The sequence below is a fragment of the Rhizobium sp. 01N424 genome (assembly GCF_056399485.1).
The window spans coordinates 443,990-885,582 of sequence record NZ_JBFTRK010000001.1 but is presented as its reverse complement, the minus strand read 5'-3'; the positions used below and the strand labels follow the sequence as shown (position 1 = coordinate 885,582).

The window sequence follows — 441,593 nt, the reverse complement described above, 5'->3', positions numbered from 1 at the left end:
GCGCGGCACGCCCTCCTCGGTGCTCATCGGCCGCGACGGCACGATCCTGCATCACGCCTTCGGCGTCGAAGACGACATGGCTGTCGGTGCCCGGATCGCCATGGCGCTGGCGGCACCCATTCCGGTCACGACGACGTTGCCTGCAGACCTGGAGGACAGCTGTGCGGGCGGGCGTTGTGCATTGCCTGACCTCCGATGGTCACAATCGGCGGCCCGGATGACAGGCCGCCGCCAGTGCAGAGCGTCAGCTATGCGCGACGGGCGAACACGCCTTCCAGAGGACCGACCCGGCCCAATGTCGAAAGGCGTTCGATCTGCTCCGTGTTGAAGAGCTGGTGGCGATATTCTTCGTCGAGCGTGCCTTGCTCGATCGCCTTGGCCAGGCGGCGCCAATGCCAGGCGGCGGTCGGGTGCATTTGCGGATTTGCCGCAAGCGTCGCGGCCGCATTCCGGTATTTCTGCTCGAACTTGGCATAGCTCGAGATCGGAAAATGAAGGATCAGAAGATCTTCCGGAACAACCTGCGTCTTCAGCTGCGGGCTGGCAACGGAGTGATGGCCGAGTGAAAGCTGCGCGCCGACACCCCGGTGCATGACCTTGGGACCGATAGCGCCGGAATAGATCGGCGTGCCGATCGGGCTGTTGGCATCGACAGGCGCGCGTTCGATATAGACGATCTGTTCGCGGAACCGAGCCGGATCGAGCTGGCGGCCGTTGACGACCTCATCGACATTCTGAACGGCATTGTAGCGCCGCACACTCATCACATCGGCCTGGCCGGGATCGCGCAGCGACGCCAGCGTTCCGCCATAGGGGATCCAGAATTCATCGGGATCGATATGCGCCACATAGTCGGGCTTGAGCTCGGTAACGGCAAATTCCAGCATCCGTCCGGGCCAGTTGGTGCTGCGGAGATCGAGGCCCGCGTGCAACAGGGAGACGCGCGAGGTGGCCGCGATGCGATCCTTGACGATCTCGATACTGCCGTCCGTCGATCCGATATCGGTGACGACAATATGGTCGAAGCCGATCGCAAGGTGATAGTCGATGCAAGTGCCAATGCAGTCGGCCTCGTCTATCAGTCCGATAAGCGCAACAAATTTCATGAATGACTTCGCTCTCAAATTAAGGCCGAAACCGGATTTCGGCAGCCATGATGAATTTCACTTTGAACCCGCATGCGAGCCGCAAAAGCCCGGCGCTGCATGGCCTACAGCTTCGACACTAGCCGATTCGAATGTCATGCAAAAATGTGAAATCCCACGGGTATGCCGCGGCCACGCGTCGAATCGGTTAGACATGACGGCAATTTGGATCTGACGATCGGGATGGGGGTATTTGCGATGACCGATAGCTTTTTGTCACATGACGAGCTGCATGCGCTGGGCCTGAAAGCGTTCGGCAAGAACTGCAAGGTCAGCAGATTTGCCCGCATCTATGGCGCCCCGGCGATCAGCCTCGGAGATCACGTGCGGATCGACGACTTCTCCATTCTCAGCGGCGAGATCGTGCTGCAGGACTATATCCACATCGCCAGCCACTGCACTCTGCATGGCGGCAAGGGTGACGCGCGGATTACCATGCAGAGCTTCAGCGGATTGTCGGCACGCGTTTCGATCTATGCCCGAAGCGACGACTATAGCGGCGAATGGCTGACCAACCCGACGGTTCCTGCCGATTTCACCAACGTCATTTCCAAGGGGGTGACGATCGGCCGCCATGCGATCATCGGCACCGGCACGGTCGTTCTTCCTGGCGTGACGATCGGCGAAGGCGCTGCTGCCGGCGCGATGACACTCGTCAACAAGAGCCTCGACCCATTCATGATCTATGCCGGCAATCCGGCCCGCCCCCTGAAGCCACGCAGCCGCACCTTTCTCGACCATGAGAAGGCGATGCTGGACAGAGGCTAGCGGTTACGCCGAGCGCAGGAAATCGGTGATCTTCTCCACCGTCGCCATTTCCAGATCCGGGTAGACCGGCAGGCACAGCACCTGGGACGCAGCTTCCGTCGCAACCGGAAGATTGCCGGTGCCGGCGGATGGCAGGCTACGATACATCGGATAGCTTGAGATCAGCGGGTAGAAATAGCGCCGCGCATGAATGCCGAGATCCTTGAGCCGGTCGTAGACATCATCACGCGACATCGGGAAATCCGGACGGATGAGGATCGGGAAATAGGAATAGTTGGCGACCGTTTCCGTTGATGCGCCAAGGCAACGGATACCCTTGATGCCTGCAAGCTGTTCGCGATAGGCGGCATCGATCCGGGAACGGGCCTCGATTGCGACATCGACATATTTCAGCTGCAGAACGCCGAGCGCTGCATTGAATTCGCTCATCTTTCCGTTCGTGCCGGGTGCCACGACCGTCACTTCGCCGACATGGCCGAAATTCTTCAGATTGTCGATCCGTGCCTTGGTCTTGGCGTCGGGAGAGACGATGGCGCCGCCCTCGAACGTGTTGAAGACCTTGGTCGCGTGGAAGCTGACGACAGAAAGGTCGCCATAGTTCAGGACGCTGCCGCGATGGTCTTTGACGCCGAACGCATGGGCGGCATCATAGATGACCTTGAGATTGTAGTTGTCGGCGATGCGCTGGATCGCATCGACATCGCAGGGATGGCCGTAGCAATGAACCGGCATGATCGCCGTCGTGTGCTGGGTGATGGCGCCTTCGATGCGTGCCGGATCGATGTTGAGCGTGACAGGGTCGATATCGACGAAGACAGGCTGGATGCCGTTCCACAGAAGCGAGTGCGAGGTGGCGACGAACGAATACGGGGTCGTGATCACCTCGCCGGTGATGCGCAATGCCTGAAGCGCGGTCAGCAAGGCCATCGTGCCGTTGGCAAACAGGCTCACATACCCGACACCAAGATGTTCCGCGAGGCGCTCTTCAAGCTCCTGGTGGAACGGCCCGCCATTCGTCAGGATCTTGCTGTCCCATATCTTCTCCAGCGATGGAATGAATTCTTCCAGTGGCGGCAAGCTGGGTCGGGTAACAAAAATCTTCTCGTTTTTCATCAGGGCCACTTGGTGAGAGAATCCGTCGCGGGATCGTTGCGAGGACCTTTGCATCCATAGCTTTTGTCAAACTTGCCTTGACCATCCCCACGCGCGCTCCTGCAATTCGCGAAGCGTCTGGTGCGCGGTTATCGTCGCTGACATGTCAAATGCAAAAGCCAGAACAGGGTTGCCGGTGTAGCATCCACTCCGGCGCGCTTTCATGGGGATGCAACGGCTGACATTGAGCGGCATTGCGAGGTCGCCCATATGGCGAATACGGAAAACGAACGGCCGGATGTGACGTCCGCCGAAACCATGGCGCGGCCTCCGGCCGGATTGAAAACCTATCTGCTGCGCGCTCCACCGGCCGTCCGCCGGATCCTTGGCTGGTGCGCGATCATGGCGCTTGTCGTCTTGATCTTCAGCCTTTCATCGCTTGCCGCATGGTGGCCGCGATGAGCGGGCGGATCGAGCGCGGGGCGCTGACGGTGATCTGCATCGCGGCAATCGCCGGGCTGATCTATGCCTTCTGCTAATTTCAGGCATACCTCCAAAGGCTGCCCGAAGTGCCATTGACAAAGTTTCCGTTCTGGAGAATCTATCATCCCATGATCCAGGACGCGCACATCAACCGCTCGTACTTTTGGCTGTACCTCTAGAGGGCGGCCCGACAGATCATATTGTCAACAAGCCGCCGTCAGGCGGCTTTGTTGTATCAGCAGCGTCCTGACGGCAGAAACACACAAGGACGCGAAGGCCATGATTGAAATCGAAGACAGTGAAATTTCGCTGATCCGCCCGCCGGTGGTGACCATCCGCACGGCCAAGCCGCGCGATCTGCCCGAACTCAACGACATGATCAACCTGCTTGCCATCCACCATGGCGATGCCTCGGCATCGACGATGGAACAGCTGGAGCGTGACCTGTTCGGCACCGTGCCGTGGATCACCGCGCTGGTGGCGGAAACCGATGAAGGTCTGATCGGCTACGCGATCCTCTGCCCGCTCTATCGTGCCCAGGAAGGCAAGCGCGGCATGGATCTGCACCATCTCTTCGTGCGCGACGGCCATCGCGGCCACGGTATCGGGCAGCATCTCGTCAACCGCGCCCGCGAGACGGCAAAGGGTGCCGGCTGCGACTACCTTTCGGTCAGCGCCGCGACCGGCAATATCCAGGCCCACCGTTTCTACCAGTACATGGATTTCACAGCGCGCCCGGTGACCGGCATGCGCTATATGCAGGCGCTGGCCTGAGCGCCTTCAGGCGTTTCAGCGGATCACCGGCTCGCCGTGGAAGCGGCGGCGGGATGGCTTGGAGACGCCAAAGCCGACCTCCATCATCAGCCGGGGCGCGGTGACAGGCACCGTGCCCATGTGGAAGCCGAAGGGATCCTCGACGAAGCCCTGCCCGGCCTTGCCGGTCAGCGTCACGGCGCTGTCGTGGCCATAATAATCCAGGATTTCGTCGGCAGGGTGACCGACCAGAAGGGTCAGCTGATGCCTGACGCTACGCCTTCTATGGCTGCCCCTGATATAGACATGCGGGCCGGTGCCCTCGTCGACATCGACGAGATAGAAGAAGAACTTCAGCATCCGCCAGTCGTCGAGATCAAAGTGATATTTGTCGAGCGAGGCGAGGCTGCGATCGGCTTCGCTGGCTTCGGTCGGGAAGCTCCACCAGATGCGGGTGGTAATGAGCTGCGCCTGGGCGCCGAGATAGCGCCTCGCGACCGCCGACAGCAGCGGATCGCGCTGGACAGCAAGCACGGCATCGCAATCGAGAGCCCGCTCGAAATGATGACCGCTGAGCAGCGGGCGGCCGAAGCGTCTCTCGGCCTCGCGGTGCTCAGGCGCCAGGAATTCCATGCGGCGATCGAAATTGCCGAAGCACGGCGTCTCCGCAGCAAAGCGCGCGATCTGCCGATGAATGCCCTCCGGCAGCACGAGCCCCGAGAACAGCCCCTCGCCCCTGAGGCTGGCAACGACAGTTTCCACATCGGCTCCCTCGAACATCGACGGCAGCGCCTGTTCCCCGTCATTGACGCGCCTTGCCGTCAGCCAATGGGCGCGGCGGCCTGGAATGGTGCGCGCCAGCAGGAACATCGGCAGCCAGGCCGGGTTCTCCCTGACATCGGCAAGATAGGTCGGGATGCGCACCGCCATGCGGCGCAGCTTGCCGCCTTTGCGGGCGACGGCTTCAAGATCATTATTCGGGGAGACAGATATGCCGTGCATTCAACTATCCTTTTCTTACAGAAGACCAGAGCGTTCTTCAGTCAGTCACGGATGAGATCTCGCCAAGGCGGCAAGCATCGGGCAGCACGGAAACAATTGTGCTGCAATGCGGCATTTATTTGTTATCGCCGGATGGAATAATACTTTTTAAACTTAAATATAACCATGGCGCGACGGTATATTCACCTGCAACCTCGTCCGGGCAGCATCACGCACGGAAGAGATATGGAACCGCTATACTCCTTTCGGATTAACTCGATTGGAGAGGGTTGGCGGCAGACAAGGAATGGTACCGCTGTGACAAAAGACAAGCTGGAAGAGATTTACCGCCAATACATCGCCTGCCTGAATGCACAGGATTGGCCGCAGCTCGACGCCTTCGTCCATCCCGATGCCCAACACAATGGCCGGCCGTTCGGCGTGGCCGGCTATCGCGCCATGCTGGAGAACGACTATCGCGAAATCCCCGACCTTCGCTTCACCATCGAACTGCTCGCCGCCGATCCGCCTTATATTGCCGCCCGCCTTGCCTTCGATTGCACGCCCGTTGGGATATTCATGGGATTGCCGGTCAACGGCCGGCGCCTCAGCTTTGCGGAGAACGTGTTCTACCGGTTCGAAGATGAAAAGGTGCGTGAAGTCTGGTCGGTGATCGACAAGGCGGCGATTGAGAGGCAGCTGGGGATGTAGGCTGCGTGCTGTCTCACTGCACTAATTTCTGTGCCCGTCACGAGAACAAGGGAAGTTGAGACACGTCTTGACGTCCAATAACAGAATCACGCCGCAGACTTATCCGCGGCGCTCGCCAACACCTCTTCCGCCCACTGGTTCAGGCTCTTGCCTGCCAATTCGGCCGCCCTTGCGGCGCGGGCGTGCACATCCGGATCGACGCGGAACATCATCTTGCCGGAGAAACTCTTCTGCGGCTCCTTGCCGATCTTGCGGCAGGTCTCGAGATAGTCGTCGACGGCCTCGTGAAAGGCGCTTTTCAGGTCTTCGACGGTGTTGGCATGGAAGCCGATGACATCGGAAATTCCGGCGATATTGCCGAAGAAGATTTCATCTTCGGCATCGAATTCGATGCGCGCAGCATAACCCTTGTAACTCATCACATTCATGGCTCAACTCCCAAAGACCGCAGGAAGCGCCTGGCATCCCTCACTTGGTAGCGCTTGGCTTCCTTTTCCGGATGCGGGCGATGGAAGAAAGCCAGTTTGCCGTCCTTTTCGAACCGCACGCGCGAGCCGCTTCCTTCGACAATGACGCAACCGGCAGCCAGCAACAGGCTTTCGATGTCATCCCACACGATCGAGCCGGACACCGGATCGCGAAAGACTGACTGCAATGTCCGTTTGTGGCGCCCATTCATCTCGTGGCAAGATAAGCGGTGCTAGCATTTTTTGCAAGCATCACCGCTTCGGCACTGCCTTCAGATAGGCGGCGATCGCCTCGATGTCGCTCTTCGGCAGATGCGCGATGTTCTGCTGGACTTCGGTCATCGAGCCGCCGGCGGAGTCGAAGTCGGGGGTGAAGCCGGTTTCGAGGTAGTTGGCGATGTCGGCCTCGCTCCAGTTGCCGACATCCTGGCCGCCCGGGGTGATGTTGGGAATGCGTCCCTCGCCTTCGGGGTTCGGGGCGCCTGCCAGCCACATGTCGGGCTTGAAGCCGCCCAGCGCGTCGCGCGGGGTGTGGCATTCGCCGCAATGGCCGGGGCCCTCGACGAGATATTGGCCGCGCCTCAGCTTGTCGTCGGCATTGGCGAGCACGACGCGGGGCTGATCGTTGAAATACAGGAACTTCCAGCCGCCGAGCGCCAGGCGGATATTGTAGAGGAACGGCAGTTCATGCGGCGGCGCGACGTTTTCGCTTTTCGGCAGGGTCTTGATGTAGCCGAAGAGGTCGACGACGTCCTTGTCGCTGATGCGCGCATAGGAGCCGTAGGGGAAGGACGGATAGAGATGCTGGCCCTGTGGGCCGACGCCGCGCTTCATGGCGTTGCCGAATTGCGCCAGCGTCCAGGTGCCGATCCCGGCCTTCTCATCCGGGGAGATATTGGGAACGTGGAAGGTTCCGAAGGGGCTCTTCAGTGCCAGACCGCCCGCGAGCGTCAGCTTGGCATCGCCCTGCGAGCCCGGTGCTGCATGACAGCTGACGCAGCCGCCGGCCCAGAAGACCATTTCGCCATTCTTGAGATCAGCTTCGCCGAGACCGGCCCAGTGGCTCTCGGGCAGCGGATTGGGGGCGGTGATGAAATAGAAAGCGGCGCCACCGAGAACGGCGACGCCGATCAGACAGAGCAAGAACCGGATGAACCTGCGGACCATCTGCCGCTCCCCTTTTCGCAATCACTGCATCTAAACATAAACCGGCCCGCACCCGCGGCAAGGCGGGAACGGACCGAAAGCTTCAAGGACGGGAAAGACCTACCGCTATTCTTTCAGGCGGTAGGCCTGATGACAGCCGCCGCAATTGGCGCCGAGGGTCTTCAGCGCACCACCGACACCGGCGGAATCTGCCGGAAGCTGGGCGAGGATCGTATCGGCGTCGGTGCTGAGCTTGTCGGCGCGCGCCTTGAAGTCCGCCATGTTCTCCCAGATCTTCGGGCTGGCTTCCTTGTCGCCCTGCTCGGTGCCGGGCTTGAACTGATCGGGGAAGGCCTTGGCGGTTTCCGAAATGGTGGTCAGCGCCGCCTTGATGGCTTCGGCATCGTAGGGCTTCTCGCCCTTGGCAATGGCCGACATGGCGCCGACGGAACCGCCGATCTTCTTCATCATGGCTTCACGCGCTTCATGCGTGCCGTCCTGAGCGAAGACCGCCGTGGCCGCAATTCCGGCAACCATGACAGCCGTCGCTATCGCTTTGAATTTCATATTGCAGACTCCTCTTGGATACCGAGGGCTTAGAATCCCGGCGCCTCTTATTCGCGGCCGCATGATGGCAAGTTTCTTTGGGCCGCGAAGTAACAATTGGGTGATATGACAGGGATTTCAAATTGGTAGGGCGCTAGCGAAATTGCGAGATGCGCTGCTTGGAGCCCCCTCATCCTACCGTTTCCCCGAGGGCAGAGGGGAAACAGGCGTTGCGGCAAATTTCTCTTCTCCCCAGCGGGGAGAAGGTGCCCAAGAGGCGGGATGAGGGGCCGCAAGCTAGATAGACGCCATCTCCTCGCATGCGTTAAGCCCAGCTCGCCCAATAAAAAGCACCCCAAGCTGGCTTGGAGTGCTTCATTTTTAAGCTTCAGTCACTGCCGCTTGCGCAACCCGCCCCAGCATTACTGCCAGACGACGATCGGGCTCTTCTGGGGAACCCGGTCGTAGAGGTCGATGATGTCCTGGTTCAGCAGGCGGACGCAGCCGGACGAAACGGCCTTGCCGATCGAACGCCAGTCGGGATTGCCGTGCAGGCGGTAGAGCGAATCTTCGCCATTGGAGAAGATGTAGAGCGCGCGGGCGCCGAGCGGGTTCTTGAGGCCCGGCTCCATACCGCCATTGGCGATCGAATATTTGGTGAGCTCCGGCTGGCGGGCGACCATCTCATTCGGTGGCTTCCAGCGCGGCCATTTCTGCTTCCACTGGATGACGCCGTTGCCGGACCAGGCAAAGCCCTCGCGGCCGATACCGACGCCGTAGCGCATCGCCGTGCCACCCGGCTGGACGACATAGAGGAAGCGCGAGGGCGTATCGACGACGATCGTGCCCGGCGCCTGACCGGTGGGGTCGATGACCTGCTGGCGGTAGAAGCGCGGATCGATCTGCTTGTAAGGCACCGGCGGGATCAGGAAGCCACCGTCTTCGATCGGGCCATACATGACTTCCAGTTCGGCATCGGTGGGAGCCGGCGTCGTCTGGAAGAGCCTGGGAACGCGGAAGGCTACGGGCTGAACGCCCGGGGCGCTGGATGTGGATGCGCAGCCGGCAAGCGCGGAGGCCGCGGTCAATGCCGAGAAAGACAGAAAGCTGCGGCGGGAAATGGGGTTTTCGAAGCTCATGGCCTGGGAGGGACTTCCTTCTGACGCGGAACCGGCCCGTAACGGCAGGCCGGTCCCCGTTTGATTCATTCGACGCAATGAACGTCTCTCAGAAATCTATCGGCCCCAGCTAAATAAACCATAGCTTCACGAAGTCTTGTCCAGCAGTGAGCGCACGATATCGGTGGCGCTGTTGCGCTGCTACATCACAACGATCTCAGCCTTGGCGGAAACCCGGTCGTAGAGATCGACGACATCCTGGTTCAGCATGCGCACGCAGCCCGACGAGGTGGCCTTGCCGATCGACTGCCATTCGGGCGTGCCGTGGATACGGTAGAGCGTGTCCTTGCCGTCATGGAAGATATACATGGCGCGGGCGCCGAGCGGATTGCCAAGGCCGGGATTCATGCCGCCATTCTCGGCGGAGAAGGAGCGCACGTCGGGCTGGCGCTGGACCATTTCATCGGGCGGCGTCCAGCGCGGCCACTTCTGCTTCCACTGGATCACGCCGCGGCCCGACCAGGCATAGCCCTCGCGGCCGAGACCGACGCCGTAGCGCATGGCCTTGCCATTGGGCTCGATGAGATAGAGGTGTTTGGTCCGGGTGTCGACGACGATGGTCCCGGGCTTCTCGTTGCTCGGATAGTCGACTTCCTGGCGCAGATACTCGGAACTGACACGGCTGACGGGAATGGCCGGCAGCCGGAAATCGCCATCCCGCTTTTCGGCATACATCGCGACGCTGACCGGATTGCTGACCGGCAGGCCGTAGGTCCGGCTGGATGCAGCACTTGGGATGCCGTAAGTAACGCCCGGATCGGTGGCGCCCAAGGTGCGGCCGGGGATGCCGTAGCTCTGATTGTAGATCGTCGCCGGAACGCCGGGCCGCTGCGGCACGGGCGCATCGATCGGGCGGACGCGATTGGGATTGGTGCCCGGCTGATAGAAGACCGGCGCGGTCTCCTGGACGAAACGGGCAGGATCGGTTGCGCCGGTATCGGGGATCAGCACGTTGCAGCCGGCAAGAGACATGGCAGCAACAGCAAGCCCGGCAAGAGGGAGCACCCGGCGCAAGAATTCCATAAATCCACCCTTATCGAAATCGGCAGAGAAACATATCTGCCGGGAGGATGGCATTTGCGGCTGGCGTGAAGCTGGTGTCGGGGTGCCCTTACGCCGCCACGCCCTGGAAGAAATGGATGCTCTGGGCGATCTCGGCGGGGAGTGCGGAGGTGTGGTTGCCGGCCACCGTATCGGTTTCAATGCGGATACCGGCGCGGCGGGCGCGGCGGGCGAGCAGGTCGGCGCGGTCGTTGAAGTGGTCTTCCTCGGTGCCGTGCATGACGCGCAGCGGGCATTTGAAGCTTTCGGCATAGCAGAGCGCCGTGCGAACCTCGAATTCACGCTCGTTGCTGTCGTCGAAACGGATGTCCTGCGGATAGCGATTGAAGAAGCGGAAGGCATCCGGATTGCCCGAGATCGGGGCTGCGGCGCGGAACTTGTGGGTGGACATCGAAGCCAGCATGGTCAGCGTGCCGCCGATGCTGTGGCCGGCGATGAAGAGGCGATTCTGATCGACGCCCGGCAGATGCGCCATGCGATCGGCGGCGGCGAGCACGTCATCCACCTCGTCGTAGAAGCCGGAGAAATTGCCCATCTGGCCGTTCTCACCGCGCACCGACGGCATCATCACCACAAAACCGGCATCCATATATGGCTTCATCAGGTTCCAGTGGCCCATGCCCATGGCATTGCCGCCGTGGAGGAAGAGCACGGCCGGTTTCGGCTGGCGGGTGCGCTTGTATTTGCTGACCCAGGCGACGAGCTCGAGTTCGCTCCCGGCGCCCGAGCGGTAGAAGATCTGATCGCCATCTGCGGGGGCAACGAGGTTCTCGTATTTGTCCGGGGCCGGTCCCTTCTGCAGCAGCTTGGTGCGGAAATGGGTGCGGACCTTGGCGTAGTCGTGCGCAATCAGCTTCGGTTTCAGGGGAACATCGAAAGCGCGGGCCATCCCCGGCAGCAGCAGGCTTCCAGCAAGACCCGCAAGAACCGAGCGGCGCTGACGGAAGAAGGCATTCTGATCATCGGTCATTGTTCAGCACTCTATGTACCCGGCTCTCAAAATGTGCCTGCAAACTCTGTTGCGGCCAATACACATTGTGTTGAAAATGTGATCCTGCGGCATTTTGCGCACAGCCGCTATTCGGCCGCCTTCGCATCGATCATCGCCACCAGCGTTTCCAGACGGTCGGCCTCGTAGCTCGGCTTGTCCGGACGCAGGCGGGAGATACGCGGGAAGCGCATGGCGACGCCGGATTTGTGGCGGGTCGAGCGGTTGATGCCCTCGAAGGCGACCTCGACGACGAAGCCGAACTCCTTGTCGGCCCGCATGGCGCGGACGGGGCCGAAACGTTCGGTCGTGTTGTTGCGCACGAACTTGTCGAGCACTTCGAGCTCCTGATCGGTGAAGCCGAAATAGGCCTTGCCGACGGGTACCAGCTGCTCGCCATCGGGCATCTCGGCCCAGACGCCGAAGGTGAAATCGGAATAATAGCTGGAGCGCTTGCCGTGGCCGCGCTGCGCATACATGAGCACGGCATCGACATTGTAGGGATTGCGCTTCCACTTGAACCAGGGGCCCTTCAAGCGGCCAGCCTGATAGATGCTGTCGCGGCGCTTGATCATCACGCCTTCGATGACGGGATCGGGCGGCGTCGAGCGCAACTCGTCGAGCTCGTCCCATGTCGTGAAATCGACCAGAGGCGAGAGGTCGAACCGGTCGTGCGGCGCCTGTTCGATGATCTCGGAGAGGCGATCCCGGCGCTCGGTGTAGATATTCCCACGCACATCCTCCTCGCCGTCGAAAAGCAAATCGTAGGCGCGGATGAAGGCCGGGTATTCCTCCAGCATCTTGCCAGAGACGGTCTTGCGGTTCAGCCGCTGCTGCAGGTCGGAGAAGGTGCGGGTGGGATTGTTCGAACGCGCCGTGCCGCCGACCAGGAGCTCGCCATCGACGACGCCGTTGAAGCTGATCGCGTCCAGAATATCGGGAAAGGCGCCAGAGATATCGTCGCCGGAGCGGGAATAGATCTTTCGCGTGTCGCCGGCACGCGACAGCTGGACGCGGATGCCGTCCCATTTCCATTCCGCGGCGTAATGCTTGGGGTCGAGATTGGCGAGGTCGCCTTCTTCGACGGGATTGGCGAGCATGACGGAATGGAAGATCGCCGGCGTTGCCAGGATCGGCTTGCCGCCCCTGCCTTCCAGCCATTCGAAAAGGGACTCGTAGGGTGGCTCCAGACCATGCCAGAGCGTCTCGATCTCGGTGACGTCCTTTGCCCCGAGTTCGGCGAGCGCCTGTTTGGCGAGGCGGGCGGAGACGCCGATGCGTAGCGCGCCGGTGGCGAGCTTGATGAAGGCGAAGCGGCCGGACGAGTCCAGCCGGTCGAGGAGATCGCGGACATAGCTGCGGACCTCGGTGCGGCCGAGCGCATTCATCTGGCTGATCACCTCGCCGAGATGCGGCTGGGCGAGCGCGGAGCGTTCGATGTCCTTTTCGTTGTCCCAGACGAGAGAAATGGTTTCGGCGAGATCGCCAACATAGTCGTAGGAATAGCGGAAAAGCACCTCGTCCATGCGCTCCAGCACCAGTTCGCGGAGCATGGCGGGCTTGACGTTGCGAACCTCCAGCGTACCGGCGATGGCGGCAAGGCCGTAGCCGCGGTCGGGATCGGGCGTGTCGCGGAAGTAATCGGTGAGGAGTTTGAGCTTGCCGTTGCGGCTGGGCGTGAGGACCAGACGGTCGAGGAGGTCGGCGAAGGGTTTCATGGGTGGGCCTCGCCGGCGTTGCGGGTGTGGTACCCCCCTCTGCCCTGCCGGGCATCTCCCCCACAAGGGGGGAGATCGACTCGTGGTAACGGCCTCCCAAAGCAATTAGGGTTCGAGCGAGCGGCTGCGCCCAGCCAATCTCCCCACCTGTGGGGGAGATGCCCGGCAGGGCAGAGGGGGGCTGGCGGGGCGCAATGGCCGGCGGACATAAACTCCCCCATCAATCCCCCTCATCCTCATAGCCCACCAGATGCAGCGGCCGGGCTTTCACGCCCTGCAACTCGCACCAGCGCACCAGCGCCTCCTCGCGCCCATGCGTCACCCAGACTTCCGCAGGGTGCAGCTCTGTGATCGTTTCGGTCAGTTCCGGCCAGTCGCAATGGTCGGAGATGACGAGCGGCAGTTCGACGCCGTTCTGCTTGGCGCGCTGGCGCACCATCATCCAGCCCGACGCGAAGGCGGGAAGCGGTTCGTGGAAGCGGCGCGCCCAGCGGTCGGCGAAGGCCGACGACGGGCCGACGACGATGGCGCCCTTGAAGGCGGACTTGTCGCGGCCTTCGACGGTGGCGGGCAGCAGTTCCCCGAGGTCGACCCCCTGCCCCTGATAGTAGTCGCAGAGCCGTTCCATGGCGCCGTGGATATAGATCGGCTGGTCGTAGCCGGCGTCGCGCAACAGGCGGATGACGCGCTGCGCCTTGCCGAGCGCATAGGCGCCGATCAGATGGGTGCGTTCCGGAAACTGGCGGAGCGAGGCGAAGACCTTGCGGATCTCGTCCATCGGGTCCGGGTGGTGGAAGACCGGCAGGCCGAAGGTCGCCTCGGTGATGAAGACATCGCAAGGCACCGGCTCATAGGGCGCGCAGGTCGGGTCCGGGCGGCGCTTGTAGTCGCCGGAGGCAACGATGCGGGTGCCATTCTTCTCGACGGCGATCTGCGCCGATCCGAGCACATGCCCGGCCGGATGGAAGCTGACCTTGACGCCGTTGACATCGATCTCCTCGCCGAAGGCGGCGGCCTGTTCACTGCTGGCGAAATCGTCGCCATAGCGCAGCCGCATGATATCGAGCGTCTGGCGCGTCGCCAGCACATGGCGGTGGCCGGGCCGGGCGTGATCGGAATGTCCGTGGGTGACAAGCGCCCGATCGACCGGCCGGACAGGATCGATATAGAATCCGCCCTCCGGGCAGAAAAGGCCTTCGGGGGCCGGATACAGCAAGGCGTCGGGTCGCATCATCCGCTTGAAGATAGCGGGAATGATGCGAAGAGCCAGAGGCAGCCAGAAATTGGCCGCATGCCGCCTATTTCAAGAGCTTCACCACCTCATCGACAGGCAGCGGCTTGGCAAACCTGTAGCCCTGGGCCTCCTCGCACTTCGCCCAGCGCAGGAATTCCAGCTGGGCGTCGCTTTCGACACCTTCGGCGACAACCGTGAGCTTCAGGGTCTTGGCGAGCGAGATGACGGCGGAGGCAATGGCGACGGCGGTCTTGTCGGCCGGGAGCGCTTCCACCAGCGAGCGGTCCATCTTCAGGCGGTCGAAGGGGAAGGTCTTCAAGGCCGCGAGGCTGGAATAGCCGGAGCCGAAATCGTCGATCGACAGGCGTACGCCCAGCCGGTGCAGGCGCGCCATGATGCCGAGTGCCTTGTCGACATCCTGCATGACGGTGCTCTCCGTTAGTTCGAGCTCCAGCCAGCGCGGATCGAGGCGGTGGCGCTCCAGCGCCTCATGGACATGGCAGGCAAAGTCGGGATCAGCGAACTGCCTGGCAGAAACGTTGACGGCGACGGTGACCGGGTTCAACCCCTGATCCTGCCAGTCGCGGGCCTGGCGGCAGGCCTCGTTCAGAACCCAGAGACCAAGCTGGATGATCAGCCCGGTTTCTTCGGCGAGCGGGATGAAATTGCCGGGCGGCACCAAGCCGCGCTGCGGATGCTGCCAGCGCACCAGCGCCTCCAGCCCGGCGGTTCGGCCGGAGGCGACCTCGACCTGCAGCTGATAATGCAGACGCAGCTGATCGCCGACGATCGCCTGGCGCAGCTCCTCTTCTTCGCTGAGCGGAATATCGACGGCGTTTTCACCGTCGCCGCTATGATATTGCAGCGTGTTGCGGCCAAGTTCCTTGGCGCGGTACATCGCCTGATCGGCATTGGCGAGCAGCTCTTCCGGCGTACTGCCGCCTGAGGGAAAGGCTGCCACACCGATGCTGCTGGTGACCAGTAGCTCCTCGCCATCCAGCGATACCGGCCGGGTGATCGCTTTCTGCAACTCCCGAAGGCGGCGCAGGATACCGGCGTCGTGGCTGGACTGGTGGACGAGCACGACAAGGAATTCGTCGCCGCCGAGGCGGACAACCATGTCGGAGGCGCGGACGCAATTGGCCATGCGCGCGGCCAGCTCCTTCAGCACCTCGTCGCCTGCGGCATGGCCGCGGCTATCGTTGATGTCCTTGAAATTATCGAGGTCGATATAGGCGACGGTGACCTTGCGGTTGTTGCGCCCGGCCTGAAACAGCGTCTTGGCCATGCGCTCCTTCAGAAAGGCACGGTTCGGCAGGCCGGTCAGATCGTCGTGGTGGGCCATGAAATAGATGCGTTCGTCGCCGCGCTTGCGCTCGATGGCGATGCCGGCGATGTGGGTGGCGAGCGCCACCATCTCCATTTCGTGGGCGGTCGGCTCGCGGACGGTGTTCGAATAGAGTGCGAAGGTGCCGAGCACATTGTTCTGCGAGGTCAGGACCGGCGCCGACCAGCAGGAACGAAGACCGAATTCGGCGGCCACGCCACGGAAATCCTCCCAGAGCGGATCAATGGTCACATCGGAGACGATGACCGGCTTGCCGCGCCAGGCGGCCGTGCCGCAGGAGCCGACCTTGGGGCCGATCGGGGTGCCGTCGATCAGCCTGCTATAGGCGCCGGGCATGCTGGGTGCAGCACCATGCAGGAGACGCGTACCGTCACGATCGAGAAGCAGGATCGAGCCGGCAATCCCGTCAAGCTCCGCCTCGACCAGCAGCACCAGTGCTTCCAGGATCATTTCCAGCGGCTCGTTGCGGGCGATCATTTCCAGGAGCGCCGACTGGCCGCGGCGGAGGTCTTCCTGGCGCTTGCGCTCAGTAATATCGCGCGAGACGCCGATCAGACCGACGACCTCGCCGCGGTCGTTGCGCAGCGGAATCTTCGAGGTCAGGCGGCACATGGGCTTGCCGCCGGCCACGGGAATGATTTCCTCCATGTCCAGCGCCGGGACGCCCGTCGACATGATCTCCTGCTCGACATCGAAGTATTTGCGGGCGAGATCGAAATCGAAGAGATCGAAGTCGCGCTTGTCGGCGATGTCGGCGGCATTGTCGAAATTGTGGCTGCGGGCAACGACTGCATTGGCAAAGACGAAACGGCTGTCGCGATCCTTGACGTAGAGAAAATCGGGGAGCTCGTGGACGATCGCCTTGAGACGCAGGTTCTCGATGCCATCGGAGTGATGGCGTGCGTTGGCGGCCATCATGGTTTCCGTCGCAGCGACCAGGCGCCTTGTCTCTTCTGCCAGCTCGCCGTCAGACTGCCATTGCGTGGCACTCATTTCATTCATGACGACACTCCGGCCGGCCTGGCGCCGGTGCGCTTGAAAAGTGACAATTGAAACTATGGCCAAGCTAACCGGGATTTCCTTCGGCTTGCTTAAATGGAAAGGTGAACGGGCGCCAAATAATTACCCGCAAGAGTTTGGCATTCGGCGCCCCGGTTACTACAGCGCAAGGTTTTTGTGCCAAAAGCAGGCATGCGCCAATGCGCCGATATCTGTTTCAGGGGCAACGCGCGAAAGGTCTGACATGTACAACCGCCGGGCTATACTTGGGCTCTTCGTATCGAGCCTTGCCCTGATTTCCGCAAGCCGCGCCTTGGCGGCCAGCAAAGCACCAGCGCTGCGCGGCGCGCTCGACGCCTCAAGCCTACCGAAGGGCAGCCTGCAGGCGATGATCGATGAAGCGGCGAGAAGCGGCACACCGCTCTACCTGCCGCCCGGCACCTACAAGGCGGCAAACCTGACGCTGCCTGACGGGACGCGGATAACAGGCGTATCCGGCGCCTCACGCATCCTGCACCGGGGATCGGTGAATTCAACCGCGGGTGCCGCGCGCATCGAACTGTCAGGCATCGTCATCGAGAGCGACGGCGGCACCAGCGGCGAGCTGAACGGCGGGATGGTGCAGCTGACCGGGATCAGCGCGCTCTCGATCGACAATTGCGAATTCCGCGGCGAGGCCAAGCATGGCCTGAGACTGGAAGGTTGCGCCGGGCGGGTCGAGCGCTCACGCTTTTCCGGTGCCGGGCAGGCAGGCATCTTCGCCGTCAATTCGACGGGGCTGGCTATCGACGGCAATACCGTCAGCGATTGCGGCAATGGCGGCATTCTCGTGCACCGCTACGACAAGGGCGAGGACAATAGCGTTGTGACGGGCAACCGGATCAGCCGCATCCGCGCCGATGACGGCGGAACCGGCGAGAACGGCAACGGCATCAACGTGTTCCGGGCCGGCGGGGTGATGATCACCAACAATCATATTTCCGACTGCGCCTTCACCGCGGTCCGCGCCAATTCCGGCGACAACGTGCAGATCAGCAACAACCAGTGCCTACGCTCCGGCGAAACGGCCATCTACGTCGAATTCGCGTTTCAGGGCGCCGTCGTGTCCGGCAATCTCGTCGATGGCGCGGCGAACGGCATCTCGATCGCCAATTTCAACGAGGGCGGCCGGCTGGTCAGCGTCACCGGCAACGTGGTGCGCAACCTGACGCTCAAGGGTCCCTATAAGCCCGACGTCGCTTTCGGCACCGGCATCGCCGCCGAGGCGGATACGGTCATCTCGGGCAACGTCATCGAGGGCGCGCCCTATTGGGCACTGCAACTCGGCTGGGGACCATACTTGCGCAATCTGGTGGTCACCGGAAACGTCATCCGGCAATCGGCCGTTGGCTGCGCGGTGTCGGTGGCGGATGGTGCGGGAACGGCGGTGATCACCGACAACATCTTCGAAGCGATGAAGGACGGGGCGGTGTTCGGTTATGCTTGGGAAAAGAAAGTTTCGGGCGATCTGACACAATCGGACGGCAGCGCCTATCCGCATCTGACGGTCGAGCGCAATCGCGTCCTCTGACATCCATCACAAGCTTTCATCGATTCATCAGGGACACCCCCTTCCCGGCGCGCCGGGGCGACCGTAGTTTCGCGGCAGCAAATCAGGGGACATTGACATGCTGAAGATCTACGGCGTTTACCGCTCCCGCGCATCGCGCGTCTATTGGATGGCCGAGGAGCTCGGCATTCCATTCGAATACATCCCGGTGCTGCAGTCCCACCGGCTTGCCGATCCGGCAGCGGCGGGCGCACCGCTGAACACGCGCTCACCGGAATTTCTCGCCATCAATCCGATGGCACTGATCCCGAGCATCAAGGACGGCGATCTTGTCATGCACGAGTCGCTGGCGATCACCGAATATCTCGCCAAGAAGCATGGCGGCCCGCTGGCGCCGAAGACGCTGGAGGAAGATGCGCTGATCAACATGTGGACCATCTGGGCCGCATCCGAGGTCGAGGTGCAAACCATCCAGCTCGTCAAGACCTATGACAATGCGCTGGAGAAAACCGAAGGCGGCAAGTCGGTGATCGCGGTGGCGTCACGCCAGCTGAAGCGGCCGCTCGACGTGCTCGAACAGCATCTTGCCGGGCGAGAATGGATCGCGGCCGACCGCTTCACGGCCGCTGACCTCAACGTCGCCGAAGTGCTGCGCTATGCGCAAAGCGAGCAAGCGCTCTTCGATGCGCGCCCGAACATTGACGCCTGGATCAAGCGCTGCCAGTCGCGGCCGGCTTACCTGAAGATGCAGGCGGGGCGCACCAACGAGCCTGTCTGATCAGGCAAACAGCGCCAGTGTTTCCCGCATTTCAAAGCGGATCCAATCCTTGAAGGCGCGAACCTTTTGCGGTTCGCGCGTTCCTTCTGCAGTGATAAAATAGTGGCCGAAGCCGGTCCTGGCGCGGATGCCGAACGGGGCGACCAGTTGCCCGGCCTGCAGCGAATAGCCCGCCAGCGTCTGCCAGGCGAGCATGACGCCTTGCCCCGCCATGGCGGCGTCGAGGCAGAGCGAAGCGTCGTTGAAGACATGGCGCGTCGTCAGTGTCGAGCCCGAGAGACCCGCTTCACGCATCCAGACTTCCCAGGTGAACATCGCCTTGCCGTCGATGATGGCCGGAACCTCCAGGATATCGCGCGGCTCACGAAGGCCTTCGGCAATGCGTGGCGCGCAGACGGGAAACACCTCCTGCTCCAGCAGCAATTCGGCCCTGACGCCGGGCCACTGGCCATTGCCGACGCGGATACCGAGATCGACATCCGAGGCGGCCGGATTGACGAGCTTGGTCGTGGCGTCGATCCGCAGGTTGATATCGGGGAACTGCTCGGCAAAGCGATCGATGCGGTAGACCAGCCATCGCGCAGCAAAGACCGGCGCCACCGAAATGGTCAGCGTCGTTTCGTCCGTCTTCTGCGCCATCGACACGGCTTCGGAGAGGCGCGACAGCCCTTCGCTCAGCGCCGCCAGCACCGGCGCACCGGCCTCTGTCACTACCATGCCCTTCGGCGTGCGCTCGAAGATCAACTGATCCAGCTGCGCCTCGGCCTTGATCACCTGCTGGCTGACGGCACCAACGGAGACACCGAGCTCATCGGCCGCCGACTGCAGCGAGCCGAGACGGCCAACTGCCTCCAGCGCGCGCAGGCCATTCAGATGAACGGAGTTCAGGTTTCGCATATAGTTTTTCTATAGCGAACTGCGGGTAAACTCAATTGAAATGAGGACAGCTGAGGCCGATACTCGGGGCATAACTTCTACCGGACTTCAACATAAGCAGTGCCTCCCAAGCATGCTATCGTGAGAAGCCGGCAATAGAGAAAGTGAGGCAAGCCATGTCATTGCTGAAGTTTTTCTGGAGCGACAGAGACTCCAAGCACGAACGGGATATCAACGAGCCGGCCGGCGATCTCGCGATTGCCGCGATGTCTCAGCGCGAACTCGCCGATCTCCCGTCAACCTTCCCGGCGCCGCAGCCGACACGCTACGAGCTGCCACGGCTTTCAAGGTGTGCGTGAGTTTTGGCTGCAGTTGTGGCATTAGGAAGGGAGGAGCGTGTGCGCCCATCTAGTGCTTCAGGCAATCTGACGGGCTCCGGGCACGGTGACCCGCGGATAGGGAGCAGCCATGACGGCCGACACGATGGACAGCATCTTCACCCGCCTGATCCGGCTTGCAGCCGAGGCGGGATTGCCTGGCGTCGAAGAGAGCACGTCCTTTGGCAACCCTGCCCTCAAGGTCGCGGGCAAGGCCTTCGTTTCGGTGAAGAACAACGAGACGCTGGTGCTGTCGATGGCCATTCCCGACAAGGAGCAGCTGATCGAGATGGCGCCGGAAATCTATTTCCAGACGGACCACTACAAGGGATGGCCGTCTCTGCCGGTGCGCGCCGCCAATATCGGCGACGGCGAATTGCGGCAGCGGCTGATCAATGCCTGGCTGTTCCGGGCACCGAAGAGGCTTGCCGCCGCCTTCAGCCGTCAGGCCTGATCGGCCGCCAGCGCTGCGTTGACCGCCGGGCGTTCCAGCATCCGGGCGTAGTGAGCGGAGACCTTGGGAAACAGCGCCATATCGACACCGTCGCCGGGTAGCCACCTGGCCATGGTGAAGAGGTAGGGATCGGCAACGCTATATTGCCCGCCCATCACCCAAGGGCCTTCGAGCATCTTGTCTTCGATCATCTGGAAGCTCTCGGCCATGGTCTGTGGCACCTTGGCGGCCATGGCCGCAATGGCGGCGGGATCATCGGCCCAGCGGCTGCCGCGGCGGCTATGCGCATGGTTCACGTGCACGGTCGAGGCGATATAGCTGTTGAAAGCCTGCATGTGGGCGAATTCGAAGGGATCGTCAACAGGCGCCAACTTTGCCTGCGGCGCGATTTGGGCGATATAGGCAAGGATGGCAACGCCTTCGGTCAGCACGCCGCGATCGGTGACCAGTGCTGGAACCCGGCCCTTCGGATTGATCTTCAGGTACTCAGGCGAGCGCTGCTCGCCGTCCTTGAGGCTGAGCTTTCTCGGCTCATAGGCAAGGCCTGCTTCTTCCAGCGCAATCAGCGTTGCCAGCGCGCAGGTACCCTGGCCGAAATAGAATTTCAGCATGGTGATCTCCCTTTATCGGGAGAGGTATAGCCTGCCGCCACTGGGGAGCCTATGGGCAAATTGGACGCATTTGAGATGCTCATCCCGCCTCTCATCCCCGTGCTTTGCAACAGGCACGGGGATGAGAGACAACAGGCTCACGCCGCCGCGGCACACCCCGGCACGTCCTCAAGCCGGTACCAGACGGGAATGCCCCGCTCCCGGGCAATCCGTACGTCGTTATCGGCGCCCTTGGATGCACCGGGAAGGCGCAGCACGCCCTCGCAAAGCTCAAGCAGGCGATGGGCGACGGGATAGAAGATTTCCTCGTGCAGCGCATCGCCGATCGTCTTGCCGCCCGCAGCATGCCAGACCGGCAGCGCCACCCATTCGCCGATCATCGGGACATGGCCCGCCTTGAACAGGGCATAGGACGGCGCTTCCAATGCCTTCAGGTTCGCCGCCATTTTCACCGGGTCGTCACCCGTTCCCGACCGGTAGGGACCGGCAATCAAAATCAACATGACCAAACTCCACAACTCCCGGCGTCATGCACGGGATTTCACGATAATGCGCGAAATTGCTTGCATGTCGAGTCATAGCGGGCATTATCGCGGAGTTTCGTAAATTTTCGTGCAGGACAATGCTGACCACACAACGCAAATCCCTGATCCTCGATATCCTGCGCCGGGACGGCCAGGTGATTGCCAAGCGCGTTGCCGAGGAGTTCTCGCTGTCCGAGGACACGATCCGCCGTGACCTCAGGGAGATGGCGGGCGAAGGATTACTGAGGCGGGTGCATGGCGGAGCGCTGCCGGTTTCGCCCGATCTGCCTGATCTTTCAGCCCGGCGCGCGGTTGCTTCGGAGACGAAGCAGCGGCTCGGCGGTTTTGCGGCTGCGATGGTGAAGGCCGGGCAGATGATCTTTCTCGATGGCGGCACGACGACGGCGGAGATCGCCAGGCGGCTGCCGCGCGACATCGCCTTCACGGTCGCGACCCACAGCCCGACGATCGCCGCCGAGCTGGAGCATCACCCGACGGCCGAGGTGATCCTGACCGGCGGGCGGCTTTACAAGCATTCGATGGTGGCAACGGGGGCAGCCGCGATGACTGCGATCGCGCAGCTCCGGCCCGACATCTTCTTTCTCGGGGTTACCGCCGCCCATCCCGTGCACGGACTGTCGACCGGCGATTTCGAGGAGGCGGCGATCAAGCGGCATATCGCCCGCTGTTCGGTGGAGACCTATGTGATGCTGACGGAAGACAAGCTCGACCGCGCCTCGCCCTGCCCTGTGCTCGGCATCGGCGACGTCTCCGGAATGGTCATCCCCGAAGGGATCGGCGAGGAGCGGCTGGCGCCCTACCGCGCGCTCAACGGCGCGATCCTCGAAGCGTGAACGGCTCCAGCAGGCGCTCGCGCAGGACCGCCGCATCCTGCGGCAGCAGCGTCGCGCCAAGCCCGGCAGCGAACATCACCAGCACCGCGTAGGCAGGGACCATGCTGCCGGTGCCGAGATCGAGCACCGCTTCCAGCGGCGCCTGCGCCCCGGCGAGCGTCTCAGCGAGCGAGGGCATGCCGATGAAGCGGGCGGGCGCGGCGCCGAAGCCCGGCGTTTCGGCGAGAGCAGTCAGCGTGCCATAGGCGGCGCAGAACCAGAGAAGCCCGCGCAGCCACCGCCATTCGCCGAACGGGACGGTGCGCCCCTCCTCGAAGGGGATCGCCAGATAGGCGCAGAGCAGATTGATGAACAGGAAGGCGGCAGGCACGCTTTCTGCCACCATTTCCGGCCGCAGCTGGCCAGTCCAGCCGGCAGCAAGGATTCCAGGAAAGGCCGCCGAGGCATAGAACCAGACGAGTGCCGCTACGGCCCAACCCCATCCGCAGCGCAGATAGCGCAGCCGCCCCACGGTGCAGATCACCATGATCAGGCTCGCCAGGCCCATGCCGGCAGGTTTCATGGCGCCCGACATGCTGACGACGATCGGCCCGCAGGAGCCGGCGACTTCAGCGCAACCGGAGACGGCGACGACGATCCAGGTGACGTAATCGAAGCACATGGAGAAGAACAGGAAGATCGCCACGGCGATCAGCATCCACCAGATATAGCGGCCTGCAAACATATCCTGCCCTCATGGCATCGAGATCGAAACCCCACGTTTCGAAAGCCGCGCCATTGTAGGACAAATCCCGGCGGCCGCACGCGCCGTCGCCGGAATTGGTTTAATCCATATTAGTATTTGCTGATTTTTGTAAGGCTGATGTGCCGCAACGGCACGGATGATCAGGCGAACGCAGCCGTGGCGCGCACCTCGCCCACCACTACGCCATTGCGATTGTGGATCGGCCGGGTGGCAATCGCCATCAAGGCCGCATGCGTTTCGCCGCCCTTCTCGAAAAAGCGGGCGAGCGTGGCGGCGACCATGGCTTCGGCGGCGCGCGTCGTGCCGTCCTCGCATTTCAGCGCGACAGCAATTCCCTGCTCCGGAAGCGTGGCGCAGAAGACGCCCTCGGCGCCAGTCTTGGCGAAAATCTTGCCGGGGGCAATCTGCATCAGCGCCGTACAGGTGCCGCCGGTCCCGGAGACATAGAAGGGCTCGGCCATGCAGGCCTCCATTAACCGCTTCGAAGCCTTGGCGCGGATCGGCTCGAGACCATTGCCCGTCGTCATCTTCGCGAAACCATGGGCAAGCCGCTTCAGCGGCACGGCATAGGTCGGGATGGCGCAGCCGTCGATGCCGCAATTGTCATGGGCGAGCACGGCGCCCGTCAGACTTTCCATCGTGCCGCGGATTTGTTGCTGCAGCGGATGATCGTAGCCGACATAGCCCTTCAGCTCGATACCCTGATGAACACAGGTGCAGACGAAGCCGGAATGCTTGCCGGAGCAATTGTTGTGCAGCGCATTCGGCTTGTCGAGCGTGCGGGCCTGATGGATCAGCGTATCCTGATTGGACGACCAGTGTGTGCCGCATTCGAGCACGCTTTCATCGCGCCCGGCGCGCGCCAGCATAGAGGCCGCCAGCGCCACATGTGCATCCTCGCCGTAATGCGAGGCGCAGGACAGCGACAGCTCCTTGTTACCGAACCCGAAGGCATCGGCAGCACCGCTTTCGACCAGCGGCAGCGCCTGCATCGCCTTGCAGGCCGAACGCGGGAAAACGGCGGCATCCGCATCACCCAGCGAAAACACCACCTTGCCATCGCCATCGACCGCAACCACCATGCCGCGATGACGGCTTTCGACGAGCGAACCACGGGTGACTTCGACGGTGACGGGATTGGACATGGGGGATATTCCGGGTGGTTGACAGGGATGCTGAAGGCATAGCGCCGTCCGCCGATAAAGCAACGCCTTTCAGCCCGCCGTCAGGCGCAATTGCGCCATCATGATCGGGAATATCGTCCTATCGGTGCTGGCTCGGGGGCTTTGGCGACTATGCGGTTTTTCAAGCGGCTGTTTCTGGCGATACTCATCATCTACCTGCTTCCGGCGCTGGCTTCGGCCGGATGGTGGGCGCTGAAGGAGCGGCCAAAGAGCTGGCGGGAGGCGAAGTGGACGTCATCGGGCGTGCTGCCCAAAGCGGATGCCGATGGCGAGGCGGCGATCTACATCCTTTCGGCGGCGACCGGCGGGATGAAGGGTGCTGTGGCCAGCCATTCGTGGATCGTCACGAAAGGGACAGGCGACGAGGCCTATAACCGCTACGACAAGGTCGGGTGGGGCTCGCCGATCCGCCGCAACAATTATCAGCCGGATGCCTACTGGTACTCAAACACGCCTCATATCGTACGGGCGCTGAAGGGACCGGAAGCGGCAGCGCTGATCCCGGCAGTCGAGGCAGCGATCCAGTCCTACCCCTTCGCCGCGACCGGCGATTACCGGATCTATCCGGGCCCGAACTCCAACAGCTTCGTCGCCCATGTGCTTCGAGCCGTGCCGCAACTCGGCACCGTGCTGCCCCCCGATGCCGTCGGCCGGGATTTCCTGACCGACGGGCGCTTCTTCGAGATCGACCCTGACGGACGCGACATGCATGCGACGCTCTATGGCCTCATCGGCTTTGCGGCTGGCGTGCGCAGCGGCTTCGAGGTGCATTTCATGGGACTGGTGGCGGGCGTCGATATCGCCAATCCGGGTGTGAAGGTTCCGGCGTTCGGGCGGGTTGGGATCTGAGGGCGTCCCGCCTCATTTCATCGATACGATGCCCATCTGTTTCAGAAGTGCCAGATTGTCCTCGATATGCCAGTTGTCGGTAACCTTGCCCTTGGTGACTTTCAGCAGATCGGTGGCAATGAACTCGATGGCCTGCCCGGAGCCCTTGGTGGTGCCGAATGCGCCGGTGAAATGGCCGCGGAAGATCATGTGTACGGTGACGTAGTCGCCTGCGACGATCATCTTGCGGACCTCGACCGAAAGGTCGGGAACGGCAGCTCGGAAATTTTTGGACGCGAAGGCTGGCCCTTCAGGACCTTGCGGCCTGCCTTCCGGCAAGGTGTGATCGGTGAAGGCGGGTGCGATCGCCTGCTTGAGATCGGCCTCGTCGCCGGTGTTCCAGAAAGCATAGAAATGCCGGGCGGCAGCTTCCGTGCTCTTTTCGGCATGCCCCGGTTTCGGCGAATGCACGATCTCGTCGATCTTCAGCGGCGCGGATGCGCTGGCCGGGAAAGCCACCGATGTTGCGATGGCAATGGCGGCAAGGCCGGCCTTGAGGGTTGCAGTGATCATCGTATGTTCCCTTTTCTATCGCTCAGTTGGTCTTGGCGTCTTCGCGGAAGACGAGTTCGAGGAGGATGCCGCCGGGCGTGCGGACGAAAAGGCGCCGCTCGCCAAGCTCGGGTAGGTCCATGGTGGAATAGGCTGTCGCGGCATCGTCAAGCTTCTTGCGGAACACCTGATAGCCCCGGAGGCGGAAGCCGACATGATCGATGGTTTCCGCATCCCTGCCAACGGTAGCGCCGGCGCCGGGAATGAGATGAACGACAGGTTCGCCTTCGTCATAAAGCCAGTAGCCCGGGAAACCGAAGTCCGGACGGGCGCCAACCGTCAATCCAAGAAGATCCTCAAGAAAGACCTTCGTGCCTTCCAGATCCGCGGTGCGCAGCGTGACATGATCGATCAGCATGGCATCACCCGATCGCGCCGCCGCCATCGACACGCACGGTCGAACCGGTGGCAAAAGGCGTCGTCATCAGGAACAGCACGGCATTGGCGATATCGGATGGTTGCCCGATCGTCTTTGCGGGCAGATTGCCGGCAATGCGCTCGAACATGGCATTTCGGTTTGCCTCATCCATCTTCGACCAGAGCGGCGTATCGATGACACCCGGCGAGACGGCATTGACCCGGACGGGCGACAATTCAAGCGCAAGACCGCGGGCCAGCGATTCCAGCGCGGCGTTGATGGCGCCCTGCAGGACCGAGGATGCCGAAGGGCGTTCGCTCAGGAAGCCGGAGATGAAGGTCAGCGATCCGCGTTCGGCGAACTGCGCGGCCCTGGCGATGCGATAGGCGCCCCAGAACTTGCTTTCCATGGCGCGCTTCGCATCGTCAAGCGAGAGCTTGCGCACAGGCCCCGATGGGGTCTGCGCTGCGGAAATGACGATATGATCCCATGCGCCGCTTGCCGCGAGGAAGGCCTCGACGCTGCCGGCGTCGCCGGTATCGAGAACCGCCGTCGCCACGCCGCCGCCGATCAAACGCGCTGCTGCGGCAAGCTTGTCTGCGGATCGTGAAGCGATAGTGACTGCGGCGCCTGCGGCAGCGGCCTGCTCTGCGACGGCAAGACCGATGCCGGAGCTACCGCCTACGACGAGAACGCGCTGTTTTTCCAAGGATGTCATCTGTTGCTCTCCTCTATACGACAACACCGTGCCGCGGTTTCGATGGAGGGACTGTAGCCCGCTCTCGTTGTTGTCAGAATGGATATTGTTGTCGATAGTCTCTTGCGATATCAGCAATAATATGAGCGACAACTTTCTCGACATGCTGGTCTTCGTGCGGGTCGTGCAGGCGAAGAGCCTCTCCGGCGCGGCTCGCGAGCTCAACTTCTCGCTGACGGTTGTTAGCCGGAAGCTCTCGCGGCTCGAAGAGCGGCTCGGTGTGCGGCTGGTCAACAGGACGACCCGCTCGCTGGCTTTGACCGAAGAAGGCGCGCGCTTCTACGAGCGTTGCGTCCAGATCCTGGCCGAGATCGACGATGCCGAAACCGAGGCTTCGAGCGGAAGCGACAGGGCAAGTGGGGTCTTGAAGGTCACCTCGACCTTTGCTTTCGGTTGCCGCTGGCTGGCGCCGATCCTTTGGGACTTCCAGCAGGCCCATCCCGACCTGCATGTCCATCTGGACACCAATGACGGCGTCGAGAACATCGTCGATGCCGGATATGATCTTGCCATCCGTTTCGGATCGCTCTCCGACTCCAGCCTGATCGCCCGCCAGATCGCGCCCAACCGGCGCGTCATCTGCGCGGCGCCGGCCTATCTCGACCGCCGGGGACGGCCGCAGACTGTCGACGATCTTCCCGGCCACGACATCGTCGCCTTCGGAGAGCCGCCGAACACCCATTGGGTTTTCGCCGATGGCCGCAGCGCCAATGTCACCAGCAGTCTCACGACCAACAACGGCGAGCTTGCCCACCGCTGGGCACTTTCCGGCGCGGGACTGGTGCTGAAATCGATATGGGATGTCCGCGACGACATCGATAGCGGCAGGCTCGAGGTGGTGCTGCCCGAAGCACGGCTTGCCGCCGCGCCGATCCACGCGGTCTTCCCCCATAGCCGTCTCGCCGCCGCCAAGGTCAGGCTCTGCATAGACTATCTCTCGGTGACGCTGCGCAAGGCATTCCGGGCGGAGACGCAGTAGGCGGATCACGCCAGTTCGCAGCGCATCACATGAATTGACACCGGTATCACAAACAATCGTTTTTCGATGGCAGCAGGCAGGATTAGAGGTAGCGCATCAGGAATCACAGTCATGCCCTCTGCCTTTTCCGTCATCCTCCGCGAACCGAAAATCCGCATTCCGGCCGTCACACTGGTGGCGCTCGCCTTCACCTATGCTTCGACGCTGCCTTATCAGTCGATCATCGGCATCAACGAGCTTGGGATGAGCGACGGCGCCTATTCGGCGCTGGTGTTCTTCTCGGCGCTGGCCAATGTGGCGACCAGCCTGACGCTGGGGATATGGTCGGACCGGATGGCCGACCGGCGGCCGCTGGTGTTGGCGCTATCTGTCTGCGGCATGATCGGCTTCGGCTCGGTCTTTGTCTTTCATACCGCGCCGGTTTTCATCCTCTGCGTGCTGCTGCTGATCCCGGCGAGCAACTCAACCTATTCGATCCTGTTTGCCAGCATCCGCGCGACGACCAACAGGATGGATCGCGGGCTCGCGGGATCGATCTCCTCGACGGTGCGGGCGCTCTATTCGGGGTGCTGGGCGCTGGCGCCGGGGGTGATCGGACTTTATCTGGCGACGGCGCAGTCGAAGACCCCGGCCTATGGGATTGCCGGGGCGGCGAGCCTCACCTGCTTCTGCCTGTATTTCTTCTTTGCGGGGAAGACGCCGAAATCATCGGGGCCGCTTGCCGATGCACCGGGTTTCCTGCCATCGCTGAAGCGGATCGCCCAGCCCTATATCCTCAAGCGCATCATCGCCATGTCGCTGCTGCTCGGCTTGCAGCGGCTGAACACCATGCTGTCGCCGCTGATCATCACCCATCCGGCCGGCGGCACGGTGGTCGATGTCGGCTTCATGGCGGGGCTGGTCGCCTTCCTGGAAATGCCGTTCATGATGATGTGGGGCGCGCTGCAGAAGCGCTTCCGCAACGTGCATATCCTGACTGCCGGGGCGTTGATCTAATGTCTTTACCTGACGCTGGCAGGCTTCGCCTCGGCGCCGTGGCATATCTATTCGCTGGTGCTGATCAATGCCTGCGGGGCGGCCGCCATCCTCAGCGTGCCGATCACCTATCTGCAGGACCTGATCGCCGACCGGCCGGGGCTCGGCAGCTCGCTGATCTCGGTCAGCGTCTTCATCAGCAACGGTGTTGCCGCAACGATCTTCGCGATCGGCACGACGCTGACGGATTATTCGGGGACGGCGCAGATCGCCGCCCTTGCCGGTCTCGGGGCGATCGGCTTCCTGCTGGTGCTGGAAAGCAGCAAGCGGCAGCTGAGCGCAGCTTAGGCGCTGATCCTATAAGCGCAGCGGCGGGCGCCGAGCAGGATATGTTCGGAGCGTTCGACGGTAGCGCCAAGCACGGCGCGGAAGGTTTCGATCTCCGAGCGGCAGAAGCCGGCGCAGACAGCGGCGGCAGCGCAGATCGGGCAGTGGTTTTCGACCAGCATGAAGGAGCCGTCCTCCTCCTGCCAGCTGTCGGCCATGTATCCCTCGCGGCTTCTGATGGCGGCGAGCTGGCCGACGCGATCGGCAAGCGCCGGAGCCGAGACATCCTGCCGGTAGCGGGCGAGCGTCTCTGTTTCGCGGGCCGAAATGACGGCATCGAGCGCGCCGGGGCCGAGCTCAGCGGTGATGATGCCGAGCAGGCCGGCGGTGAGTTCGGCATGGCCATCCGGGAAGGTCTGATGGCCGGCGGCGGTGAGCTGCCAGAGTTGTTTCGGGCGACCGCGGCCGGATGACGGTTCGCTCACCGGCTCGGTGAGCCCCTCCTCGGCGAGCTTGGTCAGCTGCTGGCGGGCGGCCTCGGCGGAGATGCCGAGATGATCTCCGACGGCAGGGCCGAGCTGCGGGCCTTCGGTCTTGAGCAGAAACAGGATACGGTTGGCAGGCGATTGGCGCATTTATTTTTCCAAGTCCACACTTGTTTTAATAACACAAGCATGCAATTTCCAACTTATAAATTGGAAAATAATCTTCCGCCAGGGAAAACACATCAAGGCATACAGGCATGACCAGCATCGAACAGGGCGCCGCGCCCAAATCCTCCGTCCTCCAGCTTTTCACCCCTCGCCTGCTTCCGGCCACGCTGATGCTCGGCGGCGGCGTGACGCTCTATGCGGTCGAGAGTTACATCATGGCGACGATCGCGCCGTCGATCGTGCGCGATATCGGCGGGCTGCCGCTGCTCTCTTGGGTAACGACGCTCTATGTCGCGGCGGCAGTGCTCGGCTCGATCTCGGTAGCGATGCGGCCGCGCGGCATGGGGCTCAGGATTGCCTATGTGTTCGGCGCCGTGCTGTTCGGCGCGGGCAGCCTCGTCTGCGCCGCCGCACCGGTGATGGAAGTCGTGCTCGTGGGACGGACGATCCAGGGCTATGGCGCCGGGATTCTGGCAGCGCTTGCCTATGCCTTCGTGCGCTTTGCCTTTCCTGAGCCGCTCTGGCCCAAGGCTTCGACGCTGTATGCGGCGATCTGGGGTGTCGCGACGCTGCTAGGGCCGAGCGCCGGGGGATTGTTCGCCGATGGCAGCAACTGGCGGCATGCCTTTATCGTCCTGGTGCCGCTCGGCGTGCTGATGGCCGTGCTGGCGCCGTGGCTGCTGCCGAAGGCAACGGATGACCGCGCCGAGGGACGTATCCCCTTCGTGCAGATCGGCCTTCTGATCGGCGCGGTGCTCCTCGTCAGCATTGCCGGAACGCTGGAACAGACCGGCGGCAAGGCGGCGCTCGTCGCTCTCGCCGTCATCGCCATCGCGCTGATGCTGGTCATCGAGCGGCAGGGGCGGACACGGCTGCTGCCCACCGGCGCGGTGACGCTCAGCAAGCCGGTGGCGCGTGTCTATCTCACCATGTTCACGCTGCTGATCGTGCTGACCAGCGATATCTACATTCCCTATTTTCTGCAGGCGCTGCATGGCGTGACGCCGCTGATCTCCGGCTATCTGACAGCGCTGGTGGCGCTCGGCTGGACCTTTGCCGCCTTCTTCAGCGGCAATCTCAGGGGGCCTGCCGCCATCAAGGCGATCATCGCCGGATGCGTGATCGAGGCACTCTCGACGGCGGCACTGGCGCTGCTTCTGGCCCGCGAAAACCAGACGGCCGAGATCCTGATCCTTGCGCCGGCGGCCTTCGCGATGCTGATGATGGGCTTCGGCGTCGGTCTCGGCTGGGCACATCTGGTGACCAAGGTGCTGCAGCTGGTGCAGAATTCCGAGCAGGACAAGGCTTCGGCGGCGATCTCCACGGTGCAGTCGCTCGGCAGCGCCTTCGGTGCAGCCATCGCCGGGGTCATCGCCAACAGCACGGGGCTGGTCCATCCCGGTGGGATCGCTGGCGATATTGCGGCGGCGCATTGGCTTTATGCGGCGATGGCTTTGCCGGGGATTGTGACGGTGATCACCGCGCTGTCGCTGCGGGACAAGGCGGCCTAGGCCATTTGGAGGGCATCCTCGGCTGAATATCTACAGGTGAAGTAGGGTTTCGTTGGATCCTCGGGACAAGCCCGAGGATGACGGCCAGATGATATCGTCTTCGCCTGCAGCGAGAGCGCCCAACCCAACTTCGTCATCCTCGGGCTTGTCCCGAGGATCTAGCGAACCACTAGGTCAGCCGGTGCAAATGCAGGCCCGAGCATGACACCAGTCGGGTGACACTCAGACCTTCAACATGATCTTGCCGATATGGGCGCTGGTTTCCATGCGGCGATGCGCCTCGACGACATCGTCGAACGCAAACACCTTATCAATGACCGGGGAGACCGTCCCGGCTTCAAGCAGCGGCCAGACCTGGGAGAGGAGATCGTCGCGGATGGCGCGCTTCTCTTCGGCGGTGCGCGGGCGCATGGTCGAGCCGGTGACCGTCAGGCGCTTGACCATGATGGGTGCCAGGTTGACCTTTTCAGCCACGGCGCCGCCGAGGAAGGCGATGATCGACAGGCAGCCGTCTTTCGCCAGCGAGGCGATGTTCTTCTCGAAATAGGCGGCGCCGATCATGTCGAGGACGATATCGACGCCCTCGCCCGCGGTTTCCGCCTTGATGACTTCGGCGAAATCCTCGGTCTTGTAGTTGATCGCCCTGGTGGCTCCGAGCCCGACGCAAGCGTCGCATTTATCGGCCGAACCGGCGGTCGCGTAAACGGTGGCGCCGAAAGCCTTGGCCAGCTGGATCGCCGTCGTGCCGATACCGCTGGAGCCGCCGTGGATGAGGACGCTTTCGCCTTCCGTCAGGCCCGCCATCTGGAAGAGGTTGGCCCAGACGGTGAAGAAGGTTTCCGGCAGGGCGGCGGCCTTGACCGCGTCGTAGCCGTTCGGGAACGGCAGCGTCTGACCGGCCGGAAGCAGGCAATATTCGGCATAGGCGCCGCCATTGGCGAGACCGCAGACCTTGTCGCCGACAGTGTAGCCAGAGACGCCAGGGCCGATGGCGGCGACTTCGCCTGCAAGCTCGAGGCCGAGGATCGGGCTGGCGCCCTTCGGCGCCGGATAGGTGCCCTGGCGCTGCGCCACGTCAGGGCGGTTTACGCCGATGGCCAGCGTCTTCACCAGGATCTGCCCCTCGCCCGGAACCGGCAGCGGACCGCTGGCGATCTTCATCGCCTCGGGGGCGCCGAAGGTTGGAAGATCGACGTAACGCATGGTCGACGGCAGGGGCATATCCGGTCTCCTCATTCCGAAAGCACAGGAGATAATTCAGCCCTGCCGCCTTGGAAAGGCGCGAAGTGGCAATGGCGTCAATTCGCCTCGCCCAGATGATTGAAGACCAGACCGTCGATGCTTTCCTTGGCATGCGCCTTGACCTGGGCGATCTCGGTGCCGACGCGGTTGATGTCGTCGATGACGAGGCCATCGGGCAATTCCAGCACGCCGATCGAGCAGCGCATCAGCGGGAACAGCGCCTCGGCGCCGGAGCGGTCGTGGCCGCGGATGCTGCCCTTGGCGCGGTCCTGATCCGAATAGAGGGCCAGCACGTCCTCATGAAAATCGCTGATCAGCCGATCGAGGATTTCGCGAAGCTCGGCCTGGGTCCAGCCGACAACGCCGATGAAGAAATCGTCGCCGCCGACATGGCCAAGGAAGTGGCGTTCGGCGAAGAAATAGCGGCGCATCAAGGCGGCAAACAGCGAGATCGCGTGGTCGCCGAGATGGAAGCCGTAGGCATCGTTGAACGGTTTGAAATTGTCGAAGTCGCAATAGCAGAAATGCCTGACGTCATCGCCGTCGCGGCCGGACTGGCGCATGAAATCGCGGATCGCGTGGTTGCCCGGCAGGCCGGTCAGCGGGTTCTGGTCCTGGGCAATCTTCAGCTGCTTCTCGTTGATCACCTTGATCAGCGATGCGGCGGAGACGACACCGGCATAGCGCATGTTGTCCGTCAGGATCAGGCAGTTGCTGCCTTCCATATTGGCGAAGATCGACATCAGCCGTTCGGCATCGCTGTCGAGGCTGACGATCGGGGCGATCTCGACGAATTGCGAGATGGTGCGCTCGTACATCTTGTTCTTCAGCAGATCGCGACCGAACGGATGGTAAATATACTGCTTGAGATGATGCTCGTGGATGATGCCGCGCGGCTCGCCATTGGCGTTCAGTACCGGGAAAAAGGCCTGGCGCGGATTGCGGCGGAAGAGTTCGAAGACCGTATCGATGCTGTCGTTTTCGAACACCGTCGGCAGCATTTCGATCTGCTTGCGGATCAGGATTTCGTCGAGCGACTGGGTGTTGCGCTTGCTCTTGCCGAGATCCTGCAGATGGGGGAAGGCCGGAACGAGCTCGGAAATGTGCGTGGTCGGGCGGGCGATGAACCAGCCCTGGACGAGATCGACGCCATATTCGCGGCAAGCCAGAAATTCGGCTTCGGTCTCGATGCCCTCGGCGATGACGCGGGTGCCGAGAACATGGGCGATGTTGACAATGTTCTTCAGGAGATGGCGCTTGCGCGGCTTGCTGTCGATATCGGCGACGAAATGCCGGTCAATCTTCAAGTAGTCGACGGCATAGTCGCACAGAAGCTTCATCTCGCCGTGGCCAACGCCGAAATCGTCGATCGCCAGCTTGAAACCGGTACGGCGCAGCTTCGAAACCAGCGCCTCGAACTCGGGCACGCTGGTGTTGTCGAAACGCTCGGAAAACTCGAAGCAGACGGAGGACGGCGGCAGGTTTGCGGCCTTCAACTGCTGCAGCAGGTTTTCGATCAACCGGTCGCCATGCGGGATCAGGCGGACATCGAGATTGAGGAAGAGTGTCGAGGTGGCGTAGTTGCCGAGGGTGGCGAACTTGGCGAGCGCACGGCTGGCGACCATCTGCTCCAGCGGCAGCAGCTGATTGGCGCGAAAGGCTTCGTCGAGGATTTCTATCGGGGAATCGAAGCCGATGCGCTCCTGCCCGCGCATGAGGGATTCGTAACCGAATACGGTGCCGGTGCCAGCCTCGACGATCGGCTGGAAGGCGTTTTCTACGACGAGCTTTGCAAGCGTCACGATCTGATCGCTGGCATAGCGGCGAACGACGCCGGGCTCGACGGCGGCAGTCAAAGACATGCCATTCTCCACTGTGAATTCTTGTTTTTCGCAGCGAAGATGGAGGAGAAGGGTCAACGAACCCTTTCGCCAATGTGAAACTTTTGTGAAAGCTGCAGGCGCCCGTGGCACCCACAAAACATTTCAGCTTTCTCTTATTTTATCAGCCGCTTAGCTATGCAGACCGGCGGCGGACCGCTTCGTGATCTGCGAACATGTCGGCCACGCAGCGGCCGCTGCCGGCATGGCTTTCGCCAGCAAGAATTTCGTCCTTGTATTCGCCGAGCTTGCGGGCCGCATCCCAGAGGCGGAGCGCCTCGCGGACCACTTCGCTGCTCGATGCATAACCGCCGCTATCGACGGCATCACGAATGCCTGCTGCCTGTACCGGTGATATGGAAACTGTGACCATCGGCATGAAATTCCTCCCTTCGTTTTGCCGGGCAGAACCTGCCCAACGGGGGACGCATGACCATTCTTGGCATTCTTACCGGCTGTCCAATCGCCGCTGCCTTGGTATGCGTTAATTTTAGACCTGCGTCATATGCTTGTCAAAAAAAGAAATAATCCGTGATCGAGCCTGTGGATTACGGTCATAAACTCCGCCGCAGCGCCAGCCCGAAGGCGAGGATGGTCGAGCCCTGCAAGAGCAGATCTGCAGCCAGGAAAAGCCCGAGGATCCAGAGGCTGTTGACGGGCCAGCCGAGGGCGATGACGAAGCCGGCAAGCGCGGTGACGACACCGCTGGCGACGATCCAGCCCCAGCCCTTCACCGGCTTCATGCGGCGGCCGATGAAGACGCGGAAGACCCCGGCAATGATGAGGGCGACGGCGAGAAACAGCGTCAGCGCCGCCGATGCCAGGATCGGGTTGATGAAGGCGAAGACGCCGGCCAGCACATAGAGTAGGCCGCTCAGAACCCAGAAGAGAATGTGATCCCAGCCTCGCACCTGAAAGGCATGGGCGAGATAGACGATGCCGCCTGCCAGCATCAGCATGCCGACATAATAGACCGAGGCGACGGTGGCGACGAACAGGTTTGCGAAGGCGATGACGCCGCAGATCATCAGCAGGACGCCGAGCCCGGCGAACCACATCCATTTCGGCTGCAGGGACGAAGACGGCATTCCCAAGACGCTTGCCATGACGCACCTCCTGTTCCGGTCGATATGCTGCAGAATTGCAATCCGGAAAGGGCTGCGTTTCGAGGCGGGAGCACGAAAGATTTTTATTGATTGGTCAGTCAATCAAAAATAAGGTGCTGCCAATCTGGAAAGATGGACATCATGCCGAAGGTTGGAATGGAACCCGTGCGCCGCAAGGCGCTTGTCGATGCCGCGCTGCGCGTGATCGGGGATCACGGTTCGCTGACCGTCACCATGTCCGAAATCGCCCGGCAGGCTGGTGTGTCCCCCGCCCTTGCCCACCACTATTTCGGCAGCAAGGAACAGCTGCTGATCGAGACGGTCCGCTCGCTTCTACGCCAGTTGCGCAACGACGCGGTGACAGCGCTGAAGGCGGCCGCTACGCCGCGTGAAAAACTCTCCGCAGTGATCCGCGTCAGCTTCCAGGCCGATCAGTTCGCGCCGGAGACGATTGCCGCCTGGCTCGCCTTCTATGCCGAGGCGCAGAGCTCGGAGGAGACGCGCCGGTTCCTCGTGATCTATGCGCGGCGGCTGCGCTCCAACCTGCTCGCCAATCTGAAGGCCCTCTGCCCCGCCGATGCCGCAGAACGCATCGCCGAGGGCGCTGCGGCGATGATCGACGGGCTCTATATCCGCCAAAGTCTGAAATCGGCACCGATCAGTATCGAGGCTTCGATCGGGTTGACGGAGGATTATGTGAACGCGCTGCTGGCGACCGCCGCCCCTTCATCCGGCCCTGCGGGCCACCTTCTCCCCGAGGGGAGAAGGGACGAACACCACGAGCCCAAGGACAAGTGACCATGAAAGCCCAGCCGAAAGCATCGCATTTCATCGACGGCGAATATGTCGAGGATGACGCGGGCAGCGTGATCGAGAGCATCTATCCGGCGACCGGCGAAGTCATCGCCCGGCTGCATGCGGCAACGCCTGCGATCGTCGAGAAGGCGATCGCCGCTGCCAAGCGCGCCCAGCCGGAATGGGCGGCGATGAGCCCGACGGCGCGCGGGCGCATCCTGAAGCGGGCGGCCGAGATCATGCGTGAGCGCAACCGCGAACTCTCCGAACTCGAGACGCTCGACACCGGCAAGCCGATCCAGGAAACCATCGTTGCCGACCCGACCTCGGGCGCCGACAGCTTCGAGTTCTTCGGCGGCATTGCGGCGACGGCTCTGAACGGCTCCTATATCCCGCTCGGCGGCGACTTCGCCTATACCAAGCGCGTGCCGCTCGGCGTCTGCGTCGGTATCGGCGCCTGGAACTATCCGCAGCAGATCGCCTGCTGGAAGGGCGCGCCGGCCCTGATCGCCGGCAACGCGATGGTCTTCAAACCGTCTGAAAACACACCTCTCGGCGCGCTGAAGATCGCCGAAATCCTGCTGGAAGCCGGTCTTCCCAAGGGGCTCTACAACGTCATCCAGGGCGACCGCGACACCGGCCCGCTGCTGGTCAATCACCCTGATGTTGCCAAGGTTTCGCTGACCGGCTCGGTGCCGACAGGCCGCAAGGTCGCGGCATCGGCGGCCAGCCATTTGAAGCATGTGACAATGGAGCTCGGCGGCAAGTCGCCGATCATCGTCTTCGACGACGCCGATATCGACAGCGCCATCGGCGGCGCCATGCTCGGCAATTTCTATTCGACCGGCCAGGTTTGCTCCAACGGCACCCGCGTCTTCGTGCAGAAAAAGATCAAGGGCGAATTCCTGGCGCGGCTGAAGAGCCGCACCGAGGCGATCGTGATCGGCGACCCGATGGATGAGGTCACGCAGTTCGGGCCGATGGTCTCCTGGGCGCAGCGCGAGAAAGTGCTCGACTATATCGAGAAGGGCAAGGCCGAGGGTGCGACGCTGCTCACCGGGGGCGGCATTCCGAACAACGTCTCCGGCGAAGGCTACTACGTTCAGCCGACGGTGTTTGCCGATGTCACTGACGGCATGACGATCGCCCGCGAGGAGATCTTCGGGCCTGTCATGTGCGTGCTCGATTTCGACGACGAGGCCGAGGTACTCGCCCGCGCCAATGCCACCGAATTCGGCCTCTCCGGCGGCGTGTTCACCGCTGACATGACGCGCGCCCACCGCGTCGTCGACCAGCTGGAAGCCGGCACATTGTGGATCAACACCTACAACCTCTGCCCGGTCGAAATCCCCTTCGGCGGCTCCAAGCAATCCGGCTTCGGCCGCGAGAACTCGGCAGCGGCGCTGGAGCACTATTCCGAACTGAAGACCGTCTATGTCGGCATGGGGCCGGTGCAGGCGCCTTATTGAAAACCACACGCTAGCCTTCGAGCAAGCTCGCCCCCCTCTGGCCTGCCGGCCATCTCCCCCTCAAGGGGGGAGATCGGCAAGTGGTTGGTTTCCCGCCAAGCCGGAGACGTGAGCGAGCGGCCGCGCCCAGCCAATCTCCCCACCCGTGGGGGAAATCGCCGGCAGGCCAGAGGGGGGCGGCCACGGCACAACCTGAATATTGCAGCTGGAGCATATTGAGATGCAGCAAGCAGATTTCGTCATCATCGGCTCCGGCTCGGCAGGCTCAGCGCTTGCCTGCCGTCTCTCGGAAGACGGCAAGAATACAGTCATCGTCATCGAGGCCGGTGGGTCGGATTTCGGACCGTTCATCCAGATGCCAGCAGCCCTTGCCTGGCCGATGAGCATGAAGCGTTATAACTGGGGTTATCTCTCCGAGCCGGAACCCAACCTCAACAACCGGCGCATCACCGCGCCGCGCGGCAAGGTGATCGGCGGCTCCTCATCGATCAACGGCATGGTCTATGTCCGCGGCCACGCCGAGGACTATAACCGCTGGGAAGAGCTTGGCGCCCGCGGATGGGCCTATGCCGACGTTCTCCCCTACTTCAAGCGCATGGAGCACAGCCATGGCGGCGAGGAAGGCTGGCGCGGCACCGATGGGCCGTTGCATGTCCAGCGCGGCGTGTTCCGCAACCCGCTGTTCCAGGCCTTCGTCGAGGCCGGCAAGCAGGCGGGCTTCGAGACGACGGAGGATTACAACGGCTCGAAGCAGGAAGGCTTCGGGCTGATGGAGCAGACGATCTTCCAGGGCCGCCGCTGGTCGGCTGCATCAGCCTATCTGAAACCGGCGCTGAAGCGGCCGAACGTCAAGCTGGTCTATGGTCTCGCCCGCAAGGTGTTGATCGAGAACGGCCGGGCCACCGGCGTCGAGATCGAGCGCGGTAACGCTGTCGAGGTGATCAAGGCGAACCGGGAGGTGATCGTCTCGGCCTCGTCCTTCAATTCGCCGAAGCTGCTGATGCTTTCGGGCATCGGCCCCGGCGCGCATTTGCAGGAGATGGGCATCGAGGTGAAGGCCGACCGCCCCGGCGTCGGCGCCAATCTGCAGGACCATATGGAATTCTATTTCCAGCAGGTCTCGACCAAGCCGGTGTCGCTCTATTCCTGGCTGCCGTGGTTCTGGCAGGGGGTTGCCGGCGCACAGTGGATGTTCACCAAGTCGGGTCTCGGCACCTCCAACCAGTTCGAGGCCTGCGCCTTCCTGCGCTCAGGCCCGGGCGTCAAGCAGCCCGATATCCAGTATCATTTCCTGCCTGTGGCGATCAGCTATGACGGCAAGGCGGCGGCCAAGAGCCACGGCTTCCAGGTGCATGTCGGCTACAATCTCTCCAAGTCGCGCGGTAACGTGACGCTGCGCTCATCCGATCCGAAGGCCGATCCGGTCATCCAGTTCAACTATATGAGCCACGCCGAGGACTGGGAGAAGTTCCGCCATTGCGTGCGCCTAACCCGCGAGATTTTCGGCCAGCAGGCCTTCGACCAATATCGCGGCCCGGAAATCCAGCCGGGCGAAAACGTCCAGACCGACGACGAGATCGACGCCTTCCTGCGCGAACACCTGGAGAGCGCCTATCACCCCTGTGGTACCTGCAAGATGGGCGCCAAGGACGACCCGATGGCTGTCGTCGACGCCGAAACCCGCGTCATCGGCGTGGAGAACCTGCGTGTCGCCGACAGTTCGATCTTCCCACACGTGACCTACGGCAACCTCAACGGCCCTTCGATCATGACCGGCGAGAAGGCAGCCGATCATATTCTCGGAAAGCAGCCCCTGCCGCGCTCGAACCAGGAGCCGTGGGTGAACCCGCGCTGGGAGGTGAGCGACCGGTAGGACCGATCCCAGACGGTCAGTGGTAGTCGTCTTCGCGCTGGTGGCGGATGGCCAAGATGGTGACCGTCTCAGCGTCTTCGATTTCGAAGAGCATGACGTAACCTGACGAGCCGAATGGTACGAGCAGTTCTCGCAGAAGACTGTCCTCGCTTGAGAGCTTGCGGCCCGTGAACGGAAATTCGCGCAGGACCTCTGCGGCCTTTATGATTGCCTCGTATGCTCGTCTTGCGATCTCTCGGTCGTGGACAAGCAGGTAATCGTAGAGCCGGTCTATGTCGTGGAGTGCGTGATCGGAGTAGCGCAGACGGTACGTCATTGCTTGTCTTTGGCCACCGCCGCGTCAAGCTTTGCCTTGAGCCTGGCGTGAACGTCATCCGCATCGTGATAGATGCCGGTGCGCTTTGATTCCTCACGCGAAAACAGGCCGCGTGCGATGAACTCCGCCTGCGTCCTCCGGAACTGAACCTGACGCCGAAGGGAATCTTCCATCAGCGCCGACAGCGTCTCCCCTTCCTTCAGCACGCTTTCGGCGGCTGCGCGCAATTCGGGATCGACGCGCAGGGACGGCAATGTTGCGGTTTTCATGGCTCGCTCCATGCGTTGCAATTGCGATGCATGATGCCAAAATTAAAGTTCAGAATCAACTGGAGGAAACCGATCGATCGCGCTCCGAAAGGACTCGCAATTTCGGTGACGCGGAGACTGAGGCAGAAATTGGCTATCACGGCCCCTACCCTGTTGCGGCAAGGGGCAAGTGGCGCAGCACCCGGGCTTGGGAAGGTATTTCACCAAATGTTGAAACAAGGGGTGATCTTTCGCACCGATTGGGACTAGAAGGTTGAGCCCCCATCACGTGCCAGAGTCCCCCATGCCTGCCTCCTATCGCAATTCCAAGCTGCTCCGCCGTTCCCGTATCTTCTGGGGATCCTTCTCGCTCTGGCGGCCGCGGCTGGTGTTCTGGTGCGGCGCCTTGGCGATCGGGGTGATCAGCGTCGGTTTCGCCAAGCTTGCCGATCTGGCGCAGAAGGCGTTCGGCAGCCTGACATCTTCAGGCGAATGGGCCTTCCTGCTGCCGCTAATCCTGACGCCCACGGTCTTCATGCTGTCGGCCTATCTGGCGGCGACGCTGTTTCCGAATTCGCAGGGCAGCGGCATCCCGCAGGCGATTGCCGCGCGGCATCTGCGCGAAGAGGAAGACCGGACGCGGCTGCTGTCGCTCCGGATCGCCTTCGGCAAGATCGTGCTGACGGTGCTCGGGCTGTTCTCCGGCGCCTCGATCGGCCGCGAGGGGCCGACGGTACAGGTGGGCGCCTCGATCATGCTTGCGGTTGCCCGCTTCGGCGGCATGGCGCAGGCGCGCGGGCTGATCCTCGCCGGTTCGGCGGCGGGCATTGCGGCCGCTTTCAACACGCCGCTTGCCGGTATCGTCTTTGCCATCGAGGAGATGAGCCGCACCTATGAAGCGCGGGCCAACGGGCTGGTGCTCACGGCCGTGATCCTTTCCGGTCTCGCAGCCCTCGGGCTGGCGGGCAGCTACAACTATTTCGGCGAAGCCTCTGTTGCGCCAACGCAATTGCGCGACTGGGGCCTCGTGCTCGTCTGCGGCATCGGCGGCGGGGCGTTGGGCGCTGCCTTCAGCGGCTTTGCCCTGCATTTCGGCCAGAAGATTCGCCGCTGGACACAGCCGCAACCCTTGAAGCGCATGCTTGTGCTGGCCGGCACCTGCGGACTGGCGATCGCCGTGATCGGCATCCTCTCCGGCGGCACCACCTTCGGCACCGGCTACGAGCAGGCCCGCGGCGCCGTCGAAGGACATGCGCTGCCGCTGCTGTTCTTCGTCGAGAAACTGGCCGCCAGCTTCCTGTCGATGCTTTCAGGCATTCCGGGCGGCATCTTCGCGCCGTCGCTTGCGGTCGGCGCCGGTTTCGGCAGCACGGTCGGATCGGCTCTCGGCACCAGCATCGCGCTGGCGGCGATCCTTGGCATGGCCGGTTATTTCGCCGGCGTCGTGCAGGCGCCGATGACAGCCTTCGTCATCATTCTCGAAATGACCGGCGACCACCAGGCCGTGATCCCGATCATGGCGGTCTCGATGATCGGCTACGTGACGTCACGCATCCTCTCCCGCGAACCGCTCTATCACGGCCTGTCGCGGGTATTCATCGCCGCCGCCATTCGGGCGCGGCGGGCAGTCGAGAGGGAAGAAGCGGCTAGCTAGGCCAGCATCCGCGTGACCACGGCGCCCTTGGCGGGCGCGACGGCGTCGGCGATTGTTGTCGAGAACAGCACCTTGCGGGTGGCGTCGGCGACCTTGGCGAAGACGTGGCGGATTTCGCAGTTCTGTTCGCCGTCGCAGTCGTCGCATTTGCGGTAGGCGGTGATCGACAGGCAGGGGAGCGGCGCGATCGGCCCGTCGATGATGCGCAGGATCTCGCCGAAGGTGATCATGTCGGCGGGCTTCAAGAGCAGATAGCCGCCCGCCTTGCCGCGGCGGCTGGCGACGATGCCCTGGTGTTTCAGGTCGAGAAGGATCTGCTCGAGGAACTTTTTCGGGATTTTCTGCTGTGCAGCAATGTCCGAGATCATCACCGGTTCGCGGGCGTCGGCCTCGGCCAGCACCGTCAGCGCCCGGAGCGCATATTTTGCTTTCTGCGTAATCATTTTAGACCGTCACACACACCAGCGGCCCGTGAGCCCTGCCGCTTTTCAAGCTTTGCTTATCCCCTATCGCACAGCCAGCATGAACGGAATTTGAACGTGCCGGCAAAAGCCTTGAGATACAAGCATTTTGGCCCTGTTTTTGAACCTCGGCCAATGGGCGTAATTCTACGTCAAAATTGCGCCTTTCGCACGTTTTCGCACATCACTTCAGATTTCGAATTGACAGGCGCCGTGTAACTCTACTAAATCACTAGAGATTGAGTTGCCTGACGGAGTTTTGACGCCGGGGCGGCTGCTTTTCTGCATTGCGGCAGCTTAGGAGAGATATTTGCTCCTGCTTATGCTGCTTTCGAAATCCCTTTTTCTGTCCGACCCATCCTGTTGCTGCGATACTCCGGCCAACTTGAGGACAGGATTGCCATGACTGTTATCCATACAATCGAAGAGGCCGAGGCGCTGAATGCGAAGCTCGCATCTCTCGACCTTGCCGGAAGACTGGCCTTTGTCGCCGGTCTGGGCGGCCGCGTGGTCTTCACGACCTCGCTCGGCATCGAGGACCAGGTGATCACCGCCGAAATCGGCAATCACCGCCTGCCGATCGACGTCGTGACGCTGCAGACCGGCCGTCTCTTCCCGGAAACGCTTTCGCTGATCGACGAGACCGAGAGCCAGTACGACATCAAGATTTCCCGCTACGAGCCTGAACAGGCGGATATCGACGCCTATGCGGCGAAATACGGCCTGAACGGCTTCTACGAGAGCGTCGAAGCCAGGCATGCCTGTTGTGGCGTGCGCAAGCTGAAGCCGCTTGCGCGCGCACTCAATGGGGCAACCATCTGGATCACCGGCCTGCGCCGCGGCCAATCCAACAATCGCGCCGATACGCCCTTTGCCGAATATGACGCCGAGCGTCATCTCCCGAAGGTCAATCCGCTGGCCGATTGGGATATTGAGGTGATCAAGGCCTATGTCGCCGATAACAGCGTGCCGGTTAACCCGCTGCATGCCCGCGGCTATCCCTCGATCGGCTGCGAGCCCTGCACCCGCGCCATCAAGCCCGGCGAGCCCGAGCGCGCCGGCCGCTGGTGGTGGGAACAGGATGAGAAGCGCGAATGCGGCCTGCATGTTGCCGAAGAGGCATCGGCGATCCCGGCCCAACAATAACCTGCCGGTTTCCGGATCAGATGCGGCCACCGCCGCCAACCGGAAACCAGCTGTCACAAGATTTCATTGCGGCAACCTCCCGTCCGGCAATGAGTGAGAAGTCTGGAGTAACACATGCCCGATACCCGTCAGGATACGGAACTCAGCAATCCGCAGAGCAGCAAGCCGCCGCTCGATCCGCATCTGAAGGCACTGGAAAACGAAGCGATCCATATTTTCCGTGAGGTCGCCGCCGAGTTCGAACGCCCCGTCATGCTCTATTCGATCGGCAAGGACTCATCCGTCCTGCTGCATCTGGCGCGCAAGGCCTTCTATCCCGGCCGCGTCCCCTTCCCGCTGCTGCATGTCAACACCGGCTGGAAGTTTGCGGAGATGATCACCTTCCGCGACAAGATCGTGAAGGAATATGATCTCGACCTGATCGAGCACATCAATCCGCGCGGTGCGGCCGAAAACATCACGCCGTTCACTTATGGATCGGCCCGCTATACCGACATCATGAAGACGGAAGCGCTGCGCAATGCGCTCGACGCCGGCAAGTTCGACGCTGCCTTTGGCGGCGCGCGCCGCGACGAAGAAGCCAGCCGCGCCAAGGAACGCATCTATTCGTTCCGCACGCCCGACCACCGCTGGGACCCGCGCAACCAGCGCCCCGAGCTCTGGAACATCTATAATGGCCAGATCCGGCAGGGCGAAAGCGTTCGCGCCTTCCCGCTGTCGAACTGGACCGAAGTCGATATCTGGCGCTACATCCAGGCCGAGCAGATCCCGATCGTGCCGCTCTATTTCGCCGCCAGGCGCCCGTTCGTCGAGCGCGACGGCATGATGATCGATGCGACCGATCCGCGCCTCGAGCTTTTGCCCGGCGAAGTCAAGCAGGAGGATTCGATCCGTTTCCGCACGCTCGGCTGCTTCCCGCTGACGGGCGCGATCCGCTCGACGGCAACCACCCTTGAAGACATCATCGCGGAGCTGGAGATCGCCACGGTTTCCGAACGCCAGGGCCGCGCCATCGACCGGGATCAATCCGGCTCCATGGAAAAGAAGAAGCGTGAAGGATATTTCTGAGATGACCGCAGCAAACCTCGCCAACGCCGTCGCCCCTGCAGCCGAGCCGGTGGCAGCCGTGCGCGATACGCGGCCGTTGCGCCTCATCACCTGCGGCTCTGTCGATGACGGAAAGTCGACGCTGATCGGCCGTCTGCTTTGGGACACCAAGGCAGTCAAGGAAGACCAGGCGGCAACGCTGCAGCGCGATTCCACCGGCAAGCAGAACGATCTCGGCCTGCCTGATTTCGCATTGCTGCTCGACGGCCTGCAGGCCGAGCGCGAACAGGGCATCACCATCGATGTCGCCTATCGCTATTTCTCGACCGACAAGCGCTCCTTCATCGTTGCCGATACGCCCGGCCACGAGCAGTATACCCGCAACATGGCAACCGGCGCCTCGACCGCCGATCTGGCCGTTCTGCTGGTCGATGCCCGCGCCGGCATCCTCGAACAGACCCGCCGCCACGCGACGATCGCCTCGCTGATGGGCATCAAACAGTTCGTGCTTGCGATCAACAAGATCGACCTGACGAATTACGACCGCGCCGGTTTCGACAAGATCGTCCACGAGTTCAAAGAATTCGCGCTATCGCTCGGCGTCAAGCAGATCACGGCCATCCCGATGTCGGCGCTGAAGGGCGAGAACGTCGTCTATTCCGGCCAGGCCGCAATGCCCTGGTATAACGGCCCGACGCTGGTCGAGACGCTGGAACTGGCAAGCGTCCGCTCCGGCCAGTCGACCGGCTTCCGCTTCTCGGTGCAGCGCGTCTCGCGCCCCGGCGAAAGCTTCCGCGGCTATCAGGGCACAGTTGCCGGCGGCTCGGTAAAGCCGGGTGACAGCGTCATGATCCTGCCGTCGGGCATGGTCGCCAATGTCTCCAAGATCGTTACCTTCGACCTGGTGCGCAATGCGGCCGTTGCAGGCGATGCGATCACGCTGGTGCTCGACCGCCAGGTGGACGTTGCCCGCGGCGACATGATCGTCTCGATCGATGCACAGCCGCAGACGGGTGTGAACTTCGACGCCCAGATCGTCGCACTGCAGCCCGAGGGGATCGAATCAGGCAAGCGCTACTGGCTGAAGAGCGGCAGCCGCCGCCAGCGCGTCCAGGTGCAGCCGATCGCCCAGCTGGAGCTGAAGAGCGGCGCTTGGGCTCCGGCCGAGCGACTCTACATGAATGCCATCGGCAAGGTGCGGCTGATCTTCGACGAAACCGCGATCTTCGATCCCTATGAGATGAACCGTGCATCGGGCTCGTTCATCCTGATCGATCCGGAGACCAACAACACGATCGCCGGCGGCATGGTCAGCGGCAAGCGCAGCGAAGTCAGCGGCCTGCATGGCAACGAGGCCCGCGTCATCCTCTCGCTGCCGGCCGATCTCGCCGAGCAAATCATGGCAAGCGAGCTCTTCGCCAGCCGCCGTGACGAGGCGCATGTGCAGCGGATGACGGCAGCGGAAGCCGCCGATCTCTGGAAGAACGCCGCAAGCGACATCTGAGACGAAAAAAGGGGCCGAAAGGCCCCTTTGCTTTACCGGGTCGAGCCGCGCTCGATGATCTGGAAGCCGAAGTCGATATGGGCTGTGCCGGGCTCCTCCTCACGGACCGCGTTCAGCAGCATATCGGCAACGCGATGGCCCATCTGATAGCGCGGAATGCTGACGGTCGTCAGCGCAGGCTCGCAGTGGATTGCGTAGTCGAGATCGTTGAAACCGCAGATGCCGATATCGTCGGGAACGCGCAGGCCGCGGGTCCAGCATTCAAGAAGCGCACCGACGGCAAGATCGTCGTTCTGGCAGAACACCGCATCCACATCGGGTGCAGCTTCCACCAGATTGCTGAAGAGTTCGCGTCCGGCGCCAATGCCGTTCATCCCGAGGCAGCTTGCAACGAGCGCCTCGTCAAAATGCCCGGCCTGGCGCATCACATCCGCATAGCCTTCGAAACGGCGGCGCGGACGGGTATCGCGGCGGCATCCGACAAAGGCGATACGGCGGTAATTCTTCGACAGAAGCATGCGGGTGGCGGCGGCGCCGGCCTCGTAGTGATCGACAGCGGCCACCAGTCCCTCCGCCTTCTGGCTGACATCGACGATATGAGCAACCGGACAGGCGGCGGCGCTGAGCAACGGCGCCAGGGCATCGTAATATTCTGCACCGGCAACGATGATGCCCGCCGGTTTCTGCGCCAGGAAAGATTTCAGCTGGCTCACTTCCTGATCGGGATCATAGAGCGTATTGGCATATTGCACGCGCAGATCCGTCGCCCGCAGGCGATCCTCGATACCGGTCATGATGTCGGTAAAGGCGTGCTGATGGAGCGCAGGCGTAATGACGCCGACGACGCCGCTGTGGCGGCTGGCAAGCGCGCGGGCGGCCAGGTTGGGCACGTAGCCCATTTCATCGACGGTGCGCAGGATAAGCTGGCGCAAATCTTCGGAAACGATTTCGGGATTGCGGAGTGCCCGGGAAATGGTGATAGGGCTGACCCCCACCTTCTTGGCAACGTCACTCAATCTCACATGCGCAAAGCGCTTACTGTCCCTACCAGGCACTGCATTCCCCATTCCGGCATTACACGCTGCGAACCTGCCTCCCCTTCGACTCGCCATACCTTTGTGAAGAGAAATTAAATTAGAGTCCACTAACCCTTCTCCGTTTTGCGACGAAAGGTGTAGCAAAACCGGGCAGGCGGAATTCGCGCTGAAATGCTTCTACGCGGGATATCCTATGCCGGATCACCGCAGGCGGAAATTGACTGCAAAATAGCCTTTTGTCATCCGGCACTTCGAGGGAATGAGCGCGGTGCGCTATTCCATGACGACCAGCAGCTCGCCGCTATCGACGACTTCGAACATCGAGCTGTCGATGAGACGCACCGCAGCGCCCTCGCCCGTGCACCAGAAGCGGGCGCCGGGATAGCGGCGTATACCGGCGGCGGTTTTCGTGACGATCAGATGGCGGCGCTCGTAAAGCCTGACCGGCAGACCATTGCTGTCGATGCAGGCGCGCTCGCCCAGCGTCTCGACCGATGTCTTGCCATCCATTTTCATCGTGTATGCACCTGCGATACCGCAAAAGAAAAAACCCCGCCGGAGCGGGGTTTTCGGCTGGTCGGAGTGGCAAGATTCGAACTTGCGACCCCCACGTCCCGAACGTGGTGCGCTACCAGACTGCGCTACACTCCGTGACCAGCGGCGCCTCTATAGAACGGCGCCTGTTATTGCGCAAGCGCCAAATTTCAAAAAACTGACGCATTCAGCAGCACCTTGCGCGGCGCCCGCAAGGCCTTGCGAACCTGCAACAAAAAGACACACCTGCAGCAAATTTCGCAAACGCGAAGGCGGGGCAATTTTCTTTTGCCGGGTTCCGCGCTAAAGCGCTTTCCGGGACAAGCGGAAACCGCTCCATTGCAGCGATTCCCGCCGTCGAATGCGCGACAATTCAGGGACGATACATATGAAACTCCGCACCTTTGCCGCGGCCGGGCTTGCCATTGCGCTTGCCGGCTGCACGACCATTCCTTCTGCCGGCGATCCCGTTTCCGCACGCTGGAACGGCCAGTCGGCCGGCAAGTTCTTTGCCGCCTACGGCCCGCCGCTCAGCGACGCCGAAAATGGCTCCTCCGTCGTCTACACCTGGAAGGGCGGCTACAAGACCGTGCGCGTTCCGGCGAAATATGCCGAAGGCGAAAACGGCAAGCGCGGCAAGCAGACGGCCCCTGCCCGCACGCTCTACCTGCGCTGCCAGGCCGAAATCACCACCAATTCCGACTACACGATCCGCAACATCCGCACGGTCAACGATATCCCGGGCGAAAGCGGCAAGTCCTATTGCGCCGAGTTCCTGGCCCCGGCCCAGCCGGCCGGCTGATCGGAATCAGTGTTCGAGACTTATGGCAGGCGGTCGAGAGACCGCCTGTTTTCGTTTGCGGATATGTGTCGCGCGGAAAAGCCGATCGACGCGGATGAACGCGGTTCTGGAATGCTATGCAAAGACGCTGAAGAGATAGTGGCTGGGGCGCCAGGATTCGAACCTGGGAATGCCGGTACCAAAAACCGGTGCCTTACCGCTTGGCGACGCCCCACCAGGCATTGAGCGGAAACCGCTGTGCCGAAGCGAGGCCTGATTAGCAAAGGTGCCGCCTCGTCACAATCACTAAGTTCGGCGCAGCCGCATATTTCTGTGCGATGCGGCGGGAGGCATGATAGGTCTTTGATCAGACGAGAACGCCTTTCTGGAGTAGTGATGAGCCAGTACCGTGCCCGCCCGCCTGCCCTCGCAACGCTGCTGCTCGATGACGCCGTGGTGCGGATCACCCGCTGGGATTTCGAGCCGGGCGCGGATACCGGCGTGCATACGCATGGTTACGGCTATGTCGTGGTGCCGATGACCGATTGCCGGTTTCTGATCGAGGAAGGGGCCGAGAGCCGCCGCGTCGATATTGCCAAGGGTGCGGCCTACCGGCGCGAAGCGGGGACAGAGCACAATGTCGTCAACGCCGGCGACGAGCCGATGTCCTTCATCGAGATCGAATACAAGTAAGCCATGCCGAGCCCGCGTTTCGACCTGACATTCGTGCCTTCCCATGGCGTGCCGGTGACCGTGGCGCCCGGTATCCAGCGGCTGACGGTGAACAATCCGAGCCCCTTCACATTTCACGGCACCAACAGCTATATCGTCGGCGCCGGATCCTCTGTCGCCGTCATCGATCCGGGGCCTGAGGGCGATGCGCATTTCGAGGCGCTGATGGCAGCCCTTTCCGGGCGCCGCGTCTCGCATATCCTGATCACCCATACACATCGCGACCACTCGCCGCTTGCCGCCCGGCTGAAAGCCGCAACCGGGGCGCTGACGGCGGGCGAAGGCCCGCACCGTGCCTCGCGGCCGCTGCATGCCGGCGAGATCAATCCCTTTGCCGAAAGCTCGGATACCGGCTTCGTGCCCGATATCACGCTTTCGGATGGCGACGTGATCGAAGGCGAAGGATTTGCATTCCGCGCCGTGCTGACGCCAGGGCATGCGGCGAACCATGCGGCCTTCGCGCTCGAGGGCACGGAGATCCTGTTTTCAGGCGATCATGTCATGGCATGGGCGACGTCGATCGTTGCGCCGCCCGACGGTTCGATGCGTGATTACATGGCGTCGCTCGACAAGCTGATTGCAAGGCGCGACCATCTGCTGCTGCCCGGCCATGGCGGGCCGGTGAGGCATCCGCTGACATTCCTGCGCGCGCTGAAAACGCACCGGCGAATGCGGGAGCGGGCGATCCTGGAACGCATCAAGGGCGGCGACCGGCTTATCCCCGACATGGTCAAGGCGATCTATCGCGATACCGATCCGCGGCTGCATGGAGCGGCCGGCCTTTCGGTGCTGGCGCATATCGAGGATCTGCTGGAGCGCGGCAAGGTGAAGACCCACGGACCACCGGCGCTGATGGGCGAATATTGGGCGACGGGATGATGGCAAACGGGCAGGCCGCCTACAGCTACCGGATGGATGACAGCGTTCCGGCCTTTGCCGATGACGCGCCTATCATTATCTTTGACGGCGAATGCATCTTCTGTTCCGGCTGGGTGAAATTCGCACTGAAACACGACAGAACAGGGCGCTACCGCTTCCTGACCGCACAATCACCACTCGGCGAGGCGCTTTACCGCCACTATGGGCTCGATGCCCGTGACTACGAGACCAACATCTTCATCGACGGCGGACGCGCCTATTTCAAGTCCGAGGGATCAATCCGGATGATTGCCGGGCTTGGCTTCCCATGGTCCCTCGTCTCTCTGCTGCGCACACTGCCGCGGCCGCTTGCCGATCGTCTCTACGAATTCATCGCCCGCAACCGGCTGCGGATCGCAGGCCGCAGCGACAGTTGTTTTGTGCCGACGCCAGAGGTCAGGAGCCGCTTTCTCGGATGAGTACAAGCGGGCTTCGCGTGCTGATCATCGGCGGCTACGGCGCATTCGGCAGCCGGCTGGCACGCTTGCTGGCCGGCGATCCGCGCTTCCATCTGCTTGTCGGCGGGCGGTCGGCGGAGAAGGCCGAGACGTTTGCCGCCGGACTCGAGGGAGGCGCAGAGGGCGTGGTCTTCGACCGCGATGGCGATATGCAGACCCAGCTTGCATTGCTCAAGCCCGCGGTCGTCGCCGATCTCTCGGGACCGTTTCAGGAGATGGGCGAGGATCGCTATCGGGTCGCCCGCGCGGCGATAGCGCTCGGGATCGACTACATCGATGTTTCAGACAGCCGCGATTTCGTCAGCGGCATCGACGCGCTCGACGACGAGGCGAAGGCGCGCGGCGTCTTCGTGCTTTCCGGGCTCAGCAGCTTTCCGGCGCTCTCCTTTGCGGCCGCCGAAAAGCTCGCGATCGAATTCGCCGAGGTCCATAAGGTCAGCAGCGGAATTGCACCCTCGCCGCGCGCCGCGATCGGGCTCAACGTCATCAGGGCGATCGCCAGCTATGCCGGAAAGCCGGTCCAGGTCACGCGGGGCGGCATCCCGGCAGAGAGTACGGGGCTTGCCGGAGGACCAGGCATGGTGATCGCGCCGCCCGGCTGCGTTCCGCTCCGCTGGCGCCGCTTTCTGCTGGCCGATACGCCGGATCTTTCGCTTCTGCCACAGCGGTTTCGCCATTTGCAGGAGGCCTTCACCGGCGCTGGCGCGGAGCCGCGATGGCTGCAATCACTCCTGATGTTTGCCGCCCGCCTCGTTCGCTACCGGCTGCTGCCGTCGCTTGCGCCATTTGCGCCGCTGATCCATGCCGCGAGCCGCAGCCTTGCATCCGGCGAAGCCCGCGGCGGCATGTTCGTGCGCCTGGAAGGATTGGGACACGACAGGCAAGCGCTTGCCGCCACCTGGCATCTGGTTGCCGAAGGGGATGATGGTCTCTTCATTCCGGCAATGGGTGCAGCCGTACTGTTGCGCGCGCTTGCACTCGGGAAGCGGCCGGGCAGCGGGGCGCGGGCGGCGATAGCGGAGCTTCCGCTTGGCGCCTTCGAGGATGGGTTTCGGCCCCTGGCGATCCACACGGGCATCCGGCGGCAACGTGCTGGCGATCGGCGCCTTTCGCTTTATCAGCGGGTGTTGGGCGATGAAGCATGGCGGATGCTGCCGCCTGCGGTGGCGGCGATGCATGCGTTAAACGATGGCGAGATGCGTGTTTGCGGCCGGGCGCGAGTGGAGCGCGGGAGCGGCCTGCTTGCCGGCCTCGTCGCGGCAATCATCGGCTTTCCGCGTGCCGCTGACGATATCCCTGTCAGCGTGACGTTCAAGGCAGAGCATGGGCGGGAGACGTGGACGCGGGACTTCGACGGCCGGCGTTTCCGCAGCCGTCAATCGGAGGCGGCCGGACGCCACGCGCATCTGCTGGCAGAAGATTTTGGACCGGTCCGGGTTTTCATCGCGCTGGTGCCTGAGGGCGAACGGCTGCGGCTCATCATCCGCGGCTGGCGGATCTTCGGCTTGCCTCTACCCCTGTTTCTGGCGCCCGACGGCAATACGTTCGAAGAGCAGCGTGACGGGCGCTTCCATTTCCACGTCGAGATCGGCGGGCGGCTGACGGGTTTGATCGTCCGCTATACCGGCTGGCTCGAGCCGGATCAGCCGGCGATGCCGAGCAGCTCGACATCGAGCGCTTCGAGAAACTGATCGGCGATCCCGGCGCTGAAACCGAGGTCGTTCTGGCCATAGCGCGAGGCGACCCGGATATCGACGAAGGTGGTTTCGGCTTCTTCGCGCAGGCGGATGACGATATCGAAGCGCAGGCCGAGGATCAGCGTGCGGCGTTCGCCCTGCAGCGTCACGCCATTGGCGCCGCGGATCAGTTTGGCGACGTCATCATCAAAGGGGCGCGGCGTCGGCACCGGCACCTGGTCCGGGGCCTCGGCGACGGCATCGCCATTCGGCTGTGGCGGCTTGGCCGGGGCATCTTCCAGATCGCGGGCCGGTTCGCTTTCACCCTTGCTCTTGGTGATGGTGATGCCGTTCTGGCGCGCGACCTTCTTCACCGCATCGAGAACGCGGTCGATGGCGCCCTCATAGCGGCGGCCGGTCAGTTCGGGATAGGCTTCCAGCTGCTTTTCGCGATCGGTATCGGCGATCTCCGTGCTGCGCTTCATCCAGATCTGGTCGGCATGCGGCGGCGACAGCCATTCCGGCGCCGAAACGAGATCGGTCGAGACGTCGTAGATAGCAGGGAGGGTGAAATAGCGCTCGGCTGCCAGGCCGCCGAAAGCCAGCGGGGCGGCGGCGAAAATGATGGCCTTCATGGCATCGAGGCCGCCTTCGGCACCCGATATCCAGAGGCTTCTCAAGCCCGCGAAAGCCAGCAGGAAGGCGAGCAGCGCAAATCCCGTCGACACCAGAACGAGCAGCACCATATAGGGCGTCGCCAGCCCGCCGAAGCGGTGCGCCAGAAGCACGGCAGCCCAAAGCACCAGCGCAAACGCCCCGAAACGCCGCGCGAAGCGGGCCGAACTGGAAACGGGGCGGTCGAAACGGATGGCCATCAAACTTACCAGTTACAGGCGGGCACACGCCCGGCGCGGGCGCACGAAGCACCCGCACCTTGTTTATGGCAAGATTCGCCTAGATTTTGAAACTGTTGTCTCTTGCGGGAGGCCTCAATCCACCAAAAGGCGGAGATGGCCTGCATGAGCAATATCTGATATGCCGTAAAAAGGCCATTCTGGCGGGTTTTTCTGCCGATTGGGAGGTTGTGGGCATGTTTCGTCAGCGAGGCATGCGCGTTTCAGGAGAAGAGCCATGCTTTCACCGGAAATGACAGAACGACATAAGGCGCCGGCGCTGGGTGCCATCGATACGTCCGAGCCTTTCCTGCCGATGGAGCTTCTGGAACTGGAGCTCTCGCTGGAAGGCTATACCGGCGGCGAGGCAGGCTTCTGCGAAGCGGTGCGGACGGCTGCCGGAAAGGCCGGCGGCGAATTCCTGTTCGACCTTCCGGCTGCCGGACTGATCGACGATTGCCGCCGTATCGCGGTGCTGCGCGTTCCGACGTCCGGCTCCGACATGCGCGTGGTGCTTGCCGTTCTCGATCGCGACGGCATCGAGATTCGCATGCAGGCGCCGGACGACGAGACCGTGCATCTGGTGCGGTTCGCCGATGCCTTCATCGAGGTTCTGGAACGAATTTGACGCATCGCGCGTTTTCCGCTGCGGATTAATGTGGAGTTGACGCGGCCCGGCAAATCGCCTCATGTCCGCAGCACCGCTTTCCGCACCGGAGACTGTACCATGCGTTTTTCCGCCCTTCCCTTCACGCTCGCAGCGCTGGCGATCGGCCTTTCGGCCTGCCAGACGATGACGCCTGAAGAGCGGCGCGCCGCCGACGAGAGGCAGTGCCTGAGCTACGGTTTCAAACCCGGTACCAGCGCTTTTGCCACCTGCCTGCAGCGCATCGATCTCGACCGACGTGCCGATGCCCGCGCCTTTCGTATCCAGGCCGACGAAAACTTCGACGACTTCATGGCCGGCCCGCGCTACTATCCGCGTTACTACTATCGCCGCTAGTCTCGGCCTTTAGCGGCCGCCGTTGATGGCGGCCTGCGCTGCCGCCAGCCGGGCGATCGGTACGCGGAACGGCGAGCAGGAGACGTAGTCGAGGCCGATCCGTTCGCAGAAATGGATCGAGGCGGGGTCGCCGCCATGTTCGCCGCAGATGCCGAGCTTCATGTCATTGCGGGTGCGCCTGCCGCGCTCGGCGGCGATGCTGATCAGCTCGCCGACACCATCGAAATCCAGCGAGATGAAGGGGTCATGCTCGATGATGCCCTTGCGCTGGTAGGTCGGGATGAAGGCCGAGGCATCGTCGCGCGAGATGCCGAAGGTGGTCTGCGTCAGGTCGTTGGTGCCGAAGGAGAAGAATTCGGCGGCTTCAGCGATGGTGTGCGCCCTGAGAGCCGCGCGCGGCAGCTCGATCATCGTGCCGACCAGGTAGTCGATCTTGATATCCGCTTCCGCCATGACTGCCTTGGCGATCGTATCGATCCGCTCCTTGACGTAGTCGAGCTCAGAGCGGAGGCCGACGAGCGGCACCATGATTTCGGGAACGACGGCGGCGCCGGTTTCGTGAGCCGCAGCGATCGCCGCCTCGAAGATGGCGCGGGCCTGCATCTCGACGATTTCAGGATAGGAGATGGCCAGACGGCAGCCGCGGTGGCCGAGCATCGGATTGAACTCGTGCAGCGCATCGACTCGCTGGCGAAGCGCCAGTGCTTCCATGCCCATGGCCGCCGCCACATCGGCGATTTCCTCATCCGTCTTCGGCAGGAATTCGTGCAGCGGCGGATCGAGCAAGCGGATGGTGACCGGCAGGCCATGCATGACGTTGAACAGGCTGGTGAAATCCAGCCGCTGCATCGGCAGCAGCTTGTCGAGCGCCAGGCGGCGGCCCTTCTCGTCTTCGGCGAGGATCATCTCGCGCATCACATGGATGCGGTCACCCTCGAAGAACATGTGCTCGGTACGGCAGAGCCCGATGCCTTCGGCGCCAAACGAGCGGGCCGCGCGCGCATCCGCCGGGGTGTCGGCATTGGTGCGCACGGTCATGCGGCGAACACGGTCGGCCCAACCCATGATGCGGCCGAAATCGCCTGAGAGTTCAGGCTGGATCATCGGCACTTCGCCCTTCAGCACCTGTCCGGCAGAGCCGTCGATGGTGATGATATCGCCCTTCTTCAGCGTCACGCCGACGCCGATCAGGCGTTCGTTGCGCAGATCGATGCGCATGGTGCCGGCGCCGACGACGCAGGGGATGCCCATGCCGCGGGCGACGACAGCCGCGTGGCTGGTCATGCCGCCGCGCGTCGTCAGGATGCCTTCGGCGGCGTGCATGCCGTGAATATCTTCAGGGCTGGTCTCGACGCGCAGCAGGATGACCTTGCGCCCCTCCTCCTCGGCTGCCACTGCCTCTTCGGCGGTGAAGACGATGGCACCCGTCGCAGCCCCCGGCGATGCCGGCAGGCCGCTGCCGATCACCTGGCGCTGGACGCGCGGATCGATTGTCGGGTGCAGCAGCTGATCGAGCGTCGAGGGCTCGATGCGCAGCACCGCTTCCTCCTCGGTGATCAGCTTTTCGTCGACCATATCGACGGCGATCCGCATGGCGGCGCGTGTCGAACGCTTGCCGGACCGCGTCTGCAGCATCCAGAGCTTGCCGCGCTCGATGGTGAACTCGATGTCCTGCATGTCGCGGTAATGGGCTTCGAGCTCGGAACAGATACGGGTGAGCTCGGCAAAAGCCTCCGGCATCAGTTTTTCGAGCGACGGACGCTCGGAGCCTGAGTTCAGGCGTCCATCCTCGGTGATGCTCTGCGGCGTGCGGATGCCGGCGACGACATCCTCGCCCTGCGCATTGACCAGAAACTCGCCGTAGAAGGACTTTTCGCCGGTCGAGGGATTGCGGGTGAAGGCAACGCCGGTGGCCGACGCATTGCCGAGATTGCCGAAGACCATGGCCTGAATGTTGATCGCCGTGCCCCAGACTTCGGGAATATTGTGCAGCATGCGGTAGGTGACGGCACGGGCACTCATCCAGCTGGCGAAGACGGCGCCCACGGCGCCCCAGAGCTGCACTTCCGGCTCCTGCGGGAAGGCTTCGCCAAGCTCTTCCTCGATCATGTCCTTGTAGAGCGAGACGACATGCTGCCAGTCGCCGGCCGAAAGCTCGGTATCGTATTCGTGGCCGAGACGTGCCTTTTCGTCTTCGAGGATTTCCTCGAACACCTCATTATCGAGGCCCATGACGACATCGGCATACATCTGGATGAAGCGCCGGTAGCTATCCCAGGCAAAACGGGCGTCGCCGGCATCATGGCCGAGCGCCTGCACCGTCTCGTCGTTGAGACCAAGGTTGAGGACCGTGTCCATCATCCCCGGCATCGAGACGCGGGCGCCGGAGCGCACGGAGAGAAGCAACGGATGATCGGTGGCGCCGAAACGGCGGCCGGTCGCCTTTTCAATGCCTTCCACGCCGGCGCGGATCTGTGTCTTCAGGTCATCGTCGAGCTTGCGGGAATTCTTGTAGTAAGTGGCACAGGCATCGGCGACGATCGTCAGACCGGGCGGGACCGGCAGCCCTAGCGCGCACATTTCGGCAAGGTTGGCGCCCTTGCCGCCCAGCACGTCACGATCACGCGCACGGCCTTCCGCCTGCCCGTTTCCGAACGTATAGACCAGCTTGGACATATTTCCCCCGCCTCATTCTCCGGGACCACCTTAATCCCTTGGTCCGGAAATGAAAATCGACAAATACGGCAAAATGTTGCACCGCACAATCAATGCAGCACATCAAACCGTTTGAATGTGGGGAACGCATAAAAAAGCTTTGCGGGACTGCAACAACGGTCCCGCAAAGCCTTATTTCCGTCCAGCCAGGAAAACTGGACGGGGGGTCCACCTATGCCATCAAGCCCGGTTTTGCCCTCGTCCCGGAGTTGTCAGCATTATCCAACATGCGCGACAGAAATCGTTTTTCGGCGATCTCCTCATTCGCTAAGGACAACTTCTAATGCAAAAACAAGGGGAAAGCATCACCCAATTGGGTTAACGTATGAGCAAGACCCTAACTTTTTTGGGGTTTTCTCGAAACGCCTTTGTTTTCAAGCGGTTTCGCGCAGGCGCTCAGCCGTCTGCAGGTCGACGGATACAAGCTGCGAGACACCCTGCTCGGCCATCGTTACACCAAAGAGGCGATTCATGCGTGCCATCGTGATCGGATTGTGAGTGATGATCACGAATCGAGTTTCGGTCGAAGCGGCCATTTCATCCATCAGGTTGCAATAGCGCTCGACGTTGTGATCGTCGAGTGGCGCGTCCACTTCGTCGAGCACGCAGATCGGCGCCGGATTGGTGAGGAAGACCGCGAAGATCAGCGCCATCGCCGTCAGCGCCTGCTCGCCGCCGGAGAGCAGCGTCATGGTCTGCGGCTTCTTTCCGGGCGGGCGGGCGAGGATTTCGAGGCCAGCTTCCAGGGGGTCGTCGGATTCGATCAGCTGCAGCTCGGCGGTACCGCCGCCGAAGAGATGGGTGAAGAGCCGCTGGAACTGGGCGTTGACGATATCGAAGGCGGCGATCAGGCGTTCGCGGCCTTCGCGGTTGAGGCTCTGGATCGCGCCGCGCAGCTTGCGGATCGCATCGATGACGTCGTCGCGCTCCTTGATCAGCGCCTCCAGCTTGTCGCTGAGCTCCTTCTGCTCTTCCTCGGCGCGTAGGTTGACGGCGCCGAGGCGCTCGCGCTCGATCTTCAGCCGCTCCAGGTCACGCTCGACTTCGCGCGGATCGGGGATCGACTGCATCGGCTGAAGGCCAGTCAGGCGGAAGGCTTCGTGGGGCGCGACGTTCAGCGCCTCGCGAATGCGGCCCTCGCTTTCCTGCCGCTTTTCGCGGGCGGAAACCAGGCGCTCCTCGGCACGGCCACGGCGTTCCCGGCTTTCGGCAAGTTCGGACAGTGCGGTGGCGGCCTTGTGGTCCGCGTCACGCTGGACGAGCTCGGCGGCGGCCAGAAGATCGGCTGCAGCGCGGCGGGCCTCGTCGGCCTTCTGCAGTTCGGTCAGCAGCGCCCGGCGCTTGTCGTCGAATTCGTCCGGCGCCATCTCGAGTTCGGAGGCTTCGTCGCGCGCTTCCTCTTCGCGGTCGCGCAGCGTTGCAATATGGTCTTCGGCGCTTGAGGCGCGCTGGCGCCAGGTCTCGCGCTCTTGGCCGATGGCGACGATGCGGCGCTGACGGGCGTCATTTTCGCGGTTCAGGCTGTCGTGGCGGGCGCGGGCTTCGGCAGCGAGACCACGATCGGTCGCGACTTCCATCTGCTGCAGGCGCAGGCGCTCGTCGATCGCCGTCAGATCCGGTGCGTCCTCGAGCTCGATGCGGGCATTCTCTTCCTGGATGGCGATGTCTTCCTGCTGCGACTGCAGCTGGCTGACGGCCTCGGCCACGACGTCACGGCGGCGAACGAGATCGCCGGAGGCCCGCTCGGCAGCCGCCAGCGCCTCGCGCGCTTCGGCCAGATGACGGGCCGACAGGCGGCTCATGTCGCGGGCGTCGTTCAGCCGGCGCTCCTCGCCGCGGATCGCCTCGGTGGCAACGGCAAGCTGCTCTTCGGCTTCGGCAAGCAGATCGCGGGCGATCGAGACTTCGTTTTCGAGCTCCGCCAGGCGGTTTTTTTGAGCGAGCCGGAGTGCCGCCGCACTCGGGGCATCGGCACCGGTGACATGGCCATCCCAGCGGTAGACGGCGCCTTCGCGGGTCACAAGCCGCTGGCCGGGCTTCAAGTCGCGCACAAGACGATGGGCATCGGCCGCGGCGACAAGGCCGATCTGCTTCAGGCGACGGGTAAGTGCCGATGGCGCCCGCACATGGTTCAACAGTGGGACAGCGCCTGAGGGCAGTACCGGATCGGCCGATCCGTCGCCATTCTCCGACCAGTGCGCCGGAGCCTTGGGATCGAGCGGGGATTCCAGATCGTCGCCGAGCGCAGCGCCGAGCGCCGTCTCGAAGCCGCGATCGACGCGCAGCTCTTCGGCGACCGGCGGAAACTCGCCTGCGGCGGCACCGGCAGCCAGCATGCGCTGGATGGTGCGGGCTTCTGTCTCAAGACCATTCAGCTTCGAGCGGGCCTCATCGACAGGCGCGCGCGAAAGGGCTTCGGTACGGCGAGCTTCGGCAAGCGCCTGTTCGACGGCCTGGATGCCTGCCTCGGCTTCGGCAAGGGCGATCTCGCCTGCCTCGACCATGGCGCGCTTCTCTTCCGGATCGGGCAGAGCGGAGACCTTTTCGGCGATCGCCGTCAGTTCGCGGTTGGCCTCGTCCATCTGGCGCTCCAGGCGCATCTTGCGATCCGTGAGGTCGCGGATGGCGCGTTCCAGCTGATTGCGGCCGGCAGCTGCTTCGGCGCGCTCGGCGGTCACAGATGTGAAGATGCGTTCGCTGTCGGCAAGCTTGGCCGCCGCTTCCTCGAAGGCTTCGCGCAGCTCTTCGGCATGGCGGCCGGAATCGGCGAGGATATCGTTGATCTCGGCCTCTTCGGCATCGAGCCGGGCGAGGATTTCGGCATTGTCGGAGACCAGCCGCTCTTCGCGGCGGATGTCTTCGGCAAGCTGGGCCAGACGGCGGGTCAGCTCGTCGCGGCGGCGCAGGATGCGGTTGGCATCCTCTTCCAGCTGCGTCTTGGCGATCTGCAGGCGCTGCAGCGCGGCGGCGACCCGGGCTTCCCCTTCGCGCAGTTCCGGCAGCTTCAGGCTGGCGATCCCTTGAGTCTTCGCCGCCTCCATCTGCATCTGCGCCTTTTCGGCGACGACGACGGTGGCCTGGTTCAGCGCGCTGTCGGCCTCGGCTTCGGTCTCCTTGGCCTGCACCCAGCGAATATGCAGAAGCATGGCCTCGCGGGCACGAATATCGGCAGACAGCGTCTTGAAGCGGTTGGCCTGGCGAGCCTGACGCTTCAGGCTTTCGATCTGGCTTTCGAGCTGCGAGGTGACGTCGTCGAGACGCTCGAGATTGCCTTCGGCGGCGCGCAGGCGAAGCTCGGCCTCATGGCGGCGCGAATGCAGGCCGGAGATGCCGGCGGCTTCTTCCAGCAGCTGGCGGCGCGCCTGGGGCTTTGCCGAGATCAGCTCGCCGATACGGCCCTGGCCGACCATCGACGGCGACCGGGCGCCGGTGGAGGCATCGGCAAACAAGAGCTGCACATCCTTGGCGCGGCTTTCCTTGCCGTTGATGCGGTAGACCGATCCCTGCTCGCGCTCGATGCGGCGCGTCACCTGGATCTCGTCGCTGTCGTTGAAGGCGGCAGGCGCGGTGCGATCGGCATTGTCGAGATAAAGCGCGACTTCAGCGGTGTTGCGCGCCGGGCGGTTGCCGGAACCCGAGAAGATCACGTCATCCATGCCGGATGCGCGCATGTTCTTGTAGGAATTCTCGCCCATCACCCAGCGGAGCGCTTCCACGAGATTGGACTTGCCGCAGCCATTCGGACCGACGACGCCGGTCAGCCCGCGCTCGATGATGAATTCAGCCGGTTCGACGAAGGATTTGAAGCCGACAAGGCGCAGCTTGTTGAACTTCATGCGGCCCTCTCCCCGACGGGGAAAAGAAGAGGCGCAAAATAAAAGACGGGCAGCCCGAGAGGGCCGCCCGTCAGATTAGAACGGTACGGTTCAGAGCAGGCTGTCGATAAGTGCCGACATGGAGTCAACCGTCATGTCCCCAGCGTAACGCTTGCCGTTGATCAGGAAAGTAGGCGTCGCGTTGACGCCGAACTCCTTGGAGCCCCTTTCCCGCGTGGCGTTCACTTCATCCAGAAGCTTCTGGTTCGTCAAGCACTTCGTAAAGCTATCCTCACTAAATCCAGCAAGTTTGGACATCTGCAGAAGGGCTGCGCGGCGATCGTCGGCTGCGGCCCAGGTTTCCTGCTGCTTGAAGAGCATCGACACCATCGGGAAATACTGTTCCGGCGTGCTGAGCTTCGTCGGATCGGAAGCGTTGCAGCGGGCCAGCATGAAGGCTGCGGCAGCGGCCGGATCGAACGGGAATTCGCGGATGATGAAGCGGACCTTGCCGGTCTCGACATACTTCTTCTTGATCTCATCGAAGGTAGTGTTGTGGAAGTGGGCGCAATGCGGGCAGGTCATCGACATATATTCGACGATCTTGACCTTGGCATCTTCCGGACCGAGCGCCATTTCCGGCAGTTCGCCGGGCTTGAGCACCGCATCCATGTCGACATCGCCTTCGGGCTGCGGAATTTCGACCGCCGCCTGTGCTGCCGTGGAGAGCGCCAAAGTCGCGCCTGCAGCGGCGACACCGCTCAGGAGCTGGCGTTTCGTCATTTGCATTTCAGAGATGTGCATGGATTCCCCATAAGCAAGAGTAGCGGCTGAATGTGCGATATAACGGCTAAAGGCCGCGAACAAGGCACGCTTCGCCAACTTTCTTCAAAGAATTGTGACCTTGCAAAGGCTAAGGGATGAATTGTTCTTCATCTGACCTGATTGGCCAGGAAATTCTTGATTGATATCATTGCATCAAGAATGATATCATCGGGAGTATGGAGGCGAAAATGTCCGCTATCGTTGTTCGCAATCTGCCTGGAGAAACGCACCGCGCCCTGAAGCAGCGGGCGGCCAAGAACGGGCGCAGCACTGAGGCGGAAATCCGCAGTATCCTGGAGGAAGCGGTGCGGCCAGCCGAGCGACTGAAGATCGGATCGGAACTGGCCGCATTTGCGAAAGAGATCGGCGACGCAGATCTCACTTTCGAACGTGATCAGACACCTGTCGATGCCGCGGATTTCGAATGATCATTCTCGATACAAACGTGATTTCGGAGCCGATGAAGCCCGACGGAGACCCGAAAGTCCTGGCATGGCTGAACGACCAGGCAGCCGAGACGCTCTATCTCACGTCGGTCAATCTCGCCGAACTGCTGGCCGGGCTGGAAATTCTTCCTGACGGCAAACGGAAGGCAGGGCTTCATCAGAAGCTTTTGGACCTGCTGTCTCGCCTCTTCGAGGGACGTGTCCTGCCCTTCGACGAACAGGCAGCGAGAGAATTTGCACCGTTGATCGCCAAGGCGCGTAGCACAGGCCGCGTTATTTCCATGGCCGACGGGCAGATCGCAGCGATCGCCAAAACCCGTGGCTTTACGGTTGCCACGCGGGATGTAGCGCCATTCGAGGCCGCTGGTGTTCCGATCATCAATCCGTGGGAAATTTGACGCGTTTACCGCCGCTTCCCCAGCACCGCAGTACCCAGCCGCTTGACCGCCTCGCGCAGCTTGTCGCCCTCGATGCCTTCCAGCATGCCTTCGAGCTTGCGGGCCGCCTCGCCTTTCAGCGGTGGCGGGGTGCGGGAGCGTTTGCTGGCCTGCGAGACGGGCTTCTGGACGATGCGGATCTGGTGGACGGCGGAGAAGCCGAAGAAGCTGTTGATGCGCTGGATCAGTTCGCCCTGGGCGTGGGTGAGGAAGAGCGCGCGCGCGCCTTCGCAGGCGATCGTCAAGACGCCGGGCTTGTAGGTGCCGTCCTCACCGCCTCTGGCCCAGGCGATCTTTTCGGGCCGCGTGCAATCGGCAAAATCCTCGCCGGCGATTTCGTCCCAGGAACCGAGCAGCGCGGTGTTGATGCCGGCGCGCTTGGCGAGCACCGGATCGATCAGGCCGTTCGCCAGTTCGGAGATCTGCTTCTCACCTTTGCGTGGATAACTCATCGAAACCTTCTGATGCTGCCGCCAATCGGCAGGGCCGCCTTGATCCGCGGCAATGCTTCGCCAATTATAGGCCACTCCCCTGCCTCCGGTAAACGATGACTTCAAAGACATTGACCGCGCCCAGCGCAAAGCCCCTGCTCGACTGGTACGACCGCCACCACCGCGATCTGCCCTGGCGTATCTCGCCGCCGATGGCGGCGCGCGGCGTCAAGGCCGATCCCTATCGCATCTGGCTGTCGGAGGTCATGCTGCAGCAGACGACGGTGCAGGCGGTAAAGCCCTATTTCGCCAATTTCCTGGCGCGCTGGCCGACGGTCAACGATCTGGCGGCGGGGCCGAGCGACGATGTCATGGCCGCCTGGGCAGGGCTCGGCTATTACGCCCGCGCTCGCAATCTGAAGAAATGCGCCGAAGCGGTGGCTGCTGAACATGGCGGCATCTTCCCGGATAGCGAAGAGGGCCTGAAGTCGCTGCCCGGGATCGGCGACTATACGGCGGCGGCCGTTGCCGCGATCGCCTTCAACCGTCAGGCGGCCGTGATGGATGGCAATGTCGAGCGGGTGATTTCCAGGCTCTATGCCATTTCAACGCCGCTGCCGGCGGGCAAGCCGCTGATGAAGCAGAAGGTGGTGTTGCTGACGCCAGCCGACCGGCCAGGCGATTTCGCCCAGGCGATGATGGATCTGGGCGCCACGATCTGCACGCCGAAGCGTCCTGCCTGTTCGCTCTGTCCGTTCAATGGATCGTGCGAGGCATTGCGGCTGCACGATCCCGAACTGTTTCCGGTGAAGGCTGCGAAGAAAGAGAAGTCGGTGCGGCAGGGTGCGGCATTCGTGGCAGTCACCGGAGAGGGCGAGATCCTGCTGCGGCGGCGGATCGAAAGCGGACTGCTCGGAGGCATGACGGAGGTTCCGACAACGGGGTGGACGGCGCGGATCGACGGGGCGACAGGGACAGATGCCGCGCCCTTTCCGGCTGAATGGCAGCCCTGCGGCACCGTCATTCACGTCTTCACCCATTTCGAACTCAGGCTGCAGATCTACCGTGTGGCGATCGCCGATCCCGTTGAAATCAATGACGGATGGTGGGAAGCGGTTACAAATCTTGAAGCCCAGGCGCTGCCGACGATCATGAAAAAAGCGATCGCAGCGGCTATTCCTCTCGCGTTCAAATCAGTCAAGGAATGATAGATGCCCATCAATCATATTGTCTTCGATATCGGTAAAGTGCTGATCCACTACGATCCGAGCCTGCCCTACCAGCGGCTGATCCCCGATGCCGGAGAGCGCAAGTGGTTCTTCGACAATGTCTGCACCCATGACTGGAACATCGAGCAGGACCGCGGTCGCTCCTGGAAAGAAGCCGAGGCGCTGCTGATCGACGCGCATCCGGAGCGCGAAGAGCAGATCCGGCACTTCCGCAAATACTGGCACGAGATGGTGCCGCATGCCTATGACGACAGCGTCGTGGTGATGGAAGAGCTGATCGCACGCGGCCATGACGTGACGATGCTGACGAATTTCGCGTCCGACACGTTTCGCGAGGCACAGGTGCGCTATCCCTTCCTGACGAAGACGCGCGGCGTTACCGTCTCGGGCGATGTGAAGCTGATCAAGCCGGATGTGGCGATCTACGAGATGCATGCCGACAGCTTCGGCCTCGATCCGGCAACATCCATCTTCATCGACGATACCGTTGCCAATGTCGAAGGTGCCCGGAAAGCCGGCTGGCAGGCCGTGCATTTCACCGGTGCGGATAAGCTGCGCGCCGACCTCAGAGCACATGGCGTGGAGATCTGATCATGGCATTCGATCCGGTCGAAGAGATCAAGCTTTTCCATGGCGCGATCAATGCGCTCGATTTCCAGACGATCGAGAACTATTTCGCCGATGAGGCGACCTATGTCTCGAACGGCGTCGGCAGCCTTGCCGGGCGCGAGCAGATCATGACGGCGTTCCGCAAGTATTTTGACGATTACCCGGATCAGACGGCGATTGACACGCTGGTGGAAAAGGTAAGTCCGCGGGCCGGGCGCGCGGTCTGGTCGGTCCGGGCAACGCATAGCGGCACCGGCAAGCCGCTGATCCGCGAGGGCGAGGAAACCATCACCTTCAACGAGGATGGCCGCGTCACGCATGTGCAGGTTACCGATTACCAGGCATTTTGATCGGAAGGGCGGTATCGCTGCCGCCCTTTCCGCAACAATCTCTACAAATCTCACAACCAGCTGAAAGACTTCAGGAACATTCTTCTTTTCCGGTTGTTTTGATCTCAGCCGCATCACTTGCGGCAGGCATCAATCAGCAGCCCGGCAGAGCCGGCAGGAGGAATAGGATGGGTAGAGGTATTTTGCTTTGGTTTCTCGGGGTTCCGATTCCGCTGATCCTGATCATCCTTCTGTTCTGGCACTAGGAGATCACGATGTCGCAACCCGTATCGAGCGTCGTTACCGGCGCTCCGCAGGAATCGTCGTCCTCGGCCGTCAGCTGGGGACCGATCCTTGCCGGCACGCTGGCCGCAACGGCGATCACCCTGATCTTCATGCTGATCGGCTCCGGACTGGGGCTGACGATGATTTCGCCCTTCGCCAACAGCAGCAGTTCGCTGGCGACGATCGGGGCGACGGCGGCTGTGTGGCTGATCGTTGTGCAATGGACGTCGTCGGCGCTCGGCGGCTATATCACCGGCCGGCTTCGCTCAAAGTGGGTCGGGGTTCACACCTATGAGGTGTTCTTCCGCGATACGGCGCATGGCTTTCTGGCCTGGGCATTGGCAACGCTTATTGTTATCGGCCTGCTTGGTTCGGCGGTATCCTCGCTCGTCAGTGCCGGTGCGAGTGCGACCGCGACTGCGGTTGGAGCAACGGCGGCTGCAGGCGGTGCCGGAGCAGCAGCAGCCGTTTCCAACTCCGACGGCAGCGGCGGCTTCTCCACGTCCTACTTTACTGATGCGCTGCTGCGCCCGGCAGATGGCCGGACCGCCCCGCAGAACCAGAGCAACGAAGCCGTGAGCGCCGAGATTTCCCGCGTGCTGATCAGCGGTGCGGCGCAGGGCGAAATCGCTGCCGACGATCGTGCCTATCTCGACCAGGTGGTTGCCTCGCGCACCGGGCTTTCCGAAGCCGACGCGAAGACCCGCGTCGATGGCGTGCTGAAGCGGATCGACGATGCGAAGGTGGCGGCACAGAAAGCGGCCGATACGGCCCGCAAGACGGCATCGGGTGTTGCGCTGATCGGCGCCATGTCGCTGCTCGTCGGCGCCTTCATCGCCAGTGTGTCGGCGGCTATCGGCGGACGCCAGCGGGACGACGATGAAGAGCGCGAGGCGCTTCTGAGACGCTGACAGCCCGACCTGCGATCAAACTAGACGCCCGGATACGTTCCGGGCGTTTTTCTGTTTGCCTGACGCGACGCGTTTCTACGCTGCGAAAGTCAGGACGTGGGCGGCGAGATAGATGGCAAGCACGGCAGAGATGCCGATGTCGGAGAGCATGGCAATGGTCTCGTTTCTGTTCCTCGACGGCTGCGTAAGGTGTTTCAGCCCAGCCAGACCGAAGAAAATGCAGCCGACCAATGCAGCCGGCACTACCCAGCTCGGCTGGAAAAGACTTACGGCGCCCAGCAATCCGATCGACAGATTGCCGAAGCCGATCTCCTGGACCAGCGCAAAGGCTTTCTCGTCAGTGATGCCGAAGATCTTTTCGGCCGTAAAGGACGGCTGGGCGACCTGCTTGAGACCAGCGAGCAGAAGGCGCAGGCCGACGCCCCAGAACACGAACCACTTGCCGACGAGAAAAAACAGATCGGCATTGCCGGAGAAGACCGCTTCCGAAATCACGGAAACGACGGGCAATACCAGCATCAACAAAAGCACTGTTGCGAAATACATGACAGCCCCCAAGATCACGCATTGGCTGCCAGTTAACGATGGGACGCGGCAAGTTAGCAAGATCAAAAGAAAGGCGCCCGGGGTGTTGATCCCGGGCGCCATGAGCCTTCTTCCGTAACTGGAGGTACAAACACCGGAAGAAGGTAGTCTCGATCGGTAAAGGCTTACGTTATTCGGCCTTCGCCAGATCACTGCGGATGACGGCCCGGAGATCGTCGATCGGGCGCAGGGTCTGCCCGTCTTCGAAATGCCAGAAGGTCCATCCGTTGCATGCATCAAGACCCTGAACCTTTGCGCCCAGGCGATGAATGGAGCCGGCGTCGCCGCCGGAGGCCACGGTGCCATCGGCGCGGACGATCGCGCTGTAGCGGCGGCGTGCATCGTAGAGCACCTGGCCGGGCTTGATCAGACCGCTTTCGACGAGAACGTTGAAGGCGACGCGCACTTCCTGCTTCTTGCCGGTCATGACAGTCAGCTCCGCCTTGCCGAGCGGCTCGACGGCGGCGATGCGGGCGGACGCCGCATCGATGTAATCCTGCTCGCGCTCGATGCCGACGAAGTGGCGGCCGAGGCGCTTGGCGACGGCGCCCGTCGTGCCCGAACCGAAGAACGGATCGAGGATCACGTCACCCGGCTTCGAGGAGGCCATGATGACGCGAGCGAGCAGTGCTTCCGGCTTCTGGGTCGGATGAACCTTCTTGCCATCGTCGCCCTTCAGGCGCTCACCGCCGCTGCAGATCGGAAACAGCCAATCCGAGCGCATCTGCACGTCGTCGTTCGATGCCTTCAGCGCATCGTAATTGAAGGTGTAGCCCTTGGCCTTGGCGTCCGGGCTCGCCCAGATCATCGTCTCATGGGCGTTCTGGAACCGGCGGCCCTTGAAGTTCGGCATCGGGTTTGTCTTGCGCCAGACGATGTCATTGAGGATCCAGAAATTCAGATCCTGCAGCGTGGCGCCGACGCGGAAGATGTTGTGATAGGAACCGATGACCCAGATCGTGCCCGTCGGCTTCAGAACGCGGCGGCAGGCCAGAAGCCAGGCGCGCGTGAAGGCATCGTAGGCCTCGAAGGAAGCGAACTGATCCCACTCGTCATCGACGGCATCGACCAGCGACTGATCGGGACGGTGCAGCGTTCCGCCGAGTTGCAGGTTATAGGGCGGGTCGGCAAAGATCACATCGACGGAATTGGTCGGCAGGGCCTCGAGGGCCGCGACACAATCACCCTTGATGATCGTGTCGATCCAGGAATCCGGCTTAACGGAGGTCTTAAGATCGGCAAGCGGAAAGACAGACGCCATTATGTTACTCGCTCATACACTTACGCTTTTAACTGAGCGTTATGGTTACCCAGTTTGGTTACCAAAGCCTGAAGCGGTGAGCGATTTCGGGAAATTATCGAACTATACACGCAGAAAATGAAAAGGCGGGCACCTGGCCCGCCTCCCCTCAATTCGTCAGCCTGAGGCCGCTCGTGGCACTCGCCGCCTTGCTGAACAGGGCCGACATCGAGGCGGCCATGTCGTCGGTGGGTTTGACCTCGAAGAACAGCCCCTCGGTGGCGCAGGCTTTCAGGTTCGGTCCGATATTTTTGGCAAAGACCGGATTGATCGCCTGGTTCCAGATCGGATCGGTGGGGATCGGCAGGTAGGTGGTGTAGAGTACGGCGACCTTGATGCCGCGATCCTTCAGCGCCGAGCAGAGCTTCGGGTCGATCGGCTGCAGACAGCGGTCGGGGTTGGACCACCAGGAGCCGCCGGTGCAGCTGCTTTTGCGGCTGTCGCCCAGGCCGTCGGTCACGAAGAACACCACTTCCTGGCGGTCGCCGGTGCTGGCGCCGGTGCCGCCATCGGTCTTGATTTCCTTGCCGATGCTGGTCAACGCCGTGTCGAAACTCGTCAGCGCATCCTCGTTGAACTGATGATGCTGCGTCGTCATCAGGTTGATCTGGCCAATGGCGTTGCGCATGGTCGAGAGATCGCCGGTCAGGGTTGCGATCCGCTGGATACCGTAATAGGGCGCCGTTTCAGAGGCCGCGGCGCCGAACGTATAGGCGGCGAAGCGGTACTGGTTCGGCTGGGTTTCCCCGGCCGCATCATCCATCAGCCCCTTGACGGCCTCGGTCACCACGTCAATCCGCAGCGTTATATCGTTGGCGCGGGCAATGAGATAGTTGCTGTCCGTGTTTTCGACGCCGCTGCCCCAGACCATATGGCAGGCGAAGGCACAGTTGCGGCCCGCGGCATCCGGGGCATTTGCGGTCGCCTTCACCAGCGCATCGATGTCGGCCTGCGTCGCGCCGATACCCATCGACGGGGTATTGTCGAGCAGCAGGTAGAAGTCGGTATAGCTGGCGCTTGACATGCCGCCGCTGGAGGCGGTCGCCATGCCGCTGACAGGCATGGAATTGATGCCCAGGATCTTCATGAACGTGGTCGGCGCCTGCGTGCCGAAATTGACGGTGGAGGTGACGACACCGCTTTGCTTGGCAACCTTGATCGAGACGTTGATAGGCAGCGAGCCGGCAGTCTGGCTAAGGCCGCTTGAGCGCTGCGCCATGAACATCTGTTGCGCATCCTGCTCGGCAATACTGACCTCACCGTCGCCGGTCATCGACTGGATCGCCTTGTAGCCTGACGACTGCGGGGAGATGGCGCCGAGGGCTGCAGCATCGGCTGCCTCCATCAACTCGGTCCGAAGCTCGCTCTGGTCGCTGTAGTCGACAGCAAGACCTGCAGCGCCGAGCAGCGGCACCATCAGGATTGCCGTCATGACACCGAAATTGCCGCGCCGGTCCTTGAGAAAGAGACGTAAAGAACGCATTTTGAGTATGCCTCGGAGCTAAAATATAGTGCCGTTATGCACACCATTCGATAATATAGAGTAAGCATGGAAGCGTTTTCACAGCTTCGTGACTGAAATAGAAAGGCGATAAATACTTTAGATAGAAGTGATATTTCAATTTTATTCTATCACTGGTGGCATGCCGGAATTGACGCCGGCACGCCTTCGTTGTCTTGGCCCTTTCAAGCCCCGGCGGTGTCATGGACCTTGCGGCTGTCATCCGGCGCCTCGTCGCGCTCGAACATGCCGTAATCGCGGACGATGTGGCCGATGCGCAGGCGGTAATCGGCGAAGACGCCATTGCGGCCGGCGGCCTGGGCGTTGCGATGCGCCTCGCGGTTGCGCCAGCCCTTGACGGCATCCTCATCCCGCCAGAAGGAGAGCGACAGGATCTTGCCGCGCATCGTCAGGCTCTCGAAGCGCTCGATGGAGATGAAGCCATCCATGCTCTCCAGCTCGGCGCGCAGCTCTCCCGCCAGATCGAGATATTTGTGGCGTTCGCCGAGAAACGGCACGACCTCGAAGATGACGGCGATCATGGCTGCACCAGCCTGGCATGGGGTGCCGAAACATTTTTCAGGAAGATGCGGTCCTCCCGGAGGATGAAGCGCTCGCGCTTGGCGAATTCATAGTTCTCGCGGCCGCGCGGATCGGCGGCGAGCCTCGCACGGTAGGCTTCGTAGGCGGCAAGGCTTTCGATGTTGTAGACACCGTAGGCCGTCGTAAGCGAGCCCTCGTGCGGGGCGAAATAGCCGATCAGGTCGGCGCCGTTCTGCGGGATCGCCTGTCCCCAGTTGCGGGCATATTCGGCGAAGGCGTCCTTCTTGAAAGGATCGATCTCGTAGCGGATGAAGCAGGTGAGCATCTCTTTCTCCTGTTGTTGTGAGAAGAGTTTTGCCATGTTGCGGCACCGGCATGCTTCGGTTATGATCGAAGTATGAAAGAAGGACCAGACATCGCACAGATCGGCTCGCTCATCGGCGATCCCGCCCGCGCCAACATGCTGACGGCGCTGATGGGCGGCAAGGCGCTGACGGCGACGGAGCTTGCGGCCGCCGGCGGCATCACGCTGCAGACGGCGAGCACGCATCTTGCCAAGCTTGAGGCCGGCAGCCTGCTTTCGCAGCGCAAGCAGGGACGCCACCGCTATTTCACGCTTGCCGATGACGGCGTCGGCAAGCTGCTGGAAAGCATCATGGGCTTTGCCGCCGGACGCGGGCATCTGCGCCACCAGCCGGGACCAAAGGAACCGGCGCTGCGCAAGGCACGCATCTGTTACGATCATCTGGCTGGCGATTACGGCGTGCGGATGCTGGACAGCCTCGTCGCCTCCGGGGCGATCGACGCCATCGGCGATGGACTGGCGGTGACGGCAAAGGGCGAGGACCGGTTCCAGTGCATCGGCATAGACCTGCACGGCCTGAAATCCTCGCGCCGTCCGCTCTGCCGCTCCTGCCTCGACTGGAGCGAGAGGCGCGCGCATCTGGCGGGCAGCCTCGGCAAGGCGCTGCTTTCCAACTTCTTCGACAAGGGCTGGGCGCGGCGCACGGCCGAAAGCCGCTCGGTGATCTTTTCGCCCGAAGGCGAGCGGCAGTTTCTGCAGCTCTTTCCGGTCGAGACCTGATCCAATCAGCCGACGATGGCGAAGGCTTCCGGTTCGCCGGGCTTGCGCGCCGAGGGCGAACGGCCGATCCATTGCACATGTTTCTGCAGGATGACGGCTGCCTCATCGATGCGGCCCTGGCGTAGCGCCAGCAGGATGGCGCGGTGATCGTGGTCGGTGCGCTTTTCCCAGCCGGAACGCCAGGCCGAGAACAGGAACCGGGCGCTTGCCGCATGCAGATCGTCGATCGCCGCCAACAGGCGGTTCATGTTGCAGGGCGCGAGGATCAGCCGGTGGAAGCGGCGGTTCGCCTCTTCCCAGGCATGCACGTCGGCGGCCGCATCGCCATCCCGGGTCGCCTGCTCCGCGGCATCGAGGATCGCCGATGTCAGATGCTTGGCGGCGTGGCGGAGCGCCAGAACCTCAAGCGCCGCGCGCATTTCGGCGACTTCACGCACCTCTTCCAGATCGAAGGAGGCAACGCGCACACCGCGGCGCGGCTCGCTGATCGCCAGCCCCTGCGCTTCGAGGCGGCGGAAGGCTTCGCGCACTGGCACATGGCTGGTGCCGAATTCCTCGGCGATATGGTCCTGCCGAAGCCTGACGCCGGCGGCCAGTTCACCATGCACGATACGCTCCGCCAGGATGCGGCTGATGCGGCTTGCGATCGTGTCTTCGGGTTCCTTGGCCATGCTGTCCAGTAATGCGCGGGAATCGGCTTGGCGAGGCTATCCTGCGGTGCCTTCCGGCGCAAATGGCATTCGGCGGCGCCAAGCCGCCCACAGCGCGCATCGCTGCCATGTCAACGCCCCCGTTGAGCTTTGGAACGCCATCGTGTAAACCGCCGCCATCCCCAACAAGGCTGGACGAACATGCAGGGCTTCGACCTCATTATCTTCGACTGTGACGGCGTTCTGGTCGATTCCGAAATCATCGCGGCGCAAGTCGAATCCGCCCTTCTCACCGAGGCCGGTTACCCGATCAGCCCGGAAGAAATGGCCGAGCGGTTCGCAGGCCTGACCTGGAAGAACATTCTTCTGCAGGTCGAGCGTGATGCCAGCATCCCGCTTTCGGCCTCGCTGCTCGACAAGTCCGAGAAGCTGCTCGATCTCAAGCTCCAGCAGGATGTCGAGGCGATCGCCGGTGTCGCCGCTGCTATCGCCAAGCTCGATCTGCAGCGCTGCATCTGCTCCAATTCGAGCTCTGCACGCCTCGACATGATGCTCGGCAAGGTCGGCCTCAAGCCGCTGTTTGCGCCGAACATCTTTTCCGCCAAGGACCTTGGCCCCGACCGCACCAAGCCGAAGCCGGACATTTTCCTGCATGGCGCGGAGAAGATGGGCGTTTCGCCGTCGCGCACCGTGGTCGTCGAGGATTCCGTTCATGGCGTCCATGCGGCCCGTAGCGCCGGTATGCGCGTCATCGGCTTTACCGGTGCGTCGCACAGCTATCCCTCGCATGCCGACCATCTGACGGATGCGGGTGCGGAAACCGTGATCTCGCGGATGAGCGATCTTCCGGGTGTCGTTGCCGCACTTTCCGAATGGGAAGGCGCGCTCTGATCAGACGAGCAGGTTGACGGCGCCGGGCAGTATCTCGAAACGTGCCGGGATATGGCCCGGCGCCTCGCCGTCGCTATCGACAGGTGCCGCCTCGCCGGCCGGCCAGACCTCGACCAGACGCGCCCGGTGGATGCTGACCAGCGGGCTTTTCACGTGCTTGCCGCTGTAGATGCTGTTCATCAGCGTCAGCACGCGCAGCCTCGCGGCACCCCTGATAATCACCACATCGAAGAGCCCGTCGGAAACATCGGCGCCGGGTGCCACCTTCATGCCGCCGCCGAACCAGGCGCCGTTGGCGACCGCAACGGCGGTGATCGGCCCGTCATAGACATCCTCGCCATCGAGCCGCAGGCGGATCTTGCAGGGCTTGTAGCGCAGGATCTGCATCAGGCTGTGATAGAAGAACACCATCGGCCCCGGTAGCCGCCTGCCCCGCCGCGCCTCGTTGACGGCGCTGACGATCTTTCCCGAAACGCCGAAGCTGGCGATATTGATGAAATGCCGGGTGCAGCTCACGCCGTCTTCGTTTTCGCAGGTCAGCAGCCCGGCATCGACGGAGCGCACCGGCGCAGTCAACAGATGTTCGGCGATCTTCGAGGGTTCACGGGGGATGGCGAAATTGCGGGCGAAATCGCAGCCAGTGCCCGTCGGAATGAAGGAGAAGACCGCGCCCGGACGCCTTGATCTGAGGATACCTCCCGCCACCTCGCCGACCGTGCCATCGCCACCGACGGCCAGCACCAGATCGCAGCCGTCTTCGGCGAGTTCCCGCCCATGGCGCCCAGCATCGCCGAAACCCTTGGTCTCACGCAGGCTGATATCGGCCGAGCGGGCTTCGAGCGCACGCCGCAACGCGGACCAGAACACCCGCCTGCCCCGCCTTCCAGACGCCGGATTGAGAACGATGCCGATTTTCATCGCGAATAATCTCTCCCGCCATGACAGAAGCATGACGGAAGAAGCGAAACAAGCGGCCTGTTAGGAGCTCTTGGCTTTCTTCTTGGTCTTCGGGGCGTTGCCCTGATCGAAGCCGATATTGACGCGAACCAGCGAACCCGAACCCACCGGCAGCTTGAAGCCGTCGTGGCGGAACAGGACCTGCGTCGACGTCTGGCCAGCCGGTATCTGCGCGGTGAAGGGCACGGTCTCGCTGTTGATTGCACCCTGGCTGTCGACAGCGCTGATGCGAATCGGCAGCGACACGGTACCAGGGCCGCCTGCCGGACCGGCGAGTACGCGAACCTGCGCAACGATGGTCATCGTCAGGTTCTGGTCGTTCAGCGTGCACTGGCGCGTATAGTCACCGAATGCGGCCTGATAGACGATCTGGTCGGTCGGCTGCGCATCCTGCTGGCCTGCGGCGCTGTTGACGACGGCCTTCTTGCCGCCCTTGGCATAGGTGCGGAAGATCGCATCCTGATCGCGCATGTAGATCTGCGGGCAAGCGCCCTGAACGACCGGCTGTACGGAGCCTGACGCATTGGTGGCGGTGCCGATCGGCTTGTCTGTCGAAGATGGATTCTGCGGTGCCATCGGCATGATCTGCGCGGTGCCACCGGTCTGCGCGGAAGCCTCTGCCGGCTTGCTGTCGCCGCCCATTCCGAGCGAGCTGCAGCCTGCGAGAAGAGCGGCCAACGATGCGGAAGCGATGAGACGCGGGACTTTGCCGAACACGATTATTCCACCCTCTTACAAAGTTTTTTTGGCAGGCCCGAAGTCGCGTTTGCAAGGCCTTTCGTCACAGTTTGCGATGGTCTATATCAGCGGCGCAAAGAAAAATCGATTGGGTAAGCACTGTTTTGATGCACATTTCGGCTCGCAGCATTTCAGGCGCTTGCTTTCCTTCTCCGGATCGCTTCCGGCCATAACGTCAAGGATGAAGAACGTGGACTATATCTCGACCCGCGGCGAGGCCCCTTCTCTCGGCTTTTGCGATGCGCTTCTGACGGGTCTTGCCCGCGACGGCGGTCTCTACGTTCCGCGTCAATGGCCGCAGTTCTCCAAGAAGGACATCCGGGCGCTGCGCGGCAAGAGCTATCAGGATATCGCGTTCACGATTCTCTCGCCCTTCACCAATGGCGAAATTCCGGCCGAAACCTTCCGGGCGATGATCGACGAAGCCTATGGCACCTTCCGCCACCCGGCGATCGCGCCGCTGGTGCAGACCGGCCCGAACAGCTTCGTCATGGAGCTCTTCCACGGCACGACGCTCGCCTTCAAGGATGTGGCGATGCAGCTGCTCGCCCGCCTGATGGACTATGCGCTGGAAAAGCGCGGCGAGCGCGCGACGATCGTCGGCGCCACCTCCGGCGATACCGGCGGCGCGGCGATCGACGCCTTTGCGGGACGCGAGCGCACCGACATCTTCATCCTCTTCCCGCATGGCAAGGTGTCCCCGGTGCAGCAGCGGCAGATGACCACCTCGACATCGCCGAACGTGCATGCGCTTGCCGTCAACGGCAATTTCGACGACTGCCAGAATCTGGTGAAGGCGATGTTCAACGACGGCGCCTTCCGCGACAAGGTCAAGCTGTCGGGCGTCAACTCGATCAACTGGGCCCGCATCATGGCTCAGATCGTCTATTACTTCACCACCTCGGTGGCGCTCGGCGGACCGGACCGGAAGATCTCGTTCACCGTTCCGACGGGGAATTTCGGGGATATCTTTGCCGGTTATGCCGCCAAGAAGATGGGCCTGCCGATCGGCAAGCTGGTGATCGCCACCAACGAGAACGACATCCTGGCGCGGACGATGAAGACCGGCCGCTACGACATGAAGGATGTGAAGGCGACGACCTCTCCCTCCATGGATATCCAGATCTCCTCCAACTTCGAACGGCTGCTGTTCGAAGCCTATGACCGCGACGCTTCCAAGGTGCGCCATGCGATGGACAGCCTGAAGCAATCGAACGGTTTCGAGATCGCTCCGAAGGCGCTCGCCGCCATCAAGAAGGACTTCCGCGCCGGCCGTGCCAGCGAGAAGCAGGTGGCCCAGACGATCAAGGAAACGCTTGCCGAGACGGGCTATCTGCTCGATCCGCATTCGGCGATCGGCGTCTTCGTTGCCGCCAAGCACGAGAAGCCGAATACGCCGATGGTGACGCTTGCCACCGCCCACCCGGCTAAGTTCCCGGCGGCCGTAAAATCGGCCTCCGGTATTGACCCGGCGCTCCCGACGTGGCTTGCTGATCTGATGCTTAAGGAGGAGCGCTTCCAAGTCATCGATCCGGAACTTAAGGCCGTTGAAAGCTTTATCGGCAAGCATGCCCGGACGTAATTCGGCAGCGCAGAAAGATAGCCAATGACAGTTGAGTGCACCCGGCTCAAATCCGGGCTGACAGTAGTGACACAGACCATGCCGCACCTTGAAAGTGCCGCACTCGGGGTCTGGATCAAATCAGGTTCGCGCAACGAAACGGAAGACGAGCATGGCATTGCCCACCTGCTCGAACACATGGCTTTCAAGGGAACCGCACGCCGCTCGGCACGCGATATCGCAGAGGAAATCGAGGATGTCGGCGGTGAAGTGAACGCCGCAACCTCGACCGAAACGACCTCCTACTACGCCCGCGTCCTCAAGGACCACGTGCCGCTCGCCATCGATATCCTCGCCGACATCCTGACGGAATCGGCCTTCGAGGAAGATGAGCTGGAGCGCGAAAAGCAGGTCATCCTGCAGGAAATCAACGCCGCCAACGACACGCCCGATGACGTGGTTTTCGACAAGTTTTCGGAAACCGCCTACAAGGACCAGACGCTCGGCCGCGCCATTCTCGGTACGCCGGAGACGGTCGTTTCATTCTCGCCACAGCAGATCCGCACCTATCTCGGCCGCAACTACACGACCGACCGGATGTTCGTGGTCGCAGCCGGTGCCGTCGATCACGACGAGTTCGTGAAGATGGTGGAACAGCGTTTCGCCGGCCTGCCGACAGCGCCGATCGCGACGCCCGTCATGGAGCCCGCGCGCTATATCGGCGGCAATATCCGCGAGACCCGCGATCTCATGGATGCGCAGATCCTGCTCGGCTTCGAAGGCAAGGCCTATCACGCCCGCGACTTCTACTGTTCGCAGATCCTCGCCAACATTCTTGGCGGCGGCATGTCGTCCCGGCTGTTCCAGGAAGTGCGCGAAATTCGCGGCCTCTGCTACTCGATCTATGCGTTCCACTGGGGCTTCTCCGACACCGGCATCTTCGGGATCCATGCCGCGACCGGCGGCGAGAACCTGCCGGAGCTGGTGCCTGTGATCATCGACGAGCTGCACAAGTCTGCCGGCTCGATCGAGCAGAAGGAAATCGAGCGCGCCCGCGCCCAGATCCGCGCCCAGCTTCTGATGGGTCAGGAAAGCCCGGCCGCCCGTGCCGGCCAGATTGCCCGGCAGATGATGCTCTATGGCCGTCCGATCTCCAATCCGGAGATGATGGAGCGGCTGGAAGGCATCACCGTCGAGCGCCTGACCGACCTTGCCGGACGGCTGTTCTTCGACACCGTTCCGACGCTTTCGGCGATCGGACCGCTGGAGCAGCTTGCTCCGATGGAAGACATCGCCGCGTCGCTCTCCGCCCATGTGCCGCAATCCAAACAGGCAAGCCGCTAGACCGCTTTCAGCCCGCCGGGAGTGATCGATGCCCAAATCGGTATTTCGGTTCCTGTCGCGGCAGCCGGAAGCAGTCGAGCTGGAGAACAGCCGCTATGCGTTGCGGCTGCCGCGCTATCAGGATTTCAACCAGTGGCACAAGCTGCGCTCGGAAAGCCGCAAGTTCCTGGAACCCTGGGAGCCGACCTGGCGGCGTGACGAACTGACGGAGGGCGCCTTTCGCGCCCGCGTCATCCGCGGCAAGCAGGAATATGCGTCAGGACAGGCGATCCCGCTCTTCCTGTTTTCCAAACCGGACATGGAACTGCTCGGCGGCATCACCATCGGCTATATCAGGCGCGGGGCGGCGCAGAGCTGCATGATCGGCTACTGGATGGGCGAGAAACACGCCGGTCAGGGCCATATGTTCGCCGCACTTCAGTTGGTTATACCCTATATCTTCGCAGGGCTTGAGTTGCACCGTATCGAAGCAGCCTGTATTCCAGACAACGCACGGAGCATTCGCCTGCTTGAGAAAGCCGGGTTTCAGCGGGAAGGCTATCTGCGCGGATACTTGAAAATCAACGGTCAGTGGCATGACCATGTGATGTTTTCACTGATCGCCACCGATACGGATACAGGCAGGAAAACCGACAGCCGATGACCACGAACCGCATGCTGCACACATCACCGTCCGGCCGATTGATCGCGGTGATCGCAGCTCTCTTCCTGTCGGTGCTTGCGCTGGCCGCCGGTACCGCACATGCGGCTGAGCCGGTGAAGATTTCGCGCGACGACACCGCGCTCGACCTCACCAAGACCACCGAGATCTACGCCAATCAGGGCGAAGCGTTCCAGGTGTCCACAGCAGCCGGTGCCGATGGTATCCGGCGCCGTATTGAGGTACGTGCCAGCTCCGACAACCACCAGGGCGACTGGGCGGTTTTCGCGCTCGCCAACGTTTCGGAAGAGCAGCTGGAGCGCGTCATCGTCGCCCCGCATTTCCGCCTGGTGAATTCCAAGCTTTTCTGGCCTGACCTCGGCTCGCAGCGCATCATGGCGATCACTCCGAGCGAGGGCTTCGCGCTCGACCGGCAGCCGAGCGACGAGGCCGACGTCTTCCGCATCACGCTGAACCCCGGCGCCGTCATCACCTTCGTCGCCGAGCTTGCAAGCCCCGACCTGCCGCAGATCTATCTCTGGGAACCGGACGCCTACAAGGACACGATCAACGCGTTCACGCTCTACCGCGGCATCGTGCTCGGCATTGCCGGTCTGCTCGCCGTGTTCCTGACCATCCTGTTCGTCGTCAAGGGAACCTCGATGCTGCCGGCAACGGCAGCGCTCGCCTGGGCGGTGCTCGGCTATATCTGCGTCGATTTCGGCTTTCTCGGCAAGCTGATCAGCATCGCTTCGGCCGACCAGCGAATATGGCGCGCCTGCGCGGAAGTGGCGCTGGCCTCGAGTTTCGTCATCTTCCTGTTCACCTATTTGAACCTCAACCGCTGGCACACGCATCTCGGCTACGCGACGCTTGCCTGGGTGCTTGGTCTCGCCCTGCTCTTCGGCGTGGCGATCTACGACCCGTCGATCGCTGCCGGTATCGCCCGCCTCTCCTTCGCGCTGACGGCGACGATGGGTCTGGTGCTGATCGTCTATCTCGGCCTCAACCGCTATGACCGCGCCATCCTGCTCGTGCCCGCCTGGGCGCTGATCCTTGTGTGGATATTCGGGGCGTGGCTGACGATCACCGGCCGGCTCGACAACGACATCATCCAGCCGGCGCTTGGCGGCGGTCTGGTTCTGATCGTGCTCTTGATCGGCTTCACCGTGATGCAGCACGCCTTTGCGGGCGGCGCGTTCCAGCAGGGCCTGTTTTCCGATCTCGAACGCCAGTCACTGGCGCTGACCGGCTCCGGCGACATGGTCTGGGACTGGGACGTGGCGCGCGACCGGGTCGTCACCATTCCCGATGTTTCCGTGAAGCTCGGCCTGTCGCCGGGGACGATGCATGGCGCGGCGCGCAACTGGCTGCCGCGGCTGCATCCTGACGACCGCGACCGTTTCCGCGCCACGCTCGACGTGCTGCTTGAGCATCGCCGCGGCCGCCTGAACCACGAATTCCGCATCCGCGCCGAGGACGGGCATTTCCACTGGCTGCTGATCCGCGCCCGCCCTGTGCTCGGCTCCAACGGCGAAATCATCCGCTGCGTCGGCACGATCGTCGATGTGACGGAGCAGAAGAATTCCATCGAGCGGCTGCTGCACGACGCGCTGCACGACAACCTGACCGGCCTGCCGAACCGCCAGCTGTTCATCGACCGCCTGCAGTCGGTGCTGGCGCTGGCGCCTTCGGGCGATACGCTGCGCCCGACGGTGATGGTGATCGATATCGACCGCTACAAGCTGGTCAACGATGCACTCGGCGTTGCCGCGGGCGACAATATCCTGATCGCGCTGACCCGGCGCCTGCGCCGCCTGTTGAAGGCGCAGGACACGCTGGCGCGTCTGGCGGGCGACCAGTTCGGCCTGATCCTGGTTTCCGAGCGCGATCCGGCGAAGATCGCCGATTTTGCCGATGCGATCAGCAAGGCGATCATGGTGCCGATCAATTTCGCCAATCGCGAGATCGTCCTGACGGCGTCGATCGGCCTCTCCTCCTGGGTCGACCAGCAGGAGAATGCGGCCGGCATGCTGAGTGACGCCGAGCTGGCGATGTACCGCGCCAAGCGCGCCGGCGGCAATCGCGTCGAGCCATTCCGCCCGGCATTCCGCGATTTTGGGGCCGACAGGCTTCAGCTGGAATCGGATCTGCGCCGCGCCATCGAGCGCAAGGAACTGTCGATGGTCTATCAGCCGATCGCCCGGCTCGAGGATGTCGAGATCGCCGGTTTCGAGGCGCTGATGCGCTGGGAGCATCCGAAGCGCGGCAATATCCCGCCATCCGAGTTCATCCCGATCGCGGAAGCCTCCGACATCATCGGCCCGCTCGGGCTGTTTGCGCTGGAACAGGCGACCAACGACCTGATGGGCTGGCAGAACCAGACCGGCGAATTGCCGATCTTCGTTTCGATCAATCTCTCCAGCGTGCAGCTGCTCAACAACGAGCTTTATGACGACGTGCGCTCGGTGCTGGCGAAGACCCATTGCGAACCCTCGCGCCTGAAGCTGGAGCTGACGGAATCGATGGTGATGGAGAACCCGGAACAGGCGCGCCTGGTGCTGCAGAAGCTGAAGGAAGCAGGCCTTGGCCTCGCACTCGACGACTTCGGCACAGGCTATTCCTCCCTCTCCTACCTGACGCGCTTCCCGTTCGACACCATCAAGCTCGACAAGGCGCTGGTGCGAGACAATACCGACAAGAAGGCCACCATCCTGCGCTCGGTGATCAACATGGCCCGCGAACTGGACATGAAGGTCGTGGCCGAAGGCATCGAGTCCAACGAGGACGCGATCGAGCTTGCCAAGATGGGCTGCAGCTACGGCCAAAGCTACCTTTTCGGCCCCCCGATGCCGGCAGAATCGGTGCTGCGGCTGCTGAAGGAACGGTTTCCGCTGACGAAGCGGGCGTAAGCTATTCCATTGCCTATGCGGGAAACGATCCTGCACAGGCCATCCTTCCGATTGCAGATTGTGACAGGACGATGTGGCAAAGGCGTCACGTTTGTGGCGCTTTGCCACTTTTTTATACATATGCGTTTAGCATATAATTGACGAGCCCGTTCTCCGCGAGCTTACTGTTTCCGTTGCCAATCGGCGCGTTCCCTCTCCGGCGTCCCCCTCGCGGCACCGCACGCCTCGCGCCACATACGGGCCAGCCACAGTGCCGGTCTGCAAAACGGAGACACAGCATGAACATAAAGAGCCTACTTCTCGGCTCCGCTGCTGCATTTGCAGCAGTTTCCGGCGCCCAGGCCGCCGACGCCATCGTCGCCGCCGAGCCGGAATCCGTGGAATATGTCCGCGTCTGCGACGCGTACGGAACAGGCTACTTCTACATTCCAGGCACGGAAACCTGCCTGAAGATCGGCGGCTATCTGCGCTTCGAAGTCGGCTACGGCTTTGGGGACGGTTATGAGAACAACGGGCCGGGTGGCGCCGGCGGCGAGGACTGGGAAAGCCATACCCGCGCCCATGTGAGCGTCGATGCCAAGAGCGACACCGAGTACGGCCCGCTGACAAGCCGCATCGTTCTCGAATCCAACTATTATGGCGGCGGCGGCCCTGCCACGCGTACCACCGAGTTTGTCGGCTGGTCGAATGCCGCCGCCTATGGCACGGACAATACGATCATCGACGAAGCCTATCTGGAGCTTGCCGGTATCCGCGCCGGCCGCTTCGCAAGCTGGTGGGACAACGACTTCTCCGGTGAATCCGATCTGATGACCGGTAACGACACCAAATGGAATGCGATCCGCTACGAATATGACAGCGACAGCTTCAATGCCGGCCTGTCGCTGGATGAGCTCCCTGCGGACTTCGACGGAGCCGAGAGAGGTCTCGGCATAGACGCCATGGTCGGCGGCAAGGCTGGAGGGTTCACCTGGCAGGTCTATGGCGGCTATGACGCGGCCATGCAGGATGGCTCCGTCACAGCCCGCATGGGAGCACAAATCGGCCCCGGCCTGTTCGAGCTTGCCGGCATCTATTCGAGCGGACCGAATACCTATTACCAGGCCAGCGAATGGTCGGTGATTGCGCAATATGCCCTGAAGATCAACGACAAGTTCACCGTGACGCCGGAGGCGCAGTACAGCGGCAGGATCCGCGAGGCCGACGACGAATATCACAATGGCAGTATGTGGCGCGGCGGCGTGACATTCGACTACAAGATCGTCGACGACCTGACCCTGCATACGGCTGCGACCTATGTGGCGGAGAACCACGACTTTCCCGGCACCGACGACTCGCATTATGTCGAAGGCTTCGTCCGGCTGGAGCGGGATTTCTGAACCTCTCCGCATCGCGACCAGAGAGACCCGGCTCGACGCCGGGTCTCTTGCTTTTGGGGCCTTGCTCAGGCTGCCTGCGGAACCCTTGCGATCACCTTGATCTCGAAATCGAAGCCTGCCAGCCAGTTGACGCCGACGGCAGTCCAGTTCGGATAAGGCGGCTCGCCGATGATGCGGTTGCGCACCGCCATGATCGTCTCGAACTGATTTTGCGGGTCGGTGTGGAAGGTGGTGACGTCGATGACCTCATCGAGCGTCGCGCCCGCAGCCTTCAGGACGGCCTTCAGGTTTTCAAAAGCCAGTTCCACCTGGCGGGCGAAGTCGGGCTCCGGCGAGCCGTCGGCACGGCTGCCCACCTGCCCCGAGACGAACAGCAGATCACCGGAGCGGATCGCTGCGGAATAGCGGTGTTCGGCATAAAGCGCGTGGCGGCCGGCCGGGAAGATTGCTTCGCGTTTGGTCATGTTCACTCCTGATGACAATAGCGGACCCTCGGGCAGACGCGATCGCCTGCTCGTTCCATTTGCCGTGTTCTCCGGCGAGGTCCGCGCTTCACAATGCGGGGCGCAATTGATATACGCTCCGTATGTCAATATATTTGGCATACATTTCGTATGTCAATACACATACGTGGCGTATGTTAATTTCGAGGAGAATGCCGTGGCTGGAAAGCGCCGTGCGGAAATGATGGAAGAGACCCGGGCGAAGCTGATCCAGGCGGCCAGAAAGGCTTTTGCGGCAAAGGGTTACGCCGGATCGTCGATGGATGATCTCACCGCGGAAGCGGGGCTGACGCGCGGCGCGCTCTATCACAATTTCGGTGACAAGAAAGGTCTGCTGCAGGCGGTGATCGACCAGATGGATGCCGAAATCCTCGTGCGGATGCGCGCGGCGCATGCCGCCGCGGCCACTCCTTGGGAAGGGTTCATGGCCGAGGCCATCGCCTATATCGAGATGTCGCTGGAGCCCGAGATCCAGCGGATCATGCTGCTCGACGGGCCCGCCGCTCTTGGCGATCCCTCGCAATGGGAAAACCAGAATGCCTGCCTGCGCACGACCGCGCAGACGATCCAGGCGCTGATCGACGACGGAACGGTGAAGCCCGTAAATGCGGAGGCTGCGGCGCGGCTCGTCAACGGCGCCGCCCTCAATGCCGCTCTGTGGATTGCCGCAGCGGATGACCCGGAAACCGTGCTTGCCAATGTCGTCGACGCCTTTCGCCAGCTGACTGGCGGGCTGCTGAAAACCGCCTAGGCGGCAAAGCGCTGCGACGCTTCCGTGGCGCTCTGGATGAGCGCGTGGAGATATTCGAGCTTGGCAACGACCGGCGGTGACAGCACGAAGGGATAGGCATCCGGCTGACCCATGCTGCGCTGAATGGCATTGATGGCAACGCTGAGCGGGATCCAGGCGCTGATGAGCTGTCCGGCGCTCTTTGCACGGTAGGGCTGAAAGTCCACCTCCGCCGCCATCTCCTCATGACCACGCGGATCGATGGCGATGCCGAAGGCGCGCGCCGTTTCCAGCGTGTCGACGATGTGGAGATAGTGCGCGAAACACTCGGCGAAATCCTCCCATGGGTGAGAGGCGGCGTAAGCGCTGATATAGCTTTCCTGCCATCCGATAGTAGCGCCATTGGCATAGTGGCTCTGCAGCGCCGCACTATAATCCTGACGCTCGTCGCCGAAGATGGCACGGAACGCATCGAAGGCGCCGCGGTCGCGCACCAGCTTGTTCCAGATGAAGTGGCCGGTCTCATGGCGGAAGTGGCCGAGCAGCGTCCGGTAATTCTCGTCCATGGCGCTGCGGGCGAGTTCGCGCGTCACATCATCGGCCTCGGCGGCGCGGATGGCGATCAGCCCCTCCTCGTGACCGGTCATCGCTGGAACGACATTGCCGTCGAACTGAACCGTATCTTCGAGGAAATCGAAGACAAGGCCGCCCTGCGGATCCTGCTCCCGGTCGGGATGCGGCAGGTTGAGACGCAACAGCGAATAAAACAGATGGCGCTGCGCCTGGCTGATGCGCCGCCACCGGTCGATGCCGTCTTGGGTGTTGGTGTTCGGTACCAGCCGGTTGTGCCTGCAGGCGATGCAGAACGGGTTCTGATCGTCGGAGGCGATAAGCCAGTTGCAGATATCGAGGGCGGCATTGGCGCAGAAGCGGACCGTGCGCTCCGGCCGCGCCACCAGCTGCCAGGCGGTATCGTCCCGCGGCTCCAGCGCATGCATCGTCATGTCGCCGGGCAGAAAACCCAGCCGGTGATTGCAGCGAACACATTGGCGATTGTCGAAATGGACGACCTGATCGCAATTGTCGCAGTCGAAAAGCCTCATCGCACTACCCCAAGCATACCGGACGGACTAAAAATGCCTGCCGCGCGGAGGCGCAACAGGCATTGTCATTGAAATCGTTGAAGGATCAGAGCCGGTCGACGGCGCCCTTCAGCTTGTCCTTGGCCTTGCCTGCGGCGACCTGAGCCTTGCCCTTGCCTTCCTGCACGGCGCCCTTGGCCTGCATGCTGCGGTCGTCGGTGGCCTTGCCGATGGCCTGCTTGGCCTTGCCTGCAATTTCGTTGGTCTTGCCGGAAATCTTGTCGCTGGTGCTACCCATGTGAGATGCCTCCTAAATCGCACCGGGCAGGTTTGCCCGGGTTTGCGGAGAGGAAACGTCGCCTGTCAGATTTCGTTCCGAAGAAATTCAGGCGTGGCCGGCATCGGCGGAAAGCATCGCCGCCGTCACACCCATGCCCGCAAGAGCACGTTCATATTTGTCATCGAGGCCGCGATCGAAGATCAGCGTCTCGTTGGCGGCGCAGGTCAGCCAGCCGTTGTTCCCGACTTCGCTTTCGAGCTGTCCGGCGCCCCAGGAGGAATAGCCGAGCAGCATCGTCGCCCGCTTCGGACCGCCACCCTTGGAAATGGCGCGGACGATATCGAGCGTTGCCGTCAGGCAGATATCGTCGCTGACCGGGATGCTGGAATCGCTCAGATAGTCGTCGGAATGCAGCACGAAACCGCGGCCGCTCTCGACCGGGCCGCCGGTCTGGATCGGGAAATCACGGGCGAAATCGGGCAGCACGATAGAATCGCTGTCCTTGATCATGTCGAGATGCAGCAGCACATCGGTAAATGTCAGGCTCTGCGGGCGATTGATGACGAAACCCATGGCTCCGGCGTCGGAATGGGCGCAGATATAGACGACCGTGCGCGCAAAATTCCTGTCTTCCATGCCAGGCATGGCAATGAGGAACTGCCCGTCGAAAAAGCCACGTTCCCGTCTGTTCTTCAGCGTCGATAAGGACATAATTCCTCCTGCTGCCAGACCGGTGAAAAGGCCCCGACACTGGAAACATGGGGCAATGTCACAAATCAATCAACCGAAAATGAAGAAATAGACCGGCTGTCCTTGTGGCAGGCTGGTGCAGTTTTCGATAAACCTTTGTTCCATGACGATTATTTCTTTCGCATCCCGTAGCGCTCTGCTCCTCTGTCTTTATGCCGCAGCCTCAAGCTGCCTGGCAGGTTCCGCATGGGCGGAGATGAGCCCCTGGGTCGACAACGAAGGCGGCCGCATGCGGCTGATCGCGCTGCCGCCGGAGCGTGATGGAACGGTTCATGGCGGCCTGCAGATCGAGCCGAAAGCCGGCTGGATCACCTATTGGCGGGAGCCCGGAAACAGCGGTATTCCACCGCAGATCAGCGTCGCGCCGGGAAGCGGCATGATGCTGACGGATATGCGCTATCCGGTGCCGAAGCATATCAATGACGGCAAGGTGGACGACATCGCCTATGACGCGCCCGTCATCCTACCGCTGACATTCAAGGCGGAAGACCAAGCCGCCGAAATCAAGGCGACAGCCTTCATCGGCATCTGCAAGGATCTTTGCGTGCCCTTCCAGGCGGCGTTTTCGCTGCCGCTGTCGAGTGCTAAGCAATCGCGGCCGGAGGAGGAAGCTTTGCTGAAGATGGCCGAGGCATCGCTGCCGGAAGCAGCATCCGCGGATTTCAAGGTGGTGTCGCACAGGCTTTCGCCCGACATGAAGGAACTCTGGCTCGACATCGCGCTGCCCGGCGGCGGCGACACGGCGCCGGCGGTGATCGTTACCGGGCCGAGCGGCTACGTCTTCACCAAGCAACTGATGAGCAAGCGCGACGGCAAGACCTTCTCGACCTCCGTGGCGATCGGCAAGCTGCCGAAGAACTACAGCATCTCGGGCAAGCGCTGGAGTGCGCTCGTCATCGACGGCGATCGCGCCATGGAGACACCGCTTGCCTTTGAATGAGCGGCTTTTATAGTCGCCGCCAGCCTGCGGCCTGTGCCGCTTGATCATCCGAACGAGGAGAGTTTCATGACCATCGCAATCGGCGACAGCCTTCCGGCCGCCACCTTCAAGGAAAAGACATCCGACGGCCCGGTCGAGACCTCGACCGAACAGCTGTTCAAGGGCAAGCGGGTCGTGCTCTTCGCCGTTCCCGGCGCCTTCACCCCGACCTGCTCGCTGAACCATCTGCCGGGCTATCTCGAAAATCGCGATACAATTCTCGGCAAGGGCATCGACGATATCGCCGTGGTCGCCGTCAACGACTGGCACGTGATGGGCGCCTGGGCGCAGCAATCCGGCGGCCTCGGCAAGATCCACTTCCTGGCAGACTGGGATGCGGGTTTCACCAAGGCACTCGGCCTGGAAGCCGACCTCTCGGCTGGCGGCCTCGGCGTACGCTCGAAGCGCTATTCGATGCTCGTCGAGGATGGCGTCGTGAAGTCGCTGAACGTCGAGGAAAGCCCCGGCCAGGCGACGGTCTCGGGCGCGGCTGCGATGATCGAGCAGCTGTAAGCTATTTCAGTTGGCGGCGGGCCGGTTCCGCCGTTTTCTTTTTGGAGATGCCGATTACGCTATCGCTCCCACAGTAGGGATGGGTGTCCCTTGGCAAGACATATCCCTCATGCCTGTGCTTGTCACAGGCATCCAGCCAGCCCAAGTCCTTGGGCTGAAAGACTCTCCCCACCGCGCCGACGCGCGGTGACTGGATTCCTGTGACGAGCACAGGAATGAGGGAGGATAGGTGCGAGCATCTGGTTAGCGTTGGGCTCTCAGGCAAGCGATCCGAGTTTCCAGCACTGCTCCCAGCTCGTCATCGCTGATGTCTCCGCCCGCAGCAATTGACGCATCGATGATCGCGCGCAAGCCATCGAGCCTAGCCTCTTGCTGAGCGACGAGGCTCAATCCTGCGCTGACGACCCGTTCAGCTGAGTGGTAGCGTCCCTCGGTGACCAATCTCTCGACCAAATCTTCCCACTGCTTTTCGATCGATACCTTCATGGCGAAGCTTCCTTTCTGACAGGCTAATAGAAAGTCGTTGGCGCCGCACCCTCCCGCTTGCATCCGCCGTGCTTTTGCCATATTCGTTATAACATAACTGTTACGTTATTACATTTTAGAAAGCGCTTCGATGCCCCGCCCCTTTCCCAACCTGCTCCGGCAATCCGCTGCCGTGCGTGCCGGTTTCGTTTTGTTGATGATCGCCGCGCTGTGGCTGGCGATCCATTGGGCGGTGATCCTGCCGTGAGTGCCGTTCTCATCGAGCTCGATAACCTCACAGTCAGCTACGACCGGCATCCAGCGGTGCATCATGTGTCCGGCAGCCTTCGCGAGGGCAGCCTGACGGCGATTGCCGGGCCGAATGGGGCGGGTAAATCGACGCTCCTGAAGGCGCTCATCGGCGAGATCAGGCCGGCGGCGGGGCAGATTCGTCACCGGCTGGCACGGCTCGATTTCGGCTATCTGCCGCAGGCTGCCGATATCAACCGGCGCTTTCCGATCTCGGTTCTGGATACGGTGATGCTGGGCGCCTGGCGACAGGCCGGGGCCTTCGGACGGGTGGCCGCGAACGAGTTACAGAAGGCGCTCGAGGCGCTGTCGGCCGTCGGGCTCGAAGGTTTCGAGAACCGGCATATCGGCGCGCTTTCCGCCGGGCAGTTCCAGCGCGTGCTGTTTGCCCGGCTGCTGCTTCAGGACGCCAAAGTGATCCTGCTCGACGAACCATTCACGGCGATCGACGCGCGCACCACCCGCGACCTTCTCGACATCGTGGCGCGCTGGCATGGCGACGGGCGGACGGTCATCGCGGTGTTGCACGATTTCGAGCAGGTTCGGGCACATTTCCCTGAGACAATGCTGATCGCCCGCGAGCTGATCGGCTGGGGGCCGACGGCGGAGGTGATGTCGGCGGCGAACCTGATGACGGCGCGGGCGATGGCCGAGCGCTGGGACGAAGACGCCGCGATCTGCGAGCCCGCCGCATGACCGCCTACGATATCTTTCTGGCACCTTTCGCCGATTACGGTTTCATGCGCCGCGCGCTCGTCGCCTGCCTCTGCCTCGGGCTCGGCTCCGGGCCGATCGGCGTGTTCCTGATGCTCCGGCGCATGAGCCTTGTCGGCGATGCGATGAGCCATGCGGTGCTGCCAGGGGCGGCGATCGGCTATCTCGTTGCCGGGTCCCTGTCGCTGACGGCGATGGGAATCGGCGGGCTCGTCGCCGGGCTTTCTGTGGCGCTGCTTTCAGGCGTCGTCAGCCGCGTGACGGTGCTGCAGGAGGACGCCAGTTTTGCGAGCTTCTACCTGATTTCGCTGGCGCTCGGCGTCCTCATCGTCTCGCTGCGCGGCTCGAACATCGACCTGCTGCATGTGCTGTTCGGCACGATCCTGGCAATCGACACCCCTGCTCTGACGCAGATCGGTGCGATCACGTCGGTGACGCTTTTGGCACTTGCGATCATCTATCGGCCGCTGGTCGCCGAGTGTTTCGACCCCGGCTATCTGCGCGCCGTCGGCGGGCGCGGTCTGCTCTATCACTTCCTTTTCCTGCTGCTCGTCGTGCTCAATCTCGTTGCGAGCTTCCAGGCACTCGGCACCCTGATGGCAGTCGGGTTGATGATGCTGCCAGCGGCGATCGCGCAGCTCTGGTCGCGCAGCCTGCCCCGGATGATGACCATTGCCGCGGTCAGCGCCACGGCATCCGGTTATCTCGGCCTTGTCGCCTCCTACCATCTCGAACTCGCCTCGGGGCCGACGATCATCATGACGGCGGCGGGCTTCTACGCGCTTTCGATCTTCTTCGCACCGTCCGGCCTCGCCCGGCGCTATTTTCCCCGCCCGCATCTCAAGGGCTGAACCAAGGAGACCATCATGAGATCCAAAACCCTGCTTCTGTCAGCCGCATTGCCCGCGCTGATTGCCGCTTCTGCGATGCCGGCTTCGGCGGAAACGCTGAAGACCGTTGCCTCCTTCACCGTGCTTGCCGACGTCGTCAAACAGGTCGGCGGCGATCATGTGACAGTGACCAGCCTAGTCGGCCCGAACGGCGACCCCCATGAATTCGAACCCTCGCCTGCCGATGCCAAGCACCTGAAGGCAGCACAGGTCACCTTCGTCAGCGGCGAGGGCCTGGAAGGCTGGATGGACCGGCTGATCACCGCCTCCGGCTACAAGGGCACGCCGGTAACCGTCTCCGAAGGTATCGACACCCGCACCATGGAAGAGGACGGCAAGACCGTGACCGATCCGCATGTGTGGAACAGTCCGGTCAACGTGAAGATCTGGGTAAAGAACATCGAAAAGGCGCTGTCGGATGTCGATCCTGCCGATGCCGCAGCCTTCAAGGCCAATGCCGAGCGCTACACCAAGACGCTGGACGAGCTGAACAGCTACGCGCATGCGAAGTTCGACGCGATGCCCGAAGACCGGCGCAAGGTGCTGACCAGCCACGACGCCTTCGGCTATTTCGGCCGCGAATACAAGGTGAGCTTCCTGGCGCCGCTCGGCGTCTCGACCGAAACAGAAGCGTCGGCCGCCGAAGTTGCCAAGCTGATCGAGCAGATCAAGACCGAGCATGTGAAGACGTATTTCTTCGAGAACTCCAACGATCCGCGTCTCGTCAAGCAGGTGGCCAAGGCAACCGGCGCAGAGCCGGGCGGCGAGCTCTATGTCGAGTCTCTCTCCGACGCCAAGGGACCGGCTCCGACCTACGAGAAGATGTTCCGCTACAATGTCGACCAGATCACCGCGGCGATCGCAAAGTCGAGCTGAGGAGCTTGGGCCGCGGAGCAATCCGCGGCCTTTCCTTTCAGATATTCAGATCAAAGACCAACAAGCCGCCAAGGCCGCCGTCGACGGATTCGACGATGCGCTGGCCGACCGTCACATGCTCCGGATGGACGAGATAGGCATCGCGCGCCTCCGGGCTCTCGAATGTCACGGCAAAGCCATCGACAAAGCCGCCATGCAGCCCTTCGGGCGAGACGTTCGGCCCATGCTGGATGTCGATGATCCCGGGAATGACCTGCTTCAGCGCCACGACCGATTCGAACAGAGCCTGCTTCTCTTCGGCCGTCATCGCGGCCTTCAGCCGCAAGAATACGCAATGCAGGATCATATGGTGGCCTCCCTGTTTTCGTTGCGGCCAGAATAGTGGGAAAGCTACCGAGGGCAACCCCGTGCGGCACAAAGGCCAGCCATAGTCCCCCGCTTGCAGATGAACGGCATAAAAACACGCCAGGCGGGCGCCAACCCGGCGCGCTCCATCGCTGGATACATTTATTAGCGATAGCTTGTTAACCATGGCCGGGGGGCGCAAAATGCGGCCCCGGCGGGGACGGGGCTTCCTGCCGCAGGGAGGACATCATGGACGACTTGAACCTCACGACCCTGCAACGGGGTCAAACCAGGGTGAAGGGCAGTACCATAGAGGCGTTCGCCGCCGCATTGCGCGGGCGGCTGATTACCAAGGACGATGCCGACTACGACGAGGCGCGGACGATCTGGAACAGCATGATCGACCGGCATCCGGCGATGATCGTGCGCTGCGCCGGTGCTGGTGATGCCGTCAAGGCGGTGCGTTTTGCGCGTGACAACGGTCTGCTTCTGGCGATCCGCGGCGGCGGCCACAACATCGCCGGCAACGCGATCTGCGATGGCGGCGTCGTCATCGACCTGTCGGCAATGCGATCCGTCTGGGTCGATCCCGCGACGCGGCGCATGCGGGTGGAGCCCGGTGCGACACTGGCCGACGTCGATGCGGAGACGCAGGCCTTCGGACTTGTTCTGCCGACCGGCATCAACTCTACGACAGGCATTGCCGGGCTGACGCTCGGCGGCGGTTTCGGCTGGACGACCCGGAAGTTCGGGCTGACGCTCGACAATCTGATCTCGGTGGACGTCGTGACCGCGGCAGGCGAACTGAAACGCGTCAGCGAAAAGGAAGAGCCGGAGCTGTTCTGGGCGCTGCGCGGCGGCGGCGGCAATTTCGGCGTGGTCACCTCGTTCGAATTCCGGCTGCACGATCTGCCCGGAGAGGTACTGGCGGGGCTTGTGGTCCATCCTTTCGCCGATGCGGAGATGGTGCTCAGGCAATACCGCCAACAGTTGGAAACGGCGCCTGACGAGCTGACCTGCTGGGCCGTGATGCGCAAGGCGCCACCGCTGCCGTTCCTGCCTGCCGAGTGGCATGGCAAGGAGGTGCTGGTGCTTGCCATGTGCTATTGCGGCAATCTGCAGGCCGGTGAGACGGCGACCGCCGGGTTGCGGTCGATCGGCAAGCCGATTGCCGATGTCGTCGGACCGGCGCCTTTCGCCGCCTGGCAGCAGGTCTTCGATCCACTGCTGACACCCGGAGCGCGCAATTACTGGAAGAGCCAGGATTTTGCGCGGCTTTCCGATCCTGCCATCTCCGTGCTGCTCGATGCGGTGCGCAAGCTGCCAGGGCCGGAATGCGAGATCTTCATCGGCCATGTCGGTGGCGCGGCAGGACGGATCGGCCACGAGGCCACGGCCTTCCCTCAGCGCAGCTCGCATTTCGTGATGAACGTCCACGCACGCTGGCGGGAAAAGGCGATGGACCAGACCTGTATCGGATGGGCAAAGGGTCTGTTCGAGGCAACGAGGCCGCATGCGATCGGCACGGCCTATATCAATTTCATGCCAGAAGACGAGGCCGATCGCGTGGAAGCGGCTTATGGCATGAACTACCGGCGTCTCGCGGAAATCAAGAGACGCTATGATCCGCAGAATCTCTTCCGGATGAACCAGAATGTGAAACCTCTGGCGGAGATGCGGGCGGCCAGCTGAGGCGCGCTGGCGGCAGGTGCGCCCGGAACACACGGCTGGCGGCCGCGAACCGCCAGCCGCTTAAGCTTTGGGTAGCGCGAAGGGCCAGTCGATTACGCCGCCTGCGTAAAGCGCCCACCAGACGAGGACCGGCTGAAAAGCGAGTCTCGGCAGGTGATAGAGCCACGCGTAGATGCTTGCGTCCACCGCCGACAATCCATCGATCGCATGCTTGATATTGGCGGGATAGACGCAGACCGCGTAGGCAGCGAGCCCGATGCCGGCGGCAGCGCGATAGGGTGACGACAGCAGGCCGGCGGCACCCGCGACCTCACATAAACCTGTTATGAAGATTACCGACGCTGGAAACGGCACCAAGGCTGGCATGATCCGCAGAAACGGCCCCGGCAGCAGCATGTGCAGGATACCGGCGATCAGATAGACCGCCGACAGCGCGACACGCCACCAGAATCTCGGTTCCAGGGATGGCTCAAGCCAGGTTCCTGCATGCACAGCCATCTCATCCTCGGATCGTCGCTCAATAAAGGTCGATACGAAGGCCGGCGGCTTCTGGATGTGTCCGTTTGGAACACGGCCGTTTCAGGCGTTTAAGTTTGACGCATGATTTTCTTGTGTAGCCATCCCTAAGTTAAACCCGTTGAAAGGAAAAAGCCTTAGAAATGCGGGGATTGGCGCGTCTGGGTTCACTTGTACTGTATGAATACAACCTGGCAAATACTAACGGGCAATCTTGCCATCGTTGCATTGGTGATCTCGGTCTGGGCTCACATCTATTTCCGATTCCGTCAGCTCAGCGATCTGCATACCAAGCTCGCCTTCGGCGCCGTCATGGGGGCCGGAACGATGGCCTCGATGATGATGTCGGTGCCGCTGAGCAACGGCGTGTTCATCGACCTGCGTTATTCGCTGGTGGCAATATCGGCGCTGTTCGGCGGCGCACCTTCGGCCATTCTGACGATCCCGATGGCCGTCGCCTTCCGGCTCTATATGGGTGGGGCGGGTGCGGTTGACGGAGTGATCAGCATTGCCTGCGCCGGTGCGGTCTCGCTGACGCTGCGCATATTGCAGAAGCGGCGCAAGGCGAAGCTCAGCGATATCTTCATCCTTGGTGCCACCGTCTCGTTGACGCTGCTGGCGACGATGCTGATCCTGCCCAATCAGGTCAGCGCCATGACACTGCAGCTCGTCGGCATTCCCGCCATCGTGCTGAATTTCGGCGCCATCGCCGTTGCCGGTTCGCTGCTCCTGCAATTCGAGAACATGGCGCAGGACCGTGATCTGCTGACCGCGGCGCTGACGCAGACGCCGGATTTCCAATACGTCAAGAACCGCGATAGCGTGTTCGTCGTGGTCAATCGCAATGTCGCCGAGCACCACCATTTCAGCTCGCCGGAAGCGATGATTGGCACCACGGATTTCCACATCGCCACACAACGCCGCGCCGAAGTGCTGTTTGCTGAAGAACAGGACCTGATGCGCCGGGGCGAAGCGCAGATCAACAAGATCGAATCCTTGATGCAGGGCGAGCGCGAACACTGGTTCCGCACCTCGAAAGTGCCGCTGCGCGACCGCGACGGCGTCATCATCGGGCTTGCCGGCGTCACCCGCGACATTACGGAGGAGCGCCGCATCGAGCGGGAGTTGCGTGATAGCCGCAACATGCTGTCGCATGCGATGTCCGGCATGTCGGACGGGTTTGCGATGTATGATCCGCAGGGCAAGCTTGTTTATGCCAACCCGCAATATTCCAACCTCTTCCCGCTCTCAGGCGTCGTGCGCGTCGCCGGTTACAATATCCGCGATATCCTGCGAAAAGCCATCGAGACGCAGGAGCGCCGCAATTTTCCCGTTGCCGTCGATGAGCAATGGATCGAGACCGCGGCCCGCGACCTGCACCGCGACAAGGACGAGGAAATCGATCTCTATGACGGCCGCTGGCTCAGCCTGCGCACGCGCATGACGGCCGATGGCATGGCGCTTGTCGTCGTCTCCGACGTGACCGCCATGAAGCAGGCAGAGCATTCGCTGCGCGCCGTTGCCGACCGGATGAAGAGCCTCGCCGAAACCGACGGCCTGACGGGGATCGTCAACCGCCGCGCCTTCGACGAAGCCCTGGCGCTGGCGCTCGCCCGCAGTGTGCGCGAGCGCACGCCGCTCAGCCTGCTGATGATCGATGTCGACCGCTTCAAGGCCTATAACGACACCTATGGCCATCTGGCTGGGGACGAATGCCTGAAGTCGGTGACCGACTGCCTGCGCAAGGCGGCGCGGCGCGACACCGATATCGTTGCCCGTTTCGGCGGCGAAGAGTTCGTAGTGCTGATGCCGGAGGCCGACGAGGCCGATGCATGCCGTGTCGCCGGACAGTTCCGCGATGCGCTGCATGCGCTGAACCTGCCGCATACCGGCAGCGAATTCACCCGGGTGACGGCGAGCGTCGGCGTTGCCGTCAAGCAGAGCCGCGGCCGGGCGACGACGCCCTCCGAATTCATGCAGCATGCCGACGAGGCGCTTTACGATGCCAAGCGCGGCGGGCGTGATCGGGTATCCGTGTGGGAATCGCCGAGCAGCGCGCGGGCCGTAAACGGCTAGGCGATCTCCAGCATCAGGGCGCAGTGATCGGAGACTTCGGGCGTGCTGACGACCTCGAAGCGGGTGACCTCGACATCTGCCGAGACCAGCATGTAGTCAGCAAACTTCCCCTCTTTCGGATAGAGAGACGTTCGCGTGCCCTGAAAGCCGCGGGAGGTCACGAGATCGATGAGGCCGAGCCTGCCGAGGATCTCGAAGGTGGAGCTTTCGGGCAGAACATTGAAGTCGCCGCAGACAACGAGCGGATCGCCCTGCCGGTGGATGCGGCCGATCAGCGCCACCAGGGCTTCGGCCTGCGCTATCCTTTCAGGCGTGTCTCCCTTGCCCGCCATGTCGCGCAGGCCATGAAGCTGGGCGACGGTCACGGTGCGGCCCGTGGCATAGTCGAAGAGCCTGACGACATGGGCGTTGCGCGCCCGTGGATGGGTGCCGTATCCATCCGGCGAGAAACGGCCATGGACGAAATCCGCCGCCTGGCCGGTGATCGCCAAGGAGCGGTGGATGAAGGTGGCAAGGCCGAATTCCGAGGTAACGGCGCGATCGCCATCGAACAGCTCGCCGCGCGTTGATGGGGCGAAAAAGCCGTCATGCTCAGGAAGCACGGCCTTCAAATCATCGAAGAGATTGGGACGCTGCGGCAGGATATGGCTGCCGTCGCGATATTCCAGCCAATCCGCCACGACACCTGACGAGCGGGTGATTTCCTGCAGGCAGAGCACATCCGCACCCGCGGTGGCGAGATACTCGATCAGCGGCTGGTAGATCTTGCCGCCCCAGGCATTCAACGAGATGATCCGCACGATGCCTCCCCCGCCCCGCCCGGCCTATTTCTTCTTGTAGGGAGCCATGCCCATGCGCGCCAATTCGTCGGCGCGTTCGTTTTCCGGGTGGCCGGCATGGCCCTTGACCCAGTGCCACTTGACCTTGTGGCGCTGGTTGGCGGCATCGAGTGCCTGCCACAGCTCGCCATTCTTCACCGGTTTCTTGTCGGCGGTCTTCCAGCCGTTCTTCTTCCAGCCGAAGATCCACTTGGAGATGCCGTCCATGACGTATTTGCTGTCGGTGTGGAGATCGACTTCGCAGGCGCTGTTGAGGGCCGAAAGCGCAGAGATCGCCGCCAGCAATTCCATACGGTTGTTGGTGGTCTCGGCTTCGCCGCCCGACAGTTCCTTCTCGACCTCGCCATAACGCAGGATCGCACCCCAGCCGCCGGGGCCGGGATTGCCCGAGCAGGCACCATCGGTGAAGATATCGACGTGTTTCATGCGGAAAGCCCGTATTCTGCGGCCGTTTTGATCTGGCGGTGGAAGCGCAGCTTGCGCAGATATTCGAGCGGATCCTTCTTGGTGACCATGGCGCCCTCGGGCGTCGTCAGCCAGTCGTAGAGGCGGGTCAGGAAGAAGCGCAGCGCCGAGCCGCGCGACAGGATCGGCAGAGCCGCACGTTCGGCTTCGCTGAGCGGGCGGACACTCTGGTAGCCCTCCAGCATCGCCGTACCCTTGGTAATGTTGTAGGCGCCGTCCTTTTCGAAGCACCAAGCATTGAGGATGATCGAGACGTCATAGGCCAGCAGGTCGTTGCAGGCGAAATAGAAGTCGATCAGGCCCGAAAGCTGGTCGCCGAGGAAGAAGACGTTGTCGGGGAAGAGATCAGCATGGATGACGCCTGACGGCAGCTCCCGCGGCCAGTGGGCGGAGAGGAAATCCATCTCGCCGCGCACCTCAGCCGACAGCCCCTTTTCCACCTCGTCAGCGCGGGCCTCCGACTTGTCCCAGAGAACCTTCCAGCCATCGATCGACAACGCATTCGGGCGCTTCAACTCGAAGCCCTCGCCGGCAATGTGCATCTGCGCCAGGGCCTTGCCGACCTCGCGGCAGTGTTTGGCTTCCGGCTTGCGCAGCCACATGCCTTCGAGGAAGGAGATCAGCGCCGCGGGGCGCTCCGACAGATGGCCAAGCAGCGCGCCATCCTTGCGCGGCAATGGCAGCGGGCAGGACAGGCCGCCAGCGGAGAGATGCTGCATCAGCCCGAGGAAGAACGGCAGATCGTTCTTTTCGACGCGCTTCTCATAGAGCGTCAGAATCAACGGATCCTTCGTGGTGTGCAGCAGGAAATTCGAATTCTCGACGCCCTCGGCGATCCCCTTGTAGGAGAGCAGCTCGCCAGCATCATATTCCGTCAGGAACCACTTCAGATCGTCTTCGGAGATATCGGTGTAAACGGCCAAGGTGGGGTCTCGTTTCGGGTTGGGTGGTCGCTCGGAGATGATACCCCCCTCTGCCCTGCCGGGCATCTCCCCCTCAAGGGGGGAGATCGGCAGATGGTGAGGGTTTCCCCAAACAATTGATGTCGAGCGAGCGATTTCTCCCAGCTGATCTCCCCCCTTGAGGGGGAGATGTCCGGCAGGACAGAGGGGGGTATCACGCCCTCCGACAGAACACTACCCATTCACAAACGCCATATCCGCCGACGTCAGCTCGATATTGCGCAGCTCGCGATTGACGAGGAAATGCTCGTTTTCCTGTACCGTTTCGGCAAGCTCGACCTGCGCTTCAAAGCGGGCACGGAAGGCCTCGATGATTTCATTGACGATGACTTCGGGGGCCGAAGCGCCGGCGGAGAGGCCGAGCGTCGAGATAGGGCCGATCTCGTCCCAATTGAGCTCCGAGGCGCGCTGGACGAGGATCGATTTGGTCGCCCCTGCCCTCAGCGCCACTTCGACAAGGCGCTTGGAGTTGGAGGAATTCGGGGCGCCGACGATGATGAAGAGATCGCAGCCGGGGGCCGCCTGCTTCACCACTTCCTGGCGGTTGGTCGTGGCATAGCAGATCGAATCTGCAGCAGGTGCAGTCAGGTTCGGGAAGCGCTGCTGGAGCCTGGCGATGACGCCGGCGGTATCGTCGACCGACAGCGTCGTCTGCGTTACGTAGCCGAGATTGTCGGGATCGATCGGCTGGTACTTGTCCACGTCCTCGACGGTCTCGATCAGCGAGACCGAGCCCTCGGGCAGCTGGCCCATGGTGCCGATGACCTCGGGGTGTCCGGCATGGCCGATGAGGACGACATGGCGGCCGAGGCGGTTGTGGCGCATCGCCTGCTTGTGGACCTTGGAGACCAGCGGACATGTGGCATCGAGATAGAATAGGTTGCGGCTGTTGGCATCTTCAGGGACCGACTTCGGAACGCCATGCGCGGAGAACACCACCGGCTGGGCGCGATGCTCTTCCGGGATCTCGTTCAGCTCCTCGACGAAGACGGCGCCCTTCGCTTCCAAGCCCTCGACGACATAGCGGTTATGAACGATCTCGTGACGGACATAGACGGGGGCGCCATAGGATTTCAGCGCCAGAACGACGATCTGGATGGCACGGTCGACGCCGGCGCAGAAGCCGCGCGGCCCGCAAAGCCTGATCGTCAGAGGAGGTTTCGCTGCTATATTCATCTTGCGTCCGGTATCCATCGTCTCGGGTGTCTAGCCCAATATAGGAAGGAATTGAAGCGATACTATTGCGCCGGTGCGTTGCCGCCGCGCCTGCGGAACCAGGAAACGCCGACGATGCCGACGAGCACTGCCGCCAGACCATACCAGGTGAAGGCGTATTCGAGGTGGTTGTTCGGCAGGTCGATTTCGGTGACGCCGCCGATCGGCATGCCCTTCGGGTTCGGCGTCGAGTCCGCATCAACGAAGAAGGGCACGACTTTCGCCGGATCGAAACCGTCGCTCGACGTCATCGCGTCGATGTCCTTCCAATAGAAGACATTCTTGGCGAGATCGTTTTCGGGCACGACCCAGGACGGCTTGCCGGGCAGGCGATTGCGGGCAAGGCCGGTGACGGTCTGCTGGCCGGTCAGCTGGCCCTGCATACGCATCTCCGGCTCCTTGTTCTCATAGGGAACGAAACCGCGATTAACGAAGAGATAGCGCCCGTCCGCCATTTCCAGCGGGGTATAGACGTAGAAGCCGGTCTGCCCGCGCCAGGTCGCGAAGAAGTGCCGTTCCTTGTTGTTGACGTAGCGGCCAGTGACGGTGACCGGGCGGTATTCGATATCGGTGCCACCGGCGTGCATCGCTTCGATGGCGGAGAGCTCGACGGGGGCCGAGGTGCGGCGCGACGCGATGTCGGCGAGAAGGCCTTCCTTCCAGTGCAGCCGCTCGACCTGCCAGGTGCCGAGCGAAATCAGGATGGCGAGCGCAATCAGCACCACGATGCCGGTGAAAACAGGCAGCTTGCGGCGCGTGGCCGGAATGTTCATGTCAGTCACTCAGGCGTCCTTCGCGGGCATTGTGGCGGTATTGCATGGCGATCAGGATGCCCTTGCACCAGCGCAGGGTCAGCAGCGACAAGATGATCGTCAACGGACCGAAGAGCAGGATATGCAGCCAGATCGGCGGCGAATAGTTGACCTCCAGCCAGAGCACCGAGCCGATGACGATGAAGCCGACGATGAGGATGACGAAGACAGCCGGGCCATCGCCCGAATCAGCAAATGCATAATCCAGCCCGCAGGCGGCGCATCGCGGCTTCAGCGACAGCATGCCATCGAACAGCTTGCCGTTGCCGCAGCGCGGGCAGCAGCCCTTGATGCCGGTCTTCACCGGATCGACCGGTGGAAAAAGAGCTGTGTGTTCTTTCATACCCATTCCCGATAGCGGCGATCTCACCTAAAGCCGCCTTAACTCTCCCATAGAGTATCCGCAGGACGAAGGGAAATACCTGCGCGATTTCGCCTCAGCGATTCGCGCCAAACAGAAGAAGAAGACGCATGGACAACGACAACACCGCCGCGCAGATCGTCATTTTGAACGGCGCGCCGCGCAGCGGCAAAACCACGATCGCGAGGGCGATCCAGCAGCAATTCGACGGCCCCTGGATGAATCTCGGGGTCGACGGCTACAATGCGATGACGCCGGCCGAGTATCTGCCGGGCATCGGCCTCAGGCCCGGCGGCGAGCGTCCCGATCTCGAGGAACTGGTGCCGTTCCTCTATGCGGCGCTCTACGAATCGATCGCCATTCACGCCGGGCTCGGGCTCAATGTCGTCGCCGATCTCGGCCATCATGACGCGTACTCGCAGCCGCTCGGCATCCTGGCGGATTGCGCCAGGCGTCTCGAAGGCTTTCCGGTGCTGTTCGTTGGCGTGCGCTGTCCGCTCGACGTCATCATGAAGCGGCGGGAGATCGACGAGCCCGGCCGCGAAGAACTCTATGCCAAGGCGACGGCCGAAATAGCGGTTCCGGAAGCGGTGCGCCGCTGGCAGGACGAGGTCCACAAGCCCGGCATCTACGATCTCGAGCTCGATACCTCTGTGCTGACGCCCTATGAGTGCGCCGAGGCGATCCGCCATCAGCTCGATATCGGCATTCCCGAGCCATCCGCCTTCGAGCGGATCGCCGGGTTGCGGTAGAGCAAAGAAAAAGGCGGGCGCCATTGGCACCCGCCTTTTCAATATCAGCCTTTTGGACCGGATCAGCCGTGGGCGACCGGTGCGCCCCATCCACCCCAGATGTAGATGGAGAAGAACAGGAACAGCCAGACGACGTCGACGAAGTGCCAGTACCAGGCCGCAGCCTCGAAGCCGAAATGCTGCTTCGGCGTGAAGTCGCCGCGGATGGCGCGGATCAGGCAGACGATCAGGAAAATCGTGCCTACCAGAACGTGGAAACCGTGGAAGCCGGTCGCCATGAAGAAGGTCGCGCCGTAGATCGATGCCTTGAAGGCGAACGGAGCGTGGGCGTATTCGTAAGCCTGGACGCAGGAGAACAGGATGCCGAGCAGAACGGTGAGCGTCAGGCCCTGGATGAGGCCCTTGCGGTCGTTGTGCAACAAGGCGTGGTGTGCCCAGGTGACCGTCGTGCCCGAGAGAAGCAGGATGACGGTGTTGTAGATCGGCAGGTGCCAGGGATCGAGAACCTCGATGCCCTTCGGCGGCCATACGCCACCGGTGAAGGCGAGGCGCGAGGCCTGAATGGCTTCATGCGGATAGAGGCTGGCGTCGAAATAGGCCCAGAACCAGGCAACGAAGAACATCACTTCGGAAGCGATGAACATGATCATGCCGTAGCGAAGGTGCAGCGAGACGACGCGGGTATGCGCGCCCTCGTGGGCTTCCTTCACGGTATCGGCCCACCAGCCGTACATGACGTAGAGGATCAGCGCGAGACCGATGAAGAACAGCCACGGATGCGCCCATTCGATACCGAAAAGGTGCAGCGATCCGCCATTGATGTAGCGCATGAATCCGACGCCACCGAAGGTGATGATGAACGCGCCGATCGAGGCGAGCAGCGGCCACGGGCTCGGATCAATAATATGGTAGTCGTGGTTTTTCTGATGCGCGTCGGCCATCTTGTATCCCCGGATCTCTTCCTCGCTCGTTCCCGGCATAGCCGGAAACGGACCTCAATCAAAGTTTCTTTTCAACCTTCTCCGCTCCACCCTCATTCGAAGCCACCGGCTTCGGTCCCTCTTTCGGGTAGAACGTATAGGATAGCGTGACCGTGTGAATGTCTTTCGACTCCACGGCCTTGGTAATTTCCGGATCGATGTAGAACACCACCGGCATTTCAAGCTTTTCGCCCGGCTTCAGATCCGTCTCCGTGAAGCAGAAGCACTGAACCTTGTTGAAATAGGCCCCGGCTTCGCCCGGCGTGACGTTGAACACCGCCTGGCCGCGCTGGGTCTCATTCGAGCGGTTCTCGGCAACGAAATTGACCTGGATCGTCTCGCCGATGCGCGGATTGACTTCGCGCTGGACCGGCTTGAATTCCCAGAACAGGCCGGGAGCGACATTGGCGTCGAAGGTGACGCGCATCTTGCGGTCGAGGATCACGGTCGATGCCTGCTCGACGCGCTGCGTCGTGCCGTTATAGCCGGTGATCTGGCAGAACATGCGGTAGAGCGGAACGGCGGCATAGCTCATCGCGCCCATGCCAACGACGAAGCTCAGGCACATCATGACGACGGCGCCGTTATTGCGGCCCTTCTTCTTCGGCGTGTCCACGGTCTCGCTCATTCGCTCAGCCTCCGTGTCCGGTGAACTTGACGATGGTGATCGCATAGAACAGCACGCAAAGGCCTGCCAGCACGAGGCCGAGCGCGACGTTGCGATTGCGGCGCGACTTGCGCTGCGCTTCGGTCAATTTGACGGTTTCGATCAAATCAAACCTCCTGCGTGGAACACCAGGATAGAGGCAACGCGATCGAACATGAGAGCAGAGAAGATGGCAAACAGATAGAAGATCGAGAAAGCGAACAGCTTCTTTGCCGGGATCATCTTCAGATCGCCATCCGGCATCCGCCAGACGGCGATGGAACAGCTTATGAAGATTGCGCCGAGCAGCGTCGCGACGAGGCCGTAGCCGAAGCTGGCAAAGCCGAGCAAGGACGGGACGACGCCGCAGATGGCCGTCAGCACCGCATAGGCAACGATCTGATGCTTGGTGGTGCGCTCGCCTGAGACATTCGGCAACATCGGCACGCCGACGGATTCGTAATCGTGCATCTTGAAGAGCGCGAGAGCCCAGAAATGCGCAGGCGTCCACAGGAAGATGATCAGGAAGAGGACAGTGCTTTCGATGGTGACCGAATTGGTCACGCAGGCCCAGCCGATCATCGGCGGGAAGGCGCCTGCCGCGCCGCCGATGACGATGTTCTGCGGCGTCGAGCGCTTCAGCCACATCGTATAGACGACCGCGTAGAAGAAAATGGTGAAGGCCAGGATCCCGGCAGAAAGCCAGTTGACGGCGAGGCCGAGGATGGAGACCGAGAAGCCTGAAAGAACGAGGCCGAAAGCCAGCGCTTCGCGCGGCTGGATGCGGCCGGCCGGGATCGGGCGCTGCGCGGTGCGGGTCATGACAGCGTCGATATCGGCGTCATACCACATGTTCAGCGCGCCCGACGCGCCTGCGCCGACAGCAATGCAAAGGATCGAGATGAGGCCGAGGATCGGATTGATATGTCCGGGTGCCAGCACGAGGCCGGCAAAGGCCGTGAAGACCACCAGCGACATGACGCGGGGCTTCAGAAGCTCGAAATAATCGCGTGCGCCTGCTTCCGACAGGCGAAATTCGCCTTCGTTCGCAAGTGCCTCGTGATTGTCGATGACCGTCATTATTCCGTCCTGCTTACATTAAGGCCGGACGCCGCATCTTGGTGCGGCGTCCGGCATTCCAGCATCTTACTTGATGCGCGGAAGCTGTTCCCACTGGTGGTACGGCGGCGGCGAAGGCAGCTGCCATTCGAGCGTCGTTGCACCCTCACCCCACGGATTGTCACCAGCCAGGCGCTTCTTGGCGAAAGCTTCGAAGACACCGAAGAGGAAGATCAGAACCGCAAAGGCCGAGATGTAGGAGCCGATGGAGGACACGTAGTTCCAGCCGGCGAAGGCATCCGGATAGTCGATGTAGCGGCGCGGCATGCCGGCGAGGCCGAGGAAATGCTGCGGGAAGAACACCAGGTTTACGCCGATGAACATGACCCAGAAGTGCAGGTTGCCGATCCACTCGCTGTACATGTAGCCCGACATCTTCGGGAACCAGTAGTACCAGGCAGCGAAGATGGCGAACACGGCGCCGAGCGACAGAACGTAGTGGAAGTGAGCCACGACGTAATAGGTGTCATGCAGCGAGCGGTCGAGACCGGCATTTGCCAGCTGAACGCCGGTGACGCCACCGACCGTGAACAGGAAGATGAAGCCGATTGCCCAGATCATCGGCGTACGGAAGCTGATCGAGCCGCCCCACATCGTTGCGATCCAGGAGAAGATCTTCACGCCCGTCGGAACGGCGATGACCATCGTTGCGAACACGAAGTAGCGCTGCGCATCGAGCGACAGGCCGACCGTGTACATGTGGTGCGCCCAGACGACGAAGCCGACGGCACCGATGGCGACCATGGCGTAGGCCATGCCGAGGTAACCGAAAACCGGCTTCTTCGAGAAGGTCGAGATGATGTGGCTGACGATGCCGAAGCCCGGCAGGATCAGGATGTAGACTTCCGGGTGACCGAAGAACCAGAACAGGTGCTGGTAAAGGATCGGGTCGCCGCCGCCTTCAGGTGCGAAGAAGGACGTGCCGAAGTTGCGGTCGGTGAGCAGCATGGTGATGCCGCCTGCCAGAACCGGCAGCGAGAGCAACAGCAGGAAGGCGGTGATCAGAACGGCCCAGGCGAAAAGCGGCATCTTGTGCAGCGTCATGCCCGGAGCGCGCATGTTCAGGATCGTGGTGATGAAGTTGATCGCACCAAGGATCGACGACGCACCGGCGATATGCAGCGAGAAGATCGCCAGATCGACGGCTGGGCCAGGCTGGCCTGCGGTTGCGAGCGGCGGATACATCGTCCAACCGCCACCAGCGCCGTAAGCACCGGCCGGGCCTTCGACGAACATCGACAGCACGAGCAGCAGGAAGGCCGGAACGATCAGCCAGAAGGAGATGTTGTTCAGACGCGGGAACGCCATATCAGGCGCACCGATCATGATCGGCACCATCCAGTTGGCGAAGCCGCCGATCATCGCCGGCATGACCATGAAGAAGATCATGATCAGGGCGTGAGCGGTGGTGAAGACGTTGAACATATGCTTGGCGCCGTCGATCGCGGCGTCACCTTCGAAGCCGTAAACCATCGAGGCCAGACCGTGGAAGATCTGGATACCAGGTTCCTGAAGCTCCATGCGCATGGCAACCGAGAGCGCGCCGCCGATGATGCCGGCGAAGATCGCGAAGATCAGGTAAAGCGTGCCGATGTCCTTGTGGTTCGTCGAGAAGAACCAGCGATTGACGAAGCTCGGCGTATGCGAGTGATTGTGATGGTCGTCATGCGCATGCGCGTCATGGCCATGCTGATCATGAGAATGATCGTGAGCGGAAGGTCCAGCCATTGTCCCGAGTCCCTTCTAAATTACTGAGCGTTTTCGGCGACATCGACGGTCTTCGGACCATCGGTTGCTGCCATGAGGCTTTTGTAGGCCCCGGGAAGATCGGAAGCGGCAGCCGTCAGCCACTGCTTGTACTTGTCTTCGGAAACGACACGGATCGCGATCGGCATGAACGCATGGTCCTTGCCGCAGAGCTCGGAACACTGGCCGTAGAACAGGCCTTCGCGCTCGGTCTTGAACCAGGTTTCGTTGAGGCGGCCCGGAACAGCATCGATCTTGACGCCGAAGGACGGCATCGCGAAAGCGTGGATGACATCGGTCGGAGCGGCGGTCACCAGAACGCGGACCGTCTTGCCGACAGGCAGGACGACTTCGTTGTCGACGGCAAGCAGGCGCGGATAGGTGGAGAGGTCGGTCTTGCCGGCAGCGGCACGATCCGGATCCTTCAGCAGGTAGGAATCGAAGGCCAGCGGATTGTCGCCGGTGCCTTCATATTCGTAATTCCACTGCCACTGGGTCGCGGTCGCCTTCAGCGTCACATCCGGATTTTCCGGCAGCGTCAGCTGGGCGGTCAGAAGGTTGAACGACGGAACAGCGAGGAAGAGAAGGATCAGAACCGGCCCCACGGTCCAAATGACTTCGATAACCGTGTTGTGGCTGGTCTTCGACGGCACCGGGTTGGCGCTCGCACGGAACTTCCAACAGACGACGATGAGCAGGATCAGAACGAAGAGCGTGATCGGTACGATGAACCACACCGTATATTGTTCGAACCAGCGGATTTCCCGCATAATCGGCGTCGCCGCCGGCTGCAGCGTTGCCTGCCACGGCATCGGCTGATCGGCATATGTGCCGGAAGCAAAAAGCAGACAGACCAGCGCGGTCAGAGCTGCATAAGCCTTCTTAATCACCTTAGTATCTCCCTCGAGCGCTTGACCTGCCATAAATCGAACGCAGAATCCTTGCCATCTTCTGCGCTTCAAACCACAGTTTGCCATGGACCGCAACTGGCCAAAGCAATTGTCTATGCGGCATTTTTGCGTAACGACAAATTCGCAAGCAGGCACAAAACATTACCGCCGATTTGCACCATCATACGGAAAAGCCTTACGCGGGCCAATCCAAAGCCCGAACATTCTTGCCGAAAGGTCCTATTTCTGCCGTAGTCCCCCGGTTTTCACGGTGCAGGTCTTTTCATTTTTGGCGACGGCCTTCAACAATACCGTCACCGATTCGAATCCAGAGGTTTTTATGGGTTTCCGTTCCCTTGCGCGGTCGCTTGCCGTGACCACCATACTTGCAGCAGCAGCGGCCACCCCCGTCTTCGCGCAGCAGCAGCCGGCCGCCAAGCCGCCTGCACAGGCCGAACCCGCGCCCTCGGCACCCGGACAGCAGCAGGCCGTTCCCGGCCAGAGCCAGCCGCAGGCACCGGGCACGGTGAAATCCAACCACGGCGCCTGGTCCGTCGTCTGCGACAAGCCGGCCGGCGCTTCGGCCGAGCAGTGCGCGCTGATGCAGAACGTGATCGCCGAAGACCGTCCTGAAGTCGGGCTCTCGGTCGTCGTGCTGAAGACCGCCGACCGCAAGTCGAAGATCCTGCGCGTACTCGCCCCTCTCGGCGTGCTGCTGCCGAACGGCCTCGGCCTCAATGTCGACGGCAAGGATATCGGCCGCGCCTATTTCGTCCGTTGCTTCGCCGATGGCTGCTATGCCGAAGTCGTGCTCGAGGACGAGCTGCTCAAGACCTTCCGCAGCGGCACCAGCGCCACCTTCATCGTCTTCCAGACACCGGAAGAAGGCATCGGCATTCCGGTCGATCTGAAGGGCTTTGCCGAAGGCTACGACGCGCTACCCTGATAAGGGCCTGATTGGGGCTTGCTCGAACACCCGTCCGGACCTACATCGGCTTGAAGCATTGCAGCTTTGAAGCGGAGCATACCATCATGAATACCGACCTCCTGACGCTCTTCGATGCCGACGAAGCGACGATGCGCAAGCTCGTGGCCGAAGCGCTTTCCGGCTCCGATGACGGCGAGCTCTACATCGAGCATGCGCAGGCGGAATCGCTGATGTTCGACAACGGCCGCCTCAAGGGCGGCAGCTTCAATACCGAGCAGGGTTTCGGCCTGCGCGCCGTGGCTGGCGAAGCGGTCGGTTATGCTCATGCAGGCGACCTCTCGGTTTCGGCGCTGAAGCGCGCCGCCGATGCCGTCGGCGCCGTTGCCCGCGGCTATTCCGGCAGCTACGCCGCCGCCCCCCAGGGCACCAACAAGAAATTCTACAACGACGAAAATCCGATCGGCTCGCCCTCCTTCGAAGAGAAGGTGAAGGTGCTGACCGATATCGACGCCTATCTGCGCGGCAAGGACGACAAGGTGCGGCAGGTGACGGCTTCGGTTGCCGCCAGCTGGCAGGTCGTCGATATCCTGCGTGCCGACGGCCACCGCGTCCGCGACATTCGGCCGATGACCCGCATCAACATCTCAGTCATGGTGGGTGAAGGCGACCGGCAGGAGAGCGGCTCCTACGGATCCGGCGGGCGCATCGGCTTCGGCGATTTCATCACCGAGGGCAGCTGGCAGACGGGCGCCGACGAGGCGCTGCGCCAGGCGCTGGTCAATCTCGAAGCCATCGAAGCGCCCGCAGGCACGATGGATGTGGTGCTCGGCTCCGGCTGGCCCGGCGTCATGCTGCACGAGGCTGTCGGCCACGGTCTGGAAGGCGATTTCAACAGGAAGAAGACCTCGGCCTTTGCCGGCCTGCTCGGACAGATGGTCGCCGCTCCCGGCGTCACTGTCGTCGACGACGGTACGATCGACAACCGCCGCGGCTCGATCACCATCGACGACGAAGGCACGCCTTCGGCCTATAACGTGCTGATCGAGAACGGCAAGCTCGTCGGCTACATGCAGGACCGGCAGAATGCCCGGCTGATGGGCATGAAGGCGACCGGCAACGGGCGCCGCCAGGGCTATGCTCATGTTCCGATGCCGCGCATGACCAACACCTATATGCTCGGCGGCGACAAGACGCCTGAGGAGATCATTTCATCGGTCAAGAAGGGCATCTACGCTGTCTCTTTCGGCGGCGGCCAGGTGGATATCACCTCGGGCAAGTTCGTTTTCGGCTGCACCGAGGCCTACCTGATCGAAAACGGCAAGATCGGCGCGCCGATCAAGGGCGCGATGCTGATCGGCAATGGTCCTGATGCGATGAAGCGCATCTCCATGGTCGGCAACGACATGAAGCTCGATACCGGCATCGGCAATTGCGGCAAGGGCGGCCAGTGGGTGCCCGTCGGCGTCGGCCAGCCGCATCTGCGCATGGACCAGGTTACCGTTGGCGGTACGCAAACCTAACAACCTCAGGAGACGGCGATGAGCGAGATCCTGATACGGCCCTTTGCCATCGCCGACATCGACGGCGTCTTCTCGGTGATCCTGCCGATCCAGCGGGATGAATTCGGCATCGCCATCACCGCCGACGACCAGCCGGATCTGGCAGTGATCCCCGACTTCTACCAGGCCCGCAAGGGGCAGTTCTGGGTCGCCGAACTCGACGGAACGATCGTCGGGACGCTCGGCCTCAAGGATATCGGCAATAACCAGACGGCGTTGCGCAAGATGTTCGTGGCGGCCCATGTACGCGGCCGCGAGCACAATGTCGCCGCCCGCCTGCTCGACGCGCTCCTTGCGCATGCCGGGGAGCATGAGATCACCGATATCTTCCTCGGCACCACGGACGGGTTCCTCGCCGCCCACCGGTTCTACGAAAAGAACGGGTTCAGCGAGATCAGCCGGAACGACCTCCCCCGCGCCTTCCCTGCCATGGGCGTCGATAGCAAATTCTACCGGCGGGCACTCGGCAAGTAACTCCGCGTATTCACGGCCTAAACAGCCATTTCCGCTCGACGGAGGGCACGAGGTCGATGCCGTTGTAGTGGGCAAAGAGGAGGATGTGGCCGAGGAGATCGGCGGTCTCGTCGGCGAGGTCCTGCTTCATCTCGGCGGATGTCCGGCCCTTGGCGCGTCCCCTCCCCGTCAGGCGGTTCCAGGCCTGGGTGAGTTCACCCATCTCTTCTTGAAGCTTGAGCAGAAACCAGTCGGGATCGCGCTCCACGCCGTTTGCCGCGGCATAGGCCTTCGAGGCCGCCTCGAATTTCTCGGCAAGATCTGAAAGCATTTCGTTCTCCTTCCGTACTCACGAAGGAGAACCGTGATTCCTGGCTGTTGTCCAGTCTAGATCAGCCGTTGCCGCCGACCATCACGCAGTCATAGGAGCGCTTCTTCAGGGCATCGCAGGCAGCGGCGGCGGCATCGCGGCTGCCGAAACCGGTGAAGCGGGCGCGGTAGACGGCGCTTGCGCCGGAGCCGACGGCCTGGGTCAGCGGCGAAGCAGATTTCAGAGCTGCACCGCCTTCGGTCTTGGCCTGCGCGAGCAGTGCCTGTGCGGCCTCGGCGCTTGGTGCTGCGGAGATCTGGATCTGCCAGCCGCTCGCCGACGCCTGCAGCTTGCCGCCCTTGCCCATCTTGTCGAGAGCAGCCGGGCGGTCGAGCGGAACTGTGGTGCCACTATAGCCGAGCGCGAAGGGGATCGCCTCGGCATCGCCCTGGGCGCGCGGTGCGTTCACCGGAACCGGCAGATCGCCGTCATCGGCAGCGGAAGCGACTTCAACCGGAGCTGCCGGCTGCGGCTTGCCGCCGGCACTGGCAACCAGCTTGGCACCACCCGATGCGCGGTCGAGATACTTGTCGAGCAGTGCTGCCATCTGGGCATCGCGGCTGCGGGCCGTCCGGCCGCCGAGAACGACGCCGACGACGCGGCGGTTGCCATCGCGCACGGCGCTGACGAGATTGAAGCCGGAGGCATTGGTATAGCCGGTCTTGATGCCATCCATGCCTTCATAGCGGTACATGAGATTGTTGTGGCCGCGGATCGTCTTGCCGCGGAAATTGAAGGAGGCGGCCGAGAAGAGCTGGTATTCCTTCGGGAAATTGCGGATCAGCGCCACGCCGAGGGTCGACATGTCGCGGGCCGTCGTCACCTGACGGGCGTCGGGAAGGCCCGAGGCATTGTAGAAGGTGGTGCGGCTCATGCCGAGCTGCCGGGCCTTCTGCGTCATCAGCCGGGCAAAGTTGCTTTCCGAACCGCCAAGCTTCTCGCCCATGGCAGCGGCAGCGTCGTTGGCCGACTTGACGATCATGCCATAGACCGCTTCGCGCACGGTGATCGTGCCGCCGGGGCGAACGCCGAGTTTCGTCGGCGGGCGGCTCGCGGCATATTTCGACATGACGATCTGGCTATCCCAGCTGAGCTTGCCGCGATTGATCGCTTCGAAGGCAAGATAGAGGGTCATCATCTTGGTCAGCGATGCCGGGTGATTCAGCACGTCGGCATTTTCGGAAGCGAGGACCTTGCCGGTTCGGGCATCGAGGATGAAAGAGGCGTTGCCGGCGATCGCCGCAACGGGTGCCGAAAAGGCAAGCGTCGCAGTCAAGAGTGTGGCCAACAGCCTGTTCATGGATTTCCCCTCTAGGTGCCACGCGCGCGCAGCATTGCCAAAATGTGTCCCGTTCTGTGACAGAAGCCCGCACTTTGGCGCGACTTTGAGGCAACGAACACTGGTTCTCTGAGTTTTTTCCACCCGTGGTGAAGGAAACGTAAAGATTTCAGTCCGAAAAGCAATCTTCAGCAAGGTTTAACACCAGAATTGGTAGGGTCCGGACCTTTCACGGAGCTGACATGCAGGGATTGTGGAAAAAAAGGGCGAAAAAGGCCGCCATCACCGCCGGCCTTGAAGCGGCGCATCTGATCAGCGCTACGCGGCTGATGCGCGGCGCGCGCGGCCGTGGCGCCATCTTTACCCTGCACCATGTCCGCCCCTACGAGGCGCATGACTTCGAACCCAATGCGCATCTCGAAATCACGCCGGAATTCCTCGATGCGGCGCTGTCGCGGCTGACGAAGGACGGATATCGCTTCGTGGCGCTTTCGGACGTCCCTGCCCTGCTCTCTGCACCGGCAGACGATGCGCCGTTTGCCGCCCTCACACTCGACGACGGTTATCGCAACAATCTCGTCCACGCCTATCCGATCTTCGAGAAGCACGAGGCGCCGTTCACGATCTTCGTGGCCAAGGGCCTGACCGAGCGCACGCACAGTATCTGGTGGGAAACGCTGACGCTGCTGTTGCGCCGCGCCGATCTGCTGCATTTCGATTTCGGCAGCGGCGACGAGATACGCAAGCTCGAAAATCCGGCCGATCAATACGCGGCATTCGCGAGATTTGCCGCCTTTCTCCATAGCACTGACGAAACGGCGGCAATCACGCGGCTCGACGCGCTGGCGCGGCAGCACGAGATCGATCCGCTCGGCATCGTCGACGATCTGGTGATGGGCGAGGCCGAGCTCAATCTGCTGGAAGCGAGCCCCCTCGCTTCGCTCGGCGCGCATACGATCAGCCACCGGGCGCTCGCCCGGCTGCCCGAAGCCGACGCCCGTGAGGAGATGCTGATTTCGGCCGATCACGTAGAAGTGGTCACCGGCCATCGGCCCGTGACGATCGCTTTTCCTTACGGCACCCGGGAGGCGGCGACGCAACGCGAGGCGGCAATCGCCGCCGGCCTCGGCTTCACGGTGTCCGTGACGACGCAGCCCGGCGTTATAAAGGCCGGGCTATCCGGTAGCACCCATTACCTGCCGCGTCTGTCGCTGAACGGTCTCTACCAGAAGCCTCGCTATGTTTCGGCGCTGGCCTCAGGCATTCCCCTGAAACTGATGGGGAAATAAGAGGTTACGGATACATCCGGACCTTTTCCCAATCGCCCTCAGGCTCCGCACGGCGGAACTCGATGCGGTCGTGGAGACGGAAATTCTGGTCTTTCCAGAACTCGATGCTGACAGGCTTGATGCGGAAACCGGACCAGTAGGACGGGCGGGGAATTTCACCGATCGCATAGCGGGCGGTATATTCGGCAACCGACTTCTCGAGTGCGAAACGGCTTTCGAGCGGACGGGACTGTTTCGAGGCCCAGGCACCGATGCGGCTGCCGCGGGCGCGCGATTTAAAATAGACGTCGGCCTCTTCGTCGGTTACGACTTCCACCGGACCACGCAAACGCACCTGGCGGCGCAGCGTCTTCCAATGGAAGCACATGGCCGCCTTTTGCTGTCCCAAGATTTCGCGACCTTTCTGGCTCTCGAAATTGGTGTAGAACACGAAGCCTGCGGTATCGAATCCCTTCAGGAGGACCATGCGGACATTGGGAAGACCAGCCTCATCGACGGTTGCCAGCGCGACGGCATTGGGATCGTTGACCTCCGAAGCCTCGGCTTCCTTCAGCCATTCCGCGAAAAGCTTGAATGGTTCGCCGCGTTCGGTAAAGTCACTGCTTGTTAACTCATTTGCCGACATATTAGCTCAAATGCCCCGGGTTATCAGGTTAAATGCCCAGCTATTCACGACTGGACAGGACACAGGGTGGAAGTCATAGCAAAGTCAACTCACCATACAAAGGGCTTCCTGCGCCGCAGTGGTTCGCTCCTTCTCATCGGCATGGCGACATTCTCGCTGTCAGGCTGCATGACCGGTGGTTTTGACTTCCTCAGCGATTCCAAGGTCGACCGCTCCGTCTCGACCGGTACCGTGCCGCAGAATCCGCCGAGCACCGATACGCTTTCAGACGAAATGACCGTGCGCAACGCCGTGACCTCTGCCGATGTCGGCAAGGTCGGCGCGCAACCGCTGGCCTGGGCCAATGCCTCGACCGGCAGTGCGGGCGTGATCGACACGATCGTCGAGAACAACGATTCCGGCCAGGTCTGCCGGCAGTTCCGCACCACCCGTCATTCCTATGACGGCATCGCCAAGTTCATGGGCAAGACCTGCCTGGTCGGTGGCGGCAACTGGCAGCTTCTGAGCTTCCAGCCGGAAGGCTGAACCTTTTCCACAGGAATGCTTAATGCGCGCGGCGGCGGCATGACAATGCTTAGCAGAACGATAACCATTTGCCGCGAAAGCCACCGACACCGGCGGCGAAAATAACAAGTGATTAGCAACTCTCCCGCACGATCCAGCCCATAAGCGCGAGGTCCGGTTGAACCGGATGGCGCGCAAAGAGTTGTTATTGGGCTTTCGGCTGCCAAAGGGTGGCAGCCGGATCGGACACCGGCGGATTACTATGCGCGATCCATATAAGGTTTTGGGCGTCCAGAGGGACGCAGGAGCTGACGAAATCAAGGCCGCTTGGCGCAATATGGCTAAGGCGGTCCATCCTGACCACAATCAGAGCGACCCGAACGCCACGGCGCGTTTTGCCGAGGTCGGCCGCGCCTATGAGACGCTGAAGGATCCGAAGAAGCGCAGCCTCTTCGACACGGCGGCGCGCATGGCGGCGGCAAAAGTCAGCGGCGAAACCATCATGCAGCAGCGCCAGGCAGCGCGCGAAGCGGCTATCCGTGCCAAACAGGCGCAGGAGAATGCCGAGCGTGTGATGGAAGAACTGGCGCGCGCCAACGCCCAGAAGGCGGCGAAAGCAGCGGCGGAGGAAGCGCAGAAGCAGAAGGCAGCCGGCTCCGAAAGTGCAGAAGACGTCGTCGAGCGCATTTTCGGCGCGAACGCGCAGGCCAAGACTGCGGGCGCCGGCGCAACGGGCCAGGCCCAGCAGCAGGCACAATCGCAGGCAAAGGCAAAACCTACCGAACCCGAGGCTGCCAAGAGCGAGCCGGACGCGACCAAGCCGGATGGCGACAATGCCGACGCGAATGCCGCTGCAGCAGCAGCCAACATATTGCAGCCCTTCAGCATTCTGACATCGCTGGTGCGCCGGTTCACCGGTGCCGCCCCGGCACCCGAAAAGGCGCCGGACCAGTTTGCCCAGGCGACGGTGACGATCGAAGACATCCTGAAAGGCAACCGGATCACCGTTCCGCTGGGCGAAGCCCAGGAGGCGAGCTTCACGCTTTCCTCAGGGACAACAGACGGACAGCAGGTTCGCCTTAAGGGACAGGGGCTGAAACTGCCGAACATGCAGCGCGGCGACGCCGTGATCAGCGTGCGCATCGCATCCGACCCGAAGTTTACTGTGCACGGCTACGACCTGCACACCGTTCTGCCGCTGACCATCGAGAACGCCGTGCTTGGCACGGAAGCCGAGATCGATGGTCCCGACGGCAAGGTCCGGGTCAGCGTTCCGGCTTGGTCCGGTTCGGACAAATCGATCCGCGTCCAGAACCAGGGACTGCCTGACGGCAACGGCGCGAAGGGCGATCTCGTCGTCGAGTTGCGCATTATTCTGTGGGAAAAACCAGACGATAAGGTCACCGACCTGATGAGAAGCATGCGCGAAGGGCTTTTCCTGTGAAATTTTTGTGACAAGAGCACCCTTTGTTACGATCCCTAACAGTTGATGATTGCTCGCAATCTTGAACCGATTAGCTGCCTATGCCATAGGCACGTTTGAATTGGTTCATTAGGGGGCAAAATATGGCTCAAGCAACAGGCCTCATGTCAGGCAAGCGCGGCGTCATCATGGGCGTTGCGAACAATCGCTCGATCGCGTGGGGCATTGCGAAGGCCATTCATGCACAGGGCGGCGAAATCGCCTTTACCTATCAGGGCGAAGCGCTGAAGAAGCGCGTCGAGCCGCTGGCTGCCGAACTCGGCGGCGTTCTGGCCGGCCACTGTGATGTCTCCGACGAATCCACCATCGATGAAGTCTTCGCCAATGTCGAAAAGATGTGGGGCAAGATCGACTTCGTCGTTCACGCCATCGGCTTCTCCGACAAGGACGAGCTGACCGGCCGTTATGTGGATACCTCTGCCGACAATTTCAACAAGACGATGCAGATCTCCGTCTTCTCCTTCACCTCGGTCGCACGCCGCGCTGAGAAGCTGATGACGGATGGCGGTTCGCTGCTCACCCTCACCTACTACGGTGCCGAGAAGGTGATGCCGAACTACAACGTCATGGGCGTCGCCAAGGCTGCCCTCGAAGCCAGCGTCAAGTATCTGGCCGTCGACCTCGGACCGAAGAACATCCGCGTCAACGCGATCTCCGCTGGCCCGATCAAGACGCTCGCCGCATCCGGCATCGGCGACTTCCGCTACATCCTGAAGTGGAACGAGTACAACGCGCCGCTGCGCCGCACCGTGACCATCGAGGAAGTCGGCGACGTCGGCCTCTACATGCTGTCCGACTTGTCGCGCTCGGTCACCGGTGAAGTTCACCACGCCGACAGCGGCTACCATGTCATCGGCATGAAGGCTGTGGACGCGCCGGATATTTCGGTTATCAAGGACTGACCGAACTCCAAGAAACGGGACATGCCGTGCTTATCTATGTGGTCCGACACGGCCAGACCGATTGGAATGCCGAACGCCGTCTCCAGGGACAGAAGGACATTCCGCTGAACCCCATTGGCCGCGAACAAGCGCGGCTGAACGGCATCGATCTCGCAGAGATTCTGAAGGTCGAAGGCATTGCCTTCGACTTCGTTGCCAGCCCGTTGACCCGCACCCGCCAGACGATGGAGATTATCCGCGAGGCCATGGGCGTCGATCCCAAGGCCTACCGCACCGACGAGCGGCTGGTGGAGGTTTCCTTTGGTGACTGGGAAGGCTCGACGATCAAGGAACTGAAGGCGACGCAGCGTGATCGCGTCACCGAGCGCAACCTCAACAAATGGGATTTCATTCCGCCCGGCGACGACGCCGAGAGCTACGAGATCATGTCGTGGCGGATTGCGTCCTGGCTAAATTCCGTTGATAAACCAACAGTTTGCGTGACGCATGGCGGCGTCATTCGCAGTCTTTTCAAGATGATTGCCGATGTGCCGAAGCACGAAGCCGCCGAAGGCGACATTCCGCAGGACCGGATCTTGAAGATCGACAGGGCGGAACGGCTGATCGGCTGGATCTGATCCCGGTTACTGGACGATATCGAGGTCGTTGATGACGCGCTTGCCGTCGACCTCAGTATAGAAGATCACGACCTTCACGCCGGCCTTCAGACCATCGAAATTGAATTCTTCCGGCGCCTGATAGGTTTTGCCGTCGTCGAGCGTCAGGCTGAGATTGGCCGTATCGACCTTCTTGATCGTCGCTTCGACGTCGGCGCTCTCAGCGAAACCGCTGATCGGCGACAGGAAACTTGCGGTGGCCAACAGCGTGGCAACAAAAAAACGCATCGCGGCGACCCTCTTCACACTCGACTCAAAAATCTTATGGAACACAGATAACCCTCTGAATATGGCAAAAATTGCCCGGAACAATGGCTTTCGCCGCCCAATTGATGAATAGCATTTTAACAATAATCAGCAGCAGTGATTAACCATTATCCCCGGGTTCTTTTGGCGTCCGAAATATAAAATTGCAGGAAATCGTAAATTAACAAGTTCCTCTTACAGTTGCCGTTAAACAAGGGAGACTGATTTTGCTTTTCCGGCTGGGCGGCAACAGGCAACTGCGGCGAATTTTCAAGAATACATGGCTTTCGCTGCTGGTCTCCGGCTTTGTAGCGTTCATGATCGTTGCTGTCGGCATCACCCTTGATCGCGCCAATACTGCCGCGCATCTGCGCGAGTTGCAGATCCGCACGGAAAACGAGACTAATCTGATTCGCGCCCGCATGGCTGCACAGATCAACATGGACATCACCATCGTCCGCGACCTCTCCAACATGATTTCGCTGAGCGCCCGCACGAATGCCGAAGAGATGGAGCGGCAGATCAACTGGCTGCTGATCCAGAACCCGCATTTCATCAATGTGGCCGTCGCCCCCGGCTTCGTCGTCAGGAACGTCTACCCGCCGCAGTCCAACAAGTCGCGGATCGGCAAGGATGTGCGCGAAGTGCTTTCGGGCATGCAATCGGTCGCCCGCAATACCGGCGACCAGCAGGCGCGCTTCTACGGCCCGATCAAGACATCCGAAGGCAAGGATGCGTTTGCGATCTTCTTCCCGATCTTCGTCAAGGAAGATGGGCAGCGGAAGATCTGGGGCGCTGTCGAGGTCACCATCGACCGCGACATGTTTTATGAGAACACCGGCCTGAAGCCGGCGCGCAACAGCGAGAACCAGGAGCGCTATCCGCATCTTGATCACCTGGCGATCGCGGTTCGCGATCTTGGGACGGCAGCGGCCGATTCGGCAGCACCCTTCTTCGGCGACACCGATGTTTTCGACAAGCAGCCGCTGCGCCGCAAGATCGCCTTTGCCGGCGGACGCTGGGAGCTGTCGGCCGTGCCGATGACCGGCTGGGAGGAAGCGCCGCCGAACCAGTCGCAGCTCAGGGTGATCATCATCACCGCCGGTTGCGTGATCATCATCCCGATCTTCTTCGCAACCCTGCTGCTCGGCGAGCGCAACCGCAACATCTCGCAGCTGGAACGCCGCGAGGTGAAGCTGCTCGAGCTTTCGCAGCGCCTCAATCTGGCGCTCGATTCCTCCAATATCGGCATCTGGGAACTCGAGGACGGCGGCCACAGTCTCTATTGGGACGGCCGCGCTTCGGCGCTGCACGGCGAAGGGACCGGCGAAGGAAGCCACCCGCTGGAAAGCTGGCTTTCGAAGATCGCGGCCGAAGACCGGCCGATCGCCGAGGCGCATTTCTTCAATTGCAGCGTGGCGGGCACTTCCTGCACCGCGCAGTACCGCATCTTCCTCGCAGACGGCACGGTCCGCCATCTGCGCTCAGTCGGCTCGTTCTATACCGACGCCGGCGGTGTTGGCCGGACGATCGGCATCGTCGCCGATGTGACCGCCGATGCGGAAGCGGCCGACACGCTGCGCCGGGCAAAGAACACCAGCGACATCAAGAATGCCGAGCTGGAGCTGGCGCTCGACGAGATTTCACGCCGCGAGGCCGAGTTGACCGAAGTGTCCGGCAAGCTGGATCTGGCGCTCGATGCCTATCAGTGCGGCATCTGGGATGCCACGGTCGGCAACCAGGGTTCGCTCTGGGACGAGCGCATGCACGAGCTCTACGGCCTGGCTCCGCGCAACGGCTTCGTCACCGAAGATCTCTGGCTCTCCTGCATCCATCCGGACGATCGCGCGGCTGCGGTCGAGGCGTCGCGCTTCTTCAACCAGCCGGGCGACACCCATACGCTGATTTGCCGCGTCCCCTGCCCCGACGGCGGCGTGCGCTACGTCCGCTCCACCGGCAAGGTGCACCAGACGCCCTCGGGCGCCACCAAGGTCATCGGCGTTGCCTTCGACGTCACCGAGGACGCGCTGCTGACGGCCGAGCTCAAGGCCGCCAAGGACGAGGCGGTTGCCAAGAATATCGAGCTTGAACTTGCCAAGAACCGCATCGAGCACAATTCGCTGCATGACCCGCTGACCGGCCTCGCCAACCGCCGCAAGATCGATATCGCGCTGGAAAGCCTGACGATCGACGCGCGCTCGCAGCGCCAGAAATTCGCGATCCTGCATATCGACCTCGACCGCTTCAAGGAAATCAACGACACGCTCGGCCACGCCGCCGGCGATGCGATGCTGGTGCACGCTTCCAAGGTGCTGTCGAAGAATGTGCGCGGCAGCGATCTCGTGGCGCGCATCGGTGGCGACGAGTTCGTGATCCTGGCGCATGATGTCAGCGACGTCGATATGGCCGAACTAGCAGGCCGCGTCATCGAGGAAATGCGCCAGCCGATCGACTTCCAGGGCTTCTCGTGCCGCTGCGGCGTGTCGATCGGCATCGCGCTTGCCAACGGCATCCATGTCGATGCGCGCAAGATGCTGATCAATGCCGATATCGCGCTCTACCGCGCCAAGAGCATGGGCCGGAACCGCTACGAGTTCTTCAACCAGAACCTCCAGGCCGACATCATCAACAACAAGCGCACGGCCGACGAGATCCTCGCCGGTATCGACAACAACGAGTTCACCGCCTGGTATCAGCCGCAGTTCTGCGCCCGCTCGATGAAGCTGACCGGCGTCGAAGCGCTGGTGCGCTGGCACCATCCGACCCGCGGCGTGCTGACGCCGGACAAGTTCCTGCGGATTGCCGACGAGATCAACGTGGTGCAGACGCTTGACAGCATCGTCCTGGAAACCGCGCTGAAGGACAAGATGCGCTGGGCGGCCCATGGTCTCCTGGTGCCGCAGGTCTCGGTCAACGTCTCGGCGCGGCGCCTGCATGACGGCAGCCTCTTCGAGTCGCTCAGCCACCTGCATATCCGCCCGGGCGAACTGTCCTTCGAGCTGGTGGAATCGATCTTCCTAGACGAGAGCGAAGACGTCGCCGCCCAGAACCTCGACCGGATCAAGGCGCTCGGCATCGACATCGAGATCGACGATTTCGGCACCGGCCACACCTCGATCGTCTCGCTCCTGAAACTGAAGCCGAAGCGGCTGAAGATCGACCGCCAGCTGGTGCAGCCGATCCTTCACTCCTCGCAGGAACGCACGCTGGTGCGCTCGATCATCGATATCGCCCGCTCGCTTGGCGTCGAGACTGTGGCAGAAGGCGTCGAGAGCATCGACCATGCCGACATGCTGCGCGATCTCGGCTGCGATATCCTGCAGGGCTATGCCTTCTCGCGGCCGCTTGCCTTCGAAGACTTCACGCAGGCCGCACTCGGCACCGCCTGGCGCCTCGCCTCGTAAAGCCCATCGTTTCCAAATTGCAGAAACATCATTCTCAGATTGCGCCGCTTTTCGGCAAAGAAAGGCGTTTGCCCGCTTTGCTTTTTGGCCTATGAGTGACCGCGAATTTCTGGAAGTCTGGCGCTGCCGGCGACGGCCTAGGCGGCGCCCATTGGTCGGTAACACATGTCGCACAACACATTCGGTCATCTTTTCCGCGTCACGACCTGGGGCGAAAGCCACGGTCCGGCACTCGGCTGCGTCGTCGATGGCACGCCGCCCGGCCTGCGCTTCAAGCTCGAGGACATTCAGGTCTGGCTCGACAAGCGCAAACCCGGCCAGTCGCGTTTCGTGACGCAGCGCCGCGAGGACGATCTGGTCAAGGTTCTCTCCGGCGTGATGCTGGATGCCGATGGCGAGACGATGATCACCACGGGTACGCCGATCTCGATGCTGATCGAGAATACCGACCAGCGCTCCAAGGACTACGGCGAAATCGCCCGCCAGTACCGCCCGGGCCATGCCGACTATACCTATGACGTCAAATACGGGATCCGCGACTATCGCGGCGGCGGGCGCTCCTCGGCGCGCGAGACTGCGGCCCGTGTGGCCGCCGGCGGCATTGCCCGCCTCGTCGTGCCTGAGATGAAGGTGCGCGCCGCGCTGATCCAAATCGGCAAGCACAAGATCAACCGTCAGAACTGGGATTGGGCTCAGGTCGACCAGAACCCGTTCTTCGCGCCCGATGCCGCTATCGTGCCCGTCTGGGAAGAATATCTCGACGGCATCCGCAAGAGCGGCTCATCCGTCGGCGCCGTGGTCGAGGTCATTGCCGAAGGCGTTCCGGCCGGTCTCGGCGCACCGATTTATGCCAAGCTCGACCAGGACATCGCATCGCTGCTGATGTCGATCAATGCCGTCAAGGGCGTCGAGATCGGCAACGGCTTCGGCGCGGCCGAAATCACCGGCGAGGAGAATGCCGACGAGATGCGGATGGGCAATGACGGCAATCCGCTGTTCCTCTCCAACCACGCAGGCGGCATCCTCGGCGGCATTTCCACTGGCCAGCCTGTCATCGCCCGCTTCGCCATCAAGCCGACTTCCTCGATCCTGACCGAGCGCCAGTCGATCGATGCCGACGGCAAGAATGTCGATATCCGCACCAAGGGCCGTCACGACCCCTGCGTCGGCATCCGCGCCGTGCCGATCGGCGAGGCGATGGTTGCCTGCGCCATTGCAGATCATTACCTCCGCGACCGTGGCCAGACCGGCCGGCTGAAATAGGAATTGCTCCATGCCTTATGACCAGAAGCGCGTCGTCGATGCCATCCGGGCCTTCGAAGCCGGCGAAATCGTCGTTGTCATGGATGACGACGACCGCGAGAACGAAGGCGACCTGATCGTCGCCGCCGTCCACTGTACGCCGGAGAAGATGGCCTTCATCGTGCGCCACACCTCGGGCATCGTCTGCACGCCGATGCCGAAGGAAGAGGCCAAGCGCCTGAACCTGAATGCCATGGTCGCCGAAAACGACTCGGCGCATACGACGGCCTTCACGGTCTCGGTCGACTTCAAGCACGGCACGACGACGGGCATCTCTGCCGACGACCGGACGCTGACGGTGCGCAATCTTGCCAACCCGAATGTGGGTGCTGCCGATTTCGTCCGGCCGGGCCACATTTTCCCGCTGGTTGCCCGCGAGGGCGGCGTGCTGATGCGTTCCGGCCATACTGAAGCAGCCGTCGATCTCTGCAGGCTTGCCGGCCTGCCGCTGATCGGCGTGATCAGCGAGCTCGTCAACGACAACGGCACCGTCATGCGCGGTCCGCAGGTAAGCAGCTTTGCGGAGGAATACGGCCTCAAGCAGGTGTCGGTTGCCGACCTGATCGCCTACCGCCAGCGCAAGGAAACGCTGATCGAGCTCGGCGCGAGCTTCGAGATCGAAACCCCGTTCGGCAAGGCCAAGGCCCATACCTATTCGCTTCCCTGGGATCCGATGCAGCATCTCGCAGTCGTCTTCGGCGACATCCGCGACGGCATCGACATTCCGGTGCGCCTGCATCCGGAGAATGTTGCCGAAGATCTGTTCGGCAAGAAGAGCCCTGTCGACCACTACATGCAGAAGATCGCCGAGGAAGGCCGCGGCATCATCGTCTATCTACGCGAAGGCTCCGTCGGTGTCGGCCATATCGACAACGGCCGCAAGGCTCGCAGCCAGGGCCGCGAGGCGCATGCCGAAGCAGCAACGCGCGAGAGCGAATGGCTGGAAATCGGTCTCGGCGCACAGATCCTGAAGGATCTCGGCGTGACCTCGATCAAGCTTCTGACCAGCCGCGAGCGGCATTACGTCGGGCTCGAGGGTTTTGGGATCAAGATCACCAAGACTGAACTCGGCTGATCACAGAAAATGCGCCTATTCGCCCGCGCTCAGGCGGCGATACGCTTGAAGCGGGGGCGGACGTTGCGCATGTAATACTTGCCCGGCGACTGCGAGGTGACCATGGCAATCACATGCGCCTCGTTGACGCCCTCGAAGGTCCGGTCCTCGCCATTGCTGAGGCAGACGCGAAGACGGCCATCCTCCTGACTGAAATAAACCGCGTCGATCAGCGCCGACTTTACCGCGACCGGCTTCATCGGCTCTCGCTGTTCGCCCGGCGAGAGCGTTGAGGCCGCCGCGGCACGGGCGTCGCGGCGGTTGCGGATCAGAGCCCTGACCCTGCGGCCCAGGTCGTTCCAAGCCAACCATGCGGCATATCTGATGAGGTGCGTTTTCATGCGCCAACCGTAGGGGAACGGTGCTTAACAAGTTTGGCATGGGCATGGTAAACCGGCGTCAAGATTAACGCCGGGTAATTTCGAAAAAACTGCTTAAAATTCAAACGACTGGCATCAACTACCCGAGCCAGCCATTGGCAAGGATCACGCGCTCCACGCCGGCAAAGCGGGCGACGCGGTCGAGCTCGGCAGCGAGCCTGTTGAGACGTCCGGCCGAGCCCCGCACACCCGGCTCCAGCCACAGACGCTTCACATCCAGCGTGCCCTTCTTCCTGTCAGCCTTCATGTCGATCCGGCCAATGAGCCTGTCGCCTTCGAGCAGCGGGAAGACGTAGTAGCCATATTCACGCTTCGGCTCCGGAACGAAGATCTCGATGCGGTAGAAGAAGCCGAAGAGGCGTTCGGTGCGGTTGCGGTCGCGGATCATCGGGTCGAAGGGGCTGAGCACGCGGATGCGGGGCGGCGCATCCGGATAGCCGTCTATCGTGGCCGGGAATTCGGCAAGCGCCCAGGACGGGCGCGGTTTGCCGCCGAGCGCCGGTTCAATGATCACCTCGGTGAGTTCGTCGCGATGGGCGACAACCCAGGCTTTGGCGGCTTCTGGAGAAATCAGGTTCCAGAAGGCGGCGATCTCGCCTGATGTGGCAAAGCCGAGACGCGTCAGCGCGCTGCGGCAGGCCCAGTCGATGAACTCTTCGCGATCGACTTCGGGCCCACGGAACTCGTCCGGGATAACCCTTTCCACGAGGTCGTAGATCTTCTGGAAGTTCGAGCGCCCGGCGATGGCGAACTTGCCCGTATGCCAGAAATATTCGAGCGCAGTCTTGTTCGGATGCCAGTTCCACCAGCCGCCGGAGACATGGCCATCCGCCTTGATCTCGCGGGCGAGGATGGCGCCGTTTGCCACGACACGGTCGTAGGTTTCCTCGAAGGCATCCTCAAAACCCTCGCCACGCCATTTGCGCCAGCGCTCGACCAGCACTTCCTCCTGATGGACGAACTTGTGCTTCCAGTATTTGAAGAAGGCGCTCGGCAGGATCGAGGCGTCATGCGTCCAGTGTTCGAACAGCGCACCGTCCTTTTCCAGAAGCGAAGTCAGGTGTTCGCGCCGGTAGGTCTGGTTGCGGGAGAACAGGATCTGGTGATGGGCGCGCTCGACCGTCTGGATGCTGTCGACCTGCACGAAGCCGAGATCGTGGATGAGCTGCAAGAGCCCGTCCTTGGTCAAGGCGCGGTTCGGCGGTGCGCTCAGCCCCTGCTTGGCAATGAAGACGCGGCGGGCATCGGCATTCGAGAGCAGATTCGTCATGGCTTCATCATATGCCGGAAAATCTTCCTAGCCACCCGCTTTTGCACTTTCCGCGCCGCCGCTGTAGAAGCTTGAGCCTAATCTATGAGGGACTGAATTTGGACATCCGTTTCGAAGGCGCTGCGGTCAGCTACGGCGCGCGGCAGGCGCTGCAGCCGCTAACGCTGCAGCTTGCCGAAAACCGCATCGGCGTGATCGGGCTGAACGGCTCCGGCAAGACGACCTTCGCGCGGCTGATCAACGGACTTGCCAAGCCGACGGCCGGACGCGTGCTCGTCAACGGGCGCGATACGGCCGATGAGCGGGGTGCGCTTGGCGATGTCGGCTTCATCTTCCAGCAGCCGCAGAACCAGATCATCCTGCCCATCGTGAAGGATGATATCGCCTTCGGCCTGAAGAGCCGCGGCGTGCCGAAATCCGAGATCGAGGCAAAGGTCGAAGCCGTCCTGGCGCGCTTCGACGCGGCCCATCTCGGCAGCCGGCGGGCGCACGAGCTTTCCGGCGGCGAACTCCAGATCGCAGCGCTCGCCTCGGTGCTCGTCACCGGCCCCGATATCCTGATCCTCGACGAGCCGACCAACCAGCTGGATCTCAAGAACCGGGCGCTGGTGCAGCGGCTGATCGAGGGCCTGCCGGAGAATGCCATCGTCATCACCCATGACCTGGAGCTGATTGCCGGTTTCGGCCGCGTGCTGGTTTTCCACGAGGGGGCACTTGCCGCCGACGCGCCGGCGGCAGAGGCGATCGGGCGCTACCGGGAGATCGCCGGCTGATGCAATCGCTTTATGTCGAGGGTAACAGCCTCATGCACCGGCTGCCGGCGCGCGCCAAGCTGCTCGTGCTGGCTATCCTCGGCATCATTCTTTTCACCACGCGCGATATTCCGCTGCTGTCATTCGCCGTGCTGGCAAGTGCCATGCTCTATTTCCGGCTCGGCATTCCCTTTGCCCAGGCACTGCAGCGGCTGAAGCCGGTGCTGCTGACGATCGGCATCGTCGCGCTGTTCAGTCTTGCCTTCAATCCCTGGCAAGGCGCCGTCGTCGCGCTTCTCAGGCTGACGTCGCTGATGTTCTTTGCCGCCGCCGTGACGGCGACAACGACGATCGCCGAATTCATCGACGAGATCACGCTGCTTGCCCGCCCGCTCGAGCGGCTGGGACTGGTGCAGGCCAATGATGTCGGGCTGGCGGTCGGGCTCGTCGTGCGCTTCGTGCCCGAGATTCTCGGCCGCTATCAGGCGATCAAGGAAGCGCATGCGGCGCGCGGCATCAAGGTGCGTCCGGTGACGATGCTGGCGCCGCTCATCATCCTGACGCTCAGAGATGCGGATAACATCGCCGCGGCAATTGACGCGCGCGGCATTCGGCGGCATGTCAGTTAACCGATCGTAAACACGGAGCCTATGATGAGCACCCGCGACCTAGTCCTTTCTGCCCTTTTTGCCGCCATCATCGTGGCGCTCGGCATTCTGCCGCCGATCACGCTCGGCTTCATTCCGGTGCCGATCACCGCGCAATCGATGGGCGTGATGATGGCTGGCGTCGTGCTTGGCGCACGCCGCGGCGTGGTTGCCGTACTGATCGTCTGGGTGCTTGTCGCCATCGGCCTGCCGGTTCTCTCCGGCGGCCGCGGCGGACTTGCCGCCTTTGCTGCACCGACGACGGGCTTCCTGATCGGCTGGCTGTTTGCCGCCTTCACCACCGGCTATCTGAGCGAACGTCTCGTCAAGGCGGAACAGTCCGGCCTGGTGCAGACCGTGGGTTTCTTCCTGTCGGCGATGATCGGCGGGATCGTCGTGCTCTATGCTTTCGGCATCGGTTATCTGGCGCTGGTCAGCGGCGTCAACCTTGAGCAGGCCTTCATCGGCTCCATGGCTTTCGTACCCGGTGACGTCGCCAAGGCCTTCGTCGCAGCGCTGGTCGGCCGCGCCGTGATGGTCGGCTATCCGCTGCTGCCGGCGCGCGCCTAATCGAGAAAACTGTAGAGCCAGTCGCGCGTCTCTTCCGGCAGCGCGACCGGCTCGCCACTCTCGCGCCCGCGCGCCTGCCAGGTCAGCTCCACTTCGGCGGCCCGATCTGACTTGGCATCGACAGAAATGATGAAGCCGACGGAGCGAAGGCCGATCTTGTCGACGGTCGCGGTAAAGGTCGCATCGTCGTCATAGGCAAGCGGACGGTGCAGCGTGCAGGATACCTTGGCGGCCACATAGAGCGGTTCGTCATCAAGCTCCGGCCGCATCGACCAGAAGCCTGCAAGCACCGCCTCGGCGTGGGAAATATAGGACGCGAGGAACATCTGACCGTTCATGTCCACATCCCGGAACGGTATTCGTATCTGCGCCACATTGCTGCGTTTCGGCTTTGCCATCGAATTGTCTTCCCCCTGCCCCGCGCGGACACTAGGCGCCGCCAGAGATGAAGTAAACGCTTGCGATGATAGGCACGCGACAGTGCACACCTGTTGAAATAGCCATGCCCGGCACCATCTGCTGTGGATCATGACAGGGCCAGAGGATAAGAGTGTCGCCATGAGCACCCGCCTTTACGAACACCCGATCTTTCTTGAGCATGTCACGCCTGAAGGCCATCCCGAACGGCCGGACCGGATGCGCGCGATCAACGTCGCGCTCGGCCATCCGAACTTCGAGCGGCTGGACCGCAAGGAGGCACCGCAGGCCAACGAGGATGCGGTTCTGCTCGCCCATCCGGAAGAGCATCTGATTGCCGTGATGCGGCAGATCCCCGAGGAGGAAGGCGAGATCAACCAGCTGGAAGCCGACACCTATGCGAGCTCGAAGAGCCTGCAAGCGGTGCTGACGGGCGTCGGCGGCGCCATGGGTGCCGTCGATGACGTGTTCACCGGCAAGGCCGACAACGTCTTCGTCGCCGCGCGGCCGCCCGGCCACCATGCCGAGAAGAGCAAGGCAATGGGTTTCTGCTTCTTCAACAATGCCGCGATCGCCGCCCGCCATGCGCAGAAGCGTTATGGCGCCGAACGTGTCGCGATCGTCGACTGGGACGTGCATCACGGCAACGGCACACAGGACATTTTCTGGGACGATCCCTCGGTGCTGTTCTGCTCGACGCACCAGATGCCGCTCTATCCGGGATCCGGCGCCAAGGACGAAACCGGCAAGCACGGCACGATCGTCAATGCGCCGCTCTCGCCGAATGTCGGCAGCGACCACTTTCGCGAAGCCTTCAAGTCCCGCGTGCTGCCGGCGCTCAACGACTTCCGCCCGGACCTGATCATCATCTCCGCCGGCTTCGACGCGCATCACCGCGATCCGCTGGCACAGATCAATCTGGTCGGCGAGGATTTCGACTGGGCGACCGGAAGATTGCTGGAGATAGCCGACAAAAGCGCCTCCAACCGGGTCGTCAGCCTGCTGGAAGGCGGATATGATCTCGAAGGCCTCGCCGAATCGGCAGGCCTGCATGTGCTTCGATTGATGAAGGGTTGAGTATGACTGACAGCGCCAAGCCTGAAGTTTCAGGTCTTTCCTTCGAAAAGGCCGTGGCCGAACTCGAAAGCATCGTTGCCCGCCTGGAACGCGGCGACGTGGCGCTGGACGAATCCATCGAGATCTACGAGCGCGGCGAAGCGCTGAAGAAGCATTGCGAAACCCTGCTTTCCGCAGCTGAAAACCGCATCGAGAAGATCCGCCTCGACCGCGCCGGCAAGCCGCAGGGCGTGGAGCCGCTCGACGGGGCTTGATTGGCGGCAACCGGATGAATGCATTCCGGAGTGGCACTCGACCGAACAGCGCAAATTCCCTATATTCCTTGGTATGGACAAGGATATGGTCATCACCAAGCTGAGGGAGCACGAGGACGAGCTGCGCGCCGCCGGCGCGGAGCATCTGTCGGTCTTTGGCTCCGTGGCACGCGGTGAAGCGACGCCGGAATCGGACCTCGATATTCTCGTCAAGCTCAGCGATCCAATCATGAAATCAGGTCTGGATTACTTCAGCGCGATCGCGAACCTGGAAGACCGGATTACAGAGATCACCGGCTTCCACAAGGTGGATGTGATCGCCGAACCTCTGCAGAAGGAGCGGTTTCGCCTGAACGTCGAACAGGACCGCGCTGTTGCCTTCTAAACGTCCCCTGACGCGGATTCGCGATATCGTCGAAAATGGGGAGGCCGTTTTGGAATATATCCGAGACATGGACCTGAAGGCCTACCAAGAAAATCGCCTCGTTCGCGATGCCACCGAGCGCTGCTTTGCCCGGATATCCGAAGCAGCCGTCAAACTGGGACCCTTGGCCGAGGAACTGTTTCCGGCCCATAACTGGCTGGCGATGCGTCATTTCGGCAATGTGCTTCGCCACGACTATCGCGGTGTGCTCGATACCGTCATCTGGAATGCCGCCACCAATCCGCTCCCACCCCTGCTCGACGAGCTTGCATCTTTCCTTGCCCGTTATCCTGAAGAGCAGGAAACGCTCTGACCATTGAAATCGCGTCGCGCTATCCGCATGTTCCGGATCTCGCTGGCATCTAGAGGAAACCGTCATGTCCTTCTTCCCCGGTAAAGACCCCCTGCCCGGCGATGCCTTCGCCTGTGATGCGATCGAGAACCTGATCATTCCGCGGACCAGCGATATCGGTGGTTTCCAGGTGCGGCGTGCGCTTCCGACAAGGCAGCGGCGGCTGGTCGGGCCGTTCATTTTCTTCGACCGCATGGGACCGGCGATCCTGAAGCCGGATGAGGCGCTGGATGTGAAGCCGCATCCGCATATCGGGCTTTCGACGGTTACTTATCTGTTCGACGGGGAAATCCGTCATCTCGACAGCCTCGGCACCGAGAAGGTGATCCGCCCCGGCGATATCAACCTGATGACGGCCGGGCGCGGCATCGTGCATTCGGAGCGCACGCCCGACAATCTGCGCGGTCATCCGCTGCTGATGTCGGGGTTGCAGACCTGGCTGGCGCTGCCCGATGACAAGGAAGAGATCGATCCGGCCTTCGCCCATACCGAAAAGAGCGAGATGCCCGTCATCGAGGATGCCGGCATTCGCGGCCGCGTCGTCATCGGTTCGTTCGAGGGCCTGAAATCGCCGGTCAAGGTGTTCTCCGATACGCTCTATGCCGACATCAACATCCAGCCGGGCGCCAAGTTTCCGTTTGCTGCGGCCCATGAAGAGCGTGCGGTCTATGTGCTGTCGGGCGAAGTGGTCATCGCCGGAGACCGTTTTGCGGCCGACCAGCTGCTGGTTTTCCGGCCGGGCGATCCGATCACGCTGGAGGCAGGAAGCGACGGCTGTCACCTGATGCTCTTCGGAGGCGCGGCCCTGAATTCCAAGCGCTACATATGGTGGAATTTCGTCTCGTCCTCGAAAGAGCGCATCGAGAAGGCCAAGGAAGAATGGCGCACCGGCCGTTTCGACATCGTTCCGGGGGATGAAGAGGAATTCGTGCCTTTGCCTGAGGGCTGAACTTCTCTAGAATGGCGGGGTTGCGGTTCTTGAAACGCACTTGTTTTGCCGCAATTTAATCGGAATAAGCATAAGCCTAGAATGACAAGAAAGAGCGCCCGCCCGTGACAAACCCGCTGAAGACACCGCTGCTTGATCAGGTCACCTATCCCGCCGACCTGCGCAAGCTCGATGATCGCGAGCTGCCGCAGCTTGCGCGCGAGGTCCGCGACGAGATGATCGACGCTGTCTCGCGAACGGGTGGACATCTGGGTGCCGGCCTCGGTGTCGTCGAGCTGACGATCGCCATCCACAGCGTTTTCAACACGCCCGACGACCGGCTGATCTTCGACGTCGGCCACCAGTGTTATCCGCACAAGATCCTGACCGGCCGCCGCGACCGCATCCGCACGCTGCGCCAGGAAAACGGCCTGTCCGGTTTTACCCGCCGCGCCGAAAGCGAATACGACCCCTTTGGCGCTGCCCATTCCTCAACCTCGATCTCCGCCGGTCTCGGCATGGCTGTCGCCGCCGAGCTCGACAAGACCGACAAGCGGGTGATCGCGGTGATCGGCGACGGCGCGATGTCGGCCGGCATGGCCTATGAGGCGCTGAACAATGCCGGTGCGCTGGACGCCCGGCTGATCGTCATCCTCAACGACAACGACATGTCGATCGCCCCGCCGACCGGCGCGATGAGCGCCTATCTGGCGCGTCTCGCTTCCGGCCGCACCTATATGGGCTTCCGTGATTTCGGCAAGAAACTGACCGCCTATCTCGGCAAGAAGGTCGACCGCGCCATCACGCGCGCCGTCGAGCATGCGCGCGGCTATGTGACCGGCGGGACGATGTTCGAGGAGATGGGCTTCTACCATATCGGCCCGATCGACGGTCATTCCTTCGAGCACCTGCTGCCGGTGCTGCGCAATGTGCGCGACCATGCGGAAGGGCCTGTTCTCATCCATGTCGTGACCCAGAAGGGCAAGGGCTATCCGCCGGCAGAAGCTGCCGCCGACAAGTATCACGGCGTCAACAAGTTCGATGTCATCACCGGCGCCCAGGCGAAGGTGAAGCCGAATGCGCCGAGCTATACGAGCGTCTTTGCCGAAGCGCTGGCGCAGGAAGCCGAGCTCGACGACAAGATCGTCGGCATCACCGCCGCCATGCCGAACGGCACCGGCCTGGACAAGCTGGCGAGCCTCTATCCGGCCCGCTGTTTCGACGTCGGCATTGCCGAGCAGCATGCGGTGACCTTTGCCGCCGGTCTCGCCGCCGAAGGCTACAAGCCGTTTGCGGCGCTCTATTCGACTTTCCTGCAGCGCGCCTATGACCAGGTGGTCCATGACGTTGCCATTCAGGGTCTGCCGGTCCGCTTCCCGATCGACCGCGCCGGCTTCGTCGGCGCCGACGGGCCGACCCATGCCGGCTCCTTCGACACGACCTTCCTCGCAGCCCTTCCCGGCTTCGTGGTGATGGCCGCCGCCGATGAGGCGGAACTGAAGCATATGGTGCGCACCGCTGCCGCCTATGACGCCGGTCCGATCTCGTTCCGCTATCCGCGCGGCGAAGGTGTCGGCATTGAGATGCCGGTGCGCGGCGAAATCCTGCAGATCGGCAAGGGCCGGATCGTCAAGGAAGGCACCAAGGTGGCGCTGCTCTCCTTCGGCACCCGCCTGGCCGACAGCCTGCTTGCCGCCGAAGATCTCGATGCGGCCGGTCTTTCGACCACCGTTGCCGATGCGCGCTTTGCCAAGCCGCTCGACCACGACCTGATCCGCCAGCTCGCCGCCCACCACGAAATCCTGATCACCATCGAGGAAGGCTCCGTCGGCGGCTTCGGCAGCCACGTGATGCAGTTCCTGGCCATGGAAGGCCTGCTCGACAACGGGCTCAAGGTGCGCTCGCTTGTCATGCCCGACATTTGGATGGAACAGGCGAAGCCCGAGGCGATGAATGCCCATGCAGGGCTGGATCGCGCCGGGATTGTCTCGACGGTATTCCGGGCGCTCGGTCGCAGTGCTGCGGTTGGGGTTGCGGGTTAAATCGCAAAACGCCTGATCCGGGACCCCCTCACCGTACCCTCTCCCCGAGGGGAGAGGGGAAGCTTGAGTTTGGAGCAGGCCTTTCGTTCACACTCCCTTCTCCCCTCGGGGACATGAGGGGCCACACCCGCAAGCACCCAAAAACAAAAAAGCCCCCGAAGTTTCCCTCGGGGGCCCTGTCTCAGACGATCAGGCTGATCTCAAAACTCTTCCCAATCTTCCTGCACGGCCGCAGCGGCCGTTGCAGTCCTGCCGCCGAATGCGGAGGCGACGCGGTTGTTCAGAGCGCGGGCCGGAGAGGCGACCGGGCGTGAGGCCGGCTGGGCGACTGCCGCGCGCGGGGCGACGGCGACGGCTGCGGCGGCACCGAGCTTGAACTGATGCAGGAGAGCGTCGAGGGATGCGGCTTCCTGCGCCAGCGAATGACTGGCAGCCGTCTGTTCCTCGACCATTGCGGCGTTCTGCTGCGTGCCCTGGTCCATGTTGTTGACGGCCGTGTTGATCTCCTGCAGGCCGATCGACTGTTCGCGGGTGGCGGTGACGATCGCGCCGACGTGGCGGTTGATCTCCTGGACCTCGTTGACGATTTCGGCCAGCGCCTTGCCGGTCTGATCGACGAGCGAGACACCGGTATTGACCTGTTCGCCCGAGGTGTTGATCAGCGCCTTGATTTCCTTGGCGGCCTGGGCCGAGCGCTGGGCAAGCTCACGGACTTCCTGAGCGACAACCGCAAAGCCCTTGCCGGCTTCACCGGCACGCGCCGCTTCGACACCGGCGTTCAGCGCCAGGAGGTTGGTCTGGAAGGCGATATCGTCGATAACGCCGATGATGTTGCTGATCTCGCCCGAAGACTTCTCGATCTGCTCCATGGCGGTGACGGCCTTGCGGACGACGTCGCCGGAGCGCTCGGCGCCCACACGGGCACGCTCGACCAGATGGCCAACATCTTCGGCGCGCTTGGCGCTGTCGCGAACAGTGGTCGTGACCTCTTCGAGGGCTGCGGCGGTCTCTTCGACGGCTGCGGCCTGCTGCTCTGTGCGGCGGGCGAGATCGTCGGCGGCCGAGCGGATTTCACCGGCACCGGCATTGATCGCCGAGGCGTTGCGGCCGACCGACTGCAGCGTTGCCTGCAGCTTGCCCGCGGCATTGTTGAAGTCGGTGCGCAGGCCGTCGAACTGTTGAGAGAACGGCGTGGTGATGCGGCTCGCGACATCCCCATTGGCGAGGTTCGAGAGGCCTGTTGCGAGACCTTCGATCGCCGAACGGATTTCGGCCGCTTCGCGGGCCTTGTCCTCATCGGAGAGCAGGCGCTGGCGTTCGGCTTCGCCGCGCATACGGTCGGTTTCGCCTGATAGCCGCAGCTTTTCGGCGGCAGCTTCCTTGAAGACCAGAACCGACTGGGCCATGCGGCCGACTTCATCGCGGCGGTCGAGGGCCGGAACGTCCACGTCGTGGTGGCCGCTTGCGAGGCGGTCCATGGCCGATGTCATGCCGATGATCGGCTGAACGATGGCGCGCGACAGCAGCCATGCGAGAACGGCGGCGGCCAGCGAGGCACCGATGCCGCCGAAGAGCAACGTATTGTTCAGATCGCTATCGGCATCGGCCTGGATGGCGGCGAGCGAAGCAGACTTGTCGCGGGCGGCGGCCTTGATCTTGGCGGAGGCCTGACGAAAGCCGTCGAGCTGGCCCTTGGTGGCATTGACGCCAATCTTGACGACGTCGGCGATCGGGGTTTCGGTTTCCTTGCGGGCCTTGGCCTGCGGCTCGGCGAGCTCGTGGAAATAGAGATCAGCAGCCTTCTGCATGCCGTCGATCATGTCGAGCACGGCGGGTTCGTCTGCCGCACTTTCCTTGGCCGAGGCGATCGCCTTCAGCATGCGCTCACGATTGGCGAAAATATCGCCATAGGTGCTGTCGGAGCGGAACAGAATGAAGCCGCGCAGATTGACGGCCTGCTCGAGCATGGCCTGCAGCGCGTCGTCGATCTGATTGACGAGGAGCTCGGATTTTTCCTGCTGGGCGGCGGCGGCAGATGAAGCGCCGGCCTTGACGTAAACATAGGACGAGACGGCAACGAAAATGACGATGAGGGCTGCGAACGTCGCCGCGAGCTTCCCCTTGAGTGAGATATTGGCGAACACCGGTAATTCTCCTGGCAAATAATCGGCGCGGCAAAGGACGGGCCGCCGATGGGCAGCGGCGGCAGACGGAAAATCGGAAGGAACATGAACTGCGGGCAGGGAAATGCGTGCCATCATGGCGAAAGCGATTCAGGCGAACCGCTGCAATCGTCCCGAACCTATGGGGCGGGGCTTTAAAATTGTTTAAGTTTGCACCGCACAAATATTGGGTGTGCTATTCATCCGGCGCGTTGAGGATCAGAATATCGAGGTCCTGTTCCGGCCAGAAATCGGTCGCCGTCATCTCGAAAGTGGTGGGACCGGTCTTCTTCACACCGGTGCCGCAGAAGCTGATGAGGTTTTTGGCCCTGCCCTTGTCCAGCGTCAGCTTGAAGTTCTTGATCGGGCCGTTCCAGTTGGCGCCGGTCTTGAGTATGTAGGAAATCCAGCTTTCGGTGTAGTTCGGGCCGCCATTTTCCTGCCCCTTGGCGAGCTTCTGCGCGGCCTTAACGAAGCCTTGGTCCATGCAGTAGCGCCTGGCATAGTCAGCATAGCGATCGCCCTTGGCCTCGCCTTCTTCCAGGAAGCTGATCGCCACCGTGCCACCGACGCTCGGCGTATAGCGGTGCGAGACCGTTACTTTCGCCTTGGCCGGAAAGACGGTTTTCCACCAATAGGTCGAGCGCAGCGTCCAGAGTGGCGTCATGTGGTGCTTCATGCCGTTGCCGTCGTTGTCATAGACATCGTCGTAGAGCACACCGCGGGACAGCCAGTCCCGCTTGACATCGTCGGGCAGCTTGTCCAGCGCGGCATAGGTGCTATCGGCAAAGGGAAGCGGCGGGATGTTGCGGGCTTTCAGGTCGTCCGTCACGTCGATGCTGGCAGCAATCGCCCGCTGCTGCAGCGCCGGGGCGATCGGTTTGCCATCCTGCGTCACGGTGAAATCGAGGAAGTTGTCGCTGCCGGAATTTGCAATGGCGATATCGCTTTCGACATGGCCGGGAAGATCCGGCATGGGGAAGGCGACGAGTGTCTCGACATCCTTGTCCGCGCTGTTTTCGAAGACATAGTCGACGCGGACTTCCTTCTCCGAAATGAACAGCGCCTCGCTTTCCATGCTGACATCGGGGGATTCGATAAAGGTGAGGCCGCCGGTCTTCAGCTCGGCCATCGTATCGTTGGCGAGCGCCGGGGTGGCAAAGGCTGCGGCGGCAAGAATGGCCAAGCTTCTCGAAATTGCCATGCCACTTCGCTCCCCTACCCCATGACCAAGGGCAGAATTATCGCCGAACGCGAAGAGGCGTCAACGGCAGCCGTGCAAACAAAAGGCTTGCAAGCGCGGGCTTTGCCAGTCATGGACAGCCCATGTCCGATCAGAACAATACACAGCGCCTCGACCAGCTTCTCGTCAGCCTTGGCCTTTTTGCCAGCCGCTCGCGGGCGCGCGATGCCGTCAACCGCGGAACGGTGAAGGTGGGCGGCAAGGTCGTCACCAAGGCCGGAGCACTCTTTGGCGAAGACGCCGCGATCGAAATCGACGATCCGGCGCAGGACTATGTCTCGCGCGCGGCCCTTAAGCTGACGGCGGCACTCGACCATTTCTCTCTCGATCCCGCGGGACACCACTGTCTCGATATCGGCGCCTCGACCGGCGGTTTCACCGAGGTGCTGCTGGAGCGTGGCGCGACGCATGTGACGGCGATCGACGTCGGGCATGGGCAGATGCATCCGCGCATTGCCGCCGATCCGCGTGTCGCCAATATCGAAGGCTTCAACGCCCGCAACCTGACGGCCGACGATGTCGGCCATGACGTGACCTTCATCGTCTCCGACGTGTCGTTCATTTCGCTGCGGCTGGCGCTGGCGCCGTCCCTTGAGATCGCCGAAAGCGGTGCGACCGCGGTGCTGCTCGTCAAGCCGCAATTCGAGGCCGGGCGCGAGGCGATCGGCAAGGGTGGCATGCTCAAGGATCCCGCTTCGGCGCCCGATGTAGCGGCTTCGCTGGAACGCTGGTTCGTCGAAGAGATGGGCTGGAAGAGCCTTGGGCTCATCGCCTCTCCCATTGCCGGCGGCGATGGCAACCAGGAATATCTACTCGCAGGAACGAAGCCGTGAGCACCGAAACAGTCACCATCCAGAAACTCGGCGGACAGGGCGACGGCATTGCCAGTGGCAAGGACGGCCCGATCTATGTGCCGTTTGCGCTGCCCGGCGAAGAGGTGGCGATCGCCCGCGTCAAGAACCAGGGCACGATCATGTCGATCGCCAAGGCTTCGGCGGACCGGCAGGAGCCCGCCTGCCGCCACTTTGGCCCCGACGGCGTCAACGGCACCTGCGGCGGCTGCACGCTGCAGCATCTTGCGGATGCGCCCTACCGCGCCTTCAAGCGGCAGCTGGTGGTCAACGCACTGAAATCGCAGGGCATCGAGGCCGAGGTCGGCGATCTGGTCGTGGCCCATCCCGGCGAGCGCCGCCGCGTGGTCTTTGCGGCACGCAAGACCGAGAAGGACATGCTTGTTGGATTCAATCAGGCCGAAAGCCACCACATCGTCGATATCGAGGAATGTCCCATCTCGTCGGCGGGGATCATGGCCCGGCTGCCGGCGATCAAGGCCATCGGCGCCTCCATGGCGGCCAATGCCGAAGCCTTCCGCATCTCCGTGCTGGAGACAGCGTCCGGGCTCGACCTTGCCGTCGACGGCATCAAGAAGCTTTCCGACCAGCAGCGCCGCAAGGCGGTGGAAACCGTGCTCGGGATGCGCGGCATCGCCCGCGTTTCGCTGAATGGCGAGATTCTGGTGGAGCCCACCAAGCCGATCGTCGATTTCGGCGGCATACAGGTTTCGCCACCCGCCGGCGGCTTCACGCAGGCGACGAAGCCCGCCGAAGACGCGATGGCCGAGCTGGTCGTCGCCCATGTCGGCAAGGCCAAGCGCATTGCTGACCTCTTCGCCGGATCAGGCACCTTCTCGCTCCGGCTTGCCCGCATCGGCCGGGTGCATGCCGTCGAAGGCGAAGACAAGGCGCTTGCCGCGCTCGACCAGGCGGCGCGCAAGGCGCAGGGCCTGAAGCCCGTCAGCATCGAAAAGCGCGACCTCTTCCGCCGCCCGCTGATGACGGCAGAATTCAAGCATTACGACGCCGTGGTCTTCGATCCGCCGCGGGCGGGTGCGGAATTCCAGAGCCAGGAGCTGGCGCGCTCCGCGGTCAAGAAGGTCGTCGCCGTCAGCTGCAACCCGCTGACACTGGCGCGCGATCTCGCCATTCTCATCGCCGGTGGCTATCGCCTCACCAGCGTCACGCCGATCGACCAGTTCCTCTGGACGGCGCATGTGGAAGTCGTGGCGACGCTGGAGAAGTAGGCCGCAGCTGGTCGGGCCGCGTATCTTTCTGTGAATCGCGCGCTCTCCGTCCCTCATTCCTGTGCTTGTCACAGGAATCCAGTCACCACGCGTCTGCGTGGTGGGAAGAGTCCTTTCGGCCCAAAGACTTGGGCCGGCTGGATTCCTGTGACAAGCACAGGAATGAGGGAGAGACCCAAAACAAAAATGCCCGCGTCTCCGCGGGCATTTTCAGTTCACAGCAGGCCTTATCAAGCGACGCGGCGGTGACCCGACGAAGCGCCGGACTGGCCGCTGCCGAGATTGAACTGCGACAGCAGCTGCATCAGCTTCGCGGCCTCGGCGGCGAGGCCGTGGCTGGCGGCGGTCTGTTCCTCGACCATGGCGGCGTTCTGCTGCGTGCCCTGGTCCATGGTGTTGACGGCCGTGTTGATCTCGTGGAGACCGGTCGACTGTTCGCGGGTGGCGGTGACGATCGCGCCGACGTGACGGCTGATTTCCTGTACCTGCGTGACGATCGCTTCCAGCGCCTTGCCGGTTTCGCCGACCAGCGTCACGCCGGAGCGGACCTGGGCGTTTGAGGTGGTGATCAGCGCCTCGATTTCCTTCGCGGCTTTGGCGGAACGCTGGGCAAGCTCACGGACTTCCTGAGCGACGACGGCAAAGCCCTTGCCCGCTTCACCGGCACGCGCCGCTTCGACACCGGCATTCAGCGCCAGAAGGTTGGTCTGGAAGGCGATGTCGTCGATGACGCTGATGATGCTGGAGATCTGCTCCGAGGATTGCTCGATGCCGGTCATGGCATCGACAGCCTTGCGGACGATCTGGCCGGATTTTTCGGCGCCGCTGCGGGTGTTAGAAACCAGGTTGCCGGCTTCCTCGGCGCGGCGGGCGGTATCCTTGACCGTCGTGGTGATCTCTTCCAGCGCCGCTGCGGTTTCTTCGACAGAAGCGGCCTGCTGCTCGGTGCGGCGGGCAAGGCCATCGGCGGCGGTGCGGATTTCGGTTGCACCGGCGTCGATCGCATTAGCGTTGCTGCCGACGGTCTGAAGAGCGCCATGCAGCTTGCCGACAGCGCTGTTGTAGTCATTGCGCAGGCGGTCGAGATGGGCGGCAAAGGGCGTCTCGATGCGGTGCGCGAGGTTGCCGTCCGACAGCGCGCCGAGTGCCCCGCCAAGGGCGTCGACGGCGGTGCGGATTTCGGCGGCTTCACGGGCCTTCTGTGCCTCGCGCTCCTGGCGCTCGCGCTCGGTCAGCGAGCGGCCTTCCTCGGCCTCGCCTTCGAGACGCTGGCGGTCGATGGCGTTCGACTTGAAGACCGCGACGGCCTCGGCCATCGAGCCGATCTGGTCGCGGCGCTCCTGGCCGGGAATGGCGGCCGAGAGATCGCCTGCAGCAAGCTTCTGCATTGCGGCAGTCATCGCCGTGACCGGCTGGACGACGAGGCCGTGCAGCAGCCAGGCCATGGCAGCGATCATCAGGCCGACGGCGAGCAGCGTGGCAATGGTTGCGGCGATACGGAATTCGTTGAGTGCCGCGAATGCCTTGTCGCTATCGACGACGAAGCCGAGAGACCACTCGACGGTCGGCAGCCCGGCGACCGGCATGAAGCTGACGAGAACGGGCTTGCCGGCGAATTCTGTGGCAGCAAGGCCGGTGCCGATCTTCGGTGTCTGCTTCGGGAAGGCATCGGCGAGTGTCTTGGTGACCAGCTTTGCATCCGGATGGATGAGGATCTGGCCGCTCTTGTTGACGAGGAAAGCCGTACCCTGGCCGCCGAGATCGATCTCCTTGATCATCTTGACCATGGTTTCGAGCGCGAAGTCGGAGCCGACGACGCCGGCGAGCTTGCCATCGCGCTGAACCGGAACGGCAGCGCTGATGATCAGGTCGCCGCTGGACGCATCGACATAAGGCTCGGTCATGACGCTGGCATTGGCTTTGACGGCGTCCTGATACCACGGGCGCTTGCGCGGGTCGTAACCATCGGGCATCGGCAGCTTCGGCCACATGGTGAAGACGCCCTGCTCATTGCCGAAATAGGTGCTGACGAACTGGCTGGTGAGAACGTCGTTCTGCAGCACTGTTTCGATCCCGGCCTGATCGGACGCGCGGCCGATGGCGTTCGCGACCATGGCGGTCAGCGTCACGCGGCCGTTCATCCAGTTGGCGAGGCTGTGTGCGGCCTGCTCGCCAGAGGACTGGATATTGGCTTCGATCGAGGCGGTGGTAACGTCGCGCTGGACGGAGTTGATGTAAAAGGAAAAGGCAGCGAAGGCCGCCAGGACAACTGCGGACGCGGCGACGAGAATGCGCGTCATCAAATTCGTCTTCTTCAAGTGCGTTCTTTCGAAGTCTACCACCTTGCCGTTTGCGCGGATGGACTGCGCGGCGGAACGGATCGGGCGGATGGGGCTTGGGGGCAAAGCTGCACAAGGCGCGTCATGCGCCTGGACGAACGGGCAATTCGTCACTTCCTGATTAGTAGGGTCGCATTAAAACACACTTAAAATTTAGCTAAAACCCTATGTTTTTATATTAGCGCCGCATGAAAGCTTCGAAGGCTGTTCTTGCCTCATCACTTTTCAACTGTGTGGTGAAGTAACGCGCTTCTTCATCTATACGTGCAATAATTTCTTCGCGCGGACCGCGAACCAGATCGCGCGCAATTCGCAGAGCGGTGGCAGGCTTGGCGGCGAGCTTGCCTGCGGTTGTCAGCGTCAGATGTTCCACTTCGCCCGGCGCGCAGACCTTCCAGATCAATCCGGCATCGCGTGCCTCGGCAGCCGTGAAAGCTTCGCCTGCGGCCAGCAGCGCGAAGGCGCGCTGGTGGCCCATGATGCGTGGCGCGAGCAGGCTGGAGGCGGCTTCCGGGACCAGCGCCAGATCGACGAAGGGGGTGCGGAACTGGCTGCGAAGCGAGGCGATGGTCAGGTCGCAATGCATGTGCATCGTCGTGCCGATGCCGATCGCCAGACCATCGACGCCCGAGATCAGCGGCTTCTGCGCATTGACCAGAGCATAGAGGAAATCGAGAAGCTCGTGGCCGAGGCTGCCGCCCATCGCGGCGGCCAGGAAATCGGCGATGTCGTTGCCCGCCGAAAACGCGCCTTCGGTGCCGAGGAAGGCGGTGGCACGGATCGCCTCATCGGCATCGGCGGTCTTCAGCGCTTCGGTCATTCGCACATACATGGCGCGGGTGATGGCATTCTTCTTGTCCGGCCGGTTGAAGCGGATGATCTGGACGCCCGCGTGTTCGGCGGACTGCTCGACGATGATATGGTCGGTCATGGTGATCCTCAGGCCAGGATGGCGCGGGCTGCGGCAAGGCTCGCGGCACCATTGACGGTGCGGTCCTTCAGGGCAGTGGTTTCGGACAGCAGGTTTTCGGCGGCAAAGCGGCAGAGCGCGATGCGGCCCTCTTCAGCACCGTCGCCGGTCTTGGCGAGGCCGCCCTTGGCGAGATAGGCGCTGGTCAGCACCAGGCCGAAGAGGCGCTGATAGGGTGTGGCGCCCGAGAGCGCTTCGGCGATCCTGCCATCGGCTTGTGCTTTCATCAGCCACTCCGTCGCCTCGGTCAGATCGGCGATGGCCGCATCGAGGCGGGCGGCGGTTTCGCCGAAGCCGGAGAGGTTCGACCCGCGTACCGCTTCGGCGATGACACTGAGCTCGGCGATGAAGCCTTTCACATGCTCGCCATTCGAGAGCGGCAGCTTGCGGGTGACAAGGTCGATTGCCTGGATGCCGTTGGTGCCTTCATAGATCGGTGCGATGCGGGCATCGCGCAGGAAGCGGGCAGCACCGGTTTCCTCGATGAAGCCCATGCCGCCATGGACCTGGATGCCGAGCGAGGCGACATCGACGCCGGCGTCGGTGGAGAAGGACTTGGCGATCGGGGTCAGGAGAGCGGCGCGCTCCTGCCAGTGTTTCGTATCGCTGCCGGCGTGATGCGACATGTCGATGGCGTGGGCGCAGGCATAGGAGATGGCCCGCGAGCCCTGGGTCAGCGCCTTCATCGTCAGCAGCATCCTGATCACGTCAGGGTGCTCGATGATCGGGCTCATGCCGGAGCCGGTCCAGCCGGGCGCCTTACCCTGGGTACGCTCCTTTGCAAAGGCGATCGCCTTCTGCGTCGCTACTTCGGCAATCGCCACGCCCTGCATGCCGACCGTCAGGCGGGCATTGTTCATCATCGTGAACATGCAGTTGAGGCCCTTGTTCTCCTCGCCGATCAGCCAGCCGATCGCGCCCTTCTCACCCCCGAACTTGCCGTCGCCATAGAGCATCGTGCAGGTCGGCGAGCCGTGGATGCCCATCTTGTGCTCGAGCGAATGGACGAAGACGTCGTTGCGGGCGCCGAGCGAGCCGTCTGCATTGACGAGGAATTTCGGCACCAGGAACAGCGAGATGCCGCGCGTTCCGGCAGGCGCATCCGGCAGGCGGGCGAGGACGAGGTGGATGATATTGTCGGTGGCGTCGTGCTCGCCCCAGGTGATGAAGATTTTCTGGCCGAAGATGCAGTAGGTGCCATCGTCACGGCGCTCGGCGCGGCTCTTGAGCGCGCCGACATCGGAGCCTGCCTGCGGCTCGGTGAGGTTCATCGTGCCGGTCCACTCGCCGGAAACGAGTTTCGGGAGATAGGTCTGCTGCAGATCCTTGGATCCGTGCGCGGTCAGCGCCTCGACGGCACCCATGGTCAGCGTCGGGCAGAGCGCGAAGGCGGTGGCGCCCGAGTTCCACATTTCGAGCGCGGCGACATTGAGGAGAACCGGGAGCCCCTGCCCGCCGAATTCTTCCGGGCCGGTCAGGCCGTTCCAGCCGCCGGCGATCCAGTCCTGATAGAGCTTCGCCCAGCCATCCGGCGTCTTGACCGCGCCATCGATCAGCCGCGACCCTTGCGTATCGCCGATCTCTCCGAGCGGCGCGACCTCATCCGTGGCGAAGCGACCGGCTTCCGTCAGGATCGCATCGACGAGATCTTCGCCGAGATCGCCGAACAGGCCCTTGTCCAACGCGTCCTTCAGGCCGGCGACATGCTTCAGCGTGAAAGCGATCTCTTCGACGGGCGCCTTGTACATATGGTCTCCTCACATATCCGGCCAGTGATCGGTACCGGCCATCCTCCAGCCTCAGGGCTAATTGATTTTTACGTAAACGTCAATTTCGATTTTGAAGCGTGTCAGGGCTGCGCCACGTTGTCTCGCCTCTTGCTTATTCGCAGCGTTGTGCAAACAAACGTCATGGAGAATCTCTAGAGCGGAATGCCGAAAAGAGAATGACGGCTTTGCGAAGGACCGGTGACTGATGGATACACTGCCTGCCAATATCCCCGGCCTCATCTGGGCATACCGTTTCCCGGCAGGTTCGAAGACCGCGATCCGGCTTGACAACAGCGCGATGGCGGCGGAGCTGACGGCCGGAGACGGCTTCTACTGGCTGCATCTGAACCTGGCCGATGCGCGCGTCCCAGCGCTGCTGGACACGCTCAAAGGCCTGACCGAGGATGCCAAGTCGGCGCTGACGACACGCGACACCCATGCGGCGCTCACCGTCGACGAGCAGATGCTCTACGGCACGCTCATCGACTGCCAGCGCGAATTCGACCAGGATACAGCCGATCTCGGCTGGCTGCATTTTGCGATCTCCGGCCGCTTCATTGTCACCACCCGGCTGCAGCCGCTGCGCAGCGCCGACCGGGCGCGCATCATGATCGAAAAGAACCCGGCAAAGTTCGAGCGGCCGGTCGATATCTTCGAGCTGCTTGTGATCGAATTCCAGCGCACGCTGATCTCCGTCGTCATGGAACTGACGGAAGAGCTGAACCTGATCGAGGATTTCGTCTACGACAACACGCCGCGCGACGAGCGGCGGCGGCTGGCGCCGGTGCGCCGCACGGTCGTGCGTCTCCACCGCCACCTCAGAAACGTGCTGGCGCTGATGCGCCGGGCTTCGGCATCCGACGAGGACGAGATGCCCTTCGGTTTCGACGACATCGCCGGGAGGCTGACCAGCCGGCTGGAGACCGTCGATCACGACATCTACGCGCTGCAGGAACGCGCCCGGCTGCTGCACGAAGAAATCGACTCGAAGCTGTCGTCGGAAACCAACCGGCACCTCTACATCCTGTCGATCATGACCGCCTTCCTGCTGCCGCCGACGCTGGTCACCGGCTTCTTCGGCATGAACACCGCCAACCTGCCTTTCGCCCAAGGGTCGGGCGGGACGGAATATGCGGTGGCGCTGATCCTCGCCTCGATCGTATTTGCCTGGTGGCTGCTGAAACGCGTCAACATCCTCTGACAGCAAAAAGCCCGGCATCTCTGCCGGGCCTTTATCATCTCGATGCGCCTTGTATCAGTAGGGCGAGTAGCACTGCTGGCGCGGGCCGTTATACGGCTGGAAGGTGTTGTCGTAGACACGATACGAGCGGTAGCGGTTCTCGCACCACGACACATGGGCGGCCGTCAGGCGCGGTGCGGCGTAGCGGGGCGGCGGCGCATAGTAGCGCGGCTGCGAAGCGATGGCACCACCGATGATCGCACCGGCACCGAAGGCAGCCAACGGATACCAGTAGCCGTTATAGTGGCGGTAGCCGTTGCGATAATACGGATAGCCACGATAGCCGCCATACCAGCCGGGGCCCCGGCGCGGATAATAGCGGCGATACTGGACGTCCTGAATGCTGGAAGCCTGTTCCTGCTGCTGAATGACCTTCGGCGCTGCTGCCAGCGGCATGGCCTCAGACGGCAGGAAGCTCGTCAGGACAACAGCGGCGGACAGCACAGCGGCCGAAATCTTCTTACTGAGACCAATCATTGTCGTTCTCCATCCCAAGAGCGGAATTTGCCTGTCAGCAAACGCGCAGGGACGGAAAAGGTTCCCGGCACCGTTTTCTTCAAGCACGGGTTGAAGTTACGAAAGCGCCGATGAACCGGAGATTAACCGGCTCATCGGCGCTGGCAAGATCACGCAAATGTCAGGCGACGACTGAGAGCTTCGCCTGATCGCCCTGCAGGCGATTGACCATGAAGTTCGAGTACCATTCGAGGAACTGCATGACGCCGCCCTCGTGCAGCATCGAATAGGGACCGGGCTCATAGGCCGGCGAGTGAATGCCGAAAGCGTTTTCTTCGACGATGCGGCGGTCCTGGTCGTTGGTCTCGGTCCAGACATGCGTCAGTTCTTCGAGATCGTAATCGACGCCTTCGACGGCATCCTTGTGAACGATCCACTTGGTCGTAACCGCTGTCTCGTTGGCGCTGAGCGGGATCACGCGGAAGGAGATCGCGTGGTCACCGAGCAGGTGGTTCCAGGTGGTTGGATAGTGGAAGAGCAGCATCGTGCCGATGCGGTCGATGGTGACGTCCTCGGACAGCTTGCGCTTGACCGCCGGGCGGCCCGACATGGTGTAGCTTTCGGCGTCCTCGATCAGTGGCATGCGCGCGGTGCGGAACTGGCCGTCAGGCGAGATCTGGAACTTGCTCGGCAGGCCGGCAGCCTCGCAACGAGCCCAGTGGCCGGCGATTTCAGGATCATCGGCGCCGCCGTCGGTACCGGTGACGCTCGGCGCTTCCGGATAGGTGCGGCAGAGTTCCGGATGGTTTGCGGCGCAGTGATAGCACTCGCGGTTGTTTTCCCAGACGAGCTTCCAGTTGCCCTTCTCGATGATGGTGCTCTGGAAGGCGATCTTCCCTTCGGCGAGGCGATGCGGCAGCATGTAAGGCGTCACCATGTCGCGAACCGGCTGGAAATCCGGCGCCTTGTCGGCGAGGCAGATGAAGATATAGCCGCCGAAGCTTTCGCAATGGATCGGCTTCAGGCTGAAACCGCTCTTGTCGAAATCGTCGCCCATGTGGCGGGCGAAGGCGAGCTTGCCATCGAGATCGTAGGCCCACTGGTGATAGGGACAGACGAGCCGGACAGAGGAGCCGTGCTCCTTGGTGCAGACGCGCGAGCCGCGGTGGCGGCAGGAATTGTGGAAGGCGCGGATGACATTGTCGCGGCCGCGGACGATGACAACGGGATACTGGCCGATCTGCACCGTGAAATAGGCGCCGGGCTTCGGCAGTTCGCAATCATGGCCCATGAAGAGCCAGTCGCGGTAATAGATCATTTCCATATCGAGCTTGAAATAATCCTCGTCGATATAGAAAGGCTGCTCAAGGCTGAAGCCTTCGCGCCGGTTTTTGAGCTGCCGCAAAACGTTGCTTCGAATGTCCATTTGCATATCCTCGTGCAATCGGCTCAGCCATCAAAGGCATGGCTTTTGGAAGCGATCGCTTCCCTCCCTTCCGGGAGCATTGGTCATGGGGGCATTTAAGCACCGGGCATCCCCGGTTCTTGGTTGTAAAGCGACATCGGCTTCGAAATTGACGACAGGATGACGAGCGGCTGCGAAAATCGGAGCCCCGATGGATTTTCCACTCTTTTCATTCGATTGCGACATCACAAGAAGAACTGCCGCCGCCCGCCTTCCACTTTCCCAAAGGCAATATTATCCCAGATACGACACGATGGCACTGCAAGTTTTCGGGGGTCGATGCCATTGGCGGCCTTAAGGGCGCATTAAGCATGAACTCCTATTCTTGCGGCAGAGACAAACGCGGGAATGCGGATCATGGCGAAACTTCGCTATTTCGACGCCAAGGACGAAACCAGACCGGAGGAGGCCCCTGCGGCGCCCCATTCCGAGTTTCTGCGGACGGGAAAGATCACCCGTGACCGCGCTCACTGGCTGGCGGAAGAGCGCCGCTACCTGACGCATGACGAAGTTGCCGAGAAGACCGGCCGCAAGCTGCAATCGGCAGGAAACCAGGCACATCAGCAGATAAACGGCTTTCATCGGGCCATCCAGTTCCCCAAGATGGTATTTCACCGGACGCTCAGCGACAGCCCGCATCTCGGCTACTGTCATGTGACGGCGTCGCGCACCAAATTTGCGCGCTACGAGGAAGTCAGCTGGGCTTTCTATATCGCCAATTTCTATGCCGATATCGGCGACAACGACAACTTCTTCCACAAGATCAACATGCAGTATTCGCGCATGTATTTCGCCGTGGCGATCAAGCCCGGCGAGCATACGGCAGAGAAGATGACGATCGACCGGTCGGTGCGCGGCAACGGCGTGCTATTCCGCACCGACGATCCGCAGGCGGCGATCCGCAACGTGCTGCTGCTTGGCGCGCGCAACGAACAGCTCCGGGAAATCATTCGCCAGCTCTGATATTGATCGCAGGCGCTCAAGAGCATAAGGGACTGCCTGAGATTATAGGCAGTTCATGGCACGTATCATCGACATTACCGCAAGCCGGGAAGACGCGCTCAGCGCAGCCTCTGCCGTGCTTGGCGAAGGCTATCCGGTGGCGATCCCGACCGAGACCGTTTACGGGCTTGCGGCCGATGCCACCAACCCCGCCGCCATTGCCCGGATCTATGAGACCAAGGGCCGCCCGCAGTTCAATCCGCTGATCTGCCATATGGCCGACCTTGCGATGGCGGAGGACTATGCTGTCTTCGATCCGCTCTCGCGGCTTCTGGCGGAGGCCTTCTGGCCCGGGCCGCTGTCCCTGGTGCTGCCGCTGAAAGAGCAGAGCGGCATTCATGCCCTGGCAACCGCTGGGCTCGACACCGTCGGGATCCGGATTCCGAAGGGTTTTGCCGGCGAGCTGATCCGCACCTTCGGAAAGCCGCTTGCCGCCCCCAGCGCAAACACGTCCGGCAAGATCAGCGCCACCAGCGCAGACCACGTCGCCGATGATCTCGGCGGCAAGATCCGTTTGATCCTCGACGCGGGGGCGAGTGACGTCGGCGTCGAGTCGACGATCGTCAAGGTCGAGAACGGCGAGATGACACTGCTGAGGCCCGGCGGGCTGGCAGCCGCGGACATCGAGCGCGTTGCGGGCAAGCGCCTGCGCCGCAGGAAGAAGGCCTCGGCAGCCATCGAAGCGCCGGGCATGCTTGCCTCGCATTATGCGCCGGGTGCCGCCGTGCGGCTCGATGCCGATGCCGTCCTGCCTGGCGAGGCACTGATCCTGTTCGGGCGAGCTGAAATCCGCGGCATTGCAGATGCAGCAATCCAGCTGAACCTCAGCCCCGCAGGCGACCTTGCCGAGGCAGCCACCAACCTGTTCGACTACATGAAGAAAGCCGATGCCAGCGGCGCGGCGACGATCGCCTTTTCACCAATCCCCGACGAGGGACTTGGCGAGGCTATCAACGACCGCTTGAGGCGCGCTGCCGCACCGCGCGAATAACAAGGACCGAGCCCCGATGAGCGTATCCCCGGAACTTCTCGACCGCTTCACCGCCATCGTCGGCGAAAAATATGCACTGCGCAGCGAGGCCGAACTTGCACCGCATCTGGTCGAGAACCGCGGCCTCTATCACGGCTCCTCCCCTCTCCTCCTGAAGCCTGCCAATGCCGGTGAAGTCTCAGCGATCCTGAAGCTTGCCACCGAGACCGGCACCGCAGTCGTGCCGCAGACAGGCAATACCGGGCTGGTCGGCGGGCAGACGCCACGCGAAGGCAAGTCGGACATCATCATCTCGCTGGAGCGCATGAACAAGATTCGCGATGTGGATCCGGTCGCCAACGTTCTGGTTGCTGACGGCGGCGCCATTCTGGCCGAAGTGCAGAAGGCGGCGGAGGCGAACGGGCGGCTGTTTCCGCTGTCGCTCGGCTCCGAGGGCTCCTGCCGTATCGGCGGCAACCTGTCGACCAATGCCGGCGGTACGGCGGTGCTGGCCTATGGCAATATGCGCCAGCTCTGCCTCGGCCTCGAGGTGGTGCTGCCGACCGGCGAGATCTGGGACGGACTGCGGCGGCTGAAGAAGGACAATACCGGATACGACCTGCGCGACCTCTTCATCGGCGCCGAAGGAACCCTCGGGATCATTACCGGCGCGGTGCTGAAGCTCTTCCCGCAGCCACTCGGCAAGCAGGTGGCCTTTGCCGGGATCGGCAGCGTCGAGGACGCGCTGGCGCTCTTCAATCTGGCAGGCAGCCTTTGCGGCACCTCGCTGACCGGCTTCGAGCTGATGCCGCGCTTCGGTGTCGAGATCACCAGCAAGCATATCGACGGTGTACGCGATCCGTTGGAAAGCCCGCATCCCTGGTATGTGCTGATCGACATCTCGACCTCGGATTCGGCCGAAACCGCCGAGCGGATGATGAACGCGCTTCTGGAAAAAGGTTTTGAGGAAGGCCTGGTACAGGATGCGGCGATCGCCTCATCGGTTGCCCAGCAGCAGGCGCTTTGGCACATGCGCGAAAGCATGTCGGAGGCGCAGAAGCCCGAGGGCGGTTCGATCAAGCACGATGTCTCGGTGCCGGTTTCGCGGATCCCGCATTTCATGGCGGAAGCGGCCGAGGCCGTGATGGCGGCGATGCCCGGCGCGCGCATCTGCGCCTTCGGCCATATGGGCGACGGCAACATCCACTACAACATCTCGCAGCCTATCGGCGCCGACAAGAACGCCTTCATCGCCCGATGGCATGAAATGAACGTGATCGTGCATGGCATCGTGCGCGCCCATGGCGGCTCGATCTCGGCCGAGCATGGTATCGGTCAACTGAAGCGCGACGAGCTGGCCGCGATCCGCTCCGAGATCGAGATGGATCTGATGCGCCGCATCAAGCGCGCCTTCGACCCCGCCGGCATCATGAACCCCGACAAGGTCGTCAACCTCGATTAACCGAGGACGCCGGCCGCCTTGGTGGTTCCGCCATTGGTCAGGATCTGCAGGGCGGGCGCCTGGGTGGTGCTGTTCTGGATGTCGTACATCGCCGTGAAGCGCTTCACCAGCTTGTCGACCTTCTTGGGATCGCCGAGATCCTTCAGATCCATGAACTTCTGCAGCATCGCCACCTGCTTGTCGACATCCATGCTGGAAACCTGGCTCGGCAGGTTGAAGGCCGTCTGGACGACCTGGAACAGCGCCTTGTCGCCAAGGATCGTGTAGAGCGAGGTAATGTTCGGCGCCTGGCGGGTGAAGTAGAGCGCAAGACGGGTGCCGTCGTTGTTCTGCCCCTGCTGCGTTTCCAGCGTCTGCGCCAGATAGCCTTGCTGCGTGCGGTCAAGCGCACCCTGGTCCTGGACCGCGCCGAGCTTGGAGCGCGTCAGATTGCCGTCCTTGTCGAAGTTGAAGTCGGCGACGATGTCCTTGAACTTGGTATCGGCCTTGGTGTTCAGATAACTCTTCGGATCGGCGGGATCAGAGGTGAAGATCTTCTTCAGCGTATCCTTCTTGTAGTCCTTCGGGTCGAGACCGACGGACTTGAGGATAAAGTCGGTGAGCTTGGTGTTGCCCAGCAAGTCGTCCAGCGACTTCACATCGTCCATGCCCTTGGCGAACGCATCGACGTCCTTTGCCGCATCCTTCGATGCCTTGTCCTTGGCCGGGCCGTCAGCCATGAACATCAGCAGGTGCGACTTGTAATTGGTCGCGTATTTCGCCATCGACGCGTCGGAGAGCGGCGCCAGATGCTGACCGATCTTGCCATCGCTGCCGAAGTTGAAGGCGCGGGCGAAATTGGTGATGCGCTCATCCTTCAAGGAAGCGACATAGCCCTTCGGATCGTAGGCATCGCTCGTCAGCACCTTGCGGGCCATCGACTTCGGGAGGTCCGCTTCCGTCAAGCCGAAGGCCTGCAGCGCGACATGATACATGTCGGGAAGGTCGTCGTTTCTCTTGCTGAAGTCGATCTGCTTGTTGTCGCGCAGGAAGTCGTTGATATTCTTGACGTCCGAGAACGTTCCTGTGCCGACGCTCGAGGTGATGAGGTTCTTGTAGTTTGTGGTGATGTCATCCATGAAGTCGTTGGCTTCATCGTCGTAGCGCTTCATGTACTGCGTCGAGGTCTGCGTGGTAGCTGCAGCGCTCTGGGCACCATCGGGAGACGTGACCGTCCCATCCGTATTGAAGTTAAAGGCGTCGTGAAGCTCTGTGAGGCCAAGCTGGCCGGCGAGGCCCGAATTGACCAACACCTGGCGCAGGCCGGTATTATCAAGCCCGTCGACAAGACCGCTACCATAGCCATGCCTGCCAAGGCTGTAGGCTGCCTTGATGTAAGACGTCATTCGGTCGTCGGCCATCAGCTGATCGACGTTGGTGATCGTCTTGATCGTCTTTTCGAAATAGGACTTGTTGAAGGCCGCCGCCGCCGGCGTGACGTAATAGACGTCGTCAGGCTCGCCTGGTGCGTCGTCGTAGTCCACGACCTTCTGCAGAGAGTTCAGTGTGTACTTCTCGAGGATGCCGTTCTTTTGATCGGTCGTCTGCGCTGCGCCGACCGTCGAACCATCGGCATTGAAATTGAAAGCCGAGGGCGCATCGGGCGCGCCGACCGAGGCCGCGTAAGCAGGGTCGGTCAGCAGCTTCGTGACATTCTCGTCGGTCATCGACATCGGCACGCCGAAGGCGACCTTGACATAGGAGGACAAGCCGGGATCGGCGACGATATCGTCGGCACCGGTCACGGTTTCCATGATCCGCTTGTAGTAAGCCGTCGACTGATCGAAGCGGGTAGCGGCGGTCACCGTCTGCGCAGCGGTCTGCGCGCTGCCGTTCACACTGCCATCGGCGTTGAAGCTGAAGGCCGAGTTGAGGGTCGTGTAGCCTTTGGCCGCGGCTTCCGTCGGATCGGTCAGATAAGTCTTCAGGTCGGCATCCGAAACGGTGCTGCCGACATTGTAGACCGCGCGGACGAAATTGTTGAGCTTCTGGTCCGACAGCAACTGATCGACATTGGCAATGCTGCCGATCGCCGACTGGAAATAGTCCTTGCCGTTGGCATTGGCGCGGCTGACCAGATCGGTCTGCTGCGTGGCAGTCTGCGGCGGCTGCGGCGTCGCACCGGTCGTGCCGTCGGCCGCGAAATTGAAGTAGCTGGCCATATCCTGATACTTGGCGTTAGCCTGCGTATTGACGAAGCTGTTCGGATCGCTGACGTCGCTCGTCAGAACATTCTTCAGGAAGCTGTTCGAGACATAAGTGCCGTCGATGCCGAAGGTCTTGAACACGAAGTCCTTGAGACGCGGATCGCCGACCAGATCATCGACACTCGTCACATCGCGCATCGCCGATTTGAAATAGGCAGACTCGGTCGCGGCGTCCTTGCCGCTATCCTGATACGACTGCGTGTAGAGGCCGATCATGTCGTCCTCCTGAGAGGAGGTCTGAGCCTGTGGCGCTGCTGTGTGAAAATTAAAGGCGGCGGCGAATGTCTTGTAACGGGAATCGGCCAGCTTGTTGGCGAAGCTGTTGGCGTCGGTCAGATCGCTCTCCAAAACCTTCTTCATGAAGGCCTTGGCATAGGTCATGTCGCTGAGACCGTAGGCGTCCATGGCATAGCTGTAGAGCTTATAGTTGCCGAGAAAATCGTCTACGTCTTTGACCTTGTTGATGTTCGCCGCATAGTAATCGGCATTGCTCTTGACGGTCGACTGGGATGCGACACGATCGAGGCTCGTCTTCATATCTTTCGACAATATCGCGTAAGCAACGGAAGATGAAATCATCGAGAGCGCCCTTTTCGGGAAAATACCTAAAAGAATAACGGGATATCCTGTCTCGATTTTGCCACTTAAAGCTTACTTGAGGCTTACCGACGCGGGTGCCGTTATGGCACATGCTCTTATGAGACAACGTTCACATTCCAGAAACCCTGCCACATTCGATTTTGATAACCATCAGGAAAGGCAGCGTTTTCTTAACCGCAAATTTTAAGCGGTCCGGAAGAGGCCGCGCCTATTGTCGAGCCATAGAGGGCGAAAAAGCCCCGAGGAGAAGACCGGAAACCGGCTCTCAGGTAAGACAAGGGTAGAAATGAACATGAACAACACCGTTATGAAGCCCGCATGGGCTGGTACGACACTGCGCCTCGATCCGTCGCGCTTTCCCCAGCAGGTCAGCTACGCCATCCATGACGCCTCCGGTGACGTCAACATAACGATCGACGAACGTGGCGCCATCCTGCGCAAGGTTCTCCCCTCCAGCGGCCTGCCGCTCTCTATCGCCCTGCCGAAGCGCGCCTTCAAGGGTGTTGCAGCCCGGGCGATCGACCATGGTGACGGCGAAGTGACCGTGACCCTGGAACTCCACCATGAAGATCCCGATCTCTGTGTGCCGCTCCTCGTCGCACACGATCTCGGCGATATCGCCGCCGACTGGCGCGGCTGGTCGGAAGCCTTCCGCATTCCGATGCTGATGGTCGAGGCCGATGGCGTTGCCCGCCCGCTGGAAGAACATCTCGGCGATCTGCGCACCAGCCACATGAAGCCGCGCCGCCGCCACTCCTATTTCGCCAACCGCCGCCCGCGCTTCCTGGTGCGCCGCACGACCGGCAAGCTCGGTGTCTCGATGAAGATCGAAGGCAAGGAAATCATCGCCCGCAACTGATCGCGGCGACAGAACGCAAACAGAAAACCCGGCCTTGCGCCGGGTTTTCTGTTTTGATCAGGGCAGCGTCAGAAGCAACGAGACGAATAGACCGGCAAAGATGATCAGGCCGACCCGGTTGTTCGACTTGAAGAGATAGAGGCACTGGTCGCCATCGTTGATATCGAGTTTGACGATCTGCCAGGCAAACATGCCGGCAGCGATCGCGAGGCCAAGATAGGCAACAGGCCCGACGCTTGCCAGCCAGAAGGCAAGCAGCATCAGCACTAGCGTCGCCCCGTAAAGGCCGATCAGCCACTGGCGGGTGCGATCACCGAACAGCCGCGCTGTGGAGCGGACACCGATCAACTCGTCGTCTTCCTTGTCCTGATGCGCATAGATCGTGTCGTAACCGATCGTCCAGACGACGGAGGCGATATAGAGCAGCACGGCTGCAAGCGACAGGCTGCCGAAAATGCCTGCCCAGCCCATCAGAGCGCCCCAGGAGAATGCGAGACCGAGGAAGAGTTGCGGCCAGTCGGTGAAGCGCTTGGCGAAGGGGTAGAGCGCCACGATGCCCAGCGACAGGATGCCGAGGATGACGGCAAACCAGTTGAACTGCAGAAGGACGATCAGGCCAACGAGGGCTTGGAGAACGATGAAGATCTTCGTCTGCGTGCGGGTAACACGGCCCGATGGCAGCGGACGCGAGCGCGTGCGGGCCACTTCCATATCGATCTTGTGGTCGACGAGATCATTATAGGCACAGCCGGCACCGCGCATGGCGACCGAACCGATGAAATAGAGGATCAGATGATAGATGGTCAGGCCGCCGGAAAAGCTGCCCTGCATCGCCGCCGCATTGGCGGCAAGCGCCACGGACCAGAAGCACGGCCACATCAGCAACTGCCAGCCAATCGGCCGGTCCCAGCGCGCCAGCTGCGCATAAGGCCACAGCCAGGGTGGCAGGATCCGGTAAACCCAATTGTCCGAAGGCGCGTCGGCGACTCGCCCGTTCAGTCCGTCGATCTTTTGCATGGGGGCATCTAGCGACGGTGAGCGCGGCGGGTCAAGCGGGCATGGGGGCGCGGGGTGTTGCCGCCGATAACCTTGGGTGTATAGTGTGGGTCACAGAAGGTGACACATGTCCAGCGCAAAGATGAGCTTCGTGACCAAGGCACGAATTGACCCCGACCTTCGGGATGAATTCGCGCGCGCGGCGGAAAGCAACGCGCAATCGCCGAGCGAGGCCATGCGAGATGCGATAAGGCTTTATATCCGTCGCGCCAAGGAACAAAGAATTCGGGAAGAATCCGAACGCATCCGCGCCAACGAGGCGGAAGAGAATAACGTTATGATGTGGATTGCCGAGCATAGTGCGCCTGTGGAAGGCGATGATTAAGCGCGGTGCGATTTACACAATGGCAGCGCGTGGGAGCTACACCAGCAAGCCACGCCCTGCCGTCATTCTGCAAAATCCCGCGCTCAACCTGAAAAGCGTCATCGTTGTTCCGCTGACGACGTTCGACGCTGATGCACCCGAAACGCGCATTGCGATTGAACCTTCGCCAACCAACGGGCTTAGCATTCGATCCTTCGCCATGTGCGATAAGATTGCTGCCGTGCCCGTTTCCAATCTAGACAAGGAAATCGGCGTCTTGACGCGTGGGCAATTAACGGACATTCGCGCCGTAATTCAGTTCCTGCTGAGCGACACCGACGATCTGTCCTCATAAACCTACCGCCCATTCCACCGCCGGATCACCGGCTCGGTCAGGTCGTGCTCATAACCCAGCACGCTGATGCTCGCCGTATCCAGCACGAATTTCGATCCGTCTTCCGGTGGCAAGCCGAGCCAGCGAGCGGCCAGCACGCGCAGGAAATGGGAGCTGGAGAAGATCAGGACGGGGGCGTTCAGCGCGCGCAGTCCGGCGATGATGCGGTCGGCGCGGGTGCCGGTATCGGCGGCGGTTTCGCCGTCAGGGCAGCCGTCGCGGAAGAGCTGCCAGCCTGGGCGGGTTTTCAGGATTTCCTTGGTGGTGATGCCTTCATAGGCGCCGTAGTCCCATTCGGCGAGATCATCCTTGATGACGGCGTTGGCGCCGAAGCCTGCGAGGCTGCAGGTGTTGCGGGCGCGTTGCGACGGGCTTGACCAGACGGCGGATGCCGGAACGCCCTGGAGACGGGGGGCGAGGCCGCAGGCGGCCTCCTCTCCCTTTGCGGTCAACGGTATGTCGCTGCGGCCGGTATGCTGGCCGGACAGGCTCCATTCGGTTTCGCCGTGACGGACGAGGGTGATTTCGGGATGGGCGCTGGCCATGACAACAATGATCCTTGAAGCGAAAAGCGCGGCTCGATGGCCGCGCTCGATTGTCAGAAGCTAATCTTTTCCAAAGGCGGACGCACCGCCTCGAATTCCTTCAGCTTCGTTTCGGCCGCTGGAATGTAATTGCGGTTATCCGGCGTCGAATACTGGTTCTTGGTGATCTGGATCTGCATGATGAACAGCTCGTCCCAGCGGAAGCCGATCTCGGAACCGGCGAGATAGAACTCCCACATGCGGAAGAAGCGTTCGTCATAGAGCGCCACCGCCTCCGCCTTGCGGGCAACGAAGCGGTCGCGCCAGTGGCGCAGCGTGTAGGCGTAGTGTAGCGGCAGAACCTCGACGTCGCGGACCAGCAGCCCCGCTTTCTCGATTGCCGGGATGGTCTCGCCGATCGACGGGATATAGCCCTGCGGGAAGATATATTTCTCGATGAAGGCGTTGGTGGCGAAGCTTGGTTTCGGGCGGGCGATCGAATGCAGGAGCATGACGCCGTCATCGGCCAGAAGTTCATGCACCTTACGGAAATAATTGGCGAAATTGCCGATGCCGACATGCTCGAACATGCCGACGGAGACGATGCGGTCGAAGGGCTGTGCCCGCATCGTCCGGTAGTCCTGCAGCTCGAAGCGGACGCGATCGGCAAGGCCGCGCTTTTCGGCGCGGTCGCGCGAGATCTTCAGCTGCTCTTCGCTGAGCGTGATGCCGGTGTGATCGAGACCCGGCGTCGCCTCGGCGATGTAGAGACCCATGCCGCCCCAGCCGGAGCCGATCTCCAGCACGCGCTGGTTCGGCTGCAGCAGCATCTTGGCGGCGATATGACGCTTCTTGGCGACCTGCGCCTCCTCCAGGCTGATGCCCGGCGGATCGAAATAGGCGCAGGAATATTGCCAGTCTTCATCGAGGAACAGCTCGAACAGCCGCTCCGACAGATCGTAGTGATGGGCGACGTTGCGCTTGTTGTGATTGACGGGCAGACGGCTCTTCAGCTGCTGCAGGGCGATGCGGCCAATGAGAAGCGCCGCCATCGGAATGTCAAAGATCTCGTTGGTGGTGTTCTGCTTCACCATGGCGAGGAAGTCGTAGATGTTGCCGTGTTCAAGAATGAACCGGCCATCCATATACATTTCGCCGAGCTTGAGGGTGGGGTCGCGGCGGATCAGCTTTTCCGCCTCTTCATCGGCGATGCGGACGGCGACCAGATCGCCGCTGCCATCACCGACCGTATGTGTCTCGCCGTTGGCGAGTGTAAGCTTCAGATTACCCTTGCGGATGATTTTCTGGACAATCGACAGGAATCCCGACGCCATGATGAGGCCTCGCAATGTGACAGGACGGTCACATCAACTTAATAGCTCTCTCGTGTCTGACAAGCGCACAGTTTAGCACTTTGGCAACAACGCTGCCAAACTGTGACATTTTTGCAATTATCAGCCCTAAGTGCTTATTTTCGCTTCATCGCTTCGGCCAGCGCGGCGCCAAAAGCGCCTTGGCTCTCGGGTTTTGACGGCGCAGCGCGCGAAGAATTCTGCGACCGGGGCGCGTTGTTCGTGCGCTGCTCGCCTCGTGGCGGGGGTGCTGTGCCATCGTCCTTGCGCATCGAAAGAGCGATGCGTTTGCGCTTGGCATCGACCTCGACGACGCGGACTTTCACGACATCGCCGGCTTTGACGACCTCATGCGGATCCTTCACGAAACGGTCGGCGAGCTGCGAAACGTGGACAAGGCCATCCTGATGCACGCCGATATCGACGAAGGCACCGAAGGCTGCGACATTGGTGACCGTGCCTTCGAGAACCATGCCGGGCTTCAGGTCGGAGATTTCGTTGACGCCTTCGGCGAAGGTCGCGGTCTTGAAGCTCGGGCGCGGGTCGCGGCCGGGCTTTTCCAGCTCCGAGATGATGTCCTTGACGGTCGGCAGGCCGAACTGCTCGTCGATGAACTTGCGCGGATCGAGACCCTTCAACAGGGTGCTGTCGCCCATCAGCGAGCGCAGATCACGGCCGCAGGCGGCGACGATCTTCTTGGCGACGCCATAGGCTTCCGGGTGCACCGACGAGGCATCCAGCGGCTCCTTGCCATCGGGGATGCGCAGGAAGCCGGCGGCCTGTTCGAAGGTACGGTTGCCGAGACGGGCGACCTTCAGGAGGTCCTTGCGGCTTTCGAAGGGGCCGTTCTGATCGCGGTGGACGACGATGGAATCGGCGATCGAGCGGCTGAGACCGGAGACGCGCGACAGCAGCGGCGCAGACGCGGTGTTCAGATCGACGCCGACGGCATTGACGGCATCTTCGACGACGGCATCGAGCGAGCGGGACAGTTTGCCCTGGTCGACATCGTGCTGGTATTGGCCGACGCCGATCGACTTCGGCTCGATCTTGACGAGTTCGGCAAGCGGATCTTGCAGGCGGCGGGCGATGGAGACGGCGCCACGCAAGGAGACGTCGAGATCCGGAAATTCGGCGGCGGCGGTGGCCGAGGCGGAATAGACGGAAGCGCCGGCTTCGGAGACGATGACCTTGGTGGGCTTCGTGCCCGGAAGCTCGGCCAGCATGTCGGCCACCAGCTTCTCGGTCTCGCGGCTGCCGGTGCCGTTGCCGATGGAGATCAGCTCGACATTGTGCTTGCGGATCAGCGAAGCGAGCTCGACCTGCGCGCCGCGCACATCGTTTCTCGGCTGGAACGGATAGACGGTGGAAGTGGCGACCACCTTGCCGGTGCCATCGACGACGGCGACCTTGACGCCGGTGCGGATGCCCGGGTCGAGGCCCATCGTGGCGCGCGAGCCGGCGGGGGCGGCCAACAGCAGGTCCTTCAGATTGCGGGCGAAGACGTGGATCGCCTCTTCCTCGGCGCGTTCGCGCAGCTCGCGCATCAGATCGAGCGATAGCGACATGGAGAGTTTGACGCGCCAGGTCCAGCTGGCGACATCGAGCAGCCAGCGGTCGCCGGGGCGGGAATTGCCGATCTCGTAGGCGATGGCGATCATCCGCTCGACCGGCTTGTTCGGCGATGCGGTCTCGGCATCTGCCTCGATCGTCAGGGTCAGCACTTCCTCGTTCCAGCCGCGCAGCATGGCCAGCGCGCGGTGGCCGGGGGCGGTTGCCCAGCGTTCGGAATGGTCGAAATAGTCTGAGAATTTCTCGCCAGCGGCCTGCTTGCCATCCACGACCTTGGCTTTCAGCAGGGCTGCGCTGCGCATATGGGCGCGCAGCTTGCCGAGCAGGTCGGCATTTTCGGCAATCCCTTCGGCGACGATATCGCGGGCGCCCTCGAGCGCGGTCTTCACGTCGGGGACGTCGGCGGTGATATAGGCTTCGGCGAGCGTTGCCGGTTCCCTAGTGCGATCGGCGAGGATGGCTTCGGCCAGCGGCCCGAGGCCGCGCTCGCGAGCAATCTCGGCGCGGGTGCGGCGCTTCGGCTTGTAGGGCAGATAGAGGTCTTCGAGTTCGGCCTTGGTGGCGGCGCCGGAGAGCTTGCCCATCAGCTCGTCGGTCATCTTGCCCTGAGAATTGATCGACTCGACGATGGTGTCGCGCCGCGCCTCCAGTTCGCGCAGATAGACCAGCCGTTCGGCGAGATTTCTGAGCTGCGTATCGTCGAGGCCGCCGGTCACTTCCTTGCGGTAGCGGGCGATGAACGGAACCGTCGCGCCCTCGTCCAGCAACTCGATCGCCGCCTTGGCCTGATCCGGCCGGGCGTTGATTTCCGAGGCGATGACGGCGGAGAGCGAGCGAAGGTCTGCGGCCATGGGATTCCCTGATCGTTGACAAAAGTTGGCGGACCATAGCGGCGAAAAACGGCAAGGCAATGCCCGAGGGCGGTTTCCACAGCGGAAAGGCGACGGTAGTGTTTGTGGCCACCCCCCTCTGCCCTGCCGGGCATCTCCCCCACAAGGAGGGAGATCGACTCGTTGCGCGCATCTCCCCAAACAATAGAAGTTGGAACGAGCGACCGCCCCCAGCCAATCTCCCCACCTGTGGGGGAGATGCCCGGCAGGGCAGAGGGGGGCATCCACGGCACAACGTAGCGAAATGCCCCACCGCGCGGCGTTTTTGCGGTTGTGCAGATGCGGCATTCTTTGGTAGCAGAGGCGACCGTTTTGGACCGTCCCGGACCCGGTGACGCAAGGAAAAGTGACATGCCTGATCTGCTTCTAGAACTCCGCTCCGAGGAAATTCCGGCCCGTCTGCAGCGCAAGGCTGCCGGCGACCTGAAGAAGCTCGTTACCGATGCGCTTGTCGAAGCCGGTCTTTCCTATGAGGGTGCGCGCGAATACTGGACGCCGCGCCGCCTGACGCTCGATATCCGCGGCCTGACGGCGCGCTCCGCCGATGTGCGTGAGGAGAAGAAGGGCCCGCGCACCGACGCCAACGAAAAGGCGATCGAGGGCTTTCTGCGCAGCGCCGGGCTATCCTCGATTTCCGAGGCGCAGGTGCAGAGCGACCCGAAGAAGGGCGATTTCTATGTTGCCGTCATTTCGCGCCCGGGCCGTGACGCTGAAGAGATCATCGCCGGCGTGATGCCCGGCATCATCCGCGACTTCCCGTGGCCGAAGCCGATGCGCTGGGGCAAGGCATCCGCCAAGCCCGGTTCGCTGCGCTGGGTGCGCCCGCTGCAGTCGATCGTCTGTACCTTCGGCACCGAGCATGAAGAAACCACGGTCATCCCCTTCGAGATCGAAGGCATCGTCGCCTCCAACATCACCTACGGCCACCGCTTCCATGCGCCTGCCGCGATCACCGTCCGGAGGTTCGACGATTACGTCGCCAATCTGGAGAAGGCCAAGGTCATTCTCGATGCCGAGCGCCGCAAGGAGATCATCGCCTCCGACGCCGCCAATCTGGCCTTTGCCAGCGGTCTTGAGCTGGTCGAGGACGAAAGCCTGCTGGAAGAAGTTTCCGGCCTCGTCGAATGGCCGCAGGTGCTGATGGGCGCCTTCGAGGAAGACTATCTGTCGATCCCCTCCGAAATCATCCGCCTTACGATCAAGACGAACCAGAAGTGTTTCGTCACCCGCAAACAGGGTGAGGAGACGCTTTCGAACAAGTTCATCCTGATTTCCAACATCCAGGCGACCGACGGCGGCAAGGAAATCATCCACGGCAACGGCAAGGTCGTGCGCGCCCGCCTCTCCGACGCGCTGCATTTCTGGAAGCGCGACCAGGGCAACCTGCCCGATCTGGAAACGCTGGAAGCCTCGGCCAAGGCGTTCGATCTCGACCTGAAAAAGCCGCTCGACCAGCGCATGGCGAAGCTCGATGCGCTCAACGTCACCTTCCAGGCAAAGCTCGGGACGCAGGGCGAGCGGGTGCAGCGCATGCGGGCCATGGCTGCGAAGATCGCCTTTCCGCTCAGCGCCGACCACAAGCTCGTCGACCGGGCCGTCGTGCTCGCCAAGGCGGATCTGCGCACCGAAGCCGTCGGCGAGTTCCCGGAACTCCAGGGCGTCATGGGCCGCAAATATGCGATGCTGCAGGGCGAAGATAGCGCGGTGTCGACCGCCATCGAGGACCATTACAAGCCGCAGGGCCCGTCCGACCGTGTGCCTGAAGACAAGATCGCCATCAGCGTGGCGCTGGCCGACAAGCTCGATACGCTGATCGGCTTCTGGGCGGTCGATGAAAAGCCGACCGGCTCCAAGGATCCGTTTGCGCTGCGCCGCGCCGCACTCGGCGTCATCCGCATCATTCTTGAGCGGAATGTTCGCCTGACGCTGCTGCCGCGCATCGTCAGCCATATGGGCCGGATCGATGACGACATCGCCGACAAGGCCGGCGTACCGAGGGTGGAGCAAGGGGTGGACCTGTCGCGTCAGCTCGATCTGCTGTCGTTCTTCCACGACCGCCTCAAGGTCTATCTGCGCGATCAGGGCGCTCGCTACGATCTGATCGATGCCGTGCTGACGCCGGAGACGGACGATCTCCTGATGATCGCGCGGCGCGTCGAGGCGCTGACCGCCTTCATCACCTCCGAGGACGGCAAGAACCTCTTGGCCGGCACCAAGCGCGCCACCCAGCTGCTCGCCGCCGAAGAGAAGAAGGGCACCGTCGTTGCCGATGGCGTTTCGGAAGCGCTCCTGAAGCTCGATGCCGAGAGGGAGCTCCATGCGGCCGTCGCCCATGCCTCCGCCGAGGCTTCGGCTGCGATCGTCAACGAGGACTTCCGCTCGGCGATGGCCGCGCTTTCGAAGCTGCGCGCCCCTGTCGACCGGTTCTTCGAGGACGTGCTTGTTAACGACGAGGACGCGGCGGTCCGCGCCAACCGTCTGGCGCTGCTCAGGCTGATCCGCGAAGCGACCGGCACTGTCGCCGATTTTTCGAAGATTGCCGGATAACTCGGCGTCAAGCCGTCATCCTCGGGCCTGTCCCGAGGATCTACCGAGCGAACCGGATCGTGAAACTGCAGATCCTCGGGTCAAGCCCGAGGATGACGTTGGGAGAGACGGGTGAAGGCCTACAATATCGAAGTCCTCCCGCAATCGGTTTCGGAGGAAGGGCCGCGCGGCGGTGGCTGGTGTTTCGGCCTGCCGCCGGGAATCGTCGAGGAACAATGGCCGCAGGATGCCAATACCGGCTATCCGCTGCAGCATGGTTTCACGCTGGTTCTGCCGCCTGAATATCGCGGCTTCGGGGCCGATATCGTCGCCCTCTCCTTCTTCGGCAGCGCTCATGACGAAGACGAGGGGCGTGTCGCCGAGATTGCGGCGCTGATTGCCGATCCTGACGCCAGCGAGCCTAGCGATGGCGATCTCTATCCCTTCTGGATGAGCGAACGGCTTCGCCATCCGCGCCTTCACCGGTTGGCGGATTTCCTCGGGCGCTCGCATGCGGTGATCCTGCTCACCGAAGCGGAATTCAACGCGCCCTTCTGCCAGCCGCCGCGTCTCCGGCCCAACGCATACCGCGACCGCATCCGGCGGCCCGAATGGCTGGCGCGCGGCACTGCTGCGGTCTATCTCGACGATCAGACGGAGAATTACGGGCTGCTGCAGATGCTCGGCGACACCGAGCATGCCGACCTCGCCTATAACCGCGCCCTCGACATCACGCCGCGCGGCGAAGACCCCAATGCCGGCATCGCGCCGCGCGACGAGTGGGCGGCGGCCGAAACGGGATACCAGGCCTTCTATTACTGGGAAGGCGACGAGGTCGAGGAAGAGAATTACCGCGAGCATGCCTGGGCGGCAGATCACCTGCCAGATCATATCGGCGGCTCGATGCGCCCGGCGCAGAACATCCCCGATATCAGCCCCTATTACATCGAGTTCGAGGAATATCTCGGCGGCTTCAACTTCGGCGGCGGCAATGCCTGGCTCGACCTGCAGACGCTGACGTTCGACTGGGCGCAGTAAACGCCGGCACAAATGTACAAGACGGCCTGTGAGCCCTGATCTACACTTGCCCCGGCAAGATGGAGATGAGCATGGACCAGCCGACCAAGACATATAGCGCTATCAATTTCGCAGAGAAGCTCACGAAATTCAGCGACCAGTGGCAGCCGCGGGTGATTGCGGAACTCAACGACTACCAGTTCAAGATCGTCCGCATCGAGGGCGATTTCATCTGGCACGACCATCCCACGACCGATGAGGCGTTCATCGTGCTCGAGGGCGTGCTGCGGATCGATCTTCCCGATGGTGCCGTGTCGATCGGCCCCGGCGAGATGTATGTCGTGCCGAAGGGCCTGAAGCATAAGCCCTACGCCGCTTCCGAGGTGAAGATGCTGCTGATCGAGCCGCGCGGCACGCTGAACACCGGCGAGGAAGGCGGCGAGCGGACGGCGAAGAGCGACCTCTGGATTTGAGAAGGGTGGCTGGCGGCAACCCGCCAGCCTCGCTGCGCTACTGCCGCTCCTTCTGCATCTTGGCGATGGTGAAGGTTTCGTCGGCGCGGCCATAGCCGCCATCGACCACTTCATCGACGAGAACCATCGTGTAGGGACGCACCCCTTCGCCGAAATAGCCGACGAAGATGGCTGTGGTCTTGTGGATGAGGTCTTCCTTCTGTTCGGCGCTCATCGTGCCCTGCGGAACCTTGAAATTGGCGAATGGCATGGTCGTCTCCCTGGCTGGGTGGTTGGAATGACCAGAGGCTACGCCGGGTGCCGTCATACTTGAAATCGATAGTTGATATGTGCATTCATCCATGGCATGGATTTACACGGCATCGATCTCAATGTCCTTGTCGCCTTCGACGCACTGATGCAGGAGCGCAGCGTCACCAAGGCAGGCATCCGTATCGGGCGGACCCAGCCGGCGATGAGCGCGGCTCTTGCGCGTCTGAGGGCACTGTTTCAGGACGAGCTTTTCGTGCGCGGGCCGGACGGGCTGCAGCCGACCCCGCGGGCGGCCGATCTGGCGGGGCCACTGCAGCAGGCGCTGGCGGAAATCCAGAAGACGCTGGCGTTTACGCAGCGCTTCGAGCCGCAGGCCTCCACCCTCACCTTCACACTCGGACTATCGGATCACCCGGCCTTCGTGCTGCTGCCGCAGCTCATCCGGCGGCTCTCGGAGATCGCGCCTGATATCACACTGCAGGTCCGGAATTTCAGCGCCCGTGACGACGCTATTCACATGCTGGATTCCGGCGAAGCGGATGTGACGATCGGCGTTCCCTCGGCATCGGCAGGGCGGATCCTGACGCAGCCGCTTTTCGAAGAGCGGTTCGTCTGCATCCTGCGCAAGGATCATCCGCTGGCGAAGGCGCCGCTCGATCTCGAGACCTTCCTGAGCCTAGGGCACCTGCTGGTATCGCCTGAGAACGACCGTTTCGGTCATGTCGATATGGCTCTCGCCAAGCAGGGTCTGAAGCGGCGCTTGGCACTGACCCTGCCGCATATGTATGCGGCGCCGCTGCTGGTCGCCCGGTCGGACATGATCGCGACATTGATGGAAGGTGTCGTCGATGCCTCCGGCCAGGCGGACAATCTGATCGCCCGGGCGCCGCCTCTCGATCTGGCGCCCGTGCCTTTCGTCATGTCCTGGCACCGGCGAAATGACGCGCATCCGGCGCAGCGCTGGTTTCGCGCGGTCATTGCCGCCCTGCCCGTTGCGGCTGGCAGCTGATCGTGGCGAGAGAACGAGCACGGCCACCGGATTGCTCCGGCGGCCGCTAATGCTGGTCTTGATGAAAAGGTCTGTAATAAAAACTCAGGCTGCGCGGCGGTGGTGAACCGCCGGTGCGGCGTGCGCGACATCGCCGACGCGGAAGCCCCGGATCAGATCTAGCAACTCGTCGGTGTCGGCGGCCAGCGTTTCAGCCGATGCCGTAGTCTCTTCGGCCATCGCCGCGTTCTGCTGCGTTGCCGCATCCAGCTGGTTCATCGAGGACGAGATCGAGCGCAGCGTGGTGTCCTGTTCGGACGCGCTGTGAGCGATCTTGGCGACGATTTCGTTGGCCGACTTGATCTGATCGGAGATGCGCTTCAGGGCTTCACCAGCTTCACCGACCAGACGGACGCCCTGGTCGACCTGGCTGGAGGAGCGGGCGATCTGATCCTTGATCTCCTTGGCTGCAGCGGCAGAGCGCTGGGCCAGTTCCCGAACTTCCTGAGCGACGACCGCAAAGCCCTTGCCGGATTCCCCGGCGCGTGCCGCTTCGACGCCTGCGTTCAGAGCCAGCAGGTTGGTCTGGAAGGCGATCTCGTCGATGACACCGATGATCTTGCCGATTTCGTCCGACGACTTCTCGATACCGCTCATGGCGGTGATCGCTTCCGTGACCACGGCATCGCTGCGCGAGGCTTCGGTGCTGACTTCACGGACGCGCTGGCTGGCTTCGTGGGCGCCTTCCGCCGTCTGGCGCACAGCGACCGTGAGCTCGTCGAGAGCCGCCGAGGTTTCTTCCAGGCTGGCTGCCTGACGCTCGGTGCGCTGCGACAGTTCGTTCGATGCGCGGCGGATTTCTTCCTTGCTGACACCGATGTCGCTGCCCTTGGTGCTGACCTTCGCCATGGCGGCTTCGAGGTGTGACAGGGCGTCGTTGAAATTGTCGCGCAGGGCTGCGTATTTCTGGCCGATATCGGCGCAACGGACGGTCAGGTCGCCGCGGGCGATCTGTTCCAGTGCCTGGCCAATGGTGGTGACGACGCGGGCCTGAACCGACGCTTCATCCTGCTGACCGCGCAGGTTGGTCTCGCGTTCCGTTTCGAGCGCCAGTGCCTGAACCGCTTCGCGTTCGGCCATGGCATGACGTTCGCGCACCTTTTCCTGCAGCGACTGCGTCGCCTTGTCCATCATGCCGATCTCGTTGTTCATGCCGGTGTGCGGAATGGCAATCGACACATTCTCGTTGGCAACGGCCTCAAGAGCCTGGTGGACATCCTTCAGCGGCAGCGAAATGCCGCGGATGACCAGATAGGCCGCAACGATGGCGAGAAGCGAAAGGATCAGGCTGCCGGAGAGAGCGCTCAGGATCTTGTCATTCACCTGGGCGTCGAGGTCATCCATATAGACGCCGGTGACAACCACGACCTTCCAGGGATCGAAAGCCAGTGCATATGCCGTCTTGCGGAAATCGCCTGCCGGCTGACCGGGCTTGGCGGTCGAATAGTATTCGACAAGGCCGCCGCCCTGCTGGCCGAGCTTGACCAGCTCTTCGCGATAGAGCTTGCCCTTGCTGTCCGGCTGACCCTTGTTGATCTGCCCGACCTTCGAGGCGTCGTAGTGGAACATCATCTGGATGTCGTAGCTATAGCCGAAGAAATAGCCATCCGGATCGTATTTCATGGCGTTGAGCGTGGCGTAAGCCTGCTTCTGGGCGTCTTCCAGCTTCATCTCGCCGGCATCGACCTTCGCCTGGTATTGTTTGAGGACGGAAACGCCCGACTGGACCTCCGACCGGAGCATGTCATAACGCTCCTTGTAAATCGCATTGACCGAGGACCGGACCTGCAGAGTGGTTGCGATCGCAAAGGCGACCATCAATCCGGTAACCAGCAAAATCAGTTGTTTTGAAATCTTCAGCTTTTTCATGGTGCCCCACAGCGGAAAGGACGAAAGGGTTCCGGCGCGGTCTGATACCGCTTGTGCGAGCGAGTCCGTGAAGACCGCTTATACCGCTGCTTAAGAACATGCTGCGGCCGGCAAGAGGACAATGGCATAAAAACGACTAAAAAAGCCTTAAAAAGTAAGTCTTCCGAACAATAAAATCATTTTAAATCATATAGTTATGCAAAATCACCGGGCAAATGCCCGGTGATTTCAGATCATCTGGTATCGCGTGTTTTGGAGCGCGGGAAATCAGGCCGCGCGGCGTGTGCGGACCATGTCCTGCTGGCTGTTTCCGATGCGGAAGCCGCGGATCAGGCCGAGCAGTTCGTCGGTATCGGCAGCGAGCGTTTCAGCCGAAGCGGTGGTCTCTTCGGCCATCGCTGCGTTCTGCTGAGTCGCCGCATCCAGCTGGTTCATCGAGGAGGAGATCGAGCGCAGCGTGGAGTCCTGTTCGGACGCGCTGTGGGCGATCTTGGCGACGATTTCGTTGGCCGACTTGATCTGATCGGAGATGCGCTTCAGGGCTTCACCAGCTTCACCGACCAGACGGACGCCCTGGTCGACCTGACTGGAGGAGCGGGCGATCTGATCCTTGATCTCCTTGGCGGCAGCGGCGGAACGCTGGGCCAGTTCGCGGACTTCCTGAGCGACGACGGCAAAGCCCTTACCGGATTCGCCGGCGCGTGCCGCTTCGACGCCGGCGTTGAGAGCCAGCAGGTTGGTCTGGAAGGCGATTTCGTCGATGACGCCGATGATCTTGCCGATTTCGTCGGAAGACTTTTCGATGCCGCTCATGGCGGTGATCGCTTCGGTGACAACCGCGTCGCTGCGGCTGGCTTCGGTGCTGACGGCATGAACCCGCTTGCTGGCTTCATGGGCACCCTCGGCCGTCTGGCGGACGGCGACCGTGAGCTCGTCGAGAGCAGCCGAGGTTTCCTCCAGGCTGGCAGCCTGACGCTCGGTGCGCTGCGACAGTTCACCGGATGCACGGCGGATTTCTTCCTTCGCCATGCCGATATCGCCGCCCTTGGCACTGACCTTGGCCATGGCCGCCTCGAGGTGCGAGAGAGCCTCGTTGAAATTGTCGCGGAGGGCTGCGTATTTCTGGCCGATGTCGCCGCAACGGACGGTCAGGTCACCCTGAGCGATCTGTTCCAGCGCCTGGCCGATAGTGGTAACGACACGTGTCTGCGCCAGAGCTTCATCACGCTGGCTGCGCTGGTTGCTTTCGCGCTCACTCTCGAGCTCAAGCTGCTGAACCGCTTCACGCTCGGTCATGGCGTGACGTTCGCGAACCTTTTCCTGCAGTGACCGTGTGGCGCGGGCCATCATGCCGACTTCGTTGTTAAGCTCGGTATGCGGGATCTTTGCATCGACGCGCTCGTTGGCAACGGCCTCGAGTGCTTCGTGAACATCCTTGAGCGGCCTGGAGATGCCGCGGATGAAGTAGAACGCAGCGCCGATGCCGGCGAGGAAGACGATGCCGCAAGCGATGAAGGCTTTCCACAGCGTCGCGTCGATCTGCGCCTGCAGGTCATCGAAATAGACACCGCAGCCGACGACCAGCTGCCAGGGATCGAAGGCCTTGGAATAGGCGCCCTTCAGGAACACTTCCGTCTCGGGCTGACCGGGCTTGCTCCAGAAATAGATCGTCTCGCCGCCGCCGGCCTTGCCCTTTTCGACCATTTCCTTGCTGAAATGGGTGCCGCGCTTGTCGACCTGGCCGCTCATGTCCTTGCCGATATTGACCGGGCTTGGATGGAAGCGCTGGAAGACATTGTAGTCGAAGCCGAAGAGATAGCCGTTCGGGTCGAATTTGACCTTGGAGAGAACCTTGAACGCCTCGGCCTGGGCGGCCTCATGCGTCATCTCGCCAGCCTTCTCACGCTCATAATAGGTGTTCAGGATGGAGATGCCGGACTCGACCTGCGTACGCAACAGATCGAAGCGGTCTTCGTAGATGGATTGCGACGTTGTGCGGATCTGGAAATAGGTGGCAACCGCGAAGGCCGCCATGAGGACACCGACAAGAGCAAAAAGCTGATGGGCAATTTTAAGCTTTTTCATAATTGTCTCGCGAAAGTGGTGAAATTTATAAAACACCGGATCGGGAAACTCCCGTCCTTTGCACGTGTCACCACGCACTTTCAGCAAGCGCAATCATGCTCGCTCCGGCCTCCGGTGGCTAGAATTATGGTGAATGGCTAAACGATGCCTTAACGATATCGGCGCGCGGGACGGTCAATTATGAGTCCCGTTTTTTCGCATAAGCGCATGCGTTGTATGCGTAATTTATCATTCAATCAAAATAAAGAATGCGCCCCTGCTTCTCTCAGGAGCGCATTCAATCCGCGCTAAGCGGACCCCAGCGATCAAACCTTGACCGGGTCAGGGGCAGGGAACTTTTTGCTGCTACATGCGCAGCTTGAAGGAGGAAATGTCCAACGGCGCGGTTTGTTCCGTCTCTGCCGTCATACCTGCCGTGGCCGGCTTGGCGTCGAGGCCGATGACCGAGGTCGTGGCGGTCGGATCGATGCCTTCTGCGGGCGCGGCGTTCTTGTCGAAAGCCTGCAGGACTTCGGGCGTTGCCTTGGTGACGAAGACCACGGGCGATCCGCCCATCCAGCCTTCGGTGCGGTAGAGCTTCTTTTCGCCGCCGACATCGCGCAGCTCGCTGGCCTGAAGCGAACCGGACGCCAGGGTCGGAACGGTGTAATCCTTCTTGCGTTCGGCGACGGCAAGCGGCGGGCAGCTGGTGCAGGTTTCCTTGAGAATGCTGCCATTGCCTTCAGGCGCGGTTGGCTTGATGACATCGATGGACGATGCCATTGCCGAACCGGCGATAAAGGCGATTGCCGCACCGAGGATGAACTGACGCATGAACGCTACTCCGTCTGACTATGAACAGGAGAATAGCGCGTCTTTATTTCCATCCGGTCAGGGGAAAGGGTAAAAATTTAGCGAACTGCCCCGATTTCGGGCCAGGCTCTCACGTATTTTCGCGCTCGACTGCCCGCCAGCCAATATCACGGCGGCAGAAACCGTTGTTCCACTCGACCTGATCGAGCAGCGCATAGGCATGGCGCTTGGCATCGCTGACGCTGGTGCCCGTTGCCGTGACGTTGAGTACGCGGCCGCCGGTGGCGACGAGCTCGCCGTCCTTCAGCGCCGTGCCGGCATGGAAGACCTTGGCCCCCTCGCCCGCTTCCGGGATCGAGGCGATCGGCGTGTTCTTGTCATAGGAACCGGGATAGCCCTTGGAGGCCATGACCACCGTAAGCGCCGGATCGTCGCTCCATTCGGCACTTGCCTGATCCAGCGTGCCCTCGGCGCAGGCGAGCAGCAGCGGCAGCAGATCGCTCTTCAGGCGCATCATCAGCACCTGGCATTCGGGATCGCCGAAACGGACGTTGTATTCGATCAGCTCCGGACCCTTGGCGGTGATCATCAGACCGGCAAAGAAAACGCCCTGAAACGGATAACCGCTTTCGGCCATGCCGCGCATCGTCGGCTCGATGATCTCCTTCATCGTGCGCTCGACCATCTCTTCGGTCATCACAGGTGCCGGAGAATAGGCGCCCATGCCGCCGGTATTGATGCCGGTATCGCCCTCGCCGACGCGCTTGTGATCCTGCGCCGTTGCCAGCGCCAGCGCATGCTTGCCATCGGACAGGCAGAAGAAGCTGGCTTCCTCGCCATCGAGATAGGCTTCGACGACGACTTCCGCACCGGCAGCACCGAAGGCGCCTTCGAAGCAGTCATCGACGGCGGCCAGCGCCTCATCGACGGTCATCGCCACGGTGACGCCCTTGCCGGCCGCCAGGCCATCGGCCTTGACGACGATCGGGGCGCCCTGCTCGCGGATATAGGCCCTGGCCTTCGGCGCGTTGTTGAAACGCTGATAGGCGCCGGTCGGGATATCGTAGCGGGCGCAGATATCCTTGGTGAACCCCTTGGATCCCTCGAGCTGGGCAGCGGCCGCGGACGGGCCGAACACCTTGAAACCGGCAGCACGCAGCCTATCGGCCAATCCGGCAACCAGCGGCGCTTCGGGGCCGACGACGACGAAATCGATTGCCTTGTCCCGGCAGAAGGCGATGACGGCATCCTGGTCTTCGGTATTGATGGGGGCGAGCACCGCATGCTCGGCAATGCCGGGATTGCCGGGTGCCGCATGGAGTTCCGTCAGCAGCGGCGATTGTGCCAGCTTCCAGGCGAGAGCATGCTCGCGGCCGCCCGAACCGATCAACAGAACCTTCATGCGCGATCCCTTTCCGTTTTCCGCTTGGCGGTTAAGGGGAGCGGGGGGAAAGGTCAAGTGTTGGGGTGATTAATAGGTTCCTATGTGCCGTGTGGCCCCCTCATCCGGCCCTATCGGGCCACCTTCTCCCCGCTGGGGAGAAGGGATCGGGAACGTCGCGGCAACTCCCCTTCTGCCCTCGGGGAGAAGGTGCCCGAAGGGCGGATGAGGGGGCGGTGCGGTAGTACGTCAGGGCGAAGCCCAGCCAACTACCATCCTCCCCCACCACCACCGCCCCCGCCGCCACCGGACGAGCCGCCGCCGGAAAAGCCCGAGGACGAGCTCGATGGCGGGGGGCTCGGGATCGTCGAGGCGATGGTGGAGGCCATCGACGACGAGAAGCCGCCGATGCGATCCGAAAAACTGCCGCTGTTGAAATTGCCGGAGTACCAGACGGGCGCATAGGCCGCCGCGCCTGCAGCTGCCGCCGCCAGCCAGGTTTCGAAGGTCCGGCTCCAGGGCTTCTCAACACCGAGCGCCACCGCATAAGGCAACAGCTTCTCGAAATGCTGCGGCGACATCTCTGGCGCGCCCGCCATGTTCATCCGGTCTTTCTCGGCCAGCGTCAGATATTGCCGGAGACCATCGATGCCATCCATCATCTTGGCCCCGAGCGGCGTCGGGGCGCCCATGATGAAGACATAGAGCATGTTGAGAAAGACGATGCCGCCGACGGCGAAAAGCATCGGCGTTTCGTGGAACTCCATCAGCGAGGAAAACAGTGCCAGCGCCAGCGACGAGACGACGGAGAAACCAATGAAGCCGGCAGTGCCGATCGCCACGACGGACATGATCTTGGCGCCCAGCGATTTGCCGGGACCGAATGACTTGGCAAAACCGGCAACGAAGACCGAGAGGAAAGCGACCACGGCGATCGGGATGATCATCAGCGCGATCATATCCGGCTCAAGCGTGCCGAAGACGAACAGGATGATGAGCACGGCGACGCTGAGGATGACGCCACCGGCGATATAACCGGTATTGGCGTTGTAATATTTGCCGCGATGTTCGCGCTCGATGGCGGAGCGGAAATTCTGGCCGACGGATTTCACCCGCTCGCCATTGGCCTTGTCGATGGTCAGCGATCCCCTGCCGCCGACGGCATTGAGAAGGCTTGCCTCCCCCGCCTCGAATTTTTGCCCGACATTGGGCTTGTCGGTGCGGCGGATGACGATCGACTGCTTGAGATCCTCGAGCACGACGAAGCCGCGCACCGCAAGGTTCAGCGCGCTCGCCGACAGCGCCGTCCAGCCCTGGCCGGAGAAGCCCTTGTTATCGATGTAGTTGACCAGCGCCGGCGAGATATTGTCGGGCGCATCCCAGCGCGGCACGACGACACCGCGGGCCGGATCGCGCCCGACCCTCAGCCAGGAGCGGGTGTAATAGAGGAACACCAGGATGAGGCCGCCGAAGCCGATGAAATAATCGCGGTTATCCTTCAGCCACCAGATATTCTGATCGGATTCGCTCGGCGGATCGATGGCGCCCTTCGGGAACTTGACGGCGATCGTCAGTCCCTCCTCGGCGTTCAGCGGCTGCGTCGTGGAAAAGACCGGGCGCGTGTTGTTGCCGGAGACGCGGGCGTTCTTGTCCTTCGCGCCGAAGGGGCCGGTGAAGAAATTGGTATCTGTAGCGCTGACACCATCAGGCAGATTGACCGTAGCGGTGGCGACCATGATCGGAAAGATCCAGCCGTTGCCGGTGACGTTCCAGTAAAGCTCGTCATGATCGGGGAAATAGCGGATCTGCCGGTTTGTCCGGTAGGTGAAGACATATTGATGGCGGCCGGGCGAGAGCATCACGTCTTCGGAACCGGCATAGATGCGGATGCCACCGGAGATCGATTCCGTTTTCCAAGGCTCGTCATTGCCGTCACGGGTCACAGAAACGACGTCGAAATCGACGCTGCGAAGGCGGCCGTTCTCATCGGTGAAGGTCAGCGGGAAATCGCGGAAGATGCCGCGGCGGATGCGATTGCCTTCGGCATTGACGGTGATGGTTTCGGCCACCGTCATCGCTCCGCTCTTTTCGAGCCGGATATCGGAATTGAAGGAGGAGATGATCTCCGCGCCGAGTGCCGTGCGCACCGTCAGCGCCATCAACAACGCCAGGCACACACCCAAAGACCGCAGGATCATTCCACCCCTCCCCGATCGCGGCAGCTGCCGCTTTTGCTATCTCAACTTTCGTTGGCGTAGGTGACGCCGAGTGCTGCCAGCATGCGCCAATAGGCCGGAACCGTTTTGCCGACGCAATCCGGATCCAGAATGGTGATGCCGTCGATCTTCAGCCCGGCCAGCGCGAAGCTCATGGCGATGCGATGATCGGCGAAGGTATCGATCGCGGCAGGCAGGTGCTGACCCGCAAGCTTCGGATCGGCATTGACGATCAGGTCGTCGCCTTCCTCGCGTGCCAGACCGGCTCGGATCTGCGTCAGACCGGTCGATAGCGCGCGGATACGGTCGCATTCCTTGACGCGCAAATTGGCGATGCCGACGAAACGGACCGGCGTGTTGTTGAAGGCCGCGAGAACGGCCAGCGTCGGCACCGCGTCCTGCATCTGCGAGCCGTCGATTTCGGCAGGCAGGTTCGGGAACTTCGCGATGACGTCGTAGGCCTTGGCATCCGGCTGGGTGAAGGCGGCATTGGGAACGCCGAGATCGATCTTGCCCGAGGTCAGCACTTCGGCGGCCCAGAAATAGGTCGCGGCCGAGGCATCCGGCTCGATGACGTAGTCGGCAGCCGTATAGCCGGTCGGCTCGACGCGCCAGGTGACCTCGCTGGTCTTCTCGACCTTGGCGCCGAAGGCACGCATCGCCGAGGTCGTCAGGTCGATATAGCCGAGAGCGCCGATATCCTCGCCGAGCAGCTCGATCGTGACGGGCTTGTCGCCGCCCGCCGCCATCATCAAGAGGGCCGAGACATACTGGCTGGACAGACCGCCATCGATCTCGATGCGGGTAGCATCGAAAGTGCCGGTGCCGTTGACGGTCACCGGCGGGCAGCCCGTTGCCGTGCTGGCATCGATGCCGAGCGTGCGCAGCGCATCGACCAGCGGGCCGATCGGCCGCTTGCGCATGTGCTGGTCGCCGTCGACGATAACAGTGCCATCGACGAGCGCGGCGGCAGCCGTCAGAAAGCGGGTGGCAGTTCCGGCGTTGCCGAGGAACAGCGGTTCCTTCGGCGCCAGCAGCTTGCCGTTGCCGGTGACGACGAAGCTGGTGTCATCGGGCTCGTCGATCTGAACACCCATGGCCCGCAGGGCTTCGGCCATATAACGGGTATCGTCGCTTTTCAGCGCGCCGGTCAGCCGGCTGGTGCCCTTGGCAAGGCCGGCAAGCAGCAGCGCCCGGTTGGTGATCGACTTGGAACCGGGAGGCACCGCGCGGCCTTCGAGCGGCGCCTTGACCGGTATGATGGTGAGTTTCTTGTCTGTACCCATGACGATTGTATTCCGTCCATTACGCTTAAGCCGTGACCGGCCTGCTCATAGCAGCTTTTGCGCAAAGACAAACGTCAGAATTTGACCGTCGGGACGGCGCGATCGGCCTCGTTGGTGATCTCGAAATATTCCTTCTTCTGGAAACCGAACTGACCGGCAACCAGATTGGAGGGGAAGCTCTCGACCTTGACGTTCAGATCACGCGCGGCGCCGTTGTAATAACGGCGGGCCATCTGGATCTCGCTTTCCATGGTTTCCAGCGAGGTCTGGAGCTCGGCGAAATTCGTGTTTGCCTTCAGATCCGGATAGGCTTCGGCAAGCGCGATGACCCGGCCAAGCGCGGCCCCAAGCAGCCCTTCCGCCTGCGCCCTGCCGGCTACGTCACCGGCGGGAACCGCCTGCGCCTTGTTGCGCAGCGCGACAACCTCTTCCAGCGTGCTCTTTTCGTGGGTGGCGTAGCCCTTGACCGTCTCGATCAAGTTCGGGATCAGATCGGCACGGCGCTTCAGCTGCACATCGATGCCGGACCAGGCTTCTTCAGCCATCTGCCGGGCGCGGACGAGGCCGTTATAGATGAAAATCGCATAGAGGGCGATCAGGACGATCAAGCCGAGAATTATATACATCGCGAATCCCCCGCAACGGAAATAGAGTTGCGGCGAGACTATGCATGTTGCGAAGAATTGTCATCCGGGAACTCACGCGATCGTGAGCTCCCCAAAGCGGCGATTTACGCGGCGTCTTTCGCGAGATTGACCCCACCGGCATCCGTCAGCAGAAACGCCTCGCCGCAGGCCTTGGCCAGCGTGCGGACGCGCAGGATGTAGCCCTGGCGTTCGGTGACCGAGATCACGCCGCGGGCATCGAGCAGGTTGAAGACGTGGGAGGCCTTGATGCACTGGTCGTAGGCCGGGAAGACGCATTTGTGGAGGCGGTGATTGTCGCTGTCGCCCGGAGCGCCGGCGGCGAGAAGCGCCTGGCATTCCTTCTCGGCATCGATGAAGTGGCGATGCAGCATCTCGGTATTGGCGAATTCGAAGTTGTGGCGGGAATATTCCTGCTCGGCCTGCAGGAAGACGTCGCCATAGCTGATCTTCTCATCGCCATCGCGGCCGTTGAAGTTCAGGTCGTAGACGTTGTCGACGCCCTGGACATACATGGCGAGACGCTCGAGGCCGTAGGTCAGCTCACCCGCGACCGGCGAGCATTCGAGACCGCAAACCTGCTGGAAATAGGTGAACTGCGAGACTTCCATGCCGTCGCACCAGCATTCCCAGCCGAGACCCCAGGCACCCAGCGTCGGGCTTTCCCAGTCGTCCTCGACGAAACGGATATCGTGCAGCAGCGGATCGAGGCCGATCGCCGCCAGCGAGCCGAGATAAAGCTCCTGCAGGTTCGGCGGGTTCGGCTTCAGGATGACCTGATACTGGTAGTAGTGCTGCAGGCGGTTCGGGTTTTCACCGTAGCGGCCATCGGACGGGCGGCGCGACGGCTGGACATAGGCAGCCTTCCATGGCTTTGGGCCGAGCGCGCGCAGCGTCGTTGCCGGATGGAACGTACCGGCGCCGACTTCCATGTCGTAAGGCTGCAAGACCGCACAACCCTTGTCCGCCCAGTAATTATGCAGGGTGAGGATCAGCGCCTGGAAGGAGCGCTTGGGGTTCATATGGTCGGGGATCGATGCAGACATTAGAAGTCACCGGTTGCTTATTTTGCCGGGACAGGTGCCACGGCGGGGGACAAGGGTCAATAGATAACGTATGATCGCAATGGTTTCGAACGGATGCAGGCCATGAACGTCAAGACGACCGTGACGCTATCGGATGAAGACCTTCGCTTTGCCGAGGAACTCGTGGAAGCGGGACGCTTTCCGAGCGTCTCGGATGTGATCGGCGAAGGGCTCGCCCGGCTGCGGCTGGAGGAGAGCGACAGCGATCCGGTTGCGGGAATGGCGGATGAAATCCGGCGGCGGATGGAATTGCCGCGGGATCAGTGGATCAAGATGGAAGATGACGACCTGTTCGAGCGCGTGCGCAAGCGTCTCGCTTCTCGGCCTGCCAGATGAGTCAGCGCTATCGTCTGCGTTATCACCCAGACGCTACCGATGATCTCATCAAGATTTTCACGCTGATCGAGCACTATGCCGGAACGGAGATTGCCAACCGCAAACTCTCGGAGATCGAACGTGCCACGAAGGGACTGACCGACTTCCCGCACAAGGCCTCGCCGCGAGACGAAGTGCAGCCCGGCCTTCGCGTTTTGCCCGCTGCCGAAAAGGCGGTCATCTGCTTTACGGTTGACGATGCGGACAAGTCCGTCTTGATCTTGGCAGTCGGCTATGCCGGCTCGGATTGGGCCGCACGCGTCAAAGAGAGACGCTAGCGCGCCTACTCCTCCTCCCGCTTCACCCTGTACTCCCCCGTCACCGGATCTTTCACCAGCGTGCCGACAGCGCCCGTCTGGCGTTCCTTCTCGGCGCGGCGGGATTTTTCCTGCAGGCGCTGGGCGTCGGAAATAAAGCGGCGGTAGAGCCACCAGCCGGCGCATATCAGGATGATAATAGTAAAAAGCTGCGCCATTGCCCCCTCGTTCCGCCCCTTCTTATAGTCCGAACCGGCTCCACAATGCCTTTTCTTCGGCTGCTTCGACAAGTCCCGTCGCGAGACCGGATGCCGCACCATCGAGCGACATGCTGGAGATGCCGGGAACGCGGCGGCCGAAGAGACCGCGGGCGGCGGTGACGAGTTCGAGTTTGGTCTTGTGGCCGTAGCGCTTCTTTAGCTCCTGGCGCATGTCGCCGAGACCGTCGATCAGGCCGAGTTCGAGGCCGCGCGTGCCGGTCCAGAACAGGCCGGAGAATACCGTCTCGTCATCCTTCAATTTGCCGGCGCGGCGCTCGCGCACCATCGCGATGAAGACCTGATGGATCTCGAGCTGCAGGGTCTTCAGGTATTCGATGTCCTTTTCCTTCTCCGGCTGGAAGGGATCGAGGATCACCTTGTTTTCGCCGGCGGTGTAGACGCGGCGCTCGACGCCGATCTTCTTCAGGAGTTCCGGAAAGCCGAAGCCGCCGGAGACGACGCCGATAGAGCCGACGATCGAGGTCGGGTCGGCGATGATCTCGTCACCGGCGAGCGCGATCATGTAGCCGCCGGAGGCCGCGACGTCCTCGACGAAGACCAGCACCTTCTTCTGCTTCTCGCCGGCGAGCTCGCGGATGCGGGTGAAGATGAGGCGCGACTGAACGGGAGAGCCGCCCGGCGAATTGATGGAGATCGCGACAGCCGGCGCATCCTTGACGGAGAAAGCCTTTTCCAGCATCGGCGCGACCGAGGCCAGGTTGAGCGCCGGGCGGAACTGGTTGCCGCCGCTCATGATGGCGCCCTGGAGCCTGACGACGGGAATAACCACCCCTTCCTTTCGGAAGCGCTTCGGCATCAGCTTTCTCAAAAATCCGGCCATTTCAAATCCTTCTTCGCGTTTCGGCGTCGCAATCCATGTATGCAGCGGAACGGCAAACGCAATGGGTGCGTTCCGAAAAGACCCGGAATGCAGGGGAATGACCGTTGTTGCGATTTCTTGTTGCGAATGACTTGCATTATCATTCTAATCGGTCATAGTGCAAGAATAGGAAACAGGTGGAAATGACATGGATGTTTTGAATCCGCAGAGAAAAGGCGGCTGGCGGTTCGACCGCGAGGAGGCTTCGCTCTCCGACGTCTATCGCAGCGTCAACACGAGACGCGACGGATCGAAACTCCGCAGGATCGCAGCCTTTGCCGGCCCGGGCTATATGGTCGCGGTCGGCTATATGGACCCCGGCAACTGGGCGACGTCGCTCGCCGGCGGCTCGAAGTTCGGCTATGCGCTGCTGACGGTGGCGCTGCTGTCGAACCTGATGGCGATCGTGCTGCAATCGCTCTGCGCGCGTCTCGCCATCGCTTCCGGCCGCGACCTGGCGCAGGCCTGTCGCGATGCGTTTCCGAAGTGGGTTTCCATTCCACTCTGGGCATTCGCGGAAATCGCCATCATCGCCACCGATATTGCCGAGGTGATCGGCACAGCGATCGGCCTCAACCTGATCTTCGGCGTGCCGCTGGAACTCGGCGTGCTCATCACCGCGCTCGACGTCTTCCTCATTCTCTACCTGCAGAAGATGGGCTTCCGCTGGGTCGAGGCCTTCATCATCACCCTTCTCGGCGTCATCGCCGTCTGCTTCGGCGTGCAGATCCTGCTCGCCGATCCGCAATGGGGCGCGGTGCTGACTGGCTTCTTCCCGACGACCGAGATCGTCACCAATCCGGAGATGCTCTATCTGGCGCTCGGCATTCTCGGCGCCACGGTGATGCCGCATAATCTCTACCTGCATTCCGGCATCGTGCAGACCCGCGACTTCGGCCACACGCTGCCGGAAAAGCGCGAGGCGCTGACCTTCGCGACGATCGACTCGACGGTTGCGCTGTGTTTCGCGCTGCTGATCAATGCCTCGATCCTGATCCTGGCCGCCGCCGCCTTCAATGCCAACGGCCAGACTGACGTGGTGGAACTCGGCGAAGCGCATTCGCTGCTGGCGCCGCTGCTCGGTCTTGCGATTGCCCCGACACTGTTTGGTATCGCCCTGCTCTGCTGCGGCCTGAATTCGACGGTGACGGCAACGCTTGCCGGCCAGATCGTCATGGAAGGCTTCATCAAGATGAAGGTGCAGCCATGGGTGCGCCGCCTCGTCACCCGGGCGATCGCAATCATCCCGGCCGCCTTCGTCACCATCTGGTATGGCGATGCGGGGACGGCGGAACTGCTGATCCTGACGCAGGTGGTGCTCAGCCTGCAGCTTTCCTTCGCCGTCTTCCCGCTGGTGATGTTCACCGCCAGCAAGGCGAAGATGGGCGAACTCGTCGCGCCCCGCTGGCTCTCGGCAATCGCCTACCTGATCGCCGTCGTCATCGCCGGGCTGAACGTCAAGCTGCTGCTGGACTTCGTGATCGCCTAAAGCCGCTTATAGGCCGCGCGGCCATTGTTGAAATCATCGACGAGAGGGGAGAACTTGTGGCTCCCCTCTTCATGCATGATCAGCGGCGCCCGCAGCGAAAGCCGCGCCCGCGAACCCTTGATCGCGGTCAGCAGGATACGGACCGCGATCTCACCCTGACGCGGATGGATTGCGGTGATCTCGATGCCGCCGAAGCGGCGGCCGCAGGCGGCGATGATCTCGGCGATCGATTCCGGACGGGCGATCAGCGACAGCTGGCCGCCGGGGATCATGATGGCGCCGGCAGTGCGGATCCAGCTTTCGAACAGGCCTGATGTCATGGCATGCGCTTCCGCCTTCAGGGCATCCGGCGTCTTGCGGTCGCCTGCATCGTTGAAGGGCGGGTTCATGATGACGTGGTGAAAGACCTCGTCGAGCAGCCCGGCGTCGTTGCGGGCCTTGGCGGTCAGCGTCACATCGGCTTCGACCACAGAGACACGGCCCGCCGTATGGGCATTGTCGGGCAGCGCCATGCTGCGCCTCGCATAATCGGCCATCTCGGGCGAACGCTCGAACAGCACGGCTTGCGCCTTCGGCAGCCGCGACGCAACCGCAAGACCGGCCGCCCCGGCACCCGCTCCGAGATCGGCGACCTTGATGGTCCTGTCGTCGGCAACCAGAGCGGCGAGCAGCATGGCATCCATGCCCGAGCGATGTCCCCGGCCCTTCGGCTGGACGATATGGAAGCCGCCGCGGTGGAAGGCATCGATCGTTTCGGAAACCGCTGGCGTCATCGGCTCACTTTTCCGCGCGCAGCTCGTCGGCCAGACCGGCATCGGTGAGGATGCGGCGGGCCTGGGCGGCGCGCTCATCGTCAACCAGCAGGCGGCGCGGCAGCATGCCGAGCGAACCTTCCAGAATGCTCATGCCCTGATCGGCCACGAAGCAGTGAATTCCGGCGTCCTTCAACAGGCTCTCCGCAAAAGAGAGCAGGACGGGATCGTTGGCGCGGATAAGTTCATGCATTTGCGGTCAATTCCGTTTCAAATTTGCGCTACGCGACAATTCACCCCTTGCCGCTTCTCCCGCCCCTTTCTATTGTCGAACTCAATGAGTGAACAGGAGTCCGGGTCGTTGGGCGTGGTCATACCGCTTGAAGAAAGCAAAAACAAACTGGCATCCGTCAAGCCGCTGGTCGATTTGACAAAGGCGGATATGGATCGGGTGAACCAGCTTATCCTTTCGAAGGCCGGTTCCGACGTACAGATGATCCCGGAGGTTGCCAACCACCTGATCTCCTCCGGCGGCAAGCGTCTGCGCCCGATGCTGACGCTCGCCTCGTCCTGTCTGTTCGGCTACAAGGGCGAAAACCACATCAAGCTCGCGACCTCGGTCGAATTCATGCACACGGCAACGCTCTTGCATGACGACGTGGTGGACGAAAGCGATCTGCGCCGCGGCAAGTCCACCGCCCGCACCATCTGGGGCAATCAGGCCAGCGTTCTGGTCGGCGACTTCCTGCTCGGCCAGGCCTTCCGCATGATGGTCGATGTCGGCTCGCTCGATGCGCTCGACGTTCTCTCATCGGCTGCCTGCGTCATCGCCGAGGGCGAAGTGCTGCAGCTTTCCGTCGCCAAGAACATGGAAACCACTGAGGACGACTATCTCTCGGTCATCCGCGCCAAGACGGCGGCTCTCTTTGCCGCTGCCGCCGAAGTCGGCCCGATCGTTGCCGAGGCCGGCAAGTCCGGCCGCAATGCGATGAAATCCTACGGCATGAATCTCGGCCTTGCCTTCCAACTGGTCGACGACGCGCTGGATTACGGCGGCAAGGCTGCCGATCTCGGCAAGAATGTCGGTGACGATTTCCGCGAGGGCAAGATCACCCTTCCTGTTATCCTGGCCTACCGCCGCGGCACGCAGGAAGAGCGCGCCTTCTGGCGCGATGCGATCGAGGGCGGCAACAGCACCGATGCGAACCTCGAAAAGGCGCTTGGCCTGATCACCAAATACGGCACGCTGAACGACACGATCGCCCGGGCGGTCCATTATGGAACGATCGCACGCGACGCCCTGGCGCCGCTTCCCGATACGCCCTGGAAATCGGCCATGATGGAAGTCATCGACTTCTGCATCGAGCGCGTGAACTAATCAAAGGTCTTTGATCGCGGGCTGATTTTGTTGCAGGGCCGCTTCAAAAAAGCCATCCTGTTGTGAATCAGTCATTGCCACTGATTTCGCGGCCGGAGCTTTGCCGGCTGCATTGAAGAGAGGTTTTCTAATGCGGCAGAGATTTGCCATCCGTCTTCTTTCGAGCGCAGCCCTTGTAGCTGTCCTTTCGCTCGGCGCATTGAGTGGCGCGCATGCCGAAGACGCGGCGAAGACGGAAGAAGCCAGCCCGACCGTGATGTTCGATCCGGATACGGTTTCCACCTTCTCCGGTGCCTTCCTTGCTGCCCGCACCGCCGATGTCGATCACGACTACAAGACGGCAATCGAGCTCTACAAGAAGGCGCTGCAGATCGAGCCGGGCAACCCTGAGATTCGCCAGCGCCTGATGATCTCGCTGCTGCTCAGCGGCGATTTCAAGGAAGGCGTCAAATACGCCAACGAGCTGAAGCTCGACCCGAGCATCGAGCGCGTGACGACGGTCGTGCGCAGCATGGATGCCGTCAGCCGCGGCGACTACAAGGGCGCCGAAGCGATCCTGAAATATGACGGTCCGAACGATCTGGACCGGATGATGAACGACCTGCTGTCGGCCTGGTCGCGCCTTGGCGCCGGACGCGGCAAGGAAGCGCTGGCGATGGTCGAGAAGATGAAGGGACCGGACTGGTTCCGCATCTTCCAGAACTACCATGCCGGCGCGATCGCCATCGCCAACGGCAATATCTCGTCTGCCCGCAAGCACCTGAATGATGCCGTGCTCGACAAGGATGGCGGCGCGACCGCGCCCGATACCTTCATGCGCTCGATCATGGCGCTGGCCCGCCTCGAGGCATCGCAGGGCAACAAGCAGAAGGCACTGGACGCCATTTCCGTCGGCGACAATTTGCTGCCGAACTACGCGCCGCTGAAGGCGCTGCGCCAGAGCATCGAAAGCGGCGAAAAGCCGAAGCAGCAGGTCGAGAACGCAGCACAGGGTGCGGCCGCCGTGCTCTTCTCCGTCGGCGCCGCGCTGAACCGCGATGGTGCCGAAGACATCGTTTCGCTCTACCTGCAGACGGCCAATGCGCTTGATCCCGACAGCCCCGATACGCTGGTTCTGCTCGGCGGCATTGCCGAGAAGCAGGAACAGATGGACCGCGCCATCGAGTTCTATCAGAAGGTTCCGGCGGATTCGCCAATGCGCCGCATCTCGGAACTGCAGCTCGGCCTGGCGCTCGCCCAGGGCGGCAAGGTCGACGAGGCCCGCAAGCATCTGCAGCAGCTGATCACCTCCGACCCGAGCGATATCCGCAGCTACCTCGCCTATGGCAGCGTCCTCTCGGACGCCAAGGACTATCCGGCGATGGCAGCCAATTACGACAAGGCCGTCGAGGCAATCGGCGCGCTGCCGGGCCGCTCCGACTGGACTGTGTTCTTCCAGCGCGGCATTGCCTATGAGCGCCTGAAGAAGTGGGATCAGGCCGAGCCGAATTTCCGCAAGGCGCTGGAACTCAATCCGGACCAGCCGCAGGTTCTGAACTATCTGGGCTACTCCTGGATCGACATGAACAAGAACCTCGACGAAGGCCTGACGATGATCAAGAAGGCCGTCGATCTGCGCCCTGACGACGGCTACATCATCGATTCGCTGGGCTGGGCCTACTACCGCCTCAACCGCTTCGACGATGCCGTCGGTGAGCTGGAGAAGGCCGCTGAAATCAAGGCTGGCGACGCGACGATCAACGATCACCTTGGTGATGCCTACTGGCATGTCGGCCGCAAGCTCGAGGCCGTATACCAGTGGAACCGGGCGCTGAACTCGCAGCCCGAGGAAGCCGAGATCCCGAAGATCAAGGACAAGATCGCCAACGGCCTGAAGCCGGAGAACGACGACGCCAAGTCTGCGGACAAGAAGCAGCCGGACCCAGCGCCGGTCGCTCCGCCGCCCGTCGACAAGAAGTCCTGATAGCGCATGCCGGATGCGGGGAGCCGCCGTTTCACGGTGACTGAAGACGCGCCTGCGAAAATCAATCTGGCCCTGCATGTGACGGGCCAGAGAGACGATGGCTACCATCTGCTCGACATGCTGGTGACCTTCACGGCGCATGGCGACAGGCTGAGCTTTACCTCTGCCGATCGAGATGGCTTTACGTTAGGCGGGCGCTTTGCCGCTGACATCGGCGGCGAGCCGGACAACAATCTGGTACTGAGGGCGCGCGACCTCCTGCGCCAGGCGGCTTTCGCCCAGGGTGGCCACGCGCCTGCGGTTTCCATCCATCTCGAGAAAAACCTGCCCATCGCCTCGGGGATCGGCGGCGGCTCTGCGGATGCGGCTGCGGCTCTGCGCGGCTTGCAGCGCTTCTGGAATGTGCGCGTGTCTGCCGATATCCTTTCGGCACTCGCCCTGCAGCTTGGCGCCGATGTACCGATGTGCCTGGAAAGCAGGCCGCTGATTGCGCGCGGGATCGGCGAGGAAATCGAGCCGATCGCCCTGCCACGGCTCTATCTGGTATTGGCCAATCCGCTGAAGGCCGTCTCGACGCCTGAAATCTTCCGGCTGCTGACCGAGAAGAATAATCGGCCGTTGGATCTTACGGCCGGAGACTGGATGGCGGCGATTGCCGCCAACCGCAACGATCTGGAGCCACCGGCACGCAGCCTGGCGCCTGAAATCGCCGCGATCTCGGCGCTGCTTGTGAAGAGCGGCGCAGAGCTCGTGCGGATGTCGGGATCGGGCGCCACCTGCTTTGGTATCTTCCCCTCCCTTGCGGCGGCTGAAGCGGCCGAGCAGCAGCTTCACAGCCAGCGGCCGGACTGGTATTTCCAGGCAACGGAAACAGCCGCGGGAGAGTGACATGCCTGGCATAGACGAGAACCGCCCGTTCATCCCCGTCGGCATTGCCGTGCTGACCGTCTCCGATACCCGCAGCCTGGAGAACGACAAATCGGGCGATACGCTCGCCGCCCGCATCGCCGAGGCTGGCCACAAGCTTGTCGACCGCGCCATCGTGCCCGATGACAAACGGGCGATCGCCGCGCGCGTGAAGGCATGGACGGAGACGGACGGCATCGACGTCGTCATCACCACCGGCGGTACCGGCTTTACCGGCCGCGACGTGACCCCCGAGGCGCTGGAGCCGCTGTTCGAGAAGCGCATGGACGGTTTCTCGGAAGTCTTCCACCGTATCTCCTATGACAAGATCGGCACCTCGACGATCCAGTCGCGCGCCACCGCAGGCGTTGCCAATGCCACCTTCATCTTCGTGCTGCCGGGCTCTCCCGGCGCCTGCAAGGATGCCTGGGACGGGATCTTGAAGGCGCAGCTCGACTACCGGCACATGCCCTGCAATTTCGTGGAGATCATGCCGCGGCTCGACGAGCACCTGAAGCGCGGCGGCTGATTCTATCTGGCGGCGCGCGCCACCCAGGAAGGAATCAATTCACTGGAAAGCTGCCTGAGCTTCTGCCCCTTGGGAAATTCCGACAGCCGCATGCCGCTCTTTGCCGAGGCGATCGCTTGTTTCTTGGGGACAAGATAGGCAAGCTCCAGCGGTGGCACCGAGCGGCCGAGACGCTGCAGCAGCGGACGGCGATAGGCGCGCGAGGCGGTGAAGCGGGCGGGTAATCTGTTCAGCGCCACATATTCGGCGATCTCGTCGATCCAGCCCGCCTGCGGGCGCGCGCCCGGCTCGACGAAGAGCAGCCATTCGCCACGCGCCGAGCGCAGTATGTCGTTGATATCCCACTCAGAATGAAAGCGGCAACCGGCCGCGTCCGCCACCCGCGAGGTGCCGTCGCGCGAGCCGTGATCAAGCACAACGACATCGCTGACAAGGCCTTCGACCGCGCCTGCAACCAGCACCGATAACGTCTGCGCCAGCTCCGGTTCCTGATCCTGGCACTCGAGAACAACTGTCAACATTGCCTATTTATAATGCGCCGCACAAAACTTTGCCAGCGCGACTTTCCTCATTTTGTTCTTGCATTGTTCTAATTTTCTGATTAGGAATTTAATCATCAAGAACGGGCGAAGGCAACGCCTCCGCTGCGGGAGAATCCGATGAACGAACAGTCCCTTGCAGGGCAGGCCGCATTCGCGCCTGCCAACACGGCAGATATTGCCGAAGCGCTGATCGCCCAGTCTGGCCTGCGCGTGGATGCCGAACGCCGCCGCGGACGCGGCGCCGGGCTCAATCCCGGCGGACGGTTCGAGCCGCAGAGCCGCGAGGCCTTCGACGACGGCTTGCAGACGCTGGAAGAACTGCCGCCCTTCAAGACCGAAGTGCAGATCGAAAAGCCGCGCACGGCGATCACCCGTAACGAGTCGCCCGACATTCCCTTCGACCGGTCGATCAACCCCTATCGCGGCTGCGAGCATGGCTGCATTTATTGCTTCGCCCGGCCGAGCCACGCGTATATGGGGCTTTCGGCGGGGCTTGATTTCGAGGCCAAGCTGTTTGCCAAGCCGGATGCCGCCAAGCTTCTGGAACGCGAACTTGCAAAGCCCGGTTACAAGCCGCGGGTGATCGCGATCGGCACCAATACCGATCCCTATCAGCCGATCGAAAAGGAATGGCGCATCATGCGGCAGATCCTCGAAGTGCTCGACAAGGCTAATCATCCTGTCTCGATCGTCACCAAGTCGGCGATGATCATGCGCGATATCGATATCTTGAAGAGCATGGCGGAACGCGGTCTGGTGCGCGCCTCGCTGTCGGTGACGACGCTCGACCGCAAGCTAGCGCGTACCATGGAACCGCGCGCCTCGACGCCGCCGCGGCGGCTGGAAGCGATCCATGCTCTGAGCGAGGCCGGTATCCCGACCTCCGTCATGGCTGCCCCTGTGATCCCGGCCCTGAACGACCACGAGATCGAACGCATTCTCGATGCCGCGCATGCTGCCGGTGCGCGCGAGGCGGGCTATGTCATCCTGCGGCTGCCGCTGGAGGTCTCGCCACTGTTTCGCGACTGGCTGCTGCAACACTATCCTGACCGCTACCGGCACGTCATGTCGCTGGTGCGCTCGATGCGCGGCGGCAAGGATTACGACGCCGATTTCGGCAAGCGCATGAAGGGTGCCGGCCCCTATGCCTGGCAGATTGCCCGGCGCTTCGAGATGGCCACCAAGCGGCTCGGCATGGTCAGGCGCAGCATGCCGCTGCGCGACGATCTCTTCGTGCCGCCCGATGGCAGCGGCGTGCAGCTGTCGCTGCTCTGAGACTTCCCGCCCGCTGGCACGGGCGCGAGGAGAAACGGCACGTCCGTTTCGAACGGCAGGCAGACAATGCCTGCTGGGGAATTACCCGCAGGAGACCGCCGCCCTGGTCTCTTGCACGCCGCGAATGGGTCCCCTGCCCCTTCGCGGTCCTAGCCCCCGGCCCGCCGCCCTGTTCCGGGGGCTTGCAGGAAATCGGGTTGGCGTGCGAGGTTCAGCCGCATGAAACGTCGCACGCCACCCGATTCTCCTCTGCTTTTCGAAGACGCGCCGCTCACTCCGGATTTCAAGCTGGAACTGAAGGCCCGCAAGGCCGGTCACTGGCCGGTTGCCGGTGCCGACGAAGCCGGGCGCGGTCCTCTGGCTGGTCCGGTGGTGGCCGCCGCCGTCATTCTCGATCCCAAACGCATTCCCGAGGGGCTGAACGATTCCAAGCAGCTCTCGGCGGCCAAGCGCGAAGAGCTGTTCGTGCAAATCCTGGCGACGGCAACGGTCTCGATCGCCTCGTCGAGCGCCACCCGCATCGACGTCACCGATATCCGCAAGGCGAGCCTCGACGCGATGCGCCGGGCGATCTGCGGCCTTTCCATTCCCGCCGCCTACGTGCTGACCGATGGTCTCGACGTGCCCCAGGGGCTCGACTGTCCCGGACAGGCGGTGGTCAAGGGCGACGCGCGCTCCGTCTCGATCGCCGCCGCCTCGATCGTCGCCAAGGTCACCCGCGACCGGATGATGACCCGCGCCCACCTCGTCTTCCCCGACTACGGCTTTGCCGCCCATGCCGGTTACGGTACGGCCCAGCACCGCGCGGGGATCGAGCAGCACGGCCCGTGTTCGCTGCACCGGATGACCTTCCGGCCGTTGCGCAAGGATGGGGTGAAGCTTGCGGTGACACAGGAGATGCTTGGGGATTGAGGGGTTTGCGCCACCGCCAGAGGCGTGCGCCCGCAGTCCCTCATCAGCCTTTGGGGCACCTCCTCCCCCGGAAAACTGCTTACTCGTCCTTCGCTTTTCTCCTCAGCGAGAAGGTAGCCGCAGGGCCGGATGAGGGGCCACAGGTGCTTGCTTTGATACTTCAGGCGTTCCCATGCTACTGTGGACCAGCTGTGGCGATTGCCCCTGGACGCGACCACCGGTGCCACCTCGCGCGGCGGCCACAGACCTCTCCACCCTCATTCCTGTGCTTGTCACAGGAATCCAGTGCGCCCATGTCCATGGGCGCGGGAGACTTTTACCAAGATGGCGATTCATTCACGGCGCAGACGCGCCGTGGCTGGATTCCTGTGACAAGCACAGGAATGAGGGAGGTTGAGGAGGCTTCGCCTATCCCTGACCGACCGCGTTGGCTGAACGGTAAGAGGCACTTTCCGCGATGAATAACTGCCGCAAGAGGCTGCGAGGCTAGCCAAACCGCCGCCACCGCGATACCCCAAAACAAAAAGCCCCGCACGATGGCGGGGCTTTTCAATTCTATCGGCTGAACCTTAGTTCAGGCGGGTCTTCACTTCGCCGACGGCGGTCTTGAAGAGATCGGCCTGGACCTTGCCTTCGGCCTTCTGGGCCAGCACGGTCTCGGCAGCGGAGATGGCGAGGTCGACGGCGGCTGAACGGACAGCCTTCATCGCTTCGACTTCTGCCTGCTTGATCTTCTGCTCGGAAAGCGCGGTGCGGTTGGCAACGAACTCTTCGGTCTTCTTCTTGGCTTCAGCGGTCAGCATCTCTGCTTCGCGTTCGGCGGCAGCGACGATGTTCGCAGCTTCGGCTTCGGCTTCCTTGCGCTTGCGCTGGTATTCGGCCAGCAGGTGCTGGGCCTCTTCGCGCAGGCGCTTGGCTTCCGCCAGTTCGTTGCGGATCTGATCGGCGCGGTCGTCGAGCGACTTCGCCATCATCCCCGGAACCTTCAGGTAGACGACCAGCATGATGAAGAGAACGAGGCCGACAAAGGCGAAGAAAGTTGCATCAAGAGCAAATTCCATCGATCAACCCTCCTTCTTGGCGGCTGCGACAGCCGCTGCAACGTCAGCCTTGGCAGCGGTGCCACCGATCAGCTGCTGAACGACGGCGACAGCCGTTTCCTCAGCGATCGTGCCGACGTCTGCGAATGCCTTCGCCTTGATATCGGCGATGCGGCCTTCGGCAGCCTTCAGCTTTTCGGCAAGGCTTGCTTCGACAGCGCGGCGGTCGGCTTCAGCCTTGAGCTTGGCGGCATCGCGAGCGGCGGTGCCGATCTGATTGGCCTTGGAGCGGGCTGCGGCGAGTTCGCCTTCATAGGTTGCGACCGCTGCGTCGGCTTCGGACTTGAGGCGTGCTGCCTCGTCCAGATCCTGCGCAAGCCGGTTATGGCGCTGCTCGAGGATGCCGCCGATGCGCGGTGCGATGACCTTTTGCATGAGCACGAAGAAAACAGCGAACGTAATCACCAGCCAAAGCAGCTGGGATGCGTAGGTCGACGTATCGAACGGCGGGAAAACGCCGCCATGATGCTCGCCACCGGCAACGCCGGTTTCGGTATGGACCTCGCCAGCAGCCGGAGCGGCATGCGGATCCGTACCGGTGGCTGCACCCGTTTCTGCCGTTCCCGCCGGAGCTTCTTCAGCATAGGCCGGGGTCACAAAAAACATGCTCACCTCCAGGTGTACTGCAAATGCAAAGGATCACGGCTTGCAGTCTGCAGGCCGTGATCCTTCAATCCACCGAAATTAAACGGCGAAGAGCAGGAGGAGAGCGACGAGCAGCGAGAAGATGCCCAGAGCTTCCGTAACGGCGAAGCCGAAAACCAGACGGCCGAACTGGCTGTCAGCGGCAGACGGGTTGCGCAGAGCGCCGGACAGGTAGCTGCCGAAGATGTTGCCGAGGCCGAGAGCCGTACCGGCCATACCAAAGCAAGCCAGGCCTGCACCGATGAACTTTGCTGCTTCCGCTTCCATGTTGAACTCCTTGAGATGGTTGTTGCGGCGAATGACTGACGCCCTTTGACGTCGATGTCGTTATCCTTAGTGCCCGCCGGGATGGATCGCGTCGTTGAGGTACATGCAAGTCAGTACCGCGAAGACGTAAGCCTGGAGGAAGGCGACGAGGAACTCGAGACCGGTCAGGGCGACGGTCATGATGAGAGGAAGAATGGCACCGCCGATACCGAGCGCACCAAGGGCTCCGAGCGAGGCGACAAAGCCTGCGAACACCTTGAGCGTGATATGACCAGCGAGCATGTTGGCGAAAAGACGAACCGAGAGCGAAATCGGACGCGATAGGAAGGAAATGATTTCGATCGTCACGACCAACGGCAGAAGAATGCCGGGGACGCCTTGAGGCACGAAGACATTAAGAAAGCCAAAGCCGTGCTTATAGAAGCCGTAGACCAGGACCGTGCCGATGACGAGAAGCGCCAGCGCGAAGGTGACGATGATCTGGCTGGTGATGGTGAAGAAGTAGGGGAACATGCCGAGCAGGTTTGCCGTCAGCACGAACATGAAAAGCGAGAAGACCAGCGGGAAGAACTTCATCCCCTTGGTTCCGGCGCCTTCCTTCAGCATCGAAGCGATGAATTCGTAGGACATTTCCGCGACGGACTGCGAGCGGCCAGGAACGATGGCGCGGTTCGACGTCGAGAAATACAGGAAGCCAGCAGCAACAGCTGCCGAGGCCACCATAAAGAGCGAGGCATTGGTGAACGAGAAATCAATCCCGCCGACTTCGATCGGCACAATCTTCTGGATCAGGAACTGATGAGTCGGATCGTTAGACACCGCTTGTTCTCTCTTCTTTGGCCCGCGGGCGCGGGATCATCATAATGAGCGGAGCGCGGGCGCGCCCTGCCCTATTTGCTGCCGTTTCCGTTTCCGGGCTCGGGTTTTGCAACCTTGCCTGCGGCACGGAGAACATTCAAAACACCGGCACAAAATCCGAGAAGCAGAAGAATAATCAAACCCCAAGGCGCCGTGCCGACAAAACGGTCGAGGAGATAGCCAAGCAGGGCACCAACAATGATAGCGGAGATGAATTCGCTCGAAAGCTTCATCGCCTGGGCATAGCCTTTACGGCTTTCCTCGGCGCGGGCCTCGCTCGCCTGTTCCTCTCTCGCCTCTACACGCTTCGCCTTGAGCTCTGCTCCCAGCTGCGCGCGGCGCCTGTCCAGACTTTCTTCCCGGTCATCCGACATGGTTCCTCCTCCTATGCCTCTATCCCCAATCCCGCTACCCCGGTCCTGTGGACGTCAGAGACATGGAATATAGAACCTTTCGGCCCGTTCTGAAGTCGCGCGCAACATAGTTTTAGGGATTGGTATAGTCAAGGCATAGGGCGCCTGCGCTAAGACATAAAATAATCGAGCTAGATCAAATACTTGATCTCAATTTAGGCGGCCTGGCAAAATTCGAGCGGGAGAATCCGCTTTATAGGCGCTGCAAGCTGCAGAGAATCCACAGCTTAGGCGGCTTCCGGTCAGCTCCAGCCGCCGCCATAGGTGCGGTAGAAGACGTGCAGACCGATACGGCCGACCTTCTCCATGGTCTTTGCCCATTTCGGACGGACATAGACGGCGTGGTAGTGGGTGGCGGAGCCGACCTGCGGCAGCCAGATCTTGCCTGCTGTCACCGCCATCGCCACTTCGCGGGCCATGCGCCAGTGATATTGCGAGTTCACGCGGTCCTTGATGTTGTCGCAGGCAAAGGAGAACTGGCAGCGGTTGCGCCAGTCTTCATTCTGATAGACAACACCGCAGATGGTTTTCGGATAGGCCGGATTGCGGACGCGGTTGAGGATGACCTGGGCGACGGCCGCCTGCCCCTTCACCGATTCGCCGCGCGCCTCGAAATAGATGCCGGAAGCCAGGCACTGCTGCTCGGCCGCCGAAAAGACCGTCGGCGGCAGGATGCTGGCGGCCCAGGCATGATCCCTGGCACCGATCTGCGGAACGAAGCGGCCGTCATTGGCGCTCTTGTCGGTGAGGATCGAATCGAAGGGCGACTGGCGCGAGTAGTCCGGGGCGGCGGGCGCATAGGCGGTTGCCAGCACATCCGGCTTGTCGTTGTTGACGAGGTCGGCGAGGAAGGTCGGCACCACGGTTTCCGCCTTGACCGGCTCCTTCTTATAGAAGGCCGTGGCGATCTCGATTTCCTTGCCCTTGATCTTCGGCTTCACGAAAGCCGACTTGTCCTTGAGATTGAAGCTGGGTTCGAACAGCAGCTTGGTGCGCTGGAGGATGGAGCCGGCAGTGAAATCCTTCGGCGGCTGCATCTTCTCGACGGCGACGACGCGGCCCTTCTTCAGGCTGCGATTGACGCGTTCTTCATCGGTGGTGTCCTCATGCCCCTTCCCTTCGGCGACGAAGGCGACCTTTCGGCCATCGGGCAGAACCATGCCGGCGCCGGCTGCGACCGTGCCGGTAACGATTGGATCGGCGAAGGTGAGTTCCGCCTGATGGATGGAGCCGGCCGGCGAATTGGTCATCACCATGCGCCAGTTCTCGCGGCTCTCATCGAGACCTGCGAGCATGGCGGCTAGATCCGCATGCGACACGATGCTGGGGAATGCGAGCCACCCGCAGATACCGAAGATCGCGGGTGAGATCCAGTTTTTGGGCAGATAACGCAGCTTGCTGCTGAAAACGCTCTGTCGACGCAACGCCAGACTCCGGAACACGGGACGCATGAACACTGCATTGAAAATCTCTCATTAACCTTGATGCTTGGTTAATTCGCCGTCCCGGAATCTATCCGTGAGCATTTTTTCATATAGCGAAACGCAAGAACCCGGCACGAAGGCCGGGTTCCCTGAATTGCGATCTGGCGCGAGGTCAGATGATGACGTGCGATCCGAGCTCGACCACGCGGTTGGCCGGCAGGCGGAAATAGTCGGATGGATTGGCCGCAGCATTGGCGAGCGCAATGTAGAGGCGGTCCTGCCAGTAAGGCATGCCCGACTTCGCATCCGGCACCAGCTTGCGGCGGCCGAGATAGAAGGAAGTCGACATGATGTCGAACTTCAGTCCGGTCTTTCGAAGCGTCGCCAGCGCCTGCGAGACGTTCTGGGTTTCCATGAAGCCGAACTGCAGCTCGACACGCGAGAAGCGCTCGGAAATCGGCTCGACCTTGTAGCGGTCGATGCTCGGAACGCGCGGCTTGTTGACGGTACGGATCGTCAGGATGACGTTCTTGTCGTGCAGAACGTGATTGTGCTTCAGATTGTGAAGCAATGCCGCGGGCGCCGATTCCGGATCGCTGGTCAGGAAGATCGCGGTGCCCGGAACATGGGCCGGCGAATGATCGCTCTTGCGCTCGATCGAGCTGACAAAGGAGGCCAGCGGAATATCCGTGTGGCGGGTCTTTTCGGTGAGGATTGCAGTGCCACGGCGCCAGGTCCACATGATGACGATGAAGGCGGTGGCGATCAGGATCGGGATATAGCCGCCGTCGTGAATCTTCAGCAGGTTGGCGCCGAGGAAGATCAGCTCGAGCGCAAGCAGCGGCAGCAAAACGATCGCGGCAACCGGGATCGACCAGTTCCAGCGGGTGCGGACGAACTCGAAAGCCATGATCGATGTGACGACCATCGCGCCGGTGACCGAGATACCGTAGGCCGTTGCCAGCGCATCCGAGGTCTTGAAGGTGATGACCAGGAACATGACGCCGAGGAAGAGGACGGCGTTGACCGACGGCAAGAAGATCTGCCCGGTATTGGTTTCCGAGGTGAAGAGGATTTCCATTCGCGGCAGGAAGCCGAGGTTGATCGCCTGACGGACCAGCGAGAAGGCACCGGTGATGACCGCCTGGCTGGCGATGATGGTGGCGCAGGTGGCGAGCACGACGCCGAACGGCAGCGCCCATTTCGGGAACATCAGATAGAAGGGATCCGACATCGCCAGCGGATTGCCGAGAACGAGAGCGCCCTGCCCGAGATAGTTCAGCGTCAGCGACGGGAAGACCAGTGCGAACCAGGCCCACTGGATCGGACGGCGGCCGAAATGGCCGAGGTCGGCGTAGAGCGCTTCTGCACCGGTGATCGTCAGGAACACGGCGCCTAGCACGACGATGCCGTAGAAGCCTTCATTCAGCAGGAAGCTGACGGCATAGTATGGGTTGAAGGCGGCGAGGATGCCGTAGTCATCCGAGATGTGCGAGATGCCGACCAGCGCCATGACGATGAACCAGATCGCGGTGATCGGCCCGAAGAAGCGGGCCATCGTGCCGGTGCCGCGCGATTGGAAGGCGAACAGCCCGACAAGGATCGCCACCGAGATCGGCACGATATAGGGCGAGGCATTCGGCGCCACGAGCTTGATACCTTCGACCGCCGACAGAACCGACAGCGCCGGGGTGATCATCGCGTCGCCGAGAAAAAGCGCGGCGCCAGTGAGTCCGAGCGCGACGAGGATCGCCGTATGACCATTCGCCGTTTTCATCAGCAATGCGAGCAGCGACAGCGTGCCGCCTTCGCCTTCGTTGTCGGCGCGCAGCAAAAGCAGCACGTATTTGAGGGTGACGATAATGGTCAGCGCCCAGATCATCAGCGAAATCAGGCTGATGACTTCGAAACGGGTGAGACCGTCCTGGGCAACCGGCTTCAGCGCTTCGCGGAATGCGTAAAGCGGGCTGGTACCGATATCTCCATAGACGACGCCAACGGAGCCGAGCGCAAGATAAAAGAGTTTGCGCGGCGTCATGTGGCGATCGTGCGAATGGCTTTCGTCGGACATGAAGTTACAACAGGCTCCTCAGAGCCAGCCTTTCCATCGGAAAAAGAAAAACGGAATGATGGCGGATACGACCATCAGGCCCAGCGAATAGGGATAACCCGCGGCCAAGTGCAGTTCCGGCATGAATTCAAAGTTCATACCATAAATGGATGCGACGAGGGTCGGCGGCAAGAAGACCACGGATGCGATCGAGAAGATCTTGATGATCGAGTTCTGCTCGATGTTAATCAGGCCGAGCGAAGCATCGAGCAGGAAGGTGATGTTGCCGGCGATGAACGAGGCATGTTCGTTGAGCGACTGGATATCGCGCGACACCGTGCGGCAGAGTTCTTTGGTGTTCTGATCGTGCTGGACGGCAGGCACCGTATAAAAGAAGCTTGAAAGCCGGGAGAGCGATGCGAGGCTATCGCGCACCTTGGAGACCAGCCGGTGGTGCGCAGCGATGTCGCGCAGCTTTTCTTCCAGATAGTTCGACGGCTTGCGCACCTTCTTGGCGCGTTCGCCGAAGACATGGGTCGAGAGAATGTCGATGCGGGCAACGGACAGTTCGAGGATCTCGGCGGTGCGGTCAACGATCGTTTCGAGCAGCTTGGCGAGCAGGGCTGCACCATTGCGCCACTGTTCCGGCACGCGATGAAGCGCCGCGATGAACAGCTTGAAGGATTTCGGATGGGCGTAGCGGATGGTGATCAGCCGGTTGCCCGACAGAATGAAGGCAACATCCGTCAGCGTCGGAGATGCGGTTTCGGCCTGCCAGACCAGCGAGGCGGTCATGAACACGTCGTCGCCTTCGGTGTAGAGGCGTGCTGAGGGTTCGATGTCCTTGAGGTCGTCGCGGGTTGGCACTTCGATGCCGATCACTTTTTCGACATAGAGCTCCTCCTCGCGCGTCGGCTCGATCAGATCGATCCACACGACGTCATCCGGAAACTCGTCCATCTTCGACAGATCACGAATCTCGACGGACTTGCAGTTGGAGCAATAGGCGGTGATCAACGGGCCTGTCTCCAGCCGCGCTCGCGCCATGCCATCATCGCCATCATCGAACGCCCTTCCATCACGCGGCTGCCAAGAAGGCAGCGCTGAGGCTGCAAGCCTTGGAGACTAACGGAAACGGATAAAAAAAGTTCATACAACTCCGGCTGCGTCCGGCCGTTTGCCGGGTGCGCATTGTGCTCAACCGCATCGCAGTCACCAATCCTTCAACCGACAAGTCAACTCCGAACATGCAGGCTGGCCGGGAACCCTGGGGCAAAGGCGGCCGTCATCGAGCATCTGCAGAAACCGCCCTCATGGCGACGGCGGGGCATATGACGGAAAGCGGCGAAATAATCAAGACGTGTTACGTGAACTGCGCGTTTTCACCACATTTCCCCCGCAATTTGGGGTATGCGGCGCCCGCCCGAATCCGGCGTCTGTGCTACTCGAAGACAATTGCAGGCGCCGGACGCTGCGGCTGTCCGCCGACCTCTGCCCAGACCTTAGCAGCGATGTCCTTATAGATCCCGGCGACGATGCCGTTCGGCTCGGAAGCCACCAGCGGTGTCCCGGCATCCGACGTTTCGCGGATGTTGATCGTCAGCGGTACTTCGCCGAGGAACGGTACGCCGATGCGCTCGGCTTCCTTGCGGGCGCCGCCATGGCCGAAGATATCGTAGCGGGTGCCGGTATCGGGAGCGATGAAATAGCTCATGTTCTCGACGATGCCGAGAACCGGAACTTCAACCTTCTTGAACATGTTGAGACCCTTGCGGGCATCGATCAGCGCCAGATCCTGCGGCGTCGAGACGATGACGGCGCCGGCGAGCGGCACCTGCTGGGCCATGGTCAGCTGCGCGTCGCCGGTGCCGGGCGGCATATCGACGACGAGAACGTCGAGTTCGCCCCATGCGACTTCACGCAGCATCTGCATCAGTGCCGACTGGACCATCGGGCCGCGCCAGATCATCGCGGTCTCCTCATCGACGAGGAAGCCCATCGACATGACCTTGAGGCCGTAATTTTCCATCGGGTTGATGATGCGGCCGTCGATCTGCGTCGGGCGGCCGGAAATCTTCAACAGGCGCGGCATCGACGGTCCGTAGATATCGGCATCGAGGATGCCAACTTTCAGGCCATTGGCGAGCAGACCGAGCGCCAGATTGACTGCGGTGGTCGACTTGCCGACGCCGCCCTTGCCGGAGGCGACAGCGATGATCGCGCCGATGCCGGGCACGCCGATCTTGCCGCTGCGCTGCTGCTGCGGCTGCGGGGCGTGAGAATGGGAATGGCCGTGGTGATCGTGGCCGGCATGGGATGCGGCGGGACGGGCGGCGGGAGCGGACTGCGAAGCGGCCTTCTTGTCGGCGGTCAGCGTGACCAGCGCGCCCTTGACGCCCGGCATTTCCTTGATGACGCGCTCGGCGGCCTGGCGCAGCGGCTCGAGTTCCCTTGCCCGTTCGGCAGGCACGGTGATGGAGAAATAGACCTTGGCATCGGAAATGAAGACGTCGGACACCATGCCGAGCTCGACAATATTGTGTTCGAGATCGGGACCGCGCACGGTCTTCAGCGTTTCAAGAACCTGTTCCTTGGTGACCTCAGTCATGCATTCCTCACGCGTATCTTTGCAGACACGTAGATAGTGGAGGGCTGCGCCTTCGCCAAACGAAATCGGCAATGAGGAACGGAAAACGCGCGATCGAATTCCGTTGCGGCCATCTGGTCCGCCAGGCTTTCGCCTCGATGGCCGCAACGGTCTCCCCGAGAACCGGCGCGATCAGACCGACCTAGCGCAATGGCCAAAAATGACCAGAGACAAAATCACACTAATAATTGGGGGGTGGGCACGATGGCGAAGGCGCCGTCACATAAAAGCAACAACCACCGCCAGCGACCGGATGCAATAGAAACGCATCTACAATCGTGGGCGGCGGCTGGCCGAAACGGCGCCATTCTTGGCGCTCTTTTCAAAGTCCCCTCTGGACCTCTGCCAAATAACAAGCAAGGTGCATGCCAAGTGCTGCGCTTGGCATTGCGCGAGCCCGGCTGTATGGCGTGGGTGACCAGAATAGGCGACGACGATGGAACTGCCGAAGATCTTGCGTGAACGGGTGGAAGCGATGCTGGAGGGTCAGCCGCTGGATGCGCTGAAGCGTGCCTCGGCACGCCTTTCCAGCCGCTATCGGCAGGAGCTGCGGGATGGCAGCTTTCATATCAGCGACCAGCTGGCGGCCCATGCCTACCTCGCGGCACGGCTGCCCGCCACCTACGCGGCGATACGCGCTGCCTTCGAGATGATCGCCGGGGTGCGGCCTGATTTCGAGCCGCAGCGATTTATCGATGTCGGCGCCGGTCCGGGCTCGGCGCTCTGGGCCGCGGCCGATTGCTGGACTGGGATCGGCGAGGCGACGATGGTGGAAGCCAGCGCCGCGATCCGGCAGACGGGACAGAGCCTTTCAGAGGGGCTCGATTTCCCGGCAAACTGGGTAGATGGCAATCTTCTCAAGGAGTTGCCCTCACTGCCGCCTGCCGATCTCGTCACGCTTGCCTATGTTCTCGACGAGATCGAGCCGCACCAGATCGCTCCATCGATCGGCAAGCTCTGGGCCTTGACCGGCGACACGCTGGTTATCATCGAGCCCGGCACGCCGGCCGGTTGGGACAGGATCCTGGCGGCTCGCGACGTTCTGCTTTCCAAGGGCGCACATATCGTTGCGCCCTGCACGCACGCCCTCGACTGTCCGATCGCCGCACCGGACTGGTGCCACTTCTCCCGGCGCGTTTCGCGCTCGAAGATCCACCGGCTGGTGAAGGATGCGGAGGTGCCGTGGGAGGATGAGAAATACATCTTCATCGCCGCCAGCCGCTTCCCCGTCGCGCTGCCCGACGCACGGGTGATTGCCCCGCCACAGGGCTCCGGCAGCGTCATCAGACTGAAACTCTGCCAGGACGACGGACGTGCAGCGGAACAGACATTATCGAAAAGAGATGGGGCCGCTTTCAAATGGGCGCGGCGGGCCGATTGGGGCGATGCCCGCGAAAAGGACAGCGGCTGATTGCGCTGCCCATCTTTGAAGCTCGGTGATGATTTTTTCGGCAGGCTATTTGATCAGTCCGATGCGCAGCGCTTTGGCGACCGCCTGCGTGCGGTTGACGGTATCGAGCTTCTTCGTCGCGCGGTTCAGATAGTGGTTCACCGTATGCTCGGAGAGGCCGAGGATATCGGCGATTTCGGCGCTGGTCTTGCCGGCAGCCGTCCAATTGAGGCAGTCGACCTCCCGGTCGGTCAGCGTATCGGTCAGGCGGTTGTCGAGATTGCGGATCTCAGCCAGCCGGTCGAAGACATGGATGGCGATATAGGAGAGATTGCGCATCTCCTCCGGCGTATAGGGTTCGCGATCGCCCGCGAAGGAAACCGCGCCGCGCAGACCCGAGGGCTCATGCGTCGGGAAATAGGCGCAACGCACCATCCGGAAACGCTCGAACAGCCCGGCGACCATCGCCGACTTGCCGTCGTCGCGCACCCAGCCTTTTGACGTGTCGTGGAAGAACGGTATGGACGAGGTGCGTAACCGGCGCAGCACTGGGCTGTTCATCATCAGCCCTTCCTGATCGTAGAGCGACAGGAGTTCTGCCGGCCAGCTGGTGATGACGGTGGTGCTCTGCAGTTCGAAGGACGTGATCGGCGGCAGGTTGAGAACCATGAAGGCACGGCTGCCGAAGGCGTCCGTTACCCGCTTCATGAAGCGGAAGATATCGAACTGGGTCTTCAGACCCGCTATCTCCTGGACATACCCGTCCGTCTGATCGGACGCTTGTGACAAAGCCATCTATTCTTCATCTTCCCGAGCTTGCGGTTCAGATCAACTGCGCTGCTAAATTGCTAAACCTAAAAAGAAAAATATGGTTCCCGGCCTTAAAATGCGCGGCCGGTCGAAACTTGTAACTATTTGACGAACTATCGCAGTTGGTGTGATTCGCCGGCAAATCTCAATATGGTCCTCATCATAAGCATGCTCTTCTTTTGCGTCCACCCAATGAAACCATCACGCCCGCGTTACCGGCGTGGACCAAGCCTGACGCGCATGCCTTCCATGATGCTTCCGGCTGCCTCGCGCACGGGCTCTGCCCATTCCGTCAGCCGCTCCATCGTCAGCCGGTAGGCGGGGCCGGTGATCGAGACGCCGCCGACCAGGCTGCGATCGGGCGTCCAGATCGGCGCGGCGACGCAGCGGATACCCTGCTCGTGTTCTTCCCGGTCGAAAGCGCAGCCCTCCGTGCGGATGCTGGCGAGTTCGGCAAGCAGGCTTTCTGCTGACGCCAGGGTATTTTCGGTGAAGCGCTGAAACGGGATGGCGGCCGCAAGCGCGGCAACTGATGCCTCCGGCAGGACGGACAGAGCCGCCTTTCCGACGCCGGTGCAATAGACCGGCGAGGCATTGCCGATCTGCGAATACATGCGGACGGATTGCTGGCCCTCGACCTTGTCGAGATAGATGATCGAGGTGCCGCGGAGAACGCCGAGATGGACGGTCTCGCCGCTCATCGCCTGCAGGGCGCGCAGATGCGGCTCGGCGATCAGGCGGAATTCGTTCTTCGCCCAGCTGCGGGCGGCAAGATCGAGCAGGCGCAGTCCCGGCGAGTAGCGGCCGTCGGCATCGAGCTCCAGCAGCCCCTCCTCCACCAGATGCCCGAGCTGGCGATGCAGCGTGCCACGCGGCTGGCCGGCCTGCGCCAATATGTCCGTGAAGCGCAGCGGCCTTTCGGCATGGGTCACCAGATCGAGCAGAACCATGAGTTTGCCGAGCGTTCCGGTGTCGTTTTCGCCTTCTGTGCCTTTTCGCGGAACCATCGATCGCCTACCGTTGTGACCGCCTGCGGTCTTGACAGAGAGGCCAACGTAAATCGATAATTCCACATAGTCAAATTAAGTTCCAAATAATGGAACTGCGGGAGGAATGCGGTGACGGGTGTATCGGCACGGTTTCCGGAATTCAGGGATCGGACGGTTCTGGTGACCGGCGGCGGATCGGGCATCGGCGCGGCCATCGTCGAGGGTTTCGCGCGTCAGGGCGCCAAGGTCTCCTTCATCGACATCGCCGAGGACGAGAGCCGCGCGCTTTCCTTGCGCCTGTCCCGTGACAGCGAGCACCCGGTGCATTTCTTCAAGGGAGATCTGCGCGATATAGAGGCTGTCAGGCAGACAGTCGATGCGGTTGTCGCTCAGTCCGGTCCGATCACTGTTCTCGTCAACAATGCCGCTCGCGACGACCGGCATGATTTCGATACCGTGACCCCCGAATACTGGGACAACAACCAGGCGACCAATCTGCGCCATGTGTTCTTCACCGCGCAGGCCGTGGCGCCGTCGATGCGGGAAGCCGGCGGCGGGGCGATCATCAACATGTCGTCAATCGCCTTCCTTTTGAATATGCCGGACTTTCCGGCCTATTCCACGGCCAAGGCCGCCGTCATCGGGTTGACCAAGAGCCTGGCGGGCAAGCTTGGGCCTGACAATATCCGCGTCAACTGCATCCTGCCCGGCATGATCGTCACCGAGCGGCAGATGAAGCTCTGGCTCACCGAAGACGGGATCGTCAAGACCGTCGAGCGGCAGTGCCTGAAAAGGGTGCTGAACGCCGATGCGATCGTCGGTCCCACATTATTTCTAGCATCCGATTGCGCGGCCGCAGTGACCGCGCAGTCCATGATTGTCGATGGAGGCATTTTCTGATGGCAAATCCCGCTTACGTCGCGGTTGACTGGGGCACGAGCAGTTTCCGGCTCTGGCTGATCGCAGACGATGGCAGCGTGCTCGGCGAAAGCCGTGGCAGCGAGGGCATGACGGTGGCGGCAAAGACCGGCTTTGCCGAAGTGCTGGCCGCGCATCTCGACAAGGTCTCGGCACCGGCCGATCTCCCTGTCATCGCCTGCGGCATGGTCGGGGCCAAGCAGGGCTGGGTCGAGGCCGGTTATACCGACGTTCCGGCAACGCTTTCCTCGATCCTGACGGGTGCGGTCTCCGTTCCCGGCCAGAGCCGCGATATCCGCATTCTTCCGGGCCTCGCGCAGCGCGACAAGGCCTCGCCTGACGTGATCCGCGGTGAGGAAACCCAGCTGCTGGGAGCGCTCGGCGCGGAGAGCACCGGCGCGCAAGCGGTCTGCATGCCCGGCACGCATTCCAAATGGGTGCACGTGCAGGATGGCGAAGTCGTCGGCTTCTCGACCTTCATGACCGGCGAACTCTTCGACGCGATCACCAAACACACGATCCTGTCGCATGCCGTTGCCGGCGCCGACCAGTCTCCATCAGACAACTCGGCCTTCAAGGCCTCGGTGACGGCTGCGTTCCACCAGCCGGCGATGGCGACCAACCTGCTGTTTACCGCCCGCTCCGGCCAGCTGCTGCATGGGCTGACGGCTGCCGGCGCGCAGGCGAAGATCTCCGGCACGCTGATCGGCCTGGAGATTGCCGGAGCGCTGTCGGATGCCGCCAACGATACGCCGATCGCGCTCGTCGCCTCCGGCCGCCTTCAGACGCTTTACGAAACCGCCTTCAAATCCCTGTCTCTTAAATTCACGACGATAGATGCCCATACGGCGGTGCTTCGCGGCCTCTCCGCCGCTGCTGCCGCCATCTGGCCAAAATAAGAAAGTTAAAGCCATGAACCGTGTTCCTTTCCCCTCCATGAAGCGTCCTCTCATCGCCATCCTGCGCGGCATCAAGCCCGAGGAGACGGCGGGCGTCGTTGGCGCGCTGATCGAAAACGGCCTGACAGCCATCGAGATCCCGCTGAACTCGCCGGAACCCTTCAAGTCGATCGAGATCGCCGCCAAGATGGCGCCATCAGACGTGCTGATCGGCGGCGGCACGGTGCTGACCGTCGAAGCGGTCGACAACATGCACAATGCCGGCGGCAAGCTGCTGGTGACGCCGAATGTCGAGCCTGACGTGATCATCCGCGCCCATGGCTACGGCATGGTTTCGATGCCCGGCGTCTTCACGCCGACGGAAGCGCTTTCGGCAGCGCGCGCCGGCGCCACCGGTCTCAAGTTCTTCCCGGCAAGCGTGCTCGGCCCGTCCGGCATCACGGCGATCCGCGCCATCCTGCCGCCGGAACTCGTCATTGCGGCTGTCGGCGGCGTCTCGGACAAGAATTTTGCCGAATACACCAATGCGGGGATCAAGGCCTTCGGTCTCGGCACCAGCATCTACAAGCCGGGAATGACCGTTGCAGAGGTTGCCGAGCGCGCCAAGGCGACCATTTTAGCCTATGACGCAGCCGTAGGAGCATAGGCATTATGACCGCTATTCATGAATTTGAAGGCAAAACACTTTGCGACACCAATTCCGTACTCGGTGAAGGCCCGACCTATGATCCGTCCACCGATACCGTGTGGTGGTTCAACATTCTCGGCAAGGAACTGCATGAGCTGACGCTTGCAACCGGCAAGAAGAAGGTTCACGAGCTGCCGTTCATGGCAAGCGTGCTTGCCCGTATCGACGACAAGCGGCAGCTGCTGGCGACCGAAGAGGGCCTATTCGTCCGCGATGTCGCCGATGGCAAGCTGACCTTCTACGCGGCGCTCGAAAACGACCAGCCGGAAAACCGCTCCAACGACGGCCGCACACATCAGTCCGGCGCGCTGTGGATCGGCACGATGAGCAAGCGGGCGGAAAACCAGGCGGGCTCGATCTACCACGTCGCCAAGGGCGGCGTCGTCACCAAGATCTTCAGCGGCATCAGCATTCCGAACTCCATCTGCTTCTCGCCCGATGGCACGATCGGCTATTACACCGACACGAGGATCAGCCGCCTGATGCGGGTGATGGTCGATCCCCAGACCGGCCTGCCCGCAGGCGAGCCGATCGTGATGGTCGACAGCATGGAGGATCCGGGCGGTATCGACGGCTCGGTCTGCGATGCCGACGGCTATATCTGGAACGCCCGCTGGGGTGCCGGCGTTGTCGATCGCTACAGCCCGGATGGTCTTCGCATCGCCCGGTACAAGGTGCCCGCCGCCCAGCCCTCCTGCCCGGCCTTCATCGGCAAGGATGCCGACCGCCTGGCGGTAACGACGGCGTGGGAAGGTCTCGACGAGACGGCCCGCTCCTCGCAGCCGCAGGCCGGGGCGCTTCTCGAACTCGGCGTCACCGTCAGGGGCGTCTTCGACCCGGCCTTCGTGGTCTGAAACGGGTCAGAATTGATGAGAGGGGCATTCCTTGCCGAGTGCCCCTTTTCTCGTTCCGCGACAGGAAATCTGCAGCCTTTGCGATAAAAGTTCCCGAAAAATCGCGAGTTTTTCCAAGTTTTTCAGCGGAACCAATAACCTGCCCACCCATTTTCCCCTTCGAACCGGCACGGCATGGACGCCAGAAAACGAGGTGTCGCCGCGCTAGAGATCACACTAGGGAATAAAAAAGGTAGGTACGAAATGACACGCAAACTCCTGACGACCGTTGCCGCTGGCGCCCTGTTTGCCACGGCTTTCGCACCGGTAGCTTTCTCGCAGACGGCTCCGCAGCCTGCGGCCCCCGATGCGACCCAGTCCGCCCCGGCGGATGCCACCGCACCGAAGATGCCCGAAGTGACGGCACCGGCTGGAGATGCCGCACAGGCGCCCGCTCCGGCTGCATCGACTGACACGGCACAGGCTGCTGGCGGCACCTATCTGACCGAACAGGGTGCAGACCAGATCAGCGCCAACACCTATATCGGCCAGTCGGTCTACACCGGTCAGAACGAAAGCATCGGTAACGTCACCGACCTGATCATGAAGAAGGATGGCGGCCTCGTTGCTGCGGTGGTCGGGGTCGGCGGCTTCCTTGGCATCGGCCAGAAGAACGTCGCCGTGCCGATGGACAAGATCACGGTTGCCCAGAACACCCAGGACGGCAGCGTCAAGCTGACGACCACGGAAACGGCCGATAGCCTGAAGGCTGCGCCGGAGTTCAAGACGCTGCAGATGCAGGCAGCCGAGAAGGCTCCGGCCGCAACGGGTGCAATGCCGACGGATAGCACGGCAACCGGCTCGACCACGGCCAAGTAACACCGCGCGGTGAATATAGCGTAGATGGCGGCGTCCTCAGGGGCGCCGCTATTTTTATGAGGGATCAGGCGGAAACGCGTTCGGCGCCGGCGGAATCGTAGTTTTCGTGCAGGTAGCGCAGCGTCGCGATGCTGTCGGCCGGTTTGCCGAAATGATAGCCCTGCCCCATGCCGCAGCCGAGGGCACGGAGCTTGACGGCTTCCGAATAGTCTTCGATGCCTTCGGCGACGACCTCGAGGTCAAGGCCCTCGCACATGGTCAGGATCGCCTTGATGATATGCTCGGAGGCGCGGTCGTTGTTGATGCGCGAGACGAAGGCGCGGTCGATCTTCACTTTGTCGAAGATGAAGTCGCGAAGGCGTCCGAGGCTTGACTGGCCGGTACCGAAATCGTCGAGCGAGACGCGAACGCCTGCCTGACGCAGGTCGGAGATGATGCGGTGGGCAGTATCGGCCGAGCTCATGACCGCAGTCTCGGTGATCTCGAGCTCCAGGCGATGCGGATCGAAACCGACGCGGCCAAGGATCGACAGCACATTGGCGCTGGTGCCCGGGTCCATCAGCTGCGCCGACGACAGATTGAACGACAGGAAAAGCTCGCGCGGCCAGGAAAGCGCTGCCTCTGCAGCCTTCCGAAGCAACGTTTCAGAGAGCGCATCGATAAAGCCGCGCTCTTCTGCGAGTGGCACGAAGACACCCGGCGAGACGAAACCGAGATCCGGATCGTTCCAGCGGGCAAGCGCTTCGAAGCCGACGACCTGATTGTTGGCAAGCGATACGATCGGCTGGAAATGCACATCGATCGCATCGGAGATGATGGCGTTTCTGAGCGCCTGTTCCAGCTGCGTTGCGCGCTTCATCTCCTGCGCGATCTCGCGCGAATAGACGGTGATCTGGCTACGGCCGCGGCGCTTGGAGCGGTAGAGCGCTGTTTCGGCACTCTTCAGCAGCTCGTCAAATTCCTCGCCTGCGAAGGGATAGATGGCGAAGCCAAAGGAGGCGGAGAGACGGACGTTGCGGTCGCCGAGATCGTAGGGTGCCGACAGCACTTCGCGGATCATCTGGCCGAATTTTTCGGCACTGGCGCGTTCGAAAATCAGCGGCAGCACGAAGGCGAACTCGTCGCCATCATGGCGCGTCACAAGTGCGCCGTCAGGAATGCAGGCTTTCAGGCGGTGAGCCACTTGGCACAGGATTTCGTCGCCCGCGGCCGAACCGAACAGATCGTTGATCGGCTTGAAGGAATCGAGATTGGCGATGCCGATGGTGAAGGGCGCAGGATCGCTGGCGCGCTCGGCGGAGATCTGCGTCACCCGATCGCGCATGCGGTGGCGATTACCAAGTCCGGTCAACGGATCGGTGTAAGCCATGGCCTGGAGCTCGTTCTGGCTCACGGGCAAAAAGGGTAAGTCCGCCGGCTTCATCATTTGACCTGAGAAATTCACTCCCTCCGGGGAGAATGGCGGCCAAGTCTTAATAAACCGATAGTGGAAAGGCGATGTTTCGGGTTGCAGACGCCCCAAAATCTAGGGAGTTGACCAAGCTTTTCGTTCAGCCGAGAGCCCGTACCTGCTCGGGCTGCAAGTGTTTCTGGAAGATCGTCTCCAGTATATCCGGGCTGACCGGCTTCATGATGACATCGTCCATGCCGGCCTTGGCGCATTCGGCGCGGTCGCGCTCGAAGGCCTGGGTCAGGACGCCGATGATCGGGGTCTTGTCCATGCCGCCCTCTTCGATACCGCGGATCATACGCGCCGCCTCGAAACCGTTAAGGCCGGGCAGCGAAATGTCCATCAGCACGATTTGCGGCTTATGCTCTGTCCAGAGCCTGACAGCCTCGTCGCCGCTGGAGGCGATCATGTAGCGGTAGCCAAGGCCTTCGAGGATTTGCGAGAAGACGATCTGGTTGATGTCGTTGTCTTCCGCGACCAGAACCTGCAGGCCGTCGCCATCTGCGGAAGTGGAGATTTCCCAGTCGGCTTCGGGCTCGCTGACCGCGCGATTGTTGCGGTTGAAATGACGGGCAACCTGGAAGGTAAGCTCGTTGGCAAGCTGGAAGCCGTCCATGATCAGCGCCGGAATGCCGTGCTGATTTGCGAGCTCCAGGCAGCGCATGCCCATCTGGTTGTCGATGATGATCAGATCGAGATCGATTCCGGCAGACGCAGCGATCTCCAGGAAATGCTCCTCCTCATCCTCGCCGCGGATGGCGCAGGCTTCGAAGCCGTATTTGGCAAGAGTGCGCAGTGCTGCGGTCTCGGCGGCGAGATCGCCGGTGACGACGAGGATCTTGCGGCCGGAAAAATTCTCCGGAACGATCGCTTCCATGGCGGCCGGCTCGCGCCGCGTCGCCTCGCCGTTCAGCGGCACATAGGCCCGGCGGTAGGACTGGTGGCTGGAGGTGGTGACCGAAGTGGCGCGGTCGAACTCGTCAAGATCGGCGCCATCGCGCGGCAGATCCTGCATGGTCGAAACCAGGAAGTAACGGCCGGGCTTGCCGATGCGGTGCTTGCGGCTGACGATATCGCGTTCCGAACCGTCGCGCGAAACCTGGCGCTGGCGGGAGATCGACATCTCGCCGGTCTCCAGCACATGGCGGTCGCTTTCCTCGAAGCGGCTGGCGATCTCGGCGGAGAAAAGGTCGCCGCTCTTGCGCCCCAGCACCTCGTCGGGTGTCGTCTGGAATTTCTCGCAGAAGGCGACGTTGACGGCGACGTAATTGAGATTGCGGTCCTTGACGAACAGCGGGAACGGCAGATTGTCGAGGATGTCCTCAGTCAGCTGCACGCGCTCCAGATCGGCGCGCCACTGTTCCTCACGCTTCCGCTCCTCGGAAATGTTGGAGATCATCGAGACGCAGTAACCGCTCGGCAGCCGGCGCTTGATCAGCCGGATCCAGCGATCGGGACCATGGCGCTCGATGATTTCGAAACGTTCGCGCCAATGCGAGGCAATCTTCTGCGACAGCCAGTCCTCGCGCCCGAGCACACCGCCCGGTTGTTTGGCGGAATATTGCTGGCGCACGCCTGTGTCGAAGACCGCGCCGAGAAAATCGCGCAGCCGGGTACCGGCTTTCAGCATCGAAGGCGCGATCGGGAAGAAGTCGAGAACCTGGCGGCTCGCGAAAATCATCTGATCGTTCTTGTCATAGACGATGAGTGCGGCAGAAAGGCCATCGGAGACGGCATCGAAAAGTGATGCCTGGAGATCGGGTTCGACCGGCAATTCGTCGCTCACGGATGATGCGTCCGTCTTTTCGAAGCCGGCACTCATGCCCTAAAATCCCACATCTATCCGATTTAATAGCGCTATTTGGTGGTATGCGATTAAAATGCCAGCTTTCTCCTAACGGCGGCTTAACATTAAGCCACCCCAAATATGGGGGTCGGAAGCGCGGCTCTGGACGAGCGCTTTTTGCCCTTCCATCGGGCGGCCGAATCCACGAAAATGGCGCATGGCCATCAGACAGCTCTCCGAAACGCTCATCAACCAGATCGCCGCCGGCGAAGTCATCGAACGCCCGGCGAGTGCGGCCAAAGAATTGATCGAAAACGCGCTCGACGCCGGCGCAACCCGCATCGAAATCGCAACCTCAGGCGGCGGCAAGGGCCTGCTTCGCGTCAGCGACAATGGCTCCGGCATGGATGCCGCCGATCTCGAACTTGCGGTCAAACGGCATTGCACGTCGAAGATTTCGGATACGCTCGACGATATCCGCACGCTCGGTTTCCGCGGCGAAGCCCTGCCCTCGATCGGCTCGGTCGCCAAACTCAGTATCTCCAGCCGCCGCAAGGACAGCGCCGGCGGCAGCGAGATCGCGGTTTCCGGCGGCAAGTTCCTGCATCTGAGGCCTTCCGCCTCGAACCCCGGGACGATCGTCGAGGTCCGCGACCTGTTCTTCGCAACACCGGCGCGGCTGAAATTCCTGAAGACCGAAAAGGCCGAAGCAGCGGCGATCACCGAAGTCGTCAAGCGGATGGCGATCGCCTTTCCGGGCGTGCGTTTCGTTCTCTCGGGCACCGACCGCAGCACGCTGGAACTGCCTGCCACCGGTGACGACCATCTGGCGCGCATGGCGCAGATCCTCGGCAAGGATTTCCGCGACAACGCCATCGAGATTGACGCCGAGCGCGAGGATGTGAGCCTGACGGGCTTTGCAGGTGTGCCCACCTTCAACCGCGGCAATTCCGGCCACCAATATGCCTTCGTCAACGGTCGGCCGGTGCAGGACAAGCTGATCCTGTCGGCGATCCGCGGCGCCTATGCCGAGACCATCCCGTCCGGCCGCTATCCGGTGGCCGTGCTGTCCTTCACGCTCGATCCGGCGCTTGTCGATGTCAACGTGCATCCGGCGAAATCCGATGTGCGCTTCCGCGATCCCGGACTGATCCGCGGCCTGATCATCGGCGCAGTGCGCGAGGCGCTTGCCCGCGACGGCAGCCGGGCCGCGACGACCGGTGCCGACGGCATGCTGCGCTCCTTCCGTCCCGGCTTCCAGCCGAATGCCTATCAGCGGCCACAGCCGCAGGCACCCTGGTCGACGGAGACCTCTCCTTCCCGTCCTTATCAGGCTGCCAATACAGGCTTTGCCGAACGGCCGCAGGCCTCCTTCGACGGGCTGGTGACGCCGACGGCGCGTTCCGAGCCGCAGCCGCAAAGCTGGCAGCAGCCGGCGGCAACGCCGCGCGAGGAAGCGCCGCAGCGCTTCCCGCTGGGCGCTGCCCGGGCGCAGATCCACGAGAACTATATCGTCGCCCAGACCGAGGATGGTCTGGTCATCGTCGATCAGCATGCCGCCCATGAGCGGCTGGTGTTCGAGGCGATGCGCAAGGCGCTGCATTCGAAACGGTTGCCGTCGCAGGTGCTCTTGATCCCTGAAATCATCGACCTGCCGGAAGAGGATTGCGACCGGCTGATGGTGCATGCCGAAGGGCTCGGCGAACTCGGCTTGGCGATCGAGCGCTTCGGACCTGGCGCCATTGCCGTGCGCGAGACGCCCGCAATGCTCGGCGAAGTGGATGCCAACGGCCTGATCCGGCAGCTTGCCGACGAGATCGCCGAATGGGACACGGCCTCAGGCCTGTCGCAGAAGCTCGAGTATGTCGCCGCCACCATGGCCTGCCACGGCTCGGTGCGCTCCGGCCGGCGCATGCGGCCGGAGGAGATGAATGCGCTGCTGAGGCAGATGGAAGTGACGCCGGGTTCGGGCCAATGCAATCACGGCCGGCCGACCTATATCGAGCTGAAACTTTCCGACATCGAACGGCTGTTCGGACGAAGCTGACGGCCCAGGTTGAAAACACTGGCAATCGGCCGTCCTGCGCGTTATGGCAGGACGATCAGAGCCGCAAGGAACGGAGCAGGATGAACTTGTTTGAAGGTCACGGAAACCGCGAGGCGAAAATCCGCTATCTCGACGCCGATTTCCAGATCCTGTCGCCGGGCTCCTACGTCGTCTGCGCCATGACCGGCAAGCACATCCCGCTCGACGAGCTGCGCTACTGGAGCGTCGCGCGCCAGGAGCCTTATGCCGACGTGATCTCCTCCTTCGAAGCCGACAAGCGCGCCGGCGTTCTGCCCAACCAGAGGCGCTGAACGCTAGCTCTGCTTTGCTTCCCGCAAACGGCGGGCGCGGCAGGCCTCGATGGCTCTGTCGATGATGAGACCCGGTGCCTGCGGGTCCTCGAAGGCCATCTCGACTTCGATCACTTTCGATTTTTCCGCCAGCTCCTGCGCCCGGCCATGATGACCTGCGAGGCGGACGAAATCCTTCGACGTCGTAACGATCTGCAGATCTTCGCGAGCGGCGATTTCGATCAGGTTGCCGATCTCGTCGTCGCTCAGATGTTCGTGGTCGCCGAAGGATTTGGCGACAGCGATCTCGGCGCCGAGCGTCTCGACGGTGCGGAAGAATTTTCCGGGATCGGCGATACCGGCAAAGGCGAGAACGCGGCGGCCTGCAAGCTCGTTTGTGCCGACGGTTTTTAGTGCTGCGGTGAAATAGGGCTTTCCGGCACGGGCGGCCATGCGGACGATCGCATCGGCGGCATTGCCGTTGCCGACCTTGAGGAGCGCGGTGGCATGGCGCATCTGCACCGGGACCGGCGCGCGGACCGGGCCGCCGGGAACGGTGTGGCCGTTACCGAGACCGCGCGTCGCGTCGATGACCAGCAGCGCATAATCCAGCGCCAGCCGCGCGCTTTGGAAACCATCGTCCATGATGATCAGGTCGGCGCCTTCCTTGACGAGGCGTTGAGCCCCTTCGACGCGGCGCCGGGAAATGACGGTGAGCGCCTCGCGGGCGAGCAGCAGCGGTTCGTCGCCGACGGCCATCGCCCGGTGATGGGCGGCATCGACGACGGTGGTGACATCGAGCGAACCGCCATAGCCGCGGCTGAGAAAGCCGGGTTTCAGGCCCTTGGCCTTGGCGGCGCGGGCGATGGCCAGCGCCGTCGGTGTCTTGCCGGCGCCGCCGACGGTGAAATTGCCGATGCAGATGACGGGAATGGGCACGGAGGCGCGGCGCGCATGTTTCATGCGATAGCCGGCGACCCCACCGTAAATCAGCGACAGGGGCGACAGCGTCCAGGCCCGCCAGTCGGCTTTCGTCCACCAGAATGGCGGCGCTTCGGATACCATGATGTGCCTGCCCTGTGCTTCCGGCACCCACGGCAACCGGCTATCCCCTTCGACTGGCGGCAAAGAAAGGGCAAAACAGAAGAAAAAGCAAGCCTTTGCCTAGACTACGCCGGTTGAAGCCCCGGCAGCAGCGGCTCGAGCTCGGTGATGTCGTTGAGGCAGTAGTCGGATGCGGCGGACAGCGATTCACGCGAGCCGGTGCCGGTGAGCACCGCGACCTTGAGGCCGGCATTGGCGTTGTGGCCCATATGCAGGTCGTGATTGTTGTCGCCGACGACGGCGACCTGGGACGGATCGAGACCTGTCGCCTTGCAGAAGCCGAGCACCATTCCGGCTTCCGGCTTGCTACCGAAGCCGCTATCGTAGCCGGCGATATAATCGACATATTGGGCAAAGCCGAAGCGCTGGGCGGTCTGGCGGATCGAGCGTTCGTTGTCGCTGGAGGCGATACCGAGCTTGAAGCCGCGGGCATGCAGGCGGGCGAAGAAACCGGCGAGATCGGTGACCGGAACGGAGAATTCGGCAGCGTTGGAAAACAGCGTATCGAGCTTGATGGTGAGCTCGCTGACCTCGACCTTCGAACCGGCGGCAACGAGGCCCTCGGCGATCTGGCGGGTGTTGCCGGCAGCGAGCAGGCTATCGGGAACGATGTGGCCGCTGATCGGGTCCATGCCGGTTTCGCGCAGCAGATGATCGGCAAGTTCGGCATCGTCTTCTGATGCGATGCGGGCGAGCTCGCGGTTAACAGGGAGCCAGCTCTCGTCGTAATCGAGGAGCGTGCCGTCCTTGTCGAAAAGAATGCCCCTGATACCCTCGAGTGCCATTGTAACCCTCAGCCTTGCGCCGATTTCGGCAGCAGCCTTGCCTTCACCGTCAGCGGATTGATGTAGGGCTCGAGCGCCTTCACCGTCGCTGTCAGTGCTCCGCGCATTTCTTGCACGGCTGCGATGCCGGCCTCGATCATATTGCGGCGTGCGTCGTCGTTGATGAGCAGATAATGCACGCCCTTGGCCAGCATCTCGGTGTCGCGCACCATGCGGGCGCTGCCGCGGCGGGCGAGCTTCTGATAGGCCTCGCGGAAATTCTGGACGTTGCTGCCCGAGAGAACCGCACAGCCGAGCATGGCCGGTTCCAGCGGATTCTGGCCGCCTTCGGCATAGAGCGACCGGCCGACGAAGACCACTTCGGTCAGGCGCAGATAGAGGCCCATTTCGCCGATCGTATCGCCGAGGAAGACGTCGACATCAGGCGAGATGATATCCTCACGGGTACGCCTTGCGACCTTGAGGCCTTGAGCGACCAGCATCTGCTCGATCTCGTCGGAGCGTTCCGGATGGCGTGGTACGATGATCGTCAGCTGGTTGTTGCGCTCCTTCAGCGTCCGGTGGACGACGGCGGCGGCATTCTCCTCGCCATCGAAGGTCGAGATCGCGGCCCAGGTCTTGCGGTCGCCGATCTGCTGCTTGTAGCGGGCGAAGATGGCGGCGTCATAGGGCGGCGCGTCGGTATCGACCTTCAGGTTGCCGGAGGTCATGACATGACGGGCGCCGAGATCGCGGAAGCGCTCGGAATCCAGATCGGACTGGGCGATGACGAGCGCCAGGTTCTCGAACAGCGCCTCGGCGATCGACGGGCGGCGCTGCCAGCGGGCAAAGGAGCGGTCCGACATGCGGGCATTGACGAGGATCTGCGGAATGCGGCGGCGGCCGAGCTCCATCATCGTCGCCGGCCAGATTTCGGACTCGGCGATGATGGCGCAATCGGGCTGCCAATACTCGAGGAAGCGGCTGACGGCCGGCTTCAGGTCGAGCGGCACATATTGATGGATCGCCTCGCTGCCGAGCCGGTCGGCGGCGACCTTGGCCGAGGTGATCGTGCCTGTGGTCAGGATGACGTGGATATCACGGCGGCGGATTTCGCGGATCAGCGGAATGACGGCATTGGTTTCGCCGACGCTGGCGGCATGGAACCAGACCAGCGGACCCTGCGGCCGGTTGGCGCTCGCATAGCCGAAACGTTCCGTGCGGCGGGCGCGCTCTTCCTTGCCCTTGGCGGTGCGATAGGCGAGATAGGCGCCGACCAGCGGCGTCGCCACGATGCCTGCGGTCCTGTAGACGCCCAGCGCGAACCGCGCTCCTGGCGAACTCATCTAAAACGTCTCCGATCGACAATGATCGACATCAAACCCATTCCCCAATTATTGTTGCGGCGGCAATGGCCGATTAATTTGTTCAGAATGCGTCATTCGACGGGGTGGGGCGTAACGCCCCGGCAGGAGACGGCGCCGCCACGAAGGCGGCTACCCTGCTGAAAAGCCTATAAAATCAGTTGCTGCCGGTCTTGTCTTGCGGATCGAGCAGGCGGTGCATGTGGACGATGAAGTAACGCATATGTGCGTTGTCCACAGTCGACTGTGCCTTGCCCTTCCACGCCGTCAGTGCGGATGCGTAATCGGGAAAAATACCGACGATGTCGAGATCCTTCAGATCGCGGAACTGAACGTCATCGAGACTTTCCAGTTCGCCGCCAAATACGAGGTGCAGCAGCTGCTTCTTGCCACCGGATTCCGTCATTTTCTTCTCTTTCTTTTCTGGTCTCCTCCGCGCCTTCATCTGCGGGATTTTGACGGAAACGTCAACTGCTTCGTATCGAAGCCAGCCCCTCCAGAAACTCGGCCAGACGGGGTGCCGCAGCGCCGCAGAGCGCACCGTGGCTGACGGCAGCGCGGTTATAAATGACGGGCTTGCCGTCGAGACCGGTCAGCTGGCCGCCTGCCCGATCGAGGATCAGATCCGCAGCTGCGAGATCCCAGTCATGGGAGTTCGGCTTGACGAACGTCCCTTCGAGGCGGCCATCGGCCACCATGGCGATGCGATAGGCAAGCGAGGGAACGTGCTTGACACGCTCGATGCCCTCACGAAACGGAGCGGGGAAGGATTTCAGCACGTCCTCGGCAATCGCAAACCGGCTGACCATTCCCGGGCCGCTTGCCGAAACCGCGATCGGTTCGCCGTTCTTCAGTGCCGTGCCGCCTTCGACAGCTTCGAAGAGCTCTTCAAGCGCCGGCGCATAGAGCACACCCGCCACCGGGCGGCCGCGGTGGACGACAGCGACGCTGACGCACCAGAGGTTCTGGCCGGCAAGGAAAGCCCTTGTGCCATCGATCGGGTCGATGATGAAGACAGTGTCGCTGGCAAGGCGAGCCGCGCTGTCCTCGGTCTCTTCGGACATCCAGCCATAGGCGGGGCGGGCGGCGCGCAGGATCTTCTCGAGCGTTTCGTTGGCGGCGAAATCGGCGGCACTGACCGGCGAGCGGCCTTCGTTCTTCCACCAGACCTCGGGTGACTGGTTGAAATAGCTGAGCGCGACGCGGCCCGCCTGCTGGGCGGCATCGGCGATCAATGCGAGATCGCTCTGCCAGCGGGCGCTTCTGTCGTCACTCATTCGTCAATCCAATCTTCAGCGCCCGGCGAGCGTCATGCCCTCGATGGCGAGCGTCGGGGCGGCGACGCCGTATTTGTAGTCGATGTCGTTTGCAGGGGTCACCCGCATGAACATCTCCTTGAGGTTCGATGCGATGGTGACCTCGGAGACCGCGAAGGTGAGTTCGCCGTTCTCGATCCAGAAACCGGTGGCGCCGCGGCTGTATTCGCCGGTGATCATGTTCACGCCCTGGCCGATCAGCTCGGTCACGTAGAAGCCGTTGCCGACGCTGCGGATCAGCTCTTCGGGCGAGACGTCGCCGGGGTTCAGCGCCAGGTTGGTGGAAGCCGGTGTCACCGAATTGCCGCCGCGCACGCCGCGGCCGTTGGTTTCCATGCCGATTTCGCGGCCGGTCGATGTGGAGAGGAACCAGTGCTTCAGCACGCCGTCCTCGATCATCACAAGCTTTTCGCCGGAAACGCCTTCGCCATCGAACGGGCGCGAGGACGGACCGCGGACGATCAAGGGATCGTCGGTGATCGACAGCCCGGATTTCAGAACCTGCTGGCCCATCTTGTCACGCAGGAAGCTGGTCTTGCGCGCCACCGAGGCACCGTTGATGGCACCGGCGATATGGCCGATGAAGCCGCGGGCGATGCGCGGGTCGAAGACGACGGTGACATCCTTGCCTGTTGGCACCTGGCGCGGATTGAGACGCTTGACGGTGCGCTCGCCGGCGCGCCGGCCGATATCGGCGGGATCGTCGAGCTCGCCGTAGTAGATCCGGCTGTCGTAATCGTAATCGCGCTCCATGCCGGTGCCTTCGCCGGCGATGACGCTGACCGAGCGGCCGAAGCGCGAGCCCATATAGCTGCCTTCAAAGCCGTGCGAGGTGACGAGGACGAGACCGCCCATGCCGCCGGAAGCGCCGCCGCCGGAGGAATTCGTGATACCCTTGACTTCAAGAGCTGCGGCTTCCGTTGCGAGCGCGGCCTCGCGCAGCATCTCGGACGTCACTTCCGTGCGGTCGAGAAGCTCGAGATCGGGATAGGATTTGGCGAGATTGGCTTCGTCGGCCAGGCAGGCGAAGGGATCTTCCGGCGAGACCTTGGCCATGGCGACGGCCCGCTCGGCAAGCGCCGTGAGGTCGAAACCCGGATTGGCCGAAACGCTGGCAACCTTCTTGCCGACGAAGACGCGGAGCGAGAAATCGTCGCTTTCCGACGACTCCGTGCCTTCGACCTTGCCGAGACGAACGCTGACGGATTGCGAGCGGGAACGGACGACCACCGCATCGGCGGCATCGGCACCGGCTTTCCTGGCAAGATCGATCAGCTGGCTGGCACGGGAAAGAAGTGTCGAGGAATCAATTTCTGAGGACATGATTTGGCCTTTCCTTCGGCTTCCATTTATTGTGCAGTTCGGAAAGCATCAAGGCCGTGGCCTGCGATTCTTTTTCCCGCCGCTTGCGCGCCTCCTGCCATTGAAAGAAACTCCGACGCATGTCCGCCCCCAATGCCTTCTTTTCCGAGACGATCCTGCTGCTTGGCGGCGCGGTTGTCGCTGCGCCGATTTTCAAGAAGCTGGGGCTTGGCACCGTGCTCGGCTATCTGGCCGCGGGCGTCGTCATCGGGCCTGTCTTCCATGGGATTACCGATGGCGAGCAGATCCTCGGCGTTGCCGAACTCGGCGTCGTCTTCCTGCTGTTCATCATCGGCCTGGAACTGAAACCGTCGCGCCTCTGGCAGATGCGCCGCGATATCTTCGGGCTCGGCACCGCGCAGGTGGTGCTGACCGGGCTGGCCTTGACGGCGCTTGCCTATCTTTCCGGCGTACTGGAATGGCGCGGCAGCATCGTTGCAGGCTTCGGACTTGCGCTCTCTTCCACCGCCTTTGCCATGCAGATCCTCGAAGGCACCGGCGAGGTGAACACGAAATACGGCCAGCGTTCGTTCTCGGTGCTGCTGCTGCAGGATCTGGCGATCGTGCCGCTGCTGGCGCTGATCACGGTCCTTGGCGGCGGCAGCGAGGGCGGCGATCAGCCGTTCCTCGACTTCGCGATTGCGATCGGTGCAGTCGTGGCGATGATCGTCATGGGGCGCTATCTGCTGACGCCGCTGTTCCAGGTGATCGCCCGCACCGGCGCCCGCGAGGCGATGATTGCGGCGGCGCTGTTCGTGGTCATGGGATCGGCGACGCTGATGCAGTTTGCCGGCCTGTCGATGGCGATGGGCGCGTTTCTCTCCGGCATCATGCTGGCGGAATCCTCCTACAGGCATGAGCTTGAAGCGGATATCGAGCCATTCCGCGGCGTGCTGCTCGCTATCTTCTTCATCGCCGTCGGCCTGTCGCTGGAGCTGCAGGTGCTGGTCGACAATGCGCTGTTCATCGTCGCTGCCGTGCCGATCATCATGGCGGTAAAGGCGGCGGTCATCTATGCGCTTTGCCGGGCTTCCGGCTCTCCGCATAACGACGCGATCCGCATCGCCTTCCTGCTGCCGCAGGGCGGCGAGTTCGGCTTCGTGCTCTTTACCGCTGCGGCGACCGCGGGGCTGATGCCATCCAGCACCGCATCCCTGCTGGTCGCCATCGTGACGCTGACGATGGCGCTGACGCCGATCGGTTCGGCGCTTTCGAGGCGGCTGCTCACCGGCGACGAACATGAGGAGCTGGACGAGGATTTTGCAGGCGCAAATGCCGACGTGCTGATGGTCGGCTTCTCGCGTTTCGGCCAGATCGCCGCGCAGATCCTGCTTGCCGGCGGCCGCGACGTCACCGTCATCGACTTTTCCGCCGACCGCATCCGCCAGGCCTCATCCTTCGGCTTCCGCATCTACTTCGGCGACGGCACCCGCAAGGATGTGCTGCGCTCGGCCGGCATCGACAAGGCGAAGATCGTCGTCGTCTGTACGCAGAAGCGCGAAATCACCGACAAAGTAGTGGAGCTGGTGCAGGCCGACTATCCGCATGCCAAGCTCTTCGTGCGCTCCTATGACCGTATCCACTCGATCGCGCTGCGCAATCTGAATGTCGATTACGAACTGCGCGAGACGCTGGAGTCAGGTCTGCTCTTCGGCCGCCGGACGCTGCAGGCGCTGGGTGTCGGCGAGGCCGAGGCCTATGAGATCGGCGAGGATATCCGCCGCCGCGACGAGGAGCGGCTGGTGTTGCAGGTTTCCGAAGGGCTGCAAGCCGGACGCGACATGCTGTTTTCGCATCCGGTCCGGCCGGAGCCGCTGGTCAAGCCGAAGCGCTCGATGGAGATGGATGCCGATCCGCTGGCGGGTCCGGCGGATGTGACAGCGGACGCCTAGGCCTTAAGGCGCGCTTCGAACTGGCGGTCCAGCTCGCGTTTCAGGTCGTCCTTGACGCCTGCGGACATGGCGAGCACGTCGCGCGCCTTCAGAAAGTCCATGACGCCGGTGCGGCCGACCGCCGGGCGCAGGAAGATATGCGGCGGCTGGATCTTCAGCTTCAGCGTGATCGCCGTCTGCATCATCAGCTGACCGGAGCCGAAGATGCTTTCCATGCGGTTCGGGATATGGGTGCCGTCGCCTTCAGGCGCGCCGACGACATCGATGCCGATGACGATATCCGCGATATCCATCAGGCATTCGTAGGGCACGGGATTGCTGATGCCGCCATCGATCATGACGCGGTCGTTCATGCGCACCGGCATGAAGACGGCGGGAATAGACGAGGACGCGGCAAGTGCGGGAAAGAGCTGGCCTTCCGTGATGATCACTTCGTTCTGGCCGTAATAATCGGTGGTGATGACCTGCATCGGCACGAGAAGATCGGCAAAGCGATCCGGCAGGTCGGCAGGCAGAAAGGCCTTCAGGATCCGCTCCAGATTGAACTGGCCGATGCGGATACCCTTGGCGACGGCGTCGCGCACCGTTTGGGGACGCATGCCCCAGATGCGGCTGACGACGGCGGTCTTGTTGCCGACGGTCATCAGCGCGTGTTCGCGGATTGCCTCGCCGCTCATGCCGGCGGCCATACCGGCGCCCATGATGGCGCCGATCGACGAGCCCGATATCGCCACCGGGCGGATGCCGAGTTCGTCCAAGGCTTCGATGACATGGATATGCGCCAGGCCGCGGGCGCCGCCGCCGCCGAAGGCGACCGCAACGGTGGGCATAGTGCCGCCGGTGGCAGGTATGACGCTATTCACAATACCTGCCTGCTGCACTGAACGCTCCCGGTGGCTTCGCCCCGCCTAGACCGGCTGATAGCGGAAGAAATGGACCTTGGTGTCGCCAAAGATCCTGTCTTCGAGGAACAGATAGGAAGGATCGACCGAAACGGCAACATCCGAGCGCTCTTCGAGCACGGCGATCGCGCCCGGCACCAGCCAGCCACCCTTGACAGCCGCAGCCATGGCCTTCTCGCCCAGACCCTTGCCGTAGGGCGGATCGGCGAAAAGCATGTTGAAGGGCTCGAGATTGCCGACCGAACCGAGATCCGTGGCGTCACGCCGCAGGATGCGCGTGCGGCCATGCAGGCCGAGCGCATCGATGTTTTCCCAGAGAAGCCCCCTGCCCTCGACGCTGTTTTCGACGAACAGCGCATGACGGCAGCCGCGCGAGACGGCTTCGAGGCCAACCGCGCCGGTCCCGGCAAAGAGATCGAGTATCCGGGTGCCATCGACGCATTCCGGATAGGCATGGCTCAGAATATTGAAAAGGCTCTCACGCGTCCGGTCGGCAGTCGGCCGGATGTCGTTGGATTTGGGTACGGCGAGCGACCGTCCGCGAAACTCACCGCCGACGATCCGCACCGCGCGTCATTCCCTTTCCTTTTGGTCCACCACGCGACGGCCCGCCCGAAGGCTTGCCTCCGCCATCGGGCCGGTCGCCTCTCGGCTTGCCGGAGAAATTCTTGGCACCGCCGGGCTTGGCGCCGAAGCTCTTGCCGCGCGGCTTGTCACCCTGCGGACGGTCGCCCTGCGGCTTGTCGCCAAAGGAGCGTTCGCCACGCGGACGTTCGGAGCGGCCTTCGCCCGGAGCGCTGCGAGCAGCGCGCGGCCGGTCGCCATAGGACCGGGGACGCTCGTCACCCTCTTCGCGCGGACGGCGCGGCTTGTCGCCGAAGGGACGGTCACCACGGGCCAGGCGATCGCCGGACGGGCGTTCGCTGCGGGCGGGGCGGTCACCATAGGGTCTGTCACTGCGGGCCGGACGGTCGCCGTAAGAACGCGGACGATCGCCATCTTCGCGGGGCTTGCGCTCGCCACGCGGCTTGTCGCCGAACGGGCGGTCACCGCGGGCGGTGCGATCACCGCCGGAGCGTTCACCGCGACCTTCGCCGCGGGGGCGGTCACCGAAAGGCCGGTCGCCGCGGCCGCCGCGATCGCCACCCGGACGATCGCCGGAGCGCTTGCGGCCGCCGTCGTCATTGCTGACTTCGCTGGAACGGATCCATTCGCCCTCTTCATCGCGGGCACGGTTGATCTGGACACGCGGACCTTCGTCGTAGCTCACCGGCTGCGGCTTGGAGCGGCCAGGCTTCTCGCCGCGCTTCAGCGCGGTCTGGGCATTCTTTTCGGCCTTTGCGGCTGCCTTTTCGCCGAGCGGACGGGCGCCGGGTGCCATCCAGACATTGGCGTTGCGGCGGCTGCCCAGCGCCGGGCGCTTCGGACGGTCGTCATCCTTGCGTCCGCCATCGCGGCCACCGTCCCGGCGATCATCCTTGCGGTCATCGCGGCGATCGTTGCGACGGTCATCGCGCTTGGTGTCGAGGCTGCCACGCGGGCGCTCGCGCTTTTCTTCCGGCTTCCATGCGCGCTGTTCGCGGCGTTCCGGCTTGGCCTGTTCTTCTTCCTCGGCTGCGGCAACGGCCGGAGCGTTGTAGAGCGGCGCATCGAAATTGGCGTTGGAGTCCTCGATGAGACGCGGGCCGAGCTGATCGCGCAGCGTGCGACCGCGCACTTCGATGACGTGGCCTTCCGGCAGGTCGCCCAGCTGGAACGGACCATAGGAGATACGGATCAGGCGGTTGACGTCGAGGCCAAGCGCACCCATCACGTTCTTGATTTCGCGGTTCTTGCCTTCGCGCAGGCCCATGGTGATCCAGACATTGGACCCTTGGGTGCGGTCGAGCGTCGCGTCGATCGAGCCGTAGAGCACGCCATCGACAGCGATACCTTCCTTCAGCTTGTCGAGCGCATCCTGATCGATCTCGCCATGGGCGCGCACGCGGTAACGGCGCAGCCAGCCGGTCGTCGGCAGCTCCAGCGAACGGGCAAGGCCGCCATCGTTGGTGAGCAGCAGCAGACCTTCGGTGTTGATATCGAGACGGCCGATCGACATGACGCGCGGCAGTTCGTCCGGCAGATTGTCGAAGACGGTCGGGCGGCCCTCGGGATCGGCATTGGTGGTCACCAGGCCGGCCGGCTTGTGATAGAGCCAGAGACGGGTGCGCTCGATACCACGGATCGGGATACCGTCCACTTCGATCTTGTCTGTCAGCGTGACGTTGACGACCGGCGTCTCGAGCGGCTTGCCGTTCAGCGTGACGCGGCCATCCATGATCATGCGCTCGATATCGCGGCGCGAAGCAACGCCTGCGCGTGCCATGACCTTGGAGATGCGTTCCGCCTTGCCGTCGCCTGCGGTTTCGGCCGCTGCAGCTTTCGGCGCAGCGCTGCGTGCCGGCTTGTCACCGGTTTTCGGTCGCGTGTCGCGCCCTGCGGGCTTGCCGCCCGGCCGTTTTGGCTTGTCTTTGAATGTCATTTGTTGTTTGCCTGCCTTTTGGGGCTTCTCTATCAGGTCGCGCCCCTGCGGTTAAGTGGGAATTTGCCGGATCGTGAAGACAAATCGGTTTATGGAGATGGCGCTCGAAGAGGCGCGGGCGGCCGGTAAACGCGGCGAAGTACCGATCGGCGCCGTCGTGGTGCTCGATGGCGCGGTGGTCGGGCGTTCCGGAAACCGCACGCGCGAGCTCAACGACGTGACAGCCCATGCCGAAGTCGCCGCGATCCGCATGGCCTGCGAAGCGCTGGGACAGGAACGGCTAACGGGCGCTGATCTCTATGTTTCGCTCGAACCCTGCACGATGTGCGCGGCGGCGATCTCGTTTGCCCGCATCCGCCGGCTCTATTACGGCGCCGAGGATCCGAAGGGCGGCGCGGTCGAGAGCGGCGTGCGTTTCTATGCGCAGCCGACCTGCCACCATGCGCCTGAGGTCTATTCCGGTTTGAACGAGACGGAAGCTGCGGATATCCTCAGGACGTTCTTTGCCGGAAAGAGGGAGACGCCATGAACCTCGCCATTCTTGCAGCGATGATCGCCATCGGCGCCTTCGCCTATCTGCGCGTCGCGCCCGGCGTTTCCGGCATACCGATGCAATGGTCCTTGCGGGGAGAGGTCAACTGGTCAGCGCCGCGGGCGGCTGCTTTCAGCATCGTGCCGGGTCTCGCGATCGCGATCTGCGCGATCTTCGCGGCCAGCGGGATGACCGCGATTTTCGCGATCACCGGCTCAGTTCTTCTGATCTGCCAGATCATCCATATTCTGCTCGTGCGCCGCTGGGCAGCGGTGCAGCAGATGTAAGCAAGCGCTTACTGCAGCAGGTTCCACCACTGTTTGCCGGTACCGGCAACCGCGGCATCCTTCTTGCGCTGCTTCTGCTTCTTGAGCTCCGGCTCGCCGAGATCATCAAGCTTGGACGGGTCGTCTGCCTGGCGGTACTCCGTCGGCGGATCGGAGATTGAGCGGCGTTCGGTCACAGCGCCGGCGCCCTTCTGCGCGGCGCGGGCTTCCCTGAATGCCTGAGCCTGTTCGGCTGCCGTCTTGCGGCCGCCTTCGATGCCGTTCTTGGCGAGCGGCGAAACATAACGGGACTTGTCTTCGTTGTCGTCAGCTTCCTGGACGAGACGGGCGCGGGTCTCTTCGGGAGACTCGACCCATTCCGGATTGTCCTTGCTGGCAACCGTCTGCTGCGGCTCGACCAGCGTTTCCTTGGAAGCGTCGGCCGGGAGAACAAGCGTCGGACGCGGCTGGTACCTGACGCCCTTGTTCTTGGGCTCCTGCGGCGCGAGCGACACGGACTGGCCGATATCGTCGCCAAGCTGGGCCATTGCGCTCGTGCCGGTACCGTAGGTCGGGCTCGTGCAGCTGGTGGCCATCGAGCCTGCCGCCATAACAACCGTCAGGCAAGCGCCTACACGGAACCAACGCGTCGCTAACATGAAAACCCTTCCAGCCATGCCGGTGCAATTATCGCCCAACCGGACGTCCGTCCCCCTGACGCAAAAATCCGGCCATTTTCAGGCAGCTTTTACCGGATGAACCACTAAAGAGCAATTCACCCGGTAACTTTCTTGAGGATTTACAGTCCGAGTTCACGCAAAGCGACAGCATCGCGGGCCGAAACGTCGGGATATTCAGGGTCGGACCCGACATCCTTGGTAATCCGCCAGGAACGGGCGCACTTGGTACCTTCGGCCAGCGTCGGCTCGACGGAGACACCGGGAACCTCGGGAAGACGGAACGCCTCAGCAGAGCCCTCGCCCGCGTCGATTGCGATATCCGAGGTAATGCAGATCTCGGAGAAGTCGAGACCATCGAGCGCTGCTTTCAGACCCGCATCAGCGATGTGCACGGTCGGGGCGGCTTCGAGCGACGAACCGATACGCTTGTCCTTGCGCTCGACCTCAAGCGCGCCCGTGACGACGGAGCGGATGGCGCGAACGGATTTCCACTTTTCGGCCAGCGCCTCATTCTTCCAGTCGACCGGAATAGCCGGGAACTGTTCAAGGTGAACCGAGACGGCTTCAGGATTGCGCGACAGCCAGGCCTCTTCGGTGGTGAAGGGCAGCATCGGCGCAAGCCAGGTCACCATGCAATCGAAGATATTGCGGATGACATGGAGTGCGGCGCGGCGGCGCAGGCTCGACGGGGCGTCGCAATAAAGCGCGTCCTTGCGGATGTCGAAGTAGAAGGCCGACAGCTCGACATTAGCGAAGTCGATCAGCGCGCGGGCGATCTTCTTGAAGTCGAAGGCATCGTAATTTTCGCGCACCAGCTCGTTGAGCTCGGCCAGGCGGTGCAGCATCAGCTGTTCCAGTTCCGGCAGTTCGGCGAGCGCGATGACCTCGCCCTTGTCATGCGCCAGCGTGCCGAGCATCCAGCGGATGGTGTTGCGCAGCTTTCTGTAGGCATCGACATTGGTCTGGATGATCGTCTTGCCGACACGCAGGTCGTCGGCATAGTCGGAGGTCATGACCCAGAGGCGCAGGATGTCGGCGCCGGCATCCTTCATAATTTCCTGCGGAGACGTGACGTTGCCCTTGGACTTCGACATCTTCTCGCCCTTCTCGTCCATGGTGAAACCATGGGTGAGAACGGCGTTGTAAGGCGCGCGGCCGCGGGTGGCAGCCGATTCCAAGAGCGACGAGTGGAACCAGCCGCGATGCTGGTCGGAGCCTTCGAGATAAAGATCGGCCGGCCATTTCAGGTCCGGGCGGTCTTCGAGCGTGAAGGTGTGGGTCGAGCCCGAGTCGAACCAGACGTCGAGGATATCCATGACCTGCTTCCACTTGGCATGGTCGTGGTCATTGCCGAGGAAGCGCTCCTTGGCACCTTCGGCGAACCAGGCGTCGGCGCCTTCGCGTTCAAAGGCATCGAGGATACGCTGATTGACGGCTTCGTCGACCAGGACTTCGCCCTGTTCATCGGCGAAAACGGCGATCGGTACGCCCCAGGCGCGCTGGCGCGAAAGCACCCAGTCCGGGCGTCCTTCGATCATGGCGCGCAGGCGGTTCTGACCGGCGGCGGGCACGAAGCGTGTATCGTCGATCGCGCCCAGTGCGCGCGAACGCAGCGTCGTGCCGTCAGCCAGTTCCTTGTCCATATAGACGAACCACTGCGGCGTGTTGCGGAAGATGACAGGCTTCTTGGAGCGCCAGGAATGCGGATAGGAATGCTTCAGGCGGCCGCGGGCGAAGAGCGCGTTGCGGGCGATCAGCTCCTTGATGACGCGATCGTTGGCATCACCCTTTTTGCCGTTGTCGTCGATGACGCGGGCTCCTTCGAAGCCGGGGGCATCCGCTGTGTAGAAGCCGCCATCATCGACGGTGAACGGGATCTTGGTCGAGATGCCGCGGGCTTCCAGCTGGCGGGCGGCCGACATCCAGGCGTCAAAGTCTTCGCGGCCGTGGCTGGGTGCCGTGTGCACGAAACCGGTACCGGCATCGTCGGTGACGTGATCGCCATCGAGAAGAGGGACTGCGAATTCGTAACCGCCGCCGAGGTCTTTCAGCGGGTGGGCGCAGGTGATGGCGGCGAGATAGTCGGCAGGGACATCGCGCAAGCGCTTGAATTGCAGCTTGGCCTTAGCAAATGCGTCTTCGGCGAGCTTGTCGGCGAGGACGAGCCTTTCGCCAGGACGCGGACCGAAGTCGTTTGCTGCCTCAATCACTTCGTACAGACCATAAGAAACGCGCGACGAGAAGGCGATTGCACGATTGCCAGGGATCGTCCATGGCGTGGTCGTCCAGATAACAACGAAAGCTCCGGCGAGATCCGAAAAATCCGTGGGCACAGCGACCGGCATGTTTGCCGTCTTGTCATGCCACATCTTCAGTGGATCATGAGGCACAACCGGGAATTTCACCCAGATCATGTCGCTTTCGATGTCGTGGTATTCGACTTCGGCTTCGGCCAGCGCCGTGCGCTCGACGACCGACCACATGATCGGCTTGGAGCCGCGGTAGAGCTGACCCGACTTGGCGATCTTCAGCAGTTCGCCGGCGATACGGCTTTCCGCGTGAAAGGCCATCGTCGTGTAGGGATTGTCGAAGTCACCCTCGATGCCGAGGCGCTTGAACTCGTCGGCCTGGGTCTTGATCCAGCCGGACGCGAATTCACGGCATTCCCTACGGAATTCGTTGACCGGGACCTCGTCCTTGTTCTTGCCCTTCTCGCGGTACTTTTCCTCGATCTTCCATTCGATCGGAAGGCCGTGGCAGTCCCAGCCGGGAACATAGTTGGCGTCGAAGCCGCGCATCTGGAACGAGCGGTTGATGACGTCCTTGAGGATCTTGTTCAGCGCGTGGCCGATATGGATGTTGCCATTGGCATAGGGCGGGCCGTCGTGCAGCACGAACTTTTCGCGCCCGGCGGCCGAGGCGCGCAGCTTCTTGTACAGACCCATCTGCTGCCAGCGGGCAACGATCTCCGGCTCCTTCTGCGGCAGGCCGGCGCGCATCGGGAACTCGGTTTCGGGCAGATTGAGGGTCTTCGAATAGTCGATCTTTTCGGCTGTGTCGGTCATGTCTGGCAATCGTTTCTGGCGGCCTCAGAAGGCGCAACGGATGTGGAATTGTTGGTGACGGAAGCGCTTGCTCGGCAAGCGCTGAAAACCCGGACCTTCCGGCCGCTCAGCGCGCGCGGAAGGCCGGGCCGATAATTCGTATCGCAATCGCCAGCCGGAATTTTGTCATCGGGCCGGTTCATAGGCGCTTTTGGCGGGAAAAGGAAGAGGGATTTGGGCTGACGACATGACGGCCGGGCATGCGTCGCGCCCCTCTGTGTAGCAGCCTGATCCTGCAGACAAAGAAAAAATCTCGTGGCAGTGTCGAAATGGCGGCATCTCGACCGTCCTTGGAATGCGAGCCGCCGCTCGGGCGCCCGCATTTCTCGGGTCCACAGGGAGTGAAGTGGATATGAGCAGTTCCTATCGTTGGGTCATTGTCGCCGCCGGCGCCCTGATGACATGCGTTGCGCTCGGCGCGATGTTTTCTCTCGCCATTTTCCAGACGCCGATCGCCACCGAGACCGGCTGGTCGCATACCGGCATTGCCAGCGCCATGACGCTGAATTTCATCGTCATGGGCATCGGCGGTTTCATGTGGGGTGCGTTGAGCGACCGCTTCGGACCCCGGCCGGTGGTGATGATCGGCGCCGTGCTTCTCGGACTGGCGCTGGTTCTGGCGAGCCGCGCCGGATCGCTGATGCAATTCCAGCTTACCTATGGCGTCATCGTCGGCATCTCGGCCAGCGCCTTCTTCGCGCCGATGATTGCGGCGACCACCGAATGGTTCGACGAGAACCGCGGACTGGCGGTGTCGCTGGTTTCAGCCGGTATGGGCGTTGCGCCGATGACGATTTCGCCGCTCGCCCGAGCGCTGATCTCCGCCTACGACTGGCGCACCGCGATGCTGATGATCGGCATCGGCGCTTGGATCCTTCTGATCCCGGCAGCCCTCCTCATCCGCCGCGCGCCATTTCCGGCAAGCGATCCGGGCACCGTGGAAACCACAAGCGGCGAGCGGCCCTCGCTCGGCAAGATCTTCCGCTCCCCGCAGTTCCTGGTTCTGGGCGGCACCTTCTTTGCCTGCTGTGCCGCCCATTCCGGCCCGATCTTCCATATGGTGAGCTACGCGACGATCTGCGGCGTGGCGCCGATGGCGGCGGTCAGCATCTACAGCGTCGAGGGACTGGCCGGCCTTGGCGGGCGGCTGCTCTATGGCAGCCTTGCCGACAGGTTCGGCGTCAAGCCGGTTCTGGTCGCCGGGCTCTTGGTGCAGGCGGCGGCGCTGGCGACATATCTTGCGGTTAGCGAGCTAGGGCAGTTCTATGCGCTCGCGGTGATCTTCGGCAGCGCCTATGGCGGGGTAATGCCGCTCTACGCGGTGCTGGCGCGCGAATATTTCGGGCCGAAGGTGATCGGCACGGTGTTCGGCGCGGCGACGATGCTGTCGAGCATCGGCATGGCCTTCGGGCCGCTGATCGGTGGCTGGATCTTCGATACCTACCAGAACTATTCGTGGCTGTTCATCGGCTCGGCGCTGGTGGGGCTCGGTGCGGCAGCGATCGCGCTCGCCTTTCCGCCGCTGCCGCGGGGGAAGCAGGCGCCTGCATTGGGTGCTGCCTAGCTGGCGTCGAGGACTTGGCCCCCTCATCTGCCTGCCGGCATCTTCTCCCCGCTGGGGAGAAGAGAGCGCGCCGCAATGCCCCTCTTCCCTTCTCCCCTCGGGGAGAAGGTGCCCGAAGGGCGGATGAGGGGGCTACGGGCAATTAGGTCAGCTGAAGCAGAGCAAGCGGTCGAGTTCGCCGAGCGGCTGGACGCCTGAGAGCAGCGCCCTCGCCTCTTCCTCGTCGCGCTTAATCTGCGCGACGAGCGGGTCGAGGCCGTCGAATTTCAGCTCCGGCCGGAGATAGCCGAAGAAGGAGACGGAACAGACCTGGCCGTAGAGATCGCCGCTGAAATCGAAGACGTAGGTTTCGAGCAGCGGCGCACCATTCTCCGTCACCGTCGGGCGGCGGCCGTAGCTGGCGACGGCGTCGTGGAGCGTACCGTTCTGCAGGCGGAAGCGGACGGCGTAGATACCGGAAGCGAGTTCGACTTCGGACGGCAGCTGCATATTGGCGGTCGGGAAGCCCAGCTGGCGGCCGAGCTTTTCACCACCGATGATCTCGGCCTCGACGGTGTAGTGATAGCCGAGCTGGGCAGCGGCCTCGCTGACTTCGCCATTCTTCAGCTGCGCCCGGATACGGCTTGAGGAGACCACATCGGCATTCTCATCGCGATAGGCGTCGATCAGCGTGACACCGAAGCCGTACTTCTGGCCGGCATCCATGAGGAAGGCTGGACCGCCCTCGCGTCCCTTGCCGAAATGGAAATCGACCCCGGTGACGACTTCCGAGGCGCCGAGCCAATCCTTGAGGATGCCGTGGATGAAATCGTCAGGGGAGCGCTGCGAGAATTCGCGGTCGAAGGGGTATTCGATGACGGCGTTGAAGCCGAGAGCTTCGAGAATCCGGGCTTTCAATGGCGCCGGCGTGATGCGGAAGACCGGGCTCTCGGGGCGGAAGACGGTGCGTGGATGCGGCTCGAAGGTCAGCACCAGAGCCGGAACGCCACGCGCCCGGGCAATCTCCAATGCCGGCGTCAGCACCGATTGATGGCCGCGATGCAGGCCATCGAAATTGCCGATGGCGATCACCCCGCCCTTCAGGTGGGCTGGCAGCGGTTCACGAGTTTCATTGCGGTGAAAGACGGTCATCGGCGGGCTTCTTCTTATGCGAGGCGCGGCATCCACCACTTGGGCGTTGCCTTTTCACGCTCGAGATAGGCGTGCAGGATTGCCTCGTCCGTCTCGCCGTTCAGCGTGTATTCCTTGGCGTGGATGCCGCCGCTGATATAGAGAAGGTCGAGGCCGTAATCGAGAGCGCCGCGCACATCCGTCGGCATGCCATCGCCGATGGCGAGGATGCGGCTCTTCGGGAAGTCGCCGCGCAGTTCCTTCGCCGTTTCCAGCACGGCTTCATAGATCGGTGTATGCGGCTTGCCGGCGATGCGGGTGGCGCCGCCGAGCTGGTTGTAATAGGCGGCCATGGCGCCGGCGCAGGGGATCATCTTGTGACCACGCTCGACGACGAGATCCGGGTTGGCGCAGATCATCGGCACGTTTCGCGACTGAAACTCTTTCAACATCTCGGTGTAATCTTCCGGCACTTCCTTCTCGTCATCGAAGAAGCCGGTGCAGACGACGGATTCCGCTTCCGCCGCATCGACGCGCTCGACGCCGAGGCCTTCGATGATGGCGATGTCGCGCTCGGGGCCGAGCAGGAAGACCTTCTTCGGGCCTTCGGCGATCAGGCCGCGGGTGACGTCGCCGGAGGTGATGATCCGGTCATAGGCGCCGTCCTGGATGCCGATATGGCGCAGCTGATCGACAACCAGAGGCGCGATGCGGGGCGAATTGGTGATGAGAACGACCGTCAGGCCTTCGCCACGGGCGGCTTCGAGGGCGGCAGCCGCCTTGGGGAAGGGATCGACGCCATTGTGCAGGACGCCCCAGACATCGCAGAACACCGCGTCATACTGGCTGGTGATCTCTGCAAAACTTCCGATGCGCTTGGCCATTCCGATATCCCATTTGCGTTCAGTCAGGCGTGACATTGCAAAGGCCCGGCGGGATGGCAAGGTTTTTTCGCCCCGGCAGCGCAAAAACAGCCGGGCGCGCTAGAGAAGCAACTCGACGCCGCGCACAGCCAGCCCGGCTGTAGCCGCGAAGCCGAGAATGCTGACGATGCCGAGCTTGAAGCGGAAAAGCATGATGCAGGCAGCCACGAAGATCAGCGCCGCGGCAATATTCAAACTGCTCCAGACCGGCCATGCCAGGCTGACGAGCGGCAGGCCGGTGGCGCGAGAGAGAAGCGCGATATTGCCGACATCGGCAAAGAGAACATGCAGGCCAAACCATAGGGCCAGATTGAGGATGACGCCGACGACGGCAGCAGTGATCGCCGACAGGGCCGCCGACAACACCTTGTTCTGGCGAAGCTTCTCCACATAAGGCGCACCGGCGAAGATCCAGATGAAGCTCGGCACGAAGGTCGCCCAGGCGGCGAGGCTGGCGCCGATCGCGCCGCCGAACAGCGGATCGATGCCGAGCGCATTGCGGAAACCGGCCATGAAGCCGACGAAACAGAGGACAAGCACCAGCGGACCCGGCGTCGTCTCGGCCAACGCAAGACCATCCAGCATTTCACCGGGGCGCAGCCACGCATAGTGTTCGACCGCCACCTGCGCGACATAGGAGAGCACGGCATAAGCGCCGCCGAAGGTGACGACCGCCATCTTGGAGAAGAAGACAAAGACGGCGGCGAAGACATTGGTCTCGCCGCTCAGCGCCTCGGCAATCAGATCCTGCGGACCATGAATCTCGCGGACGATCAGCAGCGGAAACTGCCAGACGATCACCCAGAAAGCGAGGATCAGGAACGGCCTGGCGATATTTCGGCTGGTCAGCCCTGACAGCATTCCCTTGGCGGGCTTAGAGGCCTCGGCTGGCGCCACGCCCTCCACCTTTCGCCTGCGACGCTCGACGAGGAAGCCGGCAATGCCTGCGGCAAGGACCACGAGCGGGAATGGCAGATTGAGCAGGAAGAGCGCCACGAAGGAGGCAGCAGCCACATAATAGTGAAAGCTCGATTTCAGCGCCCGGCCGGCCACCCGCATCAGCGCCTCGATGACAACGGCGAGCACGGCCGCCTTGAGGCCGAAGAATAGAGCGAGCAGCCACTCGGCGTTCTGGAAATAGGCATAGAGACCGGAGAGGACCAGGATGACCAGAAAGCCCGGCAAGATGAAGAGAAGGCCGGCGACGATGCCGCCGCGCACACCATGCATCAGCCAGCCGATATAGGTGGCAAGCTGCTGGGCCTCGGGACCCGGCAACAGCATGCAATAGTTCAAGGCATGCAGAAAACGGTCTTCGGAGATCCAGCGCTTTTCCTCGACCACGGTCTTGTGCATCAGGGCGATCTGCCCGGCAGGACCGCCGAAGCTCAGACAGCCGATACGCGCCCAGACGGCAAATGCCTCGGAAAAAGCGGGCCGTGGCAGGGGCTCGGCAACCACGTCAGACAAATCCCCTCACCTCTCCACAATTCCGGCGCAAAAATCCGTGAATGGTTTCCTTGACTCTTTCTGGAGCCATCCCTAAATGCACGTCGCTAGCACTCCTCAATGGAGAGTGCTAACACTCATCCATGTGGACCCCGGTCCGCGAATGTCATTTGATCGAGGGATTAGACAATGGCAAGCACCAACTTCCGCCCCCTTCACGATCGCGTCGTTGTTCGCCGCGTTGAGTCCGAAGAAAAGACCAAGGGTGGCATCATCATCCCGGACACCGCCAAGGAAAAGCCGCAGGAAGGCGAAATCGTCGCCGTCGGTTCGGGCGCTCGTGACGAGTCCGGCAAGGTCGTCGCTCTCGACGTCAAGGCTGGCGACCGCGTTCTGTTCGGCAAGTGGTCGGGCACCGAAGTCAAGATCAACGGCGAAGACCTTCTGATCATGAAGGAAGCCGACATCATGGGCATTATCGGCTAATCAGCCGGTTATCCCGTTCAGATTATCGCTGACACCCCTTTTCAGGAGTTCTCAAAATGGCAGCTAAAGAAGTAAAGTTCGGCCGCTCTGCGCGCGAAAAGATGCTGCGCGGCGTCGATATCCTCGCTGACGCAGTGCAGGTCACCCTCGGTCCGAAGGGCCGTAACGTTGTTATCGACAAGTCCTTCGGCGCTCCGCGCATCACCAAGGACGGTGTTTCGGTCGCCAAGGAAATCGAACTCGAAGACAAGTTCGAAAACATGGGCGCCCAGATGGTCCGCGAAGTTGCTTCGAAGACCAACGACATCGCCGGCGACGGCACCACGACGGCAACCGTTCTGGCCCGCGCTATCGTTCGTGAAGGCGCAAAGGCTGTTGCAGCCGGCATGAACCCGATGGACCTGAAGCGCGGTATCGACCTCGCTGTTGCAGAAGTCGTCAAGGACCTGCAGGCGAAGGCCAAGAAGATCTCCACCTCGGCTGAAGTTGCCCAGGTCGGCACGATCTCCGCAAACGGCGACAAGCAGGTTGGCGAAGACATCGCTGAAGCCATGCAGAAGGTCGGCAACGAAGGTGTTATCACCGTCGAAGAAGCCAAGACCGCTGAAACCGAACTCGAAGTCGTCGAAGGCATGCAGTTCGACCGCGGCTACCTCAGCCCATACTTCGTGACCAACCCGGAAAAGATGATCGCCGACCTCGACGACGCTTACATTCTCCTCCACGAGAAGAAGCTCTCGAACCTGCAGGCGATGCTCCCGGTTCTCGAAGCCGTCGTTCAGACCGGCAAGCCGCTCCTCATCATCGCTGAAGACGTCGAAGGCGAAGCTCTTGCTACGCTCGTCGTCAACAAGCTGCGTGGCGGCCTGAAAATCGCTGCCGTCAAGGCTCCTGGCTTCGGCGACCGCCGCAAGGCCATGCTGGAGGACATCGCTATCCTCACGGGCGGCACTGTCATCTCCGAAGACCTCGGCATCAAGCTCGAATCCGTAACGCTCGACATGCTCGGCCGTTCGAAGAAGGTTTCGATCTCCAAGGAAAACACCACGATCGTCGACGGCGCTGGCGCCAAGTCCGACATCGAAGGCCGCGTTGCACAGATCAAGGCTCAGATCGAAGAAACCTCTTCCGATTATGACCGCGAAAAGCTGCAGGAACGCCTTGCCAAGCTCGCTGGCGGCGTTGCCGTCATCCGCGTTGGCGGCTCCACGGAAATCGAAGTCAAGGAAAAGAAGGACCGCATCGACGACGCTCTGAACGCGACGCGCGCTGCTGTTCAGGAAGGTATCGTCCCCGGCGGCGGTATCGCTCTGCTCCGTTCCTCGACGAAGATCACTGCCAAGGGCGTGAACGACGACCAGGAAGCTGGCGTCAACATCGTCCGCAAGGCTCTTCAGTCGCTGGTTCGCCAGATCGCTGAGAACGCTGGTGATGAAGCTTCGATCGTTGTCGGCAAGGTCCTCGACAAGAACGAAGACAACTACGGCTACAACGCCCAGACGTCTGAATATGGCGACATGATCGCCATGGGCATCGTCGACCCGGTCAAGGTTGTCCGTACGGCTCTGCAGAACGCAGCTTCGGTTGCTTCGCTGCTGATCACCACGGAAGCCATGATTGCCGAGCTGCCGAAGAAGGACGCTCCTGGTGGCATGCCTGGCGGCATGGGCGGCATGGGCGGTATGGACATGATGTAAGACCTTCGGGTCTGACATCTGAGCCAACCGGTTCAGTTACGGAAGGGCGGTCTTCGGGCCGCCCTTTTCATTTGGCGGATAGCGATTCGGCCTTACCAATTTTTAGAGTCTCAACGACGGAACCGATAAAACGTTTAAGCGTCTATTCCGCACCGAAATCAGACTCTGAAGCTTTCGCGAGCCTTACCAAGCTGTGTTTTTTATCAGCAGCTGATATTTCTTAATGAAATTGGTTTCACTGCGATAATGTGAAAATTTTGCAAAGCGTAACCGTTTACATCTCGCGAAACGGGCAACTTTTTACTTTGATTTCTGCTACCTTTTATAGAAGCATGCAATATATCGCATCCTTCGCGTTGCGGATTACCCCCGAAAAAGCATTTGCCGCCTCTCAAAAACTGCCTATAAATCCGCGCTGCGAATTGCAGTGCATGACGATATTTTTCCGCCCGCCAGCGGAAGACCGTATTTTGCAAATGACACCGGCTGCAGAGCATTCCGCGCCAGAATTTTTGAGAAGAGCATGAAAGGGTTCCGCACCGGCGGCGCCGTAATTCTGCTCACGGCCGGACATGATGACCGGTGCGCATGAAGATGTTTTCGTCACACCGCACGAGTGCGCTGCATTGAACTGCGCCCGACACGGGGAACCCCATTTGTTCAAGATCGCCAAAGCCAATGTTGCCGCCCCGCTCACGCCTGGCTCCTTTGATCTGACCCATCACAATCAGGAAATGCTGGCGCAGTTTTCCGTCTCCGAGGCCTGGAACGGTGACTTTTCGAGCGGCATCATCCGGCTCGGCGAATGGAGCTCGATGCTTCACGGTCTGGCCGGCCAGGAATGCGGGCTGCTGAGCCTTATGCGCTGTTATGACGTCAAGGACCGTGCCCATATCCTGGCGCTGTTCGAACAAGCAGCAACGCTCTCCTCGTCCTTCTGTTTCTCGACGACGATCGTCATGCCGAACGGCTTCCGCCAGCCGCTGTTCTGCATGGGCGAGTCCGCCGGACTTGAGGAGAAATACGCCGGCAGCATGGTCGGCGTCTTCATCTTCCCGCGCTTCAAGCTTGAAAACACCAGTCAGGCCGCCAGCCGCCAGTAAACGGTAGAGCTCTATGAAAAAGGCCGGTCTCGCGACAGGCCTTTTTGTTTGCGCTACTACTCCGGCTTCACCGGAACGTTGAGCCCCTTGGCGCTGGCCGGGCGGGCAATGCAGCGCTCCAGCCAGGCCCGCACGGCCGGGAACTTCTCATATTCCAGAACCTTGCCACCGCCATAGAACAGATCGGCGCCACGGATCCATGGGAACGTCGTGATATCGGCGATCGTGTATTCATCGCCCATGATCCACTGGCGGCCCTGCAGACGGCCTTCCAGGATGCCCAGCAGACGCTTGGCCTCGTCGCGATAGCGCTCCATCGGATAGGAATTGTTGGCGACCTTATCGGCCGCAAACTTGTAGAAGTGGCCGAACTGGCCAAGCATCGGGCCAAGGCCCGACATCTGGAAGAACACCCACTGAATGGTTTCGTAGCGGCCAGCCGCATCGGCGGGGATCAGCTTGCCGGTCTTCTCGGCGAGATAAAGCAGGATGGCGCCGGATTCGAAGATACCGATCGGCTTCCCGTCAGGACCGTTCGGATCGATGATCGCAGGGATACGGCCGTTCGGATTGAGGGAAACGAATTCCGGCGACTTCTGGTCATTATTGGCGAAGCCGACATAGTGCGGCTCGTAGGGCAGGCCGAGTTCCTCCAGTGCCACCGAAATCTTCACGCCGTTCGGCGTCTGCAGCGAATAAAGCTGGATGACATCGGGATTTTTTGCTGGCCAGCGCTTGGTGATCGGGAAACTTGAAAGGTCTTCCATTGAAATCTCCATGGGGTTTGGACCCTGACCATAGACAGGCGGGCGGCGCCAAGACAAGCGGCGGGAGACGGATCATCGTTTCAAAATACTGAACGAACCGTCCCCTTTCGTTTATCTTTCCAGCTGCGACAAAATGCGCGACAAGTGGGTCAACGAGATCAGCCGATCTCACAGTGATTCAAACGGAGATTACTTCCATGTCGAATACGACCAACATCATCGTTCTCGTCGCCCGCATTCTTCTGTCCTTCATGTTCATACTCGCCGGCTTCGGCAAGCTCACCGACCCGGCTGGCACTGCCGGCATGATCGCAGGCGCTGGCCTTCCCGCCTCCACCGCCCTCACCTACCTCGCAGGGCTCTTCGAGCTCGTGACCGGCCTTGCCGTTCTCGTCGGCTTCCAGGTGCGTATCGTCGGCTGGCTGCTGGCTGCCTTTTGTATCTTCACGGCCGTCGTCTTCCACCTGCCTGCCGTCAACGTTCCTGATTTCCCGGCCGGCGCAAACGGCTGGATCAACGCTCTGAACCAGATCATGGTCATGAAGAACTTCACGCTGGCCGGCGCCTACATCCTGCTCGCCACCGTCGGCGCTGGCGCCTATTCGATCGATGCACGCCGCGGCGCATATCCGGTCGCTGCCTAAGCGAAATCGGCCTCCCAAGCATAAAGAAACCCGCCGTCGCGAGACGGCGGGTTTTTTCGTTTCCGAAATCCGGAAGAAATCAGAGCGCGCCGCGTACCGCGGCGACGATCTTCGCCACCGACGGCTCGGCCGCATGGCCTTCCTTGCGGGCGCGAACGAGGCAGGCCTCGGAGCGCAGGATGACGCCGTCATTGAGGACGCGCAGATGGTTTGCCCGCAGCGTCGAGCCCGTCGAGGTGATATCGACGATGACATCCGCCGAACCGGAGGCCGGTGCGCCCTCGGTCGCCCCCAGGCTCTCGACGATGCGATAAAGCTGGATGCCGTGCTGGCTGGAGAAGAACTGCTGCGTCAGCCGCCAGTATTTGGTGGCGATCGTCAGACGGCGGCCATGGCGGGCGCGGAACTCAGCCGCGACGTCGCCGAGATCGGCCATGGTATCGACGTCGAGCCAGATCTCCGGAACGGCGACGACGACATCGGCATGACCGAAGCCGAGCCGGGCGCAGAATTCGACACGCTTGTCGGTTTCGGCCAGACCTTCGCGCACCAGATCTTCCCCGGTGACGCCGAAATCGATCGAGCCGTTGCCGAGCTCGCGGGAGATTTCCGACGCCGACAGGAAGGCGACCTCGACATCATCCCAGCCTTCGACGCGGCCACGATAGGAGCGGTCGTTGCCGACGGCGGTGATTTTCATGCCTGCGCGCTCGAAAATGGCGGAGGCATCGTCCTTCATGCGGCCCTTGGAGGGCAGTGCGATGGTCACAGTCATGCGACGGCCCTTTCCGTTTCGATGCGATCGAGCCAGAGCGAGAAGCCAACGGCGGGGATACGCTCCCGGGCGCCGAGGAAGTTCAGCAGCTTGTCAAAGCGCCCGCCACCGGCAAGCACGGCGGAAGAGCCCTCGACGCTGACCTCGAAGACGAGACCGGTGTAATAATCCAGCGGGCGGCCGAAAGCGGCGCGGTAATCCATCGACGAGAGATCGAGGCCAGCATTCGAAAGCGCGGCCAGACGGCTGTCGAAATGCGACAGTGCCGCACCGATCTTCAGCCCTGCGGCATCGGCAAAGCCTGCAAGCGCTGAAGATGCATCGGCCAGCGGCACGTTGAGTGACAGGAATTCTTCCAGCACGCGGAAGGCATCGTCATCGAGCCTTGTTTCCGACAGCACCAGCTTTTCCCTGAGGCGGCGGGCAATATCGGCAGGCGAGCGGCTGGCATTGGTCGAATAGCCGGTCGCTTCCATCGTCTGATCGATATGGGCGATGAGCGCCTTGTCATCGCCGGCTGCAACGAGCCTGGCAATGTCGTCATCGAGGCCGGTGACGAATTGCGGGCTGACGAGGCTGGCCAGCAGCGCCTCAATCTGCGTCATGTTGCCGAAGGCGTGGATCAGCCGCTTCTGCCAGCCGAGCGGCAGGCCAAGCGCCTGGACAACCGCCTCGAAGACGGCCTGGTCGCCCAGAACGGTCGAGACCGTCTTTCCCGGGATCAGCCGCTGCAGGATGGCGATGGCATCGCCGATGGCGCGCGCATCGGCGCTCGCCGTATCGGTCTCGCCGAGATCCTCAATCCCCGCCTGATAGAACTCGTTGCTGCCATCACGCCGCTGGCGGAAGACCTCGCCGAGATAGGAATAGCGCTTCGGCGTACCGGTCGCCGTTTCGATGTGGCGCAGGCAGACGGGAATGGTGAATTCCGGCCGCAGGCAGAGGCTGGCGCCGGTTTCGCTTTCCGTCATGAAAATACGGCGGCGGAGGTCCTCGCCGGCGATATCGAGGAAGGGTTCGGCCGGCTGGATGACGGGCATGTCGATGCGCTCGGTGTTGCGGGCGGCGAACTCGGCGAGGAGATCGGTTGAGAAGGCGGGGAGGTTTGTCAGAGGCATGGCGTTGAAGTCTCCGGGGATACCCCCCTCTGTCCTGCCGGACATCTCCCCCTCAAGGGGGGAGATCGGCCGGGCTCACACGCCCGCTCCACATTGACTGTTTGGCTCAGATCGAACAACGAGTCGATCTCCCCCCTTGAGGGGGAGATGGCCGGCAGGCCAGAGGGGGGTGCGCCCCGCTCAGGCATTCGACGCCCGCTTCCGATCTTCCGCCTGCGCCGCCAGGATTTCCTTCACCTTGGCGACGAGATCGGCTTCCGCGACGGTTTCCTGCGCCACGCGCGCTTCGCGCCAGCTGGCATTGTCCTCGATCTCACCGGACAGGCGCTTGCCCTCGATCAGATCCTTGATCTGCACCACGCCGGTGGCGCGCTCGTCGCCGCCCTGGATGATGGCAACGGGGCAGCCGCGGCGATCGGCATATTTCAGCTGGTTGCCGAACTTCTTCCAGTTGCCCTGATACATCTCGGCGCGGATACCGGCAGCGCGCAGCTCCTGGGTGATCCGCTGATAGCGGCCCATGGCATCGACATCGCCATCCATGACGGTGACGAGAACCGGCTCGATCACCTCGCTCTGGCCGAGCTTGCCGAGGTTCTTCAACGCCGTCATCAGGCGCGACACGCCGATCGAGAAGCCTGTTGCCGGCACCGGCTGGCCCATGAAGCGCGAGACGAGGCCGTCATAACGTCCACCGCCGCCGACAGAGCCGAAGACGACCTTTTCGCCCTTCTCGTTGGTGACATCGAAGAGCAACTCGGCTTCGTAGACCGGGCCGGTATAATATTCGAGGCCGCGAACGACGGAGGGGTCAATCTTGATGCGGGTGCTGCCGTAACCGGCGCTGGTGACGAGGCTGCCGATGAAATTGAGTTCCTCGACGCCTTCCCCACCATTCGAGGTCCCGGCAACGAGTTCTGCAAGCTGGGCAGCACTTTCGGCATAGTCCTTGATGCCAACGAAGAAGAGCACCTTGTCGATCTGGTTCTGGTCGAGGCCGGCGCCCTTGGTGAAGTCGCCGGACTCATCCTTGCGGCCGGGGCCAAGCAGGAGGGCGACACCTTCAGGACCGAACTTGTCGAGCTTGTCGATGGCGCGCAGCACGTTGAGGCGCTGGGCGGCCTTGTCGTCACCGCCGAGACCGATCGCTTCCAGAACACCATCGAGAACCTTGCGGTTGTTGACGCGAATCACGTAATCGCCGCGCTTGATGCCGAGCGCTTCCATGGTATCGGCCATCATCATGCACATTTCGGCATCGGCCTGGACGCCGGGCGCGCCGACCGTATCGGCATCGAACTGCATGAACTGGCGGAAGCGGCCCGGGCCCGGCTTCTCGTTGCGGAAGACGTAGCCGGCGCGGTAGGTGCGGTAGGGCAGCTGGATATCGTTGAAATTCTCGGCGACATGACGGGCGAGCGGCGCCGTCAGATCGTAGCGCAGGCTCATCCATTGCTCGTCGTCGTCCTGAAGCGAGAAGACGCCTTCGTTCGGACGATCGGCGTCCGGCAGGAATTTGCCGAGCGCGTCGGTATATTCGAACAGCGGCGTTTCGACAGGATCGAAACCATAATGCTCGTAGACTTCGCGGATCTTCGCGGTCATTTCGTTGACGGCGCGAATATCGGCAGCCGAGCGGTCAACGAAGCCGCGCGGCAGGCGGGCCTTGAGCTTTTGCGGTTTCTTCTTGGTGTCGTTCATTTCAGGGGATTTCCACAGTGTGACAGTGGCGGTTTCCTAGCGGATTGGGCGGGGAGCGGCAAGGGCGAAGGGTGGCGAAGCCACTGGCGAACTGTTATATATTGGCCGATTGAGGATCGAGCGATGAACAAGCGCGTCACCATTGAAATGCCGGATGAAATTCATCGGCTGATCGCCGAGCACGCCGCCAAGGCCGGCGCGGCGACCGATGCCTATGTTCTCGAAGTGATCGAGCAGCATCTCGAAGACCTTAACGACATTGCCGCAGCGGATGCGGCGATGGATCGTATCGAACGCGGTGAAGAGGAAATCGTCAGCGCTGAGGAGTTCTGGCGTGGCATGGACGATTGAATATCTGCGCGCCACGCAGAAGAGCCTCAAAAAATTCAGCAAACAAGACCGGGACCGTATCCGCGCGTTTCTTGACGTGAGGCTTGCTGCACTCGACGACCCGCGCCAGCTGGGCGCAGCCCTTCAGGGCGACAGGCTCCGGCAATATTGGCGCTATCGCGTTGGCGACTTTCGCATTATCTGCGATATCCAGGACAGCCGGCTCGTCATCCTGGTGATCGAGATCGGTCATCGCCGCGAAATCTACCGTTAGACCTTCATGATAATCGAAGCCCTTTTCTATCTAGCAACGCTGCCGGTGACAGCAAAGCCGCACCGCAAGTTCATCCGCTATTCCGTCAACCTCTGGTCCCGCGCGAGGCGCTGCAGCGGCCAATGGGCGGAGCACGAGGAAAAGAGCCGGGCGGCGATGCTGGCCGCAGCATCCGGCCTCCGCCAGAAGCGCACGGCAGTGGTGCTCGGCTCCGGCCTGCTGCGCGACGTGCCGATCGAGGCACTAGCGAAGACCTTCGATACCGTGGTGCTTGTCGATCTGGTTCACCTCGCCTCCGTCCGTTTCTGGCTGAAGGCGAAAGGGTACCGGAATGTCCGCCTGATCGAGCGCGATCTTTCGGGCTATGGGGAGTTGCAGACGGCGGGCCATGCCGAGCCGCTCGGCTTTCTGCGCGGCGTACCCTACCTGGACTTCGTGGTTTCGGCGAACCTGCTGTCGCAGATCGGCCGCGGCGTGAAGCGGCGCTTCGAGGCAGAGCAAGACGGCGCCATGCCAGAGGACACCGTCCAGCGGCTGATCGCGGCGCATATCGATGGATTGAAAGCGCTTCCCTGCGCCACCTGTCTGGTGACCGATATTTCCTATGCCGTGAATGACCGGACCGGAAAACCCCATGAGACGGCCGATCTGCTGCAGGGCGTTCAGCCGCCAGCGGAGACCAAGGCATCCTGGGCCTGGCCGGTGGCGCCGCTTGGCGAGGAAAGCCGCGACTACCAGATCGTTCATCAGGTGATTGCCGTCTATTGAGATGCAGATTATTCTGGTTACAATCCAGGATTTATTGTATCACTTTTAATATCGGATATCATTGCGGTGAAGATCGTTTGGGACGAGCCGAAGCGGTTTCGAAATCTGACCAAGCACGGTCTGGATTTTCGCGAGCTCGATCTCGAATTCTTTGCCGACGCGGTGATTCTTGAAGCCAGAGACCGGCGGCTCAAGGCGATCGGCTTCGCTGTCGGCGACATCCTTTCAGTTGTCTTTGCAGCATTGGGCAGCGAAGGCATTTCAATCATCTCGATGCGCCCAGCGAGCCGGAAAGAGAGAAGGCTCTATGAAAAGCTCCAAACGGACAGTTCCCGCCCTCACTGACGAGGAGGAAGCACGGATTCAGCGCGGCATTGCCGACGACCCTGACAATCCCGAATGGACCGAGGAAGACTTCAAGAATGCGCGGCCTTTCGCGGAAGTGTTTCCCGAGCTTGCCGAGAGCATTCGCCGGGCGCGCGGCCGGCCGGTGATGGAGAAGCCGAAGCGGCAGATTTCGCTGCGGCTCGATCCTGATGTCATCGATGCCTTCAAGGCCACCGGCAAGGGTTGGCAGGGGCGGATCAACGATGTGCTGCGCAAGGCCGCAAAGCTTTAGGCGGAAGCCCTTGGCTGAACGCCTGCCATAACCTATGTCTCTGTCATGCGTCTCGTTTCGATCATAGCGATGATATTCGGCTGGCTGACGTTCAGCGCGTCCGCCTGGGCGGGCTGTCCTATGTGCGCAGCGATGAGCCAGCCATCGGCATCAGAGATGCAGCATGGCATGCATGGTATGGCCGATATGCCTGACTTGGTGGCGGAGCACAGTGGTCACGAGATGTCTAAGGACCCGTGCGCGCCGGGCAATCCAAGCCATATGTCGATTTGCTCCTACTGCGTGGTGACGCCTGCCGCCGTGATGATCAGTGATGGCGGAAAGCATGTCTTTGCGTATCCCGCACCAGCGGCAGCAAAGGCGCTTGCCGATCTGCGTCCCGCCCCGCAGGCGCCCCCTCCCCGTTTCATCTGACAATCGCGCGATACAGCCGCACGAGCATGATCGTGCAATCTCTTTTGTCAGACAGAGGAAGGACCTCGCATGTCTATGAAAATCATCGCTCTGATCTCCACTCTCGCCTTTGCCGCTCCGGCCTGCGCCGAGGATATACAGATGGACATGAGCAAGCCGATGGGCGACCACGGCGCCTCCAGTCACGCCTTTGCCGAGGCCAATGCCAAGATGCACAAGGACATGATGGTCGAGATGACCGGCAATGCCGATGTCGATTTCGTCCGTGGCATGATCCCACATCATCAGGGTGCGATCGACATGGCGAAGATCGAACTGCAATACGGCAAGGATCCGGAGATCCGCAAACTGGCCGAAGCCGTCATCAAGGCTCAGGAAGCTGAAATTGCCGAGATGAACGCATGGTTGAGTGAAAATACCAAGTAATCAATCATGAAGCGAGGCGCCAGTTCTAAAACTGGCGCCTTAGCCGCATAGATTTCGCGCTTAGCGATACTTCCGCAATCAAGATGCTATTATTGCGTTTTATTTAGAACGACTTAGTAATGTTTTGATTACGAAATTCTAATTTATGTAAAATACAAATCGTCTCATCAACTTAGGGAAATCGATGAGACATCTTCTTTCGAAAGCGCGCAGGCTCGCCCGCGAGACCAACGGCAATGTCGCCATGGTCTTCGCCCTGCTGCTCGTTCCGCTGATTGCCATGGGCGGTGCCGGCATCGATCTGGCGCGCTATGAAGCGATCCGCGTCGAAATGCAGGATGGCCTCGATCGCGGCGTGCTGGCTGCCGCTTCGCTTTCCCAGAAGGAGAAGCCCGAGGACACGCTGCGCAGCTTCATGAAGAACCTCGACTACGCACAGGACATCGCCCTCAACTTTACTGAGACGAAGGGGCTGAATTCCCGCAAGATCAATGCCAGCGCCGCCTATGTGATGAATACCACCTTCATCCACCTTGTCGGCGTCCGTCAGCTGAGCGTCGCGGCTGTCTCCACCGCCGAGGAAGCCAAGCAGAATATCGAGATGTCGCTGATGCTGGATATGTCCGGCTCGATGAACGGCAACCGCATCAAGAACCTGAAGAAGGCGGCCCAGCAGTTCATCGATCAGGTGCTGACCGACGAGACCAAGGATTATACGACGATCACCATCGTGCCCTATGCCGGACACGTGAATATCGGCGCGGCTGTTTTCGACAAGCTCGGCGCCAAGCGCGACCACTCGAACTCTTCCTGCGTCGAGCTCAGCACCACCGGTTTCGGCAGCGGCGTGCCGAGCTTCAAGGATGCGGCGCAAGTTCCGCATTTCACCCAGTGGAACTACGGCCGTACCGATCTGAAGCCCTGGTGGTGCCCGGTGGAATCGACGGCGATCACCTATTTCTCCAACGATGCGACCTATCTGAAGAACCGCATCACGCAGCTTGAACTGCATGATGGCACCGGCACGCAGAATGCCATGCAGTGGGGCTACATGCTGCTCAATCCGGGTGCCAAGACCATCGTCAATGCCGCGATCGACGCCAAGATGATGGATGCGAAATTCGCCAACCGGCCGGCGGCCTTCGGCGATCCGGATACGATGAAGGTCATCGTGCTGATGACGGATGGTGCGATCACCGAGCAGTACCGCCCGAAGGATTACAGCCGCCCGGTCAGCCAAGCGCCTGACAACAAGCAGATCATCAACTCCACGGATACGGCGAAGATGCTGTCTTCGGTCTGCACCGCGGCCAAGACAAACGGCATCACCGTCTTCACCATCGGTTTCGAAGTGAGTGGCAATGCGACGACGCAGATGACCAACTGCGCCACCAGCCCCGGCCATTACTATCCGGCGTCGGGCTCCGGCATCGGCGATGCCTTCAAGTCGATCTCGACCTCGATCAAGAAGCTGAGGCTGACACAGTGACCCGCATTCTCAATCGTCTCAGACGTGATCGCGGCGGCGCGGCCGGGATCGAATTCGCCATCCTGGCGCCGATCGTCTTCTCGCTTGTTTTCTCGACCTTCGAAGCGGGCTGGATCATGACGCAATCGATCATGCTCGACCGCGCCGTCAGCCGTGGTTCGCGCGCGCTGCAGGTCGCCGGTTCGAATTTCACCTATGATGATTTCAAGAAAAAGGTCTGCGACGAGGCGATCATTCTGACCAACTGCCTCAAGTCGATCCGCATCGAATTCACGCCGATCAGCAAATCGACCGACTTTCCGACAACCGAAACCTCCTGCGTTGACCGGAGCGTCAATATCGACCCTGTCACCACCTACACCGGCGGGCAGCGCTCGCAAATCGTTTTCGCGCGTGCCTGCTATGTGGTCGATCCGATCGTGCCGGGGCTTGGCTACGGCCTAGCGATGCCGAAGGACAATACTGGCGGCGTGCGGCTCACCTCGCGCTTCGCCTTCGTGAACGAGCCGGGCTGACAATGCGCACTTTCAAGAATTTCCTGCAGAACCGCTCCGGCGCCTCGGCGATCGAGTTTTCCTTCGTGGCGCCAGTGATGGTCTTCTTCTTCATCAGCAGCGTCGCCGTCTTCGACATGTTCCGGACCTATCAGAACATCGTCGAGGCCAATGGCGTGGTGGCGGATGTCATCTCGCGCCAGACCTCGATCGACGCGACCTTCGTTTCCAACATCTACGGCGTCTTCACCAATCTGCAGCAGAACAGCACGGCGCCGAGCGCGCTCCGGATCTCCAGCATCAAGAAGACCGCTGGCGTCTACAAGCTGGACTGGAAGAAGGAGAGCGGCACCGTCAGCCTGTTGAAGGCGCAGGTACTCGACAGCTCGACCTTGCCGCAGATCACAGACGGCGACTCGATCATCTATGTCGAGGGGGCCACGACCTACACGATGCTCTCCAACATCCTCGGCTTCGGGCAGATGACGTTCGCAGAGCGAGCCTTCACGCGACCGCGCTTCATCAGCGCGGTCGCCTTCAACTAGCGAAGGCTCAAGCCTTCGGCTCGAACGGTTCGGGGCGCCGGCCGGCGCCCTGACGGGCGACCATCCAGCCGGGATATTCAGGCGCCAGCGCGCTGACGTCGTCGAGCTTCTTCAGGTCTTCGGCATCGAGCTTTAGGCCTGTCGCCGCAAGGTTCTGATCGAGCTGCTCGATCCGCTTGGCACCGATGATAACCGTCGTGACGAAGGGCTTGGCCAGCACGTAGGAAAGCGCCACGGTGGCGACGCTGACGCCATGCTTCTCTGCGACTTCGCGCATCACAGCGACGCAGGCCCAGGCGCGGTCCTTGTCGACAGGCGGGAAATCGAAGGTGGCGCGGCGGCCCTCGCCGTTGCCGGGGGCGCCTGGACCATACTTGCCGGAAAGCAGACCGCCCGCGAGCGGCGACCAGACCATCAGGCCGAGCTTCTCCTCGTTCATCAGCGGCACGATCTCGCGCTCGAGATCACGGCCGGCGATCGAGTAATAGGCCTGGATCGTCTCGAAGCGGGCGAAACCGCGGCGTTCGGAAATGCCGAGCGCCTTGGCGATCCGCCATGCCTGCCAGTTTGAGACGCCGACATAGCGCACCTTGCCCTGGGCGACGAGATCGTCGAAAGCCCGCAGGGTTTCGTCGATCGGAGTGACGGTATCGGTCGCGTGGATCTGGTAGAGGTCGATGTGATCGGTCTGCAGCCGCTTCAGGCTGGCTTCGACCGAATCCATGATGTGGCCGCGCGAGGCGCCGCGGTCGTTGGGCTTGCTGCCCATCACGCCATAGACCTTGGTGGCAATGACGACGTCCTTTCGGGGGACGTTGAGGTTCTTCAGCGCCTGGCCGAGGAGCCGTTCGGATTCGCCGAAGGAATAGACGTCGGCGGTGTCGATGAAATTGACACCTGCGGCCAGCGAGCGCTCGACGATCTTGTCGGCGGCGGCCTGATCGACATCGGCGATGGCGCCCCAGGGGCTGCCTTCATTGGCTTCACCGAAGGTCATCGTTCCCAGGCAGATTTCGGAAACGAAAAGGCCGGTATTTCCAAGCTGATTGTATTTCATGAGGAAATTTCCTTGTGACTGCCACAGGCGGGGGTGCCCATGGACTGCTGAACGCAATCTTTTGATTATTGGCCTGCATGGCAGGCACAGCCGGGCTGGCTGCTGATGAGGCACTTTTTACGTAAGCGCGCCCGGCGGCATTTCAACAGCATGCGGCATCCCGTCCGTCAAAAAACAAAGCCCTTGTCTCGAACGGCCACGCCGATAGATTCAGGGCGAGGGAATTGCAGGAGCATCCGATGAGCAAGCACGCGCTGACGACGATCGGCTTCGATGCTGATGATACGCTCTGGCAGAACGAGCAATATTACCGGCTGACGGAAGCGCACTTCACCGAGCTGCTGGCCGATTTTGCCGAGGGACCGAAGATTTCGGAACGGCTGCTGGAAGCCGAGAAGCGCAACCTCGCCCATTACGGCTTCGGCATCAAAGGCTTCACGCTGTCGATGATCGAGACGGCGATCGAGATGACGGACGGCAGAGTCCCGGCGAGCGTGATCGCACAGATCCTCGATATCGGGCGCGATCTGCTTTCCCATCCGGTCGAAACCATGCCGCATGTGCAGGACACACTAGAGGCGTTGGCCGGGAACTACCTGCTAGTGCTGATCACCAAGGGCGACCTGTTCGACCAGGAGCGCAAGCTGGCGCAATCCGGCCTCGGCGATTTCTTCGATGCCGTCGAGATCGTCTCGGACAAGACGGCGGTTACCTACCGGCGGATTTTCTCGAAGGTGGGCGACGGGCCGGAGCGGGCGATGATGGTCGGCAACTCGCTGAAATCGGACATCGTGCCTGCCATTGCCGCCGGGAGCTACGGCGTGTTCGTGCCGCATGAGCTGACCTGGGTGCTGGAGCATATCGACGAGCCGTCCGACGCACCGCGTTTCCGCAAGATCCCGCATCTCGGGGAGTTGTGCGGGCTGCTCGATCAGTTGGGCTGACCTATTCCTCTTCGTCCGCGCCTGATTTCGGCGGAAACAGCGACGGCCGCTGCGGCTCTTCAGGCTTGGCCGCAGGCGGCGCGGTTCCGGGTGCCTGAGGCTCGATCATCAGCGTATAGGGAGCACCGAGGCCGCGCCGGGGAGAGACTTTCGAATAATAGGGGCGCAGCATCCAGGTCGTGTCTTCCTTGGCAATGGTATCGAGGACAGAGCCGTCCTCATCCGTGCCGAAGAATGCCTCGTCATCGCCCTTCGACAAATCGAAGATCGCCAGAAACGCAAACTGGCTGCGTGTCGTGAAGCTGATCTTTACATGCTGGCCGGCTTTGACAGGTAGCGTAAAGACATGGCTGTTGCCGAACTTCGTCCAGCCCTTGATCTGCATGGTCACGGCCGGAAACTGAAGCTTCTCCAGCTTCTCGCCGGGATCGAGCTGCGGCGCTTGGGCGAAGGCGGGAAGCGCTGAAAGAACCATCAGAGCGCCCGTCGCAAGCAGTTTTCTCATGGACGCACCAGTGCCTTCCGTATCGCTTCCACCTCTGAGCGGCAGAAGCAGCCCTCGACGTGATCGTTGACGAGCCCCATCGCCTGCATGAAAGCATAAACTGTGGTCGGGCCGACAAAGGTCCAGCCGCGCTTCTTCAAATCCTTGGAAATGCGGACGGAAACCGGCGTCGTCGGGTTGGCGGCGATGTAGGCGCGATCAACCATACCGGGACGATCGCCAGTGCCCGGCTCATAGCTCCAGAAATAACGGGCAAGCGAGCCGAATTCCTGTTTCAGTGCGATGGCGCGCCTGGCATTGTTGATCGTCGAAACGATCTTGCCGCGATGGCGGATGATGCCGGCATCGGCGACGCAGCGCTCGATATCCGCGTCGTCGAAGAGCGCGACCTTCTCGAAATCGAAACCGGCAAAAGCGGCGCGGAAATTCTCCCGCTTTCGCAGGATCGTCAGCCAGGAGAGGCCCGATTGAAAGCCTTCGAGGCAGATCTTCTCGAACAGCCTGATATCGTCGGTAACCRGGCGGCCCCACTCCTCGTCGTGATAGCGCATATAGTCAGGAAGATTGGCGTGCCAGTGGCAGCGGCTCTTTCCGTCGTCACCGGTCGTGATGCCCGTATCGCTCATGCTTCCCCGCTGATTTTACGCTTCAATTGCGGCTTTACCATTTAGAAACCCCGTTTCCAAACCGAACAGTAACCCTGACGAAAAGTTTATCCGGTGCTTCGCAGTTTAATGAATCGATCTTTACCATTCGCTGGCCGGAGCGGTGGCAGCATCCGGCCAGGCGGAAATGCCCGCCCCAGCATTTTCGGTCATATGTAGAGAGTTCCGTCCGATGATGAAATCCGTTTTGATTGCCGCAAGCCTCATTGGCCTGCTTGCCTCGCCTGCCCTTGGTGACGATCGCTATGCGACCCGCCCGCCCGTCGTTCTCAGCCCCGATCTGACCGCGCCCTGGCTCAACCAGCTGGGCGGCAGCAACGTGCGCCCTATCGTCTATCAGCGCCCCGTCATTCAGCCGCAGCGCCGCGGGTTGTTCCAGTATCAGCCGCGCATCGTGCGCCGCGCAGCGCCTGCCGGTATTCAGCAGGTTGCCGTCGTGCGCCCCGGCGCAATTCCTGTTGTCCGCGAGCAGTTCGATCCGCAGTTCCTGCCGCAGATGGTCGATTACGACACCAAGGAAAGGCCCGGCACGATCGTCATCGATACCAACAACCGCTTCCTCTACCTCGTGATGGCGAATGGCAAGGCCCGCCGCTACGGCGTCGGCGTTGGCAAGCCGGGCTTCGAATGGGCCGGCGAGCACCGGATTACCCGCAAGGCCGAATGGCCGGACTGGACCCCGCCTTCCGAAATGATCAGCCGCGAAGCTGCCAAGGGCCATTATCTGCCCGCGCGCATGGACGGCGGCCCGGAAAATCCGCTCGGCGCCCGCGCCATGTATCTCGGCTCGACGCTCTATCGCATCCACGGCACCAATGCGCCCTGGACGATCGGCAATGCCGTATCGTCGGGCTGCATCCGCATGCGCAACGAGGACGTGACTGACCTTTACGAGCGCGTCAATGTCGGCACCCGCGTGATCGTGATCTAAAGATCGCAAGGCTGCGGCGGGCCGTTGCAAGAACGGCGCGCCGCGGCACAAAAACACGCGCAAACCCCTCTGAAGCTTGAAATCCGGGGCAAATTGGCTAGCTTGGCGGTCATCCTGGATAGAGGGGAATTGAGAATGAAGCATATCATACGGCTCGCGGCCGCCTCTGCGATTGCGCTGGCCTGCACAATGAGCCTCGCGCATGCCGAGCCTCAGTTGACGGCAACCGACGCCGTTCGTGGCGTCAAGCAGGTGAAGACGGTCAAGCCGCAGTTCAAGAAGCGCGTCGTCCGCCTCGTCACCGACGAAGCGCCTGGCACCGTGATCGTCGATACGACCAACAAGTTTCTTTACCTCGTCGAGGGCAACAACCGCGCAACCCGCTATGGCATCGGCGTCGGCCGCGAGGGCTTCGGCTGGTCGGGCGTGGTCAAGGTCGGCCGCAAGGCGGAATGGCCCGGCTGGACACCGCCGCCGGAAATGCGCGCCCGCGAAGCCAAGGCCGGCCACAAGCTGCCTGCCTTCCAGCCCGGCGGCCCGGACAATCCGCTCGGCGCCCGCGCGATGTATCTCTACCAGGGCGGCCGCGACACGGCTTTCCGCATCCACGGCACCAACCAGCCCTGGACGATTGGCCTCAACCTGTCGTCCGGCTGCATCCGCATGGTCAACAATGACGTGCAGGATCTCTACGAGCGCGTCCCCGTCGGCACCAAGGTGATCGTCGTCGGCCCCGGCAACAAGCAGGGCAACGTCGCCTTCCAGGACCGCGGCATCGATGTTCTCAGGACGCTGTTCGGCGGGTGAGCCGCGACTGTTGATAGGAGTGAAAGGGCGTCCTCGTGGCGCCTTTTTTGTTTCGGCGATGCTGCGCCCGGAGCCCCCTCACCCTGCCCTCTCCCCCAGGGGAGAGGGGACGTTGGCGCTGCGGCTCTGACATCCCTTCTCCCCAGCGGGGAGAAGGTGCCCGAAGGGCGGATGAGGGGGCTGCTTGCGCAGGCACCCCATAAATCTCACAGCCCACCGCCCCTGCAATAAGCCTGTTACACAACGCGGGATAGATTTGCGGTACTGCCATCCGGGGATAATCCATGCGCCGCGCCGTTCGCCTGTCCGTGTTTGGGCTTGCCGCCCTTGCCTGTCTCGCCTCGCCTGTCCTTGCCGAGGATCTGCAATTCTCCGTCTATGGCGGCTACCAGACAGCGCCCCATAGCGGCGTCGATCTGTCGGACGGGACGCATTTCACCGCAGGCTGGGAGGGCAAGTCCTTCGGTTCACCGCCTTATTACGGCGCGCGGGTGACGTGGTGGCTGGAGGATTTGGGCCATCCCAATCTTGGCCTGTCGATCGACTATACGCATGACAAGGTCTATGCCGACGACAAGACGCTGGCGGCTTCGGGCTGGTCGCATTTCGAATTCACCGACGGGCTGAACCTTCTGACGGCGAACGTGCTCTACCGCTTCCCGCAGGACGGCGGGCGCTGGACGCCCTATCTCGGCGCCGGCGTCGGGGTGAATATTCCGCATGTCGAGGTGACGCGCCCATCCGGCACGACTTTCGACTACGAATTCGGCGGCGTGACGCTGCAGGCGCAGGCGGGTGTGGATTTCCGCATCACCGACCGCTGGTCGACCTTCGTGGAATACAAGGGGACCTATTCCAAGGTGGATGTGCCGATCGACAGCGGCGACCGGCTGAAGACCGATATCTTCACCAACGCCGTCAATCTCGGCGTTTCGTTCCACTGGTAAGCATGAGGCTTACTTCGAGCCGCAGCTGACCTTGCCGCTTGCGGTGAACGGCTTGGAACCGCCTGTTACAGTCATCCCATAGGTGCCGCTGAAGGCCTTGCCGTCACCTTCGGCCGTGACCACCATGTTCAGCGCCTGGCCGGATGTATCGTCACCGCCGTCATCATAGATTTCCATGCGCAGCTCGCCACCGTTCGACCAGCGGTTCGTCAGGTGGCTGGAATTGAAGACGCGCTTCTTGAACTGGTCGGGCACAGAGCCGTCCTTGATCATCAGACCGCCGCGGAAGTGGTTTAGCACATGGCCGCCGTCCGCCTTGAAGCCGATCTCTACGGTGAAGCGGGTGGCTGCATCGTCGGCCGAGCAGAAATAACGGCTATCGGCATGCGCGGTGCCTGCGGCACCGAAAAAGACAGAGAGCAAAAGAAGTGTACGCCGCATAGCGCTGAATCCCATGACCGGCCGACAACCGGCCGAACTCAGGCTATATGCAAATCCATTAATTTTTGAGGTACAGGACCACCGTAGGCCCAATCGATCAATTCTACGGTATGGACGATGGGGATACCGGTGCCTGAGGCAATCTGGGTGATGCAGCCGATATTGCCGGTGGCGATCACATCCGCCTTCGTTGCCTCGATATTCTTGACCTTGCGGGCCTTCAGCGCAGCTGAAATATCCGGCTGCATGATATTGTAGGTGCCGGCCGAGCCGCAGCAGAGGTGGCCCTCGGCCGGATCGCGCACGGTGAAGCCGGCAGCCTTCAGGAGCTGCTTCGGCGCCATGGCGATCTTCTGGCCGTGCTGCATCGAGCAGGCCGAATGATAGGCGACGGTGACGCCCTTCGGCATATGCGAAGGCAGATCGAGGGTGGCGAGGTATTCGGTGACATCCTTGGTAAGGCCCGAGACGATGGCCGCCTTCTCGGCATAGGCGGGGTCGAGGCGCAGCATGTGGCCGTAATCCTTGATCGTCGTGCCGCAGCCGGAGGCGGTAATGATGATCGCATCGAGACCGCCGTTTTCGATCTCCCGCATCCAGACATCGACATTGGCCCGCGCGCTGGCCAACGCCTGCTCCTCGCGGCCCATATGGTGGACCAGCGAACCGCAGCAGACTTCCCCCGCGGGCGCCACGACCTCGACGCCGAGGCGGGTCAGAAGCCGGATCGTCGCCTCGTTGATCCCGGGGTCGAGAACGGGCTGGGCGCAGCCGGTGAGGATCGCCACTCGCGCCTTCCTCGCCCCCTCGGCCGGATGGCTGCCGGGACGTGAATAGACCGACGGTGCCGGCACGGTGCGCGGCGCAAGCGCCAGCATCGCGGCGAAGGGTTTCAGCGCCGGGGCGCGCATCAGGCTGCGGAACGGACGGCCGAGACGGGCAAGCCGCAACGCCAGGCGGAAGCGGCCGGGATAGGGCAGGACGGCGGCAAGGATGCCGCGCGTCAGCCGGTTCATGAACGGCCGCTTGTAAGTCTTTTCGATATGGGCGCGGGCATGATCGACGAGATGCATGTAATCGACGCCGGAGGGACAGGTGGTGACGCAGGCGAGACAGGAGAGACAGCGGTCGATATGAGTAACCACCTCGGCATCGGCCGGGCGATCGTTTTCCAGCATGTCCTTGATCAGATAGATGCGGCCGCGCGGGCTATCGAGCTCGTTTCCGAGCGTCACATAGGTGGGACAGGTGGCGGTGCAGAAGCCACAATGCACGCATTTGCGCAGAATCTTTTCGGATTCGGCGACATGGGGGTCGGTCAGTTGCTCGGCGGTGAAATTAGTCTGCATTAGAGGTGTCCCGTCGAGGGGTTGCGGGTGGGGCACCCCCCTCTGCCCTGCCGGGCATCTCCCCCTCAAGGGGGGAGATCCGCTGGGAGCACCCCCTCAGCGATAATTGACGGGGCGAGTGGGTGCCTCTGGCCAATCTCCCCCCTTGAGGGGGAGATGTCCGGCAGGACAGAGGGGGGTGCCCCGCATACTCGAACTCAGCCATCACCACCCCATCTTCCCCGGATTGAATATCCCGGCCGGATCGAACTTTTCCTTCACCCGCGCCGAGAGCAAGGCCACCGCTTCCGGCTGCGGCTGGAAAGCCGCCACGTCAGCACGCATCGCTTCCGAAGCACGCATCAGCGTTGCATGCCCACCGCCGAGCGCCTTGATGAAGCGGCGTAGCAGGCCGGCTTCGGGATCGGCCTCCATGCGCATCCAGACGAGGCCGCCCTGCCAGTCATAGTAAGCATCGACCCCGGCTTCGAGCCTGAGGGCGGCAACCAGCTGGTGACCCGCGGACGGCGCGACGGAGACGCGCCAGACTGGGCGCATCGTGCCATCGGCATAGGGAAAGACATCGCGGATTTCGCGCCAGAGCCCACGGCTCATCTGCTGATCGAGCTTGGTGACCGGGCCGAAAGCGGCCATCGCCTTGGCGAGCTTTTCGGCGCGCACCTCGACGGAACCCGGCAGCCCCTCGAGACGAAGTACGGTTGCCTCGCCTTCGGGCAGCCTGCCGCCTGCAAAGCGCCAGGTGACCGTCATCGGCAGATGCGCCGCACCGGAGACCTCGACAGATAGCGCCATGGCGACAGCCATGGCATTGGCGGCTTCGGCATCGTTGAGGCCGGATATGACGATTGTCTCTTCGGCTTTCGGACGCGGCGGAACGCGGAAGGTCACTTCGGTGAGAAAGCCGAGCGTGCCGTGCGATCCGACCAGCAGCTTCACCAGATCGAGGCCGGTGACGTTTTTCATCACTCGGCCGCCGTTCCTGACGATTTCGCCGCGGCCATTGACGAAGCGGATGCCGAGCAGGCTGTCGCGTGCCGCACCGGAGACGAAACGGCGGGGGCCGGAGACATTGGCGGCGAAGACGCCGCCGATCGTCGGCTCGCCCGAGGTGCCCATGACGCCGCGGTGATCCATCGGCTCGAAGGCCATCATCTGGCCGTTCTCGGCAAGGGCGGCCTCGATCTCGGCGACCGGCGTTCCGGCACGCGCGGTCATGACCATTTCGCCGGGGTTATAGGCGACGATGCCCGACATGGCTGTCGAGCGCAGTCTGTCTGCGGCCGCAACAGCATTGCCCAACCCGGCCCGCGTGCCGCCGCCGGAGATGGCGACCGGCTTACCCTCCGCAGCGTGCTCGCGGATCAGCCTTGCGGCTTCCTCTTCGGTTTCAGGAAAGAATTCGCTCATGCCGCCGGCCGTCCATCGAGTGGGAAGACCTTGGAGGGATTGAGGATCCAGCCGGGATCAAAGGCGGCCCGGACGGACATCTGCTGTGCCAAATCCACCTCGGAATATTGATGGCGCATCAGGTCGCGCTTTTCGATACCGACACCGTGTTCGCCGGTCAGGCAGCCACCGGCATCGACGCAGAGTTTCAGGATTTCGTTGCCCGCCGCTTCCGCGCGCGCCGCATCCTCGGGGTCGTTGGCATTGAAGAGGATCAGCGGGTGCATGTTGCCGTCTCCGGCGTGGAAGACATTGGCGACTCGCAGGCCATAGTGATCGACGATCTCGGCGGTCTTCTTCAACACGTAGGAGAGCTGGCTGAGCGGCACAGTGCCATCCATGCAGATGTAGTCGGCGATGCGGCCGGTCGCGCCAAAAGCGGATTTGCGGCCCTTCCAGATCAGTGCGGCCTCGGTCGCCGACTGGCATTCGCGCACGGTTTTCACCCGATGCCTATGGGCGATCTCGACGATGTTCTTCAGCATATCGTCCATCTCGGCTTCCGATCCCTCGACCTCGACGATCAGGAGCGCGCCGACATCGAGCGGATAGCCGGCATGGGCGAAGGCCTCGCAGATCTCGATCGCCGGCTTGTCCATGAACTCAATGGCGACCGGGATGATACCCGAGGCAATGACATCGGCAACGCAGGAACCGGCATCCTCCGATGTATCGAAGCCGAAGAGAACCGGGCGGGCGCCCTCGGGCTTGGCAATCAGCCGCACCGTCGCTTCGGTGACGATGCCGAGCTGTCCCTCATGGCCGCAGACGAGGCCAAGCAGGTCATAGCCGCCAGCATCCAGCGCCTTGCCGCCGAGCTCGATCACCGTGCCATCGGTCAGCACCATCTTGACGCCCAGCAGATTGTTGGTCGTCACGCCGTATTTCAGACAGTGGGCGCCGCCGGAATTCATGCCGATATTGCCGCCGATGGTGCAGGCGAGCTGCGAGCTCGGATCGGGCGCATAGAAAAAACCGTCTGCAGAGACGGATTCAGAGATGTTGAGATTGGTGACACCCGCCTGGACGACGGCGACGCGGTTTGCGAGGTCGATTTCCAGGATGCTGTTCATCTTCGACAGGCCGATGACGACGGCATCCTCCTGCGGGATGGCGCCGCCCGACAGCGACGTGCCGGCACCGCGCGGCACGACGGGAATGCCGTAGCGATGGCAGTATTTCATCACGGCCGCGACCTCTGCGGTCGAGCGTGGCAGGGCGACGGCGAGTGGCAGGCGGCGATAGGAGACGAAGGCATCAGTCTCGAACGGCACCAGTTCGCGCGCCTCGTGCACCAGACATTCCGGCGGCAGCAGATCGATCAGATCGCTGACGATCTGGCTGCGCCGGGCAAGCACATCGGCGCGCGGAGCAAGGAACGAAATGGTGTCGGACATGGCGCGCTTCCTCCCGATTGGCAGCGAGGCCGGCCCGTCCTCCGTGGCAGCCGGTTTCAATCGGCTTAACACTTTCCCGAAACCGGCGCAAATGCTAAGCACTTATGCCTAAAGGGGAAACAGTGCCGCACCATGACCAATCTGGGTGATCTCGAGATATTTGCCAAGGTCGTTTCGACCGGCAGCATGTCGCTTGCCGGGCGGGCGCTCGGTTTTTCCCCTGCCGTCATCTCTAAGCGCATCAAGCGGCTGGAAGACCGGCTCGGCACACGCCTCCTGCAGCGCACGACGCGGCAGATTTCGCTGACCGAGGCGGGCCAGGGTTTTTATGACCGGGTGCTCGGCATTCTGGCCGGGCTCGAGGAAGCCGAATATTATATTTCCGGCCGCTCGGCCCAGATGCACGGCACGCTGAAGATCTCGGCACCGACCTCTTTCGGCCGCATGCATATCGCCCCGCATCTGAAGCGCTTCATGGAAGAACATCCGGAGCTGGCCATCAATCTGGTGCTGACAGACGAGTTCAGCGACATTGTCGGCGGCGGCTTCGATCTGGCGATCCGCATTGCCGAGCTTACCGATTCCAGCCTGGTTGCCAGGCGTCTGGCGCCGGTGCGCCGGCTGCTCTGCGCCGCACCGTCCTACATCGAGGCGCATGGGATGCCCGCGAACCTCGACGACCTCAAGAACCACCGCTGCCTGCCCGCGCATAATAATGACGTGTGGCGGCTGGAAGGGCCTGATGGCGCGATGACGCTGCGGCCGGAGGGCATGCTGATCACCAATTCCAGCGAGGTGATCCGCGAGACGGTGATCGCAGGTCTGGGCATCGCGCTGCGCTCGACCTGGGATATCGGCGAGGAGCTAAAGAGCGGCAAGCTGGTGCAGGTGCTGCCGGAATATGAGGGATCGCGGAACGTGGCGCTCTCCGCGGTCTATCCGAGCCGCCAGTTTCTGCCCGCCAAGGTGCGGCTGTTCATCGATTATCTGGCGGAGCTTTATGGGCCGGTGCCCTACTGGGAGCTCTGACGCCTCCACCGCCGATCACATCTGGAGACTGACATGACTGCTTCGCCTCTTTTCCTTGGCCTATCCGACCGTCTCGATGACGGCGGAACGCCGCGCATGGTGATCTTCGGCGCCGGTCACGGCACGACCTATCCCGGCAAGGACAGCAGCGGCTATGCGGGCTCGGCCAACACAATCCGCGCGGCCAGCCAGGAAGATGCGGGGCTGATCGAGCATTGGGATTTCGATCTCGGCGGGCCGTTGTTCGACGGCAAGCCGGTCTGCTGCGTCGATGCCGGAGATTTGCCGACCGACGCCCGGGACAATGCCGGAAACCGGGCGCTGATCGAGGCGAAGACGCGGGAGGTGCTGGCGATGTCTGCAGTGCCGATCCTGCTTGGCGGCGACGATTCCGTGCCGATCCCTTTCCTTGCCGGTTTCGCCGGTCACGGCCCGATCTGGATCCTGCAGATCGACGCCCATATCGACTGGCGCGATGAGCTGCATGGCGAGCGCCAGGGCTATTCAAACCCAATGCGGCGGGCGAGCGAAATGGCGCATGTCGCAGGCATGGTGCAGGCCGGTATCCGTGGGGTCGGCAGTGCGCGCCGCGCGGAAGTCGAGGCGGCTAAGCGTTATGGGAGCCATCTCGTCACCGCCCGGGAAATTCATGCACAGGGCGTCGAGGCGGCGCTGCGGCATATTCCTGAAGGCGCGCAGGTGGTGATCACGCTCGACTGCGACGGGCTCGACCCCAGCGTCATGCCAGGCGTCGCGGCCCGCACGCCCGGTGGGCTGACCTACACGCAGGTTATCGACCTTATCGCGGGCGTGGGCCGCCGTGGCAGGATCGTTGGCTTCGATCTCGTCGAACTCTATCCGCCAGCCGATATCGACGGGATTTCGGCGCTGACGGCAGCGCGGCTGCTCGTCAACGCAATCGGGACGATCGTCCACCAGGGCTGAGCCTAGCGCGCGAGATCGAGATAGGCGCTCGCCACCATCGCATCAATATCCCTGGGCACCGGCACGAGGCAGGATTCCGGGCCGGCACCGCGCTTGGCGACGCGTTCCAGGCAGCGGGCCTGCAGCGTGAAGCCGAGATCCATGGATTCGACCGAATTGCCGAGCGGGCGCGGTCCTGCGAGGTTGGCCATATGGCCGCCGCCGAGGATGTGGATCGAGCGGCCGTCCTTCAGATACAGCGTTTCCATGACATCTGCCTCGTAGCGGTCGATGCCGACGACATCGGGATGGGCGCGGAAGCCCGATACGTCGATCTCCAGCGGGAAATGGCCGCCATTCATCAGGATCGCGCCGTTCTTGATCAGCGGCAGGTCGGCGACCGTGACGATACCCGGGAAACCGGTGACGGTGATGAGGACGTCGGCGGAGCGGATCGCATCCCGGCGCAGCGGGGTAACGAAACCATCGAGATGCGCTTCCAACGCCGTCACCGGATCGATATCAACGACGCTGACGGTCGAGAAAGCATTGCGGAAACTGGCGGCCGTGCCCTTGCCGCAGGCGCCGTAGCCGAAGACGGTGACGCGCTTGCCGTTGGTGGAGCGGTTGGTGAAGCGCATGTAGCTTTCGAACAGGCTCTGACCGACGGCATGCTTGTTTTCGGCGAATTGCTTGATCGGGCTGTCGTTGATGACAAGGATCGGCATGTTCAGCTTTTCACGCATCGGCAGCAGGCGCGTGCGGCCCGAGGTCGTCTCCTCCGTACCGCCGAGCAGGTTGGCATAGGGGCGTTCCGCGGCGATGGCGAAAAGATCGCCGCCATTATCGAGCAGCAGGTCGGGCTTGGCATCGACAACGGCTTCGAGGCTGCGGTGATGCTCGGCAGGATCGGTCGTCTGTGTGGCGAAGACGGTGATGCCCTGGGAGCGGAGATAGTCGACCGTCGACGGCTGGGTGCTGTTCAGATTTCCGGTGCAGACGAGCTTTGCGCCGCCGGCACGCAGCGTCGTCAGGAGCGCCACCGTCTTCGGCTCCAGATGGATACCGGTGCCGATCGTGAGGCCTTCGAAGGGGCGGGTGCGTTTGAATTCGGCGGCCGTTGCCTTCAGCAGACGGCAGCTGTTTCCGATCCAGTCGATGCGGGTGGCGGTATTTTCCATGATGGTCTCCTGTCGCTGATGACCGTCATAACGCCCACCGCGACCGCGCGGCATGGATAATTCGCTGCCGATACGGCAGTAAATCTGCCCTATTCGGTTCCCTCGCCTGCCTTGACCAGCCAGTCGCGCAATGCGGTGAAATGCGGCTTTCGAAGATCCGTCGTGCGGCAGCAGAGGCTATAGCCTGCCGGACGGCGGATGAAGCCGAAGGGAGCAGTCAGAATATTGCGCGCCAGATCATCCTCGATCGATGCGCGCGGAGCGAGTGCCACACCGAGGCCGGATCGGGCCGCACCGAGCGCCAGCAGCAGATCCTCGAATTCCTGACGGCGGGCGAAGCTGACTGCCGGTGTGCCGCTTTCGGCAAACCATTCGTCCCAAAGCTTCGGCACGCTGCGGCTGACGAGCATGGCAGCTGTAGCCATGCCCATGGGATCGCTGCCGAAGGTGGCGGTAAGTTGGGGTGCTGCCACCGGACCGAACTCGTCTTCCATGAAGCGGATGGCGGCCACACCGGCCGAGGGGCGGTACTCGCCCCCCATGATGACGGCATCGAGCTCCGGATGCTGCAACAGCGGCTCGGCGACCGCCATCGGTACGATATCGATCTCGGCATCGCCAAGCGCCCGTTGCAGGCTGCCGATGCGCGGCATCAGCCACCAGATGCCGAAGGCGGAGGGAACGCCGAGACGGAGCTTGCGGCTATCGTCCTTCTGCAGGTCACCGGCGGCATGCTGCAACAGGGAGAACGCCGCCGTTGCCGCTTCGGCAAAAGCCCTGGCCCGGTCGGTCGGCACGAGGCGGCGGCCTTCACGGGTGAAGAGCTTCTCGCCGAAATAATTCTCGAGTGCCGCGATCTGCAGACGCACCGCACCGCGCACGACACCGAGCTCTTCGGCAGCCCTGAGCACGCTGCCCTTACGGCAGACGGCTTCGAAAGCTCTGATTGAATTGAGTGGCGGAAGGCGCATGGCGGTCATCAACAGGAAACGATATCCCCAGATTGATATGGGCATTGAACGAAAGGCAAGAAGGCCCCATATTGAACACCTGTGCAAAGGCGGAAACAGAACAGGTTTTGCCGGAATTTCGACCCGCTGCGGCGTGAGATTTGCCTATTAAAAACCATAGCCGCGTTATGCACCGTTAAATGGCGCATGGATCGCGCAAGCTTTCCAGCACATGCTAATATTAATGATTCTCTGAAACGACTCGAAAGGTGACCCGACAGTTGACTCTTCTCTCCCGCCTAGCCTCCGACATGCAGCTGATGTTCCGGCGTCCGCCGAGACAGCAGTATGCTGCGCTGTGCTATCGGATGAAGAAGAAGAGCAACGACGTCGAGGTCCTGCTGATGACCAGCCGCGATACCGGCCGCTGGGTCATTCCCAAGGGCTGGCCGATGAACGGCAAGTGCTCCTATGAGGTCGCCGCCCGCGAAGCCTATGAAGAAGCAGGCGTGCGCGGCAGCGTCGAGCACGAGACGCTCGGCGCCTACAGCTATCCGAAGGTCCTGAAGGATGGACTGAAGGTGAGCTGCAAGGTGCAGGTTTATGCGCTCGAGGTTTCCGAGCTTGCCAAGAACTTCAAGGAAAAGGGCGAACGCACGATCGAGTGGGTTTCCTGCGACGAGGCCTGCAAGCGGGTCCGTGAGCCGGAGCTTCGCGACCTGTTCCTGCAGTTCAAGCGCCGCATCGACGAACATCTTCAGGCAAGCCGCGCCAAGCAGATTCCGGCGGAATGATTCCTGCCATCTTGCGCTGTTAGGAATGACAGCGTTAAAGCAGGATTCCTTCCAGGAAAGAGCATGGCCGAGAAGACACCTGTCCTTACAAAACGCACGCTCGACAAGGACCTCGACAAATATAGCCACGTCGAGGATGCCTCGAAATTCGTTGCGCGCAAGCTGATCGCACCGGGCATCGGCCTGGTGTTCCTCGGTCTCGCGATGCTATTTGCCGGGGTCTACGTCTTCGACCGGCCGAGTGCAGTGCTGATCATCGCCGCTGCCGCGCTTGCCGCCTACATGGCAATGAATATCGGCGCGAACGACGTGACGAACAATGTCGGCGCCGCCGTCGGTGCACGCGCGATGACGATGGCGCAGGCGCTGGTGATTGCCGCGATCTTTGAGATCCTGGGCGCGACCATCGCGGGAGGCGAAGTGGTGAAGACCATTTCGTCCAGCATCGTCGATGCCGTGCAGGTTCCGGAAGGATTGCTTGCCTGGATCATGATGGCGGCACTGATGGCGGCCGCGTTGTGGATCAATCTCGCGACCTGGCTCAACGCGCCTGTTTCCACCACCCATGCGATCGTCGGCGCCGTCATCGGCGCCGGCATCGCTGCCGTCGGCCCGGAGCCGGTCAACTGGCGGGTGATGGCGGAAATCTCGTCGAGCTGGGTGACGTCGCCGATCATCGGCGGGGTGATCGCCGCCGGCCTGCTGTTCCTCGTCAAGACTTTCGTCATTTACCGCGACGACAAGATCGCGGCGGCCCGGCGCTGGGTGCCTGTGCTGATCGCGGCAATGGCCGGCGCATTTACGGCCTATATGATCCTGCAACTCACGACACCGGACCGTTTCCCGGCAACGACGGTGCTGGCCTATGGGCTGGCGACAACCGTTTTCTGCTGGCTCATCGCCCGGCCGATCGTCCGCCGCCAATCCGAGGGGCTCGAGAACCGCAACAGCTCGTTGCGCATCCTCTTCAAATATCCGCTGATCGGCTCTGCCGCCCTGCTCTCCTTCGCCCATGGTGCAAACGACGTTTCGAACGCGGTCGGCCCGCTTTCGGCAATCGTGCGCTCGACGACGCTTCTGCCCGTTCACGGGGAGATCGCCCCGCCGCTCTGGGTGATGCTGATCGGCGCTCTCGGCATCTCGGTCGGTCTGCTGCTGTTCGGCCCGCGCCTGATCCGTCTCGTCGGCGAACAGATCACCAAGCTCAATCCGATGCGCGCCTATTGCGTGGCGCTGTCGACCGCCTTTACCGTCATTCTTGCCTCCTGGTTCGGCCTTCCGGTCAGCACGACGCATATCGCGGTCGGCTCGGTCTTCGGCGTTGGCTTCTTCCGCGAATGGTACACCCGCAACTCGAAGCGCCGCATCGCCTATATGCGCCATAAGGCGGAGAGCTGGGCGATCGACGAACCGGCCGATCCGAATGTGCATGAGACCCGCCGCCGCTATCTGGTGCGCCGGTCGCATTTCATGACGATCATCGCCGCCTGGGTGATCACCGTTCCGGCCTCGGGTGCGCTTGCGGCGCTGCTCTATTGGGTTATGTTCGCCCTCTTCGTTTGACCGGGAAATCTAGAATGCGCGCCAATTTCCGCATGCAGCGGCTGTTCATCGACGCACCGCTTGCCGCCAATGCCGCCGTCGAAGCCAGCTCTGACCAGTATAATTACTTGGCGAATGTGCTGCGCCTGACCGACGGCGCGGAGATTCTCGTTTTCAACGGCCGGGATGGGGAATGGAAAGCCACCCTCGCCTTCCCGACCCGCAAGCGCATCCTGCTGACCCCGGTCGAACAGACGCGGCCGCAGCCCGCGCCATCCGATCTTCACTATCTCTTCGCGCCGCTGAAAGTGGGGCGGCTGGACTATCTGGTGCAGAAGGCGGTGGAGATGGGAGCCGGCGTTCTGCAGCCGGTCATGACCCAGCATGTGCAGGGCAAGATCACCAATCTCGACAAGCTCAAGGCCAACGTCATCGAGGCGGCAGAGCAGTGCGGTATTCTCGGCATTCCCGATGTCGCCGAACCCGTGAGACTTTTCGATCTTCTGGACGGCTGGAAGGCCGATCGGCGGATCATCTATTGCGACGAGGGCGATGCCGGGCAGAATCCGCTGCCGCTGCTCTCGGCGATCACCGAAAAGAAGCTCGCGCTTCTGGTCGGCCCGGAAGGCGGGTTTTCGGAAGAGGAGCGCACCCGGCTGCGCAACCTCAATTTCGTCACCGCCATCCCGCTCGGCCCGAGAATCCTGCGTGCGGATACAGCTGCTGTAGCGGCAATGGCCGTCATCCAGGCAGCGATCGGCGACTGGAATTAACCTTGCGCCTATTCACTCAAGATACAGGATGCTATTTTTTTGAACCGGCGTTGAAAGAATTTCACTTGCAACATACCTGAGAGCGGTCCTAATCACCCTTCCATTGCCGCGCCCAAAAGGCGTTCCCCCAGAATACAGGTTAGATTTGCATGGCTCGCGACACCACCGACCAGACACCGCTCTCTTCGGTTCAGGAGCTGACCGATTATCTTGCTGCGGGGAACAAGCCGACGGAAAAATTCCGCATCGGCACCGAGCATGAGAAGTTCGCCTTCTTCCGCGCCGACAACAGCCCCGTTCCCTATGCCGGCGATGCCAGCATTTCCGCGCTGTTGAAGGGCCTGCAGGAACGTTCCGGCTGGGAGCCGATCATGGACGGTGAGAATATCATCGGCCTTGGCGAACAGCACGGCATGGGCGCGATCTCGATCGAGCCGGGCGGCCAGTTCGAACTGTCGGGTGCTCCGCTCGAAACCATCCACGAGACCTGCAGAGAATCCAACCAGCATCTCGCCGTCCTTCGCGAGATCGCCGAGCCGATGGGCATCCGCTTCCTCGGCATCGGCGGCAGCCCGAAATGGACGCTGGCGGAAACGCCGCGCATGCCGAAATCCCGTTACGACATCATGACCCGCTACATGCCCAAGGTCGGCAGCAAGGGTCTCGACATGATGTACCGGACCTGCACGATCCAGGTGAACCTCGACTTCTCCTCGGAAGCCGACATGCGCAAGAAGATGCGCGTTTCGATGAAGCTGCAGTCGTTCGCGACCGCGCTCTTTGCCTCCTCGCCATTTACCGAAAACAAGCCGAACGGCCTGCTCTCCTGGCGCGGCGACATCTGGACGGATACCGACAACCGCCGCTCGGGCCCGCTCGATTTCACCTTCCGCGACGATTTCGGCTTCAAGGACTATGCCGAATGGGCGCTCGACGTGCCGATGTATTTCATCGTTCGCGACGGCCGCTACAAGGACTGTACCCACGTCACCTTCCGCCAGTTCATGAACGGCGCGCTGAAGAGCGAGATCAAGGACTGGGAGCCGACGATGGGCGACTGGACCAACCATCTCTCGACGCTGTTCCCCGACGTGCGCCTGAAGCGCTTCCTCGAAATGCGCGGCGCCGATGGCGGCCCGTGGCGCCGGATCTGTGCGCTGCCCGCCTTCTGGGTCGGCCTGCTCTATGATGAAGCGGCGCTCGAAGCTGCCGATCAGTTCACCAAGGACTGGACGTTCGATGAGGTCGTCGCATTGCGTAATGCCGTGCCGGCCGAGGGCCTGAAGGCTTCGTTCCGTGGTCATGCCTTGTTCGACGCAGCGAAGGATGTGCTCGCCCTTTCCAAGGCCGGCCTGAAGTCGCGCAATCGCCTCAACAAGGAAGGCCAGGACGAGACGATCTTCCTGTCGCCGCTCGATGAGGTGATGGCCAAGAAGGCGACACTCGCGGAAGATCTGCTCGCCCGCTTCAACGGCCGGTGGAACGGTTCCGTCGAACCCGTCTTCGAGGAATATCAGTACTAAGGTCTCCGGCAAAAAGCCGTTTGCGCATTCCTATTTCCGTTTATAGTAGCGATTCAAACGCACTAAACAGCGGAAGGACTGCCCATGCTGCCACTCTTCGACATGATGATGCAGGCGCAGAATGGCGCGGCGATGGATGCCATCGCCAAGCAGTTCAACCTTGCGCAGGAACAGGCGACCAAGGCGATGGCGGCGCTGATGCCGGCCTTCTCCGCCGGACTGAAACGCAGCACAAGCAACCCCTATGATTTCATGGGGCTGATGCAATCGGTTTCCTCGGGAAATTACGGCAAATATTTCGAGGACATGAGCAAGGCCTTCACGCCGCAGGGCGTGACCGATGGCAACAATGTCCTCGCACAACTGTTCGGCTCTCAAGAGGTCTCCCGCGCCGTTGCGGCTCAGGCGGCACAGATGACCGGCATCGGCCAGGAGATCTACAAGCAGATGCTGCCGGTGATCGCCAGCACGCTGATGGGCGGGCTGTTCAAGCAGTCGATGGGTCAGATGTCATCGCCGGTCAATCCCTTCGTCAACACGGCGATGGGCGAGACGATCCAGACATGGCTGGAGAGCACCGGTTTTGCGCCGAAGCAGAAGGCCGCACCCGAGCCGAGCATCTTCGACAATCCCTTCACGCAGGCGATGCAGCTGATGTTCAGCGTGCCGAAGCCTGAAGCGGAGAAGGCCGCAGCCAATCCATTTCTCGACAATCCCTTCGCCAAGGCATTCCAGGACATGATGGCGGGGATGAACCCGCAACAACCGAAAGCCCCGGAACCGGCCAAGGACGCACCGAAGGAACAAGCTGCCGGTTACATGGATATGCTGAACACCATGTTTGACAGCGGGCTGGAAGTGCAAAAGAACTATCAGAAGAACCTGGAATCGATCTTCGACGCCTACCGCCCGAAAGCACCTTCCCCCTCCTCCAAACCATAAAAAAACCCGGAGACGGCTTGGGAAAGCGGTCACCGGGTTAAGAGGCAGGGCTATTGGCTATCACCCTGCGGGGAAAAAGGGTCCGCTCCTAATCGATATAGGAGCGGAAGATCGACAGGCGCCAGCGGCGGCGGGCGGAGTCGGTCAGCTGCGGTGACGGGTCCTCGAAGAAGGTCGACGTCAGCAGGGCGGAGGCGATATCGGCGCGGGTCAGGCCGATATCCCGCAACTGATAGTCATCAAGCTCCGTAAGACCGTTGATTGCTCTGCGATTGCGGTAGCCGCGAAAGAGAGCAGCGAGCGGCGCAAGGATGCCGGCAAGGCGTGCGGACACGCTCACAGGCTGCTTGGCACAGTCGAGTTCTAAAGTCTGGTCAATCATGCGCATCGAACTCTCCTTTCTTTCGGGCGCAACAACCCACCCCTCCCGCGAGGTCGAGCGGGAAGGCATGCGGGCTGGAACTCAAGGCGGACAGAAGGGTCTCTGTCCTTCACTTTGCTTGATTTGCAGCCAGAAGATGCCAAAGCCCTATTGATCAGTCCAACGAATGTTTCTAATGGTTATTATCAGAGATCGTTATAGGTGAGCCCATGTCAGCGCCTCTTGATATTGACCAGTTGCAGACCTTCATCGCCATCGTCGATTCCGGCAGCTTCACCAAGGCGGCAGATCGCGTCTACAAGACGCAGTCGGCGGTTTCGATGCAGATGCGGCGGCTGGAAGAGCGGATCGGCAAGCAACTTTTCATCAAGGACGGCCGCGGCAACCGGCTGACGGCCGAGGGCGAGAAGCTGCTCAACTATGCGCGGCGGATCATCCGTCTGAACAACGAGGCGATGGCGGCTTTCGACGACAATCGTCTCGAAGGCATGCTGCGCATCGGCACGCCCGACGACTATGCCGACCGCTACATGCCTGAGATCATCGGCCGTTTCGCCAAGACGCATCCGAATGTCGAGCTCTATATCGTTTGCGAACCATCGGTGGACCTTGCCGAGCGCATGCACAAGGGCGAGCTCGATATCGCGCTCGTCACCCATAACCCCCGCGAACGCATGTCGGATGTTGTCAGAACCGAACCGCTCTGCTGGGTCGGCTCGGCCAACCATCCGATCCGTGACGACGCGCCGGTGCCGCTTGCCGTCGGCCGCCGCGACTGCCAGTGGCGCCAGCTTGCCTGCTCGGCGCTCGATGCCGTCGGACGCGAGCATCAGATCCTGTTCACCAGCTGGTCCTGCACGGTTGTTGCTGCTGCCGTGCTGGCGGGCATGGCCGTCTCGGTCATGCCGGAATCGGCGCTGAGAACCGGTATGAAGGTGCTCAGCCAGGCAGACGGCTTCCCCGCCCTGCCCCCGGTTCAGATCGGCATCATGAAGCGTCCTGGCGTTTCCATCTCGCTGATGAATGCGATCACGGCCCACATCACGGCCTGCCTCGACAACATCACGCCTGCTGTCGTCGACGACAATCTGGAAGCCGATCTGAAGACCGCCTATGCGCGCAACTACCCGCGGCTGAAGGCTGCCAACATGGTGCCGAGCTGGTAAGTTTCAGCTTGCCTTGGAGAAGAGCGAAGCGCGGATCACGCGCTTCCATTCGCCGAGCATGCGCCGCGCCAGTTCTTCCTCGCTCTTGACCGCAAGACGGATCGAGGCGCCGATCAAGTGGCTGAAGAGATAGGTGCGTGCCTGCATGTCGATCGCTTCGAGTTCCGGCGCTACGCGCTTGACGGCTTCGTAGAAGATATCGGCAACCCGATTGCTGTGATCGATGTTCAACCGCAACAGATCCTGATCGGTTTCGGTGCCCATCCAGACGCCGAGATAGGTCGGGTCGTTGCGATAGGCATCGTAGTACCAGTCGATCATCCCCTCGATGAGATGAAGCGCGTCTTCCAGTGAGTGGACGTTGGCGAAGACCTGCGCGGTCTTGGCCTGCACCTCGCTGGCATGACGATCGAACAGCGCTTTGACGATCGCCGCTTTTTCCGGGAAGTACTGATAGACCGAACCGATCGGCACCTTGGCGGCGACCGCAAGTTCGGTCATGCGCATGGCACTCACGCCCTTTTCGGCGATAATCTCGGCGGCAGCGGACAGGATGAGATCGAAACGCTGAATGCTGCGCTCTTGCTTCGGTTTCCGGCGCAGGCCGATGCGATCCACATTGTCTATGCTCATGCCGACCCGCCCCCACAGCTTATTCTTGAGCGGCGGCAGCTGTCTCAAACCGGCGCATCCGAGCGATATGGCATGCAGGTCTTCATGCGCCGTGAAGGGAAAACTTCGCATTTTAACGAACTGTCAAACTCGACAAAAATCGGAGCAAAATGCCCCGATTTTTCATGTCTAACCCTGTGGATGACTTGGCAGCCGAAAGATCAGGCCAGGTTCTTCTTGAGGAAATCCACGGTGCGGCTCCAGGCCAAATCAGCAGCCTTCTTGTCATATCGCGCAGACGACGTATCGTTGTTGAACGCGTGATTGACGCCATCATAGACGAAGATCTGGAAATTCTTACCGTTGGCCTCCAGCTCCTTCTTGTAGGCATCGATGCCGGCATTGATGCGATCGTCGAGACCGGCATAGTGCAGCATCAGCGCCGCCTTGATACCGGGCACCTGATCCGCCTTCGGCTGGGCGCCATAATAGGCGACACCCGCCTTGAGCTCCGGCGATTTGGTGGCGAAGTTGTTGACCGTGCCGCCGCCCCAGCAGAAACCGATGGCGCCGACATTGCCATTCGCATTCGGCAGCGTCTGCAGATATTTCAGCGTTGCTTCGGCATTAGCCGCTGTGGCCGTGGCATCGAGCTTGCCGAAGAGCTCGCGGGCCTGATCCTCGTTTTCAGGCGTGCCGCCGAGCGGCGATAGAAAATCCGGAGCCAGAGCGATGAAGCCTTCCAGCGCCATGCGGCGGGCGACATCGCGAATATGCGGGTTGAGGCCGCGGTTCTCGTGAATGACGATGACGCTGCCGAGCTTGCCGGATACGGCCTTCGGCTCAACGAGATACCCCTTCATCTCGCCGCTGCCGCCCGGATAAGTCACGTCTTTCGCCGTCAGCCGCTCGTCGCCGGCCGGCACCATTTCGGCGGCGGCCTTGTTTGCCGCCAGCATCGGGGCGATGACGGCGGCGGCGCCTGCGGATCCGGCAAGCTTCGTCAGCTTGTCCATGAAGCCGCGGCGGTCCAATGTCAGATGTGTGTATTCATCATAGGCGCTGATCATCGCCTGTGTGATTTCCGGCTTGTCCATATCGATCTCCTCTTCCCTACCCGTGCCATGCCCGAGCAGGAAGATAGGTCAGTGCAAAACAAGCGGTGTACAAATATACGTTACCCGCTGAAGGCCATCCAGCCGATCAGCCAGGCCCACATGCCGAGCAGAGCGGCACAGCCGAGCGCAAAGAGCGGGCTGCGGATTCGCATGTTGTTGCTGGTCACGTGAACATAGGCGTGTGCATAGCGCAGCACGACGAAGAGCCAGGCGAGCACGAGCGACGGAAGATTGTCGGCCTCGGTGATATAGAGAAGCACACAGCAGACATAGAAGAGAACCGGCAGCTCGAACTGATTGGCGATGCTGTTCTTGACGAAAAGGCTCTCGGGCGGCTCATCCCGGTTTTCGCGGTATTCGGAAATCCTGATCTTGCCCTGCCTCACCATCCGGCGGCGGCGGTAGCCGAGCAGGCCGTAAAGGATGAAGACCAGGACGACTTGGCCGACGATCGGCCAGAAGATCTCGAAACCGGTCATATGGGCATTTCCTTTCCGCTTCATTCAAATTTTTCAGAGCAGTAAAGGAAAAGGAAAGCGCTTGCCAGAGGAATGCCCGCCGCGAAAAGACGCAGCGGGCATGAGATTCAGACCTGGGCGATACCGCCGTCGGCAAAGAGCTCGGCACCGGTGACGAAGCTCGAGTCATCGGAGGCGAGGAAGAGCGCGGCGGCGGCAATCTCATCCGCGCGGCCGACGCGGCCCATCGGGACCTGACCGGCCAGCAGATCGAGCAAGCCCTGCTGCTGCGCCTTGTCCTGACCGGCAAGTTCGACGAGACCGGTGGTCTCGGTCGGGCCGGGGCTCAGCGTATTGATGCGGATGCCGCGATCCTTGAGGTCGAGGATCCAGTTGCGCGAGAAATTGCGGATCGCAGCCTTGGAAGCGGCATAGACGCTGAAGGCGGGAGTGCCGGTCGAGCCTGCCGTCGAGCCGGTGAGGATAACGGAGGAGCCTTTGGCGAGCAGCGGCAGCGCCTTCTGCACGGTGAAGAGCACGCCCTTCACATTGCGGCCGAAGGTATCGTCATACTGCTCCTCGGTGATTTCGCCGATCGGAGCGAACGAGCCGCCGCCAGCATTGACGAAGAGCACATCGATGCGGCCGGCTTCCGCCTTCACCTGCGCGTAGAGCCTGTCGAGATCGGCGAGCTTTGCCGAGTCGGCCTGAATGCCGGTGGCATTGCCGCCGATTTCAGCGACGGCTTTCTGCAGTACATCGGCGCGACGGCCGGTGATAAAGACGCGTGCGCCTTCGGCGGCGAAACGTTTGGCGGTGGCAAGGCCGATGCCCGAGGTGGCGCCGGTGATGACGGCAATCTTTCCATTCAGTCTCTGGGTCATATCAGTCGTCTCCTTGTGTTCGACTGATGCTGAGATATGGACGACCAGATCATTTCGGAATAGAAAGAAATGAAAGTCATCATTGCAGATTTGAAACAATGAAATTGCCCGATTTCGAAGGTCTAGCAATGTTTGCCAAGGTGGCGGAGGAACGCTCTTTTGCCCGCGCGGCAAAGACGCTCGGCGTCTCGGTTGCCACCGTCTCGCGCGGTGTCGCCAGGTTGGAAGAACGGCTCGGCGCGCGGCTTTTCAACCGCACCTCCCGGCAGCTGTCGCTGACCGAGTTCGGCGCCCGGCTATCCGATCGGGCATCGCGCATCTATTGCGAAGCGGAAGAGATGGAGAATGCCGCCCGCGAACTCTCCAGCCGTCCGCGCGGGTTGATCCGGCTGGCTGTGCCGATGTCCTTCGGCCTGCGCTGGGTCGCGCCGATCCTGCCCGATTTCTTCGAACAATACCCTGACATCAGCATCGACCTGCATATGAGCGATGCCAGCGTCGATCTCGTCGGCGACGGCTTCGATGCGGCGCTCAGGATCGCCGTGCTGCCCGACTCATCGCTGGTCGCGCGGCGGCTGGCGCCGGTTGCGCCGTTCATTCTGGCCGCACCCGCCTACCTTGAGAAATACGGCTGCCCCGATCATCCACGCGATCTCGCCGCCCATCATCTGCTCGGCTATTCCTACCGGCCGAAGCAGGATGTCTGGCGCCTGAAGAACCGGCAGGGCGATGAGGAATATGTGACGCCCAGCGGGCCGTTGAGAGCGACCAATTCCGAAGCGCTGGTGCCGCTGGCGCTGCGCGGTCTCGGGATCTGCGAACTTCCGGAGTTCCTGGCCAGCGAATATCTGGCGGACGGGCGGCTGAAGGCGATCTTGCCGGACTGGACGCTGCCGAGCGGGGCGCTCTATTTCGTCACGCCATCGGCGCGGGCACGCCCGGCGAAGATCGAGGCACTGTCGGAATTCATGATCGCGCGGCTTTCTAACCCGCCCTGGCGCTGGCCGCGCTAGGCTTCGTCCTTCGGCCCGAAACGGATCAGCGCGAAGCGGATGATGGCGATCACGGTAACGGCGAGCGAGGCGAATTTCAGCTTGGTCAGCCAGGGCAGGATGGTGACCGCGGTGGCCGAAGACGGGCTGCCGCCGAAGGCAATCAGGCTCGATATGTTTTCGGCATAATCGGAAAACACATAGATGAGCGGCAATGCCAGGACGGCTTTTACAAGAGCCGGATGAACCGGCTTGCCGAAATATCGCCCTGTGGTCTCGAGCTTGAGGATGAGACTCAGGAGCAGCATCGCCAGCAAGGCGGGCAACACCAGCTCAGGGCCGAGATACATGGAACGGAGAATTCCATAGGCGGCGGCATTGTCCTTCAGCAAGGCCTGCATGGCCGCGACAGTCGCCTCGTCATAGCCTGCGACATAGCTATCGAGCATGGCGCGGCCGGTTTCGTGCTGAAAGGGCAGGACGAAACCGAAGAGCGCCCAGCCAAAAGCGGCAATGCAGAGAATGGCGAGCAGCCCGATGATGCGGAGCGGTATCCGGCTGCCCGCTGTCATTATCAGACGCCGGAGCCCGGATAGTTCGGGCTTTCGCGGGTGATCGTCACGTCATGCGGATGGCTTTCGCGCAGACCGGCGCCGGAGATGCGCACGAAGGTGGCGCGCTCCTGGAATTCCTTGAGGTCCTTGCCGCCGACATAACCCATGGCAGCCTTCAGGCCGCCTGCGAGCTGGTGGAGCACACCCGATACCGGACCCTTGTAGGGAACCTGGCCCTCGATACCCTCAGGCACGAGCTTCAGCGTGTCGCGGACTTCGGCCTGGAAGTAGCGGTCAGCCGAGCCGCGGGCCATGGCGCCGACGGAGCCCATGCCACGATAGGCTTTGAAGGAACGGCCCTGGTAGAGGTAGACTTCACCCGGGCTTTCGTCGGTGCCGGCGAGCAACGAGCCGATCATGACGGCCGATGCGCCCGAGGCGATCGCCTTGGCAACGTCGCCGGAGAACTTGATGCCGCCATCGGCGATCACAGGGACGTCCTGCGCCTGCGCTGCTTCGACAGCCGACATGATGGCTGCGAGCTGCGGAACGCCGACACCGGCGACGATACGCGTCGTGCAGATCGAACCCGGGCCGATACCGACCTTGACCGCATCCGCACCGGCATCGATCAGCGCCTTGGTGCCATCAGAGGTGGCGACGTTGCCGGCCATGACGCGAACCGAGTTGGACAGCTTCTTGACGCGCGCCACGGCATTGAGAACGCCCTGCGAATGACCGTGGGCGGTATCGACGACCAGAAGGTCGACGCCGGCTTCGATCAGGCGCTCGGCACGCTCGAAACCGTCATCACCGACGCCGACGGCAGCGGCAGCGCGAAGACGGCCCTGCGCATCCTTCGAAGCGTTCGGGTTCAACTGAGACTTCTCGATATCCTTGACGGTGATCAGACCGACGCAGCGGCCTTCGCCATCGACGACCAGCAGCTTTTCGATGCGGTGCGCGTGCAGAAGGCGCTTGGCCTCCTGCTGATCGACATTTTCCTTGACGGTGATGAGGCCTTCGCGGGTCATCAGCTCGTAGATCTTCTGCGAAGGATCGGAGGCGAAGCGAACGTCGCGGTTTGTGAGAATGCCGACGAGGCGGCCGGACTTCTCAACGACCGGGATGCCGGAGATCGAGTACATCTTCATCAGGCCCAGCGCATCGGCGAGCGTCGCATCGGGGCCGATGGTGACGGGGTTGACGACCATGCCGCTTTCGAACTTCTTGACCTGGCGGACCTGCTCGGCCTGCTCGACCGGCGTCAGGTTCTTGTGGATGACGCCGAGGCCGCCGGCCTGGGCCATGGCGATCGCCAGACGGCTTTCCGTGACGGTGTCCATGGCAGACGAAATGATCGGGATATTCAGTTCGAAGTCGGTTGCGATACGTGTCGCGACGCTGGTCTGGCCCGGCAGAACTTCGGAATGACCGGGCTGCAACAGCACGTCGTCAAACGTGAGTGCGTCCAAACCGGTCGGCGTTTCAATGATGCGAGCCATGGCCAATTTCCTTCAAATAAGAAAAATGCGACCCCACCCGGAACGAATCGTCCGCACCGGCGGTGTGCAAGGGTTGCTTTGGAAGTTGGCGAGGGCTGGTAACACGTCTATGACAGGTTGGGAATAGCAAAACGCGAATGCCTGCTGCGCGTCCAGGGAATAGGACGATGTGGCGCATTCCCAGGCCACGCAGCCTTGTTTCCGGCATGTCCGTTTCCCATGTGTCCACGGGCTGGACCGCATTCTCTTCAAGACGACACCATCCGCCAATTCCAACGGGCACTGGAGCTGCAAGCCGTGAACACCACCTGCACATCCTCCGACACGTTTCTATTTCTGCGCGCCTGGCTGCGAAATCCGCTGCGCGTCGCCTCTGCCATTCCGTCGGGCCGCTCGCTGGCCCAGCTCATTACCCAGGAGATCGACCCGGCAGCCGGCCGCGTCATCGAACTCGGGCCGGGCACCGGCGTCTTCACGCGCGCACTGATCGGCCGCGGCGTCGCTGAGAGCGATCTGGTGCTGATCGAGAAAGGACGCGAATTCACCGGCATGCTGGCGGCGCGTTTTCCGCAGGCGGCGATTGTCGAAAGCGATGCAGCGAAGATCGGACAGCTCGATATCGGCGGCCCTGCGGGCGCCGTTGTCAGCGGGTTGCCGCTGCTCTCCATGCCGCCGCGCCAGGTGATGGCGATCCTGGCCGGCGCCTTCAGGCATCTCGGCAGGCAGGGCAAGTTCTACCAGTTCACCTACGGCCCGCGCTGCCCGGTGCCACGCCCGATCCTCGACAGGCTGGGCCTCAAGGCGGTGTTCCTGGGACGGACGATCCAGAATTTTCCGCCGGCTGCCGTGTACCGTATCTCGAAAAGGACCACCCTGCCCTTCTGGCAGGGCGACTGAGCGTTGAAAAAACGGGAGCGGTGTGGGCCGCTCCCGTCTCCCATCAGATATCGAACTGATAGCTCTTGGGGACGAAGCGGTAGCCGGCGCCCTGCTTTTCGACGAAGCCGACCGCCGGGAACGGCATGTGATAGCCGAGGAAGGCGATCTTGTCGGTGGCGATCAGGTCGAACACCTTCTTGCGCGAAGCGGCGGCCTCGGCCTTGTTCATGTCGAAACGCACTTCCCATTCCGGATGCAGCAGCGACAGGATGTAATGGTTTGCCGTATCGCCGGTGAAAACCAGCTGCTTGTTATCGGACTGCGCATGGAAGACCATGTGGCCGGGCGTATGGCCAGGCGCCAGCATCGCGGTGATGCCGCTGACGACGGAATCGCCTTCCTTGATGAAGGTGGTCTTTTCGGCAAAGGGCACGACATTGGCGAGAACAGCCTTGTGGCCGCCTTCGGCCGGCGTCCCCTCGCGGGCCTTGTCGGTCCAGAAATCATATTCCGCCTGACCGGCGACATAGCGAGCGTTCTTGAAAGCCGGGGCGCCGCCTTCCATCATGCCACCGATATGGTCGCCGTGCATGTGGGTGAGCGCCACGACGGTGATGTCGTCGGCGGAATAGCCTGCAGCCTTCAGGCCATCCTGCAGCTTGCCCATGCCACGCTCGCGGGCACCGGCGCCGAAGCCTGTATCGACGAGGATCACATCGGAACCGGTATCGATGATCGCGGGCGAATAGCTGTTCACGAACTTGTCGGCGGGCAGGAAGTTTTCGGTGAGCAGTATCTTCACTGCTTCCGGATCCTGATTGGTGCCGAAGGTTTCGAACGGCTTCTCCAGCACGTTGCTGCCGTCGCGGACAGCGGTGATCTTGAAGGAACCCAGCTTGAATTGATTGATCTCTGGCAATGCTGTCGTCATCTTTGCTTTATCTCCGGTCTCGGCCGCCTGGGCCGGTATTCTCAAAATGGCCGGCGCCGCCAGCAGGCCAAGACCTGCGGCAAAAAGCGTGCGCCGCTTCATCCCCAATGAAACTGCCATATATCCATCCTCCGGCAACGTGCGATCTCTATTCGCACTCATCCCCACGTGCTTGCCGGGCATTTCTGGCCGCGGCGGCGTAAGCATATGTCAATGTTGAAAGGAGAAGTTGTCGAACAAGCCGTCTCACGCAGACGTGAAGCGGATGTGTAGACTTCAGCATTTCCGGGATTGGCAGAGACCGAGCCCGGGACTAAACAGCAGCCGCCCCCAAAGACCATTCAAGGCTTTCGCCTATGAACCGCATCGTTCCGCTGATCCTTGCCGTCGCTCTTTTCATGGAGCAGATGGATTCGACTGTTATCGCCACCGCACTGCCGGCGATCGCCAATGACCTGCATGTCAACCCGATCACCCTGAAGCTGGCGCTGACCTCCTACATGGTGTCGCTGGCCGTCTTCATTCCGATCAGCGGCTGGATGGCCGACAGGTTCGGCGCCAAAAACATCTTCCGGCTGGCCATCGGCGTTTTCGTCGTCGGCTCGATCTTCTGCGCCAGTTCGTCCAATCTCGTCGAATTCGTCTTCGCCCGCTTCCTGCAGGGGATCGGCGGCTCGATGATGACCCCGGTCGGCCGCCTCGTGCTGGTGCGAACGACGCAGCGCAGCGATCTTGTCTCAGCCATGGCGCTGCTCACCATCCCGGCGCTGGTCGGCCCGCTGGCCGGACCGCCGCTCGGCGGTTTCATCACCACCTATTTCAGCTGGCACTGGATCTTCCTGATCAATGTTCCGGTCGGCGTCATCGGCGTGTGGCTGGCGACGATCTTTCTGCCGCATGTCGAGGCGACGCGGCCACCGAAACTCGATGTCATCGGCTTTATCCTGACGTCCGTCTCAGCGGCCGGCGTCGTCTTCGGCCTCTCGGTCGTCAGCCTGCCGGCGCTGCCGCCCGTCATCGGCATCACGGCGACGATCATCGGCCTCATCTGCGGCTGGCTTTACGTCCGCCACGCCAGGAGCCACCCGGCGCCGATCCTGAACCTCGACCTCTTCAAGAACGCCACCTTCCGCGCCTCGACCACGGGCGGCACGCTGTTTCGCATCTGCGTCGGCGCCATGCCATTCCTGACACCGCTGATGCTGCAGCTCGGCTTCGGCCTGACGCCGTTTCAATCCGGCCTCATCACCTTCTCGGGGGCGATCGGGGCGATCACCACCAAGTTCATGGCGCGCCGCGTCTTTGCCGCCGCCGGTTTCCGCTCGACGCTGCTGACTGCGGCGTGCGTGACGACCGTTGTCACCGCCGCAACGGGCTTCTTCACGCCGGAGACCCCGCATCTGGCGATCGTCATCATTCTGCTGATCGGCGGCTTCTCGCGATCGTTCATCTTCACCGGCATCAATGCGCTGGCCTTTGCCGACATCAAGGATTCGGAGGCCAGTCAGGCGACGTCGATGAGTTCGGTGATGCAGCAGATCAGCCTGGCGCTCGGCGTTTCCGTTGCCGCCATGATCCTGGAAACCTGCATCTATTTCCGCGGCGAAGCGCTGCAGGTGGCCGATTTCCACGTCGCCTTCTACGTCATCGCCGCGCTGACGCTCATCGCGATGATCCCGTTCATCCGCATGGACAGGAATGCCGGGGCCGTGGTCTCCGGCCATCGTGGCAAGCCGATCACGCCTGCCGCCATCGAGGCCGAGCAGCAGGCGGTGAAATAGCCTATTCCGGCAACTCGCAGACGGCGCTGAGCTTGTTCCCGTCAGGATCCCTGACATAGGCGGCGTAGAAATTGTCGTGGAACGGGCGAAGGCCCGGTTCGCCTTCGTCCTTGCCGCCAGCGGCGATCGCCGCCGCGTAGAAGGCATCGACATCGGCCCGGCTCGCCGCAGACAGTGCGGTCATCGTGCCATTGCCATTCGACGCGCGGCGCCGGTTGAACGGCGTGACCACCCAGAGCCGGCAGCGGGTATCGCCATCGGCCGAATAGCCGATTTCTTCTTCCGAATAGCGCTGGCAGCGATAGCCGAGCGGCGGCATGATGGCATCATAGAAATGCCGTGCCCGCTCGATGTCATTGGTTCCGAGGGTCAGATAGAGAAGCATGGGTCTGTGATATTCCAAGTCTTGGGACTGTCATAATCGCCCCAGTTCACCCGAAAGATCAAGCTTCCGTAACGTCAACCTGTTTTTGACGGCCTTTGAAGCCCTTGGCGAGCAGGAACATCTCGACCGATTCGGCGCGCGACGATGCCGGCTTGACGTGGACGACCTGCTTGAAATGCTGCTTCAGCATGGTCAAGAGCTCGCGCTCGGTGCCGCCCTGGAAGGTCTTGGTCAGAAAGTGACCGCCTTCACCCAGCACCTCGATGGCGAAATGCGCTGCGACCTCGCAGAGATGCATGGTGCGCAGGTGATCGGTGCGGTGATGGCCGGTGGTCGGCGCCGCCATGTCGGAGATGACGAGATCGGGCGTGCCGCCGACGGCTTCCATCAGCGCTTCAGGCGCCGATGGATCCAGGAAGTCGAGCTGCAGAACCTTGACGCCCGGAAGCTGCGTCATTTCCAGGAAGTCGATGGCCGCGACGCGGATATCCTCGTCGGTCGAACCGGTGACCTTGGCGGCGATCTGCGACCAGCTGCCCGGAGCGGCGCCCAGATCGATGATGCGGCGGGCGCCCTTGAGGATGTTGTACTTCTCGTCGATCTCCAGCAGCTTGAAGGCCGCGCGGGCGCGATAGCCCTCGAGCTGCGCGCGCTGCACATAGGGATCGTTGATATGGCGCTGCAGCCACTGGCGCGACGACGCCTTCATCTTCTTGTTCTTGACGCGCTGGCCGAGCTTGCGGCCGGTGCGGTTGCCCGCAATGGGTGCCTTGGTCATTGTTCTCTTACCTTCCACGCTGGCCGCGGCGATTGCGGTGACGGCGCCAGACGCCATCATCCGCCATCATGTCGGTCAACAGGCCTTCCCTCAAGCCGCGATCGGCAACGCGCATGCGCGGGCTCGGCCAGCGGCGGCGGATGGCTTCCAAAATGGCGCAACCGGCCAGAACCAGATCGGCCCGGTCGGGGCCGATGCACGGATTGGCGGCGCGGCTTGCAAAATCCCACGACAGGAGCTTCGCCTGCATGGCCGAAACTTCGTCATCCGACAACCAGATACCATCCACCTTGCGGCGGTCATAGCGCGGCAGATCGAGATGGACGCCGGCAAGCGTCGTCACCGTGCCCGATGTGCCGATCAGATGGAAATCGGTCGACTGGGCAACCTCGATATCGGGGCAATCGAAACCGGAGAGCATGCCCGCGACTTCGCTGACCATGCCTTCGAAGACATCAGGCGTCACGTCCCTGCCGCCATGGCGCTCGGACAGCGTGACGACGCCGACCGGCAGCGAGGTCCAGTGGGTGATGTGATTCGCGAGACGGCTGAATCGGTTTTCGCCGATGCGGATGACGGCGATCTCGGACGAGCCGCCGCCGATATCGAACAGCACGACTGAGCGGGTTTCACGCCCGACAAGCGACGAGCATCCGGAGACCGCAAGCCGGGCTTCGGTTTCGCGGTCGATGATTTCGAGATCCAGACCGGTTTCGGCAACGACGCGCTCCAGGAACGCTTCGCCGTTCGATGCCTGGCGGCAGGCTTCGGTGGCGATCAGCCGCATACGGCGGATTTCGCGGTTCTTCAATTTGCCGGCGCAGACGCGAAGCGCATCGACGGCGCGATCCATCGCTTCGTCGGAGAGACGGCCGCTGGCCGCCAGCCCCTCGCCGAGGCGAACGATACGCGAAAAGGCATCGACGACGCGGAACTGGCCCGGACGTGTCGGCTGGGCAATCAACAGGCGGCAATTGTTGGTGCCGAGGTCGAGCGCTGCATAGAGCTCGTCCGGCCAGGGATGTTCGAAGCCGTGATGCTCGCGTTCGCCGGCGCGATGCGGGCGTGGCTGGTCGCCGCTTCGCGCATCGGCATGACTGTTCGCCCGGGCGGACGGCTGATTTGCAGCAGACGATGGCTGGGAAGCGGTCTTCTCCGGCGTCAGCGGACGGCCCTGCAGGCCGCGCTTTCCGCGATGCTTGCGCCGGTTGCGGCGCGAGGCATGCTCCGAATCGCCAGATGGATTCGCCGCACTGTCGGCAACCTTCTGATGCTGGATGGCGGCCTGCGGTGCCACGCCGGTTTGCGGCACAGCATTGCCACGGCGGCGGCGCTTGCGCTTGCGGGACGGATTCCCTGCGGTGTTTTCCGTTGGGCGCGCAGCGTCTCCAGAGGATCCGGAGGCGGTCTGCGAAGCGGCCTGGGGCGCGTTGCGGTTCTGACCGCCACGTTTTCCCTTGCGGCGCCTGGACTTTTTGCCGTCCTTGCGCTGTGCCGCTGGCGCCCCGTCAAATTGCGGCTTGGCGCCGCCTTCGGGGTCTTCCACGTTGTTTTTCCACGCGCCGCGCAAGGCCTGAACGGTATGCTGCTGGCGCTCATTAGATTTTTGCGTTGCCGCAAGAATACCAGCGCATGCCAAAATCACCAAATTCTTTTTGAAAACAGTTTTAGAAGCCCCTGAAACGCATCCTCCACATGCCCTGAAATTTTTTCAAAACAGCTATTTGCATTCCGCCGCGATTTGGTTATAAGCCCCGCACGACAGCGAAGCGGCCGACGCGCCGCTCCTGCTGGGGAATAGTTCAATGGTAGAACGACGGACTCTGACTCCGTTAATCTTGGTTCGAGTCCAGGTTCCCCAGCCAAATTTTTCCGGCTGACGTTTCCATCGTAGTATCGGAACATTTTGTGACGATTCGGGACTCGTGTTCGTGCTTTAAGTTTCCGGCTTTCACTCTCGGGAAGCCCGGCGTTTCGATTGAGATATGCCTCGTTGTACGGGGCTAAGCCCATCCCTTCACAGCAAGTTCTTCTATAGAGGGCCGACAGCTATTTTCGGGGATAGTTTAGGGCATTGAGCGGTTGGACCGCGGTCTGCCGGCGCCCTTACAATTGGGAAACCGCTGAAAGTCACCGCGAGACATGTGCAACGCAAGAGCGATCTTCGAGAAGGGCTATCGACAATCGCCTGTGCCTCTGCTTGGCTAGGACTAGCAGAGCTGATGAGGGGGCGATCAATGTCATTCAGGGAATATCTCAATCAGAGAGCCGTAACCAACACTCCAGCAGGCGACTTCACGAAGGACGCTAGACGTGATCCGAACATGCCGGACGCGAAATCGTGGTCTGAGTTAAGGGAGTACCTGCTGAAAGTGGCACGTGTCGATGGCGTGATTCCTGCCGACTACCAAGTATGGCGAGGATATCAACGTCGCCTGAGGAATTTCTGATGGTCGATATTGCTGCTGCATTGGGCTTCTTGGGGCAAGCGATCGGAATTGCGAAGGACCTACGCGAGATCGACAAAGGCTTCGATGCCGGCGAATTTAAAGCACGGATGGCAGATCTTTACGGCTCTCTGGCTGAGGTGAAGATGGCGCTCGCCGACGCACAAGAAGAATTGAGGGCGAAGGACAAAGCTATCGCTGAGCTACGCGGCAACTTCGAAAAGAAAGCAGATCTCATCGAACGAAATGGCTACAAGTATGAGAAAGGCCGGGACGGCCAGCCGCAAGGCTTGCCGTTCTGCCCCCGCTGCGAGCAGAATCTTGGAAGGTACTATCGATTAGTCCAGACAGCTGGTCCTCGGGGCCAAGTGAAGTGCCCTGAATGCAAAAGCGACTATGCCCATGTCACCGGATTCAATTGGAGGGAGGCTGACGCTCCTTAAGTCTCTGATGAAACGCTTCACCTAATGCTCCGGCCAGAAAGCTCGGTAGGCTGCTCATTCGTGTTTAATGAACGCACAGTAGCCGAAGGAATGCTGGCGCAGAATCGATGATAGCGGGGGCCTTCGGACCGAAAGTTGCAGCGCGAAATTCTCAACAGACTTGCTGGGCTGCCCCATGATGAGGGTATCTTCGCGGCGCCTTCATGCTGCTCTTAAATGCTACTTCTACCGTTACCCGGGAGAGTAGCTCCACTGTTGCATCTATCTCGAGTGCAACCGGAAAGCATGGTCGACGCCCCCTCACCCCTCCCGCGACGCAGCAAACTCGTGCCATTCCGCCTCGGACCCATGGAACACGTTCAAGTCAATCTTGCCCTCCACACCCTGCGATAGCCCTGAACCCGAATACTGCCAGAGCATCCAGCGGCGGCCGGGATAGACTTGGGCCGGGTGGGCGGCGACGGAGCGGAGCCAGAAGGGGTGGCTTGGGAACTGGCCGCGCAGGTTGTCGCGGTAGAAATCGGGCGCCGTGTAGATGATCGGGCGCTTGCCGTAATAGCGCTCCAGCTTGTCCATGAAGACCTGCATCTTTTCGACGACGCGCTCGGGTGACGGGCGGCGCTTGCAGCTGGATTCGCCGTTCCACTCGACGTCGATGACAGGCGGCAGGGCATCGGGATCGCGCGGCACGTTGCGCATGAACCAATCGGCCTGTTCGCCGGCGGTGCGGCACCAGTAGAAGAAGTGATAGGCGCCGCGCTTCATGCCAGCGGCCTTGGCGCGCTGCCAGTTGGTGCGGAACATCGGATCAAGATGGTCGCCGCCGTCGGTGGCCTTGATATAGGCGAAGTTGGCGCCCTGGGTTCTAAGCGTCGCCCAGTCGATATTGCCCTGCCAGCGCGAGACATCGACGCCGTGGACGGCGAGCTTGCGCGGCGATGCGCGGCCGAAATTGATCGGCTTGGCATCGCGGAACTGGTGGGCATAGATGCGCGAGCGGGTGCGCGAGGCGAATGCGGGTTCGGCCATCGGCACCGGTGCTGCCATCAGCGCTTCCGGGCGCTCGGCGGGAACCGGGGCGCCGACGACGCGATTGACGGGCTCGAAGGCCTGCGGCTGCGGCACCTGGCCTGCCCAGGCCAGCTCTTCCTGATGCGGCATGGGGGCTGAGGGCGCGGCCTGCGCATAAACGGGCGCGGCCGGAACCGGAGCGGGCGGCGGGGAAACCGAGCTCGTCGTTTCCTTCGACACCACACCGGAAACCAGACCCTCGGGGGTCGTGCTGGATGCGCAGCCCGAGATCGTCAGGCAGGCAAGAAAGATCGCAGGAACAGCCGAAAAACGCATGGAACCCGTACACAACACAGAAAACGACATTGGCTTCATCAGGCCCGAACGGGGCCGGATGAATGGCTAACGGCAGTTTACCGGGAAATGTTGAATCCAATCTTTACGCCGGAATTTTCCGGACGGGCGTGTCATTTTCGCACGCAAGCACTTGTTAAAGATACAGAAAACCCGGCGTTTCACCGCCGGGCCGGGATGCGATCCTGTTCGTTCGCTGCCGTCAGCGGCGCATCAAGCGCATGACGAGCGAGACGACGAAGAGAACCAGGAATATGAAGAAAAGAACCTGCGCGATGGACGCCGAAGCGCCTGCAATGCCGCCGAAGCCGAGCACGCCGGCAATCAGTGCCACGACGAGGAATACCAGAGCGTAATACAGCATGGCGATCTCCTATGCGTTGGACTGACATAATAACGGCCGCCCAAGGACTTAGTTCCATGGGCGGCCGCTTCAGAATGAGATTTCGCGTGAGCTGTCAGCCGAAATTGAAGAGCGCGCGTTCGGCGCGGTCGCCCTGATCGGGCGCCGGCGGCTCGGCGGCATCCAGATAGAACTTGACCGGCGCCGTCAGCACGAACCAGACGCAGGCGCCGGCCATGAAGGCGTGTCCAACAGGATCATCGCTGCCCGCCAGAAACGGCAGGCCGCCCGATACCGAAAGCACTGTCATGCGTAGCGACCATTCGGCCTCGCGCTTGGAAACCGCGCGGGCGCGGGCCGACTTGTATTGGCGGGCGTCATAGGGGTTGGATTTCTTCAGCCGCAGAAGCTTGCGCAGCGACGGCAGAGCGAGCGCCAGGAGAGCCGCGAGGCTGAGCGCCAGCGGCATGCCCGACAGCCCATACCAGCAGCCTGCCGTCAGAAGCGAGATGACGATGAGATTCCAGACCGGCTCCAGCCGTTCCGGCGCCTGGCCGGTACGGATATGCCATGCCCTGAGCACGCTCGCCGCGCCGTCCAGCAACGGCTCGTCGATATAACGATTGATCCAGTTCACGCTGATGCGCCCCTTCATTAGGAGAGGCTCAGGCAAAACCACGCAAAACCGGCATGAAGATGGCGAGACGGCCTCAAGCCGTCAGTTTTGGCCTCACCGCATCGGCAATTTCGCGCATCCGATCGACCGGCGCATGGCCGATCAGCATGAAGGCGTGGGTGGCCGTCGACCAATAGATTACGTTCATGCCCTTGCGCCCCTCGATATCGGGCTGCTTCGCCCCCTTGTCAGAGCGGATGATGCAGAGCGCCATCGGCCCGCTCTCGGGATCGAGATAGGCGATCTGCGCCAGGGGATGATCGTCATATTCGAGCAGCTGGGCGCGCTTGAAATCGACGCCCGGCAAGGCCACCGTTTCAGGCGAGAGGTTCAGTCCAAGCTTCCCATCGACGCGGGCAAGCTGCGCGGTCTGGACATCGGCCGGCGGCACCGGACCGGCCAGCGTATCCGGGGTATAAAGCGCGATATATTCGGCGACGACGCTGCGCCACTCGCTGCCTTCGTCCTTGCCGATGCTGCGGCCGATGCCGAGATAGGCGCGGTCGGCGATGATGCCGACAGCAAGCGATGCGGCGAGCGCGCCGAAGAGGCCGCGGCGGGTGATGGTGGAGCGCTCCGCGCTCGCAGACATAGCAGCGGGCGCCGGGATCGCGGCAAGCATCGCCTCGAGCTTCTGCTTCGGCGCCTCGTCGAGCAGCGGCGCGAAAGCTTCGCTGAACGGCATGCTGCCATTGGCCAGGAACTCGATGCGGGCAGCCACTTCCTCGTCTTCATTGGCCAAGGCTTCGATGCGCGCCATCTCCGGCTGCGGCAGTTCGCCGTCAAGAAAGGCGGTCAGCTCTTCGTCGGAAGGCATGCGGATATTGCTGGTCATGGGCGCCCTCCTTCGGCTGTTTCGGCGGAGAGCCTGGCGCGGGCGGCGGCAAGGCGGCTCATCACGGTTCCGATCGGTATGTTCAAGATTTCCGCGACCTCACGATAGGCGAGCCCTTCGACATAGGCCAGGAAGACGGCGCTGCGCTGGGCCTCCGGCAAGGCATCGACCTTGCGCAGCAACTGGGCGGCGGCGACATGCGTTTCGGTCGCCCCTGCCCCATCGAAAACCAGGGTTTCCTCGGCATCGGCAAAGCCTTGGCCCTGCCGCACCTTGCTGGCCCTGATCTCGTTCAGCCAGATGGAATGGAGAATGGAAAACAGCCAGCGGTCCAGCCGGGTGCCCGGCTCGAACTGCGCGGCACGCTCCAGCGCCCGCACGCAGGTCTGCTGCACCAGATCCTCGGCGACATCCCGCTTGCGCGACAGCACGAGACCGTAACGCCAGAGCCGGGAGAGGTGCTCCGTCAGGCCCGTCCTGATATCCGCTTCGCTCGCGATGGCCGCCTCCGCGCATGCTGTTTTCGGCGGCGCCGCCGGGATGACCGGCGACTCCGATTTTTCGCGACTATAGGCAAGAAACGGGGCGTGTGCGACCGCCATCAGAGCAATCCTTTGCAGCCGGCTTCGCCCATGTGCCGATCCTCAGATTTTCGAGGGGTCGATGATCGCGGCGTTCAGATCCTGGTATTCTTCGCAATCCGTGCCGCAGATCGTCTTGATCGTTGCCAGCTGGTCCTTGGCCATGTCGAGCTGGCCCTTGATGACATAGGCTTCGCCGAGATATTCGCGGACCTTGGCATATTGCGGATCGAGCTTCACAGACTGCAGGTAATAAGAAATGCCTTCATCGGTGCGGCCGAGCTTGCGGGTGGCATAGCCGCGGTAGTTCAGGACTTCGGCGTTGTTCTGATCCTTGACAGTGTCGAGCATGGCGAGCGCCTCATCGAAACGGCCGCTCTTTGCCAGCGAATAGGCATAGTCGGTGCGGTTTTCATCGGTGATGTTGGCGCTGCTCTGCTTCACGCACTTCTTGGCCTTCTTGTCGTAGACCTCGCCCTTCTTGCAGACCGGCATGGTCTCGCTGTCGTCGCCTGCGGCGAAGACCGGGACGGAAAGTGCTGCCGCGGCGATAAAGCCGCCGAGGACGAGAGAAGCGATACGGACAGTTGTGGTCGTCATGGGAACATCTCCAGGAAAATGACGTTGCACACCGAGAACACCGGTCATCGGGATTTTATTCGGCGGGGTCATTCATTTTTTCGCATCACCTTTTCGTGACGGCGGGAGGCCGAATAAAGCGGCTCTAAGTAGTGTTCTCCAGCGCCGGGTGCATAAAGGAGAACTCCGTGAACGAACGGGTGACATTGCTTAGCGTTGCGACTGCCGTGCCTGAAGCCATCATCACGCAAAGCGAGGCGGCGGCGACGTCAGCCCGCCTTTTTGCGCACCGGTTCAAGGATTTCAGGCATCTCGCCGGGGTTTTCGAGAATGCCGGGATCAATAAGCGCCATGCGGCCCGGCCGCTTGCCTGGTTCGAGGACAATCACGGCTGGCCGGACAGGATGGCCGCCTATGCGGAGGTTGCCGGTCAGCTCTTTGCAGAAGCGGCAGCAAAGGCTCTCGCCGGCGCCGGGCTGGAGGCAGGCGACATTGATTGCGTCGTCACCGTCTCCTCGACGGGGATCGTCACCCCGAGCCTCGATGCTCGGCTGGCACGGCAGCTCGGATTTCGCGCCGATATCGAACGTGTTCCGGTCTTCGGTCTTGGTTGTGCGGCCGGCGTTTCCGGGCTTGGCATCGCTGCGCGGCTGGCGGCGGTGCGGTCCGGCAAGACGGTGCTCTTCGTCGCGATCGAGCTCTGCACGCTGGCTTTCCGGCTGGACGAACTGACCCGGCCGAACATCATCGCGACAGCGCTTTTTGCCGATGGCGCTGCGGCCTGCATCCTGCGGAGCGGAGACGGCGGCATCGCCGAGATCGAATCGTCAGGCGAGCACCTGTTTCCCGATACGCTCGACATCATGGGCTGGAAGATCGACGACACCGGCTTCGGCATCATCCTGGCGCAATCGCTGCCGCCATTCGCCGAGCGCGAACTGGGGCCTGCGATCGACGGCATTCTCGCTCGCAACGGGCTGGCACGCGCCGATATCGGCCACTTCATCTGCCACCCGGGCGGCACGAAGGTTCTGGGTGCTATGGAAGCGACGCTGGGGCTCGAACAGGGTTCGCTCGACCATGAGCGCGCCGTGCTTTCGGAATACGGCAACATGTCCTCGCCGACAGTGCTTTTCGTGCTGGAGCGCGCGATTGCCGCCGGTCTGCCGGAGCGCGCGGCGATGATCGCCATGGGGCCGGGCTTTTCGGCAAGCTGCGTGACCTTGCGGAGGATCGGCTGATGGGCGCTTCTTTGCTGCTTCTTGCTTTCGTCACGCTGCAGCGGCTGGCGGAACTGCTGATTGCGAAGCGGAACACGCTTGCCCTCTTTGCCCGCGGCGCACGGGAGGCCGGGGCGGATCATTATGCCTACATGGTCGCCCTGCATGCGGCATGGCTTGGCGGCCTTTGGCTGCTTGCGCCCGGCAAGCCGGTCCAAGCGGGTTGGCTTGCACTCTTCCTGGTGCTGCAGGCCTTGCGGATCTGGGTGCTCTTCACGCTGAGGGGACGCTGGACGACGCGGATCATCATTCTGCCCGGCGAGACGCTGGTCAGAGCCGGTCCCTACAAGCTCCTCAACCATCCGAACTATGTGATCGTCGCGGGCGAGATTGCCGCACTGCCGCTTGCCTTCGGCATGCCCGCCTACGCAATCCTGTTCTCGGTTTTGAACGCCATGATGCTTGCCGTTCGCATCCGCGTTGAAAATGCCGCGTTGAGAGGGCAATGAAATTGAAATGAAACGCGATTTTTCATTTGCACCATCGCCAGCCTAAGGGCATTTTCGGGCTTGGGAACTCATTGGGTTGCAAGGAAAAATGACAAAGACTGCAATCGTGCTTGGTGCCGGCATCATCGGCGTTTCGACAGCCATCCACCTACAACGCCGCGGCTGGCAGGCGGTGCTGGTTGATCGCAAGGCACCGGGTAACGAAACATCCTTCGGCAATGCCGGCCTCATCCAGCGCGAGGGCGTCGTTCCCTACGGTTTTCCGCAGCAGGTGGGGCTGTTGCTGCGCTATGCGCTGAACAACCGCATCGACGCGCATTATCACCTGAAGACGCTGCCGAAGCAGGTCGCCTTCCTCGCCCGCTACTGGTGGAATTCCAATGCCCGCCGGCACGACGCCATCACCCGCGCCTATGCGCCGCTGATCGAGAATTCGGTGCTTGAACACAAGGACCTGATTGAGGCGTCGCATGCCGAAGCGCTGATCCGCAAGGATGGCTGGATGCGGGTGTTTCGCACCGCCGAGAAATACGACCAGGCGATTGCCGAAGCCGCACTCTGGGAACGGGAATTCGGCGTCGAGTACGACAAGTTGAGTTCAGCCGATGTCGCGCGCATCGAGCCGGGCCTGATCCAGAACTTCACCGGCGGCCTGCGCTGGCGCGATCCGTGGTCGGTTCTCGATCCGCATGCGCTGACGGCGGCTTACTGCGCCTATTTCGAAAGCATCGGCGGCCGTTTCGTCAGCGGCGATGCAAACTCGCTCGGACAGGCAGCCTCGGGTTGGCGCATCTCCACGGCAGAAGGCCCGCTCGATGCAGATGATGCGGTGCTGGCACTTGGTCCCTGGGCCGAGGTCGCGACCAAGCGGCTCGGCTATTCCTTCCCGCTCGGCGTCAAACGCGGCTACCACATGCATTACTCCGCGCAGGGCAATGCCGTTCTCAACAACTGGACACTGGATGCCGAGCGCGGCTACTTCCTGGCGCCGATGAACAAGGGCATCCGCCTGACGACGGGTGCGGAATTTGCGACGCTCGACGCCCCGAAAACGCCGGTGCAGCTTGACCGCGCCGAGAGGGTGGCGCGCACGATCTTCCCGCTCGGCGAGCGGCTGGACCCCGAACCCTGGATGGGCGCGCGCCCCTGCACGCCTGACATGATGCCCATCATCGGCAAGGCGCCACGGCATAATGGATTATGGTTTGCCTTCGGCCATGCGCATCACGGGCTGACACTCGGACCGGTCACCGGCAGAGTGCTGGCGGAGCTGATGACCGGCGAAAAACCGTTTATCGATATCTCAGCCTACTCGCCGCAGCGTTTCAATCCTTAAGCACTTGCGCAGACTGGCCTTTTTCCGCCAGATGAATCCGCATCAGGGGCTTTTCAGGAAATGGGATTCCTCCAAAACCAGCACCTGAAGTTCTAGTATTGCGCTAGAATTTCAGGAGAACCCCATGTCTATCGCTTCACCCAGCATCCCCGGCATCAAGGAGCCGTCGCTCGGCACGCCGGGGCTCGGCTCGATCATCGTGCTCGTTCTTGGCACCCTGCTGCTCGGTTATTTCTACGGACCGGCACAAGGCGCCCTCTTCCTCGTCGGCGGCGCTCTCGGTATCGCGCTCTACCATGCCGCCTTCGGCTTCACCTCCGCCTGGCGCGTGCTGATCCTCGATGGGCGCGGCCGGGGCTTGCGGGTGCAGATGATCCTGCTTGCGATCGCCGTCGTGCTGTTCTTCCCGTTCCTGGCAAGCGGCACGCTGTTCGGCCATGAAGTGAAAGGCTCGGTTTCGCCGGCCGGTCTCGGCGTTATCGTCGGCTCCTTCATGTTCGGCATCGGCATGCAGCTCGGCGGCGGTTGCGCTTCCGGCACGCTGTTCACCGCCGGTGGCGGCAACGCCCGCATGCTGATCACGCTGCTGTTCTTCATCATCGGTTCGGTGCTCGGCACGGTCAATTTCGACTGGTGGGTGAGCCTGCCGTCGCTGCCGCCGACCTCGCTGGTGCAGAGCTTCGGCGCTGTGGGCGGTATCGCAGTATCGCTGGCGATCTTCGCAGCCGTCGCCTGGATCAGCGTCATCGTCGAGAAGCGCTGGCACGGCTCGCTCGAGCAACCAGCCCCCTCGCCGCGCCAGGGCCTTTCGCGCTTCCTGCGTGGTCCCTGGCCGCTCGTCCTCGGTGCGGTGGCACTGGCGCTGCTGAACTTCCTGACGCTGGCCATCGCTGGCCGTCCGTGGGGTATCACGTCGGCCTTTGCGCTCTGGGGTGCGAAGGGTGCGCTGCTGCTCGGCATCGATCCGACCGCCTGGGCCTACTGGCAGACGCCTGCCAATGCAAAGGCGCTTTCCGACAGCGTCTTTGCCGATATCACCTCGGTCATGGATTTCGGCATTATTGCCGGCGCGATGCTGGCCTCCTCGCTCGCCGGCCGTTTCTCGCCGAGTTGGGATATTCCGCTGCGCTCGGTCGTTGCCGCTGTCGTCGGCGGTCTGCTGCTGGGCTATGGGGCGCGCATCGCCTATGGCTGCAATATCGGCGCCTATTTCTCCGGGATCGCATCCGGCAGCCTGCATGGCTACCTCTGGGCGTTCTCTGCCTTTGCGGGGAATATCGTCGGCGTGAAGTTCCGTCCGTTCTTCTTCCTGGAGAAGAAGAACCTGCGCCGCATCGACGGCTAGGAAATACCGAGCGGCGCGAGCTTCATTCGCGCCGCTTCCGCGATCGCGTCGACCGTGCCGTCGATATCGACGGTGACGACACCGGGTTCGCCGGTCGGAACCTCAAGCGTTGCAAGCTGGCTTTCCAAGAGCGATGCCGGCATGAAGTGGCCGGTGCGATGGCCCATGCGGTCCATCAGCAGTTCCTTCGAACCTTCCAGATAAACGAAAAAGAGATTGCCGCCGGCAGCACTGCGAAGCCGTTCGCGGTAGATGCGCTTCAGCGCCGAACAGGAAACGATGACACCCTCGCCTTCTGAGAGCGCGGACTTGATCGTCTGGCCGATCACATCCAGCCAGGGCATGCGGTCCTCGTCGGTGAGCGGAATGCCCTTCGACATCTTCTCGACATTGTAGCGCGGATGCAGTGCATCGCCTTCAACGAAACGGAGGCTCAACGCCTCCGCCAGTTTCTCGCCGATCGAGGATTTGCCGGAGCCGCTGACGCCCATGACGATGATGGCATGGGGCTTGCGGTCATTCTCCGGCATCTCTGATCCTCTGTGTTCCGGCTATTTTTATGCCTCAGGAGGCAGCAGCAGCCTTGCGGGCCAGACGCGCCCGGATGGTTTCGACATCGGCCCGCGGCGTCGCCGCAAACAGCGTCTTGGTATAGCTGTGTTGCGGATCGCTGAAGACCTGATCGCGGCTACCGTATTCGACGGCTTCGCCGAAATACATCACCATCACGTCGTCTGCCATGTAGCGAACGACCGAGAGGTCGTGGCTGATGAAGACGTAAGTCAGGTTCAACTCGTCCTGCAGGTCGGCGAGCAGGTTCAGCACCTGTGCCTGCACCGAGAGGTCGAGGGCCGAGACCGGCTCATCGAGAACCAGAAGCCGCGGGTTCAGCATCAACGCACGCGCGATGGCGATACGCTGACGCTGGCCGCCGGAGAACATGTGCGGATAGCGGTTGAAGTGGATCTCCTGGAGACCGACCTTTTTCAACATCGCCATCGCCAGTTCCTGCCGTTCGGCAGCGGGCGTCTTGGTGTTGATGATCAGCGGCTCCATCAGGATGTCGCCAATCTTCTTGCGCGGGTTCAGCGAACCATAGGGGTTCTGGAAAACGATCTGAACCTTGCGGCGGATTTCCGGCGTCAGATCGCCGGCGGCGATATCGACCTTCTTGCCGTCGATCATCAGTTCGCCCGCCGTGGCAGGGTCGATCATCGTGACAATACGGGCAAGCGTGGACTTGCCGCAGCCGCTTTCGCCGACGATTGCCAGCGTCTTGCCCTGCTCGACCTTGAAGCTCACGCCCTTGACGGCATGAACGGTCTTTGCCTGCTTGAAGAGGCCGCCCGGGAGATAGTAGTCGCGGACGATATTCTTGGCTTCGAGGACTGGCGTCATTGTGCCGCTCCCTGATTGAAAAGCTCGCCGATGGTCGGCAGGCGATCACCGGTGGCGTTGTCTGGAAGAGCGGCGAGCAGAGCGCGGGTATAATCGCTCTTCGGCGCTTCGAAGAGCGACAGGACGTCGGCCTCTTCCATCTTGCGGCCCTTGTACTGAACGATGACACGATCGGCCGTCTCAGCGACCACGCCCATGTTGTGGGTGATCATGATCAGGCCCATGCCGTGCTCACGCTGCAGACGCATCAAGAGATCGAGGATCTGCTTCTGGATCGTCACGTCGAGCGCGGTGGTCGGCTCGTCGGCGATCAGGAGCTTCGGATTGCAGGCGATCGCGATGGCGATCATGACGCGCTGGCACTGGCCACCCGACATCTGGTGCGGGAAGTGGTTGAGCCGCTCCGCCGGGTTCGGAATACCGACAGCTTCGAACAGTTCGATCGCACGCTTGCGGCGCGCGGCCTTATCGAGGCCGAGGTGGATCTTCAGAACTTCCTCGATCTGGAAGCCCACCGTGAAGCACGGATTGAGGCTGGCGATCGGTTCCTGGAAGATCATCGACATGTCCTTGCCGATGATCTGGCGGCGCTGGGCGCCGGACATGCCGAGCAGGTTCTGGCCGTCAAAGACCATCTTGTCGGCGGTGACCTTGGCGGTCCAGGGCAGAAGGCCCATGGCAGCCAGCATCGAGACCGACTTGCCGGAACCGGATTCGCCGACGATAGCGAGAACTTCGCCCGGATCGACCTTCAGCGAGACGCCGTCCACGGCGCGGAAAGCACCTGTCGACGTCTGAAACTCGACGACGAGATTTTCGATTTCGAGAAGTGCCATATCAGGACCTCTTCAGCTTGGGGTCGAGCGCATCACGCAGGCCGTCACCCATGAGGTTGATGGCAACAACGGTGATGAGGATCGCCAGACCCGGGAAAGTGACCACCCACCAGGCGCGCTGGATGAATTCACGCGCTTCGGCAAGCATCGTACCCCATTCGGGTGTCGGCGGCTGTGCGCCCATGCCGAGGAAGCCGAGGGCGGCTGCGTCGAGGATGGCCGCCGAGAAGGCAAGCGTTGCCTGAACGATCAGCGAAGCCAGGCAGTTCGGCAGGATGGTCTTGAACATCAGCCGCAGCGTGCCGGCACCGGCAACGCGGGAAGCTACGACATATTCCTTCTCGCGCTCACTCATGACGGCAGCACGCGTCAGGCGGACGAAATGCGGCTGGTTGACGATCGAGATGGCGATCATCGCATTGGTGAGACCCGGGCCGAGGACTGCGACCAGCACGAGGGCGAGCAGCAGCGACGGGAAGGCCAGGATGATGTCCATCAGGCGCATGATGACGATATCGACGCGGCCACGGAAATAGCCGGCAACAAGGCCAATCAGCACGCCAGCGACAACCGACAGAGTGACGACGACGACGCCGATGAACAGCGAGAAACGTGCGCCATAGATCAGACGCGACAGGATATCACGGCCGACGGCATCAGTGCCGAGCGGATAGGTGAAGCTGCCGCCGTCCATCCAGAACGGCACCGACAGCAGCAGCTGGCGGTTCTGCTCATCAGGGGCATGCGGCGCGACGATCGGTGCGCCGATGGCTATGACCAGGATGAAGAGGAAGATGAAGAGGCCGATGACGGCGCCCTTGTTTCGCGAGAAATAGTACCAGAACTCCGCAAGGACGGATGGCTGGCCGGTTTTTGTGCTTACCGTGCTCATGAGCCGCTCCTAATGACGAATACGCGGGTTGATAAAGCCATAGGTGACATCGACGAGCAGATTGACCAGCATGATGATGCCGGCGATCAGCAAGAGACCACCCTGGACGACCGCATAGTCACGCTTGAACACCGCATCGACCATCCACTTGCCGATACCCGGCCAGGAGAAGATCGTCTCGGTGAGGATCGCGCCTGCCAGGAGCACGCCGACCTGCAGGCCGATCGTGGTGATAACGGGGATCATGGCGTTGCGCAGCGCATGAACGCCGACGACGCGCAGGGGCTTCAGGCCCTTGGAGCGTGCCGTGCGCACATAGTCTTCGCCAAGCACTTCGAGCATTGCCGAACGCGTCTGGCGCGCGATGACCGCAAGCGGGATCGTGGCGAGAACGATGGTCGGCAGGATGAGATAGCTGACGGCGGACTTGAAGGCGCCGGCCTGGCCGGACAGCAGACTGTCGATCAGCATGAAGCCGGTGACCGGCTTGAAGAAATACATCAGCGAGATGCGGCCCGAAACGGGGGTCCAGCCGAGATAGCCGGAGAAGAAGATGACGAGCAGCAGGCCCCACCAGAAGATCGGCATCGAATAGCCGATGAGGGCGACGCCCATCACGCTCTGGTCGAACCACGTCCCTCGTTTGACCGCGGCGAAGACACCAGCGGGAATGCCGAGTGCGGCCGCCAGAATGATGGCGCAGAGCGACAGCTCGAGCGTGGCCGGGAACAGTGTGAAGAATTCGCCGAGAACCGGGCGCTTGGTAACGATCGAGGTTCCGAGATCGCCGTGCAAGACCTTACCGAGGTAATCGAAATACTGCACATACATCGGCCTGTCGAAGCCGAGATCATGCATGATCTGGGCGTGACGTTCAGGCGCCATGACTCGTTCGCCCGACAACAGCATGACGGGGTCGCCCGGTAGCAGGCGGATAAACGAAAAGGCGATGAGCGAAACGCCGAGGAACGTTGGGATCAGCACCGCAAGGCGGCCGATGAAGAAACGTAACATGGCAGGTGTCCAATAGTTTCCGGCGGTCAGGATGATCCCGACCGCCGGCCAAGCCCGGCTTTCACCGGACAGTTTACAGATTTTCTATTATTCGGAAATGTCCACGCCGTCGAAGCGGTGGATGCCGAGCGGGTCCATGTGGAAGCCCGTGACCTTCTTGCTCATCGGAACGAAGACGACAGAGTGGTCGATCGTTGCCCAAGGAGCTTCCTTCTTGAAGATCAGCTGAGCCTGCTCATAGAGCTTCGTACGTTCTGCGACGTCGGCCGTCTGCTTGGCCTTCTTCATCAGATCGTCGTAGTCCTTGTTGCACCATTGAGCGCGGTTGTTGCCGCCAACAGCGGTGCAGCCGAGCAGCGTGTCCATGAAGTTGTCCGGGTCACCGTTATCGCCGGTCCAGCCGAGGATGACGGCGCCATCACGCTTCACATCGGAGGAGAGCTTCAGGTATTCGGCCCATTCATGGGTGACGATTTCGACCTTGACGCCAGCCTTGGCGAAGTCGGCCTGCATCAGTTCAGCTGCGCGGCGTGCGTTCAGCATGTAAGGACGCGAAACCGGCATTGCCCAGATCTTCATCGAAAGATCCTTGACGCCTGCAGCTTCGAGGGCCTTCTTCGAGCCTTCCGGATCGTACTTGTCGTCAACGACGGCATCATTGTACGACCACATCGTCGGCGGGATCGGGTTCTTGGCAACGGTTGCGGCGCCCTGGAAGACGGCGTCAACGATCGCCTGCTTGTTGATCGCCATGTTCAGAGCGCGGCGAACTTCCGGCTTGTCGAACGGGGCCATCTGCGTGTTGTAGGCGAGGAAGCCGATGTTCAGGCCCGGCTGTTCGAGAACGGTCAGGTTCTCGTCCTTCTTCAGCTCGGAAACGTCAGCTGCGTTCGGGTAAGGAAGGATGTGGCATTCGCCGGCCTTCAGCTTCTGAGCGCGAACCGAAGCGTCGGTGGTGATCGCGAACACGAGATCGTCGATCTTTTCCTTGCCCTTGAAGTAGGTTTCGTTGGCCTTGTAGCGGATGACGGCATCCGGCTGGTAGGCAACGAAGGTGAACGGACCGGTGCCGAGCGGCTGCTGGTTCAGCTGAGCCATCTTGCCGTCAGCAGCGAGCTTGTCGGCATATTCCTTGGAAACGATCGATGCGAAGTCCATGGCGAGATCGGCCAGGAACGGCGCTTCCGGACGGTTCAGGGTGAACTTGACGGTCAGGTCGTCAACCTTTTCGATCGACTTGACGAGATCCGGGAAGCCCATGCCGGCAGCGTATTCGTAGGAACCGCCTTCGACATACTTGTTCCACGGATTGTCAGCGCGCAGCTGGCGCTCGAACGAGAAGACGACGTCGTCGGCGTTCAGGTCGCGGGTCGGTGTGAAGAAGTCGGTGGTCTGGAACTTGACGCCCGGATGCAGCTTGAAGGTGTATTCCTTGCCGTCGTCAGAGACGGTCCAGCTGTCGGCGACGCCCGGCTCGATCTCCGTACCGCCATGCTTGAACTCGACGAGACGGCTGTAAACCGTACGCGAGGAAGCGTCAAAGGTCGTGCCTGCGGTGTAGAGGCTCGGATCGAAGCCTTCCGGCGATCCCTCAGAGCAATAGACAAGCGTCTTGGAGTAGGCGGCGGTGGCCATGACGGAAGCCAGGGCAGTCGCTGCCAGCAGGACAGAGAACTTTTTCATGATGTTGTTTCCCAGGTTTGTTCTTTTTGATCTTTGGAGATCGGCGCTAGTTATCCCGATCAGCGGGCCGATGGAACGATATTTATTTGCTGAAAGCAACGGCGTAGGCAGAAAATTTTTCCAGAAAAACAACTTTAGAAATTTTCGGTCAAAAATAGGCCTGAATTTGCAAGATTGAGGCACATTCGACCGCGATTCTGTCGCATTTGGTATAAATTCGCGTCTGTGGACGGCATTGGAAGCGGTTTCAACGCGCTGTGATATATCAACACTGCGTGAGCCGGAACTAAAAAGCCACGGCTACCGAGGGTAGCCATGGCTTCATGATGACTTTCGACTATTCAAATATTAAGCAGCCGGAGCGGGTATCGCCGCCTTGCGATAAGGCTGCTCGCCGGTGATGCCGAGCAGGAAATTGATCTGCGGGCGCGCCTTGACGAGGTCGTCGATCGAGTATTCGGTCAATACGTCGAAGAAGGCATTCAGCGCCTTGCGAAGTGCTGAATTGAGGCCGCAGCTATCGACCAGCGGGCACTCGACGGCGCCGTCCTCAAAGCATTCGGCCATGGCGAAGCTGTCTTCGGTGACGCGGACCACGTCGAACAGGCTGATGTCAGCTGCCGGCTTGCCGAGACGCACGCCGCCATTGCGGCCGCGAACGGTTTCGACCAGGCCGGCCTTGTTGAGCGGCTGCAGAATCTTGAAAAGGAAGAGCTCGGACACACCATAGGCTCTGGCGATTTCCGGGATCCGGCTCAAGTGTCCGTCATTGGCAGCGCAATACATCAACATGCGAACCGCATAGTTGGTCTGCTTCGTCAATCGCATGCCGGTCTCCTGACTCGAATGGGGCTGAAGCCTATATAGTGGGTAAGATAGTTTTGAACAATTCCAAAATATGAAAATCGGAGTCACGTTTATGCGGCCCCTCGCCGCATCGTCTCAAACGAAAAACAGGCCCGCCGAGGAGCCCGTTTTCCAAGTCTTCCAGGATGATGCGCTTTACTTCATCGTCGGCATGACGAACTCGGCGCCGTCCTTGATGCCCGACGGCCAGCGGCTAGTGACCGTCTTGGTGCGGGTCCAGAACTTGATCGAGTCGGTGCCATGCTGGTTGAGATCGCCGAAGGAGGACGACTTCCAGCCACCGAAGGAATGGTAGGCGAGCGGAACCGGGATCGGAACGTTGACGCCGACCATGCCGATGTTGATGCGTGAGGCGAAGTCGCGGGCCGCATCGCCATCACGGGTGTAGATCGCAACGCCGTTGCCGTATTCATGCTTCATCGGCAGGTCGAGGGCTTCCTCGTAGTTCTTGGCGCGGACAACCGACAGGACCGGTCCGAAGATTTCGGTCTTGTAGATATCCATGTCGGGCGTGACGTTGTCGAACAGGCAGCCGCCGACGAAATAGCCGTCTTCGTAGCCCTGGAGCTTGAAGTTGCGGCCATCGACGACGAGCTTTGCGCCTTCATCGACACCCTTGTTGATCAGGCCCATGATGCGCGCCTGGGCTTCCTTGGTAACGACCGGGCCGAGATCGGCCTTCTCATCGGTATAAGGGCCGATGCGCAGGGATTCGACCATCGGGGTCAGCTTGGCGATGAGACGGTTGGCGGTTTCCTCGCCGACCGGAACAGCGACCGAGATCGCCATGCAGCGCTCGCCGGCGGAGCCGTAGCCTGCGCCCATCAGTGCATTCGCAGCCTGATCGAGATCGGCATCGGGCATGATGATCATATGGTTCTTGGCGCCGCCGAAGCACTGGGCGCGCTTGCCGTTCTGGGCAGCCGTGCCATAGACGTAGCGGGCGATCGGCGTGGAGCCGACAAAGGAAACGGCCGAGATATCCGGATGCGTCAGGATCGCGTCGACCGCGCCCTTGTCACCGTTGACGACGTTGAGGATGCCGGCAGGCAGGCCTGCTTCGATCATCAGTTCGGCAAGACGGATCGGCACGGACGGATCACGCTCCGACGGCTTCAGGATGAAGGCGTTGCCGCAGGCGATCGCGGGGGCGAACATCCACATCGGGATCATGGCCGGGAAGTTGAATGGGGTGATGCCGGCGCCGATGCCGACAGCCTGGCGGATCGAATACATGTCGATATTCGGGCCGGCGCCTTCGGTGAACTCGCTTTTGGCAAGGTGCGGAATGCCGATGACGAACTCGCAGACTTCGAGGCCGCGAATGAGATCGCCCTTGGAGTCTTCGATCGTCTTGCCGTGTTCCTTGGAGAGCAGTTCGGCGAGCTCGTTCATGTTCTCATTGAGAAGCTGCACGAACTTCATGAACACGCGGGCGCGGCGCTGCGGGTTGGTTGCAGCCCACTTCGGCTGGGCAGCCTTGGCGTTCTGAACCGCTGCGTCCAGTTCGGCATCGCTGGCGAGCGCGACGGTAGCCTGCACTTCGCCGGTTGCCGGGTTGTAGACGTTGCTGGTGCGGCCGCTGGTACCCGCGACCTGCTTGCCGCCGATGAAATGTCCGATCTGACGCATGAAGTGCTCCTCCTGTATTTTTCTCGATGGCAAACAATCGCACTTCAATTTGCACAAATCAATGAGCTGGGATAAGCAACCGTTGTGCGTAAATTGAAGTTACAAGACTGGAAAGCGGCCTTGTGAACGATAGATAGGTCCGCTTCTGCATTGGCAACCGGCATCCCAGAGGAGGCGAGTGAGCGATGAGTGAAAATCGTATCGTCAGAATGGCCGAGATCGAGGTCGATCCCCAGCATCTCGAGACCTACCGCGCATTGCTCGCCGAGGAGATTGCGGCATCGGTTGCCGCCGAAGAGGGTGTCCTGTCGCTGAACGCGGTAGCGATCAAGGGCAGTCCGAACAAGATCCGTATCCTCGAGGTCTATGCCAGCCAGGAAGCCTACGAGGCCCATCTTCGGGCGCCGCATTTCCTGAAATACAAGACCGGGACGGCGGGAATGGTGACGTCGCTGACGCTTCTCGACGTCGAGCCGATCATCATGTGCAGCAAGCCATGAACTGGGACGACGTCCGCATCTTCCTCGCCGTTGCCCGCACCGGGCAGATCCTTGCCGCGTCGAAGCGGCTTGGGCTGAACCACGCAACGCTGTCCAGGCGGCTGACGTCGCTGGAGGAAGCTTTGAAGACGCGGCTCTTCATTCGCCGCACCAATGGCTGCGAACTGACTGCGGAGGGCGAGATCTTCCTGTCGTCGGCGGAGCGGATGGAAACCGAGATGCTGGCAGCGCAGGCCAATCTCGGCCGGACGGATACAGCAATCGCCGGTACCGTGCGCGTCGGTGCGCCCGATGGTTTCGGCGTCTCATTCCTGGCGCCGCGCATGGGGCGGCTGATCGAGCGGCATCCGGAACTGAAGATCCAGCTGGTGCCGGTGCCCCGATCCTTCTCGCTGTCGCAGCGCGAGGCGGACATCGCCATTACGCTCGAGCGGCCGGAACAGGGCCGGTTGATTTCGGCGAAGCTGACCGACTATACGCTTGGTCTCTACGCATCGAAAAGCTACGCGGCGCAGAACGGCCTGCCCGCAGATGCAGAGGCTCTGAAGCAGCACAGGCGGATCGGCTACGTCGAAGATCTGCTTTTCTCGCAGTCGCTGAACTTCACCGGTGAAGTGATGCGCAACTGGGATGCGGCCTTCGAGATTTCCTCGGCGACGGGGCAGACGGAGGCGGTGCTTTCCGGCGCGGGGATCGGCATCCTGCATGACTATATCGCCCGACAGCACAAGGAACTCGTCCGCATCCTGCCCGATACGTCGATCCGCCGTGCCTATTGGACGACATTCCACGAAAGCGCCCGCGAACTCGTTCGCGTGCGCACCGTCTCGGGTTTCCTGCAGGAACTGGTCAGTGCCGAGCGGCACATCTTTCTATAGATGCTTCGCCGGCTCTTCGTTCTCATCCGGATTGGGGTTCGGGGCCTCGTCGGGAAGCCTGTCGGGTTCCGGCTCCTTGATCGGCGGCTCCGGCATCCAGCCGGGTCCCGGCATCGGCGGCTGATCGGGGATAGGTTCGTTGGGTACGGACATATCCTGCTCCTTCCGTCTCGTGTTGATTTCAATGTTCCGGCTTCATGGATTCGGCAGCGCGCATCGGCATGCTGTCGATAATGGCGAATAGCTCACCATTGCTCACCGGCTCGCTGACCTTGAGCTTCACCGTGCCATCCTTGCCGATTAGCGCCGCGTGAAAGGTGCCGGTATCAGGTGCGTCGAGCACGTCGCGCAATGCGCCGGCATCGACCGGTTCCGCCGAGCCGAAGACGGCCCTCACCGCGTTGCCTGACACCTTGAGGACAATCATGTCGCGCTCTTCGAGCGCCGGACGATCGGCAAGCAGCTGGTTTTCCTGGCGGGCGGCGCGGCTGTTGTCGCTGTCCGAGAAGATCACCAGAACGCGGTTCTTCCACTGAAATTGCGAAAGGCTTTCGATTGCCGCATAGGCGGCGTTCGTCTCATCGACCTTGGTCGCGCCATATAGAAGCGTCTTCGACATTCTCGTTCTCCCGTCCGCTGATAGAACGGCTGGGAGGATCGGACGGTTCCATGGTGCAATGGAACCATGCCCCTGAAATGAAAAAAGCCGGTCAGATCGACCGGCTTTTTAGTTCGTTCCTGCGTCAGTTACATCGGAACGAAGGCAGACAACGGGACCTGCAAGGCAGCGGCAATGCGCTTGAGCTTTGCGGGGTCGGCGTTTTCCCCATTTTCAATTTCCGTAATTTCACTCGGCACGAGACCACAGGTCACCGCCAGATCGTCGATGCTGTAGCCAACGGCTTCGCGCGCAGTCTTGACCTCGGCCGCGACGTTGATCGCAGACACCACAGTCGCCTTGGATTCATCCAGATTGTTGAGAGAAATGGACATGAAGTCTCCTTCGATAAGCAGCTCTGAAGTAACCCCCGGCACAAAATGGCACTGCCGCTCACATTTTGCAACGCAATATAAGAGAAAGTTTACCTGTGCCGGTACGGGTAGATAGGCGGACGGGCCCGGACGGCAAGACCGGTAGAATGTGATGGTCCCTGCTGTGCTTCAGGGTCCGCTTCGGGATCATATATAGAAGGAAGAATGGTACGGTTGGGGGGTCTCGAACCTCCGACCTCAGGTGCCACAAACCTGCGCTCTAACCAACTGAGCTACAACCGCACAATGCCGCGCTCGGCGCGACGGGGGTCACATACGAGGACTTGAAAATTAATTCAAGCCCTATCTCCCCTCAATGTACAAAAAGGCCGGACGAAGCGTCCAGCCTTTTGTTCTATGTGCCCGAAATCGATCAGGCAGCCTTGAAGGATGCCATGACCTTTTCGGCGGCTTCCTTGGAAGGCTTTGCGAGCTTTTCGGCAACCTGCTTGGAGGTTTCCTGCATCGACTTCGCCTGCTCGACGGTCAGCTCTGCCTGCTTGCGGAAGAAGGTGGTCTGGAGTTCGAAGAACTCAGCAACCGACTTGACGCCAAGAAGCGCTTCCATGTGCGAGAGAGAGTTTTCGGCATTGGTGCGGAGCGCATCGATAGCCTTGAGGCCGATCTCAACGCTGCCGGCCTGTGCCGTCTGAACGGTGGCTTCAAGCGTCTTGCCGGCGTCTTCGCCAGCGGACTTGATCTTGCTATAGGCTTCGCGCGACTGCTGAGCGCCCTTTTCAGCAAAATCGCGGAACGATTCTGCGAACTTGGACGGGTCGAATGCGGCCATTGAAAAAACGTCGTCGGTCTTTATGGTAGCCATTGGATGCGAGCTCCTTGAGTCCGGGCGTTTGACGCCCTTTAGTTTGGATAGAGCTTATATAGACCAACTTATTGTGCATTGCAACATAATTGTGCGACGCACAAGGCGTTAACCTTTCCGCCCGAAATAGCGGCCTGAAGCTGGACCCTTTTCCGGCGCATCGTTATTAATAGACCGTTAATTAAAAGAGACCTAAGGCAACAAGGTTCCCCATGCCCGCTGTCCAGTACCCGTTCATCGACATTGCCGTGCATCAGCGGGTGCGGGAGCGTTTTTCGCGTGGCGAAGCCCTGGTGCTTTTTTCCGCCGACCTGAGCCGCCTGCTCTGGGCAAATGGCGCGGGTGCCGAGCTTTTTGGCCATTCGGCAGTCTATGACCTGCTCGACCAGGGCGTCGGCAGCGGCGACATCACGTTCCGGCAGCTGGAGACGACGGCGCGGCAACTGAGCGCGACCGGCGACAGCCGCAGCCTGATGATCCGCATCGTCAAAGGCTTCCAGCGTGTTCCGGTTCAGGCAAATGCCGAGCTGATCGGGCTTTCGAGCGGCGAGCGCGCTATCCTGTTTTCGGTCCCCGTCGCCGGCAAGGCGCTGAGCCCGACCGCCTCGGCTGCGCAGATGCTACAAGGTCTCGACGATCCGGACACGCATATGGCCGTCATCGGTGCGGACGGCGAGGTCATCGCTTCCTCCCCCGGATACGCCTCGCTCGGGATCACCCAGCAGACGGCAAAGACCCTGACGGCACTCGCATCCAGCCATCCCGATCGCCTCGTCAAGCGGCCGGTCGCCACCGGCAAGGGATATCTCCCGGCCGCCGTCGGAAAGCTGAGCGACGAACCGGTTCTCAATCTGCTTTTTGCCGTAGAGACCGTGCTCGGGCATCTCGATCCGATCGACACCGCGGCTCCGGAAGAAGGCTTATCCACAGCCACCATTAACCATATCTCTCCCGCGAAATTCGACGAGGCGCTGAGCGCTGTCGCCGGGATCGAAGAGGTCGAGGAGACGCTGGAAAGCGTTGACGAGCCAGAAGAGGCGCGCGTCGAAGATCCGCGCGCTGAGGAATTCATCGATAGCGAACCGCTGAGCGAAACAGCAGCGGACGAGCCAGAACAGCAGGCCGCCGCCGAGCATGTGACTGACGAGACGCCCGATGAGCTGCCGGAGCCGTCCGTCGAGGCCGAGCCTGTTACGATAGAGCCGCAGCCGAACGTCGTGCTTCATGACGAGGCAGTCGCAGATGACGCGCCGGCTGAGGAACCCGCTGAAACGCCGCCGGTCGAAGCCGCCGCTGCAGGGATTGCAGACGAACCGGCCGCCGATGCCCTCGCGGCAACGGACGCCGCCACAAAGGAACAAGCTGCTGCTGCCGGCTTCAAGTTTCAGCCGAACAGCAGGGCGACGCGTTTCGTCTGGAAGATCGATGCGCAGGGGTGCTTCAGCGAGGTATCGAACGAGTTTGCTGAGGCCGTCGGCCCGAACGCCGCCAATATCATCGGCGTCGCCTTCAGCGATATCTCCGCCCTCTTCAATCTCGATCCGGAAGGCAAGATCGCCGAGGCGCTGGAGCGCCGCGATACTTGGTCCGGCAAGACGATAAATTGGCCGATCGAAGGCACAAGCCTCGTCGTGCCGGTCGATCTCGCCGCGCTGCCGACCTACACGCGCCACCGCGAGTTCGACGGTTTCCGCGGGTTCGGTGTCGTGCGCCTTTCAGATGCAGCTGAAGATCCGCTGGCCCTTGGGCTGACGCTCGGGCCGGAGGGTATCGGACGCGATGCAGCAAGTCTCGACCAGCCATTGGAAGACGTTCATGCCGAGGCGCCCTCGCCCGCCGAGGACGCACCGGTGGCGGCGGCCGTTGTCGAAGAAGCGCCCGCCCCAACTGAATTGCCGGCGCCGCGCGAAGAGCCTCCGGCGCTCCGCCTTGCCGAAACACCGAGCCGCCGCCTGACCGACAAGATCGTGCAACTGCACAATGCCGGACCGGGACTGAGCGCGTCCGAACAGGCCAACTTCCGCGAAATCGCCAAGCGGCTCGAGGCCTTCGGCGTGCGTGAAGACGGCTCCGCCGAAGACGAGCCCGCAGGTGCTGACGCGGTCGAAGCCGTGACACCGGTCGAAGAAATCCCGGTTGCGGCAAATGATTCCGTACCGCCGGACGAAGAGATCGCCGAAGCTGCCAGCGACGGCGAACAGCCTACGGCGGCGGCAGCGGACGGCGACAGCGATGACGACGCCACCGAAGGACTGCCGGAAACATCCTTCAGCCCGATGGAAATGCTGAGCACCGTCATCCCGCCGCGTGTGAAGATGGTCGATGGGCTTTCCTCGGCGACAGTCGATCAACTGCCGGTCGCCGTGCTGATCCATGCCGGCGATGCGCTGATCCATGCAAATCCCGAATTCATGCGCCTGACCGGCTACACGTCTCTCAGCGAGCTAAACGAGGTTGGTGGCCTGGATGCATTGCTGCAGCGGCACGAGCTGGACGAGAATGCCGGCCGCCCTGGCGCGATGATGCTTGTCACCGCCGATGACCGCGTGGTGCCTGTTACCGCCCGGCTGCAGTCGGTTCGCTGGGAAGACGCCAGTGCGCTGATGCTGGCGCTGATGCCGGTCGAGAACAAGGAAGCTCCAACCGGAAAGGCCGAAGATACGCGCCACGACAACCGCTCCGAACGGATGGTCGAAAAGGTTGCCAAGCTGCAGGTCGAAGTCGAAGAACTCCGCTCGATCCTGGAAACGGCGACCGACGGCGTGGTCGTCATCGGTGCCGAAGGCGATATCCGCTCGATGAACCGTTCGGCAAGCGCGCTGTTCAACTACGACGAAGAGGAAACGCGCGGCAAACCCTTCGTCATGCTGTTTGCACATGAAAGCCAGAAGGCCGTTCTCGACTATCTCAATGGCCTTTCGGGCCATGGCGTTGCCAGCGTGCTGAACGATGGACGCGAAGTGATCGCCCGCGAAGCCGCCGGCGGTTTCGTGCCGCTGTTCATGACGATGGGACGGCTGACGTCCTCCAGCGGGTACTGCGCCGTCATCCGCGACATTACCCAATGGAAGCGCACCGAAGACGAGCTGCGAAACGCCAAGGGCGCCGCCGAAACGGCCAATGCCCACAAGACCGACTTTCTGGCGCGCATCAGCCACGAGATCCGCACGCCGCTCAACGCCATCATCGGCTTCTCCGACATGATGGCCGGCGAGCGCTTCGGACCGATCGGCCACCCGCGCTACATCGAATATGCCAACGATATCGGCCGCTCCGGCCGCCACGTCCTCGATATCGTCAACGACCTGCTCGACATTTCGAAGATCGAAGCCGGCGAGATGGATCTCGACTTCGCCGCCGTCGGACTCAACGATGCGATTTCGGAGGCCGTGGCGTTGGTGCAGCCGCAGGCCAACGGCCAACGGGTGATCATCCGCACGGCGCTGTCGCATTCGGTGCCCAATGTCGTTGCCGATCTGCGCTCGGTAAAGCAGATCGCCCTGAACATCCTTTCCAACGCCATCCGCTTCACGCCTTCAGGCGGGCAGATCGTCGTTTCGACCTCGTACGAAAGCAATGGAAGCGTCGTCCTGCGCGTCCGCGATACCGGCATCGGCATGACACGCAGCGAGCTCGATCAGGCGATGAAGCCGTTCCGTCAGGTTTCGGCGCAGTCGCGCCACCGCGGCGACGGTACCGGCCTCGGCCTGCCGCTGACGAAGGCGATGGTTGATGCCAACCGGGCGATCTTTGCGATCAATTCGGCGCCGAACGAAGGCACGCTGGTGGAGATCACCTTCCCGTCCCAGCGGGTGCTGGCGGGCTGAGGCGTATCCCGGTCGGATTGAACTGCTCGAAAACGAAAAAAGGCAGCCCGAGGTCTAGGCTGCCTGGAGTTTGGTGCTGTTCAACAAGGGCTTAGTCGCTCAACGTCATGTCACGGGAGCCAAGGGCTCCTAGCTGCCTATCATCCACAGCTCCAAGTTGCTTCACCTTTGACCAACCTTTCTTAACGAAGGGTTGCCGCGGCGGGGAAGCTATCAAAGGTGAAAGCTTGTAGTTTCGGGCGCCTTTTATTGAAATTAGCCGTTTAGTTCAGCCAATCCGGCGAAAAGCTCCAGCGCTTCCGGGTTTGCAAGCGCCTCCTTGTTTTTGACCGGCCGGCCGTGGACGACCTCACGCACGGCGAGTTCGACGATCTTGCCAGACTTTGTGCGGGGAATATCTGTGACGGCGATGATTTTGGCTGGCACGTGGCGCGGCGATGCACCCGTGCGGATGCGGGTCTTGATCGTCTTCACCAGATCTTCGCTCAGCGACACCCCCGGCGCGAGACGGACAAACAGCACGACGCGGACGTCGTCATCCCAATCCTGGCCGATGCACAGCGCTTCGGCCACCTCTTCCATCTGCTCGACCTGATTGTAGATCTCGGCGGTGCCGATGCGCACGCCACCCGGATTAAGTGTTGCGTCGGACCGGCCGTGGATGACCAGACCGCCATGCTGCGTCCATTCGGCGAAGTCGCCGTGACACCAGACATTGTCGAAGCGTTCGAAATAGGCGGCGCGATACTTGGCACCGTCAGGGTCGTTCCAGAAGCCAGCAGGCATGGACGGAAAGGCCTTGGAGCAAATGAGTTCGCCCTTTTCCTGGCGCACCGGCTTGCCTTCGTCGTCCCAGACATCGACGGCGAGGCCGAGGCCTGCGCCCTGAATCTCGCCGCGCCAGACCGGCTGCAGCGGATTGCCGAGGACGAAGCAGGAGACGATATCCGTGCCGCCCGAGATCGAAGCGAGCTGGATGTCTTCCTTGATACCCTCGTAAACGAAGGTGAAGCCTTCGGGTGACAACGGTGAGCCAGTCGAGGTCATCAGCCGGAGGCTCGAAAGGTCGTGGCTGGTGCGCGGCGTCAGGCCGCTCTTGCGAAACGCGTCGATATATTTCGCCGAGGTGCCGAAGACCGCGAATTTCTCCGCCTCAGCGTAATCGAAGAGCACGTTGCCGTCAGGCGCGAAAGGCGACCCGTCGAAGAGGCAGAGTGTGGCACCAGCGGCCAAGCCGCTTGCCAGCCAGTTCCACATCATCCAGCCGCAGGTGGTGAAATAAAACAGCCGGTCGCCGGGCTTGATGCCGCAATGCAGGCGGTGCTCCTTCAGGTGCTGCAACAGCGTGCCGCCCGCCGAATGGACGATGCATTTCGGCACCCCCGTGGTGCCCGACGAGAAGAGGATATAGAGCGGATGGGAGAATGGCAGCGGTGTGAATTCGACCGCCTTTGCCTGATAGGGCGAAAGGATTTCGGCGAAGGTCTTGGCGCCGGGTGTCGCTCTCGCCACGGCCTCAGCATCACCGGCATAGTGAACGATCATCGACGGCGCCTGCAGCTTGGCGGCGACGGCAGAGATCTTGGCGGAGACATCCTGCAGCTTGCCTGAATACCAATAAGCGTCGCAGGCAATGAACAGCTTCGGGCCAATCTGGCCGAAGCGATCGAGCACACCCTGCTCGCCGAAATCCGGAGAACAGGAGGACCAGATGGCACCGATCGAGGCGGCCGCAAGCATGCAGGCGATGGTCTCCGGCATGTTGGGCATCATCGCGGCAATGCGATCGCCTTCGCCGATGCCGAGTGCACGATAAGCCTGCTGCAGCTTCGAGACCGTCTCATGGAGACGGTTCCACGACCAGCGATCCTCGACCTTATCCTCGCCGCGAAAGATCAGCGCATCGCCTTCGCCCTCGGTTGACAGCAGGTTTTCCGCGAAGTTCAGCCTGGCATCGGGAAAGAACCGAGCCTTCAGCATGAGATCGCCATCGGCAAGCACACGATCGCCCCGGTCGCCGCGAACGCCGCAGAAATCCCAGAGAGCTGCCCAGAATTTCTCGCGCTCGGCAATCGACCAGGCATGCAGGCCGGCGTAGTCGTCAAGCGCCAATCCGAAGCCGGTGTTGCAATGCTGCATGAAGGCATACATCGGGCTTGCTTCAATGAATTCCCGTGACGGCGTCCAGAGCGGCCCAATGTCGTTCATCGCATTTTCCTCCCGTTTATTCGCTATATAACATGCTGCACTGCATTATAAAGCGTGCATTGCGCCAACTGCACGGCCAGCCGAATTGCATATGGCGCGTATTTCATATATCCGGCAAACTCAGCGCATAACCGGTAAGCGACTGAAAAGACTGGCGGAGCTGATGAGTACGTCAAGACAACCGAAGTGGCGTAGAAAGATGGCCCCCGTTTCGCGCTGGCTGCCGGGTATCGCACGTCTGGCGACGATGCTCTTGCTTGTTTCCGCCGTCATCTTTGTCTCCCTGCGCGTTGCCGCACCTTTCCTCGTCTCGACCGGCATGGTGCGCTCCGGCATCGAAGATGCGCTGTCGCGCTGGACCGGCTACAAGGCCGAGATTAAGGGCAGCCCGGGGCTGGAATTCTGGCCGACGCCGCGCATCACGCTGAACCAGATCACCATCCGGCAGCCGCCAAACGCGGGCAACAAACTGCTCGGCACAATCGAGAGCCTTTCGGCTGATTTCAGCCTGATCGATGCTCTGCGCGGCCGGGCAAGCTTCCACGAATTCCATCTGCTGCGGCCCAACCTGTCGCTTACTCGCGACCAGCAGGGCCTAATCGACTGGACCTATGCCGGCCAGCTTGCCAAAGCGATCGATGGCGCCCACCAGGATGGCAATGCCGAGCTTCTCGATCCGAAGCTGGACGCGGAGGTCGGCGCGATCACTGTCGAGGACGGCACATTCAACATCGCCGATCTCTCGACGGCCAAGACCTACCATTTCGATGGCGTGACTGCCGATATCAACTGGCCAAGACTGTCTAGCGGAATGTCGGCCGTGCTGATCGCGCGTACCAGCGGCCAGGACCTGAAGATCGACTTCTCGTCGCGCACGCCGCTGCTGGTGTTCGATGGCAAGACCGCAGAGATCAAAGCGTCGCTGACATCAGGCCTGATGACGGCGGCATTCTCCGGACTCGGAAGCATATCAAGGCTCGACGGCCTGTCAGGGAATGTCACGGCCAATATTGCCGATGTCCCTGCCCTATTGGCATGGTCGGGCAAGTCGATCCCCGGGACCGAGAGCCTCAAGTCCTTTTCGATCAGCAGCGACGTGATTTCGGCGGCGAATGGGCTTCGTTTCAACAACGTCACGCTCGGGCTCAACGGCTCTACCGCAAGCGGCGTAATGGATGTCTCAAACGTCCGTAACAACCGGGCAAAGCTTGGCGGCACGCTTGCCTTCGACACGATGAACCTCAAGCCCTTCTTCGACGCTTTCGCGCTGCGGCTTGCAGCGGGCGAAGAGGGAGCGACGCCCGATGGCGGGCCGCTACAACGGCTGGATCTCGACCTGCGGTTCTCGGCCAAGGAAATGCAGCTTCAACCATTCGCCCTATCGAATGTCGGCGCCAGCATCATCGTATCCAGCAACGAGGCGAAGTTCGATATCGGCGACAGCCAGTTCGAAGGCGGCGAGATGTCGGCGCATCTGGAAGCAACGCGTGGCGACTTCGACGGTGGCGGCAAGCTGCAGATGTCGATCCGCGGCGCGGATTTCGGAGCGTTGGTCGAGCGGCTGCAGCTGAAAGGTCCGCTGCCGCTGACCACGGGTTCGCTTGACGTTTCGCTGAAAACCGCAAAGCCGCTCTGGACGGCCGGGCTTGAGGATGTCAACGGACAGGTTGTGTTTCAGGCCGGGGCCGGGTCGATCGCCAACTTCGATGTGGAGGCGATCCGCAATCAGGCGGCGCAGCAGAGGTTCTTTCCGCTCAATGCTGCCGGTGACCACTCCTTCCCCTTCACGCGGGCCGAGCTGACGGCAAACCTCTCCGCCGGATCCGCCGATCTTGAGAACGTGCGGGTTCAGGGCACGGTCGAAACGCTCAGCCTGTCGGGTCTCATTCCTCTGCAATCCAGCGGGCTCGCGCTTTCCGGCTCGCTGCAGGCGACCGACGATACGCGGGCAGCGGAGCTTCCGCTGCTACCCTTCTTCATCGGCGGCTCCTGGCCCAATCCGGTGATCTCACCGGTGCCGGTGGTTACCCAGCCGGCACCGAACGCGCAGTAATCAGGGCGCATTGGCGGCAGCGCGCTCATCGCGCTCCCGCTGGACTTCGCGGCGTTTGGTGATCACCGAAGCGGCGATGACGCCGACGGCGACGACCGCGATCAGCAGGGTGCAGACCGCGTTGATTTCAGGCGTCACGCCCAATCGCACCTGGCTATAGATTCTCATCGGCAGCGTCGTCGCCCCCGGACCGGAGGTGAAGCTGGCGATGACGAGATCGTCAAGCGACAGGGTGAAGGCCAGGATCCAGCCGGAAAAGACGGCGGGTGCGATGATCGGCAGCGTGACCTCGAAGAAGGTGCGGACCGGCGGGGCGCCGAGATCCTGTGCCGCTTCCTCGATCGACTGATCGAAGGTCATCAGGCGGGATTGAACGACAACAGCCACGAAGCACATGGTCAGCGTGGTGTGTGCAAGCGTGATCGTCCAGAAGCCGCGGTCGAGACCGATTGCCACGAAGAGCAGCAGCAGCGACAGGCCGGTGATGACTTCAGGCATGACCAGCGGCGCGTAGACCATGCCCGAAAACAGCATACGGCCGCGAAAGCGCGTGTGCCGCACCAGCGTGATGGCCGCCAGCGTGCCAAGAATGGTCGCCGCCGTCGCCGACAGGACACCGACGCGGACTGTCACCCAGGCGGCATCCAGCAGCGCGTCGTTGTGCATCAGCGACACATACCATTTGGTCGAGAATCCGCCCCAGACGGTGACGAGTTTGGACTCATTGAAAGAGAAGATGACGAGGAGCACGATCGGCAAATAGAGGAAAGCGAAGCCGAGCGTGACGGAGATAATGTTGAAGCGTGTCCAGCGTAGCATGTCTTATCTCCCCTGCTCATCGGCTTTGGCCTGGGCATTCTGGAAGAACACGATCGGCACCACGAGGATCAAGAGAAGAATGGTTGCCACCGCCGAGGAGACCGGCCAGTCGCGGTTCGAATTGAACTCGTTCCACAGCGTCTTGCCGATCATCAGCGTCTGCGATCCGCCGAGCAGATCGGGGATGACGAATTCGCCGACTGCGGGAATGAAGACCAGCATGCAGCCGGCAACGACGCCGGGCAGCGACAACGGGAAGGTGACACGCCAGAAGGCGCGGATCGGCGTGCAGCCGAGATCCTGCGCCGCCTCGATCAGGGTGCCATCCATCTTTTCCAGAGAGGAATAGAGCGGCAGCACCATGAACGGCAGGTAGGAATAGACGATGCCGATATAGACGGCGATGTTGGTGTTCAGGATGATCAGCGGCGTATCGATGATCCCCGTGCCGATCAGCACCTGGTTCAGCAGCCCTTCCGGCTTGAGAATGGCGATCCAGGCGTAGACGCGGATCAGGAAGCTCGTCCAGAACGGCAGGATGACCAGCATCAGCAGCGTCGGGCGGATGCTGCGCGGCGCCTGCGCCATGCCATAGGCGATCGGATAGGCGATCAGCAGCGTCAGGAAGGTCGAGATCCCGGCGATGACAAGGCTCGAGATATAGGCGTTGAAATAGAGCGGATCGTCGATCAGGTAGCTGTAATTGTCGAAGGAGAAGGTCGACATCTTGTCGAGGATGCCGCTCCAGCCGTCGGCAAACGAGAAGGACGGCTCGTAGGGCGGCATGGCAATCGCCGTTGCAGACAGCGATATGCGGAAGACGATGAAGAACGGCGCCAGGAAGAAGATCAGAAGCCACGCATAGGGGATGATCATCACCAGGCGATTGTAGACGGCTGAACCGAGCTTGCCCATGATCAATCCTTCAACAGCACGCCGGCATCTTCGGCGAAGGTGACCCAGACGTCCTGATCGTAGGTGAAGGGATCGTCGACGGCGCGCTGCGCGTTCAGCGACGACGCCTTGACCACCTGGCCGTTCTTCAGCTTGACGTGGAAGACGGTCATGTCGCCGAGATAGGCAATGTCCCAAAGCTCGCCCGAGGATGCGTTGACCGTGGGATTTGCAGGCGGCTGGCGGGTGACCCTGAGCTTCTCGGGACGGATCGCGAACCCGGCGCTGCTGCCCTTTGGGGGCATATCCGATGTTGCGACCTTGATGGTGAGGCCGGCATCGACAGCGAGCTCGACGCTCGTGCCATCGGCGGAGACCACCTTACCGTCGAAGATATTCACATCGCCGATGAAGTCGGCCACGAAGCGGCAGTTGGGCGCTTCGTAGATTTCGGCAGGCGTCGCGACCTGGACGACCTTGCCATGGCTCATGACGGCGATGCGGTCTGCCATGGTCATCGCCTCTTCCTGGTCGTGGGTGACGACGACGAAGGTGAGGCCGAGATTCTGCTGCAGGTCCATCAGTTCGAACTGGGTTTCCTCGCGCAGCTTCTTGTCGAGCGCGCCAAGCGGCTCATCCAGCAGCAGCACCTTCGGGCGCTTGGCGAGCGAGCGGGCGAGAGCGACGCGCTGGCGCTGGCCGCCGGAAAGCTGGTTGGGCTTGCGGGAAGCGAACTGCTCGAGCTTCACCATTTTCAGCATCTGAGACACGCGCTCGCCGATCGCATCCTTCGACATGCCGTCCTGGCGAAGCCCGAAGGCGATGTTCTTTTCGACCGTCATATGCGGGAAGAGCGCGTAGCTCTGGAACATCATGTTGACCGGGCGCTTGTAGGGCGGCGTGCCGGCCATGTCGGTGCCATCCAGAATGATCTCACCCGCGGTCGGCTGTTCGAAGCCGGCCAGCATGCGCAGCAGCGTGGACTTGCCGCAGCCGGATGCGCCGAGCAGCGCGAAGAATTCGCGGTGATAGATATTCAGACTGAGATCATCGACGGCGGTGAAATCGCCGAAGCGCTTGGTGACGTTCTTGAAGGAGATAAAGGGTTTTGCTGCCGGATCGGTCCACGGCGCGAAGGAGCGGCGAATATTGCCAAGAGACTTCATGGTTTTCCCCGAAATTATGATTTGAAAACCGGCGCTCCCCCGACGGCCGGCACGTCAATAAAAGGCCCGGGCGTTGCCGTCCGGGCCGAAGTCTCGATTACTGGCCGGTAACGACCTTTGTCCAGATTCGCGTGACGATGCGCTGCGTCTTCGGATCGAGCGGCGGCACCGTGAACAGCTTGGCCATGACTTCAGGCGTCGGGTAGATCGCCGTGTCGTCGATGACGGCCTTGTCGAGGAACTGCTGCGACGCCTTGTTGCCGTTGGCGTAATAGACGAAGTTCGATGCCTTGGCGGCGACTTCAGGCTTCATCATGTAGTTGATGAAGGCATGTGCCTCTTCGACATGCGGTGCGTCCTTCGGGATACCGAAGACGTCGAAGAAGATCTGCGCACCCTGGTTCGGAACCGAATAGTCGATGGTGACGCCAGCCTTGGCTTCCGCCGCGCGGTCACGCGCCTGAAACATATCGCCGGAATAGCCGAGCGCGATGCAGATATCGCCGTTGGCGAGCGCGCTGATATATTCGGACGAGTGGAACTTGCGCACGAACGGACGGACCGCGAGCAGAACTTCCTGCGCCTTGTCGAGATCGGCCTGCTTCTTGCTATTCGGATCGAGGCCGAGATAGGCAAGCACAGACGGAATGACGTCGGTCGGCGAATCCAGCATGTAGATGCCGCAATCCTTGAGCTTGGCAGCCTTTGCCGGATCGAAGAGCGCGTCCCAGTTCGGCTTCTCGTCCGTTCCGAGGGCGGCCTTCACCTTGTCGACGTTATAGCCGATGCCGGTGGTGCCCCACATGTAGTCGACGCTGTATTCGTTGCCCGGATCGAAGGTGGCAACGCCCTTCATGACGACGTCCCACATATTCGACAGGTTCGGGAGCTTCGACTTGTCGAGCTTCTGATAGACGCCTGCAGCGATCTGGCGCTGCATGAAGGAAACCGTCGGAACGACCACGTCATAGCCGGTGCCACCTGCCAGKAGCTTGGTTTCCAGCGTCTCGTTGGAATCGAAGGTGTCGTAGACAACCTTGATGCCGGTTTCCTTGGTGAAGTCCTCTAGGATCGAGCTGTCGATATAATCGGACCAGTTGTAGACATTGACGACACGCTCCTGGGCGTAGGATGGCGCTGCTGCAAAAATAGCCACGGCGGCTGTTGCCGCGAGCTTTGCGATGACTGACCTCATAATCTCTCCTGTGCCTTTATAATTATTAGGTATCACGCCCCCGAACACCCATTCCCTCTGGATTTTTGGCTAGACTAGAAAGGAATTTGGGAGGCGACAAGCGCTAAATCCGGGTGCTCGCAATGATTTCACCGGTCACTGGAAATCGAAGGCGCTGAGGCCGGTCACCATCTCGTCTAGCCCAAGCGGGCGAGTGACCGGCGGCTCGGCGCGGGCAAGACAGCCTTTTCGCTCACAAAGGCGGCAGGCTGGGCCGATTGCAACTGCATGTGGCGAAGATGACGTGGCCTGGCTGTAGACGGTCGCATCCCGGAACTGCGCGTCGCAGCCGACGAGCACGGCGGTGCGCCTGATCCGTTCGCCGAAGGGCGCGGCAGGGCCTTCGAGCGTTCTCGACACCGTGAGAAAACGGGAGCCATCGGGCGTTTCAGCCGTTTCGGCCATGATCTGTCCCGGCTGCAGCAGAGCGGCGTGTATGCCGAGCTTCGGACAGCCGCCGCCGAAGCGGGCATGCGGGAAACCGGCAGCACCTGCCCGGCGCAGACGGTTTCCCGCGGCATCGACCTCCATCAGGAAAAACGGAACCGCGGCATTGCCGGGACGCTGTAGCATGATCAGCCGGGCGGCGGCCTGCCCGAACGAACAGCCGTAGCGGCTGCGCAGCAGGTCGAGATCGTAGCGCACCGATTTCGCAGCAGCGAGAAAGGCTTCATAGGGCATCATGATCGCCAGCGCCGCCGAGCGCGCCAGCTCGAAGCGGGCAATGCGCTGGGCCTCCGGTGTGGAAAGGCCGAGACCATCGAGCTCCTTGCCGATCGCGGCACGCAGGGCCAGCGTTGCCACTTCGATGGCAATTTCCTGCAGCTGATCGGATGGTGACAACCGCTCGGAGATGAAAAGGCGCATCGAATGCCGGTCGAAACGGCGGCGCAGGTCCGGCATGACATGAACCGGCATGATGCGCACGGTGATGCCGCGGTCCTTCTGCAGCCAGTCCTTTAGCACCTGCTGGAGATCGCCCGATGGCAGCGACATGAAGAATTGCTCGGCGGCATCCTCGATCATGGCGAAATAGGCCGGGCGCCGCTCCAGCACATCGCGGACTTCGTCTGCCGGAAGCCTGGCGCCGGCGGCAGGGACATGCGCGTCGCCGGCCATGAGGGCGCTCAGGTCCGACAGCCGCGCCGCCTGTTCGCGATAGGCACGGTAGAGCTTCACCATGCCGCTTGCCGCGTTCGGCGCCGCCTCGGCGATTTCGACGAGTTCCTGATCGCCCGGCAGCTCACCCGATAGCAGCGCATCGGCAAAGACCTCGCGCAATCCGGCGAGATTGTTGCCGGGTTCGCTTTGGAGATCGTCGAGATCGACCTTGTAGACCGAGGCGAGCTTCAACAGCAGCTGGACCGTCAGCGGCCGCTGATTGCGCTCGATCAGGTTCAGATAGGAGGGCGAGATGCCGAGCGCCTCGGCCATCGCCGTTTGCGTGACGCCCAGGCCGTTGCGGATACGCCTGACTTTCGGCCCCGCGAAGATCTTCCGTTCCATATGCCAACCTTTTACAAATCTTTACAATTTGACAGAGCGACCTTGTAAAACCCGAGGCAATGTAACCTCTTTCCATGCCTAATAATCAAGTATTTTCTAGCCATTTTCGCGTAATTTGTAAATTCTGTCACACAGGCAAACGACGCCAAAGGAGGATACTGTGACTGAGTTTGACAAGCTGATCCGCAACGCACCGGCTGGCCGTTTCGACGGTATCGAGCGCCCCTATTCTGCAGAGGACGTCCGGCGTCTGCGCGGTTCCGTGGCGATCAGCCATTCGCTGGCGGAGATCGGCGCCAACAGGCTCTGGGAGCTCTTGCGCCGGGATGATTTCGTCAATGCACTCGGCGCCCTCTCGGGCAATCAGGCGATGCAGATGGTGCGCGCCGGGCTGAAGGCGATCTATCTTTCCGGCTGGCAGGTGGCGGCTGATGCCAACACGGCGTCCGCGATGTATCCGGACCAGTCGCTTTATCCTGCCAATGCCGGCCCCGAGCTTGCCAAGCGCATCAACCGCACGCTTCAGCGCGCCGACCAGATCGAGACCTCGGAAAACAAGGGATTGTCGGTCGAGAGCTGGTTCGCGCCGATCGTTGCCGATGCCGAGGCCGGCTTCGGCGGGCCGCTGAACGCCTTCGAGATCATGAAGGCCTATATCGAGGCGGGTGCGGCCGGCGTTCACTTCGAGGATCAGCTGGCATCAGAAAAGAAATGCGGCCATCTGGGCGGCAAGGTTCTGATCCCGACGGCGGCCCATATCCGCAACCTCAACGCCGCGCGTCTGGCGGCCGACGTCATGGGCGTTCCGACGCTGGTGATCGCCCGCACCGACGCCGAGGCGGCCAAGCTCCTGACCTCGGATATCGACGAGCGCGACCAGCCTTTCGTCGATTACGATGCCGGACGCACGGTCGAGGGCTTCTATCAGGTGCGCAACGGCCTAGAGCCCTGCATCGCCCGCGCCGTGGCCTACGCGCCCTATTGCGATCTCATCTGGTGCGAGACATCGAAGCCGGATCTCGAGCAGGCACGGCGCTTTGCCGAGGGCGTGCACAAGGTGCATCCGGGCAAGATGCTCGCCTATAACTGCTCGCCGTCCTTCAACTGGCGCAAGAACCTCGACGAAGCGACGATCGCCCGGTTCCAGCGCGAGCTCGGCGCCATGGGCTACAAGTTCCAGTTCATCACCCTTGCCGGCTTCCACCAGCTGAATTTCGGCATGTACGAGCTGGCGCGCGGCTACAAGGACCGGCAGATGGCGGCCTATTCCGAGCTGCAGCAGGCGGAATTCGCCGCCGAGGCCAATGGCTATACGGCGACGAAGCATCAGCGGGAGGTCGGCACCGGTTACTTCGATGCCGTATCGCTCGCCATCACCGGCGGCCTGTCCTCGACGACAGCGATGCGAGAATCGACCGAACACGCACAGTTCAAACCCGCAGCGGAATGACCGCGCAACAGGAGGAGAAGACAATGGCTTCCATCTCACGTGTCCGCGAACGCGCGGAAGAGCAGGCATCGACGATGACGCCGGACCAGCAGAGCATGATCCGCATGCTGGCCAACGATCTGCACCGGCTCAACGCGTCGGTCATGAAGGCGGTCGAGTCCGGAGTTTCCGTAGAGCTTGTCCGGTCCGCCCGTCATCACGGGGGCGACGGCAACTGGGGCGATCTGATGATCCCGGTTGTCGTTGCCAACCGCGCCTAAAGGAGGAGAAGGCGCCGGAAAAACCGGCGCCTTCTGCGTCATTTGACGCAATTGTCAGTCCCGGCAAAGGCGAGCATAATGTCTTCAAGCTCTTATGGGACATCATATGCCTGCAATGATACGCGCGGACGTGCAGTCCCTGACCGACTTGGTCTATGGGGCACTGCTCGGGGAAACCAGCTGGCAGGATTTTCTGGATACGCTGAACACGCGCATGCCGGATGGAAAATCGACGCTGTTTTTTCACGATGCCGTTCTCGGCTCCGGCGGACTGTCGCTTTCGTCGGGTCTCGATGGCTCGGCAGCCGAAGCCTACAACACGCATTTCAGCACCGTGAACCCGTGGATGGCGAAGGCGGCCGTGCGCCCAGTCGGGCTCGGCGTGATCGCCGATCAGATGCTGCCGCATGAAGAGCTGCTGAAAACCGAATTCTATCACGATTACCTGCGCAGCATCGATTGCCGCAGCAGCATCGGCGTGACGATCATGCGGGAGAAGGGCCGGTCCTTCAATCTCTCGACGCTCACCTCAAGCACCGACACCGGCTATAACCGCAGCAATGCGCAGGTGCTGACCGAGCTTGCCCCGCATCTTCGGCGGGCCTTCGATTACCTGCGCCGCGAGCGAAGCAACGAGGCAGGCGGCAAGCCGCTACTCGATGCGATCGGCGTCGGGCTGATTTATCTCGGCGAGGAGCGCAAGGTGCGCTCGATGAATGCTGCCGCACAAAGGCTGCTCACCGAAGGCTGCGGCATCAGTGTCACGCCGACCGGGCGGCTCAATGTCAACGACGCCGGTATCAACGAGCAGCTGCGCGCGACCGGCCATTCCAGCGAGCCGCTGCAGCCGGTTTGCAGCGGGCGTATCGGCAATGTGAAGTATACGCTGGTTCGGCTGCAATCGGATTTCATGAGCGAGTTCCTGCAGGAGCCGACATCAGCGCTGATCATCGAACGCTCCGGAGGCACCTGCGCCCATCTGAACGACAGGCTGAACGGCAACGAGCACCTGACCGCGGCCGAACTGCGCATTGCCTCCTCCATCGCCAGCGGCCTGTCGCTGCGCGATACGGCGAAGCTCAACGACATCAGCTACGAGACGGCGCGCTCGCACCTGAAGAACATCTTCTCCAAGCTTGGCGTCAACAGCCAGGTGGCGCTGGTGCGGCGGCTGATCCCCTAACGCTAGCTGCGGCTGGCGCGCTTTCCGGCGAAGAGGTCGGAATAGCTCTTCAACAGCTTCGTCATGCGATCGGCAACCGCGCGGATTTCCGGCCGGTGGCGGTCTTCATTGTTCATGACGATCCACTGGCGATGCCGCAACTCCGGGATTTCGGCGCCGAGACGCTGTAGCTCAGGATCGAGATCGCCGACGAAACAGGGCAGGACCGCCCTGCCCGCACCCGCCCGCACCAGATCCGGCAGCGATCGCGGCCGGTTGACGGTGGCGGCGATCGGGCCGGATGCGTTGCGATAGGGCCAGCGCAGATAGCCGGAGATCGCCTCGTCTTCGGCAACGGCCACCCATTGCTCGGCGGCCTCGGCGGCATTGCGCCTGACATAGACGGCATAGGCGACCTCGCCGAGCAGGCGGGCGGCGAGATTCGCCTCTTCGGGCTCGAAGGCTCGGATGCCGATATCGCTTTCGCGGTAGGAGAGATTGGCCCGCGTTTCGCCGATTGTCAGCGAGACGGAGAACGGATCGCCAGGCATGCGGATCGCTGAAAAATTCTCGGTCAGCAGCCAGGCCACCCAGGTTCCGGCTGCCACCCTGACCGTTGCCCCACCCTCGCCCGACTGCCGCCAGGCATCGATCTTGCGGGCAGCGGCTTCCATTTCCTGCAGATGGTCGAGCAATGCCTGTCCGTCCGGGGTCAGGCGATACCCGGTCTGGCTGCGGACAAACAGCGTCCGGCCGGTGTCCTGTTCGAGTTCGAGCATGCGGCGGCCAACCGTTGCCGGGCTGAGACCGCTGGTACCGCTCGCGCCCGTCAGCCCGCCGAGGCGCGCCACCTGCAAGAAAAGCTGATAGGAATCCCAGGTCGTGTTTTTCATCGGTGAAAATCGTATGCCGATTTCACCTGTTTAAGAAGCGATTTTTGATGTGTATCTGAAGTGATGTCTCTTGAAACGGAGGACATCACCATGATCGACCAGATCACCATCGCAAACATGCTTGGCCTATCGCAGGCCGCACATATCTCCCGCCCTTCATCCGAAGATGCATTCTACGAGGAGTATGGCAATTCGCGGATCGTCCGTGCCGTTACCTGGCTGACGGAGATTGGCATGAAAAACAAAGGCCGCGCTGATGAGGCGCGGCCCGGAAACATTCATTCAATGCATGCCGATCAGGCGGCCCGTCTTGCCGGACGGTGAGCTGCGGCACCGTTGCCGATGCGGAACTGCTGGAGCAGGCCCATCAGAGCGTCGGCTTCGTCGGCGAGCTGGCGGCTTGCCTGCGTCGTCTCCTCGACCATCGAGGCGTTTTTCTGGGTCATCTGATCCATGGCGTTGACCGAACCGTTGACTTCCTGGAGAGCCGCCGACTGGTCCTGGCTGGCCGTGGCGATCGTCTCGACATGCTTGCTGATGACAATGATTTCCTGGCTGATCGAGGCGAGAACATTGCCGGTCTTCTGTACCAGCTCCGAACCTGCCGTCACTTCGCGGGTCGATTTCTCGATCAGGCCCTTGATCTCGCGGGCGGCATCGGCCGAGCGCTGCGCCAGTTCGCGGACTTCCTGCGCGACAACGGCGAAGCCCTTGCCCGCTTCACCCGCACGGGCCGCTTCGATACCGGCATTCAGCGCCAAGAGATTGGTCTGGAAGGCGATGTCGTCGATGACTTCGATGATCTGTTCGATCTTCTGCGAGGCTTCCTCGATACGGCCCATGGCGGCCACGGCATCGCCGACGACGGCGCCGGAGCTGTCGGCGGTCTTCTTGGTCAGCGCCACTGTGTTGTTGGCCTCGCGGGCCCGCTCCGCGGAAGAGCGGACGGTAACGGTGATTTCCTCGACAGCGGCAGCCGTCTCTTCAAGATTGGCGGCCTGCGCCTCGGTGCGCTTCGAGAGCTCACCTGCAGAGGCCAGCATCGCGCCGCTGTTGCGCTGGATGGCGTTGGCATTGTCGCGGATGCTCGACAGCGTGTCCTGAAGACGCAGCAGCGAGCTGTTGAAATCGACGCGCAGCTGCTCGAGGCGGCCGACGAACGGCGTTTCGATGGTTTCCGAAACATCGCCCTGCGCCAGACGGCCGAGACCGGCGGCGAGCTGGTTGACAGCGAAGTCGATCTGGCCGTCGAGCGTGCGCTTGTCAGCGTCGTTGCGGGTGCGCTCGGCCTCCGTCAGCGCGCGCTGTTCGGCAGCCTGGGTTTCCAGATCCTGGCGTGCCTTGGCGCTGTCGCGGAAGGCTTCCAGCGCCCGGCCGATCTCACCGAATTCGTTGCGCTTGTCGACGCAGGGAATGGCGCCGGAGAGATTGCCCGAGGAGATCGCATGCACCGTCTTCGTCAGCGCCTGGAGCGGGCTGACCGTGCGGCGGATGGCGAAGAAGGCAAGCAGGCTGACGGCCAGCATGACGGCAGCACCTGCGCCGATGACGAGGACCTGCAGATGCTGCAGCCGGGCGAAATAGACTTCCATCGGAATGCCGATGAAGAGGATGCCGGTATTGGCGCCGGCGGCATTCTTCACCGGGAAATAGCCGGTCATGTAGTTCTTGCCGAACAAGACAGCCGGGCCGTAATAGGCGTCGCCCTTGGCAAGCACCGTCTGCGCCGGATGATCGGCGGCAAGCTTGGTTCCGACGGCGCGGCTGCCGTCTTCCTTCTTCACATTGGTCGAGACGCGCACATAGTCGCCGCCCTGCTTGTCGAAGATCGTCGCCACGCCGGCGATCGACTGAGCGGTACGATCGACCAGCGAGTGGTCGGTGAATGCGGGGATCTTTTCTTCGGTGACGGTGGCGAGCTGCGAATCCGTGACCGTGATGGTGGCGCTCTGATCGCCTGCGCCATAGAGGATGGCCATGGTGCGGTTTGCGTCCCTGGCATCGGAGACGGCGTTGTCCATCACATAGCGGCTGAGGTCGTAATAGGTCACGGCAACGATCGCGCCGGTGCTGACCACAAGCAGACTGAGTGTGATCGCGACCGCCTGGCGGACGATGGATGTCGAGAAAAAGCGCAGCATGAGGGCCCTCTGCAAGATGAATTGCAGATACTCTATGCGTTAAACGTTAAAGAAAATTTTCCGCTAATTATCTGAAAAAATGCAATAAATTTCATAAGTATGATAATTTACCTATGTCTTTTCCCACATCGGTAGAAAATGTGGCCTGCCGCGGGCGGAACACAACCATGGCGGATATTTTCCAAGTCATTGACGTTGTTCGACAAACAGAAAACGGCGCCTCGCGGCGCCGTTTTCTTCATCTGGTTTTCGGCTGGGATCAGGCAGCGCGGTAATAGGCCGTGTGCGATTCGCCTTCGATCTTGAACTGCTGCACGAGAGTAAGCAGGCTGTCTGCCTGGGAAGCGAGTTCGCGGCTTGCCGCCGTCGTCTCTTCCACCATGGCGGCGTTCTGTTGGGTCATCTGGTCCATCGAGTTGACGGTGGCGTTGACTTCCTGCAGCGCGCCCGACTGATCGTGGCTGGCGCGGGCGATCATTTCGACATGCTGGCTGATGGTGACGATCTGCGCGCTGATCTTCGCCAGCACTGTGCCGGTTTCCTGCACCGACTGCGAACCGGAGCTGACTTCCGTCGTCGACTTGTTGATCAGGCCCTTGATCTCCTGCGCGGCAGCGGCGGAGCGCTGGGCAAGCTCGCGGACTTCCATCGCGACGACAGCAAAGCCCTTGCCCGCCTCACCAGCGCGCGCAGCTTCGATACCGGCGTTCAGCGCCAGCAAGTTGGTCTGGAAGGCGATCTCATCGATGACGCCGATGATCTGCTCGATCTGGCGCGACGCATCCTCGATACGGCCCATGGCATCAATCGCCTTGCCGACGACAGTCGCCGAGTCATCGGCGCTGCGCTTGGCCTGGCGGACGATCTGGTCGGCATCCTTGGCGCGCTCGGCAGACGAGCGGACGGTAACGGTGATCTCGTCGACGGCGGCGGCGGTCTCTTCGAGCGAGGCAGCCTGCTGCTCCGTACGCTTGGCGAGATCCTCGGCCGACTGGGCCATCTGGTTGCCGTTGCCCTGGATCATCTGCACATTATCGCGGATCTGGCTCATGGTCTCCTGGAGACGGAACATCGAGCCGTTGAAGTCTTCACGCAGCTGTTCGAGGCGGCCGATGAACGGCGTGTCGATGGTCGTGGAGATATCGCCCTGCGACATGCGCTGCAGACCGGCGGCGAGTTCGTTGACCGCATATTCGATCTGACGGTCCATCTCGCGCTTTTCGGCATCGTTGCGCTGGCGCTCGTGCTCGGCAGCCTGACGCTCCTCGTCGCTCTGCTCCTCGATGCGGATCTTGGAGATCGCATTCTCCTTGAAGATGCCGAGGGCGCGGGCGATGTCGCCGATTTCGTCGTAGCGCTGTTCACCGGAGATATTGGTGTCGAGCGCACCATCGGCGATGCGGCGCATCGCGGCGGTGATCTGGCCGATCGGGCGCTGCAGGGTGAGAACCAGGGCGATGCCGCCGATGATCGAGACCAGAATGCCGAGGCCTGTGGTGCCGACGGAGATGCTGTTCGCCTGCTCGCGCTCGGCGCCGGCCGTCTGCTTCTGCAGTTCGGCGAAGCTGGTCAGCTGACCCCAGACACTGTCGAGCTCCTGGCGGGCAGCGGCGTAATCGCTGATGCGCTGATTGATGACATCGACGAGGCTCTGCGCGTCCTTGTCCATCGAGACGAGTGCAGGGGTAATCGCCGAGATGATGTCACCGGCAAAGTCCATGCCCTTGGCGCTGGCCTGCAGCGTGTTCAGCATGGTGTTGAGGGTCGAGATTTCCTGGTTCAGGCGAACCCGGTTCTCCTTGGTCGGCTTGGCGCTGAAATCGGCGAGCACCAGCTGCAGCGAATAGATCGACGTTTCCAGACGGCGGGTGTCTTCCAGAACCGAATTGGTCTGCGCGATACGGCTGTCGAGCTGAACGAAGGTGGTCGTCGCTTCGCGCATCATCTGCGTGGCGGTCAGCTGCGTGTAGGTGGACATCTGGCGGAAGCGGGAAACGAGACGGCCGAGATTGGCAACGCCGTCATCGGAGCCGGCATCGGGTGCGGCGGCCTGCGTCTTCAGATCGCTGATGGTCTGGGCCATCGACTGCGTCATGCTCTTCTGGTTCTGCGGAACCGAGATTTCGATCATCCGCTGAGCCTTGATGATCGTCGGCAGCGCCGTCGTCACGACCTTCAGCTTGTCGGCAGGAAGCTGCGCCTTGTTGAAGTCGTTCATGGCGGTTGCCAGCGTATCGCCGCCCTTCAGCAGACGGTCGGCGGCGCGAAGCGTTGCAGTCGCGTTGCCTTCGTCCGTGCGCACGCTCTCTTCGAGCTGACGCGCGTCGTAGCTGACGTTGAAGCGGTTGGTGATCATCACCTTCTGGGCGTCGTCTATCTGCTTGCGAAGCGCGACTTCCTGGTCATGCAGCGTCCAGAGTTTGCCGACGGTGCCCGAAATGGCGCTGGTGCCGTCCATCGCAGCCTGCAGATTGTCGCGGCCGGCATTCTCGCCGATCTGAGACAGGGTGGCGTTCAAAGTTTCGCCCTGTGTCTTAATATCCGCGTAGAGCTTGTCGCGAGCCTGCTCGTTGGTGTTCTGCAGGAAGTCATCCATGGAGCCGTAGAGATCCTTGAAGCCGCTCAGCGACTGCAGAATGCTGTTCGAAATCTCCATGCGCCCTTGCAGCATGCCGGAGGCATAAAGGCCGGTGAGGCCGACCGCCGAGATGGCGACGACGAAAGGCAGAACGAAGATCAGGACCTTCGTCTTGATCTTGAAGCGCGACAGGATCTTATCAATGAACATGGCTATACCGGCCTTCCATACACCACTCCTCCCACCGGCTGCTGTTGCGGCGCCGGTCGAGTGCATCGAGCTGACTTTTTTGGAATAATGGGAAACCCGAGGGCTCAGGCGGCAATCATTGCCAAGTCATCGCCGCGCGAAACGGGATGCCCATAGTTTCAGCAAGTGTGACAGAAGAGATATTAATTTTCGGATAAGCCAAATCGTTTGAAATGGCCTTTCCGATCAAGGCCATGCGGCTGCACGCCAAGGGCAGACCGCAAATTATATGATAATTCGGAAAGGTCAGACGGCGTGCGCGATCACCAAGGCGATAATCGCAGCGGTTGCGCCGGTGGCGAGCATGAGAAAGCGGAGCGTCGCGAGTTTCGTGTCAGGCTTTGCCTGGGCGATTGCGATGGCGCGGGCGCGGCGTGTGTTCCTATTCATCTAAAGGACCTCACTTTTCTCAATACTGTAACAATCCATCAAAATGGCTGTGCGGTAAAGCTTTAAATGGGAAGCTTGTTCCATCGTTGCCATTGAGACACGATGGCGCACCCGGCTTAAGAAGTCTTGAATCTATTTGCCCGGATTCGAGCCTATAAAGATTCACCTGCCGCAAAGCCCGAGGCCCAGGCCCATTGGAAGTTATAGCCGCCGAGCCAACCCGTGACGTCCACGCATTCGCCGATGAAATAGAGGCCCGGAACCGTCTTGGCTTCCATGGTCTTCGAATCTAGCGCTGATGTATCGATGCCGCCGAGCGTCACTTCCGCCGTGCGGTATCCTTCGGAGCCGGACGGCTTGACCGTCCAGTTCTGGGCGGCATCGGCAAGCCTCGCCAGCGCCTTGTCGGAGAGGTCGGCCATGTTGCCGGAAATGCCTTCGCGCTCGGCCAGATATTGGGAGAGACGCTTCGGCAGGATTTCCGCCAGCGCCGTCTGAGCCGACTGGCGGCCATTCGTCTGCTTGGCTTTCTTCAGATGCTGGAGCAGATCGACATCGGGTTCGATATCGACGGTGATCCCCTCGCCTTCGCGCCAGTAGGACGAGATCTGCAGGATGGCCGGACCGCTGAGGCCACGGTGGGTGAAAAGCAGCGCTTCCCGGAATGCCGTCTTGCCGTGGCGGATTTCTGCCGGGGCGGCGATGCCCGAGAGCGGTGCAATCGCTTCCAGCAGGACCGGATCAAGCGTCAGCGGTACCAGGCCTGGGCGGGTCTCGGTCATCGCAAGCCCGAACTGCTCGGCGATGCGATAGGCAAAGCCGGTGGCGCCCATCTTCGGGATCGACTTGCCGCCGGTGGCGATTACCAGCGAGGCGCACTCGTAGGCGCCTTCCGAGGTATCGACGCGAAAACCTTCGTCAGTCTTCTCGACACCGAGGATTTCCGTGCGCAACTGCCACTCGGCACCGGCCGCCCGCATCTCGTCGAGCAGCATATGGATGATGTCCTTGGCGCTGTCGTCGCAGAACAGCTGGCCGAGCGTCTTCTCGTGCCAGGCGATCTTGTGCCTGTCGACCATGGCGACGAAATCGGCGGGGGTGAAGCGAGCGAGGGCCGATTTGCAGAAATGCGGGTTGGCGGAGAGAAAATTCTTCGGCCCGGCATGGATATTGGTGAAATTGCAGCGCCCGCCGCCAGAGATGCGGATCTTCTCGCCGGGGGTCTTGGCATGGTCGAGAACCAGAACGGAGCGGCCACGCTGGCCGGCGCGGATGGCACACATCATGCCGGCGGCGCCCGCGCCGATGACGATTACATCGCTCTTCCGTCTCAAGCCGGTTTCCTTCCGTAAAGGGTGCCTTCTTTTTCTATCAAATGGCGAAAGTCAACGCCTCTACCCCCCTCGCCAATTGCCAAACTCTGGCTATTATGGCCTTCCGATCAACGTAACCGGTGTGTCATGTCTCCAAAAAAGACAACGCTTAAGCCTGCCAAGAACGTTAGCCTCACGATCAAGACTCCCCCTGACCCTGGGTCGTCGCGCGGCGTAGCGAACTGGAAGGAAGCGGCACAGTGGCTACGGGCACGCGGCATCGAAGACATCGAATGCATCACCCCCGACCTCGCCGGCGTTCCGCGCGGCAAGATGATGCCGACATCGAAATTCACCTCGAACACCTCGCTTGCACTGCCTTCGGCAATCTACCGCCACACAATCTCGGGCGCCTATCCCGAAGAGACGGAAAGCTTCCGCTATGAGCCGCGCGACAGCGACCTCAAGCTCGTTCCCGATCTTTCGACGCTCTCCGTCGTGCCATGGGAAACCGACCCGACGGCGCAGGTGATCTGCGATATCGTCAATTCCGATGGCGGCGAAGTGTCCTACACGCCGCGCAACGTCCTGAAGCGGATCATGGGCCTTTACAGTGCCCGCGGGTGGAAGCCGGTTGTCGCACCTGAAATCGAGTTCTATCTGGTCGCCACCAACGATGACCCCGATTATCCGCTGCATCCGCCGAAGGGCCGTTCGGGCCGTTCGATCCTCGGCGGACAGGGCTATTCGATCGCCGGGATCAACGAGTTCGACGAGCTGATCGACGACATCTACCATTTCTCGGAGAAGCAGGGCCTCGAGATCGATACGCTGATCCATGAAGAAGGTCCGGCGCAGCTCGAAATCAACCTGCGCCACGGCAATCCGATCGAGCTTGCCGACCAGGTGTTCATGTTCAAGCGCACGATCCGCGAAGCGGCGCTGAAGCATGGCATCTTCGCGACGTTCATGGCCAAGCCGATGCAGGGGCAGCCGGGTTCGGCGATGCATATCCATCAGTCGGTGGTCAACGAAGAGACGGGGAAGAATGTCTTCTCCAATCCGGATGGCTCACCCTCGAAGGAGTTCTTCCACTTCATCGGCGGCATGCAGAAATACGTGCCGAGTGCGCTGGCGATGCTGGCGCCCTACGTCAACTCCTACCGCCGCCTGGCGCCGAACATGTCATGCCCCGTCAACAACGCCTGGGGCTACGACAACCGCACGACGGCCTTCCGCGTTCCGGTTTCCGATCCGCAGGCACGCCGCGTCGAGAACCGGCTGCCGAGCTCGGATGCCAATCCCTATCTGGCGCTGGCGGCCTCGCTGGCTTCGGGTCTGCTGGGGATCATGAAGGAAATCGAGCCGACGGCACCGACAGAAGATGCCGCCAACGAAGGCTCGATCGACCTGCCGCGCGGATTGCTGGAAGCCGTGGCGCTGATGGAAGACGAGCCGGCCTTCGAAGAGGTGTTCGGCGCGGAGTTCATCGGGCTCTATGCCGGGGTCAAGCGCGGCGAGTTCGAGACCTTCATGGAAGTGATCAGCCCCTGGGAGCGCGAGTTCCTGCTGCTCAACGTGTGAGGAGGCATTCCTCATGGCGGTGAAGCAAGACTGGCAGAGCCCGATCGCGCCCGGCGTTTCCTGGTATCAGGCAACGGCGGGGGAGCGCCCGACCTATCCGGAGCTAGACGGATCCAGAACCTGTGACGTCGCCATTGTCGGCGGCGGCTATACCGGGCTGCAGGCGGCCTACAATCTCGCCAAGGCGGGGGTATCGGTCGTACTCATCGATGCCAACCGCTTCGGCGACGGTGCATCCGGCCGCAATGGCGGTCAGCTCGGTACCGGCCAGCGCTGGTGGCCGGAAGAACTCGAAGAGAAGATCGGCTACGAGCGCTCCAAGGCGCTGTTCGACCTGGCGGAGGGCGCAAAGAAGCACCTGCTCGATTTCGCCAACGAGCATCAGATCGACATCGAGTTCATGCCCGGGCAGATGAACGTGGCGCACAAGGAGAGCTACAAGCGTTCCTATGCCGAAAATGCCGAGATCGCAGCCTCTCGTTACGATTATCCGCATGTGCGTTTCATGGACAGGGAAGAGACGCAGGAGCGGCTGGGGTCGAAGCGCTATCATTGTGGCGTGCGCGACACCGGCACCGGCCATATCCACCCGCTGAAACTGCTGGTCGGGCTTGCCCGCGTCGCCGCCAATGCCGGCGCTCAGATCTTCGAGATGACGCCGGCAATCGCCGTCCGCAATGACGGCGGCAAGGTGAAGATCGATACAGCGAAGGGAACGATCACCGCCGACAAGGCGCTGATTGCCTGTAACGGTTATATCGGCAACCTTGAGCCGGTGACGGCCAGCCACGTCATGCCGATCCGCTCCTTCATCGGCACCACCGCGCCGCTGGAAAACTTCCCCTCCGTGCTGCCGGGCGGCGAAGCGGTTGCCGACTCGCGCTTCGTCGTGCGCTATTTCCGCAAGTCGAAGGACGGGCGGCTGCTGTTTGGCGGGCGCGAGGCCTATACCTCTGACAACCCGCGCGACATCACGGAGCACATCCGCCGCCAGATCGCCGAGATCTACCCCGTATTGAAGAACGTCGAGATCACCCATGCCTGGGGCGGCTCGGTCGGCATCACCCTGCCGCGGCAGCCCTTCGTGCGCGAAGTGATGCCGAATGTGACATCGATCGGCGGTTATTCCGGCCACGGCGTGATGCTGTCAAATTACTGCGGCAAACTTTATGCAGAAACGGTTCTTGGAAAATCAGGGGAACTCGACCTCTTCAAAGGGCTCGATATCCCGGCCTTTCCCGGCGGACCAGCCATGCGGGCACCGCTGCTTTTCCTAGCCTTGTCCTGGTTCGCGCTGCGCGACAAGTTTTAGGGCGATTGCGGGATTTCCTCTCGGGTCAATTCGCTTTAAAACCGGGACCCGAGAGATTCATTGCATCGCACACTGGCTTTTTTAAATCGATTAGATTAAAACGGCCGCCAACCAGACTGATTGAGAGAAAAGCTCATGAGCAGCCAGATCATTCCCGTTGAACCCTTTGATTATGTCGTCTTCGGCGGCAGCGGCGACCTTGCCGAGCGCAAGCTCCTGCCCGCCCTCTACCACCGCCAGATCGAGGGACAGTTCACCGAGCCGACGCGCATCATCGGCGCTTCGCGCAGCCCGCTGACCGACGAAGAATACCGCAAGTTCGCCCAGGACGCTCTCAAGGAGCACCTTAAGAAGGGCGAATATGACGAAGCGGAAGTCGAAAAGTTCTGCAAGCGTCTGCATTACGTATCGGTCGACGCCCGTTCGGACGCCGGCTGGGACAAGCTGAAGAAGCTGCTCGACGACGGCAAGGACCGCGTTCGCGCCTTCTACCTCGCGGTTGCTCCTGGCATCTTCGGCGACATCTCGCAGAAGATCCACGAACACAAGCTGATCACCAAGTCGACCCGCATCGTCGTTGAAAAGCCGATCGGCCGCGACCTCGCATCGGCGCTGTCGTTGAACGACAGCATCGGCAAGGCCTTCAAGGAAGAGCAGATCTTCCGCATCGACCACTATCTCGGCAAGGAGACGGTGCAGAACCTGATGGCGCTGCGCTTTGCCAACGCCCTCTATGAACCGCTGTGGAACGCCAACTACATCGACCACGTACAGATCACGGTTGCCGAAGCCGTCGGCCTCGAAGGCCGCGCCGGTTACTATGATACGGCAGGCGCGCTGCGCGATATGGTGCAGAACCATATCCTGCAGCTGCTTTGCCTGACCGCGATGGAAGTTCCCTCCTCGATGGATTCCGAAGCGGTGCGCGACGAGAAGCTGAAGGTGCTGCGCGCGCTGAAGCCGATCAACGCCTCGAATGTCGAGCAGATGACGGTTCGCGGCCAGTACCGCGCCGGCGCCTCCGGCACCGGCCCGGTCAAGGGCTATCTCGAGGAACTCGAAGGCGGCGTTTCCAACACGGAAACCTTCGTCGCCATCAAGGCCGAGATCAACAATTGGCGCTGGGCCGGCGTTCCGTTCTTCATCCGCACCGGCAAGCGTCTTGCCGGCCGCATGTCGGAAATCGTCATCACCTTCAAGCCGATCCCGCACTCGGTGTTCGACCAGTCGGCCGGCCGCATCAGCCAGAACCAGCTGATCATCCGCCTGCAGCCTGACGAAGGCGTCAAGCAGTCGCTGATGATCAAGGATCCGGGCCCGGGCGGCATGCGCCTGCGCAACGTTTCGCTCGACATGAGCTTTGCCGAAGCGTTCCATGTCCGCAACCCGGACGCCTACGAACGTCTGCTGATGGACGTCATTCGCTCCAACCAGACGCTGTTCATGCGCCGCGACGAAGTCGAGGCGGCATGGGACTGGGTCGACCCGATCCTGAAGGGCTGGGAATCCACCGGCCAGCTGGTTCAGGGTTACACCGCAGGCACCTGGGGCCCGAGCCAGGCTATCGCGCTGATCGAGCGCGACGGCCGCACCTGGCACGACAACATCTAGGATTGAGAGCGATGGCAGCGACCATGCATGCTTTTGCCAATGCCGCGGAACTGGCCGCCAACCTTGCAGACAAGGTTGCGGACACGCTCTCCAAGGCGATTGCAGCGAAGGGAACGGCGACTATCGCCGTTTCCGGCGGTTCCACGCCGAAAGCCTTCTTCCAGGCGCTTTCGACGCGCGACCTCGACTGGCCGAAGGTAACGATCACGCTCGTCGACGAGCGCTTCGTGCCTGAAACCAGCGACCGCTCGAACCATCTGCTGGTTGCCAGCAACCTGCTGCAGAACAAGGCAAAGGCAGCGCGGTTCCTGCCGCTCTTCCACGACACGGGCTCCGCGGAAACAGCCGCGAAGCTTGCCACCACGGAGACGGCATCGGTCGGCAATCCGTTCGATATCGTCATCCTCGGCATGGGGGGCGATGGCCATACGGCTTCGTTCTTCCCGGGCGGCAACAATCTTGCGGTCGCGCTCGATCCGAAGACGCCGCGCGGTATCATCACCATGGAAGCGCAGGATGCCGGCGAGCCGCGCCTGACCTTCACCTTCTCCAGCCTTCAGGACGCCAAGCTCCTGGTGCTTCATATCGAAGGCCAGGGCAAGAAGGACGTGCTGACGAAGGCTGAAGGCGCCGGAGACGAGGCAGAGATGCCGATCCGGGCCGTGCTGCGGCGGGCGGCAACGCCTGTCGATATCTACTGGGCTCCGTAAGACCAAGCCTTCGGGCGAGCCGCGAACAGACAATTTGAACAGCAACCAAGGCAGGATAACTCCCATGTCCGCTAACGCACGCATTTCTGCGATTACCTCCCGCATCGTCGAGCGATCGAAGCCGACACGCGAGCGATATCTGGAGCGCCTGCGCGGCGCGGCATCGAAGGGTGCCGTCCGGTCTATCCTCGGCTGCGCAAACCTTGCGCACGGCTTTGCGGTCTGTTCCCCCGCCGAGAAGGATGCGCTCGCCGGCGACCGCGTTCCGAACCTCGGCATCATCACCGCCTATAACGACATGCTTTCGGCCCACCAGCCGTTCGAGACCTATCCGGCAATCATCCGTGAGGCGGCTGCCGAGGCTGGCGGCATTGCGCAAGTTGCAGGCGGCGTTCCTGCCATGTGCGATGGCGTGACCCAGGGCCAGCCGGGCATGGAGCTTTCGCTCTTCTCGCGCGATCTGATCGCCATGTCTGCAGGTGTGGGCCTGTCGCACAACATGTTCGACGCGGCGCTCTTCCTCGGTGTCTGCGACAAGATCGTTCCCGGGCTTGTCATCGCCGCGCTTTCCTTTGGCCACCTGCCGTCGATCTTCGTGCCCGCCGGGCCGATGACGACGGGACTGCCGAACGACGAGAAGTCGCGCGTGCGCCAGCTCTATGCCGAAGGCAAGGTCGGCCGCGCAGAACTGCTGGAAGCCGAATCCAAGTCCTATCACGGCCCGGGCACCTGCACTTTCTACGGCACTGCCAATTCCAACCAGATGCTGATGGAGATCATGGGCTTCCATATGCCCGGCTCCTCCTTCATCAATCCCGGCACACCGCTGCGTGAAGCGCTGACGCGCGAAGCCGCCAAGCGGGCGCTGGCGATTACCGCGCTCGGCAACGAATTTACGCCGGCAGGCGAGATGATCGATGAGCGGTCGGTGGTGAACGGCGTTGTCGGCCTGCATGCGACGGGTGGTTCCACGAACCACACGCTGCATCTCGTCGCCATGGCGCGTGCCGCCGGTATTCAGCTGACGTGGCAGGATATCGCCGAGCTCTCGGAAGAAATCCCGCTGCTTGCCCGCGTCTATCCGAACGGCCTCGCCGACGTGAACCACTTCCACGCTGCCGGCGGCATGGGCTTCCTGATCAAGGAGCTTCTGAAGCAGGGCATGCTGCATGGTGACGTGCGCACCGTCGCCGGTCAGGGCCTCGAAGCCTATACGATCGATGCCCGTCTCGGCGACAACAACACGGTCGTCCGCGAGCCCTCCCCCGAAAAGAGTCACGACCCGAAGGTGCTTGCCAGCATCGAGACGCCCTTCCAGGCGAATGGCGGCTTGAAGATGCTACGCGGCAATCTCGGCAAGGCCGTCATCAAGATCTCGGCCGTAAAGCCGGATCGCCATATCATAGAGGCCCCGGCAATCGTCTTCCACAGCCAGCAGGAGCTGCAGGACGCCTTCAAGGAAGGCAAGCTCAACCGCGATTTCGTCGCCGTCGTGCGCTTCCAGGGTCCGAAGGCCAACGGCATGCCGGAGTTGCACAAGCTGACGCCGCCGCTCGGCGTGCTGCAGGACCGCGGCTTCCGCGTCGCGCTTTTGACCGACGGGCGCATGTCCGGCGCATCGGGCAAGGTTCCGGCAGCGATCCATGTGACGCCAGAGGCCGTCGAAGGCGGTCCGATCGCCCGCATCCAGGATGGCGACATCATTCGTCTCGACGCCATCCGCGGCACGCTTGAGGTGCTTGTCGATGCCGCAACCATGGCCGAACGCGAGCCGGTGACGGCCGATCTTTCGGAAAACGAATGGGGTATGGGCCGCGAGCTCTTCGCGCCGTTCCGCCGCGCGGTCGGCGCCTCCGATCACGGAGCGAGCGTCCTCTTCCACTAAACGAAAAAGCCCGCGATCATCTCGCGGGCTTTTCTCTTTTCAGGTCCTGCAGCTCGATCAGCCGCGAACGTCGAGGACGTAGTCGCGATGCGCCGGATGCGTGCTGTAGACGAAGATCTTGTTGAGTTCCTTCTGTGTCAGCAGACGCAGGAAGCGGACTTCCACAGTGTTGTTGGCATTCACCCGCATCAGCATGCAGCCGACCTTGGTGATGCGCGCGTCCGGGATGTCCAGATAGAACTGCTTGGGCAGATTGAACTGCGTCAGGATGGCGAGAACCGCCGAGCTCATCGAGATGCGAACGATATCGCAACGGCGCGAGGCCATGTGCATGACGCCTTTCTCGGTATATTCGAGACGCGCCGCGTTCATCGTGTCCTCCATTTTGAACCGCTGTTCGCGGTCATACATGAAGGATTCTTCCTTGTTCAAAAAATGCCCTGATGGCGATGGATTTGATACACCCACGACCTTATTCCCCACTCGATACAATGGGGAAATGCTAGCAGCGCCGACTTAACAGAAAGTGTCGAATGGAGGGCTTCGGGGGCTTCGTGAAAAAGCCCCCAATTTTGGCTGTCAGCGACGGTAGGTGCGGCCTTCGGCATCGAAAAGATGCAGCTTCTGCCGATCGGCCGAGAAGCGCATTTTCTGGCCCTTCTTGATGTCGATCGTGCCGGGCAGCTTGACGATGATCGGCTCGCCCGGAACCAGGCCTTCGATGTAAAGCAGCGTCACTTCGCCGAGCGCTTCGACGATCGAGACTTCGCCTTCGAAGAGGTAGGCATCGCCGCTGGCGATCTCGAGATCCTCAGGGCGGACGCCGAAGCTGGCGGACTTGCCCTTTTCGGAAGCGGCGGTCGGGATGTCGAGAGTGACCGATTTGCCGCCGGTGAGAGTGACCGTCGTCGTGCTACCGGCTTCCGCGATGGTTGCCGGGATGATGTTCATGGCCGGAGAGCCGATGAACTTGGCGACGAAGAGGTTTGCCGGACGCTCGTAGAGCTCCAGCGGTGCCCCGACCTGCTCGATATGACCTGCCGAGAGCACGACGATGCGGTCCGCCAGCGTCATCGCCTCGACCTGGTCGTGGGTGACGTAGATCATCGTCGTATCGGCCATTTGCTCGTTGAGCCGGGCGATCTCGATGCGCGTGGCAACACGCAGCGCGGCGTCGAGGTTGGACAGCGGCTCGTCGAAGAGGAAGACCTTCGGATTGCGGCAGATGGCACGGCCGATGGCAACACGCTGGCGCTGGCCACCGGACAGAGCCTTCGGAAGACGGTCGAGATACTTGCCGAGCTGCAAGCTGTCGGCGGCAGCGCGGACGCGGCGGTCGATTTCCTGCTTGTTCTCACCGGCAATCTTCATGCCGAAGGCCATGTTGTCGTAAACGGTCATATGCGGATAGAGCGCATAGGACTGGAACACCATGGCGATACCGCGCTTCGACGGCGGCACATCGTTGACCAGCTGCCCATCGATATACATGTCGCCGCCAGTGATGTTCTCGAGGCCGGCGATCATGCGCAGCAGCGTGGACTTGCCGCAGCCGGAGGGACCGACGAAGACGATGAATTCGCCCTGTTTGATCTCCAGGTCGATGCCGTGGAGAACGTCCACGGAACCATATGACTTGCGAATTTCCTTAAGCGACAGTCCTGTCATCAGTGCCTCCCTCTGATTTTTAGGCGAGCCGGGCGAAATAAGCGCCCCACGCCGGAATATCGATTTTTCCGCCATAGTTATTGCTGGTGAAGCCGTGGCCCGTCAACGCCTGCCAGTCACCATCCGGCAACGTAACAAGCGTTTCAGCAGCACCCATGTTGAACACGCAGAGTAATTTTTCGTTGCCATATTCGCGCGTGAAAATCAGGCCGTCGCCCTGCGGCTCCTCAAAGGCGATCTCGCCCTTGGCGAAGGCCGGGAACTGCTTGCGGAAGGCAAGGAAGCGCCGGTAGTGCTCGAGCACCGAGTTCTCATCGCCCTGCTGCACGCTGACGGCGCGCAAGATGTGCTCGACGGGAACCGGCAGCCATGGCTTGACAGTGGAGAAACCGCCCTGCCCGACCTGGCTGTCCCATACCATCGGGGTACGGCAGCCGTCGCGGCCCTTGAACTCCGGCCAGAACTGGATGCCGTAGGGATCTTGCAGATCCTGATAGGCAAGGTCAGCCTCGGTCAGGCCGAGTTCTTCGCCCTGATAGAGGCAGACGGAACCGCGCAGCGTCATCAGCAGTGATGCGTATTGTTTGGCGAAAGCGTCGTGGTCCGACACCAGCGAGCCCCAGCGGCTGACATGGCGCATGACGTCGTGGTTCGAGAAAGCCCAGCAGGCCCAGCCATCGGGCGCCGCAGCGCCGAAATCCTTCATCACCTCTTCAACCCGCTCAGGCGAGAGCGGATCGGGCGCGAGGAATTCGAAGGCGTAGCACATGTGCATCTTGTCATTGCCGGACGTGTATTCGCCGACGATCTCAAGGCCGCGCTGGCTGTCGCCGACTTCGCCGACGGCAGCGATCGCCGGAAACTCTTCGAGCACGGCGCGGAAGCGCTTTAGGAAGTCGATATTCTCAGGGCGGTTCTTGTCGTACAGGTGTTCCTGGAAATTATAGGGGTTCACGGCCGGTGCCGTGGACGCATTGCGACGCTCGGGCGCCAGCGCCGGGTTATCGCGCAGCTGCTTGTCGTGGAAATAGAAGTTGATCGTATCCAGACGGAAACCATCGACGCCGCGCTTCAGCCAGAAACGCACGACATCGAGCAGGCGGTCCTGAACCTCCGGGTTGTGGAGGTTCATATCCGGCTGCGACGTCAGGAAGTTGTGCATGTAATACTGCATGCGCGTCGGATCCCACGCCCACGCGGAACCGCCGAAGATCGACAGCCAGTTGTTCGGCGGCGTGCCGTCGGGCTTGGCATCGGCCCAGACATACCAGTCGGCCTTGGCATTGGTCTTGCTCGACCGGCTTTCGACGAACCAGGGATGCTGGTCCGACGAATGCGAGATGACGAGATCGATCATCACCTTGATGCCGAGGCGGTGAGCCTCGGCGATCAGGGTGTCGAAATCCACGAGCGTGCCGAAGATCGTATCAACGTTTTCGTAATCCGATACGTCATAGCCGAAATCGCGCATCGGCGAGGTGAAGAACGGCGAGATCCAAATCGCATCGGCGCCCAGAGCAGCGACATGCGGCAACCGGGCGGTGATGCCCTTCAGGTCGCCGATGCCGTCACCATTGGAGTCCTGGTAGGAGCGCGGATAGATCTGATAGATCACCGCGCCACGCCACCAGTCCTTGTCGTCAGCCAAATTGGGTTGAGATGCCACGCTCATGTCTTTTCCTATGCGAAGTCAGGTCTTGGGATTGGATCAGCCGCCCTTGACCGAACCCGCCAGCAGGCCACGCACCAGATATCGCTGCAGCCCGAAGAACACGAGCAGTGGAACGATGATGGTGACAAAGGCCGAGGCCGTCAGGATTTCCCAGTTGCCGCCGCGCGAACCGAGCAGCGCATTGAGGCTGCCGGTGAGCACGAGATGCTGCCTGTCGGTGCCGAGGAAGACCATGGCGACGAGCAGGTCGTTCCACACCCACAGGAACTGGAAGATCGCGAAGGACGCGAGTGCCGGGAAGGACAAGGGAAGAACGATTTTGACGAAAATCTCGAAATCGGTCGCGCCATCGACGCGGGCGGATTCGATGATCTCCTTGGGCAGCCCCGCGATATAGGCGCGGAGCAGATAGATGGCGAGCGGCATGCCGAAGGCGGTATGCGCCAACCAGATGCCGGGATAGGTCTTGGACGGCGCATCGAGCGCCGCGCCAACGATATTGTAGAGCCGGAGCAGCGGGATCAGCGACATCTGCAGCGGCACGACGATGAGGCCCACCACCAGCGCGATGATCAGCGCACGGCCCGGAAACTCCATCCAGCTCAGCGCATAGGCCGCAAAGGCCGCGATGAGAATCGGGATGATCGTCGCCGGGATCGTCACCGTCAGCGAATTGATGAAGGACTGGCCGATGCCCTCGCCCGTCAGAACCGTCTTGTAGTTATCAAGCGTGAATTCCGGCGGGGTCGAGATCGCGACGTAAACACGGCGGCCCGCATCGTCATCGGTGAAGGCTGCGGTCTTGGTATAGCGGTAGGTGCCGTCGGTGTTGACCTGCAGGTTGAGGCCATCGCCGAGATCGGCATTCTCGCCGACCTTGTAGGCCGACGGCTGCTGGATGCGCGTTCCGAAGGCGCTGATCGCGCGGCCGGCCAGATCGCCCTGCAACACATTGCCGGCGATCACGTAGAGCGGGCCTTCCTGCTTCTGATCGGCAGCGGCGCCGACGCGGGCGGCCACCGTGCGGGTGGAGCCGACGAAGGACGTCCACCAGCCCGACACGACGATCTGATCCTTGTCGCGCAGCGCGCTGACGAAGATGCCGAGGGTCGGGATCAACCAGATGATGACGATCAGGAGAACGCAGGCGTGAACGAAGAGACGGGCCGGGCCTATCTTGAAGAAGCTTCCTGACAAGGTCATCTCAGTGGCCTCCGAGTTCGCGGTTGGCGCGGCGGACGTTCCAGACCATGATCGGCGTCACGGCCAGCATGATGATCAGCGCGATAACCGCACTTCGGCCGGAATCCCCGCCTCCGCGGAACATCCAGTCGAACATCAGGTTCGCCAGCACCATGGTCTGCCATTGGCCGTTGGTCATCGTCAGCACGATGTCGAAGACCTTGAGGACGAGGATGGTAATGGTGGTCCAGACGACGGCGATCGTGCCCCAGACCTGCGGCACCATGATGCGCCAAAAGATCTGCCAGCCATTGGCGCCGTCGATGACAGCCGCCTCGATCGTCTCCTCCGGGATACCGCGAAGGGCGGCCGACAGGATGACCATGGCGAAGCCAGTCTGGATCCAGATGAGGATGACCATCAGGAAGAAATTGTTCCAGAAAGGCACCGAGATCCAGACCTCGGGCGTGCCGCCGAACATCTGGACGATGGCATTCAGAAGGCCGATCTGCACGTCGTTGCCGCCGCGATATTCGTAGATGAACTTCCAGATGACCGAAGCACCGACGAAGGAAATCGCCATCGGCATGAAGACGATGCTTTTCGCGATATTGCCCCACCAGATGCGGTCGGTCATCACGGCGATGACGAGACCGAAGAAGGTGCAGGCGGCCGGCACGACGGCGAGCCAGAGAATGTTGTTGAAAATCGACTGGCGGAATTCGCGGTCGCTGAGCGCCCAGGTGTAATTGGCGAAACCGACGAAATTCGAACCTGATCTGTCATAGAAGGACAGAATGAAGGTCGCGATCACTGGATAGACGAGATAGACGATCAGCAGGAAAAGCGCCGGGCCGAGAAACAGCCAGGGGCGGATCATGCCGCGAAGATTGAGATTGCGCGCGGCGGAATGGATATCACCATCCCTGACCGGCAGCGCCAGGTCCAAAATCTTGTTCGAGAAATAGAAATAGGCCGAGCAGGCGAAAACCGCCACGACCACCACGCCCAAAGCGGAAACTATCTGCGATAGCATTCGTCCCTCCCCTGCTACCCTAGTCTATCTGAAGGGCTTACACCGGCCTGCGTCAACTTCTTCAAGGCGTTTGACCACAGTTCCGGTGCCGGCCGGATCCTTTTGCGAATCCGGCCCTGCATTCCGGGCTGCCGCGGGAAACCCGCAGCAGCGTTCAAGGATGATTACTTTATGGCGTCCCAGGCAGCCTGGATTTCCTTGCCGGTGTCTTCGGCAGACTTGCCGCCGACGAAATCGACCATGCCGGTCCAGAAGGCGCCAGCGCCGATCTTGCCGGGCATCAGGTCCGAACCGTCGAAACGGAAGGTCGTGGCCGTCGTCAGGATTTCGCCTTCGCGCTTCATCTGATCGTTGGCATAAGCCGCGGTGCTGACACCCTTGTAAGGCGTCAGGAAGCTCGACTGTGCCATCCAGACTTCATGAGCGATCGGCGTCTTCAGGAAGTCGACGAAGGCGCGAGCCGTCTTCGAATCCTTGGTGATCGACACCAGCGTGCCGGCACCCAGAACCGGCTTGCCGAGATCGGCGTGCGCAGCATAGGTCGGCATGTAGAAGAAGTCGGCATCGGTGCCGAGCTTCGTGCCTTCAGGGAAGAAGGACGGGATGAACGAAGCCTGGTGGTGCAGGTAGCACTTCGGCGGAACGGCGAAGAGACCCTTCGGGCTATCGCGGAAGTCGGTCGAAGCCACGGCTGCGACACCGCCATCGACATACTTCTCATTCTTGGCGAACTTGCCGAATTCGTCGATCGCGGCAACGACGGCCGGATCGGTGAACTTCACTTCGTTCGTGGTCCACTTGTCGTAGACGTCAGGCTTCTGCGTGCGCAGCATGATGTCTTCGATCCAGTCGGTCGCCGGCCAGCCTGTCGCACCGCCGGAACCGAGACCGATGCACCAGGGAACGCCGCCGTCCTTGACGATCTGATCCGTCAGCGCATGGAGTTCTTCCATGGTGGTCGGAACCTTGTAACCGGCTTCCTTGAAGTTTTCAGGAACATACCAGACCAGCGACTTCACGTCGGCCTTGTAGGGGAAAGCGTAGAAGCCTTCCTTGCCGTCCTTGCCCTTGTAGGTGCCGTAACCGACCCAGCTGTCGCCGGCGCCGTAATTGTCCTTGACCCACTTGGCCGTGTCGTCGCCGAGCGGCGTCAGAAAGCCCTTGCTGGCCAGATCGGCGAAGAGGCCCGGCTGCGGCAGGATCGCGACATTCGGCGGCGAACCGGCCTGAGTGTCGATGACGATCTGCTGCTCGTAGTTTTCCGAAGACGAATAGGTGGCTTCGATGCCAGTCGCTTCGGTGAAGTAGGCAAGAATACTGCGGAAGAAGGCTTCGTCCTCACCGCGCCACGGTCCGAAAATGGTCAGCGGCTGACCCTTCAGGTCGGCATGCGATGCCTTGAATTCGTCGTAGCTCTTCCAATTAAACTTGGCGTCTTCGCCCGGAGCAAATTTCAAATCAGCGGCAGAAACACCACCTGCAAAAAGCGCCGCCGCGGCGACGCTCATCAAGAAAGTCTTTTTCATGTGATCAACCTCCCATCACAATCCCAACGGCACTTTCAACCTCTCACCGGAGGACTTCAAAGCGCTTTGACAAACAACTCATCTCACTCTCGCGTGAAAGGAGTCAAGCCATTTCGCGAATACCGCTAAAAGAGACGCAAATATCGCGGTGCAGCAACGCTTAAACGGGAATATGGAGCGATTTTTCTTGAGTCAAGCACGCCAGGTGCTACATAGTTTGAAAGCGCTTTGGGCGGTCTGGGAGAAACCGCAGCGTGCGCTGATCCTGGGAGGAAGCATAACACGTGAATCTCAAACAGCTATCGGAATTGCTTGGTCTTTCACAGACGACTGTGAGCCGCGCCCTCAATGGCTATCCCGAAGTCAACCAGGCGACGCGTGAGCGCGTGCTGCAAGCTGTGCGGGAAACCGGCTACCGACCGAACAAGGCGGCGCAGCGTCTGGCCACCGGCAAGGCCGGCTCGCTCGGCCTGGTGATGCCGACCGCTCCGGGGCATCAGTCCGACGTGCATTTCGGCGAGTTTCTCGCCGGTCTCGGCGAAGAGGCTGTACGCCACGACTTCCATTTCGTGATCATGCCTGCCGATCCGGACGACGAGGTCGCTGCACTCAGGCGTCTGGCGATCAGCGGCAATGTCGACGCGCTGTTCGTTGCCTACATGCGTGGACACGATCCTCGCCTGCCGATGCTGAAATCACTGTCGACGCCCTTCGTCGTCCATGGCCGCTCGCACGGGACGGAGCCAGATTATCCCTATCTCGATATCGACAATGAAGCGGCGTTCTACGATGCCGCCAAGCTGATGCTCCAGCTGGGGCACAAGCGCTTTGCGCTGATGAATGGCCCAGAACATCTGGATTTCGCGATCCGCAGGAAACAGGGCCTGGAGTCGGCGCTTGCCGAGCGCGGCCTGCATCTGAACGAGGACTGTATCAGCCATACGCTGATGACCGATGAGCAGGGACTGGTGGCGATGGAGCAGTTCCTGCAGCTGCCCGACCGCCCGACCGCGATCCTGTGTTCCAGTACGGTTCTGGCGCTCGGCGCCATCCGTGCCGTCAATCAGGCTGGACTGAAGCTCGGCGAGGATATTTCGCTGATCGCCCATGACGACGTGCTGCCGCTCTTGAAGCCCGAGAATTTCTCGGTGCCGCTGACGACGACGCGTTCGTCGCTGCGATCCGCCGGCGCGCGCATTGCGCAGCGGCTGATCGGAACGGTCAAGCAGACCGGGAGTTTCCCGGAGCAGGAACTCTGGAAGACCGAGCTGATCGTCAGGGGGTCGACGGGCCCTGCCCCGAAGCCCTGATCAGAACTTCGGCGGCGTCTGGCCGGCAGTGCGGTGCGCTGCAATCACGGTATTCGCCATCAGCATGGCGATGGTCATTGGACCAACGCCGCCGGGGACGGGTGTAATCACCGCAGCGACCTGTTCTGCCTCAGCGAATGCGACATCGCCGACAAGGCGGGTCTTGCCTTCGCCCTTCTCGGGTGCGGCAATGCGATTGATACCGACATCAATGACAGTCGCGCCGGGCTTGACCCAGTCAGCTTTGACCATCTCGGGACGGCCGACTGCGGCGACGAGAATGTCGGCGTTGCGGCAGACGGCAGGCAAATCCTTGGTCCGCGAATGAGCGATGGTCACCGTCGCGTTGGCATTGAGCAGCAGCTGCGCCATCGGCTTGCCGAAGAGGTTGGAGCGGCCGATGACGACCGCGTTGAGACCGGAAAGGTCCTCGCCATGGGTGCGGCGGACGAAAACCATGGCGCCGGCGGGTGTGCAGGAAACCAGGCCGGTTTCCAGATCACCGGTGGCGAGCTTGCCGGCGTTGACGACGTGAAGGCCGTCGACATCCTTTTCCGGCAGGATCGACTGGATGATCGGCTCGCTGTTCAGCGGCTTCGGCAGCGGCAGCTGTACCAGGATGCCGTGAATCGACGGATCGGCATTGAGCGATGCGACGAGGGCTGCCAATTCTTCCTGCTTCGTTTCAGCCGGCAGCGTGTACTGCACCGACTTGAAGCCGCATTCTTTGGCCATCTTGCTCTTGGAATTGACATAGGCGTGGCTGGCCGGATCGTCGCCGACAATCACCACGGCAAGACCGGTCTTCACGCCACTCTGCTTTTCAAGCGATCCCGCTGCCATCTTCACGGTTTCGATTACCGAAGCGGCTACCTGCTTGCCATCGATCACTGTCGTCACGCGTCTCTCCCGCCTGTGCGTTCGTGCGCAAAGCTAGGACTTTGCCAGCAGCGCCGTTTGCCTCAGAACGCCCTATCCTGTTTAAAAGCGGCAATTGCAAGGGCAATGATGCTGCCAGTTGCCAAGAAGATGAAGGTCAGCGGCCACTTGCCGCATAGGTCTGGAACTTGCTGCGCAGTTCTGCAAGCTCCGCACGCAGGCGCTCGAGCTCATCCGGCTCCGCCGCCGCTTCCTCGACCTGTGGCTCATGGAGCACCACAGGCTCTACCGTCTCCGGCAGAACCGGAATATCGAATGCATCCTCGTCGCGCCTGCGCACGAGCGACAATGCCAGCGAGGTGGCGAGCCCGACAAGCAGACCGATTCCGCCGCCGATTGCCCAGCGCATCGGCGTTGCGTAGCCAGCCTGCGCCGCAGTCACCTTCGGCGGGCTCTGGACCGTGACCGATGCGGACGGCGATGTGCCTAATGGCAAGGCATTGTCGAGGCGGGCTTTGGCGGCGCCGGCCTTGTCGCGCAGTTCCGTCAGCCTGGCCAGATCGACACCAGTGTCACGGCTCTGGGCGATCATGCCGTTGCGCTCGTCGCTGAGCTTGCGACGCGCATCGACGGCGGCCTTGGCATCCGCAATAGCATCCTTGGCTTGCAGCGACAGTTCCTGGGTGAGCTTGTCGCGCAGACCATCGACGATCGCCTGTTGCGCAAGCAGCTTCGGATGGCGGGGGCCGAGATCGATGGAGAGTTGCGACAGCGACGCCTTTTCGACCGCATATCTGTCGCGTGCATCCAGCAGGACCGGTGACATCATCTCCGCAGGCAAGACGCCGTTGATCACGTCGTTTGCCTTTGCAGTCTTCAGACGATCGGCACGTTCCTTGGAGATGGTGATACGCTGCTCGGCGATCTTGAGATCGGCATCGCGCTGATTGATGCGCTGCTGAAGATCGGCGGCGACTTTGACATTGCCCTCCCCGGCCTTGGCCGTGAAGGCATCAAGTTCGGCGCGCGCCTGATCGTAGGCGTTGCGAAGTGTGGCATTGGCCTCAATGACATTGCCTGCCGGTGCGCCGGTCAAGATTGTCGAGAGCCGGTTGGCGATCTGCCTGGATTTTTCGGCGCCCAAGGTGGAGATCCTGAGCGTCACAAGACCAGTGCTGCCATCCGGCACTGCGTCGATCGCAGCGGCGACGGCCGTTTCTGCGCGGGATGCCGCGTCTGCCGCAGCACCGCTGCCAGAGAGCAGATCGACAGCGATGCCAACCGCATTTGGCTGGTCGCCTGCAAATTCGGGATCCCGGTCAAGTTTCAGGGCGGCGACCGTGGCGGCAATGGCCGGCGCCGAGACGAGCTTCTTGGCCGCAGCCGATGTCAGCGCCGGGCGTGTGGCGGTATCGGCTGCAACACGCAACGCCATTTCGGCAACATAGCGTACCGGCGCCTGCGGCATCATCAGCGGAAAGGCGGCGCCCAGCATCAGGCCGAGCATCGCGAACGCCACCGGCTTGACCGGAAGGCGGCGCGGCGCATCACCGATCTCAAGGAAGGTAATATCGTTGGTATTGGCGGGAATGAAGGCCGGTTCGTGCGGTACCGATGCCGGCTGCGTCACGACCGGCGCAGCTGGCGGCGGCGTCTTGACATCGTTGGCGGCTTCGAACCGGGGGGAGAGAATGGCTTCGATGCGGCTTGTCAGCGGCGCTGCAGCTGCTGCCCGCGCGCGGCGCTGCTCGTCAAGCGCCTTTTCGATGACACGAAGAAGCTCGGCTTCCGAAGGAAGGACAGCAGCGCCCGAATTTGGCGCATGCGGTGACGCGCGGAGATCCGGCGCGCTGGCTCGTCTGCCGTTCAATGCCTTGTTGTCATACATGGACGCCATTTCTCATGCACGTGATGATCCGGCTGGTTGCCCGCACTCGCGCGAGTATTAATCCAGCCTAAAGATTCATGGCAAAGAAATGGTTAACAGAAGACCAAGGTCGCGGTCAGCGCTGTGAGCCGCTGCGCTTCTGAAGCGGCAGCTGACTGCTGCGGTCGCCTTCCAGCTTCATGATCCGCTCCCGGCGGCTGAATCGGTATTGCAGCACATGAAACAGGAAGACCGGGATACCGACAACGTAGCGGCGCCAAAGGCGCGACGGCTCCTGAACAAGCCGGTAGGCCCATTCGAGGCGCATCATGCGGATGGTATCAGGCGCGCGCGGTATCTCGCCCGAGACGAAGTCGAAAAGAGCACCGACCGTCAGCACCAGACGCGCATGTTCCGGACGGATATGGCGATGCGCCCACTTCTCCTGAAGGGGCGTGCCCATGCCGACGATCAGCATGTCGACTTGCTGGGCATCGAGTTCGCTGATGACATCGACCGGATTATCCTTGTCGAAATAGCCATCCGAAATGACAATGAACTCGTGCCAAGGCGCGTGTCTGGCAAAGTTCTCAGCCGCCCGCTCGACGACATCGCGCTTGCCGCCGATCAGGCCGACACGCCGCGGCGTTTCCATGAACGTCAGCAGAGCTGGCACGAAATCTGTGCCATTGAGATTGGCCGGGAACGGACCGCCATGCGAGACCTGCGAGGCGATGTTGAGCCCGATACCGTCAGGCAGGACGAGGTTGTGTTCGAGGATCTCGCGATATTCAGGGTCGCGCAGCGTCATCAGCATATTGTGCGCGTTGACGAAGGAGATGACCGTCTGGCCAACCGGCAGTGACGCCAGCTCGTTGATGAAGACGAGGGCATCGTCCCATCCGAGATCGCAGACCGGCACGTCGAAAATCGTGCGGCGCGAGGCCATAACCGCGAAATTCGCGATCAAATTCATCCCAACCTCCTGCAAGGGGTGCTTCATGCGCCCAGCATCCCGGAAAACGAGCGACAAATATCCGAACCGGCAGCTGCCCGCCGGCGTGTGGCTGTCATGACGATACCCGCCATCCCGGGCACCTCGCCAAAACTGTCCTAACCGAGGGTATATCAGCTTGACTTCAAACAACCTTTAGGAAAATCCGTTGCATTGCGGGAACCGGAGAAAGCATTGGTTAACCGTCAGCTCCCAAACGCAAATGGCGCCCGAGGGCGCCATTTTGATCCTGACTGTCAATGTGATCAGTGCGCCGGCGCGGCCGCCGCATCGGCGGCAGGCGCCGCTTCGACGATCTTGACCGGCTTGCCCATCTTCGGCTGCTGGCCCGATGTCGCCGCCTTCTGATCTTCCTTGGACAGATAGTCGAGCTGCTGCAGCATAACGTCGGCAATGTATTCGCCGCCCAGCCGTTCGTTCATGCCCTTCTTGATCGCATCACGGAACGCCTGCGGATCGAAAGACTTGACCTTGCTGATATCGACCATCTTGTTGCCGACGAGCAGCGTGAAGAGCTGATCGGTGGTCATCTCGGTCAGCGGCAAAGTGGCTCCCTTGACGACATCCTTGTTCATCATGAAGGAGAGCTGGCCGATGAAATATCCGGTGACGGCGCCATCGCCGATGATCGGGATGGTGACGGTCTCGCCTTTGACAAGCTCGAGCTGCGCCTGCTTGGAATCATCCGGCGGCGGTGCCGGCGCGGTGGCCATTTTCACCGAGAAATAGACCGAAGCCAGCGTGATCGCGCAGACCCAGACGCCTGTGAAGACGAGTTTAAGCATCAGGCATCACGCGCGACGAATTGTTCCTGGGAATAAGTGCCGTCGGCATCCGCATCCTGCACGGCGTTCTTCAGAATATCGGCGACAGCACGAACGGCTTCGAGGTGAGCCTCGACACGGCGCGCGTTCAGCGTCAGCTTCTTCTTCAGGCCATGCAACTGCTCAAGATGCGAAGCGGCAAGCTCTGCCGGATCGGTATCGCTGAACAACATCGACAGCTCATAGAGGCAACGGCTCTTGTGCGCGTTGGAGACCTTGAGATCGAACTGCGGGTCGTTGCCGATCCGCGTGTTCTCGTTGTCGATGATCATCTCCAGGCGGCCGAGGACCGACTTGATGCGATATTCGTTTGAGATTATTTCCATTTTATCCTCGGTTATGCTTCATTATTGGTCTTGGCATCCGCAGTCGGGGTGCCAAATGTCTTGCGCTGGAACTCGTCGACCATGCTGAAGGCGACCTTGCGGTCGTTCTGATCTGCGCTAGCGTTGACGATGGCGCCTTCCTTCTTGCGAAGAGCGTCGTGATAAAGTTCCTTGGCGATACCGATGCCATCGCCCTTGGACATGACGTTGCCGAGCTGCTCGGCCATCATGCCCTTCCAGATATCGCCCGTGGCGCCCTTGCCGTAGACCTGCTCGCTATCGCTTGGCAGCATGTTCTTGACGAAGTTCTGTAGAACCATCGATTCGAACTTCCGATAGGTCTCGGGGATCTCTTCGGTCTTGGTGCGATTCTTGACGTCGTTGAGACCGGTCTTGGCGGCAGCGTTTTCGAGAACATCGACCTTGGACGAAAAGCCGTTACCGGCATCAGCAAGGCTGTTTGCCCTGAAGGCGGCGCGCGTCGCCATGAGTTTTTCCTGGGCAGCCTGAACCTCGGTCGGGTCCGCAGCTTTGACAACGTCCAGGACGAGATCACTAGGGGGCGAAATAGCCAACGTCACAATCCTCTAATGTAAGGTTGCGGCGATTATTATTTTTGAAGCTTGCTGGAGGCTGGCGTTGCAAACTTCTGATCGATGATATCGTAGACGGCATTGTCATCCGCCTCGCGGCGTTCGGATTCCTGGGCCTCTTTCATGCCCTCCTCCAGCCGGTCGCCCTTAGCCCGCTCATGCTGCAGACGCATCTCATGCAGCTGCTGGATGCCCGTCAGCTGCTTGTCCTTGGTGCTGAGGCGCTCGAAACGGTCGGCGTAATTCTGCGAGAATACCCGGTGGATCGGATCGACCGAGCCAAGTGCTATGATGACCGTATCCATCGATTCGTTCACTTCGGCACGCTGCCGTGTGGTTTCGGCAAGGTCGTACTCGGCCATCTGCTCGAGGTGGCGCTGAACTGCGACAAGGCGCTTGAGTTTCTGCGAACGGGATTTTTCCGCCATTTCGCTACATGCCTATGAAGACGGACGGGAAGGATTCCGCGAACTGACTGATCAGCGCGGCCACGGAGAAATAGAACAGGAACAACCCGCCAAGTATCAGATATGGCGTCGAGATGAAGTAGACGGGGATCTGCGGCGCCAGCTTGTTGATGAAGCCGATCGAGACGTTGAACATCATGCTGTAGAGCAGAAACGGGCTAGAAAGCCTGAGCATGATGGAGGTCGTCGAGACCAGCGTGTCCGTCAGCGAGATGAGGTTGGCGCGCACATCGGTCAAGCCGCCAAAAGGCATCGTCGTGTAGGAATCGATCAGAGCCTTGAAGACGATGTGGTGAAAGTCCATCAGGAACAGGATCATGATCCCGGCGAAAGTGATAAAGCCGGACAGGCTGGTTTCCGGCGTATCTTCGACGACATCCTGGCCGCCCGGCGAGGTATAGCCGACCATCATGGCAATGATGGTGGCGGCAAACTGGAAGCCCATCGTATAGAGCCGCGCCAAGAGGCCGTACATGACACCAATCAGCGATTCGCTGAAAATCAGCCCGATATAGCTGGCGCTGGTACCGCTGACCGCGGGATAGACCGTATCCCAGAGCAGCGGCAGAACGGCAAGCGACAGACCGGCAGCAACAAAGACCCGCAGGATTTCAGGCACGCGCGCCGAGGAAAAACCCGGCATTGCCAGGACGCAGCCACCCATCCGGCAAAAAATCAGAAAGAGCGCAAGGATGGTGCCCTGCGGGTCTGTTATCATGAAACCGAGCCCAAAATCTTTATCTCGATGCCCTTCGCCAACTCGACGTGGGACAGAACCGGAAGCGTCGCGAACAGACGTTCGATGATCATGCGCACATAGGAGCGCGTTTCCGGCGATGTGACAAGGCAGAAAGGCAGACCGCGGTCCATGAATTCACGGATAACCTTCGTCGCCTGCTCGCTGAACTCTTCAAGGGCACGCGGATCGATGTCGAACTCAACGACTTCGCCCTTGTTGTCGCGTTTCAGAGCCTGGTGGAAGGCCAGATCCCACTTGCTGCCGAGTCGCAGCACGCGCAGCACGCCGTTGTCGGCAAGGTCGCCGCAGATCTGCTGCGCCATGCGGATGCGGACGTGTTCGACGATCTGTTCGGTCTTGCGGACATGCGGCGCCAATTCGGCGACGGCTTCCAGAATGAGGTGCAGGTTGCGGATCGAGACGCGCTCAGCAAGCAGCAGCTTGAGGACCGCCTGCAGACCCGAATAGGACATGTGCGAGGTGCAGATCTCGTCCGCCAGCTTCTTGTATTCCGGGTCGAGCCGGTCGATGAGAACCTTGACGTCCTTGTAGGAGAGAAGCTGCGGCAGGTTGTTGCGAATGACTTCGCTCATATGCGTCAAGACGACGGAGACGTTGTCGATCGGCTGGAAGCCCTCGCGCTTCAGATCCTCGGTAAAGGCCTCGAGAACGGAAACAGCCGGCATGCCGAAAGCGGGTTCGCGGATTTCATCGCCCGGGATGCGCGGCTTGCGGCCAGAGCCGGTGACGACGAGCACTTCGCCCACACGCAGCTGGTTGGCGGCGATCGTCGTTCCGTGAATTCGGATCTGGTAGGATTTCTCGGCAATGGCGATATCGTCCGTAACCTTGATTTCGGGGACGACAAAGCCGTATTGCGTCGCAAACTTCTTGCGCATCTTGCCAACGCGGAAAGCCAGCTCCTGGTGGGCGCCGAGCAGGCGGGTCGAGACCATCTTGCCGAGCGCGAGCTCGATCTCGGAGGTGCGAAGGACCGACTTGACCGAGTCCTTCTCCAGTTCCTTGTTGGCGACGACTTTCTTTTCTTCCTGGTCGCGGCGAACCTTGTTCTCCGCCTCGATCTGGCGCGGGATGAACCAGGCGCCGAAGGCCATCAGGCCGCCGAGCAGCGTGAAGGGCATGGTCGGCAGACCGGGCATCAGGGCGAGAATGAACATCAGTGCCGCCGAGACCGAAAGAGCGCGCGGATAACCGGACAGCTGTCCGATAACCGCTTCATCGGTGGAGCCGACATTGCCGCCGCGGGAGACGAGAAGACCGGCGGCCAGTGAGACGATAAGCGCCGGCATCTGCGACACCAGGCCGTCACCGACCGACAGCTTCACGAAGACGTCGGCAGCTTCGCCGATCGGCATGCCATGGCGGAAATAGCCGATGATAATGCCGCCGAAAACGTTGATGCCGGTGATCAGAAGACCCGCGACCGCGTCACCGCGAACGAATTTCGACGCACCGTCCATGGCACCGAAGAAGGAGCTTTCTTCTTCCAGCTCCTTACGGCGGCGCTGCGCTTCGCGCTCGTCGATGATACCGGCCGAAAGATCGGCATCGATCGACATCTGCTTGCCGGGGATGGCGTCCAAGGTGAAACGCGCGCCGACTTCGGCGATACGCGTCGCGCCTTTGGTGATGACGATGAAGTTGATGGTGATCAGGATCAGGAAGACGATCAGACCGATGACGAAGTCGCCGGACATGACGAGGCTGGCAAAGCCGGCGATGACGCCACCGGCCGCATCGTGGCCTTCGTTGCCGTGCGAGAGAATGACGCGTGTCGTCGCGATGTTCAGCGCCAGTCGCGTCATCGTCGCGATCAGCAGGATGGTCGGGAAGGACGAGAATTCCAGCGGCTTCTTGATCCACAGCGCGACCATGAGGATCAGCACCGAGAAGGCGATCGAGAATGCCAGGCCGAGGTCGATCAGAAATGGCGGTATCGGCAGGAAGAGTATGCAGATGATGACGATGATGCCGAAGGCAAAACCGACATCGCGCAAACTCGGTGCGACTTTCGGAAGGGGTAGTGCAGGTGGTTGCGCCATAACTGGTTCCGTCTCTTCATGAGAGGAGGCGGATACCGGGACCCGCCCTATTCGGATCGACAGTTAAATGGCGAAGCTTGCGCGAGGGTGGCTCAGAAGCCGGACTGGATGCGCGAAAATACCATGTCGGTAAAGATCGAAATCTGCGCGCCGACGAAGGGCGCGGAGATGCCGACGGTAATCAGGACGGCGACAATCTTCGGGACGAAGGTCAGTGTCGCTTCCTGGATCTGCGTGAGTGCCTGAAAAAGAGCGATGACGAGACCGACGACCATGGCAGCGGCAACTGCCGGGCCAGCCGCAACCAGCACGGTCCAGATGGCTGCCTGGAACAGATCGAGTGCGTCAGCTTCATTCATCAGGCAACCTCATATCGCCTTGGAGAAACAGCCCGACACAAACCGGACTGTAGGTCTTCATTGTTCAAGCGAGCTCGACTAGGTGGAGCTGCCGGTATCAGTGCTCGGCGTCGTTGGTGCCGAATCAGAGATGGTGACACCGGTTTGTACCAGAATCTTACCGCCATCCTTCGTCGTTGCAATGATGCCGTCGGAATAAACCTTGACCGACGATACGACACCTTTGACGCTGCCGTCGGCGCTCTCCATGTATTTGCCAATATAGCTGCCGGCCTGGGTGAGGCTGGAGCTGGACAGCAACGTGTCAAGCTTGGTGTTCGTCTGGATCGTCTGCTCGACCTGCGAGAAGCTGGCAAGCTGCGCCATCTGCTGGCTCGCATCGACGGGATCCGTCGGATCCTGGTTCTTCATCTGCGCGATGAGCAACTGCAGAAAGTTGTCGTAGTTCAACGTCGCCTTCTGCTGCGCGGAAGACGTGTTGCCCGACGCGGAAGAGCCTACGCCCGAGAGTGCGTCTACCGCCATGGTGCAATCTCCTTGCGAATCTGTTCGACCATCGCCGGCGCCATTTCCTGGTTGTTGAGGATGCTGTCCTCAAGCGTGTACATCGAGCGGATGGCCTTCAGAGCGTCGAACGCGCGGCCTGTCGAGACCAGACCGTCGATGCGCTTCAGCTCAGCAAGGATCTCTTCATTGCGGAAGCAGCTCAGCAACATGGTGATCGACTTGCGGAACATCACCGTCGACTGCTCTTTGCCCTCAGGATTGATCAGAATCATCTGGGCAATGAAGTAGAGCTGGCGCAGAGGCGTCGTCGCGTCTTCAGGCTGCAGGACGTGGTTTTCGAGAAGGAATGTCACATCATTCAGGAATTCCAGCGCGACCTTGCGGTCAACGCGCAAGACCGCGCCGTTGATGAAGATTCTCTCTCCGGCTTTAAGCGAAATGCGAAGTGTACTTTTCATTTAAGTCCATCCCTGATGATGATGGTAATGTCGATAATGCCCTGGTAGTTATCGGACTGACGCCGTCTGATCCTGTCGCATTCCTTGAGAATCCAGATCGCGATGGAGATGAGGTTGGCACGCAGTTCGACTTCAAGCTGATTGTCGGGGTGCTTCAGGTCCTCGATAAAGCTCACCCAAACGCGGCGGGTATAAAACAGAGCCTCAATGGCTTCCCGGCCGTATTTTGTTTTCTCGCGCGCCGCAGCAAGCATTTCGATAGACCGATCGAGAACTTGCCGCTCTCTCTCTTTCGCATCGGTCACCGAGTCTTGCATGACCTCGGCATAAGAGAACTGATACATTCATGCATCCTTCTTTGTAATGCGCGCCTTTGATCATCAAAGGTAATTTACAAGGCTCAACTGCTGGATCTTCGAGATGATCGTGTAAGAGGTCTGAAGCTGCGTCTCCATGTTCTTGACGATCGTGGTGGCTTCAACCGGGTCGACGCCTGTCAGATCGATAAGCTTGCCCTGCAGAATGCTGGACTGTGCGTCGAGTGCGGCGTTCGACTTGGTCACGCGCTCCTGCGACAGGCCGAGCTGGCTCTGCTGGCCGGTGATACCGGTGGTCGCGCGGCCGGCGTAGTCGATGGCGGCGTCGGAGAGACCCGACATGCCTGCCGTACCCAATCCCTGATTGGTCAGCGCCTTGGTCATGACCGTCGCCATGGCGAAATAGCGCATACCGTCCGAATTGGCATTGGTCGAAGACGTGACGACTTCCGAGTTGCTGATGCGGCTCGTCATGTTCTGGTTGGATGCCGACGACCAGTTGCCCCAAGCCGGTGGCGTCGTGTCGTAGGTCAGGCCACCTGTCGGAGCCGGAGCACCGACGGGATATCCTGTAGGCAAAGTATCCTGCATGAACATCGGCTCGACGAACATGGTGGTGAAGTTCTTCATGTCCGTGGCATCGAGGTCGGCAACGGTCTTGGGATTGCCGGTCACCGGATCGGTCAGCGCGCTGGCATAGGCCTTCAGATTGGTTTGCATCGCCGACATTGCCGCAGCACTCTGGTCGGTCAGCGGCGCGACATCGGTGTTGATGCCCGAGAACAAATATTCGCCGTTCGTCAGCGAGTTGCCGGTATCCATCAGCTGCGAGAACGCGCTGGATGCCTGCTGCAGCGTGACGGTGATCGTGTCTGCGCTCTGGCTTCCCTTCAGGGCCGTCAGTTTGGCAACAAGGTCATCGGCAGCGCCGTTCATTGCGTCGAGACCGTTCTGCGACATCTCCAGACGAAGATTGACGACCGAATTGCTATCCTTGATCGACTTGATGCGGTCGATCTCGCGGTTGAAATCGACGCTCTTGGCCGTATTCACGCCGAGCGCAACACCGACGTCGGCGTACATCTTGGTGCTGGCCTCAACCGCCGACTGCACCATCTGGTTCTGCGACTGACGGATCGTCAGCCGCATGGCGTTTTGAATGGCTGAACTAGAAATAAAAGAGCTTTTCATTTTTTAACTCGCAATATCCAGCAATGACTTCAGCATTTCGTCGACGGCGTTCAAAATCTTCGTTGCCGCCTTGTAGGACTGCTCGATGTCGAGCATCAGAGTCAGCTCTTCGTCGAGGTTGACGCCCGTCTCGTTGGAATAGGCCTGATCGGAGCGCGCCAGGGCAGCAGAGGTGTTTTCGGACGCATCGCTTGCACTGCTGCGGTACTGCTCGAGCCAACCGATGGAGTTGGCGGCGAAATCCATGATGCTGACGTTGGAATCGAGACCCGAGCCCGTGTTGAAGCCAGAGACACCGGTGCCAGGATCAAAATCTATCTTGGCGCCCATGGCATTGTAGTACGTGTCGAGCTGATCCGTATAACCGCCGTTGCCCGAAAGATTGGTGCTGTAGGGGACGTAAGGAGGAATCGCCGGCATAGGGTCCGGATCGTTGATCGAACCGTCGCGCAGCTTCATCGGATCGCCACCCTGAGAGGTGATGACTGCCGAGTTTACCTTGATCGATCCCGCCATCCCATTGATGATAGCGTACTGCCCCGTGACCGGATCGACGGTCGGCATTCCGCCCGCAGCACCGCTTGGAGACTGCGTCCAGACGAATAGTCCCGGCGTCGTCGAGCTGCCGTCGGTCTTCGTTTCGGCGAACATGTTGACGAGTCCCTTGGCGATCTCGTCGAGCTGACTCTGGAATTTTGGCGCGACATCGTCACGGATCTGAAGCAGCGCCTGGAGGCTTCCTTGCCCGGAGGTCGTGCCGCCCTGCCCCATAGCCAGCGCCACGCCGTCAATATAGACGCCGTTGCCCTTGTCGCTCGCCTGATAGGTCGGGGTCGCCGTGAATTTTACCTCGCGGGGAATGGTATCGAAAAGGACCACACCATCGGAGGTGTAGAGCGCCATATCGCTGCCATTGCGCGATACCGGCTTGACGCTGACGATGCTGGAGATCTGCTTCAGCAGCTTGTCGCGCTGATCGAGCGCATCCGACGGATCGGAATTGGTGTTCACCGCGTTCTTGACGGCGTTATTGGCCGTCTCGAACTGCGATAGCAACGAGTTCAGCGTGTCGACCTGGGTCGCAATCGACTTGTCGGCAGCGGCCCGGGTGTTCTGGACGGAAGCCGTAGCGTTATTCAGCGAGTTGGCGAGATCCTGCGCCGCATTGATCGCACCCTGCGCGGCGACGACATTGTTCGGCGACGTCTGAAATGCGGCCAGCTTCTTCTGGAAGGCGCTGAGATATTCAGACGGAGAGGTCTCGTAGTCGTTGCCGCCGAGAACGCTCTTCACGTCTTCCAGACCATTTAGCAGAGTCTGCTGGGCGCTGTCCTGCGAATTGCTGGCGAGGTACTGCTTTAGGAGAGCATCCTCCTGCGCCCGATCAATCTTGACCACCGATGCGCCGTTCAACGACGTGGTGATCATCGCCTGCCGGCGCACATAGTCCTTGTTGCCGGCATTGGCGATGTTCCCCGACACGGTCGCGCTCTGCGTGCCCGTGTTGTTGAAGATGCTTTGTGCCGTATTAAGTGCTGACGTGAGCGACATGGCTTACCGGTTACCCTGATTTTATCGCTTGAGGTTGACGAGGACGTCCATGATGTCCGAACCCGTCTGAAAGACCTTGGAATTGGCCGTGTAGCTGCGCTGCGACTCGATCATTTCGGTCAGCTCGCCGGCGAGGTCGACGTTCGAGCCTTCGAGCGCGCCGGCCTGGAGGGTGCCGAGACCGTTGGTCTGCGGGAAGCCGGTGACAGTGACGCCGGAGCGGCCGTTCGCCTGATAAACGTTGCCGCTAAGCAGCGTCAGCTCGTCCGGGCTTGCAACGGTTGCGAGAGGAATGCGGAAAACCGGCTTCGGGTCGCCTTCCTTGTAGTTCGCGTAGACCGTACCATCCTTGTCGATGGTGACACCGGTTACTTCGCTTGCGGCCTGGCCATTCGGCGAACCGGTGCCGCTGCTGGCAGAAGCCTTCTGTGTGTACTTCGCGAGATCGAGATCGATGTTGAGATCGCTCTTTGTATCGGCGATTGCGAGATTGCCGGTGATCGTGCCGGCAGCAGGATCCGCAGCGTCGGTGATCAGACCGCCGGTGGCGTTGAAGGCCATTGTGCCAGAAGCGACCAGCGAATCGGGCATCGGCGAATAGGGGAACGAACTCGTGCCCGATGCTGCTGCGCCATCCTTACGATAAATAGCAACGTCCCAAGTGCCAGATGTCGCCGATGTCGGCGGAGTCGTCGTATTGTCGGCAGCCGTCGCTGCGGCGGACTTCGTGAAGTAGAAGTCGTATTGAACCTTGCCGCCAAGCTTGTCGAACACAACCATCGAGGTCTTGAAGGTGTTGGACACGCCGGCTGCCGTAGCGCCCGGATCTTGGTTGGCGCTTGGCAGATCGGTTGCAGCAACGACGGGCATGTCAGAATTCAGATTGCCAGAGAACGTTGCCAACGTGGATTCGATCGCGGTCAGACCTGTCTGGTTGACGTTAACAGGAACCAGACCATCGAAGCCGTTGACGACGACTGCCGGCGGGCCGGCCGTGTAGGGGTAGCCCATCAGCGTGAAGCCGGCGGCGTTGACCAGATTGCCGTTCTTGTCCTTGGTGAAATCGCCGGCGCGGGTCAGAACCGAGGTTCCGTCCGGGCTCTGGACGATGAAGAAGCCGTCGCCCGAAATGGCGAGGTCGGTGCCTGAAGTCGTGTAGGAGAGGTCACCCTGGGCAGTCACGGACTGGCGGACGGACGTCTGAACACCACCGGAATTGTAGTTCCCGGCCGTGGAGGGCAGGACGAGCGACGAGAATGCCGTCGATACCGACTTGTAGCCCGTGGTGTTTGCGTTCGCGATATTGTCGGCGACGGTGCTCAGGCGGTTCGCCTGGGCGTTCATGCCGGACACTGCCGTCTTCATGCTGCCAAAAATGCTCATCTGAAAACCTCGTTTTCCTTGATAGTCCGGAGAGTATTTGGCGGGCCTTGCGTGAAGCTGTCTGGTGCGGGCGGTGCTTTGGAAATCTTAAGCACCGCTGCCGCGCGGCGAGGCCCGTCGCTGAAATCAGTTCCAGTCGATGCAGTAACCGAGGAAGCGCTTGGAATCGACGGGATCGACACCGAGCTTCTTACGCAGCTTCTTGCGCAGCTTCGAGATGTGGCTTTCGACGACGTTCTCTTCGACTTCCTCGTCGAAGATGCCGTAGATGGCGTTGAAGATCTGGGTCTTCGTAACGCGGCGGCCGCGGTTTGCGATCAAATATTCGAGGATGCGGCGCTCGCGGCGCGGCAACGCAAAGACCTCACCGTGGATCTCGGGATCGCGGCCGTCCGAGAAGACGCGGATGCCGCCGATATCGGTGTGGCTTGCAATCGCTTTCAGGCGGCGGCGGATAGCCGCGGCCCGGGCGAGAATTTCGCGGGGATGGACGGGCTTGCGAACCACGTCATCGACGCCACAATCAAAAAGTGCAAGCGTCGTTTCAAGCGACGGCTGATCGCTGACTGCAATCACCGGCGCCTGCGAACGGTCGCGGATGGCCCGCGGCAACTCGAAGGTTTGCTGGCCCTGGCCAATCAGAAACGCCTCGACGGCCTGGATATCCGAATCCGCCGCCGTCTGTACCCACTCACCAAATTCGCTTGGATCAAAACCGGTCGAAGGGATGCCTTCCCGGCCAAATAGAGATGTATATCCATCTTTAACGAGCTCTCGCTCATCAACCACGACGATCATTCGTCCGCCTCCGAATCAGTGTGGCACTTCAATGATCTATGGGTACGAATCGCGTGAATCTGGAACAAGGTGTTGGAAGTTAATGGCGGGAATTAATAGTTGATTAACTTTTGTGTCCCGATTTGCTCTACATATAGTAGGCCACCTCAGTTATGCACACAAAAATTTCGTGGAAAAGTTAACGACCGGTAAATTAGGTCTTGCGTGGCCAGATTCTGGCGGATTCCTGCCACATTTTGACACGATTCCGCTTTGTTCTCTTTTTGCTATTTTTGATTGCATCAATTCTGGCAGAAGTTGCTCGCATTAGGAGTCCACTTGCCGTAGCCGGTGGCGACCAGATTGGCGATGACCCGGCACACATACTGCTTCTGCGCGGGGTCGTTGTTGGGTCCGGCGTGGTATCTGGCTACCGCCATCGTCCAGGTCTCGTGACGATCGTGAAGGTTGCGGAGGAACTTCGCTGCGTATTCGACATTGGTGTGCGGGTCGAACATCTCTTCAGCAGAGCGGAAGTTTTCGCCATGAAAGTAATGGTTGATCTGCATGCAGCCGATATCGATGAGTTTGACGCCCGCTTTGGTGGCCGAATAATACTGCCGCATGGCATCTTCTTCGGAAGGCGGAAACACCGCCTTGCCTTCGATATTGAGAGCGAAGGGATACAACGATCCCTTGCGTCCCGTCTCCGTCAGACCCACCGAATAGAGAATGCCTTCGGGGATACCGTACTTGGCCGCGGCCGACTGGATTTCCTTCTCGCAGGCGCCGTTATAGGCAGCCGCTTCAGAGGTAAACGCTGCCAGAGCTGCCGCTGCCAGCGGCGCCAGAAGCAACGTCTTCCACACCGGTCTCAGTTGCGCCATCGAAGCCTCCATTCCCTCGCTGTGCTGTCTGCGACTGACGCTCGCGCGCCTCGCCGCCCTGGCCCTGCTGCAGGGACTGCTGACCCGACTGGCTCTGTGCGTTTGCCTGAGTGCCGGTATCGGCCTTTTCGACAGGCGCCATGCTGATCGTCACGTTGTCGACCGTATAGCCCTGGCTGCGCAGCGACTCGAGGATCTTGCTGTGATCCTCCTTGAGCTGACGGTAGGCCGCTCCCGATTCGACCTTGAGATCGACATTCAGCGCATCGCCGGACAGGCGCATCGTCGCCGTAACCAGACCGAGATCAATCGGCGTCATCTGGATTTTCAGCGTGTTGACGACCTTGCCGGTGCTGGTCCATTCGGCGGCATTGGAAAGCGCCGAACCGGGCTGCATGGCCTGCGCCCATTCCTTGTCGCCGCTGATTGCCGCGGTGACGGAAGCGGAATTCTGCGCGAGGCCGAGGTAACGGCGCGATTCGAGAACGGTGACGTTTTCGACATCGCCCTTGCTCTTCACACCCTGTTCGCTCCGGTCCTCGGTGCCGATGTGGATATCCATCGACTGCCCGCGGCCATCGGCACGGCTCAGGCGGAACGTCTTGCCATCGGCAGCCTCGGCGCCCTCGGTGCCGGGAACGGTGTCACCGGCTGCCTTCGTAACACCAACGGCAGCCAGAGCATCGCTGACATGCGACGCAGCCTTGCCGCCAGCGTCGATGGCATCGGCCTTCCTGTCCTTGACGACGGCGCCATCATCCTTTGCCTTGGCAGCCGCGCCTTGCGCGGCTGCAGCGATGGCGGCGGGCACCTGCGGGCCATCCTTCTGCAGAAGGCCCAGCGCATCGCTTACAGCGTCCTCGCCGTCACCCTTATCCGCCTTCTTCGTCTCGTCGCCCTTGGCAGGCTTCGTACCCTTCGCAGCATGCGGTAGCGCGTCGTCGGCAAGCTTCTCGGGCGCATCCTTCTTGATGGCGTCCTTGGCTTGATCCAGCGCATCCTTGACCTGGTCCTTCAGCGGCTTGCCCATGGCGACCGTTTCCGGCTTCACCGCCGCCTGCTCCTTCAGCGACGCGTCGCTGAGATCGATAACGGGCTTGGCATGGGGGCGAGAGCGGGCAAGTGCGGCAGCATCGGCCTCACTGGGCCCACCTGCATTCGACGCAGCGTTGGCATCATTCGGATTCTGCCCGTTGTCACCGGCCTTCGAAAGCACGTCGGAAAAGCCGCCGCCCTTGCGGCCGTCGTCGTCTTTCCCAACCGGGCGATTGGATTTCGCTGACGGCGCCTCAACCGGTGCCGCTCCCCCCGAAACGCTGATATCCATCATCTCAATTGCTTTCTTGGCTCAACAACTTGTCGATATCGTCAAGTTTGGACCGGCTCGCAGCCATAAAGGATTTGTAGGCAGGATCGGCATTCTGCTGATCCTGGCTGCTGTCTGCCGGGAGTGCCTGCGCCGCGCCATCGTCAACCACCTCCGATGGGGTGGTCGGCGACTGCGATTCGGCGTCCGTAGTAACAGCTGCCTGTTCTGAAGTATTCTCTTCATTAGAAGAAGTAGAATCCTTGGCTTGCGTCAAGCTTGCAGGGTCAGGCGCTTTCAATACTTGTTCGGCTACCGAGCGGGCTGCGGCGCGCAGAGCCTTGTCGCGATCCGAGAGATCGCCGTCTGCGACCTTGCCGATATGCTGGGCGGCCGAATCGACATCCGGCGTCGAGACCGACGCCATGTTGCCGTAGAAGCTTGCCAGGGCGCCAAGCGGATCGGTGTCCCCCCCAGACAGAGTCTGTGCGTGCTCGGCCGCGGTCTTGGCGAGTTCCACCTTGCCGGCGATACCGGCCGCACGGGCGATACGCAGATAAACCTCGCGCTGACGCGCATCATCCATGAAACCGAGAATGCTGACGACGTCCTCGGGCTTCACGTCATGCTCGTGATCGACGATCAGCTTGACGAACAGGTCGGCAAACTGGCTCGCATAGGGAGAATGCAGAAAGCGGCGGACATAGCGCTGCGAATAAGCCATGCCCTTGTCGACCAAGCCGGCCTCGACGCTGATCGCCACCGAGCGGCGCAAGGCCGCCTCCTCGACAATGGTGCCGGGTGCAGACAGCCGCGCCTGGTCGTAGAGCTTCAATGCCTCGAGCGGGCTGCGCGCCACCATGACATTGCCGCCAACCAGCGACAGATAGGGCCCAATTTTCTTGTCGCGGTATTCGTTGGCCGTTTCGACCAGCGTCTTGGCAACCAGCAGTCCCTTGCCGCTCAGATACTTCCGCAACACGTCGGTGACACGATTGTCGAAATAGCCGTTGACGTCACGCGACACCAGGTATTCCAGCGTCGCCGGATTGCCGCCGCTCATCGCGTAGACGAGCGCCGCATCAACGTTGCGATCATCGTCATAGACCGACGCATCGACCGAGCGCAGACGCTGATCGATCGTGCCCAGCATGAAGCGCTGCATTTCGGCAGCGGAGTGATCGCCAAGAACGACGGAATCCTGCACGAATTGCAGCGAGCGCAGCATCTTGTAGGGCGCCAGATCCTCCTGCTCATCCGCAACGGCTACGGCCGGCGCTGCAAGCGCCAGTCCGAGCATGAGGGAGAGAAGATGATGGGGCTTGCTGCGCGCCATGGTTTATCCTTGGTCCGCCTGAACGAGGATTTCGATACGGCGGTTTGCGGCGTTCAATGGATCATCCGGAAGCTTGAGCTTACGATCGGCAAAGCCGGATACCTGCGAGACGCGCTGCTCGCCCAAGCCACCACGAACGAGCATGTAATAGGCGGCCTGAGCGCGATCCATCGACAGGCGCCAGTTTTCGTTGTCTGCGCCCTTATACTGACGGCCATCGGTATGGCCACGGATCACCACCGCACCCTGGCGCGCCTTGAGAATCTCGCCCAGCTTTTCCATGACCTGCACCATTTCCTTGCGGGGAACGGCCGAGCCGACATTGAACATCGAGTCATTGCCCTGGTCGGAAAGGCTGACGAGCAATCCGCCTTCGGACGGGGTTACCGTCAGGCCTTCGGCGAGCTTGCCGCCGACGCCGCTGATCTGCTTGGCAATTTCCTGCTTTAGCTCATCGGCCTGCTTCTGCTCTTCGGCCTGCTTTTGCGCATCCTGCTGCTTGTCGGCCGCGGTATCTGCCGGCTTTTGATCGGAGTGCTTGTCAGCCGCCTTCTCGTGAGTCTGATCAGCAGGCTTGGCATCGGCAGACTGGTCTTCAGGCTTCTGCTGCTCGAGCTTGGCGAGCTCTGTAGCATCTGGCTGCTCCTTGGCGTCCTTGGTCGCCGGCGTCTTGCCGGGATTGTCGGCGCGCGTTACCTCGACCTGCTTGGTCCAGAAATCCGGATCGAAGGGATCGCGATAGGCCTCGCCACCATCGGCGCCGGTCGCAGGGCCGGAATCGGCCGCACCGCCCTCGCCCTTGGCGCTGACGTTAGCCTGCTGTCCGACTTCCTGGGCGATTTCGGCCAGAACGGAATAGGGATTTTCGAAGAAGTCGGCTTCGGAATAGTTCGTCTGGTCACCTGACGTCGAGGTCTGGTCGTCGCCGCTGGCGGCAGAGGCGCCCTGCGTCTGCTGCTCTTCCTTCTGCTTCGACTTGTCCTTCGTCTCCTCGCCCTCAGCCGTATCGACAGGCTTCTTCAACCCCTTTTCGGTGGGCTTTTCGTCGGCAAGCTTGATCGGGTTGAAATAGGTCGCAACGGAGGCTTTCGTCTCCTCGTTTGCAGCATTGACCAGCCACATGACGAGGAAGAACGCCATCAGGGCGGTCATGAAGTCGGCGTAAGCGATCTTCCAGGCGCCGCCATGCGCGCCGTCATGATCGCCACCACCATGTTTCTTGATGATGATGACTTCATTTTTGCCGTGGTGGTGATTTTCGCTCTCACTCATTCCAGAACTTTCTTCAAGCTGGCAGACCAGGCAGAAATACGTGTAACGAGAACGGAGCCATCAACCTCGACAATGAGGTCGACGTCATCCGTCTCAATGTGCCGCAGAAGGCCGGACTTTTCTCCGAGCGCCTTCTCCAGCGATGCGAAAAGATTGGCGGGACCCTTGACGATCACCACGCCGGCCGCGCCATCGAGAATTGCCTCTTTCAGAAGCACCGCAAGATCTGCGACAGCCTGCTCCGCGACAGCCTCCGTCACAACGGGCGCGATCGCCTTGGCTGCGGCGGCGCTGACAAGTTCCGCCACTTCGAAGGCGATGCCCGACAATCTGGCAGCGAGAAGGACCGCGAGTTCCTGCTCATACTTCTCTTTCAGCTCATCGAGCTGCCGTTGATAGCCAAGCTCGGCAGCCCGCAGCTGGTCCGCGTGGGTCTTGGAGAGAGCAGACGTTGCCGCGGCGTGGCCCTCGGCATAGGCAGAGCGGCGTTCAGCCTCGAGATCGACTGCAGGTTCTTCCGCGAAATCTGCAAAGCCCCCAAACGCCTCTTCGGCAAAGTCGGACGCTTCGGGCGCCGAGGCGACCGGCTTGATATCACTGAAATCCTTGAGATAGCGGGATAGCATCGCGCTCATCGACCACACCCGGTATCTGCAAAAAGCTGCGGCATGCCTGCGCCCCGTTCAAACCAATTCTGACCGCCGCTTCACAGAACTGAGGCAGCCTTGCCTGGAACCTAGAAAGTCAAACTTGCGCGAGGATGAATGGCGGGCACTTGCCCGCCAGCTGAGACAGATTGCTATTCGAGCAGGATCAGGATGTTGCCGGCGGAATTGTTGAGAATGTTCATCGCCTCGGTCGCGATGTTCAACTGTGCCTGGATTGCCGTCTGACGAGTCGATGCCTCATCCATATCGGTATCGACCAGCGCACCCACCGTGGTGTCGAGCGAGTCCATCATCTTGTTCACATAGTCCGACCGGGCATCGACCTGGTTCTTCATGATGCCGAGACCGGCTGCTGTGGTGTTCAGACCGGAGAGGACCTTTTCAACTACAGCCTGCATGTCCGCCAGATTCTGCGGTGTCGTGCTGTCAGAAAGCGATATCTGGCTGCCGGTCGCGGGGTTCGTCGAGTTTGCGTTCAGAAGGAAATACTGGTTGCCGCTGCCGGTGCCCGGATCGATGTCCTTGGTCAACAGACCCTTTGACGCATCGCGCGTATCGATCATGACCAGGCTCGATGACGGAAAGCTGATGTTCTGCGGGTAGAACTGTCCGTTGGCGCCGCGGATATAGCCGCCAATCACCGAGCGGGTATCGGGAATGACAGAGTTGTTGTTGTAGAGCCAGTTCTCGCCTGAAAAGCTGGTGCCGGTAACGCCCGACTGGAGCTGCGACAGATACTGCTGCAGTGTGGTGTTCAGCTTGTCACGGTCATTCGCCGGGTCAGCGGCGGAAACGAGCGTAGCCTTGATATTGCTGACCAGGTCGATCAGCGAGTCCATGGTCGTATAGGTCGTATCGACCTTCGCCGCACCAAGGCCAAGCGCATCATCGATTGTCTTCAGCGAGCTGCCGTCGGTGCGCAGGGTCTGCGCGTAGGACCAGTATGTGGCATCGTCCGCAGCAGTCTGGACCCGCAGTTCCGATGAGATCTGCTGCTGAATTTTATCGGAGTCCTTGCCGAGGCCCCGCATGATGTTCAGTGCGGTCAGGGCAGCCGGGTCTTGAATGGTATAGGCCATCTGTCGATCTCTTGAATGAATGGGAAAGGGACAGACCGGTAACCGGTAGCGACAGATTATGGCTTCATGCCCCCGGCAAAGCGGCCGGTGCGTCGCAGTAACAAATCAACTCGTTGGTGAAATTAACCCAACTTTAAGCATAGTTTCAAGGGTTGACGCCCCTCGGGACGCCGAAACTTGAAAACGAATTTAAGTACATGTTTTTAAAACGAAAATCGCGCCTTTCGAGCGCGATTTCTGTGCGTTTTTGACGGATTGAAAACAGCGCCGCAAGATTCGGTCCAGCTTCAATTTCCGGCTTAGCTGCGGAACAGCGTCAGAACGTTCTGCGCGCTCGAATTCGCAATCGACAGCGACTGGATCGCCAGCTGCTGCTGTGTCTGAAGCGCAGTCAGTTTGGACGATTCCTCTTCCATGTTGGCATCGACGAGACGGCCGACACCCGAGTCGATGGAGTCGCTGAGCGACGAGACGAAATTCTCCTGCAACTGAATGCGTGTCGAAATCGAACCGAGCTGCGAAGCCGCCTTCGTCATCGATTCAAGACCTGCCTCCACAGCATTCAGGGCGAGGCCGATGTCATCCGTCGACAGGTTGGAGATGTCGAACGAGAAGATCGAGCCGATCGTGCCGTTGGAGCTACCGATGATGCCAGTCGAGGTATCGATCGATCCGTTGCTGGTGCCGAACAGCACGTTGCCGGTCGAAGCGGAGTTCAGCACATATTCGGTGGTGGTGACCGAAGTGTTGCCGTTGCCGTCGCGAACGAAAGACGAGACCACACTCTTGGTTTCGTTGCCCGCCACCCAGTTTTCGCCGGAGAACGATGCGGACTGCGCAATGCTCAGAAGCTGTGATTGAAGCTGCTTCACTTCTTCCTGGATCTTCGTGCGGTCGACGCCCTTTTCGGTTGCGGCGACAAGCTTGGACTTGATTTCGGTGACGACGTCGATGGCGCTGTCCATCGCCGAATAGGCGGTGTCGACCTTTGCTGCGCCAAGACCCAACGCGTCGGACACGGCGGAAAGCGCCTTGTTGTCAGAGCGCATGGTCGTCGCAATCGACCAGTAGGCGGCGTTATCGGCAGCCTTGGCGACACGGTAACCGGAGGATACGTGATTCTGGGTGGTTTCGAGACTGTTGTTAATCGTACGAAGTGTCTGAAGCGCAGCCATGGCTGCGACGTTCGTCAAAATGCTCGTCATGAAAAAGTGCCCCTTATTGGCAATACGTCGAGAAGGGACATTCCGGCCTACCGGGAACGGGAACCAGCGCTCATGCCTGTTAACCTGGGATTAAACTTGGTTAACTCACCGTTACGTTGAGCGCAGAAGACGGCAAAATGGTTAACAAAACGTTAACGCGGACAGCAAAAAACCGCGCCCGTTAAGGCGCGGCTTCGTTTTCCTGGGCCGACCGGACAATGCCGGAGGGCTTGTATCGCTAATCCTATTAGCCGCGGAAGAGCGACAGGATGTTCTGCGAAGAGGAGTTTGCAATCGAGAGCGACTGGATGGCCAGCTGCTGCTGCGTCTGCAGAGCGGTCAGCTTCGAGGACTCTTCTTCCATGTCGGCGTCGACGAGGCGGCCAACACCCGATTCGATTGCGTCGCTCAGCGACGAAACGAAGTTCGACTGCATGTCGATACGCGAGGAGATCGAACCGAACTTCGAACCGAGCGAGGTCATGTCCTTCAGAGCGGTTTCAACGTCGGTCAGCAGGCCGTCGATGTCGCCCTTGGTCGTGGAGGAGTCGATCGTGAACTCGGTGATCGACTTGCCCGAAGACGCGCCGGCCGTGCCGAGAATACCGCCGGTACCGGCAGTCGCATCGGTGTAGAGCAGATCGGTGTCGGAAGCGGTGTATTCGGTGACCGTAACAGATACAGCGCCGGTGTTGCTGCGGACGAAGGAGGAGACAACGCTCATCGTTTCGCCGGCGTTGTTGGCAACCCAGTTCTCGCCGTTGAACGAAGCGGAAGAAGAAATGCTCTTCAGCTGCGCCTGGAGCTGGGTGATTTCGTCCTGAACCTTCGACTTGTCAACGCCGTCTTCGGTTGCAGCAACGAGCTTCGACTTGATTTCGGAAACGACGTCGATGGAGCTTTCGACAGCGGTGTAAGCCGTGTCAACCTTGGCAGCACCCATGCCGAGAGCGTCAGAAACGGCGCCGAGGGCCTTGTTGTCCGACTTCATCGTCGTTGCGATCGACCAGTAAGCTGCGTTGTCGGCAGCCTTGCCAACGCGCAGACCCGACGAAACGTGGTTCTGGGTGTCGGCGAGGTTCTGGTTGACGTTACGCAGGGTCTGCAGAGCGGACATTGCGGAATTGTTGGTAAGAATGCTGGTCATTTAAATGTGCCCCTAATTGGCTACGTGATGAAGGGCATTCCGGTCTCACCGGGAACGGCGCTCAGCGTCATGCCTGCCGATCGTCTGTTGACCGACCGCCGTTTCGATGTGCTTAGAAAACAGCATCATCGTTAAAAGAAGCTAAACACGGTTAAAAAAAATCGTTAAAAATCGGTAACTTAGGTTAAATCTCGTTAATCCATTTTTAATAACAAAAATGGCCGGTGAGACACCGGCCATTTCGATTTTTCGGTACTTGCTGCCAGCTCTTAACGGAAGAGCGACAGGATGTTCTGCGACGAGGAGTTTGCAATCGAGAGCGACTGGATGGCCAGCTGCTGCTGCGTCTGCAGAGCGGTCAGCTTCGAGGACTCTTCTTCCATGTCGGCGTCGACGAGGCGGCCAACACCCGATTCGATCGAGTCGCTCAGCGACGAAACGAAGTTCGACTGCATGTCGATACGCGAGGAGATCGAACCGAACTTCGAACCGAGCGAGGTCATGTCCTTCAGAGCGGTTTCAACGTCGCTCAGCAGGTTGTCGATACCGCCCTTGGTCGTGGAGGAGTCGATCGTGAACTCAGTGATCGACTTGCCCGAAGACGCGCCGGCCGTGCCGAGAATACCGCCGGTACCGGCAGTCGCATCGGTGTAGAGCAGATCGGTTGCACCGGCCGTGTATTCGGACGTGGTGACCGATACCGAACCAGAGCTGCTGCGGACGAAGGAGGAGACAACGCTCATCGTTTCGCCGGTCGAGTTGGCAACCCAGTTTTCGCCGTTGAACGAAGCGGAAGAAGAAATGCTCTTCAGCTGCGCCTGGAGCTGGGTGATTTCGTCCTGAACCTTCGACTTGTCGACACCGTCTTCAGTCGCAGCAACGAGCTTCGACTTGATTTCGGAAACGACGTCGATGGAGCTTTCGACAGCGGTGTAAGCCGTGTCAACCTTGGCAGCGCCCATGCCGAGAGCGTCAGATACGGCGCCGAGGGCCTTCGTGTCCGACTTCATCGTCGTTGCGATCGACCAGTAAGCTGCGTTGTCGGCAGCCTTGCCAACGCGCAGACCCGACGAAACGTGATCCTGGGTCTTGCCGAGGTTCTGGTTGACGTTACGCAGCGTCTGGAGTGCTGCCATTGCGGAAGTGTTGGTATTAATGCTTGTCATAAGTCTGTCCCCTAGAAAACTAGATACAAAAACGAGGACATACCGGACTGTGATTACCGGCGATGGCGGATGCGCTTCATGCTACTGGGCGCCTTTTCTGTGTGGCCCCAAACCCGTCATGTCCAGGGCAATCTCGCAGCCAATGCTTGCCAACTCCTTAAATGTGCGGGGGCCGACAGGACCCATGCCAAGTATAGTTAAATCTTCCGCAAGATATTTTCGGTTGCACTCACCGAGCGCCCGCCGCCCCTGCGCCACCAGCTTCGAGCAGGCTTCGCGTGCGAGTATGGCAAAGCCGGGAAGCAGGTGAACTCGTTCCATTTCGAGGTGACGGTCTTCTGTGCCGCGGCTGCATCGGCGTTTTGATCAGAGCATTTCCAAACGGAGTTCGGTTTTGAACAGCAAAGTCTCGTTTTCGGTGGCATCCCGTGAATACCAGATGGGGCGCTACACAAAGTCTCTCGCAACCCTGAACCAGCTGATCGACGTCCAGAAAGATGCGAAGACCTACGCGCTGCTGGCCAAGAACCTGCTTCAGCTTGGTTTCAAGTCGGACGCGGCGAAATCCTATTCTCTTGCGGCCAAATCCGAAGGCCTGAACTCCTACGAGTATCACAAGCTCGCCGCGCGGCTGCATTTCGAATGCGGCGAGGAGGACGAGGCTCTGGTGATCTGCATGCGCAACTTCGAAAAGGCGCAGCGCGACCCCGACCTCGCATTTATTCTCGTCTCCGTATTCCTCGGCCGCCAGCAGCGCGATCTGATCCAGCCGCTGAAGAACGTCCTTTCCGAGAGCAGCAACCGCGAGCACCTTGCCGCCGCTGCCAAGCTGGTTTCCAACGATCTCAGCGACGCTTCCAACGAGCTTCTCGCCCGCAATATCTTCAAGCGCTTCCCGAAGGATTATTCGGCACGCTTCCTCTATCTGATCTTCCTGCGCGAATTCAACGATTACGAAGAGGCGCAGAAGCACCAGAAGGTCGTCGACGACTTGGTTGCCGGCGGACGGCCGGAGGTCCTGCAGAAGGATCACCCATTCTATCACCTTCACTGGTGCGGCAACGAAGACCACAATCGCTACCCGACGGTCGGCGTGCCGAAACTCGATCCCGAAAAGATCGCACTTCGCCGCGGTCTGCCGCATGCGTGGGCCGGCAAGATCCGCGTCGGCTACATGTCCTCGGACTTCTGGGACAACCACGCGACCATGAAGCTGATGCAGCGCGTGCTCGAACTCCACGACCGCGACAAGTTCGAGATCGTGCTGTTCGACCACAGCGGACCGCTGGCGCTGCAGACCAACAAGACCGATCGCAGCAAATGGGGTACCGTCGTCGATATTCACAGCATCGCCGACAAGGACGTGCTGCAGGTCGTTCGCGACCACAACATCGACATCATGGTTGACCTCAAGGGACACACGGCCGACAGCCGCGCCCACACATTCAACATGCCGCTGGCGCCGGTGCATGTCGCCTGGCTCGGCTTCCCCGGAAGCACCCTCGGCATCGATCTCGACTATGTCATCGGCGACCACTTCGTGCTGCCTGACGTCGCCAAGCCGTTCTATCATGAGAAGTTCTGCCGGATGCCGGAGAGCTACCAGCCGAACGACCCTGCGAACCGTCCGCAGCCGCGTCCGGTCACCCGCGACCAGTTCGGTCTTCCGGAAGACGCCTTCGTGTTTGCCTCCTTCAACGGCAATCGCAAGATCACCCCGGAAGCGATTGCGAGCTGGGCCCGCATTCTGAAGCGTGCGCCAAACAGCGTGCTGTGGCTGATGACGACCTCTCCGCGCAACGAGGGCAACCTGCGTAAGGCCTTCCAGGCAGAGGGCGTGCCCACCGACAGGATCGTCTTCTGCAAGCGCAGCGCCTATGAGGAACATATCAGCCGTCTGCAGGCTGCCGATATCGGCATCGACACCTTCCCCGTCAACGGCCATACGACGACGTCGGAGCAGCTCTGGGGCGGTCTGCCGGTTCTCACCATGAAGGGCACCAACTTCGCCTCACGCGTCAGCGAAAGCCTGCTGAATGCCATTGGCCTGCCCGAACTCGTCGGTGCGGACCTGCAGGGCTACGAAGATCTCGCAGTCGAGCTGGCGGCGCAGCCGGAAAAGATCGCCGGTTACAAGGCGCATCTTGCCGAACAGCGCTACATCGCCCCGCTCTTCGACGCCGAGCGCTTCTGCCGCCATCTGGAACAGGCTTACGAGACGATGGCCGAACGCGCCAAGCAAGGCGAAGCACCCGATCACTTCGACGTCCCTGCCCTGCCGGCACGGACCGAACCGTTCCCGGCCGCATAATAGCGGCCCGAGACCGGAGACATGCAAAACCCGCCGGAGTTGCTCCCGGCGGGTTTTCTTTATGCGGACGAATGAAAGATCGTGAGCGTATCAGCTGAAGGAGCGGACCAGGCTGCCAACCAGAAGATTCCAGCCGTCGATCAGCACGAAGAACAGGATCTTGAAGGGCAGCGAGATCGACGTCGGCGGCAGCATCATCATACCCATGGCCATAGTGATGGTGGCGACAATCAGGTCGATGACCAGGAACGGCAGGACGACCAGGAAGCCGATTTCGAAACCGCGGCGGATTTCGGAAATCATGAAGGCCGGGAGCAGGACGCGGTAGTCGATGAGCGCGCCTGTCTGGACGTTCTGCCCACGCTCGCGGGCCAGATCGACGAAGAGCGCCAGATCCTTGTCGCGGGTATTGGCTGCCATGAAGGTGCGAAAAGGCTCGGCAATGCGCTGGACCGCTTCCTGCTCCTGGATCTGGTTGGCGAGAAGCGGCTGAACGCCGTCCTGCCATGCCTTATCGAAGGTCGGCGCCATGACGTAGAAGGTCATGAACAGCGACAGCGACAGCAGGATCATGTTGGATGGCGTGGACGAGAGGCCGAGACCGGTGCGCAGAATCGAGAAGGCAATGATGAAGCGAGGAAAACTCGTCACCATGATCAGGATGCCCGGCGCGACCGAAAGAATGGTCAAAAGGCCGAATGTGCGAATGATCCAGGCAGCGACCGAACCATCGACAGGAAGATTTAACAGATTTGTCGGCAGCTGCTGAGCCACCGCCAATTCTGGTACCGCCATCATGGCGGCCAAGAAAATTATGAATCGAATCATTCGATGACAAAGGTCCTGAACATGACCTTGGATACGCGCCCCTGAGAGCGCAGGTCAACACGTTCCTGGATGTCATCCCGTAGATATTGAAAGCCGCGCGGACCTTCGATCTGCTGCAGCGAAACCGTTCTGATGTAAGCCATTATATCCTGATGGATATCTTCAGCGACCTTCCCATCAGGCGGCCCGTTGAAGAGCAGTGCGACCTCTAGCCTCACCCAGTTTTCAGAGGGGTAAGCGAGATTGGAGGTGATCGGCTCGAGCTGGACGACGTTGTTCGCTTCGGTCGAGACATGCGGGAGGCCGGTTTCGCCTTCCTTCTTCTCGCCGCCGGCGGGCTTCGGTTCGGCAGCTGCCTCATTCGCCTGCTCGGCGCTCTTGACGTTCGGGGCGATCATCGTGCCCACGGCCCAGCCGCCGCCGGCGCCGAGAAGTGTCAGGATGGCGATGCCGACGATCGTCATCATCGCTGCCGATTTCTTCTTCGGTTTGGCTTCGCCTGCTTCTTCGTCTGCCATGGTTCCGGCCTTAAAGCGGTGAGAAGAGATCGACGGCCTGCTGGCCGCGCGGCGGCTGCTGCATTTCCATCAGGCGGCCACGGCCACCGTAGGAGATGCGGGCTTCGGCGATCTTCTCATAGGAGATCTGGTTGTCGGAATTGACATCCTGCGGCCGCACGATACCGGCAACGTTGAGGATGCGGATTTCCTGGTTGACGCGAACTTCCTGCGAACCGCTGATAACAAGGTTGCCGTTCTCGAGAATACCGGTGACGACGGCGGCGACCATGAGCTTCAGCGTCTCGGACCGGTCGATCTTGCCCTTGCCGTCGGTGCTCGTGTCGGAGCCGTAGGTCAGGTCCGTCTTCGAAGCCGGATTCCAGCCGAGAATATTGGCATTGACGTCCCAGTTCATGCCGCTGGAATTGGTGCGGCTGCGGCTGGTGTCGTTCTCGAACTTCGCCTTGTCGTTGATCTGGATATTGACCGTCAGGATGTCGCCGACATTCAATGCGCGTGCGTCCTTGAAGAGCGCGGCCTGGCTATCGCTCCAGAGCGAATAGCCCTGCGCGACCTGGCGTGGCTGCTTCGGATAAAGTGCCATCTGCGGCGTCTGGCCGTAAGCCAGGCCGCTGCCGATCGGGCTCATGGCGGGTGCCCGGCCGATCTCCCTCACGGACTGCGGCGACTGGCAGCCGGCGAGAAGGGCGACGGCGGCAATGGCAGCCGGGAAACGCTTGTTCATGAGGGATCCTTCGACGTATTGGGATCGGATGCACTGGCGATGATGTTGGCGATGACGGCGGCCTTCTCAGGGTCCATCTCGTTGAGGATCAGGCTCGACTGACGCGGGCCAAGCCGCATGATCACGGCGGCCGCAATCTCGGTCTTGGCCTTCTCGAGCTGCAGTGCAGCAGCATCCGGCTTCATGTTCTTGTAGATGTCCGTCAGGCCGGCTTCGGCCTGCTTGAGGAAGACATCACGGCGCTTCAGCCAGTCCTGGTATTCGGCCTTGCGCTTATCCATTTCCGCGACGCGCGTATCGATGTCGGCGCGCAGCTTCTCGAGCTCCTGCTTTTGCAGGAGATAACGCTGGTCGCGGGCCGGATCGGCGATGTTGGTGCAGAACTGCTTGATTTCGTCCTCGGAGGTGATGTCGCCCTCCGGCTTCTGCGCTTCCTGTGCGAAGGCGCCAGGAATGGAAAGCAGCAGCACGGCTGCCGCCGGCAGCGCCGAGCGCCGCAACAGTTCGGCAACCGTCATGTCCTTGTTCAGCCTGATCATTGCAGCACAAGCTCCGCCTGCAGCGCACCTGCAGATTTGATGCCTTGGAGGATGGCGATGATGCCGTCCGGTTTCACGCCGATATTATTGAGACCGGCAACGAGGGTGCGCAGATCGGGACCATCAAGCATTGCCACCCGGCCGCCGGATTTCTGCGCGGCGATGTCGGTCTGCGGCTGTATGGCCGTCTGGCCCTTGGAGAAGGGTTCGGGCTGGATGACCTGCGGCGTCTCGGTGACCTGGACCGTCAGCGTACCATAGCTGACAGCAACCGGTGACACCCGGACGTCGGCGCCGATGACGATCGTGCCCGTTCGCTCGTTGACCACCACCTTTGCAGGCGTATCGGTCTCGACGACGAGGTTTTCGATATCGGCCATCAGGCGCGTCAGGTCGGCTTCACGCGGCTTCTGTACGATGACTTCCTGGGCGTCCTTGGCTTCGGCAACGGGGCCGCCGAAGCGTGACGACGCATAGCCGTTGACGACATCGGAGATACGCACGGCGGTCGAGAAGTCCGGGTTGCGAAGCTGCAGGACGAGATTAACGGAATCCTTGAAGCGCGATGGCAGTTCGCGTTCGATGATCGCACCGCCGGGAACGCGGCCGGCGGTGGTCACGCCTTCGGTAACGGTTGCCGCAGCACCCTGCGCCTGAAAGCCTGATACCACGACGGAGCCCTGGGCAACGGCATAGATCTGGCCATCGGCGCCCGAGAGCGAGGTCATGACCAACGTACCGCCGCGCAGCGACGAGGCATCGCCCAGCGAGCTGACATTGACGTCGATGCGGCTGCCGGGGCTGGCGAACGGCGGAAGATTGGCGGTGACCATGACCGCTGCGGTGTTCTTGGCGTTGGATTCGCCGCCCTGCGTCGAGATGCCGAGATTCTGCAGCATGGCGCGCATTGACTGTTCGGTGAACGGCGAGGCGCGGAAGCCGTCGCCCGTTCCCTGCAAGCCGACGATCAAGCCGTAGCCGATCAGCTGGTTATCGCGGCCAGCCTGCAGCGAAGCGATATCCTTGATGCGCGACGACATCGCGACGGCAGGCGTCACGGTGGTCATGCACATGGAAAGAGCCGCGAGCGCGGCGAGGATGCGAGAGACGATCTTCATTTTGCCGCCACGTGGATGGTGCCGTCAGCCAGCACGGTGCCGCTGATGATGACGCCCGAATCCATGTTGCGGGCGCGGATGACCTGGCCGGTCGAGCCATCTTCGAGCGGCGAACCGGCCGCGGAGATGGTCATCGGGCCAAGATTGAAGACAAGCCGGATCTGCGAGCCGCGCGTCACCGTATAGGCTTCGCGCAGCGCCGAGACATTGATGGTCCGGCCGGGAAGAAGCGTGCGCTTAGAGATCATTCCCCGAACCTGGTCGATCGACTTCGCGTAGTCGCCTGAGAGGTTGGGGTTCGTGACTTCGACTTCCTGAAGCTGGCCGGCGCTGATCGTTTCTCCGGGATAGATCGTCGCGGTCGGGACGACCGCGTAACCCATGCCTGCGCTTGCCGGCGATGTCACAAGGACACCGCCATATGCGATCGCAGCCAGTGCCGTCAGAGCGACGGTATTTCTCGCCCGGCGAAACATCATGTTCGGCCCTTTCCTTGATTACTTCAGGTTCTTGCTGACGATGGAGGCCATTTCGTCGGCAGTGGTGATGACCTTCGAGTTCATTTCATAGGCGCGCTGCGCGGAGATCAGCTCGGTGATTTCCTTCACCGGGTCGACGTTCGACGATTCCAGGTAACCCTGCTTCATGTAGCCGTAGCCCTCTTCGTCGGGGGTGCCGACGACAGCTTCGCCGGAGGCCGGCGTCTGCTGGAAGAGGTTGTCGCCCATTGGCGTCAGGCCGGCCTCGTTGACGAAATCGGCAATCGTCAACTGGCCAAGAGTGGTCGGATCGGTCTGGCCGGCGAGCACCGCCGACACTTCGCCGGAGCGGCTGATCGTCAGCTGCGTCGAACCGGTGGGAATGGTGATCCCGGGTACGACCGTATAGCCGTCGGTGGTGACCAGCTGGCCGGTCTCATTCTTGTTGAACGCGCCGGCGCGGCTATAGAGCGTCGTGCCGTCAGGTGTCTGAACCTGGAAGAACCCGCGGCCGACGAGCGCGACGTCGAGGTCGTTGCCGGTCTGGCTGAGTTCGCCCTGGATATGCAGGTTACGAACGGCGGCGGTCTGAACGCCGAGACCGATATTTGCACCTTCAGGAACGATTGCCTGGTTGGCGCGGTTTGCGACACCCTTTGCGCGTTCGGTCTGGTACAGCAGGTCGGTGAATTCGGCGCGGGCGCGCTTGAAACCTGTTGTGTTGATGTTCGCGATGTTGTTCGCGATGACTTCGAGATTGGTCTGCTGGGCATCCATGCCCGTAGCCGCAATGGCAAGCGCTCTCATCTGTTCGTCCTTATCCGGTTACATCTGCATCTTGGTGACGTCGAGGAAGGCCGATACAACCTTGTCCCGGATGGCGATTGCCGTTTGAAGTGTCTGCTCGGCCTGCAGCATGGAATCGACGACTTCACGGGTCGTTGCCGTGCCCTTGATGCCTGCGAAAGACATGGATTCCGCGCCCTTGACCGAGTCCATGGCCTGGGTCGCCATGTTGCCGAGCATCGAGGAGAAGCTCTGGCCGGCCTTTGCGCTTTCTGCGGCCGAAGTGACCTGCGACGATGAATTTTCGTCCGTGATGCTTCCAAGGCCACGTGTGCCGGAAAGCGAACCGATGCTCTGTACGTTGCTGATCATTATTGGCTCTTCAGAAGGTCGATGGTGGAGGAGATCAAATCGCGCGTCTGCTTGATGGTCTGCAGATTGGCGTCATAGGACCGGTTCGCTTCGCGCATGTCGGCCATTTCGACCAGCATGTTGACGTTTGGCATCTTCACCACGCCACGCTCATCCGCTGCAGGATTGCTCGGATCGTATTCGGTGGTGAATTCCGTCTCGTCGACACCGAGCTTCTTGACGCCAACTGTTGTGACGCCCCCGGCACGATCGACTTGCTCACCGAAGGTTACCGTCTTCCGGCGGTAGGGATCGGCGCCCGGCGTATCGCCAGTCGACCGCGAGTTGGCGATGTTTTCCGAGACAATGCGCAGACGAGTCGATTGAGCCTCAAGCCCCGACCCAGCAATCTTCATGGCTGCTGATAAAGGATCCACGATTTTACTTCCTTACAGTCATCAACATCATTCTATTGAAAGAGCCGACCAGCGAGGTGTTCAGCTCGTACTGGCGCTTGATTTCGCCTGACTTGGAGAGTTCTTCAGCGAGACCGACAGTGTTGCCGGATTCCTGCACGCCGATCTCCTGATCGAGTGCGGCTTCCTTGACGTCGATGCTGCCGCTGGTGCTGAAATCGTTGCCGCTGAAATGCGCAGGATTGGTGCGCGCCATGGAAACATCAGCGTTTTCGAGGACCGACTGGAAGGGCGAGACGTCCTTCGCACGGTACTTCGGGGTGTTCGCGTTCGCGATGTTGCCGGCCACAACCTCCTGACGGACTGTCAGCCATTCCGCCTGCCGCGAGGCCAAGTCGAACAGTTGAATCGGTTGCATGGGAACTCTCCGTTTTTACTAAGAGGACCCTAGGGCGGTAATCTTGCGTCAGACTTACGGAGAACGCGGCTTTCGGCCTGCGTGTCCGTTATGCCTCGGGCATCAACAAAAAAGCCCCAGGTGCGGCCGGGGCTTTTCTTCATTCTCTAAGCTTTGCAGTCTGGAATTAGCGGTAGATGTCGCCCTTGGAGGTGACGATCACCCATTTGCCGTCGCGCTGCTCGATCGTCGCGAGGCGGCTTTCGTCCGGCAGGACCGATCCGACGCGAACGACATACATTCCGGTCGTATCCTCGATCAGCGCCCGGCCGTTCGCCACATGCAGAAGCTTGAATCCGGAACTGGCCGGGAATGGCTGGTCTTCCGGCATCAGGCCCTTTTCGACTTCCTTGCCGACGCTGGAGACCGTCGCGGTGGTCAGCTGGTCGAGCGGCTCCGGCTTGTTCTGGACTTCGTTCTTGTTGACCATGGCAAGCGGCGAGACGCTGAAAACGTTGCGTGCCGGCCAGTCGGGAAGATCCCGCGTGCGATCGCCCTGGGCAACATTGATGCTGAACTTGTCCTCGTTGAAGAAGACATACCAGGGGAAAATCGCAGCGGCGCCCGCGAGCGCGAGACCTGTCACGGTCAGCAGGCGGTCGAGCATCATCGACTGCCGCTTCTGATTCGACTTCAGCGGAGCAATGCGCTCGTCGTCGTCTTCAAACCCGGTCACGTTCAACCTCTTCTCGGAGCCCCTGGCTGGTTCGGCATTCCGGCTGCCGCCTTAAGGGCAGTGGCCAGATCGGCGAAGGCGTCTGGCGACGCCGAATCGCCCGGCGACTGTTTCAAAACATCGTAAATAATTGGTACTTGCTTGACCGCCATGTCCAAATCCGGGTCAGCGCCCGGACGGTAACCACCGATCAGACGCAGGTCGCGTGTCTCTTCGAAACGGTGGATCAGCGACTTCAGACGCGAGACCAGTTTCTCCTGGTCCGGCGTCCAGGCCTTGCGGGCGAGACGCGAGATCGAGGCGAGCGGATCGATCGGCGGATAACGGCCTTCTTCAGCCAGGCTACGCTGCAGGACGAGGTGGCCATCGAGAATGCCGCGGGTCGAGTCGGCGATCGGATCGTTGTGATTGTCGCCATCGACGAGGATCGAGATTATCGCGGTGATCGTGCCGGTTCCTTCAGGTCCCGGGCCGGCGCGCTCCAGAAGCCGCGGCAGTTCGGTGAAGACCGAGGCCGGATAGCCGCGAGCGATCGGCGGCTCACCCGATGCGGTCGCCACTTCGCGGATTGCGTGGGCAAAACGGGTGACGCTGTCGACGATCAGGAGGACGTTCTGGCCCTGGTCGCGAAAATACTCGGCGATCGTCACCGCCGTCAGCGGCGCCATTTTGCGCAGCATGGGGCTTTCGTCGCTGGTTGCCACGACAGCGATCGACTTCTTCATGTTTTCGCCGAGCGTGTCTTCGATGAATTCGCGCACTTCGCGGCCGCGTTCGCCAACCAGCGCGATGACGACCTTGTCGAAGGCATCGGCCATGGCGAGCATCGAGAGCAGTGTCGACTTGCCGACGCCGGAGCCGGCGAAGATGCCGAGGCGCTGGCCATGGCAAAGCGGTGAGAAGATATCGACGGCGCGTACGCCGGTCTTGAAGCCCTTGTCGACGCGCTTTCGGGTCATCGACGGCGGCGCGGTGTTGGAGATGGAACGGCGATCAAGCCCTTCCGTGATCGGACCCAGACCATCGATCGGCTCGCAGAGCGAATTGATGGTCCGGCCGCACCAGCTGTCGGAGGGAGCGATGCGGAATGCACCCTTGCGGATGACGGTATCGTGGATGCCGATCGGCTCGCCCGGCTCGATCGGGCAGACATAGGCGAGATCCGGTTCGACGCGGACAACCTCGCCGAGATGAATGCCGGTTGCCGACTTGTGCGCCACGAATTCGCCGAGGCGCACGTGCCTGGAAAGACCGGTAACCGTGTAGTGGCCTGCCGCGATGGTCTGCACATGGCCGCCATGGGCCACGGAAAATTCCGGCTTCGTATAACGGGCGGCGAGAGCGGCGAGATGCTCAAGCTTGGGCGAAAGCGCTTCTTTTGTCAGCGGCACGGTGTTCATGTCTCAGACCTTCCGCTTAGCGGCTGCCACCAAGCGTCTTGATCGCCTCGTTGAACGAGTTTTCGCTATCGGTCGTCAGCGATGCGATGCTTTCGAAGGCGCGGTTGACCTCGATCAACTGGGTGATCTCGCGCATCGCGTTGACGTTGGAATTCTCCAGATAACCTTGCTCGACGCCGACGTTGAAGCGGTCGGTAACGGCGCGCGGCGTTTCCGTGGTCATGACGCCGCTGTTCTCATAGCGCAGGTAACCCTTGGAGATATCGGCCTCAAACAGGCCGATAGAACCAACCTGGCGGTTGCCTTGATAGATACCGCCGTCGGCGCCGACCTTCGGCTCGCCGCCGGCCGTGTTGAGGATGATCGGCGCGCCGCCGGCATCGAGAACCGGATAGCCACGGATCGAAACCAGCTCGCCAGTGTCCTTCATCGTGAAGCGGCCGTCTTTGGTCAGAACCTGACCGGCTGGCGTATCGAGTGAGAACCAGGCGTCGCCCTTGATGGCGAAATCCAGCATGTTGCCGGTGTGCTGCAACTCGCCGGTGTCGCCAGAAAGATAGTCATTACCCTGCGAGACGAAGGCAACCTTGGCATTCAGCTTGTTGTCGGTGTTGCTGAGGATCTGGTTGAACTTCACTTCCGTGCCGCGGAAGCCCGTCGTGTTCACGTTTGCCATGTTGTCCGCGATGGTCGTCAAACGCTTTTCGAGTGCCATCTGTGATGACAAAGAAACATAAAGACCGGATTGCATCGGGGTAAGCTCCTGGCATTGGCGATGAACGGTACGAAGATCGGGTTCCCTGGTGTGCGACCCGATTTCCGCTGAGGCGGCATCTCAGAAACGGGCGTAGTTCGCCCATTCGTCATCTCCAATCTGACAGCAGTTCCTTGTGCGAAACTGGCACGCGAAAATCCTGTCAGCAGGGACAACCATCAGCCTCACGCAAGCCAGCAACCCTATCCCATCAGCTGAAAATAACGATCAGGTGTGACTGACGATGAATATCATTATCGGATTTGTGATTACGATCGGCTGCATCATCGGCAGCTTCATGGCCATGGGTGGCCATCTCGAAGCGCTATTTCAGCCGTTCGAGCTTGTTATCATCGGCGGCGCCGGTCTCGGCAGTTTCATCATGGGTAACCCCATGAAAGTCGTGAAGGATTCGGGCAAGGCGCTCGGTGAAGCCTTCAAGCATACGGTTCCGAAGGAACGCAATTATCTCGATACGCTCGGTGTGCTCTACTCGTTGATGCGCGACCTGCGCACCAAGTCGCGCAACGAAATCGAAGCGCATATCGACAACCCGGCCGAATCCTCGATCTTCCAGACCGCCCCGACGGTGCTGAAGAACAAGGAGCTGACGGCGTTCATCTGTGACTACGTCCGCCTGATCATTATCGGCAATGCCCGCTCTCACGAGATCGAGGCGCTGATGGACGAAGAAATCAACACCATCCTGCACGACAAGCTGAAGCCCTATCACGCGATCCAGACCATGGGTGACGCGTTCCCGGCTATCGGTATCGTCGCGGCCGTTCTCGGCGTTATCAAGGCCATGGCGCACATCAACGACTCGCCCGAAGTTCTCGGTCACCTGATCGGTTCGGCGCTTGTCGGTACCTTCCTTGGTATTCTTCTCTCTTACTGCGTCTGCTCGCCGATCTGCTCGCAGATCAAGATCGTTCGCTCCAAGCAGCACCGTCTCTACGTCATCGTGAAGCAGACGCTGCTCGCCTACATGAACGGCTCGGTGCCGCAGGTTGCTCTGGAATACGGCCGCAAGACGATCTCGGCTTACGAGCGTCCGTCGATCGATGCAGTCGAGCAGGAAATGATGAACCCGGGTGGCGAGAACAAGGCGGCCTAAGCGACCATGAACAACGTTGCACTAGAGAAACCGGCAATGAATGCCGCACTGTTGGCCAAGCTTACTGGCCGTCTCGGCGACAAGGCGACCATCGACAAACTCTGTGCCGCCTTTGCGGACGTCTACATCGAATTCATGCCCGACATCTTCAAGAGCGAGACGGGCCTCGAAGTGACGATCGGCTATCTCGGCTGCGATTCCGGCTACAAGAACGACCTGATTGCCGATCTCGGCGCCAACTCGACACTCGTCGATGCAACGCTGCGCAACTGGTCACAGGATATCACGCTTTCCTGCGGCAACGGCTTCATCATCACGCTGATGGAAAGCCTGCTGGGCGCCGCACCCGAAACGATCGAGCAGCCAGCCGACCGTCTGCTTTCGGTGATCGAGCTGGAACTTGGCGTCATGGTGTTCGACAAGATCGCCAGCGTGCTGCGCTCCGCGGTCAACGCGCCTGGCGGCTTCGAGCCGATGCTGGAACTGCCACATGCACTGGAAAATCGCGCAAAGCCTTCCGAAGACAAGCCAGACGAATTTGCGGCGGCGATCAACATGTCGATCACGCTTGCCGGGATGACGTCGGAATTTTCGCTGATCGTGCTGCAGTCGGCGCTGCTCAAGACGCAGATTTCGGCGCCGAAGGCGAAGAGCCAGTCGTCGAAGTCCTCGGAATGGGCCGAGCAGATCGGGCACCAGGTCCGCCGCTCGCATGTGACGCTCGAAGCCAAGATCCGCCTTCAGGATCTGACGCTGCGCACGATTTCCAAGCTTGCTGCCGGCGATGTCATTCCGTTCCGAGACGAGCAGGATGTCCGCGTCGAAGTCAGCGCCAATAGCAAGGAATTGTATGTGTGCGAGTTCGGGCGTTCCGGCGAGAATTATACCGTCCGGGTGAAGGATACGATGAGCTCCGACGACGAGCTCATCCGCCACTTAATGAATTAATCGGTTCCCGCCATTTTGGCTGCCACGGCAGCTTGAGGCAAGTTTCAACTGGAATAGTGATTTCATGGCTACGAAGAAAACACAGCAGAACGACGATCTGTCATTGGAGCTTCCGGGCAACGAGGCTGACCTCGATCAGGCGATCGATGATCTTCGCGGGGTCCTGAAGCAGGATTCCGACGGCGGCCTTGCTGATTTCGGCGGCGACGCCGACGCGTTCAGCACCGGCACGGATCTTTCGGCATTTGGCGACTTCGGTGGCGAAGACGAAGCAGCTCCGGCATTTGGCGGCGGTGACTTCGGCGGCGACTCGGATTTCGGTGATACCGGTTTCTCGGCATCGAGCGGCGAACCTGCTCCACTTGGCAGCGCGCTGTCTTCGAATTTCGAACTGATCATGGACATTCCGATCGATGTCCAGATCATGCTCGGAAGCAGCCGCATGCAGGTTTCCGGCCTGATGAACCTCAACGAGGGCGCAACGATCGCGCTCGACAAGAGGATCGGCGAGCCGGTTGATATCATGGTGAATGGCCGCAAGATTGCGCGCGGCGAAATCACCGTTCTTGAGAATGACGACACGCGTTTCGGCGTTAAACTGATAGAAGTTTTAAGTACCAAAAAAGCCTGATCCCGGTTTTAGGGACGGAGAGGTTAGACCATGATGGACTTTGACGATTTCAGCGGCGCCATTGCCGGGAAACCGTTGACCCAGGCTGAAAAGGCAGCGGCTGTTCTTCTCGCAATGGGAAAGGGCGTCGCTGGCCGGCTGTTAAAATATTTCACGCAGGCTGAGTTACAGACGATCATCTCTTCGGCGCAGGCGCTTCGCGCGATTCCGCCGGATGAACTGCTTGGCCTCGTTGCCGAATTTGAGGACTTGTTCACCGAAGGCGCAGGCCTGATGGACAATGCCAAGGCAATCGAGAGCATTCTTGAAGAAGGCCTCACCCCCGACGAAGTCGACAGCCTGCTCGGACGCCGCACGGCGTTCCAGGCCTATGAGACGTCGATCTGGGATCGTCTCGGCGAAGGCGACCCGGCCTTCATCGGCAAGTTCCTGCTGCGCGAACATCCGCAGACCATCGCCTATATCCTCTCCATGATGCCGTCGTCGTTCGGCGCCAAGGTGCTAATGCAGCTGCCCGACAGCCGCCGTGCCGACATCATGAACCGTACCGTCAATCTCAAGACCGTCAGCCCCAAGGCGGCGCAGATCATCGAAAAGCAGGTCATGACGCTGCTGGCCGAGATCGACGCCGAGAAGAATTCGAGCGGCTCCAACAAGGTCGCCGAGCTGATGAACGAGATGGACAAGCCGCAGGTCGATACGCTGCTCACCTCGCTCGAATCGATCAACCGCGAAGCGGTCAACAAGGTTCGTCCGAAGATCTTCCTCTTCGAGGATCTGCTCTACATGCCGCAGCGCAGCCGCGTCATGCTGCTCAACGACATCTCGGCAGACATTCTGACGATGGCTCTGCGCGGCGCTCCTCCGGAGATCCGCGAATCGGTTCTCGCTTCGATCAGCCCGCGCCAGCGCCGCATGATCGAATCGGACCTGCAGAGCGGCACCGCCGGCATCAATCCGCGCGAAATCGCGATTGCCCGGCGCGCCGTTGCCCAGGAAGCGATTCGTCTGGCCAATTCCGGCCAGATTCAGCTCAAGGAAACCGAGGGCGAGGCTTCGGCGGCGGCCTAAGCCATCGGAGCTGTTGACAAATCTCTGCTCCTGGCGCTGCGCGGTTGATCGCCATGCCCGGGGGGACTACCCTTCGAACATCAGGCCGCGATCTGTCGCGGCCTTTTGCGTTCAGGGAGTGCGGCTGACTTGGCTGACGATGACGACAAGGACAGCAAAACAGAAGCCCCGACAGGCAAAAAGCTGTCGGACGCGGCCGAGAAAGGTAATACGCCTTTCTCGCGAGAGGTGCCGATCTTTGCGACTGTTCTCGCAACCTATGTCTATCTGACGTTCTACCTGCCGGACGGCATCAGTACCGTCAGCGAGCAGTTACGCGATATTTTCGAGCAACCGGACCAGTGGAAGATCGAAACCGGGCCGGATGCGCTGTCGCTTTTCGTGCATCTTGGCTGGGTGAGCGCCGTATTGTTGACCCCGGCCATGCTGCTTTTCATGTCGTTCGGCCTGATCGCCTCGCTTAGCCAGAACCTTCCGAGCCTGGTTCTCGAGCGCATTCGTCCGCAATTCTCGCGCCTGTCGCCGGCCAAGGGCCTGTCGCGCATGTTTAGCCTGCCGGGTCTGATCGAATTCGGCAAATCCCTGTTCAAGGTCGTCATCGTCGGCATCGTCATGTTCTTCGTGCTGAAGAGCGAATATTTCAGCTCGATCGACTCGATGTTCTCGGACCCGCAGACGTTCTTCGATCGGGCCATGACGATCATGCGCAAGATCGTGCTGATCGTGCTCTTTGCAACCGCCTTCGTTGCCATCGCCGACTTCTTCTGGACGCGCCATCACTGGTTCAGCGAGCTGAAGATGACGCGCCACGAAGTGAAGGAAGAAAACAAGCAGTCGCAGGGTGACCCCTTCGTCAAGGGACGCCAGCGCTCGCTGATGCGCGACCGCGCCCGCCGCCGCATGATCGCCAATGTGGAGCGCGCGACGATGGTGATCGCCAATCCGACCCACTTTGCCGTGGCGCTGCGCTATGTGCGCGAAGAAAACGACGCGCCCGTCGTCATTGCCAAGGGTCAAGACCTCATTGCGTTGAAAATCAGAGAGATAGCCGAGAAGAACGGAATCCCGGTTTTCGAAGATCCGCCGCTTGCACGCTCCATGTTTGCGCAAGTCTCGATAGATAGTGTCATCCCGTCAGTCTTCTACAAGGCCGTCGCGGAGCTCATCCACCGGGTGTATGCCGCACAAGCCAAGAACAAGCGGGTCAGATAAGTCGAATGAAGAAATGCCCTTACTCCTCGCAGCGTGAAAGAATTCTTGCTGAGGCGATCAGCCCGGTTGCAACGGAGCTTCGGCTTCTTGACGCCTCCGATCTGATTTCGCTGCTGCGATTCGAGTATTACGGCAATCTCGCCGATCTGGTGGCGTCTGCTGCCGAGCTGTTTTTCCATCCAGGCACAGTGAATTTCGGCCTTGGCGGCAATTACACGCTGGAATGGGGCGGCAAGCCCGAAGTCGTGCTCGATCTGGAGATCAAGCCGCGCGGCGTCACTGTCTACGCACAGCTGACGCTTGCCGAAGACCATGCCGGCATCGAGATCAACCACATCGCCTTCCAGGATCCGTCTGCCGATCCGGACGAGAACACGGCATATCTGGAGCGCAGCCTCAACGAGTCGCGCTACAACGTGCGTCCGGCGCTTCACGCCCTCGCAGGCTAGTCCTTTATCTGATCGAAACGCAGCCCGGCCGGCATGTTCGCGCCGGGCACTTCTTTCTCAGCTGATGTAGCCGAGGCGGATCGCCTTGGCGATCGCCTGGATGCGGTTGACCGAATCCAGCTTAATCGTTGCCGAGCCGAGATAGGCGTTGACGGTGTGAACCGACAGACCAAGCTTATCGGCGATCTCTTCGCTGATGCGGCCGTCACCGGCGAGCTGCAGGCAGGCGATCTCGCGTTCGCTCAATGCTTCGGCGACTGCCGCGCGCCGCTCGTCCAGCGACAGCAGGTCCATCATGATATGGCTGCTGCGGCCGTGGAGCTCGATGATCGTGTCGCTGCCGGGCTCCATGTAGTCGCCGACGAAGACTACGTAGCCGTTACCGTTGGCGCCAAGGCGCACAGGGAAGGCCATGCCCGAGAACGGCAGCAGGCCGTCCTTCAGGCGCGTCATGAACGGCGCGAAGGCTGCGGGCCCTGGAGCGGCGCGGTCGTGCCCGCCGGCCCATGTTAGCGGTAACAGAGACTTGTCGATATGTTCGAGCAGGACATCGCCGTAGGCATCGACGAAGGCCTTCGCGGCCCCGCTGGATGGTCCCCAGTTCTCAAGCTCGCAGACGAGCCGCTGCTTGGCCGGTACGCCCGATCCGCTGACGCGGTAGACGCCGAAATTCTGTGCGTCGGCCATCTTCTGCATGGCGACCAGGCGCGGAAACAGATCCGAACGGCTGGATACCCTGCTCATCCGCATCGATCTTATCTGCTCTGCATTTCCCATCGTTCTGGTAGACGTCTGCCCCATGTATCCCTCTCAGACCAGACTGTTCCTGACCGCAAATGCAATCGCTTCGGACCGCGTCTTGGTAGCGGTCTTACGCATCACGCTTGTGATGTAGTTGTTGATCGTGTTGCGCGAGATTCCGAGGATCATCGCAATCTCGTCGCTGGTCTTGCCCTCGGCAATCCAGAACAGGCATTCGAGTTCGCGTTCGGTCAGTTCGAAATCGCGGTCAGCCTTGGTGCCGCCGCAGCGCAGGAAGCTCGCGAAGTATCCGGCAAGCAGACCGACGTCGCGAAGACGCTCGGGCGACAGGATGAAGCCGTCGTCGAACAGGAACATCAGCGACAGGCGGGAACGCCCGACATTGAAGGAGAGCGAGCAGTACTGCCGGCTGGCGCCATCAGGCACATCGGCACTGTCGGGCAGCAGAGCGAAGCTCGGCTGGAAAAGCTGCATCGACTTCTCGAGCTCGGTCGTGCGCGAGTAACCGCCGACGATGGCGCTGGCCAGATCCTTGACGAGATCGAAGGGCCAATCGGAGGACACGATGAAATCCAGGCCCTCTTCTTGCACAAGGTCAGAGCGGGCAAGCAGATAGTGGGAGGCGCCAACATAATCGGTCAGCGTGCGCATCGCAGGTTGCATCCGGCCGGTTTCTGCGATCTCGCCGAGCTGTTTGATCAGCTCGTCGCGCGAACACAGGCTAGAGGCCTGAAGGCCAATGAAATTCGCCGTCTGATTTTCGCCCTTAGGCGACTGCAATATATGCATATCCATAGGCAGCGTCCTGCGGCTGAAACCAATCTCTGCAAATGCACTAACTGCGCAGGTCCAACGCCGGCCCACGGCAACCCTTACACGAATCACTCAAGCCTAGGCGAAGCGCTCTAAACCGCCATCTCCGAGTTCTGGGGATTTACTCTTGCCGCATTCCATGCGCTGATTCGCAGGCAGTGATCGCTCGATTAATTTCTAGTAAAACTAAATTGATTCTCCCCTTGTCGCAACACAATTCGCGCCTTACGCGAGCGAAGAAAAGACCAAATATCGTACCAATATATAATGTATATCCATTGGAACGTATAATCGTCAGCAAAAATTCCAATAACAACTCTGAACATACTTGAAATATCTCCAGATTAACTCTTTCGATATTCTTGTGTATTTCCGCATATCACGCAATCAAGAGTATATGCTTTGCTTGGGGATTAAGGCCATTTTGCCACAATCGGACAGAATGTGTTCTGCTTGCGTCACGGACGCATTCCCCCAAAAAAGGTCAGTCAAGCTGACGGACCGGCATGGGACGACCAACGCATCCTACAGACAAAGAAAAAGGCCGGTTGCCCGGCCTTTGATCTTACGCGGCGTTGTCAACCGCCCATTTTCTGAGGATTTTCGCAGCGCGCTCCTCGTTGATCTCGACCATTCGCGACAGCTTGCGCTCCGGGCCTTCCTTGACGCGGCGATTGAAGTTGCCGTCGTCGTCGCCGAGGCTGAGAAGATCCTCGGTGCTGTCGAAGCCGAAGTCCGAACCGAAGCCGTCCATGAGGGCACCTCCGCCGCCAGCTGCACCGGCTGGTGCGAAGTCGGGCAGTTCGAGACCGGCCGATTCCGGCGAGCTGTCGCCGATGACGCCTGCCCCACCGACACCGATCGTGCGAGCCAGCGGACGCATACCCATCCAGACCACGATAAAGGCGACACCCAGGAAGGCCAGCGAATTGATGATCGTCGCGAGGTTGCGGCTCAGCATGTCGAGGACGCGGACACCGCCGGAGGTACCATCATCCAGAAGCTGGTTTTCGAGGAAGTCCATTGCCGTCACAGTGACGACGTCGCCGCGGTTCGCGTCGATACCAGCTGCCGACGAGACAATGCTCTTCATTTCAGCGAGATAGGCGTCGATCTTGGCCTGGTCAGCGGGCTCGCCGACCATCTTTGCAATGCGGCCCTTGTTGACGACAACAGCGATGGACAGCTTCTCCATCTTGTAGCTGTTGCGGGTCGTGGCCGTGGTCTTGCTGTTGATTTCGTAGTTGGTCTGCTCTTCCTTCTTGTCCGACTTGTCTTCCGACTGCGGACCTGCGGTACCGCCAGCCTCAGGTGCGGCCTGCGGAACGTTCTGCTCGACCGTCGTCGCGTTGTCGGACTGCTTCTGGGAAGACTGGTTGGCTTCCTTGGTGGTACGGACGGAGCGCTCGACCTTTGATTCCGGATCGTATGTCGTTTCCTGGATCTGCTGAGCGTCGGTGTTCAGGCTTGCCGTGACGCTGGAGCGGAAGTTGTCCATGCCGAGAAAGGGTGCGAGGGCCTTATCGATGTTGGATTCAACTTCCTGCTGGACGTTCTGGACGATCCCGAGAGAACGATTAAGCGAGTTGTTGCCGGCCTCGTCGCCGGACGCCAGCAGCTGTCCGGTGGAATCGAGAATCGTGACGTCATCGACGTCGAGCCCCGGCACGGCCGAAGCGACGAGGTGACGGATAGAGCTCGCAGCGCTTCGACCCGCCGTAGCGCTTGCACGGATCATAACGGAAGCCGTCGGCTTCTGCTCGGCTTTACGGAAGTTTCCGACCTCCGGCATGACGATGTGGACGCGGGCAGCATTGATGCCCGAGATCGACTGGATGGTGCGACCGATTTCACCTTCAAGCGCGCGAACGCGGGTGACTTCCTGCATGAACGACGTCAGGCCGAGCGAGCCGACCTTGTCGAACAGCTCATAGCCGGCATTGGCGCTGTTCGGCAGACCGCGTTCGGCCAGCAACAGACGGGCCTTGCCCGTCATCCCAGCCGGAACGGTGATGCTCGAGCCGTCGGTGCCGACTTCGAAAGACATGTTGTTTTCGGCCAGCGCCATGCTGATCTGATTGAGATCGGGGCTGTCGAGACCTACGTAAAGGGTTTCCTGGGCAGGCTTATTAACAAAAAGAGCCGCAGCCAAAACAATTGCTATTGAAAGAACACCTACACCCGCAAGCGCCAGCAAGCGGGTCCGGCCTAGCGAACCGAGGTTCTTCATGACCTGAACTAATTGATTTAACAGATTCATTCTGTTCTCGCACGATCCGTCAAAGACAAAACAGGCTTATTGCCTCATTCCTTGATAGAGACCGAAACTTGTGCGAGCGTTTCGTCAGGGCATGCTTGGAAGGCAGAGACTAGAAAAAGTCGAAATCGCCTGCTGCCTTGCTGAGAGGCTGAGAATGGCCGTGGCGCGTGCCGCCACCGAGCGCCTTCTGCATCTCTGCAAGCTTCACGAGGCTGAGCGCCGTCGCAACGTCGACGGTCCAGTTCTGCGGGATTTCTCCGGTGATCGTGTCGATGAATTCGGCAAGGCCGCGGGTCTTCTGGACAGCGAGATCCATGCCCTGCATCACCTTCATGCTGTCAGGGGCGTTCAATATGTCTGCGCCACCGATTTCGAGGAGCTGCGGCTCGATACGTTCAATGAGATAGGCAACATCATGCAGCTCAGAAACGATGCGCATGAGAAGGTCCGGCAACGCCTCCAATGGCGAGGGCGGTTCAATGGGGGCGCTAAAAGTCATATAAAAATCCTCGGTATCAGAAAAACTCGATACTAGTTTCAACCGGTTTCGGCGGAGCAGCAGGACGCTGTTCGAGAGCCACAGTCTTTTGCGTTTCAGCACCAGTCAGCGGGTATTGACGGGCACGGCCGGAAACCGGCCAGAATTCCAGCTTGCGGCCATGGTCGCCGCCGGTGCTGGAACCGACCACGGGGATTCCTTCGTCCCTCAGGAACTGCGCGGCAAACGCGGCATTCTGCTCGCCGACATTGGAGAACGTCGAGATGGTCTTCGCCCCTCCAAAGATCTTGGCCTCAAGGCGGTCGCGGCGCGCGCCCTGCTTCAGAAGGCCGTTGATCAGCAATTCCATCAGATGCACGCCGTAGCGCGTCGCATCCCCGCCGGTCATCGGCGTGTTTCCGGTCCCCGGCAGAAGGAAATGGTTCATACCGCCCACTCCTGCCACTGGATCCCGCAGGCAAGCAGCCACGCACGAGCCAAGAATGGTCGTCAGAACCGCGTTCGGATCATTCAAGACTTTCCATTCGCCTTGGATAATGTGGACACGGCGGGCTGCTGCCTCGACTGTCATTTCAGTGCTCCGAACACGGCTTCAATGGCCGCTTTCATCTTTTCGATGGTGAACGGCTTTGCCAGCACGTTGTTGGCTCCGAGGGCTGCGGCCTTCGTGACCAATGCACGGTCGCCCTGCGCGGTCAGGATAATGAACGCTGCCTTCTTGGTGGCCGGGTTGGTGCGCACGGCCTGCAGCAGACCGAGACCATCCATCTTCGGCATGTTGAAGTCCGAGATGACCAGGTGGTGCGGCTGCTGGGCCATGATCTTCATGCCCTGTTCGCCGTCACCAGCAGAGGTGATCTGCTTGAAACCGAGCTGGGTCAGCGCATCGCTGAGCAGCAGGCGGCTGGTGACCTGATCGTCAACGATCAGAACCTTAATTTTCTCCGCTATCGACATTATTCTGTCCCTTCCTTCCGGGCGGCTGTCATTTTCAGTATTTCTTCGCCGATCGCATTCAGTGGCAGCTGATGCTCAACGGCGCCAAGCTCATAGGCAACACGGGGCATTCCGTAGACCACGCAGGTCTTTTCGTTCTGACCGATGGTGCGTGCGCCAGCATGGCGCATTTTCAGCAGGCCAGCCGCGCCATCGCGGCCCATGCCTGTCAGGATCACGCCGACCGAGTTACGGCCGGCAAGTTCTGCGACGGAGTCGAACAGCACATCGACAGAAGGGCGATGGCCATTAACAGGGTCGCGTTCGACGAGCCGGCAGTGCGGCGCCGAGACATTGGCGACCTGCAGGTGTCGTTCACCTCCTGGTGCCAGATAAATCTTGCCAATTTCCAAACGGGCGCCGTCCGTCGCCTCTTCGACCACAGGCGCGCAGAGGCGGTTCAGCCGTTCCGCGAAGCTTTTGGTGAAGGTCGGCGGCATGTGCTGGGTGATGACGGTGGGCGGGCAATTGGCCGGGAATTTCTGCAGCACGGCAATCAGCGCCTCGACGCCGCCGGTCGATGAGCCGATCGCGACGATCTTGCGGCCGACGCGGAAATCGGCAACCGCGGGCGGCGCGACGGGAGCCGCGGCCGGGCGCTGGGTGAACTGGCGCTGGGTGCGGGCCGCAGCCTTGACCTTTTCGGCGAGATCGCCGAACGGGCGCAGATCGCCGGGCGCCGGCTTGCCGATGCAGTCGAACGCACCGATCTCAAGCGCTGCGAGGCTCGCCTCGGCACCGCGATGCGTCAGCGTCGAAACCATGATCACCGGCATCGGCCGCAGGCGCATGATTTTTTCGAGGAAATCGAGGCCGTTCATGTTCGGCATTTCGATGTCGAGCGTGACGACATCGGGATTAAGCTTCTTGATCGCCTCGCGGGCTTCAAGCGCATCGCCGGCCTGGCCGATGACGCTCACATCCGGATCGGCGCTCAGCACAGCCGTAATCAGGCCGCGCATGGTCGGTGAATCATCGACGACGAGGACCCTTGCAGGAGCACTCATGCCTTCCTCCCAACACCCTTCGTGGTGTAGCGGTAGGTGGTGATACCGATATTGTCGAAGACGTTCTTGGCGTCACCGGACACGCGCTCGGAATGGCCGATATAAAGATGGCCACCCTCCGGCAGAAGCTCGGCAAAACGGGACCAGATCTTCATCTGCGTCGGCTCATCGAAATAGATCACCACGTTGCGGCAGAAGATGACGTCGAACTTGCCCTTGAAGGGCCACTGCGCCATTAGGTTTAATTCATTGTAGGTGATGAGGCGCTTGACGCGGTCATCGACCTGGAATTTGCGGCGGCCCTGGATATCGACTTCCGAGAACCACTGCTTGCGCATGGCGGGAGACACCGTTTCCAGCGCGCTCTCGTCGTAGGCGCCCTGGCGGGCAATCGCCAGGATCTTAGGATCGATATCGGTCGCCAGGATCTTGAAGTCGTAGTCGGCGATATTGGGCATCATCGCCAGAACCGTCAGCGCGATCGAATAGGGCTCCTGACCATCCGACGAGGCAGCCGACCAGATGCGGACGCGGCCGCCCATCTTGGCGCGATGCAGGAGCTCCGGCAGGACATTGTCGCGCAGATGATCGAAGTGATGGTTCTCGCGGAAGAAACGCGTGAAATTGGTCGTCAGATGCGACAGCATTTCACGGCGCGGCGCAGCACCCGAGGGCGAAGCCACCAGAGAACAGTATTCACGGAAACCCGACAGGCCTAGGCTGCGGATATGCTTTGACAGTCGCGAATAGACGAGCGACGCCTTCGTTTCGTTGAGAAAGATCCCCGCGTCCGAGTAGATCATGGCGGCGATCTCCGAGAGGTCGCGGCGGGTCAGCGGATATTCGCCGCTCGCCAGAACCTCGTCAGGACTTCCCTGCCGCACATCTTTTGCACTCATTACGGTCATGCGGCTTCGCTTTCGGCTTCCGGGAAGAGGGCTTCAAGTTCGATAAGGCAGATCATCCGCTTGTCGATCGCCAGGATGCCACGGGCAAACTGACGTTGAATATCGGATGAGATTTCCGGCGTCGGCTGAATGTTTTCATCCGTCACCGTCAGAATGTCGGACACGGCATCGACCAGCAGACCGACGACCTTCCGCTTGACCTGCGCCACGATAATGACGTGGCGGGCCGACGGTACGGTCGCCCTCATTCCGAGGCGGGCTGACAGATCGATGATCGGCAGGACCGCGCCACGAAGATTGATGACACCCTTCATGTAGCCGGGCGCATGCGGCATTTCTGTCGCAGGCGTCCATCCGCGAATTTCGCGGACCGACATGATATTCACGCAAAATTCCTGGTCACCGATGCGGAAGGCGATGAGTTCGCTATCCCCTTGGTTCAGATTTTTCACGCCGTAGGACATTGTCTTAACCTGCCGCCGCCAAGGAGATTTCTTGCTTCAGGGCCTGGCCGCGCGATGCGCCGACCACCGCATCGACATCGAGGATGAGCGCCACGCGGCCATCTCCGAGGATCGTTGCAGCCGCGATACCCGGAACGTGGGTATAGTTGGCTTCCAGGCTCTTGATGACCACCTGGCGCTGACCCTGGATGGCATCGACCATCAGAGCGCGCTGGCCGCCACCTTCGGATTCCACCAGCAGGGCGACACCTTCGACAGGATTTGCCTGGGTGGCGCGGAAGTTGAGGATCCGGCCCACATCCACCAGCGGGCAGAAGGAGTTGCGGATCGAGATCAGGCGATGGCTTGCACCGAAGGAGTGGATCGCAGCCGCTTCCGGCTGCAATGTCTCGACGATTGCCGTCAGCGGCACGACCAGCGTCTGGCCGGCGACCGTGACCACCATGCCGTCGAGGACGGCGAGCGTCAGCGGCAGGCTCATCGTGAAGACCGATCCATGGCCCGGCTTCGAAGTGATGTTGATACGGCCACCGAGCGCCTGGATCGAGCGCTTGACGACGTCCATGCCGACGCCGCGGCCGGAGATATCGGAGATCTTGTCGGCCGTGGAGAAGCCCGGCAGGAAGATCAGGTTGTCGATTTCTTCATCCGACAGGTTGGCATCGGCCGGGATCAGCTCGTTGGCGATTGCCTTCTGCTTGACCTTTTCGCGGTTGATGCCGGCGCCGTCGTCGGCGAGTTCGATCAGGATGCGGCCCGAACGATGCTTTGCCGTCAGGCGAACCGTGCCTTCCGGATTCTTTCCGAGCGCCGTGCGCTTCTCCGGGCTCTCGACGCCGTGGTCGACTGCGTTACGGATCATGTGCGTCAGCGGTTCGGCAAGCTTGTCGATGACCGTCTTGTCGACTTCGGTGTTTTCACCTTCGGTGATCAGGCGGATCGACTTGCCGGTCATGTCGGCGATTTCGCGGACGATACGCGACATGCGCTGGAAGACTGGCTTTACCGGCTGCGCGCGGATCGCCATGACCGAGTCCTGGATCTCGCGGGTGAGCTGCTGCAGCTCCTCGAGGCCCATGTTGACGGCAGACGTGCCGGTCGCGTCGTTTTCGATGACGCTCTGCGAAAGCATCGCCTGATTGATGACGAGCTCGCCGACGAGGTTGATCAGGCGGTCGACGCGATCGAGATCGACGCGGATCGTCTGGCCGGCGCTGGCGGCAGCGGCGTTGTTCTGGGCAGCGGCTGCGGCAGCAGCGCTGGCAGCGGCGGCCGATTCCTTCTTCTCGACGCGGGAAGCTGCAGCGGCCATTTGCGTGACGTTGGAAGCCGTCTCCGCGGCGGCAACAGCAGCAGCGGCATCCGACTTTGCCGTTTCGGCAGGTGCTTCAGCGCCTTCGTCGAGAACGGAGAGATCGAAGGGAACCGGCACCATCGGCAGTTCGTCGTTGGAAGCTTCGGCAGCCTTGGCGTCTTCGACAGGGGTGATCGTCAGATCGCAATCCCACTCGGCAAATTCGAAGACGGTACGGATGGCGTCTTCACCCTTGTCCGTGCGGAGCGTAACGTTCCAGAAGAAATAGGCCGCTTCCGGGTCGATCTCGTCGATGCCGACGAGAGCGTCCGTGTTGCAGTAGATGCTCATCTCGCCGAGGCGGGAAAGATCGCGCAGCAGAAGGGTGGCGTCGTTACCCTTCGAGTAGAGATCCGAGCGCGGCTTGAAGACGATCTCGTAGGCCGGCAGATCGGAACCGGTTTCTTCTTCATCGCCGAAATCGCCGAAGGAGAACGGGATCGGCTGGAAGCCGCTGTCGTCGGTCGGTACGGGCGCTGCAGCAACCGGTGCCGGAGCGGGCTTTGCGGCAGGCTTCGGGGCCGGGGCTTCGGCAGCAGCGGCGGCCGACGGCATTTCGCCGTGCGCCAGCGCTTCAAGTTCCTTCACCAAGCCGCGGCTGCGCGTTTCGTCGACGCTGCCGCCGTCGCGGGCAGCGTTGGTCAGATCCGCCAGAACGTCGGCCGACTTCAGCATGACCTTCAGGACGTCCTGGTTAGGCTCAAGCTTGTTGGAACGAACGCAATCAAGTGTAGTCTCGAACACATGGGCGAAGGCGACGAGATCGTCCAGACCGAAGGCGCCAGCGCCGCCCTTGATCGAGTGGACGGCACGGAACACCGCGTTGACGGTTTCCGGATCGCGATCGCCATCATTCAGTTTCAGCAGACCGGATTCCAGTTCGGCGAGCTGTTCCTCGCACTCCTGAAAAAAGATCTCTTTGATTTCGTTCATATCCATAGGAGAAGTTCCTGGGTTTAAGCGGTTACACGCTCAATGGCATCGATCAACTTGGCAGGGTCGAAAGGCTTGACGATCCAGCCTGTCGCACCGGCCTGGCGGGCACGGTTCTTCTTTTCAGCGTCGCTTTCGGTGGTCAGCACCAGGATCGGAATCGCACGGTACTTTTCGTTGCGGCGAACGCCTTCGATGAAGCCAAAACCGTCGAGACGCGGCATGTTGATGTCGGTGACGATGACGTCAGGGTTGGATTCTTCGAGGACTTCGAGGCCCTCGACGCCGTCTTCCGCCTGGATCGTCTCGAAGCCCGCATTGTTGAGCGTCACGAGAAGCATGTTTCGGATCGTCCGTGAGTCATCCACGGTAAGCACTTTTTTCTTCATTGCCGGATCTCCTTGGCAAGCAGGTGGTCTACATCGACGCCGACCAGCTGCATGGTTTTTTCGAATGCATCAGACATCTTCGAGAAGCTGAACGACAGCTTGTCCTGATCCCAGGTCTTCTCTGCTGCCAGCAATACCTGCGTGCACAGACCGCCGACCCGCTCGACGCTGGACGCATCGATGACGATGTCGCTACCGCGCATTGCAAGAAGCTTGTCGCGCAGTGGCGCCGCTTCATTGAGGTCGAGTATCGCTGCAAGATTAAGCGTCTTGCCGCTCTTCTTCGCTGCCATCAGCCTGTCCTTGTTTCCTTGTGTCCCGCCCTCGAATGCGAGCGGCCCTCATATTCAGATAGGTTAGTAAACATTCCGCCCTCCGAGGCCTGAAACCTGGCGGGAAAAACCGAAATCTTCGTTGTCGTATTGCTCGTCGAGCGTCACCGGCCGGGCAGCGATCTCGACACGCGGCTGGACCGCCGGACGGGCGATCTGCTGGCGCACCGGCTGCGCATTTTCGCGAGCGATACGGAATTCGCGGATCGTCTGGCCGAGCTCCAGGATGACGGTATGCAGATGGTCGGCGCCATCGGCCGAATTGCGGGCAACGCCTGCGCTTGCCGCAACATCGGCCCCGAGGCTTTTCACGTCACCGGTCAGCGCATCGAGGCTCGCCGCATGCTCACCTGTGTTTGCTGCAATCGTGGTGATCGCCTCGTTGATGCCGGTGACCTGGCGGACGATGCTGCCGATCGAATCCTGCGTGCGGCCGACCATCTGTACGCCGGCATCGACCTGCGCCTTGGTGGTAGAGACCAGCGTCTTGATTTCACGGGCTGCTTCCGCCGAACGTTGCGCCAGAGCCCGGACTTCCTGAGCGACGACGGCAAAGCCGCGGCCGGAATCACCGGCGCGCGCCGCTTCGATACCGGCATTGAGCGCCAGAAGGTTGGTCTGGAAGGCAATCTCGTCGATCGTGCCGATGATCTGGCCGATCTTTTCCGCCGACTGCTCGATATCGGCCATGGCGGATATCGCCCGGCCGACGACAGCGCCACTTTCCTCGGCGGCAACACGCGTCGAGGCCGCGGCCTGTTCGGCAGCGTGGCTTCCCGCTGCACCCTGACGGACGCTTTCGGCGATGGCCTGTAGTGCAGCGGCCGACGACTGCAGCTCGTCAGCTTGCCCGGCGGCGCGTCCAGCAAACCCCTTCGAGACATCGGAGAGCGAGCGCGTCGATAGCTCTGCTCTCTGTGTCCGGTCGGATATCTGCGTGAACTCTGTCTGCAGGGTGTCGAGCGCACCATTGAGAGCGGCGGCAATTTCGGCATGAGCGCCGTCACTCTCGACAGGTGCGCGCACCGTGAGATCGCGGGCGACGAGACCGTCGATGACATCGGCGAAAATGCGGGCGACGTCGTCCTTGTCCTTGGCGCGCTGTTCCGAGAGCAGATGTGCCTGCGATGCGCGCAAAGCATTGAAGCGAAGCGACACGGCGATTTCGACATCGACCATGACCAGGCGGATGATCGCGGTCATCATCCCGGCGATTTCTCTGGCGCGGCGCTTTGCACCTGGAAGCAGCGGCTTGCCGACAAGATCGCCCGCGAGGCCCGAGATCAGATGCTCCAGCATGACGCCGTGACCGGCGACGTGCCAGCGCGGATCGAGGCCCATCTTGCTTTCGGTATCGGACAGAACCTTGACGCGCTCGGCATAGAGACTATCGAACCGGGCATCGGTCAGCACATCCCAGTGCGATGATTGCAGGTCGTGCAGCCGGTCGAGCTGGCGGTCGTTCTGAAAATTCTCTGCCGCATCAGGGAAAGCCTGGAAGCGCTGGAAGAGATCGCGCAGGCCACTCTTCAGCTGGCCTTCGAGCAGCGGGCGGTGACGGCGGACAAGCTCGCATTGCTCGGCATCGAGGCCGGCAAAGCGCAGGCGGTCGCGGAGGCTGCCTGCCTGTGCGCCCTTGGCCTGATCTGATGGCATATCCTGCCGCAATGCCTGTCCCCAACAACATCCGGACCTTGTCCGGTGAAAAAAACCGTTTTGCTCCATCCGACGAGCACAATGCAGGGAGGCCCTTGTCACCGGCATATGGCCGGAGAACAGGCGTCTCCCATCAACAGAAATCTGTTTCGGAAAAGAGATGGATACCGGATCGAGCCGGTACGGCGGGACGGCGTCATGCCTGGTGGGAACGAGCAACATTTCCCATTCCGACGTGTATCGCAATGTTTATGGTTAATTCCTTGCTTGAAGGTTAATGCGGATTTTAATCAGCCAAGCTTTTAAAAGCATTCCTGAGCCTACAAACGAAATAGTCCCAAGGAGTTGCAGGCATGCTACAAGTCCTGCGCAAGCTTTGTGTTATATCCCACCCTTAAGACATGACATGATGTCGTTAAGGATAGAGCAATGATTGTTCTCGGACTGGGATCCTGCCTCATCGCAATCGCTACGCTGGCCGCCGTTGCCCTGCTCGATCAAATCGAAGCACGCCGCGGCTCAAGCGATCTGCGCGTTCTCTGAAAAGCCTTTCGCTGCGGCATAGTGCGGCTTTCTGAGCTGCCCTTGTTGGCAGCCCTGCCCGGCTGATGTATGGCAGGCGCCTTAACCAGCGGAAGTACCATATGTCAGCCAGAACCGGCCTTTTCATCATTCTTGCCGTCACCTTGTGGCGCATTGTGACGTTGCATTTCGACACGACGGATTTCTTCGTCGACGAGGCGCAATACTGGTTCTGGTCGCAAAATCTCGATTTCGGTTACTATTCGAAGCCGCCGATGATCGCCTGGTTCATCCGCGCTTTCACCGCTCTTGGCGGGTCGAGCGATATCTTCTGGGTGCGCGTTGGCGGCCCGATCGTGCATGCGGCAACCGCCGTTTTGCTGATGAAGCTTGCCAAGCGCTTCGCCGGTCCCGAGATCGAAGGCTGGACGGGCGCGATCTATGTGACGATGCCTGCGGTGGCGCTGTCTTCCGTGTTCTTCTCCACTGACGTCGTGCTGCTGTTCTTCATGACGATCGGCCTCTGGGCCTATGCGGGCCTGACGAAAAAGCCGTCGATCAGCCTGGCGCTTTTGATGGGAGCGGCGTTCGGATGCTCGTTCCTTTCCAAATACGCGATCCTTTTCGTCGTTCCCGGCGGGCTCATCGCCCTGCTGTTCGTGCCGGCCGCGCGCATCGCCTGGCGCGACTTCTTCATTTCCGTGGTGACGGCGCTTGTTTTTGCGGCGCCGAACCTCTGGTGGAACCTCACGCATGATGCGACCACCGTACGCCACACCGAAGACATCGCCAAATGGGACCAGATGAAGCTCGACTTCGCCGGAGCCGGCGAGTTCTTCGCCGCACAATTCGGCGTCGTCGGACCGATCATCTTCTTCGCGATGCTCTGGGCGGCATGGCGGATGATCAGAGGCAGAAGCAGCGAAACCGAAAAACTGCTCGTCTGGTTTTCGCTGCCGGTCGTCTTCCTGATCACGCTGCAGGCTTTCGTCGCCAAGGCCGAGGCGAACTGGGGCGTCACGGCCTATGTCGCAGGCACCGTGCTTGCCGTCTCCATCCTTGCGCAGCTATGGCCGAAGGGCCTCAAGATCTCGCTCGGCATCGGCGCATTTGCGAGCATCGTCTTCCCGCTGGCAACGATCTTCGCGCATCAACTGGTGCTGCCCGGCGGCAATGAGATCATGAAACGCTATCTCGGCCGTGCCGATATCAGCCGCGAGGCCGCCGAGCTGGCGAAGCAGGCGGGCGCCGCGGCAATCGTCACCGACAACCGCGATTTCATCGCCGACATGTTCCACACGCTGCGCGCCGATCCAGTGAAGATCTACGCCCGGCCGCCGGCCGATTTCCCGAAGAGCTACTACGAGCAGAATTTTGCCCTGCCGGCGGGATCTCAGGAGCCGGTGCTGTTCGTCAGCCGTTACGAACTCACCTGCACCAATGGCGGCACCGCTGAGCTCGTGAAGAGCTGGCAGCCCGCCAATGGCTACTATCGCGGCAAGACTATCTATGCCTACAAGACGCCGGGCACCTGCTTTGACGAGCAATCCTAGCAGATAGCTTAACCGGCATTTCGCGGGGGCAGGCATAGGCCGGTCCCCGCCCCCTCGACATCGACGAATTTCACGCCGCCATCCTCGAAGGCGAGGCGCAGCTGTGCCTCGGTCGCCCTATGGATTTCGTGGTGCCGTCCCTCGTAGTCGCGTATCGTGCTGCGCGAGACCGCGGCCTTGTCTGCAAGGTCGCTCTGCGTCCAATCGAGCAGGCCACGTGCTGCGCGGCATAAAGCAGGCGTCAGAATTGTTTCTTTCGCGCCTTGACCCATGATTTTAAGTCACCCATATTGGTCAACATAAGCCATATATGTCATGTTTTGAACGGGAATGCCAGATCGGGAGATTGCGATGCCGCACGATACACCTTTGATTTCGACAATTGTCGGGGGTCTCGTGCTGGCGTTTATCTTCGGCGCCATTGCCAACAGGCTGAAATTGCCGCCGCTCGTGGGTTACCTGCTCGCCGGTATCCTCGTTGGCCCGCATACGCCGGGCTATGTGGCTGACCAGAACCTCGCGCCCGAACTTGCCGAAATCGGCGTTATCCTGCTGATGTTCGGCGTCGGTCTGCATTTCTCGCTGAAAGACCTCCTCTCCGTTCGCGGCATCGCGGTTCCCGGCGCGATCGTGCAGATCGGTTTTGCGACACTGCTCGGCTGGGGTCTGGGCTGGCTGATGGGCTGGCCGACGGGCGGCAGTCTGGTCTTCGGTCTCGCTCTCTCCGTCGCCTCGACAGTCGTCCTTCTCAAAGCATTGCAGGAGCGGCGACTCGTCGAGACGGAACGCGGCAAGATCGCCGTCGGCTGGCTGATCGTCGAAGACCTTGCGATGGTTCTGGCGCTCGTTCTCATCCCTGCTGCCGCCAGCATCGGCGGCGGTGAGCATGCGACGGTGGAGCCGCTGTCTGCTGGTCTCAACCGTCTGCTTGGCCTCGATCTCGGCATTGGCGGCATTATCGGCATGACGCTGGTCAAAGTAGCGCTGTTCGTGGCGCTGATGCTGATCTTCGGTCGAAAGCTGATCCCCTGGACGATGCATCGCATCGCTCATACCGGCTCGCGCGAGCTCTTCCGCCTCGGCGTTCTCGCCATCGCGCTCGGCGTGGCCTTCGGCGCCTCGAAGATGTTCGGCGTTTCGCTGGCGCTCGGCGCCTTCTTCGCCGGCATGGTTCTCGCCGAAAGCGAGCTCAGCCACCGCGCCGCCCAGGAAAGCCTACCACTGCGCGACGCTTTCGCGGTTCTGTTCTTCGTTTCCGTCGGCATGCTGTTCGATCCGAACATCCTGATCGAAAAGCCGTTGCCGGTTCTGGCCACCGTCTTCATCATCGTTATCGGAAAATCAGTGGCGGCCTTGTTGATCGTGCTGCTGTTCCGGAAATCCGTGAGCACCGCGCTGACGATTTCCGCAAGCCTTGGTCAGATCGGCGAATTCTCCTTCATTCTGGCGGCTCTCGGCGTCGATCTCGGCCTGCTGCCGGAAGAAGGCCGCGACCTGATCCTTGCAGGTGCGATCATCTCGATCATCCTCAATCCGGCGCTTTTCTATCTCTGCGATCGCATCAAGCCACTGCTGGAGCGGCCGAAACGCGAGGAAGCACCTGTAGAGGCTGCACCGGCCGAACCCGCCGAGCCCGAAGACGAGGTCCTTCCAACGGCACTGTCCGGCCACGCTATCCTCGTCGGTTATGGCCGCGTCGGCAGCATCGTCGGTCAGAACCTCAAATCCTCGGGTACGCCTTTCCTTGTCATCGAGGATGCGGAAAAGCGGATCGAGGAGCTGAAGGCACAGGGCGTGGAAACAGTAATGGGCAATGCCGCCGCCCGCGAAGTGCTCGATCTTGCCAACCTGACGGGCGCCCGCAGCCTCGTCATCGCCATTCCGAACGCCTTCGAGGCCTGCCACGTGGCCGAGCTCGGCCGTGCGGTCAACCCGTCGATCCTCATCGTTGCACGTGCCCATTCGGATGCAGAGGTCGAGGCGTTAAAGCAGTATGGCGCCGATACCGTGATCATGGGCGAACGAGAAATCGCCATGGGAATGGTTGACCGGCTGGCTCAAGTGCATCATGACAGTCCAGCCTATGAAGATGGGCCGGAGACTGATACAATTCCGCCAGCGGTCACAGAGCCGCCAGCGAAAGAATGACGGGTTTTTGCGCTTTTGAGCCGGTTTGAGAGCGAGATCGCAAGGAATGATGAGGGAATGCCGGATGCGCGCCGCCTGAGCGCTCGCATTGCCGTTTCCCTCGTGCTTGCAATCTTTGCCTATCTTGGCCTGCTGCTTGGCGGCAACCTTATTCTCGGACCCGATTCCCAGACCAACAATGCGTTGAGCGCACCGGGCAAGGAAACACAGCCGCTGCAGCTGACGGCGCGTGAAGCCGTTCGCGGGCTGCTTGCTACCGACCGCAAGATCGCGCCAAAGCAGACGCTGCACGATTCCGATGCAGCCGCGTTGCCGCTTCTTCCACATCTCGAATTCGCCGAATGGCCGGCACCTGCGACTGCGGGCGTCACCGATACGGCCACCCGGCCCGCCGCCACGGCGGCCCATCAGCCTCGCGCACCGCCGCTCGCCTGATTTTCCGCGCCACTCGCGCTTCAAGAACATGCAGAGACACAGCCAGCGCCTTGCGCCGGCCTACTTTTATTCAAGGATCAGATAGAATGCGCAATTCACCATGGCTGGTGTTCACCTATTCGGTGATCATCGTGCTCGGCCTCATCATCGCGCTGCCGAACGTGCTGTCGCAAAGCACCCTCAGCAAGCTGCCGGCCTGGCTGCCGCATAGCCAGGTCTCCCTCGGCCTCGACCTTCGCGGCGGCTCGCACCTCGTTCTCGAAGTCGACGAAGCCGATCTGACCAAGGAACGGCTGCAGACCCTGCTGCAGGACGCCCGCCGCGTTCTGCGCGAGAAGAGCATCCAGACGAAGTCGATCGTTCTCAACAACAACCAGATCGTCGTCACCCCTGTTGATCCGGAACAGAGCGGCGCAGCCGTTACCCAGCTGCAGACGCTCGGCAACCCGATCAGCACAGGCCTCAGCGCTGGTCAGTCCGATCTCTCGGTCACGACCAACGGTGGCAACGTGATCGTCGCCTTCTCGCCGGCCGGTCTCGCAAGCCATGTCGATTCCGCCGTTCAGCAGAGCCTTGAAGTCATCCGCCAGCGCGTCGACCAGGTTGGCGTTGCCGAACCGACGATCCAGCGCATCGGCGCGAACCGCGTTCTCGTGCAGCTGCCGGGCGCGCAGGATCCGTCGCGTCTGCGCCAGCTCCTCGGCTCCACCGCCAAGATGTCGTTCCACATGCTTGCCCCGAACAACCAGCCGGGTCCTGGTGTGACCATGCTGAAGGACGACAAGGGCGAGAGCTATCCGGTTCTAGACCGCGTCGAAATCTCCGGCGACCGCCTCTCGGATGCCCGCGTCGGCTTCGACCCGAACACGCATGAGCCGATCGTCAGCTTCCGCTTCGACAGCGCCGGCGCAACCCGCTTTGCCGATATCACCCGCCAGAATGTCGGCAACCCCTTCGCCATCGTTCTCGACGACAAGGTGCTGAGCGCCCCAGTCATCCGCGAACCCATCACCGGCGGCTCCGGCCAGATTTCCGGCAGCTTCTCGGCGGATACCGCAACGACGCTTGCCGCCATGCTGCGCGCCGGCGCCCTGCCCGCCAAGCTGACCGTCATCGAAGAACGCACCGTCGGTGCCGACCTCGGCGCCGATGCGATCCGCATGGGTATCTATTCGGGCATCGTCGGCTTCGTCCTTGTCGCCCTCTTCATCTTCGTCCTCTATGGCAAGTGGGGCTTCCTCGCGAACTTCGCCCTGCTGATCCACACGATCCTGACCTTCTCCGCCCTGACGCTGGTCGGCGCGACGCTGACGCTGCCGGGTATTGCCGGTATCGTGCTCGGCATCGGTCTGGCCGTTGATGCGAACGTTCTGATCAACGAGCGCATCCGTGAAGAAACGCGCAAGGGCAAGAGCGCCTTTGCCGCTATCGACACCGGCTTCCGCCGCGCCTACTCCACGATTATCGACGGCAACATGACGGCGCTGATTGCCGCCGCCATCCTGTTCTGGTTCGGCTCCGGCCCGGTCCGCGGCTTCGCCGTCACCATGGCTCTCGGCCTGATCATCTCGATGTTCACCTCGGTCGCCTTCGTTCGCGTCACGATGATCGAGATTACCCGCCGCCAGAAACTCAAGGTTCTGAACATCAAGCCGCTGCTGCCGATGATGTTCAACCCCTACGGCCGCCACATCCAGTTCATGAAGGCACGCTTCTTCGGCGTCAGCGTCTCGGCGCTGCTGTCGATCGCATCCGTCATCCTCTTCATCCATCCGGGCCTTAACTACGGCGTCGACTTCCGTGGTGGTATCCAGATGTCGGTCAAGACGACCGAGGCGGCCGATCTCGGCAAGTTCCGCGAAGGCCTGAACAGCCTTGGCCTCGGTGAAGTCTCCCTGCAGTCCTATGGTGACAACAACACCATGGCCGTGCGCGCACAGCGCCAGGACGGTGGCGAGGAAGCCCAGACCGTGGCTGTCGAGAAGCTGAAGAACGAGATCGTCAAGATCGATCCGTCGGCAACCGTGACTGGCACCGACGTCATCGGCCCGAAGGTCTCCGGCGAACTCGCATGGGCAGGCATCCTGTCTGTTGTCATCGCCAGCCTGGCGATGCTCGCCTATATCTGGGCACGTTTCGAATGGCCGTTTGCGGTCGGCGCCATCGTCACGCTCGTTCTCGACGTGACCAAGGCGATCGGTTTCTTCGCGCTGACCGGACTGGACTTCAACCTGACCGCCATCGCGGCAATCCTGACGCTGGTCGGCTACTCGGTGAACGACAAGGTCGTCGTCTACGACCGCATGCGCGAAAACATGCGTCTCTACAAGTCGATGCCGCTGCGCGAGATCATCGACCGCTCGATCAACGAGACGCTGGCCCGAAGCCTCTACACCAACGCGACGGCCTTCCTCGCGCTGCTGCCGATGGCGATCTGGGGCGGCAGTGCCGTCGAAAGTTTCGCGATCCCGATGGTGTTCGGCATTCTCGTTGCCGGCGCGTCGTCGATCTTCATCGCGGCCCCGATCCTGCTGTTCCTTGGCGACTGGCGCCGCCGCCACGCCAAGCCGGCAGCGGATGCCAAGCCGGAAGCCGAGATCATTCCTCCGGCACCGGCAGAGCCGCGCAAGTCGATCGGCTAAAAACTGGTTGCTAACAAAAGCTTGAGGCGGGCGCCAGTTGCAGAACCGGCGCCCGCTTTCTATGGTGCTCCCGAGGTCGAGGGGAGATACCGCCATGTCATCCAGCACGACGCCGGAAGAGAGTAAAAGCGCCGAGGAGCGGATCCGCCGCTTCCTGGCCGTGGCCTCTCATGACCTGCAGTCGCCGCTCCGTCACATCGCCATGTATTCGGAAATCCTGCTTGAAGATCTCGAAGGCCGGATCAGCGCCGACGAGAAGCAAAGCCTGACGACCATTCTCGAAAAGGTGCAAACGGCGCAGAAGCTGACCAAGGCGCTGATGACTTTTGCATCAGGCACCCCGCAAGCCGCACGCGAGAATGTGGATCTGACCATCGCTTCTGAGACCGCGTGGTCTGAAGCCACGGCGGAGTTTCCAGAGAGCAAAGCCCTGCTGGCTCACGGCGGGCTGCCGGAACTGCGAACCGACCCCACCTTGCTGACGGCCGTGCTGAAGCAGCTCTTTGTCAACGCGATCGCCCATGGCGAGCGAGAGGACCTTCGGGTGGAGGTCGCAGCGCTGCGGGATGGTGGAGAACTTTTAATTTCCGTTGCAGATAACGGCAGGGGTATCGATCCCGCGCATCAGGCCCGCATCTTCGAGGCGTTCTGGAAGCTGCCAAAAGCCGGAGGAGTTCCCGGGCCGGGACTTGGCTTGACGGCTTGCCGTGAGCTGGCCGCGGCTCTCGGCGGCACGGTGACGCTTGCGGCATCATCCGCCAGCGGCAGCCGGTTCGAAGTCCGTCTGCCTGCCTGAGCCGTCAGATCGTATAGTCGTCCTTCCAGAAATCCGGGACGTCGTAGGTCACGTATTCGCGGATGATATATTGCAGCGTCCGCGCATCCATCTCATCCTTGCCGATGCGGAAATCGACGCCGTAATCCGGGAACTGCTGGAAGTACCCGTCCGATATATCGGTCGAGATCACGCCGATGGGCCCGGTATAGCCGATACCGCGCAGTTCCGGCACCGTCTCGCGGAAATCGGCATTCGGAAGCAGACGGTTATCGAGCAGGATCAGATCATAGCGCGCAGCCTTGATCTTCTCGAGGGCGTCACCGATCGACTGGGCGTATTCGACATCGACGGCCGGCTCCGAGAGGCTGCCGATCTTCTTCTTCAGTGAACGGAATTCAATGAACTCGTCGTCCACGAACAGGACCTTAACGGTCCGCCCGGCGCTTGTATCGGCTGCCATACCATCCCCTCCGGTCACGAAACGAGCCCGTTCCGGAGCGCTATGGCTACCATGTGTACGCGGTTGACCGCGTCGAGCTTTCTGACTGCCGCCGTAATATGCGAATTCACCGTATGCTCGGACAAACCCAGAATGATGGCGATCTCAGCAGAGGTCTTGCCTTCGCTCGTCCACTTGACGATCTCGGCTTCGCGCTGCGTCAGACGTCCAGACATTTCCTGGGTCAAGATTTCCTCGTACAGCTTGTCGAAGATACGCATGACGTCAAGCAGGACGTCGGCGATCTCGCTCTGGTCCGGCTCCTGGCGAACGCCGCTGAGCACCAGACAGTATCGCCGCCCCTCTGGTGTAAAGAGCGGAATCAACAGAAACGTGTTGCCGTTGAATTCGTTGAACACCAGATCGGCGGGATAGCCTTCCAGCTGCGCGCTCTTGCCGAAAACCGGTGACGTGAGGAACTGCGCGGATTTCGCCTTGATCGCCCCCAGCGCCTCCTTCAGTGTCCGGATAAACAGCGTCGCACGCCGCTCCGCCACGTTGGTGATGACGATTTCACGCTCTCCGAACGGCGCTGCCGCCTCGGAAATCTTTGCCAGAACGAAATTGTCGAAATGGTAGTGGTGTGCCGCCGCCTTAAACAAGCGGAAGAAATCGGTCCGGTTGATGGCCCGGTTCAGCTCGGGCCCAGTATGAAAAGGAACAGCCGCAGCATTGGTCATTCCGGCAACCTTACCTCGAAACTTCCAGAAGTCACTCCACACCATCCCGAAATCTTGGGATATACGTCCTAAACGCGAACAGTTACAAAAAAACCGAGACAGTTGATGGGGATAACGGGACGGGGACTTCCCAGTATCCCAAGGCAAACAAGCCCATCAATTTCTCAACCGCAAGTGATGCAAAGGCAGATATACTGAAATCGTAGTCTTACCTAGGTATCGCATTTTTCGTTGTTCATGATCTCATGAGTAGCGGGAAAAGTGCCGGAAGTAAGCGCGAGAGAGCCGATAGATCCATTCAGCTAAGGGGTTGGCTGAAGTTCGTGGCGGCGAATATGGGTCAGTCGGCTCTCTCAGCGCTCAAATCACTCCTCTTCCTCTTGGTTGTATCTTGGGACGCTGAACAAGCCTTGTCAATTGGCGTTTCAGCGCGCTGCCGCTTGTCCGGGCACTGGCGCCTACACCAGTTGATTGAGAAGACTATCGTTCAAATTCAAAGGCTTCTGCAGGTAGATATGGGCGCCGGCTTCCATCGAGCGCTCCCGGTCCTCATCGGCATCCGAACCGCTGCATATGCCAAGCTTCACCGATGCGAAGCGGGGATCGAGGCTGACCTTGCGCACCAAAGCAAGGCCGTCGTCGAGAGGCATGTAGAGATCGGCGATCAGCAGATCGGGAAGCGGCTCGCCCGTGGCATGACGCGCCTCCAGCATCTCCCAGACTGGCTGCGCCTGGGAGAACGACACAAGCTCGGCGGTGAAGGCGCCCTTCCGGTGCATGTATTCGAGATAGAAGAGATCATCCTTGCTATCATCGATGTAGAATATCAAAGGCATAGCTGCTTCACCCAGTCGCCACCGGCGATGTCCCGCCTGTTTCGCGATGCGACAATAAAGATACTTCGCTAAGAATCGTTATCAACCTCCCCTGAATCGGCAGAGGAAAGACGTACACAACCTTACGTTTCCTATTGTGTATTCGGTCATTTCGGAAAAGATGACCCGAATTGAGGAGGATCGACCGCGTGTGGAATGCCGCCAGCTTGAGGGACGAAGCGCAGAAGAAGGGCCGCTACCGCGTGGCCGCGATTGCCATCGGAACGCTCATCACGCTTCTCGGCATCTGCGCGATCACCGGCTGGCTGCTGGAAGTCGAGGTCATCGTCTCCGTCGTGCCGGAATTTCCGGCGATGGCGTTCAATACGGCGCTCTGCTTCGTGCTATCCGGTCTGGCATTGGCGGGATCGGTATCGAAGCGGCGGCGTCTGAACATTGCGGCGTCCCTGATCTCGCTGTGTGTGGCGGCAATCACCGTGACGCGGTTTGCCGAGATCATCTCGCTCGGTCGCACCTCGCATATGGTCGATCGCGTGCTGACCAACCTCCTCGTCTCGCGGGAATTTTCCGACCTGATCGGCGGCGGCATGGGGCCGAATACGACGCTCTGCTTCCTGATCGGCAATCTTGCGCTGCTTGCCGGCCGGAACTGGAAGGATGACAGGGCTCCCCTTCTCCAGGAATTGACGGGCTATGTGATCGTCACGCTCGGCATGGTCGCCTTCGCTGCTTACGTCACCAGCGCCGAGGAGGGTTATCGCTGGGGTCCCTATGCGGCGATGGCGCTGCATACGTCGATCGGGGTGACGTTCTTCGGCGGCGGATTGTTGGCCGCCGCCTGGTGGCGCCAGCCGCAGGGCAGCGCCAGCGTGCCGCTCTGGATCCCGGGCGTCGTCTGTTTCACCGGACTGCTCGCCGACCTCTATACGCCGCTGGGGGTGGCGAACGGCATTCTCTACGTGCCGCTGATTTTGACCGCCCTCTGGTTCGGCAATCGCAACGCACCGCTCTACCTGGCGTTCGTCTGCACGGTCCTCATCCTTCTCGGCTTCTTCGCCGTCAACCATAGCGACACGGTCGTCTGGCCCGAGGCTGCCAACCGCGCGATCACTATCGGCCTGCTGTGGCTGATCGGCTATCTCGTTCACAATTACATGCGCAATAGCGCCAGCCTGGAGACCGAACGCATCCGCTTCAGCTCACTGGTGCGCAACACGCCGGATGCCGTGATCACCATGGACCAGCGCGGCGTTATCTCCAGCTTCAATCCGGCGGCCGAACAGATGTTCGGCTATCTGCCATCCGAAACGCTCGGCAAGAACATCAACATGCTGATGCCGGAGCCCTATCACTCCGAGCATGACCATTACCTGCAGCACTACCATGAGACCGGCGAGGAACGGATCATCGGCACGACGCGCATGGTGTCCGGCCGCCGCAAGAATGGCGTGGTGTTTCCGCTCGATCTGTCCGTCAGCGTGGTTCCGACAAGCGGCGCGCGGACATTCGTCGGCATCGTGCGCGACATCAGCGACAGGGTGCAGCAGCAGGAGCGGCTGAAGACGACTCTGGCGCAGCTCGAAGCCTATACGGCCGATCTGGAGCGCAGCAACCAGGACCTCGACGAATTCGCCTATATCGCCTCGCACGATCTGAAGGAGCCGTTGCGCGGGCTTCATAATCACTCACGCTTCCTGCTCGAGGACTACGAGAACCAGCTCGACGAGGACGGCGTTCGCCGCCTCAACCGGCTGGTGCGGCTCAGTCAGCGGATGGAGAAGCTCGTCAACGATCTTCTCTATTTCTCCCGCATCGGACGCCAGCAGCTAGCCGTCAAGCGCACCGACATCAATCTCGTCATCAAGGACGTGGTGGCGACGCTGGAAGTGTTTCTGGAGGAGCGGCACGCGCGGGTCGTGGTGGACGGCGAGCTTCCCGAGGTTGTCTGCGACGCGACGCGGCTGACCGAGGTATTCCGGAACCTGGTGACCAACGCCGTCAAATATAACGACAAGCCGGAGCCGCTGGTCACCATCGGCTATCTGGAGCAATACACCGGCAAAGATGGTGCAACGGCGCGCGGCGTGTTTTTCGTCAAGGACAACGGCAAGGGCATCGCGACGGAATTTTACGAGGACATTTTCCGGATTTTCAAACGGCTTGAAAAATCGCAGGATTCGGATGATGGAACCGGGGCCGGACTGACCTTCGTGCGAAAGATCATTGGCCGCCACAATGGCGAGATATGGCTGGAGTCCGAGATGGGTGCAGGCACCACATTCTACTTTACGCTGGGAAGCAACAGAGAGGGCCACAATGCAGCCGCGTGATATGCAGCCGATCCTGATTGTCGAAGACAGCGAGGACGACTTCGAGGCGACGATGCGTGCCTTCAAGCGCACCAACCTGCGCAACCCGATCCGCTGGGCCGCTTCTGGCCAGGATGCGCTCGATGAGCTTGCCGGCATGAACCCGCGCCCCGGCCTGATCCTGCTCGATCTCAACATGCCGGGCCTCGACGGCCGCAAGACGCTTGAGGCTATCAAATCCAATCCGCAGTGGCGCAAGATCCCGGTGGTTATTCTGACGACATCGGACGACGAGCGTGACATCGAAGGCTGCTATGCACTCGGCGCCAATACTTATGTGCAGAAACCTGTCGATCTCGACGGACTGTTCTCCGCGATTCAGCGGCTGAAGGAATACTGGTTCGAGATTGCCATCCTGCCGCACGAGGATTGAACGATTGGCGGAAGACTGCCTGGTACTGATCATCGACGACAATATCGACGACCGCGAAGTCTACCGGCGAATGCTGTCGCGCGTCGCCGGAACGAACTACGTGGTAGCCGAGGCCGAGACTGGCGACCAAGGATTGGAGCTTACCGCCAGCAAGCGGCCAAGCTGCATCCTGCTCGACTATTCGCTGCCCGGCCGCGACGGACTTGGGGTGCTTGCCGAAATCCTGAAGCTCGATCCGGCCGCCAATGTGATCATGCTGACAGGACAGGGCAACGAGACTGTCGCCGTCGAGGTGATGAAGAACGGGGCACGCGACTACCTGACCAAGGATGCGCTTTCGCCCGAGACGCTGCACCGCTGCGTCCAGAATGCCGTTATGCATGGCGCGCTGGAGAAGAAGCTGGAGCAGAAGCGGCAATCGCTCGAGATCTTTACCCGAGCGATGGCGCACGACCTCAAGGAGCCGCTGCGCACCATCAAGTCCTTCAGCAAGATCCTGCACGGCTCGGCTTCGCTGCCAGCCGAGGACCGCGAGCTTCTCGATTATATCCTGAGTGCCGCCGACCATATGGAAGACCTGATCGTCAAGGTCTCGGGCTTCACCAAGCTTGATGTCTCCGGGGAACTGGAACTGAAACCCATCTCGCTCACCGCCGTTTTGAGGCAGGTCGAGGATAATCTGCACCAGCAGATGGAGAGCAGGCAGGCAACCATCGTCAGCGGCGATCTGCCGGAGGTTATGGGCGACGGGACGCTGCTGATCCAGCTGATGCAAAACCTGATCTCCAATGCGATCCGCTATTGCGAAGACCAGCGCCCTCAGGTGCATGTCAGCGCCGAGGCCGCCGGTAGCGGGCTCTGCCGCCTGCTGGTCAGCGATAATGGACCGGGCATCGATCCTGATCATCGCGAACTGATTTTCCAGCCCTTCAAACGGCTGGTCGGACGCGGGATCGAGGGAACGGGGCTTGGGCTGGCGATCTGCCGCCGCATTGCGCAGTTGCATGGCGGCTCGATCTGGTGCGAGGCGAAGACCGGACGCGGCGCGACCTTTGTGCTCGAATTGCCGCTCGCAAACAGCATGTCCGCCGAGGCTGCAGCGCAGACGGGGCCGCAGGCGGTCCGGGCAATAGAACAGCCTCAGGAAGCCAAGGGCCGTCTTGCCGAAGTGCTTCTCGTCGAAGACAGCCCCGCCGACATCCAGCTTCTGAAGCTCAAGCTGATGCGGCGGGAGAAAGTGAGCTTCAACCTGCATGTGGCGACCAACGGGCGTGAGGCCATGCGGCTTCTGGAGGAGCGGGCGATCGATCTCAGCCAGCCGCCGATCGACCTGATGCTGCTCGATATCAACATGCCGATCATGGACGGTTTTGAGGTGCTGAACGCGCTTTCGGCCGATATCCGGCTGAAGCAGATACCGGTCTGCATCCTCAGCACATCCAGCGACGAGAGCGACATGCAGAGGGCCAAGGAACTCGGCGCTCTTGCCTATATGATCAAGCCGCCGACGCTGCAGCAGCTGGAGCAGGCGCTGGCAGATGTCGACAGTTTGGAATTGCAGCCGCGCGGCGATGCCCTAGTTCTTTGTGTAGAACAATCGAGGCAATCTCCAACGGCACTGGTATGACTTTAGTATCCGCATTAGTTCTGGCGCTTCTCGCCACTCCCATGCAATCCGGACCGCTTTCGATGATTTCTGGCATACATCACATCACCGCCATCACCCGCAAAGTGCAGGCGAATGTGGATTTCTATGCCGGTTTTCTCGGCATGCGGCTCGTCAAGCAGACCGCCGGTTTCGAGGACGAAACCCAGCTGCATCTCTTCTATGGCGATGGCGAGGGTACACCCGGCTCACTGCTGACATTCCTCGCGTGGGAAGACGGCTCGCAGGGGCGCGCCGGTTTCGGCCAGATCAGCGAGATCGCGCTGGCGATCGACCCGACAAGCATCGGCTACTGGCTGACGCGGGCTATGAGCTTCGGGATCCGCATGGAAGGCCCGGCCGATGAATTCGGGGAGCCGGTGCTGCGCTTCAAGGATCCCGACAACATCATCCTGAAGATTGCCGGAAACAAGGACCTGAAAAGCGCTGCGGCCTGGGCGGACGGACCGGTTCCGATCGAACATGCGGTACAGCGGATCCGCGGCGCGACGATGCTGACCGAAACGCCCGATGCCAGCCGCGCCTTCATCGAGAGCCACTTCGGCTATCGTTTCCAGGCAAACAAGGGCGCCATCGACAGGCTGGTCTCGGATTCCGGCGATGTCGTGGATGTGCGCAACGCAAAAGGCTTCTGGTCCGGTGCGCCGGGCACGGGGACGATCGATCACGTTGCTTTTCGCGCCGCGGATGAGGCTGAGCTGACATCGGTTCATGACACACTTGCCAAGTCGACGGACTCGGCAACCAACATGCATGACCGGAAATATTTCAAATCGCTTTATGTCCGCGAACCGGGCGGCACGCTGATCGAGCTTGCGACCGACAAGCCGGGCATGCTGGTGGATGAGCCGGCGCCGACGCTCGGCACCAAGCTTTTTCTGCCGCCGAAGGATTCGATCAAGGATCTGAAGGATCTCAAGGTCGTTCTGCCGCAGTTCTCGATGCCTGGCGAACCAAGGGTCAACTACCGCGATCTGCCCTTCGTGCACCGCTTCTACACGCCGCCGGATCCGGATGGCAGCGTCTTCGTGCTCCTCCACGGCTCCGGCGGCAACGAGACGACGCTGATGCCGCTGCTGCACAAGGTCGCGCCGCGGGCAACGCTGCTTGGTGTGCGCGGCCGGGCGACGGAAGAAGGCTTTCCGCGCTGGTACAAGCGGATAACACCTTTCTCCTTCGACCAGGACGACATCAAGAGCGAAGCCGAAGCCTTTGCCGCCTTCATCGACGGCGCCGTCAAATCCTATGGACTGGATCCGAAGAAGATCGTCTTCGTTGGCTATTCCAACGGCGCGAATCTTTTGAACTCGCTGATCTACCTGCACCCGTCGCTGATCCATAAGGCGGTTCTGCTGCGCTCCATGCCGGTTCTAACGAACTATCCGCATGCCGATCTCAAAGGCACAGACCTGCTCGTCATCAGCGGCAAGACCGACGCCTATGGAAAATATGCCAACGATCTCGAGGGACGGCTGAAGACCTCGGGCGCCACCGTCGATTCGGACGTCATCCCCGGCGGCCACGATCTCGGCGATGCCGATGTGCCGATCATTCAGCAATGGCTGTTGAAGGAAAGCCAGTAGCAAGCCGCAGCGCGAAAGACTTGCGATGACGGAATTTGTTCTCTCATCCCTACTCTTGCGGAAGCTTTTCCGGTGCGATCACCGGCGGAAAGCTTGGCTTACACTGCGCGCCATGCGCTAAATCTTCGGCCTTCACCGGCTGCAACTCTCTATTGTGCAGCGCAAAGCGGCATCGAAGAAAGGGAGATATTTTACGGCATTCTCGTCATGTAAAATTCTCATATTTCTATTTATATTACAGCAGAATTCCTGCGTACTTACACGATAATTTCAATGACTAACGATAGCGAAAATATCAAATCAGCAATTGTAACCATAGTTATCACGATTTATTACAATAGATCGACAATACATTCGTGCATTTAATTGCCTAAAATTCACTCGCCTATAAATTACCTCATTCTTTCTGTTTCTTCTGCGCCTGTTCTATTTTGCTGCATTGCAAAAAGTCCTTGCCGAGTTCTGATATCAGACCTATCTTGGCCCGGACATCGATCGCAGAAGGGGAAATTGCATGCCTCCTCGGCCCGTTGATATCAGCCTGATTATCTCATCGAGAAATCGGGCTGGCGGCCTGTTGAACTGCCTGGATGCCATTGCGAATGCCGCCCGGCAGGCGGGCGATTTGCAATTGGAGCTCGTGTTTGTCGACAATGGCTCGACGGATGATACGTCCGAGGTCTTTCGCCGGTGGGCGGCTGTCGCGCCTCTTCACACCAATCTTGTCCATGAGACGCTGCCGGGGCTGGCCAATGCCCGCAATTCCGGCATCGCGGCGGCAACCGGCCGTCTGCTGGCCTTCACGGATGACGATTGCGAGGTGTTTTCGGATTACTTCACCACCATCGCGGCTCTGTTTGACGCCGACGATGCGATCGTCATGCGCGGCGGCAGGGTCGAGCTCGGCGATGCCCGCGACCTCCCCGTCACCATCAAGACGGAGCTGGAACCGGCCGTGTTGAACAACGAGCTGCATGCCGGCGGCTTCATTCATGGCTGCAACATGGTTTTCCCACGCGCACTGGTCGATCGCGTCGGCCAGTTCGATCCGCGCTTCGGTGCTGGCGCCGCATTCCGCTCCGGTGAGGATACCGACTACATTCACCGCGCCTTCAATGCCGGCATCCGGGTGGAATATGTGCCCGAGCTGGTAGTCAAGCATTTCCACGGCCGCCGCAAGATCGAGGATATCCACCGCCTGCACGCCGGCTATGCCTTCGGCAACGGTGCGCTCTACGCGAAATATCTGTTCGACAAGCGCTCGAACATGCGCGGCATGCTGCGCTGGGATATCCGCCAGGCTGTCCGCGAAGCGATCGGCGGCGAGCCGATGAGCAAGGAGATGGGGCTGACCTATCGCCGTCAGCTCCGGGACAACCTGACGGGAATGATCGCCTACTGGCAGAGCACCCGCCGCAAGTCGCCCAGCGCAATCCGCACCTGACACCCGCACACTCTTTGCGCCGACGACCCAAGCTTCGGCCGCAATCGATAGGATGATGAATGGCAGAACATGCAGTTGCGCATGCCGATCTGAAGAAGAAGACGGCACTATCCGTGCTCTGGTCGGTTGTCCGTGTGGCCTGGAGCACGATTGCGACCTTCATCATCTTCGTCATTCTGGCGCGCATTCTCGGACCCGGCGACTTCGGCACTTTCGCGCTCGCCAGCCTGTTCGTCGAAATCGGCCGCGTGCTAGCCTATGCCGGGCTTGGCGATGCCATCACCCGGCAGCTGGATCTCGATGAGGAGCTTGCCGATACCTGCTTCTGGGCAACGGTTGCGTTCAGCGCCATCATTGCCGCCGTGGTCTTCGTGTTCGCGCCCTATTACGGCGAACTGGTGCGCGACGAATCCGTGTCTGGCATTCTCCGCTGGCTCGCGCCGCTGTTGCCCATTTCATCGCTGGCTGTCATCCACAATGCGCGTCTCGCCCGCGAATTCGGCCACAAGAACCTTGCGGCGCAGAGCATCGCAGCCAGCCTGCTCTCCGGCATCACTGCCGTCGTCTGCGCCTATCTCGGCTGGGGCATCTGGGCACTGGTCGCCCAGACGGCCGTCAACGCGGCGGTCACTGTCGTTCTCGGCTGGGTCGCCTATCCCTGGATGCCGCGCCTGCGGTTCAATGTCGCGAAGTTCCGTTCGGTCTTCCTGTTCAGCGTCAGCCTCGTCGTCACCCAGCTGATGTGGATGCTGCTCGCCCGCGTCCAGGACATTTTCATCTCGCGCTGGTACGGCGCCGTCGAAGTCGGCCGTTACCGTATCGCCTGGCGGCTGATCGAGCTGATCGGCCAGGCCGTTCTGGCGCCGATCGGCAGCGTCTCGCTGGTCACCCTGTCACGCCTGCAGAACGATCGCGTTGCCTTCCGCAACGCCTACAACAAGATCGTCGGCGCCGCCGCACTCGGCACCATTCCGCTGCTCTTCGGCTTCGGGGCGCTGTCCAACGACATGATCGCCCTGCTGTTCGGCGACAAGTGGGGCAATGCCGGCGATATCGCCACCGTGCTGGTCCTGATGTCGGTGCCGTTCGTGACCAACTTCTTCGCCTCGTCGGCGCTGTCGGCGGTCAATCGTGCAGAATCGATCCTCTCGGTCGCGGCGCTGCAGTTTGCCGCGACCCTGCTACTGACCTGGCTGCTGGTGCCCTACGGCATCCTCGCCGTTGCCGCCGGCTACGTGCTGCGCGCCTGGCTGACCATGCCCTACCAGCAATATGTGCTGCATCGCTATGCCGGCATCGACTCGCTCGGCACCTTCAAGTCGGTCGCCCTGCCCTTCTGCGGCAGCGCCGTCATGGCGGTCTGCGTCTGGTTTGCACATCCCCTCATCGTCGAACACCTGCAGAGCCGCTGGCTGTCGCTTGGTCTCAGCATCGGTCTCGGCGCCGTCGTCTATCTCGCCTTTCTGCCGGTCTTCGGCAGATCCGCCATCCGCCCTTACATCGCGCTCGGCAAGTCTTTGCTGCCGTTCGGAAAGCGGGCCGAGGCCTAGCCGCCGGGGCTGGGCCAGACTCTTCAACAGGAGCCTTATATGCAGGAAACCAACATTACGATCATCAACCGCCTTCAGGGACTGATCGCAAATTGCCTTTCCGACCTCGTCGATCCGGCCGAGCGTTTTGCGCTGCTCGATTTCCCGAACCACTACAATATCGGTGACAGCGCCATCTGGCTCGGGGAGCTTGCCTATTTCGACCGCCGAAAGACGCGACCGGCCTATGTGACCGAAATTCCCACCTATGACGACGAGCGCATGCTGGCAGCGATCGGCGATGGCCGCATCTTCCTGCATGGTGGCGGCAATTTTGGGGATATCTGGGCGGGCTACCGTCAGTTCCGCGAGGACATGCTGACGAAGTACAAGGGCCGGCCAATCGTTCAGATGCCGCAGACCATCCATTTCAGGGAACAGGCTGGTATCGACAGCACCGCCCGCGCGATCGAGAAGCACGGTAACTTCACGCTGCTGGTGCGCGACCATAAGAGCTTCGAATTCGCCAAGCGCTGGTTCCAGTGCGATGTCAGGCTTTGCCCCGACATGGCCTTCTGCATCGGCCCGGTCACCCGCCCGGCGCCGCAGCACGAGCTTCTGCTCAATCTGCGCGAGGACCAGGAAGTGGGTGCGCCGCAAGACCTGACGGCGGCGACCAGCCGCCCGGGCACGGTGAAATCAGACTGGCCGGATGAGCCTGCCGATTTCCAGAAGCAGACGAAGCGTGCCGCGATCCTGAAGGGGCTGCTCTCCGGCCGCATCGGCGGACGTGCCCGGATGACCGAGCTTGCCTATCGCGAGCGGGCGCAGCAGCGTTTCGACCGCGGCGTGGCGCTGCTGGGTTCTGCCCGGCAGGTGATCACCGACCGCATGCACGGCCATATCATGTGCGTGCTGATCGGTGCCGATCATTGCGTGCTCGACAACAGCTACGGCAAGACCAGCAGCTTCATCGAGGCGTGGGGCACCTGCAACAATGCGGAAAAGGCCGCGATCGCGGCAACCGTCGACGAAGCGCTTGGCATTCTCGATGCGCGGCGCATGCAGCCGGCGGCCGTCGCCTGACGCTCAGCCTCGCCGGGCGATCATGATCCCGGCGAGCACCACCAGACCACCGATCGCCTGCATCGGGCCGATCGCCTCGTTGAGCAGCACCCAGGCAAGGATGGCTGCGACGACCGGCTGCAGCAGCAGCGTCAGCGACGAGAAGGCGGCCGGCAGATAGGCGAGCGCAAAGGCGATTGCCACCTGGCCGCTTGCGTGGCTGATGAAGGCAAGGCCGAAGACGATCGCCCAGCCATAGGCCGTCGGCGGCAGCATATGCGCCTCGAAGAAGAAGCCCAGCGGGAAGACGCAGATGGCGGCCGATGCCGTGCTCCACAGCATGATGCGGATCGTATCGAAACGGCTGCGCAGCTGGCCGATTGCCAGGATGTAGCCTGCATAGAAGATCGCCGCGATGATCGCCACGCCATCGCCGCGCAGATCGCCGTTGCCGAGTGCCGCCGGTCCGCCCTTGAGGATCACCACGCCCGCCAGAGCCAATGCCAGCCCCAGCACGAAAATGCGCGAAACGGGCGCGCGGAAGGCGACGAAGCCGATGACGGTGACGAAGACGGGCGCGAGGTTGGCGAGCAGCGTCGCATTGGCAACCGAGGTCATGGTGATCGACAGGTGCCAGGCCGCGAGATCCGCCGCGAGGATGACGCCCGGCAGAATCAGCATGGCATAATCGGAGAGCTTTTCAGGCTTCGGGCCTGAATCCTTCTTGATCAGCGAGAAGATGAAGATCGGGATCAGCGCCAGCGCGACGCGCCAGAAGGCCGTTGCCATCGGCCCCACTTCGGAGAGCCGCACGAAGATCGGCGAACCACCGATGGCGGCGCCGCCAAGGATGAGCGCCGTCAGCGCGAAACGTTGTGAAGGAGCGGCTTCGGTGGAAGGGGCGGCGGCCTGCGACATGATCTCTATGCTTTCCCGGCCAGCCATGATTGAGACGCCAGCCGGGATGCGAATTATCAGATCGAACCGAAAGAGGATAGCGCGGGAACGACACCCGCGACACAAAAGCTCAACCGGAAATAACCGTCGAGAATTCCGGGTTGCCGCGGATCGTGTTGCTGACCGTGCAGATCTCGTCTTCGGCCAGATGCGCGATCTTCTGCCGCGTTTCCTCGTCGATCTCGCCCTTTATCGAAAAGGCTATGTTGAACTTCTGGACCCGCGACAGGCCTTCAGCAGCCTTCTCGCCGGTGACGTCAGCGGTGATCTCGGTGATCTTGTCGAGGACGCCGAGATTGCTGGCGGCGATGCGGGCACTCAGCACCAGGCAGGCCGAGAGCGATGAATAGAGAAGATCGAGCGGATTGAAGCCTGGCTGCGACGGGCTGGTGACGATATCGATCTCGCCCTTCGTCGCCGAGGTGACATGCGGAAATCCGGTCCGGCCGAGGACGGCCTTGGCGCCTGTGGGTCTGGGTCTTGCTTTGAGATCGGCCATGCCGCGACACTCCATTTGAGATGGCATTGAGATAGTGAGTTTGGCCGCAACACGCAACGAAACGGCTTCTCTCGAATCCGGAGACGGACGCATTTGAATGCTGTATCAGACAGCCCATGAAGAAAAAACAGATCGCGATCATCGGCGGCGGCCCGGCGGGCCTGATGGCGGCGGAAACGCTGGCGGGATCCGGCCACGCGGTCACCGTTTATGACGCCATGCCCACCGTGGCGCGAAAATTTCTGCTCGCAGGGAAATCCGGGCTGAACATCACCCATTCCGAAGACTACGCGCAGTTCGCCGCCCGCTTCGGCAGCGCTTCCAGCCGCCTTCGCCCGGCGCTTGACGCACTGACGCCCGACAATATCCGCCGCTGGGCGGACGAACTCGGCACCGAGACATTCGTGGGATCATCCGGCCGCGTCTTCCCGACGGTCATGAAGGCCTCGCCGCTGCTTCGCGCCTGGCTCGCCCGTCTGGAGACGCAAGGCGTGGTCATCGCGAAACGCCACCGCTGGATCGGCTTTGCTGATGGCGGCCTGGTGCTTGAAACCCGGGAAGGCCGGAAGGTCATCCACCCGGACGCGGCATTGCTGGCACTCGGCGGCGCGAGCTGGCCGAAGCTCGGTTCCGATGCCGCCTGGGTGCCGTGGCTGCGTGAGCGAGGCGTCGATATGGCCCCTTTCCGCCCGGCCAATTGCGGCTTCGATGTCAACTGGAGCGGAGTGTTTCGCGAGCGCTTTGCCGGGGCGCCGTTGAAGGCGGTGACAGCCACTTCGGCGGCCGGGACATTTCCCGGTGAATTCGTCATTTCGGAGCATGGGATCGAGGGCAGCCTTGTCTACGCCCATGCGGCGGCCCTCCGCGACGATCTGCAGCGTGATGGTGCCGTCTCGCTGCTTGTCGATCTCGCGCCAGGGCGATCGGTCGAACGGCTGGCAGCAGACCTCGCCAGGCAGGACAAGAAGGCAAGCCTCTCCAACCGGCTGCGCAAGGGCGCCGGTCTCGACCCCGCCAAGGCCGGGATGATCCGGGAGCTTGCAGGAGACGACGCGCTGAAGGCCCCGCAGCAACTTGCTGCGCGGATCAAGGCGCTGGCGATCCCGCTGACCGCAACCCGGCCGATTGCCGAAGCCATATCGTCGGCCGGAGGCATTGCGCTGGATGCTATCGATGACGGCTATATGCTGAAGGCCATCCCCGGCATCTTCGCCGCCGGCGAAATGCTGGATTGGGAAGCGCCGACCGGCGGCTATCTGCTGACGGCATGCATGGCGACAGGCAAGGCGGCAGCGCAGGGCATGCTTGCGTGGCTGGACCGCGACTGAACACGGCCCGCGCCTATCCCGTCTTGTGCCGGATACCTCTGATGCGGTTGACGACCTCCGCCAGGAAGACGCCGAAAAGCGCGCCCATGCTCTTGGTCGCGGCATCCTCGAAATGCGCATGACGCGTCGGAGACAGGAACTGCAGCGTCTCCAGCGCGAAGGCACCGATGACCAGCAGCACCGCACACAGAACGACCCGCCGCGGATAGCCGGTGACGAACAGAATGCCCATCACCATGAAGGCCATGGCGCGATCGACGTCGACGTCGATGATATCGTGCGGCCGGTACTCGATCGGACACACGGTCACAAATATAACGGCGGCCAGCGACAGCCAGGCGGCCACTCTCACGAGAAGCATCTTGTTCATGGGCGAAGGGTAGGCCGATGGCGGGCAGGCGCAATTCAGCCAAAAGTACAAAATGGGCTAATCCGCGACATGCAACTGCCACGAAACGCGAGGCGATGATCAAGCTTTTCTTAAGGAAAAGAGTGGTGCCCAGACGCGGATTTGAACCACGGACACGCGGATTTTCAATCCGCTGCTCTACCAACTGAGCTATCTGGGCATTCCTGCTTCGGCCTGCATTCTTTCAAAGAAAGAACCGGAGGGTTTGGTGTGCCCCGGAAGCGAGCGGGGTTATAGCATCTTGTCGGGACATGGCAAGCGTCAAATGACAGTTTTTTGAGGCTTGTGGAATTTTTCCAAATTCCTGAGTGAATTGAATGACTTCGCCGGTGGTTTTACAGGCTATTCCTCGTCGTCGTACTCGGCTTTCTTCTCATCGTCGGCAACGGGTATGGCGTAAGCGCCCGTCAGCCAGCGTGAGAGATCGACCTCGCGGCAACGGTTCGAGCAGAACGGATAATGTTCGCGATGCGATGGCTTGCCGCATTCCGGGCAGGGCCGCGTCTTCCGAAGCGGCTCGACCTTGGCGGTGGTTCTATTCTCGTCTTCGGACATGACGATGCCCCCGGCTTAGCCCTCAGGCCACCGGCTATGCACATCGAAGCCTTCACCGGTCAGCAGGAGGATAGTTTCATAAAGCGGCAGGCCCACCACATTGGTGTAGGAGCCGACCATTTTCTGGACGAAGCTGCCGGCAAGACCCTGGATGCCATAGGCACCCGCCTTGCCGCGCCACTGGCCGGAGGCCAGATAGCTTTCGATCTCGAAACCGGAGAGGCGCTTGAAGCGCACCTTGGTCTCGACGATCTTCTGGCGGACCTTGCGATCGGGCGTTACCAGGCAGACACCGGTATAAACCCAGTGGCTGCGGCCGGAGAGCAGATTGAGCGAGGCAGAAGCCTCATCCGCAAACTCGGCCTTCCCCAGGATGCGGCGGCCGACGGCGACGACCGTATCGGCCGCGAGGATATAGCTGCCCTTCCAGGCCAGATCGCCTTTGATCGCCGACAGCGCCGCCTCGGCCTTCTCGGTCGAGAGCCTGCGGGCCAGCGAGCGCGGATGCTCCGATTTCTTCGGCGCCTCGTCAATATCCATCGGCATCAGGCGCGACGGTTCGATGCCTGCCTGATTGAGCAGGTCGACACGTCGCGGAGAACCGGAAGCCAGGATGAGCTTGTATGTGAGCGCCATGGAACCTCGACCGGAAAGGAAGCCTCGAGGGCTTGCGGCCCAAGCTTACTTGAAACGGTAGGTGATACGGCCCTTGGTGAGGTCGTAGGGGGTCATTTCCACAAGAACCTTGTCGCCCGCCAGAACGCGGATGCGGTTCTTGCGCATGCGGCCGGCCGTGTGGGCGATGATTTCGTGCTCGTTTTCAAGCTTCACGCGGAAGGTCGCGTTCGGCAGAAGTTCGGTCACGATACCCGGAAATTCAAGGACTTCTTCTTTAGGCATATAAGGCTTTTCTTCCTGTCGGTTGAGATGGCGGACTTGCGCCACCTTAAAATTTGGGCGGAAACTACACAATCAACGGTCATTTGTGAACCTTGTTGATCGGGCTTTCTTCCTTTTGTTTTAGGCCGATTGCGCGGCAATGCCGTTTCGTCTGAGTAGCCGGCTCTCGATCAGCGCCGCAATGTGATCCCGCACCTCTCTGTAGGCATCGAGAATCTGGTCGCGGCTGCCGGTTTCGCCGGTCGGATCCATGGTCGGCCAATACACCACTTCAACGGCGTTGGCACGCGTCAGTTCCAGCGCTGCGTGATGAGCCTGCGGCGACAGCGTGATGATCAGATCGAAGTAGTCGTCCTCGAGTTCGTCCAGCGTCTTCGGCAGGTGGCGGCCGAGCGAAAGGCCGATCTCTTCAAGCACGGCATCGACGAAGAGATCCCGCTCGCCGGCGCGAACGCCCGCCGAGCGTATATAGATGTTGGCAGGCAGCATGCTCCGGGCGATTGCCTCGGCCATCGGTGAGCGGATGGCATTCATGCCGCACATGAAGAGGATCGCGCCCGGCGCCTTGCCTTCTGCGGTGAGCGGAGCAGGCTCCATCCCGGTCATCCGCGCCAGTAGAGCACGCAGACCAGCGTGAAGATGCGCCGGGCCGTGTCGAAATCGACGTCGATCTTGCCCTTCAGCCTGTCCTTCAGCGTCTGCGAGCCCTCGTTGTGGATGCCGCGGCGGCCCATGTCGATCGCTTCGATGCGGCTCGGCGAAGCCGAACGGATCGCTTCGTAATAGCTTTCGCAGATCATGAAATAGTCTTTCACGATGCGGCGGAATGGCGTCAGCGACAGGATGTGGGTGGCAACATCGCCGCCTTCCTCCGTCCTGATGACGAAGACCAGCTTGCTGTCGACAAGCGAGATGTTGAGCTTGTAGGGCCCGCCCGGATGACCGGCGGGCTCGAAGGTATTTTCCTCGATCAGATCGAAGATAGCGACGGCGCGCTCGTGCTCGACATCGGGCGTCGAACGGCCGATCGTGTCGTCAAGGACGACATCAGAAAGCCGGAAGTCGCCCTTCACCATGCCTCACCTTTCGAGATTGAGGCGGATCGCGACCGATCGCGCATGAGCGTCGAGGCCTTCGGACACAGCCAAGGCGATCGCCGCCGGGCCAAGCTCGCGCAGCTGCTGCGGGCCGAGGCGCAGGATCGATGTGCGCTTGACGAAATCGAGCACTCCAAGGCCGGACGAGAAGCGCGCCGAACGCGCCGTTGGCAGCACGTGGTTGGAGCCGCCGACATAATCGCCGATCACTTCAGGCGTATGCGCGCCCATAAAGATCGCGCCGGCATTGCGAATGCCCGGGAGAAGCGCATCGGGATCGACGACCGCCAGCTCCAGATGCTCAGGGGCGATGCGGTTTGCGAGCGGGATGGCGTCCTTCAGATCCTTGACGAGGATGACGGCACCGAAATCGCGCCAGCTGGCGGCAGCGGTCTCGGCGCGGTTCAGCGTCTTCAACTGGCGCTCGACGGCGGCTTCGACGGCCTTGGCGAAGTCAGCATCATCGGTGGCGAGGATCGCCTGTGAGCTCGCGTCATGTTCAGCCTGGGCCAGCAGATCGGCGGCGATCCAGTCCGGATTGTTGTCCTTGTCGGCAATAACAAGCACTTCCGAGGGTCCGGCGATCATATCGATGCCGACAGTGCCGAACACATGGCGCTTGGCGGCCGCGACATAGGCATTGCCGGGGCCGGTGATCTTGGCGACGGGCGCGATGGTTTCCGTGCCATAGGCAAGTGCGGCGATCGCCTGTGCGCCGCCGACACGGTAGATTTCGGAGACGCCTGCGAGCTTCGCAGCTGCCAGTACCGCCGGATTGACGACGCCCCCGGTTGCCGGAACGGCGATGACGATGCGATCGACACCCGCAACCTTGGCCGGGACGGCATTCATCAGCACCGAGCTGGGGTAGCTCGCGGTACCGCCGGGAACATAGAGGCCGACGGCTTCGATCGCCGTCCAGCGCGAACCGAGGCCGACGCCCATGGCGTCTTCGTAGATATCGTCTTTCGGCAGCTGGCGGGCGTGATGGGATTCGATGCGGACGGCGGCGACCTTCAGCGCGCCCAGCACTTCGGCCGGAACTGCCTCGACGGCAGCGTCGATCTCAGCTTCGGTGACGCGCATCGGCACCTTGGCATAATCGATGCCATCGAATTTCTTCGAATATTCGGCAAGTGCGAAATCGCCGCGGGCGCGCACGTCATCGATGATGGCACGCACCGCGATGTTGACGTCTTCGGAGACCTCGCGCTTGGTCGTCAGAAAAGCGGCGAAACGCTGCTCGAAACCATCCGATGCCTGATCCAGCCAGATTGCCACGCTCAATTTCCTTCCAAACCAACGCTAAACATCAAACCGCGCAGAGACGATCGTCAGGCGCCTGGATGGCGCGGCTTGGAGGCGGTTTCCCATGCTCCGCCGATATCTGCAAGCTGAACTTCGATGCATTCGACATCGAGAACGATCTCGGCCGCACCCGACAGCGTGATTTCGATCGTGCCCTCTGGCCCCTCGCCCTTCGGCTCGAAAACGACCGACAGCAGTGAAAGCACTTCGTCGCGGCGCTTGCGGTCGATGCCGGTGGAGCGGACGGCGAGAACGCGCTTGAAAACGAGGGCAGCGCGGCGGCGCTCGAAGCCCTTGCGCTTGCCGTTTGCCTCTTCCCAGACGAAGCGGTTCGCGGCAAAGGCGAACTGGCCATCCTTGGGGGACCAGGCGATGTCGCCGATCTTGAAAACGGCGTCCTGCAGATGCGCGGAGACCACAGCAAGGTCTTCACTGTCGAGTGCAAGAAGCTTCAGATCGGTCATGCAGACTGTACCCCCGGTCGATGATACCGCACCGCCGGTATGGCGATGCGTTAGACAAGGGAAATAGGACGCCTGAGGGCAATGCGCAACAGCTATGCGGCAATGCCGGCAGGGGAAAGCAAAGGGCGGAAAACCGCCCTTCCCTTATTCGCTGACGCGTTCGACGATGGCGCCGCAGCGGGTGAGCTTTTCTTCCAGGCGCTCGAAGCCGCGATCGAGGTGATAGACGCGCGACACCATGGTCTCGCCTTCAGCCGCAAGACCGGCGATGACGAGTGAGACGGAAGCGCGCAGATCGGTTGCCATCACAGGCGCACCCTTCAGCCGCTGAACGCCTTCGATTTTCGCCGTCTGGCCGGACAGAGAGATCTTGGCGCCGAGGCGGGCCAGTTCCTGCACGTGCATGAAGCGGTTTTCGAAGATGGTTTCGGTGACATGCGAGACGCCGGACGAACGGGTCATCAGCGCCATGAACTGCGCCTGCAGGTCGGTCGGGAAGCCCGGGAAGGGATCGGTGACCACGTCGACGGGCTTGATGCCGGCGCCATTGCGCTTGATGCGCACGCCGCTGTTGGTCGCCGAAACATCGGCACCGGCGCGGCGCAGCGTTTCGAATGCGGTTTCGAGCAGCGCCATATCGGTGTTCTCGAGAACGACGTCACCGCCGGTCATGGCAACGGCCATGGCATAGGTGCCGGTTTCGATACGGTCGGGCAGAACCCGGTGGCGGGCGCCCGAGAGCGACTGCACGCCTTCGATGGTGATCGTCGGCGTGCCGGCACCTGATATCTTGGCACCCATGGCGATCAGGCAGTTGGCGAGATCGACGACTTCAGGCTCGCGAGCGGCATTGCCGATCACCGTCGTGCCGCGGGCAAGCGTTGCCGCCATCATCATCACGTGGGTGGCGCCGACCGAGACCTTCGGGAAGGTGTACTTGGCGCCGATGAGGCCGCCCTTCGGCGCCGTCGCGTTGATATAGCCGCTGTCGATTTCCAGGTTGGCGCCGAGCGCCGTCAGGCCTTCGAGGAAGAGATCGACAGGACGCGTGCCGATGGCGCAACCGCCCGGCAGAGAAACGCGGCACTGTCCCTCGCGCGCCAGAAGCGGACCGATGACCCAGAAGGAGGCGCGCATCTTCGAGACCAGCTCGTAAGGGGCGGTCGTATCGACGATGGTGCGGCAGGTGAAATGGATGGTGCGCGAATAGGCGTCGTCCTGGCGCTCGCGGCGGCCGTTGACGGCAACGTCGACGCCGTGATTGCCAAGGATGCGCATGAGCAGCTCGACATCGGCCAGATGCGGCACGTTTTCGAGCGTCAGCGTGTCGCTGGTCAGCAGAGACGCGATCATCAGCGGCAGTGCGGCGTTCTTGGCGCCGGAAATCGGGATGATGCCGTTAAGCTCATTCCCGCCGACAATTCTGATACGATCCATGGGGGCTTACGGGCTGCGCCCGCCTTTCCTGAAAGTTCTGCCTTTAAAAGGGATGGGGGTCTTTAGACGAATTCCCGCGACGCTTCAATTCGCCGCGGAGCCAACATTACGATTCGTCCATTTTTGCGGCAGGCAGGCCAATCGTCTCGTCTGCCTGCCCGGAACGGCGCGCCCGGACCTGCTGCTTGCGCCTCGAAAGATTTTCCCGGAGTTTTTCCGCAGCCCGCTCGCGCCGCAGCCGCGCCTGCTCCTCGATTGCCGCCTTGCGCCCATTTACAGGCTTTTCGCTATTGTCTTCCATACATTCTGCTTAGCGGATTCCCGCTCCCGCCAAAAGGCCTTCCTCGTTAATCCACGTGAAGTTCGAAATTGCGGCTTGCGCTTGTCCGGAACCTGTGGCAATAGGCGCCCCGTCCACGCAACACAGCCTGATGGCTCGAAGCGTTCCTGGTCCTGCTGCCGTAGCTCAGTGGTAGAGCACACCCTTGGTAAGGGTGAGGTCGGTGGTTCAATCCCACTCGGCAGCACCAGCTTTTCTTCAGATAATTCACGCATCCCCAGCTTACGCCGATCCTGCACAGTTACCTGGAATGTGCCGTCGCCAACATGAATGGCGGCACCGCTCCAACAGAGCAATTTATCAAGTTTCAGACCTCCCCCTTTTCTTTGACTTGTTGCCCCATAGTTAAATCCCTGTCGCCGAAAGGCTTTTTGGATAGGAGTGGGGATAAATGGGTGCTTCGATACTGATCGGTATTCTGATCACGTTTCTCGTCATCATTCTCGTATTGTACTTGGTTCAACGCCTGCCGATCGATGGCCGCACACGGCAGATCGTGCAGATTATCGTGATCATCATCGGTATCGTGTCGCTGCTGAAATACCTAGCTGTCTTCTAGGATCCGGGGCCCGGCTTTTGCCGGGCCACAATTCCCGCACGGGGCACGGCCACACGTTCGCCCTCGGCATCTCCTCCAATGTGAGGTGGCCGATCTGGCCGAGTTCAGTTCAAATCCCCCATTGCGACCGATGAATAACCCGCTAATATACCCTCAGCACGAGCCCTTCGGGAGGAACACGAGGTGCGTTGTGCGCGTTTGGCGTAAACACTGGAGGAATACGCCTATGGCAACTGACAGATGGGATAGTCCGGTCAAGGTCGGCTTCGAGGATACCGATGCCCGTACCGTTAACGGTCCGTTCGATGCATTGAAGTGCCTTGCCGATCTCTGGCCCGCGGCGCGCGGTCTGCGTTATCTGAAAGCCCGCAGCACCTGCCGCGCAGCGCTTGACGGCCGGAAGACGGCGGAAGAGGCGCGGCTGGAGTTTGTGGCAGCGGCCGAAGAGGCGAAGCTCAGGCTTCACTGACCGGCGACAGCTTCGGCCCTAAACAGCGACCCTGACGGCTGCGTGCCGGAACGGGACGGCTGTTTATTTTCATTTAACCAACGGTGAAGGACGGGCTGGATAGCCCAAGTATTGACGTTGCGCGCCGGCGCAGGCCGACAATAAAACATCGGCAGCCATCATGATGATGGTCAGAGGCTCGTCACCCTCTGCTTATGCAGACGAGCCTCGAACAGAGATAATTTTCGGAAATACTTCGGATATTTCACTCCTTCAACAGCCGGTATCGCTCTGGCTTTCGACTTCCACATAGCCGACGCCCATGATCGTGCCGTCAGGTGCGCGGATGAAGGACGGCACGTAATGCGCCTCGGCCGGCTGGCAGGCGACGGTGCTGGTATATTCGTTGAGCGCGATCTGATCCTGCGGCAGAGCCGAGTAATAATCGACATCGGTTTCCAAAGAGGCGGATGCGGGAATGGCAAATGCGGCGGAGGCAATGAAAAGGGCTGGAACCCCCATACGGATAAACGTCCTCATGACTCTCTCCAGCGTTGAAATCCGCCCAATCAACCCTTGAAGGGCGGCTTTGGTTCCCCGCTTTTCTTCGCACGATTTCACGCGCACTTGCCGGAACTTTTCGGGCAGCCGGTCTGTTCAATAGGGTTGAGAACAACGTGACCGGACGAAGTAGAATTAATCATGAAAACACTGATGCTGATCATCGTCGCGCTCATGGTGGCATCCGTTCTCAGTATTCTCGTCATCAAGCCCTTCGAGCAGGGCGGCAGCAACGGTGACACGCCGCCGAAAACGATACAGCAGCCGGAGCCGAAGTAGCGCACCACTCTGCCCCATCGCAAATTTCAACGCTCTCTACTTGGCGAAGCGGATCTCTGGCGCCATATCAATGAAGGGGCTGAAGGGGCAACTGTCATGTTCAAGGTCATCGTTCCGGTTTTCACCGCCGCCGCCATGCTGGTGGCCTGTAGCGCTGCCAATAGCGGCGCCGGGCCGACGCCTATTCCGGGCAGCCTCACCTATGGCGGCCCTGCCCGCTCCAAGCTGACGAAATCGCCACCCGGCAGCTATGTCTATAACAGCTTCTACAATTCGAGCGGCCAGAAGGTGCAGGAGACCTATATCCTGCAGCCGGACAGGACACTGAAACTGACACGCCAGGAAGTGGTTTCCGACTTCGTCTACTGACGCGCGCTTGACAGGAATCACTATCGAGAACATTCAAGGAACGTTTTATTTGTCCGTGCCGCTCTGCCGCGCGGGCGCCAACCGGACGGCTGGATGTATCTCGAGAAGCTCAACCCGCAACAGCGCATGGCCGTGGAGCATGGAACCCTCACCGAGGGCAGCCATGTCGCGGGACCGCTGCTGGTCATTGCCGGTGCCGGTTCCGGCAAGACCAACACGCTGGCGCACCGTGTCGCGCATCTGATCGTCAAGGGCGCCGATCCGCGCCGCATCCTGCTGATGACCTTCTCGCGCCGGGCCGCCTCCGAGATGGCGCGGCGCGTCGAGCGCATCTGCGCCGAAGTGCTCGGCGCCAATTCCGGCATCATGGCCGATGCGCTCGCCTGGAGCGGCACGTTCCACGGTATCGGCGCGCGGCTGTTGCGCGACTATGCAGAGCAGATCGGTGTCGATCCGGCTTTCACCATCCACGACCGGGAAGACAGCGCCGATCTGATGAACATCATCCGGCACGATCTCGGCTTCTCGAAGACCGAGAACCGATTCCCGACCAAGGGGACGTGCCTGGCGATCTATTCGCGGGTGGTCAATTCCGAGAGTGAACTGCCGCTGGTGCTGCGCGATGCCTTTCCCTGGTGCGCGACCTGGGAGAACCAGCTGCGCGATCTCTTCGGCGCCTATGTCGAGGCCAAGCAGGCGCAGAACGTGCTCGATTACGACGACCTGCTGCTCTACTGGGCGCAGATGGTGGCAGAGCCAATGATTGCCGAGGATATCGGCAGCCGCTTCGATCATGCGCTGGTCGACGAGTATCAGGACACCAACCGGCTGCAGTCCTCCATTCTGCTGGCGCTGAAGCCGGGCGGACAGGGACTGACCGTCGTCGGCGACGATGCGCAGTCGATCTATTCCTTCCGCGCCGCGACGGTGCGCAACATTCTCGACTTCCCGGCCTCGTTCACGCCTGCCGCCAATATCGTGACGCTCGACCGGAATTACCGCTCGACACAGCCGATCCTGGCGGCCGCCAATGCCGTCATCGACCTTGCCTCTGAGCGTTTCACCAAGAACCTCTGGACGGAGCGGCAATCGGCCGAGCGGCCGCGCCTGGTGACCGTTCGCGACGAGGCCGATCAGGCGCGCTTCGTCGCCGACAAGGTGCTGGAGAACCGCGAGGAAGGCGTCAAGCTGAAGAGCCAGGCGGTGCTGTTTCGTGCCTCGCATCACAGCGGCGCGCTGGAGGTGGAGCTCACCCGGCGCAACATTCCCTTCGTCAAATTCGGCGGGCTGAAGTTTTTGGACAGCGCGCATGTCAAGGACATGCTCGCGGCGCTGCGCTTTGCGCTCAATCCGCGCGATCGCGTCGCCGGGTTCCGGCTGATGCAGATCCTGCCAGGTGTCGGCCCTTCGACGGCGCAGAAGACGCTCGATCATATGGCCGCCGATCCGAGCCCGATCCAGGCGCTTGCCGAACTGGCCGCACCGCCGCGCTCGGGCGACGATTGGACGGCTTTCGTGTCCGTCATGCAGGAGCTGAAGACCGGCAAGGCCGGATGGCCTGCCGAAATCGGGCTGGTGCGCGAATGGTATCAGCCGCATCTGGAACGGCTGCATGAGGATGCCTCGACGCGTCAAGCCGACCTGCTGCAGCTCGAGCAGATTGCAGCGGGTTATCCTTCCCGCGAGCGCTTCCTGACGGAACTGACGCTCGATCCGCCGGATGCGACCAGCGACCAGGCCGGCGTGCCGCTGCTCGACGAGGATTACCTGATCCTTTCCACCATCCATTCGGCCAAGGGGCAGGAATGGACCAAGGTGTTCATGCTGAACGTCGTGGATGGCTGCATACCATCCGATCTGGCAGTCGGCAGCAGTGCGGAGATCGAGGAAGAACGGCGGCTGCTTTACGTCGCGATGACGCGGGCCAAGGACAATCTCGATCTCGTCGTGCCGCAGCGCTTCTTCACCCACGGACAGAATGCGCAGGGTGACCGGCATGTCTATGCCTCCCGCACCCGCTTCATCCCGGCAACGCTGCTGCAATTCTTCGAGGTCTGCGGTTGGCAGCAAGCGAAGGCCGAAACGGCGGCCAGCCAGCAGGCGCGCCAGGTGCGGATCGATGTCGGCGCACGCATGCGCGGCATGTGGCGCTAAAGGGCCAAGGGCTCGACGCGGCCGAAAAACGGCGCGAGGGCTTCAGGGCCGACCGCCGAGACATCCGCCGGTTTCCATTTCGGATTGCGATCCTTGTCGATGACGGCGGCGCGGACGCCCTCATAGAAGTCGGGCGTCTTCAGGATCTGCATGCAGGCAGCCAGTTCCCGGTTCAGACATTCTGCCAGGCTGGCGCTCGCCCTGCCCGCCCGCAGCAGACGCAGCGTCAGCTTCAGGCTGGTCGGCGAGCGTTTGGCGATGACGGTGCGCGTCTCGGCGGCGAAGGCTCCATCCTCTGCCTCCAGTGCCGCCAGAATGTCCTCGACGCTGTCGAAGCGGAAAGCGCGGTCGATGATCGCCCGGTTGTGCTCCAGATGGCCGGCATGGGGATGATTGGCGAGATGTTTCAGCATGGCATCGACGGTGGTCGACGACGATCCGACTGGCATGCGGGCCAGCGCATCGATCATCTCGGGCAAGCGGGCGGAGGCAATCTTGACGTCGGCAAGCCCGGCATAGAGCGCGTCCGTGGCATTCATTTCCAGGCCGGTCAGCCCTGCCCAGGTGCCGGTTTCGCCGGGCATGCGCGGCAGCAGCCAGGTGGCGCCGACATCCGGAAAATAGCCGATCCCGGTTTCCGGCATGGCAAGCCGCGTGCGCTCGGTTACAACCCGGTGGCGGCCATGCGCCGAAAGACCGACGCCGCCGCCCATGGTGATACCGTCCATGACCGCGATGTAGGGCTTGGTGAAATTGGCGATGCGATGGTTGAGCGCGAACTCCTCACGCCAGAAGGTCTCGGCCTCCTCCGAGCCTGCAAGGCCGCTCTGGTGGAGGGCGCGGATATCGCCGCCGGCGCAGAAGCCGCGCTCGCCCTCGCCTGTGACGACGATGCTCGCAACCGAAGGATCAGCTTCGAACTCGTCGAGCGCCGCGTCCAGCATGCGCACCATGATCAGCGTCAGGCTATTCAGCGCCTTGGGACGGTTGAGGCGGATGATACCCGCGCTGCCGCGCCGTTCGATGAAGACTTCCCGGTCGGATGTTTTATGCATTGTCGCCACGCCTTTGTTGATCAGATATCAATAGACAGGCGCGGCACTTCGTTCCAGTGGGATCAGTAAGGCAGCATCGCGTGCAAAGGCTCTTGGCCGATCATCAGGCCGTCGCGCTGCAGCGCATAGTCGATCGCCGCGTCGAGTTTCAGCGGCCGGGAGAAATGGTAGCCCTGCGCCAGTCGCACGCCCATCGCCCGCAGACCGTCGGCGACCTCTTCGCTCTCCACGCCTTCGGCAACCGATGCGATGCCGAGGTTCTGGCAAAGATTGGCGACGGAGCGGGTGATGTTCATCGAGCGGATGTCGCGATCGAAATTCATCACAAAGGCCTTGTCGATCTTCAGCTTGTCGAAGGCGAGACGATGGATGTGGCTGAGGCTGGAGAAGCCGGTGCCGAAATCGTCGAGCGCGATCGATATACCGGCGGCGCGCAACACGCCGATCACCTGGTCGGCCGTGTCGAAATCGGAAAGCAGCGCCGTCTCGGTGATCTCGAACTCGATACGCTTTGGATCGACGCCGGAGCGATGGATCATGGCCAGGAGAGCCATCGACGTCTCGTGGTCGCAGATATCGCGGGCCGAAAGGTTGAACGACAGGCGCAGATGATCGGGGATCTGCTTCAGCGCGTCGAGCGCCTGACCGAACAGCACGCGGGTCATCCGGCCGATGACGGCCGTGCGCTCGGCGGCTGGAATGAAGGCATCCGGGCTGATGCGACCGAAGCGGGCGCTGTCCCAGCGCGCCAAGGCCTCGTAGCCGACGACGCGGCCGCTCTTGAGCTCGATGATCGGCTGGTATTCAAGCGATAGCTCGCTGGCGAAATCGTTGGCCTGCAGTTCGAGCTCGATCAGGTAGCGCTGGGTCAGTATCTTCTCGTGTTCAGCCGAGAAGAATTCGACGCCGCCGCGGCGCTTGCTCTTCACCTGATAGAGCGCGAAGTCGGCCTTCTCGTAGAGATCTTCGGCGGAGAGATCGCCACCCTCGGGATAGACGATGCCACAGGATCCGGAGACGCGCACCGAACCGTCGGGAATTTCGAAGGCTTCGTGAACGGAGGCGCAGAGAGCCTGGCCGAGATCGGCAGTCGCTCTGCGGCTGATACCTTGCGGGAAGATGATACCGAACTCATCGCCGCCGAGACGGGAAACGACAGCCTCGCTGCCGGCAAGCGCGGTGAAGCGGCGCGCTGTCTCCTTGAGCACGAGATCACCCGCCGAATGGCCGAAGATATCGTTGACAGGCTTGAAGCCGTCGAGGTCGATGATGCCGATAACCGGCGGCTCCTTTGGCTGCTCCTGCAGCATGCGCTCCAGCGACAGGAAGAAGCTGCGGCGATTGGCAAGGCCGGTCAATTGATCCTGAAGCGCGTTGCGGCTGTTGACGAGGTTCAGCTCATGCGCTTCGGCCTGCTTCTTCTCCAGCTCCTCGGTCATCTGCACGAGACCGGCGAAATTCTGGAAATAGCTGTTGATCACCCGCAGGAACGGAAGGATCAGGAACAGACCGCTGACGGCGGTGGCGATGAAAACAGGATTTCCTGACGACAGGAAGGTCAGCACCATGGCCGTGAAGGTGATGACCGTGGTGATCATCGCCGCGACCGGCAGGTGCATGAGACAGAAGACGCAGGAAATACCTGTCACGACGAGGAAGTAGGCGATCTGGCCCTGCTGGTAGGCATCGCCGTAGCTGTAGAGCGCGACGGCCCAGGCGCCGAAGGCGATGGTGAGAATGCAGGAGCCGGCGATCGTCACGCGCATCACCTTGTAGGCGCGTTCAGGCGTGACGTTTTCCTTGCCGTTGATCTCCCACCAGCAGAGGCGGAACAGGCAGGCGACACTGAGGCCGGTCGGGATATAGAGCGACAGCCAGAGCGGCGCGGTCTTGATGTGGGTGATCGCGACGGCCAGCGAATTGATGATCAGCAGGACATAGAGAATCGGGATCTGTGTCGACAGAGCCTGAAACTGTGCCATCAAGAACTTCGGGTTGTCTTTTTGCAGCCGTAGCGAAGCGATGAAGCTTTTCATTGTCCCTTTTCCCTTGGCCATAAAACAGCCAGGGAAAGCTTGATTTTTTCTTATTTACGCCAGCGCTAGCCCTCTATCCTCAGACAGATGGTAAACACCATGTTAGCGCGATCAGAACGATGCGGCGGCGAGTTCGCGGTAGATGCCCTGGAGATCGCCGACGCGGCGCTGGGTCAGTTCCAATTCCCAATCAAGCGCGCTGCGAACGATGGTTTCCAGCGAGTCATGCTTCGGAGCCCAATCGAGCAGGCGTCGCGCCAGCGTTGCATCGGCAACGACGCTGGCGGAATCGCCCGGGCGGCGTGGCGCCATGTGGATCTTGAACGAGTGGCCGTGGACGCGGGTGACCATGTTCAGCACATCGAGAACGGAATAGCCCGAGCCGTAACCGCAATTGGCGACCAACGAACCCTTGCCCTTGCGCAGGTGCTGTAGCGCCTTCAGGTGCGCCTCGGCGAGATCGGTCACATGGATGTAGTCGCGCACACCGGTGCCATCATGCGTTGGATAGTCGACGCCATAGACGGCGACGCTGTCGCGCTTGCCGAGGGCCGCTTCGCAAGCGACCTTGATCAGATGCGTCGCGCCATTGGTGGACTGGCCGGCGCGACCCTCGGGATCGGCGCCCGCAACATTGAAATAGCGAAGGGCCACGTAGTCGAAGTCATAGGCTGCGGCCGCATCGCGCAGCATGAACTCGGTCATCAGCTTCGACTGGCCGTAGGGATTTTCCGGATTGAGGCTGGCGGTCTCCTTGACCGGATCGGAATTCGGCTGCGGTCCATAGACAGCAGCGGTCGATGAGAAGACGAAATGGCGTACGCCGGCTTCGATAGACGCGCTGAGCAACGCGCGCGTCTTGCCGGAATTGTTGTCGTAATAGGAGAGCGGATCTGAAACCGACACCGGTACGACGGCCGAACCGGCGAAATGGATGATCGCCTCGATGTCGTTTTCGATAAAGATCGTCCGCAGAATATCGGGATCGGCAACATCGCCGAGATAGAAGCGGGCCGCAGGCGCAACCGCCCAGCGGAAGCCGGTCGATAGGCGATCGAGCACGACCACCTCTTCACCCGCCTCAAGCAGCGTCCAGACCATATGGCTGCCGATATAGCCAGCGCCGCCCGTCACCAAGATTGCCATGTCCCGCATTCCCTGTTTTATCGCACAGGGGCATCAGACGGGTTTTCCCTTTCGGATTTTCTTATCAAAGACCCGTTTTGGGCCGTTCCGGCGGCTAAGTTTGCGGCTGTGGTTAGAGGCCGATTTCGGCTTTCGCTACAATTTTATCGAACCGGCCAAATACGGGGCAGATGCCCGGCTGATGGCGCCGGGCATTCCGATCTCAGCGGCTCATGATGTAGTCGCAAAGGCGCTCGGCGGCGGTGCGAACCTGGGCCGGATCGCGCAGGAAACAGGCACGCAGGAAGAGTTCGCCGCCCGCGCCGAAAGCCGCACCCGGCGCCAGGCCGACACCGGTCTTGTCGACGATATCGATCGCGGCCTTGCGGCTGTCGGTGACGCCGTCGATCTTCAGGAACGCATAGAGAGCGCCATCGGGCTTCAGCGTCTCGACGCGATTGGTGGCGATCAGGGCGTCGCAGAGGATATCGCGGGCTTCGGTGGCTTTGCGAATGTTGGCGGCGACGAAATCATCGCCGTGGTTGAGCGCTGCGACCGCGCCCTTCTGCATGAACTGCGCAACGCCCGAGGTCGAATACTGGATCAGGTTTTCCAGCACCTGCCCGGTTTCCGGCGGGCCGACGATCCAGCCGACGCGCCAGCCGGTCATCGACCAGTTCTTAGAAAAGGAATTGACGAAGAAGATCTTGTCGCCCGGTTCCATGACGTCGAAGAACGAAGGCGCGCGGCCGCCGGCGTAGAAGTAGCGGGCATAGATCTCGTCGGCCATGATCCAGAGACCGTGCTTGCGGGCGATCTCGAGAATCTGTGCCAGATCCTGCTTCGTCGCCGTCCAGCCCGTCGGGTTCGACGGTGTGTTGACGAAGAGGCCCTTGGTCTTCGGCGTGATCGCGGCTTCGATCCGGTCGAGATCAACCGCCCATTTGCCGCCTTCGAACTGAAGCTCGACGCCCACCGAACGGGCGCCGGCGATTTCGAGTGCGGCTGCGATATTCGGCCAGGCGGGCGTCAGATAGGCGATCTCGTCGCCCGGCGAGGTCATCGCCTGCACGGCGATCTGGATCGCCTGCATGCCGGAGCCGGTGACGTAGAAATGTTCCGGCGAGAGCGTCACGCCGAAATGGCGGGCGTAGTAATCGGAGAGTGCCTGGCGAAGCTCTGGTATGCCGCGCTGCCAGGTGTAGAAGGTTTCCCCGGCCGCCAGTGCATCCATCGCCGCCTTGCTGATAAAATCAGGGGTCGGAAGATCGCCCTCACCGACCCAAAGGGGCAGCAGACCTTCGCGGCCGCGGGCGTAATTGACGACTTCGACGATCCCGCTTTCGGGTGCCGTGATGGCGCGCGGGCTGAGGCTATTGACGATCGACATGAAGGACTCCGGTTTTGGACTTCATAGAACAAAACCCGGCGCAAATCCCAATGAGAAAGCGTGATGTCACATCGATTTTCGTGATGGATCGAGCCCTGCCTGATGGCAGGGCTCAAAGGCACTGAAATCAGGCCGGACGCTTGGCCAGAAGATCGCGGATTTCCGTCAGCAGCGCCACGTCTGCCGGCGGCGGCGCGTCTTCCGCAGCCTTCTCCTCGTTACGCTCGATCTGCTTGCGCAGCATGTTTACGGCCTTGACCATCAGGAAGATGATCCATGCGAGGATGAGGAAGTTGATGAGGACGGTGATGAAATTGCCATAGGCAAAGACGGCGCCCTGCGCGCGGGCGGCAGCCAGCGTCGGTGCGTTGACGGCCGATGAGAGACCAATGAAATAGTTCGAGAAGTCGAAGCCGCCGAAGATGGCACCGACGATCGGCATGATGATGTCGTCGACAAGCGACTTGACGATACCGCCGAAAGCGCCGCCGATAATGACACCGACCGCCAGGTCCATGACGTTACCGCGGGCAATAAACGCTTTGAATTCGTTGAGCATCCGATCTGTCTCCCTCTGATGCGCACTCACTGACAGTCCGTGCTTTATTAGCTACATGTCCGCCATAATTATTCAATTGTTAATTTTGAATAACCACTTCTTCCGGCGTCTTGGACTTAAGGTCTAGACCGCCCCGATTTCCAAAGGGCGGCATTTCCCCTAATCTTTGAAACTCAAGGGGCCCGGCGAACAACTCGCCGGTGGAGGATCGATGCTTCCTGGCTGGGTCATAATCGCGTCTGCCTTCGGCTACATGCTGCTGCTGTTTGCCGTCGCGAGCTATGGCGACCGCAAAAGCCGCCGGCTTGGCACGCAGGAAGGCGGCTGGCCCGTTGTCTATGCGCTCAGCCTGGCGATCTATTGCACGTCCTGGACCTATTTCGGCGGTGTCGGCCTTGCCTCGCAGCACGGCCTCGAATTTGCCGGGATCTATATCGGACCGATCCTGGTCTTCACGCTCGGCATGCCGCTCCTGCGGCGGATCATCGAGCTTGCCAAAGCCGAGAAGCTGACGTCGGTCGCCGACTTCATAGCGGCGCGCTACGGGAAAAATTCAACCGTCGCGACGATCGTTGCATTGATCTCGCTGGTCGGCGTCATTCCCTATATCGCGCTGCAGCTGAAGGCGATTTCGAGCACCGTTTCTGTTGTCGTGAACCCGCAGGATTACGGCATCGGCAGCGGCAATCTCTATTTCCTCGACCTGCCGCTGATCGTCACCCTCATGCTTGCCTGTTTCGCGGTGATGTTCGGCACCCGCCACACGGATGCGACCGAGCATCAAGACGGGCTGATCCTCGCCGTCTCGATGGAATCCGTCGTCAAGCTCATCGCCTTTCTCACAGCCGGCATCTGCGTCATCTGGTTCCTGTTCGACGGGCCGATGGATCTCTGGGAGAAAAGTGCGGCGAACCCCTTGGTGACCGCAGCACTGGATTACCAGACGCCGATCAGCCGCTGGATCGTGCTGACGCTGCTCTCGGCCTTTGCGATCATCATGCTGCCGCGGCAGTTCCATGTGACCGTCGTCGAAAACAGGACGGCCAAGCAGCTCAGGCTCGCGGGCTACCTGTTCCCGCTTTATCTCGTCGCCATCAATCTCTTCGTGCTGCCGGTGGCGATCGGCGGGTTGCTGACCTTCGGCGGCGCCGGCAATGCCGACCTCTATGTGCTCTCACTGCCGCTTGCCGGGCAGATGCCCATGGTGTCGCTGATCACCTTCATCGGCGGCTTCTCGGCGGCAACAGCGATGGTGATCGTCGATTCCGTGGCGTTGTCGATCATGGTGTCGAACGACATCATCATGCCGATCTTCCTGCGGCGGAAGCTCGCTGGACGCGCCAGCCAGCGCGACGACTTTGCCAAGACGCTGCTCAACATCCGCCGTAGCGCCATTTTCGCTGTCCTGCTGCTCGGCTATGCCTATTACCGCTCGACCGACAGTACGGCGGGTCTCGCCTCGATCGGCCTGCTCTCCTTTGCGGCGATCGGACAGATCGCGCCGGCGCTGTTCGGCGGCCTCGTGTGGCGGCGGGCGAATGCGCGCGGCGCGATCCTCGGGCTGACGTCCGGCTTCGTCATCTGGTTCTATCTGCTGTTCCTGCCGTCGCTCGGCGGGCCCGATTATTCCTATATCGCCAGCGGCTTCCTGGGCTTCCTGTTTCCCGGCACCACCGTGTTCACAGCGCCGGATGCCGACCCTCTCGTCAACGCAACGACGATGAGCCTGCTGGTCAACACGGCTTTCTTCATCGTCGGCTCGATGACGCGCAATGCCCGGCCGCTGGAGCGCATCCAGGCGGGCATCTTCGTCAAGCGGCAGTCGCGCTCGCAATTTGCGACACGCGGCTGGAAGACGCGGATCAGCGTCGGCGATCTGAAGGCCGCCATCGCCCGCTATCTCGGCGAGGAACGGATGCAGCGCTCGCTTGCGACTTACGAGCAAAGCTCCGGCCGCAAGCTGGAAGACGACCAGCCGGCCGACATGGCGCTGATCCACTTCAGCGAACAGCTGCTCGGCAGCGCGATCGGCTCGTCTTCGGCAAGGCTGGTGCTGTCGCTGATCCTGCAGAAGATCGAGGATGCGTCGTCGGATACGGCCTGGCTGCTCGACCAGGCGAGCGAGGCGCTGCAATATAACCAGGACATGCTGCAGACGGCCTTGTCGCAGATGGATCAGGGGATCGCCGTCTTCGACAGTTCAAACCGGCTGACGATCTGGAACCGGCGCTTCCGCCAGCTGCTCGACCTGCCTGAAGATGTCGGCCGGGTCGGATTTCCGCTGTCGGAGATCGTCGCCATTCTCGGCCAGCGCGGCGACATCCCGGCGGCCGATCTGGCACAGACCGTGCGCCACTTCCAGACGCTCGACAAACCGTTCTCGCTGGTGCTCGGCGGCGGCGACAGCATCATCGAAGTGCGCTCCAACGCCATGCCGGACAAGGGCATCGTCGCCACCTTCACCGACATTACCCAGCGTGTCGAGGCCGACAGGGCGCTGAAACAGGCGAACGAAACGCTGGAGCAGCGCGTTGCCGAACGCACCGCCGAGCTGACGCGGGTCAACCACGAGCTCGGCGAAGCGCGTGCCTCGGCCGACGAGGCCAATATCGGTAAGACCCGCTTCTTTGCCGCCGCCGGCCACGACATTCTGCAGCCGCTGAATGCCGCGCGGCTCTATTCATCGGCACTGGTCGAGCGCATGGCGCAATCCGACAACGGGCCGATCGTGCGCAACATCGACTCGGCGCTCGAGTCGGTCGAGACCATTCTCGGCGCCGTGCTCGACATCTCGCGGCTGGATACCGGCGCGATGAGGCCGCGGCTGACGACGGTGCCGCTGTCGGATCTTCTCCAGCGGATCGAGACCGACTTCGCGCCGATCGCCCGCGAGAAGAAGCTGAAGCTGGTGGTGATGCCGACCACCCTCAAGGTGCGCTCCGACCCGAACCTGTTGCGCCGCCTGGTGCAGAACCTCGTCTCCAATGCCATCAAATATACGCTGACCGGCAAGGTACTGGTCGGCGTGCGCCGGCGCGGCGACAAGGTGGTGATCCAGGTGATGGATTCCGGCATCGGCATTCCGCCCTCGAAATTCCGCACCGTCTTCAAGGAGTTCGCCCGCCTCGACGAAGGCGCCAGGACGGCAACCGGGCTCGGGCTCGGGCTTTCGATCGTCGATCGCATCGCCCGCGTTCTGAACCACCCGGTGGAACTGCACTCGACGCACGGCAAGGGAACCGATTTCCGCATCGCCATGCCGCTCGACACGACGAAGCTCGGGGCAGCGCCGGTTGCGGCTGTCAGCACTGAACGCCAAGCGCAGACGCTCCGGGGCCTCAAGATCCTCTGCATCGACAACGAACCGAATATTATCGAGGGCATGCGGCTTCTGATTTCGGGCTGGGGCTGCGAGGTGCAATCGCTGGCTTCACTCGCCGAAGTGGCGGACTTCCACGCGCCCACACCCGACCTGGTGATCGCCGACTATCACCTCGACGACGGGACCGGCATTGCCGCGATCCTCGATCTGCGCCAGCGCTTCGGCGCCGAGCTTCCGGCACTGCTTCTGACAGCCGACCGGACACTCGAAATCCGGGCTGAAGCAGAACGCCACGGGATTGCCGTGCAGCACAAGCCGGTGCGCCCGGCCGCACTTCGCGCCTTCATCACGCAGATTTCGGGCCAGAAGCGAGCAGCCGCGGAATGAAGTCTCCCCAGAGAACCTGCCTGCCGGACCGTCGTCGCCATGCGCGAAAACGCAAGCGCAGCGGTTGTACAAAAGATCGCCGCCGGTGCCCGCAATGGTAGGCTAATGCAAAAGGCTGAATTGCAATAGCGTGCGATCCATCGCCTCATTGAGCCGGGCAACAATCTTCTATCCTCATCGACACGGGTCCGCCCTGGACCCCTGGCAAAGCTTTGGTTCCACATATGCGCCTGATTGTCGTCAATGACGTTTCCGTTGTCCGGGGTGGCGCCACCAAGGTTGCCATCCAATGCCTGGAAGCCTGTGTCGATGCCGGAGTCAACTGCACCTTCTTCGTTGGTGACGACGGGGCGGGGCTGAAGGAATACGGGCTTGATGTGCGCACCATCGCGCTCGGCGAGAAGCCGCTGCGCGACGGCCCTGCGATCGCCAATATCTTCGACCGGCATTTCAACAAGCGGGCCTATGAGGCGCTCTCCGGGCTGCTCAAGGAATCCACCGACGAGACGGTGGTCCATGTTCACGGCTGGAACCAAATCCTCTCGCCCTCGATCTTCCACGCGCTGTCACAGAGCAACGCGCGTGTCATCATCACCGCCCATGACTTTTTCCTCAACTGCCCGAATGGCGGCCTGTTGAACTACAAGAGCGGCGAGATCTGCGGCGTGACGCCGATGTCTCTCGGCTGCCTGACCACCAATTGCGACAAGCGCAACTATCTGCACAAGCTCTGGCGCTTCCGCCGCACGCTGGCGCAGGCCGGTGTCGGCGAGGCCTTCTGGGAGCGGATCGAGGTGATCCTGGCGCATGAAAACATGGAAGCCTATCTGACGCCCGGGCCGCTCAAGCATTTCCAGACGCTGCGCACGCCAACTGAACCACTGACCCGCCAGCCGACCGAGCCGTGGCTTCGCGAGCGCATCATGTTTCTCGGCCGCATGACCTGGGAAAAGGGTGTGCGCACGCTCGGCGATGCGCTCAGGATGACCGGCCAGGCCGCGACCCTGATCGGCCGCGGGCCGCTGCTCGAAGAGATGCAGAAGACCCTGCCGCATTGCTGGGTTCCCGGCTGGCTGGATGATGCCACCGTCGCCAGGCTTGCCGGCGAAGCGCGCGTCTTCATCATGCCGTCGCGCATGCCGGAACCCTATGGCCTTGTCGCCGCCGAGGCGATCATGAGCGGGATACCGCTGATCGTCAGCAGCAATGCGCTGATCTCCGAAGAGATCGCGGCGAATGGCGCCGGGCTGGTGTTCAAGAGTGGCGATGCCGCCTCGCTGGCCGACGCGCTCGGCAAGGTGAAGAACGACAGTCTTGTCGAAAAACTCACCGAGGGCGCCCGCGCCTTCGGAAAGAAGATCGCACCCTCCCGCCAGGAATGGGACCGGAAGATGATCGCGATCTACACGGGGGAAAATGCCTTTCTTGCGGCCTAGGAGGGATCATGGCGCGTGCATTGGTGACTGGGGGATGCGGCTTTGTCGGCCGGCATCTGAGCGAGCGGCTGCTTGCCGAGGGAATGGACGTCGTCTCCGTCGACCTGCTGAAACCGGGGACCGGCGCGCTTGCGCCGTCGCAAAAACAGCTCGCCAACCGCCATTTCACCTTCCTGCAGGAGGATTGCCGCAGCTATTTCGACCGTAGCCGCGAGCATTTCGACTATGTCTTCCACCTCGCCGCCCTCGTCGGCGGACGCATGACGCTCGAGAACCAGACACTGCTCGTTGCCGAGGATCTGGCCGTCGATGCCGCGCTCTGGCGCTGGGCGGGCGAAAACCGGCCCGGCAATGTCGTCTATTTCAGCTCGAGTGCGGCCTATCCCGTCTCGCTGCAGACCTTCGAGGCGCAGACCATCCTCTCCGAGGACATGATCTCCTTCGACCGGCCGATCGGCGTGCCTGATCTCAGCTATGGCTGGACGAAGCTGACGGGCGAATATCTGATGAAGCTCTATGTCGAGCGCTATGACGGCCGCGCCGTCGCCTACCGCCCGTTCAGCGGCTATGGCGAAGACCAGGACCTCGCCTACCCATTCCCCGCCATCTGCCGCCGCCTGATCCGCGAACGCGGCGCCCCCGAAGTCTCCGTCTGGGGCAGCGGCCACCAGTGCCGCGACTTCATTCACATCTCCGACTGCGTCGGCTTCGTGATCGAGACAATGGACGCCATGACCTCGGGCGCGACCCTGAACCTCTCGACCGGAGACGCCACCTCCTTCATCGAACTCGCCGAACGCATCAGCCGCCAGCTCGGCTGGTCACCGAAGGTGAGCGGCACGGCAAGCCGCCCGGAAGGCGTGTTCTACCGCTGCGGGGATACGGCGCTGCAACGGGGGCTCGGGCTGGCGCCGAAGGTGAGCCTCGAGGAGGGGATCAGGCGGTCGCTGGAGTTTCATCGGGAGATGGAGGTGATGGCTTGAGGACGTGAGAGTTGCGCGGCGTGGTCCATACCCATATGCGGTGTCAAAATTCAGTTGTCGCATTCTAAAGGCAATGCCAACGGCTATTGGCTACAATCGCTTCTCACTGTTCAAGCTGATTTATTTCATTTCGCGCCTTCATAATACGAATTTTCTTTATCCTGCCATCGATTGCATCAACCGAAGTGTAAAGCAAGGCGACCGCTGATGCGAGATTGTCGCCAAGTCGGCGTCGGCGCGTGTATTGACTGATACTCGCCAACAACGTCTCAATTGTCTGGCGATCGGCATCATTGGTCAGCTCAAACGGAATCGAACGACCTGCCTCGAGGTCGAACGCACGTCCCGTCCCTTGGTTCGCGTTAAAACTTCCAATGCTGAACAGCTTGGCACGAATACCGTTGTTTATGACGTTTTCCCAAACGTAATTTTTCGTTGCTGGCGTCAATGTTGCTAGAGAATTTGGGGCGGCCTGTGTGATTTGTTGCAAGTTGATATTTATGACGCCATGATTGATGACATTGTGGCCAAGTCGGATGGCTGGTTCGGCAGCTTCAACTAGAGCCCCGATGTCGCCTGGCCGCGCATCCTCAAGTTCCGCCACCGCCTCCGGCAAAACTTCATCATCTTCGCCGCCGCTCACACGACGGTACACAACCTTAATAAGATCTGTAAGAAGATTTCCTGCCACACCGGCCGCGAGCCCTCCCACTATTGGCCCTCCAATCACGGCGGCGCCGTACCCGACCTCAAGAATAGTTTCAAAACTTCCGGGCTGTTGAGCGACTATGTTAAAAGTCAGAGGAACAGCGCCAAACTCTCGACGACGTACGCGTCCTTCAACGAGGAAATTTGAAATGATCAAAATTGATCTCGTCATTCCCTCCAATGACTTTGTACCATCGTAGGCGGGAATTTTATGCTGATCGGCCAAACCACCTTCGAATTTTATAGTAAGATACATTCATCCCCTCCCAAAATGCGCCACAACCATATAGGGAGATCAAGCTAGCGATTTCAAGCGCCGCCAAGCCTGTTAGTGCGCGTACGACACGAGCTCCATTGAGATCGAGCGCGTCACCCGCACCCCATCAACCCCTTGTTAAACCTTTATTGACCATAATCGCCGCTTAAGGCGCGGTATTGTAGGCGTTCATCGGGCCTCTGCTGCCTTTGTTCCCGCGTAAGACGGAGATGGTCATGATGGAATATGCGGCGGAAACGCGGGTGGTTGGGGAGCGCGAGGGGCTTGGCTTCCTTTCGGCGCTGGCGCGGCGTGCGGCCCGGGCTCTCGTGGCTGCGTTTCTGGCGGTGCCAGCCTTTCTCGGCTCCGAGGTTGGGGCGGCGGCCGAAGACCGGGCGCTGAAGCTTTATTTCACCCATACCGGCGAGAAGGCGACGATCACCTTCAAGCGCAACGGCAAGTTCGATCAGCGCGGGCTGACGCAGATCAACCGCTTCCTGCGAGACTGGCGCCGCAACGAGCCGGCGCGCATGGATCCGCGGCTGCTCGATCTCGTCTGGGAGGTCTATCAGAAGGCCGGCGGGCGCGATTACATCCATATCGTTTCCGCCTACCGTTCGCCCGCCACCAACAACATGCTGCGCACCCGCTCGCGGCTCACCGGCGTTGCCAAGAACAGCCAGCACATGCTGGGCAAGGCGATGGATTTCTATATTCCGGGTGTACAGCTTTCCAAGCTGCGCGGCATCGCCATGCAGATGCAGGGCGGCGGCGTCGGCTATTATCCGAAATCCGGCTCGCCCTTCGTGCATCTCGATGTCGGCCGGGTACGCGCCTGGCCGCGCATGTCGCGCCAGGAGCTGGCGCGCATCTTCCCAAGCGGCAGAACCATGCATGTGCCGGCGGACGGACGGCCGTTGCCGGGCTACAACCAGGCGGTGGCCGAATACAAGAAGCGCGGCAGCGTGAAGACCGTCGAGATCGCCTCGGCCGAGGACGATGAGGATACGGGCAGCAGCGCTACGCTTCCGAGCAAGCTGGCGACGGCGCTGGTGCCGACGCCGCGCAGCGTCCGGCGCGAGATCCCGATGCTGGCAGCGGCGCCTGTGCCGGAAAAGCCTGCTGCTGAAACCTTCACCAATCTTGCTTCGCTGAGCGTGCCGCTGCCGGCCTTCCGGCCGGGCAGCGAGAGCGCCGCGGCACCGGTCGATCCGGTCCAGACGGCGTCGATCGATCCCGTTGCTATCCGGCCCGAGATCCGTCCTTCCGTGCCCTCCTTCGGCGCCAGCGCGCTCGCCTCGCTGAAGCCGAGTTCGATGCCCGGCGCCCGGGCC

436 protein-coding genes, 6 tRNA genes and 6 pseudogenes (2 of these 448 running past the window's edge) are annotated in these 441,593 nt (G+C 61.5%); 186 read left to right on the top strand and 262 right to left on the bottom strand.

From position 1 onward, the window contains the following. Positions 1-118 (top strand): annotated as a pseudogene (locus tag AC1DNK_RS04520) (redoxin family protein); its annotated part reaches 356 nt to the left of the window's first position; the annotation flags it as partial. A 130-nt stretch (positions 119-248) separates the two neighbouring features. Here AC1DNK_RS04520 and AC1DNK_RS04515 read toward each other — a convergent pair. Next, the gene (locus AC1DNK_RS04515) at positions 249-1,106 is read right to left on the bottom strand and encodes a glycosyltransferase family 2 protein (RefSeq protein ID WP_477939547.1); all 858 of its coding nucleotides are present in this window, start codon (positions 1,104-1,106) and stop codon (positions 249-251) included. A gap of 237 nt (positions 1,107-1,343) precedes the next feature. Here AC1DNK_RS04515 and AC1DNK_RS04510 point away from each other — a divergent pair, with 237 nt between their 5' ends. Continuing rightward, on the top strand, positions 1,344-1,913 hold the full coding sequence (locus AC1DNK_RS04510; protein WP_477939545.1) for an acyltransferase: 570 nt from the start codon (positions 1,344-1,346) through the stop codon (positions 1,911-1,913). A gap of 3 nt (positions 1,914-1,916) precedes the next feature. On the opposite strand, the gene AC1DNK_RS04505 is transcribed toward AC1DNK_RS04510, so the two are convergent. Then, on the bottom strand, positions 1,917-3,026 hold the full coding sequence (locus AC1DNK_RS04505; protein ID WP_477939543.1) for a DegT/DnrJ/EryC1/StrS family aminotransferase: 1,110 nt from the start codon (positions 3,024-3,026) through the stop codon (positions 1,917-1,919). A 249-nt stretch (positions 3,027-3,275) separates the two neighbouring features. Here AC1DNK_RS04505 and AC1DNK_RS04500 point away from each other — a divergent pair, with 249 nt between their 5' ends. Next, positions 3,276-3,467: a hypothetical protein gene (locus AC1DNK_RS04500; RefSeq protein ID WP_477939542.1), complete on the top strand. Its 192-nt coding sequence runs from the start codon at positions 3,276-3,278 to the stop codon at positions 3,465-3,467. Positions 3,468-3,767: 300 nt separating this feature from the next. Then, on the top strand, positions 3,768-4,262 hold the full coding sequence (locus tag AC1DNK_RS04495) for a GNAT family N-acetyltransferase (protein WP_112389829.1): 495 nt from the start codon (positions 3,768-3,770) through the stop codon (positions 4,260-4,262). A 15-nt stretch (positions 4,263-4,277) separates the two neighbouring features. Here the strand turns inward: AC1DNK_RS04495 and AC1DNK_RS04490 are convergent, their stop codons facing one another. Beyond that, positions 4,278-5,243, bottom strand: coding sequence for a phytanoyl-CoA dioxygenase family protein (locus AC1DNK_RS04490; RefSeq protein ID WP_477939540.1), 966 nt, complete (start codon positions 5,241-5,243; stop codon positions 4,278-4,280). Between the two features lie 297 nt (positions 5,244-5,540). Between AC1DNK_RS04490 and AC1DNK_RS04485 the strand changes: the two genes are divergently transcribed. Next, entirely contained in the window at positions 5,541-5,933 is a 393-nt protein-coding gene (locus AC1DNK_RS04485; protein ID WP_477939538.1) for an ester cyclase, read from the top strand. 86 nt (positions 5,934-6,019) lie between these two features. Here the strand turns inward: AC1DNK_RS04485 and AC1DNK_RS04480 are convergent, their stop codons facing one another. From AC1DNK_RS04480 to AC1DNK_RS04435, 10 genes are all read right to left on the bottom strand, one after another. Next, positions 6,020-6,361, bottom strand: coding sequence for a type II toxin-antitoxin system HicB family antitoxin (locus tag AC1DNK_RS04480; RefSeq protein WP_112389826.1), 342 nt, complete (start codon positions 6,359-6,361; stop codon positions 6,020-6,022). Continuing rightward, the gene (locus AC1DNK_RS04475; RefSeq protein WP_477939536.1) at positions 6,358-6,564 is read right to left on the bottom strand and encodes a type II toxin-antitoxin system HicA family toxin; all 207 of its coding nucleotides are present in this window, start codon (positions 6,562-6,564) and stop codon (positions 6,358-6,360) included. The genes AC1DNK_RS04480 and AC1DNK_RS04475 overlap by 4 nt, the downstream gene beginning before the upstream one ends. Before the next feature lie 88 nt (positions 6,565-6,652). Next, on the bottom strand, positions 6,653-7,567 hold the full coding sequence (locus AC1DNK_RS04470) for a c-type cytochrome (protein ID WP_477939535.1): 915 nt from the start codon (positions 7,565-7,567) through the stop codon (positions 6,653-6,655). A 105-nt stretch (positions 7,568-7,672) separates the two neighbouring features. Then, positions 7,673-8,113: a c-type cytochrome gene (locus AC1DNK_RS04465; protein ID WP_477939533.1), complete on the bottom strand. Its 441-nt coding sequence runs from the start codon at positions 8,111-8,113 to the stop codon at positions 7,673-7,675. Between the two features lie 401 nt (positions 8,114-8,514). Beyond that, entirely contained in the window at positions 8,515-9,231 is a 717-nt protein-coding gene (locus AC1DNK_RS04460) for a L,D-transpeptidase (RefSeq protein WP_112386362.1), read from the bottom strand. 180 nt (positions 9,232-9,411) lie between these two features. After that, positions 9,412-10,293: a L,D-transpeptidase gene (locus AC1DNK_RS04455; protein ID WP_477939531.1), complete on the bottom strand. Its 882-nt coding sequence runs from the start codon at positions 10,291-10,293 to the stop codon at positions 9,412-9,414. A gap of 88 nt (positions 10,294-10,381) precedes the next feature. Further along, positions 10,382-11,302: an alpha/beta hydrolase family protein gene (locus AC1DNK_RS04450; RefSeq protein ID WP_112386364.1), complete on the bottom strand. Its 921-nt coding sequence runs from the start codon at positions 11,300-11,302 to the stop codon at positions 10,382-10,384. Between the two features lie 107 nt (positions 11,303-11,409). Then, a complete protein-coding gene (locus tag AC1DNK_RS04445) occupies positions 11,410-13,038 on the bottom strand; it encodes a cisplatin damage response ATP-dependent DNA ligase (protein WP_477939529.1) in 1,629 nt (542 codons plus the stop codon). 220 nt (positions 13,039-13,258) lie between these two features. Then, the gene (locus AC1DNK_RS04440; protein ID WP_477939882.1) at positions 13,259-14,269 is read right to left on the bottom strand and encodes a ligase-associated DNA damage response exonuclease; all 1,011 of its coding nucleotides are present in this window, start codon (positions 14,267-14,269) and stop codon (positions 13,259-13,261) included. Positions 14,270-14,336: 67 nt separating this feature from the next. After that, a complete protein-coding gene (locus AC1DNK_RS04435) occupies positions 14,337-16,622 on the bottom strand; it encodes a putative bifunctional diguanylate cyclase/phosphodiesterase (RefSeq protein ID WP_477939528.1) in 2,286 nt (761 codons plus the stop codon). Between the two features lie 241 nt (positions 16,623-16,863). Here AC1DNK_RS04435 and AC1DNK_RS04430 point away from each other — a divergent pair, with 241 nt between their 5' ends. Together AC1DNK_RS04430 and AC1DNK_RS04425 are read left to right on the top strand one after the other, a co-directional pair. Continuing rightward, complete coding sequence (locus tag AC1DNK_RS04430; RefSeq protein WP_477939527.1) at positions 16,864-18,189, top strand: TIGR03808 family TAT-translocated repetitive protein; 1,326 nt, start codon at positions 16,864-16,866, stop codon at positions 18,187-18,189. Positions 18,190-18,286: 97 nt separating this feature from the next. Then, entirely contained in the window at positions 18,287-18,946 is a 660-nt protein-coding gene (locus AC1DNK_RS04425) for a glutathione S-transferase family protein (protein WP_477939525.1), read from the top strand. Here the strand turns inward: AC1DNK_RS04425 and AC1DNK_RS04420 are convergent, their stop codons facing one another. After that, positions 18,947-19,843: a LysR substrate-binding domain-containing protein gene (locus tag AC1DNK_RS04420; RefSeq protein WP_477939524.1), complete on the bottom strand. Its 897-nt coding sequence runs from the start codon at positions 19,841-19,843 to the stop codon at positions 18,947-18,949. A 155-nt stretch (positions 19,844-19,998) separates the two neighbouring features. Here AC1DNK_RS04420 and AC1DNK_RS04415 point away from each other — a divergent pair, with 155 nt between their 5' ends. Beyond that, a complete protein-coding gene (locus tag AC1DNK_RS04415; RefSeq protein ID WP_477939522.1) occupies positions 19,999-20,181 on the top strand; it encodes a hypothetical protein in 183 nt (60 codons plus the stop codon). A gap of 109 nt (positions 20,182-20,290) precedes the next feature. After that, positions 20,291-20,653, top strand: a complete 363-nt coding sequence (locus AC1DNK_RS04410; protein ID WP_477939521.1) for an MmcQ/YjbR family DNA-binding protein — start codon at positions 20,291-20,293, stop codon at positions 20,651-20,653. Here the strand turns inward: AC1DNK_RS04410 and AC1DNK_RS04405 are convergent. Together AC1DNK_RS04405 and AC1DNK_RS04400 are read right to left on the bottom strand one after the other, a co-directional pair. Next, entirely contained in the window at positions 20,644-21,264 is a 621-nt protein-coding gene (locus AC1DNK_RS04405) for a glutathione S-transferase family protein (protein ID WP_477939519.1), read from the bottom strand. The two genes, AC1DNK_RS04410 and AC1DNK_RS04405, sit on opposite strands and share 10 nt — an antisense overlap. Before the next feature lie 137 nt (positions 21,265-21,401). Further along, entirely contained in the window at positions 21,402-21,767 is a 366-nt protein-coding gene (locus tag AC1DNK_RS04400; RefSeq protein ID WP_310291705.1) for a DUF4406 domain-containing protein, read from the bottom strand. 119 nt (positions 21,768-21,886) lie between these two features. Here AC1DNK_RS04400 and AC1DNK_RS04395 point away from each other — a divergent pair, with 119 nt between their 5' ends. Continuing rightward, on the top strand, positions 21,887-22,642 hold the full coding sequence (locus AC1DNK_RS04395; protein ID WP_477939517.1) for a DeoR/GlpR family DNA-binding transcription regulator: 756 nt from the start codon (positions 21,887-21,889) through the stop codon (positions 22,640-22,642). Here the strand turns inward: AC1DNK_RS04395 and AC1DNK_RS04390 are convergent. Then, positions 22,617-23,366, bottom strand: coding sequence for a hypothetical protein (locus AC1DNK_RS04390; protein ID WP_477939516.1), 750 nt, complete (start codon positions 23,364-23,366; stop codon positions 22,617-22,619). The two genes, AC1DNK_RS04395 and AC1DNK_RS04390, sit on opposite strands and share 26 nt — an antisense overlap. A gap of 161 nt (positions 23,367-23,527) precedes the next feature. Continuing rightward, a complete protein-coding gene (locus tag AC1DNK_RS04385) occupies positions 23,528-24,532 on the bottom strand; it encodes an asparaginase (protein ID WP_477939515.1) in 1,005 nt (334 codons plus the stop codon). A gap of 150 nt (positions 24,533-24,682) precedes the next feature. On the opposite strand from AC1DNK_RS04385, the gene AC1DNK_RS04380 reads away from it, so the two are divergent. Next, a complete protein-coding gene (locus AC1DNK_RS04380) occupies positions 24,683-25,420 on the top strand; it encodes a DUF3750 domain-containing protein (RefSeq protein WP_477939514.1) in 738 nt (245 codons plus the stop codon). A gap of 12 nt (positions 25,421-25,432) precedes the next feature. On the opposite strand, the gene AC1DNK_RS04375 is transcribed toward AC1DNK_RS04380, so the two are convergent. Genes AC1DNK_RS04375 through AC1DNK_RS04365 form a run of 3 tightly spaced genes read right to left on the bottom strand, consistent with a single transcriptional unit; the run spans position 25,433 to position 27,087 of the window. Continuing rightward, entirely contained in the window at positions 25,433-25,972 is a 540-nt protein-coding gene (locus AC1DNK_RS04375; protein ID WP_477939513.1) for an ester cyclase, read from the bottom strand. Between the two features lie 22 nt (positions 25,973-25,994). Then, positions 25,995-26,369: a VOC family protein gene (locus AC1DNK_RS04370; RefSeq protein ID WP_477939511.1), complete on the bottom strand. Its 375-nt coding sequence runs from the start codon at positions 26,367-26,369 to the stop codon at positions 25,995-25,997. Positions 26,370-26,373: 4 nt separating this feature from the next. Continuing rightward, positions 26,374-27,087: an SDR family oxidoreductase gene (locus tag AC1DNK_RS04365; RefSeq protein ID WP_477939509.1), complete on the bottom strand. Its 714-nt coding sequence runs from the start codon at positions 27,085-27,087 to the stop codon at positions 26,374-26,376. Between the two features lie 121 nt (positions 27,088-27,208). Here AC1DNK_RS04365 and AC1DNK_RS04360 point away from each other — a divergent pair, with 121 nt between their 5' ends. Together AC1DNK_RS04360 and AC1DNK_RS04355 are read left to right on the top strand one after the other, a co-directional pair. Then, positions 27,209-28,105, top strand: coding sequence for a LysR family transcriptional regulator (locus tag AC1DNK_RS04360; RefSeq protein WP_477939507.1), 897 nt, complete (start codon positions 27,209-27,211; stop codon positions 28,103-28,105). Between the two features lie 111 nt (positions 28,106-28,216). Beyond that, positions 28,217-29,428, top strand: a pseudogene (locus tag AC1DNK_RS04355) (MFS transporter). Here AC1DNK_RS04355 and AC1DNK_RS04350 read toward each other — a convergent pair. Further along, positions 29,425-30,042 carry a helix-turn-helix transcriptional regulator gene (locus tag AC1DNK_RS04350; protein WP_477939506.1) on the bottom strand — a complete coding sequence of 206 codons (618 nt, stop codon included), beginning with the start codon at positions 30,040-30,042 and terminating at the stop codon, positions 29,425-29,427. The pseudogene AC1DNK_RS04355 and the gene AC1DNK_RS04350 overlap by 4 nt on opposite strands. A gap of 107 nt (positions 30,043-30,149) precedes the next feature. On the opposite strand from AC1DNK_RS04350, the gene AC1DNK_RS04345 reads away from it, so the two are divergent. After that, positions 30,150-31,571, top strand: coding sequence for an MFS transporter (locus AC1DNK_RS04345; RefSeq protein ID WP_477939504.1), 1,422 nt, complete (start codon positions 30,150-30,152; stop codon positions 31,569-31,571). A 222-nt stretch (positions 31,572-31,793) separates the two neighbouring features. On the opposite strand, the gene AC1DNK_RS04340 is transcribed toward AC1DNK_RS04345, so the two are convergent. The 4 genes from AC1DNK_RS04340 to AC1DNK_RS04325 form a co-directional block, all read right to left on the bottom strand. Then, positions 31,794-32,792, bottom strand: a complete 999-nt coding sequence (locus AC1DNK_RS04340) for an NAD(P)H-quinone oxidoreductase (RefSeq protein WP_477939503.1) — start codon at positions 32,790-32,792, stop codon at positions 31,794-31,796. A gap of 77 nt (positions 32,793-32,869) precedes the next feature. Continuing rightward, positions 32,870-34,675, bottom strand: a complete 1,806-nt coding sequence (locus AC1DNK_RS04335) for an EAL domain-containing protein (RefSeq protein WP_112386386.1) — start codon at positions 34,673-34,675, stop codon at positions 32,870-32,872. A 154-nt stretch (positions 34,676-34,829) separates the two neighbouring features. After that, on the bottom strand, positions 34,830-35,072 hold the full coding sequence (locus AC1DNK_RS04330; RefSeq protein ID WP_477939502.1) for a ribbon-helix-helix domain-containing protein: 243 nt from the start codon (positions 35,070-35,072) through the stop codon (positions 34,830-34,832). A gap of 175 nt (positions 35,073-35,247) precedes the next feature. Continuing rightward, positions 35,248-35,799 carry an HdeD family acid-resistance protein gene (locus tag AC1DNK_RS04325; protein ID WP_477939500.1) on the bottom strand — a complete coding sequence of 184 codons (552 nt, stop codon included), beginning with the start codon at positions 35,797-35,799 and terminating at the stop codon, positions 35,248-35,250. Positions 35,800-35,940: 141 nt separating this feature from the next. Here AC1DNK_RS04325 and betI point away from each other — a divergent pair, with 141 nt between their 5' ends. The 3 genes from betI to betA all read left to right on the top strand — a co-directional run bounded on the left by betI (position 35,941) and on the right by betA (position 39,936). Further along, the gene (gene betI, locus AC1DNK_RS04320; protein ID WP_477939499.1) at positions 35,941-36,597 is read left to right on the top strand and encodes a transcriptional regulator BetI; all 657 of its coding nucleotides are present in this window, start codon (positions 35,941-35,943) and stop codon (positions 36,595-36,597) included. 2 nt (positions 36,598-36,599) lie between these two features. Further along, positions 36,600-38,063, top strand: a complete 1,464-nt coding sequence (gene betB / locus AC1DNK_RS04315; protein ID WP_477939498.1) for a betaine-aldehyde dehydrogenase — start codon at positions 36,600-36,602, stop codon at positions 38,061-38,063. 220 nt (positions 38,064-38,283) lie between these two features. Further along, positions 38,284-39,936 (top strand): choline dehydrogenase, encoded by a 1,653-nt coding sequence (gene betA / locus AC1DNK_RS04310; protein WP_477939496.1) that lies wholly within the window; start codon positions 38,284-38,286, stop codon positions 39,934-39,936. A 16-nt stretch (positions 39,937-39,952) separates the two neighbouring features. Here betA and AC1DNK_RS04305 read toward each other — a convergent pair whose 3' ends face one another. Further along, positions 39,953-40,252, bottom strand: a complete 300-nt coding sequence (locus AC1DNK_RS04305; RefSeq protein ID WP_112518133.1) for a type II toxin-antitoxin system RelE/ParE family toxin — start codon at positions 40,250-40,252, stop codon at positions 39,953-39,955. Further along, positions 40,249-40,521 carry a YlcI/YnfO family protein gene (locus AC1DNK_RS04300; RefSeq protein ID WP_477939495.1) on the bottom strand — a complete coding sequence of 91 codons (273 nt, stop codon included), beginning with the start codon at positions 40,519-40,521 and terminating at the stop codon, positions 40,249-40,251. The genes AC1DNK_RS04305 and AC1DNK_RS04300 overlap by 4 nt, the downstream gene beginning before the upstream one ends. 283 nt (positions 40,522-40,804) lie before the next feature. On the opposite strand from AC1DNK_RS04300, the gene AC1DNK_RS04295 reads away from it, so the two are divergent. Next, on the top strand, positions 40,805-42,154 hold the full coding sequence (locus tag AC1DNK_RS04295) for a chloride channel protein (protein ID WP_477939494.1): 1,350 nt from the start codon (positions 40,805-40,807) through the stop codon (positions 42,152-42,154). Here AC1DNK_RS04295 and AC1DNK_RS04290 read toward each other — a convergent pair. Beyond that, entirely contained in the window at positions 42,151-42,597 is a 447-nt protein-coding gene (locus AC1DNK_RS04290; RefSeq protein WP_112386399.1) for an RrF2 family transcriptional regulator, read from the bottom strand. The genes AC1DNK_RS04295 and AC1DNK_RS04290 overlap by 4 nt on opposite strands. Positions 42,598-43,017: 420 nt before the next feature. Between AC1DNK_RS04290 and AC1DNK_RS04285 the strand changes: the two genes are divergently transcribed. The 3 genes from AC1DNK_RS04285 to cysN all read left to right on the top strand — a co-directional run bounded on the left by AC1DNK_RS04285 (position 43,018) and on the right by cysN (position 46,312). Further along, positions 43,018-43,761 (top strand): phosphoadenylyl-sulfate reductase, encoded by a 744-nt coding sequence (locus tag AC1DNK_RS04285; protein WP_477939493.1) that lies wholly within the window; start codon positions 43,018-43,020, stop codon positions 43,759-43,761. Between the two features lie 114 nt (positions 43,762-43,875). Next, positions 43,876-44,829: a sulfate adenylyltransferase subunit CysD gene (gene cysD, locus AC1DNK_RS04280; RefSeq protein WP_112386401.1), complete on the top strand. Its 954-nt coding sequence runs from the start codon at positions 43,876-43,878 to the stop codon at positions 44,827-44,829. Between the two features lies 1 nt (position 44,830). Beyond that, positions 44,831-46,312 carry a sulfate adenylyltransferase subunit CysN gene (cysN, locus tag AC1DNK_RS04275; RefSeq protein ID WP_112386402.1) on the top strand — a complete coding sequence of 494 codons (1,482 nt, stop codon included), beginning with the start codon at positions 44,831-44,833 and terminating at the stop codon, positions 46,310-46,312. Positions 46,313-46,344: 32 nt separating this feature from the next. On the opposite strand, the gene AC1DNK_RS04270 is transcribed toward cysN, so the two are convergent. The 3 genes from AC1DNK_RS04270 to AC1DNK_RS04260 form a co-directional block, all read right to left on the bottom strand. Further along, the gene (locus AC1DNK_RS04270) at positions 46,345-47,379 is read right to left on the bottom strand and encodes a LacI family DNA-binding transcriptional regulator (protein ID WP_112386403.1); all 1,035 of its coding nucleotides are present in this window, start codon (positions 47,377-47,379) and stop codon (positions 46,345-46,347) included. A gap of 243 nt (positions 47,380-47,622) precedes the next feature. Next, on the bottom strand, positions 47,623-47,865 hold the full coding sequence (locus AC1DNK_RS04265) for a MerR family transcriptional regulator (protein WP_112386404.1): 243 nt from the start codon (positions 47,863-47,865) through the stop codon (positions 47,623-47,625). Between the two features lie 58 nt (positions 47,866-47,923). Continuing rightward, positions 47,924-48,000, bottom strand: a tRNA-Pro gene (locus tag AC1DNK_RS04260). A gap of 271 nt (positions 48,001-48,271) precedes the next feature. On the opposite strand from AC1DNK_RS04260, the gene AC1DNK_RS04255 reads away from it, so the two are divergent. After that, positions 48,272-48,685 carry a hypothetical protein gene (locus AC1DNK_RS04255; RefSeq protein WP_112386511.1) on the top strand — a complete coding sequence of 138 codons (414 nt, stop codon included), beginning with the start codon at positions 48,272-48,274 and terminating at the stop codon, positions 48,683-48,685. Between the two features lie 139 nt (positions 48,686-48,824). Here AC1DNK_RS04255 and AC1DNK_RS04250 read toward each other — a convergent pair. Then, a tRNA-Gln gene (locus AC1DNK_RS04250) sits at positions 48,825-48,899 on the bottom strand. 161 nt (positions 48,900-49,060) lie between these two features. Here AC1DNK_RS04250 and AC1DNK_RS04245 point away from each other — a divergent pair. The 4 genes from AC1DNK_RS04245 to AC1DNK_RS04230 are packed head-to-tail and all read left to right on the top strand — an operon-like array spanning position 49,061 to position 52,463. Further along, positions 49,061-49,357: a cupin domain-containing protein gene (locus AC1DNK_RS04245; RefSeq protein ID WP_112386405.1), complete on the top strand. Its 297-nt coding sequence runs from the start codon at positions 49,061-49,063 to the stop codon at positions 49,355-49,357. 3 nt (positions 49,358-49,360) lie between these two features. Next, positions 49,361-50,275, top strand: a complete 915-nt coding sequence (locus tag AC1DNK_RS04240; protein WP_477939492.1) for an MBL fold metallo-hydrolase — start codon at positions 49,361-49,363, stop codon at positions 50,273-50,275. Beyond that, entirely contained in the window at positions 50,275-50,733 is a 459-nt protein-coding gene (locus tag AC1DNK_RS04235) for a thiol-disulfide oxidoreductase DCC family protein (protein ID WP_477939881.1), read from the top strand. Before AC1DNK_RS04240 ends, AC1DNK_RS04235 begins: the two co-directional genes overlap by 1 nt. Then, positions 50,730-52,463, top strand: coding sequence for an SDR family oxidoreductase (locus AC1DNK_RS04230; protein WP_477939491.1), 1,734 nt, complete (start codon positions 50,730-50,732; stop codon positions 52,461-52,463). The genes AC1DNK_RS04235 and AC1DNK_RS04230 overlap by 4 nt, the downstream gene beginning before the upstream one ends. Here the strand turns inward: AC1DNK_RS04230 and AC1DNK_RS04225 are convergent. Further along, positions 52,415-53,323: a DUF1499 domain-containing protein gene (locus AC1DNK_RS04225; protein WP_112537194.1), complete on the bottom strand. Its 909-nt coding sequence runs from the start codon at positions 53,321-53,323 to the stop codon at positions 52,415-52,417. The genes AC1DNK_RS04230 and AC1DNK_RS04225 overlap by 49 nt on opposite strands. A 256-nt stretch (positions 53,324-53,579) precedes the next feature. Between AC1DNK_RS04225 and AC1DNK_RS04220 the strand changes: the two genes are divergently transcribed. Further along, on the top strand, positions 53,580-53,969 hold the full coding sequence (locus AC1DNK_RS04220; RefSeq protein WP_112537193.1) for a hypothetical protein: 390 nt from the start codon (positions 53,580-53,582) through the stop codon (positions 53,967-53,969). Positions 53,970-54,068: 99 nt separating this feature from the next. Further along, a complete protein-coding gene (locus tag AC1DNK_RS04215) occupies positions 54,069-54,344 on the top strand; it encodes a hypothetical protein (protein WP_112518143.1) in 276 nt (91 codons plus the stop codon). A 9-nt stretch (positions 54,345-54,353) separates the two neighbouring features. On the opposite strand, the gene ppdK is transcribed toward AC1DNK_RS04215, so the two are convergent. From ppdK to AC1DNK_RS04200, 3 genes are all read right to left on the bottom strand, one after another. Further along, on the bottom strand, positions 54,354-57,020 hold the full coding sequence (gene ppdK / locus AC1DNK_RS04210) for a pyruvate, phosphate dikinase (protein WP_477939490.1): 2,667 nt from the start codon (positions 57,018-57,020) through the stop codon (positions 54,354-54,356). Between the two features lie 413 nt (positions 57,021-57,433). Continuing rightward, complete coding sequence (locus AC1DNK_RS04205) at positions 57,434-60,895, bottom strand: chromosome segregation SMC family protein (protein WP_477939488.1); 3,462 nt, start codon at positions 60,893-60,895, stop codon at positions 57,434-57,436. Positions 60,896-60,985: 90 nt separating this feature from the next. Further along, positions 60,986-61,678, bottom strand: a complete 693-nt coding sequence (locus AC1DNK_RS04200) for a DsbA family protein (protein ID WP_477939486.1) — start codon at positions 61,676-61,678, stop codon at positions 60,986-60,988. A 209-nt stretch (positions 61,679-61,887) separates the two neighbouring features. Between AC1DNK_RS04200 and AC1DNK_RS04195 the strand changes: the two genes are divergently transcribed. Together AC1DNK_RS04195 and AC1DNK_RS04190 are read left to right on the top strand one after the other, a co-directional pair. Next, positions 61,888-62,127 carry a FitA-like ribbon-helix-helix domain-containing protein gene (locus AC1DNK_RS04195; RefSeq protein ID WP_477939484.1) on the top strand — a complete coding sequence of 80 codons (240 nt, stop codon included), beginning with the start codon at positions 61,888-61,890 and terminating at the stop codon, positions 62,125-62,127. Beyond that, positions 62,124-62,543, top strand: a complete 420-nt coding sequence (locus tag AC1DNK_RS04190) for a PIN domain-containing protein (RefSeq protein WP_477939482.1) — start codon at positions 62,124-62,126, stop codon at positions 62,541-62,543. Before AC1DNK_RS04195 ends, AC1DNK_RS04190 begins: the two co-directional genes overlap by 4 nt. Before the next feature lie 5 nt (positions 62,544-62,548). Here the strand turns inward: AC1DNK_RS04190 and AC1DNK_RS04185 are convergent, their stop codons facing one another. After that, entirely contained in the window at positions 62,549-63,034 is a 486-nt protein-coding gene (locus tag AC1DNK_RS04185; protein ID WP_112518220.1) for a DUF721 domain-containing protein, read from the bottom strand. Between the two features lie 95 nt (positions 63,035-63,129). On the opposite strand from AC1DNK_RS04185, the gene mutY reads away from it, so the two are divergent. The 4 genes from mutY (at position 63,130) to AC1DNK_RS04165 (ending at position 66,376) form a co-directional block, all read left to right on the top strand. Next, complete coding sequence (gene mutY, locus AC1DNK_RS04180) at positions 63,130-64,221, top strand: A/G-specific adenine glycosylase (RefSeq protein WP_477939480.1); 1,092 nt, start codon at positions 63,130-63,132, stop codon at positions 64,219-64,221. A gap of 3 nt (positions 64,222-64,224) precedes the next feature. Beyond that, positions 64,225-64,833 (top strand): HAD family hydrolase, encoded by a 609-nt coding sequence (locus AC1DNK_RS04175; RefSeq protein ID WP_477939478.1) that lies wholly within the window; start codon positions 64,225-64,227, stop codon positions 64,831-64,833. A 2-nt stretch (positions 64,834-64,835) separates the two neighbouring features. Continuing rightward, complete coding sequence (locus tag AC1DNK_RS04170; protein WP_477939475.1) at positions 64,836-65,201, top strand: nuclear transport factor 2 family protein; 366 nt, start codon at positions 64,836-64,838, stop codon at positions 65,199-65,201. A gap of 254 nt (positions 65,202-65,455) precedes the next feature. After that, the gene (locus AC1DNK_RS04165; protein WP_477939473.1) at positions 65,456-66,376 is read left to right on the top strand and encodes a hypothetical protein; all 921 of its coding nucleotides are present in this window, start codon (positions 65,456-65,458) and stop codon (positions 66,374-66,376) included. 75 nt (positions 66,377-66,451) lie between these two features. Here AC1DNK_RS04165 and AC1DNK_RS04160 read toward each other — a convergent pair whose 3' ends face one another. The 5 genes from AC1DNK_RS04160 to AC1DNK_RS04140 all read right to left on the bottom strand — a co-directional run bounded on the left by AC1DNK_RS04160 (position 66,452) and on the right by AC1DNK_RS04140 (position 70,630). Then, the gene (locus AC1DNK_RS04160; RefSeq protein WP_477939471.1) at positions 66,452-66,922 is read right to left on the bottom strand and encodes a DUF6790 family protein; all 471 of its coding nucleotides are present in this window, start codon (positions 66,920-66,922) and stop codon (positions 66,452-66,454) included. 169 nt (positions 66,923-67,091) lie between these two features. Beyond that, complete coding sequence (locus AC1DNK_RS04155) at positions 67,092-68,222, bottom strand: site-specific DNA-methyltransferase (protein WP_112518152.1); 1,131 nt, start codon at positions 68,220-68,222, stop codon at positions 67,092-67,094. Positions 68,223-68,370: 148 nt separating this feature from the next. Continuing rightward, positions 68,371-69,744 carry a TadE/TadG family type IV pilus assembly protein gene (locus AC1DNK_RS04150; RefSeq protein ID WP_477939469.1) on the bottom strand — a complete coding sequence of 458 codons (1,374 nt, stop codon included), beginning with the start codon at positions 69,742-69,744 and terminating at the stop codon, positions 68,371-68,373. A 203-nt stretch (positions 69,745-69,947) separates the two neighbouring features. Beyond that, positions 69,948-70,304 carry an antibiotic biosynthesis monooxygenase family protein gene (locus tag AC1DNK_RS04145; RefSeq protein ID WP_310291835.1) on the bottom strand — a complete coding sequence of 119 codons (357 nt, stop codon included), beginning with the start codon at positions 70,302-70,304 and terminating at the stop codon, positions 69,948-69,950. Next, positions 70,301-70,630: an NIPSNAP family protein gene (locus tag AC1DNK_RS04140; RefSeq protein ID WP_477939467.1), complete on the bottom strand. Its 330-nt coding sequence runs from the start codon at positions 70,628-70,630 to the stop codon at positions 70,301-70,303. Before AC1DNK_RS04140 ends, AC1DNK_RS04145 begins: the two co-directional genes overlap by 4 nt. 72 nt (positions 70,631-70,702) lie before the next feature. On the opposite strand from AC1DNK_RS04140, the gene AC1DNK_RS04135 reads away from it, so the two are divergent. Next, positions 70,703-71,389, top strand: coding sequence for an ArsR/SmtB family transcription factor (locus tag AC1DNK_RS04135; protein WP_477939465.1), 687 nt, complete (start codon positions 70,703-70,705; stop codon positions 71,387-71,389). A 5-nt stretch (positions 71,390-71,394) separates the two neighbouring features. Here AC1DNK_RS04135 and AC1DNK_RS04130 read toward each other — a convergent pair whose 3' ends face one another. Continuing rightward, positions 71,395-72,060 carry a GntR family transcriptional regulator gene (locus AC1DNK_RS04130; protein ID WP_112386424.1) on the bottom strand — a complete coding sequence of 222 codons (666 nt, stop codon included), beginning with the start codon at positions 72,058-72,060 and terminating at the stop codon, positions 71,395-71,397. A 180-nt stretch (positions 72,061-72,240) separates the two neighbouring features. On the opposite strand from AC1DNK_RS04130, the gene AC1DNK_RS04125 reads away from it, so the two are divergent. Next, on the top strand, positions 72,241-72,930 hold the full coding sequence (locus tag AC1DNK_RS04125) for an HAD family hydrolase (protein ID WP_112386425.1): 690 nt from the start codon (positions 72,241-72,243) through the stop codon (positions 72,928-72,930). Here the strand turns inward: AC1DNK_RS04125 and AC1DNK_RS04120 are convergent, their stop codons facing one another. Then, positions 72,931-73,848: a diacylglycerol/lipid kinase family protein gene (locus AC1DNK_RS04120; RefSeq protein ID WP_477939463.1), complete on the bottom strand. Its 918-nt coding sequence runs from the start codon at positions 73,846-73,848 to the stop codon at positions 72,931-72,933. A gap of 60 nt (positions 73,849-73,908) precedes the next feature. Next, positions 73,909-74,607, bottom strand: a complete 699-nt coding sequence (locus tag AC1DNK_RS04115; protein ID WP_477939879.1) for a hypothetical protein — start codon at positions 74,605-74,607, stop codon at positions 73,909-73,911. Between the two features lie 199 nt (positions 74,608-74,806). Between AC1DNK_RS04115 and thrC the strand changes: the two genes are divergently transcribed. From thrC to AC1DNK_RS04090, 5 genes are all read left to right on the top strand, one after another. Further along, positions 74,807-76,207, top strand: coding sequence for a threonine synthase (thrC, locus tag AC1DNK_RS04110; protein ID WP_477939461.1), 1,401 nt, complete (start codon positions 74,807-74,809; stop codon positions 76,205-76,207). Positions 76,208-76,231: 24 nt separating this feature from the next. Beyond that, complete coding sequence (locus AC1DNK_RS04105) at positions 76,232-77,530, top strand: M16 family metallopeptidase (RefSeq protein ID WP_112518159.1); 1,299 nt, start codon at positions 76,232-76,234, stop codon at positions 77,528-77,530. 28 nt (positions 77,531-77,558) lie between these two features. Beyond that, positions 77,559-78,173: a GNAT family N-acetyltransferase gene (locus tag AC1DNK_RS04100; RefSeq protein WP_477939458.1), complete on the top strand. Its 615-nt coding sequence runs from the start codon at positions 77,559-77,561 to the stop codon at positions 78,171-78,173. Continuing rightward, positions 78,170-81,082, top strand: coding sequence for an EAL domain-containing protein (locus AC1DNK_RS04095; RefSeq protein WP_310291852.1), 2,913 nt, complete (start codon positions 78,170-78,172; stop codon positions 81,080-81,082). Before AC1DNK_RS04100 ends, AC1DNK_RS04095 begins: the two co-directional genes overlap by 4 nt. A 278-nt stretch (positions 81,083-81,360) precedes the next feature. Beyond that, entirely contained in the window at positions 81,361-82,461 is a 1,101-nt protein-coding gene (locus tag AC1DNK_RS04090; protein ID WP_477939456.1) for a porin, read from the top strand. 65 nt (positions 82,462-82,526) lie between these two features. Here AC1DNK_RS04090 and AC1DNK_RS04085 read toward each other — a convergent pair whose 3' ends face one another. Further along, on the bottom strand, positions 82,527-82,925 hold the full coding sequence (locus tag AC1DNK_RS04085) for a RidA family protein (RefSeq protein ID WP_477939454.1): 399 nt from the start codon (positions 82,923-82,925) through the stop codon (positions 82,527-82,529). Between the two features lie 196 nt (positions 82,926-83,121). Here AC1DNK_RS04085 and AC1DNK_RS04080 point away from each other — a divergent pair, with 196 nt between their 5' ends. Further along, positions 83,122-83,715 (top strand): TetR/AcrR family transcriptional regulator, encoded by a 594-nt coding sequence (locus tag AC1DNK_RS04080; protein WP_477939452.1) that lies wholly within the window; start codon positions 83,122-83,124, stop codon positions 83,713-83,715. On the opposite strand, the gene AC1DNK_RS04075 is transcribed toward AC1DNK_RS04080, so the two are convergent. From AC1DNK_RS04075 to AC1DNK_RS04065, 3 genes are all read right to left on the bottom strand, one after another. Then, entirely contained in the window at positions 83,712-84,797 is a 1,086-nt protein-coding gene (locus AC1DNK_RS04075) for a zinc-binding metallopeptidase family protein (protein ID WP_477939450.1), read from the bottom strand. The genes AC1DNK_RS04080 and AC1DNK_RS04075 overlap by 4 nt on opposite strands. A gap of 85 nt (positions 84,798-84,882) precedes the next feature. Next, positions 84,883-85,074: a CsbD family protein gene (locus AC1DNK_RS04070; protein WP_477939448.1), complete on the bottom strand. Its 192-nt coding sequence runs from the start codon at positions 85,072-85,074 to the stop codon at positions 84,883-84,885. 87 nt (positions 85,075-85,161) lie between these two features. Further along, entirely contained in the window at positions 85,162-85,767 is a 606-nt protein-coding gene (locus AC1DNK_RS04065; protein WP_112386436.1) for a YqgE/AlgH family protein, read from the bottom strand. A gap of 235 nt (positions 85,768-86,002) precedes the next feature. On the opposite strand from AC1DNK_RS04065, the gene AC1DNK_RS04060 reads away from it, so the two are divergent. Next, positions 86,003-86,746: a protein-disulfide reductase DsbD domain-containing protein gene (locus tag AC1DNK_RS04060; protein WP_477939445.1), complete on the top strand. Its 744-nt coding sequence runs from the start codon at positions 86,003-86,005 to the stop codon at positions 86,744-86,746. Positions 86,747-86,812: 66 nt separating this feature from the next. Continuing rightward, on the top strand, positions 86,813-87,298 hold the full coding sequence (locus AC1DNK_RS04055; protein ID WP_477939443.1) for a redoxin family protein: 486 nt from the start codon (positions 86,813-86,815) through the stop codon (positions 87,296-87,298). A gap of 243 nt (positions 87,299-87,541) precedes the next feature. Here AC1DNK_RS04055 and AC1DNK_RS04050 read toward each other — a convergent pair whose 3' ends face one another. Continuing rightward, positions 87,542-87,784: a ribbon-helix-helix domain-containing protein gene (locus AC1DNK_RS04050; RefSeq protein WP_477939441.1), complete on the bottom strand. Its 243-nt coding sequence runs from the start codon at positions 87,782-87,784 to the stop codon at positions 87,542-87,544. Between the two features lie 243 nt (positions 87,785-88,027). Here AC1DNK_RS04050 and AC1DNK_RS04045 point away from each other — a divergent pair, with 243 nt between their 5' ends. Genes AC1DNK_RS04045 through AC1DNK_RS04035 form a run of 3 tightly spaced genes read left to right on the top strand, consistent with a single transcriptional unit; the run spans position 88,028 to position 90,552 of the window. Beyond that, the gene (locus tag AC1DNK_RS04045) at positions 88,028-88,768 is read left to right on the top strand and encodes a metal ABC transporter ATP-binding protein (protein ID WP_477939439.1); all 741 of its coding nucleotides are present in this window, start codon (positions 88,028-88,030) and stop codon (positions 88,766-88,768) included. Continuing rightward, entirely contained in the window at positions 88,765-89,637 is an 873-nt protein-coding gene (locus AC1DNK_RS04040) for a metal ABC transporter permease (RefSeq protein ID WP_112386439.1), read from the top strand. The genes AC1DNK_RS04045 and AC1DNK_RS04040 overlap by 4 nt, the downstream gene beginning before the upstream one ends. A 15-nt stretch (positions 89,638-89,652) precedes the next feature. Further along, the gene (locus AC1DNK_RS04035; protein WP_477939438.1) at positions 89,653-90,552 is read left to right on the top strand and encodes a metal ABC transporter solute-binding protein, Zn/Mn family; all 900 of its coding nucleotides are present in this window, start codon (positions 89,653-89,655) and stop codon (positions 90,550-90,552) included. A gap of 37 nt (positions 90,553-90,589) precedes the next feature. Here AC1DNK_RS04035 and AC1DNK_RS04030 read toward each other — a convergent pair whose 3' ends face one another. Then, on the bottom strand, positions 90,590-90,898 hold the full coding sequence (locus AC1DNK_RS04030) for a Dabb family protein (protein WP_310291876.1): 309 nt from the start codon (positions 90,896-90,898) through the stop codon (positions 90,590-90,592). A 248-nt stretch (positions 90,899-91,146) separates the two neighbouring features. Between AC1DNK_RS04030 and AC1DNK_RS04025 the strand changes: the two genes are divergently transcribed. Beyond that, a complete protein-coding gene (locus AC1DNK_RS04025; RefSeq protein ID WP_477939436.1) occupies positions 91,147-92,589 on the top strand; it encodes an FAD-binding oxidoreductase in 1,443 nt (480 codons plus the stop codon). Positions 92,590-92,649: 60 nt separating this feature from the next. On the opposite strand, the gene AC1DNK_RS04020 is transcribed toward AC1DNK_RS04025, so the two are convergent. Next, positions 92,650-93,087 carry a DoxX family protein gene (locus AC1DNK_RS04020; protein WP_477939433.1) on the bottom strand — a complete coding sequence of 146 codons (438 nt, stop codon included), beginning with the start codon at positions 93,085-93,087 and terminating at the stop codon, positions 92,650-92,652. A 198-nt stretch (positions 93,088-93,285) separates the two neighbouring features. Here AC1DNK_RS04020 and AC1DNK_RS04015 point away from each other — a divergent pair, with 198 nt between their 5' ends. Then, positions 93,286-95,181, top strand: coding sequence for a diguanylate cyclase (locus tag AC1DNK_RS04015; protein ID WP_477939432.1), 1,896 nt, complete (start codon positions 93,286-93,288; stop codon positions 95,179-95,181). Here AC1DNK_RS04015 and AC1DNK_RS04010 read toward each other — a convergent pair. The 6 genes from AC1DNK_RS04010 to AC1DNK_RS03985 all read right to left on the bottom strand — a co-directional run bounded on the left by AC1DNK_RS04010 (position 95,178) and on the right by AC1DNK_RS03985 (position 99,817). Continuing rightward, on the bottom strand, positions 95,178-95,981 hold the full coding sequence (locus AC1DNK_RS04010) for an endonuclease/exonuclease/phosphatase family protein (RefSeq protein ID WP_477939430.1): 804 nt from the start codon (positions 95,979-95,981) through the stop codon (positions 95,178-95,180). The two genes, AC1DNK_RS04015 and AC1DNK_RS04010, sit on opposite strands and share 4 nt — an antisense overlap. A 24-nt stretch (positions 95,982-96,005) precedes the next feature. Beyond that, entirely contained in the window at positions 96,006-96,446 is a 441-nt protein-coding gene (gene rnhA / locus AC1DNK_RS04005) for a ribonuclease HI (RefSeq protein WP_112386446.1), read from the bottom strand. Further along, the gene (locus AC1DNK_RS04000; protein ID WP_477939428.1) at positions 96,443-97,408 is read right to left on the bottom strand and encodes a homoserine kinase; all 966 of its coding nucleotides are present in this window, start codon (positions 97,406-97,408) and stop codon (positions 96,443-96,445) included. The genes rnhA and AC1DNK_RS04000 overlap by 4 nt, the downstream gene beginning before the upstream one ends. A gap of 213 nt (positions 97,409-97,621) precedes the next feature. Further along, a complete protein-coding gene (gene ispH, locus AC1DNK_RS03995; protein ID WP_477939427.1) occupies positions 97,622-98,623 on the bottom strand; it encodes a 4-hydroxy-3-methylbut-2-enyl diphosphate reductase in 1,002 nt (333 codons plus the stop codon). 62 nt (positions 98,624-98,685) lie between these two features. Further along, positions 98,686-99,435: an SURF1 family protein gene (locus tag AC1DNK_RS03990; RefSeq protein WP_477939878.1), complete on the bottom strand. Its 750-nt coding sequence runs from the start codon at positions 99,433-99,435 to the stop codon at positions 98,686-98,688. Position 99,436: 1 nt separating this feature from the next. Next, the gene (locus AC1DNK_RS03985; RefSeq protein ID WP_477939425.1) at positions 99,437-99,817 is read right to left on the bottom strand and encodes a DUF983 domain-containing protein; all 381 of its coding nucleotides are present in this window, start codon (positions 99,815-99,817) and stop codon (positions 99,437-99,439) included. A 128-nt stretch (positions 99,818-99,945) separates the two neighbouring features. On the opposite strand from AC1DNK_RS03985, the gene AC1DNK_RS03980 reads away from it, so the two are divergent. Then, positions 99,946-100,587, top strand: a complete 642-nt coding sequence (locus AC1DNK_RS03980) for a chloramphenicol phosphotransferase CPT family protein (protein WP_477939423.1) — start codon at positions 99,946-99,948, stop codon at positions 100,585-100,587. A gap of 62 nt (positions 100,588-100,649) precedes the next feature. Here the strand turns inward: AC1DNK_RS03980 and AC1DNK_RS03975 are convergent, their stop codons facing one another. The 6 genes from AC1DNK_RS03975 to coxB all read right to left on the bottom strand — a co-directional run bounded on the left by AC1DNK_RS03975 (position 100,650) and on the right by coxB (position 105,968). Continuing rightward, entirely contained in the window at positions 100,650-101,528 is an 879-nt protein-coding gene (locus AC1DNK_RS03975; RefSeq protein WP_112386518.1) for a cytochrome c oxidase subunit 3, read from the bottom strand. Positions 101,529-101,586: 58 nt separating this feature from the next. Continuing rightward, on the bottom strand, positions 101,587-102,195 hold the full coding sequence (locus tag AC1DNK_RS03970; protein ID WP_477939421.1) for a cytochrome c oxidase assembly protein: 609 nt from the start codon (positions 102,193-102,195) through the stop codon (positions 101,587-101,589). 4 nt (positions 102,196-102,199) lie between these two features. Next, complete coding sequence (locus AC1DNK_RS03965; protein ID WP_162698648.1) at positions 102,200-102,340, bottom strand: hypothetical protein; 141 nt, start codon at positions 102,338-102,340, stop codon at positions 102,200-102,202. After that, positions 102,337-103,293 (bottom strand): heme o synthase, encoded by a 957-nt coding sequence (locus tag AC1DNK_RS03960; RefSeq protein WP_477939420.1) that lies wholly within the window; start codon positions 103,291-103,293, stop codon positions 102,337-102,339. The genes AC1DNK_RS03965 and AC1DNK_RS03960 overlap by 4 nt, the downstream gene beginning before the upstream one ends. 66 nt (positions 103,294-103,359) lie before the next feature. Further along, positions 103,360-105,060, bottom strand: a complete 1,701-nt coding sequence (gene ctaD / locus AC1DNK_RS03955) for a cytochrome c oxidase subunit I (RefSeq protein ID WP_112386452.1) — start codon at positions 105,058-105,060, stop codon at positions 103,360-103,362. Positions 105,061-105,080: 20 nt separating this feature from the next. Further along, positions 105,081-105,968 carry a cytochrome c oxidase subunit II gene (coxB, locus tag AC1DNK_RS03950; protein WP_477939419.1) on the bottom strand — a complete coding sequence of 296 codons (888 nt, stop codon included), beginning with the start codon at positions 105,966-105,968 and terminating at the stop codon, positions 105,081-105,083. A gap of 340 nt (positions 105,969-106,308) precedes the next feature. Between coxB and AC1DNK_RS03945 the strand changes: the two genes are divergently transcribed. The 3 genes from AC1DNK_RS03945 to AC1DNK_RS03935 all read left to right on the top strand — a co-directional run bounded on the left by AC1DNK_RS03945 (position 106,309) and on the right by AC1DNK_RS03935 (position 108,929). Next, positions 106,309-106,914: an invasion associated locus B family protein gene (locus AC1DNK_RS03945; RefSeq protein ID WP_477939418.1), complete on the top strand. Its 606-nt coding sequence runs from the start codon at positions 106,309-106,311 to the stop codon at positions 106,912-106,914. 86 nt (positions 106,915-107,000) lie between these two features. Continuing rightward, entirely contained in the window at positions 107,001-108,416 is a 1,416-nt protein-coding gene (tldD, locus tag AC1DNK_RS03940; RefSeq protein WP_477939417.1) for a metalloprotease TldD, read from the top strand. Between the two features lie 18 nt (positions 108,417-108,434). Beyond that, on the top strand, positions 108,435-108,929 hold the full coding sequence (locus tag AC1DNK_RS03935) for a GNAT family N-acetyltransferase (RefSeq protein ID WP_477939416.1): 495 nt from the start codon (positions 108,435-108,437) through the stop codon (positions 108,927-108,929). Positions 108,930-108,939: 10 nt separating this feature from the next. On the opposite strand, the gene AC1DNK_RS03930 is transcribed toward AC1DNK_RS03935, so the two are convergent. Beyond that, positions 108,940-109,239 (bottom strand): pyrophosphohydrolase domain-containing protein, encoded by a 300-nt coding sequence (locus tag AC1DNK_RS03930; protein WP_477939415.1) that lies wholly within the window; start codon positions 109,237-109,239, stop codon positions 108,940-108,942. A gap of 61 nt (positions 109,240-109,300) precedes the next feature. Then, positions 109,301-110,578 (bottom strand): D-alanyl-D-alanine carboxypeptidase family protein, encoded by a 1,278-nt coding sequence (locus AC1DNK_RS03925; protein WP_477939413.1) that lies wholly within the window; start codon positions 110,576-110,578, stop codon positions 109,301-109,303. Between the two features lie 221 nt (positions 110,579-110,799). On the opposite strand from AC1DNK_RS03925, the gene AC1DNK_RS03920 reads away from it, so the two are divergent. Further along, positions 110,800-111,846: a polysaccharide deacetylase family protein gene (locus AC1DNK_RS03920; RefSeq protein WP_477939412.1), complete on the top strand. Its 1,047-nt coding sequence runs from the start codon at positions 110,800-110,802 to the stop codon at positions 111,844-111,846. 4 nt (positions 111,847-111,850) lie between these two features. On the opposite strand, the gene pdxH is transcribed toward AC1DNK_RS03920, so the two are convergent. Beyond that, positions 111,851-112,471 carry a pyridoxamine 5'-phosphate oxidase gene (pdxH, locus tag AC1DNK_RS03915; protein WP_112386460.1) on the bottom strand — a complete coding sequence of 207 codons (621 nt, stop codon included), beginning with the start codon at positions 112,469-112,471 and terminating at the stop codon, positions 111,851-111,853. Positions 112,472-112,537: 66 nt separating this feature from the next. Here pdxH and AC1DNK_RS03910 point away from each other — a divergent pair, with 66 nt between their 5' ends. The 4 genes from AC1DNK_RS03910 to AC1DNK_RS03895 all read left to right on the top strand — a co-directional run bounded on the left by AC1DNK_RS03910 (position 112,538) and on the right by AC1DNK_RS03895 (position 115,977). Beyond that, positions 112,538-112,996 carry an RT0821/Lpp0805 family surface protein gene (locus AC1DNK_RS03910; protein WP_477939410.1) on the top strand — a complete coding sequence of 153 codons (459 nt, stop codon included), beginning with the start codon at positions 112,538-112,540 and terminating at the stop codon, positions 112,994-112,996. Between the two features lie 241 nt (positions 112,997-113,237). Then, positions 113,238-114,419 (top strand): DnaJ C-terminal domain-containing protein, encoded by a 1,182-nt coding sequence (locus AC1DNK_RS03905; protein ID WP_477939409.1) that lies wholly within the window; start codon positions 113,238-113,240, stop codon positions 114,417-114,419. Between the two features lie 122 nt (positions 114,420-114,541). After that, positions 114,542-115,360, top strand: a complete 819-nt coding sequence (gene fabI, locus AC1DNK_RS03900; RefSeq protein ID WP_112386463.1) for an enoyl-ACP reductase FabI — start codon at positions 114,542-114,544, stop codon at positions 115,358-115,360. 26 nt (positions 115,361-115,386) lie between these two features. Then, positions 115,387-115,977: a histidine phosphatase family protein gene (locus AC1DNK_RS03895; RefSeq protein WP_310291923.1), complete on the top strand. Its 591-nt coding sequence runs from the start codon at positions 115,387-115,389 to the stop codon at positions 115,975-115,977. A gap of 6 nt (positions 115,978-115,983) precedes the next feature. On the opposite strand, the gene AC1DNK_RS03890 is transcribed toward AC1DNK_RS03895, so the two are convergent. Continuing rightward, the gene (locus AC1DNK_RS03890; protein ID WP_112386465.1) at positions 115,984-116,244 is read right to left on the bottom strand and encodes a DUF1344 domain-containing protein; all 261 of its coding nucleotides are present in this window, start codon (positions 116,242-116,244) and stop codon (positions 115,984-115,986) included. Positions 116,245-116,489: 245 nt separating this feature from the next. Here AC1DNK_RS03890 and AC1DNK_RS03885 point away from each other — a divergent pair, with 245 nt between their 5' ends. The 3 genes from AC1DNK_RS03885 to ribB all read left to right on the top strand — a co-directional run bounded on the left by AC1DNK_RS03885 (position 116,490) and on the right by ribB (position 122,043). Beyond that, complete coding sequence (locus AC1DNK_RS03885; RefSeq protein ID WP_477939407.1) at positions 116,490-119,666, top strand: bifunctional diguanylate cyclase/phosphodiesterase; 3,177 nt, start codon at positions 116,490-116,492, stop codon at positions 119,664-119,666. A 165-nt stretch (positions 119,667-119,831) separates the two neighbouring features. Then, positions 119,832-120,929 carry a chorismate synthase gene (gene aroC, locus AC1DNK_RS03880; protein WP_112386467.1) on the top strand — a complete coding sequence of 366 codons (1,098 nt, stop codon included), beginning with the start codon at positions 119,832-119,834 and terminating at the stop codon, positions 120,927-120,929. Positions 120,930-120,939: 10 nt separating this feature from the next. Beyond that, positions 120,940-122,043 (top strand): 3,4-dihydroxy-2-butanone-4-phosphate synthase, encoded by a 1,104-nt coding sequence (gene ribB / locus AC1DNK_RS03875; protein WP_477939406.1) that lies wholly within the window; start codon positions 120,940-120,942, stop codon positions 122,041-122,043. A 29-nt stretch (positions 122,044-122,072) separates the two neighbouring features. On the opposite strand, the gene AC1DNK_RS03870 is transcribed toward ribB, so the two are convergent. Together AC1DNK_RS03870 and AC1DNK_RS03865 are read right to left on the bottom strand one after the other, a co-directional pair. Beyond that, on the bottom strand, positions 122,073-122,423 hold the full coding sequence (locus AC1DNK_RS03870; protein WP_112537153.1) for a KTSC domain-containing protein: 351 nt from the start codon (positions 122,421-122,423) through the stop codon (positions 122,073-122,075). A gap of 118 nt (positions 122,424-122,541) precedes the next feature. Beyond that, positions 122,542-123,732, bottom strand: a complete 1,191-nt coding sequence (locus tag AC1DNK_RS03865; RefSeq protein WP_477939403.1) for a winged helix-turn-helix domain-containing protein — start codon at positions 123,730-123,732, stop codon at positions 122,542-122,544. Positions 123,733-123,830: 98 nt separating this feature from the next. Between AC1DNK_RS03865 and AC1DNK_RS03860 the strand changes: the two genes are divergently transcribed. The 3 genes from AC1DNK_RS03860 to AC1DNK_RS03850 are packed head-to-tail and all read left to right on the top strand — an operon-like array spanning position 123,831 to position 125,701. Beyond that, on the top strand, positions 123,831-124,505 hold the full coding sequence (locus tag AC1DNK_RS03860; RefSeq protein ID WP_477939401.1) for an energy-coupling factor ABC transporter ATP-binding protein: 675 nt from the start codon (positions 123,831-123,833) through the stop codon (positions 124,503-124,505). Next, positions 124,505-125,113, top strand: a complete 609-nt coding sequence (locus AC1DNK_RS03855) for an energy-coupling factor transporter transmembrane component T family protein (protein WP_477939400.1) — start codon at positions 124,505-124,507, stop codon at positions 125,111-125,113. Before AC1DNK_RS03860 ends, AC1DNK_RS03855 begins: the two co-directional genes overlap by 1 nt. Positions 125,114-125,137: 24 nt before the next feature. Further along, complete coding sequence (locus AC1DNK_RS03850) at positions 125,138-125,701, top strand: biotin transporter BioY (RefSeq protein WP_477939876.1); 564 nt, start codon at positions 125,138-125,140, stop codon at positions 125,699-125,701. Here AC1DNK_RS03850 and AC1DNK_RS03845 read toward each other — a convergent pair. Further along, the gene (locus tag AC1DNK_RS03845) at positions 125,698-126,099 is read right to left on the bottom strand and encodes an acyl-CoA thioesterase (RefSeq protein ID WP_477939399.1); all 402 of its coding nucleotides are present in this window, start codon (positions 126,097-126,099) and stop codon (positions 125,698-125,700) included. The genes AC1DNK_RS03850 and AC1DNK_RS03845 overlap by 4 nt on opposite strands. A gap of 160 nt (positions 126,100-126,259) precedes the next feature. On the opposite strand from AC1DNK_RS03845, the gene AC1DNK_RS03840 reads away from it, so the two are divergent. The 6 genes from AC1DNK_RS03840 (at position 126,260) to dxs (ending at position 131,195) form a co-directional block, all read left to right on the top strand. Next, a complete protein-coding gene (locus tag AC1DNK_RS03840) occupies positions 126,260-127,195 on the top strand; it encodes a histone deacetylase family protein (protein ID WP_477939398.1) in 936 nt (311 codons plus the stop codon). 2 nt (positions 127,196-127,197) lie between these two features. Continuing rightward, entirely contained in the window at positions 127,198-127,449 is a 252-nt protein-coding gene (locus AC1DNK_RS03835; RefSeq protein WP_003545921.1) for an exodeoxyribonuclease VII small subunit, read from the top strand. An 85-nt stretch (positions 127,450-127,534) separates the two neighbouring features. Next, a complete protein-coding gene (locus AC1DNK_RS03830; RefSeq protein ID WP_477939397.1) occupies positions 127,535-127,834 on the top strand; it encodes a nucleotidyltransferase family protein in 300 nt (99 codons plus the stop codon). A 49-nt stretch (positions 127,835-127,883) separates the two neighbouring features. Next, positions 127,884-128,186 (top strand): HepT-like ribonuclease domain-containing protein, encoded by a 303-nt coding sequence (locus tag AC1DNK_RS03825; RefSeq protein WP_477939395.1) that lies wholly within the window; start codon positions 127,884-127,886, stop codon positions 128,184-128,186. Between the two features lie 64 nt (positions 128,187-128,250). After that, on the top strand, positions 128,251-129,174 hold the full coding sequence (locus tag AC1DNK_RS03820) for a pirin family protein (RefSeq protein WP_477939393.1): 924 nt from the start codon (positions 128,251-128,253) through the stop codon (positions 129,172-129,174). A gap of 104 nt (positions 129,175-129,278) precedes the next feature. Further along, positions 129,279-131,195, top strand: coding sequence for a 1-deoxy-D-xylulose-5-phosphate synthase (gene dxs, locus AC1DNK_RS03815; protein WP_310292264.1), 1,917 nt, complete (start codon positions 129,279-129,281; stop codon positions 131,193-131,195). Positions 131,196-131,395: 200 nt separating this feature from the next. Here the strand turns inward: dxs and AC1DNK_RS03810 are convergent, their stop codons facing one another. Together AC1DNK_RS03810 and AC1DNK_RS03805 are read right to left on the bottom strand one after the other, a co-directional pair. Then, complete coding sequence (locus tag AC1DNK_RS03810; RefSeq protein ID WP_477939391.1) at positions 131,396-133,339, bottom strand: methyl-accepting chemotaxis protein; 1,944 nt, start codon at positions 133,337-133,339, stop codon at positions 131,396-131,398. A gap of 214 nt (positions 133,340-133,553) precedes the next feature. After that, positions 133,554-134,555: a DUF4424 domain-containing protein gene (locus tag AC1DNK_RS03805; RefSeq protein WP_477939874.1), complete on the bottom strand. Its 1,002-nt coding sequence runs from the start codon at positions 134,553-134,555 to the stop codon at positions 133,554-133,556. Between the two features lie 128 nt (positions 134,556-134,683). Between AC1DNK_RS03805 and AC1DNK_RS03800 the strand changes: the two genes are divergently transcribed. After that, positions 134,684-135,433: a TlyA family RNA methyltransferase gene (locus AC1DNK_RS03800; RefSeq protein ID WP_477939389.1), complete on the top strand. Its 750-nt coding sequence runs from the start codon at positions 134,684-134,686 to the stop codon at positions 135,431-135,433. Beyond that, entirely contained in the window at positions 135,430-136,680 is a 1,251-nt protein-coding gene (locus AC1DNK_RS03795; protein ID WP_477939387.1) for a class I SAM-dependent RNA methyltransferase, read from the top strand. The genes AC1DNK_RS03800 and AC1DNK_RS03795 overlap by 4 nt, the downstream gene beginning before the upstream one ends. A 230-nt stretch (positions 136,681-136,910) precedes the next feature. On the opposite strand, the gene mcpU is transcribed toward AC1DNK_RS03795, so the two are convergent. From mcpU to AC1DNK_RS03780, 3 genes are all read right to left on the bottom strand, one after another. Further along, positions 136,911-138,980: a methyl-accepting chemotaxis protein McpU gene (gene mcpU, locus AC1DNK_RS03790; protein ID WP_477939385.1), complete on the bottom strand. Its 2,070-nt coding sequence runs from the start codon at positions 138,978-138,980 to the stop codon at positions 136,911-136,913. A 217-nt stretch (positions 138,981-139,197) separates the two neighbouring features. Next, a complete protein-coding gene (locus AC1DNK_RS03785; protein ID WP_477939383.1) occupies positions 139,198-139,950 on the bottom strand; it encodes a crotonase/enoyl-CoA hydratase family protein in 753 nt (250 codons plus the stop codon). An 8-nt stretch (positions 139,951-139,958) separates the two neighbouring features. Next, the gene (locus AC1DNK_RS03780; protein WP_477939381.1) at positions 139,959-141,737 is read right to left on the bottom strand and encodes an acyl-CoA dehydrogenase; all 1,779 of its coding nucleotides are present in this window, start codon (positions 141,735-141,737) and stop codon (positions 139,959-139,961) included. 226 nt (positions 141,738-141,963) lie between these two features. Here AC1DNK_RS03780 and AC1DNK_RS03775 point away from each other — a divergent pair, with 226 nt between their 5' ends. Then, positions 141,964-142,959 carry a transporter gene (locus tag AC1DNK_RS03775; protein ID WP_477939379.1) on the top strand — a complete coding sequence of 332 codons (996 nt, stop codon included), beginning with the start codon at positions 141,964-141,966 and terminating at the stop codon, positions 142,957-142,959. A gap of 54 nt (positions 142,960-143,013) precedes the next feature. Here AC1DNK_RS03775 and AC1DNK_RS03770 read toward each other — a convergent pair whose 3' ends face one another. Together AC1DNK_RS03770 and AC1DNK_RS03765 are read right to left on the bottom strand one after the other, a co-directional pair. Beyond that, entirely contained in the window at positions 143,014-143,475 is a 462-nt protein-coding gene (locus tag AC1DNK_RS03770) for a BA14K family protein (RefSeq protein ID WP_112386488.1), read from the bottom strand. 160 nt (positions 143,476-143,635) lie between these two features. Then, a complete protein-coding gene (locus AC1DNK_RS03765) occupies positions 143,636-144,880 on the bottom strand; it encodes an aromatic ring-hydroxylating oxygenase subunit alpha (protein WP_112386489.1) in 1,245 nt (414 codons plus the stop codon). A gap of 396 nt (positions 144,881-145,276) precedes the next feature. Between AC1DNK_RS03765 and AC1DNK_RS03760 the strand changes: the two genes are divergently transcribed. The 3 genes from AC1DNK_RS03760 to AC1DNK_RS03750 are packed head-to-tail and all read left to right on the top strand — an operon-like array spanning position 145,277 to position 148,353. Next, the gene (locus AC1DNK_RS03760) at positions 145,277-145,882 is read left to right on the top strand and encodes a DUF6656 family protein (protein WP_112386519.1); all 606 of its coding nucleotides are present in this window, start codon (positions 145,277-145,279) and stop codon (positions 145,880-145,882) included. A gap of 55 nt (positions 145,883-145,937) precedes the next feature. Continuing rightward, positions 145,938-146,912 (top strand): L-threonylcarbamoyladenylate synthase, encoded by a 975-nt coding sequence (locus tag AC1DNK_RS03755; RefSeq protein ID WP_477939377.1) that lies wholly within the window; start codon positions 145,938-145,940, stop codon positions 146,910-146,912. Positions 146,913-146,928: 16 nt separating this feature from the next. Beyond that, complete coding sequence (locus AC1DNK_RS03750; RefSeq protein WP_477939375.1) at positions 146,929-148,353, top strand: FAD-binding oxidoreductase; 1,425 nt, start codon at positions 146,929-146,931, stop codon at positions 148,351-148,353. On the opposite strand, the gene AC1DNK_RS03745 is transcribed toward AC1DNK_RS03750, so the two are convergent. Further along, positions 148,350-151,178, bottom strand: a complete 2,829-nt coding sequence (locus AC1DNK_RS03745; RefSeq protein WP_477939373.1) for a DUF1217 domain-containing protein — start codon at positions 151,176-151,178, stop codon at positions 148,350-148,352. The genes AC1DNK_RS03750 and AC1DNK_RS03745 overlap by 4 nt on opposite strands. 313 nt (positions 151,179-151,491) lie before the next feature. Here AC1DNK_RS03745 and AC1DNK_RS03740 point away from each other — a divergent pair, with 313 nt between their 5' ends. Continuing rightward, positions 151,492-152,058 (top strand): DUF6101 family protein, encoded by a 567-nt coding sequence (locus AC1DNK_RS03740; RefSeq protein ID WP_112386520.1) that lies wholly within the window; start codon positions 151,492-151,494, stop codon positions 152,056-152,058. Between the two features lie 57 nt (positions 152,059-152,115). On the opposite strand, the gene ubiA is transcribed toward AC1DNK_RS03740, so the two are convergent. Next, positions 152,116-153,075, bottom strand: coding sequence for a 4-hydroxybenzoate octaprenyltransferase (ubiA, locus tag AC1DNK_RS03735; protein ID WP_477939371.1), 960 nt, complete (start codon positions 153,073-153,075; stop codon positions 152,116-152,118). 106 nt (positions 153,076-153,181) lie between these two features. Here ubiA and AC1DNK_RS03730 point away from each other — a divergent pair, with 106 nt between their 5' ends. Next, positions 153,182-153,439 (top strand): ribbon-helix-helix protein, CopG family, encoded by a 258-nt coding sequence (locus AC1DNK_RS03730; protein WP_477939369.1) that lies wholly within the window; start codon positions 153,182-153,184, stop codon positions 153,437-153,439. Then, positions 153,432-153,773: a type II toxin-antitoxin system PemK/MazF family toxin gene (locus tag AC1DNK_RS03725; RefSeq protein WP_477939368.1), complete on the top strand. Its 342-nt coding sequence runs from the start codon at positions 153,432-153,434 to the stop codon at positions 153,771-153,773. The genes AC1DNK_RS03730 and AC1DNK_RS03725 overlap by 8 nt, the downstream gene beginning before the upstream one ends. A gap of 2 nt (positions 153,774-153,775) precedes the next feature. On the opposite strand, the gene AC1DNK_RS03720 is transcribed toward AC1DNK_RS03725, so the two are convergent. The 3 genes from AC1DNK_RS03720 to AC1DNK_RS03710 all read right to left on the bottom strand — a co-directional run bounded on the left by AC1DNK_RS03720 (position 153,776) and on the right by AC1DNK_RS03710 (position 158,111). Then, entirely contained in the window at positions 153,776-154,357 is a 582-nt protein-coding gene (locus AC1DNK_RS03720; protein WP_477939366.1) for a histidine phosphatase family protein, read from the bottom strand. 53 nt (positions 154,358-154,410) lie between these two features. Continuing rightward, complete coding sequence (locus tag AC1DNK_RS03715; RefSeq protein WP_477939365.1) at positions 154,411-155,670, bottom strand: class I SAM-dependent methyltransferase; 1,260 nt, start codon at positions 155,668-155,670, stop codon at positions 154,411-154,413. A gap of 134 nt (positions 155,671-155,804) precedes the next feature. Then, the gene (locus AC1DNK_RS03710) at positions 155,805-158,111 is read right to left on the bottom strand and encodes a Tex family protein (protein WP_477939363.1); all 2,307 of its coding nucleotides are present in this window, start codon (positions 158,109-158,111) and stop codon (positions 155,805-155,807) included. Between the two features lie 390 nt (positions 158,112-158,501). Between AC1DNK_RS03710 and glyS the strand changes: the two genes are divergently transcribed. The 3 genes from glyS to AC1DNK_RS03695 all read left to right on the top strand — a co-directional run bounded on the left by glyS (position 158,502) and on the right by AC1DNK_RS03695 (position 162,166). Beyond that, positions 158,502-160,697: a glycine--tRNA ligase subunit beta gene (gene glyS / locus AC1DNK_RS03705; protein ID WP_477939361.1), complete on the top strand. Its 2,196-nt coding sequence runs from the start codon at positions 158,502-158,504 to the stop codon at positions 160,695-160,697. A 111-nt stretch (positions 160,698-160,808) separates the two neighbouring features. Next, positions 160,809-161,714 carry a hypothetical protein gene (locus tag AC1DNK_RS03700; RefSeq protein WP_477939359.1) on the top strand — a complete coding sequence of 302 codons (906 nt, stop codon included), beginning with the start codon at positions 160,809-160,811 and terminating at the stop codon, positions 161,712-161,714. Positions 161,715-161,779: 65 nt separating this feature from the next. Beyond that, the gene (locus AC1DNK_RS03695; RefSeq protein WP_477939357.1) at positions 161,780-162,166 is read left to right on the top strand and encodes a cupin domain-containing protein; all 387 of its coding nucleotides are present in this window, start codon (positions 161,780-161,782) and stop codon (positions 162,164-162,166) included. Between the two features lie 37 nt (positions 162,167-162,203). Here the strand turns inward: AC1DNK_RS03695 and AC1DNK_RS03690 are convergent, their stop codons facing one another. Beyond that, entirely contained in the window at positions 162,204-162,416 is a 213-nt protein-coding gene (locus tag AC1DNK_RS03690; RefSeq protein ID WP_112386501.1) for a tautomerase family protein, read from the bottom strand. A gap of 96 nt (positions 162,417-162,512) precedes the next feature. On the opposite strand from AC1DNK_RS03690, the gene AC1DNK_RS03685 reads away from it, so the two are divergent. Beyond that, complete coding sequence (locus tag AC1DNK_RS03685; RefSeq protein ID WP_112518211.1) at positions 162,513-163,427, top strand: LysR family transcriptional regulator; 915 nt, start codon at positions 162,513-162,515, stop codon at positions 163,425-163,427. Between the two features lie 84 nt (positions 163,428-163,511). Here AC1DNK_RS03685 and AC1DNK_RS03680 read toward each other — a convergent pair whose 3' ends face one another. The 4 genes from AC1DNK_RS03680 to purD all read right to left on the bottom strand — a co-directional run bounded on the left by AC1DNK_RS03680 (position 163,512) and on the right by purD (position 169,614). Further along, on the bottom strand, positions 163,512-165,335 hold the full coding sequence (locus AC1DNK_RS03680; protein ID WP_477939355.1) for a methyl-accepting chemotaxis protein: 1,824 nt from the start codon (positions 165,333-165,335) through the stop codon (positions 163,512-163,514). Positions 165,336-165,602: 267 nt separating this feature from the next. After that, entirely contained in the window at positions 165,603-167,420 is a 1,818-nt protein-coding gene (locus AC1DNK_RS03675) for a methyl-accepting chemotaxis protein (RefSeq protein WP_477939353.1), read from the bottom strand. A gap of 345 nt (positions 167,421-167,765) precedes the next feature. Beyond that, positions 167,766-168,233 (bottom strand): plant virulence effector HPE1-like domain-containing protein, encoded by a 468-nt coding sequence (locus AC1DNK_RS03670; protein ID WP_477939351.1) that lies wholly within the window; start codon positions 168,231-168,233, stop codon positions 167,766-167,768. 109 nt (positions 168,234-168,342) lie between these two features. After that, positions 168,343-169,614, bottom strand: coding sequence for a phosphoribosylamine--glycine ligase (gene purD / locus AC1DNK_RS03665; RefSeq protein WP_477939350.1), 1,272 nt, complete (start codon positions 169,612-169,614; stop codon positions 168,343-168,345). Positions 169,615-169,696: 82 nt separating this feature from the next. On the opposite strand from purD, the pseudogene AC1DNK_RS03660 reads away from it, so the two are divergent. Then, positions 169,697-169,829: pseudogene (locus tag AC1DNK_RS03660) on the top strand (endonuclease domain-containing protein); the annotation flags it as partial. Between the two features lie 33 nt (positions 169,830-169,862). On the opposite strand, the gene AC1DNK_RS03655 reads toward AC1DNK_RS03660, so the two are convergent. The 4 genes from AC1DNK_RS03655 to AC1DNK_RS03640 form a co-directional block, all read right to left on the bottom strand. Then, on the bottom strand, positions 169,863-171,791 hold the full coding sequence (locus AC1DNK_RS03655) for a DUF2207 domain-containing protein (RefSeq protein WP_477939347.1): 1,929 nt from the start codon (positions 171,789-171,791) through the stop codon (positions 169,863-169,865). A gap of 41 nt (positions 171,792-171,832) precedes the next feature. Next, positions 171,833-173,095 (bottom strand): 3-phosphoshikimate 1-carboxyvinyltransferase, encoded by a 1,263-nt coding sequence (locus AC1DNK_RS03650; RefSeq protein WP_477939345.1) that lies wholly within the window; start codon positions 173,093-173,095, stop codon positions 171,833-171,835. 74 nt (positions 173,096-173,169) lie between these two features. After that, positions 173,170-173,721: a LemA family protein gene (locus AC1DNK_RS03645; protein WP_112518686.1), complete on the bottom strand. Its 552-nt coding sequence runs from the start codon at positions 173,719-173,721 to the stop codon at positions 173,170-173,172. 104 nt (positions 173,722-173,825) lie between these two features. Then, positions 173,826-174,785, bottom strand: a complete 960-nt coding sequence (locus AC1DNK_RS03640; protein ID WP_112390529.1) for a glycine--tRNA ligase subunit alpha — start codon at positions 174,783-174,785, stop codon at positions 173,826-173,828. A gap of 102 nt (positions 174,786-174,887) precedes the next feature. On the opposite strand from AC1DNK_RS03640, the gene AC1DNK_RS03635 reads away from it, so the two are divergent. Continuing rightward, a complete protein-coding gene (locus AC1DNK_RS03635) occupies positions 174,888-175,160 on the top strand; it encodes a ribbon-helix-helix domain-containing protein (RefSeq protein ID WP_477939343.1) in 273 nt (90 codons plus the stop codon). Beyond that, positions 175,157-175,477 carry a type II toxin-antitoxin system RelE/ParE family toxin gene (locus AC1DNK_RS03630; RefSeq protein WP_477939341.1) on the top strand — a complete coding sequence of 107 codons (321 nt, stop codon included), beginning with the start codon at positions 175,157-175,159 and terminating at the stop codon, positions 175,475-175,477. The genes AC1DNK_RS03635 and AC1DNK_RS03630 overlap by 4 nt, the downstream gene beginning before the upstream one ends. A 5-nt stretch (positions 175,478-175,482) precedes the next feature. Here AC1DNK_RS03630 and AC1DNK_RS03625 read toward each other — a convergent pair whose 3' ends face one another. After that, positions 175,483-175,674 carry a hypothetical protein gene (locus AC1DNK_RS03625; protein WP_112390532.1) on the bottom strand — a complete coding sequence of 64 codons (192 nt, stop codon included), beginning with the start codon at positions 175,672-175,674 and terminating at the stop codon, positions 175,483-175,485. Positions 175,675-175,696: 22 nt separating this feature from the next. After that, complete coding sequence (locus AC1DNK_RS03620; RefSeq protein WP_477939339.1) at positions 175,697-176,557, bottom strand: S49 family peptidase; 861 nt, start codon at positions 176,555-176,557, stop codon at positions 175,697-175,699. Positions 176,558-176,744: 187 nt separating this feature from the next. Between AC1DNK_RS03620 and AC1DNK_RS03615 the strand changes: the two genes are divergently transcribed. After that, positions 176,745-178,085 carry an Nramp family divalent metal transporter gene (locus AC1DNK_RS03615; protein WP_112518681.1) on the top strand — a complete coding sequence of 447 codons (1,341 nt, stop codon included), beginning with the start codon at positions 176,745-176,747 and terminating at the stop codon, positions 178,083-178,085. Here the strand turns inward: AC1DNK_RS03615 and AC1DNK_RS03610 are convergent. Next, positions 178,082-178,858, bottom strand: coding sequence for a tRNA1(Val) (adenine(37)-N6)-methyltransferase (locus AC1DNK_RS03610; protein ID WP_477939336.1), 777 nt, complete (start codon positions 178,856-178,858; stop codon positions 178,082-178,084). The genes AC1DNK_RS03615 and AC1DNK_RS03610 overlap by 4 nt on opposite strands. A gap of 4 nt (positions 178,859-178,862) precedes the next feature. Further along, positions 178,863-179,090 carry a putative signal transducing protein gene (locus tag AC1DNK_RS03605; RefSeq protein WP_112390537.1) on the bottom strand — a complete coding sequence of 76 codons (228 nt, stop codon included), beginning with the start codon at positions 179,088-179,090 and terminating at the stop codon, positions 178,863-178,865. A 108-nt stretch (positions 179,091-179,198) separates the two neighbouring features. On the opposite strand from AC1DNK_RS03605, the gene AC1DNK_RS03600 reads away from it, so the two are divergent. From AC1DNK_RS03600 to moaB, 4 genes are all read left to right on the top strand, one after another. After that, complete coding sequence (locus AC1DNK_RS03600) at positions 179,199-180,215, top strand: polyprenyl synthetase family protein (RefSeq protein WP_112390538.1); 1,017 nt, start codon at positions 179,199-179,201, stop codon at positions 180,213-180,215. 130 nt (positions 180,216-180,345) lie between these two features. Beyond that, positions 180,346-182,178 carry a tetratricopeptide repeat protein gene (locus AC1DNK_RS03595; protein ID WP_477939334.1) on the top strand — a complete coding sequence of 611 codons (1,833 nt, stop codon included), beginning with the start codon at positions 180,346-180,348 and terminating at the stop codon, positions 182,176-182,178. A gap of 6 nt (positions 182,179-182,184) precedes the next feature. Continuing rightward, on the top strand, positions 182,185-183,066 hold the full coding sequence (locus AC1DNK_RS03590; protein ID WP_477939332.1) for a 4-(cytidine 5'-diphospho)-2-C-methyl-D-erythritol kinase: 882 nt from the start codon (positions 182,185-182,187) through the stop codon (positions 183,064-183,066). Between the two features lies 1 nt (position 183,067). After that, positions 183,068-183,613 carry a molybdenum cofactor biosynthesis protein B gene (gene moaB / locus AC1DNK_RS03585; protein ID WP_477939330.1) on the top strand — a complete coding sequence of 182 codons (546 nt, stop codon included), beginning with the start codon at positions 183,068-183,070 and terminating at the stop codon, positions 183,611-183,613. Between the two features lie 2 nt (positions 183,614-183,615). On the opposite strand, the gene AC1DNK_RS03580 is transcribed toward moaB, so the two are convergent. Continuing rightward, positions 183,616-184,134 (bottom strand): glycosyltransferase family 2 protein, encoded by a 519-nt coding sequence (locus AC1DNK_RS03580; RefSeq protein ID WP_477939327.1) that lies wholly within the window; start codon positions 184,132-184,134, stop codon positions 183,616-183,618. Between the two features lie 138 nt (positions 184,135-184,272). Here AC1DNK_RS03580 and AC1DNK_RS03575 point away from each other — a divergent pair, with 138 nt between their 5' ends. Together AC1DNK_RS03575 and AC1DNK_RS03570 are read left to right on the top strand one after the other, a co-directional pair. Continuing rightward, positions 184,273-185,430 carry a PA0069 family radical SAM protein gene (locus AC1DNK_RS03575; RefSeq protein WP_477939325.1) on the top strand — a complete coding sequence of 386 codons (1,158 nt, stop codon included), beginning with the start codon at positions 184,273-184,275 and terminating at the stop codon, positions 185,428-185,430. 219 nt (positions 185,431-185,649) lie between these two features. Further along, complete coding sequence (locus tag AC1DNK_RS03570; RefSeq protein WP_477939323.1) at positions 185,650-186,342, top strand: ribonuclease HII; 693 nt, start codon at positions 185,650-185,652, stop codon at positions 186,340-186,342. 569 nt (positions 186,343-186,911) lie between these two features. Here AC1DNK_RS03570 and AC1DNK_RS03565 read toward each other — a convergent pair. From AC1DNK_RS03565 to apbC, 9 genes are all read right to left on the bottom strand, one after another. After that, on the bottom strand, positions 186,912-187,403 hold the full coding sequence (locus AC1DNK_RS03565) for a F0F1 ATP synthase subunit B (protein ID WP_477939321.1): 492 nt from the start codon (positions 187,401-187,403) through the stop codon (positions 186,912-186,914). Between the two features lie 3 nt (positions 187,404-187,406). After that, a complete protein-coding gene (locus AC1DNK_RS03560; RefSeq protein WP_112390546.1) occupies positions 187,407-188,048 on the bottom strand; it encodes a F0F1 ATP synthase subunit B in 642 nt (213 codons plus the stop codon). Positions 188,049-188,126: 78 nt separating this feature from the next. Then, positions 188,127-188,354 (bottom strand): F0F1 ATP synthase subunit C, encoded by a 228-nt coding sequence (locus AC1DNK_RS03555; protein WP_003588243.1) that lies wholly within the window; start codon positions 188,352-188,354, stop codon positions 188,127-188,129. A gap of 66 nt (positions 188,355-188,420) precedes the next feature. Next, on the bottom strand, positions 188,421-189,173 hold the full coding sequence (locus AC1DNK_RS03550) for a F0F1 ATP synthase subunit A (protein ID WP_112390547.1): 753 nt from the start codon (positions 189,171-189,173) through the stop codon (positions 188,421-188,423). Positions 189,174-189,244: 71 nt separating this feature from the next. Further along, on the bottom strand, positions 189,245-189,586 hold the full coding sequence (locus tag AC1DNK_RS03545; protein WP_112390548.1) for an AtpZ/AtpI family protein: 342 nt from the start codon (positions 189,584-189,586) through the stop codon (positions 189,245-189,247). Positions 189,587-189,867: 281 nt separating this feature from the next. Beyond that, a complete protein-coding gene (locus tag AC1DNK_RS03540) occupies positions 189,868-191,049 on the bottom strand; it encodes a cell wall hydrolase (protein WP_477939319.1) in 1,182 nt (393 codons plus the stop codon). A 172-nt stretch (positions 191,050-191,221) separates the two neighbouring features. After that, a complete protein-coding gene (locus AC1DNK_RS03535; RefSeq protein ID WP_112390550.1) occupies positions 191,222-193,120 on the bottom strand; it encodes a potassium transporter Kup in 1,899 nt (632 codons plus the stop codon). Between the two features lie 18 nt (positions 193,121-193,138). Further along, positions 193,139-194,116 carry a magnesium transporter CorA family protein gene (locus tag AC1DNK_RS03530; RefSeq protein ID WP_112390551.1) on the bottom strand — a complete coding sequence of 326 codons (978 nt, stop codon included), beginning with the start codon at positions 194,114-194,116 and terminating at the stop codon, positions 193,139-193,141. 424 nt (positions 194,117-194,540) lie between these two features. Next, positions 194,541-195,707 (bottom strand): iron-sulfur cluster carrier protein ApbC, encoded by a 1,167-nt coding sequence (gene apbC, locus AC1DNK_RS03525; RefSeq protein WP_477939317.1) that lies wholly within the window; start codon positions 195,705-195,707, stop codon positions 194,541-194,543. 475 nt (positions 195,708-196,182) lie between these two features. Between apbC and AC1DNK_RS03520 the strand changes: the two genes are divergently transcribed. Continuing rightward, the gene (locus AC1DNK_RS03520) at positions 196,183-197,157 is read left to right on the top strand and encodes a small ribosomal subunit Rsm22 family protein (protein ID WP_477939315.1); all 975 of its coding nucleotides are present in this window, start codon (positions 196,183-196,185) and stop codon (positions 197,155-197,157) included. A gap of 45 nt (positions 197,158-197,202) precedes the next feature. On the opposite strand, the gene AC1DNK_RS03515 is transcribed toward AC1DNK_RS03520, so the two are convergent. Further along, complete coding sequence (locus AC1DNK_RS03515) at positions 197,203-197,931, bottom strand: helix-turn-helix transcriptional regulator (protein ID WP_112390554.1); 729 nt, start codon at positions 197,929-197,931, stop codon at positions 197,203-197,205. A 227-nt stretch (positions 197,932-198,158) separates the two neighbouring features. Beyond that, positions 198,159-198,953 carry an IclR family transcriptional regulator gene (locus tag AC1DNK_RS03510; RefSeq protein ID WP_477939313.1) on the bottom strand — a complete coding sequence of 265 codons (795 nt, stop codon included), beginning with the start codon at positions 198,951-198,953 and terminating at the stop codon, positions 198,159-198,161. A gap of 111 nt (positions 198,954-199,064) precedes the next feature. On the opposite strand from AC1DNK_RS03510, the gene AC1DNK_RS03505 reads away from it, so the two are divergent. From AC1DNK_RS03505 to AC1DNK_RS03485, 5 genes are all read left to right on the top strand, one after another. Continuing rightward, entirely contained in the window at positions 199,065-199,835 is a 771-nt protein-coding gene (locus AC1DNK_RS03505) for an SDR family NAD(P)-dependent oxidoreductase (RefSeq protein WP_477939311.1), read from the top strand. Continuing rightward, positions 199,835-200,752, top strand: coding sequence for a 2-dehydro-3-deoxygalactonokinase (locus AC1DNK_RS03500; RefSeq protein ID WP_477939310.1), 918 nt, complete (start codon positions 199,835-199,837; stop codon positions 200,750-200,752). The genes AC1DNK_RS03505 and AC1DNK_RS03500 overlap by 1 nt, the downstream gene beginning before the upstream one ends. Positions 200,753-200,765: 13 nt before the next feature. Beyond that, on the top strand, positions 200,766-201,398 hold the full coding sequence (locus tag AC1DNK_RS03495; protein WP_477939308.1) for a 2-dehydro-3-deoxy-6-phosphogalactonate aldolase: 633 nt from the start codon (positions 200,766-200,768) through the stop codon (positions 201,396-201,398). Positions 201,399-201,403: 5 nt separating this feature from the next. Next, the gene (locus AC1DNK_RS03490) at positions 201,404-202,294 is read left to right on the top strand and encodes an SMP-30/gluconolactonase/LRE family protein (RefSeq protein ID WP_477939306.1); all 891 of its coding nucleotides are present in this window, start codon (positions 201,404-201,406) and stop codon (positions 202,292-202,294) included. A 243-nt stretch (positions 202,295-202,537) separates the two neighbouring features. Beyond that, a complete protein-coding gene (locus AC1DNK_RS03485; protein WP_477939305.1) occupies positions 202,538-203,152 on the top strand; it encodes a PRC-barrel domain-containing protein in 615 nt (204 codons plus the stop codon). A gap of 64 nt (positions 203,153-203,216) precedes the next feature. Here the strand turns inward: AC1DNK_RS03485 and AC1DNK_RS03480 are convergent, their stop codons facing one another. Beyond that, complete coding sequence (locus tag AC1DNK_RS03480) at positions 203,217-204,578, bottom strand: putative bifunctional diguanylate cyclase/phosphodiesterase (protein WP_112390561.1); 1,362 nt, start codon at positions 204,576-204,578, stop codon at positions 203,217-203,219. A gap of 124 nt (positions 204,579-204,702) precedes the next feature. After that, positions 204,703-206,424 carry a response regulator gene (locus tag AC1DNK_RS03475; protein WP_112390562.1) on the bottom strand — a complete coding sequence of 574 codons (1,722 nt, stop codon included), beginning with the start codon at positions 206,422-206,424 and terminating at the stop codon, positions 204,703-204,705. Positions 206,425-206,605: 181 nt separating this feature from the next. Here AC1DNK_RS03475 and mutL point away from each other — a divergent pair, with 181 nt between their 5' ends. Both mutL and AC1DNK_RS03465 read left to right on the top strand, forming a co-directional pair. Beyond that, positions 206,606-208,435 carry a DNA mismatch repair endonuclease MutL gene (gene mutL / locus AC1DNK_RS03470; protein ID WP_477939304.1) on the top strand — a complete coding sequence of 610 codons (1,830 nt, stop codon included), beginning with the start codon at positions 206,606-206,608 and terminating at the stop codon, positions 208,433-208,435. An 80-nt stretch (positions 208,436-208,515) separates the two neighbouring features. Beyond that, positions 208,516-208,746 (top strand): DUF2093 domain-containing protein, encoded by a 231-nt coding sequence (locus tag AC1DNK_RS03465; RefSeq protein ID WP_112390564.1) that lies wholly within the window; start codon positions 208,516-208,518, stop codon positions 208,744-208,746. A 3-nt stretch (positions 208,747-208,749) separates the two neighbouring features. On the opposite strand, the gene lpxK is transcribed toward AC1DNK_RS03465, so the two are convergent. The 6 genes from lpxK to AC1DNK_RS03435 form a co-directional block, all read right to left on the bottom strand. Next, positions 208,750-209,790, bottom strand: coding sequence for a tetraacyldisaccharide 4'-kinase (gene lpxK, locus AC1DNK_RS03460; RefSeq protein WP_477939303.1), 1,041 nt, complete (start codon positions 209,788-209,790; stop codon positions 208,750-208,752). Positions 209,791-209,894: 104 nt separating this feature from the next. After that, on the bottom strand, positions 209,895-210,614 hold the full coding sequence (locus AC1DNK_RS03455; RefSeq protein WP_477939302.1) for an HAD family hydrolase: 720 nt from the start codon (positions 210,612-210,614) through the stop codon (positions 209,895-209,897). 8 nt (positions 210,615-210,622) lie between these two features. Beyond that, positions 210,623-211,939 carry a lipid IV(A) 3-deoxy-D-manno-octulosonic acid transferase gene (waaA, locus tag AC1DNK_RS03450; protein WP_112518433.1) on the bottom strand — a complete coding sequence of 439 codons (1,317 nt, stop codon included), beginning with the start codon at positions 211,937-211,939 and terminating at the stop codon, positions 210,623-210,625. Between the two features lie 175 nt (positions 211,940-212,114). After that, positions 212,115-212,363 (bottom strand): DUF4170 domain-containing protein, encoded by a 249-nt coding sequence (locus AC1DNK_RS03445; RefSeq protein WP_112390568.1) that lies wholly within the window; start codon positions 212,361-212,363, stop codon positions 212,115-212,117. Between the two features lie 61 nt (positions 212,364-212,424). Continuing rightward, positions 212,425-213,234, bottom strand: a complete 810-nt coding sequence (locus tag AC1DNK_RS03440; RefSeq protein ID WP_477939300.1) for a 3'(2'),5'-bisphosphate nucleotidase CysQ — start codon at positions 213,232-213,234, stop codon at positions 212,425-212,427. 15 nt (positions 213,235-213,249) lie between these two features. After that, complete coding sequence (locus AC1DNK_RS03435; RefSeq protein WP_477939298.1) at positions 213,250-214,596, bottom strand: TldD/PmbA family protein; 1,347 nt, start codon at positions 214,594-214,596, stop codon at positions 213,250-213,252. A 119-nt stretch (positions 214,597-214,715) separates the two neighbouring features. Here AC1DNK_RS03435 and AC1DNK_RS03430 point away from each other — a divergent pair, with 119 nt between their 5' ends. Further along, positions 214,716-216,527 (top strand): monovalent cation:proton antiporter-2 (CPA2) family protein, encoded by a 1,812-nt coding sequence (locus tag AC1DNK_RS03430; RefSeq protein WP_477939297.1) that lies wholly within the window; start codon positions 214,716-214,718, stop codon positions 216,525-216,527. On the opposite strand, the gene AC1DNK_RS03425 is transcribed toward AC1DNK_RS03430, so the two are convergent. From AC1DNK_RS03425 to AC1DNK_RS03415, 3 genes are all read right to left on the bottom strand, one after another. Then, entirely contained in the window at positions 216,524-217,357 is an 834-nt protein-coding gene (locus tag AC1DNK_RS03425; protein WP_477939295.1) for a patatin-like phospholipase family protein, read from the bottom strand. The genes AC1DNK_RS03430 and AC1DNK_RS03425 overlap by 4 nt on opposite strands. Before the next feature lie 78 nt (positions 217,358-217,435). Further along, entirely contained in the window at positions 217,436-217,996 is a 561-nt protein-coding gene (gene rsmD / locus AC1DNK_RS03420; protein WP_477939294.1) for a 16S rRNA (guanine(966)-N(2))-methyltransferase RsmD, read from the bottom strand. Next, positions 217,977-219,950 carry a pseudouridine synthase gene (locus tag AC1DNK_RS03415; protein WP_477939293.1) on the bottom strand — a complete coding sequence of 658 codons (1,974 nt, stop codon included), beginning with the start codon at positions 219,948-219,950 and terminating at the stop codon, positions 217,977-217,979. The genes rsmD and AC1DNK_RS03415 overlap by 20 nt, the downstream gene beginning before the upstream one ends. Before the next feature lie 91 nt (positions 219,951-220,041). On the opposite strand from AC1DNK_RS03415, the gene AC1DNK_RS03410 reads away from it, so the two are divergent. Both AC1DNK_RS03410 and AC1DNK_RS03405 read left to right on the top strand, forming a co-directional pair. Beyond that, positions 220,042-220,479, top strand: coding sequence for a nucleoside deaminase (locus AC1DNK_RS03410; protein WP_477939872.1), 438 nt, complete (start codon positions 220,042-220,044; stop codon positions 220,477-220,479). Beyond that, entirely contained in the window at positions 220,476-220,769 is a 294-nt protein-coding gene (locus AC1DNK_RS03405) for a hypothetical protein (RefSeq protein ID WP_477939292.1), read from the top strand. Before AC1DNK_RS03410 ends, AC1DNK_RS03405 begins: the two co-directional genes overlap by 4 nt. Positions 220,770-220,777: 8 nt before the next feature. Here AC1DNK_RS03405 and AC1DNK_RS03400 read toward each other — a convergent pair whose 3' ends face one another. After that, positions 220,778-221,407, bottom strand: a complete 630-nt coding sequence (locus AC1DNK_RS03400; protein WP_112390577.1) for a hypothetical protein — start codon at positions 221,405-221,407, stop codon at positions 220,778-220,780. Between the two features lie 140 nt (positions 221,408-221,547). Continuing rightward, positions 221,548-224,493, bottom strand: coding sequence for an isoleucine--tRNA ligase (ileS, locus tag AC1DNK_RS03395; RefSeq protein ID WP_477939290.1), 2,946 nt, complete (start codon positions 224,491-224,493; stop codon positions 221,548-221,550). Between the two features lie 391 nt (positions 224,494-224,884). Here ileS and AC1DNK_RS03390 point away from each other — a divergent pair, with 391 nt between their 5' ends. Both AC1DNK_RS03390 and AC1DNK_RS03385 read left to right on the top strand, forming a co-directional pair. Further along, entirely contained in the window at positions 224,885-226,096 is a 1,212-nt protein-coding gene (locus AC1DNK_RS03390; protein WP_477939289.1) for an MFS transporter, read from the top strand. Further along, positions 226,081-226,236, top strand: a pseudogene (locus AC1DNK_RS03385) (endonuclease domain-containing protein); the annotation flags it as partial. The gene AC1DNK_RS03390 and the pseudogene AC1DNK_RS03385, both read left to right, overlap by 16 nt. A gap of 7 nt (positions 226,237-226,243) precedes the next feature. Here AC1DNK_RS03385 and AC1DNK_RS03380 read toward each other — a convergent pair. The 3 genes from AC1DNK_RS03380 to chrA all read right to left on the bottom strand — a co-directional run bounded on the left by AC1DNK_RS03380 (position 226,244) and on the right by chrA (position 229,599). Next, positions 226,244-227,227, bottom strand: a complete 984-nt coding sequence (locus AC1DNK_RS03380; RefSeq protein WP_477939288.1) for a bifunctional riboflavin kinase/FAD synthetase — start codon at positions 227,225-227,227, stop codon at positions 226,244-226,246. A gap of 14 nt (positions 227,228-227,241) precedes the next feature. Continuing rightward, on the bottom strand, positions 227,242-228,090 hold the full coding sequence (locus tag AC1DNK_RS03375; RefSeq protein WP_112518422.1) for a TIGR01459 family HAD-type hydrolase: 849 nt from the start codon (positions 228,088-228,090) through the stop codon (positions 227,242-227,244). A 99-nt stretch (positions 228,091-228,189) separates the two neighbouring features. Continuing rightward, a complete protein-coding gene (gene chrA / locus AC1DNK_RS03370) occupies positions 228,190-229,599 on the bottom strand; it encodes a chromate efflux transporter (RefSeq protein WP_477939286.1) in 1,410 nt (469 codons plus the stop codon). A 168-nt stretch (positions 229,600-229,767) separates the two neighbouring features. On the opposite strand from chrA, the gene groES reads away from it, so the two are divergent. The 4 genes from groES (at position 229,768) to AC1DNK_RS03350 (ending at position 232,864) form a co-directional block, all read left to right on the top strand. Further along, entirely contained in the window at positions 229,768-230,064 is a 297-nt protein-coding gene (gene groES, locus AC1DNK_RS03365; RefSeq protein ID WP_004675403.1) for a co-chaperone GroES, read from the top strand. Positions 230,065-230,120: 56 nt separating this feature from the next. Continuing rightward, positions 230,121-231,761 carry a chaperonin GroEL gene (gene groL, locus AC1DNK_RS03360; protein ID WP_112390583.1) on the top strand — a complete coding sequence of 547 codons (1,641 nt, stop codon included), beginning with the start codon at positions 230,121-230,123 and terminating at the stop codon, positions 231,759-231,761. A 248-nt stretch (positions 231,762-232,009) separates the two neighbouring features. Continuing rightward, on the top strand, positions 232,010-232,288 hold the full coding sequence (locus AC1DNK_RS03355) for a hypothetical protein (protein WP_477939285.1): 279 nt from the start codon (positions 232,010-232,012) through the stop codon (positions 232,286-232,288). Between the two features lie 129 nt (positions 232,289-232,417). Next, positions 232,418-232,864 carry a hypothetical protein gene (locus AC1DNK_RS03350; RefSeq protein ID WP_112390584.1) on the top strand — a complete coding sequence of 149 codons (447 nt, stop codon included), beginning with the start codon at positions 232,418-232,420 and terminating at the stop codon, positions 232,862-232,864. A 56-nt stretch (positions 232,865-232,920) separates the two neighbouring features. Here AC1DNK_RS03350 and AC1DNK_RS03345 read toward each other — a convergent pair whose 3' ends face one another. After that, complete coding sequence (locus AC1DNK_RS03345; RefSeq protein WP_477939284.1) at positions 232,921-233,631, bottom strand: glutathione binding-like protein; 711 nt, start codon at positions 233,629-233,631, stop codon at positions 232,921-232,923. A 197-nt stretch (positions 233,632-233,828) separates the two neighbouring features. Between AC1DNK_RS03345 and AC1DNK_RS03340 the strand changes: the two genes are divergently transcribed. After that, positions 233,829-234,275: a DoxX family protein gene (locus AC1DNK_RS03340; protein ID WP_112390586.1), complete on the top strand. Its 447-nt coding sequence runs from the start codon at positions 233,829-233,831 to the stop codon at positions 234,273-234,275. A 79-nt stretch (positions 234,276-234,354) separates the two neighbouring features. On the opposite strand, the gene hisG is transcribed toward AC1DNK_RS03340, so the two are convergent. The 3 genes from hisG to hisS all read right to left on the bottom strand — a co-directional run bounded on the left by hisG (position 234,355) and on the right by hisS (position 237,869). Beyond that, entirely contained in the window at positions 234,355-235,050 is a 696-nt protein-coding gene (hisG, locus tag AC1DNK_RS03335) for an ATP phosphoribosyltransferase (protein ID WP_477939282.1), read from the bottom strand. Further along, on the bottom strand, positions 235,047-236,168 hold the full coding sequence (locus AC1DNK_RS03330; protein WP_477939280.1) for an ATP phosphoribosyltransferase regulatory subunit: 1,122 nt from the start codon (positions 236,166-236,168) through the stop codon (positions 235,047-235,049). Before AC1DNK_RS03330 ends, hisG begins: the two co-directional genes overlap by 4 nt. Before the next feature lie 180 nt (positions 236,169-236,348). Next, the gene (gene hisS, locus AC1DNK_RS03325; protein WP_477939279.1) at positions 236,349-237,869 is read right to left on the bottom strand and encodes a histidine--tRNA ligase; all 1,521 of its coding nucleotides are present in this window, start codon (positions 237,867-237,869) and stop codon (positions 236,349-236,351) included. A gap of 123 nt (positions 237,870-237,992) precedes the next feature. On the opposite strand from hisS, the gene relB reads away from it, so the two are divergent. From relB to AC1DNK_RS03275, 10 genes are all read left to right on the top strand, one after another. After that, on the top strand, positions 237,993-238,220 hold the full coding sequence (gene relB, locus AC1DNK_RS03320) for a type II toxin-antitoxin system RelB family antitoxin (protein ID WP_477939277.1): 228 nt from the start codon (positions 237,993-237,995) through the stop codon (positions 238,218-238,220). Beyond that, positions 238,204-238,473 carry a type II toxin-antitoxin system RelE family toxin gene (locus AC1DNK_RS03315; RefSeq protein WP_477939276.1) on the top strand — a complete coding sequence of 90 codons (270 nt, stop codon included), beginning with the start codon at positions 238,204-238,206 and terminating at the stop codon, positions 238,471-238,473. The genes relB and AC1DNK_RS03315 overlap by 17 nt, the downstream gene beginning before the upstream one ends. Positions 238,474-238,479: 6 nt before the next feature. Next, positions 238,480-239,241: a hypothetical protein gene (locus tag AC1DNK_RS03310; protein WP_477939275.1), complete on the top strand. Its 762-nt coding sequence runs from the start codon at positions 238,480-238,482 to the stop codon at positions 239,239-239,241. Positions 239,242-239,307: 66 nt separating this feature from the next. Continuing rightward, positions 239,308-239,586, top strand: a complete 279-nt coding sequence (locus tag AC1DNK_RS03305) for a BrnT family toxin (RefSeq protein ID WP_477939273.1) — start codon at positions 239,308-239,310, stop codon at positions 239,584-239,586. Next, positions 239,549-239,860, top strand: coding sequence for a BrnA antitoxin family protein (locus AC1DNK_RS03300; RefSeq protein WP_477939272.1), 312 nt, complete (start codon positions 239,549-239,551; stop codon positions 239,858-239,860). Before AC1DNK_RS03305 ends, AC1DNK_RS03300 begins: the two co-directional genes overlap by 38 nt. 45 nt (positions 239,861-239,905) lie before the next feature. Continuing rightward, positions 239,906-240,274, top strand: a complete 369-nt coding sequence (locus AC1DNK_RS03295) for a hypothetical protein (protein ID WP_112518411.1) — start codon at positions 239,906-239,908, stop codon at positions 240,272-240,274. Between the two features lie 69 nt (positions 240,275-240,343). After that, on the top strand, positions 240,344-240,700 hold the full coding sequence (copM, locus tag AC1DNK_RS03290) for a CopM family metallochaperone (protein ID WP_477939270.1): 357 nt from the start codon (positions 240,344-240,346) through the stop codon (positions 240,698-240,700). Positions 240,701-240,884: 184 nt separating this feature from the next. Further along, on the top strand, positions 240,885-242,189 hold the full coding sequence (locus AC1DNK_RS03285; RefSeq protein ID WP_477939268.1) for a TadE/TadG family type IV pilus assembly protein: 1,305 nt from the start codon (positions 240,885-240,887) through the stop codon (positions 242,187-242,189). Beyond that, a complete protein-coding gene (locus tag AC1DNK_RS03280; RefSeq protein WP_477939267.1) occupies positions 242,186-242,704 on the top strand; it encodes a TadE/TadG family type IV pilus assembly protein in 519 nt (172 codons plus the stop codon). The genes AC1DNK_RS03285 and AC1DNK_RS03280 overlap by 4 nt, the downstream gene beginning before the upstream one ends. A 2-nt stretch (positions 242,705-242,706) precedes the next feature. Further along, complete coding sequence (locus tag AC1DNK_RS03275) at positions 242,707-243,228, top strand: TadE/TadG family type IV pilus assembly protein (protein ID WP_477939265.1); 522 nt, start codon at positions 242,707-242,709, stop codon at positions 243,226-243,228. 7 nt (positions 243,229-243,235) lie between these two features. Here the strand turns inward: AC1DNK_RS03275 and AC1DNK_RS03270 are convergent, their stop codons facing one another. Beyond that, complete coding sequence (locus tag AC1DNK_RS03270; RefSeq protein ID WP_477939264.1) at positions 243,236-244,285, bottom strand: aldo/keto reductase; 1,050 nt, start codon at positions 244,283-244,285, stop codon at positions 243,236-243,238. Between the two features lie 239 nt (positions 244,286-244,524). Between AC1DNK_RS03270 and AC1DNK_RS03265 the strand changes: the two genes are divergently transcribed. Further along, positions 244,525-245,229, top strand: a complete 705-nt coding sequence (locus tag AC1DNK_RS03265) for an HAD family hydrolase (RefSeq protein WP_477939263.1) — start codon at positions 244,525-244,527, stop codon at positions 245,227-245,229. 1 nt (position 245,230) lies between these two features. Here AC1DNK_RS03265 and AC1DNK_RS03260 read toward each other — a convergent pair whose 3' ends face one another. Continuing rightward, positions 245,231-245,734 (bottom strand): hypothetical protein, encoded by a 504-nt coding sequence (locus AC1DNK_RS03260; protein WP_112390600.1) that lies wholly within the window; start codon positions 245,732-245,734, stop codon positions 245,231-245,233. Further along, complete coding sequence (locus AC1DNK_RS03255) at positions 245,731-246,360, bottom strand: DNA-3-methyladenine glycosylase I (protein WP_477939262.1); 630 nt, start codon at positions 246,358-246,360, stop codon at positions 245,731-245,733. Before AC1DNK_RS03255 ends, AC1DNK_RS03260 begins: the two co-directional genes overlap by 4 nt. 211 nt (positions 246,361-246,571) lie before the next feature. Between AC1DNK_RS03255 and AC1DNK_RS03250 the strand changes: the two genes are divergently transcribed. The 3 genes from AC1DNK_RS03250 (at position 246,572) to AC1DNK_RS03240 (ending at position 249,084) form a co-directional block, all read left to right on the top strand. Next, the gene (locus AC1DNK_RS03250) at positions 246,572-247,330 is read left to right on the top strand and encodes a L,D-transpeptidase (protein WP_477939261.1); all 759 of its coding nucleotides are present in this window, start codon (positions 246,572-246,574) and stop codon (positions 247,328-247,330) included. A 144-nt stretch (positions 247,331-247,474) separates the two neighbouring features. Then, complete coding sequence (locus tag AC1DNK_RS03245; protein ID WP_477939870.1) at positions 247,475-248,137, top strand: L,D-transpeptidase; 663 nt, start codon at positions 247,475-247,477, stop codon at positions 248,135-248,137. A gap of 284 nt (positions 248,138-248,421) precedes the next feature. After that, positions 248,422-249,084, top strand: coding sequence for an outer membrane protein (locus AC1DNK_RS03240; protein WP_477939260.1), 663 nt, complete (start codon positions 248,422-248,424; stop codon positions 249,082-249,084). A gap of 9 nt (positions 249,085-249,093) precedes the next feature. On the opposite strand, the gene AC1DNK_RS03235 is transcribed toward AC1DNK_RS03240, so the two are convergent. The 4 genes from AC1DNK_RS03235 to AC1DNK_RS03220 all read right to left on the bottom strand — a co-directional run bounded on the left by AC1DNK_RS03235 (position 249,094) and on the right by AC1DNK_RS03220 (position 253,717). Beyond that, complete coding sequence (locus AC1DNK_RS03235) at positions 249,094-249,525, bottom strand: hypothetical protein (RefSeq protein WP_477939259.1); 432 nt, start codon at positions 249,523-249,525, stop codon at positions 249,094-249,096. Between the two features lie 38 nt (positions 249,526-249,563). Further along, a complete protein-coding gene (glcF, locus tag AC1DNK_RS03230; RefSeq protein ID WP_477939258.1) occupies positions 249,564-250,874 on the bottom strand; it encodes a glycolate oxidase subunit GlcF in 1,311 nt (436 codons plus the stop codon). A gap of 204 nt (positions 250,875-251,078) precedes the next feature. Next, positions 251,079-252,281: an FAD-binding protein gene (locus AC1DNK_RS03225; RefSeq protein ID WP_477939257.1), complete on the bottom strand. Its 1,203-nt coding sequence runs from the start codon at positions 252,279-252,281 to the stop codon at positions 251,079-251,081. After that, entirely contained in the window at positions 252,278-253,717 is a 1,440-nt protein-coding gene (locus AC1DNK_RS03220; protein ID WP_477939255.1) for an FAD-linked oxidase C-terminal domain-containing protein, read from the bottom strand. The genes AC1DNK_RS03225 and AC1DNK_RS03220 overlap by 4 nt, the downstream gene beginning before the upstream one ends. A gap of 132 nt (positions 253,718-253,849) precedes the next feature. Between AC1DNK_RS03220 and AC1DNK_RS03215 the strand changes: the two genes are divergently transcribed. Both AC1DNK_RS03215 and AC1DNK_RS03210 read left to right on the top strand, forming a co-directional pair. Continuing rightward, positions 253,850-254,746 carry a LysR family transcriptional regulator gene (locus tag AC1DNK_RS03215; protein WP_477939254.1) on the top strand — a complete coding sequence of 299 codons (897 nt, stop codon included), beginning with the start codon at positions 253,850-253,852 and terminating at the stop codon, positions 254,744-254,746. 33 nt (positions 254,747-254,779) lie between these two features. Beyond that, the gene (locus AC1DNK_RS03210; protein WP_477939253.1) at positions 254,780-255,691 is read left to right on the top strand and encodes an agmatinase; all 912 of its coding nucleotides are present in this window, start codon (positions 254,780-254,782) and stop codon (positions 255,689-255,691) included. Positions 255,692-255,693: 2 nt separating this feature from the next. Here the strand turns inward: AC1DNK_RS03210 and AC1DNK_RS03205 are convergent, their stop codons facing one another. Together AC1DNK_RS03205 and AC1DNK_RS03200 are read right to left on the bottom strand one after the other, a co-directional pair. After that, the gene (locus AC1DNK_RS03205) at positions 255,694-256,905 is read right to left on the bottom strand and encodes an adenosylhomocysteinase (protein WP_477939252.1); all 1,212 of its coding nucleotides are present in this window, start codon (positions 256,903-256,905) and stop codon (positions 255,694-255,696) included. 35 nt (positions 256,906-256,940) lie between these two features. Next, entirely contained in the window at positions 256,941-257,822 is an 882-nt protein-coding gene (locus tag AC1DNK_RS03200; protein ID WP_477939250.1) for a LysR substrate-binding domain-containing protein, read from the bottom strand. A gap of 260 nt (positions 257,823-258,082) precedes the next feature. Between AC1DNK_RS03200 and AC1DNK_RS03195 the strand changes: the two genes are divergently transcribed. The 5 genes from AC1DNK_RS03195 (at position 258,083) to AC1DNK_RS03175 (ending at position 263,375) form a co-directional block, all read left to right on the top strand. Beyond that, positions 258,083-258,595 carry an NUDIX hydrolase gene (locus AC1DNK_RS03195; RefSeq protein ID WP_112387698.1) on the top strand — a complete coding sequence of 171 codons (513 nt, stop codon included), beginning with the start codon at positions 258,083-258,085 and terminating at the stop codon, positions 258,593-258,595. 63 nt (positions 258,596-258,658) lie between these two features. Further along, complete coding sequence (locus tag AC1DNK_RS03190) at positions 258,659-260,158, top strand: inorganic phosphate transporter (protein WP_477939249.1); 1,500 nt, start codon at positions 258,659-258,661, stop codon at positions 260,156-260,158. Between the two features lie 14 nt (positions 260,159-260,172). Continuing rightward, complete coding sequence (locus tag AC1DNK_RS03185; RefSeq protein WP_477939248.1) at positions 260,173-260,910, top strand: 16S rRNA (uracil(1498)-N(3))-methyltransferase; 738 nt, start codon at positions 260,173-260,175, stop codon at positions 260,908-260,910. A gap of 149 nt (positions 260,911-261,059) precedes the next feature. Beyond that, positions 261,060-262,433, top strand: coding sequence for a glutamate--cysteine ligase (locus AC1DNK_RS03180; protein ID WP_477939246.1), 1,374 nt, complete (start codon positions 261,060-261,062; stop codon positions 262,431-262,433). 84 nt (positions 262,434-262,517) lie between these two features. After that, positions 262,518-263,375: a DUF937 domain-containing protein gene (locus AC1DNK_RS03175; protein WP_477939244.1), complete on the top strand. Its 858-nt coding sequence runs from the start codon at positions 262,518-262,520 to the stop codon at positions 263,373-263,375. 88 nt (positions 263,376-263,463) lie between these two features. Here AC1DNK_RS03175 and AC1DNK_RS03170 read toward each other — a convergent pair whose 3' ends face one another. Then, on the bottom strand, positions 263,464-263,763 hold the full coding sequence (locus AC1DNK_RS03170; RefSeq protein WP_112513899.1) for a DUF1127 domain-containing protein: 300 nt from the start codon (positions 263,761-263,763) through the stop codon (positions 263,464-263,466). 203 nt (positions 263,764-263,966) lie between these two features. On the opposite strand from AC1DNK_RS03170, the gene AC1DNK_RS03165 reads away from it, so the two are divergent. Continuing rightward, the gene (locus AC1DNK_RS03165; RefSeq protein WP_112387692.1) at positions 263,967-264,923 is read left to right on the top strand and encodes a LysR substrate-binding domain-containing protein; all 957 of its coding nucleotides are present in this window, start codon (positions 263,967-263,969) and stop codon (positions 264,921-264,923) included. Positions 264,924-264,926: 3 nt separating this feature from the next. On the opposite strand, the gene AC1DNK_RS03160 is transcribed toward AC1DNK_RS03165, so the two are convergent. The 4 genes from AC1DNK_RS03160 to AC1DNK_RS03145 form a co-directional block, all read right to left on the bottom strand. Then, a complete protein-coding gene (locus tag AC1DNK_RS03160; RefSeq protein ID WP_477939242.1) occupies positions 264,927-265,556 on the bottom strand; it encodes a TetR/AcrR family transcriptional regulator in 630 nt (209 codons plus the stop codon). Between the two features lie 200 nt (positions 265,557-265,756). Further along, complete coding sequence (locus AC1DNK_RS03155; RefSeq protein WP_477939241.1) at positions 265,757-266,632, bottom strand: dienelactone hydrolase family protein; 876 nt, start codon at positions 266,630-266,632, stop codon at positions 265,757-265,759. A gap of 80 nt (positions 266,633-266,712) precedes the next feature. Then, complete coding sequence (locus AC1DNK_RS03150; protein WP_112387690.1) at positions 266,713-267,132, bottom strand: MAPEG family protein; 420 nt, start codon at positions 267,130-267,132, stop codon at positions 266,713-266,715. A 107-nt stretch (positions 267,133-267,239) separates the two neighbouring features. After that, on the bottom strand, positions 267,240-267,995 hold the full coding sequence (locus AC1DNK_RS03145; RefSeq protein ID WP_310292740.1) for an SDR family oxidoreductase: 756 nt from the start codon (positions 267,993-267,995) through the stop codon (positions 267,240-267,242). 98 nt (positions 267,996-268,093) lie between these two features. On the opposite strand from AC1DNK_RS03145, the gene AC1DNK_RS03140 reads away from it, so the two are divergent. After that, the gene (locus AC1DNK_RS03140) at positions 268,094-269,008 is read left to right on the top strand and encodes a LysR family transcriptional regulator (protein ID WP_477939239.1); all 915 of its coding nucleotides are present in this window, start codon (positions 268,094-268,096) and stop codon (positions 269,006-269,008) included. On the opposite strand, the gene AC1DNK_RS03135 is transcribed toward AC1DNK_RS03140, so the two are convergent. Together AC1DNK_RS03135 and guaB are read right to left on the bottom strand one after the other, a co-directional pair. Beyond that, the gene (locus AC1DNK_RS03135; protein WP_477939238.1) at positions 269,005-269,559 is read right to left on the bottom strand and encodes a hypothetical protein; all 555 of its coding nucleotides are present in this window, start codon (positions 269,557-269,559) and stop codon (positions 269,005-269,007) included. The genes AC1DNK_RS03140 and AC1DNK_RS03135 overlap by 4 nt on opposite strands. 2 nt (positions 269,560-269,561) lie before the next feature. Further along, on the bottom strand, positions 269,562-271,046 hold the full coding sequence (guaB, locus tag AC1DNK_RS03130; protein ID WP_112513905.1) for an IMP dehydrogenase: 1,485 nt from the start codon (positions 271,044-271,046) through the stop codon (positions 269,562-269,564). A gap of 297 nt (positions 271,047-271,343) precedes the next feature. On the opposite strand from guaB, the gene AC1DNK_RS03125 reads away from it, so the two are divergent. After that, on the top strand, positions 271,344-271,943 hold the full coding sequence (locus tag AC1DNK_RS03125; RefSeq protein WP_477939237.1) for a class I SAM-dependent methyltransferase: 600 nt from the start codon (positions 271,344-271,346) through the stop codon (positions 271,941-271,943). Positions 271,944-271,986: 43 nt separating this feature from the next. Here the strand turns inward: AC1DNK_RS03125 and AC1DNK_RS03120 are convergent, their stop codons facing one another. Further along, positions 271,987-272,976, bottom strand: a complete 990-nt coding sequence (locus AC1DNK_RS03120) for an MBL fold metallo-hydrolase (RefSeq protein ID WP_477939236.1) — start codon at positions 272,974-272,976, stop codon at positions 271,987-271,989. 236 nt (positions 272,977-273,212) lie between these two features. Here AC1DNK_RS03120 and AC1DNK_RS03115 point away from each other — a divergent pair, with 236 nt between their 5' ends. Beyond that, positions 273,213-274,637, top strand: coding sequence for a DHA2 family efflux MFS transporter permease subunit (locus AC1DNK_RS03115; RefSeq protein ID WP_477939234.1), 1,425 nt, complete (start codon positions 273,213-273,215; stop codon positions 274,635-274,637). A 1-nt stretch (position 274,638) separates the two neighbouring features. On the opposite strand, the gene AC1DNK_RS03110 is transcribed toward AC1DNK_RS03115, so the two are convergent. The 4 genes and pseudogenes from AC1DNK_RS03110 to AC1DNK_RS03095 all read right to left on the bottom strand — a co-directional run. Beyond that, positions 274,639-275,022 (bottom strand): VOC family protein, encoded by a 384-nt coding sequence (locus AC1DNK_RS03110; protein WP_477939233.1) that lies wholly within the window; start codon positions 275,020-275,022, stop codon positions 274,639-274,641. 58 nt (positions 275,023-275,080) lie between these two features. Then, positions 275,081-275,800, bottom strand: coding sequence for an RlmE family RNA methyltransferase (locus tag AC1DNK_RS03105; protein WP_112538160.1), 720 nt, complete (start codon positions 275,798-275,800; stop codon positions 275,081-275,083). A 7-nt stretch (positions 275,801-275,807) separates the two neighbouring features. Continuing rightward, positions 275,808-277,022, bottom strand: a pseudogene (locus tag AC1DNK_RS03100) (Ppx/GppA phosphatase family protein); the annotation flags it as partial. Between the two features lie 95 nt (positions 277,023-277,117). Next, positions 277,118-277,346, bottom strand: a pseudogene (locus tag AC1DNK_RS03095) (Ppx/GppA phosphatase family protein); the annotation flags it as partial. Positions 277,347-277,591: 245 nt separating this feature from the next. Between AC1DNK_RS03095 and AC1DNK_RS03090 the strand changes: the two are divergent. Together AC1DNK_RS03090 and AC1DNK_RS03085 are read left to right on the top strand one after the other, a co-directional pair. Continuing rightward, positions 277,592-277,665, top strand: a tRNA-Gln gene (locus AC1DNK_RS03090). Between the two features lie 584 nt (positions 277,666-278,249). Further along, positions 278,250-278,690 carry a hypothetical protein gene (locus tag AC1DNK_RS03085; protein WP_477939231.1) on the top strand — a complete coding sequence of 147 codons (441 nt, stop codon included), beginning with the start codon at positions 278,250-278,252 and terminating at the stop codon, positions 278,688-278,690. Between the two features lie 300 nt (positions 278,691-278,990). Here AC1DNK_RS03085 and AC1DNK_RS03080 read toward each other — a convergent pair whose 3' ends face one another. From AC1DNK_RS03080 to AC1DNK_RS03055, 6 genes are all read right to left on the bottom strand, one after another. Then, complete coding sequence (locus AC1DNK_RS03080; RefSeq protein WP_477939230.1) at positions 278,991-280,037, bottom strand: glycoside hydrolase family 25 protein; 1,047 nt, start codon at positions 280,035-280,037, stop codon at positions 278,991-278,993. A 220-nt stretch (positions 280,038-280,257) separates the two neighbouring features. Then, the gene (locus tag AC1DNK_RS03075; RefSeq protein WP_112387679.1) at positions 280,258-280,419 is read right to left on the bottom strand and encodes a DUF1328 domain-containing protein; all 162 of its coding nucleotides are present in this window, start codon (positions 280,417-280,419) and stop codon (positions 280,258-280,260) included. Positions 280,420-280,513: 94 nt separating this feature from the next. Next, positions 280,514-281,053 carry a hypothetical protein gene (locus AC1DNK_RS03070; RefSeq protein WP_477939229.1) on the bottom strand — a complete coding sequence of 180 codons (540 nt, stop codon included), beginning with the start codon at positions 281,051-281,053 and terminating at the stop codon, positions 280,514-280,516. Between the two features lie 55 nt (positions 281,054-281,108). Continuing rightward, entirely contained in the window at positions 281,109-281,909 is an 801-nt protein-coding gene (locus tag AC1DNK_RS03065) for an anti-sigma factor family protein (RefSeq protein WP_477939227.1), read from the bottom strand. Then, a complete protein-coding gene (locus AC1DNK_RS03060) occupies positions 281,906-282,511 on the bottom strand; it encodes an RNA polymerase sigma factor (protein WP_477939226.1) in 606 nt (201 codons plus the stop codon). Before AC1DNK_RS03060 ends, AC1DNK_RS03065 begins: the two co-directional genes overlap by 4 nt. A gap of 42 nt (positions 282,512-282,553) precedes the next feature. Beyond that, positions 282,554-283,090 (bottom strand): tetratricopeptide repeat protein, encoded by a 537-nt coding sequence (locus AC1DNK_RS03055; RefSeq protein WP_310292771.1) that lies wholly within the window; start codon positions 283,088-283,090, stop codon positions 282,554-282,556. 167 nt (positions 283,091-283,257) lie between these two features. Here AC1DNK_RS03055 and AC1DNK_RS03050 point away from each other — a divergent pair, with 167 nt between their 5' ends. From AC1DNK_RS03050 to AC1DNK_RS03035, 4 genes are all read left to right on the top strand, one after another. Further along, positions 283,258-284,310, top strand: coding sequence for a type III polyketide synthase (locus tag AC1DNK_RS03050; RefSeq protein ID WP_477939224.1), 1,053 nt, complete (start codon positions 283,258-283,260; stop codon positions 284,308-284,310). Next, positions 284,310-284,798 (top strand): isoprenylcysteine carboxyl methyltransferase family protein, encoded by a 489-nt coding sequence (locus tag AC1DNK_RS03045; protein WP_477939223.1) that lies wholly within the window; start codon positions 284,310-284,312, stop codon positions 284,796-284,798. Before AC1DNK_RS03050 ends, AC1DNK_RS03045 begins: the two co-directional genes overlap by 1 nt. Before the next feature lie 88 nt (positions 284,799-284,886). After that, entirely contained in the window at positions 284,887-286,134 is a 1,248-nt protein-coding gene (locus tag AC1DNK_RS03040; RefSeq protein WP_477939222.1) for an NAD(P)/FAD-dependent oxidoreductase, read from the top strand. A gap of 124 nt (positions 286,135-286,258) precedes the next feature. Next, positions 286,259-287,479, top strand: coding sequence for a YeeE/YedE family protein (locus AC1DNK_RS03035; protein ID WP_477939221.1), 1,221 nt, complete (start codon positions 286,259-286,261; stop codon positions 287,477-287,479). Here AC1DNK_RS03035 and AC1DNK_RS03030 read toward each other — a convergent pair. From AC1DNK_RS03030 to AC1DNK_RS02995, 8 genes are all read right to left on the bottom strand, one after another. Next, positions 287,476-288,009, bottom strand: coding sequence for a gluconokinase (locus tag AC1DNK_RS03030; RefSeq protein ID WP_477939220.1), 534 nt, complete (start codon positions 288,007-288,009; stop codon positions 287,476-287,478). The genes AC1DNK_RS03035 and AC1DNK_RS03030 overlap by 4 nt on opposite strands. A 34-nt stretch (positions 288,010-288,043) precedes the next feature. After that, the gene (locus AC1DNK_RS03025) at positions 288,044-288,877 is read right to left on the bottom strand and encodes a dipeptide ABC transporter ATP-binding protein (protein ID WP_112387669.1); all 834 of its coding nucleotides are present in this window, start codon (positions 288,875-288,877) and stop codon (positions 288,044-288,046) included. Next, positions 288,874-289,713, bottom strand: coding sequence for an ABC transporter ATP-binding protein (locus AC1DNK_RS03020; protein ID WP_112387668.1), 840 nt, complete (start codon positions 289,711-289,713; stop codon positions 288,874-288,876). Before AC1DNK_RS03020 ends, AC1DNK_RS03025 begins: the two co-directional genes overlap by 4 nt. Position 289,714: 1 nt before the next feature. Further along, positions 289,715-290,605, bottom strand: coding sequence for an ABC transporter permease subunit (locus AC1DNK_RS03015; RefSeq protein ID WP_112387667.1), 891 nt, complete (start codon positions 290,603-290,605; stop codon positions 289,715-289,717). 9 nt (positions 290,606-290,614) lie between these two features. Further along, positions 290,615-291,619: an ABC transporter permease subunit gene (locus AC1DNK_RS03010; protein ID WP_112387666.1), complete on the bottom strand. Its 1,005-nt coding sequence runs from the start codon at positions 291,617-291,619 to the stop codon at positions 290,615-290,617. A gap of 87 nt (positions 291,620-291,706) precedes the next feature. Beyond that, positions 291,707-293,302, bottom strand: a complete 1,596-nt coding sequence (locus AC1DNK_RS03005) for an ABC transporter substrate-binding protein (protein ID WP_112387665.1) — start codon at positions 293,300-293,302, stop codon at positions 291,707-291,709. A 348-nt stretch (positions 293,303-293,650) separates the two neighbouring features. After that, a complete protein-coding gene (gene rirA, locus AC1DNK_RS03000; protein ID WP_112387664.1) occupies positions 293,651-294,130 on the bottom strand; it encodes an iron-responsive transcriptional regulator RirA in 480 nt (159 codons plus the stop codon). 174 nt (positions 294,131-294,304) lie between these two features. Further along, the gene (locus tag AC1DNK_RS02995; protein ID WP_477939218.1) at positions 294,305-295,801 is read right to left on the bottom strand and encodes a CoA-acylating methylmalonate-semialdehyde dehydrogenase; all 1,497 of its coding nucleotides are present in this window, start codon (positions 295,799-295,801) and stop codon (positions 294,305-294,307) included. A gap of 185 nt (positions 295,802-295,986) precedes the next feature. Here AC1DNK_RS02995 and AC1DNK_RS02990 point away from each other — a divergent pair, with 185 nt between their 5' ends. Together AC1DNK_RS02990 and AC1DNK_RS02985 are read left to right on the top strand one after the other, a co-directional pair. Beyond that, positions 295,987-296,301 carry a putative quinol monooxygenase gene (locus AC1DNK_RS02990; protein ID WP_477939217.1) on the top strand — a complete coding sequence of 105 codons (315 nt, stop codon included), beginning with the start codon at positions 295,987-295,989 and terminating at the stop codon, positions 296,299-296,301. After that, complete coding sequence (locus AC1DNK_RS02985) at positions 296,298-297,179, top strand: LysR family transcriptional regulator (protein ID WP_477939216.1); 882 nt, start codon at positions 296,298-296,300, stop codon at positions 297,177-297,179. Before AC1DNK_RS02990 ends, AC1DNK_RS02985 begins: the two co-directional genes overlap by 4 nt. Here the strand turns inward: AC1DNK_RS02985 and AC1DNK_RS02980 are convergent. The 5 genes from AC1DNK_RS02980 to AC1DNK_RS02960 form a co-directional block, all read right to left on the bottom strand. Next, positions 297,174-297,332 carry a hypothetical protein gene (locus AC1DNK_RS02980; protein ID WP_310292806.1) on the bottom strand — a complete coding sequence of 53 codons (159 nt, stop codon included), beginning with the start codon at positions 297,330-297,332 and terminating at the stop codon, positions 297,174-297,176. The two genes, AC1DNK_RS02985 and AC1DNK_RS02980, sit on opposite strands and share 6 nt — an antisense overlap. Before the next feature lie 28 nt (positions 297,333-297,360). Continuing rightward, positions 297,361-297,798, bottom strand: a complete 438-nt coding sequence (locus AC1DNK_RS02975; RefSeq protein WP_477939215.1) for a DUF4174 domain-containing protein — start codon at positions 297,796-297,798, stop codon at positions 297,361-297,363. Positions 297,799-297,926: 128 nt separating this feature from the next. After that, positions 297,927-298,172 carry a helix-turn-helix domain-containing protein gene (locus AC1DNK_RS02970; RefSeq protein ID WP_112444522.1) on the bottom strand — a complete coding sequence of 82 codons (246 nt, stop codon included), beginning with the start codon at positions 298,170-298,172 and terminating at the stop codon, positions 297,927-297,929. Between the two features lie 205 nt (positions 298,173-298,377). Then, a tRNA-His gene (locus AC1DNK_RS02965) sits at positions 298,378-298,454 on the bottom strand. A 130-nt stretch (positions 298,455-298,584) separates the two neighbouring features. Next, a complete protein-coding gene (locus AC1DNK_RS02960) occupies positions 298,585-299,034 on the bottom strand; it encodes a phasin (protein ID WP_112387659.1) in 450 nt (149 codons plus the stop codon). Positions 299,035-299,246: 212 nt separating this feature from the next. Here AC1DNK_RS02960 and AC1DNK_RS02955 point away from each other — a divergent pair, with 212 nt between their 5' ends. After that, the gene (locus AC1DNK_RS02955; protein ID WP_477939213.1) at positions 299,247-302,861 is read left to right on the top strand and encodes a PAS domain-containing sensor histidine kinase; all 3,615 of its coding nucleotides are present in this window, start codon (positions 299,247-299,249) and stop codon (positions 302,859-302,861) included. Positions 302,862-303,116: 255 nt separating this feature from the next. On the opposite strand, the gene AC1DNK_RS02950 is transcribed toward AC1DNK_RS02955, so the two are convergent. Further along, positions 303,117-305,069, bottom strand: a complete 1,953-nt coding sequence (locus AC1DNK_RS02950; protein ID WP_477939211.1) for an acetoacetate--CoA ligase — start codon at positions 305,067-305,069, stop codon at positions 303,117-303,119. A 163-nt stretch (positions 305,070-305,232) separates the two neighbouring features. Between AC1DNK_RS02950 and AC1DNK_RS02945 the strand changes: the two genes are divergently transcribed. After that, the gene (locus AC1DNK_RS02945; RefSeq protein WP_477939209.1) at positions 305,233-307,122 is read left to right on the top strand and encodes an AsmA family protein; all 1,890 of its coding nucleotides are present in this window, start codon (positions 305,233-305,235) and stop codon (positions 307,120-307,122) included. On the opposite strand, the gene AC1DNK_RS02940 is transcribed toward AC1DNK_RS02945, so the two are convergent. The 5 genes from AC1DNK_RS02940 to AC1DNK_RS02920 all read right to left on the bottom strand — a co-directional run bounded on the left by AC1DNK_RS02940 (position 307,123) and on the right by AC1DNK_RS02920 (position 312,741). Continuing rightward, complete coding sequence (locus AC1DNK_RS02940; RefSeq protein WP_112387655.1) at positions 307,123-307,941, bottom strand: ABC transporter permease; 819 nt, start codon at positions 307,939-307,941, stop codon at positions 307,123-307,125. Positions 307,942-307,944: 3 nt separating this feature from the next. Beyond that, on the bottom strand, positions 307,945-308,856 hold the full coding sequence (locus tag AC1DNK_RS02935) for an ABC transporter permease subunit (protein WP_112387654.1): 912 nt from the start codon (positions 308,854-308,856) through the stop codon (positions 307,945-307,947). 2 nt (positions 308,857-308,858) lie between these two features. Further along, positions 308,859-310,001: an ABC transporter ATP-binding protein gene (locus AC1DNK_RS02930; protein WP_112513926.1), complete on the bottom strand. Its 1,143-nt coding sequence runs from the start codon at positions 309,999-310,001 to the stop codon at positions 308,859-308,861. 97 nt (positions 310,002-310,098) lie between these two features. Continuing rightward, a complete protein-coding gene (locus AC1DNK_RS02925; protein ID WP_477939207.1) occupies positions 310,099-311,196 on the bottom strand; it encodes a polyamine ABC transporter substrate-binding protein in 1,098 nt (365 codons plus the stop codon). A gap of 135 nt (positions 311,197-311,331) precedes the next feature. Then, a complete protein-coding gene (locus AC1DNK_RS02920) occupies positions 311,332-312,741 on the bottom strand; it encodes a helix-turn-helix domain-containing protein (protein WP_477939205.1) in 1,410 nt (469 codons plus the stop codon). 160 nt (positions 312,742-312,901) lie between these two features. On the opposite strand from AC1DNK_RS02920, the gene aceA reads away from it, so the two are divergent. The 3 genes from aceA (at position 312,902) to AC1DNK_RS02905 (ending at position 315,634) form a co-directional block, all read left to right on the top strand. Beyond that, a complete protein-coding gene (aceA, locus tag AC1DNK_RS02915) occupies positions 312,902-314,191 on the top strand; it encodes an isocitrate lyase (protein WP_112513929.1) in 1,290 nt (429 codons plus the stop codon). Positions 314,192-314,214: 23 nt separating this feature from the next. Next, the gene (locus AC1DNK_RS02910) at positions 314,215-314,451 is read left to right on the top strand and encodes an SMc00767 family acetate metabolism repressor (protein WP_112387649.1); all 237 of its coding nucleotides are present in this window, start codon (positions 314,215-314,217) and stop codon (positions 314,449-314,451) included. Positions 314,452-314,557: 106 nt separating this feature from the next. Further along, positions 314,558-315,634, top strand: coding sequence for a helix-turn-helix transcriptional regulator (locus AC1DNK_RS02905; RefSeq protein WP_477939202.1), 1,077 nt, complete (start codon positions 314,558-314,560; stop codon positions 315,632-315,634). A gap of 2 nt (positions 315,635-315,636) precedes the next feature. Here the strand turns inward: AC1DNK_RS02905 and AC1DNK_RS02900 are convergent, their stop codons facing one another. Continuing rightward, positions 315,637-316,506, bottom strand: coding sequence for a LysR family transcriptional regulator (locus AC1DNK_RS02900; protein ID WP_112513931.1), 870 nt, complete (start codon positions 316,504-316,506; stop codon positions 315,637-315,639). A 90-nt stretch (positions 316,507-316,596) separates the two neighbouring features. On the opposite strand from AC1DNK_RS02900, the gene AC1DNK_RS02895 reads away from it, so the two are divergent. Then, positions 316,597-316,830, top strand: coding sequence for a hypothetical protein (locus AC1DNK_RS02895; protein WP_477939200.1), 234 nt, complete (start codon positions 316,597-316,599; stop codon positions 316,828-316,830). Here AC1DNK_RS02895 and AC1DNK_RS02890 read toward each other — a convergent pair. From AC1DNK_RS02890 to AC1DNK_RS02875, 4 genes are all read right to left on the bottom strand, one after another. After that, positions 316,803-318,647: a methyl-accepting chemotaxis protein gene (locus AC1DNK_RS02890; protein WP_477939198.1), complete on the bottom strand. Its 1,845-nt coding sequence runs from the start codon at positions 318,645-318,647 to the stop codon at positions 316,803-316,805. The genes AC1DNK_RS02895 and AC1DNK_RS02890 overlap by 28 nt on opposite strands. 259 nt (positions 318,648-318,906) lie before the next feature. After that, positions 318,907-321,435, bottom strand: a complete 2,529-nt coding sequence (locus AC1DNK_RS02885; protein WP_112513934.1) for a methyl-accepting chemotaxis protein — start codon at positions 321,433-321,435, stop codon at positions 318,907-318,909. A gap of 285 nt (positions 321,436-321,720) precedes the next feature. Then, complete coding sequence (locus tag AC1DNK_RS02880; protein WP_310292842.1) at positions 321,721-321,864, bottom strand: hypothetical protein; 144 nt, start codon at positions 321,862-321,864, stop codon at positions 321,721-321,723. A 152-nt stretch (positions 321,865-322,016) separates the two neighbouring features. Further along, a complete protein-coding gene (locus AC1DNK_RS02875) occupies positions 322,017-323,150 on the bottom strand; it encodes a BaiN/RdsA family NAD(P)/FAD-dependent oxidoreductase (protein ID WP_477939868.1) in 1,134 nt (377 codons plus the stop codon). A gap of 174 nt (positions 323,151-323,324) precedes the next feature. On the opposite strand from AC1DNK_RS02875, the gene AC1DNK_RS02870 reads away from it, so the two are divergent. The 5 genes from AC1DNK_RS02870 (at position 323,325) to edd (ending at position 330,279) form a co-directional block, all read left to right on the top strand. Then, positions 323,325-324,761, top strand: coding sequence for a glutamine synthetase family protein (locus tag AC1DNK_RS02870; protein ID WP_477939196.1), 1,437 nt, complete (start codon positions 323,325-323,327; stop codon positions 324,759-324,761). Positions 324,762-324,774: 13 nt separating this feature from the next. Beyond that, entirely contained in the window at positions 324,775-326,073 is a 1,299-nt protein-coding gene (locus tag AC1DNK_RS02865; protein WP_477939195.1) for an NAD(P)/FAD-dependent oxidoreductase, read from the top strand. 135 nt (positions 326,074-326,208) lie between these two features. Then, entirely contained in the window at positions 326,209-327,684 is a 1,476-nt protein-coding gene (gene zwf, locus AC1DNK_RS02860) for a glucose-6-phosphate dehydrogenase (RefSeq protein WP_112387641.1), read from the top strand. Positions 327,685-327,695: 11 nt separating this feature from the next. Continuing rightward, positions 327,696-328,394 carry a 6-phosphogluconolactonase gene (gene pgl / locus AC1DNK_RS02855; RefSeq protein ID WP_112538189.1) on the top strand — a complete coding sequence of 233 codons (699 nt, stop codon included), beginning with the start codon at positions 327,696-327,698 and terminating at the stop codon, positions 328,392-328,394. A gap of 64 nt (positions 328,395-328,458) precedes the next feature. Continuing rightward, positions 328,459-330,279: a phosphogluconate dehydratase gene (edd, locus tag AC1DNK_RS02850; protein WP_477939193.1), complete on the top strand. Its 1,821-nt coding sequence runs from the start codon at positions 328,459-328,461 to the stop codon at positions 330,277-330,279. 57 nt (positions 330,280-330,336) lie between these two features. Here edd and AC1DNK_RS02845 read toward each other — a convergent pair whose 3' ends face one another. The 6 genes from AC1DNK_RS02845 to AC1DNK_RS02820 form a co-directional block, all read right to left on the bottom strand. After that, on the bottom strand, positions 330,337-330,690 hold the full coding sequence (locus AC1DNK_RS02845) for a hypothetical protein (protein ID WP_112514332.1): 354 nt from the start codon (positions 330,688-330,690) through the stop codon (positions 330,337-330,339). A gap of 168 nt (positions 330,691-330,858) precedes the next feature. After that, entirely contained in the window at positions 330,859-331,947 is a 1,089-nt protein-coding gene (locus AC1DNK_RS02840) for an ABC transporter ATP-binding protein (protein WP_112513939.1), read from the bottom strand. Positions 331,948-331,966: 19 nt separating this feature from the next. Further along, positions 331,967-333,619 (bottom strand): beta-galactosidase BglA, encoded by a 1,653-nt coding sequence (bglA, locus tag AC1DNK_RS02835; protein WP_477939190.1) that lies wholly within the window; start codon positions 333,617-333,619, stop codon positions 331,967-331,969. 36 nt (positions 333,620-333,655) lie between these two features. Then, a complete protein-coding gene (locus AC1DNK_RS02830; protein ID WP_112387635.1) occupies positions 333,656-334,822 on the bottom strand; it encodes a carbohydrate ABC transporter permease in 1,167 nt (388 codons plus the stop codon). Between the two features lies 1 nt (position 334,823). Beyond that, positions 334,824-335,837 (bottom strand): carbohydrate ABC transporter permease, encoded by a 1,014-nt coding sequence (locus tag AC1DNK_RS02825; RefSeq protein ID WP_112387634.1) that lies wholly within the window; start codon positions 335,835-335,837, stop codon positions 334,824-334,826. Between the two features lie 164 nt (positions 335,838-336,001). Continuing rightward, on the bottom strand, positions 336,002-337,363 hold the full coding sequence (locus AC1DNK_RS02820) for an ABC transporter substrate-binding protein (protein ID WP_112513941.1): 1,362 nt from the start codon (positions 337,361-337,363) through the stop codon (positions 336,002-336,004). A 284-nt stretch (positions 337,364-337,647) separates the two neighbouring features. Between AC1DNK_RS02820 and AC1DNK_RS02815 the strand changes: the two genes are divergently transcribed. Next, complete coding sequence (locus AC1DNK_RS02815; RefSeq protein ID WP_477939188.1) at positions 337,648-338,673, top strand: LacI family DNA-binding transcriptional regulator; 1,026 nt, start codon at positions 337,648-337,650, stop codon at positions 338,671-338,673. Here AC1DNK_RS02815 and folD read toward each other — a convergent pair whose 3' ends face one another. From folD to AC1DNK_RS02685, 26 genes are all read right to left on the bottom strand, one after another. Further along, a complete protein-coding gene (folD, locus tag AC1DNK_RS02810) occupies positions 338,674-339,573 on the bottom strand; it encodes a bifunctional methylenetetrahydrofolate dehydrogenase/methenyltetrahydrofolate cyclohydrolase FolD (RefSeq protein WP_112538193.1) in 900 nt (299 codons plus the stop codon). Positions 339,574-339,709: 136 nt separating this feature from the next. After that, entirely contained in the window at positions 339,710-341,440 is a 1,731-nt protein-coding gene (locus tag AC1DNK_RS02805; protein ID WP_477939185.1) for a succinoglycan biosynthesis protein exop, read from the bottom strand. A 115-nt stretch (positions 341,441-341,555) separates the two neighbouring features. Next, complete coding sequence (locus AC1DNK_RS02800) at positions 341,556-342,395, bottom strand: WecB/TagA/CpsF family glycosyltransferase (RefSeq protein WP_112387629.1); 840 nt, start codon at positions 342,393-342,395, stop codon at positions 341,556-341,558. 284 nt (positions 342,396-342,679) lie between these two features. Continuing rightward, positions 342,680-343,219 (bottom strand): hypothetical protein, encoded by a 540-nt coding sequence (locus AC1DNK_RS02795; protein ID WP_112387628.1) that lies wholly within the window; start codon positions 343,217-343,219, stop codon positions 342,680-342,682. Continuing rightward, a complete protein-coding gene (locus AC1DNK_RS02790; protein WP_112387627.1) occupies positions 343,219-343,584 on the bottom strand; it encodes a hypothetical protein in 366 nt (121 codons plus the stop codon). Before AC1DNK_RS02790 ends, AC1DNK_RS02795 begins: the two co-directional genes overlap by 1 nt. An 11-nt stretch (positions 343,585-343,595) precedes the next feature. Further along, on the bottom strand, positions 343,596-344,159 hold the full coding sequence (locus tag AC1DNK_RS02785) for a rod-binding protein (protein ID WP_477939183.1): 564 nt from the start codon (positions 344,157-344,159) through the stop codon (positions 343,596-343,598). A 35-nt stretch (positions 344,160-344,194) separates the two neighbouring features. Then, positions 344,195-344,605: a hypothetical protein gene (locus AC1DNK_RS02780; RefSeq protein ID WP_477939182.1), complete on the bottom strand. Its 411-nt coding sequence runs from the start codon at positions 344,603-344,605 to the stop codon at positions 344,195-344,197. Between the two features lie 4 nt (positions 344,606-344,609). Further along, positions 344,610-345,362 carry a flagellar biosynthetic protein FliR gene (locus tag AC1DNK_RS02775; RefSeq protein ID WP_112387624.1) on the bottom strand — a complete coding sequence of 251 codons (753 nt, stop codon included), beginning with the start codon at positions 345,360-345,362 and terminating at the stop codon, positions 344,610-344,612. Beyond that, the gene (gene flhA, locus AC1DNK_RS02770) at positions 345,359-347,446 is read right to left on the bottom strand and encodes a flagellar biosynthesis protein FlhA (protein WP_112387623.1); all 2,088 of its coding nucleotides are present in this window, start codon (positions 347,444-347,446) and stop codon (positions 345,359-345,361) included. Before flhA ends, AC1DNK_RS02775 begins: the two co-directional genes overlap by 4 nt. Before the next feature lie 92 nt (positions 347,447-347,538). Further along, positions 347,539-347,805 carry a flagellar biosynthesis protein FliQ gene (fliQ, locus tag AC1DNK_RS02765; protein WP_112387622.1) on the bottom strand — a complete coding sequence of 89 codons (267 nt, stop codon included), beginning with the start codon at positions 347,803-347,805 and terminating at the stop codon, positions 347,539-347,541. A 78-nt stretch (positions 347,806-347,883) separates the two neighbouring features. Then, the gene (gene flgD / locus AC1DNK_RS02760; protein ID WP_112387621.1) at positions 347,884-348,330 is read right to left on the bottom strand and encodes a flagellar hook assembly protein FlgD; all 447 of its coding nucleotides are present in this window, start codon (positions 348,328-348,330) and stop codon (positions 347,884-347,886) included. Continuing rightward, on the bottom strand, positions 348,321-348,770 hold the full coding sequence (gene flbT / locus AC1DNK_RS02755; RefSeq protein ID WP_112387620.1) for a flagellar biosynthesis repressor FlbT: 450 nt from the start codon (positions 348,768-348,770) through the stop codon (positions 348,321-348,323). Before flbT ends, flgD begins: the two co-directional genes overlap by 10 nt. Continuing rightward, positions 348,767-349,114: a flagellar biosynthesis regulator FlaF gene (gene flaF, locus AC1DNK_RS02750; protein ID WP_112387619.1), complete on the bottom strand. Its 348-nt coding sequence runs from the start codon at positions 349,112-349,114 to the stop codon at positions 348,767-348,769. Before flaF ends, flbT begins: the two co-directional genes overlap by 4 nt. A gap of 36 nt (positions 349,115-349,150) precedes the next feature. Beyond that, positions 349,151-350,278, bottom strand: a complete 1,128-nt coding sequence (locus AC1DNK_RS02745) for a flagellar hook-associated family protein (RefSeq protein WP_112538197.1) — start codon at positions 350,276-350,278, stop codon at positions 349,151-349,153. 3 nt (positions 350,279-350,281) lie between these two features. Beyond that, the gene (gene flgK, locus AC1DNK_RS02740; RefSeq protein ID WP_477939181.1) at positions 350,282-351,829 is read right to left on the bottom strand and encodes a flagellar hook-associated protein FlgK; all 1,548 of its coding nucleotides are present in this window, start codon (positions 351,827-351,829) and stop codon (positions 350,282-350,284) included. A 21-nt stretch (positions 351,830-351,850) separates the two neighbouring features. Further along, on the bottom strand, positions 351,851-353,212 hold the full coding sequence (locus AC1DNK_RS02735; protein ID WP_477939179.1) for a flagellar hook protein FlgE: 1,362 nt from the start codon (positions 353,210-353,212) through the stop codon (positions 351,851-351,853). A 126-nt stretch (positions 353,213-353,338) separates the two neighbouring features. Continuing rightward, positions 353,339-354,010, bottom strand: a complete 672-nt coding sequence (gene rem, locus AC1DNK_RS02730; protein ID WP_112387615.1) for a transcriptional activator Rem — start codon at positions 354,008-354,010, stop codon at positions 353,339-353,341. Positions 354,011-354,291: 281 nt separating this feature from the next. Then, positions 354,292-354,876 carry a transglycosylase SLT domain-containing protein gene (locus tag AC1DNK_RS02725; protein WP_112387614.1) on the bottom strand — a complete coding sequence of 195 codons (585 nt, stop codon included), beginning with the start codon at positions 354,874-354,876 and terminating at the stop codon, positions 354,292-354,294. Next, positions 354,797-356,206: a flagellar hook-length control protein FliK gene (fliK, locus tag AC1DNK_RS02720; protein ID WP_477939178.1), complete on the bottom strand. Its 1,410-nt coding sequence runs from the start codon at positions 356,204-356,206 to the stop codon at positions 354,797-354,799. The genes AC1DNK_RS02725 and fliK overlap by 80 nt, the downstream gene beginning before the upstream one ends. Position 356,207: 1 nt before the next feature. Continuing rightward, positions 356,208-357,518 (bottom strand): chemotaxis protein MotC, encoded by a 1,311-nt coding sequence (motC, locus tag AC1DNK_RS02715; protein WP_477939177.1) that lies wholly within the window; start codon positions 357,516-357,518, stop codon positions 356,208-356,210. Between the two features lie 3 nt (positions 357,519-357,521). Further along, positions 357,522-358,790 (bottom strand): MotB family protein, encoded by a 1,269-nt coding sequence (locus AC1DNK_RS02710; protein WP_477939175.1) that lies wholly within the window; start codon positions 358,788-358,790, stop codon positions 357,522-357,524. Next, positions 358,787-359,425, bottom strand: a complete 639-nt coding sequence (locus tag AC1DNK_RS02705) for a hypothetical protein (RefSeq protein ID WP_477939172.1) — start codon at positions 359,423-359,425, stop codon at positions 358,787-358,789. The genes AC1DNK_RS02710 and AC1DNK_RS02705 overlap by 4 nt, the downstream gene beginning before the upstream one ends. 164 nt (positions 359,426-359,589) lie before the next feature. After that, a complete protein-coding gene (locus AC1DNK_RS02700; RefSeq protein ID WP_477939170.1) occupies positions 359,590-360,537 on the bottom strand; it encodes a flagellin N-terminal helical domain-containing protein in 948 nt (315 codons plus the stop codon). Positions 360,538-360,836: 299 nt separating this feature from the next. Beyond that, complete coding sequence (locus tag AC1DNK_RS02695) at positions 360,837-361,742, bottom strand: flagellin N-terminal helical domain-containing protein (RefSeq protein WP_112387608.1); 906 nt, start codon at positions 361,740-361,742, stop codon at positions 360,837-360,839. Between the two features lie 247 nt (positions 361,743-361,989). After that, on the bottom strand, positions 361,990-362,889 hold the full coding sequence (locus AC1DNK_RS02690) for a flagellin N-terminal helical domain-containing protein (RefSeq protein WP_112387607.1): 900 nt from the start codon (positions 362,887-362,889) through the stop codon (positions 361,990-361,992). A gap of 269 nt (positions 362,890-363,158) precedes the next feature. Then, on the bottom strand, positions 363,159-364,055 hold the full coding sequence (locus tag AC1DNK_RS02685; RefSeq protein WP_112387606.1) for a flagellin N-terminal helical domain-containing protein: 897 nt from the start codon (positions 364,053-364,055) through the stop codon (positions 363,159-363,161). 439 nt (positions 364,056-364,494) lie between these two features. Here AC1DNK_RS02685 and AC1DNK_RS02680 point away from each other — a divergent pair, with 439 nt between their 5' ends. Beyond that, positions 364,495-366,366, top strand: coding sequence for an O-linked N-acetylglucosamine transferase, SPINDLY family protein (locus tag AC1DNK_RS02680; RefSeq protein ID WP_477939866.1), 1,872 nt, complete (start codon positions 364,495-364,497; stop codon positions 366,364-366,366). Positions 366,367-366,456: 90 nt separating this feature from the next. On the opposite strand, the gene fliP is transcribed toward AC1DNK_RS02680, so the two are convergent. From fliP to flgF, 13 genes are all read right to left on the bottom strand, one after another. Then, the gene (fliP, locus tag AC1DNK_RS02675; protein WP_477939168.1) at positions 366,457-367,194 is read right to left on the bottom strand and encodes a flagellar type III secretion system pore protein FliP; all 738 of its coding nucleotides are present in this window, start codon (positions 367,192-367,194) and stop codon (positions 366,457-366,459) included. Then, the gene (locus AC1DNK_RS02670; protein ID WP_477939166.1) at positions 367,191-367,712 is read right to left on the bottom strand and encodes a flagellar basal body-associated FliL family protein; all 522 of its coding nucleotides are present in this window, start codon (positions 367,710-367,712) and stop codon (positions 367,191-367,193) included. Before AC1DNK_RS02670 ends, fliP begins: the two co-directional genes overlap by 4 nt. A 10-nt stretch (positions 367,713-367,722) precedes the next feature. Continuing rightward, positions 367,723-368,439 (bottom strand): flagellar basal body L-ring protein FlgH, encoded by a 717-nt coding sequence (gene flgH / locus AC1DNK_RS02665; protein ID WP_112387601.1) that lies wholly within the window; start codon positions 368,437-368,439, stop codon positions 367,723-367,725. Continuing rightward, positions 368,436-368,978, bottom strand: a complete 543-nt coding sequence (locus AC1DNK_RS02660; protein ID WP_112513961.1) for a MotE family protein — start codon at positions 368,976-368,978, stop codon at positions 368,436-368,438. Before AC1DNK_RS02660 ends, flgH begins: the two co-directional genes overlap by 4 nt. Beyond that, positions 368,975-370,096: a flagellar basal body P-ring protein FlgI gene (locus tag AC1DNK_RS02655; protein WP_112513962.1), complete on the bottom strand. Its 1,122-nt coding sequence runs from the start codon at positions 370,094-370,096 to the stop codon at positions 368,975-368,977. Before AC1DNK_RS02655 ends, AC1DNK_RS02660 begins: the two co-directional genes overlap by 4 nt. Continuing rightward, on the bottom strand, positions 370,093-370,575 hold the full coding sequence (gene flgA, locus AC1DNK_RS02650; RefSeq protein WP_477939163.1) for a flagellar basal body P-ring formation chaperone FlgA: 483 nt from the start codon (positions 370,573-370,575) through the stop codon (positions 370,093-370,095). The genes AC1DNK_RS02655 and flgA overlap by 4 nt, the downstream gene beginning before the upstream one ends. Positions 370,576-370,593: 18 nt before the next feature. Beyond that, positions 370,594-371,382 (bottom strand): flagellar basal-body rod protein FlgG, encoded by a 789-nt coding sequence (gene flgG / locus AC1DNK_RS02645; protein WP_112387597.1) that lies wholly within the window; start codon positions 371,380-371,382, stop codon positions 370,594-370,596. Positions 371,383-371,400: 18 nt separating this feature from the next. Next, positions 371,401-371,733 (bottom strand): flagellar hook-basal body complex protein FliE, encoded by a 333-nt coding sequence (fliE, locus tag AC1DNK_RS02640; protein WP_112387596.1) that lies wholly within the window; start codon positions 371,731-371,733, stop codon positions 371,401-371,403. Next, positions 371,733-372,149 (bottom strand): flagellar basal body rod protein FlgC, encoded by a 417-nt coding sequence (flgC, locus tag AC1DNK_RS02635; RefSeq protein ID WP_112387595.1) that lies wholly within the window; start codon positions 372,147-372,149, stop codon positions 371,733-371,735. Before flgC ends, fliE begins: the two co-directional genes overlap by 1 nt. A gap of 4 nt (positions 372,150-372,153) precedes the next feature. Then, on the bottom strand, positions 372,154-372,546 hold the full coding sequence (flgB, locus tag AC1DNK_RS02630) for a flagellar basal body rod protein FlgB (protein WP_112387594.1): 393 nt from the start codon (positions 372,544-372,546) through the stop codon (positions 372,154-372,156). A 166-nt stretch (positions 372,547-372,712) separates the two neighbouring features. Then, positions 372,713-373,195 (bottom strand): flagellar protein, encoded by a 483-nt coding sequence (locus tag AC1DNK_RS02625; RefSeq protein WP_477939864.1) that lies wholly within the window; start codon positions 373,193-373,195, stop codon positions 372,713-372,715. 68 nt (positions 373,196-373,263) lie between these two features. Beyond that, positions 373,264-374,661, bottom strand: a complete 1,398-nt coding sequence (fliI, locus tag AC1DNK_RS02620; protein WP_112538621.1) for a flagellar protein export ATPase FliI — start codon at positions 374,659-374,661, stop codon at positions 373,264-373,266. Positions 374,662-374,677: 16 nt separating this feature from the next. Next, positions 374,678-375,412 carry a flagellar basal-body rod protein FlgF gene (flgF, locus tag AC1DNK_RS02615; RefSeq protein ID WP_112387592.1) on the bottom strand — a complete coding sequence of 245 codons (735 nt, stop codon included), beginning with the start codon at positions 375,410-375,412 and terminating at the stop codon, positions 374,678-374,680. A gap of 247 nt (positions 375,413-375,659) precedes the next feature. Between flgF and motA the strand changes: the two genes are divergently transcribed. From motA to AC1DNK_RS02585, 6 genes are all read left to right on the top strand, one after another. Then, a complete protein-coding gene (gene motA / locus AC1DNK_RS02610) occupies positions 375,660-376,532 on the top strand; it encodes a flagellar motor stator protein MotA (protein ID WP_112387591.1) in 873 nt (290 codons plus the stop codon). 6 nt (positions 376,533-376,538) lie between these two features. Continuing rightward, positions 376,539-377,480 carry a FliM/FliN family flagellar motor switch protein gene (locus tag AC1DNK_RS02605; RefSeq protein WP_112387590.1) on the top strand — a complete coding sequence of 314 codons (942 nt, stop codon included), beginning with the start codon at positions 376,539-376,541 and terminating at the stop codon, positions 377,478-377,480. 64 nt (positions 377,481-377,544) lie between these two features. Next, positions 377,545-378,111 (top strand): flagellar motor switch protein FliN, encoded by a 567-nt coding sequence (gene fliN / locus AC1DNK_RS02600; protein ID WP_112538620.1) that lies wholly within the window; start codon positions 377,545-377,547, stop codon positions 378,109-378,111. Between the two features lie 30 nt (positions 378,112-378,141). Next, entirely contained in the window at positions 378,142-379,182 is a 1,041-nt protein-coding gene (gene fliG, locus AC1DNK_RS02595) for a flagellar motor switch protein FliG (protein WP_112387588.1), read from the top strand. 129 nt (positions 379,183-379,311) lie between these two features. Continuing rightward, a complete protein-coding gene (gene flhB, locus AC1DNK_RS02590; RefSeq protein WP_112387587.1) occupies positions 379,312-380,394 on the top strand; it encodes a flagellar biosynthesis protein FlhB in 1,083 nt (360 codons plus the stop codon). Positions 380,395-380,399: 5 nt separating this feature from the next. Further along, the gene (locus AC1DNK_RS02585; protein WP_112387586.1) at positions 380,400-380,843 is read left to right on the top strand and encodes a hypothetical protein; all 444 of its coding nucleotides are present in this window, start codon (positions 380,400-380,402) and stop codon (positions 380,841-380,843) included. A 57-nt stretch (positions 380,844-380,900) separates the two neighbouring features. Here AC1DNK_RS02585 and visR read toward each other — a convergent pair whose 3' ends face one another. The 13 genes from visR to AC1DNK_RS02520 form a co-directional block, all read right to left on the bottom strand. Further along, on the bottom strand, positions 380,901-381,644 hold the full coding sequence (gene visR / locus AC1DNK_RS02580; RefSeq protein WP_112387585.1) for a transcriptional regulator VisR: 744 nt from the start codon (positions 381,642-381,644) through the stop codon (positions 380,901-380,903). A gap of 9 nt (positions 381,645-381,653) precedes the next feature. Further along, entirely contained in the window at positions 381,654-382,400 is a 747-nt protein-coding gene (visN, locus tag AC1DNK_RS02575) for a transcriptional regulator VisN (protein ID WP_477939160.1), read from the bottom strand. A 583-nt stretch (positions 382,401-382,983) separates the two neighbouring features. Beyond that, on the bottom strand, positions 382,984-384,678 hold the full coding sequence (fliF, locus tag AC1DNK_RS02570; RefSeq protein WP_112513969.1) for a flagellar basal-body MS-ring/collar protein FliF: 1,695 nt from the start codon (positions 384,676-384,678) through the stop codon (positions 382,984-382,986). Positions 384,679-384,787: 109 nt separating this feature from the next. After that, the gene (gene cheT, locus AC1DNK_RS02565) at positions 384,788-385,177 is read right to left on the bottom strand and encodes a chemotaxis protein CheT (RefSeq protein WP_477939158.1); all 390 of its coding nucleotides are present in this window, start codon (positions 385,175-385,177) and stop codon (positions 384,788-384,790) included. Positions 385,178-385,193: 16 nt separating this feature from the next. Further along, positions 385,194-385,748 (bottom strand): chemoreceptor glutamine deamidase CheD, encoded by a 555-nt coding sequence (cheD, locus tag AC1DNK_RS02560; RefSeq protein ID WP_112387581.1) that lies wholly within the window; start codon positions 385,746-385,748, stop codon positions 385,194-385,196. Continuing rightward, the gene (locus AC1DNK_RS02555) at positions 385,745-386,134 is read right to left on the bottom strand and encodes a response regulator (protein WP_112387580.1); all 390 of its coding nucleotides are present in this window, start codon (positions 386,132-386,134) and stop codon (positions 385,745-385,747) included. Before AC1DNK_RS02555 ends, cheD begins: the two co-directional genes overlap by 4 nt. Continuing rightward, a complete protein-coding gene (gene cheB, locus AC1DNK_RS02550) occupies positions 386,134-387,180 on the bottom strand; it encodes a protein-glutamate O-methylesterase CheB (RefSeq protein WP_112513971.1) in 1,047 nt (348 codons plus the stop codon). Before cheB ends, AC1DNK_RS02555 begins: the two co-directional genes overlap by 1 nt. Beyond that, positions 387,177-388,088 (bottom strand): protein-glutamate O-methyltransferase CheR, encoded by a 912-nt coding sequence (gene cheR, locus AC1DNK_RS02545; RefSeq protein ID WP_112387578.1) that lies wholly within the window; start codon positions 388,086-388,088, stop codon positions 387,177-387,179. The genes cheB and cheR overlap by 4 nt, the downstream gene beginning before the upstream one ends. Further along, positions 388,085-388,552, bottom strand: coding sequence for a chemotaxis protein CheW (locus tag AC1DNK_RS02540; protein ID WP_112387577.1), 468 nt, complete (start codon positions 388,550-388,552; stop codon positions 388,085-388,087). The genes cheR and AC1DNK_RS02540 overlap by 4 nt, the downstream gene beginning before the upstream one ends. A 4-nt stretch (positions 388,553-388,556) precedes the next feature. Next, entirely contained in the window at positions 388,557-390,845 is a 2,289-nt protein-coding gene (locus AC1DNK_RS02535; protein WP_112387576.1) for a chemotaxis protein CheA, read from the bottom strand. Positions 390,846-390,862: 17 nt separating this feature from the next. Further along, complete coding sequence (gene cheY1, locus AC1DNK_RS02530; protein WP_003570362.1) at positions 390,863-391,228, bottom strand: chemotaxis response regulator CheY1; 366 nt, start codon at positions 391,226-391,228, stop codon at positions 390,863-390,865. Then, positions 391,225-391,521 (bottom strand): STAS domain-containing protein, encoded by a 297-nt coding sequence (locus AC1DNK_RS02525; RefSeq protein WP_112387575.1) that lies wholly within the window; start codon positions 391,519-391,521, stop codon positions 391,225-391,227. The genes cheY1 and AC1DNK_RS02525 overlap by 4 nt, the downstream gene beginning before the upstream one ends. A 63-nt stretch (positions 391,522-391,584) precedes the next feature. Next, entirely contained in the window at positions 391,585-393,216 is a 1,632-nt protein-coding gene (locus AC1DNK_RS02520) for a methyl-accepting chemotaxis protein (protein ID WP_477939155.1), read from the bottom strand. A 644-nt stretch (positions 393,217-393,860) separates the two neighbouring features. Between AC1DNK_RS02520 and AC1DNK_RS02515 the strand changes: the two genes are divergently transcribed. Further along, positions 393,861-395,291 (top strand): ArnT family glycosyltransferase, encoded by a 1,431-nt coding sequence (locus AC1DNK_RS02515; RefSeq protein ID WP_477939153.1) that lies wholly within the window; start codon positions 393,861-393,863, stop codon positions 395,289-395,291. Between the two features lie 8 nt (positions 395,292-395,299). Here AC1DNK_RS02515 and AC1DNK_RS02510 read toward each other — a convergent pair whose 3' ends face one another. Next, positions 395,300-395,563 carry a helix-turn-helix transcriptional regulator gene (locus tag AC1DNK_RS02510; RefSeq protein WP_112513973.1) on the bottom strand — a complete coding sequence of 88 codons (264 nt, stop codon included), beginning with the start codon at positions 395,561-395,563 and terminating at the stop codon, positions 395,300-395,302. 79 nt (positions 395,564-395,642) lie between these two features. On the opposite strand from AC1DNK_RS02510, the gene ybaL reads away from it, so the two are divergent. The 4 genes from ybaL to AC1DNK_RS02490 all read left to right on the top strand — a co-directional run bounded on the left by ybaL (position 395,643) and on the right by AC1DNK_RS02490 (position 401,312). Then, entirely contained in the window at positions 395,643-397,439 is a 1,797-nt protein-coding gene (gene ybaL, locus AC1DNK_RS02505) for a YbaL family putative K(+) efflux transporter (protein ID WP_112538613.1), read from the top strand. 57 nt (positions 397,440-397,496) lie between these two features. After that, positions 397,497-397,874, top strand: coding sequence for a hypothetical protein (locus AC1DNK_RS02500; protein ID WP_310292980.1), 378 nt, complete (start codon positions 397,497-397,499; stop codon positions 397,872-397,874). Positions 397,875-397,960: 86 nt separating this feature from the next. Beyond that, a complete protein-coding gene (gene secD / locus AC1DNK_RS02495; protein WP_112387569.1) occupies positions 397,961-400,516 on the top strand; it encodes a protein translocase subunit SecD in 2,556 nt (851 codons plus the stop codon). Between the two features lie 94 nt (positions 400,517-400,610). Then, a complete protein-coding gene (locus AC1DNK_RS02490) occupies positions 400,611-401,312 on the top strand; it encodes a sensor histidine kinase (RefSeq protein WP_477939150.1) in 702 nt (233 codons plus the stop codon). Positions 401,313-401,316: 4 nt separating this feature from the next. On the opposite strand, the gene AC1DNK_RS02485 is transcribed toward AC1DNK_RS02490, so the two are convergent. The 3 genes from AC1DNK_RS02485 to AC1DNK_RS02475 all read right to left on the bottom strand — a co-directional run bounded on the left by AC1DNK_RS02485 (position 401,317) and on the right by AC1DNK_RS02475 (position 403,309). Then, the gene (locus AC1DNK_RS02485; protein WP_477939149.1) at positions 401,317-401,754 is read right to left on the bottom strand and encodes a response regulator; all 438 of its coding nucleotides are present in this window, start codon (positions 401,752-401,754) and stop codon (positions 401,317-401,319) included. A 14-nt stretch (positions 401,755-401,768) separates the two neighbouring features. After that, entirely contained in the window at positions 401,769-402,473 is a 705-nt protein-coding gene (locus tag AC1DNK_RS02480; RefSeq protein WP_112387566.1) for a response regulator transcription factor, read from the bottom strand. Positions 402,474-402,931: 458 nt separating this feature from the next. Further along, positions 402,932-403,309, bottom strand: coding sequence for a response regulator (locus AC1DNK_RS02475; RefSeq protein WP_477939148.1), 378 nt, complete (start codon positions 403,307-403,309; stop codon positions 402,932-402,934). A gap of 188 nt (positions 403,310-403,497) precedes the next feature. On the opposite strand from AC1DNK_RS02475, the gene AC1DNK_RS02470 reads away from it, so the two are divergent. The 7 genes from AC1DNK_RS02470 to AC1DNK_RS02440 all read left to right on the top strand — a co-directional run bounded on the left by AC1DNK_RS02470 (position 403,498) and on the right by AC1DNK_RS02440 (position 413,359). Further along, positions 403,498-405,639, top strand: a complete 2,142-nt coding sequence (locus AC1DNK_RS02470) for a sensor histidine kinase (protein WP_477939147.1) — start codon at positions 403,498-403,500, stop codon at positions 405,637-405,639. Continuing rightward, positions 405,626-406,051 carry a response regulator gene (locus tag AC1DNK_RS02465; protein ID WP_477939146.1) on the top strand — a complete coding sequence of 142 codons (426 nt, stop codon included), beginning with the start codon at positions 405,626-405,628 and terminating at the stop codon, positions 406,049-406,051. The genes AC1DNK_RS02470 and AC1DNK_RS02465 overlap by 14 nt, the downstream gene beginning before the upstream one ends. A 4-nt stretch (positions 406,052-406,055) precedes the next feature. Beyond that, positions 406,056-407,678 (top strand): response regulator, encoded by a 1,623-nt coding sequence (locus AC1DNK_RS02460; RefSeq protein WP_477939145.1) that lies wholly within the window; start codon positions 406,056-406,058, stop codon positions 407,676-407,678. 62 nt (positions 407,679-407,740) lie between these two features. After that, positions 407,741-409,300, top strand: coding sequence for a VOC family protein (locus AC1DNK_RS02455; RefSeq protein ID WP_477939144.1), 1,560 nt, complete (start codon positions 407,741-407,743; stop codon positions 409,298-409,300). Positions 409,301-409,814: 514 nt separating this feature from the next. Continuing rightward, positions 409,815-410,744, top strand: a complete 930-nt coding sequence (locus AC1DNK_RS02450) for a glycosyltransferase family 2 protein (RefSeq protein WP_477939143.1) — start codon at positions 409,815-409,817, stop codon at positions 410,742-410,744. A 59-nt stretch (positions 410,745-410,803) separates the two neighbouring features. Beyond that, positions 410,804-412,294 carry a lipopolysaccharide biosynthesis protein gene (locus AC1DNK_RS02445; protein WP_477939142.1) on the top strand — a complete coding sequence of 497 codons (1,491 nt, stop codon included), beginning with the start codon at positions 410,804-410,806 and terminating at the stop codon, positions 412,292-412,294. 39 nt (positions 412,295-412,333) lie between these two features. After that, entirely contained in the window at positions 412,334-413,359 is a 1,026-nt protein-coding gene (locus AC1DNK_RS02440) for a polysaccharide pyruvyl transferase family protein (protein ID WP_477939141.1), read from the top strand. Positions 413,360-413,362: 3 nt separating this feature from the next. Here the strand turns inward: AC1DNK_RS02440 and AC1DNK_RS02435 are convergent, their stop codons facing one another. Both AC1DNK_RS02435 and AC1DNK_RS02430 read right to left on the bottom strand, forming a co-directional pair. After that, on the bottom strand, positions 413,363-414,256 hold the full coding sequence (locus tag AC1DNK_RS02435; RefSeq protein WP_112387557.1) for a DMT family transporter: 894 nt from the start codon (positions 414,254-414,256) through the stop codon (positions 413,363-413,365). 109 nt (positions 414,257-414,365) lie between these two features. Continuing rightward, a complete protein-coding gene (locus AC1DNK_RS02430) occupies positions 414,366-414,794 on the bottom strand; it encodes an OsmC family protein (protein WP_477939140.1) in 429 nt (142 codons plus the stop codon). Between the two features lie 116 nt (positions 414,795-414,910). On the opposite strand from AC1DNK_RS02430, the gene AC1DNK_RS02425 reads away from it, so the two are divergent. Then, on the top strand, positions 414,911-416,122 hold the full coding sequence (locus AC1DNK_RS02425) for a TIGR03862 family flavoprotein (protein ID WP_477939139.1): 1,212 nt from the start codon (positions 414,911-414,913) through the stop codon (positions 416,120-416,122). A 13-nt stretch (positions 416,123-416,135) separates the two neighbouring features. Here the strand turns inward: AC1DNK_RS02425 and AC1DNK_RS02420 are convergent, their stop codons facing one another. From AC1DNK_RS02420 to AC1DNK_RS02370, 11 genes are all read right to left on the bottom strand, one after another. Further along, a complete protein-coding gene (locus tag AC1DNK_RS02420) occupies positions 416,136-416,492 on the bottom strand; it encodes a VanZ family protein (RefSeq protein ID WP_477939138.1) in 357 nt (118 codons plus the stop codon). 123 nt (positions 416,493-416,615) lie between these two features. Further along, a tRNA-Phe gene (locus AC1DNK_RS02415) sits at positions 416,616-416,691 on the bottom strand. Between the two features lie 182 nt (positions 416,692-416,873). Further along, entirely contained in the window at positions 416,874-417,086 is a 213-nt protein-coding gene (yacG, locus tag AC1DNK_RS02410; RefSeq protein ID WP_112387554.1) for a DNA gyrase inhibitor YacG, read from the bottom strand. 15 nt (positions 417,087-417,101) lie between these two features. Further along, complete coding sequence (locus tag AC1DNK_RS02405; RefSeq protein ID WP_112387553.1) at positions 417,102-417,722, bottom strand: Maf-like protein; 621 nt, start codon at positions 417,720-417,722, stop codon at positions 417,102-417,104. Between the two features lie 45 nt (positions 417,723-417,767). Further along, entirely contained in the window at positions 417,768-417,986 is a 219-nt protein-coding gene (infA, locus tag AC1DNK_RS02400) for a translation initiation factor IF-1 (protein ID WP_003545338.1), read from the bottom strand. A 120-nt stretch (positions 417,987-418,106) separates the two neighbouring features. Further along, complete coding sequence (locus tag AC1DNK_RS02395) at positions 418,107-418,592, bottom strand: arsenate-mycothiol transferase ArsC (RefSeq protein WP_477939136.1); 486 nt, start codon at positions 418,590-418,592, stop codon at positions 418,107-418,109. Continuing rightward, positions 418,589-419,062, bottom strand: a complete 474-nt coding sequence (locus AC1DNK_RS02390; protein ID WP_477939135.1) for a UPF0262 family protein — start codon at positions 419,060-419,062, stop codon at positions 418,589-418,591. Before AC1DNK_RS02390 ends, AC1DNK_RS02395 begins: the two co-directional genes overlap by 4 nt. 3 nt (positions 419,063-419,065) lie before the next feature. Further along, positions 419,066-420,364 carry a histidinol dehydrogenase gene (hisD, locus tag AC1DNK_RS02385; protein WP_477939133.1) on the bottom strand — a complete coding sequence of 433 codons (1,299 nt, stop codon included), beginning with the start codon at positions 420,362-420,364 and terminating at the stop codon, positions 419,066-419,068. A 53-nt stretch (positions 420,365-420,417) separates the two neighbouring features. Then, the gene (locus tag AC1DNK_RS02380; RefSeq protein WP_477939132.1) at positions 420,418-420,855 is read right to left on the bottom strand and encodes a DUF2948 family protein; all 438 of its coding nucleotides are present in this window, start codon (positions 420,853-420,855) and stop codon (positions 420,418-420,420) included. 144 nt (positions 420,856-420,999) lie between these two features. After that, entirely contained in the window at positions 421,000-422,292 is a 1,293-nt protein-coding gene (murA, locus tag AC1DNK_RS02375; RefSeq protein ID WP_477939131.1) for a UDP-N-acetylglucosamine 1-carboxyvinyltransferase, read from the bottom strand. A gap of 106 nt (positions 422,293-422,398) precedes the next feature. Further along, a complete protein-coding gene (locus tag AC1DNK_RS02370; RefSeq protein WP_310293036.1) occupies positions 422,399-422,593 on the bottom strand; it encodes a hypothetical protein in 195 nt (64 codons plus the stop codon). 154 nt (positions 422,594-422,747) lie between these two features. Between AC1DNK_RS02370 and AC1DNK_RS02365 the strand changes: the two genes are divergently transcribed. The 3 genes from AC1DNK_RS02365 to AC1DNK_RS02355 all read left to right on the top strand — a co-directional run bounded on the left by AC1DNK_RS02365 (position 422,748) and on the right by AC1DNK_RS02355 (position 423,660). After that, positions 422,748-422,822: transfer RNA gene (locus AC1DNK_RS02365), tRNA-Thr, on the top strand. Positions 422,823-423,023: 201 nt separating this feature from the next. Beyond that, positions 423,024-423,191, top strand: coding sequence for a Thivi_2564 family membrane protein (locus tag AC1DNK_RS02360; RefSeq protein WP_112387546.1), 168 nt, complete (start codon positions 423,024-423,026; stop codon positions 423,189-423,191). A 226-nt stretch (positions 423,192-423,417) separates the two neighbouring features. Then, entirely contained in the window at positions 423,418-423,660 is a 243-nt protein-coding gene (locus AC1DNK_RS02355) for a DUF982 domain-containing protein (RefSeq protein ID WP_112387545.1), read from the top strand. Positions 423,661-423,912: 252 nt separating this feature from the next. Here AC1DNK_RS02355 and AC1DNK_RS02350 read toward each other — a convergent pair whose 3' ends face one another. Next, positions 423,913-424,179: a hypothetical protein gene (locus tag AC1DNK_RS02350; protein ID WP_477939130.1), complete on the bottom strand. Its 267-nt coding sequence runs from the start codon at positions 424,177-424,179 to the stop codon at positions 423,913-423,915. Between the two features lie 162 nt (positions 424,180-424,341). On the opposite strand from AC1DNK_RS02350, the gene AC1DNK_RS02345 reads away from it, so the two are divergent. The 3 genes from AC1DNK_RS02345 to AC1DNK_RS02335 all read left to right on the top strand — a co-directional run bounded on the left by AC1DNK_RS02345 (position 424,342) and on the right by AC1DNK_RS02335 (position 427,002). After that, positions 424,342-424,479, top strand: coding sequence for a hypothetical protein (locus tag AC1DNK_RS02345; protein ID WP_477939128.1), 138 nt, complete (start codon positions 424,342-424,344; stop codon positions 424,477-424,479). Between the two features lie 135 nt (positions 424,480-424,614). Continuing rightward, positions 424,615-424,848 (top strand): hypothetical protein, encoded by a 234-nt coding sequence (locus tag AC1DNK_RS02340; RefSeq protein WP_477939863.1) that lies wholly within the window; start codon positions 424,615-424,617, stop codon positions 424,846-424,848. 93 nt (positions 424,849-424,941) lie between these two features. Next, positions 424,942-427,002: an ATP-dependent helicase gene (locus AC1DNK_RS02335; RefSeq protein ID WP_477939127.1), complete on the top strand. Its 2,061-nt coding sequence runs from the start codon at positions 424,942-424,944 to the stop codon at positions 427,000-427,002. On the opposite strand, the gene AC1DNK_RS02330 is transcribed toward AC1DNK_RS02335, so the two are convergent. The 5 genes from AC1DNK_RS02330 to mscL all read right to left on the bottom strand — a co-directional run bounded on the left by AC1DNK_RS02330 (position 426,999) and on the right by mscL (position 433,167). Next, the gene (locus tag AC1DNK_RS02330; RefSeq protein ID WP_477939125.1) at positions 426,999-428,057 is read right to left on the bottom strand and encodes an enoyl-CoA hydratase/isomerase family protein; all 1,059 of its coding nucleotides are present in this window, start codon (positions 428,055-428,057) and stop codon (positions 426,999-427,001) included. The genes AC1DNK_RS02335 and AC1DNK_RS02330 overlap by 4 nt on opposite strands. Before the next feature lie 62 nt (positions 428,058-428,119). Next, a complete protein-coding gene (locus tag AC1DNK_RS02325) occupies positions 428,120-430,093 on the bottom strand; it encodes a putative bifunctional diguanylate cyclase/phosphodiesterase (RefSeq protein WP_477939124.1) in 1,974 nt (657 codons plus the stop codon). 111 nt (positions 430,094-430,204) lie between these two features. After that, entirely contained in the window at positions 430,205-431,239 is a 1,035-nt protein-coding gene (galE, locus tag AC1DNK_RS02320) for a UDP-glucose 4-epimerase GalE (protein ID WP_477939123.1), read from the bottom strand. 202 nt (positions 431,240-431,441) lie between these two features. Continuing rightward, a complete protein-coding gene (locus tag AC1DNK_RS02315; RefSeq protein ID WP_477939122.1) occupies positions 431,442-432,608 on the bottom strand; it encodes a pyridoxal phosphate-dependent aminotransferase in 1,167 nt (388 codons plus the stop codon). Positions 432,609-432,735: 127 nt separating this feature from the next. Next, the gene (gene mscL / locus AC1DNK_RS02310; protein WP_112387538.1) at positions 432,736-433,167 is read right to left on the bottom strand and encodes a large conductance mechanosensitive channel protein MscL; all 432 of its coding nucleotides are present in this window, start codon (positions 433,165-433,167) and stop codon (positions 432,736-432,738) included. A gap of 211 nt (positions 433,168-433,378) precedes the next feature. Here mscL and AC1DNK_RS02305 point away from each other — a divergent pair, with 211 nt between their 5' ends. From AC1DNK_RS02305 to AC1DNK_RS02295, 3 genes are all read left to right on the top strand, one after another. After that, complete coding sequence (locus tag AC1DNK_RS02305) at positions 433,379-436,876, top strand: hybrid sensor histidine kinase/response regulator (protein ID WP_477939120.1); 3,498 nt, start codon at positions 433,379-433,381, stop codon at positions 436,874-436,876. Between the two features lie 224 nt (positions 436,877-437,100). Then, on the top strand, positions 437,101-438,312 hold the full coding sequence (locus AC1DNK_RS02300; RefSeq protein WP_310293062.1) for a glycosyltransferase family 4 protein: 1,212 nt from the start codon (positions 437,101-437,103) through the stop codon (positions 438,310-438,312). A gap of 8 nt (positions 438,313-438,320) precedes the next feature. Continuing rightward, positions 438,321-439,295, top strand: coding sequence for an NAD-dependent epimerase/dehydratase family protein (locus AC1DNK_RS02295; RefSeq protein ID WP_477939119.1), 975 nt, complete (start codon positions 438,321-438,323; stop codon positions 439,293-439,295). A 103-nt stretch (positions 439,296-439,398) separates the two neighbouring features. Here AC1DNK_RS02295 and AC1DNK_RS02290 read toward each other — a convergent pair whose 3' ends face one another. Further along, entirely contained in the window at positions 439,399-440,259 is an 861-nt protein-coding gene (locus AC1DNK_RS02290) for a DUF7946 domain-containing protein (protein ID WP_477939116.1), read from the bottom strand. Between the two features lie 230 nt (positions 440,260-440,489). Here AC1DNK_RS02290 and AC1DNK_RS02285 point away from each other — a divergent pair, with 230 nt between their 5' ends. Continuing rightward, on the top strand, positions 440,490-441,593 hold the 5' portion of the coding sequence (locus AC1DNK_RS02285) for a peptidoglycan L,D-endopeptidase MepK (RefSeq protein ID WP_477939115.1). The gene runs 252 nt beyond the window's last position; only the first 1,104 of its 1,356 coding nucleotides appear in the window; its start codon is at positions 440,490-440,492; the stop codon falls past the right edge of the window.

What these genes read in the sequence shown, in the direction of transcription:
- AC1DNK_RS04220 (WP_112537193.1), top strand. Translation starts at nt 53,580, where the DNA reads ATGCTTTCACCGGAAATGACAGAACGACATAAGGCGCCGGCGCTGGGT.
- zwf (WP_112387641.1), top strand. Translation starts at nt 326,209, where the DNA reads ATGAGCAGCCAGATCATTCCCGTTGAACCCTTTGATTATGTCGTCTTC.
- AC1DNK_RS03605 (WP_112390537.1), bottom strand. Translation starts at nt 179,090, where the DNA reads ATGCATGAACTTATCCGCGCCAACGATCCCGTCCTGCTCTCTTTTGCG.
- AC1DNK_RS03580 (WP_477939327.1), bottom strand. Translation starts at nt 184,134, where the DNA reads ATGTTGACAGTTGTTCTCGAGTGCCAGGATCAGGAACCGGAGCTGGCG.
- AC1DNK_RS02325 (WP_477939124.1), bottom strand. Translation starts at nt 430,093, where the DNA reads ATGAAAAGCTTCATCGCTTCGCTACGGCTGCAAAAAGACAACCCGAAG.
- AC1DNK_RS02370 (WP_310293036.1), bottom strand. Translation starts at nt 422,593, where the DNA reads ATGGAAGACAATAGCGAAAAGCCTGTAAATGGGCGCAAGGCGGCAATC.
- cheR (WP_112387578.1), bottom strand. Translation starts at nt 388,088, where the DNA reads ATGACCGTAATGAGTGCAAAAGATGTGCGGCAGGGAAGTCCTGACGAG.
- AC1DNK_RS03620 (WP_477939339.1), bottom strand. Translation starts at nt 176,557, where the DNA reads ATGGCCGGATTTTTGAGAAAGCTGATGCCGAAGCGCTTCCGAAAGGAA.
- AC1DNK_RS04405 (WP_477939519.1), bottom strand. Translation starts at nt 21,264, where the DNA reads ATGCTGAAATTCTATTTCGGCCAGGGTACCTGCGCGCTGGCAACGCTG.
- fliN (WP_112538620.1), top strand. Translation starts at nt 377,545, where the DNA reads ATGGCTACGAAGAAAACACAGCAGAACGACGATCTGTCATTGGAGCTT.
- AC1DNK_RS03115 (WP_477939234.1), top strand. Translation starts at nt 273,213, where the DNA reads ATGAACCGCATCGTTCCGCTGATCCTTGCCGTCGCTCTTTTCATGGAG.
- AC1DNK_RS04375 (WP_477939513.1), bottom strand. Translation starts at nt 25,972, where the DNA reads ATGATCACTGCAACCCTCAAGGCCGGCCTTGCCGCCATTGCCATCGCA.
- tldD (WP_477939417.1), top strand. Translation starts at nt 107,001, where the DNA reads ATGAATACCGACCTCCTGACGCTCTTCGATGCCGACGAAGCGACGATG.
- rirA (WP_112387664.1), bottom strand. Translation starts at nt 294,130, where the DNA reads ATGCGATTGACGAAGCAGACCAACTATGCGGTTCGCATGTTGATGTAT.
- AC1DNK_RS04425 (WP_477939525.1), top strand. Translation starts at nt 18,287, where the DNA reads ATGCTGAAGATCTACGGCGTTTACCGCTCCCGCGCATCGCGCGTCTAT.
- AC1DNK_RS02710 (WP_477939175.1), bottom strand. Translation starts at nt 358,790, where the DNA reads ATGAGTGAGAGCGAAAATCACCACCACGGCAAAAATGAAGTCATCATC.
- yacG (WP_112387554.1), bottom strand. Translation starts at nt 417,086, where the DNA reads ATGTCCGAAGACGAGAATAGAACCACCGCCAAGGTCGAGCCGCTTCGG.
- cheD (WP_112387581.1), bottom strand. Translation starts at nt 385,748, where the DNA reads ATGACAGTCGAGGCAGCAGCCCGCCGTGTCCACATTATCCAAGGCGAA.
- AC1DNK_RS03445 (WP_112390568.1), bottom strand. Translation starts at nt 212,363, where the DNA reads ATGACGGAATCCGGTGGCAAGAAGCAGCTGCTGCACCTCGTATTTGGC.
- AC1DNK_RS02465 (WP_477939146.1), top strand. Translation starts at nt 405,626, where the DNA reads ATGCAGCCGCGTGATATGCAGCCGATCCTGATTGTCGAAGACAGCGAG.
- AC1DNK_RS04455 (WP_477939531.1), bottom strand. Translation starts at nt 10,293, where the DNA reads ATGGAATTCTTGCGCCGGGTGCTCCCTCTTGCCGGGCTTGCTGTTGCT.
- AC1DNK_RS04195 (WP_477939484.1), top strand. Translation starts at nt 61,888, where the DNA reads ATGTCCGCTATCGTTGTTCGCAATCTGCCTGGAGAAACGCACCGCGCC.
- AC1DNK_RS04440 (WP_477939882.1), bottom strand. Translation starts at nt 14,269, where the DNA reads ATGCGACCCGACGCCTTGCTGTATCCGGCCCCCGAAGGCCTTTTCTGC.
- AC1DNK_RS02820 (WP_112513941.1), bottom strand. Translation starts at nt 337,363, where the DNA reads ATGAAAAAGACTTTCTTGATGAGCGTCGCCGCGGCGGCGCTTTTTGCA.
- AC1DNK_RS03625 (WP_112390532.1), bottom strand. Translation starts at nt 175,674, where the DNA reads ATGGCGCAGCTTTTTACTATTATCATCCTGATATGCGCCGGCTGGTGG.
- AC1DNK_RS04230 (WP_477939491.1), top strand. Translation starts at nt 50,730, where the DNA reads ATGAGTACAAGCGGGCTTCGCGTGCTGATCATCGGCGGCTACGGCGCA.
- AC1DNK_RS04330 (WP_477939502.1), bottom strand. Translation starts at nt 35,072, where the DNA reads ATGCCGATGGTCACAGTTTCCATATCACCGGTACAGGCAGCAGGCATT.
- betA (WP_477939496.1), top strand. Translation starts at nt 38,284, where the DNA reads ATGCAGCAAGCAGATTTCGTCATCATCGGCTCCGGCTCGGCAGGCTCA.
- AC1DNK_RS03565 (WP_477939321.1), bottom strand. Translation starts at nt 187,403, where the DNA reads ATGGAATTTGCTCTTGATGCAACTTTCTTCGCCTTTGTCGGCCTCGTT.
- AC1DNK_RS02625 (WP_477939864.1), bottom strand. Translation starts at nt 373,195, where the DNA reads ATGATGCTCGACCGCCTGCTGACCGTGACAGGTCTCGCGCTCGCGGGC.
- AC1DNK_RS02440 (WP_477939141.1), top strand. Translation starts at nt 412,334, where the DNA reads ATGCAGGAAACCAACATTACGATCATCAACCGCCTTCAGGGACTGATC.
- hisS (WP_477939279.1), bottom strand. Translation starts at nt 237,869, where the DNA reads ATGAACGACACCAAGAAGAAACCGCAAAAGCTCAAGGCCCGCCTGCCG.
- AC1DNK_RS02900 (WP_112513931.1), bottom strand. Translation starts at nt 316,506, where the DNA reads ATGAAAAACACGACCTGGGATTCCTATCAGCTTTTCTTGCAGGTGGCG.
- ileS (WP_477939290.1), bottom strand. Translation starts at nt 224,493, where the DNA reads ATGACCGACACAGCCGAAAAGATCGACTATTCGAAGACCCTCAATCTG.
- AC1DNK_RS03205 (WP_477939252.1), bottom strand. Translation starts at nt 256,905, where the DNA reads ATGCCGCGCGGTCGCGGTGGGCGTTATGACGGTCATCAGCGACAGGAG.
- AC1DNK_RS04135 (WP_477939465.1), top strand. Translation starts at nt 70,703, where the DNA reads ATGAAAGAAGGACCAGACATCGCACAGATCGGCTCGCTCATCGGCGAT.
- AC1DNK_RS04185 (WP_112518220.1), bottom strand. Translation starts at nt 63,034, where the DNA reads ATGAGTTATCCACGCAAAGGTGAGAAGCAGATCTCCGAACTGGCGAAC.
- AC1DNK_RS03440 (WP_477939300.1), bottom strand. Translation starts at nt 213,234, where the DNA reads ATGAGTGACGACAGAAGCGCCCGCTGGCAGAGCGATCTCGCATTGATC.
- flgH (WP_112387601.1), bottom strand. Translation starts at nt 368,439, where the DNA reads ATGAACAAGCGTTTCCCGGCTGCCATTGCCGCCGTCGCCCTTCTCGCC.
- AC1DNK_RS03750 (WP_477939375.1), top strand. Translation starts at nt 146,929, where the DNA reads ATGAGCGTATCCCCGGAACTTCTCGACCGCTTCACCGCCATCGTCGGC.
- AC1DNK_RS02555 (WP_112387580.1), bottom strand. Translation starts at nt 386,134, where the DNA reads ATGTCGATAGCGGAGAAAATTAAGGTTCTGATCGTTGACGATCAGGTC.
- AC1DNK_RS03145 (WP_310292740.1), bottom strand. Translation starts at nt 267,995, where the DNA reads ATGACCCAGAGACTGAATGGAAAGATTGCCGTCATCACCGGCGCCACC.
- AC1DNK_RS03835 (WP_003545921.1), top strand. Translation starts at nt 127,198, where the DNA reads ATGACTGACAGCGCCAAGCCTGAAGTTTCAGGTCTTTCCTTCGAAAAG.
- AC1DNK_RS03025 (WP_112387669.1), bottom strand. Translation starts at nt 288,877, where the DNA reads ATGACGCCAGTCCTCGAAGCCAAGAATATCGTCCGCGACTACTATCTC.
- AC1DNK_RS02970 (WP_112444522.1), bottom strand. Translation starts at nt 298,172, where the DNA reads ATGTCCATTTCTCTCAACAATCTGGATGAATCCAAGGCGACTGTGGTG.
- AC1DNK_RS03220 (WP_477939255.1), bottom strand. Translation starts at nt 253,717, where the DNA reads ATGTCCGACACCATTTCGTTCCTTGCTCCGCGCGCCGATGTGCTTGCC.
- AC1DNK_RS03800 (WP_477939389.1), top strand. Translation starts at nt 134,684, where the DNA reads ATGTCCGATCAGAACAATACACAGCGCCTCGACCAGCTTCTCGTCAGC.
- AC1DNK_RS03285 (WP_477939268.1), top strand. Translation starts at nt 240,885, where the DNA reads ATGAGACATCTTCTTTCGAAAGCGCGCAGGCTCGCCCGCGAGACCAAC.
- flgK (WP_477939181.1), bottom strand. Translation starts at nt 351,829, where the DNA reads ATGTCGCTCACGTCAGCACTTAATACGGCACAAAGCATCTTCAACAAC.
- thrC (WP_477939461.1), top strand. Translation starts at nt 74,807, where the DNA reads ATGAAGAACGTGGACTATATCTCGACCCGCGGCGAGGCCCCTTCTCTC.
- AC1DNK_RS02360 (WP_112387546.1), top strand. Translation starts at nt 423,024, where the DNA reads ATGGGTGCTTCGATACTGATCGGTATTCTGATCACGTTTCTCGTCATC.
- AC1DNK_RS02690 (WP_112387607.1), bottom strand. Translation starts at nt 362,889, where the DNA reads ATGACCAGCATTCTTACCAACAATTCCGCAATGTCCGCTCTGCAGACC.
- AC1DNK_RS03560 (WP_112390546.1), bottom strand. Translation starts at nt 188,048, where the DNA reads ATGTTTTTTGTGACCCCGGCCTATGCTGAAGAAGCTCCGGCGGGAACG.
- AC1DNK_RS02685 (WP_112387606.1), bottom strand. Translation starts at nt 364,055, where the DNA reads ATGACAAGCATTAATACCAACACTTCCGCAATGGCAGCACTCCAGACG.
- AC1DNK_RS03615 (WP_112518681.1), top strand. Translation starts at nt 176,745, where the DNA reads ATGGATGTTTTGAATCCGCAGAGAAAAGGCGGCTGGCGGTTCGACCGC.
- AC1DNK_RS03435 (WP_477939298.1), bottom strand. Translation starts at nt 214,596, where the DNA reads ATGTCCTCAGAAATTGATTCCTCGACACTTCTTTCCCGTGCCAGCCAG.
- AC1DNK_RS03830 (WP_477939397.1), top strand. Translation starts at nt 127,535, where the DNA reads ATGGTCATCACCAAGCTGAGGGAGCACGAGGACGAGCTGCGCGCCGCC.
- AC1DNK_RS03390 (WP_477939289.1), top strand. Translation starts at nt 224,885, where the DNA reads ATGAGCAGTTCCTATCGTTGGGTCATTGTCGCCGCCGGCGCCCTGATG.
- cheY1 (WP_003570362.1), bottom strand. Translation starts at nt 391,228, where the DNA reads ATGAAGAAAAAAGTGCTTACCGTGGATGACTCACGGACGATCCGAAAC.
- AC1DNK_RS03140 (WP_477939239.1), top strand. Translation starts at nt 268,094, where the DNA reads ATGAAATTGCCCGATTTCGAAGGTCTAGCAATGTTTGCCAAGGTGGCG.
- AC1DNK_RS03020 (WP_112387668.1), bottom strand. Translation starts at nt 289,713, where the DNA reads ATGGCACTTCTCGAAATCGAAAATCTCGTCGTCGAGTTTCAGACGTCG.
- AC1DNK_RS03595 (WP_477939334.1), top strand. Translation starts at nt 180,346, where the DNA reads ATGCGGCAGAGATTTGCCATCCGTCTTCTTTCGAGCGCAGCCCTTGTA.
- AC1DNK_RS03015 (WP_112387667.1), bottom strand. Translation starts at nt 290,605, where the DNA reads ATGAGCACGGTAAGCACAAAAACCGGCCAGCCATCCGTCCTTGCGGAG.
- glyS (WP_477939361.1), top strand. Translation starts at nt 158,502, where the DNA reads ATGCCTGATCTGCTTCTAGAACTCCGCTCCGAGGAAATTCCGGCCCGT.
- AC1DNK_RS04415 (WP_477939522.1), top strand. Translation starts at nt 19,999, where the DNA reads ATGTCATTGCTGAAGTTTTTCTGGAGCGACAGAGACTCCAAGCACGAA.
- fliK (WP_477939178.1), bottom strand. Translation starts at nt 356,206, where the DNA reads ATGATGGATATCAGCGTTTCGGGGGGAGCGGCACCGGTTGAGGCGCCG.
- AC1DNK_RS03510 (WP_477939313.1), bottom strand. Translation starts at nt 198,953, where the DNA reads ATGGTTCCGCGAAAAGGCACAGAAGGCGAAAACGACACCGGAACGCTC.
- AC1DNK_RS02920 (WP_477939205.1), bottom strand. Translation starts at nt 312,741, where the DNA reads ATGGAACGGAAGATCTTCGCGGGGCCGAAAGTCAGGCGTATCCGCAAC.
- AC1DNK_RS04205 (WP_477939488.1), bottom strand. Translation starts at nt 60,895, where the DNA reads ATGAAGTTCAACAAGCTGCGCCTTGTCGGCTTCAAATCCTTCGTCGAA.
- AC1DNK_RS03310 (WP_477939275.1), top strand. Translation starts at nt 238,480, where the DNA reads ATGATAATCGAAGCCCTTTTCTATCTAGCAACGCTGCCGGTGACAGCA.
- AC1DNK_RS02985 (WP_477939216.1), top strand. Translation starts at nt 296,298, where the DNA reads ATGAACTGGGACGACGTCCGCATCTTCCTCGCCGTTGCCCGCACCGGG.
- AC1DNK_RS04025 (WP_477939436.1), top strand. Translation starts at nt 91,147, where the DNA reads ATGGACGACTTGAACCTCACGACCCTGCAACGGGGTCAAACCAGGGTG.
- AC1DNK_RS02340 (WP_477939863.1), top strand. Translation starts at nt 424,615, where the DNA reads ATGCTGGTGGCCTGTAGCGCTGCCAATAGCGGCGCCGGGCCGACGCCT.
- AC1DNK_RS02655 (WP_112513962.1), bottom strand. Translation starts at nt 370,096, where the DNA reads ATGAAGATCGTCTCTCGCATCCTCGCCGCGCTCGCGGCTCTTTCCATG.
- groL (WP_112390583.1), top strand. Translation starts at nt 230,121, where the DNA reads ATGGCAGCTAAAGAAGTAAAGTTCGGCCGCTCTGCGCGCGAAAAGATG.
- AC1DNK_RS02660 (WP_112513961.1), bottom strand. Translation starts at nt 368,978, where the DNA reads ATGATCAGGCTGAACAAGGACATGACGGTTGCCGAACTGTTGCGGCGC.
- secD (WP_112387569.1), top strand. Translation starts at nt 397,961, where the DNA reads ATGCGCAATTCACCATGGCTGGTGTTCACCTATTCGGTGATCATCGTG.
- AC1DNK_RS03570 (WP_477939323.1), top strand. Translation starts at nt 185,650, where the DNA reads ATGAAACGTCGCACGCCACCCGATTCTCCTCTGCTTTTCGAAGACGCG.
- AC1DNK_RS04090 (WP_477939456.1), top strand. Translation starts at nt 81,361, where the DNA reads ATGAACATAAAGAGCCTACTTCTCGGCTCCGCTGCTGCATTTGCAGCA.
- AC1DNK_RS02520 (WP_477939155.1), bottom strand. Translation starts at nt 393,216, where the DNA reads ATGCCATCAGATCAGGCCAAGGGCGCACAGGCAGGCAGCCTCCGCGAC.
- AC1DNK_RS04245 (WP_112386405.1), top strand. Translation starts at nt 49,061, where the DNA reads ATGAGCCAGTACCGTGCCCGCCCGCCTGCCCTCGCAACGCTGCTGCTC.
- edd (WP_477939193.1), top strand. Translation starts at nt 328,459, where the DNA reads ATGTCCGCTAACGCACGCATTTCTGCGATTACCTCCCGCATCGTCGAG.
- AC1DNK_RS03730 (WP_477939369.1), top strand. Translation starts at nt 153,182, where the DNA reads ATGTCCAGCGCAAAGATGAGCTTCGTGACCAAGGCACGAATTGACCCC.
- AC1DNK_RS03555 (WP_003588243.1), bottom strand. Translation starts at nt 188,354, where the DNA reads ATGGAAGCGGAAGCAGCAAAGTTCATCGGTGCAGGCCTGGCTTGCTTT.
- AC1DNK_RS02930 (WP_112513926.1), bottom strand. Translation starts at nt 310,001, where the DNA reads ATGAAGTCTCTTGGCAATATTCGCCGCTCCTTCGCGCCGTGGACCGAT.
- AC1DNK_RS02605 (WP_112387590.1), top strand. Translation starts at nt 376,539, where the DNA reads ATGAACAACGTTGCACTAGAGAAACCGGCAATGAATGCCGCACTGTTG.
- AC1DNK_RS02510 (WP_112513973.1), bottom strand. Translation starts at nt 395,563, where the DNA reads ATGGGTCAAGGCGCGAAAGAAACAATTCTGACGCCTGCTTTATGCCGC.
- AC1DNK_RS02425 (WP_477939139.1), top strand. Translation starts at nt 414,911, where the DNA reads ATGAAGAAAAAACAGATCGCGATCATCGGCGGCGGCCCGGCGGGCCTG.
- AC1DNK_RS03415 (WP_477939293.1), bottom strand. Translation starts at nt 219,950, where the DNA reads ATGACATTCAAAGACAAGCCAAAACGGCCGGGCGGCAAGCCCGCAGGG.
- fliI (WP_112538621.1), bottom strand. Translation starts at nt 374,661, where the DNA reads ATGAACACCGTGCCGCTGACAAAAGAAGCGCTTTCGCCCAAGCTTGAG.
- visR (WP_112387585.1), bottom strand. Translation starts at nt 381,644, where the DNA reads ATGGGGCAGACGTCTACCAGAACGATGGGAAATGCAGAGCAGATAAGA.
- AC1DNK_RS03410 (WP_477939872.1), top strand. Translation starts at nt 220,042, where the DNA reads ATGGAGATGGCGCTCGAAGAGGCGCGGGCGGCCGGTAAACGCGGCGAA.
- AC1DNK_RS02790 (WP_112387627.1), bottom strand. Translation starts at nt 343,584, where the DNA reads ATGGAAATAATCTCAAACGAATATCGCATCAAGTCGGTCCTCGGCCGC.
- AC1DNK_RS03055 (WP_310292771.1), bottom strand. Translation starts at nt 283,090, where the DNA reads ATGACGACCACAACTGTCCGTATCGCTTCTCTCGTCCTCGGCGGCTTT.
- AC1DNK_RS03840 (WP_477939398.1), top strand. Translation starts at nt 126,260, where the DNA reads ATGAGCACCCGCCTTTACGAACACCCGATCTTTCTTGAGCATGTCACG.
- AC1DNK_RS02980 (WP_310292806.1), bottom strand. Translation starts at nt 297,332, where the DNA reads ATGTCCGTACCCAACGAACCTATCCCCGATCAGCCGCCGATGCCGGGA.
- AC1DNK_RS02700 (WP_477939170.1), bottom strand. Translation starts at nt 360,537, where the DNA reads ATGGCCTATACCATTCAAGACCCGGCTGCCCTGACCGCACTGAACATC.
- AC1DNK_RS02450 (WP_477939143.1), top strand. Translation starts at nt 409,815, where the DNA reads ATGCCTCCTCGGCCCGTTGATATCAGCCTGATTATCTCATCGAGAAAT.
- AC1DNK_RS03225 (WP_477939257.1), bottom strand. Translation starts at nt 252,281, where the DNA reads ATGAGCGAATTCTTTCCTGAAACCGAAGAGGAAGCCGCAAGGCTGATC.
- AC1DNK_RS02390 (WP_477939135.1), bottom strand. Translation starts at nt 419,062, where the DNA reads ATGGTGAAGGGCGACTTCCGGCTTTCTGATGTCGTCCTTGACGACACG.
- AC1DNK_RS04270 (WP_112386403.1), bottom strand. Translation starts at nt 47,379, where the DNA reads ATGGGGAATGCAGTGCCTGGTAGGGACAGTAAGCGCTTTGCGCATGTG.
- AC1DNK_RS04285 (WP_477939493.1), top strand. Translation starts at nt 43,018, where the DNA reads ATGACTGTTATCCATACAATCGAAGAGGCCGAGGCGCTGAATGCGAAG.
- AC1DNK_RS03190 (WP_477939249.1), top strand. Translation starts at nt 258,659, where the DNA reads ATGGCCGAGAAGACACCTGTCCTTACAAAACGCACGCTCGACAAGGAC.
- AC1DNK_RS03060 (WP_477939226.1), bottom strand. Translation starts at nt 282,511, where the DNA reads ATGGCGGTCGCACACGCCCCGTTTCTTGCCTATAGTCGCGAAAAATCG.
- cheB (WP_112513971.1), bottom strand. Translation starts at nt 387,180, where the DNA reads ATGAGTGCTCCTGCAAGGGTCCTCGTCGTCGATGATTCACCGACCATG.
- fliF (WP_112513969.1), bottom strand. Translation starts at nt 384,678, where the DNA reads ATGAATCTGTTAAATCAATTAGTTCAGGTCATGAAGAACCTCGGTTCG.
- AC1DNK_RS04480 (WP_112389826.1), bottom strand. Translation starts at nt 6,361, where the DNA reads ATGAATGTGATGAGTTACAAGGGTTATGCTGCGCGCATCGAATTCGAT.
- AC1DNK_RS03035 (WP_477939221.1), top strand. Translation starts at nt 286,259, where the DNA reads ATGTCTATCGCTTCACCCAGCATCCCCGGCATCAAGGAGCCGTCGCTC.
- AC1DNK_RS04400 (WP_310291705.1), bottom strand. Translation starts at nt 21,767, where the DNA reads ATGTTGATTTTGATTGCCGGTCCCTACCGGTCGGGAACGGGTGACGAC.
- AC1DNK_RS03690 (WP_112386501.1), bottom strand. Translation starts at nt 162,416, where the DNA reads ATGCCATTCGCCAATTTCAAGGTTCCGCAGGGCACGATGAGCGCCGAA.
- AC1DNK_RS02995 (WP_477939218.1), bottom strand. Translation starts at nt 295,801, where the DNA reads ATGCGTCAGATCGGACATTTCATCGGCGGCAAGCAGGTCGCGGGTACC.
- AC1DNK_RS03150 (WP_112387690.1), bottom strand. Translation starts at nt 267,132, where the DNA reads ATGACCGGTTTCGAGATCTTCTGGCCGATCGTCGGCCAAGTCGTCCTG.
- lpxK (WP_477939303.1), bottom strand. Translation starts at nt 209,790, where the DNA reads ATGGTATCCGAAGCGCCGCCATTCTGGTGGACGAAAGCCGACTGGCGG.
- relB (WP_477939277.1), top strand. Translation starts at nt 237,993, where the DNA reads ATGAACAAGCGCGTCACCATTGAAATGCCGGATGAAATTCATCGGCTG.
- AC1DNK_RS04295 (WP_477939494.1), top strand. Translation starts at nt 40,805, where the DNA reads ATGCCTGCCTCCTATCGCAATTCCAAGCTGCTCCGCCGTTCCCGTATC.
- AC1DNK_RS03695 (WP_477939357.1), top strand. Translation starts at nt 161,780, where the DNA reads ATGAGCATGGACCAGCCGACCAAGACATATAGCGCTATCAATTTCGCA.
- ubiA (WP_477939371.1), bottom strand. Translation starts at nt 153,075, where the DNA reads ATGCAAAAGATCGACGGACTGAACGGGCGAGTCGCCGACGCGCCTTCG.
- AC1DNK_RS03715 (WP_477939365.1), bottom strand. Translation starts at nt 155,670, where the DNA reads ATGGCGTCGGGATTCCTGTCGATTGTCCAGAAAATCATCCGCAAGGGT.
- AC1DNK_RS02300 (WP_310293062.1), top strand. Translation starts at nt 437,101, where the DNA reads ATGCGCCTGATTGTCGTCAATGACGTTTCCGTTGTCCGGGGTGGCGCC.
- AC1DNK_RS02335 (WP_477939127.1), top strand. Translation starts at nt 424,942, where the DNA reads ATGTATCTCGAGAAGCTCAACCCGCAACAGCGCATGGCCGTGGAGCAT.
- AC1DNK_RS04255 (WP_112386511.1), top strand. Translation starts at nt 48,272, where the DNA reads ATGAAACTCCGCACCTTTGCCGCGGCCGGGCTTGCCATTGCGCTTGCC.
- flbT (WP_112387620.1), bottom strand. Translation starts at nt 348,770, where the DNA reads ATGAAAAGTACACTTCGCATTTCGCTTAAAGCCGGAGAGAGAATCTTC.
- AC1DNK_RS02680 (WP_477939866.1), top strand. Translation starts at nt 364,495, where the DNA reads ATGGGGCGCTACACAAAGTCTCTCGCAACCCTGAACCAGCTGATCGAC.
- AC1DNK_RS02490 (WP_477939150.1), top strand. Translation starts at nt 400,611, where the DNA reads ATGTCATCCAGCACGACGCCGGAAGAGAGTAAAAGCGCCGAGGAGCGG.
- AC1DNK_RS02395 (WP_477939136.1), bottom strand. Translation starts at nt 418,592, where the DNA reads ATGACCGGGATGGAGCCTGCTCCGCTCACCGCAGAAGGCAAGGCGCCG.
- AC1DNK_RS02525 (WP_112387575.1), bottom strand. Translation starts at nt 391,521, where the DNA reads ATGGCAGCGAAGAAGAGCGGCAAGACGCTTAATCTTGCAGCGATACTC.
- ispH (WP_477939427.1), bottom strand. Translation starts at nt 98,623, where the DNA reads ATGAATATAGCAGCGAAACCTCCTCTGACGATCAGGCTTTGCGGGCCG.
- cheT (WP_477939158.1), bottom strand. Translation starts at nt 385,177, where the DNA reads ATGACTTTTAGCGCCCCCATTGAACCGCCCTCGCCATTGGAGGCGTTG.
- AC1DNK_RS03610 (WP_477939336.1), bottom strand. Translation starts at nt 178,858, where the DNA reads ATGACGCCAGCGGTTTCCGAAACGATCGATGCCTTCCACCGCGGCGGC.
- AC1DNK_RS02975 (WP_477939215.1), bottom strand. Translation starts at nt 297,798, where the DNA reads ATGTCGAAGACGCTTCTATATGGCGCGACCAAGGTCGATGAGACGAAC.
- AC1DNK_RS02940 (WP_112387655.1), bottom strand. Translation starts at nt 307,941, where the DNA reads ATGCTACGCTGGACACGCTTCAACATTATCTCCGTCACGCTCGGCTTC.
- AC1DNK_RS03685 (WP_112518211.1), top strand. Translation starts at nt 162,513, where the DNA reads ATGGATTTACACGGCATCGATCTCAATGTCCTTGTCGCCTTCGACGCA.
- AC1DNK_RS02485 (WP_477939149.1), bottom strand. Translation starts at nt 401,754, where the DNA reads ATGGCAGCCGATACAAGCGCCGGGCGGACCGTTAAGGTCCTGTTCGTG.
- AC1DNK_RS03135 (WP_477939238.1), bottom strand. Translation starts at nt 269,559, where the DNA reads ATGACAGCGGGCAGCCGGATACCGCTCCGCATCATCGGGCTGCTCGCC.
- AC1DNK_RS02775 (WP_112387624.1), bottom strand. Translation starts at nt 345,362, where the DNA reads ATGATAACAGACCCGCAGGGCACCATCCTTGCGCTCTTTCTGATTTTT.
- AC1DNK_RS03110 (WP_477939233.1), bottom strand. Translation starts at nt 275,022, where the DNA reads ATGCTTCTCTATCTGACCCTCGGAACCAATGACATCGAGCGGGCACGG.
- pdxH (WP_112386460.1), bottom strand. Translation starts at nt 112,471, where the DNA reads ATGTCGGCAAATGAGTTAACAAGCAGTGACTTTACCGAACGCGGCGAA.
- AC1DNK_RS02960 (WP_112387659.1), bottom strand. Translation starts at nt 299,034, where the DNA reads ATGGCTACCATAAAGACCGACGACGTTTTTTCAATGGCCGCATTCGAC.
- AC1DNK_RS02455 (WP_477939144.1), top strand. Translation starts at nt 407,741, where the DNA reads ATGATTTCTGGCATACATCACATCACCGCCATCACCCGCAAAGTGCAG.
- flgA (WP_477939163.1), bottom strand. Translation starts at nt 370,575, where the DNA reads ATGATGTTTCGCCGGGCGAGAAATACCGTCGCTCTGACGGCACTGGCT.
- purD (WP_477939350.1), bottom strand. Translation starts at nt 169,614, where the DNA reads ATGAAGGTTCTGTTGATCGGTTCGGGCGGCCGCGAGCATGCTCTCGCC.
- AC1DNK_RS03905 (WP_477939409.1), top strand. Translation starts at nt 113,238, where the DNA reads ATGCGCGATCCATATAAGGTTTTGGGCGTCCAGAGGGACGCAGGAGCT.
- ybaL (WP_112538613.1), top strand. Translation starts at nt 395,643, where the DNA reads ATGCCGCACGATACACCTTTGATTTCGACAATTGTCGGGGGTCTCGTG.
- AC1DNK_RS03160 (WP_477939242.1), bottom strand. Translation starts at nt 265,556, where the DNA reads ATGAGCATAGACAATGTGGATCGCATCGGCCTGCGCCGGAAACCGAAG.
- AC1DNK_RS03120 (WP_477939236.1), bottom strand. Translation starts at nt 272,976, where the DNA reads ATGGCAGTTTCATTGGGGATGAAGCGGCGCACGCTTTTTGCCGCAGGT.
- motA (WP_112387591.1), top strand. Translation starts at nt 375,660, where the DNA reads ATGAATATCATTATCGGATTTGTGATTACGATCGGCTGCATCATCGGC.
- AC1DNK_RS03725 (WP_477939368.1), top strand. Translation starts at nt 153,432, where the DNA reads ATGATTAAGCGCGGTGCGATTTACACAATGGCAGCGCGTGGGAGCTAC.
- AC1DNK_RS03180 (WP_477939246.1), top strand. Translation starts at nt 261,060, where the DNA reads ATGGCTCGCGACACCACCGACCAGACACCGCTCTCTTCGGTTCAGGAG.
- AC1DNK_RS04235 (WP_477939881.1), top strand. Translation starts at nt 50,275, where the DNA reads ATGGCAAACGGGCAGGCCGCCTACAGCTACCGGATGGATGACAGCGTT.
- AC1DNK_RS02865 (WP_477939195.1), top strand. Translation starts at nt 324,775, where the DNA reads ATGGCGGTGAAGCAAGACTGGCAGAGCCCGATCGCGCCCGGCGTTTCC.
- AC1DNK_RS02950 (WP_477939211.1), bottom strand. Translation starts at nt 305,069, where the DNA reads ATGAACGACATTGGGCCGCTCTGGACGCCGTCACGGGAATTCATTGAA.
- AC1DNK_RS03400 (WP_112390577.1), bottom strand. Translation starts at nt 221,407, where the DNA reads ATGTTAGCGACGCGTTGGTTCCGTGTAGGCGCTTGCCTGACGGTTGTT.
- AC1DNK_RS03210 (WP_477939253.1), top strand. Translation starts at nt 254,780, where the DNA reads ATGACTGCTTCGCCTCTTTTCCTTGGCCTATCCGACCGTCTCGATGAC.
- AC1DNK_RS03455 (WP_477939302.1), bottom strand. Translation starts at nt 210,614, where the DNA reads ATGGCACTCGAGGGTATCAGGGGCATTCTTTTCGACAAGGACGGCACG.
- AC1DNK_RS03945 (WP_477939418.1), top strand. Translation starts at nt 106,309, where the DNA reads ATGGGTTTCCGTTCCCTTGCGCGGTCGCTTGCCGTGACCACCATACTT.
- mutL (WP_477939304.1), top strand. Translation starts at nt 206,606, where the DNA reads ATGGCCATCAGACAGCTCTCCGAAACGCTCATCAACCAGATCGCCGCC.
- AC1DNK_RS03635 (WP_477939343.1), top strand. Translation starts at nt 174,888, where the DNA reads ATGAACGTCAAGACGACCGTGACGCTATCGGATGAAGACCTTCGCTTT.
- AC1DNK_RS04290 (WP_112386399.1), bottom strand. Translation starts at nt 42,597, where the DNA reads ATGATTACGCAGAAAGCAAAATATGCGCTCCGGGCGCTGACGGTGCTG.
- AC1DNK_RS03710 (WP_477939363.1), bottom strand. Translation starts at nt 158,111, where the DNA reads ATGGCCGCAGACCTTCGCTCGCTCTCCGCCGTCATCGCCTCGGAAATC.
- AC1DNK_RS03670 (WP_477939351.1), bottom strand. Translation starts at nt 168,233, where the DNA reads ATGCGTCAGTTCATCCTCGGTGCGGCAATCGCCTTTATCGCCGGTTCG.
- AC1DNK_RS03240 (WP_477939260.1), top strand. Translation starts at nt 248,422, where the DNA reads ATGCGCCGCGCCGTTCGCCTGTCCGTGTTTGGGCTTGCCGCCCTTGCC.
- AC1DNK_RS03215 (WP_477939254.1), top strand. Translation starts at nt 253,850, where the DNA reads ATGACCAATCTGGGTGATCTCGAGATATTTGCCAAGGTCGTTTCGACC.
- AC1DNK_RS03640 (WP_112390529.1), bottom strand. Translation starts at nt 174,785, where the DNA reads ATGTCTGCATCGATCCCCGACCATATGAACCCCAAGCGCTCCTTCCAG.
- groES (WP_004675403.1), top strand. Translation starts at nt 229,768, where the DNA reads ATGGCAAGCACCAACTTCCGCCCCCTTCACGATCGCGTCGTTGTTCGC.
- AC1DNK_RS03515 (WP_112390554.1), bottom strand. Translation starts at nt 197,931, where the DNA reads ATGGCTTTGTCACAAGCGTCCGATCAGACGGACGGGTATGTCCAGGAG.
- AC1DNK_RS03200 (WP_477939250.1), bottom strand. Translation starts at nt 257,822, where the DNA reads ATGCGCCTTCCGCCACTCAATTCAATCAGAGCTTTCGAAGCCGTCTGC.
- AC1DNK_RS03925 (WP_477939413.1), bottom strand. Translation starts at nt 110,578, where the DNA reads ATGAACAGGCTGTTGGCCACACTCTTGACTGCGACGCTTGCCTTTTCG.
- AC1DNK_RS03975 (WP_112386518.1), bottom strand. Translation starts at nt 101,528, where the DNA reads ATGGCCGACGCGCATCAGAAAAACCACGACTACCATATTATTGATCCG.
- AC1DNK_RS04015 (WP_477939432.1), top strand. Translation starts at nt 93,286, where the DNA reads ATGAATACAACCTGGCAAATACTAACGGGCAATCTTGCCATCGTTGCA.
- AC1DNK_RS02880 (WP_310292842.1), bottom strand. Translation starts at nt 321,864, where the DNA reads ATGAATAGGAACACACGCCGCGCCCGCGCCATCGCAATCGCCCAGGCA.
- AC1DNK_RS02355 (WP_112387545.1), top strand. Translation starts at nt 423,418, where the DNA reads ATGGCAACTGACAGATGGGATAGTCCGGTCAAGGTCGGCTTCGAGGAT.
- AC1DNK_RS03675 (WP_477939353.1), bottom strand. Translation starts at nt 167,420, where the DNA reads ATGAAAAAGCTTAAAATTGCCCATCAGCTTTTTGCTCTTGTCGGTGTC.
- AC1DNK_RS04390 (WP_477939516.1), bottom strand. Translation starts at nt 23,366, where the DNA reads ATGTTTGCAGGCCGCTATATCTGGTGGATGCTGATCGCCGTGGCGATC.
- motC (WP_477939177.1), bottom strand. Translation starts at nt 357,518, where the DNA reads ATGGCGCGCAGCAAGCCCCATCATCTTCTCTCCCTCATGCTCGGACTG.
- AC1DNK_RS04170 (WP_477939475.1), top strand. Translation starts at nt 64,836, where the DNA reads ATGGCATTCGATCCGGTCGAAGAGATCAAGCTTTTCCATGGCGCGATC.
- AC1DNK_RS04140 (WP_477939467.1), bottom strand. Translation starts at nt 70,630, where the DNA reads ATGCTCACCTGCTTCATCCGCTACGAGATCGATCCTTTCAAGAAGGAC.
- AC1DNK_RS03985 (WP_477939425.1), bottom strand. Translation starts at nt 99,817, where the DNA reads ATGAAAGAACACACAGCTCTTTTTCCACCGGTCGATCCGGTGAAGACC.
- AC1DNK_RS02935 (WP_112387654.1), bottom strand. Translation starts at nt 308,856, where the DNA reads ATGGGCAAGCTCGGTTCAGCCGTCTACAATCGCCTGGTGATGATCATC.
- AC1DNK_RS03960 (WP_477939420.1), bottom strand. Translation starts at nt 103,293, where the DNA reads ATGACGGTCATCGACAATCACGAGGCACTTGCGAACGAAGGCGAATTT.
- AC1DNK_RS04020 (WP_477939433.1), bottom strand. Translation starts at nt 93,087, where the DNA reads ATGGCTGTGCATGCAGGAACCTGGCTTGAGCCATCCCTGGAACCGAGA.
- glcF (WP_477939258.1), bottom strand. Translation starts at nt 250,874, where the DNA reads ATGCAGACTAATTTCACCGCCGAGCAACTGACCGACCCCCATGTCGCC.
- AC1DNK_RS02735 (WP_477939179.1), bottom strand. Translation starts at nt 353,212, where the DNA reads ATGAGCATTTTTGGCAGCATGAAGACGGCAGTGTCCGGCATGAACGCC.
- fliG (WP_112387588.1), top strand. Translation starts at nt 378,142, where the DNA reads ATGATGGACTTTGACGATTTCAGCGGCGCCATTGCCGGGAAACCGTTG.
- AC1DNK_RS04060 (WP_477939445.1), top strand. Translation starts at nt 86,003, where the DNA reads ATGAGCCCCTGGGTCGACAACGAAGGCGGCCGCATGCGGCTGATCGCG.
- AC1DNK_RS03030 (WP_477939220.1), bottom strand. Translation starts at nt 288,009, where the DNA reads ATGCCGGAGAATGACCGCAAGCCCCATGCCATCATCGTCATGGGCGTC.
- betI (WP_477939499.1), top strand. Translation starts at nt 35,941, where the DNA reads ATGCCGAAGGTTGGAATGGAACCCGTGCGCCGCAAGGCGCTTGTCGAT.
- AC1DNK_RS04470 (WP_477939535.1), bottom strand. Translation starts at nt 7,567, where the DNA reads ATGGTCCGCAGGTTCATCCGGTTCTTGCTCTGTCTGATCGGCGTCGCC.
- AC1DNK_RS02725 (WP_112387614.1), bottom strand. Translation starts at nt 354,876, where the DNA reads ATGGCGCAACTGAGACCGGTGTGGAAGACGTTGCTTCTGGCGCCGCTG.
- AC1DNK_RS02840 (WP_112513939.1), bottom strand. Translation starts at nt 331,947, where the DNA reads ATGACAGGACTGTCGCTTAAGGAAATTCGCAAGTCATATGGTTCCGTG.
- apbC (WP_477939317.1), bottom strand. Translation starts at nt 195,707, where the DNA reads ATGACTGAGGTCACCAAGGAACAGGTTCTTGAAACGCTGAAGACCGTG.
- AC1DNK_RS02945 (WP_477939209.1), top strand. Translation starts at nt 305,233, where the DNA reads ATGAGTACGTCAAGACAACCGAAGTGGCGTAGAAAGATGGCCCCCGTT.
- AC1DNK_RS04465 (WP_477939533.1), bottom strand. Translation starts at nt 8,113, where the DNA reads ATGAAATTCAAAGCGATAGCGACGGCTGTCATGGTTGCCGGAATTGCG.
- AC1DNK_RS03870 (WP_112537153.1), bottom strand. Translation starts at nt 122,423, where the DNA reads ATGAAAACGCACCTCATCAGATATGCCGCATGGTTGGCTTGGAACGAC.
- AC1DNK_RS03380 (WP_477939288.1), bottom strand. Translation starts at nt 227,227, where the DNA reads ATGACCGTCTTTCACCGCAATGAAACTCGTGAACCGCTGCCAGCCCAC.
- ctaD (WP_112386452.1), bottom strand. Translation starts at nt 105,060, where the DNA reads ATGGCTGGACCTTCCGCTCACGATCATTCTCATGATCAGCATGGCCAT.
- AC1DNK_RS03920 (WP_477939412.1), top strand. Translation starts at nt 110,800, where the DNA reads ATGCAGGGATTGTGGAAAAAAAGGGCGAAAAAGGCCGCCATCACCGCC.
- AC1DNK_RS02345 (WP_477939128.1), top strand. Translation starts at nt 424,342, where the DNA reads ATGAAAACACTGATGCTGATCATCGTCGCGCTCATGGTGGCATCCGTT.
- flgF (WP_112387592.1), bottom strand. Translation starts at nt 375,412, where the DNA reads ATGCAATCCGGTCTTTATGTTTCTTTGTCATCACAGATGGCACTCGAA.
- AC1DNK_RS02795 (WP_112387628.1), bottom strand. Translation starts at nt 343,219, where the DNA reads ATGCTTAAACTCGTCTTCACAGGCGTCTGGGTCTGCGCGATCACGCTG.
- AC1DNK_RS02875 (WP_477939868.1), bottom strand. Translation starts at nt 323,150, where the DNA reads ATGATGTGTGCCATCCGCGCCGGCCAGCGTGGCCGCTCCGTTCTGGTT.
- AC1DNK_RS04510 (WP_477939545.1), top strand. Translation starts at nt 1,344, where the DNA reads ATGACCGATAGCTTTTTGTCACATGACGAGCTGCATGCGCTGGGCCTG.
- AC1DNK_RS02435 (WP_112387557.1), bottom strand. Translation starts at nt 414,256, where the DNA reads ATGTCGCAGGCCGCCGCCCCTTCCACCGAAGCCGCTCCTTCACAACGT.
- AC1DNK_RS04505 (WP_477939543.1), bottom strand. Translation starts at nt 3,026, where the DNA reads ATGAAAAACGAGAAGATTTTTGTTACCCGACCCAGCTTGCCGCCACTG.
- AC1DNK_RS04155 (WP_112518152.1), bottom strand. Translation starts at nt 68,222, where the DNA reads ATGGCGTCTGTCTTTCCGCTTGCCGATCTTAAGACCTCCGTTAAGCCG.
- AC1DNK_RS02885 (WP_112513934.1), bottom strand. Translation starts at nt 321,435, where the DNA reads ATGTTCATTGATAAGATCCTGTCGCGCTTCAAGATCAAGACGAAGGTC.
- guaB (WP_112513905.1), bottom strand. Translation starts at nt 271,046, where the DNA reads ATGGCTCGCATCATTGAAACGCCGACCGGTTTGGACGCACTCACGTTT.
- AC1DNK_RS03590 (WP_477939332.1), top strand. Translation starts at nt 182,185, where the DNA reads ATGCCGGATGCGGGGAGCCGCCGTTTCACGGTGACTGAAGACGCGCCT.
- fliE (WP_112387596.1), bottom strand. Translation starts at nt 371,733, where the DNA reads ATGATCAGCAACGTACAGAGCATCGGTTCGCTTTCCGGCACACGTGGC.
- AC1DNK_RS03980 (WP_477939423.1), top strand. Translation starts at nt 99,946, where the DNA reads ATGGACAACGACAACACCGCCGCGCAGATCGTCATTTTGAACGGCGCG.
- AC1DNK_RS02870 (WP_477939196.1), top strand. Translation starts at nt 323,325, where the DNA reads ATGTCTCCAAAAAAGACAACGCTTAAGCCTGCCAAGAACGTTAGCCTC.
- AC1DNK_RS03770 (WP_112386488.1), bottom strand. Translation starts at nt 143,475, where the DNA reads ATGATTGGTCTCAGTAAGAAGATTTCGGCCGCTGTGCTGTCCGCCGCT.
- AC1DNK_RS02515 (WP_477939153.1), top strand. Translation starts at nt 393,861, where the DNA reads ATGTCAGCCAGAACCGGCCTTTTCATCATTCTTGCCGTCACCTTGTGG.
- AC1DNK_RS04430 (WP_477939527.1), top strand. Translation starts at nt 16,864, where the DNA reads ATGTACAACCGCCGGGCTATACTTGGGCTCTTCGTATCGAGCCTTGCC.
- AC1DNK_RS03005 (WP_112387665.1), bottom strand. Translation starts at nt 293,302, where the DNA reads ATGAAAAAGTTCTCTGTCCTGCTGGCAGCGACTGCCCTGGCTTCCGTC.
- AC1DNK_RS04070 (WP_477939448.1), bottom strand. Translation starts at nt 85,074, where the DNA reads ATGGGTAGCACCAGCGACAAGATTTCCGGCAAGACCAACGAAATTGCA.
- AC1DNK_RS02670 (WP_477939166.1), bottom strand. Translation starts at nt 367,712, where the DNA reads ATGGCAGACGAAGAAGCAGGCGAAGCCAAACCGAAGAAGAAATCGGCA.
- AC1DNK_RS04500 (WP_477939542.1), top strand. Translation starts at nt 3,276, where the DNA reads ATGGCGAATACGGAAAACGAACGGCCGGATGTGACGTCCGCCGAAACC.
- AC1DNK_RS03845 (WP_477939399.1), bottom strand. Translation starts at nt 126,099, where the DNA reads ATGGCAAAGCCGAAACGCAGCAATGTGGCGCAGATACGAATACCGTTC.
- AC1DNK_RS03890 (WP_112386465.1), bottom strand. Translation starts at nt 116,244, where the DNA reads ATGCGTTTTTTTGTTGCCACGCTGTTGGCCACCGCAAGTTTCCTGTCG.
- cysD (WP_112386401.1), top strand. Translation starts at nt 43,876, where the DNA reads ATGCCCGATACCCGTCAGGATACGGAACTCAGCAATCCGCAGAGCAGC.
- AC1DNK_RS04190 (WP_477939482.1), top strand. Translation starts at nt 62,124, where the DNA reads ATGATCATTCTCGATACAAACGTGATTTCGGAGCCGATGAAGCCCGAC.
- AC1DNK_RS04225 (WP_112537194.1), bottom strand. Translation starts at nt 53,323, where the DNA reads ATGGCCATCCGTTTCGACCGCCCCGTTTCCAGTTCGGCCCGCTTCGCG.
- AC1DNK_RS03405 (WP_477939292.1), top strand. Translation starts at nt 220,476, where the DNA reads ATGAACCTCGCCATTCTTGCAGCGATGATCGCCATCGGCGCCTTCGCC.
- mcpU (WP_477939385.1), bottom strand. Translation starts at nt 138,980, where the DNA reads ATGACGCGCATTCTCGTCGCCGCGTCCGCAGTTGTCCTGGCGGCCTTC.
- AC1DNK_RS03680 (WP_477939355.1), bottom strand. Translation starts at nt 165,335, where the DNA reads ATGAAAAAGCTGAAGATTTCAAAACAACTGATTTTGCTGGTTACCGGA.
- AC1DNK_RS04085 (WP_477939454.1), bottom strand. Translation starts at nt 82,925, where the DNA reads ATGACCAAACGCGAAGCAATCTTCCCGGCCGGCCGCCACGCGCTTTAT.
- mscL (WP_112387538.1), bottom strand. Translation starts at nt 433,167, where the DNA reads ATGCTCAACGAATTCAAAGCGTTTATTGCCCGCGGTAACGTCATGGAC.
- AC1DNK_RS02295 (WP_477939119.1), top strand. Translation starts at nt 438,321, where the DNA reads ATGGCGCGTGCATTGGTGACTGGGGGATGCGGCTTTGTCGGCCGGCAT.
- AC1DNK_RS02895 (WP_477939200.1), top strand. Translation starts at nt 316,597, where the DNA reads ATGATCGACCAGATCACCATCGCAAACATGCTTGGCCTATCGCAGGCC.
- AC1DNK_RS04145 (WP_310291835.1), bottom strand. Translation starts at nt 70,304, where the DNA reads ATGATCGCCGTCATCTTCGAGGTCGTGCCGTTTCTCGGCGAACGCCAC.
- AC1DNK_RS03375 (WP_112518422.1), bottom strand. Translation starts at nt 228,090, where the DNA reads ATGGCCAAGCGCATCGGAAGTTTTGCAGAGATCACCAGCCAGTATGAC.
- AC1DNK_RS04095 (WP_310291852.1), top strand. Translation starts at nt 78,170, where the DNA reads ATGACCACGAACCGCATGCTGCACACATCACCGTCCGGCCGATTGATC.
- AC1DNK_RS03745 (WP_477939373.1), bottom strand. Translation starts at nt 151,178, where the DNA reads ATGATTTCATCTTCCGTTGCTTACGCGATATTGTCGAAAGATATGAAG.
- fliP (WP_477939168.1), bottom strand. Translation starts at nt 367,194, where the DNA reads ATGATTCGATTCATAATTTTCTTGGCCGCCATGATGGCGGTACCAGAA.
- AC1DNK_RS03105 (WP_112538160.1), bottom strand. Translation starts at nt 275,800, where the DNA reads ATGACCAAGGCACCCATTGCGGGCAACCGCACCGGCCGCAAGCTCGGC.
- AC1DNK_RS03765 (WP_112386489.1), bottom strand. Translation starts at nt 144,880, where the DNA reads ATGGACATTCGAAGCAACGTTTTGCGGCAGCTCAAAAACCGGCGCGAA.
- AC1DNK_RS04160 (WP_477939471.1), bottom strand. Translation starts at nt 66,922, where the DNA reads ATGTATTTCGCAACAGTGCTTTTGTTGATGCTGGTATTGCCCGTCGTT.
- AC1DNK_RS04150 (WP_477939469.1), bottom strand. Translation starts at nt 69,744, where the DNA reads ATGCGTTCTTTACGTCTCTTTCTCAAGGACCGGCGCGGCAATTTCGGT.
- AC1DNK_RS03175 (WP_477939244.1), top strand. Translation starts at nt 262,518, where the DNA reads ATGCTGCCACTCTTCGACATGATGATGCAGGCGCAGAATGGCGCGGCG.
- AC1DNK_RS03720 (WP_477939366.1), bottom strand. Translation starts at nt 154,357, where the DNA reads ATGGCCAGCGCCCATCCCGAAATCACCCTCGTCCGTCACGGCGAAACC.
- galE (WP_477939123.1), bottom strand. Translation starts at nt 431,239, where the DNA reads ATGGCAATCTTGGTGACGGGCGGCGCTGGCTATATCGGCAGCCATATG.
- AC1DNK_RS04100 (WP_477939458.1), top strand. Translation starts at nt 77,559, where the DNA reads ATGCCCAAATCGGTATTTCGGTTCCTGTCGCGGCAGCCGGAAGCAGTC.
- AC1DNK_RS03630 (WP_477939341.1), top strand. Translation starts at nt 175,157, where the DNA reads ATGAGTCAGCGCTATCGTCTGCGTTATCACCCAGACGCTACCGATGAT.
- AC1DNK_RS02745 (WP_112538197.1), bottom strand. Translation starts at nt 350,278, where the DNA reads ATGAAAAGCTCTTTTATTTCTAGTTCAGCCATTCAAAACGCCATGCGG.
- flhA (WP_112387623.1), bottom strand. Translation starts at nt 347,446, where the DNA reads ATGGCGCAACCACCTGCACTACCCCTTCCGAAAGTCGCACCGAGTTTG.
- flaF (WP_112387619.1), bottom strand. Translation starts at nt 349,114, where the DNA reads ATGTATCAGTTCTCTTATGCCGAGGTCATGCAAGACTCGGTGACCGAT.
- AC1DNK_RS03165 (WP_112387692.1), top strand. Translation starts at nt 263,967, where the DNA reads ATGTCAGCGCCTCTTGATATTGACCAGTTGCAGACCTTCATCGCCATC.
- AC1DNK_RS04450 (WP_112386364.1), bottom strand. Translation starts at nt 11,302, where the DNA reads ATGACCGATGATCAGAATGCCTTCTTCCGTCAGCGCCGCTCGGTTCTT.
- AC1DNK_RS02890 (WP_477939198.1), bottom strand. Translation starts at nt 318,647, where the DNA reads ATGCTGCGCTTTTTCTCGACATCCATCGTCCGCCAGGCGGTCGCGATC.
- AC1DNK_RS03935 (WP_477939416.1), top strand. Translation starts at nt 108,435, where the DNA reads ATGAGCGAGATCCTGATACGGCCCTTTGCCATCGCCGACATCGACGGC.
- AC1DNK_RS03330 (WP_477939280.1), bottom strand. Translation starts at nt 236,168, where the DNA reads ATGCCTCTGACAAACCTCCCCGCCTTCTCAACCGATCTCCTCGCCGAG.
- AC1DNK_RS03265 (WP_477939263.1), top strand. Translation starts at nt 244,525, where the DNA reads ATGAGCAAGCACGCGCTGACGACGATCGGCTTCGATGCTGATGATACG.
- AC1DNK_RS04040 (WP_112386439.1), top strand. Translation starts at nt 88,765, where the DNA reads ATGACCGCCTACGATATCTTTCTGGCACCTTTCGCCGATTACGGTTTC.
- AC1DNK_RS04215 (WP_112518143.1), top strand. Translation starts at nt 54,069, where the DNA reads ATGCGTTTTTCCGCCCTTCCCTTCACGCTCGCAGCGCTGGCGATCGGC.
- AC1DNK_RS04445 (WP_477939529.1), bottom strand. Translation starts at nt 13,038, where the DNA reads ATGAAACCCTTCGCCGACCTCCTCGACCGTCTGGTCCTCACGCCCAGC.
- AC1DNK_RS03850 (WP_477939876.1), top strand. Translation starts at nt 125,138, where the DNA reads ATGAGCACCCGCGACCTAGTCCTTTCTGCCCTTTTTGCCGCCATCATC.
- fliQ (WP_112387622.1), bottom strand. Translation starts at nt 347,805, where the DNA reads ATGAATGAAGCTGACGCACTCGATCTGTTCCAGGCAGCCATCTGGACC.
- AC1DNK_RS03080 (WP_477939230.1), bottom strand. Translation starts at nt 280,037, where the DNA reads ATGCGTTTTTCGGCTGTTCCTGCGATCTTTCTTGCCTGCCTGACGATC.
- AC1DNK_RS03430 (WP_477939297.1), top strand. Translation starts at nt 214,716, where the DNA reads ATGTCCGCCCCCAATGCCTTCTTTTCCGAGACGATCCTGCTGCTTGGC.
- infA (WP_003545338.1), bottom strand. Translation starts at nt 417,986, where the DNA reads ATGCCTAAAGAAGAAGTCCTTGAATTTCCGGGTATCGTGACCGAACTT.
- AC1DNK_RS03780 (WP_477939381.1), bottom strand. Translation starts at nt 141,737, where the DNA reads ATGTACAAGGCGCCCGTCGAAGAGATCGCTTTCACGCTGAAGCATGTC.
- AC1DNK_RS03500 (WP_477939310.1), top strand. Translation starts at nt 199,835, where the DNA reads ATGGCAAATCCCGCTTACGTCGCGGTTGACTGGGGCACGAGCAGTTTC.
- AC1DNK_RS03575 (WP_477939325.1), top strand. Translation starts at nt 184,273, where the DNA reads ATGAACGAACAGTCCCTTGCAGGGCAGGCCGCATTCGCGCCTGCCAAC.
- AC1DNK_RS02380 (WP_477939132.1), bottom strand. Translation starts at nt 420,855, where the DNA reads ATGACCGATCTGAAGCTTCTTGCACTCGACAGTGAAGACCTTGCTGTG.
- AC1DNK_RS02480 (WP_112387566.1), bottom strand. Translation starts at nt 402,473, where the DNA reads ATGACCAATGCTGCGGCTGTTCCTTTTCATACTGGGCCCGAGCTGAAC.
- AC1DNK_RS04265 (WP_112386404.1), bottom strand. Translation starts at nt 47,865, where the DNA reads ATGAAAATGGATGGCAAGACATCGGTCGAGACGCTGGGCGAGCGCGCC.
- AC1DNK_RS03645 (WP_112518686.1), bottom strand. Translation starts at nt 173,721, where the DNA reads ATGTATATAATTCTCGGCTTGATCGTCCTGATCGCCCTCTATGCGATT.
- AC1DNK_RS03485 (WP_477939305.1), top strand. Translation starts at nt 202,538, where the DNA reads ATGACACGCAAACTCCTGACGACCGTTGCCGCTGGCGCCCTGTTTGCC.
- AC1DNK_RS04340 (WP_477939503.1), bottom strand. Translation starts at nt 32,792, where the DNA reads ATGCCCCTGCCGTCGACCATGCGTTACGTCGATCTTCCAACCTTCGGC.
- pgl (WP_112538189.1), top strand. Translation starts at nt 327,696, where the DNA reads ATGGCAGCGACCATGCATGCTTTTGCCAATGCCGCGGAACTGGCCGCC.
- AC1DNK_RS03970 (WP_477939421.1), bottom strand. Translation starts at nt 102,195, where the DNA reads ATGAGCGAGACCGTGGACACGCCGAAGAAGAAGGGCCGCAATAACGGC.
- AC1DNK_RS03990 (WP_477939878.1), bottom strand. Translation starts at nt 99,435, where the DNA reads ATGAACATTCCGGCCACGCGCCGCAAGCTGCCTGTTTTCACCGGCATC.
- AC1DNK_RS02705 (WP_477939172.1), bottom strand. Translation starts at nt 359,425, where the DNA reads ATGAGCGCGATGCTATCCCGCTATCTCAAGGATTTCAGTGATATCAAG.
- AC1DNK_RS03475 (WP_112390562.1), bottom strand. Translation starts at nt 206,424, where the DNA reads ATGAGTGCCGGCTTCGAAAAGACGGACGCATCATCCGTGAGCGACGAA.
- AC1DNK_RS04460 (WP_112386362.1), bottom strand. Translation starts at nt 9,231, where the DNA reads ATGAGCTTCGAAAACCCCATTTCCCGCCGCAGCTTTCTGTCTTTCTCG.
- mutY (WP_477939480.1), top strand. Translation starts at nt 63,130, where the DNA reads ATGACTTCAAAGACATTGACCGCGCCCAGCGCAAAGCCCCTGCTCGAC.
- AC1DNK_RS03250 (WP_477939261.1), top strand. Translation starts at nt 246,572, where the DNA reads ATGATGAAATCCGTTTTGATTGCCGCAAGCCTCATTGGCCTGCTTGCC.
- AC1DNK_RS03785 (WP_477939383.1), bottom strand. Translation starts at nt 139,950, where the DNA reads ATGACCGACCATATCATCGTCGAGCAGTCCGCCGAACACGCGGGCGTC.
- AC1DNK_RS03425 (WP_477939295.1), bottom strand. Translation starts at nt 217,357, where the DNA reads ATGCCCACCGTTGCGGTCGCCTTCGGCGGCGGCGGCGCCCGCGGCCTG.
- AC1DNK_RS04050 (WP_477939441.1), bottom strand. Translation starts at nt 87,784, where the DNA reads ATGAAGGTATCGATCGAAAAGCAGTGGGAAGATTTGGTCGAGAGATTG.
- AC1DNK_RS03740 (WP_112386520.1), top strand. Translation starts at nt 151,492, where the DNA reads ATGAACAACACCGTTATGAAGCCCGCATGGGCTGGTACGACACTGCGC.
- AC1DNK_RS02350 (WP_477939130.1), bottom strand. Translation starts at nt 424,179, where the DNA reads ATGAGGACGTTTATCCGTATGGGGGTTCCAGCCCTTTTCATTGCCTCC.
- AC1DNK_RS02420 (WP_477939138.1), bottom strand. Translation starts at nt 416,492, where the DNA reads ATGAACAAGATGCTTCTCGTGAGAGTGGCCGCCTGGCTGTCGCTGGCC.
- AC1DNK_RS03070 (WP_477939229.1), bottom strand. Translation starts at nt 281,053, where the DNA reads ATGAAGGGGCGCATCAGCGTGAACTGGATCAATCGTTATATCGACGAG.
- murA (WP_477939131.1), bottom strand. Translation starts at nt 422,292, where the DNA reads ATGGATCGTATCAGAATTGTCGGCGGGAATGAGCTTAACGGCATCATC.
- AC1DNK_RS03465 (WP_112390564.1), top strand. Translation starts at nt 208,516, where the DNA reads ATGAACTTGTTTGAAGGTCACGGAAACCGCGAGGCGAAAATCCGCTAT.
- AC1DNK_RS03340 (WP_112390586.1), top strand. Translation starts at nt 233,829, where the DNA reads ATGTCGAATACGACCAACATCATCGTTCTCGTCGCCCGCATTCTTCTG.
- AC1DNK_RS04300 (WP_477939495.1), bottom strand. Translation starts at nt 40,521, where the DNA reads ATGAAAACCGCAACATTGCCGTCCCTGCGCGTCGATCCCGAATTGCGC.
- AC1DNK_RS04370 (WP_477939511.1), bottom strand. Translation starts at nt 26,369, where the DNA reads ATGCTGATCGATCATGTCACGCTGCGCACCGCGGATCTGGAAGGCACG.
- AC1DNK_RS04055 (WP_477939443.1), top strand. Translation starts at nt 86,813, where the DNA reads ATGACCATCGCAATCGGCGACAGCCTTCCGGCCGCCACCTTCAAGGAA.
- AC1DNK_RS04385 (WP_477939515.1), bottom strand. Translation starts at nt 24,532, where the DNA reads ATGTCCAATCCCGTCACCGTCGAAGTCACCCGTGGTTCGCTCGTCGAA.
- AC1DNK_RS03650 (WP_477939345.1), bottom strand. Translation starts at nt 173,095, where the DNA reads ATGGGTACAGACAAGAAACTCACCATCATACCGGTCAAGGCGCCGCTC.
- AC1DNK_RS04305 (WP_112518133.1), bottom strand. Translation starts at nt 40,252, where the DNA reads ATGACGTACCGTCTGCGCTACTCCGATCACGCACTCCACGACATAGAC.
- AC1DNK_RS02305 (WP_477939120.1), top strand. Translation starts at nt 433,379, where the DNA reads ATGCTTCCTGGCTGGGTCATAATCGCGTCTGCCTTCGGCTACATGCTG.
- flgG (WP_112387597.1), bottom strand. Translation starts at nt 371,382, where the DNA reads ATGAGAGCGCTTGCCATTGCGGCTACGGGCATGGATGCCCAGCAGACC.
- AC1DNK_RS04350 (WP_477939506.1), bottom strand. Translation starts at nt 30,042, where the DNA reads ATGCGCCAATCGCCTGCCAACCGTATCCTGTTTCTGCTCAAGACCGAA.
- AC1DNK_RS04175 (WP_477939478.1), top strand. Translation starts at nt 64,225, where the DNA reads ATGCCCATCAATCATATTGTCTTCGATATCGGTAAAGTGCTGATCCAC.
- AC1DNK_RS02825 (WP_112387634.1), bottom strand. Translation starts at nt 335,837, where the DNA reads ATGCTATCGCAGATAGTTTCCGCTTTGGGCGTGGTGGTCGTGGCGGTT.
- AC1DNK_RS03085 (WP_477939231.1), top strand. Translation starts at nt 278,250, where the DNA reads ATGGTCGATATTGCTGCTGCATTGGGCTTCTTGGGGCAAGCGATCGGA.
- AC1DNK_RS03345 (WP_477939284.1), bottom strand. Translation starts at nt 233,631, where the DNA reads ATGGAAGACCTTTCAAGTTTCCCGATCACCAAGCGCTGGCCAGCAAAA.
- AC1DNK_RS03655 (WP_477939347.1), bottom strand. Translation starts at nt 171,791, where the DNA reads ATGATCCTGCGGTCTTTGGGTGTGTGCCTGGCGTTGTTGATGGCGCTG.
- hisG (WP_477939282.1), bottom strand. Translation starts at nt 235,050, where the DNA reads ATGACTGTGACCATCGCACTGCCCTCCAAGGGCCGCATGAAGGACGAT.
- AC1DNK_RS02910 (WP_112387649.1), top strand. Translation starts at nt 314,215, where the DNA reads ATGGCTTCCATCTCACGTGTCCGCGAACGCGCGGAAGAGCAGGCATCG.
- bglA (WP_477939190.1), bottom strand. Translation starts at nt 333,619, where the DNA reads ATGAGCGTGGCATCTCAACCCAATTTGGCTGACGACAAGGACTGGTGG.
- AC1DNK_RS03235 (WP_477939259.1), bottom strand. Translation starts at nt 249,525, where the DNA reads ATGCGGCGTACACTTCTTTTGCTCTCTGTCTTTTTCGGTGCCGCAGGC.
- AC1DNK_RS04490 (WP_477939540.1), bottom strand. Translation starts at nt 5,243, where the DNA reads ATGCACGGCATATCTGTCTCCCCGAATAATGATCTTGAAGCCGTCGCC.
- AC1DNK_RS04380 (WP_477939514.1), top strand. Translation starts at nt 24,683, where the DNA reads ATGCGGTTTTTCAAGCGGCTGTTTCTGGCGATACTCATCATCTACCTG.
- AC1DNK_RS04345 (WP_477939504.1), top strand. Translation starts at nt 30,150, where the DNA reads ATGACCAGCATCGAACAGGGCGCCGCGCCCAAATCCTCCGTCCTCCAG.
- AC1DNK_RS04130 (WP_112386424.1), bottom strand. Translation starts at nt 72,060, where the DNA reads ATGGCCAAGGAACCCGAAGACACGATCGCAAGCCGCATCAGCCGCATC.
- AC1DNK_RS04325 (WP_477939500.1), bottom strand. Translation starts at nt 35,799, where the DNA reads ATGGCAAGCGTCTTGGGAATGCCGTCTTCGTCCCTGCAGCCGAAATGG.
- AC1DNK_RS02330 (WP_477939125.1), bottom strand. Translation starts at nt 428,057, where the DNA reads ATGCATAAAACATCCGACCGGGAAGTCTTCATCGAACGGCGCGGCAGC.
- AC1DNK_RS03260 (WP_112390600.1), bottom strand. Translation starts at nt 245,734, where the DNA reads ATGAGAAAACTGCTTGCGACGGGCGCTCTGATGGTTCTTTCAGCGCTT.
- AC1DNK_RS03545 (WP_112390548.1), bottom strand. Translation starts at nt 189,586, where the DNA reads ATGTCGGATGACCGGGAAGAAAGTCTGGACAGGCGCCGCGCGCAGCTG.
- visN (WP_477939160.1), bottom strand. Translation starts at nt 382,400, where the DNA reads ATGGATATGCATATATTGCAGTCGCCTAAGGGCGAAAATCAGACGGCG.
- AC1DNK_RS04495 (WP_112389829.1), top strand. Translation starts at nt 3,768, where the DNA reads ATGATTGAAATCGAAGACAGTGAAATTTCGCTGATCCGCCCGCCGGTG.
- AC1DNK_RS02780 (WP_477939182.1), bottom strand. Translation starts at nt 344,605, where the DNA reads ATGGCGGAAAAATCCCGTTCGCAGAAACTCAAGCGCCTTGTCGCAGTT.
- AC1DNK_RS04365 (WP_477939509.1), bottom strand. Translation starts at nt 27,087, where the DNA reads ATGACATCCTTGGAAAAACAGCGCGTTCTCGTCGTAGGCGGTAGCTCC.
- rem (WP_112387615.1), bottom strand. Translation starts at nt 354,010, where the DNA reads ATGATCGTCGTGGTTGATGAGCGAGAGCTCGTTAAAGATGGATATACA.
- AC1DNK_RS02585 (WP_112387586.1), top strand. Translation starts at nt 380,400, where the DNA reads ATGAAGAAATGCCCTTACTCCTCGCAGCGTGAAAGAATTCTTGCTGAG.
- AC1DNK_RS03855 (WP_477939400.1), top strand. Translation starts at nt 124,505, where the DNA reads ATGCAATCGCTTTATGTCGAGGGTAACAGCCTCATGCACCGGCTGCCG.
- flgD (WP_112387621.1), bottom strand. Translation starts at nt 348,330, where the DNA reads ATGGCGGTAGACGCACTCTCGGGCGTAGGCTCTTCCGCGTCGGGCAAC.
- AC1DNK_RS04075 (WP_477939450.1), bottom strand. Translation starts at nt 84,797, where the DNA reads ATGAGGCTTTTCGACTGCGACAATTGCGATCAGGTCGTCCATTTCGAC.
- AC1DNK_RS02475 (WP_477939148.1), bottom strand. Translation starts at nt 403,309, where the DNA reads ATGCCTTTGATATTCTACATCGATGATAGCAAGGATGATCTCTTCTAT.
- AC1DNK_RS04030 (WP_310291876.1), bottom strand. Translation starts at nt 90,898, where the DNA reads ATGATCCTGCATTGCGTATTCTTGCGGCTGAAGGCCGCGATGACGGCC.
- AC1DNK_RS03495 (WP_477939308.1), top strand. Translation starts at nt 200,766, where the DNA reads ATGAACCGTGTTCCTTTCCCCTCCATGAAGCGTCCTCTCATCGCCATC.
- AC1DNK_RS02905 (WP_477939202.1), top strand. Translation starts at nt 314,558, where the DNA reads ATGCCTGCAATGATACGCGCGGACGTGCAGTCCCTGACCGACTTGGTC.
- AC1DNK_RS02805 (WP_477939185.1), bottom strand. Translation starts at nt 341,440, where the DNA reads ATGTATGACAACAAGGCATTGAACGGCAGACGAGCCAGCGCGCCGGAT.
- AC1DNK_RS02830 (WP_112387635.1), bottom strand. Translation starts at nt 334,822, where the DNA reads ATGACCTTGTCAGGAAGCTTCTTCAAGATAGGCCCGGCCCGTCTCTTC.
- rnhA (WP_112386446.1), bottom strand. Translation starts at nt 96,446, where the DNA reads ATGAAACACGTCGATATCTTCACCGATGGTGCCTGCTCGGGCAATCCC.
- AC1DNK_RS03040 (WP_477939222.1), top strand. Translation starts at nt 284,887, where the DNA reads ATGACAAAGACTGCAATCGTGCTTGGTGCCGGCATCATCGGCGTTTCG.
- AC1DNK_RS04410 (WP_477939521.1), top strand. Translation starts at nt 20,291, where the DNA reads ATGACGGCCGACACGATGGACAGCATCTTCACCCGCCTGATCCGGCTT.
- aroC (WP_112386467.1), top strand. Translation starts at nt 119,832, where the DNA reads ATGTCGCACAACACATTCGGTCATCTTTTCCGCGTCACGACCTGGGGC.
- AC1DNK_RS04120 (WP_477939463.1), bottom strand. Translation starts at nt 73,848, where the DNA reads ATGAAAATCGGCATCGTTCTCAATCCGGCGTCTGGAAGGCGGGGCAGG.
- AC1DNK_RS02800 (WP_112387629.1), bottom strand. Translation starts at nt 342,395, where the DNA reads ATGAATTTGATCGCGAATTTCGCGGTTATGGCCTCGCGCCGCACGATT.
- AC1DNK_RS03535 (WP_112390550.1), bottom strand. Translation starts at nt 193,120, where the DNA reads ATGTCCGACGAAAGCCATTCGCACGATCGCCACATGACGCCGCGCAAA.
- AC1DNK_RS03155 (WP_477939241.1), bottom strand. Translation starts at nt 266,632, where the DNA reads ATGGACAAGCCGGAAATCACACAGGCGATGATCAGCGCCTATGATGAA.
- AC1DNK_RS04515 (WP_477939547.1), bottom strand. Translation starts at nt 1,106, where the DNA reads ATGAAATTTGTTGCGCTTATCGGACTGATAGACGAGGCCGACTGCATT.
- AC1DNK_RS03170 (WP_112513899.1), bottom strand. Translation starts at nt 263,763, where the DNA reads ATGCGCATGATTGACCAGACTTTAGAACTCGACTGTGCCAAGCAGCCT.
- AC1DNK_RS03755 (WP_477939377.1), top strand. Translation starts at nt 145,938, where the DNA reads ATGGCACGTATCATCGACATTACCGCAAGCCGGGAAGACGCGCTCAGC.
- AC1DNK_RS02445 (WP_477939142.1), top strand. Translation starts at nt 410,804, where the DNA reads ATGGCAGAACATGCAGTTGCGCATGCCGATCTGAAGAAGAAGACGGCA.
- AC1DNK_RS02535 (WP_112387576.1), bottom strand. Translation starts at nt 390,845, where the DNA reads ATGGATATGAACGAAATCAAAGAGATCTTTTTTCAGGAGTGCGAGGAA.
- betB (WP_477939498.1), top strand. Translation starts at nt 36,600, where the DNA reads ATGAAAGCCCAGCCGAAAGCATCGCATTTCATCGACGGCGAATATGTC.
- AC1DNK_RS04035 (WP_477939438.1), top strand. Translation starts at nt 89,653, where the DNA reads ATGAGATCCAAAACCCTGCTTCTGTCAGCCGCATTGCCCGCGCTGATT.
- AC1DNK_RS02430 (WP_477939140.1), bottom strand. Translation starts at nt 414,794, where the DNA reads ATGGCCGATCTCAAAGCAAGACCCAGACCCACAGGCGCCAAGGCCGTC.
- AC1DNK_RS03270 (WP_477939264.1), bottom strand. Translation starts at nt 244,285, where the DNA reads ATGAAATACAATCAGCTTGGAAATACCGGCCTTTTCGTTTCCGAAATC.
- moaB (WP_477939330.1), top strand. Translation starts at nt 183,068, where the DNA reads ATGCCTGGCATAGACGAGAACCGCCCGTTCATCCCCGTCGGCATTGCC.
- AC1DNK_RS02695 (WP_112387608.1), bottom strand. Translation starts at nt 361,742, where the DNA reads ATGACGAGCATTTTGACGAACGTCGCAGCCATGGCTGCGCTTCAGACA.
- AC1DNK_RS03045 (WP_477939223.1), top strand. Translation starts at nt 284,310, where the DNA reads ATGGGCGCTTCTTTGCTGCTTCTTGCTTTCGTCACGCTGCAGCGGCTG.
- AC1DNK_RS02955 (WP_477939213.1), top strand. Translation starts at nt 299,247, where the DNA reads ATGCCCGCTGTCCAGTACCCGTTCATCGACATTGCCGTGCATCAGCGG.
- AC1DNK_RS02315 (WP_477939122.1), bottom strand. Translation starts at nt 432,608, where the DNA reads ATGTCGATCGTCAATAGCCTCAGCCCGCGCGCCATCACGGCACCCGAA.
- AC1DNK_RS03295 (WP_112518411.1), top strand. Translation starts at nt 239,906, where the DNA reads ATGCGTCTCGTTTCGATCATAGCGATGATATTCGGCTGGCTGACGTTC.
- AC1DNK_RS04420 (WP_477939524.1), bottom strand. Translation starts at nt 19,843, where the DNA reads ATGCGAAACCTGAACTCCGTTCATCTGAATGGCCTGCGCGCGCTGGAG.
- AC1DNK_RS02500 (WP_310292980.1), top strand. Translation starts at nt 397,497, where the DNA reads ATGCCGGATGCGCGCCGCCTGAGCGCTCGCATTGCCGTTTCCCTCGTG.
- AC1DNK_RS04395 (WP_477939517.1), top strand. Translation starts at nt 21,887, where the DNA reads ATGCTGACCACACAACGCAAATCCCTGATCCTCGATATCCTGCGCCGG.
- waaA (WP_112518433.1), bottom strand. Translation starts at nt 211,939, where the DNA reads ATGAGTTCGCCAGGAGCGCGGTTCGCGCTGGGCGTCTACAGGACCGCA.
- AC1DNK_RS03930 (WP_477939415.1), bottom strand. Translation starts at nt 109,239, where the DNA reads ATGCTTTCAGATCTTGCCGAGAAATTCGAGGCGGCCTCGAAGGCCTAT.
- AC1DNK_RS04105 (WP_112518159.1), top strand. Translation starts at nt 76,232, where the DNA reads ATGACAGTTGAGTGCACCCGGCTCAAATCCGGGCTGACAGTAGTGACA.
- AC1DNK_RS04200 (WP_477939486.1), bottom strand. Translation starts at nt 61,678, where the DNA reads ATGCACATCTCTGAAATGCAAATGACGAAACGCCAGCTCCTGAGCGGT.
- AC1DNK_RS02290 (WP_477939116.1), bottom strand. Translation starts at nt 440,259, where the DNA reads ATGTATCTTACTATAAAATTCGAAGGTGGTTTGGCCGATCAGCATAAA.
- copM (WP_477939270.1), top strand. Translation starts at nt 240,344, where the DNA reads ATGTCTATGAAAATCATCGCTCTGATCTCCACTCTCGCCTTTGCCGCT.
- cysN (WP_112386402.1), top strand. Translation starts at nt 44,831, where the DNA reads ATGACCGCAGCAAACCTCGCCAACGCCGTCGCCCCTGCAGCCGAGCCG.
- ribB (WP_477939406.1), top strand. Translation starts at nt 120,940, where the DNA reads ATGCCTTATGACCAGAAGCGCGTCGTCGATGCCATCCGGGCCTTCGAA.
- AC1DNK_RS03075 (WP_112387679.1), bottom strand. Translation starts at nt 280,419, where the DNA reads ATGCTGTATTACGCTCTGGTATTCCTCGTCGTGGCACTGATTGCCGGC.
- AC1DNK_RS03010 (WP_112387666.1), bottom strand. Translation starts at nt 291,619, where the DNA reads ATGTTACGTTTCTTCATCGGCCGCCTTGCGGTGCTGATCCCAACGTTC.
- AC1DNK_RS02405 (WP_112387553.1), bottom strand. Translation starts at nt 417,722, where the DNA reads ATGGCGCTCACATACAAGCTCATCCTGGCTTCCGGTTCTCCGCGACGT.
- AC1DNK_RS03865 (WP_477939403.1), bottom strand. Translation starts at nt 123,732, where the DNA reads ATGACGAATCTGCTCTCGAATGCCGATGCCCGCCGCGTCTTCATTGCC.
- AC1DNK_RS04360 (WP_477939507.1), top strand. Translation starts at nt 27,209, where the DNA reads ATGAGCGACAACTTTCTCGACATGCTGGTCTTCGTGCGGGTCGTGCAG.
- AC1DNK_RS04240 (WP_477939492.1), top strand. Translation starts at nt 49,361, where the DNA reads ATGCCGAGCCCGCGTTTCGACCTGACATTCGTGCCTTCCCATGGCGTG.
- AC1DNK_RS04435 (WP_477939528.1), bottom strand. Translation starts at nt 16,622, where the DNA reads ATGAATGAAATGAGTGCCACGCAATGGCAGTCTGACGGCGAGCTGGCA.
- AC1DNK_RS02540 (WP_112387577.1), bottom strand. Translation starts at nt 388,552, where the DNA reads ATGTCCTACGGCGTGAAAAATCTGAACCAAGGGGATAGCGAACTCATC.
- AC1DNK_RS03185 (WP_477939248.1), top strand. Translation starts at nt 260,173, where the DNA reads ATGCGCGCCAATTTCCGCATGCAGCGGCTGTTCATCGACGCACCGCTT.
- fabI (WP_112386463.1), top strand. Translation starts at nt 114,542, where the DNA reads ATGGCTCAAGCAACAGGCCTCATGTCAGGCAAGCGCGGCGTCATCATG.
- AC1DNK_RS03275 (WP_477939265.1), top strand. Translation starts at nt 242,707, where the DNA reads ATGCGCACTTTCAAGAATTTCCTGCAGAACCGCTCCGGCGCCTCGGCG.
- ppdK (WP_477939490.1), bottom strand. Translation starts at nt 57,020, where the DNA reads ATGTCCAAGCTGGTCTATACGTTCGGAAACGGGCAGGCGGAAGGCCGT.
- flgB (WP_112387594.1), bottom strand. Translation starts at nt 372,546, where the DNA reads ATGCAACCGATTCAACTGTTCGACTTGGCCTCGCGGCAGGCGGAATGG.
- AC1DNK_RS03300 (WP_477939272.1), top strand. Translation starts at nt 239,549, where the DNA reads ATGAAAAGCTCCAAACGGACAGTTCCCGCCCTCACTGACGAGGAGGAA.
- AC1DNK_RS04125 (WP_112386425.1), top strand. Translation starts at nt 72,241, where the DNA reads ATGCAGGGCTTCGACCTCATTATCTTCGACTGTGACGGCGTTCTGGTC.
- AC1DNK_RS03480 (WP_112390561.1), bottom strand. Translation starts at nt 204,578, where the DNA reads ATGATGAAGCCGGCGGACTTACCCTTTTTGCCCGTGAGCCAGAACGAG.
- AC1DNK_RS03760 (WP_112386519.1), top strand. Translation starts at nt 145,277, where the DNA reads ATGGCGAAACTTCGCTATTTCGACGCCAAGGACGAAACCAGACCGGAG.
- AC1DNK_RS04065 (WP_112386436.1), bottom strand. Translation starts at nt 85,767, where the DNA reads ATGTCCTTATCGACGCTGAAGAACAGACGGGAACGTGGCTTTTTCGAC.
- AC1DNK_RS04335 (WP_112386386.1), bottom strand. Translation starts at nt 34,675, where the DNA reads ATGTCTTTGACTGCCGCCGTCGAGCCCGGCGTCGTTCGCCGCTATGCC.
- AC1DNK_RS02845 (WP_112514332.1), bottom strand. Translation starts at nt 330,690, where the DNA reads ATGTATGACCGCGAACAGCGGTTCAAAATGGAGGACACGATGAACGCG.
- AC1DNK_RS03065 (WP_477939227.1), bottom strand. Translation starts at nt 281,909, where the DNA reads ATGACCAGCAATATCCGCATGCCTTCCGACGAAGAGCTGACCGCCTTT.
- AC1DNK_RS02990 (WP_477939217.1), top strand. Translation starts at nt 295,987, where the DNA reads ATGAGTGAAAATCGTATCGTCAGAATGGCCGAGATCGAGGTCGATCCC.
- AC1DNK_RS04165 (WP_477939473.1), top strand. Translation starts at nt 65,456, where the DNA reads ATGTCGCAACCCGTATCGAGCGTCGTTACCGGCGCTCCGCAGGAATCG.
- AC1DNK_RS03775 (WP_477939379.1), top strand. Translation starts at nt 141,964, where the DNA reads ATGGATACACTGCCTGCCAATATCCCCGGCCTCATCTGGGCATACCGT.
- AC1DNK_RS03490 (WP_477939306.1), top strand. Translation starts at nt 201,404, where the DNA reads ATGACCGCTATTCATGAATTTGAAGGCAAAACACTTTGCGACACCAAT.
- AC1DNK_RS03820 (WP_477939393.1), top strand. Translation starts at nt 128,251, where the DNA reads ATGTCCTTCTTCCCCGGTAAAGACCCCCTGCCCGGCGATGCCTTCGCC.
- AC1DNK_RS03520 (WP_477939315.1), top strand. Translation starts at nt 196,183, where the DNA reads ATGGAACTGCCGAAGATCTTGCGTGAACGGGTGGAAGCGATGCTGGAG.